This window comes from Aliidiomarina sp. B3213 (assembly GCF_003290085.1).
Taxonomy (GTDB): domain Bacteria; phylum Pseudomonadota; class Gammaproteobacteria; order Enterobacterales; family Alteromonadaceae; genus Aliidiomarina.
This window is the reverse complement of the sequence record NZ_QMKJ01000001.1, coordinates 172,512-633,884: the sequence shown is the minus strand read 5'-3', so window position 1 is coordinate 633,884 and position 461,373 is coordinate 172,512. Positions and strand designations below refer to the sequence as shown.

The window sequence follows — 461,373 nt, the reverse complement described above, 5'->3', positions numbered from 1 at the left end:
GCTGCAGCATTGGTACTGATGCGTGCTTCTGAAGCAGAAAAGCGCGGATTAAAGCCATTAGCAAAAATTGCTGGGCATGCAACGCATTCACAAAAGCCTTCTGAATTCACCATGGCGCCAGTTGGAGCAATGAATAAATTGCTCGAAAAAGCGAACTGGACAAAAGACGATGTAGATTTGTGGGAAATCAATGAAGCATTCGCCATGGTAACCATGATTGCGCTAAAAGACATGGACTTAGACCCGGAAAAAGTAAATGTGAACGGCGGAGCTTGTGCATTAGGTCATCCTATCGGAGCCTCTGGCGCACGATTATTAGTTACACTGCTACACGCGTTGAAGGCGAACAACAAGCAACGTGGTGTTACCTCGCTGTGTATCGGTGGCGGTGAAGCGGTAGCGCTCGCAGTAGAAATGCTTTAATTTTTGCGTAGGTAAGTTAAAAAGCCGCTAGTTATTAAAGCTAGCGGCTTTTCTATGCTTACGAGTGTGGTTTGGGGGAGTGGGAACCTAGCCAAACAGACAGAGCTATAATGGCTCCGCCGACACTCAGTGCGAGCCAATTGACACTGCTTTCCCAGAACAGGAAATTTACGATGAGACCCGCTGGAATGAGGGCGTTATTCATCGTTGCCAACTGCGCTATATTGACTTTTTTACTGGCGATACTCCACGCCACATAACCTATTCCTGAAGCGACCACACCTAGCCATAGTAATACTATCCAATGGGTAGTTGTGCTGGGTAGTTTGCTCGAATCTCCAAAAAGAGCAAAGGCAATTGAACTGACTATAGTTGCGCCAATAAAAAACCAGCCATATTGGGTTATTTGAGTGTAAGTGCCTTCAATAGGAAGTCGCTTATATGCAACTTGCCCGGCTGCGAAACACAGATTTGCCGCTTGGATTAGCAAAAAGCCGACCATAAAGTCACTCGAGGGCTGTTGATACCGAATAATAGCGGCACCCAGTACAGAAAGTCCTGCTGCAACCCACCATTTCATGGGTATTCTTTTTCTATTGATGATGAATTCGTCAATAAGTGTGATGTAAAGCGGCGTCAAAATGGTAAAAAGCAGAACCTCTGCTACCGATAAATAGGCGAATGCGTGATAAAGAAATAAGTACATCAAGCCTATTTGTACTGCACCAATTGTCATCAGGTTTAAGGGTAAGCGCGAAGCATTCGGTCGGGATCGTTTTATATGCCCGTATATCAGAATGGGCAGTAGAAGTAGGGTAGCTAGAATCATTCTAATGGCGACAGCCGCATATGCGTCCACACTACCTGAGAGATACTCACCGATAAGAGAAAAACTTAACGCCCATAAAATGGTAATTGCGATTAGTGCGGTCATAAAATGAAACAAATTCCTCGGTTAATACACAGTGTTTTTAATCACTTCATTAAAGCTGCGTAGTATTATACGGATACTGGAAGGGTTCAATCTTTGTGTGAAATTCACAATGATCTGGTGAATTTTCCCAATTATAGGTTATTTATTTTGGTTTAACCGACAAGGTATTTTAATAAAGTATTGATTTGCATGGTTTTTAAGGGTTGGCAAACTATTTGCAGTGACGTCGGTGATTCTTATCCAATATGTAGAGGAATAAAAATGAAGAATAATGTTTTAAAAGGTATGGTTGCTGGTTTGGCTGCATTGAGCTTAAGTGCTTGTGTTGTTGTAGTTGATGGAAATGGCGACGAAGATGGAAGCTGGCAGAGTCAGGAACGTGAAAACCGCCGTTCGATCGCACGATTAGATTTGGGTGTTACGCCAAACTCTGTAATTCAGCGCATGGGTATTCCAGAGTTTGACGAAAACCTTTCTGTAGATGGCTCTACCTACCGTGTACTCTACTACCGTACCCAGCGTGTTTCTGGTGACGGAGTAACGACGAAAGACGAATGTACGCCTTTAGTGTTTATGAACAACGAACTATTAGGCTGGGGCGAAGCGAAGCTAGATTCAATTCGCTAATTGATATTTAATAAAAAACCTCATTGGCTTGCGCCTTTGAGGTTTTTTTGTGTCTACAGTCTTTTCATTGGTGAACAAGAGCCGAGTTTTCAATAAAAAAATGCCCGCTATTACGCGGGCATTTGAATTATTTGAGTTTAAAGTTAATTGCTATGCATTCTCGGTAGATTCAACATCAGCACTTTTAATGGTTTTACTTCCTTTCCAAACTCTACCCCAATGACTCCGCCAGAACAGCAAACGGCTGTATGCATGAGGTACGAAATACAAGCTTGTAACCGTTGAAAAAATTAGGCCGCTTATGATGGTAATAGCCATTGGTGCGTACGGAGGGCCGTCACCACCTATTTGCGTTGAGCCGAATGCTAGTGGCATAAGACCCAGTATAGTAGTAGCTACGGTCATAAGAATAGGGCGTATTCTTCGAGACGAACCTTCTAAGATTGCATCTTCCAAAGGCACACCTTCGTCGCGTAGCTGGTTGATCTGATCAACCAATACAATGCCGTTATTGACTACAATTCCCATCAAGATCAGCATCCCAATCATAGCCATAACTTCAATGCCTGTGCCCGTTACCATAAGTCCCCAGAATACACCTGTAATCGCGAGCAGAAGTGAACCGATTACTGCACTAGGCAACAATAAAGACTCGAACAATGCGGCCATAACCATATAAACCAAGCATACAGCCAATAACATGTTCACCAGCATAAGTGCTTGTTCTTCTTGTTGACGACGGAATCCGCCATCTAATGACCATTGATAGCCTGTAGGCAGCGCAATTTGTTCCATGACGTTTTGAATTGCGTCTCTCGCTTCATCCATTTCAATGTCATTCAAATTAGCGCTAATACGCATAGCTGTTTCGCGGTCTACACGTCGAATTTGTTCTAATCTTGGATGACGTTCAAAGTGAGCTACTTGATCCAAACGTACAAGCTGATTTCCATCTCTTGCTACCGTCATTGCCTCTAGCAGTTCTAGATCGAGTTCGTAGGTTTCCGGATAACGAGCTTCAATACGTACGTCGCCTTCTGGATTATGTCTAAAAGAGCGAAGAGGTGAGCCGCGTAAAGCGAGAGAAACTTGCTGTGCCACGTCTTGTGTAGACAAACCATAACGCTCAGCTTGTTCACGATTCACAATGACACGCAGCTCGTCGCTACTATTGCCAGTATCGGTTTGGACGTCTTCGATACCTTCAACGTTTTCTAAGATGGGAATAAGCTCATCCGCAATCATTTCAAGGCGTTCGGTAGAGCGTCCTTTGAGCATGATTTGAACACCTTGGTTGTCTCCGCCACCCCAACCGAAGTATGGGTTACTGCGAGACATTGGAGGCATATTAGAGCGTACGCGATCTTGAAGTTCTGCCACAGAAATCGAACGTTCAGGTTTGAGTAGCATCGTTGTTATTGCATAACCAGGAGTGTAGTAGCTATAAACATCTTCTAGTTGGAAAGCTTCCTGATTCGCATACAGGTAGTCTTCGAGAATATTAACTTCATTCTCAACCTCTTCCAGTGAATACTGCCCACCTAAGTCATAGTTGATAAACAAACGGTCATTATATGCAATAGGGGCTTGATCGTTACCCACTTGCGACAATGGAATCGCCGTTGAAGCTAACAACACCAGGATCATAATTGTGGTTGCTACAGGGTGTCTGTGCGACCAACGTAAAGAGCGTAAGTATACTTTTTTCAACTTACTCTCTTTAACGTGCATTTTCTCAGGGTTTACTTTGAGCTTGCTCAACAGCAACGGAATAAGTGTTTGAGCGATTAACAGCGAAGCTAGTAGTGAAATACAAATAGCAATGGCCACATGCTCAAGGAAAATTGTGATTTGCTCTTTTTCACCAAATATATTGGGTAAAAATACAATCGCTGTCGTAAAGGTACCAGCAATAATCGCCAGTGCGACACGACCCATACCAGTTTCTATCACCTCTGTATTTAATGGACGACCTTCGCGAACTGCCATTTCCTGTTCTTGCTTTACACTCTCACTGACTACAACTGCATTGTCGATAAGCATACCAATCGCGAGCATTAGCCCCATCATTGATAAGATGTTTAAGCTGTAGCCAAGCAAGTACATCGCACCCAATGTTAAGCAAATAGAGGCCGGTACAGAAAGCACAATAATGAGAGTGATTTTCCAATCACGCAAGAACATATAGAGCACTGCCGTAGAGAGGAAAGCACCGATAAGTCCAGCAAGCAAAAGGTCACTTAATGACTGAGTTACACTGTCTGCAAGGTTATCCATCATCATAAGTTGGATACCGTCAAACTCTTCAGTTCGGCCAGCTTCGTCAATCACTTTGACCACTTCATTGGCAACGTCTACTAAGTTTGCGGTGGACTCTTTGAAGACGTCAATGCCGATAGCGTAATCCCGGTTAAAGTGACGACCTTCGCGCATTCGTGGCAGCTCGTACTCAACCTCTGCAATATCATCAACGGTTAAGAATTGCGTAATAGGCAGTTGGCGAATCTCATCTAAATTATGAAACTCTGACGAGGCACTAATGCGAAGTTTATTGTTTTCTGTTTCGGTAAAACCGGCTGTTTGCGTAAAGTTTTGGGTACGCAGGGCACCTAATACTTGTTCTGTACTTAAGTTCGCAGCAGTTAAGGCGTCAGGATTCAAACGAATCATGATCGTGCGCGGGTTCACACCATACAAGGTAACTTGGGAAACACCGGGGGCACGCTCTAGTGGTTGCTTGAGGTTTCGATTCAACAAGTCCCATGCAAATTCTAAATCGCGTTCACTAGAAATTCGCAGTTGTAGTACAGGCATATCCTCCGTATTGAACTGCATTACGTATGTGCGCTCTACATCGTCTGGAAGTAGATGGCGAGCTGCTTCTACTTTTTCACGAACTTCAATACTTCGCGCATTAACGTCTTCTTGCCAGTCGAACATGAGCACAATGAAGCCGCTGTCTTCGTTTGAGAAAGAACGAATTTCCTTCACATTGGAAATGGTTGCTAGCGTTTCTTCTAACGGGCGAACAATTAACCGCTCTACTTCCGCAGGAGTGGCATTAGGGTAGGGAACCTGAACCATAACTTGCGGGATGTCTATCGCTGGAAATTTTTCCAGCGGTAGTAGTTTCGACGAGGCTAAACCTAGAATAAGCATCGCTAGGAACGCCATCCAGATAGTTACTGGACGGCGAAGAGCAAAACGCGCTAGCGGAGCTGTGTATTTATTGCTCATGCTGCGGTCTCCTGTACGAAGCGTTTGCGGTCGAACAATTGGTACACGATAGGAATGAAGAACAAGGTAAGTACTGTTGCGAACATCAGCCCTGAAATAACCGTGATAGCCATAGCTTGGGTAAGCTCTGCACCTTCACCTATACCTAGTGCAAGAGGGAATAATCCCAATACCGTAGTTAATGTAGTCATTAGAATAGGGCGTAGACGCTGCGAAGAAGCTTCTTTAATAGCAGCTGTCTTTTCCATGCCTTCGGTACGTAATTGGTTAATACGGTCGATAAGTACAATGGCATTATTAACCACAATACCTGCAAGCATAATGAGTCCGATAAACACCACCACACTTAGCGGGGTATTCGTGAGCCACAGACCAAGAATAGAGCCAGACGCTGCCAATGGTACAGAGAACATGATAAGCAACGGATGGCCGAAACTCTCGAACTGAGATGCCATAACTAAGTAAACAAGGAATATTGCTAGTGCTAAAGCGAACATCAAAGACTTGTAAGACGACTCTAGCATGTCGCTTTGTCCGCCAACACGAACGTCTATACCTGGTGGCATTGTAAGCTCTGCAATCATTCCCTCTAACGTGGCTGCTGCAGCACGTAAATTGCCATCTTTAACACCCATAGACACGATGGCCACGCGCTCTTGGTTTAAGCGTGTAATCTCACCGGGACCTGTCATCAATGAAACCGTTGCCACCGCAGAAAGAGGAAGCTCACGTTCAGCGCCAGGATTTACGATTAGATTTTCGACTTCATTCGGATCTTGTCTGTGAGCGTCTGGGAGACGCACGCGAATGTCGATTTGACGGTCATCTAGGCTGTATTTCGATGCAACTTGCCCACCCATTTTCTGGGTAATGACTTGTGCCACTTCAGGCGCTGTTAAACCTGCAAACGCGAGGCGTGCATGGTCGAAACGAATAGTAAGCTCAGGTTGACCATCTGCGATACCAGCTCTAACATCTTGAAAATTATCGTCTGCCGCAAGGCTGTCTTGTAATTGAACAGCAACTTGACGCACACGCTCGAGGTCATGTCCTTGAATTTCAACAGTTAATGGCATGTCGATACTAATTAAGCTAGGAAAGTCGACAGTGCTATTCAAGTCAGGGTGGTTGCGAAGGGTTTCACGAACATCGTCGATCACTTGAAGTCGCTCATTACTTGTAAGTGACTTCTCAGTAATAACATGAAGTCTACCCCAGTATTCACCACCTTGATTGGCGGAAATTTGCATAAGACTGCCTATCCCTGCAACAGAGAATGATTTTTCAATACGAGGGTCTTCGCTAATTTCCATAGCAATATCTGCCAGGGTTTGGTCGGTGCTCTCGATTGGAGTTCCCCGTGGCAACTCAATTTCAACGTAGAACTCTTGTTGCTCCATGTCTGGTATTAATTGAGCTTTCAATTGGGGTAGCAATACGAAGCTAGCACCGGTAATGGCAACAAACACCACAAAGAATACTGATGGAGCTTTTAATGTCCCTGAAAGCGCCGCTCTATGAGCTTGTTGTATTTTGTTAAGCAAGAACTGGAATGCGCCAAGTACAGGTGAGAACACCAGTCTGGTGACAAACTTCACTGCAGTGCCTATTTTGCGAAGCGTCCATAAAATTAAGTGTGGAAGGAGTACCCACAGTGTGTAGCGTATCCAAGCGAAAGGTGTGAAAATCTTTCTCCAACCTTTGCGTGGTGCAGGGCGTTCCATACGACTTGGGTGACCTGCCAATTTTTGCGGTGCTCCGCGAGACGCTAACATAGGGATAAGCGTAATAGCGACTAATAACGAAGCGATAAGCGCGAATGTTACGGTGAGCGCTTGGTCAAAGAATAATTGGCCAGCAATACCGGAGATAAAGACCATAGGCACGAAAACGGCAAGAGTGGTAAGCGTGGAAGCTGTAACAGCACTTGATACTTCTGAAGTGCCTTCTATTGCTGCTTGCTCAATACCGTCACCCATTTCGCGACGTCGTGAAATGTTTTCCAATACAACGATCGCGTTATCTACCAGCAGGCCAACGGCTAGTGCAATGCCTCCTAAAGACATGATATTCAAGCTTAGATTTGCCGAATACATAAGGAAGAATGAGGCAACTACGGAAATTGGAATAGCCAACGAGATAATCAGTGTGGGCTTAAGCTGGCGTAGAAATAGTAAGATAACTGCCATGGCAAGTATGCCACCAACAATAGCGTTTTCTTTAACCGATGAAATCGCGTTTTTAATAAACAGAGACTGGTCGCTGAGTAGCTCTAGGTTATAGTTCTCAGGCATATCTTCTGTAATTAAGTCCAGAGAGTTTTTCACACGCTCAGCAACCGCTACGGTGTTTGCTCCGCCTTCTCGGTACAAATTAAATTCAATGGCTTCAACACCGTTAACGCGGCTAATTGAAGTACGATCTTTATGACCTAACCGGACCGTCGCAATATCCTTAAGTTGAATAGGACGACCTTCGACAGCGGTAATATATATATTTTCTATCTCAGAGAGGCTCTGGAACTGGTTCATGGTTCGCACGAGAAACTCTAAACGACCACTTTGTACACGTCCTCCTGAGCGGTTTACGTTTTCCTCACGCAAACGAGAGACCACAAATTCAGGCGTAATATTAAGTGCAGCCGTGCGTTGCTCGTCGATAAGCACCTGGATTTCGTCTTCCAGACCACCACCTGTGCGCACTGCGGCAATACCGTCGATGGTTTCAAAGCTTCTTTTTAGCTCTTCGTCGGCGTACCTGCGCAGCGACTGTAAGTCTTCGTCGCCACTCAGAGCAAAGCGTAAGATAGGTTCTAGGTTAGGGTCAAAGCGTAAAAGAATGGGTTTTTGGATATCTAATGGAACTTGCACCATGTCGAGCTTCTCACGAACCTCGATTGCAGCCATGTCCATATTCGTTCCCCACGCGAACTCTAACAAAATATCTGACTGCCCTGCGCGAGCGAATGAAGTAATCGTTCTTATACCTCGAACCGTACCTAATGATTCTTCGATAGGGCGGTTAATAAGCTGTTCAATTTCAGCAGGAGCTGCGCCCGGATATTCAGTTCTAACGGTTAAACTTGGGTAACTTAACTCAGGGAGCAAAGTTACCGGTAAACGGTTAAGCGCCACCATCCCGAACAGCGTGATCGCCAGGGTAAACATCACCACTGTTACGGGACGATGGACAGCAACTTTTACAAGACTCATGGTTCGATTACCTCAACTTTAGATTCGTCTCTGAGGTTCGACTGGCCAGTAATAACAAGCATATTGCCGTCACTTAAGCCTTCTTCGATTTCAACCCAGCCATGGTCTCTGATACCTGTTTGCACTGTAACTTTGTGTGCAACACCGTCTTCTACACGGAATACGTGTGACTGATTATCAACACTAATAAGCGCGTCTTGCGGTATACGTACAACGTTTGTTTTCTCTGCGTAATGGATGTTTACACGAGTAAATAGTCCAGGACGCAGTTGTTGATTCTCATTTGGCACATTTAGCACTACACGGAAAGTACCCGAGCCTGAATCCACGATAGGGCTAATACGCTGAACATGCGCGTCCATAGTATTTAAGCTAGGCAGTGCAGGAACAGCAATTTCAGCATTTTGACCTGACACTAAATGTTGTAGTGCACTTTCTGGTAAATGAACGGTAGCGCGCAGTTGGCTAATGTCCACAATGTGAAACATCGTCTGTGGTTGCCATGCTTGGATTAGGTGACCTTCACGTGCATAACGTTCTGAAATATGACCCGAAATAGGCGCACGTACTGTGGTTTCGTCTAAGTCTTTTTGGGCTAACTCAAGTTGAGCTTGCAACGAGTCGTGTTGTGACTGTAAACGACTTACTGCGTCAGCACTTACGAGTTGTCTTTCAGCAAGTTGAACATGACGAGTTAATTCTTGGCGAACATTTCGAAGTTCAGCATTAATTTGGTTTAAAGCGAGTTGGTAACGTGAAGACTCCAGTTGCGCCAGAATTTGGCCTTCTTCTACATAGTCGCCTTCTTCAACTAAAATTTGCTCTACGATGCCATTTACGCGTGGAATAACGTCAGTGCTTTTTTCTGCTTCTAAAATTGCACTTCCTGTAAATGACGCTTTAACTTCACCAATTGAAGCGGTAACCACTTCAACGGGAACGCCGCGTTCAGTTTCCGCTACTTCTTCCTCTACAGGACCGTTAGCGCCTACATTGCCGCAACCCGCAAGCATAGTGCTTGCAGACACTAGAGCAAAAACCGATAAAAGTTGATTTCTTAAACGTATGTTCACTGCTTAAACCCCCTGGCTAGACACTGTGTGTTCGCCGATTAAACAAATTAAATGAATTAGCATTATCTTCGCTAAGTAAGTTGCCGACTACTCTGCAGCGAGCATGCCAAAGTTGATTTTAACTTATAAGTAACTGAATTATTGTTAATTTTTGTCGATTGTGGATTCTTTGTGGAAGTTTCAGATTTTCCTGATTAACCATTTGTTAGCGGATTTCACACAATAATTGGCGAAATGTTAAATAAACATCTAGACATTTAGCCGTCTAAACGGTTATCTTGGTTTTTTAACGGAGGAGCAGAACCATGAAACCAGAAACAATAGCGTTGCATTTCGGCTATGAGGCTGAGAAGCCACAGCGATCAGCAGCAGTGCCTATTTATCAAACTACTTCTTTCACATTCGACAATACGGCACATGGCGCAGACTTATTTAATTTGCAAGTTGAGGGAAATATTTACTCAAGAATCATGAACCCCACCAATGCAGTGCTAGAGCAACGGCTAGCAGCATTAGAGGGAGGAATAGGAGCGTTAGCTGTGTCTTCTGGCATGGCCGCTATAACGTACACGGTTCAAACATTAGCTCGAGCAGGAGACAACATTGTTAGTGTGAGTCAGCTCTATGGAGGAACATATAACTTATTTGCTCATACGTTACCTCAACAGGGCATCGAGGTTCGTTTCGTAAATGGATTAGACGTGCAAGCCATCGCTTCGTTGATTGACGAAAACACCAAGCTTATTTTCTGTGAGTCGATTGGTAATCCAGCTGGAAATGTTGTGGATATAGCCGCATTGTCAGAGATAGCGAATCAACATGGTGTTGCGTTGGTGGTAGATAACACGGTCGCTACACCGGCTTTATGTAAACCATTCGAACATGGCGCGCATATTGTGGTGCACAGTTTAACCAAGTATATCGGAGGCCATGGAACTACTGTGGGCGGAGCAATAGTAGATAGTGGAACTTTTCCATGGCAGGAACATAAAGTGCGTTATCCGCAACTAAATGAGCCGGACCCGTCTTATCATGGAGTCGTTTATACTGAGGCTCTGGGTGAAGCCGCGTTTATTGGCAGGGCTAGGGTTGTTCCATTAAGAAATACAGGAGCATGTCTTGCCGCTCAAAGCGCATTCCAAATTCTACAAGGTTTGGAAACGTTGAGTCTGCGGATTGAAAAGCATTGCGCAAATACCAAAATCGTAGCGAATTATTTACAGCAACATCCTGGGGTTGCATGGGTGAATTATGCGGGGCTGGAAGACAGTCCATATCATGAATTAGCGACACGTTTTACGAAGGGAACAGCAGCAGGCATATTAAGCTTTGGTATTAAAGGTGGTGAGGCGGCAGCGCAAAAATTCATAGATGCGTTACACCTTATTTTAAGGCTTGTGAATATTGGTGATGCTAAATCTCTAGCCTGTCACCCTGCGTCAACGACACACCGTCAGCTGAGTGACTCTGAATTAGAGAGTGCTGGGGTTACACGTGACCTAGTAAGGTTGTCGATTGGTATTGAACACCCAGACGATATTATCGCTGATATTGACCAGGCTTTAACGGCTGCGCAAAGCGAACTGCAACCAGTTCTCGAGGATGGTGCGACCGTTTAATTGCCAATAGGGCAGCTGGTTAGACGTTTCAGAGTTTGGCGATGGCTTTTGCCAAACTGGAGGCTTTGTAGCGAGGCCACTACGTTGGTCTCGCTTATATTCGTTTTGCAGTGTGTCTTCCGCATATTCAGGGTGAGCAAGCAAAAGCAGCGTTTCATGCTGATCGATAAGCATCGCCGGACCTTCATTCGGCACTTCAAGCAAAGGCTCTATGTGCTCATGTTGCTTGATCTCGTCGGGGTCTATAAAAGCGTAGCGTGATTGCGGTAACCATATACTCGGCTCGAGTCCATTTAAAACAGGGTGATGTTGGCTTTGTTTGTGCTCAAATACACCGAATAGCTTTTCTGAACGAATGTTTGGTGTTAATTGGTATTTTGCATATAAATACGCATTAGCCGCCCAGCATGAGCAGAACATGGGAATTCGATGTTCAATGCAGAAGTCAAATAATGCCGCTAATTCACCCCAGTACTTCACGTCTTGATAAGGTGTTCTACCCAAGGGAGCACCAGTAATAATGAGTGCGTCAAATTGAGCCGGTTTGCCAACACAATAGCGAGGTAATAACAGACTTATGTCGGTACTTTTGGGTTGATATGACTCAGTAATAAAAGGTTGCCAATTGATGTTATTGCGGGTTGGCTCCACTAGCTTTAGCCACTGTCGTTCAGTGTCTATTTTGTTGGGCATTAGGTTGAGAAAAGCAAGAGTGGGGCGCATGAAATTTCAGTTATTGTTATGTTGCCAATGAAGTTTTAAATATGCATTAAAAAAGCCAGCGCGACAACAGGGTATCGGCTGGCTTCTATTCAGTTCAAACCGTTACTTTTTAATAGGTTTGAATTCGCGTTGAGCTTCACCCGTATACAATTGACGTGGACGGCCAATTTTCTGAGTTTTCTCACTCAGCATTTCATGCCAGTGTGACGTCCAACCTACTGTACGCGAAAGTGCGAAAATTACAGTAAACATGCTTGTTGGAATACCAATGGCTTTCAAAATGATACCTGAGTAGAAGTCTACGTTCGGGTAAAGTTTCTTCTCTACGAAGTATGGGTCTTCTAGAGCAATTTTCTCTAGTTCCATGGCTACGTCGAGCAGTGGATCTTCAATGTTAAGCTCTTTAAGAACTTCGTGACATGTTTCACGCATAACTTTCGCTCGAGGGTCGAAGTTTTTGTATACGCGGTGTCCGAAGCCCATAAGACGGAACGGGTCGTTCTTGTCTTTGGCTTTATCAATGAACTCTGGAATACGCTCTACGCTGCCAATTTCGCTCAACATTCTTAGGCATGCTTCATTAGCACCGCCATGTGCAGGACCCCAAAGTGATGCTACACCAGCTGCGATACACGCGTATGGGTTAGCACCTGAAGAACCAGCTAAACGAACCGTTGAAGTTGAAGCATTTTGTTCGTGGTCAGCGTGCAACGTGAAGATTCTGTCCATTGCTTTTGCAATAACAGGGTTTACTTCGTAGTCTTCTGCTGGAACAGAGAACATCATGTTCAGGAAGTTTTCCGAATAGCTCAGGCTATTTTTCGGATAAACGAAAGGTTGGCCAATACTATGTTTGTAACACATAGCAGCGATTGTTGGCATTTTCGCGATTAAGCGATATGCACTGCGAACACGTTGGTCAGGATCAGAGATGTTCAAATCGTCGTGATAAAACGAAGAAAGTGCACCAGTTACCGCGCAAAGCATTGCCATTGGGTGTGAGTCGCGACGGAAGCCGTTAAAGAAGTTATGGATACCTTGGTGAACCATAGTGTGGTTCGTGATGGTTTTGCGGAACTTCTTGTACTCTTCAGCGCTAGGTGCTTCACCGTGAACTAGCATGTAGCAAACTTCTAGGTAGTCAGCTTCAGTGGCAAGTTGCTCAATAGGATATCCGCGATGCAGAAGCACACCGTTGTCACCGTCAATGTAGGTGATTTGTGACTCACAAGAACCAGTTGCAAGAAAACCGGGGTCAAATGTGAAGTAACCGTGCTTACCTAATGTGCGAACATCTATAACGTCATGACCAGCGGTTCCAGAAAGTACTGGAAGTTCGATGGTATTGCCGTCGACTTGCAAAGTGGCTTTTTTGTCAGCCATAAGGAAATCTCCTCGCTTTCGTTGCGTCTCGGGAAAAAAAAGTGCGCTATTTGTACTTGATCCGACCAGTGAATGTCAATTTTACTCGTCCGATCTGCGTAAAAAGTAAGCACTTTCAACGTGGATTTAATCGTTCTTCTAATAAAACGATAAAATTAAAATATGTCGTAATGATGAAGTATAGGTAATTCAGGACAAATTGGATTACTTGAACTTGTCTTATTCTTATACTTTAGTCTAGTACAGAGGTGTTCCAGAGCCATATATAAGAAACACCTTGTTTAACAGGCTATTTTCTGACCTTTGCGACGGTTTCCATCATTGTATTTCTATAATTCGGTGGATATACTTGACGCACCGACCTCCATTGCGTTTTAACAGAAGGCAAAAGTGGTGAAAAAACAAAGACCCGTAAATTTACAACTGAATACAATCAGTTTTCCTCCAGCTGCTATATCGTCAATCTTACATCGCGTGTCAGGCGTAATTATGCTTGTGCTTGTAGGTTTGTTAGTTTGGCTTTTGGCAAACTCACTTCAATCACCTGAAGGGTTCGCGCAAGCGCAAAGCGTTTTTGCTCATCCTGTCGTTAAGTTTTTAGTTTGGGGCTTCTTAACAGCTCTTGGCTACCATTTGTTGGCAGGTATACGCCACATGGTAATGGACTTAGGCATATGGGAAGAGCGTGAATCAGGTAACGCGAGTGCAGTAGTAACAATCGTTCTAGCTGTAATTCTCGCTGTGTTAGCAGGAGTTTGGCTATGGTAAAGGTAGCATCTACTTTCGGTCGTAGCGGAGCGCACGACTTCGTTCTCATCCGCGCGTCAGCATTGATTATGGCAGCATATGCTATTTTCTTGGTGATCTGGCTGGTAGCAAACCCAGGTATTGATTACCAACAGTGGGTAACCTTATACAGTCATATCGGCATGAAAGTGTTTACATTGCTGGCACTCACCGGACTATTAATTCACGGCTGGATTGGTATTTGGCAGGTTTTAACCGATTACGTCAAGAACTCACGCCTACGTGGCGCAATTCAGTACATCACAGTGATAGCGCTCGGCGTATACTGGTTCACTGGCCTATTAGTTTTATGGGGTGTTTAAGTGAGTAACGTAAAAGAATTAGAATTTGATGCAGTAGTTATCGGCGCGGGTGGCGCGGGTATGCGTGCTGCATTGCAAATTTCAGAAAATGGCATGAGCTGTGCGCTTATGTCTAAAGTATTCCCAACTCGTTCACATACAGTATCAGCGCAAGGTGGTATTACCGTTGCGTTAGGTAACGCACACGAAGATAACTGGGAATGGCACATGTTCGACACCGTTAAGGGTTCTGACTACATCGGTGACCAAGATGCAATCGAATACATGTGTAAAACTGGCCCAGAAGCTATTTTAGAGCTTGAAAACATGGGTTTACCGTTCTCTCGCTTCGAAAACGGTAAAATATACCAGCGTCCGTTCGGTGGTCAGTCTAAAGAATTTGGCGGTGAGCAAGCTGCGCGTACTGCGGCTGCAGCAGACCGTACAGGTCACGCACTTCTTCATTTGCTTTACCAACAAAACGTAAAGAACAAAACTACAGTTCTTTCTGAGTGGTATGCGCTAGACATCGTGAAAAACCAAGACGGTGCAGTGACGGGTGTAACCGCATTAGATATCGAAACCGGTGAGGTTTACCACATTAAAGCAAAGTCTGTTGTGTTGGCAACTGGTGGTGCAGGGCGTATCTACGCTTCAACCACTAACGCACACATTAATACAGGTGACGGCGTAGGTATGGCACTTCGTGCTGGTGCGCCAGTGCAAGACATGGAAATGTGGCAGTTCCACCCGACAGGTATTGCAGGTGCAGGTTCGCTTGTAACCGAAGGTTGTCGTGGTGAAGGTGGTTACCTTCTAAACAAAGATGGCGAACGCTTTATGGAGCGTTATGCGCCAAATGCTAAAGACCTTGCATCGCGAGACGTTGTAGCTCGTTCAATGATGACCGAAATTCGTGAAGGTCGTGGTTGTGATGGTCCGTGGGGAACTCACATTAAACTTAAACTTGACCACTTAGGACGTGATGTTCTTGAGTCACGTTTACCTGGTGTATGTGACCTAGCTAAGACATTTGCTCACGTTGACCCGGCGGAAGAGCCTATTCCAGTTATTCCTACCTGTCACTACATGATGGGTGGTATTCCAACTGACGTAAACGGCCAATGTTTGCAAGTTGATGCCAACGGTCAAACGAAACCAATTCAAGGCTTGTTTGCTTGTGGTGAGATTGCGTGTGTATCAGTACACGGTGCAAACCGTTTAGGCGGTAACTCGTTACTTGACCTTGTAGTATTTGGCCGCGCAACAGGTCTTCACTTAGGTGACGCTCTAGCTGCAAATACAGAATCTCGCACTGCTTCTAACGACGACGTAGACGCTGCATTGGCACGCGTTAACCGTTGGAACAATACACAGAAGGGTGAAGATCCAGTACAGATTCGCCGTGACCTACAAAACTGCATGCAAATGAACTTTTCGGTATTCCGTGAAGGTGACGCAATGGAGCAAGGCTTGAAAGAGTTGCGCGAAATTCGTGAGCGCTTGAAGCATGCACGTTTAGACGACACGAGCAGCGACTTCAACACGACTCGCATCGAGTGTCTAGAACTTGATAACTTGATGGAAACTGCATATTCAACTGCTGTTTCTGCAAACTTCCGTCAGGAAAGCCGGGGTGCTCACAGCCGTGCTGACTACCCAGATCGCGACGACACGAATTGGTTAGTACACTCTGTATATCGTCCAGAAGACGAGAGCATGACGAAGCGTGATGTAAATCTCGAACCTAAACTTCGTGAAGCTTTCCCGCCTAAAGCGCGAACTTATTAAGAGGCAGAACGATGAAAAAATTTACTTTTTCTATCTATCGTTACAATCCTGATACGGATACAAAGCCTCGTATGCAGGAGTACACTTTAGAGCTAGAAGATAGCCAAGACTTGATGGTGCTTGAAGCGCTGATCAAGATAAAAGAAGAGCAGGACCCAACGTTGTCGTTTAGACGCTCATGCCGTGAAGGTGTGTGTGGTTCTGACGGCTTCAACATCAATGGTAAGAACGGCTTGGCGTGTATCACCAACCTTTCTTCATTGAAGTCGAACAAAATTACAGTGCGCCCACTGCCTGGTTTGCCTGTTATTCGTGATTTGATTGTTGATATGACTCAGTTCTATCAGCAATATGAGAAAGTAAAACCTTTCCTTATCAACGATGACAAGACTCCACCAGCGCGTGAACGTCTACAAAGCCCTGAAGATCGTGAAAAATTGGATGGCTTGTACGAATGTATTCTTTGCGCATGTTGTTCTACTTCATGTCCGTCGTTCTGGTGGAACCCAGATAAGTTTGTTGGACCAGCGGGTCTATTACATGCTTATCGCTTCCTTGCAGACAGTCGCGACACTGCAACAGAACAACGCTTAGACGATTTAGACGACGCGTTCAGTGTATTCCGCTGCCACGGTATTATGAACTGCGTTAATGTGTGTCCTAAAGGCTTGAATCCAACTAAAGCTATTGGTCACATAAAATCGATGTTGTTGAGTCGTGCGGTTTAGCAAAATCGCAAGGCTTTGATATATTAAGAATGTGCTTTGAGATTCGCCACCCTAATTGCAGGGTGGCAGTTTCTTAAAATCTGAACAATTCCGGTTGTTTTTCACCGTTCATGATTGGAAAGGAAAAGCAATGCAAGAAGGCGCAATGCAAGCCTGGATAGAATCCTCACCTCTGGCCGGAGGTAACGCGGCCTACGTCGAAGAGCTTTTTGAGCTTTATCTTGATGATCCAAATTCTGTGGGCGAAGAGTGGAGAAAACTTTTCGAACAGCTACCTGCCGGCGCATCGAATGACGTTAAACATAGTCTTATTCGTGACCAATTTAGAGAAGCTGCCAAACATAAGCTTAAGCAGTCTGGCGGTGGAGAAGGAATAAACTCGGAATTTGCGGAAAAGCAGGTACGTGTTCTTCAGCTTATCAACGCTTACCGTTTTCGTGGTCACCAACACGCCAATATAGACCCCTTAGGTTTGTGGAAGCAGGAAACTGTTCCTGACCTTTCACTTAACTTCCACTCGTTAGAGAAAGAAGACCTAGATACCGAATTTAACGTGGGCTCCCTCGTTATTGGTAAAGACGTAGCGAAATTAAAAGATATTCATAAGGCCCTTGAGTCCATTTATTGTGGCTCCATTGGCGCTGAATACATGCACATCGTGAGCACAGACGAAAAACGTTGGATTCAACAACGTTTGGAATCTCAACTGGGCCAGCCTAAATTTGACGAAGCTGAGCGTAAGCGACTGTTAAAAGAGTTGGTTGCTGCTGACGGATTAGAAAAGTACCTAGGTAAAAAATTCCCGGGCGCAAAACGCTTCTCGCTTGAAGGTGGTGACGCTTTAGTTCCGCTAGTGAAAGCACTTATTCGCCGCTCTGGTAACCAAGGTGCGAAAGAAGTCGTCATTGGTATGGCTCACCGCGGTCGTTTGAATCTTCTGATTAACGTGCTGGGTAAAAAACCACAAGAATTGTTCGACGAGTTCGCAGGACGCAACACAACTGATAAAGCCGGTGACGTTAAATATCACATGGGCTTCTCGTCAGATTTTGCAACCGACAACGGTAACGTTCACTTAGCTCTTGCGTTTAACCCATCTCACTTAGAGATTGTTAACCCAGTGGTTATTGGCTCTGTTCGTGCTCGAATGGACAGACGTGGGTGTAAAGACGGTAGCCAAGCATTACCGATTACTATCCATGGTGACGCGGCGATTGCCGGCCAAGGCGTAGTTCAAGAAACATTTAACTTGTCGAAAACTAGAGCGTATGGCGTTGGCGGAAGTATCCGCATCGTAGTGAATAACCAGGTTGGTTTTACTACTTCTAAACAGGAAGACGCGCGTTCTACGCAATACTGTACTGATATTGCAAAAATGGTGCAGGCACCAATTTTCCACGTGAATGCGGACGATCCTGAAGCTGTATTATTCGTGTCGCAATTAGCTGTAGACTATCGCAACACGTTCAAGCGTGACGTAGTTATTGATCTTGTTTGTTATCGCCGCCACGGCCATAACGAAGCTGACGAGCCAAATGCTACACAGCCTTTGATGTACCAAAAAATTAAGAAGCATCCGGTTCCTCAGGCGCTTTATGGTAAGCGTTTAACAGACGATGGACTGCTTTCAGAAGACGAGCTGAAGAAGCTTGTTTCTGATTATCGTGATGCGTTAGATAAAGGTGAGTGTGTAGTCGACGAGTGGCGTGAAATGTCACAGCATTCAGTGGACTGGACACCGTTCGTTGGAAAAGAGTGGAACGTAGAGTATGACTCCACAATTTCTATCGATGAATTAAAAGTACTTGGTGAGCAAGTAAGCCACGTTCCAGCCGACTTCAAGCTGAATAAACAAGTTCAAAAAGTATATGAAGAGCGCGCGAAAATGGCGCGAGGCGAGCGTACTTTAGATTGGGGTATGGCTGAAACTTTAGCTTATGCTTCAATGGTAAAAGGCGGCACGCGTATTCGTATGACAGGTCAAGACTGTGGCCGTGGTACGTTCTTCCACCGCCATGCGGTTTTGCATAACCAAGAAGACGGTTCTACCTTCTTACCGTTAACCAAAATTTCTGAAGATCAGGCTCCTATCGAAATTTATGACTCGGTGCTGTCGGAAGAAGCGGTTATGGCTTTTGAATATGGTTATGCGACTGCAGAGCCAAACTCACTCGTTATTTGGGAAGCACAGTTCGGTGACTTCATGAACGGTGCTCAGGTAGTCATTGACCAATTCTTGAGTTCAGGTGAGCAAAAGTGGGGACGTTTATGCGGCCTAACGTTGTTGTTACCTCATGGATACGAAGGTCAAGGCCCTGAACACAGTTCAGCGCGACTAGAACGTTTCCTACAGCTATCGGCAGACCATAATTGGTCGGTATGTGTACCAACTACACCTGCTCAGGTGTTTAATATGCTTCGTAGACAGCAACTTCGTCCGGTTCGCCGTCCGTTGATTGTTATGACACCGAAGTCATTGTTGCGTCACCCAGAAGCAGTATCTAGTTTAGAAGATCTTGCAGAAGGTGTTTACCACAACGTATTGCCAGAACAAGACAAGCTAGACGCGAAGAAGGTTGACCGTGTTGTGATGTGTAGCGGTAAAGTTTATTACGACTTGCTGAAAGCCCGTCGCGACAATGAACAGAATAATGTAGCTATTATTCGTGTAGAGCAGTTGTATCCATTCCCACATGAGGAAATGGCTGAAGTATTGAAGCCATATCAGCACGTGAAAGAATTTGTGTGGTGTCAGGAAGAGCCTCAGAATCAGGGCGCTTGGTATTGTAGCCAGCACCACTTCAGAGAAGCTATTCCGGAGAAAGCTAAACTTACGTATGCAGGGCGTCAGGCATCAGCGTCGCCAGCTGTAGGTTATGCGGCAGTCCACAAAGAACAGCAAGAAAAACTCGTAAATGAAGCGCTAAGCATTTAACAGGTGATAAATAATGGCGATTGAAATTAAAGTACCTGAGTTACCAGAATCTGTTGCAGACGGCACGATTGCGACGTGGCACGTAAAAGAAGGCGATACCGTGAGCCGCGACCAGAATTTGGTTGATATTGAAACGGACAAAGTTGTACTTGAAGTTGTAGCGGAAGCCGACGGTGTAATCGGCAAAATCTCTGCGCAAGAAGGCGACACTGTTAGCGGACAGCAAACCATTGGCTCTATTGAAGAGGGCGGTTCTGGCTCGAGTTCAAGCAAAGACGATGACAAGTCTGACGATAAAGCTGAAGAGAAGAAAGAGTCTGAGAAGACTGAGTCGAAGTCAGAAGAGAAGTCTAGTAGCAAAGGTTCAGGTAAAACGATTGAAGTTAAAGTACCTGAATTACCTGAATCAGTTTCTGAAGCAACGATTGCAACGTGGCATGTGAAAGCTGGTGAGTCTGTAACGCGCGACCAGAACTTAGTTGATATTGAAACCGACAAAGTGGTTTTGGAAGTTGTTGCCGAAGCAGACGGAAAACTTGCTGAGATTTTGCATGACGAAGGTGCAAACGTGAGCGCACAAGAAGTTATCGGTAAAATTGCCGAAGGTGCGTCAGGTAGCTCTAGCTCGAGTGAAGAAAAATCATCGTCGGAAGAGAGCTCGTCGGACAGTGGTAAAGATGCTTCCGATGCAGTTAGCCCGTCTGTTCGTCGTTTATTGGGCGAGCACGGCTTAAACGCTAGCGATGTAAAAGGCACCGGTAAAGATGGTCGAATTACTAAAGAAGACGTAGAGAAACACGTTAAATCTAAAGGTAGTTCAGAAAAGAAATCAGAATCATCAAGTCAAAGTGGAGCTCCTGCAGTGAGTGGAGATCGTACTCAGAAGCGCGTTCCTATGACGCGTTTGCGTAAAACAATCGCTAAGCGTTTGTTAGATGCGAAGAACTCAACAGCGATGTTAACTACGTTTAACGAAGTGAACATGGCGCCAATCATGACCTTACGTAAAACGTATCAGAAAGAGTTTGAAGAGCGTCATGGTATTCGTTTAGGTTTCATGTCTTTCTACGTGAAAGCTGTTGTTGAAGCACTTAAGCGTTTCCCTGAAGTGAATGCTTCAATTGACGGCGACGATATTGTTTACCACAACTACTTTGACGTGAGCATTGCCGTTTCTACACCTCGCGGTCTTGTTACACCAGTTCTTCGTGACTGTGACAAGCTAAGCTTGGCTGAAATTGAAGCCGGTATTAAAGAGCTTGCGATTAAAGGTCGAGACGGAAAGCTAACCCTAGACGAAATGCAAGGTGGTAACTTCACCATTACTAATGGTGGCGTATTTGGTTCGTTGTTATCAACGCCAATTCTGAACCCACCGCAAAGCGCGATTTTAGGTATGCATAAGATTCAGGACCGTCCTATGGCGGTTGATGGAAAGGTGGAAATACTGCCAATGATGTATTTGGCATTGTCTTATGACCACCGCATTATCGATGGTAAAGAGTCAGTAGGCTTCTTGGTGACAGTGAAGAATCTCCTAGAAGATCCGCAACGTTTACTTCTCGATATCTAGTGAAATATCAGCGGCGGTCAACTTAGACTGCCGCTGTCATTTTATGTGTTATGCGCGTATAATATTGCGCGGTAATTCGGGTAAGCAGCTACGGCTGCTTTCGTTTTGAATGAACAGACGGAAAAAGCATCATGAATTTGCATGAGTATCAAGCAAAACAGCTTTTTAAAGAGTTTGGTTTACCAGTATCTGATGGGTACGCGGTAGACACCCCAGACGAAGCTGTAGAAGCTGCTAAGAAAATTGGCGGCGATAAATGGGTTGTTAAATGTCAAGTACACGCAGGTGGCCGTGGTAAAGCAGGCGGTGTTAAGCTTGTAAGCAGCCTAGATGAAGTACGTGCATTTGCAGAAAACTGGGTAGGTAAAAACCTAGTAACTTACCAAACAGACGCGAATGGTCAGCCAGTTGCGAAAATTTTGGTAGAAAACTGCACAGATATCGACCAAGAACTTTACCTAGGTGCGGTTGTAGACCGTGCAACGCGTAAAGTTGTATTCATGGCCTCTACTGAGGGCGGTGTTGAAATCGAGAAAGTTGCGGAAGAAACTCCTGAGAAAATCTTGAAAGCAACTATCGACCCACTTGTTGGTCCTCAACCTTTCCAAGGTCGTGATTTAGCATTCCGTTTGGGTCTTAACCCAGCGCAAGTGAAGCAATTCACTAAAATCTTCTTAGGTCTAGCTGAGATGTTTATCCAGTACGACTTCGCATTGCTAGAAATCAACCCGTTGGTTATCACTGACGAAGGTAACTTGCATTGCCTAGACGGTAAGATCAACATCGATAGCAACGCGCTATACCGTCAACCTAAGATCAAAGAAATGCACGATCCTTCACAAGAAGACTCTCGTGAAGCGCATGCAGCGCAATTCGAACTTAACTATGTTGCTCTAGACGGCAACATCGGTTGTATGGTTAACGGTGCTGGCCTAGCAATGGGTACTATGGACATCGTTAAGCTTAACGGTGGTGAGCCAGCTAACTTCCTAGACGTTGGTGGCGGCGCTACTAAAGAGCGTGTTACTGAAGCGTTCAAAATCATTTTGTCAGACGACAATGTGAAAGCAGTATTCGTAAACATCTTCGGTGGTATCGTTCGTTGCGACATGATCGCAGAAGGTATTATCGGTGCTGTTGAAGAAGTAGGTGTTAAGGTACCAGTTGTTGTTCGCCTTGAAGGTAACAACGCTGAGCTAGGTGCGAAGAAGCTTGCTGAAAGTGGATTAAACATTGAAGCTGCAACCAGCTTGACTGACGCAGCGCAAAAAGTAGTTGCTGCAGCGGGAGGTCAATAATGTCTGTATTGATTGATAAAAATACCAAAGTTATCTGTCAGGGTTTCACTGGCGGTCAGGGTACTTTCCACTCTGAACAAGCAATTGCTTATGGTACACAAATGGTTGGTGGTGTGACTCCTGGTAAAGGCGGTCAAACTCACCTTGGTCTTCCTGTATTCAACACAGTTAAAGAAGCTGTTGCTGAAACAGGTGCAACTGCGTCAGTTATTTATGTACCTGCGCCGTTCTGTAAAGACTCAATCATCGAAGCTGCTGACGCAGGTATCGAGTTGATCGTGTGTATCACTGAAGGCATTCCAACTTTAGACATGATGTACGTGAAAGAATACCTTACTCATAAAGGTGTTCGCATGATCGGTCCAAACTGCCCGGGTGTTATTACTCCTGACGAGTGTAAGATCGGTATCATGCCTGGACATATCCACAAGAAAGGTAAAGTGGGTATCGTTTCTCGTTCAGGTACGCTTACGTATGAAGCTGTTAAGCAAACTACTGACGAAGGTTTCGGTCAGTCTACTTGCGTAGGTATCGGTGGTGACCCAATCCCAGGTTCTAACTTTATCGACATCCTTGAGTTGTTCGAAAAAGACCCAGAAACTGAAGCAATTGTAATGATTGGTGAAATCGGTGGTACAGCTGAAGAAGAAGCTGCTGAATACATCAAAGCCAATGTGACTAAACCTGTAGTATCTTACATTGCAGGTGTTACTGCGCCTCCAGGTAAGCGCATGGGTCACGCTGGTGCAATTATTTCTGGTGGTAAAGGTACAGCAGACGAAAAGTTCGCTGCACTTGAAGCTGCTGGCGTTAAAACAGTTCGTAGCTTGGCTGATATCGGCAAAGCACTTCGCGAGAAGACTGGCTGGTAAGACGCAACAGTAGAGTAAATCGAAAAGCCGAATGACGTGAGTCATTCGGCTTTTTTGTATGCGCGTTGTTATTCGGCGAAATTTTAATCATACTGACATTGCCTTCATGGGGAATAGGACACGCAGATGGGAACGCAAACGATAAAAAAGATCTCCGAACTTCGCGCTGTTGAGCTACTTAGTCGCGCAGCGATTTTTAAGTCTTTAACGTCGGAAGACAAAAGAAGATTCGCAGTTACACCAAACCTATTCCAACATGCGAAAGCAGGCTCAAATGTTATTGAGCAAGGTGATACCGATGCTTGTATTTATATCGTTATGGCAGGTGCCGCGAAGATTATTAAAGACGATGTGCATGTTGCTGATATAGAAGCCGGACAGTTTGTGGGTGAGGTTGCTTTTATTACCGGAGAACCTAGAACGGCTACAGTACAAGCCGAAAGCGATATGATCCTGCTAAGAATCACCACCGGGAATTTTGCCAATATTCCTATTCGGGCAAGAGAAATTATGAAAGACAAAATTATCGGAGGGCTTGAGCAACGTATAGCTGATATGAATGAAATCATTAAGAAATATCGAGCGCAAGAAAACCAGAAAGAGACGACCGAACAGCCTACAGAATAGATAAATGGACCGACAATGAGGTGGTGGTCCGATGTTTAATCCGATACGATGAAATAAAACAACTATATAAGAGGTTTTCATGTACGGATTGTCGGAACATGGGCAGAAATGGCTTGAGCGCGTTACCGCGTTTATGGCCGAAAATATCTTACCTTTTGAAGCTGAATATTACGCTTCTAATATAAAGAATAACGCTCACCCAGACTGGACGAGCTGGAAGCTTGATCCGCATATCGAGAAACTAAAACAAAAAGCACAACAAGAAGGTTTGTGGAATTTATTCCTGCCTGACTCTGAGATAGGCCAAGGACTTTCTACGTATGAATATGCGCCTATCGCAGAGCAAATGGGGCGTAGTTTAATTGCTCCGGAAATCTTTAACTGCAATGCACCAGACACTGGCAATATGGAAGTGCTTTATCACTTTGGCTCTTCCCATCAAAAAGAAACGTGGTTAAAGCCGTTATTGGCAGGCGAAATTCGTTCCGTGTTTGGCATGACGGAACCACAGGTTGCAAGTTCGGACGCAACGAATATGGAAACGGAAATTGTTGCTGACGGTGATGAAGTTGTGATTCGCGGGCGGAAATGGTGGTCGACTGGTTTAGGACACCCCAACACGACATTTGCCATTGTTATGGGAAGAACCGATAAATCTGCTGAACGCCACCGCCAACATTCGATGGTAATCGTGCCGCTGAATTCAAAGGGGGTGCAAATAGAACGCATGCTTCCTGTATTTGGCGACTATGACGCACCTTACGGTCATGGTGAGGTTTCTTTTAACGACGTTCGCGTACCTAAAGAAAATGTAATTGGAAACTTAGGCGCTGGCTTTGCTATCGCACAAGGACGATTAGGGCCAGGAAGGATTCATCACTGTATGCGCGCCATAGGTGCTGCCGAGCGCTCACTAGAGTTGCTCATACGAAGAGCAAGTAGTCGCGAGGCATTTGGTAAACCATTGTTACACCTTGGCGACAACGGCAGGCGTATTGCTCACCATCGCATGGCTATCGACCAAGCACGTTTGTACACCATGCATACAGCGAAAATTATTGACGAACAGGGAGTGCGAGCTGCAGCCAGCGAGATAGCAGGTATTAAAGCCGTTGTACCTAAAATGCTTGAAGCGGTTGTAGACGATGCCATTCAGGTTCACGGTGGTGCAGGACTAAGCCATGACTTCCCACTAACAGCTTTCTTTGCGATAGCAAGGGCGTTGCGCCTTGCTGACGGGCCAGATGAAGTGCACGAAGTGAGTGTACTTAAAGAAGAATTAAAGAAGTATAAGAGGTCTTAGTTATGTCGTTCGAAGATCAAGGTAAAGCCGTTCGAGAAGGAGAGGAGTTACCCATACAGCCTGTAGAGGCGTGGCTGAAAAACGAATTGCCCGATATTCGGGGACAATGTGAGGTGACTCAGTTTCACGGTGGGGCTTCCAATTGGACCTATCGGCTAAAGTACGAAAATTACGATCTTATTCTAAGAAGAGCACCTGCAGGCACAAAAGCTAAGTCAGCTCATAATATGAAACGGGAGTTTGAACTTCAGCAGGCGATAAAGCCCTATTTTACAAAAGTGCCTGATTTAGTTGGCTATTGCGAAGACGATAGTCTGATCGGTTCAGACTTTTATGTCATGCACCGGGTGTCGGGAATCATACCACGAAAAAATTTACCTAGAGGACTTGAGCTTAGTGCAGAGCAGGTACGTTCTTTATGTAAGACCATGATAGACACATTAGTAGAGCTTCATCAGATATCAATTGAAGACAGCGGTTTGACAAAACTCGGTAAAGGCGAGGGGTTTGTTAAACGCCAAGTCGAAGGCTGGAATTCTAGGTATCAAAAATCGCGTACGTGGAATGTACCGAAAGCAAAGAAGTTAATGGAATGGCTACAAGAGAATCAGCCTAGTGAAGAAACATTATGTATGACGCATAATGACTTTCGCTTCGATAACTTAGTTCTTAATGTTGATGACCCAACGGAAGTGCTTGCTGTTTTGGACTGGGAGCTAGCTACTATTGGAGATCCGCTCATGGAAGTGGGGAACCTATTGGCGTATTGGGTTGAAGAAAATGACGACTTTATAGCCCAGTCTACAAGAAGGCAGCCGACTCATCTTAAGGGCATGATGACCCGTGAAGAGGTTATAGAATATTATTTCGAAAAATCGGGCGTAACTCCTGTAGACATGACTTTCTACCAAGTATTTGGATTGTTTCGGTTATCGGTAATTGCACAACAGATTTATTACCGGTATCACCACAAGCAAACACGTAATCCTGCATTTAAGAATTTTTGGTTTCTCATTCATTATCTTCACCATCGTGCATGGAAGCTTATTAAAAAGAGTAGGAAGTCGTCGTGATTGTAACTTTAGTTCGCCATGGACAAGCGTCGTTTGCAGCTGACGATTACGACCAGTTGTCAGAACTTGGACGCGAACAGTCTATACGCTTAGGTCATTTTCTAAAAACACAAGAAGAAGATTTAGGCACTGTTATAACGGGTGGTTTGCTTAGGCATAAACAAACAGCAGAAGCGTTGTTTGAAGGTTATGGTTCCGAATTCAACACCTTGGTAGATGAGCACTGGAATGAGTTTGATCACGTAGATGTGATACGCCAATTTGTTGTGCGCCACCCTCAGTATCAAGACGATGTACTCTCTAAAGATGCTCGTCGAGTGCTGCCTGTACTCGCAGAGGCATTACGTTTTTGGCAAACGGGAAAAGCCGCAGACAGTTACATAGAGTGTTGGGAGACATTTCATCAACGTTTAAAAAAGGGGTGGCAGCAACTCGTTGGCGTAGCGGAAGACACAACCAAAGTTACAGTGATTACATCTGGGGGCCCGATTGCTTTGTCGTCATTGCTTGCACTACAAGCAGACCACAAACACTTCGTAGACTTTAATACGAAGTTGGTGAACTCCAGTTACAGTAGATTCAATTTAACAGCACAGAAGCACGAGCTATTAAGCTTTAATGAACAAGCTCATGTTTCAGGTAAATTTTCAAAGTTAAGAAGTTACAGGTAAGAAAAGTATGGAACGTAAAACAATTATAATTACAGGCGCAAGTTCAGGTCTAGGTGCCGAAATGGCACGTCAGTTTGCGGCTAAAGGCAGAAACCTAGGGCTATGCGCGAGAAGAGTAGAGCGCTTGGAAGGCTTGAAAGAAGAAATTGAGCAAAACCATCCGAACGTAAAAGTAAGCTTGAAAGCACTAGACGTGAACGATCACGATGCAGTATTTAAGGTGTTTAATGAATATAACGAGGAATTTGGTTCGATTGATCGCGTTATTGTTAACGCCGGCATGGGTAAAGGCGGATCGCTAGGCACAGGCCTGTTTAAGCACAATAGAGATACTATCGAAACGAACCTAGTTGCAGCTTTAGCACAATGCGAAGCTGCCTTAACCTTGTTTAGAGAGCAAAATAGTGGCCACTTGGTTACGATATCTTCGATTAGTGCGCTTAGGGGAATGCCAAGAGCTATGACTGCCTACGCAGCCAGTAAGGCCGGCTTAGTGAACCTAACTGAGGGTATCCGTGCTGATTTAATGAAAAGTAAGTCACCGATAGCGGTGAGCTGTATTATGCCGGGCTTTATTCGTTCAGAAATAAATGAGAAGGTGAAAAATACGCCATTTATGATTGATACAAAGCCTGGTGTTGCGGCAATGGTAAAAGCGATAGAGGCAGAGAAAACTTCAGCATATGTGCCGGGCTGGCCTTGGCGTTTAATCGCATTTTTAATGAAAAGGTTGCCGTTAAAACAAGTACTAAAACTAGGTTAACATTATGATTAATATTCCGATTTACCAAGTAGATGCGTTTGCAGATGCGCTATTTTCGGGAAATCCTGCGGCGGTATGCCCGTTACCTCATTGGCTTCCAGAAAAGGTACTTAAAAATATAGCCGCCGAGAATAACCTTTCGGAAACTGCTTTTATCGTCACCCAGCAAGGAGAGCATGAAATCAGGTGGTTTACGCCAGAGGATGAAGTCGATCTGTGCGGTCATGCAACCTTAGCAGCTGCCTATGTCATGTTTCATTATTTAGGGTACGAGCAGCAGTCAATTGCTCTCAATAGTCGTAGCGGTATTCTTAATGTTTCTCGCGAGGGTGAGTATTTAGCGCTCGATTTTCCTGCGCTTATGCCTGAGCTTTGTGAGGCGCCTGAAGCGTTGGAAATCGGATTGGCTATAGAGCCTGAGCAGGTATATAAGGGCTATGACTATATTGTTGAATATGCAAACGAAACCGAGCTTCGAGCAGTAGAGCCGAATTTAGAGGCTTTTTGTCATTTAGACGGGCGAGGTGTGGTATTAACAGCACCCGCAGATGAATATGCCGAGTATGACTTTGTAAGTCGCGCTTTTTTTCCAAAACTTAAGGTTCCGGAAGACCCTGTAACTGGTTCAGCTCATTGCGAATTAGCTCCGTTGTGGGCGTCTGTATTAGGTAAACAGGAGTTAATCGGCTACCAGGCCAGCGCCAGAGGCGGCCGAGTACATTGTACAGTTAAAGATGATCGTGTGACTTTAAAAGGTCAGGTTGTACCTTATTTAAAAGGCGAAATACTCATTCCTTCACAACTTCTTAGGGATTCAGAATGAAAATTATAAAATGGATTACCGTAGCATTATTCGTATTATTAGCTCTTTTGATTATTTGGGTTAGTGTTCTGCATTTACGAAGCTTTGAAGAGTCTGAAGCCTATACTCAGGAGTTCAAAGCGAATGCCGCAGGTGAATTTGTAAGTTTGGAAGTGGGAGAAACTCATTACACTATAGACGGCGACGAAACCGCACCAACAGTCATTTTAGTGCATGGCTTTAGTATGCCTATGGAAGTGTGGGGTACAACAGCAAGAAACCTAGTTGCTAGAGGATATCGTGTGGTTCAATATGACTTGCTCGGCCGTGGTTTCTCAGAGCGTCCGGACGTGCCGTACACGGGCGAGTTATTTGAGCGGCAGTTAATCGGGTTAATGGACGCATTAGGAGTCGATAAAGCTCGAGGAATAGTTGGACTTTCAATGGGGGGAGCGGTGACAGCGCGGGTTGTCGCGAATCATCCGGACCGATTTGAAACAGCCGCTTTTATAGCACCTTTGCACGAACCTATTGCAGCACCTGGCGTGCCAGCGTCATTGGGGTTTTATATGTTTAGTGCGTTTTATGTTCCTTCATTAGAAAACTCGATTTCTCCTGAACATTACGGTGCTTCTGTGGCTGCTCATTTAACTGAAAGTTACCAGCAACAAAGAAAAGGCGAGGGCTTTGTTCGCGCAATTACTTCTTCGGTTTATAACTTCACTCCAGATGATCATCCGGCCTATTACGCACGCATCGCTGAAGCCGGAATTCCAACACTTCTGTTCTGGGGCACGGCAGACAAAACCGTCCCATTTGCTCAACATGAAGCTGTTATGGAGAGTTTAAACTTAGATGCAACAGGCCTTGTAACCTTTGAAGGGGCGGGGCATTTGCCCCACCTTGAACAACCTGATGTTTTCGTGGAGTATCTAACCGGCTTCTTACGTTAACCGTTATGACTCCGCGTTAAATGCGCGGAGTCAGCCCTTTTGTTAAAGCAACTCTGTAACCCATATAGCTCGGCACGAGAGCAATAAGTAAAGTTAATATCACACTGATTATCGCTAACTGTATTACTTCGGTGTTCAATGGATTGGTAGAAATGAGTATTCCATAGGTACTCATCAACCAATTCTGAGCCGCGATGAGCATTCCCCAAATAAGCAGAAATGCACCCACAATAGAACTCAAGATTAAAGCTAGAACCTCTAATTGAATGAGTGCAAAAATGGTCAATGGCTTGGCACCAACGGCACGAAGAATTGCTATTTCTCGCTCTCGCTCTTTCATAGCTGCTAACAAGGTTGTGGTAAGCCCTGTTAACGTTGCAATAAGTACGAGGAAGCTAATCAGTCGAAGTATGTTTTCGAAACTAGACAACGTTTTCCAAAGTTCCGTCATTGCCACGCCTGGAATGATACCGGTTAATGGTTCGTCGTTATATGTGTTCACATAGCGTTGCAACAGTAACGTTGCCGCGCGCATATCGATGCCCACAAAAAATGCACTAATAACACGCGGTTCATAATCTAGACTTATACTCGAATGTTCCGATTGTGCAGCGTCGTGTTCGTGAGCGTGGGCGTTTTCGTGTTCATGCTCATGGTCATCTTCATGGTCATGCGTATCATGGCTTGTGTGCTCTTCATGATCCGATGAGCTTGTAGCCGAAAAGTCAGGTGTTCCTGCTGCAGTGGTCGTTGTTGGTTCACTGTGGTGCAAGGCATCTATGCCTGCAAACGCAACATGGATACTTTGATCAACAGGGGTGCCAGTTGGATTCAATATACCTTGCACCGTGAAATATTGTCCTTCATGTTCACTGAAGCTTATGCCGCCAGTTCCATGGGATATGGTAAATTCATCGCCTAGTTCATACCCTAGCTTTTGGGCAACTTCAGCACCAACTACCGCACCAAATTGAGTATCGAAAGGATGTCCTTGAGAAAATGTTAGGGACTGTTGCCTTCCAAACTGAAAGTGCTCGAAATAATTGTGATTGGTACCAATTACACTGTACCCCTGATGGCTATCGCCTAACGAGATAGGAATAGTCCAAGAAACTCTTGGATGTTCCTTTATAGACGCATAACTCTCCCATGTAACGGCAGAGGTGGGGTTACCCACACGAAATACTGAGTGCAAAAGCAAGTTGAGCTGTCCTGAGCGTGCACCAACGATTAAATCCGTTCCTGAGATCGCGCTTTGAAAACTCTCTTTAGACTGCTGACGAATATGCTCGATGGAAAAAAGCAGTGACAAGCTAATGAGAAGCGACGCAAAGGTCATAATAAGCGTAGCTTTTCGATTCAATAAACTTTTGAGTGCTATACGAATTAGCATACGGCTTGGTCCTTAAACGAGTGTATATCAAGCGTTCGCTGAAAATGCTTAGCGAGTGAACGGTCGTGACTGACAAAAATCACCGACGTGCCATGTTGCTCTGCTTCGCTCAATAGTAGTTCCATAAATTTGTCGCGATTATCGGAGTCTAATGCTGAGGTTGGTTCGTCGGCGACAAGTAACGAGGGTTTAAGGAGTAACGCGCGGGCTATAGCGACGCGTTGTTGTTGGCCGACGCTGAGCTGGGATGCACTCTTGGTCATTGCGTCTGCTTGAAAGCCTAAGGATTCAAGTAATTGCCTAGCACGTTCTTTAATTGTTTTATCGTGCCTATGTGCAAAGTAAGCAGGAAGAAGAACGTTCTCTAAAACACTTAAGTAAGGGATAAGGTTGAGCTGCTGAAAAATTAAACCGATATTTTTACTGCGAAAAACGTCGCGCTTTCCAGTAGACAAGCCGTATAAAGATTGTTTTCCGATAAACACTTCACCTCTACTGGGCTTAAGAATTCCGCATATAATATTCAGGAGTGTCGTTTTACCCGAACCTGAAGCTCCATACAAAAATAAGTGCTCTCCGCGCTCAAGTTGCAGGCTCGGTATGTTAAGCAAAGGCGGTTTGTTGTTCTGCCATGAGAACGTGATGTGCTCGAGTGTTAAAGTGGCATCGTGACTTTGTTGATTTTCCATTTCAGCTCTCTAACTACAAATGAAATGGAAGTGTACCTGAACTTATGGTGAATTCTCTAGCGTTTATGGAGAGGAAAGCACCGACCCATGCACAAGTCGGTGCTTATATTTTCTCTTAGAAAGGCGCTGAACGTGTAATGACTTGTTCAAGTGCGATTTGCTGCTCAGCGTTAGGTAGTTGTTTCATTGACTCTAGTGTTTGAGAAGGAATGCGGATTGAGCTAGTTCTTCTCATTGAGCGAACTTCTGACTCCAACTCAAATTGTGCTGTTTGAGCATTGCTTTGATGGAGGTTTTTGCATTCTTGGCGAGTAGGTTGATAGCCCAAGCGCTCTGAGTATGCGCGCAACACGTTAGTACGGGTAGGACCCATTGCATTAGCTAGTTCGCAGTATTCTACATTGCTAAATGTTTCCATTGCTTGCTCTGTAGCATTAACATGTATGGACGTTGCGGCAACAAACGCGGTTAACATAGTGATTGCAGTTTTCATGGTTAAACTCCGTTGACAAGTTTGAAGGTGTAGTTGAATTTGCCGCGCATGGTAGAGTGAGAATGTGACAGAAATATGAACGGTTTATTTCTTAACCATTAAATATAAATCTCTGAAAAACATGATAAAAATAACAACAAAAAGTGCCTAAAAATTTAACTTTTGATTAATATCTGATTAACAATTCCAACTGTTTTTTAGCAATATTTTGAGTTTTTGGAAGTACGGTTTTGGTTGAATTTAAACTTATAAGAAAAAAAATGCGCTCCATTCGTATTCGGGTAAAGGAACCTTTGGGTGAGGTTGTTGTAAGCGCACCTGTCCGTATCTCAGAAAAGTACATTTATGATTTTGTTCAGTCAAAAAGTGACTGGATTAAGAAGCAGCAAGATTATATTGAACAATTACCCAAGCCCGACGTTATCGATCGAGCTCGTTGCAAACAAATAATGCTTAAACATGTTCCTGAACTTCTCGACAAATGGAGTAAAGCCTTAAATGTCGAGTACTCGGGTTGGAAAACTCGATTTATGAAAACCCGGTGGGGCAGCTGTAATATTCGTACGAGAAATATTAATTTAAATGTAGCCCTTGGCCATTACCCAATAAAGCTCTTGGATTATGTAGTACTTCATGAGCTTGCACACCTCATAGAAAAACATCATAACTCAAATTTTTATGCAATATTAAAACATCATATGCCTGATTATGTTCAGAGAGAAAAGGATTTGAAGCAAGCTCGCTATCTATAATTATTCATTAAATATGAATAAATATATTGAATAGGTAGAGTCTTCGACGTATTATTCATCTCATTAAGAGGAGATGAATAAGTGAAGTGTGTTGTTTTTGGTGCGGCAGGATATGCCGGTGCAGAGCTCGTAGAGTGCATACTACGGCATAAACAGTTTGAGCTTGTACGGGTATTTGGATCTCATGAGTCCGGTCTTAAGAGCTGGCACAAGAATGTTCCGCATAAACCGTACCTGAATGTAGACAATATTTATCCAGCAACAGAAGAAGCTATTAAGGGCGTTGATTTTGACGTCGCATTTTTGGCTTTACCCCACGAAGCAAGCTTCCATTGGGCTTCTTTCCTTGTAGAGCAAGGGGTAAGGGTTTTCGATTTGTCGGGCGCATTTCGCTTGCAGAACGTCGAGCTTACCCAGCAAGTATATGGTTTAAATATTGCTGATGAAGCACGTTTTCAGCATGTACCTTATATGCTCATGCCTTGGTTTGATAAAAGCATTAAAGGCAGTCTATTTTCTATTCCCGGCTGCTATCCCACAGCATCACTTCTAGCGTTAAAGCCGTTGGTGGAGCATGGTTTAATTTCATCATCCGCAGATATTGGTATTACTGGTATAAGTGGGGTTTCTGGTGCGGGCAAGGCTCCGAGTGAGAGAAACTCGTTTTGTGAGGTAAGTATTCAGCCTTACGGATTACTTAATCATCGGCATGAGCCTGAAATTTCAATTCATCTTGGTATACCTGTTCATTTTACTCCGGTGATTAGTGCGATTCCACGAGGTCTTCTGGTTGTTATCGACTTTAAACTGAAAGACTCTGCGACCACCGAACAATTAACAGCTCTATATAACAAAACCTACAAAGACCATGCATTAGTTCATGTTGTTGAGCAGGCACCCGCGGCTCATCATGTGGCGCATACTCCTTACTGTCATGTTTCTATTCATAGTAGAGGCTCAAGTGGCGTAGTGGTTGCCGCAATAGATAACTTAATGATGGGGGCGGCAACACAGGCTCTGGAAGCTGCCAACGTGGTATGTGGCTTTAGCCGTTATGAGGGAATTATAAAATGAGTTTTGTTGTAGTGAAATTAGGTGGTGAAGCACTGGTAGACAAAGGGGCTCTTAGTTATTTTATTACGTCTTTATTGAGTAGCTGTTCTGAACACAAAATTATTCTTGTTCATGGCGGTGGTAGTTATGTGGATGAAGCACTTGAGCATCTTGGTGAAACAACACACAAGATTGACGGGGAAAGACAAACACCAACTCACCATGTGCCTTGGGTCGTAGGAGCTCTTGCCGGTTACGCAAACCAGTCTTTTGTGTCTGTGCTTAAAGCTGCCGGCTTCAATGGAGTAGGACTTTCTTTATCTGATTGCGGTGGCGTTCCACTAATCCAATCAATAACCGCTGGCTCGGTAGCTGCGCCTGATTGGGAGAATGTAGACAAAGCAGAGGCGTTAAAATCAACGCTTAGCTATTTCTGTGGAAAGAATGTTATTCCAGTTGTTAGCCCTATAGGGTTGTTAGATTCCGGTGTACTCGTAAATGTTAATGCCGATCTGGCGGCCGCAGCTTTAGCAATTCTCCTGCAAGCACAACTAGTTTTACTCAGTAATGTTGAAGGCGTACTCGACGCTGATAAAAACATTATTACCACAATACCTGCTTCAGAATGCTTGCAATTGCAACAGTCTAACTTTGTTTCAGACGGCATGAGAATTAAGTTGCTAGCAGCTCAGAACGCGACGATTCGAACACGACGAAGCACCGCGATTACAAGCTGGTCTTCAGCTGAGAATGTAATCGCAGTATTAAACGGTGCCTCAATAGGTACGCAAGTCGTAGTTTAATTATTAGGAAATAGAATGAACGTATTGTCGTTATTTGACTTAAAAGCAGACCAGATTCATCACGTATTAAAAATGGCTGCAACTATTAAAGCGCACCCTTCAGGGTATTTAAATGTTCTGAAAGGGAAAAGCATAGCAATGCTTTTCGAGAAACCGAGCTTGCGAACACGAGTAACGTTTGAAGTCGGTATTCAGCAAATGGGTGGGCACGCAATTTATCTTGACCAAAAAATGATAGAGCCGGGTGGTCGTGAGTCTATTCAGGACATTGCAAACAATTTGTCACTATGGACAGACGCTATTGTGGCACGGGTATTTAAACATGAAACACTTAAGGAACTGGCAGGATCGAAAATACCGGTAATTAATGCTTTGTGTGACATTCATCACCCATGCCAAACCCTGGCCGATCTGTTAACCATTCAAGAGCGGTATCCGGTTGATCTCCGGGTCGTTGATATTTTGTACCTAGGAGAAGGAAACAATGTTTGTCAAAGCTTCATGGTTGGTGCGGCAGCATTGGGACTAAAGCTGACCGTGGTTACTCCGGAGGGATACGGCCCTACTCCTGAGATCTGGCAGGGCATCGATGAGGTTTATCCAAATCATAACATTCGCGTGATTAATGACTTGAGCGAAGTGCAGCATGCAGATGTTGTTTACACAGATACGTGGGTTTCTATGGGCTCGAGTATGAGTGACAAAGAAGCTGTTGATGTTTTTGGTCATCTACAAGTCAATCAAGATCTTATTGAGCGGCTGCAAGCCACAACGTTTTTACACTGTTTACCAGCTCATCGTGGGCATGAAGTTACAGATGAAGTTCTTGATGGACCAATTAGTGCAGTTTTACAACAAGCGGAAAACCGTTTGTACGTGCAAAAAGCGTTGTTACACGAAGTTTTTAACGGTTAGAGGTTATTTAAAATGAGTCAAATTAAAAAGGTTGTATTGGCATATTCCGGTGGTCTAGATACCTCTGCTATCGTTCCATGGTTAAAAGAAAACTTTCAATGTGAAGTTATCGCGTTTGTGGCGGATGTCGGGCAGGGCGCGGAAGAGCTTGAAGGAATTTATGACAAAGCTATCAAGTCTGGTGCATCAGATTGCTATGTGGTGGACCTACAAGAACAATTTGTAGATGAAGTAATCGCTCCATCTCTACGTGCTGGCGTTTTGTATGAAGGCGAGTATTTATTGGGCACAGCGTTAGCTAGGCCAGTGATTGCACAAGCGCAAATAGAGCTTGCGTTAAAATTAGGTGCTGATGCTGTCGCGCACGGTTGCACTGGCAAAGGTAACGATCAGGTTCGTTTCGAAAGTGCGGTTGCGGCCCTAGCTCCTCACCTACAAGTTATCGCGCCATGGCGTGAATGGTCGATGCGGTCTCGTAAAGATCTGTTGGACTACTTGCAAGAGCGCAAAATTGAAACCAGTGCATCTTTAAAGAAAATATATAGTCGTGACGCAAACCTTATGCACATTTCACACGAAGGTGGAGAATTAGAAGATCCATGGCAGTCGCCTAGCGACCAAGTATGGACGTTGTCTAAATCTCCCCAACAAGCTCCAGACGAAGAAGAGGTGGTTACCCTTAGCTTCAAAAAAGGTGAACTAGTAGGTGTGAATAACCAGTCGTTTAATCAGCTTCATGCGCTTAAGAAATTGAATCATTTAGGTAGTGAGCACGGTATCGGACGAATCGATATTGTTGAAAACCGTCTCGTTGGTATGAAGTCTCGTGGTTGCTATGAAACTCCTGGTGGAACCATTTGGAATACTGCTTTACGAGGTTTGGAGTCATTGGTTCTAGACCGCCCGTGTTGGCGTTTAAGAAACCAGCTTGGTGTGCAATTAGCCGATGTTTTGTACGACGGCCAGTGGTTCACTCCGGTGCGGAAGGCTCTTTTAGCTGCTACTGAGAACTTGGCGCAAAACATGACTGGTGAAGTTCGCCTAGGTTTGTATAAAGGACAAGTTCGTGTACTCGGACGCAAGTCTCCGAACTCTCTATATTTGGAGTCTTTCGCGACTTTTGACGAAGACGAAGTTTATAGCCAAAAAGATGCTGAAGGTTTTATTCGTTTATTTAGCTTGTCACAGAAAATTAGAGCGTTGGTGCAGGAGGGCTCATGAGTATGTGGGGAGGGCGCTTTCAAGAAGCGTCGTTACAAGCTTTTAAAGACTTTAATGACTCCATAAGCTTCGATTATGTTCTTGCTCCGTATGAGATTACGGCGTCCTTGGCATGGGCTGAAATGCTTGCAAATAAGGGCATTCTTACGGAAGCCGAACTCAACTCGTTGAAGCTCGGTTTATTGGGATTAAAAAAGGAACTTGAAGCAAATCCAAAGCTTCCGGTTGCCTCGGGTGAAGAAGATATTCATGGTTGGATTGAAGTTACCCTAGAGCAACGAATTGGTTCTGTAGCCCGTAAGCTTCATACCGGTAGAAGCAGAAATGATTTAGTTGCGACAGACTTGCGTTTGTACGCCCGTGAGCAATGCAAACAGCTATCTGCCGCGTTAGCCAAGGTGATTCAAGTGCTCATCGATTTTGCAAAGACATGGGAAGGAGCAGTTATGCCGGGCTATACCCATTTGCAAAGGGCACAACCCATTCTTGTTTCTCACTGGGCGTTAGCTTATGTGGAGATGTTGGAGCGGGATTTCCAAAGGTTACAAGAAGCAACTAGCCGATTAAACGTGTCTCCTCTAGGAGCAGGGGCTTTGGCGGGCTCAGGAATGGCCATAAATCGACTTCAGCTTGCGCAAAGTTTAGGTTTTACTGAACCATCGCGTAATAGCCTAGATGCGGTTTCTGACCGAGATTTCGTGGTTGAAATAGTACATGTGGCAAGTCTTTCGATGGCTCACCTATCACGGTTGTCTGAAGACATCGTGTTTTATTGTTCTGGTGAAGCTGGTTATTTTCAATTAAGTGACAAAATTTCTAGCGGCTCGTCGCTTATGCCGCAGAAGAAGAATCCCGATGTGTTCGAGCTTGTTCGCGGCAAAACAGGCCGAGTTTGTGGGCATTTGCAGTCTTTGCTCATGATGTTGAAGGGTACTCCGTTAGCCTACAACAAAGACTTTCAGGAAGATAAAGAAGCGTTTTTTGATGCCGTTAATCAGTGGCATCAATGCTTGGTGGTGCTACAAGGCTCTATTCCGGAAATATCTGTGAACCGCGAGGCTACTTTGAAGGGTGCTGAACTAGGCTATAGCAATGCTACGGACCTTGCTGATTACCTAGTGGATAAAGGCATACCTTTCAGAGACGCACATGATATTTCAGGAAAGCTTGTGCTCACCGCAATAGAGCAAAGTATTCCGTTAGAAAAGTTAACCCTTGGCGAAATGCAGTCGGCAAGTAAAGAGATTGAAAAAGATGTGTATGACAAGCTGACCATAGCTTCAAGCTTGGAACGCCGCAATATTTTTGGGGGAACTGCGCCTTCGCAAGTGAAGGAAGCAATTCGGCAAGCTCAACTTCGGGCACGAGGAGAGCGAGCTGGAATAGCTAAAGTTCGCCAAGCAACATTGCACGACGTGAACGCTATTGTTTCTTTGATTCAATACTGGGTGAAAGAAGGTGAACACCTTCCTAGAGCTGCAGAAGACATTATGCAGGCCATTCACACCTTTACTGTCGCTGAGTATGAAGGTGAAGTTGTCGGTTGTGGTGCTTTGTATGTATACGGCACTGGATTAGCTGAAATTCGCTCTTTAGGCTTGGTTCCTGAACATGCAGGCAAAGGGCTTGGTAAAGCTATGGTGGAGTTTTCGCTAGAACAAGCTCGTTTACTCGGTATATCACGCGTAATTGTGCTTACCCGAAAACCCGAATTTTTCGAGCGTATTGGTTTCGCTACTGCGAATAAATTCGATTGGCCAGAAAAGGTTATGAAAGATTGTGAAATCTGCCCGAAAAAATCTTGTTGCGATGAAACGGGTCTTGAAATTTGGATTACGCAGCGTGCAAAACTAAATTGATTAGACTAGTATTAGGTTTGACCAACATCATAAATGGGACTTAACTCTATGAACATAAATAAAATTGCTGTGGCAGTTCTCGCTACAACTGCACTCAGTATTCCCCAGCTAGCGGAAGCCCAAAAAGGTAATTTACCGAACTGGCGAGCAAACCCTGTGTTTACAACGGCAACTCTAAACTCAGGCTTTATGCCAGATCCATGGACATACTCCATTCAGGCCGGTGGTTCCCAAGAAGTGCAGGGGTTAGGCTCATCATGTGTTGGCCACATAAACTATCAAGCGCCAGATATTGACCTTAATTACTCGTCTGGTGGCGTTTTAGGGTTGTATGTATATGTTCGCGCCAACAGCGACACAACTTTGGTCATTAACGCACCTGATGGTCGCTGGTACTGCAACGACGATTCAAGCGGCTTAGACCCTATGATCCACTTCGCCAGCCCGCAAAGTGGTTTGTACAACATTTGGGTAGGAACATATAGTGACGGGGAATTACAGCCCGCCACGGTTCATATTTCCGAAATAAATCCGAATAACTAATTCATTTAAAACCCGCCATCCGGCGGGTTTTTTTTATCTAAAAAAGTTTGATCTAGCTCAAAGTTTGTAAAGCAAGTATTGTTATTATATTAGAAAATTCTTATCTAAGGACGTAGCCATGGAACTCGATCCCTTATTACTCTCACGAATTCAATTTGCGTTCGTGGTTTCATTTCATGCCATTTTCCCTGTGTTTACGATTGGATTAGCTTCCTATATCGCCGTACTGCAGGGATTGTCGTTTAAAACTCAAAACCCTGTTTGGGAGCAGTTGTCAAAATTCTGGACTCAGGTGTTTGCCGTAGTGTTTGGTATGGGGGTTGTTTCTGGAATCGTAATGGCTTTTCAGTTCGGAACAAACTGGAGTGAGTTTTCTCGGTTGTCTGCTAACTTCCTTGGACCTGTATTAAGTTATGAAGTAGTGACGGCATTCTTTCTAGAAGCGGCGTTTCTAGGTATTTTGCTTTTCGGTCGAGGCAAAGTTCCACAAGGTATTCATTTTCTGTCTGCGGTTATGGTTGCTACTGGAACCTTCATTTCGTCTTTCTGGATTCTCTCTGCAAACAGCTGGATGCAAACCCCAGCAGGTGTAGAACTGAGAGACGGTTTATACCATGTGGTGAGTTGGAGTGATGCTATTTTTAATGCCTCGTTATGGCCTCGCTTTTTCCACATGGCGCTAGCCTCGTTCCTTACCGGTGCTTTTGTAGTGGCTGGAGTGAGTGCATGGTTTATTCTGCGCAAGCGAGACGTAGAAGTACACCGTAAAGCCTTGTCGATGACCTTATGGCTGCTGCTAGTCATCGCGCCAGCTCAGGTGGTCGTTGGTGATATCCATGGTCTTAACACGCTAGAACACCAACCCATTAAAGTAGCCGCCATGGAGGGGAACTGGGAAAGGAAAACAAACGTTCCGTTATTGCTTTTTGCAATTCCAGATCAGGAAGCAGAGAAGAATCACTTTGAAATCGGTATTCCATCGCTTGCAAGTATAATTCTCGCGCACGACCCAAATGGTGAAGTGCCTGGCATTACAGACGTTCCCAAAGACGAAAGACCACCTGTTGCTATTGTTTTCTGGTCGTTCAGAGTGATGGTAGGCTTGGGTATGTTAATGGTTCTCTTCGCAGTAATTGGCCTAGCATTACGATACAAGCAGAAATATGTGAAGTCACAATGGTTCCTCAAGGGTTTAACTTACATGAGTTTTGCTCCTTTTATAGCGGTGCTTGCAGGTTGGTTTGTGACAGAAACGGGTCGAGCTCCATGGCTTATTTATCAACAGTTGTCTCACGCTGATGGCGTCACTCCGTCCTTAACCGGCTGGATGGCCTTGTTCACTTTGATTGGCTACATCCTTGTGTATGCCATTGTATTCGCCGCTGGTGCTTATTACCTGATGCGAGTCATTCAAACGGGCGTAACCCAAGGTCCAGAAGACGAAAGTGAACACCCGGAGCAACGAGCTAAGAGACCACTGTCAGCCGCTGGTGCAAGCTGGGAATTAGAGGAGCAACAGTCATGAGCGAACCTGTATTTGATTTAACCTTTATTTGGGCCGCTATTATCGCATTTGGCGTCATTATGTATGTGCTTATGGACGGCTTCGACTTAGGGCAGGGAATTCTATTTCCATTTGCTCCAAGTGAAGAGTCGAGAGACGTAATGATGAACTCAGTCGCTCCTGTTTGGGACGGCAATGAAACTTGGCTGATATTAGGTGGAGCGGGGTTGCTAGCGGCATTTCCTTTGGTGTACACCATATTTCTTCCGGCACTTTATATCGGTGTATTCCTGATGCTAGCCGGTCTCATTTTCCGCGGCGTTGCGTTTGAATTTAGATTTAAAGCCAAAACCTCAAAGTATCTATGGAATTGGGCGTTTGCTGGTGGTTCTATTGTTGCTTCTTTTGCGCAGGGTGCTGTTGTAGGGGCTTATATTCAGGGGTTTGAAGTTGTAAACGACGTATATGTTGGTGGTGCTTTCGATTGGCTTACACCATTTACAGTACTTACCGGTTTAGGGATGGTAGCTGGTTATGGTTTGCTGGGGTCGACTTGGTTAATTTTAAAATCTGAGGGTGAAACTCAAGAGTTTGCCTATCGGGTAACAAAGCGTTTATTGCTAGCCGTGCTTGTTGTTTTTGTCGCCATTAGTTTGTACACGCCATTTGTCGACGAGTTTGTCTCGAATCGTTGGTTTAGCGGTATTTCTGTTATTTGGTTGCTTCCTGTTTTGGCATTGTTATGTGCATGGAGAATTTATAGCGCTGTGCAACAAAAGCGTGATGGAACGCCATTCGTAGCCACTATGGGCTTGTTTATCTTCACCTATTTCGGGCTATTAGCCTCTAAGTTTCCTTACGTAGTGCCGCCAAGTATTACTTTGTGGGACGCGGCTTCTGCACACGAAAGTCAACTCTTCCTATTATTAGGGCTGCTTTTCGTGATACCTATCGTACTTGTGTACACGGCATGGACATACTGGGTTTTCAGAGGCAAAGTTAAAGCCGGTCATGGCTATCACTAATTAAACAAACTTTATGTCAGAACAAGAAAAAGCGCGCCAGTTATTGGCGCGCTTACACCGTTCATTCTCTAAAACGTCGACAATTCTGACTCTGTTGGTTGTTTCTAAGCAACTTACAAGAGTAGTTTGGATTGGCTTACTCGCTTATATTCTCGCAACCGTTATTGGAAGTGATCATGACTTGATGCCATGGTCCGCTATTACGTTGTGGCTGTTTGTTACTTTATTAAGTTATCTGATATCTATATGGGAAGTACGTTGGAGCTCAGTACTTCGCTATAAGATGCGTAGTGCGACAAATAATGCCGTAATCAATTATTGGCAAGCTAATGCTGGCCAGCAAATCGACTTTTCTGAATCAAATTTGTTGATAGAGCCTGTTGCCGCAATGGAAAGCTATTTTCTGAAATACCTTCCTCAGCGATATGTGTCTGTTGTTATTCCATTAGCCGTGATCAGTGTTGTTTTCTACTTAGACTGGATCGCAGGTCTATTTTTACTGTTTTCTGCCCCTTTAATACCGTTATTTATGGCGTTAGTGGGGATGGGAGCAGAAAAACTGAACCAAAAGCATTTTCAAACATTGCGGCGGGTTTCTTCTATTTTCATTGATCGTGTCCGAAACATTACCACGCTACGTTTGTTTAACCGCAGTGATTGGGCAGAGCAGGAGATTCACAGAGCTTCCGAACGATACAGAATGATTAATATGCGCACTCTAAAAGTCGCCTTTTTATCGTCAGCGGTGCTCGAATTTTTCACTGCTGTAGCCATAGCAGCAGTGGCCATATATGTAGGGTTCGCGCTTTTGGGCTTTCACAGTATTGGACCCGCTAGCGAGATGACTTGGTTTTCTGGATTGTTACTGCTGATGTTAGCTCCGGAGTTTTTTCAACCGATAAGAGAGTTTGCAAATTACTACCACGATCGTGCTAAGGCACTAGGTGCTGCCGCAGACTTAATCACACGAGTCGACTTCGAGCCATCTACGACTGCTGGCGAGCGTGAGAACTTTGTGGTGCATGCTATTCGCGTAGAGAAACTTGAGCTCGGATACAATGGCGAAAACCTTGCTTTGTCACCCATTTCATTTGATGTGAATAAAGGCGGATGCGTGGTTATTACCGGGCCAACAGGTGTGGGCAAGTCTACTTTGTTGAAAACTATTGCGGGGCTTCAACCTGAAAGAGCTGGCAATGTTCGTATTGAACCGGAGACCTTTGAACAGGCTGCAATTAATTATTTGCCGCAGATGCCAGCAGTTATACAAGGTAGCTTAAGAGAAAACTTTAAGTTGGCAGCTCCGAACTGCACTGATGAAGAGATTATTTTTTGCCTACAGCAGGCGGGGTTGGGATCGCTATTCAATGAGCTGCCGAACGGTTTAGAAACTTATTTAGGGCCGGATGGTTTTGGTTTATCTGGAGGTGAATTAAAGCGGTTGGCGGTGGCGCGAGCATTGATTAGTTCGTCAAATGTCGTGGTGTGGGACGAACCTACGGCGAGCTTAGACCGACACCATGCTGCCCAAGTAATTAACTTAATACAGCAATTGAAACAGCAGGGTTATGTAATGATTATTGCTAGCCACGACGCTGATGTTCTGGCGGTTTGTGACAAAGAGATAGCTATATGTGGCACCGCCTTGGAGTCAGTCAATGTTTAGGCCTATCTTGCACCCTTTGTTTAGAGGTTTGTCAAAAGACAAAGCTTTGGTAAGAACTTTGTCATGTGGGTTGGCCTTAGCTTTTATAAGTTTAATTTCCACGGTTGGCTTACTCGCGCTGAGCGGGTGGTTTATCACGGCTTCGGCATTCGCCGGGGTATTGGCGTTGATTGGAGCTATCAATATTTATACGCCCGGAGCTGCTATTCGACTTTTTGCTGTGCTTAGAACCGTTTCTCGTTACGGTGAGCGTGTGTTTAATCATGACGCTATTCTAAAAATACAGAGTATATGGCGCGTGTGGACCTTTAAACAGCTACGGCAAATGGATTTTGCCACAATAAAAGGGCTCTCCGTTGCTCAACTGTCACACAAAATAAACCGTGATTTGTCGGTTTTGGAACTGTATTGGTTGCGTATAGCAACACCTTGGTTGTTATTCATATCCACTTCTATGTTGATGCTTGTAGTGCTTGCCATCGTGTACTGGCCCGTAGCAATTATCTATGGAGTCTTTGTAGCGTTTACCGCGTGGTTTGTACGTAAAGGGGCCGAAAATGCAAAAATAAAATCGAAAGCAGAATACACCTCTGAGTTCGACTTTAAGAAAAATACATATAATTTCCTGGCGTTATTACCAGAGCGCACTGCTTGGGGCTTAACGGAAACTCACCGAAAATCTATGGTAGAAATCAGTGAGCAGTATGCGCAATCGGTGGATGATAATGAATCCATGATGGGCCTCAAGATGGCAGGAACTGTGTTTATTCATGGAGTAATGGTTCTCTTCATCACACTCACAACTATCCATGCTTGGAAAAATGACAGTATTTCAGGCCCGATGGCTGTGTTTATTGTACTGGGTTTAGTAGCTCTAGCAGAGAGTTGGCAGCAGTTGATTGTAGGTAGCTTACGATACGGCGAAGTAACGTCAGCATTGTCTTCGCTGTCTGAATTGACTCAAGAAACAGGCTCAAAGATTGAGGTTACTGACTGCAATACAAATGGGTTAGTGATAAAAAATTTAGAAATCTACAGGCGTGAACGCTTATTGTTGTCGGTACAACACCTAAAGATTGAAACCCGAAACCATGTCGCGGTACTCGCTAGCTCAGGCGTGGGAAAATCAAGCTTAGCTGACGCTATAGTCGGCATTTTACCTTTAACGAAGGGACGTATTATTTGGGGTGGACAGCCTGTTAGCCCAGAGACTTTAAAAACGCAGCGGATATCTTACCTAATGCAGGGAGATGAAATTTTTTCGGGAAGTTTATGGGAAAATTTAACATTAGGTGATGTGTCTATTACGGAGCAGCGGGTTTGGGATGTGTTAAATACCGTGCAGTTAGATGACTGGGTTAAATCTCACAAGAAAGGATTAGCCATGCTACTGGAAAGCCAGGGCGCTAACGTTTCCGGTGGACAAGCAAGGCGAATATCTCTAGCTCGAGTATTGCTACAAGACAGTGAATTCATTATTTTAGATGAGCCTTTCCGTGGCATAGATAAAGCTACGCGCGAGAAGATTGAGGGAAAATTAAGTCTTTTATTCAAAGACAAAACGGTAATCTACTTCGCTCACAGGAAAGCGGATGTTCCACCCGTAGATCGGTACTTAAACATGACTAATCAGCAGCTTGAAGAACTATAATTTTTGAAAACACTAATAATATTTAATCCTATTTATGCCGAAAAGCGCGCCAAAGTATTGGTGATGCTGAAGCAAAAATTGAAGCAACTTGGGCGTGAATATGTTGTTTTTACAACAGAGCCTAAGTTATCTGAAGCAAAAGACAAATTCTCCGAGCGCCTTGAGAGTTTTAGCGACGCCATAGTCATTGGTGGTGATGGGACGTTGCACCAAGCGGTTAACCTATTAACTGATTTTACTGGGGATATTGGTTATATTCCCGCAGGCACAGGTAACGACTTTGGACGTTATTGGTTGGGGTTAGGTAAAGGCCTTGAGTTCTATATTGAAACCGCCGTACTCGGAAAAAGTGAAAGCTGTGATGTAGGGCAAGTAAACGATACAAAGTTTATTGACTCTGTGGGGATCGGTTTTGATGGCGCTTTAATTAAACGCATTCAGTCCAGTAAGTCTTTCTTTCCTGTTTTAACTTATGCGTTGTCTGCTATTCGTATGTTGTTTACTTATCGTGGTAAGCCATTTTCAGCGACAACAGATGAGGGTGCTATTGAACAGCTGCGATGCTTAATGTTTGTAGTCGCAAACGCTCCGTATTATGGGGCCGGAATGAAAGTTGTACCCCATGCAGATGCTCAAGACGGCTTCTTGTCATATACCTGCGTTGAAGATCGCTCGATTGTTGCGAAAATGCGGGGTTTTGCACAGATATTCAAAGGGACGCATACCTCCAAAAGATTTGTGACTACCGGTCAGTTTAAGTCTATTGATGTAACAACCGACAATTTACCGATGCACGCAGATGGCGAGTATATAGGGGAAACACCGGCGCATATTAGTTTAGCTACGGCGCAGCTTCATATTCGTAAGCGTCTGTAAAATTAAGTACTGCAACTTCTTTGTAGTTGGTTGAGCTCTGACTGATGCTGCTCAAATGCTTGTTGTAATGCTTGGTAATTACCGATGAAATTAAGGTGCTGTTGCCAGCCAGCATGTTGTACTAAACCCTTTAAAGTGTTGATTGATTCACGTGCTACTTCCCCCGCATCTATGGTGCTTGTTACTAAAGGCGATATTTGCTCATTGAACTTAGTCATAATTTGCTGAAAAGCTTCATACTGGGATGGTGTGCAAGTTGATTCTTGTAGTAACTCTTGTAACTGCTGAGATGCGCTTCTGAGTTGCTCTGTAGACCTAGTAATCGACATCCATAATTGAGGTAAATAGCTTCCCCTATGTAACGTTTGCAAACTCTCATTCCATGTTTGTTTGTCAATTGCATAGCCTTCACGTAACTCATTCATGTTATTTAGCTCCTGTGCGACATAGGCGAGTGCTTGAAGCTCTTCAGAGTCGTCTGTAGTTACGCGTGAAAAAGTTCTACTTGAGGGAGTAAGCGCATTTTGCATAGCTTCGCTTGCCACAATAAAGTTATGAATATGAGCGGAAATTTGTGACGTTTTAATAGAAGCCATCTCCTGAAGTGTTAACGCGAGATCTTCGCTGATATTTTGGTTCTCAATACACTGAGGAATTGCTTGTAAAACCTCTATATTATGCAAAAGCTCGTTGGCAGGGACTAATACGTTGCCAAGGGAACTGTTGCGTTGAGCAACCAGCTGCCCCAATTTACAATGATTGAGCTGCAACGAATTGTAGAGCGTTATTTGCGGGTTGTTGAGGTTGATCACAGAGTTTCGTTTCGCCGGCGGCCAACGAATGGAGTCTGTTTCAAACTCTGCATTATTCTCAGAAAATTGAGATATAGCGGCGTGATAACTCAACCATACGGACTCCCCTTTAGTGCAGCTAACTAACGCCATAGTTAGGAGAAAAGCACATATAAGAGAAAGATAGCCTCGGCTGTGGTGGTGAAAATTTAAATTTCGTACAATACGTAACATTATTAAAGAATTACCTATGGCGGTTATTTCATGTTTACAGGAATCGTGCAAACTCAAGCTATCGTTTCTGACATTGTCGATCAATCAGAGTTTAGACAATTAACCGTGTCGCTTGCCGAAAAGTGGATAGAGAATTTAGAAAAGGGCGCAAGTGTCGCGGTGAATGGTTGTTGTTTAACAGCTGTTGAGTTTGGACTTAAATCAGGTCGTGCGTTTATTCGTTTTGACGTGATTGACGAAACTTTAGATAAAACCAACTTGGGTTTGCTTGAAGTCGGCACTCAGGTGAATGTTGAGCGCTCCTTGCAAATGGGTACTGAGCTTGGTGGACATATTGTTTCTGGTCACGTTCAGTCTCAGGGAACACTACTAGAGAGGGTTGATACGGAAAGCAACTGCCGTATGCTTATCGGGCTTTCGGAACCTTGGCTGGAATATGTTTTCTCAAAGGGATTTATTGCTGTGAACGGTGCAAGTTTGACAGTAGGGGAGGTGGAGAAGCAAGGTTTTTGGCTTCATTTAATCCCTGAAACGCTTGAGGTGACGAACTTGGGTAGCCTTAAAGCCGGCGATAAGGTCAATATTGAGGTTGACCAAACAACCTTCACGACCGTTGAAACAGTTAAGCGTGTAATGGCTAGTGGCAAATTTGGGCTATCCGCTAACTAGTAGTATTGCTCGTCGTCTGCGTTAATTCGAAGGTGATATTTTTCGTCACTTGGGTGTAAGAACAAGTGTAAATGAATGTCACCTCCGCACGCTTGGCACTCTTCCATATAATCTTGCTCATCTTCACTAAGGTCGATGTCGACATGCACGTTATGGCCGCAGTGTGGGCAGTGCACAATAGCGTCTTGCAGTTTCTCCTCAGACATAAGCTTGTCTCTTGTTGCCGAACCTAAATTAAGTTTAGCAACGCTTTTGCACTGTGAAAGGCGGGTGATTGCTTAATCACTTAACTATCGATGAATACGGCATATTTAGTTAAAAACTATGTTTAAACCCAAATAAACAATGTTGTTATGCCAAACATAGCTATGATAGTTCCGCCGATAGCTCTTAATGTCGGTTTGGAGCCGGTAACCATTTGTGTAGCCAACAAAAACAGTGGTGCAGTGGAAAGTAAGGTCTGGGCAATACCTGGTGATACAGTAGCTACTGCGACTTGTTGCAACCAAATCGCTAAAAATGTACCCACAAATACCGCGAAAAATAGCGATTTTAGGTTTGTGTGGCGCAAACTGGCTTGAGTTCGCCTAAATATTTGCTGTTGTGTTAGAGCTAAAGCAACGGTTAACACCAGCGTACCTCCGCCAATTCGTACAAAAGCCGCTTCGATGGGGGAGACCTCTATGTTAGAGAATGCGGAAAATGCCATAACTAACCCGATCGCTTGGCAGAGAGCTGCACCCACCCCAAACAAATAATATGCGTACTTTCGTGGTTGTCCTTCGTGGTTTTGTTTCTCAGTAATGACACAAAGCACACCTAGTATAACGATTAAACTTCCAAGGCCTTGCAATAAAGAAAGTGTTTCTCTCAGGGTTAGCCAAGCTATAACAGCAGCTAACGGCGGAGCTAAATACTCGAGAAGAATTGTTTTACCAGGGCCTAAACGCCTTAAGGATGCGAAATATAACGAGTCCCCGATAGTTATCCCGATAACACCGCTAATCAGCATAAGAGCAAACTGCGGCATATCCCATCCTTGCCAAAAGTTGCCGGGCATTAGGATGGCTACAAGCAACAGCAGCGGAGTAGCAATTAGACTTTTCACAAAGTTTAGTTGCATAGAGCTTAATGTTTGGGTACTTCGACTATATAAAATAGTGGCTAAAGCCCAACATGCGGCTGCGGTAAGTGCCGCAATTTGACCAAGGTAAATAGACATTTAGAGTTACTTTGCTGGTTTGATTCAAGTGCCGATTTTAGGTATAGTTTCGCTTCTTTTTGAGGCGGTGCACAATGTACTACCGTCTACCTTTTTATACAATGCATATACAAGTGGCACTTGGTAGGTGTCACCACTGTGAAAGGAAATAGAAGTCATGCCTGTAATTACGCTTCCCGATTCTAGTAAACGCGAATTCTCTAACGATGTTTCTGTACTCGACGTCGCTGCTGATATTGGCCCTGGTTTAGCCAAAGCAACGATTGCTGGACGTGTTAACGGTGAACTTGTCGACGCTTGTGACTTGATCACTGAAGACGCAAGCTTAGAGATTATCACCAGTAAAAACGAGGAAGGTTTAGAAATTATCCGCCACTCGTGTGCTCACTTACTAGGCCATGCTATTAAACAGCTTTGGCCTGATACGAAAATGGCGATTGGTCCAACTATCGATAATGGCTTTTATTACGACGTAGATATCGACAAACCTTTGCAGCAAGACGACCTAGATGCGTTAGAGAAACGCATGAAAGAGTTGGCGAAAACAGGCTATGCGGTCGTCAAAAAGAAAGTAAGCTGGGAAGAAGCAAGAGAAACCTTTGTGCAGCGTGGTGAGTCATACAAAGTTGAGATTCTTGATGAGAACATTGAGAAGAGTGACCGCCCGGGTTTATATCACCACGAAGAATATATAGATATGTGCCGTGGACCGCACGTGCCTAACATGAGCTTCTGTCAACACTTTAAAGTTATGAAAGTAGCCGGTGCGTATTGGCGTGGCGACTCAGACAACAAAATGTTGCAGCGAATTTATGGCACAGCGTGGGCAGACAAAAAGCAATTAAAAGCTTATTTGCAACGCTTGGAAGAAGCAGAAAAGCGTGATCACCGTAAAATCGGTAAAGCGCAAGATCTATTCCATTGGCAGGAAGAAGCACCTGGAATGGTATTTTGGCATCACAACGGCTGGACTGTTTTTCAGGAATTAGAAAAATTTGTACGTGAAAAGCTTCGCGAATACGATTACCAAGAAGTTAAAGGTCCGTTAATGATGGACCGTGTGCTTTGGGAACGTTCTGGCCACTGGGATAAGTTTTCTGAACTGATGTTTACAACGCATTCAGAAAACCGTGACTACGCGGTGAAGCCGATGAATTGCCCAGGCCATGTTCAGATATTTAACCAAGGCTTAAAGTCTTACCGCGACTTACCTTTGCGTATGGCTGAATTTGGTTGCTGTCACCGTAACGAGCCGTCAGGTGCTTTACACGGACTAATGCGGGTTCGTGGATTTACTCAAGACGACGCACATATTTTCTGTACTGAATCTCAGGTACAAGAAGAAGTTGCGGGCTGTATTCGTATGGTTTACGAGACATACCAAACATTTGGTTTTGACAATATCCAAGTGAAATTGTCGACTCGGCCAGAGAAGCGTTTAGGTGACGACGCAATGTGGGACCGTGCTGAAAGTGCATTGTCTGAAGCGTTGAAGTCGCAAGACATTGAATTTGAATATTTGCCAGGTGAGGGCGCTTTCTATGGTCCGAAAATTGAATTCACGCTTTTTGATACAATCGGCCGTGCTTGGCAATGCGGAACAGTTCAGCTCGACTTTGCTCTGCCGGAGCGTTTAGGTGCGAGTTATGTTGGCGAAGATAACGAACGCCACATTCCAGTGATGATTCACCGTGCAATTTTAGGTTCTCTAGAACGTTTCATGGGGATCTTAATCGAAGAATACGCTGGATTTTTCCCAACTTGGTTGTCGCCAAACCAGGTTGTGGTGATGAATATTACCGATAAACAGGCCGATTATGTCTCAAATTTGGTGTCAGAACTGAAAAATAAAGGATTTAGGGCGACAGCTGACTTGAGAAATGAGAAGATTGGCTTTAAAATTCGCGAGCACACGCTTAAACGCGTGCCTTACTTGTTAGTTGTTGGTGACCAAGAAGTCGAACAACAACAAGTTGCGGTACGTACTCGCAGTGGTGAAGATTTAGGAAAACTCACGACCGAAGCGTTTATAGAAAAGCTTGGTAGTGAAGTAGCTGCTCGTACTCTTTAATAAAATTTGCTGGAGGAAGAAACCATTAAAGGTGGAAGAAAAGGTCAAAAGACCGATAAAACCCGGATTAATGATGCCATCACCGTTTCGGAAGTACGGTTGATTGACGCAGAAGGTGAACAAGTCGGAGTCGTAAGTATTAACGAAGCGATAGGGATGGCTGAAGAAGCCGGTCTCGACTTGGTAGAAATTAGCCCTAATGCTGAACCGCCCGTATGTCGAATCATGGATTACGGCAAGTTTCTTTACGAAAAAAGTAAACAGCAGAAAGAGCAAAAGAAAAAGCAGAAACAGATTCAGGTTAAGGAAGTTAAATTCCGTCCTGGCACAGATGAAGGCGATTACCAGGTCAAACTGCGCAACCTGCGTCGCTTTCTTGAGGGGGGGGACAAAGCTAAAGTCACCGTGCGTTTCCGTGGCCGAGAAATGGCACACCAAGAGTTGGGTATTCAACTTCTAGAGCGAATTAAACTCGATTTAGATGAAATATCTAACTGCGAGGCTTTCCCTCGTCGGGCTGAAGGTCGTCAAATGATTATGGTTTTGGCACCTGATAGTAAGAAGTAGCAGTGGTTCTCAAGTAGAAATCATGTCGGTTTCTCACCCTGTAACTCAATTGGCAATCAATGCGGAGTTTTTGTAATGCCAAAGATGAAAAGTGTAAAAGGCGCTACTAAGCGCTTTAAGAAAACTGCTTCAGGCGGTTATAAGTGCAAGCAGTCTCACTTGCGTCACATTTTGACCAAGAAGAGCTCTAAGCGTAAACGTCACCTTCGTGCGAAAAACATGGTACATCAGAACGATGTAGTGTTAGTTGATCGCATGTTACCGTACGCATAAGAGGAGAGATAGAGCATGGCACGAGTAAAACGTGGTGTGATCGCGCGTGCGCGTCACAAAAAAGTACTGAAGCAGGCGAAAGGTTATTACGGTGCACGTAGTCGCGTTTATCGCGTTGCGTTTCAAGCTGTAACTAAAGCGGGTCAATATGCATACCGTGACCGTCGTGCGAAGAAGCGTCAATTCCGCCAGTTGTGGATTGTTCGTATCAACGCTGCAGCGCGTCAAGGTGGTTTGTCGTATAGCCGCTTTATCAATGGCTTGAAAAAGGCATCTGTTGAGATCGATCGTAAGATTCTGGCAGACATCGCTGTTCACGACCAAGCAGGTTTCACTGCTCTTGTTGAAAAAGCGAAAGAAGGCCTTTCAGCTTAATTTAAGCTGAGGTTTGTCTTAAGAAAGGGAGCCAATTGGCTCCCTTTTTCTTTGCTTTCTGGTATTATTCTGCCTTCAAAAACTGCAGAACATATAATTGCCTCCGCCAGCAGAAATACAGAGGATTCTAATGGAGTTACAAGCAACGCTTAATGCTGCCAAAACAGCGATAGAAAACGCGAGTACCGTGCAGGAACTCGATGAAGTTCGAGTTTCTTACATGGGTAAGAAAGGTCAATTTACAGAACACCTGAAAGGGTTAGGTAAGTTGTCGGCAGAAGAACGGCCAGCTGCAGGTCAGGCAATTAACGAAGCAAAGCAAGAATTCCAGTCGTTGCTAAATGCACGTAGAGACGATTTACAGCGCGAAGCTATGGCTGTAAAGCTCGAAGCTGAAAGGGTAGACGTAACGCTGCCAGGGGTTTCCGTGAAAGCAGGCGAGCTTCACCCTGTTACACGCACCATTCAACGTATTGAAGCTTATTTTGGTCAACTTGGTTTCAGCGTTAAACAAGGTCCTGAAGTTGAAGATAGCTTCCACAACTTTGACGCATTGAATATTCCCGCACAGCATCCAGCGCGTGCAGACCACGATACCTTTTATTTTACCCCTGAAACGATGCTTAGAACGCAAACTTCAGGTGTACAGATTAGAACCATGGAAGTGGAACAACCTCCTTTACGCATTATTTCTCCTGGGCGTGTTTATCGTAACGACTACGACCAAACACACACGCCGATGTTTCATCAGGTAGAAGGCTTGATGGTTGACAAAAATGTGAAATTCACTGAATTGAAAGGAATTTTGCATGACTTTTTACATCATTTTTTCGAAGAAGATTTGGAAATTCGTTTCAGACCTTCGTATTTTCCATTTACAGAGCCCTCTGCAGAAGTTGATGTGCGGAGAAAAGGTGGTAAGTGGTTAGAAGTTTTAGGCTGCGGTATGGTTCACCCGAACGTACTGAAGGCCGTAAATATTGATCCTGAAGAATATACTGGCTTCGCATTTGGTATGGGCGTTGAGCGCCTAACGATGTTGCGTTATGGCGTAAACGACTTGCGCGCGTTCTTTGAAAACGATTTGCGTTTCTTAAGCCAATTTAACTAAGGAGTAGGATAATGAAGTTTAGTGAAAATTGGTTACGTGAATGGGTAAGCCCAGAGTTAGATAGTACGGCACTCGCTGAGCAATTAAGTATGGCTGGCTTGGAAGTCGACGCTGTTGAACCTGTTGCAGGTGAGTTTACCGGCGTAGTTATCGGTGAAGTTAAAGAATGTGGACAACATCCTAATGCAGACAAGCTTCGTGTAACTAAAGTAGACGTTGGTGGTGACGAGCTTCTAGATATCGTTTGCGGTGCGCCAAACTGCCGCTTAGGTATTAAGGTTGCTGTCGCGGTTATTGGTGCGGTCTTACCTGGTAACTTTAAAATTAAGAAAACAAAGCTGCGTGGCGAGCCCTCGAATGGCATGCTTTGTTCAGCGTCTGAACTAGAGCTAAACGACGACCACGACGGTATTCTTGAGCTTCCATCGGACGCACCTATAGGTACAGACTTTCGTGAGTGGATGAATCTGGACGACAAAACTCTAGATGTCGACCTAACCCCAAACCGTGCAGACTGCTTAGGTATTCGTGGTATAGCGCGTGAAGTGGGTGTACTTAACAATTTAGATGTAGCTGAACCGCGTGTTAACGACAATAAGGCAACGATTCGCGATACGCTAGCTATTCAGTTAGATGCTAAAGAAGCTTGCTCTCGTTATCTTGGTCGCGTCATCAAAAATATTGATATGAATGCCAAAACACCACTATGGATGGTGGAAAAGTTAAGACGTAGCGGTATTCGTAGTATCGATCCTGTGGTCGACATTACCAACTTTGTATTGCTAGAACTTGGTCACCCGATGCATGCGTTCGACTTCGATACTTTAAAAGGTGGAATACAAGTTCGTTTCGCGAAAGAAAACGAGTCGCTTAAGACTTTAGATGGTGAAGTTGTTGAGCTTTCAGATGATGTATTAGTGATTGCCGATCAAGAAAAGGCTTTAGCTATCGCAGGAATCTTTGGTGGCGAAGCGTCTGGAGTAACCGAGAAAACTCGTCATATTTTTTTAGAGAGCGCGTATTTTAACCCTGAATTCATAATGGGTAAGGCTCGTCGTTTTGGCCTTCATACGGACGCGTCACACCGTTATGAGAGAGGCGTAGACCCCGAGTTACAGCGTATCGCTATGGAACGTGCTACTTCACTTGTATTAAGTATTTGCGGTGGTGAAGCAGGCCCGATTACAGAAGCGAAAGATACGAACTTTTTACCACAAACGAAGAACGTAACTTTGCGTAATTCACGTTTGTCGAAAGTACTTGGTATCGAATTAGATCCGCAAAAAGTGACAGAAATCCTTCAGCGTTTGGGCTTCTCTACGAAGTTTGATGATAATGAATGGAGCGTTAAAGTTCCTCCTTATCGTTTTGATATTGCTATAGAAGAAGACCTCATTGAAGAGGTGGCACGAGTATACGGCTACAATAATATTCCATCTGTTGCGCCTACAGCTGAGTTAAAAATGACGCGTCAGGAAGAGTCTGTGACTCCGCTGAATGAATTACAACAACGTCTTTTAGACCAAGGCTATCAAGAAGCAATTACCTATAGTTTTGTTGATCCTAAACATCAGGCATTACTCTACCCTGAGAGTGCGGCGCTTAATTTGCCTCACCCAATTTCAGTAGATATGTCGTCTATGCGCCTAGGCTTGCTGCCAGCCTTGCTGTCTGCTGCGGGTTATAATCAGAAGCGACAGCACTCGAGTGTGAAGCTATTTGAAACGGGGTTAAAGTTCACACCTCAGGAAGATGCGGAAAATGGTATTTCGCAAGTTTCAGTGATCGGTGGCGTTGTTTATGGGCCTGTTTATGGTGAACATTGGCAACAAGGTTCGAAGCCAACTGACTTCTTTACGGTGAAAGGTCATGTAGAGTCTCTATTAAAGGCTCATGGTTTCTTGTCTGACTACCGCTTTGTAGCATCCGAACATTCGGCGTTGCATCCAGGACAAAGCGCGGCGATTTATAAAGACGGCCAATACATAGGCTTCGTTGGTGCGTTACATCCGCAGTTTGAAAAAACATTCGGATTAAAGTCCAGAACCTTTGTGTTCGAGCTTGAGTTAACACCTATTTTAGAGCGCAATATTCCGGTTGCGAAGTCCATTTCTAAGTTCCCGTCTATTCGTAGAGACTTAGCTTTAGTGGTAGACAAAAACCTAGCGGCAGGCGAATTGCTAGAATCTGTCAAGAAAGTTGGCGCAAATCATGTAGTTGACCTACACTTATTTGACGTTTATCAAGGTGATAATCTACCTTCTGATAAGAAAAGCTTGGCATTAGCACTTATACTGCGTGCTGAAGACCGTACATTGGAAGAGCAAGACGTTAATGAATCTGTGGCAACCGTCGTTGACCTACTTAAACAAGAGTTTAACGCGGTATTGAGGGATAGTTAAAATGGCACTAACGAAAGCAGATATTGCAGAACAATTACATGAAAGGCTCGACATTAGTAAGCGAGACGCCAAAGAATTGGTTGAAATGTTTTTTGAAGAAATAAGAGCTGCTCTTGAAAGTGGAGAGCAAGTGAAAATATCTGGTTTCGGAAATTTTGATCTCCGTGATAAAGCGGAACGGCCGGGCAGAAACCCTAAAACAGGCGAAGATATTCCTATTTCTGCGCGTAGGGTGGTTACCTTTAGACCTGGTCAGAAGCTTAAAGCGAGAGTGGAAGACGCCAAAAAATAGGCTTGCGGAAGCAGGAAGGAAAAAAGGTGAATGCGCTGCATTCACCTTTTTTTATGCTTATTTGAAAAATAAATTACTGAACGGGTTGAGTAACCTTGCGATACCTGAGGTGAAGTATAACGGAGCGTCTAAAGAGGCAAGCGTTAAACAATCTTCATGTTGCGTTTCAGGTGTATGGGTATGTTTCTTATCGAGTAAAACAAAGTCTCCGTCGCGGTACTCGTTCTTTTCGTCATTGAAAACGCCATTTAGCACGAGTGTAATTTCTTGACCTCGGTGCGTATGCTCCGGAACCTTGCTGTTTTCAGCCATATAAATAAGGTCTAAAGTCTCTTGTTCTCCAATATCAACATGCGCCTTCATCATTTTTCCGGGAACCCAACTCCAATGCCCGATACGATGCTTTTGACGCGCCAGCGTGGAAGGTAGACGAAACTTTTTCCCCTCCAAGCTGATAAACGGGTCAACTTGTTCCTGTTTCAATTCTTTCGGCGGGCGAGACTCGATAATCTGCTCGAACATTGCTTCAAGGTTTGCGCTTCTGGGCGTTCGGATGTCTTGCAGCACACGACGAGCCATAATTTCTTCAGCATCTTTTACCTGTTGCTGACAGCGCGAACACATATCAACATGAGTTGCTACTGCGACTGATGTGGCTGTGCACAAGCTGCCAGCAGCATATTTCTCAATAAGTTGGTCGTTGGGGTGAAATTTAATCATGGCTAACAATCATCTCCTTTAACTTCTGGAGAGCTAATCGAGTTCTAGACTTTACCGTTCCTAATGGTATTTCTAACGCATCAGAAACTTCTTGCTGAGACTTTCCTTCCAGATAAATTTTTTCTATAACAATACGTTGGTTGTCGGGTAATTGAGCATAGTAACTCTGAATTTCTTGTAGTAAGACCGTTTGATCTAAAGATACGTCGTCGTCAAACGATTCGTTCGTTTCTGCAAGAATGGGCCATAGATCGTCCGCACTAAGGTCGTTCATTCGATGTTTGTTCTTACGAAGGAAATCGAATCTGATGTTACGTGCGATGGTGAAAATCCACGTTGTCGGTGAACCTTTGTCTGCTTTGAACAAATGAGCTTTGTGCCATACGTTTGTCATGGTTTCCTGAACCAAGTCTGAAGCAATAGCTTCATTGCCAAACTGTCGCGTGCCATACGCCAGTAATCTCGGGGCGAAATAGCTGAATAGTTCACTAAATGCAGCCCTAGACTGTTCGAGAGCAACTTTCGACAGTAACCCTGAAAGATACTCTGCTGAACATTTTGCGCTATCGGCAATGGCGCTTCTTTTCATTTGTTTACCGTTATTTCTCGCTTGTGCAACCTGCATAGTAGTCTACGCCTTCTAAGCTTATATACAAACGTTGTTTACTAAACAATTTACTCCGGAGGTTTCTATATAGATCACTATTTATTCGGTTTCTTTGCTCATCTGCTCTTTTTCAAACAAAGACGCGATGTATTCAGTGAGTACATGGTGGCATTGATGGGTCAGCAAGCTTTGCTTAACGCTAGCTTCTAACGGCAAAATTTCCAACCAACGTAAGCACACCCAACTGGCGTCGTCGTAATATTTTTTCGGATATAGAGCCTCTAGTTCGGGGAATTGTTCAAAAACTTCTTTCAGCTTCTCGACCAATACTGGAAATGCTTCAGGAGTTTGCAACGTTGAATTATGCTCCAAGAATTCAATGTCCCCACGTCGTAAGTTGGTTTTGTCAGTGGTGATATTGAATATTCTGACTAGTCTAGCGCCTTGAACAGTTATCCCCAGCATACCGTCATTCAACGCGTCAAAATCAACTATCTCGACTATTGTGCCTATAGGATGAATGTGCGTGTTTTCATCTGTATTTCCTTTGCTATTTAAGGAGGCACAGATAAAACCCGCGTTGTTCTTCATGGCTTCTTTAACCATCGACAAAGAGCGTGGTTCGTATATGCGCAATTTCATTCGGCCGCCTGGTAAAACGACAGAAGATAGCGGGAACAATGGTATTTGCTTTTGACTCTGATACATCATTTGCTTCAAAAACGTTGTGAATTCGTTCCTTTTACGCATACTGTTAGTATTTCGGATCTAAATAATTTGATTAAATTTTCATCTTCGTTTCGTGAATTGAACGTTGTGTTTTATTTCACAACTGCGAGCAACAGCTCTGCGAGGGACAACTATGAATAACCCGATAGGTTGGTTTGAATTGTATGTAAGTGACATGGCCCGTGCTGTGAAGTTTTACGAAAGCGTTTTTAAAATTAAACTCGAGCCGATAGGAAACCCAACGGAAGAACAACTTGTTATGAGAGGTTTTCCCTCGGATATGTCTGCATACGGAGCTTCTGGAGCGCTAGTGTGTACCGAAGGTGTTTCACCCAGTAACAACAGCACTATCGTCTATTTCTCGTGTGAAAATTGCGCGGAAGAGGAGGCTCGTGTCGGCGTGAGTGGAGGTTCTATCGTTCGTTCTAAAATGTCCATAGGTGATTATGGATACGTTGCGCTCGCTAATGATTCAGAGGGTAATATGATTGGCCTACATTCAATGAATTAGTTGTATCAACAAAAATGTTGTTAGGCTGAACCAATGGAGTCGTTGCAACGTATTTGTTTCAAAGCTTTTAAAAAAATCGAGGTAAAACATTGATTAAGGTTGGAATTAGCTCTTGCCTGATGGGCCAAAAAGTAAGATTTGATGGTGGCCATAAAGCCTCTTTATTTTGTCAACAAGAACTCAGTAAATATGTACAGTTTCAACCATTGTGCCCCGAGGTCGGTATAGGATTGAGTGTGCCTCGTCCCTCCATTCGCCTTGAGCAACATGATGAAAAGGGGGTTCGAGCGTTCATTCCAAAAACAGAAACCGATGTCACCGAGCAATTACAGGGATTTGCCAATCAGCACCAAGATAAATTCACGCAGTTAAGCGGTTACGTTTTGTGTGCCAAGTCTCCTAGCTGTGGAATGGAAAGAGTTCGAGTATATAAGCCTGGGGAAAAGCATAACGAAAAGAATGGAGTCGGCATCTTTACCCAGCGGTTAATGGAGTTACAGCCTAATTTACCTATTGAAGAAGATGGTCGCTTGAATGATCCATTTCTGCGTGAAAATTTTATTTTGCGCGTGTTCATATACGCAGACTGGCAAGGGCTAACTCGCCCGCTTACAAAAAAAGCGTTACTTGATTTTCATACTCGCCACAAATTGCTTCTACTAGCACATAACCAGCCTCTTTATCGACAGATCGGGCACGAGTTGGCACAAACCCACCAAATTACAGAGCGATTTGAAAACGAGTACATTTCTAGAGTTATGGAAGCGTTAAGTAAACCCGCGTCACGAAAGAATCACACTAACGTGATGCAGCATGTCCAAGGTTATTTTAAAAATTACCTATCTGAGGTCGAAAAGGAAGAGTTGGCGGAACTCATACTTCAGTATCGTAAAGGCATAGAGCCGTTGAGCTCACCACTTACATTATTAAAGCATTACCAAAAAATTTACCCCAACGACTACTTGGCAAGTCAGTCGTATTTTAATCCTTATCCTCAACAACTGAAACTAAGATACGGGTTGTAGCTATGGCCGGACTTATTTGGTTTAAGCAGGATCTACGCCTGTTTGACAATCAAGCTGTGTCGCAAGCATGGAATAACCAGGATACGCTTCATGCTGTTATTTTTGAAACCGAGCAAACGTGGGAGGAACATGATTGGGCTCCTATAAAGAGGGACTTGTATGAGCGGCGTGTGAATGCGCTTGGTCAAGAGTTGGCAGAGCTTGGTGTAGTACTCGAAGTTATCTCGGTGAAGGAGTATGCAGAGTGTGCAGGCAAGTTAGTTAAGATATGTAAACAGCAAAATATAGAATCCGTTTATTTTAATCGTGAAATGCCAGTTCACGAGAAACAGCGCGACAAAGCGGTTGCGTCTTGGTGTCAACAGCACAACATTTCTACCCATATTTTCGATAACGTCATCGCCGTTGCACCGGAAAAGGTAAAAACCGGGCAGGGGACTTACTTTAAAAAGTTTACGCCTTTCTATCGAGCTTGGAAAAAGTTATTAGCAGAAAGCTTGCCTGAGTCTCCATCGTCTTTGTCAGCAAAGGCAGAGCCGTTGAGCTTTCAAAAAGTATCGCTAAAAGGAAAAAAGAATAGTAGTAACAGTTGGAGTACGGATACCAAAGATATTTTAAAGCACGTCGATGCGTTTACTCATGACGTTGTGAATCATTATCACACTGGCCGTGACGCCCCCAGTGAGCGCTCTACGTCACTATTTTCACCATGGTTTGAAATTGGGGCTATCGGTGTAAACACGGTTATAAGAAAGCTGATGGAAAGTTCGCCAAATTTTCCGGATGGTCTTAACCAAGGACAAGAAACCTGGCTATCCGAATTAGCGTGGCGTGATTTTTATCAGCACCTAATGTGGCATGTTCCTCGCCTGAGTTACGGTAAAGCGTTTATTCAAGAAACCGACGCGTTCAATTGGGAAAATGATGAGAAGAAATTTGCAGCATGGTGCTCGGGCAATACTGGTTACCCAATCGTTGACGCGGGAATGAGGCAGCTAAATGAAACGGGTTGGATGCACAATCGCCTTCGCATGATCACCGCAAGCTTTTTAGTGAAAGATCTTCTCATCGACTGGCGTTGGGGTGAGAAATATTTTATGCAAAACCTCATTGACGGAAGCTTCCCAGCAAATAACGGAGGTTGGCAGTGGAGTGCTTCTACTGGTACTGATGCTGTGCCTTATTTTCGAGTATTCAATCCAGAAAGGCAGAGCGAACGGTTTGATCCTAATGGTGACTTTATCCGTTCTTGGGTCAAAGAGTTAAAGGACGTACCTAAAAAATATATTCACCGTCCTGAAGAGTACTTGAAAAACAAACAGAGCGACTACCCGCGACCTATTGTTGATCACAAGACTCAACGGGAGAAGTTTTTAACGCAATTTAAGAGCATAAAAAATGGTTAATGACGAGATTATTGAGTTGATTAAAGCTTTTTATGCTGACTTGTCTGTAGATTCACTTTCGATGTTGCCAGATATTTATGATGTGAACATTATATTCCAAGACCCTGTGCAAAAGGTTGAGGGTTTAGACGCGTTAAAGAGCTATTTTCAACACGGTTTGGCGAACGCCAAGCGTTGTACGTTTGACATACAAGAGACGACAGTCGTTAAGAATACTGTGTTCTTAGTATGGACCATGACATTAGAGCATCCGAAATTGAATGGTGGCAAGTTTTTCTCTATCGATGGTACCAGCCGGCTTATTACTAATGACAACGGAACTAAAGTCGTGTTTCACCGTGACTACTTTGATTTAGGTGCAATGCTCTACGAACAAATTCCAATCGTAAGTTCGGTTATTCGGGCAATCAAAAAGCGAGCAAAATTATGAAGACGGTCTTAATTACAGGTGCAACGTCAGGTATTGGTAAGCAACTCGCATTAGATTACCTTGCACAAGGGAACAAGGTTATTGCTTGTGGAAGGAACAAAACGAAGCTTAATGAATTATCTCAGAGTTCCGAGGGCGCAGGAAAGAATGGAGAGTGCGTCTTAAAAACTTTTGACGTGACAGATAGAGAGAGCGTCAAGGATGCGCTAAGCAGCGAAAACCATATTGACTGTGTAATCCTCAATGCGGGTGTCTGTGAATATGTAGATGACGCAGGAGAGATGGATTCAGAGTTGTTTCAACGTGTATTCGACGCGAACTTCATGGGAGTTGTGAACTGTGCCAGTGTGCTGATACCCAAACTACCTGCTGGCAGCCAACTAGTGGTCATCGACAGTATGGCTAGACTTCTTCCTTTCACTCGTGCTGAAGCCTATGGGGCAAGTAAAGCGGCAGTTCATTATTTTACCAACAGCTTAAAGTTAGATTTGAAGTCTCGAGGTATACGCGTAACTTCGGTTTCCCCTGGGTTTGTGAAAACGCCCATGACTGATGCGAATGATTTTGAGATGCCTTTTCTTACAACAGTGGAGGAGGCGTCAAAAGCAATACGTAAAGGAATAGACAAGGGGAAAGCACAAATTTATTTCCCACGAGTCTTTGGATGGGCTCTGCGCTTTATGAGTAGATTGCCAATGAGATTACAGGTTCTGATTTCGAGCCGTTTAGACAAGGAATAAAGCATGAAAATCGCCGTAGTAGGCAGTGGCGTTTCAGGGCTCACCGCTGCTCATTTGTTAAGTCAAAAGCATGATGTTGAAGTATTAGAAAAAGCGTCAACGATTGGGGGCCATACAGCCACCGTTGATGTAACGCTAGCAGGAAAGAGTTATGCGGTAGACACCGGTTTTATCGTTTTCAACAACAAAACCTATCCGCTTTTTCGTAACCTTATGCGTTCGTTGCAAGTAACTTGGCAAGACACTGAGATGAGTTTTAGCGTGACGAACCCAGACAGTGGGCTTGAGTACAACGGACACAACCTTAATACTTTGTTTGCGCAACGCAGAAATTTATTGTCTCCAAACTTCTATCGGTTCATTTCAGAGATTTTGAAATTCAACAAAGCCGCTAAAGAGCAAGCAAACCTGCCTAGTGAAGCACTCGACAAAGTGACGTTGAAACAGTTTATGGACGAACTTTCCTTGTCGCAAAGCTTTCAGCACAATTATTTAAAGCCGATGTGTGCAGCCATCTGGTCTGCGTCTTTGAAAGACGTTGAAGATTTTCCCTTAGGGTTTTTCCTGCGGTTTTTTGAAAATCACGGTTTACTCGACATTAAAGATAGACCGCAGTGGCATGTTATTAAGGGAGGATCTAGAACCTACCTTAAACCGTTATGTAAACGTTTTGAGAACAATATAAAGGTTAACACTGAAATAGCGTCGATTGAACGGCGGGCCCAGGACGTGCTGATTACTCTTGCTTCGGGTGAGCAACGCGTCTACGACCACGTTGTTTTTGCTTGCCACAGCAACCAAGCGTTATCGCTTTTAAAGGATGCAACAGAAGACGAAAAACGCGTGTTAGACGGAATTCCTTATCAAGCGAACGAAGTGGTTTTACACACGGATACGCGTTTATTGCCACGCAAACAGAGAGCCTGGGCAAGCTGGAACTACTTATTACCGTCTGTAAAGGCTAACGAAAGCGAAGCTTTGACCATGCCGACAACATTGACCTACAACATGAATATTCTGCAAGGCATTGAGGCTAAAGACACATTTTGTGTAACCTTAAATAGCACTTCAAAAATTGACCCTACTAAGATTTTAAGAAGTTTCGTCTACGACCATCCGGTGTATTCAGTGGAATCATTCGCGGCCCGAAAAGAACGAGGGGCTATTTGTGGTGTAAATAGAACACACTTTTGTGGAGCCTATTGGTATAACGGTTTTCATGAGGACGGCGTGCGTAGTGCCAACGACTTATGTGAGCGCTTTGATGTAGATCCCATTGTTCCTTCTCCGCAAGATGGTATAGCCCATGTCTAGCCATTCAGGCGTTTACTGGGGCGTTGTGGGTCACCGCAGACTCATGCCTCAAAAGCATCAACTGCGTTATAAAATTATGCAGTGGTGCTTTGATTTGAAAGAACTTTCATCTATACATTGCCTAAGTAAATTTTTGTCAGTGGAAAGGAAGCGTTGGGCACCGCTACACTTCAAAGATACTGATTATTTGAAAGGTTATTTCCAACCAGAATATGAGGATATTCATGATGCGGTGCTTCGCAAAATGAATGATCTTTCTGACCAACCTTTATCTGGGAATATTACGTTTTTGGGTAATATTCGAAATTGGGGCATATATTTCAGTCCAATTAATTGCTTCTTCCTACGTAACACGCAGGGGTTGTACACCCACATGTTGGCGGAGGTGTCTAACACACCTTGGAACGAGCGCCACTATTACTTAGTTGACTTAGAAGACCAACAGCCTACCCAAAAAGCGTTTCATGTGAGCCCGTTTAATCCGATGGATATGACTTACCATTGGCGTATTAAGGCTCCAAAAGATACCTGCGTAGTACACATTGGTGTTAAGCGCCATGAATTAGAGTTTGATGCGACATTGAAATTGTCGAAGCAGGAATTGAACTCAAAATCTATTCGTTCCGTATTAAGAAAGCATCCAATACAAGTCGTTAAGATTGTATGGGGTATTTACTGGCACGCAGTGAAACTTTTTCTAAAGAAAGTCCCGATTTATAAGCATCCTTAAGAAAGGAATTGAAAATGCCGAGAGTTCGACAATTACAAAGCTTAAGCAACTCAACGATGACTCTTTCTGCTTTAGACAAGCTGTCTAGAAAAATTCTATTTTCGGTGTTGTCGCGATTAAAGTTCGGTCAACTGAAGTTGATTGAAGGCGCGAACGAAATGACGTTTGGTGACGCAACCAGTCCATTGGTTGCGACGATTCAGGTGAAAGACCCTAAAATGTTTAGCCGCTTCGTTTTGCAAGGTGACATTGGTGCTGGTGAATCTTATGTTGACGGGTATTGGGAAAGCCCAGACTTAACTTCAGTCATTCAGGTGTTTGCGCGTAACTTAGAAGTGCTTGACGCGTTAACAAGGCGAATTTCTTGGTTGAGCTGGCCATTTCAAATGATAGCTCACGGCCTGCGCAGTAATAGTAAATCACAAGCGAAGCAGAATATATCGGCGCATTATGACTTGGGCAATAACCTATACACCCGATTTCTTGACTCGAAGATGCAGTATTCTAGTGCTGTCTTCCCAGGCCCTAATTCGAATTTAGAGGAAGCCCAAGAACATAAGTTACAACGCCTTTGTGAGATGTTAGAGCTCAAGCCGAGCGACCATATTGTGGAAATAGGAACGGGCTGGGGTGGACTTGCCATATATGCAGCCCAGCAATATGGCTGCAAAGTAACGACGACGACTATTTCGGAAGAGCAGCATGATTATGTCGCGTCTCAAATTAAAGCACTTAAGCTTGAAAACAAAATTACGTTGTTGAAACAAGATTATAGAGACCTCGAGGGACAATTTGACAAACTGGTTTCTGTTGAGATGATTGAAGCTGTGGGCGCCAAGTATCTTCCTACTTTTTTCAAAAAATGTGCGTCTTTATTAAAACCAGACGGCAGAATGGTGCTGCAAGCCATTACCATCGCAGATCAGCGCTTAGAGCAATACAACCGAAACGTAGACTTTATCCAACGGCACATATTTCCCGGAGGATACTTACCTTCGGTGGAGCTTGTGAGCAAGATGTTTAGAAAGCACACCGACCTAACGCTGCGTCAACTAGACGACATAGGATTTCATTACGCAGATACTCTGAAGTCTTGGGCAAAGAACTTTAATGACAAGAGAATTGAATTAGAAGAATTCGGTTATGACGAGCGCTTTGCTCGGATGTGGAATTACTATTTTTCTTACTGTGAGGGTGGTTTTAGAGAGCGAACAATTAGTGCAGTTCAGCTTCTTGCCACGAAAAGACAATGCAAAGCAGTACTCTCTGGTCTATCGGTTACCGAATAGTCTTAATTCTAGGTTTCGACCTAGTGTGGTTGTCTGCTGTAGTAGGCAGACAAGATTATCTTTGGCTTACCGCTATTTTAGTCGCGTTGGTCTACGCCGTTAATTTCAAAATGGTTTGGAGTAGACGAGCTGAGATCCTCTATCTGATTACGTTTGGACTGCTCTGTGAGTGGCTCGTGGTTGAGTTGGGCGTTCTACAGTTTTCCGGAACGAGCGGTCTGCCATCATGGTTAGTGCTCCTTTGGTTAGGGTTTGGTGCATTGGCGTTTACCGCGATGGATTGGCTAGCAGGTCGTTATACGCTTGCTTGGCTGTTGGGAATTGTTTTTGGTCCTTTAACCTATGTTGCTGGTATTCGTTTTGGTGCGGCAGAACTAACGTCAACCTATCCACTTCTAGTGGTGGCATATGGGTTTAAATGGGGAGTTATCATGCACTTCTTGGCTTTCCTGTCTTCGCGCGCAAGGTTTAAATATGAAATGGCTTAACACAGTTCATTTGGTCGGAGTAGTTGCCCTTAGCGTAGGTGCATCTGCCAATGCTTGTGAAATGAACAGCGAAAACTTACAGAGAGTTGGAGAAACAAGGTTGGAAGTTTTCTTCTTTGATGTTTACGACGCTGCGTTATTTACCGACACAGGCCGTTATCCTGAGGCGCAAACGATTAGATTACGGCTAGATTATTTACGAGACTTTAAGGCTCGAAGCCTTATTGAACGAACCGAAGAAGAGTGGCTTAAGCTTGATATACAAGTCGGAGAAAATCATCAACGGTGGCTCGAACAACTTTATGATACCTGGCCAGACATAACTAAGGGAGACTGCTTGGTTGCACAGTGGGATAAAGCTTCAGGCTTGCAATTTTACACTAAGGAAGGGGCAGTTGGAGAGCTTTTTCCAGACGAATTTGCTGCCGATTTTTTGGCAATATGGCTTTCTGAAAATGCATCATACAGACGAAACAGAGATGAATTAGTGGGAGAAAACAATGGCTAAGTTTATGGTTAAGTTAGGTTCGTTTTTTATTGCCGCGTTATTTTTATTAGGTTGCTCCGCGAACATAAGTGACTTTGAAGGCTCTCAACCTGAACTTAAATTAGAAGAGTTTTTTGTAGGTGAGCTTGTGGCTTACGGAATGGTACAGGATCGTTCTGGTGCAATGAGCCGTTCTTTTCGGGCTGATATAACGGGAACCTGGAATGGTAATCAAGGCACACTAGATGAAACCTTTTACTGGAGTGACGGTGAGCAGCAAGAACGCGTTTGGCAACTAACAAAAGTGGGGGAAAACCGATACAATGGCACTGCCTCTGATGTAGTAGGTGTCGCGCAAGGTACAACCGCAGGTAATGCACTTCATTGGGTATATCAACTAGAGGTTCCATACAATGACGGCACGATTACTGTAACGTTGGACGACTGGATGTACTTGCTGGATGAAAACAGGTTGATCAACAAAACAGAAATGAGAAAATTTGGTTTTCATGTAGGGGACATTACGCTAGTTATTGAGCGCGTGAATTAACCATTATAGCCTTGTCAAAAGTTGCCGATACATTAGAGAGCAACTTCAAAATAAGAGTATTAGAGTGAATCAGGTATCTTTCGTATACAACGACCCCGACTTTTTAGGGCAGACCATTTTCGTTAAAAGAGGGCCTCACCAAGGTAAGTTAGGTGTGGTCAAACGCGTAGTGTCGAAAGATATTTTTGAAGTAGGTCAAGGCGACTTTGGCGATAACTTTGTAAAATTTAAAAGAGAAGAATTCTTAGTTTATCGCCATAGGAAATTGAAAATGCGTGCGGATAGGGTGAAGTCTACTGCAATATAGTTAGAAATAAAAAATCCGGCTGTTGCCGGATTTTTTGTTAGAAGCCTCGAGGAAGTCGACTCTGTGTCTTTTCTTCTTCAAGTCTCTTTTGCCAAACTTCTTTAGCGGTCATGCCACCAGAAGACTTTTTCTTACTAGTTGCCTTTTTCGCCGCAGGTTTAGCTGCTTTCTTAGCAGCAGGCTTTTTAGCTGCAGGTTTTTTCTCTGCTGGTTTTGCAGCAGATTTTTTCGGAGCAGCTTCCTTTTTGCCACCTGAAAGTTCTTTCGCCCATTCGTCAAGCTTCGCAAGACGCATGTTCTTCCCACCGTCTACGCTAAACCAACCACTTTTTTCTTCGATTTTAGGCTTTTTACCTTCAGCAGCTTCGAACGCCGCAGAAAATTCACTGAGAACTTTCTCTTTATCCAGTTTGCTCATTGATTATTTCCTGTGTGTTAATATTTAAGCTTCATGTAATTTATACATTCTTTTTTGTGCAGTGTCTAATGAACTCAAGGGGCAAATATGCAACGTGCTGAACTTTTGGAAACACTCAACGCGTGGTTAAAACCTAATCTAATAAAAGATTTCAGTCCGAATGGCTTACAAGTCGAAGGTGGAAATGAAATTGCAAAAGTTGTAACGGGTGTAACGGCAAGTCAAGCTTTAATCGATAAAGCTATTAGCGCTCAAGCGGACGCTATTTTAGTTCACCATGGGTATTTTTGGAAAAACGAAGCACAGCCGATAGTTGGAATGAAAAAACGACGTATAGCGGCGCTGCTCGAAGCAAATATAAACTTGATCGGTTACCACCTGCCACTTGATGTACATCCCGAGTTTGGAAATAACGTCCAACTTTTAAAGCGTTTAGAAGCTGTGGAAATAGAACCAGTTGCAGAGATTAAACCCGAAGGATTACTTATGAAGGGCCGTTTGGCACAAAAAGTATCAGGTTCTCAATTTGCACGTGATATCGAAGCACTAGTGCAAAGAAAGTTGGTTGCTTCGGTGCAAAGTGAAAAGTTAATCGAAACTGTGGCTGTATGTACTGGTGGTGGTCAATCTTTTATAGAACAGGCCGTAGAGTGTGGCGTTGATGCTTTCATTACCGGTGAGGTTTCTGAGCAAACAATTCATGTTGCCCGAGAATGTGGAATTCAGTTTTTCGCTGCTGGTCATCATGCTACAGAACGATTTGGCGTTTTTGCGTTAGGCGAGAAAATTAAAAACGAATTAGGATTATCGGTCCAGTTTATTGACGTAGATAGCCCTGCATGAGTGATCGTTTATTTGAAAATGATGCCTTGAGATTTTCTAACAATATCTACGGCACATTGAAGGGAAAGATAAGAGAGCATGTACTGAAAGAAGACTTATCTTTCCTGAACAATGGCAAGAGTCGCTCTATAGTTGATTTAGGTGCTGGTATAGGGCAAGTGAATAGTTGGCTAGCCCAAGCAGGCCATAATATTACCCATGTTGAGCCGTCTTTAGATATGTTGAGTGAAGCTAAGTCACTCCATGCGAAGCTTAACTTAACTGAACAATATGAATACTTTAATGACACGATTCAGTCCTTTGCGACTGAGGGAACATTTGATCTGGTATGTTGCCATGCGGTTCTCGAATGGCTCGAAAATCCATGGCTAGCTTGGTTAAAGCTTACAGAGTTGGTCGCAGACGGTGGTTATTTGTCGCTGATGTTCTACAACATCGAAGCGAAACGCATGGCAAACCTAGTTTATGGCAACTTTGACTATGTAAACGCTGGTTTGAAGGTTAAAAAGAAAGTTCGGTTTAGTCCCTCTAATCCCTTAAAGGTTTCAGAGGTTATGAATTGGGTGGCTGCCTCTAAGTTAGAGATTGTTCAACATAGTGGCGTTCGCGTGATTCATGATTACTTAAAATCGCCTGAAAAAATAGACGAACAAGCATTAATAGACCTTGAGTTACGATATCGAAAACTTGAGCCTTACCGTGCTTTAGGTCGTTACCAGCATATTTTATTAAGAAAAATTTAAGGAGAGTACCGTTGAAACAAGTCGCGTTTATTGGTTTGGGTGTAATGGGTTATCCAATGGCAGGGCATTTGAGTAAAGCCGGCTATGATGTGGTGGTTTACAACCGAACGTATGCAAAAGCGGAACAATGGTGTACCGAATATCAAGGTCGAGCAGAACGAACACCCAAAGAAGCTGCGAAAGGCTGTGATGTCGTGTTTATGTGTGTGGGTAACGACCAAGATGTTCGAAGCGTGGTGTATGGTGAGCAGGGCGTGCTAGCAGGGTTAAATAAAGGTGCTTTTCTTGTAGACCACACTACGGCATCTGCTGAACTTGCTCGAGAGTTAGAACAGGCGTGCCAAAAGCAAGATATTCACTTTCTGGATGCGCCAGTATCGGGTGGCCAAGCAGGCGCGGAAAACGGTGCGCTTACCGTTATGGTCGGCGGCGCTGAGCAACATGTTGAAGCGGTACGCCCGGTAATGGAGCATTTCAGCAAATACATTGGTTGGCAGGGCGAAGTCGGTACAGGTCAGCTCGCTAAGATGGTGAACCAGATATGTATAGCGGGTGTCGTGCAGGGACTCGCGGAGGGAATGCAGTTTATCGAAAAATCAGGTTTAGACGCTGAGCGTGTCATTCAAGCTATTTCTCAGGGTGCAGCGGGCAGTTGGCAAATGGAAAATCGCTGGAAAACAATGTCAGAAGGAGAGTATGACTTTGGCTTTGCTGTCGACTGGATGCGAAAAGATCTAGGATTAGCGCTTTCGGAAGCGAACAACAATGGTGCTAGGCTTCCATTAACGGCACTCGTTGATCAATTTTATGGTGACGTTCAGGCGATGGGAGGTAACCGTTGGGACACCTCATCGTTGCTTACTCGTTTTATTCAACGAGACAAATAAATTATAATTTAACAATTAAAAAACGGGCCAAGAGGCCCGTTTTTAGTTTCTGTATCAGTGCTACACGTTTTATTAACGAATACCTAAGCGGCGAAGTGCTTGGGTTGTGTAGTCTGAACGGCTAGCTTCTAGTTCGAAGTTCATGTATTCGTCTTCTTCGTTAGCTAAACCTAGCGCAATGTAACGACCATTGTTTAGGTCATATACAGCTTCTGCAGCCATCCATGGAACGTCGTGACTGTAGAATTGCGTGTTATATGCTTCAGATACGCGCCATAGCTCACCACGGCTGTCGTACTGGTCGATTACAGATGCTGTCCAAGTATCTTCATCGATATAGAAGTGACGCTTCGCATAAATATGACGTTCGTCGTCTTTAAGCGTTGCTTCAACTTCCCATACACGGTGAAGTTCGTAACGAACATGGTCTTGATTCAAGTGACCCGCATCAAGAATGTCGTCGTAGCTAAGGTTTGTGTTCATCATATCGAAGTTGTTGTACGGAATGTACAACTCTTTCTTGCCTACTAGGCGCCATTCATACTTGTCTGGGGCACCGTTAAACATGTCTAGGCCGTCCGAAGTACGAAGACCGTCAGACGCTGTACCTGGACCGTCATACGCTACGTTTGGCGCGCGTCTTACACGACGTTGACCTGCGTTATAAATCCACGCACGGCGACCTTCTTTAACTTGGTCAATTGTATCGTGAACAAGTAGAACCGTACCTGTTAAACGTGCAGGTGCAAGAACTTGTTGTAGGAAGTAGAAAAGCACGTTGTCATCTGCTTGTGGATCTCTACCGCCTTCTAAATATTCTGGCCATACAAGTTGTTCGCGAAGGAGTACTTTTTCAAAGTCACCGTTCGCTTGTACAGGAAACTGACCTACGATACGTTCTGCCGCACCACCGCGGAAACGTGTAGTGTGATTCCAAATTACTTCCAGACCTGAAGACGGAATAGGGAATGGAATCGCAGTTTGGAAGTCGTTTAGACCACTACCACCTTCAACTAGCGTTGTATTCACGGCATTTTGGGCAATTAGACCGTATAGCTCATCTGGATACGCCGCAGTTCGATGCGTAGGGTAGACATGCATTTTGTAAGTGCTGTAACGATCGAACATCGCAATTTGACCCGCCGATAGACGATCACGGTGTTGGTCCAAATTGTCATGCGTGATGGTGTAAAGCGGTTCTTCATCTGCAAAAGGGTTGTAGTTACGATCAAACTCGCGGTCGAGCTGTAAACCGCCGTCCCACGCTGGGATACGACCGTCTGCTCCACCGGCACGCTCAGCTCCCATAGGAGTCAGGTCTTGACCTAGTCGAGCTGCTTCTTGAGGTGATACTGCAGCGTTTACGCTTGTTGATAAAAGCGTTAACGCCATAACCCCTGCACCTAACATCATTTTTTTCATTGTCGTTGTCCTTAGTTCTTGTGCGTTCGTATCAGTCTACTACCAATTCTGGTGTTGGTTGACATGATTACCGTTAAGCTACATCAAATCAATCAAAAATAAAATATCAAATAAATTCCAATTAGGGGTTTTCAAACGCCTGTTAGAATATACAATCATGGGTTACACGTTTAGTCGAAACAATTTGTATGCTTTTTCGACTGTTTTGCGAATGCGGAGTTCAATAATGAAAAAAGTTGCATTAGCGACACTAATGTCAGCTGCAATAAGCACGAACGTCATTGCACAAGACTATGATCCCATTTACGCGCCATCCCCAGAAGCTCGCAATGCTGCGAAAGCAACACTAGTTGGGCTGGACCAAGGGCATGGCCATACAGTTGCCGCCGGACTATTCGGAACCATCGTCACCAAACAAGACGAGCAGTGGCAACAAGCTGAAAGCCCTACCTCAGTGCTACTCACTAGTGTAGACATCGTCAATGAAGATTTAATTTTTATATCTGGTCATGAAGGTGTGTTGCTAAAAAGTAACGACGGCGGCCAAACTTTCACCCGTATTTTAGACGGTTTCGAATTATTAAATCTTGAATTGCCATGGATAGATGCACAAGTTCAGGAACTGGAAGCCGCTATTGATAACGCTGAAACACCGGCGGAAGCTTCTGAATATGAGTATTTGTTGGAAGAACTCGGCTTTCTTATGCAAGGTTTGGAGATCCAACAAGAGGTGGGACCAACCAAGCCTTTGCTAGACGTTGAGTTTATTAATGAGTCTGTAGGCGTAGTTGCGGCTGCATACGGAACATTATTGAGAACAGAGGATGGTGGTGAAAGCTGGGAAGTTATTTCAGACCGTATAGAAAATCCTTTGGGTTACCACCTGAATCAACTCATCGTTGATCCTGACGGACATCTATTTTTAGTCGGCGAATATGGCTTAATGTTTAGAAGTGACGACCAAGGCAAGACTTGGAGCACTCTAGCTTCTCCTTATCACGGCTCCTACTTTGGTGGGCTAGTAGATTCTCAAGGGCGTTTTTGGGCGTTTGGACTTCGCGGCAATGTTTTCGTTTCGGAAGATAAAGGTGAAACCTTCCGTGCTGTGGATACACCAACGCGTTACAACCTAAATAGTGGCCATGTGCTTGAAGATGGTAGTGTTTTATTAGTAGGGCACTCTGGAGTTATTGTACATATTGATGAAGAGTCACTTGACGCCGAATTATATAGCCATGAGTCGAATGTTCCTCTTGCTGGCGTGAGAGAAACGGAAAATGGAAATTTAGTTTTTGTAAGCCGTGCAGGTATTCAAAACTTCACCTTACCTGCAGCAGAAGAGGAATAATTTAACATGCAAGAGACGACTAATATTGCAGATGTAAAACCTCCGATGCTAGAGAGAGTTTTATTCGGAGCTTGTAAAACGTGGCTCTTTATTTTTATCGCGTTAACTGGCTTTTTGCTTTACCACGCAGCGCAGGTAAGACCCGACGCGAGTTTTCAAAAAATGATTCCGACAAACCATGAGTTTGTTCAGAATTATTTCAAATATGAAGAAGATTTATCGAGTCTAGGCAATGCTATTCGTGTTGTTGTCGAAACTAAAGAAGGCACGATTTTCGACGCGGAATATCAAGAAGTTTTGCGTCGAGTTACCGACGAATTAAATTATGTATCGGGTGTTAACCGTTCGGGTATTCGTTCTATCTGGACACCAAACGTACGCTGGTCAGAAGTTACAGAAGACGGTTTCGTTGGCGGACCGGTTATACCAGATACGTATAATGGTGACGAAGACTCTATTCAGCAATTACGCCAAAACATATTGCGGTCGGGTGAAGTAGGGAACTTGGTTGCCAACAATTTCCAGTCGGCGCTTATTTATGTGCCGCTCAATGAAGTAGACCCAGAAACAGGTGAGCGCCTTGACTATCACCAGTTTGGCCAAAACCTTGAGGAGCAAATTCGCGATAAGTTTGGCTCTGAAACCATTAGTATTAAAATCGTTGGCTTTGCAAAAGTTGTAGCTGATCTTATCGACGGCGCCATGCAAGTAGGGATCTTCTTCCTATTGGCGATGCTTATTACGTTTGGAATGCTCTACCTCTACAGTCGTTGTTTACGCGGCTCATTTATGGTTTTGTTGTGTTCAGTAATCGCCGTTATTTGGCAGTTGGGCATTATTAAGCTCATCGGAAGCGGAATTAATCCATACTCTATGCTTGTTCCGTTTCTGGTATTTGCTATCGGCGTGAGTCACGGTGTTCAGATAATCAACGCGTTAGTCACTAACCGCACCGACGGGCACTCAAAAGAAATGTCATCTCGGTTAGCGTTCCGCAGTTTATATGCGGCAGGGCTAACAGCATTGGCGAGTGATGCTATAGGCTTTACTACGCTTATGGTAATTGATATTGCGGTAATCAAAGAACTTGCGATTGCTGCCAGCATTGGTGTAGCCGTTATCGTGCTTACTAATCTTGGATTGCTGCCGGTCTTAGCCAAGTATTTAGGGGTGAGTGAAAGTGGTATCAAACACCTCCAAAAAACGCGTCGTGAATCACATCCATTATTAACTTTCTTTGGCAAGTTCACCCAGCCTTCGTACGCAAAAGGTGCGGTATTAGTAGCCGCAATTATGGCAGTAGTAGGCGTTTGGCAAGCGCAAAACCTTAAAATTGGTGACTTAGACACCGGCGCGCCTGAACTACGAGCAGATTCTCGTTATAACTTGGACAACGCGTTCTTGGTGGACAATTACAGTGCCAGTACAGATATTTTTGTTGTGATGGCCGAAACTCCACCTGGTGAGTGTATCGATTGGCAAAACATGGTGCTTATGGACCGTTTCCAATGGCACATGGAGAACGTTCCAGGTGTTCAAACCACGCGTTCAATTACCTACGTTTCGAAGTTGGGTATGGCGGGTATTAACGAAGGTAACTTAAAGTGGTATAGCATTAACCGCGATGACTTCGTGATCAATGCGTCAATTTCGCAAGCACCATCGGGATTGATTAACCAAGAATGTACCATGGCTCCGCTTATTCTTTACTTAAACGACCATAAGGCAGATACGTTGAACCGTGTGGTTGATGAAGTAAATGCATTTGCTGACGAGTATGAAACTGACAACATCGAGTTCTTGTTAGCTTCAGGTAACTCGGGCATTGAAGCTGCAACCAATAAGGTTATTGAAGCGGCGCAAATGAAGATGTTGATTTGGGTATACGGCGTGGTTATTGCACTTTGCCTCATTACCTTTAGAAGCATTAGAACGGTTATTTGTATTATTCTTCCACTCATGTTTACTACGGTAATGAGCCAAGCGCTCATGGCGTGGCTGGGTATTGGCGTGAAAGTAGCTACGCTGCCAGTGATTGCACTAGGTGTGGGTATTGGTGTCGATTACGGTATTTATATCTACAGTAAGATGAGAGAAGCACTCAAAGAGAATATGAGCCTTACTGAAAGCTATGCTTATGCATTATCGAAAACAGGTAAGGCAGTAGGCTTTACGGGCTTAACTCTAGCGATTGGTGTAGCAACTTGGATTTGGTCACCAATTAAGTTCCAAGCTGACATGGGCTTGTTACTTACTTTCATGTTTATATGGAACATGCTTGGTGCGCTTATTCTTATCCCTGCGTTGGCAAGACTATTTAAAGTTGGGCCAAAGGGTGAAGACGGGAAACCGGTAATGTAACTTACATAAAGCAATAAAAAGCCACGCTACAAAGCGTGGCTTTTTCGTATGGGCTTTGTGTTTAGCTTAATTAAGCAGAAGCTCTATAGATTTTGTGCCCACAAATAAAGATCTTTTAGTATTCTTACTTTTGCGGGGTCGTCGGCATGACGTTCTGACGCTTCATTCAGCGCAAGCGCAAAGTCTTCTAGGCTTAAGTAACCGTCACCACCAAACTGCATTCTTTCCCGACAATGCTGCATCCAACGATTTAGCTCGTCGTCGCTTAATAGCTGGGGATAGTTTCTAGCCTTGTACCTTTTTAACAAGGTATTAAACCGGTTGTCTTCAAATACAATTTGAGAGCCTTGCAATTGTTCGGGCTGCATTGACCTAACCATGCTCATATGCGACTTGGTTTGGTTACTGATAAAACCTCCTGAATAAAGCGTTTGATCAACGTCGTTTATATCTGGAAAGTCAGGCTGTTGGGAGCTCACAGCTTGCACCAATATCTCTTTTAAATGGTCACTATTTTGCAGAGCCGATAAGTGCCCTTGAACGGCAGCTAAATCAATACCAATTTCACTTGCACGTGCTTGCTCCAGAACGCCTGCGGGTGCTAAAAATGGGCACTGATTCAACGTGATTTTGACCAATCCAGGTTTTTCTTCCGGCCCGAGTTCTTTACTGTAAAGCGCGGAAAGTATCTCTTCCGGTGTCGCGTTGTGCCATTGTTCAGGGTTTATATCCAAACGCCAAGCAATAAGTTGATTGGATTGCTGTGGGTGAAAAGCAACAGGCATAATTAACCTACAATACCTATTTGCCTTGCCATAAAAGCCCGACACATGCACAAGGGGCTTCTGCTGAACCATGCTCTGCTCAATTAATGTGACTAAGTCATTCTTTTTTCGTTTACTGAATGCAAAGTCAAAAAGCTTCGGATGTTTAGTTTTAATAAGCTTTGCAAGCGCGATAGATGCATACACATCGGAAAGGGCATCGTGTGCTTTGCCGTGGTCAAGTTGGTTTACTCGGCTGAGATCTTCAAGTTTCAAGCTTACAGAGCCATCTTCTTTTTCTGGCCAAGTAATTCCTTCTGGGCGCAGCGCGTAGCAGGCGCGAACCAATTCTAAAAGATCCCAACGTGAATTCCCGTTTTCCCATGTATGCGCGTAGGGGTCGATAAAATTCCGGTAAAACAGAAACCGTGTCATTTCATCATCGTACCGCACATTGTTATAGCCAATAGAAACCGTACCTGGCACAGAAAGCTCTTGGGCAATTTTTCCTGCAAATTCCGTTTCGATAAATCCGTCACGTTGGCATTGTTGTGGCGTTATGCCAGTGATTAAACAGGCTTCGGGGTGAGGCAGGTAATCAGGGGCTAACTGGCAGAATATATTTAGTGGTTCGCCAACAATATTTAGGTCGCTATCTGTGCGTATGCCGGCGAATTGCATAGGGCGGTCTACCCGAGGGTTTACGCCACCAGCCTCGTAGTCGTGCCAATAAAAAGTTGTTTGGGTCATAAAATACGTGTTTGAATTAATTTATTTTGAAAGGATACCACCCACTTTACTTGTTCGCGAGGTGGTAGATTGCGCATAATGAACTAAATTAATTGGAAGGCTAGTGTTTAAGGAGAACATATGAAGCTTCGTCATCTTGTTATTGCGTTAACTGCGGGCGCTACACTGTTAGCGTGCAGTGATAACGAGCCGAATAGTGTTGGTGATGCCCCGATTGCTATAGCGATACACGGTGGGGCCGGCACGATTACTAGAGATAACTTGTCTCGAGAAAAGGAAGCTGAGATACGTGAAGCATTAACTTTGGCTACTGAAGCGGGTTATGCGGTGCTAGAGTCGGGCGGTGAAGCTGTAGACGCTGTTCAAGCTGCTATTCAGGTATTGGAAGAGAATCCATTGTTCAATGCCGGCAGAGGAGCCGTGTATACCTATGAGGGTAGGCACGAGCTAGATGCATCGATTATGCTGGGCGATACCCTAGAAGCTGGAGCGGTATCAGGCGTAACGAATATTAAAAGCCCAATCGAGGCTGCTAGGGCAGTAATGGAGCGCTCTAGACACGTATTTTTAAGTGGAGAAGGCGCAGAGTCTTTTGCGAGAGAACAAGGTTTGGAGCAGGTTAGTAACACTTACTTCAATACGCCTCACCGTTACGAGCAGTTACAACGAGCGCTTACCGCTTTGAATCAAACGGAAGACGAAACGACATTAATCGCGCATCAGCACTGGGACAATGCGTTTAACATGGGAACTGTAGGGGCTGTGGCTCTTGATGCAGACGGTAATCTAGCCGCAGGAACTTCTACTGGCGGTATGACTGCGAAACGTTGGGGCCGTATCGGTGATTCTCCAGTAATTGGTGCAGGTACATGGGCAGATAATGAAAGTTGTGCTGTATCAGCGACTGGGCACGGAGAGTACTTTATTCGTTACCATGTGGCAGCAGACATTTGTAGCCGGGTGAAGTACCAGCAGTTGTCTGTAGTCGAAGCTGGTGATCAAGTTATTCATGATGTTTTGGTAAACGCTGGCGGTACCGGTGGGGTTATTATTTTAGACCCGATGGGAAATATTAGTATGCCCTTCAATACAGAGGGTATGTATAGAGCTAGTAAAACCTCAAATGAACAACTCACCGTAGGAATCTATCGCGAGGAGTAAAACTATATGCGGTCACTTAAAGTTAGTGAATACATGAATAGACATCCAATTACATTTACTTCGGCTATGCCTATTGAAGATGCTGTACATCGTTTGTTGTCTGCACAGCAAAGTGGTGGTCCTGTTATTAATGAAAATAGAGAAGTAATTGGTTTTTTGTCGGAACAAGACTGCATTATGATGATGTTGGAAGGGGCTTACCATCAAGAGCAAAGTGCCACTGTAGCAGACTGTATGACGGCTCATGAGCCAGTCACAGTTTCTGATGATATGGCTATTGTTGATTTGGCTCAGCAGCTGGGCTCAGGGAAGCCAAAGTTGTTTCCAGTGGTAGATGAGTTCAATCGTTTGGTGGGAGCTATTAATAGAACTGATATTTTGCGAGCTATTGACCTTCACTTGAGTGATGCGTACGGAAAACATTAATTAAGATGTATTAACAAAGAGCCGCCGAGTTTTGATAAACTCTGCGGCTCTTTTCGTTGGGAAGTTGGTTGTTGAAATGAAGTCGTTGTTGTCTTTACTTGCTGAATGTAGAACTCAAGATCGTCATAGTCTGAGACGTAAAATTCGTGAGCTTGGGAAAAACAGTGACGAAGAAAAGCTTGCGATTCTCAAAGCTAAAATTGAAGCCTCCCGTGAAAAAGTAAGCCAGAAAAGATCTGGATTTCCGAAAATCAATTACCCTGAGGACTTACCTGTTGTTCAGGCAAAAGATGACATTAAGAAAGCAATACAAGAAAACCAAGTTGTTGTCATTGCGGGAGAAACTGGGTCAGGCAAAACCACACAATTACCCAAGATTTTATTGGAAATGGGCTTTGGGGCAGCGGGTCTTATCGGCCATACGCAGCCACGTCGATTAGCGGCGCGCTCTGTAGCTACACGAATAGCTAGCGAACTAGGTGAGTTAGGAAATAGTATTGTTGGTCATAAGGTTAGGTTTCAAGATAAAACAGGTGACCAGACGTCAGTTAAATTAATGACCGACGGTATATTACTGGCAGAGTTACAAAATGACCGGTTTCTTAACGATTACGAAGTTATTATTATTGATGAAGCCCACGAGCGAAGCTTAAATATAGATTTTCTGTTGGGCGTGTTGAAACAGATTACCGAAAAGCGTACCGACCTAAAAATTATCGTTACTTCCGCGACAATCGAAACTCAACGATTTGCTGAACACTTCAGCAAGGCTCCTATTCTTGAGATTTCTGGCAGAACATATCCTGTGGAAGTTCGATATTCGCCGCTTGAGCGTACAAGTTATGCAGACGACATTCCTAAAACCTACGAAATAGATTTTGAAGAGGGTGTGGTTGACGCTATCGAAGAGCTTTGGCATGAAGCCGTTGGGGATATACTCATTTTCCTAAGTGGTGAGCGGGAAATTCGAGATTTAGCAGAATATCTGTCGAAACATTTGCGTTATCGCAATATTAACCCTGAAATTATTCCATTGTTTGCGCGTCTGTCTGCCCAAGAACAAAACCGTATATTTCAGCCACATCAGGGCGTAAGAATAGTTTTAGCGACCAACGTAGCGGAAACCTCTCTGACCGTACCAGGGATTAAATATGTGATTGACCCAGGTATGGCCAGAATTAGTCGTTATAGCTATCGCTCGAAAGTACAACGACTTCCTGTAGAGCCTATTTCACAAGCAAGCGCGAACCAGCGCGCTGGTCGGTGCGGGCGTCTCGAAGCCGGTATTTGCGTTCGGTTATACAGCGAGGATGACTTTAATCAGCGTCCAGAATTTACCGACCCAGAGATATTAAGAACTAACCTTGCGGCCGTTATTTTGCAAATGGCTAGTCTTAAACTAGGCGACATAAAGGCATTCCCCTTTCTACAAAGGCCTGACGACAGGTTTATTAATGACGGTTTACGGTTACTTGAAGAGCTGCAAGCCGTTGTGCCTTCGGCGAAGCGAAAAGGGAAGTTTGTTCGCCTGACTCCTATGGGGAAGCAGTTAGGGCGCCTTCCTATAGACCCCAAATTAGGCAGAATGATTCTTTGTGCAGCTGAAAAGCATTGTATGCGCGAAGTATTGATTATTGTTGCCGCTCTAAGTATTCAAGATCCGAGAGAGCGTCCGTTGGATGCTCAACAAAAGTCTGATCAGTTGCATGCTCGATTTCACGATGAAACCTCCGATTTCTTGGGTTATTTGAAGCTGTGGAACTATCTCCAAACACTTCAGAAGGAAGTGTCTAAAGGTCAGTTTAGAAAACGCTGTAAGCAAGAGTTCATTCATTACCTTCGAGTTAGGGAATGGCAGGATCTGTACAGCCAACTTAGGATGTCGGTGCGTGAGTTAGGCCTACCATTAAGCGAAGAAGAAGGCGTACCTGATCATATCCATCAAGCGTTGTTGTCTGGGCTACTGTCGCAAATTGGTACAAAAAGTGAGCAGCACGAATACTTGGGGGCAAGACAGACCAAGTTCTTTGTTTTTCCTGGCTCAGCACTGTTTAAGTCACAACCGAAGTGGATTATGGCCGGCGAACTTGTGGAAACATCTCGGCTGTACGCACGTAGTGTAGCGAAAATCAATCCACAATGGATTGAGCCCTTAGCGCTTCATTTGGTGAAGCGCACATATAACGAGCCTGTTTATTCTAAAAAGCAGGGCGCAGTTGTGGCGAACGAGCAGGTCACACTTTACGGGTTGCTTGTTGTTCCGCAGCGCAAAGTTCAGTTTGCTCGAATTGATCCGATACTTTCTCGTGAAATCTTTATCAAAGAAGCACTAGTGAATGGCCGGATACAAAAGGCACCGGAATTCGTAAAACATAACCTAGAACTGATTAGTGAAATACAAGATCTCGAGGCGAAGTCGAGAAGGCGAGATCTATTAGTTGACGAGATTGCTTTGTTCCATGCATATGAGCAATACATACCCGAACATATTTATGATGATCGAAGCTTATTGAATTGGTGGAAGAAGCTTTCTAAAGCCGATAGAGAAAGCTTGTTTTTTACCCAAGCGCAATTATTGAAACAGTCCACCGAGCACGTTCAGGAAGAACAATATCCAGACTTTTGGCAGCAAGGACAATTAAAAATACCGCTTAGGTACGTGTTCGAGCCGAGTGCAGATGACGACGGTGTGAACGTTACGATTCCATTGGCAGCTTTAAATCAAGTTCAAGAGCAAGGCTTCGACTGGCAGGTTCCTGCGTTTAGAAAGGAATTAGTCGCTGCATGGATTAAGAGTTTACCCAAGAAGTGGCGTCGAAACTTTGTGCCAGCGCCAGAGTTTGCGCAAGCTATTTTAAGCTCGGTTGAAAGCACGAAAGAACCATTGTTAAGTGTAATGACGAGGGAATTAAAGCGTATCACCGGTATAGAAGTACCTGCAGATGAATGGAATGCAGAACTTATTCCTAAGCATTTAAAAATTCATTTCAACGTGATTGATGAAAATGAGAAATTAATGCTGCGTGCGGATAGCTTAGATGAAGTAAAGCGCAAGTTAAAAGGCGAAGTGAAGGAAACCATTAACAATGCTGCTGGGCAAGATCTAGAGCGCGAAGGAATGACCGAATGGACTTTTGGGGCTTTACCTAAGCCTGTAGAGAAAAGTGAGGGAATATTTACGGTTAAGGCATTTCCAGCACTTCATCAAGAAGGTAAAACGGTTGCAATACGCGTTTTTGAGTCTGAGCATGAGGCTGAGAAATCGCATCGAGAGGGCGTAATTCACTTGCTGTATTTGGGCTGTAGCTCGCCCGTAAAGTATTTACAGCAGTCGCTGCCCGATAAAGCTAAATTGGCGATGTATTTTAATCCGTGGGGCAAAATTGAGGCACTGATTGATGATTGCATTAAGGCTGCAATTAGTAAGCTATTAGGCTCTCAAAATATAAAAGACCAAGAAGCGTTTGCTCGTACCTTAGAACATGTTCGCGGTAACCTTAATGAAGAAACATTACAGATTGCGCAATTAGCGCAAGAGTGTTTGTTGGTAGGACATGAGGTAAGCAAACGTATTAAAGGGAAAATTCCGCTAGCTCAGGCTCGTTCGTATGCAGATATTAAAGAGCATTTAGACAACCTTATTTTCCCTAAATTCGTTTCGAGCTATGGTTACGCTAAATTGCCCGACGTATTGCGGTATTTGCAGGCCTTGAGAAAACGGGTTGAGCGATTAGACGCAGATCCAAATCGTGATCGATTACGCGTTTTACAGGTTGAGAAAGTTACAGAAGAATGGAAAAAGCGTGTCGCGAAGAAGAAGCAAGATAACGAAAATACTGAAACGTTAGATCCGTTTAGGTGGCATATAGAAGAATATCGTGTATCACTATTTGCTCAAGAATTGGGCACGGCGTTTCCGGTGTCTGAGCAACGACTTATGAATGCACTGAAGGAACTGAATTAAAGAAAGGCGTTTACCGCGCTAGATAGCGTGGTAAACGGTTTCAAGTGAGCGTTAAGCGTATAAGCCTAAATTCTCTTTCGCGTAAGCTTCAAACTCTGTACAGCCGCCAATATGTTTCTCGTCGACAAAAATTTGTGGAACGGTGAGTACGGGTTTACCAATAGTCTTTTCTAGATCAGCTTTGCTGATACCCTCCGCAATAATATCTACATAACGATATTCGAAATCGTCTTTTTCGTGTTGGAGAGTCTCTGCGATTTGTTTCGCGCGAACGCAAAATGGGCATGAATCGCGCCCGAATATAACTGCTAGCATTTAAAGCTCCTTTACTACTTGGCTGCGCTAAATTAATTTCTTTTTATATTATGCCTGATTTCGATAAGTGCTACTAATCGTATGTGTAGATGTCGCTATTCGGGAGAATCGATTCCTTAATGCTCGATTTCTAAGTCGGTTTTAGCTTTGCAGGCGCAAGGTAAAATTTCTTGGGGTCTCATGTAGGCGAGGGGGTCGTTAATATACTCAACTTCGCCCGAAATAAGTGTTGTGCGGCAGGCTCCGCAAAAGCCACTGCGACAATGGTAACGGGTTTCAACCCCAGCTTGTTCTAAGGCCTCTAAAAGCGTTTGAGGTTGACCGGGGTCAACCTCAATAACTTGGCTCTTGTTTACTTTAACCTTTAACTTGCTGTTCATGAATTAAAGGTCGAAGTCTCCGAAGTCACCAGCGCTTACTTCACTGTCGATTTGGCCCACTAAGTACGAGCTAATTTCGGCTTCTTGCGGCGCAACTTGCACATTGTCAGAAACTAGATATTTATTCATCCAAGGCAAAGGATTGCTAGTCTGGTCGTATTGAGGCTCGAAGCCAATTGCAGCCATACGAAGGTTCGCAATGTACTCTACATACTGACATAAAATGTCTTTGTTCAAGCCAATCATAGAGCCGTTCTCGAACAAGTATTCAGCCCAGCCTTTTTCTTGCTCTACCGCTGAAGTGAAAATTTCTAATGCTTCTTCACGACACTCTTCGGCAATTTCTTTCATTTCTGGGTCGTCATCACCGTATTGCCACAAGTTTATAATGTGCTGTGTAGAAGTTAGGTGAAGGTTCTCGTCGCGCGCTATAAGGCGAATAATTTTCGAGTTGCCTTCCATAATTTCACGCTCTGCGAAAGCGAATGTACATGCGAAACTTACATAGAAACGAATCGCTTCCAAAGCATTTACAGAGTTTACGCAAAGGAACAACTTTTTCTTCAAGTCACGTACTGAAACTTGGTAGGTTTCGCCTTCAACTTCTACAGTTCCTTCGCCATGGGTTTGCCATAGCTGCGTATAGAAAATAAGGTCATCGTAGTACTTAGAAATGTCTGTCGCGCGTTTGCGAATCTGATCGTTCATGACGATATCGTCAAACACTTTCGCTGGGTCGCTAAACAAATTTCTTAAAATGTGGGTGTATGAACGCGAGTGAATGGTTTCAGAAAATGACCAAGTTTCAATCCAAGTCTCGAGTTCTGGCAATGACACTATAGGAAGTAGGGCGATATTCGGGCTACGGCCTTGTACTGAGTCTAACAACGTTTGATATTTCAAGTTTGAAATGAAAATGTGTTTTTCGCTGTCAGTCATCGCTTGGAAGTCCACGCGGTCGCGGCTAACGTCAACTTCTTCAGGGCGCCAGAAGAAGCTTAACTGCTTTTCAATAAGCTTCTCAAAAATGCTGTGGCGCTGCTGATCATAACGGGCAACGTTAACTGGATTACCGAAAAACATCGGCTCACCAAGAGGATTCACATTCGTTTGATTAAACGTTGAATAGCGCATGTTTAAACTCCTTAAATTTTACAAGCGCCGCCAGCGCAGTCGTCGTCTTCTTCTATCGTTGCAGTCACAGCCGCTTGAGCTTGGTCTGCCTTGTCTTCCATTTTCTTACGAGCTGTAGCTGAAAGGTCGGTTTGACTGTCTGCCGCACCATCGCGTGTATTATGGTAATACATGGTTTTTACACCCAGCTTGTACGCATACAGTAGATCTTGCAGTAACTGACGCATCGGTACTTTACCGCCTTCAAACTTGCCCGGATCGTAGTTGGTGTTTGCAGAAATGGTTTGGTCCACAAACTTTTGCATAATCGCGACAAGCTCTAGGTAACCTTTATTACTTGGGATTGACCACAGCAATTCATACTGGTCTTTCAAACGTTCGAACTCTGGTACAACTTGCTTCAACACACCGTCTTTTGAAGACTTAATGCTGATATGACCACGAGGCGGCTCAATACCGTTTGTCGCGTTAGAGATTTGCGACGACGTTTCAGAAGGCATAAGCGCCGACAACGTAGAGTTACGAAGACCATACTCCTTAATTGAAGCTCGTAAGCCTTCCCAGTCTAAATGCAGAGGTTCTTCACAAATGCTATCGATTTCTTTTTTGTACGTGTCGATAGGCAAGATACCGTCGGCATAAGTTGTCTCGTTAAACTTCGGACACGCACCTTTTTCTTTTGCCAATTCGTTAGAAGCTTTCATGAGGTAGTACTGAATAGCTTCAAAGGTTTTGTGAACCAAGCCGTTTGCACTTCCGTCTGAATAGCGCACACCATTCTTAGCTAAGTAGTAGGCAAAGTTAATAACACCTATACCGAGTGTTCTACGCGCCATGCTTGCACTACGTGCAGCAGGAACAGGGTAGTCTTGGTAATCCAGTAAGCTGTCTAGTGAACGTACCGCTAGGTCGGCAAGTTCTTCTAAATCGTCTAACGACTTAATTGCACCTAGATTAAATGCAGACAAGGTACAAAGCGCAATTTCGCCATTCTCGTCGTTGATATGCTCTAGTGGCTTAGTGGGTAGTGCAATTTCTAAGCACAAGTTACTTTGACGTACAGGAGCAAGTTTCGGGTTAAACGGGCTATGGTTGTTCGTATGATCTACGTTTTGTAAGTAAATACGACCCGTGCTGGCACGTTCTTGCATAAACAAGCTAAACAGTTCGATAGCTTTTATCCGCTTCTTACGAATTGAATCGTCAGCTTCGTATTGCACGTACAAACGCTCAAACTCGTCTTGGTCTGCGAAAAACGCGTCGTATAAACCTGGCACGTCTGAAGGGCTGAATAATGTGATGTAGTCGTCTTTAATCAAACGCTGGTACATGGTTTTGTTGAACTGCACACCATAGTCTAGGTGGCGCACACGGTTTTCTTCTACACCGCGGTTGTTTTTAAGTACCAGTAAAGACTCAACTTCCAAGTGCCAAAGTGGGTAGAACAACGTAGCCGCACCGCCACGAACACCACCTTGAGAGCAGCTTTTAACTGCTGTCTGGAAGTATTTGAAAAACGGAATACAACCTGTGTGGTAGGCTTCGCCATTACGAATAGGGCTACCTAACGCGCGAATACGGCCTGCATTAATACCAATACCCGCACGTTGAGAAACGTATTTTACAATTGCACTTGCCGTTGCATTGATGGAGTCGAGACTGTCACCACATTCAATAAGCACACAGGAGCTAAATTGACGAGTAGGGGTTCTTACACCAGACATGATAGGTGTAGGCAACGAAAGCTTGAATGTAGATGCTGCGTCATAGAAACGGCGAATGTAGTCTAAACGTGTTTCAGCTGGGTATTTGGCGAACAAGCATGCGGCCACTAAAACGTAAAGGAACTGGGCGCTTTCAAACACTTCGCCAGTAACACGGTTTTGAACAAGATATTTACCTTCCAACTGTTTAACAGCAGCATAAGAGAAGTTTAAGTCTCTGCTATGCTCTAGAAAGTCGTTCATCTCGTTGAATTCTGCTTCGCTGTAGTCTTCCAGCAAGTGTTTGTCGTAACGGTTGCTTTCAACCATTGCTTTTACGTGCTGGTATAAGTGCGGAGGCTCGAACTCACCATATGCTTTTTTGCGTAGGTGGAAAATAGCTAGCCGTGCAGCTAGGTATTGATAATCGGGTGCATCTTCAGAGATAAGGTCAGCAGCTGCTTTGATGATGGTTTCGTGAATGTCGTCGGTGCGAATACCGTCATAAAATTGAATTTGTGACTTTATTTCAACTTGCGAGACAGAAACATTGTTTAAACCTTCAGCTGCCCAACTCACCACTCGGTGGATTTTGTCTAGGTCTAATGCTTCTCTTGTTCCATTGCGCTTGGTGACTTGGATAGACTGGCTCATGGCTCCCTCACTCATTTATTGTTATCACTATATCTTGTGTCCGTAGTGGTGTTGGTCTGAAAATAACCACAAGATATTGTGTTGGGGTATGTGCGGTACTTTAGTGAGGAATGTGGTTTTGATCAAGCAAGAAATTTGAAGATTTGAGCATTTTTTTTATTGAACTTTGCGATAGCCATAACTGGCGTGGGTTTCGCTGTTAATTCGATTTTATAATAAAATAATAACCGACAAAGACGACTTAGCTATATATGACTTTTGCGGTAATTTTCTGTCTATTATAAAAGCAGGTACGCCATCAACCTAACCACTGCGCTATGGCCTCTGGTGCTTCTGCGACGAAATCATAGCCCCAGCTCTCTGGGTTGTCCTGCTCGGTAAAATAGCCCCAGTTTGCTAAAACCGTTTTCATATTGGCACGGCGACCGGCTTCTATGTCCCGTGCAGCATCTCCTACGTATAAGCAATGCTCGGGTCTTACCTCGAGCTGTTGAGCTGATAGTAAAAGTGGCTCGGGATTCGGCTTCGCCACGCTTAAGGTATCGCCACTGATTATACTTTTCATCGCTTTTAGTTCATCGAACGCCTGTACAATCGGCACCGTATATTTATGAGGCTTGTTGGTTACTACACCTGTTTTAATTCCGATACATTGAAGCTGATTAAGCAACTCTTGTACACCTTCAAAATATCGGGTTTTACTAAGTAAGCACGACTCATATACGCTTAAAAACTCAGTTCTTAATTGGTGTTCGGTTTGAGCATTAAAGTCGTCGCCAAATCCAAGTTGCAACAACCCCCTCGAGCCATGGCTTGCTATTGGGCGTATGCGGTCGTATGAAATTATTTCTCTTTGCCGTTGACGTAACATTTCATTCAATGCGAAACCAAGGTCATGGGCCGTGTCGAGCAGTGTACCGTCAAGATCGAAAATTACGGCCTGAATATCAGTAAGAGAAATGTTTTGCATGACTAGTCCTAAGCTTCTTTTTCACAGCAAACAATGTAGTTTACGTCTACGTTTCTGTCGCTGGTATAAAAAGCAGAGGTAAGTGGGTTGTAATGTATGCCAGTCATTTGCTTCGCAAATAGGCCATTTTCACTGGCGACAGAGAGTAACTCAGATGGCTTAATAAACTTGTTGGCGTCGTGCGTTCCTTTCGGTACCCATTGAAGCACATATTCAGCCATATAAACGCCTAGTAACTTAGCTTTAAGCGTTCTGTTCAATGTAGAGAAAATAACTTTCCCACCAGGTTTAACGAGCTGAGCACAAGCTGCGACAATACTTTCTGGGTGCGGAACGTGCTCCAACATTTCAAGACATGTAACAACTTCGAATTGCTGCTTGTGGTTTTCCGCAAACTCTTCAGCAGTGGATTGCTGGTAATCAATTGAAACTTTGCTCTCTAGCGCGTGAAGCTTGGCTACGCTCAGGCCTTCTTCGCCCATGTCTATAGCTGTTACATTTGCACCAGCTTTTGCCATTGCTTCACTGAGTAATCCACCCCCGCAGCCCACGTCGAGTACTTTTTTGCCATTTAGTCCGGCTACATTCATGTCTATAAACTGAACACGCAGGGGATTGATTTGATGCAACGGCTTAAATTGACCTTCAGGGTCCCACCACTGAGATGATATATCATTAAATTTATTGATCTCAGTAGGATCTACGTTTTGCATGAGGACTCCGAGAAATAGTTTTTTATAAGAATATTAAGTTGTATTAAAGTGTACCTGAGCAAAAACTTTGAAACCAGATCTTGATGCGTTAGAGAGGTGTCAACATAGCATTGCTATGGTATGCTAACTCAGTTCACAGCTCACTTAAGTGAAGACATAACAATAACGATATGAAGTCGAAAGATTCAGGGAATAAAATATGAGCGATCTTGCCAAAGAAGTCCTACCGGTCAATATCGAAGACGAGCTAAAAAATTCGTACTTAGACTATGCCATGAGCGTCATTATCGGTCGGGCACTTCCAGATGTACGGGATGGATTAAAACCAGTTCATCGTCGCGTATTATTTGCAATGAATGTACTGGGTAATGACTTTAACAAGCCGTACAAGAAGTCAGCACGTGTTGTTGGTGACGTTATCGGTAAATACCACCCGCACGGTGACTCGGCTGTATACGATACGATCGTTCGAATGGCTCAACCGTTCTCTCTACGGTATATGTTGGCCGACGGTCAAGGTAACTTCGGTTCTGTAGACGGCGACTCCGCTGCAGCAATGCGTTACACCGAAGTTCGCATGGCGAAAATTTCGCACCAGTTACTTGCCGACTTAGATAAAGAAACGGTCGATTTCGTGCCGAACTACGATGGCACAGAACAAATTCCTGAAGTTTTACCTACCCGCATTCCGAACCTGTTAGCTAACGGTTCTTCGGGTATTGCCGTAGGTATGGCGACAAACATTCCTCCGCATAACCTCAATGAAGTGATTAATGGCTGTCTTGCTATGATCGACAACCCAGACATTACTCTGGAAGAGGTTATGGAATACATTCCGGGTCCTGACTTCCCAACCGCAGGTATCGTTTCAGGGCGCCAAGGGATTATTGATGCTTATAAAACAGGCCGTGGCAAAATTTATATTCGTGCACGTGCTGAAGTTATTGTGGACGAGAACTCAGGTCGTGAAACGATCATCGTTCATGAACTGCCTTACCAGGTAAACAAAGCGAAGCTTATTGAGAAAATCGCTGAGTTGGTTAAAGAAAAACGTATTGAAGGTATTAGCGCATTACGTGATGAGTCTGACAAAGACGGAATGCGTGTGGTTATAGAGCTTAAGCGTGGCGAGTCTGGTGACGTAATGCTTAACCACTTATACCGAAACACCCAGTTGCAAGTAGCATTCGGGTTTAACATGGTTGCCTTGGACAAGGGCCAGCCTAAGTTATTCAACCTTACCGAAATGTTAGAAGCGTTTATTACTCACAGACGAGAGGTAGTAACACGCAGAACCGTTTATGAATTACGCAAAGCGAGAGAGCGTGCACATACACTTGAAGGCTTGGCGATTGCTCTAGCCAACATTAATGATGTGATTGAGCTGATTAAGCGTTCACCTTCACCTGCGGAAGCAAAAGCTGAATTGATCAGTAAAGGTTGGTCTTTAGGCGACGTAGCCGTGATGTTGGAGCGTGCAGGCGTAGACGCTGCGCGTCCTGACTGGGTAGAAGTTGGCTTTGGTGTGGTTGACGGCGAATATCGCCTAACCGAAATCCAAGCGCAAGCCATCCTTGATTTGCGTTTACACAAGTTAACCGGTTTAGAACACGAGAAAATTCTTAACGAATATAAAGATCTTTTATCGCTGATAGAAGAACTTATGCATATCTTGGCAAGTTCTGAGCGCTTAATGGAAGTTATTCGTGAAGAACTTGAGCAGGTTAAAGCTGATTTCGGCGACGAGCGCCGCACAGAAATTACTGCCGCAAGTCACGACATTAACTTGGAAGACTTGATTGAGCAGGAAGACGTTGTGGTAACACTTTCTCACCAAGGTTATGTGAAATACCAGTCACTAGGTGAGTACGAAGCGCAAAAACGCGGCGGTAAAGGCAAAGCAGCGACGAAAATGAAGGACGAGGACTTTATTGAGCGTCTGCTTGTTGCCAACACCCACGACATGATTTTGTGTTTCTCAAGTTTAGGCCGTGTGTACTGGATGAAGACATACCAGTTGCCGCAAGCAAGCCGTGCGTCACGTGGTAAGCCGATTGTTAACTTATTGCCATTACAAAGCGACGAGCGTATTACTGCAATACTGCCAATTTCAGACTTTGAAGATGACAAATTCGTATTAATGGCAACTCGCAGTGGAACTGTTAAGAAGACTCCATTAGTAGAGTACTCTCGCCCACGTTCAAACGGTATTATCGCTTTGAATCTCGCGGAAGGTGATGAGCTTATCGGCGTTGATATTACCAACGGCTCGAATGAAGTGCTGTTGTTCTCTGACGCCGGTAAAGTGGTACGTTTTGCAGAAGACCAAGTACGCTCGATGGGCCGCACAGCCACTGGTGTTCGAGGAATGCGAATTGAAGACGAGCAAAAAATTGTGTCTTTAATTATTCCGCGTTCGCAAGACAATGCAATTCTAACGGTAACAGAAAACGGTTTCGGTAAGCGTACGCCATTAGCTGATTACCCAGCGAAGAGTCGTGCAACGAAAGGTGTCGTATCTATTAAAGTAAGCGAACGAAATGGCGCTGTGGTTGGTGCTCTAGAAGTTGAAAGTGGTGAGCACTTAATGCTGATTAGTAACCGCGGAACCCTAGTTCGAACTCGTGTAGATGAAGTGTCGCAAGTCGGCCGAAATACACAAGGCGTTACGTTAATTCGAACTGCAAGTGACGAAGTTGTTGTTGGTGTAGCTCGTATTGCGGAAATCGAAGTTGACGAAGATGCTGAGTTAGATAACGAGAGTATCGACGGGGAAGTTGAAGCAGGCGAGGGTGAGAATAACTCGCCAGAGCAAGGAGAATAAACTTGATCTATAACTTCTCAGCGGGGCCGGCAATGTTGCCGGCTCCTGTGTTAGCGAAGGTACAAAAACAGCTAAATGACTGGCAAGGACTTGGCTTCTCTGTCATGGAAATCAGCCATCGCGACCCGGTATTTATTAAAATGGCGGACGAGTCTGAGCAAGACCTGCGAGACCTCATGTCGATTCCTGACAATTACTCTGTGCTATTTATGCATGGAGGTGGTCGAGGCCAGTTTTCTGCATTACCGCAGAATATTGCAGGTGCAGACGCGACCGTAGACTACTTAAACACCGGCATTTGGTCTCAATATGCGATCAAAGAAGCCCAAAAGTACGTGAAAAACGTGAACGTAGTAGACGCTGTAACTGAGCTTAATGGTAAGAAGCGGGTTCAAGACGTCGACACATGGAACCTTTCAGATAACGCGGCTTACTTTCATTATTGTCCAAATGAAACTGTAGACGGTATTGCTATTCACAACGTACCGCAGGTTAAAGCCCCTGTAGTTGCGGATATGTCATCGGTTATTTTGGCTGAACCGATCGACGTGAGTCAGTTCGGCGTAATCTACGCAGGTGCGCAAAAGAATATCGGGCCTTCGGGGTTTGCCGTAGTCATTATTCGTAATGACTTACTGGAAACGCAACAGGACCGCGTATGCACGGTGATGAACTACAACGTGCAAGCCGAAGAAAAGTCTTTGTACAACACCCCAAATACATTTGCTTGGTATTTGTCAGCGGAAGTATTTAAGTGGATTAAGGCCGAAGGTGGTTTAGAGGCTATGGCTGATTTAAACCACCGAAAAGCCAAATTACTTTATGAATGTATCGATAGTTCGGCGTTTTATAATAACGCTATAGATACTCAGAATCGTTCGATTATGAATGTCCCATTCCAACTTAAAAACCCTGACCTGGACGCGCTTTTCCTGAAACAGTCTGCCGACCAAGGGCTTATTGCGTTGAAGGGGCACCGATTTGTAGGTGGTATGCGAGCGAGTATGTATAACGCAATGCCGTACGAGGGTGCGGTAGAACTTGTAAACTTTATGACCAAGTTTGCACAAGAACATCAATAACAAAAATTGAATTAACAATGAGGTAGTCATGCACGAGTTTGATGCTGCGAATCTTGCCTTACCTGGCATCCGTAACTTAAGCCCTTATCAAGCGGGGAAACCGATTGAAGAACTAGAACGCGAGCTTGGTATAAAAGATATTGTAAAACTTGCGTCTAATGAAAATCCTTTGGGCGTGAGCGAGAAGGTTCGCGAGGCTTTAATAAACAAAGTTGAAGCTTTAGCACGTTACCCAGACGCGAACGGTTTCTACTTAAAATCGGCAATTAGTGAGAAGTTTGGTATCGATACAAACCAAATCACGCTTGGTAACGGCTCTAACGATGTTTTAGAGCTGCTTGCGCGTACCTATGTTACTTCTGAGCATGAAGTTATTTTCTCTCAGCACGCATTTGTGGTTTACCCGTTGGTCACGCAAGCTATAGGCGCTACTCCTGTTAAGGTCCCTGCTAAGGATTACGGCCACGACCTGGACGCGATGAAGGCTGCTGTAACCGATAAAACACGTATGATCTTTATCGCAAACCCGAACAATCCTACCGGCACATTTTTGTCGAGTGAGGAAATTGAAGGTTTTATTAAAGATATCCCACAGCACGTTTTAGTCGTTCTCGACGAAGCTTATTACGAGTACGTGCCGGAGCAGGAACGTGCGCCTTCGTTTTCTTGGATCAAAAAATATCCAAACTTAGTGGTGAGCCGCACATTCTCTAAAGCGTATGGTTTAGCGGGGATTCGTGCCGGTTTTGCTGTTTCACACCCAAGTGTTGCCGATTTGATGAATCGTATTCGTCAGCCATTTAATATGAATGAATTGGCGTTAACAGCCGCTTTAGCAGCGTTACAAGACGATGACTTCCTAGCCAAGTCTGTAGAGGTGAACGCTCGAGGTATGAAGCAGCTTATTGCATTTTGTGAGGAGGTTAATTTGTCGTATATTCCGTCTCACGGCAACTTCATAACAATTGAATTTGGACCTCAGTCGGCAGAGATATACGACAAGTTACTTCACTTAGGTGTGATTGTGCGCCCAGTGGCTGGCTATGAGCTTCCAAACCATCTACGCGTAAGCATCGGGACAAAGGAAGAGAACGAAGCGTTTATAAAGGCTTTTTCGCAAATTCTTAATGGCTAAAGATCAACTTACGATAGCAGGACCGAGGCACGCCGCTGGTGTGCTTCGTCTTCCTGGTTCAAAAAGTATTTCTAACCGTGCGTTGCTTATGGCGGCGCTTGGTGCTCCAGCGCATCTCTCCAATGTTCTTATGAGCGACGACACACAACGTATGCTTGATGCGCTGTCCTTATTAGGTGTTCGAGCCACCATCGAAGATAACAACGTTAATTTGGTTCAGGGTTTAAGTCATCAAACTGATGCCAAAGAGAACAAACTACATACCCTGGATTTGGGGAATGCGGGAACAGCTATGCGCCCGTTAACGGCAATATTAGCGGCTCGCCCTGGTCAATATCTGCTTACCGGTGATAAACGTATGTGCGAGCGGCCTATTGGTCCACTTGTAGAAGCTTTACGCCAATTAGGAGCAGATATCGAATATAAAGGACAAATTGGTTTTCCACCGCTACTTATCCATGGAAAAGCGCTAACGGGTGGCTACTGTGAACTCGACGCTACGATGTCTAGCCAGTACATTACCGCTCTATTGATGATGTTACCGTGCCTTGCAGGCGACTCTACATTGACTCTGAAGGGAGAATTGGTGTCGTGGCCTTATGTCGAGATTACCTTGAAGATGATGGCAGATTTTGGAATATCGGATGTTCTCGTTCGTGGGCGTACAATTCACACAAGAGGTGGCCAGAGCTACCAATGCGCAGAGAGTTATCAAGTCGAAAGTGATGCTTCCTCGGCGTCTTATTTTATTTCAGGGGCTGCGATAACGAATAGTTCACTCGTGCTAGAAGGAGTAGGGAAGAATAGCGTTCAAGGAGACATCCAGTTCGTAGATGTTATGCGTGAAATGGGTGCGCAAATTGAAATTGAGAAGGGCTCAATTCGAGTACTGGGCGCACCTAACGGACTTGTAGGCTTGGACTGCGACCTAAATCATATTCCCGATGCAGCCATGACCATCGCCACCGTTGCCATATTTGCCGAAGGACCTACAACGATTCGTAATATCGAGAACTGGCGCATAAAAGAAACCGATCGTCTCGCCGCTATGGCGACTGAATTGAGTAAAGTCGGAGCGCAAGTCGAAGAAGGCCGAGATTTCTTAACCATATATCCTCCTAAAATTCATACTCATGCAATGATTGAAACCTATGATGATCACCGCATGGCAATGTGTTTTTCGCTACTAGGGCTAAAAGGCCCTGGCATCACTATTTTGGACCCTCAATGTTGCTCTAAAACCTACCCCGGTTTTTTTGAAGACTTTGAAAGGGTGTTTGTAAAAGACATGTCTGCTAGCTAACTACGAACAAATCTTCGTGCATTTTTCCTCAAAGTCCGTATAATTTTGCGGCTTAAATTTTTTAAGTTGGCATTCAACCGAAGCAAGTTTAGAGGCACTGTCTATTTATGGAAACGACTTCCAATGCAACCCAAGCCCCTGTGATCACTATTGATGGTCCTGGTGGTGCTGGTAAAGGAACGATAAGCCGAATGGTTGCAGACCGTCTTGGTTGGAAGCTTTTGGACAGTGGCGCAATTTACCGCGTACTCGCTGTCGCCGCTTCACATCATAACTTTAAACCGGAAGACGAAGAGGGCTTAGTCGCTTTGGCTGCAGACCTAGACGTTGAGTTTATCGTTAATGAGAAGACAGGCTCTACCCACGTGGTACTTGAGGGCGAAGACGTAACAGAAACAATTCGCCAAGAAATAATGGGGCAAACAGCCTCTAAAATAGCAGCCTTGCCTAGAGTTCGCGAGGCGTTATTGCGCCGTCAGCGTGGTTTTAGGGAGTTACCTGGTTTAGTTGCCGATGGTCGTGACATGGGCACTGTAGTTTTTCCCGACGCGCAAGCTAAAATATTTTTAACGGCAAGCCCTGAAGAGCGCGCAAAACGTAGGTTTTTGCAATTGCAGGAAAAGGGTGTTGATGCTAAAATGAACAATCTCGTTGTGGAAATTAAAGAACGTGACGACCGAGACATGAACCGCTCTGTAGCACCTCTGAAGGCTGCGGAGGGTTCGTTGATTTTAGATTCTACTGATAAATCAATAGAATCGGTTTTGAAAGAAGTTTTAGAATTTGCGCATTCGCAAATTTCTGGAAAAATTTGAAGCACCTTTGTGTGCTCCAAGGGTCGGTTTTAGGATGAAACCGATTTCGTGTAACAACCCCGTTGGCAAGGAAATTCAACGGATGTCTAAACTTTGTGAAGTTATTTAATATGACCGAAAATTTTGCTCAATTATTTGAGGAAAGCCTCAAAGAAATCGAAACCCGCCCTGGCTCAATCGTTACTGGTACGGTTGTAGCAATCGAAAAAGACCTAGTTCTAGTAGACGCTGGTCTTAAATCTGAAAGTGCGATCCCTGCTGAACAATTCATGAACTCAGATGGCGAATTAGACATCAATGTTGGTGATTCTGTTGAAGTAGCTCTAGACGCAGTAGAAGACGGTTTCGGTGAAACTATCCTTTCTCGCGAAAAAGCGAAGCGCTACGAAGCTTGGGTACAACTTGAAGCTGCGTATGAGAAAGAAGAAACAGTTACAGGTATCATCAGTGGTAAAGTTAAAGGCGGATTCACTGTTGATCTTAACGGCGTTCGTGCGTTCTTACCTGGTTCACTTGTTGACGTTCGTCCAGTTCGCGATACTGCGCACTTGGAGAACCGTGACCTTGAATTCAAAGTAATCAAGCTAGACCAGAAGCGTAACAACGTTGTTGTATCTCGCCGTGCTGTTATTGAGAAAGAAAACAGTGCAGAGCGTGAAGAGTTACTTGAGAACCTTCAAGAAAGCCAAGAAGTTACGGGTATCGTTAAGAACCTAACTGACTATGGTGCGTTCGTTGACTTGGGCGGCGTAGACGGCTTGTTGCACATCACTGATATGGCTTGGAAGCGTGTTAAGCACCCAAGTGAAATCGTGAATGTTGGCGACGAAATCACTTGTAAAGTATTGAAATTTGACCGTGATCGCACTCGTGTATCACTAGGTCTTAAGCAACTAGGCGAAGATCCTTGGAGCGATATCATCAATCGTTACCCTAAAGGTCTACGCATGTCTGGTCGCGTAACTAACCTAACTGACTACGGTTGCTTCGTTGAAATCGAAGAAGGTGTTGAAGGTCTTGTACACGTTTCTGAAATGGATTGGACAAACAAAAACGTTCACCCATCTAAGATCGTTAACTTAGACGACACCGTTGAAGTTATGGTTCTAGATATCGACGAAGAACGTCGTCGTATCTCTTTGGGTATCAAGCAGTGTAAAGCTAACCCATGGGAAGAGTTCGCGAAGAACAACCAGAAAGGCGACAAAGTTAGCGGTAAGATCAAGTCAATCACTGACTTCGGTATCTTTATCGGCCTAGACGGCAACATCGACGGTCTTGTTCACTTGTCTGACATTTCTTGGAATGCGACTGGTGAAGAAGCGGTTCGCGACTTCAAGAAAGGCGAAGAAGTTGAAGCTGTTGTTCTTCAGGTTGACGCAGAACGTGAGCGTATCTCTCTAGGTATCAAGCAAATTTCTGAAGATCCAGTGAATAACTATCTGGAATCTCACAAGAAGGGTGCTATTGTTACTGGTACGGTTCAAGAAGTTGACGCTAAAGGTGCAACAATTGAACTTGCGGACGGCGTTGAAGGCTACGTACGTGTTGCTGACATCGCTCGTGAGCGCATCGAAGACGCATCAACTGCATTGTCTGTAGGCGATAAAGTTGAAGCACGCTTTATGGGTATCGACCGTAAGAACCGTGTAATCAGCTTGTCAATCAAAGCGAAAGACGAAGCTGAAGAGAAAGCTGCGCTTGAAAGCGTTAATCAGCAAGAAGATAGCGCAATCAACAACGCAATGGCTGAAGCGTTTAAAGCTGCTAAGACTGACGACTAATAGTTGTTATTGCGGCTGAAGAAAGAAAGGAATTATCTGTTATGACGAAGTCAGAGCTGATTGAAGTACTTACGACTAAGCAGCCGCAAGTGTCTCCAAAAGACGTTGAGGCAGGAGTTCGAGGAATTCTAGAAACGATGATTCAATCGTTGGCCAGTGGTCAGCGTATTGAAATAAGGGGCTTTGGTAGCTTCTCATTACATTACCGTAAACCTAGAGTCGGACGTAATCCTAAAACGGGTGATAAAGTTGAGTTGGACGGTAAATACGTTCCTCACTTTAAGCCGGGTAAAGCGCTAAGAGAACGCGTTGATCAAAGCGCTGGTTAACCGCTTTTGGAAAGCAAGACGATTATCTAAAAGGCATGCTATACTGGCATGCCTTTTTTATTAGCTTGGAAAGGATTTTCTATGGCGCGCTTTTTCTTAGCTTTACTGCCTATTCTTTTGCTGTTTCTTATAGCCCTTTTAATCGGTTCTAGAAACACGCATATCATTGATGTCAATTTGTTGCTGGTTCAGTTACAGCTGAAAACCTCTACACTCATGGCATTTTCTTTAGGCTTAGGTTTCCTAGTAGGCATCGTCGCATTCTTGTCGAGTTACCTAAAACTTCGAGTTCGTTACCGTCGCCTGAGAAAAGAGCTCATACAACACGCTAAAGCTAACCTGTAATTATGCTCGAGCTTCTCTTCCTCATTTTACCGATTGCTGCAGCCTATGGTTGGTTCATGGGTCGCAACAGTGTTCGCCAAGAGCAAAGAGAAGAGCAAAAGAAATTTTCAAAAAACTACGTTACTGGAATAAACCTTTTACTTTCAGACCAAAGTGACAAAGCAGTCGATTATTTTACCGAGATGCTGGAAGTAGACAGTGAAACGATAGAAACACATTGGACTTTGGGTAAACTATTTCGCCGCCGTGGTGAGGTAGACCGAGCAATTAAGATTCACCAAAACTTAATTGCTCGTCCTGCAATTACCGAGAGTCAGCGTTATCAAGCAATGTTTGAGCTAGGCCGAGACTATCTCTCCGCAGGGTTTTATGACCGAGCTGAAAAAATGCTAAGTGAGTTAGCTCAACAAAAGCTTTTCCGGGAGCCTAGTGAACGTTACTTAATGCAGCTCTATGAAGCGACCAATGAATGGAACAAAGCGATCAGGGTTGCGCTAAAGATTAGAAGATACGACAAAGGCATCGAACCTAATATTGCACAATTCTATTGCGAGTTAGCTGAGCTTCAAGACAAACAAGATGAAGTATTAAAGTTTTATCAAAAGGCTTTGTCTCATGACAAAGATTGTGTACGTGCAAGGCTTGCGTTAGGGCGCTGGTATTTGGGACATAATAAAGCGAAAGAATGTTTGAGTTATTTTCTGCCGATTATTGAAGACTCTCCTGAGTTTAGTTCTGAAGTACTACCTTTATTGGAAATGGCTTATGCCGAACTTAACGACGAAGACGGTTTATTAAGTTGCCTTCACGACCTAGTTCTTGAAAATCCAAGTGCAACTGCAGTAATTATGCTGGCAAAACATATTGCGGCGCAAAACGATGCGGAAGCTGCCGAGCAGTTTCTACTTACAGCTTTAAGACGAAACCCAACGATGCGCGGATTTCATAAGCTTATTGAGGTTCATGTACAACAAGCGGCCCCAGGGAAAGAGCGTGACGCTCTGAGTCTGCTTCAGTCTATTGTTGCCGAACAAATCAAGCAACGGCCTAAGTATCGTTGTAAACATTGTGGCTTTTCGGCCCAGCAGCTTTATTGGCATTGCCCCTCGTGTAAAGTTTGGGGTGAAATTAAACCTCTTCGTGGAATTGATGGTGAATAATGAAAGAAGTAATTGTCGCTCTAGACTTTCCTAATCCTATCGACGCATTGGCATTTGCAGATAAGTTAGATCCTGATACATGTCGCGTAAAAGTAGGTAAAGAGCTTTTTACATCAGCTGGTCCTGAGTTGGTGAAAGAACTTGTAGCTAGAGGATTTGATGTTTTTTTAGACCTTAAATTTCACGACATCCCTAATACCGTTGCAGGTGCAGTTCGTGCAAGTGCCGAATTGGGGGTTTGGATGGTGAATGTTCACGCTTCCGGTGGAGAGCGTATGATGCGCGCGGCACGGGAAGCATTGGAGCCATATGGAGAGCAACGGCCACTATTAACAGCCGTAACGGTATTGACGAGCATGAGTGAAGCCGAAGTTCATTCGCTTAATGTTTCCGTACCGTTGCAGGAACAAGTATTACACCTAGCGCGACTCACTAAAAACTCTGGGTTAGACGGCGTTGTGTGCTCTGCAGAGGAAGCTAGGCTGCTCAAAGGGGAGTTAGGGAACTCATTTAAACTCGTTACACCAGGTATTCGACCTGAAGGCAGCGCGGCTAACGACCAAACACGCGTTTTGACTCCAAAAGCAGCTATGGAGGCGGGGTCTGATTATTTAGTGATAGGAAGACCCATTCGAGAGTCGGACGCGCCCGCGGAACTAATTTCAGCAATTAACCAGCAAATATCCTAATCCAAACTCAAGCATTTACAGAGCTCCTCGCTATACTGTAACCGTTGCATAGGAAGCAACGGTTACTTAAAAGGAGCATATATGTTTAAACCTATTCGTTTTCTTATTCCCATTCTATCGTCCGTTCTTGTTTTTGCAGGCCCTGCTCATGCTGAAACACTGCAAGATTCTGCTAAAAACTCTTTAGCAGACCTCAAAAGCCAGTCTAAGCAAATGCAGGAAGTGAAACAAAAGGTCAGTAAATTAACGCCTTATGTTTCGATGCATCGGTTACGTGCTGAGAACGATGTCACTGAAACTGTAAACATTAATACCGCCAACGCGATGGAGTTAGCTAAAAAGCTTAAAGGTGTTGGTTCAACTCGCGCTCAAGCTATTATCGAACTTCGCGAGCGTTTAGGTGGGTTTTCAGATATCGAGCAACTTTTAGAAGTGCGAGGTTTGGGCGTGCGAACTTTAAACGCTAATCGGGAACGTATCGTCTTGTAGGTATGCCACATAAAAAAGCCTCGACCCCAAAGTTGGGAGCCGAGGCTTCTTTTTAAGACGTATTATTCTTGGCTAGGACACGCTTGCATGTCTGCGTAAGCTTTTGAAGTAGGGGTGTTAACGCCTGCTACTTTGCCGCTATGCTGAATTTCTGCTCGTGCTGAAGCAGGCATTGCTTGTAGTGCTGCAATGTCTGCAGAAATTTCGCCTGCAGGGGCTTTAGCCATTTCAGCAAACGTAAAGTGAATACCTTTCGCCTTAGTTTGCGCTTTCGGTTTAGCTTTAGTTTTGGCTTTTGGCTTTTCTGCTTCGACCGTGATTTCTTGCTCAGCATCTGAATTTGCAGCTTCTTCCGCTTGAGGTTGAGCGATTTCCTCTTCTTTTGCTGGTGAAACTTCCTGTGTTGAAGGTGCTTCTTCCACGGTTTCTTCAACAGCATCTGCCTCTACTTTATCAGCTACTGCTTCTTCAGAAGAAGATTCGTCGGTCACAGACTCTTCACTCTTTGGAGCTTCTTCGTTAACTGAAGGTTGCTCTTTCGCTGACGGCTCTTGTTCCGCTGATGGCTCTACGGCACTACTTTCGCTGTTAACTGAGGTATCGTCACCATTTGAAGCTTCTGTTTCAGGTGACGCTTGCTCGGCCGTTTTCTCAGCTTTCGGTGTTGCCGGGGTTTCTGCAGTGTTTTCTACAACAGGAGTTTGCTCTTCTTTGTGTTTAGTCGCTACCGGCTGCTCGTTCTTAGTTACTTCTTGAGTATCTACTGGAGCTACTACTGTATTTTGGTTTTCTTCTTCAGAAACCTTCGCGTCTGTTTTCACACGCACCGAGCTTTTTAGATCTCTACGTTGACGGCGTTGAGCAGGTATAGACTCTTGCTGCTTGTTATTTTGCGTAGCTTGACCATTGTCTTGCTTTTCCTGCTGCGGCTTGCGTCTACGGTTACGACGATTACGGTTCTCTTGGTTCGATTTATTCTGGGTTGCGCTATCGTCTTGAGACTTCGAATTCTTGCGCTCTTGCGCATTATTATTGCGTTCTTGGCCACGCTCTTGGTTACGCTGGTTATTGCGGTTCCCACGACGTTGATTGTTACGGTTACGGTTGTTCGATGAACCCTGGTTACGGTTGTTGCGTTGACCGTTTCGTGTGTTTTTCGCAGGCTTTTTCGGTTCGTCACTAGCAAATAGAGACTTCAACCACTTCGCAATTTTCGAAACCAAAGAAGGTTCGTTAGAAGTTTTAACCGTTGGAGCAGGAGCTGCTTCAGGGGCAACCATCTGTTTAAGTGCTGGTTTCTCACTAGCCTTCGGTGAAGGTTGAGAAATCTCAACACTTTGTACTGGAGCTTTTTGTATAAGCTCAAAGCTTTGGTTCTGGCTCATTTCATCTTTACGAATACGAACGACTTCAAAGTGAGGCGTGTCGAGATGCTGATTCGGGATGATAATGATGCTTGTTTTATTACGCTTTTCAATTTGTTGAATAGGTAACCGTTTTTCATTAAGCAGGTACGTTGCAACCGACACAGGTACTTGTGCCATTACTTGTCCTGTATTGTCTTTCAACGCTTCTTCTTCAATTAAGCGAAGAATGGAAAGGGCAATAGACTCGTTACTACGTATCGTGCCTTGTCCACTACAACGAGGACAAACATGGTTAGCTGACTCGCCAAGCGAAGGACGTAATCTTTGACGTGACATTTCAAGAAGGCCGAAACGTGAAATGCGAGTAACTTGAACGCGTGCACGGTCTTGCTTTAACGCTTCACGTAATCTGTTTTCTACTTCACGTTGGTGCTTCATCGGTGTCATATCGATGAAGTCGATAACAATCAGGCCACCCACATCACGTAGACGAAGTTGACGCGCGATTTCGTCCGCAGCTTCAAGGTTGGTTTGGAAAGCCGTTTCTTCGATGTCTCCGCCTTTTGTTGCGCGCGCAGAGTTAATGTCGATAGAAGTTAATGCTTCGGTTGGGTCGATAGAAATTGAACCACCTGAAGGTAGTCGTACTTCACGCTCAAAAGCCGACTCAATTTGGCTTTCAATTTGATAGTGATTAAATAAAGGAACATCACCTTTATACATTTTTGCGCGCTGCAAAAAGTCTGGGCGTACAATTTTGATATGCTCAAGAGTTTGAGCGTAGATGTTCTCATCATCAATCAGAATTTCACCAATGTCTCGACGTAAATAGTCACGAATCGCACGGAAAATAACGTTACTTTCTTGATGAATTAAGAACGGAGCTGGGCGGCTCGACGCAGCTTCTTCAATGGCTTCCCAATGATGAATAAGTACTTTTAAGTCCCATGCTAATTCTTCAGCAGACTTACCTACGCCAGCTGTACGAACAATTAAGCCCATTCCGTTCGGAACGCGCAAGTCAGCCATTGCTTCTTTTAGCTGTGTGCGCTCTTCACCCTCGATGCGGCGAGAAATACCACCCGCACGTGGGTTGTTCGGCATTAAAACTAGGTAACTACCTGCTAATGAAATAAAGGTAGTGAGTGCAGCACCTTTTTGGCCACGTTCTTCCTTATCGATTTGAACGATAACTTCCTGACCTTCTTTAACCACATCTTTGATGTTTGGGCGGCCATTAATTTTATAATCAGCAGGGAAGTAAGACTTGGCAATTTCTTTAAGAGGGAGGAAGCCATGGCGTTCTGCACCGTAATCAACAAAAGCGGCTTCTAAACTGGGTTCAACGCGGGTGATTGTGCCTTTATAGATATTTGCTTTTTTTTGTTCGTGACCTGGGCTTTCAATGTCTAGGTCATAAAGGCGTTGGCCGTCTACCAACGCTACACGCAATTCTTCTTGCTGCGTGGCATTAATTAGCATTCTTTTCATATTGTGACTCATTTTAATTAGTAAAACGCCACAACACTGAACTGCTTATAACACTTTGTTTTGTCAACGAATAAAACCGGCCCTTCGATTACGAGTTTGCTCGTAATTACCGGCTTTTTACATATCTTTTCTGCTTTCTCATTCCTACTGCACAGGCATTGGCCTTGCGCATGTAACCCGTGGACATTGGTCTCACGTTTTACAGTAATTTCTGCTGAACTAAAACAAGCGTATTCGCTTTTCGTCAGTGCTGCCGCTGGTTAAAATCTTTTCGCGGACTAAAAGTCAACGCGTTAACCATCTAAATGGTTTTGCACAACTATTGTCGCATTTTTTAACTGCAAAAAACAAGCCAGAAACATATTTAAAATAGAGGTAAAGGTAGGGGACTGCGTGATATAATTTTTCTATGAGTGAACAGAATCCATATAACAAGGTTTCCTGGCATGAAGTCCAGGACGATGAAAGCGGCCAACGTCTAGATAATTATTTGTTGTCTAGGCTAAAAGGCGTGCCGAAGAGTTATATTTACAGAATTATTCGCAAAGGTGAGGTTCGTGTAAATAAAGGACGCATTAAGCCGGACTATAAATTAAAAGCTAATGATCAAATACGTGTTCCTCCTGTAAAAGTTGCAGAGAGGGCGGACACGCCAAATCCCAAATTAGAAGTTATTGCTCAGCTTGAGTCGTATATATTGTTCGAGGATGACTCGTTGCTCGTTGTCAATAAGCCGTCGGGTTTAGCAGTGCATGGCGGTTCGGGCCTAAAGTTCGGTTTAATTGAAGGACTTCGAAGCCTTCGTCCGCAACAAAAGTTTCTTGAGCTTGTACATCGTATCGACAGAGACACCTCTGGAATAATATTGGTTGCAAAGAAACGGTCAGCGCTGCGCGAACTGCATAAACAGTTACGCGACAAAACGGTTGAAAAAAAATACCTCGCATTAGTTGCGGGTACATGGTCTAAAAACAAGAAAACAGTAGAGTCCCCTCTAAAGAAAAACACACTCAAGTCGGGCGAACGGGTTGTTCGTGTTGATAGAGAAGGTAAACCGTCTAAAACAAAGTTTGGTGTAGTTGAGAAGTTTGGGCAAGCAACCTTGATTGCCTGTGAACCCGTTACGGGACGAACTCACCAAATCCGGGTACACACCCAGCATGCAGGCAACCCGATAGCTGGAGATGACAAGTACGGCGATCCTAGATTTGTGCATATTGCAGAACAACATGGTTTGAAGCGTTTATTTTTACATGCACACGAAATTGCATTTATACATCCTAAAACGGAGACAACAATGCGGTTATCAGCGCCTTTAGACGATGAACTAGAGCGCGTTTTAAAGTCGTTTAGAAAAACAGGTTAAGCAGAATGAGCTCAGTCAAACCGTTTATTATATTCGACTGGGATGGAACCTTAATGGACTCCATCCCTAGAATCGTTTCTTGTATGCAAAAAATGGCCGCCGATGCTCGATTACCCGTGCCTACCGAACAAGCTACACGAGACATTATTGGCTTAAGTTTGCCGGTAGCGCTTGAAGTGCTTTTTGACTGTTACGACAAAGCAGAACAAACCGCGTTAATAGATATCTACAGACATTACTATATAGATGCTGATACTACACCGAGCCCGATGTTTGATGGTGCTACAGAGCTTTTGCAGCGTCTTCATAAACAAGGGTTTCCGCTCGCAGTAGCTACAGGGAAAGCCCGACCTGGTTTATTACGTGTTTGGGAAGAGACAGGAACAGAACGCTATTTTGTGAATTCTCGCTGTGCCTCTGAAGCTCCTTCAAAGCCGAACCCTGCTATGTTAAAGGACCTTATGGCAGAGCAGGGGGCAGATATCCAAGACACGCTTATGATCGGTGACTCTAAACACGATTTACGCATGGCTAATAATGCGGGAATAAAGTCATTAGGCGTTACATTCGGTGTTCACGACGCACATACTTTAAATGCGGAGAGTCCATTCGGTCTTTGCCATACTTTCGATGACGTCGAGAGCACTATTCATGACTGGATCGAAAGTGTAAATAGCTCACGCCAGCGTGCTCAAGCATTGTTGTAAGTTTTATCAAGGGTAGCCCGATTAGACTGTTGGGGTCGCTCGACTCTATTTTCTCGAAAAGGCTAATGCCTAACCCTTCACATTTAAAGCTTCCCGCACAGTTAAATGGTTGTTCCTGCTTTATGTAATGCTCGAGTTCTTTTTGAGAACGAGTCCTGAAAGTAACCTCGACCTCATCAATATCGCTCTCTTGTTCTTTGGTTTCGCTGTTTAAGACAGTGAGACTGGTAAAGAAGCTAACTCGTTTACCTTGAAAAAGAGACAACTGCTTTAATGCGTTTTCGTGGTTTCCTGGCTTACCTAGTATTTTGCCTTCGCAAACAGCGACTTGATCTGACGCTATTATAATGGCGTTAGGGTAAACCGCTGCTACTTTATGTGCTTTTGCAGCTGCGAGCCTCAGCACCAACTCTTTCGGGTCTTCATGCTCAAGAGGTGTTTCATCGATGTCAGGTGAGTAGGTTTCGAAAGCTAAACCGAGGGTTTTTAACAATGCTTTTCTAAAAGGTGAACTAGAAGCTAAAACAATAAGAGGTTGTTGTGTAGTTGGCACAGCATTTATCCTTTTTCCATATAGGCGAAAAGAATGACATAAATAGCTTATATTTCGCAATTTCCTTTGACTATGAAAGCGACAATCAGTATTATTCGCGCGCTATGCAAAAGGTTAGAATACCCGTAACGGTCGATCCAATACGCAGTGCAACGAAGAGATTAAGCTATAATGGTGAAGTACCAACGGCTTCTCTTGAGAGACTGCAGGATGTGTCACTCGAAATAAAAGGTGAGGCAGACGTATGCCTTACATTTGATCGTGACGAACAGAACCTAGTTTTCATTCACGGTACTGCCGAAACAACGGTGGTAGTTGCTTGTCAGCGATGTGGTGAAAATATGGATGTACCGGTTACATGTGAATTTCGATATGCACCAGTCAATCAGAAAGTGAAAGCTGAAGATTTGCCTGAGCATTACGACCCAGTGGAATTAAACGAGTTTGGAGAGTTAAACCTTCATCAAATCGTTGAAGATGAGTTAATTCTCGCACTGCCGCTGGTTGCAATGCATGCTGAAGAAGATTGCAGAATTGATCGTAATACCATGACATTCGGTGAGCTTCCGAAAGAGGAAGATAAACCCAATCCGTTTGCGGTGTTACAAAAGTTAAAGAAATAACTGTACCAGGAGAACTCTAATGGCTGTACAACAAAATCGTAAAACCCGTTCTAAGCGTGGTATGCGTCGTGCGCACGATAGCTTAAACGGAGCTGCATTGTCTGTAGACCAAACTAGCGGTGAAACGCATCGTCGTCACCACGTATCTGCAGACGGATACTACAAAGGTAAGCAAGTTACCGCTAAATAAGTCGCATGCGTCCTATAACGCTTGCACTTGACGCGATGGGCGGTGACCGAGGTCCCGCCATCATAATTGCAGCGCTCAAACGAGCGCTGCAAGCGTTTCCTACTACCCATTTTCTGGTGTTCGGTGATGAGCAAGAACTCAAGCCATTACTCCGGTCGATTCCTTCCCAGTATTCCTCTCGATATCAAATTGTTCATAGTGCTCAAGTGATCGAGATGGATGACAAACCTGGACAATGTATTCGAAGTAAGCCCAAAGCATCAATGCGTTTAGCCATTGACGCTGTCGCAGAAAACGATGCCGACGCTTGTGTCAGTTGTGGTAACACTGGCGCACTCATGGCGTTGTCCTACCTGAAATTGAAGACCATACCTGGTGTTATTCGACCTGCCTTGGTCGCTCCACTTCCTAATCAGAAGGGACATCAAAGCTTTTTACTCGATTTAGGCGCTAATCCTCAGTGTGACGCTGAAACTTTGCACCAATTCGCGGTCATGGGGTCGGTTCTGGCAACGGAAGTTGCGCGTGTGAAGCGTCCTAGAGTTGCTTTACTCAATATGGGCGAGGAAGAAATCAAGGGTAACGACGTTGTCAAAAATGCAGCGCAACTGCTAAAAGAAAATCAGGCTATAGAGTATGTTGGCTTTATTGAAGGTAATGACATATTTGCTGGTAAAGCTGACGTTATAGTGTGCGATGGATTCACAGGTAATGTTGCATTGAAGAGCTGTGAAGGAATGGCTCGACTTCTTTATGAAAACCTTAATCAGTCGTTGAAAACGCATTGGTTTAGTAAACTACTGGCATTATTCGTTTATAAACGCCTAAAAAACTCACTCTCATGGCTCAAGCCCGACCAGTATAACGGTGCATCTTTGATAGGATTGCGCGGTGTTGTGATAAAGAGTCACGGCAATGCATCTGCAGAAGCATTTTTTAGTGCAATAAAGCAGGCTCAAGTTGAGGCTGAGAATAAATTACCCAGCCGCATTCATGATCAAATTGCAGCAGAGCTAGGAGAGCAGTCCTAGCCAAATTACTCGAAGGTAACGATGAGGCTGGATATGTTTACTAGAATTGTTGGCACAGGTCATTATCTTCCTTCCCAACGGTTAACCAACCAACAATTAGAACAACGTGTAGATACTTCTGATCAATGGATCCGTGAGCGAACTGGTATTCGTGAACGCAGAATTGCTGAGGCGCATGAAAACGTAGTTTCAATGGCGGCTCATGCGTCAACTGATGCATTACGCTCTGCAAATATTGATGCGCTTGAGCTAGATATGGTCATTGTAGCGACCACTTCAGCAGATAAGTCCTTCCCAAGTGCTGCTTGCGAACTACAGGCTGCGATTGGAGCAAAGAATGCTGCGGCGTTCGATGTGGCTGCAGCATGCGCTGGGTTCATGTTCGCTATGAGCGTTGCCGATCAGTATATTAAAACCGGGGCAGCGAAAAAAATTCTGATCGTGGGTAGTGACGTATTGTCTCGGCTTTGTAACCCTGAAGATCGCAATACGATCGTACTTTTTGGCGATGGTGCAGGTGCTGCTGTGCTTGAGGCTAGTGAGAAGCCAGGCATTCTTTCGACGCATATATACTGTGCTGGCGAATATGCTGAGTTACTGGGCGCTGACTTGCCCACTCGACGCCCTGACGCTATAGAAGAACAAGCTTGGTTGTATATGAAGGGTAACGAAGTATTCAAAGTTGCGGTTCAGAAATTATCGGAATTGGTGCAAACTACGCTGCAACAACATGATTTAAGCCCTGAAGAGCTTGACTGGCTGGTGCCTCATCAGGCTAATTTCAGAATAATTCAGGCAACAGCTAAAAAATTGTCGATGCCATTGGAACAAGTGGTGTTAACGTTAGACTATACAGGAAATACCTCAGCTGCTTCCGTCCCAATAGCTTTAGATGTTGCCGTTAAAGACGGCCGCATTCAGCGTGGTCAACGCGTTTTACTCGAAGCGTTTGGCGGCGGTTTCGCTTGGGGTTCAGCATTGATTACATATTAAGGTTTTGAATATGGCTAAAACAGCGTTTATTTTCCCAGGTCAGGGTTCACAAGCTAAAGGAATGCTTGCGGACTTAGTTGCAGAAACACCTGTGGTTGGGCAAACCTTCGCAGAGGCAAGCGAAGCTCTCGGCTATGATCTATGGTCGATTATTGAGCATAACGAAGACGATCAATTGAACCAAACAGCTATTACTCAACCCGCAATACTTGCTGCAAGCGTTGCGGTTTATCGTGCTCTAGGCGAACCTAAAGTAGACTTCATGGCAGGGCACAGTTTGGGTGAGTATTCCGCTTTAGTATGCTCTGGAGCGTTAGCATTCCAAGACGCCATTCGGTTAGTGTCTTTGCGTGGTAAGGCTATGCAAGAAGCTGTTCCCGCCGGTGTGGGAGCTATGGCTGCGGTTATCGGTTTAGACGATGAAAGCGTTATTAGAGCATGTGAAGCAAGTGAGCAGGGCGAGGTTGTTTCTGCGGTTAACTTTAACTCTCCAGGCCAAGTTGTTATTGCAGGTAACAAAGCTGCGGTAGAGCGCGCAGGTGAGAAATGTAAAGAGGCAGGCGCAAAGCGGGTATTACCATTACCTGTTAGTGTTCCTTCGCATTGTGCACTTATGCAAAGCGCAGCGAAAGAGCTTGAAGCGGCGTTAACCTCGGTAAATATTGAATTACCTACGATTCCTGTGGTCCATAATGTTGATGTTACAGTCGCCGAATCTGTCGACGATATTAAAACAAAACTAGTACAGCAACTTTATTCTCCAGTGCAGTGGACAAAAACCGTCGAATGGTTGGTTTCTCAAGGCGTAGAAGAGTTTCATGAAGTCGGACCTGGAAAAGTATTGTCGGGGCTGGTTAAACGAATTCATAAACCTGCACAAGTAGGTGCTATTCATAATATTGAAAGCGTTCAAACGTTTTCAGAATAATAAAGAGTGAAGAGAGGACGCATGTCTAATTTTGCAGATAAAGTAGTGGTGGTTACTGGTGCGAGTCGCGGTATTGGCCGTGCAATTGCGGAGCAGTTCGCAGCCGGCGGTGCTAAAGTGATTGGTACGGCAACCAGCGATAGTGGTGCGGAGGCTATTAGCAGCTATTTAGGTGACCATGGCCAAGGTATGAGGTTAAATGTAACCGAAGAGAATGCTATCGATAGCTTTATTAAGCATGTTCAAGACGAGTTCGGTGCTATTGATATATTAGTGAATAACGCAGGTATCACTCGAGACAACTTGTTAATGCGAATGAAAGAAAGCGAGTGGGACGACGTTATTGCGACCAACCTTACTGCGGTGTTTAAAATATCCAAAGCCGTAATGCGTGGTATGATGAAAAAGCGTAACGGTCGTATTATTAACATTGGCTCGGTTGTCGGTACAACAGGTAACCCTGGCCAAGCGAATTATTGTGCAGCGAAAGCCGGACTCATTGGTTTTACTAAGTCTTTAGGGAAAGAAATAGCGGCTCGAGGCGTTACCGTAAACGCGGTTTCTCCAGGATTTATTGACACCGATATGACAAAAGCATTGACGGAAGAGCAAAAGAGCAAAATTTTTGATACGATTCCTGCTGCTCGATTAGGTAAGCCTGAAGAAATTGCGGCAGCTGTGATATTCCTTGCGTCTGAAGGTGCAGCTTACATTACAGGTGAGACTATTCACGTAAATGGTGGGATGAATATGGCCTAGTTGAGGTCATACCTCGCACCATTATTTAAATTTTTGCTTTAATCATGCGGTTCGTTTGTCTAAACTACCCGCAAATTTAATCAGAGACCGATTGAGGGATCCAAATGAGCACTATCGAAGAACGCGTAAAAAAAATCATTATTGAGCAACTAGGTGTTAAAGAAGAAGAAGTAAAGTCTGAAGCTTCTTTTGAAAACGACCTAGGCGCAGACTCTCTAGACACAGTAGAGTTGGTTATGGCTTTGGAAGAAGAGTTTGAAACTGAAATTCCAGACGAAGAAGCTGAAAAGATCCGTACGGTTCAAGCTGCAATCGACTACGTGAAAGCGCACTCTGAAGAGTAAGCTGTAGAATTCTAGAGAAAGGGCGGAATGTTGTCATTCCGCCCTTTTTTTATCTGCGTTATAGTAGGGGACTTGGTAAATAAAAATAACTATGGATTTCGTTTATGTCTAAGCAACGCGTTGTTATTACAGGCCTAGGTACAATTTCTCCAAATGGTTTAGATACCGAAACAACTTGGCGCTCAGTACTGGCTGGTCAGTCTGGTGTTGGCATGATCGAGCATTTCGACACAACCGATTACAACACTAAGTTTGCGGCTTTGGTTAAAGACTTTGAGCCGACGAATTATATGTCTCGTAAAGACGTAAAGAAGATGGATACCTTTGTACAATATGGTGTTGCGGCAGCAAAGGAAGCTATAGAGCATGCAAAGTTAGCAGTGACCGACGAGAATTGTCATCGCATAGGTGTAATGATTAGTTCGGGTATTGGTGGGTTAAAAGGTATTGAAGAGAACCATCAAAAACTCACAGAAGGTGGTCCACGAAAAGTATCTCCATTTTTTGTACCGTCTTCGATTATTAATATGATTTCTGGCCAAGTTTCAATGCTACATGGCCTGAAAGGTCCTAATCTTTCTATTGTTACAGCCTGTACCACAGGCGTTCACAGCATTGGACAAGCCGCTCGTATTATTGCTTACGGAGATGCCGATGTGATGATAGCTGGGGGAGCTGAGAAAGGTTCAACGCCATTAGGTATAGCCGGGTTTAATGCAGCACGTGCACTTTCGACACGAAATGATCAACCTCAACAGGCAAGCCGGCCCTGGGACAAAGACCGCGACGGTTTTGTTCTTGGTGATGGTGCAGGAGTCGTTGTTCTAGAGTCTCTTGAACACGCTTTAGAGCGCGGTGCCGATATTATTGCTGAAGTTAAAGGGTTTGGTATGAGCGCAGACGCCTATCATATGACGTCTCCGCCAGAACATGGAGAGGGTGCTGCTGCAGCAATGATCAACGCGTTGAACGACGGACAAGTGGAAAAATCGACCGTGGATTACATTAACGCGCACGGAACATCAACGCCCGCTGGCGATGTAGCTGAGGTGAGGGCAATTAAAAGCGTATTTGGCGAGCATGCATCCAAACTATGTGTGAGTTCTACAAAGTCGATGACAGGCCACTTGTTAGGAGCTGCCGGTGCGGTAGAGGCAATATTCAGCATTCTTGCTATCCGGGACCAAATTGCTCCACCTACCATTAATTTAGATAACCCAGCAGATGAATGCGACCTAGACTTTGTAGCCCACACTGCACAGAAACGAAGCATTCATTCCGTGTTATGTAACTCCTTTGGCTTTGGTGGCACAAATGGAAGCTTGTTGTTTACTCGTTATGAGTAAGGTGGCAAATGGATAGCGATAAAATATCGATTAAAGACCGAGGCTTTCTTTATGGTGATGGCTTTTTCACTACATTACGCATTAGTAATCGGGCTCCAAGCTTTTGGTTACTTCACTGGCAACGTATAACAGAGTGTTGCAGCGTGCTAGGAATCGACACGCCAAGTGAAGAATACATACTTAGGTGCTTGAAGCATGAAGCTGAAGAAAACGACATGCCTTGCGATTGTGGTGCCCGAATAACCATAACTAGGGGAGAAGGTGGTCGTGGTTATCAAGTGCCGCTAGAGCAACACGTAAATGTGATTATTTCTGTTTTTCCTATTCCGGAGGATTATGCCGAGTTTAAGAAACAGGGAATGAACGTAGGTGTTGCTGAACGAAGGTTAGGAACTGTTATGCCTGAGCTTCGAGGTTTGAAGACTTTGAACCGTTTAGAGCAAGTTATGCTTAAAATGGAGTTAGGTGATAAGCCTTGTTTTAACGACCTTATCGTTCTCGATACAGACCAAAAGGTAGTAGAAGCGACGGCCGGTAATGTTTTTTGTCGATGGGGTACAAACTGGCGTACGCCTAGCTTGAGAAATTCTGGAATTAGAGGCGTAATTCGTGAACATATACTGTCGCAGAGGCCAGACTTTGAGTGTGTGGAATTTAACCTTGACGATCTACAACAGGCGGACGAGATAGTTATTACGAACTCCTTGCTAGAGGTTGTAAGCGTCCGTACACTTAATGCAAACAACCTTAACGGTTTTACACAACGTAGTCTCTACGATCTTGGAAGTTGGTAAGCGATTAGTGTTTAGAATTATAAAAGTTACTTTTGTTATTGGCTTGGTGCTTGGTATTGCGTTAATAGCAACAAGCTACTTTTATTTAAAAAATGTTTATGAACAAGAGATTTCAGTGGGTGACGATGTTGTCTATTTTGAAATCGAGCCAGGGTTTACCGCACGAAAAGTACTGAATGAATTAGAAAAAGTTGGAGTGGTAAAATCTGCGGAACACGCATATTTGGCATCTCGAATATTTACAGACATTTCTCAGTTACATGCGGGCGTTTATTCACTGCCAGAATCCACTTCATTAGCTAGTCTCTGGAGAATGTTCAGCAATGGAGAGCAACATTTATTCTCAATAACCTTTGCTGAAGGGCTGAATTTCAAAGAGTGGCGCGAAATTATCGCCCAGCACCCATGGTTGGAATTGGAGTGGGACGGTCTCTCTGCACAAGAGGTTGCTAGACAATTAGAGCTTCCTTTTTCGGCTGGGCACCCGGAAGGACTATTACACCCCAATACCTACCGGTTTCATGCGTATACCAGTGACGCCGAGATATACCGCCAAGCCGCCCAGCAAATGGAAACCATTCTAGAAGAGTTGTGGCAAAACAGGCAGGAAGGTTTACCTATTCAGTCGCCTTACGAAGCCCTCATTCTTGCTTCGATTGTAGAAAAAGAAACAGGAGCCGACGGTGAACGTAGCCTAGTGGCCTCGGTGTTTGTGAACCGGCTAAACCGAGGGATGCGACTACAATCTGATCCCACAATTATTTATGGTTTAGGTGAAAGGTATCGAGGTGTAATTTACCGTTCTGATATTCAAGAGCATACCGCGTATAATACATATCGCATTAATCGTTTGCCGCCAACACCTATTGCTATGCCAGGTAGAGCGGCACTAGAGGCAACGCTCAATCCACCGCAAACAGATTACTATTATTTTGTCAGTCGAAATGATGGAACCCATGTGTTTTCTAAATCGCTGATCGAACATAATAGAGCCGTACAACAGTATCAGAGAAACTAATGAAACCTGCGTTTATTGTTATTGAAGGATTAGAAGGTGCCGGAAAATCAACGGCAATTGTTACGGTTTGTGAGTGGTTGAAGCAAAGAGGCTTAGCATTCGAGCAAGTTCGCGAGCCTGGCGGAACGCCGTTAGCGGAAGAACTAAGAGAACTCATTAAGCGAGACTGGGCAGAGAAGGTTACGGCAGAGGCTGAGCTTCTCGTGATGTATGCAGCGCGCTCACAGCTGGTAGAGAACAAGATTAAACCGGCTTTAGAAAACGGATATTGGGTTGTTGGCGACCGACATGACTTGTCTTCAAGGGCTTATCAAGGCGGAGGTCGGGAACTTGGTCAAGAATTACTGGCTCAAATTTCAGAAATTACGTTACACGGATTTAAGCCTGACCTAACGTTGTATCTAGATATTACACCTGAGGTAGGTTTGCAAAGAGCTAGAACTCGTGGTGCGCTAGACCGCATAGAAAAAGAACAGATTAGCTTTTTCGAAAGAACTCGCGAAGCTTATCAACATTTCGCGGATATAGACGATAGTATCGTGACTATAGATGCGCATAATAACGAAGTTGAAGTTAAACAAGCAATCATCGACGCTTTGGAGCAACAATGGCCGAAGTGAATTTACCCTGGTTAAGCCCATTGTGGATGCAGTGGGTACAGGCTAAGCATGGTAAGGGGCTACCTCATGCCATCGGGGTTCCATGGCAACCAGACGCCGGTAGCCAACGCATAACTCAAGCTTTGGTCGCCTGGCTGATGTGTCAGGAAGATGGAAATAGTGCTTGTGGTCGTTGTAAGTCTTGCTTGTTATTTGAGGCTGGTAACCACCCTGACTTTCTTAGAGTAACTCCAGAAGATGATAAAAAGATTGGTGTGGATGTTATTCGAAAAATGCAGGAGCGCGTGTGGGCAAGGGCTAATCAATCCGGATGTAAGGTTATTTGGATAGAACATGCAGAGAAGATGACCGAAGCAGCAGCCAATGCGTTGTTAAAAGTACTTGAAGAGCCGCCCGAAAAAACTTACCTCATTGTTTCTCCTGAACGTTTTTCTAGATTGCTGCCAACCATACGAAGTCGGTTAACGCTATTTTCTTTGCCTAAACCGAGCCTTGAGGAATTGCATGATTGGTTAAAGGCTCATTCTGGTATCAAGCAAACAGATTCCGATACGCTGACCTATGCTCAGTCTCGGCCGCTCAAAGCATTAGCTGATTTGCAGTCGAGTAATTTAGAGGCGACAAACGCTCTGCAACAATTATTGGCAGGTCAGCTTCCAGAGTTTCCCGACAAAGGTGAAGAGCTGGAACAATGGCTTGATGATTTCCTTTTAAGCTTACAGAAAAAAATCAGGACACAAACCCTTGAACAGGCAAGCGTCGAACCGGAACTGCTTTCTTGGTATAATCAGGTACTTGAACTTAAGAAGCAGAACCAGTCAGGCGGCATGAATATGAATACACTTATTCATTCATTATTCAGTGACATAGCCGTGAAGTCCTTTCAATAGAAGCTAAAGCGACAACATTTATGCAGTTTGTAGATTCTCATTGTCACTTAGACAAAATTAAGCACGCAAAGCCCGCTGATATCTTGCGTGAAGCCAAGTCTCAGAATGTGGAACATGTTTTATGTGTGGGGGTAACGCTTGAAGACTACCCAGAGATGCGTGAAGCCGTAGGAAACCCCAGTGGCGTTAGTTTTTCCTGTGGTGTTCACCCGCTTTACATGGAAAAGGGCAATCTAGATGAAGCGGTGTTACGAGAATGTTTGCAAGACGATCGCGTTGTTGCCGTGGGTGAAACCGGTTTAGACTACTATTACGACAAAGAGTATCACCAGAAACAGCAAGACAGCTTTGCTCGTCATATAGAAATTGCGTGCGAAGTAGACAAGCCACTGATTATCCATACAAGAGACGCGCGCGAACACACCATTGGAATGCTTAAAGAAGGCGGTGCAGAGCGTTGTAGTGGAGTTCTCCATTGTTTTACAGAGTCGTTGGAGATGGCAAAGCAAGCCATTGACCTTGGTTTTTACATATCAATTTCCGGTATCGCGACCTTTAATAATGCGAAAAAACTTAGGGAAGTCGTTAAAGCATTGCCTATCGATCGAATGCTTATAGAAACTGACTCTCCATGGCTCGCACCAGTTCCTCACCGTGGAAAGGAAAATCAACCTGGTTTTGTGCCTCACGTAGCCCAATGTATTGCGGGTGTGAAAGGTATTTCGGTAGCGGAGGTAGCAGAGCAAACTCGCACGAACTTTTACGATTTGTTCAAACTAGCGAAAGGCAATGGTCAGCTTTAGTTAGTGAAGCCAAATTGAAGACAAAGAAAAGCTCGGAACCAAGGCAGGTGTTCCGAGCTCAGGGGAAAAGGCTCTTTCGAGCCATGCGCTAACTCCTGCAAAGGCGGCGATGTTTAAATGATACGTCGCCGCAGGGAGAATCCTACGAAATGCTTAAAAAATAAGCATATAAATAAAATATAGTCGCTAAAATTTTATTCTCAAATTTTTTTCCTTTGAATTCTTTAAATTGTGTGTAAATTGTCGATAAGTCTCTGTGTTTTTTGATCTTTACTTTGGCTTTTAATGGAATGCTACTACACTCAAAGTATCTTAATCACGGCGCTTGTACATTATGATGAAGCTTCCCTCTAGGCTGTCATTTCACCTAACTTTGTCGCTCGCAATTGCTCTCATTATTGTGATGGCAAGTATTGCTATTGTTTCGTTTAAATACCAAAAAGAAGCCATGGTAGAGCGAGCAACGCATGAGTTGATGGAACGCACTGAAAATGTAGGTTTTGCCGTACAGCAGATGCTGCGTAATAGAGAAATCGTGCTGGAAACGTTAGCAAGCAGAATGTCGTCTCAAGGTGAGCCGGAGGGAGCCGAAGAGCTGTTTACCCAGCTCTCAGAAACAATGACGCAAGCTGCCGAATTTGACTCGCTTTGGCTTATTTCTTCGAATGGCCAGTTGCTTCAAACCTCAAATGAATCGATGCGACCAACGGAAAGTACCAAAGAGCTCGTCATAAGTTACGTACTACCAGAGGTTATTGCCTCTGAGCGATTTAAGATTAGTGAGCCGATTAGCCTCTACGTGTCTGAAAAACGAATACTAAGTTTTGCAATGCCTGTAGTAGTTCAAGGAGCTGCTAGGTATGTGTTGGTAGGTAACACCGAAATTGCAAACAGTTCATTTTTTCAAAGCTTAGGTGAGTTGTCTGTTGGTGGCCATAATGAAGTAGGTCTCCTGTCGCCGCAACTTAATGTGATTTTGCATCCTAACTATACAGAGTTTAATAGTGTGTTACCTGCTTCCAGACAAATGGTGGTGGCATCTCGCCTTGGCTCTGCCGAACATGCAGCGTCTGTAGAGCAATACGACGGCGAAAATTGGTTACAAACCTATAAACGACTCCCAAATTCGCTTTGGGTGGTTGGTGTAGCTATTCCCTTAAGTGACGTATATAAAGAAATTTCCTCGCTACAAATGCTACAACTGCAAACTGGCACCATTGCTGCGCTTTTCGCTATTTTACTCATATCATTTATTGTTCGGCGAAGACTGAAGGTGTTCAAACGTTTAACTTACAATGTTGAGCGAGTTAGATCGGGTAAAGCTATCGATTTGGGATTAACAGGGTTAGACGAGTTGGATGTCTTGGTTGGACGGTTCAATGACCTTTTACGTGAAAAGGAAAGTGCGCGACAAGAACTTAAGCAGCAAGAAGCGTATCTCGACCTCGTATTAAGTACATCCTCTGTAGGGCACTTTATGGCTAACCGTGAGGGCCGTTTGGAATACGTGAATGAAACCTTTATGACTATGACTGGGCATACGAGAGAAGCTTTGTTGAAAGGTGCATTTGTAGACGGTTTTCAAGAAGAGGATAAGCAAGGTATTCGAGAGCAATGGTTGGAGGCACTGAATGAAGAGCGCGAGTACGAGGCCGAAGTGCAGTTTTTAAACCCGGACGGCATCGTGAAATGGTTCCACATTCAAAGTAAGCCTGTAGTCGACCATGGTATTTGTTTAGGGCATGTAGGAACGGTTACTGATGTTACAGAGCGGAATTCCAAAATTGAAGACTTACAGTCGAAAGCCTACCGCGACGAACTTACCCGAATTCTCAATCGAAGAGGGCTCGAGCAAGTTATGCATAATTCTTGGCACGACGCTCAGTTGTTTAATAAGCAACTCGTATTTTTAGCCCTAGATTTAGATAATTTTAAGCTTGTAAATGACACCTTTGGGCATGAGAAAGGTGACTGGGTGTTGGCCGAAGTTGCACAAACATTAGACAACATTATTCGTGACTCTGACTGGGTAGGGCGGTTAGGTGGTGATGAGTTTGTGGTTGTTTTACCGGGCTGTCCGAATGAGCGAGCTGTTGAAATTGCACAACAAATTGTCGATAGCATTTCGCAAGTTACCAGCGAAGCAGGGTTAATTGAGGTTACTGTTAGTGTAGGGGTAGCGCAGCGCCAGCTAACCGACCAAAGTGAATTAGACATGCTGCGCCGTGCTGACAAAGCTGCTTACAAAGCGAAAAGTGCGGGTCGAAACCAGTGGGCTTTAGCCGATGAAAACGGTGACTAGTTAGATAGTTCACCGCGTAAATTTCGAGCGAATTCAAAAGCTAACTGCTTATCACTAATACCTTTACTTAGTAAGTAGTGAAGCTTGGTGAGCGCTGCTTCAACCGTAAGATCCTCGCCACTCAGAACCCCCATGTCGGCAAGAGCATTGCCTGTTGCATACCCACTCATATTCACGGTTCCTTTAAAGCATTGGGTAATATTGATTACCGGAATATTCGCGTCAACAGCGCGCCCAATGGCTTCAATTAAAGGTCCTTTGTGAGGTGCGTTACCGACTCCAAAACTTTTTATAATAAGGGCCTTAACTGGTTGATTAATTAAACTGTCTATAATGGTTGAGCTCATACCAGGATATAAAGTCACTACGCCAATTTCCTGCGCGGTAACCTGTTGAACACGCAATTTTTCGCCGTTCGATTCCTGAATTTTTCCAGCCACAAGTTCAATGTCTATTCCCGCCTCGATAAGTGCTGGAAAGTTAGGTGAAGCAAAAGCATCGAAACCATCCGCATCTGCTTTCGTGGCGCGGTTGCCGCGGAAAAGGTAGTGGTTAAAGAAAAGACCAACTTCTGGTATTGGGTAATGCGCAGCAATATACAAGGAGTTAAGTAAATTAACCTGCCCGTCTGAACGTAGTGCTGCAAGCGGTATTTGAGAACCTGTTACTATGACGGGTTTATTCAAATTTTCAAACATAAAAGAAAGCGCAGACGCCGTATAGGCCATAGTATCTGTGCCATGCAGTACTACAAATCCATCGTAGTCATCGTATTTTGATTCAATATCGGAAGCTATACGTTGCCAGTCACGAGGACTCATATCTGACGAGTCCATCAATGGATCGTATTCACAAAGTTCAAACTCAGGCATTTCTGGACGGTAAAATTCAGGCATACCTTTCAAAGACTGCTCAAGAAAGCCTGGAGCCGGCACGTAGCCTTGCTCTGAACGCATCATTCCGATCGTACCGCCTGTGTACGCGATATAAATTTTTTTACGGTGACTCATTGTACGAGTAACTCCTGACAGCTGTAACAACGTGCGTAAACATTGCGCGGATCGTTATATTGTTCAATATGCTCAAGCTCGTTTAATACGCGTGGCAATAACGTTTGACGTTGCTGATTAAATAAATTGCTTTCAACAGCCTTACTGTTGAACAATTGGCTCACCCATTGAGCAAAGAAAGACCTTTCCTTGGACGAGCGGTTAACAATATAGTTTTCTAACTCTGCGTGTTCCGCTAAAGAATTTATCGCTTCGGTAATGTCACCAATTTCGTCTACTAAGCCATGAGATAGTGCTTGCGTACCGGTCCATACACGCCCATTTGCAGCTGTTAAAGCCTGGTTGTAATTCATAGCGCGAGATTCAGCGACTAACCCTACGAATTGTTCATAAGTTGTGTCTACATCGCGTTGCAAAATAACCTCGGCGCTTTGAGATAAGTCTTGGAAGCTGTCGATAAATGGGTACTCAGTACTTGCTATACCGTCTGATTGAATACCAACATTAGAAAGCGCCTCTTCCATGGTAAATACGATTCCGAACACACCGATAGAGCCGGTTAGTGTGCTTGGTGTTGCGAAAATACGGTCAGCAGCCAACCCTATCCAATATCCACCTGATGCCGCCGTAGACCCAAAAGAGGCAAAGACGGGTTTTCCTGATTCTTTAAGTGCTATAAGTTCTGTGCGAATAAGTTCAGAGGCGAAAGCACTGCCCCCTGGACTGTCAATACGGAGCAATACCGCCTTTACGTTGTCGTCTTCTCTTGCTTCTTGAATTTCATTGATAACATCGAAGCTGCCAGCGTTGGATGTTTGCCCGCTGTGTCCGTAATAAATTTCGCCAGATACCGTAATAACTCTTACTTCGGGTAGGTCGTGTTCTGTAGCACCTATTTCATGTTCTCTTGTTTGCAAATAATCACGATAACTTATTTGGGTAAAGTCATTGTGTTCTGCCGTTTCACTAGCGTGATCATAGAACGCTTGACGCGATGAAAGCGTATCGACTAGACCTGCGCGAACGGCAAGTTCACTTCGCTTATATCCTACCTCTTCATATATAGATAAATAGTCTGCCAGTAAACCGCTTGCTACGCGCTGGTCAACAATACGGTGCTCGGTCACATTGTCGATATAATAGCTCCAAAGCTGATTTAACCAAGACGAGGTTGCTTCTCGCGCCTCTGGAGACATGCTATTTCGAGAAAAGGGCTCAACTGAACTTTTGTAATCACCGGCTTTAAAGATATGAGCTTTAATATTTAAACGCTCCAATAAACCGGACAAGTAGGTTTGGTAGGTATAAAACCCTTGTAGATCGACCGAACCTGCCGGATCTAGGAATACTTCAGTTGCGTGCGCCGCAACATAATATTGGCTTTGGCTGTAATATTCTCCAAATGCATAGACTGGTTTGCCCGTCTGCTCGCGGTATTCAATTAGTTTGTCGGCAAATTGAGTCAGTTTACTTAAGCCGCCGCCAGCAAAGTAACGTAAGTCCAAAACGATTCCAGAAATTCTTTCGTCTTGTGAAGCATGGTCTACCGCGGCCATTAGGTCATAAACACTAATCTCAGAAACATCTCTTTGGCCACTAAAGGAGTTATTTCTAATCTGTTCAATCAGTGGGGTATAACTAACTTGCTCTACTAGGTAACCGTTCGGATTGATCACCAGATATCCAGATTCCGGAATTTCAGTGTAATCAGGGCCGCTGAACATCAGAAGCCCAGCGAACAGCACAAGAATGATAAAAACTAAGTTGACGACCACCTTTTTGAAGAAGTGAAAAGCAGCTCTAATTTTTTTTAAAATCAAACGAATCCAACTCATATTGCTAAACGCCTATACCCGTCGAAAGAGGTCGTTATTTAGTGTTTTTATAGTTATGCTAGTGTACCGATTCACAGCATAAAAACGAAGTGCAGATATATCAAAAAGGTAAGCTGTATGCATGCTCGTCATTTACTCTTAAATCGTTCTTCTATGCCCATGTTAGTTTCTCCTGGGCCAACTCCCGCTGATCTTGAGTTATTTCATGCGGCAGCATTAAGGGTGCCAGACCATAAAAGCTTGGTGCCATATCGTCTGATTACTTTTCAAGGTGACGAGTTAAAGCTGCTAGGTGATATATATTACGAGGCCGCTCTAGAGGAGGAGTATGGTGACCAAGCTATAAATAGAGCTAAAGAGCTGCCATTACGTGCCCCTATGATCATTACGGTAGTCACGAATTACCAAGACGACCAGGGAATTCCTAGGGCAGAGCAGTTCGCGACAGCAGCGTGTGCTGCACATTCAATTGTTCAAGCCGCTTTTGTACAAGGTTATGGTGCGATCTGGCGCACAGGACCTTATGCAGAGTCTGATACTGTGAAAAAGCGTTTAGGCATTGATGGAGAGGATATCGTAGGGTTTGTATACCTCGGTACCCCAAAGGTGGATATACCTATCAAACCATCAAAACCTCAATCGGTAATGGTTTCCGCGACTGATTTTTTGCAGGTATAAAAAAAGCCCTTTCGGGCTTTTTTTAAAATTCTGCGCTTTTCGGACTCCGAGGGAACGGAATAACGTCTCGAATATTCTGAACACCTGTCACGTAAGCTACCAAGCGCTCAAAACCCAGTCCAAAGCCTGCATGTGGAACCGTGCCGTATTTTCTAAGGTCACGATACCAACTGTATTCTTCTTTCGGTAAGTTTAGTGCATCAATTCGGTCGTCTAGAACATCTAGTCGTTCTTCACGTGCGCTACCACCGATAATTTCACCAATACCTGGGGCTAATACATCCATTGCAGCAACGGTTTTACCGTCGTCGTTCTGACGCATGTAGAATGCTTTAATATCACGTGGATAGTTTTTCAGAATGATAGGTGCACCCACGTGCTTCTCCGCTAAGTAACGCTCGTGTTCAGACTGTAAATCTGTACCCCAACTCACAGGATATTCAAATTTCTCACCACAGTTTTGCAGTATTTCTACAGCATCTGTGTAGTCCATGTGAACAAAGTCGTTGTCGATAACATTTTGTAGTCGAGAAACCGCTTCTTTGTCGATTCGCTGAGCAAAAAATGCCATGTCATCAGCGCGTTCTTCTAATACAGCCTTGAAAACAAACTTCAGCATGTCTTCAGCTAAACCTGCTACGTCATCTAAGTTAGCGAAGGCGACTTCAGGCTCGATCATCCAAAACTCGGCAAGATGTCGGCTCGTGTTCGAGTTTTCTGCACGGAATGTTGGACCGAACGTGTATACATTAGAAAGAGCACAAGCATAGGTTTCTACGTTCAGCTGACCAGAAACTGTGAGGAATGCTTCTTTTCCGAAGAAGTCTTCTTTGAAGTCGACTTCACCATTTTCCTTTTTCGGCAAGTTCATTAGGTCTAAGGTAGAAACACGGAATAACTCGCCAGCACCTTCAGCGTCGCTGGTGGTGATAATAGGGGTGCTAATCCAGTAAAACCCTCGTTCGTGGAAAAAGCGGTGAACAGCTTGAGCAAGACAATGTCTTACGCGTGTAACAGCGCCGGTGATATTCGTGCGAGGGCGCAGGTGTGCGTATTCGCGCAAGTATTCCATACTATGGCGTTTAGGCGACATGGGATAGGTGTCTGGGTCTTCTACCCAACCTAATACTTCAATGTGTGTACCTTGCAATTCAAAGTCTTGGCCTTGACCAGCAGATTCAGCTACGGTCCCTGTTATCGCAACAGAGCAACCTGTGGTTAGCTTTTGAATTTCGTTCGCATAATTTGGAAGATCATTTGGGGCAATAACTTGAACAGCATCGAAGCACGAGCCGTCATGAATATTGATAAAAGAAATACCAGCTTTCGAGTCGCGGCGGGTTCTAACCCAACCACGTACAACTACAGTATCGCCAACAGAAAATTTGCCCGATAGGACGTCCTTTACAACAGCAACGGCCATGAATGTCTCCAACATTATTTTATTAATTGCGGTTATGTTACCGAGAACTTAGCTAGACTCAAGTAAAATATAGGATTCAGCTTGTTCACAAAGGTCTCGAATTGCTCCGATCAGTATATCAAGTTCTTCACCTGTAATTATATAGGGCGGCATAATATATATAAGCTTGCCGAAAGGACGTATCCAAACACCGCACTCGACAAATAGAGCTTGCGCTTTAGCAACGTCTACTGGGTAAGTCATTTCTACCACACCAATTGCGCCCAGTACCCGCACATCATGCACATACGAATATCGGCTTAGGCTAAGTAAACCATCTCGGAGTTGTTGCTCTATATGAGTTACTTGTGACTGCCAATGATTCTCCCGAATCATAGCTACACTTTCGTTAGCAATGGCGCACGCGAGCGGGTTACCCATGAAGGTTGGTCCATGCATAAGCGCACCGGCTTTACTTTGCCCAATGGTGTGTGCGACATGTTGAGTGGTTAACGTAGCTGCAAGTGTTAGGTAACCTCCACTTAGGGCTTTTCCTACACACATAATATCGGGTGATATGCCTGCGTGTTCACAAGCAAAAAGCTTACCTGTACGGCCGAAACCAGTAGCAATTTCGTCTGTGATTAAAAGAACGTCGTACTGATCGGCAAGTTTTCTAGCTTCTTTTAAGTATTGCGGATGGTAAAAGCGCATACCTCCCGCACCTTGCACAACAGGTTCTAAAATAATTGCGGCGATAAACTCGTGGTTTTGGTGGAGTAGGTTCGCAAGAGACTCAATATCTTCTTGGTTCCATTCATCATGAAAACCACACGAAGGAGCTTCTGCAAAAAAATGTTGTGCAAGTGTACCGGTGAAAAGCTCATGCATACCATTTACAGGATCACATACCGACATGGCGGCAAAGGTGTCGCCATGGTAACCCCGCTTAATGGTAAGCATTTTATTTTTCGTAGGTTTATTACGGCTATATTGGTATTGAATAGCCATTTTAATAGCCACTTCTACACTTATGGAGCCCGAGTCAGCCAAAAACACAGCTTGCAATGGTTCCGGTGTTATTTCTACCAACTGTCTAGCAAGCGCAACCGCAGGTGGGTGAGTGATACCACCAAACATGACATGCGCCATATTATCTATTTGCTGTTTTCCTGCTTCGTTCAGCCTTGGATGGTTATAGCCATGCACTGCGGCCCACCAGGAGGCCATCCCATCAATAAGTTCACGACCGTCATCTAATATAAGTTTGCAACCGTTCGCCGAAACAACGGGATAAGTGGGTAGAGGCTTATGCAAAGAGGTATAAGGATGCCAAATATGGGCTTTATCGAAAGCTAAATCTTTCTCGGTTGATTGAAATTTAACCATTGGTAAACTCTTGGTGGGTGTTCATGTTGACAGTGTACCGATTCTCACTAATCTATGCGACCAATATGCAGCAAAAATTTGAGGAAGCCATGACAGTTAAGATTCACGATCCAAACCAAGTAAAATGGTCAAAAAAAGCCATAAGTGACTTATTCGCATTACCATTTAACGACTTACTGTTTAAGGCTCATCAAACCCACAGAGAGTATTTTGCGCCGAACGAAGTGCAAGTGTCTACGCTATTGTCGATAAAAACCGGAGCCTGCCCGGAAGACTGCAAATATTGCCCGCAAAGCGCAAGATATAATACTGAATTAGAAAAAGAAGCGTTGATGGAAGTTCAACAAGTGCTTGAACAAGCGCACCGTGCTAAACAAACAGGCGCTACTCGCTTCTGTATGGGTGCTGCATGGAGAAATCCTAAAGATCGCGATATGCCTAAGCTGCGGGCCATGATTGAAGGTGTGCGAGAAATGGGAATGGAAACCTGTATGACGTTGGGCATGCTAAGTGCTGAGCAGGCGACGGAATTAGCATCTGCCGGGTTAGACTATTACAACCACAATATCGACACTGCACCTGAATTTTATGGAGACATCATTACCACCAGAACCTTTCAGGACCGACTAGATACACTTGATAATGTACGTTCTTCTGGTATGAAGGTGTGCTCTGGGGGAATTGTCGGCCTCGGGGAAGAACAGTCTGATCGCGTTCTATTTATTTCTGCATTGGCAAACATGGAAACACCTCCTGAAAGTGTACCGATTAATATGCTTGTTAAAGTAGCTGGAACGCCCATGGAAAATGTCGAGGACATTGATCCGTTTGACTTCATTCGAACGATAGCTGTGGCTCGTATCACTATGCCTAATTCACACGTTCGCTTGTCAGCTGGGCGCGAGTCGATGAGTGATGAACTGCAAGCGCTCGCGTTCTTTGCTGGTGCGAATTCTATTTTTTACGGGGAAAAACTATTAACCACAGCAAATCCTGTAGCCGAGTCAGATCAGAAACTGTTTCAACGCTTGGGTATCAAACCAGAAGCGCCAGCTTGTAACTCAAAGCAAAGCGAAGAAGCTAGGGATGAGGCTCACGCGTAATGCAAACACCATTGCAGCAGTGTCAGCAATGGATTGATAAGCGCAGTAACGATGGCTTACTGCGTGAGCGTAAGCTGATGCCTTCGAATAATGTCGATTTCTCAAGTAATGACTACCTTGGCCTAAGTAAAGATGAACGCTTAATTACTGCATATCAGAACGCCGTGGGTAAGTGGGGAGTTGGTAGTGGTGGTAGCCCTTTAGTTTCCGGATACCAGCAGCCCCACCATGAACTCGAAGAAGAAATAAAAGACTGGCTCGGCGTAGAGGCTGTTATGCTTTTCTCATCGGGCTTTTCCGCAAATTCAGCCTTAATGCAGTTCCTTTTAAAGACAGGTTTTCACCCGTTCCTAGATAAGCTATCTCATGCATCAATTTTAAGTGGGGCGGGATTGCTGGAGAAGTCGCGTGATCCTAATAAACATAGTGTTAACAGATACAAACATAACGACTTTAATCACTTACGGCGTTTAGTCGATCAACCGGAAACCAGCGATCGATTTCCGTTAGTAGTGACCGAGGGCGTGTTTAGTATGGACGGTGACTTTTTAGATTACGGCTCTTGTAAGGATCTAGGTATTCCTTGTTGGGTGGACGATGCCCATACTTTAGGTTGGTTTGGTAAACAGGGTGAGGGCTCAGTGAGCCAGCTACCTAAGGAGCAGCTAACCTTCGTTACTGGAACCTTCGGCAAAGCATTAGGTTGCCATGGTGCATTTGTAGCGGGACCTTCTGACTGGGTAGAAGGAATGGTCAACTATGCTCCAGAATACATCTACAGCACGGCTATGCCAGCTGCTTTAGCGGCTACCGTGCAAAAGGCCATTCAAATAGTGAGAAGTGACAATAGTTTACAAGAGAAGCTGATGGGTAATATCAAAAGCTTCAACCGATTAGTTCAGGAAATTGGCTTGAGCACAGTAAACACCATCACACGGAATGATTTGCAAAGTCCTATACAGCCAATAAAAATGCAGGACCTAGCTCAAGATCCATTGAGCTCCACAGAGGAAATGGAACTACTTACTCGCTGTGCCAATGCTTTGCAGAATAACGGATTACAGTGTGGTTTAATTCGGCCACCTACCGTGGCACAAGGATCTTCGAGGTTACGGGTTTCTCTAAGTGCAACGCATTCTCTAAATGACATCGAACATTTACTAGGGTGTGTTTCGGAGCTTGTGCAATGAGTGAGTTAAACATCGCGAGAGCCTTTAACAGCGCTGCAAGTAACTATGCAACTATTGCGCATGCGCCCGTGCGGGAAACGTTACAGCGCCAAACTAAGTTACTGTTAGAGCATGAACTTGAATGTATTACGCCAGGTAACACATTACTCGACTTAGGGTGCGGTCCGGGCGTGAGTGCAAAGAAACTTGAGCTGTACTGCAAACATTACATCGGCGTAGATATTGCTGAGAAAATGATTGAGCTGGCACAGCAAGAACACAATGGCAAAACATGGTTAGTCGGTGATATGCATACAATTCCTTTAGCCGATGCCAGTGTTGATATAGTTTATTCAAATTTAGCTTTTCAATGGTCGAATGAGCAGTCGGAATTACTTAAAGAGGTTGCTAGGGTACTGAAGCCCGGTGGCAGAGTTGTATTTTCTACTTTATTAGAAGGCTCGTTACCTGAGTTTAAGCGATTATATGAGCGAAATATTACGCGAGGCTACCAATGTTACCCAACGTTTGAGGACTGGTCATTGAAAGCTAGCGCCCATGGCTTTGCAACTTTGTCCAGCGAAGTGCAGTCGATAAATACCCGGTTTGATAGTGCCAAGAGTTTGCTAGATAGCGTAAAGGGGATTGGCGCGGGTGTGTTAACTATTCACCAACGTTCAAATGAAAGCGGGCTTAAAGGAAAGACTTGGTACTCAAACCTTATCAATGCCATTCAGCAAGAGTGCTCGGATAGTGACGGGAGCTTGCATTTAACCTACCAGATAGGAGTATTTCACCTTCAATTTAAAGGTGATTAAAAGTTATGTCAGATTGCGTTTTTGTAACAGGTAGTGACACTGAGGTAGGGAAAACAAGGGTTACCTCGTTACTGCTCAAAAGGTATAAGAAACTCGGAAGTATAGGTGCTTGGAAGCCTATATCTGCAGGAGCTGAATGGGTGAATAGTCGATGGGAGAACGACGACGCCTTAAGCTTAATGAAGGCCTCTGGTGAGCGCAGATACAAGTATATAAATCCCATTGTCTTTGAGCCTGCAATAGCGCCTCACATAGCCGCAAAAGAAGCAGAGTTTCAGTTGGATATGTCACTTCTTGACGATACTTGGAAACAGCGTGAGACAGAAGAAAAGCTTACTTTGGTAGAAGGCGCTGGTGGCTGGCTATTACCGTTAAACGACACTCAACTATTGTCGGATTGGGTTGCGCAAAAAGGTTGGGGTGTAATTGTTGTGGTAGGTATGCGTCTCGGTTGTCTTAACCACGCATTACTTACCGTACAAGCTATTCAACAGTCGGGGCTGCCGGTGCTAGGGTGGATAGCTAACCAAATTGAACCGATCGGTATGAACCGCCAGCAGGAAAACATAGCTTCGCTGCAAGCAATTATGAAAGAGCGGTTTAAAGTTCCTCTGTTACTCGAAGTTCCGTATCTACAACATGAGGATGAAGAGGTGTTTTGGCTTCAAAACGACCAACAATTTAACGTTGTTGACCGTCTACTGAAGCCAAAAATCTAATTAAGTCGTCAAACTACAAGAGGTAAGAAAGGTCTCTACTTGGCTTTAACTCTGTTTCTTTGAAGTTTTCAAAGAGCACGCCTGAGTCTTCACCCAATAACGTCATTTTACTGTTTTGGATGTGAAGTGCGGTACCTTCTGCGATACCGATTATAGGTGTGTGGTTGTCGACATGCATGAATTCATGGATACGTTGGCTACGTGTTTCACCGCGGTGTCCTGGGGGAGTCGCGTTGGTGTAGTGGGGATTAAGTTGGAAAGGCACGGCATTTAGCGCACTAAACGAGCGAGGTTGAATAATAGGCATATCGTTGGTAGTTCGAATGGAAGGTCCAGCAATGTTAGAACCAGCACTCCAGCCAGCATAAGGCATGCCGTTATTGATGCGATCTTTCAAGGGATCGTAAATGCCGTTTTCATAAATGAGGTTAAGTAACATGAACGTGTTACCTCCTCCAACTGCCACTGCTTCCGCTGACTCAATAGCTTTGCGTGGGTTAGAGAATGATTCTATACCTCTAAGTTCAATTTCAGCTTTTTCAAAAGCAGTTCCTACGGTTTTTGTGTAATCTTGGTGCGCCATTGAGACACCCGCGTATGGAATGAAAACAACCTGCTTATTTTCAAAATGCTGCTTTAGCCAGTCTAAACCATGTTCAAGGTACGTTGGATGGGCGTGATTGCGAGAACTGCTCATAAGCAATAAAGACTTCATAAAAACTCCTTGAAAATCTGATACAAAGTTTTATTTTACACGAGAACATTAGGGTAAACAGGCTCAAGCAAATTTAGTTTTAATGAATGCAAACCAGAACGGAATATAACCATGCTCATCGATTTTTCAGAATACAGTTCTAGTCAGCGATACCACATCATGACACAAACCATTATTCCTCGGCCTATTGCATGGGTGCTCACTCAGCATGAGCAAGGCCATTACAACATTGCCCCGTTTTCTTATTTTACCGCTGTGTCTAGCGATCCTGCGCTTATTGCGTTTTCGGTTGGCAACAAAGACGGTGATGCACCCAAAGATACCAAGGCAAACCTAGTTGAGGGCTCTTTACTTGTGGTTCACATTCCAAATGTTGAGCAGGCGCAGAGTGTTACAGACACAGCAAAGACATTACCCGCAGAACAGTCTGAGCTAGACGTTGCTGAAATAGAGTTAGTCGATTTTGAGGATTTTGCTTTACCTCGCATTGATAAAGCTCCTGTAGCGCTCGCGTGTCGCGTGCATCAAAAAATTCAGATTAAGGGCGCACCGCAAACGTTAATCATGGCTGAAATAGTTAAAGTTTATGTAGACGATGCCGCGTGTAACGTGACGGAGGTTAGTAGAGGCGGAGAAACCAAGGAAAGATTAGAAATCGATGCTCAAGTTATTAACCCTCTAGCTCGATTAGGGGCGGCAAATTACGCTGGGTTAACTGCACCTTTTAAGATAAAAAGACCCGATTAAAACCCTTATCCTGATTGAATTTTATGCTGTTTTCAGTATAATTAGCGCTTTATTACTCAGGGGCAAACAGCTGTTTAAAAGCGTTGTTTAATTCTGATGTGGTCACCATTTTAAATTGCAGCAAACTTGTAGGTAAAGATGTCGAGTTGGTCCCCAAGTAGTTGGCGAAATTTCCCGGTAAAACAACAGCCAGAGTATCCAGATATGGGTGCTCTCGCGAGCGTGGAAAGTCAGTTAAAGTCTTTTCCTCCATTAGTGTTTGCAGAAGAAATTAGACAGCTTCAATCTCACTTAGGACAGGTTTCCCAAGGGAAAGCATTTTTGCTGCAAGGCGGAGACTGTGCGGAATCGTTTTTAGATTTCACCGCACCTAAGATTCGAGATACGTTCAAAGTCATGCTGCAAATGGCTATCGTGCTCACTTTTAGTGGCTCTATGCCAGTAGTTAAAGTAGCTCGAATGGCAGGGCAATACGCGAAGCCTCGTTCGTCTGCTGAAGAGACGTTGAATGGTGAAACATTGCCTATTTACCGTGGTGACATAATTAACGGTGCTGAGTTCGACAGCGAGTTGCGGGTACCAGACCCACAGCGCATGGTTACGGCATATCACCACGCAGCGGCATGTTTGAATTTATTGCGAGCTTTTGCGCAAGGTGGTTTCGCAGACTTACACAAGGTTCATAAGTGGAATATGAGCTTTGTGGAAAGTAATCCACTAAAGGAAAGATACCTCGAGCTTGCGAACAAGATCGAAGACTCTTTGCGGTTTATGGAAGTGCTAGGCATAAACGCTAAAACGCATTCAGCCATCCATGAAACAGAGCTGTTTACTTCCCATGAGGCACTATTATTGCCTTATGAAGAGGCGTTGACTCGATTCGATAGCCTTACCGGACTTCCTTACGATTGCTCTGCTCATATGGTGTGGATTGGCGAAAGAACTCGTCAACTTGACCACGCTCATGTTGAGTTCTTCAAGGGAATTAATAACCCGATTGGCGTTAAGTTAGGGCCAACGTCAACAGCAGAAGACGCTATTCGTTTACTCGATGCGTTGAATCCAGAGAATATTCCGGGTCGTATGACCTTCATTACTCGCATGGGTGCCGACCAACTGGCGGACAATCTGCCTAAGCTCATTCGTGGTGTACAGGCAGAAGGTCGTCATGTGGTGTGGTCTAGTGACCCCATGCATGGCAACACCGTGAAAGCTGAGAATGGCTTAAAAACGCGTAATTTCAACGCCATTGTTCGTGAGCTGCAACAGTTTTTTGCTATTCACCAAGCGGAAGGGTCATATGCTGGTGGTATTCATCTAGAAATGACGGGTGAAGATGTCACTGAATGTACAGGCGGCGCTTACGATATTTCTGAGTCAGATTTAGAGCAACGGTATAAAACACAGTGCGATCCGCGTTTGAATGCAGATCAGGTATTGGAATTAGCATTCCAAGTTTCAGAGTCTTTGTCGGCGGCTAGAGCGGGCAAAGCGTAGGTTTAGGTGTTAATAGGAGTCACCTTTATGAGTCAATTAGTTGAAAATTTCTTTTCGTCCTTGTGGAACGACTATGTAAGTCGTACGCCTTCAGCGGCTAAAGTTCATGAAGTGCTAGGCAAGGGTGCTGAGCTCGTGAACGATCACGTAGCGTTTAGAACATTTAATTTAGAACCGGTTCGTTTAGAAACGTTGGCAAAGCATTTCGAAGATATGGGTTACTTCGCGAATGGCGATTACCATTTCGAGCAAAAGAAGTTGCGTGCGAAACATTACGAGCATGCAGATCCAAATCTGCCTAAGATTTTCATTAGTGAGCTTCTGGTTGAAGAGTTCTCTCCAGAGCTTCAAGCCATGGTTAAAGACATGGTTGCGCAAATTCCCGCAGATCAGGTCGGTAAACCTGAATTTATGTATTCTGGTACACACTGGAATATTGATTATAAAAACTACGAGCAGTTACTTGCGGAAAGTGAGTATGCGGCTTGGATGAGTGCATTTGGCTTTTGTGCGAACCATTTCACTGTATCTGTGAACGCTTTAAACGACTTTGACACGCTAGAGCATGTGAACCAGCAACTTAAAGACGCTGGTTTTACACTTAATACTTCAGGTGGCGAAATTAAAGGTTCTCCAGAAGTTTTATTAGAACAGTCTTCAACCATGGCAGATGAAGTTGACGTGAACTTCAACGGTGAAACAGTACGTATTCCGAGCTGTTTTTACGAGTTTGCTCGCCGTTATAAAAACAACGACGGTGATTACTACACAGGATTTGTAGCAGCGTCTGCTGATAAAATTTTTGAAAGCACCAATAAAAATAGATAACAAAAACGGGCTTAGTGCCCGTTTTTTTATGTCTAAATTTTACGGTTAGCGGTTAGTAACGATGACGTTCCAGTTTTGCGATAGTCATTATTTTCGCCGCTATTTCCTCAACTGAAGCATGGGTTGAGTTTAAAAACGGTATAGCTTCGCGACGGTAGAGTTGCTCAATGTGTTCAATTTCTTTCACACATTGCTCCATAGAAGCATATCTGCTGTTTGCTCTGCGGTTATCTCTTATTTGCTGCAGTCGCTCAGGGTCGATGGTTAAACCGAACAACTTGTGACGATGCATTTTTAAGTCATAAGGCAGCGACAGATCTGTCATGTCCTCTTCTGTAAGAGGGTAGTTAGCCGCTTTAATACCGTATTGAAGGGCCAAGTAGAGGCATGTTGGTGTTTTTCCGGTTCGAGAAGCACCAATTAAGATTATATCCGCTTCGTCGTAATTACGAGTGGTTACGCCGTCGTCGTTGGCAAGTGTGTAATTCACTGCCTCGATTCGGAAAATATAGTCTTGGTGTATACCGTGTGTTCGGTTAGTTCTTGGTTCGGGTGCAACATTAAGTTCTTTTTGTACCGGAGCCGTATAGTGGTCGAGAAAGTCGTAGGAAACGCCTTCGCTTTCAACAATAAGTTTCTTAATTCGACTGTCTATAAAAGTGTGGAAAATTAAAGGTCGTTCACCGTTTTCTTTGAACGCCTGATTAATTTCTTCAACGGTTTGTTGTGCTTTAGTTTCATCGTCAATGAAAGGCAAGGTTCTGTGTCTAAACTTGACAGGAAACAACGACAAAATGGCATGCCCAAAAGTTTCTGAGGTTAATGCTGTGCCGTCTGAAATATAGAATGCTGTGCGCATGAATGTCTCTTTTAGTGATGTTGATTCGCCGAAAATATTAACTTGTTAGGCTCGAATGTGTAAAATGATTGCATACTTTCAGCCTCCAATACTTTAGCTCTGAAAACAAGGAAATTATTGTGCAAGAATACGTGCTTTGGTACCAACACTTAGGAATGAATGACGTTAATCGCGTTGGCGGTAAAAACGCTTCACTCGGCGAAATGATCAGTAATTTAGCGGGTGCTGGTGTAACTGTTCCAGGTGGTTTCGCCACAACCTCAGACGCATTTAACGACTTTTTAGAGCAAAGTGGGCTGAACGCAAAAATTTATGCGCTACTCGACACATTAGACGTTGACGACGTAAAAGCGTTAGCGAATGCAGGTAAAGATATCCGTCAATGGATTATCGACACACCATTTCAGCCTGAATTAGAGCAAGCTATTAAAGAAGCTTATGAAACGCTTTGTGAAGGCAATGAAGAAGCTAGTTTCGCTGTACGTAGTTCAGCCACAGCAGAAGATATGCCAGACGCTTCTTTTGCAGGCCAACAAGAAACCTTTTTAAACGTACGCGGCATCGACTCCGTGATGGAAGCGATTAAACACGTGTTTGCTTCGTTATTTAATGACCGTGCTATTAGTTACCGTGTACACCAGGGCTACGACCACCGTGGTGTTGCATTATCAGCGGGTATTCAGCGCATGGTGCGCAGTGACTTGGCTGCTTCTGGTGTAATGTTCTCTATCGATACAGAGTCTGGATTCGACCAGGTGGTCTTTATTACCTCGTCTTATGGTCTGGGCGAAATGGTTGTTCAAGGGGCGGTGAACCCCGATGAGTTCTTTGTTCACAAACCCACACTTGCTGCAAACCGCCCATCGGTGATACGTCGTAACATGGGTAGTAAGAAAATTGAGATGATCTACTCAAACAGCACCGAGCATGGTAAGCAAGTTCAAGTTCAAGACGTAGATACGGGCAGACAACGCCGTTTCTCGATTACAGACGAAGAAATCCAAGAATTGGCGCGTCAAGCAGTCACGATCGAAAAACACTACGGTCGTCCAATGGATATCGAGTGGGCGAAAGACGGCCATGACGGCAAGTTGTATATTGTTCAAGCGCGTCCTGAAACGGTTCGCTCAAATGAGAAGGGCACTTCAATAGAACGTTTTGCGCTTAAAGAGAAATCTGATGTGCTAGCAACAGGTCGTGCGATTGGTCAGAGAATTGGTCGCGGTGTAGCTCGCGTATTAGACTCGATTGATGACATGGATCAAGTACAGCCTGGTGACGTTCTTGTAACGGACATGACCGACCCTGATTGGGAGCCGATCATGAAACGCGCGTCTGCAATTGTGACAAACCGCGGTGGCCGTACTTGTCACGCTGCTATTATTGCTCGTGAATTAGGCATTCCTGCCGTTGTTGGATGTACCGACGCTACAGACACAGTAGCAGATGGCACTCACGTTACTGTTTCATGTGCAGAAGGTGATACAGGCCTTATTTACCGTGGTTTATTGGACTTCGAAGTTTCTGAGTCTGAAGTGGGTAATATGCCTTCATTACCCCTTAAAATAATGCAAAACGTGGGTAACCCAGACCGTGCATTCGACTTCGCTACCTTACCTCATGAAGGCGTAGGCTTAGCTCGCTTAGAATTTATTATTAACCGTATGATTGGCATTCACCCCAAAGCACTTCTAGAGTTTGATCAACAATCAGAAGAAATGCGTGAAGCGATCAAAGAGCAAATCGTAGGTTACCCAGATCCGGTAGAGTTCTATATTCGTAGACTAGTTGAAGGTATTTCTACCATTGCAGCATCATTCGCACCAGAGCGGGTGATTGTTCGTATGTCTGACTTTAAGTCTAACGAATACGCGAATTTATTAGGTGGAAATCAGTACGAGCCAGACGAGGAAAACCCGATGCTAGGTTTCCGTGGTGCTTCTCGTTACCTTTCACCTGACTTTGAAGCATGCTTTGCTTTAGAGTGCGAAGCGATAAAGCGCGTACGTAATGAAATGGGTCTTACTAACGTTGAGATTATGATTCCTTTCGTGCGTACGTTAGAAGAAGGTCGTGGCGTTATTGAGGTACTGGCTCGCCATGGTTTACGTCAAGGAGAAAACGGATTACGTGTCATTATGATGTGTGAGCTGCCTTCAAATGCGTTACTTGCAGACAAGTTCCTTGATATTTTTGATGGTTTCTCTATCGGTTCGAACGACTTAACTCAACTTAGTTTAGGTTTAGACCGAGACTCGGGGCTTATTGCTCATTTGTTTGATGAGCGAGATGAAGCTGTTAAAGCATTGCTTTCAATGGCGATTAAGACAGCTAAAGCGCGCGGCAAGTACGTGGGTATTTGTGGTCAAGGTCCATCAGATCATCCAGACTTTGCACAATGGTTAGTTGAGCAAGGTATTGACTCTGTATCACTTAACCCAGATACCGTAGTCGACACTTGGTTGTATTTGAACAAGTCATTGAAAGACTAAAGTTAATTAAAAAGGGAAAGTTTTTGCTTTGTTACCCTTATTAAAGAACACTCAGCAGAACAATAGAGCACCGCAATCTGACATTGCGGTGTTTTCTTCTGCATTGAAAGCTGCGGGCTTCATCGGAGACGTAGATATTACCTATAGCGGCCGTCTCATTGCCGCTACGGACAACAGTATTTATCAACAGATACCTCAAGCTGTTATTTATCCCAAAAGCCAGAATGACGTTGCGTGTTTGTTACGTGTAGCAAATCGTGATGAATTCCAACATCTAAAGTTTGCGCCGCGAGGTGGAGGTACTGGCACCAATGGTCAGTCGTTAACACCCAACATTGTTATCGATTTAAGCCGACACTTAACTCGTGTTCTTGAACTTAACGAGAAAGAAGGGTGGGTAAAAGTTGAGTCAGGTATAGTTAAAGACGCTTTAAATGAATTCTTGGCACCTTACGGCTACTTCTTCGCACCTGATACTTCTACAAGTAATCGCTGTACGATTGGCGGAATGATTGCAACCGATGCTTCGGGGCAAGGCTCTATCGTTTATGGCAAGACCAGTGACCATGTCTTAGGGTTAAGAAGTTTCTTGGTGTCTGGAAATGAACTAAATACGCATCCAATTCCTCTCGAGGATGCGAAGAAATTAGCAGAAGACGACTCAGTAGAAGGGCTCATATACCGTCAAGCAATCGCTTCTTGCGTAGATATGAGAGAAGAAGTTGAGGCTAAGTTTCCTCCCTTAAATAGGTTTCTTACCGGCTACGACTTGAAACACACTTGGGATCCAGAAAGTGAAACGATCGACTTATCAAGAGTGATCGCGGGCGCTGAAGGAACCTTGTCTATTGTTACTGAAGCTAAACTAAATATTACGCCAATTCCTAAGCATAAGGTGTTGGTAAACATTCAATACTCAAACTTCGAGTCTGCTTTGCGGCACGCGCCGGAGCTCATGAAAGCAGAAGCAACCTCTGTTGAAACTATCGACTCCAATGTTCTTGAACTTGCACGCAACGACATTATTTGGAACGACGTTGCGGATCTGGTGGATTCAGACACACCAATGAACGGTATAAACATGGTGGAATATACCGCGTTAACTGCCGAAGAGATTGATCATAAATTAGATTGGCTTAAAGCCCATTTGTCGTCAGATAGTTCTGAAAAATTCAATGTATGCGGTTTTAAAGTGTGTAGCGATATAGCTTCCATACAGCGTGTTTATGCTATGCGTAAAAAGGCTGTGGGTTTGTTGGGGGCTATGCCTGGCAAGAAAAAGCCTATCGCCTTTGTTGAAGACACCGCTGTACCCCCTGAGAAGTTAGCGGATTACATATTAGAGTTTAGAGCCTTACTCGATGAAAAGCAGCTTCAGTACGGGATGTTCGGGCATGTTGACGCAGGTGTATTGCACGTAAGACCAGCGTTAGATATGACCGACACTGTACAGGAGAAGTTAGTTCGGGAAATAAGCGATAAAGTGATGGCGCTAACGGCTAAGTATGGCGGGTTAATGTGGGGTGAGCATGGTAAGGGCTACCGCTCCGAATACGGACCGGAATTCTTTGGCGAGAAGCTATTCTTAGAGTTACGAAAAATAAAATCATCTTTTGACCCCAATAATCGATTAAACCCCGGCAAGATTTGTACTCCGGTGGATAGCGACGCAAGCTTAGTGAGTGTTGACGGTCAGAAGCGGGGCGTATTTGACAAAGAAATCCCTGTTGAGGTTCGTGAATCGTATCAGGGTGCTATGGACTGTAACGGTAATGGTCTTTGTTTTAGTTTCGATGTGAATACTCCAATGTGTCCTTCGTATAGAGCTTATGGCAACCGTAAAGAGTCACCGAAAGGCCGGGCTACGCTGATTAAAGAGTGGTTAAGAGTAACCAGTTTAGAAGGATATAAAGCCGACGAGCTTCCGAAACAAAAAGCTTGGCCTATACGCGCAATAAATAGCGTTAACAAGCCCGATGATTTTAATACGGAAATAAAGGAAGCAATGGATAGCTGCCTCGCCTGCAAGGCCTGTTCTACTCAGTGTCCTGTAAAAGTAGATATTCCAACGCAAAGAACGAAGTTCTACAGGCACTATTACAGTCGTTATTTGCGTCCGATGAAAGACATTCTGGTGAAGAATTCTGAAAAGTTATTACCTCGTTTGTCGAAGTTTCCACGGTTAGCAAACGTATTGATGCACAACCCTATAAGTCATTGGGTGCAGCGACATTGGTTAGGCTACATAGATACACCACGATTTGCTTTTCCAACCGCACAGCAACTGCTTGCCACTAGCAAGACTATCTCATGGAATGAGCTTCAAAAGCGCTCGCAAGCTTCTGGCTTCGATGCAACCAAGTATGTTGCTGTTGTACCCGACGTGTTTACTTTGTGTTTTGAACCTGAAGTAATGAAGGCTCTTGTAGATACAGCGACTAAGCTGGGGAAAACACCCGTTTTTCTTCCATTTCAAGAAAACGGTAAAGGCCTGCACGTAAAAGGTTATGTTGAGGAGTTTTATCAAACTGCATTAACGCAAAGCCAATTACTAAATAGCGTAGCTAAGTTGAATGTTGAAATGGTGGGCTTAGACGCAGCAACTACTCTGTGTTACCGCGACGAATATACGGCTGAGTTAGGTAGCGAGCGCGGTGACTTTCAAGTGCAACTTATTCAGGAGTGGCTGGTTCAACAAGACCTTACTGTTTTTAGTTCAGTTTCAAAAGGTGAGGAAGCCTATACGTTGCTCACGCATTGTACCGAACAAACGAAAAGTCCAACGGCGAGTAAAACGTGGCAACAAATTTTTACCGGGGCAGGTATATCGCTCAACACCGCGAACAATGGTTGCTGTGGTATGGCGGGAAGCTATGGGCATGAGTCTGATCGGGTTGAAGCGAGTCGCCGAATATTTGATTTAAGCTGGAAACCTATTCTTGAACAAAATAATGGAAGGGTAGTGGCGACTGGGTTTTCTTGTCGTTGTCAGTCGAGTCGTTTTGGAGCGGCTTCAGTCAAACACCCACTTGTTCTATTCGCAGAGCATTTTAGTTCTTAAGCATTTAAATTTGTATTGTGCAGATACAAAAAAGCTCCGCATTGTGCGGAGCTTTTTTTATAGCGTTAGAAAACTTAACGATTCGCTTTTTCAGCAGCTTTAGCCGCTAAAATTTCACGAGCCATTTCGTCGGCAATCTCACCCGTTGGGCGATCTTCCTCTTTTGCACGCGCGAATATCTTGTCCAAAGTATTGTAGATATTTCTAACACGAGCTGCAGTTTCTTCAGTAGTGAAGCTTGCCGCTTCTGAACAAACGTGAATAACGCCACCAGCATTAATTACATAGTCTGGTGCGTAAAGGATGCCCATGTCTTTAACGATACGATCATGCTCTGGCGTTGCTAACTGGTTGTTAGCACTACCCGCAATTACCTTAGCTTTAATACGCTTGAGGGTTTCATCGTTAATGGTCGCACCAAGAGCACAAGGCGCGTAAATATCTGCGTCTACATCGTAGATTTCATCAATGCTAACCGCTTTTGCGCCAAGCTTGCTTACAGCTTTGTCTACGCTTTCTTGATTAACGTCACAAACAATAAGCTCTGCGCCGTCTTCCGCACAATGCTTAGCGAAGTCGTAGCCAACCGCTCCTAAGCCTTGAACGGCTATTTTAAGGCCTTTCAAGCTTTCATTACCAAAAGCGTGCTTTGCTGCAGCTTTTAGTCCTAGGTAACCACCAAGTGCTGTGTGCGGTGAAGGATCGCCTGCTTTTCCTTCAGTACCGGCTACATAACGGGTTTGTGTAGCAACAATCTCGATATCAGAAGTACGGATGTTTACGTCTTCTGCGGTGATATATTTACCACCAAGAGAGTCTACAAAGCGACCGTAAGCTTTAAATAAAGCATCGCTTTTTTGCGTTTTAGCATCACCGATAATAACGGCTTTACCACCGCCCAAAGGCAGGCCTGCTAATGCACTTTTATATGTCATACCGCGTGAAAGACGCAGTACGTCTGTTAATGCTTCACCTGAAGACGCATAGTTCCACATACGCGTACCACCAAGCGATGGACCCATAGTTGTGTCATGCACTGCAATGATAGCTTTTAGGCCAGTTTCTTTGTCGTTACAAAAAACCACTTCTTCGTGGTTGTCGAACTCTGTGTGCTCAAACAGGGACATGTAAATTACCCTTTTATAGTTGTCAAAAATCGTGGCGTAAACTACCACTTTTAAGGCGCGAAAGCTAGAAATTACAACTTATTTACCCCTGAAAAACGGTAACATTGTGTAAACCTTTAATACCGCCACAGGTCAAACCAGTCTTAGGCTGCAAGCGTATGAAGGGTTCCCGAGGGAAAACATTCTCTAATAGAATTCAACGTGGTAATATTGGGGCATATTAAAACAGTAAATAGCAGTAAAGAAGAAGCTCAAATGACTCAAGAATTAAAGCAACTCACCCAAGAAGAACACGATAACTGGGTAAGAGAACAGTTTCAAAATGCAAACGCTCATTTAGCGGAGCATGGCCTTATTAGCGACCGTGTACTCACACAAGAAAGTCGTTATTTAGCTCCTTTGGTCGCGTTGTGGAAGTTTACGCTTCAAGGTATGGATGAAACGGTGTGGGCAATCTCCGGTGACTTACCTCTTGACCATATTGACTGTGAAAGCGCAAAAACACCTCAGGACGCACTGCGTTACTTCAGTTATCGCTGGCAGATGAAAGCAGACAAGTTACTAGAGGGTGGGGCAGCAGCAAAAAATAATGAAGATTACGAGCATGCCCAAGAGTTAATCAAAGGCGCGGAAAACCTATTTCCACTGACCGAAATGGAAGAGTTATGGAAAGAAGAGGTTTAATCCTCTTCTTCTTCCAAATCATCTTCACAAACGATAAGGCCTTCGTTGTACATCCAAGTCAGGATTGAACTTAATTGTTCTGACGATTCTGCGAGGGCAAAAATCCATTGTGATTCCACGCCTTCTTCCTTCGAAATTCGTTCGAAGAAACTGTGCACTGCTAAATCCGCAGCAAAGCGAGAGCCTTGAATATAAATGTATTCAGGATCATTGTTTTGATCTTGAGGGTCTGTATAAAGCCAGCGCAAACCAGGAGCTGCAAGCCAGCGGGAATCATTGTTCAAAACGCTCAATAGTTGGTCTGACTGAATGCTTTGTTCAGGCCAAAATTGAAGGGGTGGGCGAGGGTTAGTCGACAATAACTTTGAAGCTACCTTTTGTATCAAAGTCTTGTCTTCCAATGCGCTCCGTAAAAGCTCTTGAATTTGATCGACTGCCTGTTGAGGCAATACGTCAGGCTTATTTTTTTGAGCGGCTAGTGACTCTTTTGTATCGGTGTAGCGCTGCTGTAACTGGTCAAACTCAAGCGCATAGTCGGCTAAAGCAGACAAAAACTCGCCTTGGCTGGGGGCACGAAAACCTATCGAGTAATTGAATGAGTCTGTTAAAGACACACCTTTATGAGGAAACCCCGCTGGAATATAAATAACGTCACCTGACTTTAGCACTTCATCTAAAATAGGCTCGAAGCCGGATATTTGCTTTAGGTCAGGGTGGGGCGTCTGCACTGCGTATTCGCCACGAGGCCCTACTGACCAGCGGCGCTCCCCTTTACCTTGAATAATAAATACATCGTACTGGTCGATATGCGCACCTACGCCACCTTCGGGTGTAGAGAAGCTAACCATCAGGTCATCTAAGCGCCATGAAGGCATCCAGCTAAAAGCATTGAGTATTTTTTGTGCTGGTGGGAAATGCTCGTTTACAGCTTGAACGAGTAAGCTCCAGTGGCTATCGCCGAGCGTGTCATAAGCTTCGAACGGACCGTGTATAAGGTTCCATTTACCGTGATCTGATTGCACGATACGAGAGTCTACTCCTGGCTCCAAAGCGAGCCCAGCTAACTCATCGGCACTTAGCGGATCAACAAAGTTTGGAAACATGCCGCGAAATACGGCAGGTTTCTTTTGCCAAATAGACGACTTAAACTCGTCCGAATCGAAGCTTTTGCTTAACACGTTATAGGTTCTCTAAATACTTGTTTACGTCTTTAGCTAAACGTATTGCGTCACCTATGTAATTCGCTGGACTCATCGCTTTTAAGTCTGCTTTTACCTGATCTGGAAGTTCAAGTGTATCGATAAAGTTAGCCATACCTTCAGCAGTTAAACGCTTACCGCGTGTTAAAGCTTTAAGCTTTTCGTAGGGCTTCTCAATGTGATAACGGCGCATTACGGTTTGCACTGGCTCTGCTAGCAGTTCCCAGTTTTGATCGAGTTCATTGCTTAAGTTAGTTGGGTTAATCTCAAGTTTGTTTAACCCCTTAATAGTTGCTTGCCAGCCAATCATGCTGTAGCCAATGCCAACTCCTAGGTTACGCAATACTGTTGAGTCTGTTAGATCACGTTGCCAACGGCTTACTGGTAATTTATTTGCTAAATGGTTAAACACCGCGTTCGCTAGCCCTAAGTTACCTTCAGAATTTTCAAAGTCGATAGGGTTTACTTTATGAGGCATCGTTGAAGAGCCAACTTCGCCTTCTACTGTTTTCTGTTTAAAGTGATTAAGTGCAATGTAACCCCAGATATCACGATCAAGGTCAATAATAATGGTGTTTGCACGTGCAACTGCGTCGAGCCATTCTGCGATATAGTCGTGTGGTTCGATTTGTGTTGTGTATGGGTTCCATTGAAGCCCCAGTGACGTTACGAATTCTTCTGAAACTTTATGCCAGTCAATATTAGGATATGCAGAAAGGTGAGCGTTGTAGTTACCCACAGCACCATTAATTTTCCCTAAAAATTCGATGTCTTTAATTTGTGACAGTTGACGGTCGAGTCGCATGGCAACGTTAGCAAACTCTTTACCGAATGTAGTCGGGGACGCTGGCTGCCCGTGAGTGCGCGCCATCATTGGGATTTCTGCAAACTCTTCAGCGAACGCCGCCAATTGCTTAAGTATGTCTGAAAGGAAAGGCACAACCACTTGCTCTCGGGCATTTTGTAGCATCAAAGCGTGTGAGAGGTTGTTGATGTCTTCTGATGTACAAGCAAAATGAATGAACTCACTTGCCGCGGCAAGTTCAGGAATATCTGCAACCTTTTCTTTAAGGAAGTATTCAACGGCTTTAACGTCGTGATTAGTCGTGCGTTCTATCTCTTTAACGCGCTCTGCGTCTTCTTCAGAAAAGTCGCGAATAATATTGTTTAAAAATTCGTTGGTTTCAGCTGAAAAAGCAGGAACTTCTGCAATTTCTTCGATTGAAGAAAGCTTCTGCAACCATTTTATCTCTACCACAACACGTTGGTGCGTTTGTCCGAATTCACTTGTAAGCGCTCGTAGGTCTTCGGTTTTACTACCATAGCGGCCGTCAATCGGACTGATAGCGGTTAAAGCTGAAAGTTGCATGTTAAAGCTCCAAAAGAAGTTAAAAGTCGAGTTAATCTGTACATTGTTGCAGCAATGAGTTTGCTGCCTTTAAAAGCTGTTGACGCTTAAATATTAAGTGTCTGCGTTTGCCACCAAGTTGGCGCCACAGCACACTGCTTCGCACGCCGCCAAGAAGTAATGCTCTAATATGATGCTGAACGCTCGTATTTCTTAAAATTGCTGGCGAACCCTGTATCTGAATCTTTGGACCCAAAGGACTGATAATGTCTGTATAAACACTCGCCAAAGATTCGTTTAATTTTGCTTGCTCGAACTGTAATTGATCGCGCTGTCTTTGAACTTGGGTTAGCCGTTTACCTAATTCGTTTTGTATAGCGCTCTTCTTGTTTAATAACCGTTCCAAGTGAAGCATGCGCACAACATATTGCGTTTGCTCTACGTCTTTAGGCCGACCGCCAGAAAGTTGATCTATTAAAACCTGTAAACCAACCTTTAAATTGTTCAAACCACCATAAATAGACTCTGCATTTGGGGCGTCGAGGACTAATGAACTATTCACTATGGTTAAACTGGCTTCTTCTGGAACTACCGAGCCGCGCCGAGCGAGTTGTTGCGTACATGCGGCTGCTTGGCAAATAGCGGCAAATGCTAAAACCTGCTTCTCAACATCGGTCACAGACTAACCTCAAAGTCAGTAATTCGTGACTCAATAATTCCGCCACCTAAACATACGTCATCTTGGTAAAACACGGCTGATTGCCCCGGGGTAACTGCAGCCACAGGTTCGTCGAACTCTACCTTAACAGTATTGTTATCTATCGGCGTTACCAAACAAGAAATATCCTGTTGGCGGTATCTAGTTTTAACTACACAGCGGAACGGAGCTGAAACATCTTCTCTGTTTACCCAGTGCAATTGCCCGGCAATTAAACCTGTAGAAAATAGCCTTGGGTGTTTTTTACCTTGCGCAATAATCAATTCGTTTTTGCTGACATTTTTGTCTACCACATACCAAGGTTCGTCGCTTGCATCGGCTAGGCCTCCGATAAGAAGACCTTTGCGTTGACCAATGGTGTGGTACATAAGGCCTTCGTGTTCGCCGAGAACATCACCGTCAACTGTCACAATTGGGCCTGGTTGGGCAGGTAAGTATTGCTGTAGAAAGTCCTTAAACTTTCGTTCGCCGATAAAACAAATACCCGTTGAATCTTTTTTGTCAGCAGTAACCAAGCCTTGCTCTTCGGCAATTTTGCGAACTTCCGGCTTTTCGAGTTCGCCAACAGGGAACAAGGTTTGCGCCACATGTTCATGGCTCAAAGTGTATAAGAAGTAACTTTGGTCTTTATTGTTGTCTAAACCGCGAAGGAGCTGGAATTTACCGTCTTGCTCTGTACGACGGCAGTAGTGCCCAGTTGCAATGTAGTCTGCACCGAGCACTTCGGCTGCGAACTCAAGAAACGCCTTAAACTTAATTTCTTTATTGCACATGATATCTGGGTTTGGAGTACGACCGGCACGGTACTCTTCAAGGAAGTGCTCGAATACACGGTCCCAATATTCTGCTGCAAAATTTACCGTGTGAAGCTCAATACCGAGTTTTTCACATACAGCTTCTGCGTCTTTTAGGTCATCAGCAGCAGCACAATACTCGTCTGTGTCGTCTTCTTCCCAGTTCTTCATGAATAGACCTTCAACTTGGTAACCTTGCTGCATGAGAAGCCAAGCGGAAACAGACGAATCAACACCGCCTGACATGCCTACGATTACGCGTTTTTTGTCTACTGCCATAATGCTCTAAAAATCCTATCGAGAACGGGTTTTGCTGCAATTTTGATGGTGGCGGATTATATCATTTCTTTAGCGCGCTTAGAAGCTTGGGCGGCAGTTCGTCCAAGCTTACGTACCGCCACTCACTAGGACCTAAATTATTGAGGTTAATTGAACCGATACTTGCCCTTATCAACCTTAATGTTGGAAAGCCGATATGCGCAGTCATTCTGCGTACTTGCCTGTTCTTACCTTCGTTAATGGTAAGTTCTAACCAAGTGTCCTGAATAGACTTCCGAATTCTTACTGGCGGATTGCGTGGCCAGAGGTTTTCAGGTTCGTCTATAACCTTTACAAGTGCTGGCTTAGTGCGCCCGTCTTTTAACTCTACGCCAATACGCAACTGAGCAAGCGCGTCAGGTGTGGGCTCGCCTTCAACCAGAACCCAATAGGTTTTAGGTAGCTTAAATTTGGGCTCAGCAATGCGAGCTTGCAGTGGACCATGATTGGTGAGCAGTAATAATCCTTCACTGTCTTTATCTAACCTGCCGGCAGGGTATACATTTGGTATATCGATGTACTCTGCTAAAGTCGTTAGGTGGGGTTCGCCGGTAAATTGGCTTAACACATTGAAGGGCTTATTGAATGCCAATAGAATAGGGGGCGCGTTGTTCTTTTGAACGTTAGGCTTTTTAGAGCGCCTGACTCGTGATGAATTTAGCGGAGCAGATCTATTTTGTGCCGACATAACAACGAGCCTTGCATAATATCTGGGGTGATTTCAGGATATTATAACAAAGTGCGGGATTAAACTTTAACAGGCAATGCAAAGCGCCTGTTTGCAAATGTAACTTCGGATAATGAGAAAATAAGAAAAAGCTATGATGAAACGTATAGGCGGTAGCCCAGAAAAAGCATTGAACAACGACTTCAAATTAGACACTAATGCTTTGTTGCAGCAAGCTTGGAATTTAACCAAGTCGACTATTTTACCTCTACTTGGAGCTTTATTGCTTATTTGGGCGATTAGTCAAGCCGGTGGATATTTGCTGCAGTCATTTTTCGACTTTCAAATGCCCGAAACACCAGAAGAGTTTGAAAGTATGGTGCTGCCGACGGGTTTCGTTTTATCCATGTTAGTGCTTTATTTCTTCCTATTGCTACCGATGCAAGCGGCAATGTATAAAATGGGTATTCGAAACGCAGCAGCCGTGGAAGCGGAATACCCTGAAACCTATAAAAATAAACCGCTAATGGTATTTAACTATTTGTCTAATCCATTTCGTTATGGGGGCGTGGAGTTACTTCGAGGGATCATTCCAGTGGTTGCGCTTGTTATTGGAATAATGATTCATCCTTTCGTTGGCTTTGCGCTGGCTGGGTTTGTCGCTATTTCACTTCAGTTATCTACGCCTTTGGTGGTTCAAGATGGCCTTAATCCTTTTAAAGCGATCGGGGTTTCTTTCCGAGTGATCGCTAAAAACTTTGTACCCTTTCTAGTTATAACTTTCGTAATGATCGTATTGGTATTCTTGAGTGCGTTGTTACTCTTTATTCCTTTATTATGGTTTGTTCCGATGTACTACAACTTAATCGGCTTGGTATACAAGGACGTGTTCGGCATTGAAGTGGAAATCAGCGATCAAGCCGATATAAATACTGTTGTCTAATGCGAGGTATTTTTATGGATTCTCGATTTAAATGGGGTGCTCTTTGCGTGTTAGGTATCGTTGCCTTCATCGCTGTATTCCAAATGAACAAAGAGCAGTCTTCTGAGATAGCTCCTGGCGAGCAAACTCAGAACGATGGGGCACCTCAAAGTCTTGAAGAGCAACCAGCGGAGACCATGGCAACATCACCTGCTGGGGTGCTGCCCGATGTTCGTCGCCCACCGGCAACAGCAACAACTGAGGTTCCGGAATTTGGCGAGATCTTTAATATCAGGGAGAGAAAAGAAGCCTTCTTTTCTTATTTGTTACCTGCAATTAGAGATGAAAACGAACGTATTCGTAGACAGCGACGCGCCTTATTAAGGCTGCAAGCAAAATACCATACAGCAGGTTTGTCTATGCAAGAACAGCGGTGGGTAAGCCAACTTGCGGAATATTACGACTTAGACACCGAAGTAAACGAAGAAACTTTGCCAGAAGTTTTAACAGTGTTGGAGCGGAGAGTTGACGTTATTCCAGAAACGTTAGTTTTAGTACAAGCTGCCAACGAGAGTGGGTGGGGGCGTTCTAGATTCGCTCAATCTGCACGAAACTTTTTTGGCCAATGGTGCTGGAGCCAAGGCTGCGGCATAGTACCAAGCCAGCGTCCGGACGGACAGGTTTATGAAGTAAGGTTATTCGACTCTATGGAAGCCTCTATACGAAGCTATATGCGAAATCTAAATACTCATTATGCGTATCAAGATTTGCGTGGAATTCGTGAGCAAATGAGAGCTGCTGAAGAGCCGATAACGGCAACACCACTTACAGAAGGGCTTACTAGCTATTCTGAAAGAGGCGAAGAATATGTTGAAGAGCTTCAACAAATGATTCGGGTGAACCAGCCTATTATCGAAAATGTTGGCGAAACCCTTTCCGCTGAAGGTTCGTAGTTTCCGCTGAAGGCTCTTCGTCCTCGCTGACGGCTTCTAATCCACCATTTTCACGGCGATGTTCACTATTGGTGTTACATCGCCGCTATTTACATCACCGTCAGTGTTTTCGGTATCTTCAAAGCGCCAAGGCAACGGTTCTTGATCGAATGCTGTGTCGCCGCTTTCGATTTGTTCACCGGTCTTCACGTCTTTAAAGTTATATAAATCTCGATCGGGAAGATGTGAGGGCACCACTTGGGTCATCGCCTTGAACATGCTCTCAATACGTCCGGGATACTGCTTATCCCACGTTTGTAGCATTTCTTTGATCACTTTGCGTTGCAGGTTTTCCTGAGAGCCACACAAGTTGCATGGAATAATAGGATAGTTCATTGCTCTGGCGTATCGCTCAATATCTTTCTCTTTAACATAGGCCAGCGGTCGAATAACGATGTGTTCGCCATTATCACTCACTAACTTCGGTGGCATCGATTTCATCGTGCCTCCGTAAAACATATTCAGCATAAGAGTTTCAATCATGTCATCACGATGGTGACCCAGCGCTATCTTTGTGCAGCCTAAACGTTTCGCTGTTTTATACAAAATACCACGGCGTAACCTAGAACAAAGAGAGCAGGTTGTTTTGCCCTCCGGAATCTTATCTTTAACTATGCTGTACGTGTCTTCTTCAACAATCTCGTAAGGTACGTTCAATTGTTGCAAGTATTCTGGTAACACGTGCTCAGGGAAGCCGGGTTGTTTTTGGTCAAGGTTCACCGCAATGATTTCAAAATGAATAGGTGCGACTTTCTGCAAATACTGCAAACATGACAACAAGGTGTAGCTGTCCTTACCGCCAGACAAACACACCATGATGCGGTCGCCGTCTTCAATCATATTGAAGTCGCCAATTGCTTGCCCAACCACACGGCGTATGCGTTTTTCTAACTTATTTACGTTAGAGCTTTGCTTCGACTTGAGTTCGCCTTCCGGCTGTTCGGGTAAGTTTACGCGCGCGTTGTTCATAAGCAGTGACACTTTTCCTGAGCTATAAGATTAAAATGTTCTCTGTTTTACTGGCGAAGAGAACAGGGCGCGCATTATACGTTGTGTCTGGTAATAGGAGCAAATTAAACTAAGCTAGGGGGCTTTTAAATCCGTCTGGTTTTATCGCCAGTAGGTCACAGTCTAACTGTTCGATGACATGCTCCGCAGTGTTACCCAACAAAGCAGCAGAAATACCTGTTCTACCAATGGTTCCAAGTACAACCAACTCTGCGTCTAATTCTTTAGCGATGGCTGGAATACCGTCGTCGGGAATACCGTCACGGGTGTGGGTACGTTCAATAACAGGCTCAAAATCCGAGATGAGCTCCTGCATTGCCTGCTTATGATGGGCTTCAACATTTTGTTGATATTGAGCTGTGTTAAAGTCAGGTATTTCAACGGCAATAGCGGTTGGAGTGCCAGGGTAGAAGTTGACTAAATGTAACTTTGCTTTGATATTTTTTGCAACAAAAGAGCTGTGAGTAATTAACTTTCTATTGAGGGCTTGGTGTACTTCGGAATCAGAGGCCGCATGCACAGCAGTAAGTATGGTTCCGTTGTCTTGCCAAAGGTGGTCTTTAACAAGTAGCACGGGACAGGGGGCTTTTCTCAGCAGGCTCCAATCGGTTGGTGTGAAGATAACACTCTGAAGTCCTTTGTGTTGGTGGGTACCTTTAATAATGAGATCGTACTTCTGTTCAATCGCATGATGAATAATCGACTCAAAAGGACGGTGATGCCAGACAATATGCATGTCATAAGTGATTCCTGTTAGGTCATAATCTTCCAACAGGTCGCTCACCCATTGTCGCCGATCTTCTATTAAAGAATGACGCATTTGCTCGCGTTCTTCGCCAGAGAGCATTGTAGTCATTTCGTAAGCGAAGTCGTAAATAGAAAGAAAAAGGCTTAAAGAAGCACCTTGTACTTTAGCAAGATGAATCGCTCGAGAAAGTGCTTTTTGCTCTGTGGATTCACCGTCTAATACAACTAGTATATTTTGATACACAACGCATACCTCTGTGTAAGAAACTAATTTAATCTTAGTTCAAGCGGCGCTTTTGTACTAAATATTTTCGTTATTGGGTGTTAGTAGTTGACTGTTTTTAAAGGACAGTTGACCGCTTGCACGCCTGAAATTCGTTTAAGTGAATGTTCATCGAGGATATGTATAAACCGACCTTCAACTTTTAACCATTTCTCTTTTTGAAAGCGGCTAAGAATTCTACTCACGGTCTCAACGGTAATGCCTAAATAATTGCCTATCTCATTGCGTGTCATGCTTAGTCTGAACTCACTTGGACTCAACCCTCGTATCATAAAACGAGACGAAAGCTCGAGAAAGAAGGTTGCTAGTCGCGATTCAGCGCTTTTAGAGTTAACCGCCGACAAGAGATGTTGGTCTTGCTTAATTTCTTCACTCATAAGCTTTAATATTTGCTTGTGAAGTGCAGGTAGTTGGCGACTCAATGACTCTAAGTGATTAAAAGGTATTTCACATACCATGCTGGTTTCTAGCGCTTCCGAATACCCTTGGTATGTTTCATTCGCTATCGACGTGAAACCAATGAGGTCGCCAGGCAAGTGAAAGCTAGTGATCTGTTCATTGCCATTGTTGTCGACATTGAACGTTTTAAATGAACCCGATCTAACAGCAAATAGAGAGTGTAAAGGTTCGCCGTTACTAAATAGCGTGTCGCCTTTTTGATAAGGGCGCTTTCTTTCAATTATAGCGTCAAGACGATTAAGAGAGTTCGTATCAAGTGTGTAGGGTAAGCACAGTTGGCTAATCCCACAATTTTGACAACTAATATGTATAGAACCCGGCTTCTGCGTCATTTCGCTCTCGTAAATTGGTAAGCATTAATGGAGTTGCATAACTCCAACGTAAATTGTTTGTACGCCATATACTGCCAAAACAAACGAGAATGTCCAACGAAAGGTACCGCTTTTCATGAATTGTTGAAGTTTACTGGAGAACACACCCACGGAAATCATGCTAGGTAGTGTGCCCAAGCCAAATAGCAGCATGAATAAAGCGCTATCAATAATAGTTGAGCCGGCAGCAGACCAAGTTAGAGCGCTATAAACTAGACCGCATGGTAGCCATCCCCAAATCATGCCAGACGCAAAAATTGCTAAACCTCCGGGTAAGTTCTTGGTGTGTTTACTCAGGGGCTGAATATAACGCCAAAGGTAACTTCCCATTTTTTCAACCCATAGTAATACTCGAGTAACGCGTAGCAAGTACACTGCAAGCAGCAACATCATGATACCTGCTAATACTCGAAAATATATCAGGGTTTGCTGGTGTACGAGCTCTAAACCAAACGTTAGGGTTCCAACGATAACTCCAGCAAGCATATACGAAATAATGCGACCGAAATTGTAAATGAATAGCTGTTTCAATGATCTTTGAAAACCAACTGCGCCTGCTAAACCGCCGCACATGGCTAAACAATGACCGCTACCAGCAATCCCCATAACAAAAGCAGCTAGAAAGTCGAGAGACATGGTCATTCTTGTTCTGGGCTTTTAGTTTTTTTATCTTTTTTAGGCTTGTCGTCATCCAATAGGAGATTCATACCTTGACGCTCAAGATCGTCAAATTGCCCATTTTTAATAGCCCAAAAGAAAATGATAATGGCGATCACAACCAAGATAATGGCGATAGGAACCATAATATGTAGTGCTTCCATAAACTCCTCAGGTTTCGACTACTTTCGAATGAGACGGAGCGAATTCGTAATGACAATAAGTGAGCTCGCTGACATACCTAGCATAGCAATTAATGGGTCGACAAATCCGAATGCCGCTAACGGTAGAATAATGCCATTGTAACCGAACGCCCAAATGAAGTTTTGGAAAATTACGCGCGCGAGTCTTTTTGAGTATTGAATAAAATAGACTAAAGACGATAGCTTTTGATTTAAAATAACTACATCAGAACTTGCCTGAGCCAACTCACTACCCGCAGAGAATGTCACTGAAACATTTGCGCCTGCCAGCACCGGTCCATCATTAATGCCGTCTCCAACCATTAAAACTGGGGTCGAACGCTGCATTTCTTGAAGCTTCGAAAGTTTGTCTTGTGGGGTTAAACCGGCATGAACCTCTTTTATACCAACTTTATCTGCTATCTCTTGGGCTCTACCGTCATTATCTCCAGTCAGCATTACACAATGATAACCCTGCTGAGATAGTGCGCTGATGGTTGATTTCGCGTCGTTTCGCAATTGATCGTCAACACGCCATGCGGCAACCAGCTCGCCGTTGTATGCCATATATACGTTAGCGCTTGGAAGTGTGCAGGCCATAGGTATTTTGTGTTGTGCGAGAAAAGCATGGCTACCGATAAGGATTTGCTTGGCTTGGTACTCTGCGTACAGACCTTTACCTGGAATATTCTCTACGTTTTGAAGATATGTTTCGGAATCTCGTGCAGTGAATGCTTTAGATATCGGGTGCTCAGACCAAGACTCAAGTTCACATGCTAACGTTAGCCACTTATTTTGATGTTCAGATTCAGCAAACCAACTATCGGTAATTTTAAAGTGACCTTCGGTTAAAGTCCCAGTTTTGTCGAAGCATATTGTTTTTATGGCGTTTACATTGGTACTCGCGTCTGCATTTTTCAAAAGTACGCCTAAACGATTTAATCGACTAACAGCACTACTCACGGCAGTTGGTGATGCCAATGCTAGGGCACAAGGGCAAGTTGCAACGAGTACGGACAACAAAATCCAAAAGGCTCGGTCGGCATCTACCCAAAGCCAAGTGATATAGGTTATCAGGGCAATAATAAGCGTACCCAATACAAGGTTTCGGCCAATTCTGTCTGCAACATCGATGGCTTTAGGCTTTAGGGCTAACGCGTCGTCCTGTAGCTGTATTATTTTTGCCAGTAACGAATCTTGGTAGGGCTTAGTTACAATAAGTTGTAACGGCGTGTCTAGGTTAAGACTACCTGCATACACATTCTCGCCCTTAGCTTTGGGAATTGGATGGCTTTCTCCGGTTAATTGCGCTTCATTTACATAGACTTTTTGTGTTTCGATTTCACCGTCTATGGGAATAACAGAGCCAGGTTTAACACGAACTTTGTCGCCAGCGCTAAGTTGATGAACCGGCTTTGTTTGCCATTGTTCTTCGTGCCAAACTTCAGCAAAGCTTGGCGTCAACTTCATTAAGTTTGCAGCGTCTGTAATTGCCTTATGCTTAGCGAGTAATTCTAGATATCTTCCCGTTAACAGAAAGAACGCAAACATGGTTACACACTCGAAATAAACTTCACCTTGATTAGTAATGGTGGCGTACATACTGGCGAAGAATGCGAAGATAATGGCGATGCTAACAGGTACGTCCATGTTAAGCGTTCGAGTTCGAAGAGCTTTGATTGCATTTGCATAGAATGGCTGGCAGCTGTATACAAATACCGGAGCGGAAAAGAGTAGGGAGACCCACCAAAAATAGAGCCGGGTAGTACTGTCGATATCGTCATAATACAAACCGAATGCAACCATCATGGTTTGCATAGAAGCAATACCGGCTACCCCTAAACGACGAATTAAGCCCTTTCTTCGTTTCTGAAATTGTTCCTCAAGTTCACCTTCTTTAAAGGGACGAGCCCGATAACCGATGTTCTCAATTTCATTCAGAATCGTACTTAATAATAGCTTCTCTTTATTCCACGTAACCCTTAGACGATCGGTGCTGCTATTTACGAAAACTTTCTGAATTCCAGGCTGTTGTTGCAAGTGTTTCTCGATAAGCCAGGCACAGGCTGCGCAGGTCATACCTTCAATCGCTAACCATGCTTCTTGACCATTCGCACTGGAAAAAGAAAACTCAGCTTGTACCTCAGGCTCATCGTAAATTGATAGGTCATCTTTTTGCAGTTCATCGGGAACTAAAGGAAGGATGTTATTGTTTTCTGTTTGCCGAAACTTATAAAAACTTTCTAGATCTTGTTCAACAATAGTCTGTGCCACGGCTTGGCAACCGTAACAACACATAGGCTGACTTTGCCCCATAATATCTACATGAAGGTTCAAGCCCTCTGGCACTGGCTGATGGCAATGAAAACATGCTCTAGTCATGTCGCTGGTCTATACACCATAGTCGAGCGGTCGCAGCTCAATAACACCTGGAGCCGGTAAATGAATGTTTTGGCGTACTTCCCATGCTTGGTCGAATGGTGTTACATCAACCCGCCAATGTCCGCTAATTTCGCGTGGTAGCATTCCACGGTATGCACCGTCTGCTGCTCGAGTTAAACGCATCTGAAAATCTCGTCGCGAAAGTGTAGGGTGGTAGAAGTTGAGTCTAATAGCCGAACCATCATCGACATTGCCACTAATAAAGCGAACCACAACTTGGTCTTCAGAAAACTCTGCAGTTAATACAATGTCTAGTTCTATGGCGCGCTCAACCTTTTCAAGCCGCAAATTTATAGCTCTGCCTTCTTCATAATAATCATCGACAACCATGGAAGTAGGATTGTTGTATATGATCACGCCGGTAACAATACAGGCAATAATTACTGAGGACTTAAGCCCAATTAAAAACCACACCCAGAAAAACTTATACCACGGGCGAGGTTCTTGGTCTGATGTTTGGTTCACTGCCATATTACTTCTCACTGCTAGAAAAAAGCCCCTGAATTAGGGGCTTTCCATGCTCACTTAATTTTCAGTTATTCAGAGGGTTGGTTAAGGCTGTAGATATAGCCAGACAAAATTTTCACTTTGTCTTCACCCAGAATGGATTCCCACTGTGGCATAACGCCGTTACGGCCGTAACGCAAAGTTTCTTCTACCGCACGTTGAGAACCACCATACAACCAAACACTGTCGGTTAGGTTAGGTGCGCCCATCGCTGTGTTGCCTTTACCGTCTTGCCCGTGACAAGCAGCACAAACTACAAAGCGTTGCTCGCCTGCGCGGGCTAAGTCTCTGTCTACTGTACGTCCGCTAAGGCTTAATACGTAGGTTGCAACCTCAGTAATGCCTTGTTCACCGAATTGCTCTAAAAATGCAGGCATTTGAGCTTGGCGACCATCCATAATGGTGGTGTAAATTTGCTCTGGCTCTCCGCCCCAGCTGAATACACCATCAGTAAGGTTAGGGAAGCCTACTGAGCCACGAGCATCTGAACCGTGACACTGTGAACAGTTTTGCAAGAACAAACGCTGACCGACTCTAAGCGCATCTTCGTTGTGCGCAATTTCTTCGATGCTAAGCTGCGCATACTGTTGGAAGATAGGTCCGAACTCGTCTTCTGCACGACGGATTTCACGGTCGTATTGAACGTTTAAACCTTGCTCTCTCGCACGCTCTGTAGCTTCTCTAGACTCTTCTAGCGAGAGTACGTGTTGGTTTGAGCTCTTCCAGCCTAGTAAACCTTGGAAATTACCTAAGCCAGGGTAAAACGCCAAATATAAGAAGCCCCAAACAAAGCAGGCCCAGAACAAAATAGTCCACCATTTTGGTAGTGGGTTATTGAGCTCTTCAATGCCGTCAAATGAATGGCCCATGGACTCACCTTCTTCAACGTCGGTGTAGTTCTTCATGTTCCATCTTAATAAAATCATTAGGGCGATTAACGTACCTAGGGTAAGTACAATAATCCAACCACTCCAGAAGCTACTCATCTTTTTTAGACTCCCGTTTTGGGCTCTTTGAATCTTCTTCAGAAGAGCCCGATTTTTCGTCTTCAATCACAGATTTGGCAATATCATCAAACTTAGATTTATTTCTAGGTAAAAAGGCCCAGACACATACTAATATAATGATGCCGAATACAACGAGTGTGTACCAAGCATTAAACGATGCTCCACTCATTACGACTCCTTACTTCAGCGCTGTGCCAAGTGTTTGCAGATAAGCAATCAATGCTTCCATTTCTGTTTTACCTGCAACTTCGCTACCAGCACCTTCGATATCTTCATCTGTGTATGGCACACCCAAACGTTGGAATGCTCTCATTTTGCGTTCCGTTAGCTCGCCGGTAAGTTCACGCTCTGCCAACCAAGGGAAGCCAGGCATGTTTGACTCAGGAACTACCGCTCTAGGGTCCATTAAATGTACATAATGCCACTCATCTGAATAACGTTCGCCGACACGAGCTAGATCAGGTCCTGTGCGCTTTGAGCCCCAAAGGAATGGAAACTCCCATACAGACTCACCAGCTACCGAGTAGTGACCATAACGCTCTGTTTCATGACGCAGTGGACGAATCATTTGACTGTGGCAACCTACACAACCTTCGCGAATATAAATGTCGCGACCTTCAAGTTGCAGCGGTGTGTAAGGCGTTAGGTTTTGCACTGGCTCGTTAACCTGACGTTGGAATAGTAGGGGAGTAATCTCTACTAAACCACCGATAGAAATTGCCACGATTGCAAATACCGCAAGCCAACCTACGTGCTTTTCAACGAATTCATGTTTGTTCTTACTCATGATTCTATGACTCCTTAAGCTGTTTCTGCTTGCGGCATTGCTTCACCTTTGCGAAGCGCCGTACCACGGCATGTTTTCCATACGTTGTACGCCATGATCAGCATACCCGTAACGATAAACACGCCACCAACAAAACGAATGAAATAGAATGGTTTAGAAGCAACCAAACTTTCGACGAAGCTGTAAGTTAGCGTACCGTCAGTATTTGTTGCATTCCACATCAAGCCTTGAGTTACCCCAGAAATCCACATTGCTACGATGTACAGAACTACACCAATAGTGTGCAACCAGAAGTGGGTATTAATCAGTTTGATGCTGTACATACGTTCGCGATCGAAAAGTACCGGTACAAGGTGGTACATCGCGCCGATGGTAATCATGGCAACCCAACCCAACGCTCCCGAGTGAACGTGGCCGATGGTCCAGTCAGTGTAGTGAGACAACGCGTTCACTGACTTAATTGCCATCATAGGTCCTTCGAAAGTCGACATTCCGTAGAATGACAATGACACGATAAGGAAACGTAGTATTGGGTCGGTACGAAGCTTATGCCATGCACCTGATAGCGTCATAATACCGTTAATCATTCCACCCCATGAAGGAACGAAAAGAATAACTGACATCACCATACCCACGTTTTGCGCCCAGTCTGGTAACGCTGTGTAATGAAGGTGGTGAGGGCCTGCCCATATATAAATGGTAATCAATGCCCAGAAGTGAACAATAGATAAACGGTAAGAGTAAACTGGCCGTTCAGCTTGCTTAGGAACGAAGTAATACATCATACCCAAGAAGCCCGCAGTAAGCAGGAAGCCTACAGCGTTGTGCCCGTACCACCACTGAATCATGGCATCCACTGCACCTGAATAGATAGAGTACGACTTAGTAAAGCTTACTGGAATCGCTAAGTTGTTTGCGATGTGAAGCATAGCAACAGCGAGTATAAAGCCACCGTAGAACCAGTTAGCTACATAAATATGTGAAGTTCGGCGAATAGCGAGTGTACCGAAGAACACAATAATGAACGCAACCCAAACGAGTAGAATGAGTATGGATATTGGCCACTCTAGTTCTGCGTATTCTTTGGTTGTTGTAATCCCCATAGGTAGAGTAATTACCGCAGCAACAATTACTGCTTGCCACCCCCAGAACGTGAACGCCGCCAACTTATCGGAAAATAACCGCGTTTGGCAGGTTTTCTGTGAGATGTAATAGGCCGTCGCAAACAAAGCACTTGAACCAAACGCAAAAATAACCGCATTGGTGTGCAATGGACGTAGCCTTGAATAGGTTAACCACGGCAGGTCGAAGTTTAATGCTGGCCATACGAGTTGGGCGGCTAGAAGCACACCAACGCTCATGCCAATGATGCCCCAGAAAATCGTTGCAATAGTAAATTGCTTCACGACTTTAAGGTTGTAATCAATAGGTTGTGAAATAGTTTGACTCATTACTATTTATATCCGCTTGAGGTTGCGAGACTAGTTTAATCGTTTTCATCGTCAGCGTATCTGCTAACTTGAACGAGTGTATTCTACGAAGTTTAGGTATAAATTGCACGTTTGCAAAACGCATTTTTATGACTTTGATCAACCTTTTGAGTAGTATATTACCTGTTAGCTTAATTAGTAGGCAGATTTCACGCCCTTTAGGAATACCAGAATGAAGCATTTATGGTTGTACGCTGTTTTAATCTCTTGTTCCTTTATTGTTGGATGCAGCCGTACATCAGACATATTACCTTCCCCGTTTTGCGACCTGAATAGTCAACTTCCCGAGTGTACGTACGCTTTAAGTGGCTCTACCGTTACACTGCATGCCTCAGATGTAACTATGCCCGAAGAGCAACCGATTGTTATACAGATCAAGAGTGAACAATTGGTGGGCGTAAAGAATGCCTATTTAGAAGGTATAAATATGTATATGGGTAAAGTCCCAGTCATGTTTAGCCAATCGAGTCCCGACACGCTAGAAGCACATCTTCGCCTGGGGGCATGCGCTGAACCTCAAATGCAGTGGGAGCTCAATATTGAGTTCGACAATCCCGAGCTTTCGACACTGCAAGTGGAATTTAGTGCAAGAGCAAGAAGCAACTAAAACATAGCTGCTCGGAGCAGAATAAAATAATTTAATGAAATGCCTGAGATTTGTTAATCTATCGTTATCGATGTGTTAGATTGCTAGCAAAGAATTATAAGGAGAATGCTGCATGAGCATGGATTTGTCGCAGCAACGAAGTTCCATGAATTCATTACCTGAACTCCCGCTTATGTTGGTTAAAGCGTTACCTACTATTTCGCGTAAGGGCGCCCAGCAAGACGAGATTGAGGACTTGGAACGCACTTATTCTTGTGCGCCTATAAAGCCATCCCATTTAGAAGAATATAAATCAATGTTCCCGGGTTTTGTGAGTGAAGTTCCACTGACTTATTTTTATCTAGTGGCACAGCGTGCTCATTTGGCTCTTATGCTAGACGACAAATTCCCTTGGCCCATCCTGGGCATGGTGCACGTGGCGAATGAAATGGAACTTCATGAGACCGTGCAGGTACATAAACCTTTCGTACTCCATGTATGTATTGAATTCCCGCCAAGAGCTGGTGCGCGAAAAAGAGTTCGGCCGCAATATATCGTTAAATTTTACCAAGACGAAAAATGCGTTGTAACGTGTAAGAGCAGTTATCAAGTAGGTGGCGGCCAGAAAAGCAAGTCTCGCACGAGAGCAGAGAAAGTAGAGCAGGACGGCTGGAGTGTTATTTCTGAATGGCACCTTAAAAGTGACCTTGGTAGAAAGTACGCTAGACTCTCGGGGGACTATAACCCAATTCACCTGCATAGATGGCTATCAAGGTGGTTTGGGTTTGCAAGACCGATTATTCACGGTATGTATTCGGTAGCAAGAATGCAGGCAAGCATCGAAAGCTCTTTGCAGCAAGAAGTAACGCAATTGCAAATAGGCTTTAAACGGCCGGTTATCTTACCGATGGAGTTAAAATGCAGTGCGCATAGCGCAAACGTGCGGGTTACAGACGCAAAACAGGAAAAAGTTTTCGTGGAAGGTGTATACGCAACAGGAGACAGCGAATGACCACCGGTATTATTTGGATTGTAATTGGCATTATTCTGATTATTTCTGAGCTTCTGGCAACAAGTATTGTTGCGGTGTTCCTAGGCGTTGGTGCGCTTGTCACTGGTATCCTTTTTCAACTGGGTGTAATCAGCGCTTTCTCTAGTCAGCTTATTGTTTTTAGTGTGGTAAGTATTGCCACTCTATTGCTCGCAAGAAACAAATTAAAAACTTGGTTTATTGGCTTTACTAAAGACCAAACAGATGCTCAATCAAAGTTCCAAGAAGAGCTGGGTGAGCGTGTTACGGTACATAAAACGTTTGAAGGCGGTGCTGGGCGTGTCGTCTTAAACGGTGTTCAGTGGGACGCACGCTCAGAAGATGAGTTAGAGAAAGGTGATGTTGCTTGGGTAGTTAGCCACGACGGCATTCATTTAACTGTTTCAAAACAAAAAATAAAGTAACTAGGAATCGATAATGGATATTCAATTCGGCTCAGTATTAGCTATAGGCCTCGCACTAGCAGTTATTGTTGTTATTTTAAAAACTGCGCGCATTGTGCCCCAACGTACCAATTTTGTCATTGAACGATTAGGTAAATACCATCGAACTCTTGATTCAGGCTTTCATCTACTCATTCCGTTTATCGACAAAGTTGCTTACGTTCATACGCTGAAAGAAGAAGTTATCGATGTAACGCGTCAAGCCTGTGTAACGAAAGACAATATTCAAGTTGGTATCGACGGTATTCTTTATTTGCAGGTGATAGACGCTCACAGAGCGAGTTACGGTATTAATGACTATCGCTATGCAGCATCTCAGTTAGCGCAAACGACAATGCGTTCTGTTATCGGCCAAACCGACTTGGATAAAACGTTTGAAGAGCGTGCGAAAATTAATGAGGCTGTAGTACAGGCTTTAGACGAAGCCGCATCGCCTTGGGGTGTGAAAGTACTACGTTATGAAATCTCGGATATTGAGCTGCCTGCCAGTATTAAAGACGCCTTAGAGCAGCAAATGAGAGCCGAGCGCGAACGACGCGCGGCAATTGCTAAATCTGAGGGTGAACGTCAAGCAATGATTAATGTTTCAGAAGGTCAAAAACAAGAAGTTATTAACCTTTCAGAAGCAGAAAAACAGAAACAGATTAACGAGGCTGAAGGCCGCGCACAAGAAATCCAACTGGTTGCAGAAGCAACGGCTGAGGGGTTGAAGAAAATTGCTTTGGCAATTAACGAACCAGGCGGAAAAGACGCGGTTAACTTGCGCGTTGCAGAGCAATATGTAAAAGAATTTGGAAATCTAGCCAAAGAAAATAACAGTATGATTATTCCGGCAGAATTAGCTAATGTAGGTGGAGCAGTTGCGGGGATAACCGACATCTTGAGAAGTGTGCAGAAAAAATAAAATTAGACGCATTTAGGGTGTAAATATATGGCGATTGAGCAAAGAAAAGACGCTCTACAAGCTGGGGTAACGCTACATTCGTATCGAATTATCGAGGTTCTCGGGTCCGGAGCCTTCGGTATTACTTATTTAGCAGAACACAACCTATTAAACACCCGTCATGTTATTAAGGAATACCTTCCTGACAGCGCGTTACGAGAACACGAAAGCGCCACAGTTACACCTAAAAGTTCTTCCGATACAGAGCTTTTTAGGTGGGGCTTAGACAGCTTTTTCCAAGAAGCCCGCTTTGTTCATGAGCTCAGTCACCCAAACATTGTAAAAGTTAGTGACTTATTTGAAGCAAATGGCACGGCTTACTTTGTTATGCCTTTTCTAGATGGCATTACACTGCATGAATGGATTAAACAGAACCCTCAGCCTTCGCAAAGTTCGCTATTGGAAATCTTTGTACCAATATTAGAAGGGTTGAAATATATCCATCAGAAGGGCTTATTACACCGCGATATCAAGCCCGAAAACATCTACATTACTGATAACGGCAACCCGGTTCTTATTGACTTTGGCGCAGCACGTCTTGCTATCGGAGAAAAAAGCAGGGCATTAACTCAAGTTCTAACCCCGCATTTTGCTCCTTGGGAACAATATCGCTCTAAGGGTGACTTCACTCCCGCATTAGACTTTTACAGCCTTGCAGCATGTATGTTTCAGGCGATTACAGGTGACATGCCTGAAGAAGCACCAAACCGACTTGAGCACGATCCGGTAGAGCCACTAGCACAACGCGAACATTTAACACAGATATATTCTGTGGCGTTTTTGCAAGCGGTAGATAAGGCATTGTCGGTAAAAGCTCCGGACCGATTCCAAGATGCTTTTTCTTATCAACTAGCGTTAATGGAACACGACGCGCCAAGACCAGAGTCGGCACCTAAAACCATTGCGGCAACACGTGATGAGGCGGATCCTGTAACTCCTGATGGTATCGTTCCAGACGCACCACTTACGTCTCGAGTGTCTTCCAGTAGCGTCGAAAAAGACTCTTCTAAATCTAGTCCGAAGAGGAAGTCTAAACTTCCCGCTTTGTTTTCTATCATTATTCTGTTGGCATTAGCGGGTGGTGGTTATTGGTATTGGGATAGCTATTTAAAAGAGTCTGACACTGAAGTTAGCCTTACCTCAGGTGAAACATCTAATGCTGATGAACAAACGGCAAGCACAGCACAAGATGGCGGTGATGAAGGCACAGAACAAGATACACAGGTGGTTGCGGACATTGAAGCCAATGTAAACAACGAGCGCGAACAACCTGAAGAGCGAGCTGAACAGAGTAATGAAAATACATCTTCAGATTCTGTTGATGATGAAGAAGCTACAACATTAGAAACGGAAACTCAGACCGCACAAGAGTCGGCGCAGCAACAACAGGAAGAAATACAACGCAGACAAAGAGCACAAGACGAAAGCCTTTGGACTACTGCAGTTGAGCAAAACAGTATTAGTGCTTTTAACGACTATGTAGATAACTGCCAACTCTGTGAGCAACAAGAACAAGCCTTACAAAATATCGAAGATCTCCAGGAAGCTGCTGAGCGATCAGCTGCACTCGCAGCTGATCAACGCTTGTGGAACGTGGCAGGTGCGCAGGGAACCATACAAAGTTACCAACAATATATCGATGAGTGCCAAATTTGCGAGCAGCGTGAGGCAGCAAATGCTCAAATTAATCAAATAGAAGCCCAGAGGCTTGCAGAAGCTGATACAGCTTTATGGCGTTCGGCTAACCGCCAGGGCTCAGAAGAGAGTTATGCCCGCTATCTTGAACAATGTGAAGCCTGTAATTACCAACCCGAAGCTCAACGCGAATACAACCGGTTACGTGACCAACGTGTTGCTATGGAGCAAGCATTAGAGCAGGAGATGCGAGAGCAGACTGCGTGGGACTATGCGGCGGGTACAAATACCATAGCGGCTTACGAAGACTACCTAGAAAGCTGCGTAAATTGCGCCAATAAAGAACAAGCAAATCAAGCGATAGATCTACTTTCTCGCCTTGGAGACCGCGTTACCGTTGGTCTAGGGCAAGACTTTGCTTCTATTCAAGAAGCGATAGATGCGGCAGAGCCTGGTGCTACAATTGAAATTTATCCAGGAGAGTATACTGAGTCGGTAAGGCTTTATAAGGACGTGAGTTTAACCGGCGTAACCTCAGGCGAAGACGTAACTATTGTAGGGCAAAGCTCCTACGCGCTACACGTTAGAGCGGATAACGCGAATGTTTCGAACCTAATGATTCGCCAATTAGAAGGACCGAACTCTATTTTTGCTGTTTTAATAGACAACGGCGAACCTGTATTGGATGGATTAGATATCCGTTCTACTTCAGGCGCCGCAGTCGCTATTCGAAGTGGAGCAAACCCAACAATACAGAACAGCGAAGTTCATTCAGGAACGCAGACCGGTATTTTCGTATTCGACGGTGGTAGAGGTGTTATTCGCAATAACAGAATTCATGGTCATGAACTGGCGAATATAGAAATTAGGGATGCGAATTCCGCACCTGTTATTCAAAATAACGAGATCTTTCAGTCGCAGTATAGCGGTGTATACGTGCACAACGGTGCAGGCGGAGAGATCGTAGAGAATGACATCCGCAACAACCGCATGGCGGGCATATATTTAACACGAAGTGAAAATGTTTTGGTTCGCGACAACGCGATTTTTGACAACCAAGAAGAGGGCGTTGTATTCACAGAGAGTGCACAAGGTGAATTACGTTCTAATCGCATATATCAAAATGAAAGAGCCGGAGTCTCTGTGTCCGACGAAGCTAACCCCGTTGTCGCAAATAACGAAATTTATGAGGGTAACTCAAGTGGAGTTTTTGTTTACGACAATGCCACAGGATCTTTCCGTGACAATGTGATTTACGGGCATAGGTTGTCAAACGTAGTCGTAACAACACAAGCGAACCCAACCTTTAGAAACAATCAAATTCATAGTAGTCAACAAGTTGGCGTGTTTGTTTATGAAAATGGTCGTGGTACTTTCATCGGTAACGAAGTTTATGAAAACTCCATTGCCAACAGTGAAATTAAGGGCTCTAGCTCCGTTAACTATAGAAATAATACGTTTAGAGACTCTGAGGTAGGAATTTATTTACACGAAGGTGGCACCGGCGAGTTTTCAGATAATCAGATAATGAACAACACGGTTGTCGGAATAGCTCTAGCAAGTGACGGTAATCCCACTTTCCAGAATAATGAAGTTACGAATAATTTAGACGGTGTTGCTGCGTATCCTCGCTCTCGTGGGGTATTCCGAGGTAACGATGTGCGTCGGAATCAGGGCCGCGATTGGGCTATCGCTCAAGGGGCTAATATTAATCGAAGATAGCTGTTGTATAGAACCGATAAGAAGAAAAGGAAACAGCATGCAAGCAAACTTTTATGACGGTGCAATCGTCGGACAACGAGAAGAGCAACAGGACGATAGAACAAACCTGATTCTAGAGAACGGGTATCGTCTTTATGTATTAGCTGACGGTATGGGAGGCCATAACGCAGGTAACGTTGCCAGTAAATTGGTTTGCTCAGCTTTCCGCGACTTTTTCAGTAATTTAACGACCATTGATGATCGTGAACAGACATTGAAAACAGCTCTCAATCACGCCAATGTAGTTATGCAAGAAAAGCTCACCGAACAGAATGAATTGGTGGGCATGGGCACTACAGTCATAGCTTTGTTATTGCATGAACCAACTGGTGAATACAGCTTTATCAGTGTAGGCGACAGTCCACTATACAAACACTCTAACGGTAAACTTCAACGCATCAATGCCAACCATGCTTTTTTCGAAGACCTTAAAAAATTGGTCGAAGCAGGTGAAATGACACTCGAAGAAGCTAACGCGCATCCAGATCGCCATGCAATAACTTCTGCAGTTATGGGTAAAAGCATTGAAAAGTATGACGTTCAGAGTGGTCAATTCGGGGAAGGCGAGCTTATTGTTTTAGCTAGTGATGGTATTCAAACCTTGTCTGAAGAGGAAGATGGGGAAATAGCCTCAGTTATCAATGAGAACGACGGTGACCCAGAGTTAGCTGTAAAGGGATTATTGCAAGCTGTTGAAAAGAAAGGTTTGAGTCATCAAGACAATACGACCGTCATTATTGTTCGCTCTGAAAGCGAAAACTCAATGTCTCGCCAGAAACCTCAAGAACAAAGCACTCCTAGCACTCCCGAAACACCAGCAACCCAGGTTGAACTTCCTAGTTCTAGGGATAAGTCGGACTCACTTAAACAAGAACCACAAAAGAAGAAAGGAACAAGCAAATTGTTGCTCGGCATTGCCGTGGTAGCAGCGGCTGCAATCATTTTGTGGTTTATTTCACCTGAATTTAAAAGTGCAATTGAAGGGCTTTTAAACCATGCTGAGTAATACCGTAATAAGTAATAAGGAACTCCTGTCGTGTTGATTCGCTCGAGACACGAAGAAACTGCAGACCAACGTGCCGAGTATAACGACACGTTAAGTAATTTAGGTTCGCTATCCGTGATTACCGATCGCGGAGGTAGAAGCGAGAATCAAGATGCATGGGGAGTTTGCACCACAGCGAGCGGTGGTTATTTCTTTATTGTTGCTGACGGTTTAGGCGGTCATAAAGGTGGGCGTATAGCGGCGCAGGCTGCGATAGAAGGCGTTCAACAATATGCTCAGGGAATCGAAGGCTCGATTATCTCAGAGTCGGTTATTCGTGACGCATTCCAACATGCTCAAAACAGTATAAGGCAGCAACAACAAGAGCTGCCTGATCTCGACTCAATGCGGTCGACACTAGTGATACTTGCAATAGAAGACGGTCATGCGATGTGGGGTCATATAGGCGATGTTCGTCTTTACCTTTTTAATCAACAAGGTGTTGAGTTTCAAACTAAAGACCAGAGTGTACCGCAACTTATGGTGGACACCGGGGAAATTCAACTGGAAGAAATTAGAAACCATCCTGATCGCAGCCGGTTATTACAAGCGTTAGGCCGTCCTGATGACTCTTATAAGATTCGAGTAAGCGACGAAATTAAACAACTTAACTCTGAGTGTAGTTTTTTGTTATGTACAGACGGCTTTTGGGAATGGGTGGTCGAGTCGCAAATGCATGAAGCTATTGATAGTGACAATGTGCTGGGAACTATGAATACCTTAGAGCATTTTTTGCGAGAAAAAGCGGAAAAACACGAAGAAGACTTCGATAACTACACATTTTTGTTATTAAAATGTAGTAATTTAGATGCACAAGGCTCAAAATGGTCTGCAACGAGGCTTGTCTCGTCTTTTTTTAAACCAAAAGCAAAGCGTTAACGATGTTGAGTAGAGAGATTTAACATGCCAATGATTATGTGTGCTGCAGGTAAGCACTTTTACAACCCCGACATTCATAGCGAATGCCCATCATGTAAGGAAGACGGGCTAGGCGCTGAAGACTTCTCTGGGCGGCAAGAACCTTCTGTTAAAACTAACGTTCTCGACAACTCATTAGCGGGTACAGACGCAACGCCAAAAACAACGGCATTGCAGGATGAGACAACGGCCAAGACAACTGTTAAGAAAGACGAGGATGAGTTCACGCCGAAAACTACAGTGAAAAGCTTCGACACACCAAAACAAGAAGAAACTCCTGAAGCTCCTGTTGCGCCTGAACCTAATCAACAAGACGATGCCTCATCGCCGTCCCCATCCCAATCGCCTGATAGTGGTGCAAGCTTAAAAACTCGGGTGTTCATGGGCAACGATAACAACTCGAGTAGTGAACACTTCCCGGTAGTAGGCTGGCTTGTGGTGACGAAAGGTAAAGGTTTAGGACATGACTTCCGCCTAATTCAGGGTGAGAATCGGATTGGTCGTGGGGAAGATATGGAAGTGTGCTTAGACTTTGGATTAGACAGTGACGACACGGTCAGTCGCGACGCTCACGCCATTGTCGTTTACGATAGCAATGCACACGAATTCTTTGTTGAACGTGGTAATAGTAGAAACTTACCTATGTTGAATGGAAGTACGATTCGCCGAGACCAAAATTTGTCGTCGGGAGATATTATTCGTTTAGGCGACACAGAACTGCAATTCGTTGCTTTTTGTGGTGAAAATTTTAACTGGTAATGTGAAGTCTGTGTTGAACAAACGGGACAAATATAGAATGGAATTGAAAGGTTATTATGCAGTCTAGTCGTATAGATGCTTTGTCAGAAGGCACAATATTACACGCGTACCGAATCAAAAGTGAATTGGGTTCTGGTGCGTTTGGTATTACCTATTTAGCAGAGCACACACTGCTCAATACACTTCACGTTATAAAAGAATATCTTCCCGAGAGTGCACTAAGAGACCGTGCCACGAGTACGGTAACGCCAAAGAGCCATCAAGAAGAAGATTTGTTTAATTGGGGAATGACGAGCTTTTTCAACGAAGCGCGGATACTCAACCAGTTAAGCCATCCAAACATCGTAAAAGTAAGCGACTTGTTTGAAGCTAATGGTACCGCTTATTTTGTAATGCCTTACCTGAAAGGGATTACTTTGCATGAGTGGATAAAGAGTAATAAGAATCCCAACCAGCAACAGTTAGAGCAACTGTTTGTACCTATTCTTGAGGGTTTAAAATACATTCACGAGCGTAATTTACTGCATCGCGATATTAAGCCAGAAAATATATACATTACCGACAACGGTAATCCTGTGCTTATCGACTTTGGTGCCGCACGTTTAGCGATAGGTAATAAGAGTAAAGCGCTAACTCAAGTGCTAACGCCTCACTTTGCACCATGGGAGCAATATCGATCGAAAGGCGACTTTACTCCAGCTCTCGATCTCTACAGCCTTGCTGGTTGTATGTACCAAGCCATTGCTCAGAAACTTCCAGAAGAAGCGCCCAATCGTTTAGAGGACGACCCACAACCTAAACTTTCGGGTAGCGAGCACGAAGGGCGCTTTGATCATGAATTTCTTACTGCAATAGACACGGCGCTAAGCGTTTGGGCAAAAGATCGTTATCAAAACGCATTCGACTTCCAAAAAGGTTTACTTGGACAAGTTGCCTCAGAAGCACCGGCAGCAGCGCCGTCTGCACAACAGGAAGCTCCTGTCGTCCCGGAGCCAAAAGAAAATAAACCTGAGTCATCTGCAGAGAGCAAAAGCAAAACCCCAGCAATTATTGGTGGTGGTTTAGCGGCTGTAATTGCAGTGGGCGCTGTTCTTTGGTTTACCGTGTTATCGCCGTCTGACGAAGAGCCGGATCAAGGCGATCAAGTCGTGCAAACAAGCGACACTTCAGAATCTGAAACTTCCGACATAGAAACAGCACAAGTTGAAGAAGAGGAAACCGTTGATGAGGCTTGGTTAACCGCACAAGAAGCAGACACCATTGCCGGTTATGAGAACTATTTAAGCGAATGTGCGGAATGCGCACATCAAGGCGACGCAGAGTCACGTTTAGCAGAGTTACGCCAAATAGAAGCTGACCGCATTGCACAAGAACAAGCTGATGCAGCAGAGCGAGAGCGCAGACAACGCGAGCAGCGACAGCGCGACAGCGACGCTCAATTATTCACAACTGCTCGTCAAACAGACAGCATTGAATCTTATCGTGACTATTTAAGTGAATGTCAGCTTTGTGAAGATCGCCGTAATGCGCAAAATCGCATTGGTGAAATAGAGCGTGCTCAACAAACCGCTGAACAACAAGCTGCGGCTGAAGAGGCTGCAAGGCAGGGGCGTCAGCGCGACGCGGTATTATGGTCTTCGTTAGACGGCAGTATAACTGGCTACCAACGGTATCTGAATAGTTGTGAAGTCTGTGAGCAGGAGGATCAGGCAGAGCAGGCAATTGCAGAAATTGAAGCCGAAAGGGCGGCCATGGAGCGAGAAGATGCGCTTTACGCAGCAGTGAATGAAGAAGGTACTGTGGAAGCCATGCAAGCGTATTTAGATAACTGCGTTCGTTGTGTAGCCAAAGAAGATGTAGAAGTTGCACTGCAAATGCGATTAGCGCAGCAAGCTCAGCTTGAAGGTGAGCAAGCGTTGTGGGACGCAGCAATTGCCGCTGACGATGTTTCTAGTTATCAGGAATACCTTACCAATTGCGAGGTTTGTGAGAACCAAGAAACAGCTGAAAGACGTTTGTTAAGACTGAACTCGAGTTCAGATGGTTTAACCGTTGCTCCAAGCGGAGCAGATTTTAGCAACTTGCAAGAAGCAGTAGACTTTGCGTTACCGGGCACCGTTATCCGTGTAATGCCTGGTCAATACGCAGGACCGGTTCGAATAGAAAAAGATGTGTCGCTTGTGGGTCAGGGCGAACGCAGTGAAGTTCAGCTTATTGCTGATGAGCAAGACGCTTTGTACCTTATTGAAACTAACGCACGCATTGAAAACCTTACGGTTCGCACTAATTCTAGACAGCAACTGAGTTACGCAGTGTTTATAGACGGCGGATCGCCCCAACTAATAAATAATGAAATAATCTCAGACTCGGCTTCTGTAATCGCTGTAAACAACAGTGCAACGCCGCGCATTGACGGCAACAATATTCACGGCAGTCGTCAAAGCGGTATCGTCATTTACAACAACAGTGTTGGTGAATACGTGAACAATCTTATTCATGACAACACAGAGTTCGGTCTTCGTTTAGAAACCGCCACTAACCCAACCATTCAGAGCAATCGTATTTACAGCAACCGTCAAGGCGGTGTCATTATTATTGACGGCGGCACAGGCAACTTTGCTGACAATGAGATTTATGACAATGAAATTGCAAATGTTATTGTAACCGCAGACGCACGCCCAACTTTTACTGAGAACTTGATTCGTGGCAGTAACAGTAACGGTATCTTCATTTTCTCTGGGGGCAGCGGTACTTTTAACGATAATGTCATTTCTGGTAACACCGACTTCGGTATTCGTATTGAAAACGACGTGAACCCAACATTTAGCGGTAACACCGTTACCGGAAACCAACGCGGTGGTGTTTTGGTACTAGACAACGCTCGAGGAGAGTTCGAAAACAACACCATCACTCAGAACTTAAGTGCAGGTGTTTTGGTTACAGCATCTGGGAACCCAACATTCTCAGGTAATGTTATTTCAGAAAACGAGCAACACGGCGTTCATATTTTTGACCAAGGCCGCGGCCAGTTTACAAATAATGAAATTTCAAACAATCCGCTTTATGGCGTAGTGATTCGTAACGGTGGCTCCCCTGTCTTTGAGAATAACCGTATTGAGAACAACCGTGAAGGTATTGGCTTCTTAAGCTCTGCAGGCGGTACTGTGAACGACAATGATATTCGCGACAACGAGGTTTACGGTGTGGTTGTAAGAGGAGACTCTGCACCAGAGATCACCAATAACCGTATTCGCAGTAACCAACAGGGCGGTGTAGCGGTTCTTGATAACGGTCGTGGAACATTCAGCAACAATACAATAGCTTCGAACGGCTTTGCTGGATTCTTAGTTACCACTGGTGGTTCGCCAAGCGTAGTCAATAATGAAATAAGCCAGAGTTCAGAAAGTGGCTTGTTTATTCGTGACAATGCAACTGGTGAATACCGAGATAATGATATTCACGATAATGGATTCTCGGGTATTGCCGTGCGAAGTGGGGCAAACCCAACCGTAGTTGGTAATTCAATCTATATGAATCGAGAAGGAATTCGAGTTTACGATTCTGGTCGTGGTACTTATCAGAATAACGAGATCTCTGGAAATATGAACCAGGCATGGGACATCAGTGATGACTCCTCGCCGGTGAGACAATAAAACAAGAGAGGATGTGGCTGTGCTATTAAAAACTCAAAATAATTGGGCCAAAGACATTCACGTACCCGCCGGAACAAGTTTAGTGGGCCGAGCAGGGCGTAACGACATTGTATTGTCGGCAGACTTCGTTTCAGGTACTCATGCAAAAATAGTCAACGAAGGTGGGGTCTTAACGGTTGAAGACATGGGCTCAACCAACGGCACCTATATTAATGGCCAGCGCATTCCTGAAAGTGAGCCTATTCATTTACAACAAGGCATGCACTTATCATTCGGTGACAAAGAAGCTGGGTTTCTCGTTGAAATACCACAACCTCAGTCACAGCCTCAGTCTTCACCACAAGGCTCAGCCAAAACCCAAGTTGCATCCGCTAGCAACGCAGTGGACAGCAACAAAACTCAAGTAGCATCTCCTTCAGCAAAAGCTTCCGCAAGCGCTTCTCCAGCACCAAGCCAAGCGAGTACAGGTGCTCAAGGCACAAAGGTATTTAAGTCGAAGGGAACTTTTACTATCGGTCGTGGCCTTTCTAACGACATAGCAGTGGACTCACCGGTTGTATCGTCTACCCACCTCAAAATTGAAAAAAGTGCAGACGGTAGTTGGATTGCGGTAGATAACGACAGTACCAACGGAACATATTTAAACTCTCCCCATAACCGAATGAATGAGTTCAGAATTGAGCCTGGGCAAACCATTTATTTGGGAAGCTATAAGTTACTTTCAGACCGTATTTTGTCGGTATTAAACGAAGATAGCGTTGAGAAAGTAGGGCGAATAAAGGTTTCTCAAGACAGCGTCGTTGTGGGTCGTAACCCAGAATCTGACGTTTATATTTCTCACCCAAGTGTGTCTTGGCGCCATGCGAAGTTTACTAAGTCTGGTGACCATTATGTGATTGAAGACTTAGGTTCGACAAATGGTACCTATGTAAATGGCGTGCTTATTAAGAACCCGACACAATTACGTAAAAACGACGAGATACTTCTGGGTATATACGCCTTCTCGTTCGACTTCGATAGCGAAGAGAAAATCACCTCGTTGGTGAAGAAAACCACGTTAGATGGACTTACGCTAGAAGCCAAGAATATCACCAAGGTAGTTGGCAAAGACGTTCGTTTATTAGACGACATTAGCCTAACTGTAAACCCTGGTGAGTTTGTCGGTTTAATGGGCCTTTCTGGGGCGGGTAAAACCACATTCCTTAAAGCTTTGAACGGCTACGATAAGCCAACTAAAGGTTCTTCGTACATAAACGGCATGGACATTTATGAGCACTATAACTTGTTCAAAACCATGATTGGTTATGTACCGCAAGACGACATCGTTCACCCAGAACTTACGGTGTATGAAGCATTGGCGTACTATGCAAAATTGCGCCTGCCTTCAGACATGAAGAAAGACGAAGTAAAAACGCTAATCAAAGACACACTCGCGAAACTTGGCCTTTCAGGTGTTGAAAACACTTTAATTGGCTCCCCAGAGACAGAAAAAGGCATTAGTGGTGGTCAGCGTAAACGTGTAAACCTAGCCATGGAATTACTTGCAGATCCTAAGATCATCTTCTTAGACGAGCCAACGTCGGGCTTATCTGCCGTAGATACGAAGATGGTTATGGAACTTCTGCGAAAGCTTGCTGATGAAGGTAAAACGATCATTATTACCATTCACCAACCGAGTTTCGACAACTATAAGATCATGGATAGCCAGATTATTCTAAGCTACGGTAAGCTTGCTTACTATGGTCCCACGTATCCGAACTCTATTAAGTTCTTTAATCCAGGTAACGATGACCCAGGACTGTTGAACAATCCAGACAACGCGTTAATTGGCTTAAATAATGGGGAAACTCAGGCCGGGGAAGATAAGCTGGATCCTAGAAAAGATCGAAACAGTAAAGGTATTTTCTGGAAACAAAAATACTTACAGAGCCCTGAGCATCAAGACTATGTAACGAAACGCCAAGGCCAGGCGAAAAACCTTGAAGGCAACAAGAAGGAGTCTGCTTCAAGTATTAAGCAACTCTTTATACTGGCAGGGCGGTTCTTACGCATTAAGCTTAAAGACCGTGTAAACACCACCATTTTACTTGCACAGGCGCCTCTGATTGCGGTTATGGTAAGCCTACTATTCTCTGAAGAAGCATATATGGGTGACGTGAATCGACCGGGTATGGCGTTTACGCTTATGTTTGTATTGGCAATCGCCGCTGTGTGGTTCGGTAATACCAACGCTTCTAGGGAAATTGTAGCGGAAAAGGCTATTTATGAGCGAGAACGCATGGTGGGTATAAAAATACTGCCTTATGTGTTCTCTAAATTCGTCATACTAGCTCCGCTTTGTGCTATTCAAACCGGTTTGCTGGTGGGTATTACTTATTTCGCGACGCCGTTTGAACTAGGCTTTGAAAACGAAATTTGGTGGATGACTTTACTGGTATTCCTCACCTCTATGGCCGGATTGAGTATCGGTTTATTGGTTTCGGCATTTTCGAAGTCCCAGTCGCAAGCACTAGCGCTTATACCTATAGTATTGCTGCCGATGATCATTTTTGGTGGCGGTATGATGACGGTTAAACAAATGCATGAAAGCGACGGCAAAGTGGCTTATTACATAGCACAAGCCATACCGACACGCTGGTCATTGGAAGAGATGACAGCAATTTACGATGCAGAAACCGATCACGACGCCTTCTGTAAGGAGCGTATTGAAGAGCCTCTGCATGAGTCTGACGTAATGACTCAATGTTTAGAGCTTAGAAACCTTACAGAACGTAACTACGGCGAAGCAAAAACTGACCGTACAACAGTACTTAGTGTGCTAGGTGGGTTCATTGTTATACCGTTATTGTTTGTCATCTTTATATTGAGAAGAAGAGATAATGCGTAAATTCAGCAAACTCGTTATCGCAACCTGTAGCGCTCTTATTCTGAGCGCTACGATTGGCTGCTCAGCGATAAAAGAGAATATAAAAGAGCAGGTTACATATAAGATTCGCAGTGTGGATGCGCAAATAACCACACGAGAGGGCGCTTTTGGCATTCCAGCTCCAGCAATGGACATAGAAATTGCCGTAGAAATACTCAATGACAGTCCCATAAATATCACACTAAACCAAATCGACTACACGGTTTACCTACAAGACAACCAGGTAACTACAGGCAGCAGCAATGAAACCATTGAAATACCGGCAGACGGCGGTACTAATGTGATTCGGTTTACGTCGCACCTAAGTACCTCGGACTTAATAAACTCCGGTCTAAGCGTCGCACGTAACCGTGGATTACCGCCAGTTCGTGTAGAAGGCATAGGTATTATCGAAACACGTTTTGGCACACACGAAGTGCCGTTCACGTTGAATTATAACGAGCAAGATGAATCGGCATAATTCGACTTGGTCTTAAGTTAATTATTAAAAGGGAGCTTCGGCTCCTTTTTTGTAGGGCGATACCTAAAACAATTAAGAGCGAAATAGAGATATGACCTTTACAAAAATAATAATTCCATTTGTGTTGATATTAAGCTTCAGTACCACGGCGGTTTTCGCGAATGCGTCATTAGAAAATGCTGTCGAAAATCGGCAAAACATCCAACCAATAATACATGTCGGCCCGATTTACCCAGAAGAAGCTGTTAATGATCAAATCGAAGGTTATTGTCGTGTTTCTTACGACATTATGTTTGGTACCTTAAGCAGCCCACAGAATATTGAAGTATTGGAATGCTCTCCGGAAGGAGTATTTGAAACGAGTTGCACAGAGTCTATTTCATATTGGGTGTTTTCGATAAACAACTCTGAAGAATCTGAAAAAGGTTTAATCTCAACTTGTCAGTATTCTTTATAGATTACTAAGCGAGGTTAGTGCGAACTCTTGAGGATATCTTCTATAATACTTAATTTAACATAATATATATTATGCGCAGTTATATGTTATGTGCCGCGAAATACAGGCTTGAATTCAATTACATACAATGGTCTTATGTTTCCTTGGTCCTGTGGAAAACCTAAACGGTGATTTCATGTCGAATTGCAATAACGTGCCTCCGTTTCTAAGTTCGTATTCAAACGTAGATATTCGAACTTGGAAACGTCGCGAACACTTTTTGTTTTTTCGTGAATTTGAAGAACCATATTTTGGTCTAACCGTTAATGTCGACTGCAGTAAAACTTATGACGAGTCGAAAGCTACCGGTAAGTCATTCTATTACCTGTACTTACATCGTATTCTTCAGGCTTGTAACGATATACCGGCTTTAAAGCTTCGTATGCCAACAGACAACGAAGTTTGGAGTTTCGACAACATTCATGCGTCCACTACGCAAATGCGCGAAGATCAAACGTTTGCGTACTCTCTCATTCCATACCAAGAATCATTTGAGACATTTATGGCTGCTGCTCAGCGGGAAAATGATTCTGTACAACGCTCTAACGCTTTATTTTCTGAATCTCTAGGCTCTGAACCTAGGTTGGACGTTATCCATTTCTCTGCGCTGCCATGGATTAAATTTACAGGCCTATCTCACGCGCGTTATTTCTCCCGCTTGGACAGCGTGCCTAAGGTTTCGGTCGGGAAATGCGAAAAGTCAGCCAACGGTGCTTACGAAATGCCTATTTCACTGCATTTACACCACGCATTAGCCGACGGTTCAGACGCTGCATTGTTCTTTAATAAGCTAGAAAGCCTAATTTAGAACGAATATGTAACGAAGATAAACGCGCTTTGGTTGGTACTATCGCTCACTAATGGGCTGTTTTTAATGTCCTGGCTCAAGTGCTCTAACTTTATATTAGCAGCTAGCGTCCAGTGTCGATTCACTCGGAAATAACCAGAAAGACCATATTCTACGGTATATGTAGAACCTAACTGGTAAGTGTTTAGGCCCGATATTTCAGTATCTTGCGTGTCTACGCCATATGTATAGTTGGCGTAATCCTTACTTAAATAATTCACGCCAATATACGGTGATAGTTGGAATATGTATGGCTTGTCGCTTAATGGATAAGCATTTTGAAGCGAAACTCGTGCGCCAGTATCAAAGTCCCTTAAGTTTATGGCTGTTTCTGCAGAGAACTTGCCGAGCATCCAATCTTGCTCGTACCTTAGTCCTGAATCAATGCGAAACGGTCGTTCATCTAATGCTCGAAGTTGCGCGTTGCTATTGTCGTCCGGGTCAAAGCTTGCGTTAGAGTATGTAGCGAAGACAACCAAGCCATTTTCTCTTAGTATTTCCGGCCGATACCCGAGCTCAATCCCCCTAAAATACCAATTTTCTGTTTCGTAACTGATAGCAGGAACAACCAAAGTATCTGTTTCCTGACCTAAATATGCTTCAGTTGAACTTATCACCGCAACACCAACCGAAAATCTTGTTTGACTGCGTTCATGAGTGCCTTGCTGCTCTTGGGCAAACGCTGGATTGGAACTAAAAGCTGCGAGCGCAACTAAACTCAATTTAAAATTACATTTTGTAATAGTGCTTTGCATTTATTATTCCCCAAAATATGCGCATATCCATAATATTAAACAGTGCAATCGTTTGTAACTACAGTATCATACGCAAATCAATGAAATTTGGAGCACAGGAAACGCGATGACCAAAATGGTACATGCTGATAACTTAGTAAAGTTACCTACCCATCTACTTACAGCCGACTCTAGCCACTGGCTAAAGGCTATCCTGGATAAAGAGCATCAGCCTAGTGCTTTAGTGGGGCAAAAGCGTGCATTACAAGCTCTACAACAGGCTTTACGTTCAAGGTCGCAATATAGTCATGCCTATATTGCTTTAACACCTGGCCTTATTGCTGAAGATATCCTTAATGAAACGTCTAAGGCATTACCCTTCCCTGATAAAATCCGTTACGACTGGGTATACGTTGCCAACCCAGAAACCGCATATCAGCCCATTTGTATTTGGTTACCCCATGGAAGCGCTGTGGTTTTTGTGGAAAAGCTTTATTACTTCTTAGAGCTAGAGCTCGATAAACGTACTCAAGCGAAAGAAGATTTGATGACTGAATTCCCCTCTTCTGCGCTTAGTGCGTATTTAGAGCTTGTTTTCGACAAAACATTTGATGATCTTCCAGGCAATGAATTAGCGTCAGTACTCGTATCTAATGAAAATGCACGCCCTTTTGAGTATTGTCGCCGAGTCACAGCCGCTAGCCTGTTCGGCTCAATTAAAAGCCAAAGTCTTAATGGCACCATTTCAAGTGAATTACATTTAATTCGAGCAGGTGCAATACATCGCGCCAACGGCGGAACTTTAATTATTGACGCTGCTGAACTTCTTTCAGAACCGCAACTATGGTCTCGCTTAAAACACGCCTTACGAACCGGTGAGGTAGACTGGCCTGATACGCTGGAACAGTCTGCTGCTTTGTTTTACGAACCAGAACCTATGCCATTGGATATCAAAGTACTATTAGCCGGCCCTGCGGAGCTGTTTCATCAACTAGAAGAGTTAGATCCTGATTTCAGTAATTTCTTCCCCTTTATCGCAGACTTTTCCACGGCTTTTCATACCGAGCATGAAAATATTGAAGCGTATGGCAACTACATGGCGTACCTGCAACAGAAAACACGCCACCGCCCTTTTACTGAACAAGGCGTTGCGAGCTTCTTAGAATGGTCTACGGCGCTCTGTGAACACCAAAAGGAACTCAGTCTAGACGCGATTCGGTTAATTCAATTGTTAGAGGAAGTAGACGAGATAGCCGATCAGCATGAAAGCCAGGTGATTGAGCGAGAGCACGTGGAGAAAGCGGCACAACTGCAAAGATATCGTGGTAGCCGTGTTGCCGAAATGAATTGGCGTCAGATTACGGAAAACCAGATTCAAATCGAAACACACGGCCGAGTTGTTGGGCAAATTAACGGGCTTACCGTCGTGACCATGACGGGTATCGAATATGGCGAGCCTTCTCGTATTACTGCCACAGTTCATTATGGTGATGGTGATATTATCGATATCGAACGGAAATCTGAGTTAAGTGGTAGCATTCATACCAAAGGTGTAATGATTCTTACCGCATTTCTAGCCAATCTGTTTGCTCGAAAAGAGCCTATGCCATTATCAGCCACTTTGGTCTTTGAACAGTCTTACCATGAGGTTGACGGCGACTCCGCGTCTCTTGCAGAGCTATGCGCCCTTCTATCCGCATTAAGTGATATACCGGTCATCCAGTCGATCGCAGTTACCGGAGCTATCGATCAATTTGGTAATGTTCAGGCTGTTGGTGGTATCAACGAAAAAATCAGTGGTTATTACGAAATTTGTAAATCACGGGGGTTAGACGGAAACCATGGCGTTATTATCCCTGCCTCAAATCAATGGAACCTGCATTTAAGTGCCGAAATACGCTCAGCTGTAGAACAAGGTTTATTTCACGTCTATACCGCGAGCCACGTGTTTCAAGCGTTAGAGAAGCTTTTAGATACGCCGTTTGGCTCTGATAACGAAGAGCTTGAAAACTCTATATCGAGTCGCGTTAAGTATCGTTTACGCCAGGCGAATCATGAGCATGAAGTTGAAAATAGCCTATGGAGTCGTTTATTTAGTCGAAAATAAACTGTTCGGACTTGTTCAGCGTACACCTGTTCGCTAGTCTATGCGCTTACATTTAACAACAAGGTATTTTTATGCAGTCATCTTATAGCCGTGAAGAGCTTCTCGCATGTGGTCGCGGTGAGTTATTTGGTCCTGAAAACAGCCGTTTACCAGCACCAAACATGTTGATGATGGATCGAGTAACTAAAATGGACCCTGAAGGTGGTACGAAAGGTCTGGGTTATATTGAAGCGGAGCTCGACATTAAACCCGATCTTTGGTTCTTTGACTGTCACTTTAAAGGTGATCCTGTAATGCCAGGTTGTTTAGGCCTTGACGCTATGTGGCAACTACTTGGCTTTTACCTTGCCTGCTCTGGCGGACCTGGCAAAGGTAGAGCTCTAGGTGTGGGTGAAGTGAAGTTCACCGGACAAATATTACCTACCGCTAAAAAGGTAACCTATCGCATAAATATGACACGTTTAATTAAAAGACGTTTATTTATGGGGATTGGTGACGGAGAAGTTGAAGTTGATGGCCGCGTTATTTACACCGCGAAAGATTTAAAAGTTGGTTTGTTTACCGACACTTCGACGTTCTAAGTACGTTCATTCACAAAAAAGCCCAGCTTTTGCTGGGCTTTTTTGTATTGATAGGGTTCTAAAAATCAGGTTATTACCGTTGGTAGAGTCCGTCGTTTCTGGCTTCCATTGCGTCTCGCCAACCTCCTAACCACTCTGAGCGAATATCTCCATTCTGATAAGGGCAATTTTCTTTTGAGCGGCCTCCTACTCCAGCCTTAAACCCTTGTGAATGTGCTCTTTCAAGACGATCTCTTTTTTGTCTTTTCATATTTCGCTTCCTCATAAATGTCTTGCTATCAATGTACATTTTTTAATGTGTACTCTTATTTGATAGTTACAATTTGAAGAAAGTTCAATGACAAAAAAGCGCGAAATCAACTCAATATTTTTAACAAGTTGAGATCACGCTAGTTTTTTATTTAGAACAAAAAGTACTATTTAATTTTTAATTTCTTACGACGTGTAATAAAGGCAAATACACTTACCAACGCTAAAAACCCTAATTGAATTGGCGAAGCAGAGGCGCCTTCACGTTTCTGTAAATCATCACCATCATCACACGGTGTTGCGGTATCACTAGGTCGCAATACTAACGCTTGCACAGAATCACCTTCAAAGTCACGTCCGTCAACAGTGGTCTCATGGTTTGTCATGGCGATAACCAAAATTTCACCCTGTTCGTTAATCGCTTTTGCTTCAATAATTCGATAACCACTGTCACAAGGAAGTACATCGTTCAGGTCAGTAACTACGTCTAACTCGATGTCGTATAGGAAACCACTAGTGCGGCCTTGTGAAGTTTGCTCTTCTGTTTCAGCGCGACCCACAATTTGGTTTTGGTTGTTAATGTCACGTGGAACCCATTCTGAATCTGCGAAGAATCCGTCTGGATAAACAACACCGTCAGCTTGTCCTGCTTCGTCTACTGTCGTGATAAACATTCTAGACGCATAGCCTGTGCCAACAATCAATGAAGACAAACCAGCAATATAACCGTTGTCATTAATTAACAATGCCTGACTTTGACCATAGCCGTCTGCGTCTTCAGGAAAGATTTGCTGTGCCCCGTCTGCAGTATAAATATCTGCGAAATTGCTCAGGTTGTCTCCTTCACGGAAGTCAGTATAACCAACGGCAACGCCATTGTTGTTTATATCTAACGCATGGCTACGCACAAAACCTGTTGAGTCTTCAGGAACTTCAAAAGTAACACCTAACGCCTGCTTTGATAGCACGTTGCCGTTTGCATCTACTTGCCACATGTAGGCTTGTTCGTTATATAGAGGAACACGGTACGAGCCATTATATTCAGCCGCTGCCCAAACACGATAGATACATGCACCTAGTGGAATCTGATCGTTGGGAACAAGATCACCGTTGTTGTTCTCAACTTCCTCAGCAATACAGTCTTCGTAAGCGAGTTGCAATGACGTACGATTGGTTAAACCTGCAAAACCCACAATTTGACCTGAGTCGTTCATTGCAGAAGCTCTAGACACGCCACCAAAAATCAAATCGTCTGCACCAGTTAAATAGGTAATCGATGCACCATTGCTCCAATAACCAGACATTAAACGAGCGGGTGTAAAGTATTCTACTTCGTCACCTTGTGCTGTTTGGCCCAACTGCTGTATGAAAGGAGCTTGAGTTGTTCCAATGGTATTCCCTGAATTATCAATGTTCTGAGGATAGAATGAGTTACTGTAAGACAATGTACCTGTATTTGGCTCAATTTCATCGAAGACATCATTTAACGACATAAAGTTGCCGTCAAAGGTAAAACCCTCAGCAATTCTTATTTTTTGGAATGTAGGGTTATTAATCGCGCCGCCGGTGGTCAACAAATAGTTTCTTAGGAATCTGTACTCACCAGCGGTTAGGTTATTGAAATCTTCGATACCCGCAAAAATGTCTGCCTCGGTATCTAACAAGTCAACGCGTATAGGTTGATTTAGAATATCGTAGCCATAGCCTGTGACTACACCTGAATCGTTAATATCCGTTCCTACGCTTGAGAATGCGGTAGGTAGGGTTCCAACTTCAACTATCTCGTAACCTTGATTTGCATGTGCACTGGCGCTGACCCCAGAAAGAATTGCCGCGATAGCAATGGCTGCAGACTTCTTATTAAATTGCATTATTAACCCTGTAATTGTTCAAGTTCATCCCAACGCTCTATAGCCTCATCGAGTTTTTTCTCAATCTCTGTAATCGAGTCGAGTATAGGCTGCGTTTCACTTGGTTCCTGATTAAAAAAATTCGGTTTACTTACCTGCTCATGGCGTTGTGAAAGCTCTGTTTCCAACTGCTCTATAATCCCAGGTAATTGCTCTAACTCCCGTTGCAGCTTGTATGATAGCTTTTTCCGCGGTTGAGCTAAAGTATCGGTTTTGTCAGACTTTGTATTGTCTGTATTAGTTCCCTTAGCAGGAGTTTCTTTTTCCGTATTCTTGTTATTTTTTGACTTGTGCTCAAGGTACTGTCTAACTTCATGAAAGCCACCCACTATTTCAGTGAGAACTCCGTCACCCTCAAAGAGCACAACTGTCGACACTGTATTATCTATAAACTCTCGGTCGTGGCTTACCACCAGCACGGTACCGTCATAAGACACAACTAGAGACTCTAATAATTCAAGAGTTTCAACATCGAGGTCGTTGGTCGGTTCATCCAATATCAATAGATTGCTGTCAGAGAGCAAGATTTTTGCTAATAAGACCCTATTCCGCTCTCCTCCACTAAACGACTTTAACGGGGCGCGTGCTTGTAGTGGCGTAAATAGGAAGTCTTGTAAGTAGCTATAAATATGACGAGTTCGTCCTTGATGAACAACCTCCTGCTTACCCTCACTGACATTGTCAGCAACCGACATTTCCGGGTCTAACGCCGCTCTATGCTGATCATAGTAAGCAACTTTTATTTTAGTCCCTTGCTCACACTTGCCCTCTGTGGGCTTAATGTTCCCAAGTATTAATTGCAATAAGGTACTTTTCCCAATTCCGTTTGGACCCACTAGAGCAATTTTATCTCCGCGTTGTATGTTCAGTGTTAAGTCATTAATTAAGCGTTTATCTTCAATTTGATAGCCTAAATGTTCGCATTTCCAAACAATTTTGCCTGACTTTTCAGAAGAGCCCGCGCTGAACGCTACCTGCCCTTGTTTACTTCTTCGCTCAGCTCTTTCTTGGCGGAGTTTCTTAAGTGCTCTTACACGGCCTTCGTTTCGTGTACGGCGAGCTTTAATACCTTGGCGCACCCAAGCTTCTTCCTGAGCCAGTTTTTTATCAAACTCAGCGTTTTGGGCTTCTTCTACCTCTAGCTCGTGCTCTTTAGTCGCTAGGTAGGTATCGTAACTACCAGGATAAGAGCGCAATACTCCCCTATCGACATCAATGATTCTGGTGGCTAAAGAGCGAATAAAAGCACGGTCGTGACTGATAAATACAATTGCGCCTTTGAAGTTCTTAATGACCTTTTCTAGCCATTGAACAGTTTCAATATCTAAATGGTTGGTTGGCTCGTCCAATAGCAGCACATCAGGATCGGTAACAAATGCACGAGCCATTGCAACGCGTCTTAACCACCCACCAGAAAGCGCGCTCAATTGCGTATGAGGGTCCAGTTGCAGTTGAGTTAATGTGCTCTCTATTCTCTGTTGTAATTCCCATCCGCCAACAGCATCTAACTTCTCTTGTACGCGAGACAGTTGCTCTAAGAGTTTGGCGTTGTCACTCTCGTTGATGAGACGCTGAGAAAGCTCTTCATACTGTTCTAACAAGGTATAAGCATCAGTAAATGACTCTGCTACATAGGTAAATACAGTCTTATCTGACCTAGCTGGTGGATCTTGGGGCAACATTGCTACTCGGGTGTCGTTTTCCCAATGCAATTGTCCGTCGTCGAGCTGAACTTCTTTATAAATTACTTTGAGCAGAGTCGATTTACCTGCACCGTTTCTACCCACGATACAAAGCCGTTCACCCGACTCTATAACCAATTCAGCATGGTCAAGCAACGGGGCATGACCGAATGCTAATTGAGCGTTTTGCATGCGTACCAAAGCACTCATAAACTTAAAAATTCCTTCAATTCAGTTGGTTCAAATGGCCATTTCATTTCTTGGTCGTCTTTTTCTCGAACCAACACAGGCACAAGCGCACCATATTCCTTAACTAACTCCGGATCGCTATGAATATCGACCATATGCAACGCGATAGGCTCTTCTAGCTCTTGACTATGAATTTGCTGTATCGCTAGCTTGCATAGAGGGCAGTTGTCGCTAATCAGCAGGTAAAAATCATTCATTGAACAAGTACCAACAGTAATGAATAGCGCGCTGTTTCTTAAAGTCGAATGGAATCGAAGCGTCAGTTTTATTCTCTATACGAAAGCCGAGCTCTGAAACGGCCGACTCGTCGAACTTAAACTTTCTCATATTAGTCGAAAAAATAACTATACCTTCAGGGCTTAAGCAGCGTTTCGCAAGCGAAAGCAGGTTGAGGTAATCCGCCTGAACATCGAAATGCCCTTCCATCCGTTTAGAGTTCGAAAACGTCGGCGGGTCTAAAAAAATCAAATCCCAAGTCTCGTCAGACTCTGCGGCCTCTTCTAACCATGCGTTACAGTCTGCATGAATAAAGTCATGCTTATCAATCGTGACATGGTTCAGCCTGAAGTTATCTTTTGCCCAGTTTAAATAGGTTTTAGACAAATCGACCGTAGTGACTTTTTGCGCGCCTCCTAGTGCTGCATGCACAGAAGCAGCGCCAGTATAAGCAAATAAATTTAAAACGCGCTTACCTTCGGCACGCTTCTGAATATCACGCCGCACAACCCGGTGATCGAGGAATAGTCCGGTGTCTAAGTATTGCGTTAAATTCACCCAAAATTGAGCATTATATTCATGACTTACAAAACGAACCGCTTCTTCATCCGTAGATGAAGTATATTGCGCAATACCCTTTTGTCGCTTCCTTTGCTTTAAATAGATCTTCTCAGGATCAACCGGAAGCACATCTAAAACAGTGTCAACCAGGTCCCACCAACGCCCTTCTGCTTTGCCTTCAGGAACAGACTTCGGTGCTTGGTACTCTTGAATAACCCAGTGGTCAGCATAAAAATCGATAGCGGCGTTGTAATCGGGTAAGTCTGCGTCATAGACTCTGAACGCATCTACGCCCTCTTTACCCGCCCACTTTTTCTTAGTCTGCCAGTTCTTTAAAAGGCGGTTAGCTATGTCGCTGTTGCTACGCGACGAAAACTGCTTTTGCCCGGCTAATAAATAAAGACCCAATTTTATGTCGATTGGACCATTCTTAAGGGAGTATTTTTTATGACTAGTGAGCTTAAGCGCCTTAAGTGTCGTGTCGTCTGGCGCTAATATTCCTGCTTTCCAACCTTCAGGAAGTTTTGCTATCTGTGCTCCGAGTCCTGTGAATATCTGTCTCGCTGCGAGAGGCGACTCTAACCGTTCACCATAGGGAGGGTTACAAATTAAAACCCCATTTTCACACTGAGAAACATTCTCATACGTAGAGTCTTTGTTTGCATCTCCAGCGTTGAATTCGAACAAAGACTCTAGACCTAGAGCGTGGATAGCTTGGTCTGCATACCCAAGGACTCTTGGATCAATGTCGTTACCCACGAATCGTGTCTTGCAGTTCGCTAACCCATCGTTAAAACGATTCTGTGCCGCAACCACAACCTCTTGCCACGCAGATTCGTCGTGCGCTAACCAGCCATTCCAACCGTAACTGTCACGAATTATACCGGGTGCACACTGAGTAGCGATCATGGCGCTTTCAATCAGTAGAGTTCCACTGCCGCAAAACGGGTCAAACACAACGTCTAGTTCTGCTAGGTTTACCTGATTCAGTACACGCATGGAAATAGCTGCGGCAAGGTTTTCACGAATTGGAGCAGGCCCTGTGGCAGTTCTATAACCACGCTCATGCATTCCACGGCCGCTTAAGTCGATATAAAAATCCGCTTGAGATTTAGAAAGCGTTACATAAAGCGTTAGTTCAGGGTTGTCTTTGGATACATTCGGTCGAGCTCCGTATTCGCGCCAATAATCTATATATCCGTCTTTAATAATTTGAGCGGAAAATCCTGAATGTCGAAGTTGTTTGCTCGTGCCTTGAAAGCGAACAACAAAGTCAGCGTCCGGCGAAACATACTTTTTCCAATCAACCGACTGCGCGGCTTTTAATAATGAGTTCCGATCATGTACTTCAAATTGTTCTAAGTAGAGATAAATGCGGCTAGCTGTTCTAAGGTGCATCATCATTTGATACATCGCATTGCGCTCAGCTTTTAAATAAACACCACCATGAGTTCTTTTTAAGTCAGAGAAGCTATGTTCGGCAAGCTCCTCGACTAAGAGTTCTTCGAGGCCGTGAGCACAGGATATGTACAAAGAGAGCATAAAAAGCGTTTCCTTAAAAGTTTCGACAAATTATACGCAGAAACACTTTAGCTGTCTGCAAATCGTCTGATTCTTATTGGGTTTGAACAAAAAAACAGCGAACGATACGTTTTTTTGAATCAATGCTTGCCTTATCGATGCCACTCACCTATAGTTCGCATCCTCGGACGCGGGGTGGAGCAGTCTGGTAGCTCGTCGGGCTCATAACCCGAAGGTCGTAGGTTCAAATCCTGCCCCCGCAACCATTTTCCTAAAGTCCGATTCTTTCCCCTTTCTTTATTGCCGAATATCCTAGTAGTCGTTATATTAATTCAAACACTTTACTCTAGGAAAATTTTTGGCTTTCAGCGATTTCGGGCTCTATTTATACTGGCTGTTCATTGCCTCAGTACTGTTACGCGTAGTCTTTAGAAAGCGCTCTAGCGTTAGTTCTTCGTTAGCTTGGATTCTCATTATTGTTCTTGTGCCTCTATTTGGCGTTCTTTTGTATTTGTTTTTTGGTGAAATACAGCTTGGAGCCCGTCGGGCAGAGCGGGCATTAAAAATAAGAGAGCCGTTTTTATCAAACCTTACTTCCCAACTTAAAGGTCACAGCCCTTCGCGCCCTACTTTACCCATCGCCCAAGCGGTATACGACATCATGAGTCGGCACTTGGGCACCGGTGGATTCTGTTACCACGACTTGAAAGTGCTAAGTGAGCCCGAAGAGATTTTTAATATTTGGATTCATGAAATAAACAACGCACAACACAGTATTCGTGCTGCGTTTTATATTTGGTATGCCAAAGGTCGTGTAGTAGAGGTTGCAGACGCACTAATAGCAGCACGAGAGAGAGGCGTAAAAGTCGAACTCTTAATTGACCATGCAGGAAGCTGGCGTTTTTTTATGTGGCATAAAGATTTAAAACGCATGGAAGAAGCTGGGGTTGAGATTATTTCAGCTCTTCCAGTGTCTTTATGGCGGAACATATTTCGTCGAGTCGATTTAAGAATGCATCGGAAGTTACTTATCATCGACAACCATACCGCGTTTAGTGGCTCAATGAATATGGCTGATCCCAAATACTTCAATATAGGCAGACAAGTCGGTCCATGGATTGACATGGTTATTCAGTTTAATGGGGCTGCTGCATTCGGTGTATCAAAAGTATTCTCTTGGGATTGGGAAATAGAAACAGGTGAACGCCGTTTTCCGGTTTTATCTAAAGCGTTAGAGCATACTGACGACTATTTAACGATCGTTCCATCAGGACCTGATATCGGCCGAGATGTGATTAGCCAGGTGTTGCTTGTCACTATCTATCGCGCTAAACAAAATGTCATATTAAGTACGCCCTACTTTGTTCCTTCAGAAGCTATATTCGATGCGCTTTGTCATGCACTTCAACGAGGTGTCAAAGTTACACTCGTTGTGCCGCAAAAGTGTGACTCGCGCTTAGCAGGCTGGGCGAGTCGTTCCTTTTATGAGGAGTTTCTAAAAAATGGTGGGGAAATTCACTTATTCAAAACAGGTTTACTGCATACCAAAGCCATTTTAATCGACGGTGATTTCGCGCTTGTGGGCAGCGTAAACTTGGACGCGAGAAGTTTTCAACTCAACTTTGAGCTCACGTTTGCACTTCATGACGACAAGAGCTGTGCGCAAATAGAATCGTTGTTAAACAACTACCTAGAACAAAGTGAACGTGTTGTTCCTGATCATTGGTACAAACGAAACAAGCTGAACAAAATAGTAGAAAGGCTGTGCTATTTCTTAAGCCCACTGCTTTAAAAGGTAGCGTGAAAATTAAGGGAGTGAATTCTTTAAAGGTAGCGTAAAACGAGCTTATGCAAATTGCTGCCAATGATCGCTTGGCTTTTCTACCGCGTGGTATTCATGGCTTAACAACCGATCTTTTAAGACACGAATAACTTCATAGCGGCGCATTACTTTAGTACTTGCAACTTCAAAACTTGAGTCTACAAGCATACATAATGCTGTGCGGTCGTCCTGGTCGATAATTAGAAAACAACCTTTAGCGAAACCAGAGTTTAACGCACAAAATAAGTGGTCTTCCGGCCAAGGCTCAATCACACCCGTTTGAAAATGCCAACTTTGCGGCATAAGCGCTTTGCCCGCACGTTTTATAGCGGCGCCATGAAGCGCAATTAAAAATTGTTCTGAGGCCGCTAACGGGCTGTGGTCTTCTTGATAGTTTTGAAGCTTAGAGAAAAGTTCCGCATCTTCCATTGAGAAACTTGCTGATTCAGGCATGTCTGGGCGCAAATGCTTACGGCGATATTCTAGGGCTTGTGTAACCCCACCGTCCATTTCTATAGAAAGCTCTTCCTGCTCTTTGTTATAGCGCCAGTGCCAAGACTGCATGAAAACATCTCTTATTGTTGTTTACCAATACTTTACTTGTTTCTGAATCTACAGGCAATCATTTCCCTAAAGAATTGATAATTCTAGGAATCAATGAAGGTCCCTGATATATAAACCCAGTATATAGCTGGATTAGGTTTGCGCCTGCATTGAACTTATCGGCAGCTGTTACTGGATCTTCAATCCCACCCACGCCAATAATCGGAAAATCTTTCCCACAATGTTCGCGCAACCAAGAGATCACATTAACACTTTGCTCTTGCAATGGACGTCCGCTCAAACCACCCGCTTCTTGTGCATGATTCAAGTGTGCGACGGCTGATCGCTCAAGAGTTGTATTGGTTGCTATCACACCATCAATTTTTTCTTCTAAAAGTACGTCAGCTAATGAAAATACCGCTTCTTTTGAAAGATCTGGCGCGATCTTAACAACAACAGGTACGTACTTCTGATGGATATCAGCCTGCTTTGCCTGTTCTGCTTTAACCGTTTTCAGCAAATGAACCAGCTGTTCACCATGCTGCATGTCGCGAAGGCCAGGAGTATTAGGCGAAGAGACATTTACGGTAATGTAACTTGCTTTGCTGTATACACGTTCTAAACAAAGTCGAAAATCTTCCGCACCTTTATTTTCTGGTGTGTCTTTATTCTTACCAATATTAATGCCGAGTACGCCCTTATACTTAGTGCGCTCAAGGTTTGCCATCATGAGATCTAAACCGCCATTGTTAAAGCCCATGCGATTAATAATGGCATGAGCTTCAGGCAGCCTAAACATACGGGGTTTCGGATTACCAAGCTGTGGCCTTGGAGTAACCGTGCCGACTTCTACAAAGCCAAACCCCATTTTTCCAAAGGCATCAACAGCGTTCGCGTTTTTGTCTAAGCCAGCGGCCAAACCTACTGGGTTGGGGAACTTAATTCCCATAAGTTCAACCGGCTTTTGTTCGACGTTTTGCTTCAACATCCATGCGGCATGGGACTGCCCTAACTTGCTCAACCATTTCAATGCGAAATCGTGAGACTCTTCCGCGTCGCGAGTAAATAACCAGCGACGCAAAAGAGGATAAGTAGAACCCAGCATCAGTTATGAACCACAATTATGGCTAAGTAACATGAGTTCGCGAAGTGCCACAGAGAACTTCGCAAATTCATGACTTTTAGTGGTTTTAAAGTCAGCTAGCATCGTTTTCCAACGATCAACATACTGGTCGTTCTTCTCGTACCAAAGTTCAAGCATTTTACTCGGATCTTTAGTCTCGTCAGAAAGCTTCAACACCGTTGTAGCAAGTGAACGTTGTTGCCAATCAAGTTCCTCACGGAATGCAGCTCGTGCAAGCGCCTGCCAGTGGTTAGCTACAGGTTGCCCATTCACTTGTTGCAAGAACCAATGCAGTTGGATGTCTGCACCTAAGCGGAAGTAAATCTCTGAAACAGTTGAGATTTTCTGTGAAGTACTCTCTGCTATTTCCGCTATGTCCATTGCCGAGAAAATAGTACTCAAAAGACCAATCTGCTCTGCGAGCTTTTTCGGAACACCTTTCTCTGTATATCCGTCGATCTCTTTTTGAATCTCTTGCGCTTCTTTGTCGTTTAAGTAAGAAAGTGCGTTCTTTCTTAAGTCATCAAACGCCTTCTTATAAAAATCGATATTTTCCTGAATCGTAGTAAACGCAGGGTTTTTATGACGCAAGAACCAGCGCGTAGTACGACGAACCATTCTTCGTACTTGGAACAGAATTCTGTTCTGCACGTCTGCCGACACTTTATTATCCAAAGCCACTACCTGATCACGTAACTTGTGCGCGTCAAAGACTTCTCTAGAGATAATATAAGCCGCTGCAACTTCCGCTACTGTAGCTCCTGTAGCTTCTTGTTTACGTTGAACAAAGTTAGGACCCATATCGTTCACGATATTATTCGCTAACTTGGTTGCGATTATTTCAGTACGTAGCGGGTGTTCTTCCATGTCTGCCAAGAATTTCTCTCTTAGCTTCTCTGGGAACGCCATCGCTAACTCTTTCGCGTGGAACGGGTCTTTCGCAATATCGTCTATCGCTAATGATTCTTTCAAAACCATTTTGCCATAAGCCGAAATAACAGACAGTTCTGGACGAGTTAAGCCTTTACCTGAAGCAACGCGATCTGCAAGCTCATCATCATCAGGCAAGAACTCTAGAGCTCTGTCGAGTTGACCTTCGCGTTCTAAATGATGAATAAACCGCTGCATTTCCTTCACTTGGTCGGCACCACGCAGCTGCGTCACAGATAGTGAGAGTGTTTGTCTTGCACAGTCTTCTAAAACAATGCGTGAAACATCGTCGGTCATGTCGTACAACAACTGGTCGCGTTGTTTGCGCGTGAGTTTACCTTGGTTAACTAAACCATTAAGTAAAATCTTAATGTTTACTTCATTATCCGAGCAGTCTACGCCACCCACATTATCGATAAAGTCCGTATTCACCCGGCCACCGCGTGAAGCATATTCAATACGACCAAGTTGCGTGAAACCTAAGTTTCCGCCTTCACCAATAATCTTGGTGCGCAGATCTTTACCGTTTACACGAAGCATATCGTTTGCTCTGTCGCCGACTTCAATATCCGTTTCTTTAGTCGACTTCACATAGGTACCGATACCACCGTTCCAAATGAGGTCTACTTCAGCCAGCAGCAATGCACGAATTAACTCGTTAGGCGTCATACTGCGCTTCTGTGTACCCAACAGCTTTTTCATTTCAGTGGTCAATTCAATCGATTTCGCACTGCGATTGAAAATGCCGCCACCTTCACTAATCAAACTTGTGTCGTAATCTGTCCATGAAGAACGCGGCAAGTTAAATAATCTTTCACGTTCTTTATATGACTTCGCCGGATCAGGGTCTGGGTCAATGAAAATATGCATATGGTTGAATGCGCCCACCAATTTGGTGTGCTTCGACGCTAACATACCGTTACCGAACACATCCCCTGCCATGTCACCGATTGCGACACAGGTGAAGTCTGTAGTTTGGCAGTCTATGTCCATTTCTCTAAAGTGGCGTTTAACAGATTCCCACGCACCTTTTGCGGTAATACCCATCTTCTTGTGGTCGTAGCCTACAGAACCACCAGAAGCAAACGCATCACCTAGCCAGAAGTTATATTCTTCCGAGATACCATTGGCGATGTCTGAGAACGTCGCTGTACCTTTATCTGCCGCTACCACAAGGTAATAATCGACTTCGTCATGAGCTACGACGTCGCGAGCAGGAATAACCTCACCTTCAAGAATGTTGTCCGTTATATCCAGTAATCCGCGAATAAAGGTTTTGTAGCAAGCTTGTCCTTCAGCAAACATCTCGTCGCGTTCTTCAGGAAGCTGCTTACAGACAAAACCACCTTTTGCCCCAACAGGAACAATCACGGTATTTTTAACCTGCTGTGCTTTTACCAAGCCTAAAACTTCGGTACGGAAATCTTCACGGCGGTCGGACCAACGCAAACCACCACGCGCAACCTTACCGCCACGCAAGTGAACACCCTCTACGCGCGGCGAATAAACGAAGATCTCGTATTTTGGCAACGGTAACGGCATTTCAGGAATATTCTCTGGTGCAAATTTCACAGAGATATAGTTTTTCTCTATACCTTCTTCCGTTTTCTGGAAGAAGTTAGTGCGCAGCGCGGCCTTAATCAGGTCTACATAACGACCCATAATACGGTCGTCATCTAGGCTCACTACGTTGTCTAATTCAGTTTGAATACGCTGTAAAATAGCGTCGATTTTCTTCTCTACGCCTTTTACACCTGGCTCGAACTTGGTGTAGAACAATTTCACCAAAAGCTTGCCGATTTTAGGGTAACGGGTAAACGCACTTTCAATATAACTTTGGCTGAAGGTAACCCCGATTTGACGCATGTATTTAGCGAACATACGCAAAATAATTACGTGACGCCCTGTCATTCCAGCGCCTAAAACTAAACGGTTAAAGCCATCGTCTTCGTAGTCACCGGTCCAGACACGACCAAAAGCGTCTTGGAAATTATCTCTAGTTTTCTCTAAATCCAGTGGCCCAGACGTATGCACCATAAAGAAGTCGAGGATCCAGAAAACATTACCTTCATGGGTTTTAATTTGGTACGGGCTTTCATTGATAACTCGTAAACCAAAGTTTTCTAGCATCGGCAGTACATCAGACAAGTGAATCGGCTCGTCTTTATGGAAAAGCTTCAACTTCACACGATTCGAATCGTCTTGAACTTCTTGAGCGCGGTAAAATAGCATGCCCAATTTATGTTCGTCGTTTAATGCCTCTAGCTGTGCGATATCCGCTAATGCCACCGAAGGTAAAACATCTTCTTTATATGCGCGTGGAAAACCATGCGCGTAACGCTTCACTATAGAGCGCGCCTTCGCTTCACCGTGAGCTGCAACTAATTGACTCTCTAAGTTGTCTTCCCACGATCGCGATGCTTCAGTTAAATTTTGTTCTAATTCTTTCACGTTAATGTCCTGTCCACTGTCGGTTACGCGAACTGAATACTGCGTGCGCGCCAAAGCTGATTCAGAGAAGTAAGTGGTAAAGTCTACGTCTCCGGTTGCGCCAAGCGTTCTCGCTAAAATTTGTTGTGTTTGTTGTCTTAATGCTGTGTTGTATCGTTCTTTCGGCACGTACACCATTGCCGTAATGAATCGCCCAAAAATATCTCTACGCAAGAATACGCGCGTAATGTCGCGTTCTTGAATTTGTAAAATACCTAGCGCGATGTCGAGCAATTCACTTTCTTTCGACTGAACAATTTCGTCTCTTGGGTAGGTTTGAAGAATATTCAGAAGCGCCTTACTGGCGTGAGACGTAGGCCCATATTTAGACTTATCGAGAATAGACTTAATCTTTTCTCGTACCATTGGAATATCCATGGCGCTGTCGTTATAGAAGCTCGCTGAATAAAGTCCAATAAAACGGTCTTCACCAATTACGTTACCATTCTTGTCGAAACGCTTAATACCGATGTAGTCGGTATATGCCGGACGATGAACCCGCGACTTGGTATTCGTTTTGGTGAGCAATAGAATTTCGTCACTACTTAATGCCGCATGGCGCGCAAGCTTCGGAAGATCGGCTAAGCGTCGAGGTTTATCGGTAACTGTATTACGCATTAAACCTAGACTAGTACCCTCTACTTGGCGTACTTCATAGTCACCCTCTACTGCGTCTACTACATAGCTTCGATAACCCATAAGCGTGAAGTTGTCGTTAGCAAGCCACGTCAAAAATGCTTTCGACTGCTCTAATTCGGTTTTAGAGCCTGGGAAGTTCCGCTCATCTAAACTCTGAGAGATTTCTTTCAGCTTTTTCTTCATGGGCTGCCAGTCAGTAACTGCAGCATACACTTCGCTCATAACCGACGTTAGTTCATCTTTGAGTGCCTTAAGATCTTCGGTCGAAGACTGACGATCGATCTCAATAAGAAAAACTGTGTCAGTTTGCGCGTTTTTATCCGTTTTACCTTCTTCGACAATCGACTCGATATTGCCCTCTTTGTCGCGTTTATGCGCCAGTGGAGCATTCAAGAATAAGTGCGCTTGAATACCGAATCGATTCAATGCCATACGCACAGAATCAACCATGAATGGCATGTCTGTTTGGATAACTTCGATAACTGTGTTGGGCGACTCCCAGCCGTGCTTCGTAACCTCCGGGTTATAAACACGAATTTGAGCTTTCTTGTCTGCGTGGTAGTCGTTAAAGCTATGCCATAAAGATACAACCGCCCCATAAATATTGCTGTGGTCACGACCAATAATCTCGTCGTTTGCAACATTGCGATAAAGTCTTTTTGTAAACTCTTCCACAAGTTCCGCCGTTGTTTTCGGCAACTTGTTTCGAACAACTTCAAAAACTTTCTCAAGGAGGACTGGGGGCTGACTGTTCACCGATGCCATGGTTTGATCCTTGTGTATAAGAAGAAGTGCAAAGTCCTTTTATTCTCGGACTTTATAACGAGAAATGCAACGTAAGAACCGCTGGTGTGACAAGTTATTTTAATTGTCTAATTAAGGATGGAATGAACATTCACTTAATTGCCATTTTTATCGGTAAAAACGACTTAGCCATGAATATAAATGAATTTAAAAATCTCTAATTTTTTCTAGGGAAACAAACTTATGGTTCTGGTCGGTGCAGAGCTTGAAACGACCTCGAATACCGTTACGGGAAATAAACGGAACCATGTGTCGTATAGCAAGTTGTAGGCGTAAACCATTTTCGGCGGTAATCACCACTGAATTACCGCCTTGGCCATAGTAATAATGCTCTACATCTAACGCAGACATAACGATAGAAAAGTAATATTCATGCATGATGAAATTTTCACATATTAAGCGACTATGCGTCCGCTAGGCTCTTCTCTACTTTTTCAAACAAGTCTTTCGACAAATTCTGGTGCTCTTTTAACCGTTCAAGAACGCCTCGCAACTGCTTTGAACGCCCTTCTTCTAATCTACGCCACTTTAACAGCGGTGAAATAAGCCTAGAGGCCACTTGAGGGTTAGAATCGTTCAACCTTGTAATAGCAGCCTCCATTAAGCGATAACCGGCACCATCCGCGCGATGCAATTGGCTTAGGTTATGCGAAAAGGTAGATAGCAACGCATACACTCTATTCGGTTTATTCCAATCAAATAATTCATCGTTCAACAGGCGCTCTACATTTTCAACTGTAGAATCGTGCCCTGTTAACGCCTGCACGGAGAACCACTTGTCCATAACTAGCGTGTTACTTGCCCACTTCGCTCTAAATTCTCGCAGCATTACTTCGGCGTGTGAATGGTTCGCTTGCACTGCGGCACTCAAAGCACCAAACGACAATGTCATGTTTTCTTGCAACGCGAATTGGTGTTGTATTGCGTGTGTGGTTTGTTGCGTATCTAAAAGCGCTAAATATTGCACTAGTACATTGCCGAGCATACGGTGACTAATCGCCAAGCTATCGAAACTTTCTACATCAAACGACAGTTGCGTCCACACCTTTTCCATCTGTTGGCCAAATGTATTACAAATATAAGCTTTCAGTGTTGTTAATGCCTGTTGAATCGACTCTACTGGAATAATGTCAAAGTCGCTTGCGACAGCCTCTTCAGAGGGCAATTGAAGCAACAATGAAGAAATGGACGGGTCTTCAACAGCATGGTTCAAAATACTTTGCATTAAGCTATCAAATTCAGAAAGTTCACCAAAATCTTCAGCTTCGATGTAACGATGAATTAAAGTCAGATAGATTTGCTGCACAGCATCCCAGCGTAAAAATGGATCTTTTGCTAACGCAGCAACGGCAAACGACTGGTTGTCAGAGCTGTCGTATTTTACTTTGATCGGTGCCGAAAAATTCGCGAGTGGAGCGAAGATAAAGCCTTCTGGTACATTTTTAAGTGTCCAAATTTGCTCTTCTGCTTTCAACTCAAACACACCTTCTTCCGGCCAACCTTCGGCATTCAAAGGTGTTCCGTCGTTGCTGAAAATTTCAGATTTTATCGGAATGTGGAAAGGCTGCTTTTCGTTCTGCCCTGGAGTCGCCGGCGTTGTTTGTTTAGCCGTAACCGTCAAGGTTTCGCTGTCTTTGTCATAGTCGGTAGCAATTGAAACTACCGGCGTACCCGCTTGACTATACCAGTGCCTAAACTGCTTTAGATCAATCTTATTTGCATCTTCCATGGCAGATACGAAGTCTTCACAAGTGACAGCTTGCCCATCGTGACGTTCCACGTATAAGCGCATACCTTGTTGAAAACCCTCTTCGCCTAATAAAGTATGCAGCATACGAATAACTTCAGCACCCTTGTTATATACCGTAACCGTGTAGAAATTATTCATTTCCATCACTTGGTCAGGGCGAATAGGATGCGCCATCGGGCTTGCGTCTTCGTCAAACTGATGGGTTCGCATAATACGCGCGTCTTGAATACGATTAACGTCACGCATACCGCGATCAGAGCTAAACTCTTGATCTCTAAATACAGTTAATCCTTCTTTTAAACTAAGCTGGAACCAATCGCGACAGGTAATTCTATTGCCAGTCCAATTATGAAAGTACTCGTGTCCAATTACAGATTCTACGTTGAGGAAGTCTTGGTCTGTGGCGGTGGCTTTGTCAGCTAACACGTATTTCGAATTGAAAATATTTAAGCCTTTATTTTCCATGGCTCCCATGTTGAAAAAGTCCACTGCTACAATCATATAAATGTCTAAGTCGTAAGCTAATCCAAACCTTTTTTCGTCCCATATCATCGCGTTTTTTAGCGACTCCATGGCGAAAGCTGCCCTAGAAAGATTACCTTTATCAACGTACAGCTCTAATTCGACGTCACGACCTTCCATAGTGCGATAGTTGTCACGCAAGCAGTCAAAGTTCCCAGCAACTAAAGCAAACAAGTAACACGGTTTGGGATGCGGATCATGCCACTTCACCCAATGTTTGCCCTCTTCGCTCTCACCTTTATCGATTAAGTTTCCATTTGCCAACAATTGCGGAAACTCATTCTTATCAGCCACAATGGTTGTGGTATACAACGACAGTACATCTGGGCGGTCTAAGAAGTAAGTGATTCGACGGAAACCTTCCGCTTCACACTGTGTGCAATAAGCGTCACCACTTTTGTATAAACCTTCAAAAGCCGTATTTGCCGCTGGGTTGAGAAGCGTAGTAACACGCAGTTCGCCCTGTTGCGGAAAATCAAAAATAGTCAGCTGACCTTCGATAACTTCATAGTCCGTGCCTTCCGCTAACAACTGCCCGTCTAGCTCGACCTTTACTAGCGTTAGGTGTTCCCCATCAAGTTGAAGTTTAGAGTCCTCTCTAAGGCGAAGAATTTGCATAGTGTTAACGACTTGCGTACGCGTTTCATGCAAATTTACCACTAGGTCAACCGCCTCAATAGAAAAGACAGGCGCTTTATAATCTTTTCTATAGCGGGCAACTGGACTTCCTAACTTCATACTGCAAAGCTCCTATTGATGTTCAGGCTCTAAACGTAAAATTTTAAAATTGGTGTAACCATATATGATGGCTAGAAGTGGAACGATCACCAAGAAGAATGCATACGGAGCATAAGCTAACGGATAAACTCCTAGCACTGAGAACATGTACGCTCCGCATGTGTTCCAAGGTATTAATGCTGAAGTAACTGTGCCGCTAGACTCCAATGAACGCGACAGAACACGTGGGTCTAAACCTTGTTTTTTATAAGCGTTTCTAAACATACGCCCTGGCAATACAATCGCCATGTACTGGTCAGCGGTAAGCAAGTTGGTACCAAAACCGGTCAAAATAGTACTTAAAATAAGGTTTCCAGTAGTTTTTACTGACTTCAAAATACCCTCAATAAGCTTTTGTAGCAGGCCTGTAGTTTCCATCACCGCACCAAACGTCATGGCGCTGATAATCAACCAAACGGTATTCACCATGCTTCCCATGCCGCCGCCACTGATCAGTGACGTTAAGTCGTCGTTTGAGGCATTAATTTCAACCCCGGTTGCGAGAGCAAGCCATACAACTTCAAAGCCACCGACTATGCTACTTGAGCCAGACCTAGCCAGTGTTTGAATGAGATCGGGTTGGAAAATAACCGCCCATACGGCACCCACTAAAGCACCAATGAAAATAGTAGGTAAAGCCGGCTTTTTCATAATTGCGAGGGCAAATAATATAAGCAGTGGGAACAGAATAATGGGTGAAATATTAAATATGGTAGCCAGCTCGGTTTGCATAGATTCTAGCTTAGACAAGTCGGCAGCTGACTCTGCGCCGAAACCTAAAATAGTGAAGAGTATGACGGACAAAATAATGGCTGGGAAAGAAGTCCAGCTCATATAACGTATATGAGCAAATAGCTCTGTACCACTTACTGCTGGAGCCAAGTTTGTTGTGTCTGACAACGGTGACATTTTATCACCAAAATACGCCCCTGAAATGATCGCACCTGCAGTAATTTCAACGCTCATACCCATACCCATGGCAACGCCGATAAGAGCTACACCAATTGTTGCTGCTGTAGTCCAAGAACTACCTATAGCAAGAGCAATAATGGCACAGATTACGCAGGAAGCAGCGTAAAACCATGAGGGGTCAAGAATCTCTAACCCATAATAAATCATGGCAGGAACGATACCCGACAAGAGCCATGTACCTATTAACGAACCTACCATAAGAATAATGAGCACGGCACCTAACGCCACAGAAATACCGTCAACAATACCCTGCTCTACTTCTTGCCAGGTATATCCGTTTCTGAAACTAATTAATGCAGCAATGGCAGCAGAACACAGCAATGCAATTTGGTTTCCTCCATAAGAGGAGTCTTCACCAAATAGGTAAACCGAGCTACCCAGCATTAAAATTAATCCGATAAGAGGAATGAGCGCTTGCAAATAATTCGGCGCCTTCTTGTTTTCAGTCATATCTAAAGTCCAGTTTTTCGCGCAAACCTAATGTTTTACGCTGGTTTTCAAAGTTTATAATTATAGAAATGAAAGCAAAATGCCATTCACAAGGGTGAATGGCATTGTTTAAACACTCTAGCTGGCTTTTCAGCTATTCGCTTCTAGTAACCGAATATAATCCCTAACAATAGACACCGTCTCTTGTAGGTATGGGTCGGTTTCGAAATACTGCTCAGGCACGTCATCGATGTCATCAACAGGTTCTAGACCGTCTCTTTGCATGCGCTCATTTGCCCGAGCTAAGCGTCTTTCTTTATTCTCTTCAGTTTCCGCCTGGCGTTCTTCAAGAACAAGGCTGACATAGTTTTGTTCTTCAGCTTCTTTATAACGTTCAATGTCTTCCAGTACGTACACGAATTCAGGATCTTCGTTAATACGACTCTCATGGGCCGACGCTAATTGATTCAAAATTTCCGAGTTAAAGAAATTAAGACGTTGGTATTCTGTAGAGTCAATTTGGTCCCATGGTAACGCGTTGTCAGCTTGGCTTTCACCAAACTCTTCAGGATCTACCGGTGTAGGGAAGGCAATATCAGGAACTACGCCTTTGTGTTGTGTGCTGCCACCATTTACGCGGTAAAACTTAGCAATGGTGTATTGCACGCTCCCCATAGGCTCAGAGTAAAAGTCGAATCGGCGCTGCAGACCACGATGCTGTTGTACTGTGCCCTTACCAAACGTCTGCTCACCAACAATAACTCCACGCCCGTAGTCTTGAATTGCCGCGGCAAATATCTCTGATGCTGACGCACTATAACGGTCTACCATAACTACTAACGGACCGTCGTAAACAATACTAGGATCGGGATCTTCACTTACATCTACCCGGCCCGCGCTGTCTCGAACCTGAACCACAGGTCCAGAGTCAATGAACAAACCGGTAAGGTAAATGGCTTCATTAAGCGCACCACCACCGTTGCCGCGTAGGTCAATAACCAATCCCTCAACGTTGCTTTCGTTAGCTTCGGCAATCAGCTCGCGAACATCACCACTTAAGTTGTTGTAAAAAGCCGGTATTTCGATAACACCTACAGTCGACTGGTTATCATCAGTCTTAATTTCAAGCTTCGCTTCGCGGTCTTCTAGTCGAATTTCTTCGCGTGTTATTTCGACTGTTTTGGGCGTCGCTGCACTACCCTGGCTACCCGACAAAATTTGTAAACGAACTACGCTGCCTTTCGGGCCAGTAATAAGTTCAACTACGTCGTCTAAACGCCAACCGATAACATCGACAAACTCTTGGTCGCCTTGTGCTACCGCAATAATCTTGTCTTCAGGGCTTATTTCGCCAGAACGGTCAGCGGGACCACCCGGAACCAAGCTACGAATAACGGTGTAATCATATTCGGCTTGTAATACGGCACCGATTCCCTCTAATGAGAGATTCATATTTTGCTGGAAGCGCTCAGCGTTGCGCGGTGATAGATAGCTCGTATGGGCGTCTACACTACGTGCAAAAGCATTCATTACCGTTTGAAAAGCATCTTCGCTTTCAGCTTGAACGATACGCTGTAATGCTGTTTGGTAGCGGCGAGTTAAGTTGTCTTTAATCTCTTCTTCACTGCGACCGGCTAACGCAAGGTTAATCGCATCGCTGCGAACACGCTTATCCCAGATTTCATTGAGCTCTTCTTCACTAGTCGCCCAGCTTGCATCTTCACGGTCGTAGTAAAAACGTTCGTCTTCCTGATCAAAACTAAACGTTTCATCTAATAAAGACAACGCGTATTCATAACGCTGCATACGGCGCTCTAAATGCAATTGGTACATTTCAAACGCAACAGCTAACTCACCTTTTTCGACGAATCGGTTAAATTGACTGCGTTGGTCAGAGAATTGCTCTATATCGGTTTGCAAGAGGAACATCTTGTTATAGTCAAGTTGCTCCACATAGCGGTCAAAAATTTGCTCACCCATTTCTTGGGTGAGTTCTGCACGGCCATAGTGATATCGGGTGAAGTACGATGAAATACGCTTGCTTGCTACTTCGTGTTGTGACTCAGGTGCTAACTGAGGAATATCCTCAACACTGTAGTTTGCATCAACGGCATACACGCTTAGCGAAAGCGCGCTAAGACCAATACCTAAAAAGCGAACTAAATTCTTCACCATCACTACTCCTATTTAACTTCGTATAGGTCGCTCACTGAAACCTTTAACGTCATACCCGAGTCTAGTTGAACTTGAGCTTCAGTTTTATCAATTGTCGTTACAGTGGCAAAAACTTGCGACTTACCGAATTTCACTTGAACCTTCTGACCTTGAGTTAATTGACTCAAATCTTTCACGGCTTCAGTTTGGACAACAACTTTTTCCGATGGTTTCGAGCTAAGCTTACGTTTATGTACGTTTGGCTTATTCTTCGGCTTAGGTTTGCGAGTGCCTGGCTTGGCCGCTTTACCTTGGTCTTTTTGTTGTTCTTTGCGCTTGGCGTTCGCCTTTGCCTTCGACGCTTCTAACGTTTCTTTAGCGTGCTCTTCATGGTCGGTTTCTACGGTTCCCGCATTCCCACCGTCTAAGTCCACACGTTCAACGCCTTGTTTCACACAACGAAGGTAGCGCCATGAGTTTGTATACTGACGCAAAGCTACACGCAGTCTGGTTTTACTTACTTTTTCATCTTCCGCAAGACGGCTCGCCAAGTCTTCAAATATACCTATTTTCAGAGGCTTTGCTTCCCCTTCTAGCGTAAAGCACTTAGGGAATTGCTCTGCTAAATAGGCAATAACTTCCTTACTATTTGGAAGCTTTGCCGAGTTTTCTTCTTGTTTTACTTCTTCTTTATTCGTCACCGTCTTGCTCCTGCTCTATGCGGCGTATAACTTGACGTACATAGTCATCGAGTTCATCACTGTCACTTTCAATAAGTGACGGCTCTTGTAACCATGCAGACACTAGCTCAGAAATAAATTCCTCAGCGTTGTCTGCATTCCAAAATTCGCTTTGCGACATCTCATCAGAAGCCGAGAATAACATGCCATTGAGTTGATCGGCAGCGTATTCCGCATCTTCTTCAAAACTTTCCATTTCTCCGGTGGTCACTAAAAACCCCCGAATATCGAACATTTCTATCGCCATACTAGGTTCTCAAGTATAGGTTTCAATAGTTCTAAACCTTGCACATCCACATCAGAGAAACGAGAAAGCTTAGGACTATCGATATCAAGAACAGCAACTACCTGCCCTTCAACCATAATAGGAATAACCACTTCACTCTCGCTCGCTGAGTCACACGCAATGTGACCAGGAAACGCATGAACATCGTCGATATGCTGTGTTTCGTTCTTAGCTGCAGCCGTACCACATACTCCTTTACCCCATGGAATACGAACACACGCTACCTTACCTTGGAATGGACCTAGTACTAGCTCGTTTTGGTCTTTTTCCTTAAGGTAAAAACCAACCCAATTCACGTCGCTCAGGGCGTCGAAAAGAACTGCGCTAATATTTGCTAGGTTAGCTATAAGATTGGGTTCGTCTTGAGTTAGGTATTTGAGTTGCGAGGCTAGCGAACTGTAGTCGTCTAGCGTAGATAGTGAAATGCTGGAGTTCTGTTCAAACACTTAATAACCTACTTCTTTGAAGATTGATTAAATTTTGCAATGGAAAGTTCTTCAGACTGTGCTTTAGCAAGCACTTTATCACGAAGTTCTTGGCGCATGTCGCGTTTCGACTTCACTACAAGCTCTCCGTCTTTATTGATCTGAAAATGGTCTTTTTGGTCGAGGTAATGCTTCTGATACATCATTACAAGCTGCATTGAATTCTCGCGCTGCGCATCTGTAAGCTTCTGCCCGTCAGGCCAACGCCCAGTTTCAACTGCGCTTAACATTCTTTCGTAGATTTCAGGCGTCATCGCCTTTAAAGCTGTTTCATATTGCATGGTTTTAATTACCGCGCTTTATCCAAAATATGCGACCTCTAACTAACAGGTAACATGCCAACGCGGCGCTACCTACTACGAGAGAGATAATACGCATGTGTTGTTGCCAGCCCGTCTGTTGCCACTCTATAGCAACGCCTGCAATACCAGCAATAAAAAACAACATGGCTAGCATTTGATAGCTTACAAGCTTATTTAACCGTTCGTTACGTTGAAAAACCTGTTTTCTTGCCAACGAATCGGCGTCGTGCTCTCCAATGGGAAAACCGCATGAAGCACAAGTTGCAGCTTTATCCGATGTTTTCTTGCTACATCCGGGGCACTTAATAATGGCCATTCAACTTTACCCTAACTTCTCCATATAAGTCGCATGATACCAGTCCAACAGCTATGGATCATCCATTAAAAGCACCATTTAAACATAGAATTTATGCCAGTTAACGCGTGCAACAACACAATAATGCGTAGAGCTTTTAAACTATATATGGCAAAGTTATTGCCTACAAAACAACAAAATCAATCCTTCGGGGGAAATTCATGGAATCTATCGTCAGCTTTATCAATGGAGTTGTCTGGAGCCCAGCACTTATTTTCTTGTGCCTCGGCGCAGGTCTGTTTTATTCAATTTTAACGCGTTTTGCGCAGGTTCGGCACTTCAAAGAAATGATCAAAATTCTTTTCAGTGCCAATAGCTCTAAGCAAGGTATATCTTCTTTCCAAGCACTCGCAGTAACCCTTTCTGGCCGTGTAGGTGTCGGTAATATTGCAGGTGTTGCAGCAGCCATCGGATTCGGTGGACCAGGCGCTGTATTCTGGATGTGGGTTGTAGCCTTTTTGGGAGCCAGCACAGCATACGCCGAATCAACCTTAGGCCAAATTTACAAAGTTGAAGAAGACGGCCAATACCGCGGCGGCCCTGCTTATTACTTCGAAAAAGCACTAGGTCAAAAATGGTTAGGTATCTTATTCGCTATTTCAGCAATTATTGCCTGCGGTATCTTCTTACCGGGCGTACAAGCAAATGCGGTAGGTAACGCGGTTACCCATGTATTTGGCGATGGCAATATGGTGGAAACAGCGTTCGGCGAAGTTGCTCGAACTAAGCTTATCTCACTTGCAATCATTCTTATTGTTTTAGGGTTCATCATTTTTGGTGGTATTAAACGTATCGCAAGCTTCACACAGCTTGTTGTTCCGTTTATGGCACTAGCGTATATCATTATGGCGCTTGTCATTGTGTTCCTAAACCTAAACCTAGTGCCTGGCATTTTAGGTCACATCGTATCAGACGCATTTACTGCACAAGCAGGCTTCGGTGCAGCAATTGGCTGGGGGGTGAAGCGTGGTATCTACTCTAATGAAGCAGGGCAAGGTACTGGTCCTCACGCATCTTCAGCGGCTGAAGTAGACCACCCTGCTCAACAAGGCTTAGTACAAGCATTCTCGGTGTACGTGGATACGCTATTTGTATGTACAGCTACTGCATTGATGATTCTAATTACTATGCAGTACAACATTCAAACTGAAGACTTCAACGCGCTAACCGGCGCAGGCACAATGATTGTTCAAAACGTAGATCCAACCACTGAAGTAGCGTCTCCAGCGTTTACGCAGTTGGCCTTGGAAAACGTATTTGGCGGTTTTGGTGAAGCATTTGTAAGTATCGCGATTTTCTTCTTCGCGTTCACAACTATTCTTGCTTATTACTACATCGCTGAAACCAACGTAGCCTACCTCGCAAAATACTTTAAAGGCGAATCTCCACTATTTTTAGTTAAGGTCGTCATTATGGCTATGGTGGCTTACGGTACGGTAAACAGTTCGGGTTACATCTGGAATTTAGGTGATGTTGGCGTAGGTCTAATGGCATGGATTAACATCGTAGGTATTTTGGCTATTTTCTTTGTAGCTAAGCCTGCAATGATGTGTCTAAGAGATTACGAAGACCAGCTAAAAGCTGGCGGTCCAATTACTTTTGATCCGAAAAAACTAGGCATTAATAACGCCGAGTTTTGGGAAAAGCGTATTGAAAAACAAAGACAGGAAAGCTCTGACTCTTAGTTTTTTCACGCATAAAAAAAGCGCTTGCGAAGTATCTTTGCAAGCGCTTTTCTTTTATCTAGCTAACACTATTTTTAGCGGAGTACATCTACTACGTCGTAAACCGCTTTTAATGCGTCACGGCCAAATTGTTTCGAGCGAATGTCGTTCCAACCCGTATGCAGGTTAGGTACGCCATCGTTGTCCTTAAATGGCATTTCAATAGTATAGGACAAGCATTTAAATAACTCGCCAACCGCTGCACAAGCTACAGTCATATTAGCTTCACCCGGCGCGTCTTTGTCATAACCGACTTCATCTTGGAATTCAGGTGTCGCGGCAGCAAAAGCAGCTTTAAACAACTCTTCCAATGAAGCGTGGCGCTCATCGTACGACGGAATACCTTCACAGCCCGCTACGAAGTTATGAGGTATCGCTTCGTCGCCGTGAACGTCCAAATACATATCCACGCCTACTTCTTTCATTTTGTTTAGTACATGGAAAACTTCAGGGCTTTTCTCTAATGAAGGCGTTGCCCATTCACGGTTAAGGTTAGTACCCACGGCATTAGTTCTTAAGTGTCCTCTTACACTGCCGTCTGGGTTCATGTTCGGAACCACGTAGAACACCGCTTTGTCTAAAATATTTCTGCTAATCGGCTCTTCGTCGTCTAGCAAATGCTCTAACATCCCTTCTACGAACCATTCAGCCATAGACTCGCCCGGATGCTGACGCGCAGTAACCCAAATTTTCTTTTTCTCCGGCGTCGGCTCACCCACAACCAGCATCGTCATGTCGCGGTTGTCTATAGTCGTGCCTAGATGAACTTGCTCAACCCATGCAGACTGTTGTGACCATTGCAGCAAATCTAGGTGGCGCTCCCAACTAAATGGAACGAAATAAGCAAAATACGTGGTTTCTTGTTCTGGAGTGAACTCAATTGTTAATGCTTTACCGTCGTATGACGTAGGAACACGGAACCAATATTCGCGATCGTAACTGGCGAGAGCTTGATACCCTTCCCAACCATCGGGATACGCTGCAGAAGAAGCATTCTCAATGACCATACGGTGTGCTTCCCAAGCCTTAGAGTGGAGCTTGAAGTGAAACCATTGATAAAAGTCTGATTGATGATCTTTGCGAATATTTAAACGAATATTGTCGATTGCTGAATCGTCTACAACTTCAATGTTTCCGCTGTCGAAACTAGAGCTGATGTACATGCGATACTCCTTGAAAAATAAAGGCGCCCGAGGGCGCCTCAAAAATATTCATACGAATGAATAATGCTTACGCTGGTAATGAAGGAACGACCAAGCCTGCCATGTCTTGAACACAACGAAGTACCTGGCAGCTATAACCAAACTCGTTGTCGTACCATACGTAAAGCACAGCACGGTCACCGTCTACGATAGTTGCTTGGCTATCAACAATACCTGCATAGCGGCTACCCACTAAATCAGAAGACACAATTTCAGTAGAAGCTGTGTAGTCGATTTGGTTTTGCAAATCAGAGAACAAAGCTGCTTCACGAAGGAAGTCATTTACACCTTCTTTAGTTGAAGCTTCGTTCATATTTAAGTTCATTATTGCCATTGAGACATTAGGCGTAGGAACTCGAATTGCGTTACCTGTTAGCTTACCCGCAAGCTCTGGAAGCGCTTTAGCTACTGCTTTAGCGGCACCTGTTTCAGTAAGAACCATGTTCAATGGAGCAGAACGACCACGGCGGTCTGCTTTATGGTAATTATCGATCAAGTTTTGATCGTTAGTGTATGCATGAACTGTTTCCACATGACCATTTTTAATACCAAAACGGTCATTCATCGCTTTCAACACTGGAGTAATTGCGTTAGTGGTACAGCTTGCTGCAGACAAAATCTTGTCTTCAGGAAGAATGTCGTCGTGGTTAACACCATGCACAATATTTTTGATGCTGCCTTTCGCTGGCGCAGTGAGAAGTACTTTGCTCGTGCCCTTAGACTTCAAGTGTAAGCCTAGGCCATCTTCGTCTTTCCAGATACCTGTGTTATCAACAATAATTGCGTTGTTAATACCGTAAGCCGTGTAATCCACTTCATCTGGGCTATTCGCGTAAATCACCTGAATGTGCGTACCATTCGCTTTAATCGCTTTAGCTTCGTGATCTACCGTGATAGAGCCATTGAATGGACCATGAACAGAGTCACGGCGCAGCAAGCTAGCACGCTTTTCTAGGTCACCTTCACGGCCACCACGTACTACAATTGCACGCAAGCGCAATTTGTTGTTCCGTCCATTACGCTCAATCAACAAGCGCGCAAGCAAACGTCCGATACGACCAAAACCGTAAAGTACAACGTCTTGAGGTTCTTGGCTGTCAGCACGGCCGACAGCTGAGTCTAGTTTACGTTCTAAATAAGCTTCAACAGACTCTTCGCCTTGGCGCTCACCTTTATGAATATAACCGTACGCTAACTTACCTAAGTCAATACGTGCGCTGCTGATATCCATTTTCGCCATAGCTTCTAAAAATGGGAAGCTCTCTCTCAAGCGAAGCTTTTCACCTTCGTGCTGACGCACTAAACGATGCGCTTTAATAATATCGATTGTAGAACCTTCGATTAAGCTGCGGCCGTAAACTAGTGTTTCTACACCTTTGGTACGGTATAAGCGGCCAATAAGCGGTTGCATAAGCTCAGCAAACTCTTGGCGCTCTTCCCAGCTATGTAATGTGCGATCGCTCTGAACGTCAGACATAAGAAAACCTTTTCAATCAGTAATCAAATATTTCGGCAGTGAATACTACCGGCGGAAAAATCGCCGAGTATTGTACTTAAAAACGGTGCTTTCGGCTAGCAAGAAGCCGATGAAAGTTGTTTTTATAAGTTTTATCACTTGGGTTTAAAGGTCAATGACAACGAGTTCACGCAATATCGTTGCCCCGTAGGCTCGGGTCCGTCTGGAAAAACGTGGCCTAAATGCCCACCACAATGCTTACACACAATTTCTGTGCGCGTCATGCCATGGCTATAGTCTTCTACGTATTCAATATTGTTACCCGCGGCTTCCGCGTAAAAGCTGGGCCAACCGCAACCCGCATCAAACTTCGTATCACTATCGAACAAGTGACTGTCACAGCCTGCACAATGATAGGCTCCTTTGCGGCTTTCATTGAGCAACTCGCCTGTAAAAGGCCTTTCGGTGCCCTTCTCACGGAGAACTTTGAACTGTTCGGGCTGCAGAATCTTACGCCACTCTTCATTCGTTTTATTATGGTTTGTCATAGATTTACCTTCATAAACCTGTCATCGAGTATATTTTAGTATGTTAAACTTATAGCTATACGCAAAATAGTTCTAATCAGAGCTTAATGAGGAATCACATGGCACTTCGTCGTACTAAAATCGTTACAACACTAGGTCCTGCTACCGACAAACCAGAGGTTTTGCGTAAGCTTATCGCCGCTGGTGCGAACGTGATGCGATTAAATTTCTCTCATGGAGAAAAGGAAGACCATTTGAAACGTGCCGAGTCTGCCCGAGCGATAGCAAAAGAACTAGGCGTGTACATTGGTATTCTTGGAGATCTACAAGGCCCAAAAATTCGAATTTCGCGTTTTGCCGAAGGTAAAGTCGTATTGAACGAAGGTGATACATTCGTTTTAGACAGTAATCACCCCGTCGATCAAGGCGATCAAAACGTAGTTGGTTTGGATTATCCAGATCTTCCGAAAGACATTTCCGTTGGCGACACGTTATTACTGGACGATGGCAGACTTCGTTTAGAAGCTACGCAAGTTTCAGAAACTGCGGTAACGACCAAAGTAATCATTGGCGGTAAGCTATCCAATAATAAAGGTATCAACCGCATGGGCGGCGGTTTGAGTGCCAACGCGTTAACCGACAAAGATTTACGCGACATTAAAACAGCTGCAGAAATTGAAGTTGATTATTTAGCTGTTTCTTTCCCTCGCAGTAGTAGCGATCTTCACCAGGCCAGGCAGTTACTTCGCGAAGCAGGTTGCGACGGCGCTATCTGTGCCAAAATAGAACGTGCCGAGACTGTAGCTACCGACGAAGCACTTGACGACATCATTATTGCTTCAGACGCTGTCATGGTTGCGCGCGGCGACCTTGGAGTGGAGATTGGTGACGCCCAACTCGTCGGTAAGCAAAAACGTATTATCGAGCGCGCCCGTGAACTTCAAAAAGCTGTCATTACCGCAACACAGATGATGGAGTCGATGATAGACGCTTCTATGCCGACTCGTGCCGAGGTAATGGATGTGGCAAACGCGGTGTTAGACGGAACCGACGCAGTTATGCTTTCGGCAGAAACAGCTGCGGGTAGCTTCCCAGTAGAAACTGTCGCGGCAATGAGCTCTATTTGTTTAGGCGCTGAAGAATATCCGCAGCAGAAACCAATGCGCAGAGCCAACGTCGACGAAATTGTTTCTGTTTCCGAAGCGAACGCCATGGCTGCAATGTATACAGCAAATAATTTGTCTGGTGTAAAAGCGATAATTGCACTTACAGAGTCTGGGCAAACCGCACGCTTAATGTCTAGAGTAGACACGACGTTACCTATTTTTGCCCTTTCAAGACATCCTAGAACGCTTGCTCGTTCGGCATTACATAGAGGTGTCTATCCGGTCTTTTACGACTCGACCCAGGCACCTACCCATGAAGTGCTAAGAAGAGCTATAGAGATTGTACAAAGCATGGGTTACATCCAACCTGGTGATTACGTCATTGTGACTCATGGCGATATTATGGAAACGGTAGGAGCAAGCAATACCACGAAGATACTTATGGTTTAACTCCATTACTCGCCATAAACCTCTACGAAGTGGTGAAGCTGCTCTTCCCACTTCGTAAGTTGGCGATTGAAAAAAGACGTTTGTCGTTCGGTCATCTCAGTACGAATATCCATAGAAGTCGCAATTCCTTGTGCCCTGCTCTGGTCGACTAAAGCTTGCAATGACTCGGGTTGCAGTGACTCCGGATTGGTCACCAACACCTCTAATTGGCTCGAAAAATCTTCTGAGTGGCGTACAATCAGTGCACTCTCAAAAGCGTCTATCCAGTCTTGTTGATAACGAAACCACTGTTCTTCAAAGTTCGGCGACGTTGCCATTAAGCGGCGCACGATGCGCTGTTGAGAGCGCGTAAGCGGACCGATAAACTTTTCTGCGGCTTCTTCAAATCGGTCACTACGTTCTATTATATTCTCCTGTTCACCGCGTTCCTGCCATTCGCCTTTTTCTTCGTCTAACTCTTCTTGTAATGAAGCTATTAATGCTTCAACTTGCTCATCAGAAAGCGTGGGTAAAATTCGATTTAAAGTAGGGAAAATAACTACACGAATGTGCCTTAAACGCAGTTCTATGCGTTGCGATTGCTGCAACATCCATTCTCGGTCAATATTATTTTGACTGTGTGCGGTTCGGGTGTGAGCTATTTCTTCAAGTAGCGGCGCAGTATCATGTGTAGCGAGGTGATAAAGGAAGTTATCGATTTCTTGTTTAACCGTATCCTTTTGAGAAGGTTCTAAGTCAACGTAGCTCTCAACTTTCCACAAAATAAGCGTATCTAAAAACGGTATAGCGAAACGCTGTGAACAGCTTGCGATAAGTAAACAAGAAAACACCACAATAAAGAGTCGTTTCGCCATGGTCACACCTATTTCGTTAACTCTTTCGTCGGTTTGCTACCGCTAAACTCAACTTTATCGGTTTTTCATCATGAACAGGTGTTGTTAGTTTCCTAACACCAGCTGTTTAATTCGGTCCTTATAAGACCTACTTACTTTCAATTCTTTACCGTTTGACAACACAACATGATATTCACCGTTTTGTCGGCTACATAGCTTCTCAACCTGATCGACATTCACAATTGCAGAGCGGTGAATACGTTGAAAAAGCTTAGGATTTAGCTCTTGCTCGAGCTCTTTCATGGTTTTGCGCAGTATGTGGGTGTCACTACCGGCATGAATACACATATAGTCACCTGCGGCATCAATCCAAGCTATGGAATTCACTGCTACGCGAGTAATTTCGCCGCTGTCTTTAATGGCGATGTGTTCAGGGTAGTCATCGTTTAGCAGAGGTTGCCCTTCAGCTAACTTTTGCAAAATATCTTCGCAGTCTTCACCGGTAATTTCTGAAACCAGCTGCAGTAACTTAGACTGCTGCTCACCTTTCAATTCTACTTGTGAGGCTTCAGTGTCGAAACTGTCTTGAATTCGCGCCAAGGTAGCCATTAACCGATCTTCATCGACAGGTTTGAGTAGGTAGTCAAGTGCTCTGACTTCGAAAGCTTTGATAGCGTATTGGTCATACGCCGTTACGAAAACAACCTTGGGCATCGGAAGTTCGCGCTCTTTGATTTGTTTCAATACATCAAAGCCGTTCCAACCGGGCATCTGAATATCGAGAAATACCAAGTCTGGATGTAGCTCTTCTACCTTAGCCACAGCTTCTTTTCCGCTGCTAGCTTCTGCTACAACATCTATATTGGCGAATTCGTTTAAGCGAACTTGCAGACCTCTTCTTGCCAATGTTTCATCATCGACAATCACTGCTCTGATTGTTTTACTCATGCTTTCTCAGTTGGCTGCCATGGTATTGAAATTGTCACAATACAACCCGACGGTTGATTAGCCTCAAGAGTAAATGAGTATTGTTTTCCATACAAGGCTCGCAAGCGCTCTTCTGTGTTTTTTAAACCTACGCCTTCACGCTTTTTACGTTTTTGATCTGCTGCAGAAAATGGTTCTGGTCCATTGTCTTCGATCTTTATGTTCAACATGCCCGCCTCTACGTAAGCCGAGATATCAATGTTTCCGCCGTCTTCAAGCTTAGCCACAGCATATTTAATCGAGTTTTCAATGAGCGGCTGTAGTAAAAGGCTCGGCACTAAACCTTTTCTAGCTTCTTCGGTGATATCGAGTTGTACGTTAAGGCGGTCAGTAAACCGTGCTTTCTCAATGTCTAAATACAGCATTAAAGCGTCTATTTCTTTGTCTAACGTAATGCGTTTAATCGGTTCGTTATCCAATGAAAACCGCAGAAACTCACTGAGTTTCGACACCATTTGGTTAGCCGATTTATTCTCATTGACCAAAATAAGAGTAGAAATAGCGTTTAGCGTGTTAAATAGGAAATGTGGATTTAACTGGTACCGCAACATTTTTAGTTGCGACTGGTGCGCCATCGACGTTGCAGTTAACGCTTTTTGTTTTTCGTCTTGCAGAAGCTGGTAGTACTTAATCACGAAGTATAAACCGCTCCAGCACAGAATAATGTAGAACTTGGCTACCGAGTGCTGGAAATAAAACAGCCAGTTTCTCGGGCGGTAACCAAACTTATAGATTTCCCAGTGCGTGGCGTTATCTATAACCGCCCACAACGCAGCCGCAGCATAGGAGCCGACAAGAACAACCGCGATAAGAATAATAGGTGACGAGTTCCAAATACGTTGGTAAACGTAACGCAGAGGAATAGTTAACAAGAACCCAGCATAAGCACCGAGAAGAATGATAACTACGAAAATGCTACGCATTTCTTGCACTAAAGAGCCAATGTATTGCACCACTGCAAAACCAGACCACCCGGCTATTTGCAGTGCCCAAAACATTTTATTTCTTTGCTCTAAAAGCGCTCGCCAATTCACAATACTTACCTAAAACAATTTTTTAACAATTTTAACGGATAATTCCGTTCTCACCTAGACCATTAATCTAGCCAGCAGAACATTCTGTCGCAGCTGCTATCGGTAAATGGTCTGTGGTAACCTGCTTACTCTATAAACTTACTCACTCGAGCCTTCTAAAGTGACACGTATGACTGCAACACCTATACATTATAAAGTTGAATTAGCCTCACCTGAGCATCATTATTTTAAGGTTACCCTGCGTATCAACCGCCCTAACCCATCGGGCCAAGCACTTCGCTTGCCTGCATGGATTCCAGGAAGCTATATGATACGAGACTTCGCGAAAAACATAGTCACCTTTGAGGCGAATAGCGACACAAAGACGCTCGGCTACACACGCTCCGATAAAAGTACCTGGCTAATCGAACCATGTGCAGATCCAATAGAGGTTACGTATCTTGTATATGCCTTCGACGCTTCTATTCGGGCAGCCTATTTAGACTTTACCTACGGTTTTGCTAACGGCACCAGCCTGTGTATGGAAGTTCTGGGGCAGTCAAACGAGAATGTTTCACTAGAGGTAACAACGCCTGCAAGTAGCCGACTCGGTAGCTGGGAGGTTGCTACAACTTTACCAACGGTTAATGTTGATCACCGAGGTTTCGGTTTATTCGAAGCTGAAAATTATGACGCGTTAATTGACCACCCTATGTTGTTTGGCGAGCTTACCAAGATTCCTTTTCAAGTGAATGATATCCCACACAGGCTGGTTTTAGTGGGTAAACATTACGCCAATCAAGAAGCATTAGCCAAAGACTTAACAACGATATGCAGCGCACAACATAAATTGTGGGGAGAAAGCCCAGACTTCAGTCGTTATGACTTTCTTACCATTGTTACTGAAAATGGCTTTGGTGGCTTAGAGCACCGTAGTAGCACCGCATTAATGTGCCCTCGCGAAACTCTAGAGTGTGGCAATAAAGATACTCCCAAAGAAAGCTATTTAGATTTTCTAAGCCTTTGTAGCCACGAATACTTTCATAACTGGAATATTAAACGCTTGAAGCCAGAAAGCTTTATTCCTTACCAGCTTGATTCAGAGAGCTACACAAACGAGTTATGGTGGTTTGAGGGCGTTACCTCTTATTTCGACGATTTAATGCTGTACCGTTCTGGCGTTATCGACGTAAATCAATACTTAAAGCTATTAGCGAAAACCCTAAGCCGTGGATTAAAAGGCGTCGGCCATACTCGTCAGTCACTTGAAGAGTCCAGCTTAATGGCTTGGACGACGTTTTATCAGCAGAATGAAAACGCCCCGAATGCCATTAGCAGTTACTATGCTAAAGGCGCTGTTCTTGCGTGCTACCTCGACTTGAAGCTCATGGAAATAGGATTTTCCATTGATCAACTCCTGCAAAACTTATGGGAACAGCACGGTAGAACGGCGAAAGGAACCACTTTCGACAAGATCCTCAACGCTATTGCAGAGCTTGGCTCGAGGGAGCTAGCGGATGAAATTAAATTGTTGGTCACTCAACCAACAACACCGCCAATTCAAGAGTTACTCGAAAAGCATGGCGTTCAGGTTTCGCAAGTAGCTAGTCACCCGCTAACACTGCTACCTACTGCTGAGATGGATAGTGCAACAACCTATTTTGGTGCGGCGCTAAAAGAAACTTCTGCGGGGTTAGAAGTGGTTAGAGTATTAGAAGACAGTCCGGCAGCCAAAGCTGGGGTCAGCGCGAAAGACGTAGTGATTGCCATAGATGGACTGAAAGCCACAGCGAAGCAATGGCAATTAGCGTTACAAAGATTTAGCCCAGGACAGAGCACGCGCATTCATTATTTTCGCGATCACACGTTGCTCAATGCAGAGGTTGAATGGGAAGCACCGCCACAAGACACTTATGTATTGTCGTGTGCGCTCGAGTCAGCCCTTCCTTGGAAAAAACTATAACTTTAGTGGATTAACGGCGTGCAGGCACAAGAAACTCAGGGTCTAAACGCTCATTGCCCCAGTTAATTCGCCAATCTAGATGCGGGCCAGTCGCGCGGCCCGTTTCCCCTATTTCACCTACTTGCGCGCCTTGCTCAACGTAGTCACCGACTTCCACATGAATGTCGTTTAAGTGCAAGAACGAAGAGAAAACACCATGTCCATGGTCAATAATTAAAGTTCCACCGGAAAGCACCATGGTTTTATGCGCTAAAGTTACAACACCATTAGCCGGTGCAACTACAGGCGTACCAGTAGGCGCAGCAACATCAACACCATAATGCGGAGTTCGTGGTTCACCATTGAGCACGCGCTGACTGCCGTAAACGCCTGAAATGGGTCCTTCTGCTGGCCAAATAAAGTTACTGGCAAAATAGGTAAAGTCAGTTCTAGGTTGTCTTGCTTCCCATACTTCAGCACTGTTTTGGCGAATTTCAGCGACAACTTCTGGATCTGGCGTGACGACACGAGAAGGCAATCCATCGATGCGTTGAATATCGAACTCGCGCTCGCTAATCGAGAAAGTTTCTTCCCAACTGTCTCCATTCGCGTAAGTTACAGAAAGCGTTGCTGAGCCGGTTACGTCGCGGCCAAAGCCAAACACAAAGTCGCCATTTCTGCTTACTTTCAAAGGCTCTCCGTCTAGGGTTACCTGAGCCCCTTCCGTGGTTTTCCCTACAATTATCCCACCCTGAGTAAACTCACCCCGCAAAGACGGCTCTGGCACTTCCGCTAAAGCACTTGTACTTACCCATGTGCAGCTCAATAAAGACAACGCAATAAGCAATTTACGCATAACCTATAGCTCCTTTGCCCACGCCTTCAAATGCAACTACCTTAATGTCGGCATTGGGATCCTGTGATTTCAATTCTTTAGCAATATACTCAGCAATGCACTCTACAGTAGAGTCTGTTGGAATAATTTCATTGTGCTTAGTAGGTACAACAAGTTCAAATTTACCTTGCTCTGCAATGTAGCTATAACAAACGTGTACATCAGAAACCTGTTTTTTTGCGGTTTCAGACAATTGCATTTGCTCCGGAGAAACCACATCTTCTTGCGAACCTACGTAAATGTCTTCCCAACGTTTGGCCCACTCATGCTCAAGCCGCGGAGAACGCATACCGTCTACAAAAATTTGAATCGTAGAGCGATGTCCGTGGGCTATTCTCTGGCAATTGCCGTCATGCTTCTTTAATCCATGGGTGTAGTGGTAAAACACACCAGAGATATCCTCATCACGGAGATTGAGAGAAATGGCTTCAACGTTGTTGGGCAGCTCTTTTTTAATCACAGCACGTAAATAATCAATAGCAGACTCTTTCGTTATGGTTTCGTCGTCTACAAACGCGAACGCGTCGGGTGGGCAATACAAATGAATACTGCCCTGTTCTCTTTTGAAGTCTACCCAGTAATGCTCGGAATTCTGATCTGCCGTTACTTCAACCTTATTATTGGCAGCTGGCACAAGTAGTTTGTGGTCGAGTGCGTCATCGACAATACGTTTGATTTGCTTTTTCACGCGCCCAAAATCTAACACCATAGACTGGTCGTTCAAAGAGCCGTCCAAAACGATATCAACAATCCAACTTTCACCAACAATACCGCGCTCCTCACATAAATAAGAGAAGTCCATTACGGTAAGATCATTCACAAATAACTGCATGTGCTATCCCAATTCTAAATTACGGCTAGATTATAACAGCGAATTAAGGTTTTTCGGTGTCGAATTTACAACAATTCTTTGCTTACACCCAAAGCTCGAACAAAAACTTAAGACCTAATAACCCAAGCAATAGCCCCATCAAACGGTCGAACCAATAACCATGTTTTAATAGCCAGAACCTTAACCGTGTTCGCCCAAGTAATACTGAAAGCAAGGCAAACCATGCGAAAGTCGCTAACGCTAAATACATTCCGTAACCCACTTTTACCTGTGTAGGTGTGGTCACAGCAATCACCGAAGTAAATAAAGCTAAGAAAAACATTGTGGCTTTTACATTCAAGCCATTGGTTAAAAACCCAGTCCATAATGCCTTGCGGCGCTTAATCGTTTGGGTAGGTATTTGTGGCTGGGCGCTGTCCTGTGCTGCAACTGGCTCAGGTTTCGACTGCAGTAAATGATAAGCAAGCCACAAGAAATAACCTGCCGCCGCTACATTCAGCAGTTTATATAACCACGGAGTTTCATGAATAATTAAAGACAATCCCAGAATTGAATAAGTGACGTGAACTAAAATGCCAAGTCCTACGCCTAAGCTTACCCAAAATCCAATTCCCGCACCGTAGCGAACTGCATAGCGCGACACCACAGCGAAGTCTGGTCCAGGGCTTGCTACCGCAAGAAAGTGAAGTACCGCAATCGTTAAAAACTCTTGAAAATAAGGCGATTCCCAAAACATTAATTATCTCTACTGTGCTAAGTTTTATACTTGTTTTTATGCAAAAACGAACCTAGTATTAACTTTACAAAAAGTAAACCTAGAATCACTTTTTATAAAATATGGTTTCAGGTCAAAATAAAGGTTAAGCATGAAAAAGAACTTTCCGTCACTGAACGCCCTACGCGTATTTGAAACCGTTTCTCGCACTAAAAGCCTAAAGCGCGCCGCCGCGATATTAGGCGTAACGCAATCGGCAGTAAGCCGACAACTCACCACTCTAGAAGAGCAAGTGGGTGTGAAACTTATTCATCGAGACAATAAAGTTCATGCCCTAACGCCATCAGGTGAAGCCTTAGCACCAGAGCTTAGCCGTATATTCAGACAACTAGAGCGTATTGTCACACATGCTATGCGAGAAGGCGAACAGTCCGAGCGGCAAATTACCGTAGGTATAAGCCACGAACTTTACACCCACTGGTTAGCGCCCCTACTTCCGGAGTTTCAGCAGCTGTTTCCCCACATTACCCTTGCTTTTGCACAGGTGCCTGAATACATGGACAGACAAAACGAAGAGTTCTTCGCACAAAAACTGTTACACAACGAAGTTGACGTAATCCTAGCGTTCGGACAAAGCAGCTTAAAAAGCTTAATCTGCACCACTATCCAAAATGGTCAATTCAACCTAGTACAGCATAACCATGCAGCAACAGACGACACGGAAAGCGATACCGATAACGAGTTGGTACATATAAGCCACCAAACTCTACCCACCGGCCTATATCGCAGCACAGGAGTAACCACAGGCAAACAGAACGTGGCACAAACTACACAAATGGCACAAGCTATTGCCGCACAACAAAACCAGTGCGTGCTTGTTCCTCACGTTTATCAGCTACAGAACAATCAAGAATGCACACAAATACCAATGGAACAGCCATTAGCCGCAATTATACGAAAAGAAGACGAACGAGAGTTCAGCATGGTTGCTGTCATGCAATGGTTGGAGCATAGAGGGAGAAAGGTTAAATAAGTCTGCCTCTGCCTAGTCATTTGTTTATTATTTAACCTATTGACCATTATAAGATGCTTCTATACGGTAAGTTTATTATCAATTAATAGTAAACATGGAGTTGTTATGAAGCTTGGCGGAATTTTAGGGTTAGTCAATCAGGTAGAAAAATCTAAATTTATTAATGTAATTGACAGAATGTGCACTGATGTGATGGCTGATGATAAGGCATTGGCCAGTCGCGTTAACAAGATCGATGGGCAAATTAAGAACGCGTCGAGTGTCGAAATTACACAACTCTTTAATCTTGTCTCGTCTAATTTTGAGAGAGAAATAAAAGAGCAATTAGCCCTTCTTGGAACTCAAGCAACGCTGTTAACAAACATTCTCAGTAGAGATGGAAACTGCATAGCAAGACTTTCATGGATAGAAACCTTATATGATAGAGAGTGGAAGCTCATCAACAAGCACGCCAAAGAATTGGGAACGTCATTAAAAAGTATTGACCAAACCTCTGACATAGACCCACGAGTTAAAGAATATGACATCTATTACTCTTGTGTTAGAGAAGCCTACTTAAACGATCAGCGAAATAATCGCGACGCAAAAATAACAGATGATGAACGCGGCATCTTGAATTTATTAGCCAAAAAGCTCGATATCGGGAGCGATGAACAGGCTGCAATAGAACATCTAATAAACCCAATCCCAAAAAATGGTGTTCAAGATGCACTTAATAATCTTCGTGAGCTTGGCATACTTTTTCTCAGTAGAAAAACTCAAATAGTCTTCGTTCCCGATGAATTAGTACAAATTCTCAATAACATTCAAGGCAAAGACGTATCTACAAAACACTTCCAACGCATTCTCAGGACGTTTTCAGACCCAGAACTTTCTAACATACTTAAGGCCCATGACCGCAAAATTCGAGGTGTAGAGCGTAAAGATAAGATAGATAACATACTCGGAATGGGAGTTTCTCTAAAGCAAATATTATCGGAAGACTTACATGGCGATGACAGTAATTTAACCAATAAAAAAGAAAGACTTAAAACACTAATCGAAGATCTGAATATCGATTTAGACAAAATAGGAACAACTTTGGACGATCGAATTCAATTGATAGTTGACTCTCTTAACAATTCAACAGATCGAGAGTTTAGCGCTCTGAGTGCGTCTGGATACAAAGAAATGTACGCACAACTAGAAACACACTTCAAAGATCTTCCTAAACTTGTTAGAAGTAATTTTGAAGTTGAAGACAATCAAGAAATTGACGTTGAAACATTAAGAGCTCTAAGCATTACTCCTCATGATATCTTGTATATGTTAACTAACGATGAAGTGAAAACTATTATCGAAAGTATGGGAGCGAAAAAACGAGGCAATCTGCGTCAGAATATTTTAGAAGCGTTTGCAAACGCGAATGACAAGCTCATCGACAATTATGAAGCTTTGGCACAACGAGATGTGAACCTCCTTCGAGAACAAAATATTAGTATTACCGAGTCAGAAATCGGTTTGAAATTTGAGGAGGTTACTAAAAGTATCTTTGAACAACTCGGTTTAGACATCGATGAAGATGTAAGACGAAGTATAAATACAGCGAAAGATAAAGCAGACATAATTATTTCACTTAGCGAGGACGACGTAATAATTGGAGAGGCTAAAACCTGCAAAAATGGCGATTTTGCTAAGTACTCAACAACATCGAGACAAGTTAAAGCATATGTTAACCGGTGTGAAAGCTTAGGCAAAAGGGTTGCTCAGGTGCTTATTGTGGCTCCATCTTTCTCTCAGGATTTTGTGGAAGCAGCGGAAATGGATACTGAAGTCAACATATCCCTATTAGAAGCTGGTGGTTTGAAAAAAATCCTAGATGCGTACAAAGCTAGAAGGAATCCTAAATTCTCCGCTAAGTTATTTACTAAAGGTGGTCTATTGAAAGCAAATCTTATAGCCAAAAACATCTAGATGTTGAATTCGTTTTTCCAGAGAGCTAATCACTTCAAATATCTGGTTGGTCAATTAGCAAATTAACTTGATCAACCACCCGCCCTTTAATTAAGCATCTTTTATGAGGAGACCTGTGACACTCTCTGTCGCAGGCCTCTGTTAACGTATTTAAGAGCTTAATAATCTAGAGAAATAAAACAACGCCACAACAACTACAAATAACCGTTACCCCGGAAGCCACGATGAAGTACTTAGAGCAATGTAGGCTTAAATTCGAGGAGGATTGGGAAGAAACGGTAGAACTGACTCAACCCACCCTGCAAATAGAAATGAGCTTGTTTGAACATGAAGTATCATTTGAAGTTGGCTCTAACAACTGGGTGTCTTTGGGAGAAACAAAAATCGAGATGATTGGTACAGACGACGATAACGATAGTGACTGACGCAAGAAGAAATCAGGAGCTTCGTAGAGATTTAGACTTTCAAGTAAATGGTGCCCGGGGCCGGACTTGAACCGGCACGCTGTTACCAGCGAGGGATTTTAAATCCCTTGTGTCTACCAATTCCACCACCCGGGCAAACACAATTTTTTAAGTCTGGAGGCGGGTCCCGGAGTCGAACCGAGATCCACGGATTTGCAATCCGCTGCATAGCCATTCTGCCAACCCGCCAGACTTGAAATGTTGGAGCGAGTAACGAGGTTCGAACTCGTGACCTCAACCTTGGCAAGGTTGCGCTCTACCAGCTGAGCTATACTCGCAACATTTTCAGTTTCTGCGTTGGCGAGTGCCAAACGCGGTGCCATTCTACCTACGGAATAGAATCAGTCAACTATAAATTGCGATTTTGTGACTGTTTGGCTAAAAATTGGCTCAAAGGTATATAATTTAACCTTTATTTGGCGCCAGTAAGGGCTTTCCACGCCTGAACCATGTATTGAACCATAGACCAAAACGTAAAGATAGCGGCTACATATAACGCCACAACGCCAATAAATTTAATAATTTGTACATCCCACAACACGAGCGGCGCGTCCCACAACAAAGCGGTTAACGCAATCATTTGAGCTGTCGTTTTAATTTTACCCAAAGAAGACACCGCAACTATGTCGCGCTTCCCTATTTCAGCCATCCACTCGCGTAGTGCTGAAATAGCAAGTTCGCGGCTAATAATAATCAAAGACGGTATCGTGACCCACAGGGAGTTGTGATACTCAACCACGACGACAAGCGCCGCAGCAACCATAATTTTGTCGGCGACAGGATCAAGAAAAGCGCCAAACTGCGTGTGTTGATCAAGTTTACGTGCAATATAGCCGTCTAGCCCGTCAGTAATCGCCGCTAATACAAAAATAACCGCTGCCCAAAACGTGGCATACGGAATTGGCATATAAAAGACCGCAAGAAATACGGGTATAAGTACAATTCGGAAGCTTGTCAGTATATTTGGCACGTTCCACTGCATGAATGTCTTGTCCTGTAGTAATCGTTTGCGAAACAATTCGTTTATTCGTCGCGCAATGCGTAATAAATGGTTTCAGCTAGTTCCCTGCTAATGCCTGGTACCTTTGCTAACTGCTCTATACTAGCGTTTTTCACTTGCTGAATGCCACCAAGATATTTCAATAAATTTTGTCTGCGTTTAGGGCCTACCGCAGGAATCTCTTCTAAACGCGAGGTTTTCTTCACCTTAGCGCGGCGTTGTCGGTGTCCTGTAATCGCAAAGCGGTGAGACTCGTCTCGAATATATTGGATTAAATGCAGCGCAGGATGGTCTGCCGGCAAATGATGTGTTTCCCGGCTAAATCCAAATATTAAGGTTTCCAACCCAGGTTTACGGCTCTCGCCCTTTGCTATACCAATCAGCAAGGGCGGTTTTGGCCATTCTTCAAAGTATGTTTCAGCCTGAGTTAACTGCCCTTTACCGCCGTCTATGAATACAATATCGGGCACGTTCTCTTGTTCAATGGCATTACGGTAGCGGCGCGTGAGCACTTGCAACATGGCAGCATAATCGTCGCCGGGCGTTATGTCTTTAATGTTGTATCGTCGGTAGTCAGACTTGGCTGGGCCTTCACGATTAAACACGACACAAGACGCAACCGTTTCCTCCCCCATGGTATGGGATATGTCGAAGCACTCCATTCGCTGCACATCAGCTTTGTCGCCCACAAGCTTCTGTAAGGCCTCTACGCGCGTTTGCATAACCGAGGCTTCGCCTAGCTTACTTTGTACCGCATTCATGGCGTTCTTGTTCGCTAAAGCGGCGTATTGCGCTCTGTCACCTCTGCTTTGGGTGCTAAACACAACCTTTTGCTGTAACGCTTCGCTCAATTGTTGTGAAAGTGCTTTCGCATTTTCCTTTGGTAAGTCGATGACCACTTCACTAGGTGCGGTTCTACCCTGCTGCTGGTTCAAATAGAACTGTAGAACAAATGACTCGAGTACTTCGTCTAGCGGCGTGTTTGCAGGCACTTTCGGGAAGTAACTGCGACTTCCTTGCACACCGTTACCACGAATGAACAGCAAATGGATACAAGTAGTTCCACTTTCACGCCAAACCCCTATAACGTCGAGTTCGCTTTGGCCACCACTCACAGCGTTCTTTTCTTGCACAGCACGGAGCGCAATTATTTGATCACGAAGGCTCGCCGCTTTCTCAAAGTTAAGTTCTTCACTGGCACCTTCCATAGACTTCACCAGCTCGTCGATAACCTCTTGGTTCTTACCCCGTAAGAACATACGCGCTAAGTTCACTTGCTCTTGATATTCGTCATCAGTACAAATATTTACACAGGGTGCTAAGCATCGTTTTAACTGATGCTGCAGGCACGGTCTGCTGCGCGCGCGGTAGTAACTATCGTCACATTGGCGCACCGGGAAAATTTTTTGAATCAGTTTTAAGCTTTCTCTAACCGCATGGCCATTAGGAAACGGGCCAAAGTAGTCGCCCTTTTCTCTTCGCGCACCACGATGAAATGCAATACGAGGATGCTGGTGAGCTGAAACAAAAATATAGGGATAAGACTTATCGTCACGTAGTAACACGTTGTACTTCGGGCGATATTTCTTAATAAAACTATTCTCGAGAATAAGCGCTTCAGACTCGGTGTTTGTAACCGTAACGTCCATGGCGCATATATTCTTCACTAATGCTTGGGTTTTAACAGAATCGACCTGCTTTCTAAAATAGCTAGACACCCTTTTCTTCAGACTTTTTGCCTTACCTACATAAATTACTTCTTGGTTGGCATCATACATCCGGTACACGCCCGGTTGATGCGTTAAAGAGGCAAGAAACTTTTGAGAATCAAAGTTCTCTGACATGAAAAGCGACACTCAATCTTTGTTAAAACTGAGCTATAGCTTACCAAAAGCAAGAAAGAGTGTCGTGGTTTTATGCGGTTAATATTGGGGCTCAATTAGCCCCTGTTTTATGGCTAAGTGCGCTAATTGAACGTCGCTTTTTAAATTAAGCTTCTCAAATAATCGATAACGGAATGTATTGACCGTTTTCCGAGAAATCACGAGACGTTCCGCTATTTCTGCGACTGTAATACCCCCGGTAATCATTTGAAAGATTTGAATTTCACGAATGCTTAAGCCTGCGTATATTTGTGAGTCGTCTTTGTAGTTTCGGTAACGCTTAAAAGCTTTGGTTAAATACGGTGAGGCAAAACGTTGCCCTAGCGCCACAATTTGGCAGCCGCGCAATAGCTCCTGAGTTTCTACCGTTCGGTAGTAATAACCGACAATTGCGGGGTGGCGATATTTGAAGTCTAACGCAGAGGCTAAAGAAAACGTCCACAAAATAAGATTCGCTCTAGGATGTAGGCGATAAATTGTTCTCATTAAGCTATGTAACGTAGCGTTTTCGAATCGCTCACTTAAAATGACAACAGCTTTAGGCGCTGTTTTAAGCGCGTCGAGCAATTGCTGTCGGCAGGAAGCCACACATAGAATATTCCAACGGTGCTCTGTTAACTGCGCCACAACGCCAGAGCTATTCACACCTTTGGGTAAGGCTAAAATTATATCTCGCATATTACGTCCTTGTAGTTAGTTAGATAGCGGTTTAAACAACAACCGTTTAAATAGTAACAACTCCTTAACAATATATTACAGTTTTATGAAATTCAAATAGACGTCATGTCTAGTTCACATTTCTTTCATTACAGTGTGCAAGCTTTCTTGAAACTTAGTTCGCCAAGCATTGTATTTATCACGCACTAACCGCAACTCAAGGTCTTCCTTTGACCAGTTCAAGTTGCGCTTTAATGTACGATAACTGCCGCTAAGCGGGGACAGATCCAGCTGTTGATCAAACTCGATCTCTACGGATTGTTGCGCCGCTAATCCACGCTTCTGCAGTGCATTTATTAGCAACATTGCGCGTGTTGTAATAATTTCCAGAACGGCTTTATCTACCGTAAACAGCTGTTTTCCAGCTATTTTTGCCTTGACTCTCTCACCAAATGCCCCAGCACTCTCGTACGCTACACCTAGCGCACCACCAATAAGTGTACCCAGACCTAAGCTTAAGCCGCCCGTCATTACGTCTATGCTTAGTCCGACTGCACCACCGGTTGCTGTCGTGGCAGCTACGCTTTTACCAAACTTGCTCCATGTACTTGGGTCAAATACATTGTCGTCCCAGTGACCTTTCATCATGGGTAATGCAGCTAGCCGTGCGTCACTCGCCGTAAAGCCAAAGATGTCTAAGATTTTAAGCGTATATTTAGATTCGAAAGATTGAACCTGCTTTTCAAGTTCAGTTTGAATCGATGACTGCTTATTTTTTTCAGCGATTTCGTACAACGTTCCTACTTCAGCGATTAAGTCAGCAACATGTAGCAAAGACTCGGAAACACGACTCACTTGCGCCTGCCTTCGGTATTCAAGGTGAGCTTTGAAATCTTCTTTAAACTTAGGTAACACACTTGCCAATTGTTCAAACAATTCCTCTTCAGCCGACGGAGGCGTGCGAACAGTATCGAAGACGACAAAGTTATGAATACTCATCTTCCGTAAAGCCTCTTCCCAACGCTTAACGTCATCTTTTATCGTTGAGAAATTCAATACAGGTATAAGCGGAATACCACTGAGTTTTAAAATGGATAGTTCGTCTAGTAGCTTTTCCAACACGGATGAACGTGTGTCGATAACCACGAGAGCAGCGTGGCTTTGCATTAACTGTTTCAGTACCTTACTTTCCTGAGAGAAACGTGTGACGAGCTTTTCTTGTTGTAAAAAATAGTTCACCTGCCCTGGCCCGTCATGCTTTAAATCCTCAGGTGTTCCATTACGCATGACATCGTACAATTCTCTACTTTCTTCCAAGCCCGGAGTGTCGTGCCATTTCAGCGTCTTAGCACTGGGTGCCTTAGTTTCAGTACCTACAACGTCTCTTGTCGTGCTTGGCATAGCGGCCACAACACCAAAGTCTTTTTGCCGAAGTAGCGTTCGCAGCAAACTCGTTTTACCTGCGTTTGTATGACCAACGACACAAATATCCACGGTGTTAAATTCCATGAGTTTGTTCCTTTAAACCCGCAAGCGATTCGCGGTTTTCAATGCAGCTGCGCCAAACTTCTGCATAATGCTCTTGCTGCGGTACAAGTTGAAATTCTACCGATTTAGCATGACCGCAGACTTCTTCCAAAATCGCTAAATTGCCGCGATCAGGAGAAAGCTGGCTAGGTATGAAAACCAAGACATCCGCCCAAGGAGCATTATGTTCATCTGCAACCTGTTGAAGTTGAGATCGTGAGCTAATCACCCCGAGGTCTTGCATATCATCAGGAGCCAAACTTGATACTTTATCTTCTAAAGCAAAACAAACACTGCCCTCGCCTACTTTTGAAAACTGGCTAACTTTATGTTGGGTAGCTAACTCAGTATCTAAGTCGGTTACTCTGCTGTTCTGCAGATGATACTGGTTAAACAAAACATAACTTGGTTTGTCTGAACTCCAAAGGAACTTCGCTGATAATTTCATTTTCCGAACGACAAAGACCAAAGACAGCGCAATAACCCGAGGCAACAGCCCATAAAACATAATCGCGCTGAGCAGCCAAACCGCGGCAAACTGGTGCTCCATGCGGTTACCACCTACTTCTAACGCCGTTAAATCTGTATGTTGAAACCAGAACATTCCAGCTCCCACGATATGCTGTAGTGTTTGTAGTTGTTGTTGGTTCAGCAGTGTGGTTTCCCAAACAAACCAGTATTCGCCAAATAACATGTGAAAGAATATGGCCAGTAAAATGCCGACAAGGTAAGCACTCCATAAGGTATGCGTAATGACGGCAAAAGTGAGCTTCGCAAGCTTAAGTTCCGTTAACGTAGATAAATACTGACTACCCACCCCCGCTAACAATTGCGACTTTTTACCGAACTTACTCACTAGGAAGGGTATTTTGGCCATAAGCCAGCCACCTAGTCCTCGGCCTCTACTCGCGGACATAAAGTAACTGACTAGCCAAACTACACATAAGATTGTGTTCACGCCAATGGTGGTGACCAACAGCGCCGGAACATTCAATACGTCTTGCGAGCCTGAAAGAACACTGTTTACCAATGCAATTCCCGAAATAAAGAATAAGACCGCAAATACAAGAATTATAGACTTAGCAAACTTCTCGACCTGATGCTGTGCGTTTCTAATGTCTTGAAGAGCCGTATTGTGCTCTAACCAATATTCACAGTGCGCAGCCTGATTGTCTTGAGTCGTAGTTTCGCTCTCGCGCGACGGTATTTGGAATGGCTTTTTAATGGCATCTTTTCTCAATGCGTAAACGGCATTAAGTAGCCAGTGATGTGAAAATGAGAGGTTTTGCTTCGGCATGCGTGCTTAAGGTTGTTTGTTTGCTTTAAAGCTAACACACAGGGGATTGGAGAGCTATATCACCAAGTCCCTTTCTCGAACGCCAATAAAGAAAAAGCCCCGAGTAAACCTTTAGCTATACGGGAGGGATTCATTCGCGCCGTCCTGGCGGGAACCCTTCGGGCGTTAATTCCTTCGGAAATTAACGTGCAAAACGGCTGTCCTGCTCCGCTGTAGAGTTAACCATACGGGAGGGATTCATTCACGCCGTCCTGGCGCGAACCCTTCGGGCGTTATTTCCTTCGGAAATTAACGTGCAAAACGGCTGTCCTGCCGTTTTGTCGAACCGTGGTTAGAACCAAGTCCCTTTCTTTTTCCTACAAATACAAAAAGACCGCCATATAGGCGGTCTCTTTTGTATTTGGCGGAGAGGGAGGGATTCGAACCCCCGGTAGGGATGAACCTACGCCTGATTTCAAGTCAGGTGCATTAAACCGAGCTCTGCCACCTCTCCGAATTGTTGTCTTCGTGTTGTTCGTTGAAGACGGCGTGAATAATAATGAGCCACAGAGGGCTTGTAAAGGAAAAATTGAAGAAAAATGACTATTTGCTTACAAATTATACGAAGAATCCGTTTTTGAACAATCATTAAGCAAATTTTAACGTGTTCTTTTGATTCTCAGCCGGTTCTGACTTTGTTCCTCCCAATACCTTTAAAAGTAGAAGTATTGCCCCCACTTTATTTACACAAAATAATTTTTAGTCCATACCCAAGATTCGGGAACTTCTGATACTATGAAGTCTCTAATTTTGAGTAATAGAAGTAAATAACACTTTAAGGAGTGCGACTCATGAACAATCCAACAGTGCAAACGGCAGGCCGCGAATCTACCCTGGCCGTCAATAAAGTACTGCGGAACACATATACCCTGCTAGCGCTGTCATTGGCTTTCAGTGCTGTTGTAGCCGGTATTAGCGGCATGATGAACCTACCGTATCCTGGGTTCCTTATTACGATTGTTGGCTTTTATGGCTTGCTATTTGCCATTCATAAAACAGCCAATAGTGGCGCAGGTATTGCGTTTGTATTCGCACTCACAGGCTTCATGGGTTACACCATTGGACCAATATTGAACATGGTTGTAGCTAATGGTGGTGCCGACATCGTTATGGTTGCTATGGGTGGTACTGCACTTATATTCTTTGCGCTTTCAGGCTACATTCTTACTACTAAGAAAGATATGAGTTTTCTTGGCGGTATGATGGTTGCCGGCTTCTTTGTACTACTGATCGGTATTGTAGCGAATATATTTCTGCAGCTTCCAGCACTTAGCTTGGCACTGAGCTGCCTATTTATACTGTTCTCGTCTGGTGCAATTTTAATGCAAACCAGCGAAATAGTTCGCGGTGGTGAAAGAAACTACATTCTCGCAACCACGACGTTGTTCGTATCTATTTATAACATCTTCGTGAGTTTGCTGAGCTTACTGTCAGCATTCGGCGGCGACGATTAAACGCTAGATTAAGTCCTTTAAAAACGCCCTTCGGGGCGTTTTTTTATGCCTTCGAAAGCAGTAAACTAAGTTCATTATTTATTTAAGAGCGTGTTATGGCATCTTATATTTTATTGGTGAAGTCGGCTCCAAGTGAGCAAGAGCAAATGCAACAGGCACTTAAGCGCGTGCACGAAATCACATCGAATCAAGACTCGCTAGTTCAGGTGTTTTTTTATGGTCCAAGTACAGTTATTGCTCGAAACGATCACATCGATGGAGCAATTCAGGCACTTCAACAACAATGGTTAAACTTGAAAGCTCCCCTTGTTGCCTGTGCAACAGTGGGCGCTCATTATGGTTTGGTAGCTCCACCAGAGCTTAACGCAAACCTAGCACAAGGCTTTGAAGCCGGTGGATTAACAGAGTTTATGAGCCGTTTAGTGGAGGCTGATCATGTCGAACAATTTTAAATACACCGTATTGTTCACGATTCGCTCTGGCGCTGATACATCGAGTGCTAGAGAAGCCGTCGACATGATCATTGCTGCGTTGAGTATGGACATTGCTGTGGCTGTAGTATTTGAACCGTCAGCTGTAAAAATTCTCGATCTAAAGTCCGAGTACAGCGATCGTTATAAGAAATTACCAATGCTTGAGGACATCTTTGATTTAGATACGGCGTTCCTTTTGAATCTGCAGCCACCGGAAGAAACTGCCCTCGAGGATATTAAAACCATTACAGATCACGAACTAGACCAGTTACACTCTAATTCTAAGCATCACATTTGTTTTTAACTGAGCATTAAATTGGGCATTGTTTTTAACTGGGAAAGAAAAGGAAAGCAGCAAAGTGTTTGAAGTCAATGGCAGCACCTATGAAACCGACAAACATGAATACCTACTTCATTTTGAGCAGTGGAATGAAACGCTTGCTGAACACATCGCTACTTTAGAAAACATTGAGCTTTCACCAGAGCACTGGGAAGTGGTTAACTTTGTCCGTGAATTTTACCAAGAATACGATACTAGCCCGGCTATGCGGGTGCTTGTTAAAGCCGTAGCGAAGAAGCTAGGCGAAGATAAAGGGAACAGCCGCTATTTATACAGTTTGTTCCCTAAAGGTCCAGCAAAGCAAGCCACACGAATTGCGGGTTTACCCAAACCCGCAAAGTGTATTTAAGGCTACTTTTATAACTATTCTGGTTTTATTTGTTCAATGCCACCCATGTAAGGCCTTAATACCTCAGGAATAACAACCGAACCGTCGGCTTGCTGGTAGTTTTCAAGTACTGCAACCAGTGTACGCCCTACTGCTAAGCCAGAACCATTCAAGGTGTGTAAAAGTTCTGGTTTCTTTGCGCCTTTACGTCTAAAACGAGCCTGCATACGACGAGCTTGGAAATCACCCATGTTAGAACACGAACTTATCTCACGGTACGCATTCTGTGCGGGTAACCATACCTCAAGGTCATATGTTTTTGTTGCGCCAAAGCCCATATCGCCTGTACATAACAGTACTTTACGATAAGGTAAGTTTAGCGCCTGCAAAATACCTTCAGCATGCGACGTTAAAGCCTCTAAAGCATCCATAGACTCTTCTGGCTTAACTACTTGCACTAGCTCTACTTTGTCAAACTGGTGCTGACGAATTAAACCACGCGTGTCGCGACCATGAGAACCAGCTTCACTACGGAAACATGGTGTATGCGCTGTAAACCTCAAAGGTAATTGCTCTTCGTCAACAATTTCGTCGCGTACGAAGTTGGTTAGCGGCACTTCAGCAGTAGGAATAAGTGACATTGCAACACGATCTTGGCTTTCACCGTCTACATGAAACAAGTCTTCACCGAACTTAGGAAGCTGCCCTGTACCCATTAATGAGTCGTGATTCACAATATAAGGCACGTAGGCTTCTGTATAACCATTGTCTTCGGTATGAGTGTTGAGCATGAACTGAGCTAAAGCACGGTGTAAACGGGCTACTGCGCCGCGCATAACAACAAATCGAGCACCTGTAAGCTTAGTTGCGGTTTCAAAGTCTAAACCGTTTGCAAGCTTAGCCGCCACGTCTACATGGTCTGCCACTTCAAAATCAAATGATGGAACTTCACCGAAAGTCGCAATTTCTTTATTTTCACTTTCGTCTGCACCATCGGGCACGCTCTCGTCCGGAAGGTTTGGCACACCCGCTATAATGTCTTGTATCGCAGCTTGTACTTCACTGAGTTGAGCTTTGGCTGCGTCTAATTGGTCGCCAAGGTCGCCTACTTCTGCCAGCAAAGGTGCAATGTCTTCCCCTTGCGCTTTCGCCTTACCAATCATTTTAGAGCGGCTATTACGCTCACTTTGCAGGGTTTCGGTTTTAACCTGTATGGACTTACGTTCTGCTTCTAAGCCTTTCAGTTTTTCCACGTCGAGAGTGAATCCTCGGCGCGCTAATTTTTTCGCAGTTTCTTCTATTCCTTCACGGAAATGACTGGCGTCCAACATATAAGAGTTCCTAACTTTACTACTTCAATTATTCCAAGCGTTTGCCTACGTGCAAACCTAACAAAAAGCCCGCTGTGCATAATAACAGCGTGGCTGCTAACCAAAACCCAATATAAACGTATTCCTGTTGCTGCCCATAAACCATAAGTTCATAGACAAAACCCGCGAATGTAGTCGTTCCGCCAGCAATACCTGCAACATGGAATTGAAACCAATGCGAGGACAATTTATTTGTGCGGCAAAACTGCACTATTGTTCCTGCGTAGCCACAACCCAATATGTTAACGAGGAGCAGCATAAAAGGGAAATATTCTGTCTCAAAAGTAAGAAAAAGAATACGTAGCAAGCTTCCGATTATAGCTCCAGCAAATACAAAACCGAGAGACTTCATGTACGTCGTCATTGCATAGCTCCTACTGTAAGCCTGTATGAAGCCATGAAAACCCGTAAAACCCTGCTGAATATGCAACTAAACCAGTAGCAACAGACACAAAGATAAAGCGAAATATTGCACTACGACCTTGTACCAAGAGCTTTTGCCCATCGATAAACAAGCCCGACAGCGTTGTTAAACCCGCGATAGCCCCCAACCAGAAAAACTGTGCAGCAGTGAGGTTATTAAGATCAAAATCTAAAAAATTAAGGAACAGCCCCAAAGAAAAACAACCGAGTATATTTGCAGCGAGATTCCCCAACCAAAAAAGCCGAGAGAGCCGAGAGAAGCTATAAACGCTGGTATAGCGGCACAAAGCGCCTAGCCCGCCACCAAGCGTTCCCCATAGTAGTAACGTTCCATTAATCGTCATCATGCAAAGGCCTATGCCATTCGCTTTGTTGATCTAGCCCTTTCAACCACTCCAATTTTTCTTTTATTTTCGCCTCGAGACCGCGGTCAGAAGGCTGGTAGAACGCCTGTTCAGCCATCGCGCCTGGCAAATACCGCTCACCTGGAACGTACGCATGCTGTTCATTATGCGCATAGCGGTAAGACTGCCCGTAACCTTCAGCTTCATGTACTTTCGTTGGAGCATTCCGCAAATGTGGTGGTACCGGGTAGTCAGGCCCTTCCTTCACTTTTGCCATCATGGTGTTAAATGCCTGGTACACAGCATTGCTTTTTGCTGCAACTGCGCAATAAATTGTTGCCTGAGCAATTGCCCTCTCGCCTTCAGCAGGCCCCACTCGATGAAACGTATCCCAAGCATTCATGGCGAGCTGCATCGCTCTTGGGTCCGCATTACCTATATCTTCTGAGACGATAGCGAGTAACCTTCTTGCTATGACTAGTGGCTCACCACCGGCAGCTAAAAATCGACAATACCAATATAAAGCGCCGTCTGGAGAAGAGCCGCGAACCGACTTATGAAAGGCGGAAAGAAGGTCGTAATAAGCGTCGCCACCATTGTCAAAAGCAATAGCACGCTCGCCACTCACTTCTTCAATAAGCGCCTTAGTTATTACACCCGCATCGCCTTCAATAAAGTCTGAAGCTATTTCTAGGTAATTCAGCGACTTTCGCGCATCGCCCGCTGTAATACGCAGAAGGAATTCAACCGCATCGTTATCAATCGATAAATTTTTGTCGCCAAGGCCGCGCTCTGTGTCAGTTAAAGCTCGGCGAATAAGGTTTTCGATGTCTGTTTCATCAAGAGCTTTTAAACGATACACACGCGCCCGTGAAAGGAGTGCGTTATTTAATGCAAAACCAGGGTTTTCGGTGGTAGCCCCGACAAAAACGACCGTTCCGTCTTCGATGTGCGGTAAGAAGGCATCTTGTTGGCTTTTATTAAACCTGTGAACTTCATCTACAAACAGCATGGTTTGATATTGTCCACGAACACTTTTAGCTTGCTCAATCGCAGCACGAATATCTTTGACACCGGAAGTAACCGCAGAAATTTTTACAACGTGCGCATCTGCTTGGCTAGCCATCATTTCAGCTAACGTGGTTTTCCCGGTTCCTGGCGGGCCCCAAAATATCATGGAGTGGAGTTTGCCGGAGGCAATCGCTTTGTGAAGCGGTTTGCCCTCACCGACTAAATGCCGTTGCCCTACGTAGTCATTTAAACTCGTTGGGCGCATACGTGCGGCTAGCGGTTGGTAGGCATCCTGGCTGTCGTCTGCGAAAGACATCTGTTTAACCATCGCACTAACCTTTGGTTTATCTTTGGTCGTCTACCATAACCCCTTCCGGGATTTGAAACTCGAAAATGTTGGAATCTACGCTGTCATTCACTTGAAGGTTAGTGAAGGTGATGACACTAAATTGATTCATTCCTGTCTGAATATGCAGTCCCTGCAAGACACCATCAGGTGAAAAGTTCATGCGTAAAGACTGAGATTCATCTTCACCTTGAATACTCCACTCTAAGTTATCTCGCGTAACCCTCATTCCCTCAAGTTCTGCACTTGTTTCAAGGAGTACGAGCAATGCATTAGACTCGGTCATTTGTTGTTGGTCAAACAAAGACACTTGCTCTATAAAGGGGTCGTAGTACCACAAAGTTTCACCATCAGCGACCAATGTGGAAGGTTCCGGTGACAGGGTTTCCCAACGTAACAGTGAGTCTCTAGCCAACACGAAGTTGCCCGACAAGCTTTGCAGTACTTCGTTATTTTCGTAAACCGTTTGCTCGAAATCTCCCGCAAGCGTTTCAATTTGGTCTAAATTCGCTTTTAAACTTGTCAGAGCTTCACTCTGTTCTTGTTGCGCTTGCACTGAAAGCACCGTGAGTGCGCAACCTACTGTAATAAGGATTACAAACCTTTTGAAGTACTGCATATGTAGCCTCTACATCCGTTAAAAGTCACGCGGAGCACGAGGGGCTAATACTTCCCGCGCACCGCCTGGGCCTGCTGATGATACGACACCACTAACTTCCATTTGTTCAACAATGCGCGCCGCCCGATTGTAACCAATTCTAAATTGGCGCTGCACCGATGACACCGAAACCCGTCCTTTTTCCGTTACAAAAGCGACAGCTTCGTCGTATAACGGATCAGACTCTGCGTCTTCGTCACTGCTTTCACCAGGTAGTAACGTATCTTCATTCGCATCACCGCTAAGAATTTCTTCTAGGTAATTCGGTTTACCTCGTGCTTTCCAGTCACCTACTACGGCATGTACTTCATGATCGTCAACAAATGCCCCATGAACACGAGTAGGAACACCAGAACCTGGCGGTAAGTAAAGCATGTCACCCTGCCCCAACAATTGTTCTGCGCCCGGTTGGTCGAGTATCGTTCTCGAGTCTACTTTTGACGACACTTGGAAAGCCATACGGGTAGGTATATTGGCCTTAATTAAGCCCGTAATAACGTCTACTGAAGGTCTTTGCGTAGCCAACACTAAGTGAATACCCGCAGCTCGCGCTTTTTGAGCGATACGCGCGATGAGCTCTTCAACTTTCTTCCCTACAATCATCATCATGTCAGCGAACTCGTCTACAACCACGACAATGTAAGGCAGTTTTTCTAGCTCTGGCGCTTCAACGTCCATAGAGTCTGTAGGCTTCCAGAGTGGATCTTTTATAGGTTGACCTTGCTCTTTGGCGTCCAAAACTTTGGCGTTATAGCCTTTGAGGTTTCGAACACCCAGCGCCGACATTAACTTATAACGACGCTCCATTTCTCCAACACACCAACGCAGCGCATTAGCTGCATCTTTCATGTCGGTAACCACTTCAGCAAGTAAGTGTGGAATACCTTCGTATACAGACAACTCAAGCATTTTAGGGTCGATCATAATAAGGCGCACGTCTTCTGGCTGTGACTTATACAGCAAGCTAAGAATCATGACGTTAACACCAACCGACTTACCTGAGCCGGTTGTACCCGCAACGAGTAAATGTGGCATTTTGGCAAGATCAACCACAACCGGTTTCCCGGAGATATCCTTACCTAATACCATGGTGAGTGGCGAGGCTGAGTTTTGGAATGCGTCACATGACAAAACTTCGTGTAGCTGCACAATCTCTCGGTGTTTGTTCGGCAATTCCAACCCTACATAGGACTTACCAGGAATTACCTCAACTACACGCACAGCGATAGCCGACAAACTGCGAGCTATATCTTTTGCAAGATTAGATATTTTGGAAACTTTTACCCCTGGCGCCAAGTCGAGCTCAAATCGAGTTATAACAGGCCCAGGTTGAACACCTGCAACGTGAACGTCTACACCAAAGTCTTTCAATACCGACTCTACAGTACGACTTATTTGATCTAGCTCTTCTTGTGAAAGTGGATTTTCCTGTTGGTTTGGTCTGTCTAGTAAGGCAAGTGACGGTAATGGATCAACATATCGGCTTGGCTCTTCAGTAGCCTCTTCTTGGTCAGCTTCATCGCTTTCATCGTCATTCTGTTCAGGCGCTACCGTATCGTCTTCGAAGTCGCAGCTATCCCCGGTATCGACGTCAGCTTCTTCGTAGTCTTCATCAAAATCATCGGTGTCATTTTCATGGTGCGCAATGTTGCCAACGCGACGCTCGAGTTCATCATCATCGATCTCTGGTGCTGACGTAGTGATCGACGGAATATCTTCATCAATGGCAGGCTCTACGCGTCCATCGTTCCATGGTACGTCGTCGCTTTCCTCTTGTACGCTTTCTACCTTATCTTGCTTTTCACCCTTACGATTCCAAAACGCGAGTTTACTTGCCAACGCTTGTATTCTTAATAACCAAACAGAGGGTTCTTTTGGAGCTTTTTGCGGTGCAGGCTCTGCCGAGCTTTGGCTAAAGCGGTTATAAATCCACAAACCTGCAGTAATGGTTCCTTGTCCGATGGCATCGACAACTTTCAGCCAAGAAAGTCCGGTCATCAGCGTAATTCCAGTGAGCACAAAAGTAAGCAGCAATAATAACGTGCCTGGCACATTGAAGTACGGCACCATGGCGCTTACCAGTACATCACCAAATATGCCACCTGCAGAAAACGAGAACACGGGTCCCACATGAATGCTAAATATGCCAGTGGCACCTGCAACCACAAGAACCACACCAATTAAACGGAGGCCGAGTGTTAAAAAATCGATTTCAGTCACTTCACGGGGACGGTAAAAAATAAAATAACCGGCAAGCATAAGCAGGAATGGCATGGCGTAAGCCATAATTCCGAATACGAATAACAAAACATCAGCAAACCAAGCGCCTATTGGCCCGGCAGCATTCTGTATTTCTTGGGTATAACCTGCCTGTGTCCAACCGGGATCAGCGGGGTGAAACGTAAGTAACGAAGTGAGAAGAAAGATACTTAATGCGCTAACAAGTATTAAACCGGCTTCTAATAGTCTTTGTATGCCTGTCATGTAGTTTTTATTCCTTTAGAACACAACCTACTTTATAATTTTTATATGCTGCAATCACTATACAGCATAAGAATAGCGAGGTGGATGCCTCATAAAAATTAATTACGAATCACCACTTTGTTACCCTGCTTCACCGCCTCCATAACCACGTAGGTTCGCGACTCATTTACACCTGGCATATTCAAAATGGTTTCCCCAAGTAACTTTCTGTACGCAGCCATATCGGCAACACGAGCTTTGAGTAAAAAGTCGAAATCACCAGACACTAAATGACACTCTAACACCTCATCTGTTTTTTGTGCGGCTTCGCTGAAGTCAGCGAAAGAGTCGGTCGAGGTTCTACTTAAGGTTATTTCTACAAAAACCAATAAAGGTGAGCCTAGCTTGTCAGGATTTATTTTGGCGGTATAACCTTCAATAACACCAAGCTTTTCAAGCTTTTTAACCCTTTCAAGACAAGGCGTAGGACTTAATCCCACCGCTTTCGCTAAAGCCGTATTGGTGATTCTTCCGTCATCTTGCAGAATGCGCAATATTTTACGGTCTATGCGATCGATGGTTATTTTATCTTCAAATTCAGACACAGTTGGTTATTTCCACTATTTTTAAAATAATTAACAGCATTTTAGTCTTTTTAGAGCATAAACAAAAGTGAGTCACACTACACATGGCTAGGCTATACTTTGCGCAAATTTTTCTTGGCCTTTTACTAGCCCTAATTAAAGAAGGACTACCTCATGTTAGTTGGTGTACCTAAAGAGATAAAAAACCACGAATACCGTATTGGCTTGTCTCCTGCTGCTGTGCGCGAATATGTAGCTCACGGTCACGAAGTTATCGTAGAGCGCGACGGTGGTCTTGCGATTGGTTTTACCAATGAAGACTATGAGCAAGCTGGTGCAAAAATTATTGACACGCCAGAGGAAATTTTCGCGACTGCAGAAATGATCGTGAAAGTTAAAGAGCCACAGCCAAACGAATGTAAACAACTACGTGAAGGCCAAATTCTTTACACCTACCTACATTTAGCACCAGACCCAGAGCAAACACGTTTGTTGGCAGAAGCTGGTGTAACAGCGATTGCTTACGAAACAGTAACCGACAGCCGTGGTGGCTTGCCTCTATTGGCGCCAATGAGCGAAGTTGCTGGTCGCATGTCTATTCAAGCTGGTGCACACCACTTGGAAAAAGCACAAGGTGGTAGCGGTACATTGCTTGGTGGTGTTCCTGGTGTAGCACCTGCGCAAGTGCTTATCATTGGTGGCGGTGTTGTAGGTACGAACGCTGCGAAAATGGCCATTGGTATGGGCGCAGACGTAACTATATTAGATCGTTCACTAACCCGTATGCGTGAACTAGACGACATCTTTGATGGCCGTGTGAAAACCATCTTCTCTACTGTTGACGCTATCGACCACTTCTCTCGTCAAGCAGACCTTGTTGTAGGTGCAGTACTTATTCCAGGTGCGGCAGCTCCAAAATTGCTTACTCGTGAGCACATTAAACAAATGAAGCCTGGTTCTGTATTGGTTGACGTTGCTATAGACCAAGGCGGTTGCTTTGAAACTTCTAAAGCAACAACGCACCAAGACCCAACTTATATTGTTGATGACGTTGTACATTACTGCGTGGCTAACATGCCAGGTGGCGTAGCAAGAACTTCAACTATTGCGTTGAACAATGCGACATTGCCACATGGTATTGCTATCGCAAACGACGGCTTGGTTGCCCTTGAGCGTGATAAAAATCTTCTAAACGGCTTGAATATGCACCGTGGTGACATTACCTATAAAGCAGTGCATGACGATTTAGGTGAAGAACTTGGTTTAAACTACAAAGATCCGCTAGAAGCAATTCGCGAATCGTAAAGTTTACACCCTACAAAGCACTCGGTTACTCCGGGTGCTTTACCTCTTCCCTGCTCTTGCCTAGAATACCGAATCATTTTATTTAACAGAACGCCCTACGGAGCATCTGAATGTCTGAAGTAAAGCATTGTAAACTATTAATTTTAGGGTCTGGACCTGCTGGTTATACAGCTGCTGTTTATGCAGCTCGCGCGAACTTAAACCCGGTACTCGTAACGGGTATGCAACAAGGCGGTCAGTTAACCACCACAACTGAAGTAGAGAACTGGCCAGGCGATCCAGAAGGCTTAACTGGACCTGACTTAATGGTTCGTATGCAACAGCACGCAGAGCGCTTCAACACAGAGATCATTTTCGATCACATTAACGAAGTAGCGCTTACAGAGCGTCCTTTCCGTTTGAAAGGTGACAGTGGTGAATACACTTGCGACGCGTTAATCATTGCTACTGGTGCTTCAGCTAAATACTTAGGCTTACCCTCAGAAACTGCATTCCAAGGCCGTGGAGTGAGTGCATGTGCTACTTGTGACGGTTTCTTCTACCGCGGACAAGAGGTTTGTGTTGTAGGTGGCGGAAACACTGCTGTTGAAGAAGCACTATACCTTTCAAATATTGCTGAAACTGTTCATGTCATTCACCGTCGCGACAGCTTCCGTTCAGAGAAAATTCTTGCTGATCGCCTCATGGCAAAAGCGAAGAATGGCAATATCAAGCTTCATCTAAACAAAACCTTAGAAGAAGTTGTAGGTGATGACGCAGGTGTGACTGGCGTTAAATTACGCGACACACAAAATGACGAAATCAGTGATTTGTCGGTACACGGCGTATTTATCGCCATTGGCCACCAGCCAAACACACAAATGTTTGAAGGCCAACTGAATATGGAAAATGGCTACATTAAAGTTCATTCAGGCACCGACGGCAACGCTACCCAAACAAGTATTCCGGGTGTTTTCGCTGCGGGTGACGTGAGCGACCATATTTATCGTCAAGCAATAACTTCAGCCGGTACAGGCTGTATGGCGGCTCTCGACGCAGAGCGCTACCTTGACGCGCTAGATAAGTAATATGGAGAAGCCCGAACTTAGGTTTGGGCTTTTTTTCGTGCTTAGTCAACTCTCCCCTCTTTCACTTGATTTTCCTCCTGTAGAAAATTCACTCGTCGATCCAAATGGCTTGCTGGCGTTTGGCGGCGACTTATCTACGCCTAGACTAATAGCTGCCTATGAGCACGGGATCTTTCCTTGGTTTTGCGATGGCGAACCCATCATGTGGTGGTCTCCTAATCCACGAACTGTTTTTCTACCAGGGCAACTGCACGTCAGTAGAAGTCTTAAAAAGTTTGTTCGCAAGACAACCTTTTCTTACTCGATCAACCAAGCGTTTGAGGAAGTTATTCAGGCTTGTGCAGAAGTTCATGAAGAGAAAACAGGCACATGGATTACGGAAGAAATGATAAATGCTTACGTAGAGCTTCACCAATTAGGAAAAGCCCACTCTGTTGAAGTTTGGCAGGATAACGAATTGGTCGGCGGATTATATGGTGTTTTAGTGGGTAGTACATTTTGTGGGGAAAGCATGTTCCATAAAGCTACAAACGCTTCAAAATGTGCGCTTTTAGCATTAGAGACACACTTAAGTCCAGCCGGGTTAAAACTTATCGACTGCCAGGTACCCAATGAGCATTTGTATTCATTGGGCGCAATTGATCTACCTAGACACCAATACATTCAACAACTCAATTTGGGTAAAGCCACACAAATTTTAAACCGGTTTCTTGCACCACAAGCCATAATGATGAACGAGTTGGCAATTTCGACAGAAACGCGCTAAAATCCCCCGCGTTTGAAAATCAGCCAGAATGTACAGATAAATATCCGAGGAATGAATGGCGAAAGAAGATAGTATTGAAATGCAGGGAGTTATCCTTGAAACACTCCCAAACACCATGTTCCGTGTTGAGCTAGAAAACGGTCACGTGGTGACTGCGCACATCTCTGGAAAAATGCGTAAGAACTACATTCGAATTCTTACTGGTGACAAAGTTACCGTACAATTAACGCCTTACGACTTAACTAAAGGTCGTATCGTTTTCAGAACACGTTAATTATTCAACGCATAGCGCTTTTTTGCGTTGTGAGCACATTATAAAAAAGCCCGACTTCAATAAGTCGGGCTTTTTCGTATCAACAGCTTTCAACCTTTTTGAAAAACCACTTATGAAGCGCTAACCGCTTCGCTCTCGTTATCATAAATAAATCGCAACTGCTCCGTTATATCCGTCGCCTCTTCATTCACAGTAACGCGTACGTTACCGCCTTGGCTCAATTTGCCAAATAGAATCTCATTGGCAAGCGGCTTTTTCAGGTGCTCTTGAATGATACGCTCCATTGGCCTTGCTCCCATAGCTTTGTCGTAGCCATTTTCAGCAAGCCATTTTCTTGCAGCACTATCCATTTCTAGAGAAACGCCTTTACGGTCTAGTTGCGCTTGTAACTCACAAATAAACTTGTCGACAACCTGAAGAATAACTTCCTCATCTAAGTGGTTGAACCAAATAATGCCATCAAGACGGTTTCTGAACTCTGGGGTAAACACCTTATTGATTTCAGACATCGCGTCGAAACTGTGGTCTTGTTGCTTAAAGCCAATAGACTTGCGCACTGTTTCACGAACACCAGCATTGGTTGTCATCACCAGCACAACGTTTCTAAAATCAGCTTTTCTACCGTTGTTGTCGGTTAATGATCCGTTATCCATAACTTGCAGCAGCACGTTATAAATATCGCTATGCGCTTTTTCTATTTCATCTAGCAACACTACGCAGTACGGGTTTTTAATCACCGCTTCAGTAAGTAAGCCACCTTGTTCATAGCCAACATATCCTGGAGGTGCACCAATTAAACGACTAACCGCATGACGCTCCATGTACTCCGACATATCAAAACGCAGGCACTCAACCCCCATAACCTTCGCTAATTGCTGCGTAACCTCTGTTTTACCCACACCGGTTGGGCCCGCAAATAAGAAAGAGCCCACAGGTTTATGTTCACTACCTAAACCAGAACGAGACAAACGAATCGCAGAGGTTAAATTGTCGATGGCTTCGTCTTGCCCAAATACCACCATTTTTAAGTTGCGATCCAATTGCGACAACATACTTTGATCGGTTCTAGACACCGACTGTGCTGGAATTCGAGCAATGCGAGCAATAATCGACTCGATGTCGCCCACGCCAATCGTTTTCTTGCGCTTTGAAGGAGGCAGCAAACGTTGGCTCGCCCCTGCTTCGTCTAAAACATCAATAGCTTTATCCGGCAAATGGCGCTCATTAATATACTTCGCTGAAAGCTCAGCCGCCGCACGAATCGCTGGTTGCGTGTAACGTATACCGTGGTGTTCTTCGTATCGGTCGCGCAATCCCATCAAAATTCGGGTTGTGTCATCTACCGACGGCTCTACCACGTCTATTTTTTGGAACCGACGCACCAACGCCCGGTCTTTCTCAAAGATATTCTTAAATTCTTGATAGGTGGTAGAGCCAATACATTTGAGCTCACCACTGCTCAGCATAGGTTTTAACAGGTTAGAAGCGTCCATTACGCCTCCCGATGCAGCACCTGCTCCTACTATGGTGTGAATTTCATCAATGAATAGAACTGCACCGTCGTTTTTGCTGAGTTCTTTGAGTAACACTTTAAAGCGCTTTTCAAAGTCGCCACGATACTTAGTACCCGCTAATAAAGCGCCCATGTCTAAACTGTAGATAGTCGCGTTACCGATAACGTCTGGAACATCACCATGAACAATCCGGTAAGCTAAACCTTCTGCGATGGCCGTTTTACCTACACCAGCTTCACCGACTAAAAGTGGATTGTTCTTTCTACGACGACACAATACTTGAACGGTACGTTCTAATTCGGCGTCACGACCGATTAACGGGTCGATACGCCCTTCTAGCGCTCGAACGTTAAGATTGGTACAAAAGCGCGCTAAATAACTCGGTTCTTTGCTATTTGCACCCTCTTCCTCAACGGCTTCTTCAGGCTCTTGCCCTTGTTCTTCGTCTAATCGAGAAATGCCATGAGAAATAAAGTTCACAACGTCTAGTCGTGTTACATCATGCTTGTTTAACAAGTAAACGGCCTGTGACTCTTGCTCACTGAAAATCGCCACCAACACATTCGCACCACTCACCTCGGAGTTACCCGAAGATTGAACATGGAATACTGCACGTTGGAGTACGCGTTGAAAACCAAGTGTAGGTTGCGTGTCTTCTTGGTCATCACCAAGTTTTGGAGTAGCTCGTTCAATATAATTTAAGAGTTCATCGCGCAGTGAATCAAAGTTCACCTCGCATGAGCGCAACGCTTCAGCTGCCTCTGGGTTGTCTAGGAGGGCTAAAAGTAGATGCTCAACGGTCATAAGCTCATGACGACGGTCACGCGCAATTTTGAAAGCATCGTTTAATGTAAGTTCCAGCGCTTTGTTCAGCATAAATGCCTCCTTACTTCATTGATTAGGCTTGCTCCATGGTACAGAGCAGAGGATGCTGATTTTCTCGAGCATACTGATTCACCTGTACTACCTTTGTTTCGGCAATTTCCGCAGAATATACACCACAAACTGCTTTTCCTTGATAATGCACCTTTAACATAACATCAGTTGCGGCTTCCTGATCAAGCTTAAAAAACCGCATTAAAACTTCAATGACAAAGTCCATTGGTGTGTAATCGTCATTGTTCAACATCACTTGGTACTGCGAGGGAGGTGTTATACCTACTACCGTCTCTTCTTCTAAGTGGTGCTCTGGTATTGAATCACTAAACTTGCTCATATCTCTTACTATAGCTGTTTCCTGACCATTTCACGCGAAATCATCAAAAAATAAATGTTAACTTTTTGTGCAAAAAGACGATAAATGCCTTGACTAATAAATAACCTACTCTAGAGTTAGAGATGGTGTCAGTTGTTATAAAAAACAACCTCCATAGGTTTATTCATAAGAAAACAAAGACATCTTTATTATAACGAAATGTTTCAACAACAGGTAAATTAGTTCGTACGACATAAGAAGGAAGTAGATGTATGGCTACCGGCAAGGTGAAATGGTTCAATAACTCCAAAGGTTTCGGTTTTATTGAAAGCGAAGATCGTAGTGGTGACATATTCGCACACTATTCCACAATTCAAATGGATGGATACAGAACGCTCAAGGCAGGTCAAGAAGTTGAATTCGAACTTCAAGAAGGTCCTAAAGGTTTGCACGCCGTCCAAATCGTTCCAAGCTCCGGTGACAATTAATACCCAATTCGTTGCAGTGAACGTTAGCGAAAAAAAATGCCAGCTATTTAGCTGGCATTTTTATTAGTCGTTTTGACCGTAAAACCGTTTTAATTGCTCTCTTAAATTCGGAGGCGTACCAGTTATGGTTAATGTATCGGTAGCAGGATCATACTGGACTCTCTCGCCGAGCATTTTCTGTTCGAACGCTACACTAAGCCCTCCGCCTTGGCCTTGGAACTTCACCAGACCACGCAGCGCGGTTTTGTCAGCTGGAAACTCCTGCGGCAATGTTACGTCTTTAGTTTGAGTATATTCTTTTAATGAAGGCGCACCGTGGTTACCAAAGCGTTCTTCGATATCGTCTACCTTTACCTTCTCGCCCTGTTGCCATTGCTCACCACAATAATCGAACACGTCCTTTTGCAAGGTTACGCCTAACTCTCTGGGCAGCTCATTATCAGAAACATAAGACTGTACTGTTTTCACCAAGCTCTCGGTGGTTTTCTTCGCGTTAAGTTGTTCTGCGCACCCCAAGAAATCCAAAAAGAAATCAGCAACTTTTCTGCCTGCTCTACCGCGAATAAAGGAGATATAGTCCATGCCGTCAACATTGGCAGCAAGTTCTGTAAGGTTAATACGTGCGGCTAGCTGTAGTTTATTCACATCCAATTGCGCACTGCGGTCTACCGATAAGTCTGGTTGCACCATTACCCCTTCGCGCACAGGAATAAAGCTAACGAGCAAGTAGCGGTCTGCTGTTTGTTCGTAGTCGGCCATCAATAAGAAGCCACTTTCAAACACTCCATAATCAGCAATTTCGTTTTTAAGCAAGCGCGCCGCCTCCTGCGAAAAATCTAAGAAGTTAGTTTCTTCTGCTAACCAGGAATCGACTAAGGTTTGGAAAGGTAATTTTTGTTCAGCGCTTGTTTCACTAGACACGGGAATATTGTCTTCGCTTTCACTATCCTCTGAAGGCTTTTCTATAAAGCGTGCGTATCCTTTTGCCGGCTTCGCGTTATACACCCGAGTAAGCTCTTCTAGTAATCCCAGAACATCACCCGTTTCTTCTAATAATTGCGGCGACAATCGCAAACCGAATTGTCCGTCGTTGTCTTGAAAAAGGTGGTGAACCACACTGGAAGTGATACTTAGTTTCATGCGCCCTCTCGCTATGCAAGCTTTCAATTTGTGTTAAACTCATTTCAATTCTAACACGGAGCGACTAGGAACCTCATGCCTGTTCAATCAAAATATTCTGCACAGCAACAAGAAGAACTTTTCGAGAATCTTTTGAATACGTTAACAGAAGAACGCGTGCCTAGAGATCTCGCACTCATGACATTGGGTAATCTGGTTACTCACGTTATTCAACAAGAAAATTCAGCACAAAGAAAAGCACAATTAGCCGAACAGTTCGGGGCAATTCTGAAGCAGTCTGTTTCTCAAAACTAAAATTACATTACAAGTTGAGAGCGAATGTCTAAACAACAGCACCGAGATCGCATAGCAAGAAGTATAAGTTGGGGCCATTGGTTTACCCTGGGCAACATCATTATTGCTTTGTTAATTGGTACGCTTTATTTAGATTCCGCCGAGCCAGCCCATGGAGCCCTAGCAACCACTTATTTGTTGGTAAGTTGGATTGGTCATTTCGCGTTTTTGCCTTTTGTTTTCTTTATTATTTTCATTTTCCCGTTCTGTTTGTTCTTCCCTTATTCGCGATTTTTAAGGGCTATAGCTACAGTGCTGTCCTCTGTGGCGATATTCATTCTACTCATCGACGCCCTCTTTTTTCAAAGCTACAGTTTTCACCTGAATTCAAATGCGCTTACGCAACTTACGAGTGACGCAGAGCAATGGTTTACGGGCGGCAGCTTTATTCTGCTCTTAGGCTTTATCTTGGTGTTCTTGCTTATTGTGCTTGTTGAGTTAATTTTAGCGAATGTCACCTGGAAAAAGCTTGATGATTTGAAAGCAATGCGTTCATTTAAACCCTTGCCTGGCATTTTCATCGTATGCTTTTTTGCTAGCCATAGCATGCATATATGGGCTGACGCCACGCTCTATCGTCCAATCACACAACAAGACGACTTATTCCCGGCATCTTACCCAACGACCGCCAAATCGTTGATGACACGACAGGGTTGGATATCCATGTCTACCTACGAGTCACAACGCAGTGAACTCGAAATAGAACAAGACATTAGGTTGCGCTACCCTATTCAAACTTTGCTTTGTGCCAGAAAGCCACAAACTCAACGAAGTGTTTTAGTTGCTTTTGATAACATCTCGCTGTCCTCTCGCATGCTTATCGAGAGTTCCTTGGAAGTAAGTACATTTCAGGGTAATCATATTGCCCATCCTGATTTAGCAGCAGCGGTTTTCCAAGTATCTTATGGACTGCCAGATCGGTTGTTGTCTGCCGTGAACCGTGATCGTGTTAGCCCTGCTTACCAAGAAACGCTAGCCAACAACGGTTACAGCTTCGCATGGCTGCAAACCGAGAACTGGGAAACAAGGCTACTACCCGAACAATTACAAACAGTGGCTCAAACCGTAACTAACGCGAATGAAGCAACTAGCCATATTAATGTTATTTTCGCGTCAGAAAACGATATACGCGCAACCATACAGCTTATTCAAGAGCTTCAAGCCACACAGCCTGAAACCAAGCTTATCATTACAGGTTTAACTCCCTCAGAAACGCAATCGAACTCAATTTCAGACAGGCTCAGTGCCCCTCTTTGGTACGCCAATATTGAACCAAGGGAAGATAGAGTTTTAACTAAACACGAAGACTTATTGGCGAGCTTCTTCAGCCAGTATCTCTCATGTGCAGAAAGCTTTGCCACCTTTACTAACGGCATTCCCCTGCAGCGTATAAGTAGCAGTTACCCGCGTTATACCAGCATATCGCCAGCTATCTATATTTTTGAAAGCGAGAAAACCAGCTTGCTTCATGCCAATGGCGACGTAAATGTGTATGACCACGAAGGAAACAGGTTAATGCAGGAAGAACCAAGCCCGGTTGCGGTTATTGATGCACTCAAAGCCTTACAAAGATTTACCGAGAAGCCTGACTAACTGCGCAATTTTTCATCTGTTGTAGTGCTATTCGTGAATAGCGCTTGCGATTCACATTTTAATCCGTAAGATACCCTTTCTGCGGTCGGCGTGTGGCGCAGCCTGGTAGCGCACTGTCATGGGGTGTCAGGGGTCGGAGGTTCAAATCCTCTCACGCCGACCAATTTTCCTTTCTAAACTTTCCGTAAGCAATTATTTCAATCTCACACTCTCGACTTATAAGCTGATACACTCAAACCATAGCAATGTGTTTCAGGGAACTTATGAACAAAGCATTTTTTCGCAGACAATTCGAGCATATGCAAAGTCGCTTTAACCAAGCGAAGCAACGCGGTGTGTTTGCCCGTATATTTGCTTGGCTTATGCTGGGAGTTTTGTTGGTCGTAGGGTTGGCGCTGTTTGTCTTTTTCTTATTGTTAAGTTGGCTGCTTATTCCTATCCATTTATGGCGTCAAAGAAAGCAGTTTCAACAGCGCCCACAGAGTAATGGTCAAACTATCGAAGGTGATGTGGTAGATAAGCGTGAAGATTAACGATCACGCAACCCATCTATCTCACTTTTTACCCGGTAACTTTGATCAGTCACAATCGTTTCTAGTGTTTTGATACGCTCTTTAAGGTGTTGAACTTCTTCTTTCAAACCATTCATGTCTTCTAATTGTCCGTCGTGTCGAGTGTTGCGGTGCGTTTTATATGCGCCAGCAGAAATAGCAGCAACAACAATGATCGCTACCATAGTAAATGGGTCCATAATCTACTCCTTAGAGATAAAAGTAGGAGTGTTCGTTACCGAACACTCCAAGTTTGATCATTAGAACGTAAATGCAAGCTGTAAACCAGCACCAAAGTCACTGTCGTCTGTATATATACCGGTTAAGTTCAAGTGCACTCGCCCAAAAGGTGACAAGCCTAAGCCAGCAGTTAAAGCGTCGTCGTATGTTCCTTCAAGGTCGTGGCGTATACCTAAACGTAACTGCGCATTTCTAAACGCATCAAACTCAACACCAGCACGAACGAACTGTGTTTTTACTGCCTCGCCAAATAATAGCTGTTGGCTGCTGTCGCTAAGTTGTAGATAGTTATTCGCTGTTAGGTCTACGTCTAACGATAGAGCCATGAAGCGCGCATTATAGCCAAAGCCTAAAACGGCACTTGGAGCAAATTCATACGTTAAGAATTGAGGACTCAAAAAGTTCGGTAATTGAAACGAAACCGAATCAATCTCGTGTTCAATTAAATTACGAGCCGCGAGGCCAATACTCCAAGAACTGTTGGAGTAAGTAACGCCGATATCCACATTACTCACGCTTTCGTCTGTTGAATACGACTCGGCATCATAATCGTCTTCGTCGAAGCTATTAATTGTTGCGGCATAAGCAAATGTATCGACACGCTGTAGCTTTGGCGTAATACCCACAGCTAATTCGTTTCCACCAACTTCAAAGCGTTTGGCAAGCACTAGTCCTATATCCGAAACTGCATTACCTAAAACTAATGCAGAGCTCTCTAATTGGTCGAGAGCATCGATGTCGGTGGCCGTATTAATCAAGTTTATGTCTGAACCTGACAAACGTGGCCCTGTTAGGATATTTAAGTCGGTATTAAAATAAATTGCGGCAGACACAAAACTTGTAGGAATAGCTAATTTCGCATACGCCCCACCACCTACAGAAACGTTACCTTCAACCTCGCTAAAAGATTGCACCAGGTTAGAACGGGCAGCTTGAATAGCACCTGCATCATTGCCATTTAACGCAACCTCTAATTGCTCATAATCGTTTTGGAACTGATCAATTTTATCAATGAGGTCGTCACGATCGGCTGCTTCAAGGTTCAAAGAAGGAAACACGATTCCAATGTGGTCACGATCTTCATATCGTGCCATAAGCGCAGGGTTCAAATAGCCTGCTTGAATGTAGCTACCATTGGCAACACCCGCCCCGCCCATACTCAGTGAACGAGTTTCCGCCTGTGCGTTACCTACAACGCCCAATAAAATTGCAGTTGCTAGCAAAGAACGTTTCATTATGTTTCCCCTATTTACAGTGCTTATCACTCATCTGAGTATAGCTTAACCATGATTTAGTTTTGCTTTTTGATGATCACGCCAAAGCGTAACCACTATGCTTGTTAAATTCGAAATATTAAATAGAACACCAAATACACTGCCTACCAGAGCCGCATAAATAAGCCCTAACGACTCAGCTAATATAAACCACTGCCTAATTCTCGTAGCGCTTTGTAAAACAATAGTTCCAACCGTGAAAATAAGCGCTGACGCATAGGCTATAAATAAAATTGCCGAACTTTGCAGTACTAACCATTCCCACAAGCAGAAACCAATGTTGATCAGAACAAAAATATAAAGCACTGGCTTTTGGGTATATCTTAAAGAAACAATATTACGAATACTGCCAATACCCAAGGCGATGCCACCAGCAAGAGCACCTTGTAGGAAGAAATGAGCACTCAGAAACCCTAGCGCAAACGCAGCAATAATACGGTAACGGTTTGCTGACGCTGCGCGATAAGCAATAAAATTAGTAACGAGCGCAAGCCCACCTAAGATGTATATCCAAACATCGATATTCATGCATGCTTCTCTATTTAAAATGATGTATTTCGAATGGTGTTAATCAGGAATCTCTTGAGACTGGAAGTTGTAGTCAACCAAAATACCTTGAGGGTTAAACACCACATTTAGCGTAGCTAGCGAAGCTTTGCCCTCTCCTCGCGTTTTGGGTACCCGACTGTCTAAGTAGTTCCAATACGTAAAGTCACCACTTTGGCTAATGCCGAGAGGTTGCCCAAAACGAGCTGCGACTTGGTTTTGATGGGTAACACCTCGTTGCAGGTATCGGCTCATTTCAGACTCGCTATAAGCGAATAAACGCTTGTCAGACTGAATAGTTTGAGCCGTAGACCGAGTTTGGTCGCTTGTATTTGCACAACTCATAAGGAATGCGGAGAGTGAAGCAACTATAATGAAACGCCATTTAGTCATTACATACTCCTCGACTAACTGTGGCTCCAACCTGAATACCCAGTCGTGCGAATTCTCCAGAAGCCATTTCTAGCGCTTGCGCAACCGGAACGTCTGACTCAAACGCAGGACAATAGTTGTTCTCGCATGGCTCCATGTGCCCTACCTGAACTATACGGTTTTGGCTATTTATATAGGCGATATCCAGCGCAACAAGCGTATTTAACATCCAGAACCCTAAAACTCGAGGGCGTTCATATATGAACAACATGCCCTGACCTAATGGAACGTTTTCTCTGTACATCAAACCCCTAGCGCGTTGTGATTGCGTAATCGCTAGTTCAACTTGAATGGGCACATTCCCATTGCCTGTTTCGACACAGAAGTCGTAAAGCTGACCAGAGTGTACATCAGGGCGGGAATCCGTAACCTGGGCGCACGCCGACAACGTGACAAGGCCGAGTACCCAAGGCGCAATGAATTTGAGAAGGTTTGATCTTGTCATTTAATTTTCGATTCCGTACCTGTAATCTAATTACCTTAGCGGTACAATACTATACAAAAGCAATAATGAATGGCAGGTAGCGAGCATGTTTTCGGGGCAAAAAAATATTTTTAATCTTTTTCGCATGGCATTTATCCGTGTTGTGGGCGTTTCGTTAATACCACTTTCACTCGTTGCATGTGTAAGCACCGAGCCAGAACAGCGCGCACCCATCGCAGATTTGCGCCCTACGGTTGCAATCATTGGTGCCGAGAATCCGCCAGAGCAAGTCAATATTTATGTGAATAACCTTTTGTTCGGAGCCCTTTCCGACTACACAGAGCCGCAACAGCCTTTAAGGTTACTCTCAGGCGTACAAGTATTAGAAATAAAACACCAAGGCACGTCTTTGTATAAACAGTCACTGCAGCTTTCACCAGGCGAGCATCGCATCATTAATTTGGGGCCTGTAGACATTTTAGAGAGCATAGAGAGCGAAACAGCTGAGGCTGACTCGCCGCTATATTAAGTGTTCTTCATTATTTCCTACGATGCCTTGTAACCGTTCAATAATGCCCGCCAGCTTTTCTCATTAAAGTGGAAAGGCTTGTTCTCACTTGCAGCTATTTGCGATTCTTTGTTAAAAGAGCGAAGTAAACGGTCAAGTTGTGCTTGCTGCCACTGTGCATCGGGTGTTCTAAAAGCACAGCGGTCAAAGTCGATAAGCCACGCTTTCTCATTACTGCTCTGCCATAAAATATTTTTGCAGTTCAAATCTACATGGCTTAAGCCTTCCTCATGAAAGCTGGCAATCATTCGGCCAATGGCTTCCCACGCTGTGTCGGGTAAGTTTTTTTCTAAAAGAATACGACCCACATCTTGGCTATCTTTCACGCGCTCAACAATAATGTTGGAACGATAAGTAACACCCGCTCGTGCAACATGTGCAGCAATTACTCGCGGCACAGGCAAACCCTTCGCTCGTAAAGCTTGTAATAAACGGTATTCACGCACCGCACGCGTACGTTCGTAGCCACTAAATAGGAACTGATCTTTAATTAATTTTCCGGGTAAGCCACCGCGATAATAATGCCGCAATACCCATTGCTGGTCTTCATCAAACAAACTAGAAATAAAATAAACGGTATTTCGACCGCCGGAAGCGCCTAAAACAAGGTCCTCGTCTTGCCAGAAATGAGGGTAAAAATGGCGAGACTCTAGATTGGGATGCTCCGACAAAATGTGATGATAAACAAACATATTCACTGTTACCTGTTTATTTCTTGCCAACGCATTGGTGAAGCGCGGCATGAGTTCTTGCCGTAGCGCCACGATGCAATGCAAACAAGCTCTTCGCTTGCTCGCCAATCGTTCGGGCTGTTTCAGGCGCTGTTAATAGCCCGAGTAGCGTGTCATGTAATGAATTCTCGTCAGAAACCCAACGTATCGCTTGTCGTTGATCGAGCTGAGCGTAGACTTCTTCAAAGTTAAACACATGACGCCCGGACAATAGCGGTACACCAAAAGTCATTGCCTCAAGTGGATTATGACCTCCACGCTCAATAAGACTGCCTCCAATGAACGCAATCGTAGACACGCCGTACCACGTCAAAAGCTCTCCCATGCAGTCAACTAACAATACTTGAGTAGAGTTTGTTACCGGGCGCCCACTTGTTCTGGTTACACATTCAAGTTGGCAAGTTTTAATGAGCTCTGCAACCTCGGCAAAACGTTCTTTGTGCCGTGGAGCCAGTATAAGCAACGCTTTAGGTTTTGTTTTTAAAAGCTTTGTAAATGCCTTCAGCAAAATCTCTTCTTCGCCTTGGTGGGTGCTGCCGCCAATAAAAATTTGTCGCTCGTTTAATAGCGCTTTATGGGCTTCAATATCTTTCTCTACTTGCGGTGGAATAAACACGTCGAACTTTAAATTGCCGAGCACTTGAATATGGCTACTCAATACACCCAAAGCTTCAAAACGTTGACCGTAGTTTTCATTTTGTACCGCACACAGGTCCAACTGGCTCCAAGTTGGTGCAAATATACCTTTAACTTTGGAATAACCGCGAAATGAGCTCTCCGACATTCGCGCATTAATCAAAGCGACAGGCGTCGAGCGCTTTTGAGCATTTGCAATGAGGTTCGGCCAAACTTCAGTTTCCATAAGAACAATCAGCTTAGGCTGTACGCGATTTAAAAACCGTTTCATAACCCAAGGTAAGTCGGTGGGTAAATAAGAGTGCTCTATCTTTTCGCCAAACGTTGACTGGATAAGATCAGAGGCAGTAGGCGTAGTACAGGTTACCCATATTGGAGTGTTTTCCTCAACTAAGCGTGAAATCAAAGGCTTAGCAGCTATGAATTCACCTACTGAGGCACAATGAATTAAATACGGACGATGTTTAGATAGAGTTACATAACCAAACCGTTCACGCCATCTTGAACGATAGTCTGGGTTGTTTGCTCCTTGGCGCCACATATTAAAAATAGCCACGGGAACATACAAAAGGAAAATAAAAGAATAAAGAAGGCGTACTAACCTGTCGCGCATGCTTACCCCTCTGGAACATTGAAGTGCGCATTTTGCCAAAGTTTGCCTTTAATAGCCATGCTCTAACATAAGCTATACTTGGCGAGACCAATCATCGATTGGTATAGTCGATGTATAAGAACATAATAATACGGAGGCATCGTTCGTGGTGTCACTTACAGAGCAATCACAAGCTAGCCAGTATTTAAGCCAACTTTCACGAATTACCGCGGTTGGGGGCGGCCATGGTTTAGGTCGATTGATGTCGACACTGAGCTTTATGAAACGGCGCCTAGTGGGTGTAGTTACAACTACCGACAATGGCGGTTCTACTGGAAAACTCCGCGACAGCCACCAGTGCATAGCTTGGGGCGACATACGTAACTGCCTGTCACAGTTAGCACGGCAACCGTTAGCTTCCGATCTACTTGACTACCGATTCAGTACAGACTCGGACTTATCTGGGCACAACTTTGGCAATCTCCTGCTTTATACATTAGATGAGCTTTCAGCAAGACCGATAGACGGCATTCAACTTCTCAGCAGGTTACTTAAAGTCGACAACCGCGTGCTGCCCATGTCGGAGCAACCAACCGACCTTGTTGCAGAAACAGAGCAAAACATGACCTGCTTCGGAGAAATTCGTATCGACGCGTTATGCCAAATGCCAAAGCGAATGAACTTAAGCCCAACAGTCAGCGCAACACCCGAGGTTATAGAGCATATACAAGCAAGTGATCTTGTTATTCTGGGCCCTGGTAGTCTGCTCACTTCTGTTGTACCACCGCTATTAGTCGACGATATACGACACGCAATCGCACAAACACAAGCGAAAGTCATTTTTGTTGATAACCTCGTTGATGAAAATAGCCCCGCAGGAAAATTATCTTGCGATGAGCGGGTGAAGTGGGTTGAGCAAATCATTGGTCCTGACAGTATTGATGCAGTGATATCGAAACACGGAAAAACAATAACTCACATTCCTGTGATTACCGATGTTGAAGGAGACCAGGAAGCGCCCCACAGACATCAGCAAAGCAGTTTACTTTCAGCTATCGCTGCGGCTCACCAATCTATCGATTCGTCCAATGTGCATTGGCTATCGGAGCAACGAGGACTTGCATGAAAAAGAATATAATCGCACTTGCATTAACGTCACTAGGTATAGCGTCTCTGGCAAACGCACCGCAATTGAGTGCTTCTCAGTTTGAGCAAGCGTACAACCAACCACCCATATGGCTCGACGCTGAAGCGGAACGTTCTGACGTTGCGTCAATTGAGTCGGTCTTAGGTTACTCTGCAGGCAGTAGAATTTCCTCTCCAGAAGCTATTTATCAATATTTTCAAACCTTAGCGCGTGAGTATCCCGAACGCGTTGTGGTTCGTGAATATGCCAGGAGCTGGGAAGGTCGCCCTCTTATTTCTGTAGCGATAAGTAGTGAAAGTAATATTAGCGAGCTACAAAATATTGAATCGAAAATGCGTCAGCTCGCTGACCCACGTGCCACCTCGGAACGTGAAGCTGCGAACTTAATGAATGAATTGCCGTCTAGTATTTGGATTGCAAGTTCAGTGCATGGTAACGAAATTTCTCCAGCCGAATCAGCTATGGTTACGGCTTACCATTTGCTGTCAGACCAAAGTGAAAGCACGCAAGCACTACTCGACAATACCATCGTTTACTTTGACCCGATGCAAAACCCCGACGGGCGTGCCCGTTTTGTATCACGTTACTATGCCACTGTCGGATTAGAGGCCTCCGCAGACCGCATAAGTGCTGAACATAATGAACCATGGCCGAATGGGCGCACCAACCATTATTTGTTTGATATGAACCGAGATTGGATAGCCCTAACCCAACCTGAAACTCAAGGCCGTATTGCAGCCCACTTGCAATCTTACCCCCTTATTTTCGTGGACTCACATGAAATGGGTGGAGATCTTGGTTACTACTTCACGCCAGAAGCACGCCCGTTCAACCCGTTTATTACAGGGCCGCAACGAGAAGGGTTAAATTGGGTTGGTGAACATAATGCGGAAAGGTTCGACCAATACGGCTTTCATTATTTCACCCGTGAAATATTTGATGCGTTTTATCCAGGGTATGGAGCCAGCTGGCCGCTCTATCATGGCTCTTTAGCGATGACTTATGAAGTTGGCTCAGCACGTGGGCATCACTTCACCACCTCGGACGGTGACGTAAAAACTTATGCTAATACCGTACAGCAAAACTTTGTCGCTTATATGGCCACAATCGAAACCGCAAGTGAGAAGCGAGAAGAGTTATTGCAGCGTTTTTACGATTATCGTCAGACAGCCATTGAGGCAGGTAACGAAGGTAACGTGAGAAGCTTTATTTTCCCACACAATAGAGACACTGCGGGACACCAAAAATTAATGAGCTTGCTTGTTGAGCAAGGAATAGAAGTACAACAGGTCACAGAGAGCTTCCGAGCTTGTGGTGAGCGTTATGAAGCTGGCGCTTATATGGTTGATGCGGGACAGCCTAGTTACCGACTGATTCGCACCCTTTTAGACGACCACGTTCCCATGGCCGAAGACTTCTTGCAAGAACAAGAAAGGCTGCGGGCCAATAACTTGCCAGACCAAATTTATGACGTTACAGCATGGTCTTTACCGTTGCTCTTTAACCTTGAAGTAGACAGTTGCAACCGAGTTCCAAGAGTAGAAAGTGTAGCCGTGGAACAAGGAAGAATTGCACCAGGGCAACTGACCGCCACAACAGACGGTTTTGGTTATGTTGTATCTTGGGGTGACATGAACGGCGTGCGTTTCCTTACAGCTGCACTTCGCGAAGGTCTAGAAGTGCGAAGCAGTGACCTAAGCTTTACGACCCGTGATGGTAAAACCTACCCAGCCGGCAGCGTAGTTATTCCAAGAGCTGACAACGGTGACAATTTAGAAGAAACTCTTGCGGATATAGCACGTAGCTCCGGAGCTACCATTGAGCCGATGGATTCCAGTTGGACACAGTCTGGGCCGAACACTGGTTCTGCGAATATGCAAACTCATCATGCACCTAATATTGCGTTGCTATGGGACGAGCCCACAAATGTATTAAGTGCAGGTTCTACGCGATTTATTATTGAGCGTGAGTTTAATTACCCAGTTACTGCAATTCGCTCAGAACAAATGCGTTCTGCTAATCTTGCTAACTACCAACTGATTATTTTACCAAGTACATGGCGTGGTTATGAGCAAGCCTTAGGAAACTCTGGGCGTGAAAACCTTCGCGATTGGGTTCAACAAGGGGGCGTATTACTCACCTTAGGTAATGCAACTAGATTTGCCACGGGCGGAGAACAACCGCTGCTCTCTTCAGTGCTCGAGAATAAAGCGCAAACTGAGGATATTGAGCCAACTGCAGACGGGAGTACTGTTGACGGTGCCATTATTGAAGATACCGACGAACATCAACGTTACATTCGCAACCCTAACGCAAATCCTGACTGGGTCTCTGGCGTAATCGTTCGCGCTAACGTAGACCAAGAGCATTGGCTGAGTGCAGGCGTACCTGAAACGGTGAACAGTATGTTCATTGGCGGAGATATTTATCGCCCTCTTCGCATTAATAACGGTAGAAATGTGGTTAGCTTTGCGGAGCAGAAAGACGTACTGGCAAGTGGCTACCTATGGCAGGAAAACAAAGAGCAAATCCCATTTAAACCGCTTGTTATGGTTGAGCCTACAGGGCGTGGAATGGTTATTAGCTTTACGCAAGAGCCGAACTACCGCGCTTACGTTGATGGCTTAAATGTGCTGTTTGCAAATGCTATTTTTAGAGCTTCAGCACACGCAAGACCTCTGCGCTAAACAAAGCTACTTGAAAGATTAAAAAAGGCTTCCTGAGTAAATTCAGGAAGCCTTTTTCTTTAGAAGTTTGATTACTTATCGTCACCACCAATACGGCTCGCTGTTGCACCGCGTTGGTCTTTGTACTTCGCATCCACCCTTTTACTATAGGGCTTCTCGCAAGGCTCGCTTAACATTTCAAAGCTAAGAGCGCCTATTTTCATCATCGGCCGTAACGCCAAAGGTAATTTTCCACCATTATAAAACTCGAGGACAATTTGTCCTGACCAGCCTGGATCAATTCGGTGTGCCGTAACGTGCACCATCAAACCTAAACGGGCCAATGACGAGCGACCGTCTAACCAACCGACTAAATCAGCTGGCAAGGTCACCGACTCGTGCGTTACCGCTAACGCAAACTCACCAGGGTGAATAAAGAACGGTTCATCGTCCTTTAAAATAATTTCGTCACTCATGACATGTTGAATAGCTTTATCTATTTCTTCACGCGGGCCACTTAGGTCAATATAAGGTGCCGCGTGGTCTTGAATCACCCGAAAACTATTCCCCAAATGGATATCTACGGTTACACCTGAAATATCCTTCTCCGCTGGCTGAGGAATAATAGAAATACGCTCCTCTGTTAAGTAACGTACAATTTGCCTGTCGGTTAAACGCATTAAAGCTTTTCCTTATTTTTAACGAGCAGCATGGGGCGAGGTTAAATACCACGCGTTCGCAACGAGGCGTGCCGCCGACTCTCGATAATACTGACACAACGGGTGTTCTGGCTGTTCGACCAATAGTGGTCGGCCAAGATCAAACTGCTCTCTCAACAATCCATTTAAAGGCCACTGGCCTAATAACGGAGCTTGAACTTGTTGAGCTAGCTCAACTCCGCCATTTTTACCGAAAATATAGTCTTTGTCACCACAACCATTACACTGATAAAAACTCATATTTTCGACGAGCCCTACGACTGGTACATCTACCTTACTAAACATCGATACAGCCTTTCTAGCGTCGGCTAATGCTATTTCCTGTGGCGTAGTGACAATGACCGCACCTGTCACCGGTAATTTTTGTGACAAAGTCAGTTGAATATCACCCGTGCCCGGTGGCATGTCTACCAATAGGTAATCTAAATTCCCCCATTGGGTGTCGAAACAAAGTTGCTCAACACCACGACTTGCCATTGGACCTCGCCACACCGTCGCATCACCGGGTTCAACAAGGTAACCCAACGAATTAACTTGCAGGTTATACCGCTCTATCGGCAGCATTTTTTGCTGTGCGGTAAACTCCAACTTCGTTTGCGTATTACCAAGCATGGTTGGCACAGAAGGCCCAAATACATCGGCGTCCAGAACCCCTACTCTCGCTCCAGTTTCGGCAAGTGCCAGAGCAAGGTTTAGGGTAACTGCACTTTTCCCTACACCACCCTTGCCCGACGCTACAGCGATCATATTTTTCGCACTAATGGCTTTTCTAGAACTATCTCTGGGTAAAGCTTCAGTTTTAACCTCGTAGCGCCACTGATAAGTGGACAACTGCGGCTCTTCCTCAACCAACTTTTGTGCCTGAGGTATAGCGGGAAATGGCAATGTAAGCGTGACATTATTACCAGAAACATTAAGCCATTCTGGGTAAAAGCCTTCGGGGAATAAATCACCACGAAGTTGCTGGCATCGGTTTAAAATTTCACCTGACATAAATCTCCAAAATAAAGCGCTTAAGAAATCAACATATACATTGCCATCACTAAATGTTTTGTACTGATTTTCAATGTTATGGGTAATGAAAAAACTTGTTTTTTCAGCTACTATGGAGCGCTTGTAAAAACGTTGCTGAATTTAAGAAAGTGAAGCGATAGAAACGCTGTATTTTATACGCAACGTAGCACTAAAACACAACATAGCAATTTGCCATGCTTCGACTAGTTAATTCGGTGCAAATAGGAATAAATGAGACTCTCGATGACGGATAGCAAACGAAACATATTAGTAACCAATGCACTTCCATACGCTAACGGGCCTATTCATATTGGGCACTTGCTAGGTTACATTCAAGCAGACATTTGGGTTCGATTTCAACGCTTAAGAGGCCACGCGTGCCATTATGTCTGTGCAGACGATGCCCATGGCACCCCTATTATGCTAAAGGCTCGAGAGCTGGGTACAACGCCTGAAGAAATGATTGCAGAAATGAACGCTGCGCATCAGGCTGATTTTAAAGAATTCGGCGTCTCATTCGACTTCTACCATTCAACCCATAGCGATGAAAACAAAGAGCTCGCTGAACTTATATATACACGACTACGCGATAACGGTTACATTCAAACTCGCGTCATTGAGCAATTATACGACCCTGAACGGGAAATGTTTTTGCCTGATCGATTCGTTAAAGGTACTTGCCCCGAGTGTAAGGCAGAAGATCAGTACGGTGATAACTGCGACGTATGTGGCGCAACATACGCCCCAACAGATCTTATTCAGCCGCGCTCAGCTGTTTCTGGCGCCACCCCAATAATTAAAGAATCAGAGCATTATTTCTTTGACTTACCTGCGTTTGAAGACATGCTGAAGTCGTGGACACGCTCGGGTTCATTACAACCAGAAATGGCCAACAAGCTCAATGAATGGTTCGAACAAGGTCTACAGCAATGGGACATTAGCCGCGACGCTCCGTATTTCGGATTCGAAATTCCAGACGCTCCGGGTAAATATTTTTATGTTTGGCTAGACGCTCCTATCGGTTACATGGGTTCTTTCAAAGCCTTTACTAAAACTAATGACGTTGATTTTGACCAGTTCTGGAAAGAAGATAGCGACGCAGAGGTTTACCATTTTATTGGCAAGGACATCATCTATTTCCATAGCCTGTTCTGGCCAGCCATGCTGAAAGGCGCAGAATTCAGACAACCTACCAATGTATGGGCTCACGGTTTTATTACCGTCAATGGTACGAAAATGTCGAAGTCTAAGGGTACGTTCATTATGGCGCGTACTTTCTTAGAGCACTTAGACCCTGAAGCGCTGCGTTATTACTTCGCGGCAAAGCTTAGTAGCCGCATTGACGACCTAGACCTAAATTTAGGTGACTTTGTTCAGCGTGTGAACTCCGACTTAGTAGGAAAAGTGGTAAACATTGCTAGCCGTTGTGCTGGTTTTATTACTAAGAAATTTGACGGAAAATTGTCAGAAAACATTTCGGAGCCAGCCCTATTAGAGGAATTCCAACAAGCAGCCACGCTCATTGCTGATGCTTATGAGGCGAGAGACTTCGGCAAAGCGATGCGCGAGATAATGCGTCTTGCTGACCGAGCCAACGAATACATCGCTGTAAAAGAGCCTTGGCAATTAGCTAAAGACGAGGCCAAAAGCCAAGAAGTGCAAGACATCTGCTCGATGGGTATCCACCTGTTCCGCATTCTTATGATTTACCTTAAGCCTGTAGTACCAGAGCTTGCTAAGTCGGCTGAATCGTTCCTAAACGACGAGTTTACATGGAGCTCTATACAGGAAGACTTACGTGGGAAATCTATTAATAAATTTAAAGCGCTTATGCAGCGTATCGATATGAAAAACGTTGATGCAATGCTTGAAGCCTCGAAGTCTGCAACGCCAAAAGCAGAGGAGAAGAAAACCTTGAAAGACCCTATCGCACCTGAAATCGAGTTTGACGACTTTGCTAAAGTAGACCTTCGCGTTGCAAAAATTGTAAATGCAGAGCACGTAGAAGGTGCAGACAAGCTACTTAAGCTTACTTTGGATATCGGCGACACAAACACCAGACAGGTGTTTGCTGGAATTAAAGCTGCGTACTCTCCGGAAGATTTAATCGGTCAACATACCGTGATGGTTGCTAACCTTAAACCGCGTAAAATGCGTTTTGGATTGTCTGAAGGAATGGTATTAGCGGCAGGCCCGGGCGGTAAGGATTTATACATTATGAATCCACATGAAGGTGCTGAACCAGGAATGCAGGTGAAATAACACCTCACGAAGCCCTACAAATATTTTGTGGGGCTTTTTTATAATATCTCGATAATTTGTCCACCGAGTTCAAAGAACTCTGTTTCATTGTCGTAATCACTTCGAACGACACTAATTTTGGCCGTTAATGGCGGCAGTTGCCCCCCTGCTGATATAATCACAATCACCTCAGCACCCTTCTCAATTTCGGTTTTAGTAGCAAACGCTAAACCGGTGGCACTTAAGTCTCTACAAATGCCCTGAACTACAGGCTCACCGTCTTCATGCAGCAGCGTAATTTCGATAGGCACTTCGACCTGCATCCGACGGAAGTCTCTATTATCGTCTTGTGTAATCATCGTTACCCCCGATCACTTCACGGAAAGAGAACCGCTTATAAAGCTTTTCTGTGTTCTAGTTATATCGAAGCTAAGTTGCTGCTGTCAAAATTTCAATTAAATGCGAAAAGAGGTCAAGAACTCTCAAGTAAAGCCGATACAAAAATTGCACAGGAAAATGACGAAAGGAGAGCATTATGGTGCGAGCCAAATTTGCAATTGGCCAAGTAGTGACGCACAGCCTTTATGGGTACCGTGGAGTAATCATTGACGCTGATCCTAAGTTTTCACTCTCTGAGGAATGGTACAACCGTATGGCGCATACCCGTCCAGACACGGAACAGCCTTGGTATCACATATTGGTAAGCAACTCGACGATACAAACTTATGTCGCAGAACAAAGTTTAGTTGCTGAATACAAACATTCAGACATACAACACCCAGAAATAGAAAGTCATTTTCGAAGTGTAGAAAAAGGTACTTATACCGCACAAATGGCGCTCAATTAAGAGCGCCTTTTCGTATTTATTCCCAAGCATGTTTTTCTACCTTGAGATCATAGAACAATCTTCTTAGTATGAAGGCTCTTTCACCCATCGGACTAGGCGAGCCTTTTATGAGTCAAGACACTCTTTTTACCAAAATTATTAATCGTGAAATTCCCGCGGATATCGTTTACGAAGACGAGCTTTCCTTGGCATTTAAAGATATTAATCCGCAAGCGCCGACACACTTATTGATTATTCCGAAAGAACCTATTGCTACGGTGAATGATATTTCTGAGCAACACAAAGAAGTTGTGGGTCATTTATATTGGGTTGCTGGTCAAATAGCTAGAGAGCAAGGTTTCGCGGAAGATGGCTACCGAACAGTGATGAACTGTAATGAGCATGGTGGACAAACGGTGTATCACATTCATGTGCACTTATTGGCAGGCAAACCATTGGGCTGGCCGCCTTACCAAGAAACATTAAAACAATAAGACTAATACGGCGAATCAAGTACGCGTTCTAGTCGCCACTCACCTTCTTGGTCGATCATCACGACTTCGCGTACTTCATCGTATCGGTCCGTTCCGTTATACCCCGTAAATGCGACTTGCAAACGAACTGTATTGTCACGATTCATATATACAATACCGGTTGGACGCTCTGCGGTTATATCTACTTGGTCGAAACTCATGTTGTACATGTAGCGACCAATACTTACTGTGTTTCCGTAGTGCTCGACCAGTTCACGATTACGCAAACTAGAAAGCTCCATCACTTTTTCTAGGTCTCTCTCGTTATACAAAGCTTCAAAGTAAGCAATCGCCACTTCATGAGGGCCTCTTTTACTTATTTGGGTAGCCGTGTCACAAGCAGCCAAACTAAGCACTAAAATTAAAATATAGATGAATCTCATAATCCAATAGCCTTACCCTCTCTACGAGGATCAACACCGCTTTCCAAGCGTTGATCAGGTCGCAGATATATACCATGTATACCACTATTTAAACCGCGAACTTGGACATCATGTCCCCGCTCTTGCAACGCTCTCAGCCAACTTTGTGGCGCTAGGTCTTCTTCAACGGCGGTCGAACCATTAAGGTTCGTAATGTGCGGCATTTCAATGGCTTGTTGTAGTGATTTATCCCAATCGGATAAACCCAAAATAACTTGTGTGACGTAGTTGATAATACGTTGCCCACCTGGAGAGCCTAGAGCATAAACAGGTTGTTGATCCACTCCGAACATGATTACAGGCGTCATAGAGCTACGTGGTCGCTTTCCGGCTTCCACTCTATTTGCTACCGGCACCCCGTTACGTTCAGGAACAATAGAAAAGTCAGTTAATTGGTTATTCAATAGAAAACCACCCGCCATAACCGTAGAACCAAACCCCATCTCAATACTGGTGGTCATCGACACGACATTACCCGCTGCATCGACAATCGAAAAGTGCGAGGTGTTTGGTTGCTCCATCATTACTGCGTTGGCGTAAACTGGAGCATCAACAGGTGTGCCTGGTTGTGCTTTACCGATATCCGAATCACCAATGAGTTGCGCACGTTGTTCAAGGTACTCCGCATTCAACATTCCCTCAACAGGCACATCGACAAAGTCACCATCAGCTAAATATAGATTACGGTCCGCAAACGCTAAACGAGATGCTTGCGTGAAATAATGAAGACCTTCTTCAATGTCCATTGCCCCCATGTCGAACGTGTTCAACATACCCAATGTTTGCAGCATGGTAATACCACCTGAACTCGGTAAACCCATGCTGCATACCTGATACTCACGATAAGGTCCACAAACCGGCTCGCGCCACTTAGCTTGATAATTCGCTAGATCACTTAAGTTTAATAAACCAGGCGCGATTGGGGAGTTTTGCACCGCATGGACAATTTCTTCTGCTAATTCTCCAGTATAAAAGCCATCTGCGCCCTGCTCAGCGATAAGCGAGAGCGAATTTGCGAGCGCTTGATTGATCAGTAAATCGCCTTCAGCTAACGGCACTCCGTTAGGATAAAAGTAATCTGCAGCTACCGGCATACGCTTAAGTCCAGGATTCATTTCCATGGCGACTAGTTTTGCTAACCGTGGAGAAACCTCAAACCCTTGTTCAGCAAGCTCAATTGCATCTTCAAACAAAGTATTCCATGGCAACGCTCCAAAGCTTTGATGCGCCATTTCTAATCCTCGAACAACGCCGGGAGCACCAACAGAGCGACCTCCAACAACTGCGTCTATCCAACTTGGTGGCTCACCATTTTCATTCAGGAATAATTCAGGTGTAGCTTCAGATGGAGCGGTTTCACGCGCGTCCAGCGCATACAGTTTTTGTTCCTCGGCGTGGTAATAAAGCATAAATGCACCACCACCAATACCCGAGGACTGAGGTTCAACTAACGTAAGCATAGCTTGTACCGCTACCGCAGCATCAATAGCACTGCCCCCTGCAGACAAAATATTCGCCCCAGCTTCTGCGGCATGAGGATTTGCCGCAACGACCATATAGTTATCAGCGACAACAACACCATGCTCAATGAAGCCGGTGGCCGCTTCAGGGTCGGCAGAACTTGGTTCTGTTGATGTTTGTGGCTCGCTACAAGCCAACAAAGAGAATGCAATTAAGATATAAAGAGAAACGCGCATAGCAACAATAATTTTGATTTTAACAAGGACAAAACTTTATCATACTGCCCTTACAACAAGAACAATAAAGCAAGGAAATCAGTATGCTCTATCTAAAGTCCTATCTCACGGCACTGTCTATTAGCCTAATTTGCACACTTTTGTTCTTTAACAGTGCATGGAACGACTTTCTTGTGATCAACGAAGCTGAAACAAGTTCGCAACCCTGGCGTCTGCTCACTACCCACCTTGTTCATCTTAATGGCAAACATCTTCTATTTAATGTTGCGGCAATTTTGCTACTGAACTTCGCCTTCAAACAATACCTATCAAACAGATTACTTTTAAATGTGGTCGTTATTGCGGGTTTGTTCGCTAGCGCGTTTCCACTGCTTATGGGCGCTGATCAAACATTTGTTGGGTTTTCTGGTGTGGCTTACGGTATTTACGTCTATTGCGCTGTAAACACGTTAAAGAATGAGCCTAAATTTGGTGCCGCTTTGTTGGCGTTATTAATTATAAAACTTATTTGGGACTTATATAGCGCAGGCACTCCTGTAGAGTGGCTAGACGGAGCTACTATCGCTTATTGGTCGCATATTGGCGGTTCTATGGGCGGTGCATTAGCCGTTCCGTTATTACGCAATACGGCCTCTCGCATATTAAAGAAATAGACGTAAAAAAACGCCCTTTGCGAAACACAAAGGGCGCTTATCACTTAATTATCTCTAGTACTTAGTCAGTCTCATGAAGGTTGTCTTCGAACAGCTTCAAAATTCTTCTGTATTGATTCAACCAGCTTGATGGCTGAACAAACCCATGGGGCTCTACAGGGAAGATAGCCGTTTCAAAGTCTTGTTTCTCAAGCTCAATAAGACGTTGAACAAGTCGCACGGAGTCTTGGAAAAACACGTTATCGTCGACCATTGGAGCGCTAATCAGAAGCGAGTCTTCCAAGCCTTCAGCAAAGTAAATAGGAGAACTACGACGATAAGCGATCGTATCTTCTTGCGGTAAGTTCAAAATATTCGACGTATAGCCTGTGTTATACGTAGCCCAGTCAGAAACTAACCGTAACGCCGCCCCTGCTTGGAACACGCCAGGTTCTTTAAACAACGCCATCAAAGTTAAGAAACCGCCGTAAGAGCCACCATAAGTACCTACGCGCTCAGCGTCTACGTTAAGCTCTGCGCTCATGTAGTTCACTACATCAACCAAGTCTTCTACTTCTGGCGTACCCATTTGGCGATATATTGCTGTACGCCAATCTCTGCCATAACCACGTGACCCACGGTAATCGAGGTCAAGAACCACATAACCCTTTTGAGTTAAAAGGTTATGGAACATGTATTCGCGGAAATAGTTAGACCAGCCAGCATGAGCGTTTTGTAAATAACCGGCACCGTGAATAAACACCACTGCTGGATATTGTTCTGCTTTTTCAGCATCAAAGTTGTCTGGGTAGTAAACGCGGCTATAAATAGGATGCTCGCCATGACTTGATGGTACAGCAACGATTTCAGGCGCTTGCCATGCGATTTCTGCGAAATCTTCAGATACAGTCTCGGTAATTTGTCGTGCCTGCGCACCAACACTGTTGTCCTGAACAAAAAGCTCGGTTGGACGCGTCGCTTGGGAGTTAGAAATAAGCAGTTGTGACTCGTCTGGACTCAGCACAAAGGTACTAATACCACCGAGGTTAGTAAGTTGCTCTAAATCTCCCCCATTCACAGAAACACGATAGATTTCATACACACCAGGATGAGGCTTATTCGCATGGAAATAGAAGTAGTCTTCATTTTCACTCAATACAACTTCGTCCACAATAAAGCTGCCTGAAGTAAGCGCCGTTACATCACCACTCGCCATGTCTTTACGATACAAATGACCATAGCCAGACTCTTCAGAGCTGTACCAAAGCGTTTCACCGTCATCTAACCAACCTAGGTCATTAAAAGCGCGATTATTGGTCCATGCTTCATCATGTAAACGATGCTCAGATACCAATTCGCTACTTTCGAAGTTTACAGTAGCAATCCAACGGTCTTTGTTATCCCAGCTACGCAGCAATACCGCTACTTGCTCACCGTTTGCAGTCCACTCAATGTTGTCCTGGCCTGCCGCCCAACCTGGTAATACTTCGATATTTCTTGGTTTGCGTTCGCTTTCATAAACTTCGCCTCGTGCCGCGTAGTTCTCTTCACGAACTGCTTGTAAAACATCTTCATCGAAGCCCGGAAGTGTTTCATAGCTTAGTGGCTGAACTTCACCTGTATTAAGGTCAACCCAGTGTAGGTCATGATGAGAAGGCTTCGCATCCGCCACTCGACGACGTACATTCTGCATTTCAATACGTCCAGACTCGGTTACGTAGCGTGGCATTAAATCGCCTTCACCACGCCACCCTTGTGGTTTTTCAGTCGCAATAATTAAACGATCACCACTTGGCGCTAGGCTAACCTCTGCAATTTGAACACCACTACCCAAATAAATAGGTTCTGGCGCTGTCATGCTATTTTCAGCCACCAAATCGTTTTGATAGTCAGCACGTTGTTGACGCTCTTGTCGCTGAACTCGGTTATATTCGATTAAATCAAGCTCTTCACGTGCTAAGTAATCACTAGGCTCACTCACTGCAACGGGTTTGTCTTGAGTAACAAAAGAAACTAGTAAACGTTGTTGACCCGTTACAGGATCTAGCGTGTAAAACTCATTTCCTGAACGAAACGCAATCTGGCCATTATTTAAAAATTGTACGTCGGTCTTGCGGGCGCGATCCTGTGTAAGTTGGTTATACGTTTGGTTTTCCAAATCGTAAACAAATACATTTCCCTCAAAAGTATAAGCAGCTAGCGTTCTTTCGCTGTTGTATACAGCGTTCGCATGAGCATGTCGATGAAGGTGCGCTAAAGGCACCGTCATATGGTGGTGTGATTCGTTCAAACCAATATGCTGTAAACGACGAACAGGGCTACCCTGCTCTTTTTGCGTGTACAGCACCATTTCACCGTTGAAAGACCAAAATGGATTCTCTGGAGCATTCCCAATCCAATCAGGATGCGCCATGATTTGCTCTAACGTGAGCTCATGTGGGTTTGTCTGAGAATGCGTCGCTTGCTCGGTTTGGTAACTTTGAACGACTGGAGCGGAATTGGTTTGAGGCTCGGTCACACTTGCGCAAGAAACAGTAAATAGCGCAGCTGCAACAGCCAGTGAAAGAGATTTTTTCATACTGCTATTCCAGTTGATAAATAATGAAAGGACATTAAAGCAAAAGCGCTCGCAAACTGCGAGCGCTGTTGCGGTTAATTGCTTTTACTGCGCGTCAGGTTGTGCTTCTGGTCGCGCCTGTTGGAAAGCTGGAAGTGAACAAACATAATCGTTCACCGCCATTAACTTAGGATATGCAGAAAGGTCTACACCGAAGCGTTGAGCATTGTACACTTGTGGAACTAAGCAAATATCCGCAAGTGTTACTTGGTCCCCAAAACAACAACGACCGGCTGTTTTTTGAAGACGCGCTTCAAAAGCCGTGAACGCCCTTTCAACCCAATGGTGAATCCACGCTACTTTTCCTTCGTCACCAGCATCAAGCTCACCCGCTACATACTGCAAAATTCGCAAGTTGGTAATGGGTTGTAAATCAGCCGCCATGTCTAACGCTAACATGCGTACTATGGCGGCTTCTTTTGGGTCTTCAGGAATAAGTCGATGTTCTGGGTAAACCTGATCAAGATACTCAATGATAGCGAGTGACTGATTAAGCTTCACGTCACCATCTATGAAAGTTGGCACCAGTTGCGCTGGATTTAACTCTTTATAGGCGGGAAGCTTTTGCTCCCCACCATCTTTAACCAAGTGAACCGAGAAGCTTTCGTATGAAAGCTCTTTCAATGCCAAAGCAATTCTTACACGATAACTGGCTGATGAACGCCAATAGCCGTATAGCTTCATGCGTTAGGACCTGCGTACTTCACCATTTTCTGGTCGATCGCACCGAAAATAGACTGTTCTTTGTCATCGAACATTTCGATACGAATACGGTCACCAAAAGACATAAATGGTGTTGTTGGTTTGCCATCACGAATCGTTTCAATCATGCGAATCTCAGCGATACAACTATAACCCACACCACCTTCTTCAACGGCAGAGCCATGGTCCGTACCCTGTTTATTCGACACGGTTCCAGAACCGATAATGGTGCCAGCTGAAAGAGGACGAGACTTTGCTGCATGCGCTATAAGCTGACCGAAATTAAAGGTCATATCTTGTCCTGCATTCGGCTTGCCAAAGAGCTTGTCGTTATACGTAGAAATCAACGGTAGGTGAACCTTCGCATCTTCCCATTTGTCACCTAACTCGTCTGGAGTTACTGCAACCGGAGAAAACACAGAAGAAGGTTTAGACTGATAAAACCCAAAGCCCTTCGCTAACTCTCCGGGAATTAAGCCACGCAAAGAAACGTCGTTCACCAACATTAATAATTTAATGTGATTCTGCGCATGAGTTGGTTCGATACCCATCGGCACATCGTCTGTAATTACCGCAACTTCACCTTCAAAATCGATGCCCCAATCATCACTTGGAAGCGGCACATCTTCACGAGGGCCAATAAATGCGTCTGAACCACCCTGATACATTAATGGGTCTTCCCAAAAACTTGGGGGCATTTCCGCACCACGAGCTTTACGTACTAGCTCAACGTGATTCACATACGCACTGCCGTCTGCCCAATGAAAGGCGCGAGGTAAAGGCGACTCGCACTTCGCTTCTTCAAACGCAAAGTCATCATTTAACTTGCCATTATTCAAAGCGATATAAACTTCTTTCAATTTGCTCTCAAGCGAATCCCATTGGTCAATCGCCTGCTGCATAGTCGCGGCAATTTCAGGAACAGCTACTGCGCGTTTAAGGTCTCTACTGACAACAACAAGGTGTCCGTCACGCGTGCCGTCGCGATATGTCGCTAATTTCATTATTTCTTCTCCTGCCAACTGTTCACGTACTCGCGGAACTCCACTGTGTTGGCAACTTCGCCAACCTCAAGTGAATCTCGGGTATCTAGCATAACCGCGACTTCGTCTGTGAATTTCTTTTTATGCTCCAAGCCAGCTTTAAAGGCTTTTGGATGTGGCCCATGGGTAAAACCAGCTGGGTGGAACGTAACCATTCCGCGTTCAATGTTGTCTCGGCTGAAAAAGTCCCCAGCGTGGTAAAACAACACTTCATCGTAGTCATCATTATTGTGATAAAAAGGTACCTTTAACGCCCCAGGGTCACTCTCAATAGGACGAGGAACAAAAGTACATACCACAAACCGATCTGCAACAAAGGTCGTGTGCGCAGACGGAGGTAAATGATAACGGTGACTCATTAGCGGTCTAAAGTCTCGCCAATTCACACGTACTGGCGCTAAGTCACCATGCCAACCCACAGCGTCGAGCGGATTGAAGGGGAAAGTGATCACGGAAACTTCACCATGACGCTTAACCTCAACCTGCCAACTTTCTTCGCTGTATTGAGCCTGAAACGCTTCATCAATTTCAGGAACGTCTAAACATGCGGGGTCAAAAATCGCATGGTTACCTACCAAACCTTTGTCGGGTAGCTGATACGCTCCATTCGTTGCTTCAATCATGACAATCCGCATCTTCTCATTCGGCTCAATACGCCAATTCGTAGAGCGCGGAATAACAATGTAGTCACCATCACGAATCGTTAAGTGACCATAGTCACAAAACAGCTCTCCACCACCCTCATGTACAAACAATAACTCGTCGCCGTCCGCGTTTCGGGCAAGCTTTTTCATGGGTTCAAATAAATCCCATAGGCGGAATTTACAGCTCGCGTTGAATAGTAGATTAGGTACTTTCCAAGGCGAAGACACGTCTAAACCACCGAGCTCGTGGAAATTGAAAGCTCGAGGTCTCAACGGCCCTTCCCAATCACTCCACCCTGTAGGTGCATGTGTGTGGTGAAAATGACTCGCAGGGCCGAAGAAACCACTTCGGCCCGTTTCACGTTCATAAATCGCTTCTTCCGGAAAGTCAGCATGCGCTTGTTTCGACGCACGCCCGACTTTCTTCGGAAAACTGATCCATTTACGCATCGCTTAACACTCCACGGCGTATTTGGTCTTCTTCAATAGACTCGAACAATGCTTTGAAGTTACCTTCACCGAAACCTTCGTTACCTTTACGTTGGATAATCTCGAAGAACACTGGCCCGATAACGGTCTTTGTAAAGATTTGAAGTAAAATACCGTCTTTCATTGGAGCGCCGTCAATAAGAATACGCAAGTCGCGCAAGTCATCAACGTTCTCAGTGTGCCCTTCAACACGCTCGTCAATTTTCTCGTAATACGTATCTGGCGTTGGCATAAATTCCATACCACCTTCACGTAACCCACGAACGGTGTCGTAAATGTTGTTTGTGCTCATGGCAATATGCTGAATGCCTTCACCGTTGTATTCACGCAAGTACTCTTCGATTTGCGACTTGTCGTCGTGAGATTCGTTAATTGGAATACGAATCTTGCCACAAGGTGAGGTCATAGCACGGCTAAGAAGACCTGTCAGCTTACCTTCGATATCGAAATAGCGAACTTCACGGAAGTTACCAATACGCTCGTAGAAGCCAGCCCAAAGGTCCATATTGCCGCGGAAAACGTTGTGAGTAAGGTGGTCAACGTAATCCATACCTACTTGGTTTTCAGTCATCTGAGATTCCCAGTTTTCATAAAACTCGAAATCGATGTCATAAATGGTTTTCTGACCGTAACGGTCAACAAAATACAACGCACTTTCGCCAATACCGTAAACCGCTGGAATGTTGATTTCCATCATGCCTACGTCAGACTTAAATTCTTTCGCACCATTCGCGATAGCGTGTTGGAATGCGTGCTCTGCATCTTTTACACGAAACGCCATACCACATACGCTAGCCCCGTGAGCAGACGCAAAGTTCTCTGCTTGAGAACTAGGCTGTGCGTTTACAATGAAGTTAATATCATTTTGTTTATACAACCAAACTTGCTTACGGCGGTGCTTCGCAACTTCAGTGAAGCCGAGTAACTTAAACAGGTCTTTAAGGTCGTTAATGCCCTTTTCGTCAGGCGCTGTGTACTCAACAAATTCAAAACCGTCTGTTCCAAGCGGGTTAATGCCGTGATCACTCATATTTCTTCACTCCTATTTGTTACTTTTAGCACCGTCTCGCCATCGGTTATGGTCAACGACAGTGTGCTTCGGTTGTTTTATATCGTGCTCTTTGTAACGTGCCTACTGCCATTTGACTAGCTTTAGACACAACACCGAAAATGGGGGTTAACCACTCTAATTGTAAACTATATAAAACACTGGCTAGACATCAGCCTAAAACCGACTATTTTTGTAAATAAATAGTTACAACAACCATCAAAGTGTAACTCATTGTTTACAGTTAACTCTTCGTTTTTCTTTGCTTTCCAATTCCGTAATCACGCAGTTTGTTCGCAATTGCGGTATGACTTAATCCTAGCTTTTGCGCCAACTGGCGAGTACTTGGGTAACTCGGATACAAACGCTTTAACAATGAAGCTTCAAATCGTTTAACCGCAGTTTCAAGTGATTCATCCTCTAAAGAGATAGCCAGCGAATCCTCCGCGGCAGAAGCTTCTGGAAGTCTTATATGATGAGGTTCAAGAATATTACCTTCTAGCATCGATACGGCCCGATAGAGTGAGTTCTCCAACTGCCTCACATTTCCTGGCCAATGATATTGATTAAGATAATCCGCGCATCGTTTCGATAGTTTGGCGAGCGGACGCTGTAATTGTTGGCAAAATCGATACAGGAAATGTTCGGCTAACAAGCCCACGTCACCTTTACGTTCGCGCAATGGCGGCAAATACAGGCTTAGCACATTAAGCCTGTAATAAAGGTCTTCCCTAAACGCACCTTGCTCTACCCGTTCTAGTAATTCCCCTCGCGCCAAGCAAATAAGTCGTACATTAACCTCAACCACTTGCTCTTCTCCGATACGGCGAAATTCGCCATTCTCTAAAAAGCGTAATAGTTTCGCTTGTAGTTCCCTAGACATGTCTCCAACAGAGTCCAGCAACACAGTACCGCCATTCGCTTGCTCAAATATCCCCTTCTTTCCTTCAGGATGATGAGAAAAAATGCCCGCTCCATAACCAAAAAGCTCACCTTCCGCTACGTTGTCGGGTAAAGCTCCACAATTCACCGCTAAAAACGGCTCTTCCCATCGGCTACTCGACTGGTGGCAAGCCTTAGCAATTAATTCTTTACCGACACCCGTTTCGCCCTCTATTAATAACGGAGCGTCTAGCTGTGCCATGCGCATGGCATCACGAATCACGCGTTTCACTCCGCTATGCTGAGTTAAAACCTGGTCGAAAGGACTTTTGGTTACACCAGCTTGGCGCTCGGTAAGCATAGGCTCTGCTTGACCATGAATCACCGCTCCCGCAAATGCAGGCTCTCCGTCAGCGTCTTTGACCCAAACCGGGAGAAGTTGGGACAGAAACCATTGGCCGCCAATTTTTAAAGGCTCTTGCTGAGGCTCTGTCGGGCTTTTCTCCAGCCATCTTTGCGGCAAGCCTTGCACCATGTCACGAACATCCGCGTTTTTTAACGAGGCTTTATCAGCTCCTAACAAAGCTTCTGCAGCGCTGTTGGTGATATCGATGCGCCCTTTGTCATCAACACTAATCACTGGGTTAGGCAGTGTGCTCAACAACAAATCGAATTCAAAATGCTCTCGTTCGAAAGGTAAGTACGGAATGGTCTTTACGTCAGAAACATTGGGTATTCTTCGTATCTTCGGCATTAATGTTTGAAACTGACTAAACTCTAAAGAAGGAAAGCTTAGGTATATTTTACCAATCGGATCCACTTCAATGCCGCGCAAGTCGATTTCGTCTTCTTTTAAAATCGTAAGTACGTCTTGGCAGATACCAAGCCTGTCCGTACATGTAATTTCCAAACGCATATAAATTAACGCCTAATAACAAACTGTAAATAAAATTATACAGATATATTGCTTTAAAATCAGGATGAAATCCGTAATATCGTTCGCGTTCCTTTAGCCACAAAAAAACGCCGTATGTTTCAACACATACGGCGTTTTAGCATCTTAGGGTCAAACTAAGCTTAGTTGTCCAATAAAGCGTCTGTCTTTGCAGCCATAATAAAGTCGTTTTTATGGAGACCCTGGATAGCATGCGTCCACCAAGTCACGGTTAACTTCCCCCATTCCAACGTTAGTGTTGGGTGGTGAAACTCGTCTTCCGCCATCTCTGCAACCTTATTGCAAAATGCCCAAGCCAGCTTAAAGTTCTTAAACTTATACTCGCGCTCTAATTGCATAACGCCGTCACGCGCTACAGGAACCCAATCTGGAATTTCTTTCATCAACACCGGCAACTCTTCGTCAGAAACCTGTGGTGCACCAGCTTGGCATGCTTCACATTCTTGATTCTTTAAATCACTCATCGCTTATTCGCTTCTTAAGTTAAAAGTAAAATATTTAAAATATGTACGTAGGGCTATTTATTTACGCAGCATCTTTTGATTTCGGCGGGAACTTAGGTTCAAACAAACCTAGCTCCATAGCCTCGTGAACGAGCGCCATTATATCCATGTCCGATATCTCAAATAATTGGTTTACGTCTTTTAGCGTATAGTAAACCGGTTGCATAATATCGATACGGTATGGCGTGCGCAGCGCATCCAACGGCGCTAAGCGATGACGCTCTGGCTTGTCGCTCTCTACTGAGTAAACGGTCTCGCCTGGTGAAGAAAGAATACCGCCACCGTAGATACGTAAGCCTTTTTCGGTTTCCAACAACCCAAATTCCACGGTAAACCAATACAAGCGCGCTAAGTAAACTCTTTCCTTCGGCGTAGCAGCGTAGCCTAAACGACCATACTGATGTGTAAAGTGCGCGAAAGCTGGGTTTGTTAATAATGGGCAATGGCCAAATATTTCGTGAAAAATATCAGGTTCTTGCAGGTAATCAAACTCTTCCCGCGTACGAATAAAGGTCGCTACTGGAAATTGTTTGTTCGCTAACAAGCGGAAAAACTCGTCGAAAGGAATTAGCGCAGGTACACGAGCAACTTGCCAGCCCGTAGTTTCCCCAAGAACTTTATTGATTTCGCTAAGCTGAGGAATTCTGTCTTTTGGCAGGTCAATCAGCTCGAGCCCTTTCATGTACTCGTCACATGCTTTACCTGGAATAATCTCTAATTGACGCTCAACTAGGTCGTGCCATACTTGGTTTTCTTCATCTGTCCAATGAATTACACCGTTCTCGTCTGGCGACTTTGAAACGTATTGGCTCTCTTTTTTAGCCATACTTCACTCCTCATTACCTTGTTTTGCATTGCTTTAACTGCAATTTATTCTTTAAGCTTACTAAAACCTCGACAGGACTTGCGAATATCCTTGCCGAGGAAATGTTTCTCTTGTGTAAACCAATCTTTACTTAAGGTCTGAAAACGCCTGTTCGAGATCGGCAATAATATCTTGTGGATGCTCTAAACCAATAGATATTCGCACCAAGCCATCACCTATCCCAGCTTGTGCACGAGCCTCTGGAGTTAACGGAGAATGAGTCATTGAAGCTGGGTGCTGAATAAGGGTTTCCGCGTCTCCAAGGCTTACCGCAAGCTTAATCATATTGAGACTGTTCAGCATTTTTACAGCAGCTTGATAACCGCCAGCCATATCGAAAGCAATAACAGCGCCTGCGGATTTCATTTGCTTATCTTCACCGATCAAAGCGCCTTCTTTTTCTGAGTGTAAACCCGGAAAATACACATGACTAACCTGAGATAAAGTCTGTAAATAGTCCACAACCTCAAGTGCCGACTGACAATGCCGTTGCATACGTATAGGTAACGTTTTTAAACCTCTTAAAATTAGCCAAGCGTCGTGTGGTGACATGGTTGCGCCCATGTCTTTTAGCGTCGTCAGCTTAATTAACTCTATATCCTCTGCACTACCCGCAACAATGCCTGCAACAACGTCACCGTGACCATTTAGATATTTGGTTGCGCTGTGAATGATAAGATCAGCGCCGAATTCACGCGGGCTCTGCATAAGAGGTGTCATAAAAGTATTGTCCACGACAAACTTCAAGCTGTGCTTTTGGCAAACTTTACCCACCGGAGCGAGATCAATAACTTTTAAGTGTGGATTCGCAGGTGTTTCCAAAAACACCATTTTAGTCTTTTCTGTAATCGCACTCTCTATGTTCTCCGCATCACTCATGTCTACAAAAGACACCTCAATGCCAAACTTTTTAAAAAGGTGCGAAAATAACGCAAAACTACAGCCATAAATGCAGTCAGACGCAACAACATGGTCTCCCGATTCTAAAAAAGCCATCGTTGAGGCTGCTACCGCTCCCATTCCGGTCGCTGAAGCTGCAGCATCTTCCATACCCTCTAGGGCAGCAACGCGCTGTTCGAGCTGCCGTACCGTAGGATTCCCCAAACGAGAATAAACATAGCCAGACGTTTCACCAGCAAAACGTTCTCCGCCTGTTTCAGCGTTAGGGAAAACAAACGTCGAGGTTTGATACATGGGCGCTACCAGCGCACCCTGAGGATCGTCGACTTCAGCACCACCGTGAATGGCGATGGAGTCTGCGTGAAGATTATTATGGGTTGGCTTAGACATTGTGCGTCCTATTGTTATTTTTATAATGCGCACGCAGCTTAAATTGAGTCTTTAAAAGCAGCAATGGCCAGAGAGATCTCTGACCACTTGCTCTTTGTAACGATTTTTTGCCAAACACTGAATAAGATTAATTCAGAGGTTAGGTACCGTAAGTGTTACAGGCGGTTTATTTCCTGCTTAACACGATACTCGCTAGAAGTGACATAACCTTCCATCTGGCCGACATCCACTTCTAACTCTCGAAATTCCTTTTCTATGTCTGATAACGCATATTTAGGTGCTTTACCGGCTTCCCAAACACGAGTTTTCACTTCAATAGCTGAGCCGTCTTGGCTCCGCTCATATCGAGTTTCCTCTCGATAGCCACCACTTTCGTGGGTGCCGATTCCTGGCTTCTTCTTGTCGATAACAAACCAAGAAATCACGTACGCAACAAAGGTTACTTGCGGTAGGAAGATCAGAGCAGTTAAAGCAATGATACGAACTATCCATAGTTCCCAACCGAAGTAGTCCGCTAAACCCGCACATACACCCGCGATCTTTCCTTTCTCTGGGTCTCGGTACATCTGTTTCTTGCGAATCACCATGTCGAACTCCTTAGCCGTTTCGACGCCAGTTCGGATTTTCTTGGTCTAACAGTTTCTCCAAAGTCCGAACTCTATCTCTTAATATTTCTGCCTTGTCAGCAAGCTCTCGAATACGAGCAGAGTCTTCCACACTCAAACCTTCACTGATCTTCTTCTTACTGCGGTAGTGAAGGATGAGCCAAATAGGTGCTACAAGTATTAGAAATAACATGAGGGGCACGGTAAATGCCCACACCATTCCTTCGCTCATCACTTAGCTCCTTACGCATCTTTTTTGTCGGTTTTAGTAGCTTTTTTCTCAGAAGCCTTTTTGTCACCGCCAACGCGTGCTTTCAAAGCTTCCAGTTCGTCATCTACTTTAGACTCATTTTCTAGCGCACGGAACTCATCCGCTAAAGTTTTCTTACCTAAGTCGTAAGCGTCAACCTGAGACTCTAGGTCATCAATCTTCGCTTCGTAGCGATCAAACTTTTGCAAAGCGTCATCAATTTTAGAGCTGTCGAGTGTACGTTTTACATTTAAACGTGAACTCACAGTCCGTTCGCGCATTAAAATAGACTTCTGGCGAGCTTTCGCGTCAGTTAACTTTTCTTGTAACTGTGAAATTTCGCCCGAAAGACGCTCAATATGGTCGTCTGTGCGCGCAATGTCCTCATTTAAACTTTCAACCGTGTCTTCAATTTTGCGTTTCTCTAAAAGAGCAGAACGTGCAAGGTCGTCACGGCCTTTGCTGATAGCAAGTTCAGCACGTTGTTCCCATTCAACCACTTCTTCTTCAAGACGAGTTAATTGGCGCGTAAGTTCTTTTTTCTCAGCAAGCGTTTTTGCTGATACTGAACGAACTTCAACAAGCGTGTCTTCCATTTCTTGAATAATCAGACGAACCATTTTTTGCGGATCTTCTGCTTTATCCAATAATGCATTCAAGTTTGCATTTACGATGTCTGAAAAGCGTGAAAAAATACCCATCTTAAGTTACCTCATAATCAGTTTCAGATGTCCTGGCACAGAGATATAAACAAGATGCGTGCCACATTTCAAAAACACTCTAACTACATGATTTTAATTAATTTAAAATAAATTACAGAAAACAGGTGCAGAAAGCACTTTAAAGAAATAGACTAATAATTAGCAAAATTAACCAACAAGTTGATGAAAAAAGAGACTCGGCTATGAACCGTTTCCGCGACAACGAAAATCTTATTGGTGAATCCAATAGCTTTCTTTCTATATTAGAGCACGTTTCACAAGCGGCTCCGCTCGACAAACCTGTGCTAATTATTGGTGAACGGGGAACGGGTAAAGAGCTAATAGCGCAGCGTCTTCACTACCTCTCGAAGCGTTGGGACCAGCCTTACCTTAAACTGAACTGCGCGGCGTTGAATGACAACTTACTCGAAAGTGAGTTATTTGGTCACGAGGCAGGCGCTTTTACAGGAGCGAGTAAGAAACACGAAGGACGCTTTGAGCGTGCCGACGGTGGTACCCTATTTCTCGATGAACTCGCTAATACTTCAGCGCTAGTGCAGGAAAAGCTTCTTCGCGTTATCGAGTATGGTGAATTTGAACGCGTCGGTGGTAGTAAAACCGTTAAAGTAGATGTTCGCCTTGTTGCTGCAACAAATGAAGACCTTCCAAGCCTTGCCGAACGAAACAAGTTCAGAGCAGACTTACTCGACCGTTTAGCATTCGACGTTATTACATTACCTCCGCTTAGAGAGCGCCCTGAAGATATATTGATACTTGCTGAACACTTTGCCATTCAAATGGCACGCGAACTCAAGCTAGAGTGTTTTGCGGGTTTCACAACGAAGGCCAAGCAAACGCTTCAAGAGTACGAATGGCCTGGTAACATACGTGAATTAAAGAATGTTGTGGAACGCAGCGTTTATAAATTAAATAACGACCAGCTTCCCGTACATGAGATTGTCATTGATCCATTTTTAAGTCCCTGGCGTCCTAAACAGTCGATTAAGTTTGCGGCTGAACCGGTTGCTGCTCCACAACCCACTAATGGCGCATCTCATGAGGGAAATATTCAAAATATCCCTGTGGAGAATGCACCCGCTTCCCCATCTTTTGACTTCAAGCAAGGTGTGGATTTCAAAGCACTGAGCCAAGACTTCGAAGTTGAGCTTCTCGAAAAGGCATTGGCAGAATTTCAATTTAATCAGAAAAAGACAGCAGAGGCGCTTAGTCTGACCTATCATCAACTGCGTGGCTATCTTAAGAAATATCAATTACTAGAGGGAATTCAACGTGACGACTAAGCATTTTCTGTGCTCAGTTTCACTTATTGTTGTAGGTTTAGTTACTGGTTGTAACCGAGCGTTGCCGCCAGAAGCCGAGGGCGTGCTGTATTGTGCGGAAGGAAACCCAGAGGCGTTTAACCCACAACTCGTTACTTCGGGCACAACGCTCGACATGACCTCGTCACAATTATTCGACCGACTCATAGAATATAATGAAAGCTCGAGAGAATTCGAATCGTCCCTTGCAGAACATTGGAGTGTAAGTGAAGACAACCTTCGGTATCGGTTTAAATTAAGAGAAGACGTACCATTTCATAGCACCGATTTTTTCCACCCCACCAGAAATCTAAATGCACAAGACGTGGTATTTACTTTCAACCGTTGGTTAAAACCAGAGCACCCCTATCACGAAATCAGTGGCGGACAGTACCCTTTTTTTACAGCTACGCGCCTTGATCAGCTGATTCGTGAGGTCTCAGCAACATCTAGCCATGAAGTTGAGATTACCCTACGTGAACCAGACAGCTCTTTGCTCTCCATATTAGCGTCCAGCTTTGCAGTAATTATGTCAGCAGAATATGGCCAACAACTTCTCAACCAAGGTGAGCCACAGCAATTCGATCTAGAACCGATCGGTACTGGCCCTTTCAAATTTAGCCACTTCCGGAAAGATGTCGCACTTAACTATGTACGGCACGATGAATACTGGAAAGGCCCAGCTGCTTCAGAAAACTTAGTTTTTAGGATTGCCCCAAACGACCACAAGCGTATGTTGATGTTACTTACTCAGGATTGCGATATAAGCCCGTATCCGCCTGCTAGAGATATTGCTTGGCTAGACGAACGGGAAGACATACATTTGCAAACATCAATGAGCCCCAACACGGCGTTTTGGGCTTTCAATACAGACAAAGCCCCTTTTAACGACATAAAAGTGCGACAGGCTCTTGCTCACGCAATAGACAGAGACGCTCTGATTAGCGCGGTCTACTTTGACCATGCAGTGCGTGCAGATTCGATATTACCCAATACAAGCTGGGCACATAGTCCAACACCAGAAGCCTTTAGGTACGATCCGCAGAGGGCTCGTGAGTTACTTGACGAAGCGGGCTATGGCTCAGGGTTTACCATGGACGTATGGGCCCTGCCGGTGCAGCGCGCGTATAACCCCAATGCGAGGCTAATGGCGGAGCTTATTCAATCGAACCTGAATGACATCGGCGTAAACGTAAACATTGTGTCTTATGAGTGGAGCTCTTTTAGGAGAAGCCTTGCAGAAGGGGCGCATGATTCGGTGCTTATCGGATGGTCTGCTGATCATGCAGATCCGGATAACTTCTTTCGGCCATTACTCACCTGTGCAGCTAAAGCTTCTGGGAACAACCGTGCAATGTGGTGTAATGAAATCTTCGACAACTTAGTCACCAATGCTATTCGAAGTATTGATCGCCCCACACGAGAATCTTTTTACCACCAAGCTCAAGATATTTTAGCTCAGGAAGTACCTGTAGTGCCCTTAGCGCACTCCATTCGATTCCAAGCATCACGAGACTATATTCAAGGCCTACAGCCGCCAGCTTACGGCGGAATTAACCTTCGTTCCGTTTCCAAAGTCGCAGAGATAGAACGAGGTGAGCCATGAGTCGAGTTATTATTAGGCAGCTCAGCTTACTTTTAATTACTCTATTTCTTATCTCGTTGCTGTCGTTTTCAATGAGTTACTGGTTTCCCGGAGACCCCGTCACCAATGCTTCGGGTATTCCGATTGATCACCCCCGCTATGAAGAGGTATTTGAGAAAAGAGGCTTCGATAGCAACATTGCGCACCAGTACATATCGTACCTTCGCAGCCTGTTTGAAGGAGATTGGGGGCAATCGATGCAAGATAACAGCGAGATATGGGACGAACTTAGTTTGCGCTTGCCCGCCACGCTGGAACTTACTGTTATTGCGCTCGCTATAGCACTTTGTATAGGTCCACCTTTAGGTATTATAGCCGCAAAATACTACCGTAAACCGATAGACCAAGTTATAGCTTTTATTAGCTTGGCGGGCTATTCCGTGCCTGTTTTTTGGTTGGCTCAGGTTACTATACTTATCTTCGCTGTGGTGCTAGACGTGGTACCCATTGCAGGCCAAATCAATCCGCTATTCGACGTTCCTGCAGTTTCTGGTTCCATTCTTATAGATATTGCACTAAGCGACATAGACCACAAGTGGATAGCCTTTCAAAATGCATTTTTACACATTGTCTTACCTGCCATAGTACTGGCAACGGCACCATGCGTTTTGCTTGTTCGTTTCACAAGAGCCTCGGCGATTCATGTGTTACAACAAAAATTTGTGAAAGGTGCCTACGCTAGAGGCTTGTCTACAGCAGAAGTTATGTTTAAGCATGCCATTCCAAATACTATGCAACCGGTAACACGCCAGCTCAGTACAGCATTTAGTGTTTTGGTCACGAATGTACTCATTACCGAGGTTATTTTTTCATGGCCAGGGTTAGGCAACTGGTTAGTCCGCAGTATTTACGAACGAGACTTTCCCGTAATACAACATGGCTTATTGGTACTCGCTTCAATTATTCTTACGGTTAACGTATTTGCTAATATTTTGCAGGCGTGGCGTTATCCGCAGGTAAGGCAGGAATTTTATGCTAGATAAAAACCTGTATTACGAAGTTAAAAACCCTTCTCCGCTGCAACTTGTTTGGCAAGACTTGCGAGCCAACCCTATTTCTACGGCAACACTTTATATACTGGGCGCCCTACTCATTATTAGTATATTTGGTCCATTGCTTGCGCCATACGGTAGTAACGAACAATTTATCGATGCTGTTTCGTTGCCACCTGCATGGTCAGATCAAGGCGATATGCGATTCCTTTTGGGCACCGACGCATTGGGCAGAGATATGGTTTCTCGACTTATGCATGGAGCAAGATATACGTTTGGCTTACCTATGCTTGCTGTAATCATTGCGGCACTCGTGGGATGTTCTCTTGGCGCTATATCCGCTGTTAATGTTGGGGTAAAAAGCTCGACGGTAAAACATCTACTCGATGTTCTGTTGTCTATTCCGTCATTGCTGCTCGCGCTTGTTATTATTGCGGTTATCGGCCCTGGCTTGTCTAACGCGATACTCGCAATAGCCTTGGTATTCATCCCTCAGTTTTTACACATTACCAAAAACGCAATTGCGGACGAGCAAAAGCAACCTTACGTACTCGCAAGCAGGCTAAACGGTGTGGATAACCGTTATTTGTTCTTCTCTGTGCTTCTGCCCAACATCATAAAAGCCATTGTGATGCATTTAACCATAGCCCTGTCGGCAGCTATTTTAGATATTGCAGCGCTTGGCTTTTTGGGATTAGGTGCTCAGGCTCCAGCTCCAGAATGGGGAGCGATGTTAGCGCAAAGCTTAGAAGTTGCATATAACTCGCCGTGGGTGATGGCTTTGCCCGGCTTGGCTCTTTTTGTAACGTTAATCAGCGTGAATATATTGGGCGAGTCCATTCGTTCCGCACTCGACAAACGTTTGGGAAGTTAAATGCTTATAGATATACGGAATTTATCGATTTTTGCCGATACTCCACAAGGAGAGGTTCGGGTACTCGACCGTGTTTCCCTGCAAATTGCTGAAGGCGAAATTCACACTTTAGTCGGCGAGTCTGGGTCAGGAAAGAGCTTGGTCGCAAGAGCTATTATGGGCTTTGTGAATCCAAACTGGCGTATACAAGCAGACCGACTTTGGTTTAAAGGTACAGATTTACTGAATCTTACAGCAAAACAACGCCGAGAAATTATCGGTGTAGACATTGCTATGATTTTCCAAGACGCTGCCCGTTATCTAGATCCCAACACCACGATTCGCGAGCAATTGAAAGAAGCTATTCTAGACGAAGACGTAAAGGCGACATTTTGGACGCGCTCAAAAGCTAAAGATGAATATGCCCGTAACCTTCTGCTAAAAATGGGCGTAAAAAACTACGAGCAAGTTCTTGCGTCTTATCCTTTCGAACTCTCTGACGGCGCAGCACAAAAAGTCATGATAGCTACTGCTATCGCGCACCGCCCCCATTTGCTTATTGCAGACGAACCGACTACAGCCATGGAGCCGCTAACTCGTGCGCAAATTTATCGCTTGCTAGCGCAGTTGCATCAACGTTTTAAAATGTCGATTCTGGTGATTACACAAGACCTTAATACCATCATGCAGGAGACTGACCGCATTACGACTATTTATTGTGGTCAAATTATGGAAACAGGTCATAAGAACACCATGCTGACCAAACCACTGCATCCGTATACTGACGCATTGAATTACACGTCTCTCGTACAAACGGAAAATCTAAAGCCTCGTGATAGGTTAAAAACCTTACCCGGGATAGAGCCTACATTACAAAATATGCCTAAAGGATGCCGGCTCGGTCCCCGCTGTCGTTACGCTAGACAGAACTGTATCATGCGGCCGGAAATAACTAACCTGAAAGAACATTCTTACTATTGCCACCACCCGATTAGGGAATTTGAAAACTCTAAAAATAAAGGGGAAAACTCATGAGCGCAGTGCTTCGCACAGAGAATTTAAGCAGAGTTTTTCACCATCGTATTGGCTGGTTTAGGACGAATCCGCAATTCGCAGTAAAAGACGTGAGTTTTGAGCTTAAAGCAGGTAAAACGCTTGCAGTCATGGGGTCTAATGGTTCGGGCAAGTCCACCTTAGCGGCTTTAGTGGGAGGTGCTCTTGAGCCAACGAGTGGACATATATATTTAGATGGCTCTGTATTGGCCTACAACGACATGCGCCGCCGCGCGCAGTCCATTCGAATGATATTCCAAGATGCGGAAGGTTCATTGAATCCTAACCTCACCATCGGTAAACAACTTCATGAAGTGTTGCGGTTCAATACAAAGCTTACCGAGAAACAGTGCGATGACACGATTTCCAAAACACTGAAACGGGTTGGTTTGCTTAATGAACATCGTACCTTTTATCCATACATGCTTACCAACGGACAAAAGCAAAGAGCCTGCATTGCCCGAGCAATTATTTTAAATCCTAAGGTGTTGGTGTCAGACGAAGCTTTGGCAACACTAGACACGTCTGTACGAGCTCAAATTCTCAACCTTTTAATCGATTTACAAAGAGAGCTACATATTTCTTATATATTTATCACTCATAGCCCTGAAATTGCGCAACATATGGCCGATGAAGTGCTAGTAATGAAAGACGGAAAGGTTATTGAGTATGGGGAAACACAACACGTGTTAAATAACCCACAGGAGAGGTACACAAGGAAGCTTCTTAATGCAGGCCCCGACCTCTCCACTTGAGAATAACCTTTACTTTTGTTAATTTGAAAAGCCTTTCGATAACAATCATATAAATATTCATTTAATTTTCTTTTAATTCAGTACACAACAGGAGCCTAATTTTGGAAACTGGTACGCTGATTTCTCTCGCAATTTACTTCATCGCAATGCTTGCCATTGGTATTTATGGCTACGTTAAGTCGACAAGTGACCTCTCCGACTACATGCTCGGCGGACGTCGTCTCGGCCCAGGTGTTACAGCATTGTCCGCTGGTGCTTCAGACATGAGTGGTTGGATGCTCATGGGTCTGCCAGGCGCATTCTTCGTAGCTGGCTTCTCGGAAGTATGGCTCTCTGTAGGTCTTGTAGTAGGTGCCTATATCAACTATCGAGTTGTTGCGCCAAGACTACGGGTATATACCGAAGTTGCAAAAGACTCTATTACCATTCCTGACTACTTTGAAAACCGTTTTCAGGATAAAAGCAGAGCTTTGCGTCTTATTTCAGCAGTAGTGATCATTATTTTCTTCACTCTTTACACTGCTTCAGGCGTATTCGCAGGCGGTACTTTATTTGAAAATGCGTTCGGCATGGACTTCCATACGGGTCTAATTGTGACCGCAGCAGTGGTTGTAGCCTACACATTGTTAGGTGGCTTCCTTGCTGTGAGCATGACGGACTTCGTACAGGGCTGCATTATGTTTGTCGCGCTAGTACTTGTACCCGTCGTAGCATTTACAGACATGGGCGGTATTGCACCGGTCACAGCAGAGGCCCGAGAACTAGGTCCTGATATGCTCAACCCGTTCTACGGGATGACTTTCTTCGGCACTATATCACTACTCGCATGGGGCTTCGGTTATTTCGGACAGCCACATATCATCGTGCGCTTCATGGCTATTAAGTCGGTAAAAGACTTTAAAGCTGCTCGCCGTATTGGTATGACTTGGATGACCGTCGCAATCATTGGCGCCATGTTAACGGGTCTAGCGGGTGCAGCTTATATGTCGATTAACGCTGCTGACGTAACCGTTGGTGATTATGTGAATAATGGTACGCTAGATAATTCAGAAACCATCTTTATCGTGATGTCTCAAATTCTGTTTCATCCATTAATTGGTGGATTCTTGTTAGCAGCCATTTTAGCAGCGATCATGAGTACAATTTCTTCACAGCTACTCGTAACTTCGAGTGCTCTTACTCAAGACTTCTATAAGAGTTTCTTGAACAAGAACGCAAGCGATAAGTTACAAGTATTGGTGGGTCGTATCTCGGTATTCCTCGTTTCTATCGTTGCAATTGCGCTTGTATGGAATCCAGAAGGTACTATTCTCGACCAAGTAGGTAATGCTTGGGCAGGATTTGGTGCTGCATTTGGTCCATTAATTATTATGAGCTTGTATTGGAAACGAATGACTCGCCAAGGTGCACTAGCGGGAATGATCGTGGGTGCGGTAACTGTATTGTTCTGGATTTACGTACCGGTATTGCCTGAAGGTGAATCACTAAGCTCTATCGTGTATGAAATGGTTCCAGGCGTTATTCTCTCAGCACTAGCCATTTACTTTGTAAGTAAAGCAACTGAAGCTCCTTCAGACGCTATCGACAAAGAATTTGACGATATGGAAGCGGTGCTTAGTAAAGAAGCCGAATAAATTAAAGCTAATAAAAAAGCGCAATGGTTTTAGCCATTGCGCTTTTTTTGTTTATTATTTAAGACTTTGGTCTCGGGGCTTCATCAATTCTCATATTTAAATGATGTAACTCTTCCAATATTTGCTCTTTCATGGCCATAGTCGTTTTATAACCAATATCAATTGCATGCTTTCCAAGCTCGAACTCCAATAACCCAATATCCCCCACTTTCGGCTGAAGTAACACGTCAGGGGGATCGCCCGCCATACGGGCTTTAGTAATCCGCTCTTGCATAATATCGATAGACCCCGCCATTACACCAAATACGCCGGGAGAAGACGGCTGACGAGAAAATTTCTCCTTTATTTGATCGATGTATGATTGGCTACGCGACAAAAAATTATGGAATAGGTTTTTATCTTTTTCCGTAGCTTTTCCTTCCTTACGTTCTACATCCTTTGCAGGCTGCTCCGACTTGGTGTTAGGCGCCTGTTCATTAGCTTGTTCTAACTCATCGTCTATGTGAATTTGCGAATTCAAATTTACAGCTATAACAAAGTCAGCTTCTAGCGCTCGAGCTAAAGATACAGGAACGGGATTAACCAATGCGCCGTCCACTAACCATCTTCCGTCAAACATCTTTGGAGCTAACAATCCAGGCATCGCACAGGAAGCACGTGCAACTTTGAATAAATTACCCTCTTTTAACCAAACTTCTCTGCCGGTATATAAATCAGTAGCTACAGCTGCAAAGGGTTTGTCTAGATTTTCCACAAGTATGTCGCCAAAACGTTCTTGCGCATGATTAAAAACTTTCTCACCAGAAATTACACCACCGCTAGACAAACCAAAATCGAGTAAATTAAACACTTTCCAACGATCCATGTCTCTAACCCACTCTTCAATTTCATCAAGCTTTCCGGCCGCGTAGGCCCCGCCAACCAAGCTTCCTATTGAAGTACCGGTTATAACATCAGGCTCAATTCCCATATCTTGCAGCGCTCTAATTACACCAATGTGAGCCCAGCCACGCGCCGCGCCAGAACCCAAAGCTAATCCAATTTTAATACGGTTCATCCGAAACCCCTTTGTTTCGCATTGCGTTAGTGAGTTGTTAGTAATATTATCTCTCTTTAATCTTAAATTAAGATATTAAACCCAAACTTCTATGTTTTTTTACATTGCGCGCCAACCAATCCTAGACAGAAACAAAGCGTTATTTGCGTACGAGTTATTGTTCCGTAATGGAACAGACAACGCTTTTCCGGATATATCAGCAGAAGTAGCAACGGCTAGCTTAATAGAAAACAGTCAACTTCAACATAGCGTCAATGAAATTACAGACCAACATTTAGCGTTTATTAACTTTTCTGAGAATGGAATTTTACAAGACCTTCCGGGGTTTCTCCCCAATCAACACGTCGTTGTCGAAGTCTTAGAAACCGTTACCCCTAGCCAGGAAGTCTTTGAAGCAATTAAGAGCTTAAAGTCACGGGGCTACAAAGTTGCGCTGGATGATTACGATTTTAACCCTGAGTGGGACTCAATACTCCAGTTTATCGACATTATTAAAGTCGACTTAATGGCGAGTAGCCGGCGCCAAATTGAAGACCTACTAGCATTAGCCAAAACATCAAACTTTAAATTATTGGCCGAGAAGGTTGAGACTCAAAAAGAGTTTGAAACCTGTATGAAAGACGGTTTTGAATATTTCCAAGGCTACTTTTTTGCCAGGCCAGAAATAGTTCAAAAACGCTCATTAACACCCAACCAGCTCATTTACACCCAGCTTTTGCAAGCATGCGCCCAACCGGAACTTGATTTCGACTCAATTAATCAATTAATGTCTCGCGACGTGGGTATAACCTACAAACTGCTTCGTTATGTAAACGCCCCCGTTCACGGTATTTCCAAGCCTATAGAGTCCTTGCGTCAAGCGATAGTCTACCTAGGCGAGCAACAAATAAAGAAATTTACAGCGGTTATTGCAGCTGCACAGCTTGGGGAGAGTAAGCCTTCAGAGCTCGTTCGCTTATCAATTGTGCGCGCACACATGTGCGAGCAAATAGCCGTTGCATGTAAGGTTCAAATTGATCCAGAGAAAGCATTCCTTACAGGTATGTTTTCTTTGTTAGAAGCTTTATTAGACGAACCGCTGCAAACTATTATGTCTAGAATTGAGCTTGGCACAGAAATAAGAACAGCCCTTCTCGATAAAAAAGGGCCTTTGGCATTCTGTTTAGGCTTGGTTTGTTTCTATGAAAAAGCAAATTGGGCCAAAGTAAAAACCGTTGCAGAACGACTCCACGTTTCTGAAGACGAACTACCCAGCTTTTATCTTAATGCTTTAAATTGGGCTAATGCACTGTCTAACGCAGATTAAGACTTTTCCTCCGCTATCCAGCGTATTATTTGCTGCTCTAAAATCGCAAGTGGTAATGAACCATTTCTTAGCACTTCATAGTGAAAGTCTCTAAGGGAAAAACTCTCTCCCAGTTCCTCTTCCGCCAAAGCTCTTAACTCAGCTATTTTTAACTGCCCAATTTTATAGGCTGTTGCCTGACCTGGCAGAGCCATAAATCGTTCGGCTTCTGAAACAGCACGAGCTTCGGCTACAGGCGCGTTAGCGTACATATAGTCCAACACTTCTTGTCTAGACCAGCCAAATTGATGTATTCCTGTATCCACAACCAAACGTATAGAACGCCACAGTTCTGCGATAAGCTGCCCGTAACTGTCATACGGTCCATAAATACCTAACTCGTCCCCTAGTGTTTCAGAATAGAGCCCCCACCCCTCTGCATAAGCTACGGCAATACTAAACCGCCTAAAACGAGGCAATTCTGTTAATTCACGTTGTAACGCAAGTTGATAATGATGCCCCGGAATAGCCTCATGCAACGTAAGTGCACCTTTTGCCCATGTAGGTCGGGCTTCAAGACCATAGGTATTCAAATAGAATATCCCCGGGCGAGAACCATCCTCCGAGGGAACTGAATAGCTACCAGAGCTAGCAGATTGCTCTCGAAAAGCTTCTACTCTGCGTATTTCATAACCTGCATTGGGAAGTAACTCTGGGTCAAAAATAAGGTGAGCACGCTCTTCAATAAGCGCGGCAAAGGCTCGGTAGTCTGCCAGCATTGCCTCTGGTGACTCATAATGAAATTGAGGATCGTCACGCGTGAAAACGAAAAACTCTTCTAAAGTACCTTCAAAACCAACTTCAGACATAATCGCACGTATTTCGTCATGAATACGGCTCACTTCATTCAAGCCAATATTATGAATTTCACTTGGCGTTAATGCAGTTGTTGTTTGTCGTGAAACCTCAAATGCATACCACTCTTCCCCGCCAGGTAGCGCGCTTAGGCCATAGCTATCAGTTCTTGAAGCAGGTAAATATGTCTCCACAAGGTAGTCGTGTAATTTTTGGTACGCAGGCAGTACCTCATCGGTAATCACTTGCTCATACGCGACCGAAAGCTCGACCTGGAGATCAGGTGAAATATTCTCCGGAAAATCATTCAATGGACGGTAGAACAAGCTCTCCTGCACTGTATCAACCAAATGCGCAGAAACTTGAGCTATAACTCGTTCAGTCAAAACACGTGGCTGTACAATCTGTTGCTCAATGCCGGTATTCATGTTTTCTATTAACTGATCAAATACATTGGGTATTTGTTGCATGCGGCTCAGCCAATGGCGGTAATCTTCTTCGTCTTGGAATGGTTGGAAAGAACCTCCAGCACCAAGTTGAGCATACTGGTTTGTCACGTTGTACATTTGATTCAATGGAATTAAATGTGTCGGATGCTCTAATCGCGCCAACGACATCTCACGATTGTACTTAAAGATGTCGTAACTTAGCTGGTCTTCTTCATTTAATAATTCGCGCTCGACCATATTAAGCGCAATGAGAAACTCCTCTTCTAATAGTGCAGAACGCTCTCTGTATTCAGCTGTATATGGATTGCCTAATTCTGAGTCGTAAGTGTCAATACCAATTGAAGTAGCTTCTAACGGATTGAGTTCTAAATTCGCTGCGAAATAGTCATCAAATATTCGGTGTAGCGTTGTCGACGTTTCGGCCTGTTGTTGCTGTTGCTCCTGCTCTGAAACAGGTGTACAAGCAACTACTCCAAATACAAAAACCAGACTCAGAAAACGAGATTTCATGCATTACCCTCTGTGTCATTCTTCTCATAGTAGAAATCATAACCCAGATTAGGCACAAACTCACAGATATTAAAAAAATGAGGGTCAGTTATGCAACTGACCCTCATTCATTATTGATATGTATTCCTGCAGGCTTTGATTACTCGGCTGGAGGAACTTCTGCATCAAGTACTTCGTCTTCAGACTCAGTAGGTTTCAACAGCAACATATCGCGAAGCTTTTTCTCAATTTCTTGCGAAATATCTACATTCTCAGCAAGGAATTTCATAGAGTTAGCCTTACCTTGACCGATCTTATCGCCTTTATAAGAATACCAAGCACCCGCTTTCTCAATTAACTTATGCTTCACGCCTAAATCAATTAACTCACCCTCTTTAGAAATACCTGCTCCGTACATGATCTGGAACAACGCTTCTTTAAATGGCGGAGCTACTTTATTCTTAACGACTTTAACTCGAGTTTCGTTACCTACAACTTCATCGCCCTCTTTCAAAGAGCCAATGCGACGAATATCTAAACGTACTGACGAATAGAATTTTAATGCATTACCACCCGTTGTAGTTTCAGGGCTACCAAACATCACACCAATTTTCATACGAATTTGGTTGATGAAAATACACATTGTATTCGACTTTTTAATGTTCGCAGTTAGTTTACGTAACGCCTGAGACATAAGTCGGGCTTGCAAGCCAACATGACTATCACCCATTTCACCTTCAATTTCAGCTTTAGGTGTTAGAGCCGCCACAGAGTCCACAATGATGACATCTACAGCCCCAGAGCGTACCAACATATCGCAAATTTCAAGCGCTTGTTCGCCAGTGTCTGGTTGTGACACAAGCAATTCGTCAACATTTACGCCTAGTCGTTCAGCATAAACAGGATCCAAAGCATGTTCGGCATCAACGAAAGCACAAGTTTTACCTTTACGCTGTGCTTCAGCGATAACTTGCAAAGTAAGCGTTGTTTTACCACTTGATTCTGGGCCGTAGATTTCAACAACACGACCACAAGGTAAACCACCAATTCCAAGTGCTATGTCCAAACTTAATGAACCTGTGGATACAGACTCAATATCCATCGCACGGTTGTCACCCAACTTCATAATTGCGCCTTTACCAAATTGACGTTCAATTTGACCTAACGCAGCTGTTAATGCCTTTTGCTTATTGTCGTTCATGCTGTGGCTCCAATTTCTTATTCGTGAATGGCTCTTAGTATACTGTCTATCTATACAGTATCAAGCATGTTCAGAGATATTCATGAGATATTATTCTAACGCCTTGTTTATTATTGTTTTTAATTTATCTAAAAAAAGCGAACTGATGTTTTATACAGTAATTAACCATGGTGTTGTAACAAGCTAGCAAGCTTTGCTAATGCATACGTTGCGGCTTGCTCGCGAATAGCTTCCCGGTTACCCGAAAACTGTTTCGTTTCTTGAAATAACTGATCTTTTAATGCCCACCCAAAGCACACTGTGCCAACAGGCTTTTGGGCACTACCTCCTTCTGGACCCGCAATACCTGATACACTCAGGGTAACTTCACAGTTCAACGAAAATTGTGTTCCTCGTGCCATTTCAGCAACACACTGCTCTGAAACGGCACCAAATTCTTCTAGAGTTTCACGCTTCACGTTCAGTAAGTTTTCTTTCATGGCGTTACTGTAACTAACAATCCCGCCCTCAAACCAACGCGAACTTCCAGGCAAGCTCGTGCAAATTCCTGCGATCATACCACCAGTGCACGACTCAGCCGTTCCAAATCGCCATTTTTTATGGAGTAGCTGCTCAGCGATTTGCGCTACTCTTATTTTATCGCTTGTAGCCATCCTCAATCACTCCTGTGTTAAGATTGTTTAGGCCTTGTGTTTGCTTCTTATGGCGAACATGACATCATCACTAAAACGTGATCACTACAACATAAAATAAAACGATAAGAAACGATAAACATGACGTCTGCAGATTTATCATCTCACACCCCTATGATGCGCCAATACCTTAAAATTAAAGCTGAGCATCAGGATATTTTACTTTTTTACCGAATGGGTGACTTTTACGAACTTTTTTATCAAGACGCCGTAAAAGCAGCAGAGCTACTCGACATTTCACTCACTCACCGCGGTAAGTCTGCAGGTACACCAATTCCTATGGCGGGCGTTCCTTATCACGCGGTCGACAATTATTTAGCCCGTCTTATACGCATGGGACAGTCCATTGCAATTTGTGAGCAAATAGGCGATCCGGCAACCTCTAAAGGCCCAGTAGAACGAAAAGTTGTGCGTGTACTGACGCCTGGAACCGTCAGTGATGAGTCGTTTCTGAACGCATCACAAAGCAACACCTTAATTGCGCTAACTAAGCTACAAAATGGCTACTCTTTAGCCAGTATCGAAATAAGCACGGCACAGTTTAAGGTCTATGAAATAGAAGCTGAACATCAGTTGCTGAGTGAAATTGAACGTTTACAGCCAGCAGAAATACTTTACCCTGAAGGCGAGTCTTTATTACCTGCTATTGCTACGCATTCAGGTTTACGTAAACGCCCCGTCTGGGACTTTGATGCAGACAGTGCAACACAAGCATTGTGTCGCCAATTTAATGTCAAAGACCTATTAGGGTTTGGTATACCGTCAGAACACCGTGGTTTACCCGCTGCCGGTTGTATCTTGCAATACGTGAAAGAGACACAGCGCAGCGCGTTGCCCCATTTAACAGCCCTACTTCCAGAACATGAAGACGACTATATCGCTTTAGATAAAGCTACTCGTAAAAACTTAGAGCTTACACAAAACCTTTCAGGCGGGCAGTCACATACTTTGCTCTCAGTTCTTAACCGCACACAAACGGCAATGGGAAGTCGTCTACTTCACGAATGGTTACATAAACCTTTACGCCGTATACCTCAAATAGAAAGCAGACTGGACGCTATTACAAATTGCTTAACCAACTCAGTCTACGTAGAACTTCGTGAGTCACTATCCAGAGTTGGCGATATAGAGCGTATATTAGCCCGAATAGCGCTAGGCACGGCGAGACCGCGAGACCTTTCAAGACTTCGAGACAGCCTGAAAGAAGTAGCTATATTAAGACAACACTTTAGCGATGCGGATATACACCCGCTCGTAGATAATCCGCCTGAAATAGATGAAGTCATCCAGCTTCTGAAACGCGCGATTATCGAGAACCCTCCCGTCATTATTCGTGATGGTGGCGTAATTGCTAAGGGATACGACACAGAACTAGACGAGTTAAGAGCGTTAGCCCAAGGTGGCGTTGCCGAACTTGAACAGCTGGAGCAGCAAGAACGTGAGCGCACCGGGATTCAGCAGCTCAAGATAGGCTACAACAAGGTTCATGGTTATTACATTGAAACCAGCAAGGCCGCCGCAGAACTCGTACCTGCTGAGTATCAAAGACGACAAACGTTAAAGAATGTAGAGCGTTATATTATTCCTGAGTTGCAGAGCTTTGAAGAGAAAGTACTCGCCAGTCAGTCACAAGCACTAGCGAGAGAGAAAAGCTTATATATGCAGCTTATCGAAAGCTTATTAGAGCCCTTAGTAGTGTTACAACAGATAGGACAGCAAATTGCTCGCCTTGACGTCTTTGCCAACTTTGCGGAGCGTAGCGAGTCGCTTAACCTGTCTCGCCCTAAATTCGTTAACGGCCCAACTTTGGAAATTAACGAAGGACGCCATATCGTTGTGGAAAACTCTCAGGATGAGCCTTTTATTCCTAACGACGTGTCTTTTAAACAAAGCGGAAAGCTTCAAGTTATCACCGGGCCCAATATGGGGGGTAAATCAACATTTATGCGCCAAACCGCGCTCATTGTTTTAATGGCACATATGGGTTGCTTTATCCCTGCCAGCTCAGCTCTTATTGGCCCCATCGACAAAATATTTACGCGTGTCGGTGCCGCAGACGAATTAGCCTCTGGCCGTTCAACGTTCATGGTTGAGATGACAGAAACCGCCAACATTTTGCACCACGCAACGGCTAATAGTTTAGTTCTCATGGACGAAATAGGCCGTGGTACGTCAACCTATGACGGACTTTCTTTAGCCTGGGCCACAGCACACCAGTTAGCTAAGTTAGGCTCTTATACGTTATTTGCGACACATTACTTTGAGCTTACGGAACTCACAAAAGATATCGATGGCGTTCTCAACCTACATTTAGACGCAGTAGAACAAGGCGATTCAATTGCGTTTAAACACAAGGTTGAACCTGGTGCAGCAAGCAAAAGCTTTGGTATTCAAGTGGCTAAACTAGCGGGTGTACCCGGGCCTGTTCTTGAACATGCAAGAAAGAAGCTTCACCAACTTGAATTACAAAATAAAGACAATGAAAGTCCGAAGGAATCAGTTGAGCAACCCACGTTGTTTGATCAAGTAGATACTCCAGATCCTCGAATTAAGCGAATAGAAGAACTCAACGTGGACGATTTGAGTCCGCGTCAAGCTCTAGCATTTCTATATGAGTTAAAAGAGAAACTTTAATTCAGAGAGAATATGGCTTCTAAGCTTAAGCCTTGTTGCTGCAATATGTCTTTAAGGCGGCGCAAGGCTTCCACTTGAATTTGGCGTACTCTCTCACGAGTGAGCCCAATCTCTCGCCCGACATCCTCTAGAGTGGACGGTTCGTAACCAATTAATCCGAAACGACGTGCCAACACTTCTTTTTGTTTCGGGTTCAGTTCGTCCAACCAATCTACGATACGATCATGCATATCGTCATCTTGTAAAATCGACTCGGGACCACCAGCCTTTTCATCAGCAATAATGTCTAACAGCCCTTTTTCGCTATCACCAGCGATTGGTGTGTCTACAGAAGAGATGCGTTCATTGAGTCGCAGCATTTTGTTTACGTCAGCAACAGGCTTTTCCAGGCTACGTGCTATATCTTCAGCAGTAGGTTCGTGATCGAGTTTATGGGCAAGTTCGCGAGCCGCGCGCAGGTATACGTTCAACTCTTTGACAACATGAATCGGTAGCCTGATCGTGCGAGTTTGATTCATGATCGCCCGTTCAATAGTTTGACGGATCCACCAAGTGGCATAGGTTGAAAAACGAAAGCCCCGCTCAGGGTCAAACTTTTCTACCGCACGAATTAAGCCGAGATTACCCTCTTCGATTAGGTCTAATAAGGCCAAACCTCGATTGTTATAACGGCGTGCAATTTTAACTACCAAACGTAAGTTACTCTCAATCATACGTTGACGAGACTTCACGCAGCCTTTTAAAGCCTTGCGTGCAAAGTAAACTTCTTCTTCGGCAGTTAATAAAGGTGAGAAACCGATTTCACCCAAGTACATTTGAGTGGCATCGAGTTTTTTCTGGTATTTGTTTTGGCTTGCTAGAGCTTCCTCTAGTTCTTCGTCAATCTCGTTACGAGCATCATCTTCGTTGAGAACTTCTTGCTCTTGGTTCAGCTCTTCATAGTTATCTTCCGACGCTTTCGAAGCATCTTGTGTACCAGCCATACGTCCTCCTAGGTTTCAACCTAGTGTTATCGTGAGCGTGGCAAATAGTTCTCTGGGTTAACTGAATTGCCTCGAAACCTCATTTCAAACCTAAGTCGAACATCACTTCTACCGCTACTACCCATCGTCGCTATTTGCTCGCCGGCCTCAACCCACTGTTGTTCCTCAACTAGGATTTCGTCATTGTGGCCGTAAGCTGTTATATAATCATCGTTATGTTTCATTATGATTAAGCGACCATAACCTCTTAATGCAGTTCCGGTATAAACGACCTTGCCAGCTTCTGCAGCAACCACTGCATCTCCCCGTTGACCGCTAAATTCCATGCCATTGTTCGCTGGGGCTTGCGTTGAAAAGCGCCTAGAAACATTGCCAGTTGAAGGCCATCTCCAACGCAGATCAGCATTTCGAACTTGTCGCTCTCGACGTTGAACCCTTTCAGTAATCGGCTGAATTTCTGGTTCTTTTTCTGTGGTTACATTTTCACCATACTCCGCTTGGCTAGCGGTGGCAACTGGCTCGGTTAGATCATTTCGTTGGGAAATGTCTGAGTTATTATTACTATTTTGACTAACTGTACTTCTTGTAGAGTTTGGAACTGAAGGAGAATTCGAGCCTCCACGAAGCTGCAATACTTGTCCCGGATATATAGTGAATGGCTCTTGTAGTTGGTTTATACGGGTAATCTCTCGCATATCCATATTGGCACGAAAGGCAATAGAATACAGTGTATCACCCGGTCTCACTTCGTAGGTGTCCGCACTCCATGAGGCTTGTTGATAGTCGTGGTAAGTCGCACCGCGGTAAACTTGCTCTACTGGTGCTGGCGTATGTGGAGACGCACAAGACAACAACAGGAAAGAACCCACCCCATAAGCAACTATCTTCAGCGATTGTATTGTTCTCATGAGGTACGTTTCCCTTCCTAAGTTAACTTTCCTTGCACTAATGGCACGAAGCGCACTTCGCCTAGCGCTTGTATTTTGTATTCGTCACCTTGGCGTTCAATAACACGTAACTCCTGCACATCTTCACCCACAGGAATAACCATTCGTCCACCGTCTTCACTAAGCTGCTCTAACAATGCTTGAGGTACTTCAGATGCAGCAGCAGTAACCAAAATACCGTCAAATGGTCCTTTGCTATTCCAACCTAGCCATCCATCGCCATGTTTCATATTAATGTTGTGAAGATCCAAGGCTTTTAAACGACGTTTCGCTTGATACTGCAAAGGGCTAATTCGCTCTACTGAGAAAACTCGATCTACTAATTGAGCGAGAATAGCTGTCTGATATCCAGAACCCGTGCCTATCTCAAGAACCTTTTCCATCGGGCGCTCAGCATCTAACAACAGCGCTGTCATTTTCGCAACAATAAAAGGTTGTGAAATAGTTTGCCCGTTACCAATAGGTAAAGCTGTATTCTCATAAGCTTTATGAGCCAGAGACTCAGGCATAAAAGCATGGCGAGGTGTGCGCTCTACCACTTGTAAAACTTGCGTATTTTTAACATCTAGGCTTTTTAATAATTCAACTAATTTACGAGCCTGTCCCTGAAAATTCTTAAGCATAATTGTTAAGCCACTTCTCCATTAATTCCCAATCTCTATGTGCTGTCATGTCTACAGTAATAGGTGTAACCGAAACATAGCCCTCATGCACTGCTGCAAAATCAGTACCTGGGCCATCGTCTCGCTTATGCCCAACTGGGCCATACCAATAAATATCGTTTCCCCGAGGATCCTTTTGATGAATCATACCCTCAGCTTTGTGTCGGCTACCCAATCTCGTTAACCGTAAGCCTTTCAAACTGTCGTATGGAACATTAGGAACATTCACATTCAATACAAAGTCAGCAGAGAGCGGCTCACCTTGAAGCCTTTTAACTAAATCTGCTACAACACGGGCTGCAGTTTCATAATGTTCATGGCCGTAACTTCCCATCGAGACCGCAATAGCCGGAAACCCCATGTGACGCCCCTCTGTCGCTGCCGCAACCGTGCCAGAATAAATAACGTCATCGCCCATGTTTGGAGCATCATTAATACCCGATACAACTAAATCAGGTGTGTCGCTTAGCGGAGAGTTAGTACCAATGTGAACGCAGTCTGTTGGTGTACCGTTTACAGAATAAAAACCGTTCTCAAGTTTCTCAACACGCAAGGGACTATGTAGAGTTAACGAGTTACTGGCTCCGCTACAGTTACGGTCAGGCGCGATAACTCTCACCTCTGCTATGTCACATAAAGCTTCATTCAAGGCTTTTAAGCCCGGAGCTCTAACACCATCATCATTGCTTAAAAGAATTTTCATGCTTAACCTTGAACGTCTACCAATTCACGAATTACTGCGGTCGCAAAAGCGCCTGTTTCTAAAGTAAATGATAGGACGAGTTCATTTTCAGAAAGCTCCCATTCAAATGCTTCAGGCTTCAACCAAATCGGTCGTCTTGAGGCTTCTAAACCAATTTTAATAAGGTTATCCTGCCAATCTCTAAACTGTTCGACAACCGAATCTTCAAAGACTTTCGCGTCGCTAGAAACAAGTTCTTTACCCCGCCCAACTAACGGCCCAGTAATACGTACATCTCCCGCAGCTAACCTCTCTGTCAGCTCATCTAAGTTATCATCTTCTGAACTTGCAAACACCGAGTTGGAGCCTGAGAGCTGCATAACATCGCCTTTTAAAATATGGCTTGCACCATATTGTTTTAGACGTTTACTAACGTAGTGATTAAAAATCCAAGAACGGGCCGCAGAAAGCGCCATACTTCTCGCTTGTCTATTTTTGACCTTTTTACCTGAAAATATAGATTCAGCTATCGCTAAATTATGCTGATCTCGCCCAAACCGTTGCTCTCCAAAATAATTAGGAACGCCATCGTTTTGTATATGGACTAAGCGCTGCTCTAGCTGCTTCACATTGCCTTGCAGGTTTTTCACACGTATCACAAACCGATTAAACTTGTGTGTACCTCGGCGTAGCTTTCTCGTCGACTGAACAACTTGCAATACACGCGTATTGTCTAATTCAAATTGCGCCCAGTCCACTTCACTTAATGCGTTAAGTTCAACTGAAAACCATTGGCGTGTGACAGCATTTCTATCTTTTAGGCCAGAGTAACTTACGGAACTAGGAGGAACCTCCGCAAACTTAGCTAGCGCTCTCGCCACGTAGTCGGTGTTGTTATCGATTTTCTCAACGTCTAGCCAAAAGTGTTGCCCTCGTTCGTTAGCCTCGGGTTCAAAACCTAAAACCTCTACCACTTGGAAGTCCTGTGGCGTATCACGAAGTGTTCCGGTCACTTCTGGCTTTTGTGTTTCGTAACTCCAATCCATTAACTTTGTCCAACCAAAAGTACGGTAGCCATTGCTGCAATACCCTCTTTTCTGCCGGTAAATCCGAGCTTTTCAGTGGTCGTTGCTTTCACATTGACCAGGCTCGTAGAAATACCTAGGATCTCAGCAATACGATTCTTCATTGCTTCTCGGTATGGGTTAACCTTTGGGGCTTCACAAATTAAAGTAACGTCCAAATTTCCTACGTTATAACCTAAGTCTAAAACCCGCTTAAAAACAGCCTGCAATAACACACTGCTATCTGCGCCTTTATATTGAGGGTCGTTATCAGGAAACCAAACACCAATATCACCTTCACCTATAGCTCCCAAAAAGGCATCAGCAAGTGCATGAAGTCCAACATCACCATCTGAATGCGCTAGCAAGCCTTGCTCTGAAGGAACTTTTACACCCAACAGCGTAACCGGTCCTTCACCACCAAACTTGTGAACATCAAAGCCTTGACCTATTCGCATTTCATTAACCTTTGTCTTCGGAGGCCTGCTCTAACAGAGCTCGAACCATAATTAAGTCTTCTCTACACGTTATTTTGCGCAAACTCGCATTGCCCTCGACAACTGCAGGCGTAAGCCCAGCCCACTCCATTGCCGAAGACTCATCAGTCACCGCAACACCACTCTCTAATGCATTACATAGATGAGCTTGCAGGCTTTTTAATTCAAATATCTGTGGAGTTAACGCATGGTAGATGTGTTCTCGATTTAATGTTTTATTCACTAAACCATTCGATACACTTTTCATTGTATCGGTAGCCTTTACACAAACAACCGTACCGTTCTGCGGATCTTGCTCGGCTACCTGGACAGCCTTTAAAATCAACTGAGGCGTAATACCCGGACGAGCTGCGTCATGCACTACAACCAGCGTATTTGTTTCATATTTTTCTGCTACCGCCGCTAACGCATTCAGTACCGATTCCGCTCTAGTTTCACCACCGGTAACTCGCGTTATTCTCGTCTTATCGTCGAACTGAAGCTCATGAAAATATTGGTCATTTTGACTGATAGCAATATAAACACGCTCAATACATTCAGTACCTAGAAGTTGATTCACCGTATGTTCAAGAATAGTGGTATCGAAAAGTGGCAAGTACTGCTTCGGTCGGTCGGCACCCATGCGCGAGCCAACTCCAGCAGCAGGAACTACAGCAACAACACTCACAATGGTGATTCACTCTCTTCGGTAGTTTCGTGTTCACGGGGAATCATACGGAAAAATGTTTCATTCTCACGAATTAAACCGAGCTCGTTGCGAGCACGTTCTTCAACCGCTTCGTGTGCATTCCTTAGGTCTTCAATATCGGCGTACATAAGTTGGTTCCGCTGAGCAACCGTTGCGTTAGCCTCTTGTTGCCTTAAAACCTCTTGTTTAAGCTCACGAATATCACGCGCACCATACTCGCCAAACCAAACGCGATATTGTAAGGCGAGTACAATGAGAACCATAACCAACGTGAGAATACGCATTCCAACATGCCTTTCTTATTATTTGAGTTTATTATGACCTTATTAAACTCAAGAAAAAAGCCCTGCAAGTGGTCCTGTGTTCTGACGGACGCTTTGAAAGTTCGGCCAGTCTAGAAGCGTACTCAGTAACAGCTCTCGCAAAGACAGAGCTACAGGTGGCAATTTACCTTGATGATTCCAACAATGACCGGCAGCAGCTGCTCCCATAATAGTCTTAGTCGGTTTTAATACTGTACAGGTAGCGTCTTCCTCTTGTAGCTGCTCGCCATTAAAGTGGAACCACCCCCAACGATTCAAATGGAACCGCTTTTGTTCATAGTCTATACGGTCGACGGAATCTAGCTTTACAGTAACAACGTCGTTTTGAGATACCCACACAGGAAGTGGTAAACCTGGCGCTACATGCTTATCTATCCAAGTCGCTAATGCTGAACTAGTGGTTTTTTTAGGAGGTTTATTCGACTGCTTCGCCTGCCAGCTGGCGTTTTGAATATCCAGTTTCAACTCGCTAGAGCTATAAATAAGTCCCCAGGCAGCTTTTTGAATATAGAACGGTAAGCTTTTCAATCGACTTTTTATTCTTGCCGGATCAAATGAGCTATAACCTAGGGTTGTAACCTCACGCTCATAAAGCGCACAACACAGCTCGGCAAAAACCTCACTGTGTTGTGTTTGTGAAAAGATATCCGTCTGCATCGTTTGCATCAATATCCGCGAAGGAGTTAACTCGCTGCGCTCACTTCAGCTAAACCACGATACACAGGGCTTTCTAATTCCTGCTCGATACGCAGCAATTGGTTATATTTCGCTACGCGATCAGAGCGGCACAAACTACCTGTTTTAATTTGACCTGCAGCTGTACCTACCGCTAAGTCAGCAATCGTGGCATCCTCAGTTTCACCTGAACGGTGTGAAATAACCGCAGTAAAACCAGCTTCATGCGCCATGCGAATAGCTTCTAATGTTTCCGTTAAACTGCCTATTTGATTAAATTTAATCAAAATAGAGTTGCCTATCTTCTCGTCAATACCGCGTTTTAAAATCTTGGTATTGGTTACAAATAAGTCATCACCCACTAATTGAACGTCTTTACCAAGGCGCTCAGTAAGGTATTTCCATCCGTCCCAATCACTCTCGTCTAAGCCGTCTTCAATTGAAACAATAGGATAACGAGCACACAAACCAGCTAAGTATTCAGAAAACTCTTCAGCGGTGAACGACTTCCCTTCCCCACTTAAGTGGTATTTACCGTCACGGTAAAACTCAGACGCAGCACAATCAAGCGCTAACGTAACGTCTTCACCTAATTGGTAACCTGCATTACTTACAGCTTCAGCAATAACCGCTAGTGCTTCTTCATTTGAAGATAAGTTTGGCGCAAATCCACCTTCGTCACCCACCGCAGTGCTTAAACCACGATTTCTTAAAACTGCTTTTAAGGCATGGAAAATTTCAGCACCTACACGTAAGCCTTCAGTGAAAGACGAAGCACCAACCGGTTGAATCATAAACTCCTGAATATCCACGTTATTGTCCGCATGCTCACCACCGTTCAAAATGTTCATCATAGGCAATGGCATACTGAACTTACCGGCTGTTCCGTTTAAGTCTGAAATATGCTGATACAGAGGCACACCCGCAGAAGATGCTGCAGCTTTAGCCACCGCTAAAGACACCGCTAAAATCGCATTAGCGCCCAGCTTTTCTTTGTTTTCCGTACCGTCAAGCTTCAACATAACTTCGTCGATAGCTTGTTGGTTCATAGCGTCTAAACCCGTTAAAGCAGAAGCTATGGCACCATTAATATTCTCTACCGCATGAAGTACACCTTTGCCTAAATAGCGGCCTGCGTCTTTGTCGCGCAATTCTAATGCTTCACGACTTCCTGTAGACGCACCACTAGGTGCAGCTGCGCGACCAAAACTACCGTCTTCTAACCATACATCAGCTTCAACAGTTGGATTTCCGCGCGAGTCCATAATTTCGCGCCCAACAATCTTTTTAATTTGGCTCATTTTAATCCTCGGTATCTTACTTTTGATTGCGCTTCTGGTATTCGCCAGCAGCTTCAATAAAACTTAAAAACAATGGATGTCCGTCACGCGGCGTTGACGTGAATTCCGGGTGGAACTGTACGGCAACAAACCATGGATGATCAGGAATTTCCAACCCTTCCACGAGTTCTTTATCTGCCGACAATGCTGAGAATCTCAGGCCGTGAGACTCTAGTTGCTCACGGAAATTATTGTTTACTTCGTAACGGTGGCGATGACGTTCATAAATCGAAGGCTTACCGTATATTTCAGCAGCTTGAGAACCTTCCACCAAGTGACATTGCTGAGCACCCAAACGCATAGTTCCACCTAAGTCCGACAATTCGTCTCGACGCTCTTTCACGCCTGACTCGTCCATCCACTCAGTGATCAAGCCAACTACTGGGAACGCAGTCTTGTCATCAAACTCAGTACTATTCGCGCCTTTCATGCCCGCAACATTTCGTGCGTACTCGATAAGCGCCACTTGCATACCTAAACAAATACCTAAATAAGGTATTCCGTTCTCACGTGCATATTGCGCTGCAATAAGCTTACCCTGCACACCTCGGTGTCCAAAGCCGCCGGGTACTAAAATAGCGTCTACGTCTGCTAGTTTCTCAGTACCTTTTGACTCCAAGTCTTGTGCGTCAATATAACGAATATTCACAGTTAGGCGGTTATGCAAACCAGCATGCCCTAACGCTTCATTCACTGATTTATAGGCGTCAGCAAGTTCAATGTATTTACCCACAAAACCAACGGTTACTTCACCGTTAGGATTTGATTCAAGGTATAAAACCTTTTCCCACTCCGTAAGGTCTGCTTCTTCGCAATCAATACCAAAGCGCTGAACAACTAATTCGTCTAAGCCTTGCGACTTCAGAATAGATGGAATTTTATAAATGCTATCTACGTCTTTCAGCGAGATTACTGCGCGCTCTGGAACGTTTGTAAATAACGCAATTTTGGCACGTTCGTTCGCTGGAATTTGGCGATCAGAACGACAAATAAGAATGTCTGGCTGAATACCAATCGAGCGCAACTCTTTAACGGAGTGTTGCGTAGGCTTGGTTTTAACCTCACCCGCAGCTCCTAAGAAAGGTACCAAGGTTAAGTGCAAAAATAACGTGCGTTCACGACCTATTTCAGTCGCAAGCTGACGAATAGCTTCTAGGAAAGGTTGTGATTCAATATCACCAACAGTGCCACCAATTTCAATCAAAGCTACGTCAGAGCCTTCCGACCCTTCAATAATTCTGCGCTTAATTTCATTAGTGATATGAGGAATAACCTGAATGGTCGCACCCAAGAATTCGCCACGTCGTTCGCGTTTAATAATGTCCTCGTAAACACGACCAGTCGTGAAGTTGTTTTTCTTGGTCATGCGCGTTCGAATGAAACGCTCGTAGTGTCCTAGGTCCAAGTCTGTCTCAGCACCATCTTCGGTGACAAACACTTCACCGTGCTGAATAGGACTCATGGTGCCTGGGTCTACGTTAATGTAAGGATCTAGTTTCAAAATGGTGACTTTTAAACCACGTGCTTCAAGAATTGAAGCGAGGGAAGCCGCCGCAATACCTTTCCCTAGCGATGAAACCACGCCGCCAGTTACAAAAATATATTTAGTCGCCATGCATTACCTGCTGCGTCAGGGTGAATGTTAAAACGGAAAAGTAATTTAAGACGGGAAAATAGTATACCCGAGCAAGGCGCTCGCAACAATCTTTATCAGTCGCTTTTCAGCTTTCGTTTCGCTTCTTGCCAGAATTCTTCGAGTTGCTCGAGAGAATACTTAGAAATATCACCCTCTTCCCTGCGCACCGCTTTTTCGACATATTGAAAGCGGTTCATAAATTTCTGATTCGCCAGTTGCAAAGCAGTTTCAGGGTTAACTTTAAGATGACGAGTCAAATTAACTACCGCAAACAGCAGGTCACCTAACTCTTCTTGCAGACGTTCGTGATTTTCAAACGACTCGGTTTGCTCAACGACTTCACGAACTTCTTCAACTTCCTCTAGAATTTTCCCCATCACCGGTTCTGTGCTATCCCAGTCAAAGCCTACTGAAGCGCATCGCTTTTGTATTTTCAGTGCCCTTAACATAGCAGGAAGATTGTTAGGAATATCCGCAAATACACTGGCGTCTTGTTCCTTATTGGCGCGCTCTTGCCGCTTCAAAGCTTCCCACTGCCCTTTAATTTCATCAACTGTGGTTGCTTTGCTCTCCAAAGAGGAACTCTGAGAAAACACATGCGGATGACGGTAAATTAATTTGTCTGCAGCTCTTGCCGCAATGTCGTCAAAGTTATACCAGTTCTTTTCTTGTGTAATTTGGGCATAGAAAATCACTTGGAATAACAAGTCACCGAGCTCTCCCTGAATATCATTTTCGTCGCCTTCAGCAATAGCTGCTGCAACCTCATAAGCTTCCTCGATGGTGTAAGGGATAAGAGATTGCATAGACTGTTGCGTATCCCATGGACACCCTAAATCAGGCGTGCGTAAACAAGACATCACCGCCTTTAAACGGTCAATACCGCGTACGCTAGCGTCTTCCGCTATATTTTTATGAGCCTGAAACTCAGTGTGTTTGGCGTTGAACTTTGAGGACATGTGATACCTGTTGGATTTTTCCGATCAAACGCTGTACATCGTCTTGATGTCGAACTGAAATCATTAGGGTGACAAACACCTGTCCGTCATCGTTATGGTCCGTTGAAACACTGTCTACATTAAGTTTTTCGTGACTTAAGATGCTGGTGATGTCATGCAATAAACCTGGGCGATCCAGCGCTTGAATATTCAAAGCAACAGAGAACGATTGATGGCTTTTACCTACCCATTCAACGTCAATACCTCGACCAGGGTGCTTATCGAGCAACTGCATGAGCTGCTCACAATCTTTGCGATGCACCGAAACACCGCGCCCTTGCGTAATAAAGCCCTCTATAGGCTCCCCAGGCAAGGGTTGGCAACACTTCGCAAAGTTCATCATTAAGTTACCAATACCCGCGACTTGAACACCTTCTTTCGATTTCTTTTTACTCGGTGCACGCTTTTTCTGCGTAAGCTTATTAAGAGCCTCTTCTTCATCTTCTGGGTCTTGGGTTAAGAAGTTCACAACTTGATAAAGTCGAACGTCGCCCGCCCCTACGGCTACGAGTAAATCGTCAAGCGTTGTCATATTAAAACGGGCTACAGCCTCATTGACATCGGATAGGGTTTTGTTGTGTTTCGCTAATGCTTGCTCTAATAACTCTCGCCCCTGGGCAAGATATTGTTCTCTATCGTGTTTTTTGAAGTAGGTATGAACTTTACTTCTCGCGCGGCTAGAAGCTAGATAACCTAATGCAGGGTTCATCCAGTCACGCTTAGGCTGAGGCTCCTTTTGAGTTAGAATCTCAACTCTTTCAGCATTTTGTAGTTGGTACGTAAAAGGCACAATTCTGCCATCTACTTTTGCCCCAATGCAGCGGTGTCCTACTTGGCTATGGATATAATAAGCAAAGTCGAGCGGCGTTGATCCCGCTGGCATGTCAATGACGTCGCCTTTTGGCGTGAATACATAAACCCGGTCTTCAAACACTTGGCTGCGAATTTCTTGTACTAACTCTTCGTTCTCAGCCATATCTTCATGCCAAGCGAGAAGCTTACGCAGCCATGCTATTTTCTCTTCATAGCCATGAGCTTTACCGGTTACCTGACCTTCCTTATACATCCAATGCGCGGCTACACCTAACTCCGCATCGTCATGCATTTCGTGGCTACGAATTTGAATCTCAACTACTTTCTGTTCAGGACCAACAACTACGGTGTGAATCGACTGATACCCATTCGCTTTAGGTGTTGCTACGTAGTCGTCAAATTCACTCGCTAGGTGACGCCACTTGGTATGCACCACACCTAATGCAGCGTAACAATCTTTTAAACTGTTGGTTATGATACGAACTGCACGAATGTCGAATAATTCGTCAAACTCGAGCTTCTTCTTCTGCATTTTCTTGTAAATACTAAAGATATGCTTAGGGCGACCATATACCTGAGCATCTACATCGTGTTTTTTTAACGCCTCTTGTAGGTCGTCAACAAACTGAGTGATATAGGTTTCTCGTTGTGTTCGCTTTTCATCGAGTTGTTTGGCAATTTGCTTATATACGTCAGGGTGCAAAAAACGGAACGCTAAATCTTCCAGTTCCCATTTAAGCTGACCTATTCCTAAGCGGTTAGCTAACGGAGCATAAATTTCGCTACATTCTTTTGCGGTAAGCACCCGTTCTTCTTCGTCCGCATTTTTAACTACGCGAAGCTGACAAATACGTTCTGCGAGTTTAATAAGTACTGCGCGTACATCTTCCACCATCGCCAACAGCATGCGGCGAACAACATCAATCTGAGTGTCGCTAGGCTTACCGCGTCTAAAATGCTGTAACTCGGAAATGCTCTGCATTTGGTGCACGGTGCTTGCTAGTTTAGCTACATCGGATGGACAGAGCTTCAATAACTGCTCTTCGGTGATAACACCTTGGTCGTAATAAGGGACACAAAGGGCCGCTAACAAACCTTGGCGCTCTAAATTGAGTTCAGCAAGAATAACCACCATCTCTCTTGCTTTAAATGTGAGCGAGGTATTTTTATTGGCGTAAGGGGAAAGTACGCTGTCGAGCTTTGCTAGGTCTTCTCTTACAGACTTGTCTTCTATCGAGGCGAGCCAATCGACGTTTTTATCTAGTAATTTATCGACGTGCAGTTCTCTAACTTGCACCATGGCTAAACCTCACTACAACTTTTTACGCTTGCTCCGCAATTACAAATGCAACTGCAAAATCTGTCTCATCACTAATACTCAAATGAAACTGTGTTGCTTGCAAGTCTTTTGCTCGAATTTCTGCCTGCCCCGTCAATTTTATGAGGGGCTGGCCCTCTTTAGTATGGGATATGGTAATGTCCTGCCACGACATTCCTTTTGCTAATCCGGTTCCGAGCGCTTTAAGGCATGCCTCCTTCGCCGCAAACCTTTTAGCAATGAAACGTTCCGGGTCACGTACCTCAGTCATTTCCTCAAGTTCGTGAGGCGTTAAAATACGTTCAGCAAAAGATGACTGACGCTCATACGCCGACTTAATTCTGGCTACTGCAACAATATCAGTTCCAACACCTTTAACGCTCACACTTTCCTCGCTTCAATGAGTAGGTCTTTCATTTCGCGAACTGCTCCGGCTAAACCGCTAAATACTGACTTGGCAATAATCGCGTGTCCAATATTAAGCTCGTAAAGTTCTGGAATTTGCGCGATAGCACGGGTGTTATGGTAATGAAGGCCGTGTCCAGCATTAACTACTAAACCAAGCTGATGCGCGTCTCTGGCGCCAGTTTGAATACGGCGAAGTTCTTTTTGTTGCTCCTCGCCCGAGGTTTCCGCGTAATGGCCTGTATGCAACTCGATATACGGTGCATTCACTTCTTTCGCAGCTTCAATTTGACGCTTATCGGCATCAATAAACAGCGACACCAGAATACCCGCTTCCGACAAGCGAGCGACTACGTCACGTGTACGCTCTAGTTGTCCATATACGTCTAAACCACCTTCAGTTGTTAATTCTTCCCGCTTTTCAGGAACTAAACACACAAAAGCAGGCTTGGTTTTACAGGCGATATCAACCATTTCATCGGTCATTGCCATTTCCAGATTCATTCTGGTTTGAATGGTTTCAGCTAGAAGTACTACGTCTCTATCTTTAATATGTCGGCGATCTTCACGTAAATGAATAGTAATACCGTCAGCACCATTCTGCTCTGCAATAGCAGCCGCATAAACAGGATCAGGGTATGCAACACCACGCGCATTACGCAACGTTGCTATATGGTCGATGTTCACGCCTAATTTAACTTCTTCCATTACGCTCCACTCTTAATTTTGTGGTTTAAATAGGTTTCGGCTATGTAGCGGCTTGCTACCCAAATAAGGTTGCAATGCCCAACGCATAAGCTGTTTATATCTACGCAATTGATTCTCATCACTAAATTCAAATTTAGCCAACGCCTGAATTTCCTCACCGGAAAAGTCATTTGCATCTGTAGCACCCATAATTTCGACGAAGCCAACTTCGGGTACAAACCTGTAATAACCGCTGGGCTTAATAGGCTCTTGTGTTTCCGCATCCGATTGCCAAGAGAAATCTAAGTCTAAGTGTTCTAGCACACACCATTCAAATTTGCGCAGAACTACTTCTAACATGACTTGCTCATGCAGAAGTTGCAACGTTGAAAGGTAATCTTGGAACAGTGTTTCTTGAACATATTGCTCTGGCAATAACCTTTGCAATAGTTCATTTAAATAGAAACCACTATATAGGTACGTGCCACTTAGCTTAAAGTTCTTCGAAATTTCAGCACGCGTTAAGGTTTTAAGTTCGCCTCGCCCAGTAAGGTCGAAGTCGAGCACTTGGAATGGTTCCAATACACCACGCCAAGGAGACTTAGGGCGCTTAGCGCCCTTTGCTACAGCACGAACCTTGCCAAGAGTATCGGAGAAAATTTCAACAATGAAGCCAGTTTCTTGAAACGGCCAACGGTGCAAAATAACACCTCGAGGCATTATTCCTCTCCATACCCCAAACTACGCAGTGCTCGCTCGTCGTCGGCCCAACCAGATTTAACCTTCACCCATAATTGCAGGTTCACTTGGTTCTGTAGCAAGCGCTCTATATCTCTGCGCGCGTCCTGACCAACCATCTTTAATTTACTGCCTTTATTACCAATAACCATGCGTTTTTGGCCTTCGCGTTCCACCAAAATTAGTGCATGGATTAAAATAACGCCCGACGCTTGTTCATTAAACTTTTCGATTTCTACCGTTGTTGAGTATGGTAATTCATCACCGGTGTAGCGCATCAACTTCTCACGAACGGTTTCTGCCACCATAAAACGAACAGAACGGTCTGTTACGTAATCTTCCGGGAAGAAGTGCATACCTTCGCGAAGGAACCTTCTTACAATCGCTTTCAACTGAGGAATATGATCTGGCGTTTTCGCACTCATCGGCAAAATATCAACAAAGTCAAAACGCTTGCTCAGTGCTGCAATATGAGGAAGTAACTCATCCTTTTTCTTAATTTGATCAATTTTATTGATAATTAGGGCAACAGGACGTTTTGCTTGCTGTAACTTTTCAAGCACCATTTCGTCATCGCTAGTCCACTTCGTGCCTTCAACCACAAACAATGCAAGCTCTACGTCGCCAATAGAACTACTGGCAGCTCTGTTCATTAATCGGTTTATAGCGCGTTTCTCGTCCTGATGTAATCCAGGCGTGTCTACATAAACGGTTTGGTAAGGCCCTTCCGTGTCGATACCGATAATTCGGTGACGGGTAGTCTGCGCTTTCTTAGAGGTAATACTGATTTTCTGACCAAGCAATTGGTTTAGTAATGTTGATTTACCTACATTAGGGCGACCAACAATCGCTATAAACCCATTGTATGTTTTTTCTTGTTCGGTCATTTCAGCTCTCCGTTCGCGATTTTCGCTTCAATTGCCGCATAAGCTTTAGACGCTGCGTCTTGCTCTGCTTTTCTTCTCGACGTACCTTGGCCTACAAGCTTGTTCTCAATAGGTTGAATAGAGCAAGAAACGGTAAATTTTTGATTGTGGGCCTTGCCACTTGTCGACTCAATCACATAGTCAGGTAAGTCAAACTGTCTCGACTGCAGCCACTCTTGCAGTCTAGTTTTTGGATCTTTATGGCTCTGACCTGGCTGAATTTTCTCGAGGCGCTCACGGTACCAAGACAAAACAATCGATTTACAAACGTCCAAACCACTGTCTAAATACATGCCGCCGATTAAGGCTTCCACCACATCTGACAATGTCGACTCTCTGCGGAAGCCGCCGCTTTTTAATTCCCCAGGGCCAAGGTTGAGGTATTCACTAAGATTAAATTCCTTAGCTATCTTCGCCAGCATCGGACCACAAACGAGCGACGCTCGCATACGGCTTAAGTCGCCCTCGTCTGTTTTCGGAAACTTCTGGTACAACGCCTCAGCAATAAAAAAGCCTAATAACGAGTCACCTAAAAACTCTAGTCTTTCGTAATGCACTGGGCCTGCGCTTCTGTGCGTTAAAGCCTCGTACAATAAATCTTTATTCTTAAAGGTATAGCCGATTGCGCTAGAAAGTACATTCAACTGGATGGTTGAGAGCTTCAATCGATTCTCCCCAAACGTTCAAAACGAATGCCGGTAGGAACCCAACCCGGCAACTTAGAGTCTGGCGCGTGATCAAATTCTAAACTCAACCACACAAACACCGCTCGGCCCACTAAGTTTTCTTGTGGCACGAATCCCCAAAAGCGGCTATCTCTAGAGTTGTCTCTGTTGTCACCAATGGCGAAATAATGCCCTTCTGGCACAATCCATTCGCCTCGGCGTGTACCTGGTTGGTTATAAAAGCCGCCTAACTGCGAACCTGCGGCAGGGTTAAGAAGCACGTTGTAATCTGCATCACCATGCGACTCATTAAAGGTTCGTAACGGTACGCGGCCTTGAAAATACTCACCTTCAGCGACAAAGTTTTGCTCTATTTCTACCTGATTCTCGCCTAAACACTCGGGAGCACACGCCTTCTCCACGTAAAACTTCTTGTCACGGTAAACAATCTTGTCTCCCGGCAAACCAATAATACGCTTTATATAATCGATATCCGGCTCTAAAGGGTATTTAAATACGGCTACGTCGCCATGCTCTGGAAGCCCGGTAGAGAAGATTTCATGACGGGTTAATGGCTCTCGAACACCGTAGCGGAATTTCTCCACCAGAATAAAGTCACCTACCAATAAAGTAGGCATCATAGAACCTGACGGAATTCTAAAAGGCTCATACACGAACGAGCGCATAATAAGAATAAACGCGATAATTGGAAAAGCAGAACGTGAAAACTCTACGATGCCCGGCTCAGGCGCCACAGCTCTGGCGTCGTCTTCTGAAAGTTTATGTCCGGTTTGCTCTTCAACGTTAGCAACTGCTTGTTGTCTTTTAGGCTTCAAAAAATAGTGGTCGAATAGCCACACAAGCCCGGTCAAAGCAGTCACTAAAACAAGGATCAGAGAAAAATAAAAAGTCGTCATTCAACAGGCTCCCTTGCCCTACTTTCCGGTTTTAAGTACAGCAAGAAATGCTTCTTGAGGAACTTCAACATTCCCTAACTGCTTCATGCGCTTCTTACCTTCTTTCTGTTTCTGTAATAGTTTTTTCTTACGGCTTACGTCACCACCATAACACTTTGCGGTTACGTTTTTACGCAATTGTTTTACCGTGCTTCGCGCAATAATGTGGTTACCAATTGCCGCTTGAATTGCGATATCAAACATTTGGCGCGGAATAAGCTCTCGCATTTTCTCCACCACCTCACGACCGCGCGACTGGCTAATGCTACGGTGACAAATCATGGCTAAGGCATCTACACGTTCACCGTTAATCATTATATCGACCCTAACCATGTCTGATGGTTCAAATCGTTTGAAATGATAATCAAGTGACGCATAACCTCTACTGGTCGACTTCAAACGGTCAAAGAAGTCCATCACAACTTCAGCCATGGGTAGGTCGTAGGTTAAAGCCACTTGCTTACCGTGATAGCCCATGTCTTTTTGCACACCACGTTTCTCTACACAAAGTGTAATAACGTTACCCACGTGCTCTTGTGGCACTAAAATATTAGCTTCAACAATAGGTTCATAGATTTCTTCGATGTCGTTTACCGGCGGTAAATATGCAGGGTTATCCACCTTAAGTTCTTTACCGTCAGTAGTTTGCACTTTATAAACTACTGTTGGTGCGGTAGTGATAAGGTCAATGTCATATTCACGCTCTAATCGTTCTTGAATAATTTCCATGTGCAACATACCCAAGAAGCCACAACGGAAACCAAAACCCAAAGCACTTGAATTTTCAGGTTCAAAGAACAACGACGCATCGTTCAGGCTTAACTTATCAAGTGCATCGCGGAAGTTCTCGTAATCATCAGAGCTTATCGGGAACATACCCGCGTACACCTGAGGTTTAACCTTCTGAAAGCCTGGCAACGGCTTTTCAGCTGGAACTTTGGCGTGGGTTAACGTATCGCCTACTGGCGCACCATGAATGTCTTTTATACCGGAAATGACATAGCCCACTTCACCAGCACGAAGTACACCCGTTTCAGTTTGTTTTGGTGTGAAAATACCCACTTTATCCACTAAGTGCGCCTGGCCCGTCGACATAACCTTCATCTTTTCGCCAACGCGAAGTACGCCTTTTTTGATACGCACTAAGGAGACAACGCCTTGATAATTGTCGAACCAAGAATCGATGATTAGAGCTTGCAGTGGCTCTTCGTCTACTGCATCGTCTTTCGGTGAAGGAATTTGTTTTACAATGCGCTCAAGCACTTCTTTAATTCCGATACCGGTTTTCGCTGAACACTGAACCGCGTCAACTGCTTCTATACCTACAATATCTTCAATTTCTTGCGCGATAGCCATCGGATCGGCTTGTGGAAGGTCAATTTTGTTCAGTACAGGAACGACTTCAAGGTCCATGTCTATTGCGGTGTAGCAGTTCGCTAGAGTTTGCGCTTCCACACCCTGCGCGGCATCAACAACCAATAGCGCACCCTCACAACCAGCAAGGCTACGAGACACTTCGTACGAGAAGTCAACGTGACCCGGCGTATCGATAAAGTTAAGTTGATAGCGTTCACCGTCGTCCGCATCATAATAAAGCGTCACACTTTGCGCTTTGATAGTAATTCCACGCTCACGTTCAATATCCATCGAGTCTAAAACTTGCTCGGCCATCTCACGATCCGTTAACCCGCCACAAAAATGAATAAGACGATCGGAAAGCGTCGACTTACCGTGGTCGATATGGGCAATAATAGAAAAGTTACGGATATTCTCTTTAGCGATGCCTTGTTGGCTCATGCATACCTCAATCACGATGAAAACACGGTTTAGAATGAAACCGTTTCAATTTCTTAGGCGGGAATTTTACTGACTTTTGCAAGTTACCACAATCAAAGCCGACGCTAATCGACAGCTTTTATGGAAAGGGACTTTTGAATCCGAATATCACGGCGTCTGAAATAGGCTTTCAGCAGCCCAAAAGTTAATCCGCTACCCAACAGTCCCAGCAAAATACTTGTGAGCTCTTCCTGTGGTTGCAGCCAGTATCCTAATGATGCTCCTACAACGAGTCCGACAAGCGGCAACCCGTACATAAGAAAAGAAAAAACCATCATATCTTGCTCGGGTATCAATAGCTCAACACTGTCACCAATTTGCAATGGCTCCGTTGAATACACCGACACTATACCCTCTCTGTGCGGCATAGCTTTACTCAATAAACCGGTACCACAATGGCTTTGGTGTGAGCACCCTGAACAGCCTGACTTGATCTGAGTTTTAACTTCAATGTGTTGACCTTGAATGCTAGAAACTATTCCAAGTTCTCTAATCATTGACCGTTAACCCTCTCAACAGACCGGGCAACTCGCTCTGCCAATGGAATAGGAATTTTGCCGACAACGGTTACCGTAAAGGGTCCTTTATCCACCGAAACCACGGAATATAGGCTTTGTACACGCACCGGCGCGGGTCGCTCTTCACCAGAGTTCACATAAACAGAAAACTGGGTCATGCCATCAGAAAACAGCATATGGTCGGCTAGAGAGGTAAAGGGTGAAAGCTCTACCATTTGCTGCCTCACTAGCTGAAAACCAATAGGCTTACCTTCAACCACCCAACTTTGGGTTGAATCCGATTCGCGCCCTGTACTTAGCATTCTAGGCATTTGAACCTCAGAAACTGAGCGCTCTAAATCTTCAATCGGGTGTTGTTGATATTCAAAGTGGCTAAGTAAAACTTGGCTGAGCAACTCTCCCTGAGGCGCAAACGTTTTCGCACCAAGTAACATGCCAGTGTTACGGTCAATATAAAACGAATAATTGTAGCGCTCCGCATCTTTTGGAAGTAATCGAACATGAATCGCTTGGGTATCTAAAACACGCACCCCACCCGCAAGGACGATGTCGTACGACGAGGAAAGACGAGAAACGGGAGTGTGAATACCTTCAGGCCATGGACCTATAATGTGCGACCCCTCGGTCGAATATGAATCTCCCACAGACTGAAAGTAAGACAAGCGATTATTAACGCGAATTATGGGTTGAGGTGGACCGTCAAGCTGCTCCAGCACTTCTACTTCACCATTTTCCGCATTAACCGAGTGCAGCCAACGGTACATCTGCATTCCAAACGGGTCTATGGCTACAAATTTTGCTGAAAAATTTAGTGTTCTCAGGGCTTCTTGCATGCGTGAAAACCAGGCTTCCCCGGCTTCACGTGCATCTAAACGTTGTGGCGGGTCTTGTTGCGGCAATTCGTCTTCAGATTGCGCAAATGCTGTTGGTTGCAGCAGCATAACCACACCAACAACAGTGAATAAAAAGCAACTTATTCGACTACGCATCAAAAACTAAAACCTCATACCCTAGCTAAAACTATGGATTGTTCTGCTCTTCTTCAAGCTCTGAAGTTTCAGGCTCAGAAACCTGCTGAGACTGAACTTGCATATAGTGGTTTTGCAGATAAGACTGAATTTGCATACGCATACGCATACGCTCTATATCTTGTTCTGAATACTGGCTTTGCTGTGGTACCACTGCGTCATAACTTACTGGGTTTATCGTTCCCCCAAGCGGCATAGTTTGCAGCACAGGAGTTGCGGCTTGGTTTGTAACCTCAGCGCTACCCGTTGTTCCCAGTGTTGAACCATCGTCAATACGTTGATACTGCATTACGCCAACAACCGTAATAAGTGCCACGCTCGCGGCAACAGCAACGTTGGCTGCTGGCTTCAGCCATTGTTTAAAATTAACAACGGCTTTGCGACCAGAGTTAGGGGCCAAAATTGGAGGCTCCTGCTCTACCACGCTGGCTACAGCTGCAGAAATATCAACAGGTCCACCATGGTACTCTCCGCGAATCGCCGAGCGTAATACATGGTAGCGCGCCCATGTTTCTCGCTGTTCACTACTTTCGACTAGCGCATCAACACTTTCAGACGTAACTTCAAAGTCGTCCGTTAAGCCTGAAAGATGCTCATGTTGATGTTTGGTCATATTCAAGATCCTCAAATCGTTTACTCTTGATCTAACAAGGGCCGAATGCGTTCATCAATGGCTTCACGCGCTCGAAATATCCTTGAACGAACGGTCCCAATAGGACAGTCCATAGTTTGTGCGATCTCTTCGTACCCCAGCCCATCAAGCTCTCTCAGAGTAATCGCTTGTTTTAAGTCATCTGGTAAATCGTCTATCGCCTTCATCACAGTCTGCTTTAGCTGATCAGACATCATTAAGCTTTCCGGCGTTGCGATTTCCTTTAATGCCTGTCCTTGCTCCATAAATTCAACGTCTTCAATATCAACGTCTGAACCGACAGGTTTACGACTCCTTGAAACTAAATAATTTTTCGATGTATTCACCGCAATACGATACAGCCAGGTATAAAACGCACTTTCACCTCTAAAATTAGGGAGTGCACGATACGCTTTTATAAATGTTTCTTGCGCCACGTCGGCTACGTCACCAGGTTGTTTTACGTACCTAGACACAAGACTCATTATTTTGTGCTGATACTTCTTTACCAACACATCAAACGCACGTTGATCACCTCGCTGTACTCGCTCAACCAGCTTTTGATCAATTTCTTGTTCGCTCATCAGAGCCCACTCTCTCCTCGACTGAACTTCCTAGTTTTCCATGCTTTGAAGCAGGCTCTTACATCGTTATGTAACATCTAGACACACACTACTTCGAAAAGTTCGCATTTTTTTTCTAATGAAGGGTAAAATTAGTAATTAAACATACAATATCTTATCAAGGTTCTTTGCGCTATGTACTCATGCGATGTGCTCATCATTGGAAGTGGAGCAGCCGGTTTGTCTTTGGCTTTACAAAAAGCTAAGACCGCAGATGTCATTGTTTTGTCGAAAGGGCCATTAAAAGAAGGCTCTACTTATTACGCTCAGGGCGGCATTGCTGCGGTATTCGACGAAAATGACAGTATTGAGTCCCATGTAGAGGACACCTTACGTGCCGGCGCAGGTATTTGTAATCGCGAAGTTGTTGAATATACAGCTTCACACGCTAAAGAAAGCCTCCAATGGCTCATCGAGTTGGGAGTAGCTTTCGACCAAGAAAAATCCGACGACGGTAGCGCAAAGTTTCACCTTACACGCGAAGGTGGTCATAGCCATCGAAGAATTTTGCATGCTGCGGACGCGACAGGAAAGGCAGTACAAACAACTTTGGTTGAACAAGCGTTGGCTCACCCAAGAATTCAAGTCCTCGAAAACTACAATGCGGTAGACCTAATTTTAGCTACGGTGAATGAGCAAAGACGTTGTGTGGGTGCATATGTTTGGGACCGCGAAAGCGAATGTGTTCATACGATTAGCGCTAAATTCACTGCACTTTGCACTGGCGGCGCCAGTAAGGTTTACCAATACACATCAAACCCCGATGTTGCGAGTGGCGATGGTATTGCCATGGCCTGGCGAGCCGGTTGTCGTGTGGCGAATATGGAATTTAATCAGTTTCACCCCACTTGTTTGTACCACTCGCAAGCCCAAAACTTTTTGTTGACCGAGGCATTACGTGGCGAAGGCGCGTATTTAAAACGCCCTGACGGAACACGGTTTATGCCTGACTTTCACGAAGCAGCAGAACTAGCGCCCAGAGACGTAGTTGCACGCGCGATTGATTTCGAGATGAAGCGTCTAGGTGCTGATTGCATGTATTTAGACATCTCACACAAAGAACCAGAATTTATTCGTCAGCATTTCCCTAATATCTATGAAAAGTGCAAGAGCCTAGATATTGATATTACTCGCGAACCCATGCCAGTTGTTCCTGCAGCCCACTACACTTGTGGCGGCGTAATGACAGACCTAAACGCACAAACCGACATAGAGTGCTTGTATGCTATTGGTGAAGTGGCATATACGGGACTTCATGGTGCGAATCGTATGGCGAGTAACTCACTTCTCGAGTGCGTAGTATTTGCCCGTGCAGCGGCAAAGCATATGCTGGAGAATATGGCTGAAATAGCGATACCCACAAATCTTCCTGAATGGGACGAAAGCCAAGTTACAGACTCTGACGAAGAAGTCATTATTCAGCATAACTGGCACGAATTACGTTTGTTTATGTGGGACTACGTGGGCATTGTGCGCTCAAATAAGCGCTTAGAGCGCGCGGCTCGCCGCGTAGAGTTACTTCAGCATGAAATTCACGACTACTATTCAAACTTCAAAGTTCGAAATAACTTGTTAGAACTGAGGAATCTAGCCCAAGTTGCTGAACTTATAATAAAAAGTGCACAGCAACGGAAAGAAAGTCGTGGTTTACATTACACACTGGATCATCCTGAAACTCATTCGACTTCAGAGCCTACGGTACTGATACCTTCTAAGGGCAATTTACCCCGTTAATACACTTCTAGTAGTTAATATCATTGGCGACGCGGCGTAACCGTCGCCAATCTCTCATTGCGTACTGATCTCGCCAGAGTAATATCCACTGCGGTGTTTGTCGGCGATAGCGCACATGCAACCAAATACAAATGGGCGTAATTAGCGCCGGCCTTAAAATTATAAAGTGTGTGTCCGCTGAGTCATTCATTCCTACTCCTTCAGCCGAAACAAAGAATGTCGGTGAAATACAGGTTGCTTTTAAATAGCTTCTTAAAAGCAGCTTGGAGGAAAGGACTCCAAGTAGGGAAAGTGAGGGAGAAATAATAAGAAAAACGGCAGATACCATACAAAGAACTAAACAGAGGTCTGCGAACTTAAGAGCAAACGCAGACCGCTGTGAAGCAAATAACCAGTATTTACGCGTCAAAGATTAAACTTTTACCCTTTTCAGCATCAACTCAACCATGCCCGCCAGCTCTGGATCAGGACATTTCTGATGCCCCATAAACCAGGCAAATAAGTCGGGGTCGTCACAGGTAATTAAGCGTCTGAAAACGGCTTGTTGCTCATTGCTAAGTGCATCGTAAGCTTCGTCGACAAAGGGTTCAAACAACACGTCTAGCTCTAACATGCCTCTGCGACACGCCCAACGCAATCGGCGTTTATCTTTTAGCTTTTCTTCTGATTGACGAACTAAATCCATGCCCTACCTCAAATGGTCAATTCAGTGATGACATAAAGTTTATCAAAATTAATCGCTTCGAGCTTTATTTTCATTGTAATTCATCAGCTAAATCCCATATTAACCATTAGTCTTACAATTTATGTTCGTTATCAAAGAAGTTACACTGACGGAAATTATTTGAGAGGTACCAGCAATGGATTTGAGTCCCCACCTTCCCCAAGAAACGATTAAGTTTCCTGTTTCAAGCTTAAATTTACTTAAAGTATCAGGTGCCGACGCGGTAACTTATCTACAAGGCCAACTTACGTGCAACGTGAAAACTTTAGAAAATGGTCACTGGATTCCAGGGGGCTATTGCACAGTACAAGGAAAATTACTAAGTGCATTTCGTGTGGGCAAATTTAACGACGAGTTCTTAATTATTCTCCCCGCTGATAACGCAGAGTTGGTTTTAACTAATCTAAAAAAGTTTGGAGTATTTAGCAAAGTTGAGATTACCGATGAAACCCACCGCTTTATATTTAGTGCTGCATGGTCAAGCAACTCGTCAAATAATTCGGGAACTCTTGAATACAGTGAAGAAAGCTTAATTTGGAATATAGCTCCGAGTATTACTCTAACTGTTGAAGAAAGTGATAAAGCACAATCAGAGGATAGCGATAATGTTTGGCAACAAGCCATGTTCGCTACCAATTGGATAGATGTTCCAAGCACAATGCTGGGGGAACAACTTCCACAAGCGTTTAACCTTGACGTTAACGACGGTATCAACTTTAAAAAAGGTTGTTACTTGGGACAAGAAGCGGTAGCTAGAATGCACTATCGTGGCCAAACAAAGCGTCGCGCTAGCCGCTTTTTAGGGAACGCGGACGTATTACCTAGACCTGGCGAAACACTTCAAACAAAAGTTGGGGAAAACTGGCGCCGTGCGGGTGCGATTCTTAGCGCAGTACGTTATCATGACGGGGTCGTCGCGCTTGTTGCGCTGGTGTCTGTCGATTTAGAAGCATCAGCACAATGTCGCGTAGAGGGACAGGACGACAGTCAATTCACCCGCTGTCCCTAATAAACGGAAAAGATTTCATGAGTGATACAATCAGCCAAGATAAAGCCGTTACAATTCATTATGCCGTAAAGAGCCCTAATGGAGACGTGTTAGACCAATCTTCTGAAGAACGTCCACTAGCGTTCATCTTTGGTCGTGGCATGCTCATTCCAGGACTTGAGAAGGCTCTAGAAGGCAAGACAACTGGCGACGAGCTTAGCACTGTTGTAGCAGCCGCTGAAGCATACGGCGAGCGCCACGATGGTCTGATTCAAACCGTTCCTAAAAACTTGTTCGGCGAACAAGAAGTAACGCCTGGCATGCAGTTTCGTGCAACAACCGACAATGGCGAACAGTCTGTAGTTGTTGTTGAAGTTAACGAATCTGAAGTTACTGTAGACGGTAACCATCCGCTAGCGGGAATGGACTTATCATTCGACGTTAAAGTTGTAGACGTACGCGACGCAACTGCGGAAGAGCTTGACCACGGTCATATTCATGGCCCAGGTGGCGTTGAACATTAATTTCAACGTTCTCCAATAAAAAACGGCGTAGCTTAAAAGCTTACGCCGTTTTTTTATGTCTTTAGTAGCTAAAAGAGCTACCGCAAGCTTAGCTTGCGGCAGGTTCAACTTCAGAGTCCGATGGTGTTCTGTCTTTCGCCAACACCATGTAGATAGCCGGTACTACGAATAATGTAAACAAAGTACCAATTGTCATACCCGATGCGATGATCAGACCCATTGCGAATCTTGAGGCAGCACCAGGGCCACTAGCTACCAACAGTGGAAGCATCGCAAGTACAGTGGCCGCGGTCGTCATCAGAATCGGACGTAGACGAATTGATGCAGACATTTCTATAGCTTCACGCTTAGACTTGCCCTCTTCTTGCAACTGGTTAGCAAATTCCACAATCAAGATACCGTGTTTAGCAATCAAGCCAATCAGCGTAACCAAGCCTACCTGAGTATAAATATTCAAACTGGTAAAGCCTAAGCTTACAAAGATTAAAGCACCACAAATACTCATGGGTACCGTCACAAGTACAATAATCGAGTCTTTGAATGATTCAAATTGCGCAGCTAGAACCAAGAAGATAATCACCAACGCAAAGAAGAAAGTTACAACAAGCTGCTGCCCTTCTGTCTTAAATTGACGCGATTGCCCTGCATAGTCGACGACAACACCGTCTGGCATTATTTCCGCAGCTGAAGTCTCTAAAATATTCAGAGCTTCACCCAGAGAAACGCCTGGTCTCGGAATACCTGATATCTTCACCGCATTTAGCTGCTGGAAGCGGTTCAATTGTCTTGGTTGAACAGAGCTTTCTAAAGACACCAAAGTATCTAAAGGAATAAGCTCGCCCTGCTGGTTCCTTGTATAGAAGTTCTTCAAGCTCTCAGCGGTAAGTCGTTCACCACGTTGCACTTGAGGAATAACTCTGTACGAACGGTTTTCCAGCGCAAACCTTCCCGCATAGGCCCCTGCCATTAACGAGCCAACGTCTGCAGACAGTTGCGCCATGTCCACACCCATCAAGGAAGCTTTTTCCCGATCAATAAGGATTGTTTCGCGCGGACGGTCGATGCTCAAGTCAGTATCGAGCATAATAAAGCGCCCCTGGCTCATCGCATCTTGCATGATTTCATTAGCGACCTCTTGCAAGGTTTCAAGAGGCTGCGTTGAACTCACCACAAACTCGACAGGTAAACCACCACCTGGACTTGGAAGTGAAGGAGGAACAATCGCAAATACCTGTAAACCTGGAATTTGGTCTACAAAAGGTTGAATGTCTTCATTTAACACTTCTTGAGTTGAACGCTCACGCTCACTCCATGCTTGCAAGCCCAAACCTGTACCAGCGGTGTTCGACCCCATCATGCCGTTAATAACAAACGCCATTTCAATTTCTTCGACGTCTTGTTGTAGAGCAGCAAACTGGTCTGTGTTTTGTTCTACATAATCTAGTGTTGCATAACTGTCTGCTTCACTGATCATGAAAACAAAGCCTAAGTCTTCTTGCGGTTCAAGCTCAGAACTACTGCTCGCAAACAAGAAGTAGCATGAAATAAGAATCAAGATACCAAACAGAACCAGCACCGACTTAGTTTCTAAAGCACCATGAAGTGTGCGTTTATAACGTCCATTCAGGTTATTAAAACGCGTGTCTAGCCACTGTTCGAATTTAGGTTTCTGCGACCCGTCACGATGAGAGCGCAACATGCGCGAGCACATCATAGGTGACAAGGTTAGTGCAACAACACCAGAAAGAATTACGGTAGCCGCAAGGGTAAACGCAAACTCAACGAACAGCGTACCAGTTAATCCACCGATAAACCCAATCGGAACGAATACGGCAACTAACGTAGTGGACATTACGATAATTGGGCCTGCTAACTGACGCGCACCTTTAATAGATGCCTCCATTCGCGACATGCCCTCTTCTAAATGACGCTGAATGTTTTCCAACATAATAATCGCGTCATCCACCACGATACCTATGGCGAGAACCATAGCGAGGAGCGTTAGCAAGTTAATCGAGAAGCCCAGCAGCAACATGAGGAAGAACGTGCCTACTAGCGAAAGCGGTACAGCAACAGCAGGAATAATTACCGAACGTAAAGAACCTAAGAAAGCGTAAATCACGGCAAGTACGATAACTAAAGCAAGCACAATGGTCATAACCACTTCGTCAATTGCATTTTCAATATACTCAGTAGAGTCGTATGAAATACTTGCGTGCAAGCCTTCTGGCAATTGAGTAATAATCTCGCTGTTCCACACCTCACGCACTTGCGCAATCACTTCAAGCGCGTTGGCATCAGGTGAAATTTCAATACCGATAAAAGTAGCTTTTTGGCCATTGTATCGAGCCGATGCGTTATAGCTTTCCGCACCCAGTTCAATTTCTGCAATATCAGCAAGTCTAACTACCGCATCGTCGTCGGAACGCACAATCAGTGCTTCAAAGTCTTCTACTGAACGTAGGTCTGTGTCTGCATTCACGTCTACAGCTACACGTTGGCCTTTGGTACGTCCAACGGCTGAAAGTACATTATTGCGACCAAGTGCACCCATAACTTCCGAGCCGGTAACGTTCATTGCAGCCATACGCGCTGAATCTAGCCAGATCCGCATTGCGAACGTTTCGCCACCCAAAATTTGAGCACGTTGTACACCAGGAATCGTTGCCAGCTTCGGTTCCACTACCCGTACAAGGTAGTCTGTAATCTGGTTCCCTTCGAGAATGTCGCTGAAAAACGACAAGTACATTGCGGCGGTGTCTTGGCCCACGCTTAAGTTAACAACCGGCTCTTGCGCGTCTTCAGGTAAATCACTGCGCATTTTGTTCACTTGCGCAGCAATTTGCGTTAAGGCGTCATTTGGATCGTAATCCAACCGCAAGAAAGCCTGAATTGTACTCATACCGGCTGAAGACGACGATGTTATGTAATCGATACCTTCAGCTGCTGCAATTTCACGCTCGAGAGGTGTTGTAATAAAGCCCTGTACTAAGTCAGCATCGGCGCCAATGTAGGCTGTAGTAACAGTTACAGCAGCATTTTGAATTTCTGGAAACTGACGTACATTCAAGTCAAGCATGGCACGCAAGCCGACGAGGAACATCAGCAAGCTTATAACCGTTGCAAGGACCGGCTTACGAATAAATATGTCGGTAAATTTCATAGTCTACTAACCGTTCCTTGTTACTCGTTGTCAGGAGTTGGAGCTGTCTCTTCTGGTGGCTGGTACGCTGGGTTATCGTTTATTTGCACTGGAACGCCGTTTCTCAACTTAAGCAACCCAGACGTAGCCACACGTTCGCCTAGCTCTAAACCTTCAATAACCTCTACCATATCGCCACGCTCTTGACCTGTTCTGATCAGGCGTTGCTGCACTGACAATCCAGAGCTCGACTCCTCTGATTCGCTAATGACGTATACAACGTTACCGTAAGGGTTAAACTGTATAGCAGTACGAGGAATCATCTTCACCGAGCGAGGCTCACCTTGCGTCAGTTCAACTCGGCCAAACAAACCAGAACGTAGTTTGTTCTCTGGGTTGTCTACAGTCGCCTGCACTTCAAAAGTACGAGTTGCACTATTTACACGTGGTTCAAGCGCACTAATAGTTCCCACAAACGTTTGGTCGTTATAAGCGTCGGCGACAATCGAAACAGAATCACCTTCGTTCACCGTGCCCAAAAAACGCTCAGAAAGAGTGAAATTCAAGTAAATAGGATTAAAAGACTCAAGGTAAACTAAGCTTTGGCCTGCATTTACAAATTGCCCAAGGTGTACGCGGCGAATCCCCACTAAACCACTGAAAGGTGCGCGTATTGTTTTGCGATCAATTAAGGTTTGCTGAGCCTTAACTGCAGCCTGAGCTTGCTGTAACTGACTCTGTGCGCGCTGAATCTCTTGTTGCGACACGTTACCTTCGCCCACAAGAGGTTGTAGTCTGCGAACATCACGCTGCGCAATGTCTTCTGCCGCAAGTAAACGAGCTAGTTCAGCTTCGTCTATTTCGGTATCTAGTTGGAAAAGAACTTGACCGGCTTCAACCTGAACACCACTTTCAAATTCAATTGATTCAATAACGCCTGGGTACTGTGACGATACTTCAGTACCGTTCACTGGGTAGAATGTACCCACAGCCGTTAACGTACGAGACCAAGTGTCTTCTTTTACCTCGGTAGCCGTTGTTGTAACTGTAGGAATAGGCATATTGTCAAAGTAGTCATTCATGAAGTAACTGCCCACGGCTTTGTAGCCAAAGATTAGGCCGAATACTACTGCGGTAAGGACCAGCATGATGGTCATGCGTTTTGCTAACATTTACATTACTCCATGTAATATCGTTCGATTCTTTACGACCTCCATCATAACACAGCGGCTGTTACAGAATGAGTTCCCAAACGTTTAAAAAAAGTAATAAAAAAGCCCTAATGCACAGTTTGCATTAGGGCTTAATCAGGATAAAAACTTACTCACATTCTATACAACGAACGTAAGCTCCTCTTGGATCATTAAACTGATTGAAGATTAAATATGCTTCGCGCATTTGTCCCATTACTTCTGGCATTGCAGCGTGTGACTGTCCCAAACCTAAGTCAGCGAATAACTGCTGCATAAACGAAGGTTCATAGCTTGGCCATTTAGCTTTTGGTGATTCTAGCCCCGCTAACTCACCAGCACGAGCAACAGCGTCTGCAAGTGTACCAAGCGTATCTACCAAGCCTAGCTCTAACGCTCTTTCGCCAGACCAAACCTGACCTTGAGCAACGGCATGCACTTCATCACGAGTCATACCACGAGCTTCACCAACAAGGTCTAAGAAGTCATCGTAAATCGCATCAATACTCGCCTGTACAACTGCGCCTAGCTCTGGAGTAATCGGTTGTGTTTGAGAAAATGCTGGGTAATTCGTGGTGCTAACACCATCAAAGTTGATGCCAACCTCTGCAAGCGTCTCATCTATGGTTGGAATCAAACCGAAAACGCCAATTGAGCCAGTAATGGTGCTTGGCGCAGCAATAATTTCGTCTGCACCTGCAGAAATCCAATAGCCACCTGAAGCAGCTACTGAGCTCATTGACGCAATAACAGGTTTACCGGCTTCGCGAAGGTTCAGTAACTCCTGACGAATAACCTCAGACGCGAATGCACTTCCGCCTGGGCTATCAACACGTAACACTACAGCTTTTACGTTGTCGTCAAAACGCGCATCACGAAGTTCGCTAGCTAAACGATCGCCACCAACTTCTGTAGGAAGGCCAGAACCGTCTACAATAGTACCTTTTGCAAAAATGATAGCTACTTGTTGATCACTACCGTTGCTTTCGAAGTTTTGGTTCGTTACTGAGTCTGGCAAAGTTTGCCAATACGTGCGGTGAGAAATCTGCACAAAAGAGTGATGCTCGTCGTCACGACCTGCTACTTCAATGATACGCTCGCGCATTTCTTCGCGGTGTAAAAGTTCATCCACCATACCGGTATTCAAAGCAGCCATAGCCATATCCATATCTGCCGCTTCAAGCTCAGCTAGAAAATCTTCAAAGTTACCTGAAACCATACGGTCAGAAATTTCACGAGCATCTTGTACCGTTACAAGATATTGCTGCCATTGCTCATTTAACCAACCACTCAAGTTTTCACGAGCTTCGTCAGACATTTCGCTAAGTAAGTACGGTTCAACCGCAGATTTATAATCGCCCACACGGAATACGTTTACTTTTACTTTCAGCTTCTCTAAAAGCTCTGCAAAATAAGGACGCTCAGAACGGAAACCTTCCAGCATTGCTCCGCCAAGTGGATTCAAAAACACATGGTCAGCTTGGCTAGCCAATAGGTATTGCGATTGGCTGTAGTTACTACCCATCGCATAAACAGGCTTACCACTTGCCTTAAATTCTTGAATTGCCTCAGCAAGCAACGTTACTTTGTTTAGCCCAGCACCCGAGAATTGACTGAGTTCAAGTACTAACCCTGAAATTCTGTCGTCTTGGCTTGCCTGCTCTAATGTGGTGATCAGTTCATACAACGACTCTGCAGGAGGCGCCGCGTTACCGAGCGCTTCTTCTATAGCCTTTTGAATCGGGTCTTCAGATACCCGAAATTCAACTAAGGTTCCTTTAGGGGCGAGTACCAACATTGCACCCTCTGGAACTTCCGGCTCTTCACTCGGTGAAAATATCGCTGAAACAACGAAGATAATAACCAATACCGTCAAGATATGCGCAACATAGCGACGTAAATTCGAAAGTATGGTTCCTAATTTCCCAAAAATGGAAGCTAAAAATTTCATAAATTGCTCCTCATGAGCATTAGTGGTTTATTGTTATTCTATCCAAGATTGCACAAGGGTTAACCAATAGAGTGTAACAACTCATTACAACTAGCTGTTGTGCCCAGGACACTCACCAATATCTTCATTCCAGATATCAGGGCGGCGCTCGATAAAGTCGGCCATAAGTTCAATACAACGTTCATCATTAAGCTCGATAACGTTAACACCGGCTTCTCGCAACCACTCTAAATGGCCAGAGAAGTTTCTAGACTCACCTACAACCACCGTACCTATATTGAATTGGCGAATTAAACCAGAGCAATACCAGCACGGGGCCAAGGTCGTCACCAAGGTTTTATTGCGATAGTTAGTTTGTCTACCTGCCTTGCGAAAAGCATCTGTTTCACCATGTACAGAAGGGTCGTTGTCTTGAACACGACGATTTCGCCCTTTCCCCAAAAGTGAACCGTCTTCATCAAAAAGTGCAGCGCCTACCGGTACGCCCCCCTCTTCATAGCCACGCCGAGCTTCCTTCAACGCTACATCTAACATGTCTTGTTCTGTCATAACTGCATTCCCATATGAATCTCAATAAAAACATTACCCTTGTCTTAGCAAGCTGACAATAGAACAAATAACAAAAAAGCCCATCGTTCACACGATGGGCTTTTAGAAGTTCGACTAGATACTTTAATCGATTATAAGGCAGCTAGTGCTTCATTAAGCTTCTGGCAAGGGCGCATAGCTTTTGACACAAGCTCACTGTTTGGCTGATAGTAACCACCAATTTCTACAGCTACACCTTGAACTTGGTTTAGTTCATCAATGATAGCTTGCTCATTTTCAGTAAGGTTTTGCGCTAAAGGCTTAAAGCGTTCCTGCAGTTCGGTGTCCGTTGACTGGTTTGCAAGAGCCTCTGCCCAATACATTGCTAAGTAGAAGTGGCTACCACGGTTGTCGATTTCACCCGCTTTACGCGAAGGCGACTTGTTATTTTCTAGAAACTTCGCAGTTGCAGCGTCTAGCGTGTCCGCAAGAACCTGTGCTCTAGCGTTTCCAGTCACCCGACTTAAATGTTCGAAAGAAGCTGCCAATGCTAAGAACTCACCTAGCGAGTCCCAGCGTAAGTGGTTTTCTTCAACAAATTGCTGAACATGTTTCGGAGCAGAACCACCAGCACCTGTTTCAAACAAACCACCACCATTCATAAGTGGAACAATAGACAGCATTTTCGCTGACGTATTCAACTCAAGAATAGGGAATAAGTCAGTAAGGTAATCACGTAATACGTTACCCGTTACTGAAATGGTGTCTTTACCGTCTTTCATGCGCTGCAATGAATGGCGTGTTGCTTCAACAGGACTAAGAATTTGAATATCTAAACCAGTCGTGTCGTGCTCTTGCAGATACGCTTCAACTTTCGCGATCAACTCTCGGTCGTGTGCGCGTTCGCTGTCTAACCAAAATACTGCTGGCATGCCACTTTGCGAAGAACGTGTAACCGCAAGCTTAACCCAGTCGCGAATTGGTGCGTCTTTTACCTGGCACATGCGCCAGATATCACCCTGCTCAACACTATGAGAGAAAACAATCTCACCGTCTTCGTTCAATACTTTGACTGTACCGTTAGAAGGAATTTCAAAAGTTTTGTCGTGTGAACCGTACTCTTCAGCTTTTTGAGCCATCAAACCAACGTTAGGTACTGTACCCATAGTCGCAGGGTCAAACGCACCATTTTCTTTACAGAAATTAATGGTTTCTTGATAAACGCCTGCATAACAACGATCTGGAATCATTGCTTTGGTATCAGCCTGAGTATTGTCTGGAGTCCACATTTTACCTGAGTCACGAATCATAGCAGGCATTGACGCGTCAATGATGATGTCACTTGGTACGTGCAGGTTAGTAATACCCTTGTCAGAGTTAACCATAGCTAGTGCTGGGTTCGTGTTATAAACCGCAAGTAAGTCTTCGCGAATTGCGTCCGCTTTGTCGGCTGGTAGCTTCTCTAACTTCGCGTACAAGTCTCCAATACCGTTAGTCGCGTCAAAACCTACAGCTTTTACATCGTCAGCATATTTAGCCAATACGTCTTTGTAGTAAACACGCACAGCATGACCGAACATGATAGGGTCAGAAACCTTCATCATGGTCGCTTTAAGGTGAAGTGAAAGTAAAACGTCTTCTTGCTTTGCTGCAGCTGTTTCTTTCTCATAGAACTCAACTAGCTTTTGCTTGTTCATTACGGCTGCGTCAACAACTTCACCTTCTTGCACTTTTACGCCGTCTTTCAAAACTGTCTCAGAGCCGTTGCTCTCAAGTACAATTTTCAAAGAGCCAGCTGCAGGCATAGTTGCAGATTGTTCGCTGCTATAGAAGTCACCGTCTTGCATATGAGCTACGTGAGTTTTTGAATCTGACGTCCAAGCCCCCATTTTGTGCGGATGCTTTTTCACGTAGTTCTTTACAGAGCTTGGTGCACGACGGTCCGAGTTACCTTCACGAAGCACTGGGTTAACCGCACTTCCTTTTACTTTGTCGTAACGCGCTTTAATATCTTTTTCTTCGTCGTTTTGCGGCTCAAAAGGATAGTCTGGTAGCGCATACCCTTGGTTTTGAAGCTCTTTAATCGTTGCAGTTAGCTGAGGGATAGACGCAGAAATGTTTGGAAGCTTAATAATGTTTGCTTCAGGGGTTTTCGCAAGCTCCCCTAGCTCAGTTAACGCGTCAGCAATACGCTGATCTTCGTTCAAGTATTCTGGAAATACAGCCAATACGCGACCGGCTAGTGAGATATCACGGGTTTCAACTGAAACACCTGCTGCTTTTGCAAAGCTTTGGATAATCGGCAGCAAAGAATACGTAGCTAAACGTGGCGCTTCGTCTGTTTCAGTATAAATAATCGTAGATTTATTCGTTGACATAGTCATTCCTATTCGTGAAATCACCCTTCAGTAAGCGGTGTTATAGGCCAGATACGGGGCGCATATTATCGCACCATGGCGTAAAATTTTCAATTTCCTCAAACGCTTCTAGAGCGCTGTCTCGAATTCTTATATTGAGTCTTCCTAGACCGATTTCAAGAACACGCTCAATATCAATGCATGTTGCTCATAAACCTGAACAAAACAGCGTCTTTTAGCCTGTTTACATACTTGACTAAATTAGTCGGATTATGGGATTCTAACACTGTTATATGACCCCATGGTTAACGTGCAGTTAGTGAGAAAATTATGAGACTAACATCTAAAGGACGATACGCTGTTACCGCTATGTTAGACGTAGCACTTCATGGCAACGAAGCACCCGTTCCTCTCTCAGACATAGCTTTAAGGCAAGGCATTTCCTTGTCATATCTAGAGCAGTTGTTTGCAAAGTTACGTAGAGCCTCAATAGTCCAAAGCATTCGTGGACCTGGTGGTGGGTACAAGCTTCTAAAAGATCCTGAAGAAGTGTCTGTAGGTCATATAATTCAAGCGGTAAATGAGTCTGTAGACGCAACCAAGTGTCACGGTAAAAGCAATTGCCACGCTGGCGAACAATGTATCACCCACCATTTGTGGACAGATTTAAGTGATCGCATAGCAGACTTTCTTGATGAAATTTCCCTCGCAAGCCTGATGACGCGCTCTCAGCAGGAACAAGCGGCAGTTATTACGGATAAACAACGTATTCCGGTTCAGCCTGCCTAACGGGAACTTGGGTTAAACTTTTGCGCTGGCTAACGATTTAATTTGTCCGACTATCGCGCGCAATCCGTTTCCACGCGTTGGTGAAATGTGGTTTTCTAAATCTAACGATTGGAAATACGCATCAATATCGAAGGCTAAAATATCTTCAGGTTTTTTCTCATTGTACGCGGCAAGTACAAGCGCTAATAAACCACGAACAATAAGCGCGTCGCTGTCTGTCCGAAAGGCTAAAACATCACCTTTGGTCTCATCGATCAACCACACATCGCTTTGACAACCTTTAACTTTATACTCAGGTTGCCTTTCACTCTCGTCTAATTTCGGTAAAGCCTTACCCAAATCAATAATGTATTGGTAACGGGATTCCCAGTCGTCGAGAAACTCAATATCTTCAACGATGTCGTTTGGCGACGGTAGCTTCATGTTCTGTCAATTTCCGTTTTTATTACGCTTTAAAAGAATAAACCGGCTTCGAGCTGCGCTTCTTCGCTCATTTTATCTCTAGACCAAGGAGGATCGAACACTAAGTTGACCTTCACAGCGTCAACATTAGGAACCATACCAACACGGTACTCTACGTCACCTACAAGCACGGGGCCCATGCCACAACCTGGTGCAGTTAGAGTCATATCGATATCAACCGCTTTGCTCTCTTGATCAATGCTCACTTTGTAAATCAACCCCAGTGACACAAGGTTGATGGGTATTTCTGGGTCATAAACCGTTTCTAACGCATCCCAAACCTGTTGCTCAACAATCTCATCTTGTTCAGGCTCATCAAAAGACAACGTTAATGCTTTTCGACCAATAGCGTCTGCATCGGTACCGTCTATACGCAGCATGTTACCACGCCATGTCACGGTATAATTACCACCCAAGTCTTGGGTTATATTAACGAACTCCCCTGCCGGAATAGTTTCTTTCTGGCCAGAGGGTACTCGTCTTGCTTCAACACTGCGCGTAACCGAAACAATTTTATGCATGTTAATTCACACTAAAGCTTTCGCCACAACCACACTCGTCGATCACGTTAGGGTTGTTAAATTTAAGCACGCCATTCACACCTTCAAATACGTAATCAATCTCCGTATTTTTCAGCATCGGTATAGCGTCTTGAGCCACTGCTACGGTAACTTTGTCCGATACCTCGAGAACAATGTCATCTTCTTCGGCATGTTCTGCATAGTCAACGACATACGCAAAACCTGTGCAACCACTAGGTTTTGTGGAAAAACGAATAATTTGCTCAATACCCGCTTTAGCTAATTTCGACTCAAAATGACGAACAGCTTCCGGTGTAACAGTAATTACCGCTGAGTCAGGTACAAAAGTTTCAACAGACATTTAATACTCCCTACTTCTACAATGCATTTAGCATTACATCAGCATCGTTTGGGCTTTTTTCAACGCGTTAAAGAACACGTCAATTTCTTGCTTAGTATTGTATAAAGTAAATGAAGCGCGCGCGGTTCCTGGAACACCTAGGCGAGCCATTAACGGTTGTGCACAGTGGTCGCCAGTTCGAATAGCAACCCCTTGACGGTCTAAAATAAAACCAATATCTGCTGGGTGCACACCTTCAATCACAAAACTAAACACACCAATTTTGTTCGGCGAATTACCTACTAATCGTAATCCTTCTATTTCACTTGCTTTGGCAACCGCATAACTCATAAGTTCAGCTTCATAAGCTTTCACGGCTTGGCTATCAAATTGGCTAAACCATTCCAAAGCGGCCGCTAAACCAATCGCACCGGCTATGTTTGGCGTACCAGCCTCTAAGCGATTAGGCAACTTACCCCAAGTAGCGTCTTGGTAGGTCACTGTGGCGATCATTTCACCACCGGTTAACCATACAGGCCAATTTTCTAAAACTTCATAACGTCCCCATAGCACGCCTATGCCGGTAGGTCCGAACACTTTATGGCCTGAAAATGCGTAGAAGTCACAGCCAATAGCTTGCACATCAACGTCACCGTGGGCAACCCCCTGTGCTCCATCTATTAACACCAGAGCTTTTGGCGCCACCTGACGTACAGCTTTTACCATATCGATGACAGGGTTAACGGTTCCCAACGCATTAGAAATATGCGGAAAAGACGTAAAACGAGTATTTTCCGACAACTGCGCCTTAAAAGCCTCTAGCGTCAGTTCGCCTGAGTCTTCTATACTTGCTACTTTTAACGTCGCGCCAGATTTCTTACATGCCTGCTGCCAAGTCACTAGATTCGCATGATGTTCAAGTTCAGTAACAACAACTTCGTCACCAGCTTGTAACTGTTCAGCCATAGCTTTAGCAACAATATTAATGCCTTCGGTGGTACCGCTAGTCCAAATAATCTCTTCGACTCTTGCTGCACCAATAAATTTCTGAACAGTGCTTCTGGCATTCTCAAATTGGCGTGTCGCTTCATCCGACAAGAAATGCGCACCTCTGTGAACATTACTGTTGGTATTCGAGTAATAGTTTACCAATGCATCAATAACAACCTGTGGCTTTTGCGTGGTTGCCGCATTGTCTAAATACACCAAAGGATTGTTATGCACTTCACGAGCAAGAATTGGGAACTGCTTACGAATTGCTTCGATATCTAAGCTCATTGGCGCCCCATTTCTTCAAAACGTGCGCGCAGTTGCGGTTGTAACCAGTTCGCTAACGCTTTATTTGGCATTTGGTTGACCAATTCTTGAATAAAGCCAAAGTTCAGCATAACTAACGCTTTTGACTTGTTAATGCCGCGCGATAGCATGTAATACAACGCTTCGTCTGAGATTTCTGCAACGGTTGCACCATGCGCACATTGTACATCGTCTGCATAAATTTCAAGCTCAGGCTTAGTATTAATTTGTCCACCCCGAGAAAGCAGCAGATTACGGTTATTAAGTTCCGCTAGTGTTTTCTGAGCGTCGCGATGAATGTGGATACGACCATTAAACGTTGCACGAGCTTTGTCACCTACAATTCCTCTGGCGTTTTCTTCAGAAGTACCATTGGGCATCGTGTGTTCAATATTAGTGTGTAGGTCGAAATGCTCTTTGTAACCCAGCAAATAGACAGCATTCATTTTCGCATGTGCGTGTTCTGCGGCATGAATAATGTCTACATCTAAGCGGCTTAGCTCACTGCCATAACCCACAACAGTGCTATTTAGCTTAGATTCATTATGCAATTTGAAATGACATCCACCCACATGAATAGCTTGGCCACCATGCAACGCGAAACGATAGTGTTCTAGTTCGGCTTTGTCACCAATAACATATTCAGAGAACACGGTATTTAAGCTTTGCTCACTGCCGGTCCCATGTTCAATAACAGAGCACTTTGCGCCTTCACCAAGTTGCACGAAAACACGACTATGCGCTTCTACGCCATCGAGTGTGTAGTTCACTACTCGAATCGGCTGCTCCACAACAGTACCTGCATCGACTTCAATAAACAGGCCGCTATTCGCCAAAACATCGTTCACCAACCCAAATAAATGATGACTGGGTTTCGCCGAGTTCAACTTCGCTGCTGCGCCTGCTTCTAATTCATTCAAAGCACAAATCGACACGCCGTTAGGTAATTTAAGATCAGCAATAGAGGTTTGCAGTGAACCGTTAACCATAACGATGTCGATACTATTTAGGTCATCAACTTCGGGTGCGTCGAACTGTTCAGAGACCTCTGCATTGGTTTTTAGCGACAACTTCTCAACCGGGTGCAAAGATGTGTAACGCCATGCTTCAGTACGGCGAGTAGGCCACGATATGTCCTTTAACTTTGCAAGAGAAGCCTCTCGCAATGACGACAACGTTCCTGCGTCAGCTGAGCTACGTTCTAAAACATTGGCAAGCCACTGACTCATGCAGTTGCCTCCTCACCTTTTTCTAGCCAAGCATAACCACTTGCTTCAACTTCTTTCGCAAGCTCTGGACCACCACTTTTAACAATTTTGCCGTCAGCAAGAATGTGTACAAAGTCAGGTTCAATGAAATCAAGTAAACGCTGGTAATGCGTCACGACAATGAAGCTACGCTTACCGTCACGTTGGCTATTTACACCTTCAGCTACAACCTTCAATGCATCGATATCTAAACCAGAGTCCGACTCGTCTAGAATAGCTAGTTTAGGTTGCAACAAAATAAGTTGCATGATTTCGTTACGCTTTTTCTCACCACCCGAGAAGCCTTCATTCACGCCGCGTTTTAGGAAGTCGAGAGGTAAATTCACGTGCTTACATGCTTCTTTCGCCAGCTTTAAAAACTCAGCTGCTGTATAAGCCTCTTCACCACGTGCTTCACGAACAGCATTAACCGACTCTTTCATAAATTCCATATTGCTCACGCCTGGAATTTCCACCGGATATTGAAATGCTAGAAACAAACCTGCTTGTGCGCGCTCGTCTACTTCAAGATCTAATAAGTCACGCTCTGCAAATACAACGTTTCCAGACGTTGCTTCATAACCTTCACGGCCAGATAATAAGTAACCTAAGGTACTTTTGCCGGCGCCATTCGGCCCCATGATCGCGTGAACTTCGCCTTCACTAATTTCTAGGTTCAGTCCTTTTAGAATCTCTTTGTCTTCAACACTTACGTGTAAATTTTTAATCGATAACATGCTTACCCCACTGAACCTTCAAGACTAATTTCTAATAACTTGCCAGCTTCTACTGCGAATTCCATCGGTAGCTCTTTGAATACTTCTTTACAGAAGCCGTTCACTATCATCGAGACCGCTTTCTCAGCGTCTAAGCCACGTTGCTGACATAAAAACAATTGATCATCGCTAACTTTCGAGGTGGTAGCCTCATGTTCAACGATCGCAGACGGATTAGAACTTTCTATATACGGGAATGTATGCGCAGCACACGTATCACCGATAAGCAGAGAGTCACACTCAGTAAAGTTTCTCGCACCGTCTGAGTTTGGCCCCATTTTCACTAAGCCGCGGTATGCATTACTGCTGTTACCCGCGGAAATCCCCTTGGAAATAATGGTCGACTTGGTGTTCTTACCCAAGTGAATCATTTTTGTACCGGTATCCGCTTGTTGTCGCCCTCGCGTGAGCGCCACAGAATAGAATTCACCTACACTGTTGTCTCCACGAAGTACGCAGCTAGGATACTTCCAAGTAATTGCCGAGCCAGTTTCTACCTGTGTCCACGAAATCTTCGCATTGCGCTCGCACACACCGCGCTTGGTCACAAAGTTGTAAATACCGCCCTTGCCGTTTTCATCACCTGGGTACCAGTTTTGAACCGTGCTGTACTTAATTTCCGCATCATCCAACGCCACCAGCTCTACCACAGCTGCGTGCAACTGGTTCTCATCTCGTTGTGGTGCGGTACAGCCCTCTAGGTAGCTCACGTGGCTTCCTTCATCAGCCACAATAAGCGTTCTTTCGAACTGTCCAGTATTTAACTCGTTAATACGAAAATAAGTAGACAGCTCCATCGGGCAACGCACACCTTTTGGAATATAAACAAATGAACCGTCTGTAAATACTGCGCTGTTTAGCGCTGCAAAGAAGTTATCCCCACGAGGAACAACGCTTCCAATATACTTTTTAACTAGGTCAGGGTACTTCTCAATAGCTTCCGAAATCGGGCAGAAGATAACACCTGCCTCTTCTAGTTTTTCGCGAAACGTAGTGACCACTGAAACCGAATCAAAAACAGCGTCTACCGCAACACCGGCAAGCATTTCTTGCTCGTGTAGCGGAATACCTAGCTTTTCGTATGTGCGGAGCAATTCCGGATCAACCTCGTCTAACGACTTCGGCTTATCTTTCATGCTTTTAGGAGCTGAATAGTAAGAAATAGCTTGATAATCAACGGGATCGTAGCCCAAGTGTGCCCAATCTGGCTCTTTCATTTTTTGCCAGCTACGAAATGCCTGGAGGCGCCACTCTAGCATCCACTCAGGTTCATTTTTCATCGCTGAAATACCGCGAATAACGTCTTCATCTAGGCCAGCAGGAAAAGTATCAGATTCCACTTCTGATACAAATCCGGCGTCATATTTCCGTAATATGGCCTGTTCGATTTGTTCGCTCATTATAAATCCTCGTGACGGGTCGGTCAGATTGGCGCATATTATACCTTTCCCGACTATTTCACTCAACTATTCTAACAAGCGAAAATCTCTATTCTATTAAGCGAATATCTCTATCGGTCTGGCATAATCACAATAAGTTGGGTATCTGGTCCGCAATGAACGTGTTCATGCGTTTCTGGGTTCAGTTGCACACGTAAACCGTCGGGGTTTACACCGATGAGCACGCCCCCCTCTGCAATCACATATTGCTGTAACTCCGCGACCGCCATAGGCCGATACATAGACTCTGGCAGATAGCGCACTGAAAGATGTGCGCCAGCACTCGAAAGTAGATGGTCATACACCGAACGAATGGGCGGATACAATGCCACCTGCGCTAACACATGACTGATAACAACAGAACTTACAATAACGTCACTGTTGGCATGGTTCACATAAACTTCATTACTCTGGTCATGTAATTCAATTAACACATGCGGACGTTTTTCTTCTAAATTCTGCTGAGTTAAAAGAAAGTCCAACACCATTAGCCCCACTACTGTTCTAGCGTCAGCTTCTTCACCTGTACCTAAGCGGTCACTACTTAGCAACATAACATTGTCGAAAGACGCCAAAGGCAGGGCTTGCAGAGTATTCATGTCGGTGTAATCCGCTTCAATGAACTCGAACGTGCCCGGCCATTTGTCGCCCACTATTTTGTTTATTTTGCTCTTACGTTCTGCGGCTGAAGCAGTACTAATCAGGGTTATTTCGTATCTGCAATCTTGCTCCATCCCTAACTCTTTGATCAGCAGCGGAACACTCTGATTCCATCCTAAAATTAGAATTTTACGTCTTTTAGGTGCCGGTGGCGTTAATAAACGTTCGGTATGCTTGGACGGTATATAGCGCCGAGACTTCGAGAGCGGTGCTTTGTTGTCACTTTGCGAGGCAATAATCAGGATTTGGTCATGTTCTTGGATAACTTCACTGGCTGCTGGAGCCAGAATGGTCTGATTACGGCCTTCGTAACGACGCACGATGCCGCATGGTGTAACTTCTTCGAAGTAGCCAAAGACCTCCTGCCACTTACAACCAATAAATTGAGGAAAGTGCACGGGGATAATCTGTGACTGCTCGCTATCTAACAATATGGCATTCACCGTACTAGCCAAGCCCGGATAAAGAGCGCTTCGAGCCAAGATTCGAGCTACCATCAAGTCACCCGGAACCACCTGTAACGGGCCATTAAACGCATGAATAGCCACCGGTATTTTGGCAGCATCGCTAAGCTCTGCTACTACCGCAGGTTTGTTTGCACTATGAGCTGTTTGTGCATCAAGTGAAACCAGCATTTTAATGACATTTGCGTCGTTGGAAATTGAACTTTCACCGTCGTTTCGGCGCGACGGAATAATCACAGTTTTCGCATTCGATACTGCTACACGGTGCAGGTGTTCAGGGTTTAAAACAGAGCCCGAACGGAGCACAACACGGCGTTGTGTCCAAGTGCCCCAACGTTCAGATAGAACTTCATTAACCGGCCCACTAGTGATGTCTTCTGCAAGCGCCGCTATTCGGCTGCCGCTGCCTCGTTTAGGGCTGAAAGTGAGTAGTTCTCGAATCACTGGAATTGAGCGAGAATTCCACCCTAAAATAACGTGGTGGCCATTTAACGTAACTGGGGTTTGCCCCTGTTCTAGGTTGCGCATATTGCGGTATAACCATTGGGTCATAATCGCAACCAAGGTACCCATAAACAACACATAGCCAAATAGTGTCAACGCAGTGGAGATAACCCTACGCCACAGCCCCTCGTCATCACCAAGGTACCCAGGGTCAGTTAGACGAAGAAACGACCACCATACCTCTTCTCCAAGCTTGTACTCTGTCGGTACAAAAAAATAAGCCAGTAAACCACCGGAAACGGCAACAGCCAATACCACCAAGGCCACAAACAGTAATTGCGCTATTGCGCCACCACCAAGCATGCGCTCTGCATAATATTTTAAACGGTCGATCATCCTTAATTTGAATATCATAATTATTTTCTCACTCGTTACCGTTTAATAACTGTTGATTAGATATAGCTTCTTCGTTTCCCTGAGCAGCAGCTTCCGCAAACCAGTAGGTCGCCAGTTCGTTCGACTGCTCCACACCTGTGCCGTTTAAATACAGTAAACCCAGTATATTTTGTGCTACGTCATTTCCGCTTTCAGCCGCTTGAGTATACAGCGCAACGGCTTGCTCCATATTTTGTTCAACACCTCGACCACTTTCATACAACGCGCCAAGGTTGGTTGCCGCATTGGAATTCCCCTGTTCCGCAGCAAGCTGGTACCAGTGCGCAGCTTGTTGGGAGTCCTCTGACACACCTAAACCATTGTCGTACATGTACCCAAGGTTCATTTGCGCCAGCTCATTGCCTTGCTCTGCGGCTTGCCGATACCAACGTACAGCTTCTTCATCGCTTTGCCGTACACCATTACCAGCACGGTACAGTAATCCTAAGTTAGCTTGGGCCGCAGCGTTGCCCTGCTCAGCCGCTTGCATATACCAATCTGCAGCCTGCTCGTATGACTGAGTTACACCGTTACCACCCTCGTGCAGTAATCCCAATGCGTTTTGCGACCACAAGTCTCCTTGCTCCGCAGCCATTAAATACCAGCGCGCAGCTTCTTGATAGTCTTGCGTCACACCATCGCCCAACTCATACAACTCGCCAAGACTGCCTTGTGCGTCCACATTACCGGCGTTTGCTGCTTGCACAAGCCAATTCGCAGCTTCACCACCGTCACGCTCAACGCCTTTCCCTTGGCGATACAGCAGGCCAACATTATATTGTGCACTCGCGTGGCCTTGTTGGGCCGCTTGTAAATAATACTGAAACGCAACTTCGTGATTTTCATCAACACCTAAACCATGCTCATACATGTACGCAAGGCTTGCTTGAGCATTTGCGTTCCCTAGGTCCGCCGCTTGTTGATACCATAGTGCAGCTTCCTCCTGAGACGGTTCCACACCGCGACCAAACTGATAGAGCACACCCAAATTATTCATCGCCGGTGCGAACTCAAGCCTTGCTGCTCGGTTATACCAACGAATTGCTTGCTCGTACGACTGCTCTACCCCTAACCCTTCTTCGTACAAAGTCGCTAGTAAATTTTGGGCACTCGGATTATCGGCGTCCGCTGCTTGTCGGTAATAATGTGCCGCTTGCGTGTAGTCTTGGCTTACACCGTTTCCTTCTTGATACATTGACGCCAGGTTGACTTGGGCTACTGCGTCACCTTGTTCCGCCGCTCGGCTCAGCCATTGAAAAGCTTGCTCTACGTTAGGAATTACGCCTTCAGTAGAAAGTAGCATTTGACCTAAATTAGCTTGTGCTCTCACATAACCTTGCTGTGCAGACATTTCTATCCACATCATTGCCGACTCCACCGAGGGCGCTGTACCTAATCCATGAAGGTACAACTCACCTAATCGGTTTTGCGCCACCGGGTGCCCTTCTTCTGCGGCCAACTTATACCAACGAAAAGCTTCACGTTTTGACTCTTCAACACCTAACCCATAGTCATATAGTCGCGCTAAGTTAAATTTCCCATCGGTATTGCCCTGCCGTGCTGCATCTCTATATAAGAACTGGGCCTGCTCCAGGTCTTTTTCTGTTCCTCGGCCGTTTTCAAACATAAAGCCAAGATTCACCTGAGAAGCCGCCATCCCCTGCTGCGCTGCTTGCATATAGTATTCAAAAGCCCGCTCATCTGACTGCTCTACTCCACGCCCAAACTCATACATCGAAGCTAAATTATGTTGTGACCATGCATTACCCTGCTGTGCAGCCGAAAGGTACCATTGTGCAGCGAGTTCATCAGAGCGCTGAACACCTCGACCAGCTCGATATAAATACCCTAAAGTAGCTTGCGAGTTCACATCGCCCTGTTCTGCCGCCTGTTGTAACCAATGAGCGGCTTGTTGGTCTGATTGCTCAACACCACTACCATTTAAATAAAGTTGACCTAAATTAGCTTGTGCGGCGGATATACCTTGCTCCGCTGCCATTTGGTAATACCGAGCTGCTTCAGTGGTATTTTCAGCTACACCCATGCCGTACTCATACAAAACCCCCAGGTTCACTTGCGCATAGGCGTAACCTTGCTGCGCAGCGAGCTCATACCAATGAGCTGCTTGCGTGTAATCTTGAGATACTCGCGTGCCATTTTGGAAATTTACAGCTAAGTAATATTGAGCATGGACATTGCCGCTTTGTGCAACTTCAGTAACTTCTTCAATGGTTAAATCGTCGAACGCAAAAACAGTTGATGTACATAGCATGAGCAGCCCAACCCCCAAGAGGCGAAAACCGGAACGTAAAGCTGAACTCATAGAAAAATGCATAGCAACAATAGCCTTTAATTGAAAGAAAATGGTTTTATAGAGGTAACTATAGCGTTAAGTGACTGCGAAGTGATGATATAAGTGATTTAATTATTCATTGTCATTCGTATACATAATGTATTGCCCTTTCCCGGACTCTTTGGCTTGGTATAACGCTTTATCTGCCCTTCGCGCCACTTCATCAATACTACTGCCATGACTAGGCCACCATGCAGCCCCCACACTAACACCTACGTGGGCTTCTTGACCTTCACCTACATTTACCGACTTTGAAAGTTTTTTTATAACGCGATCAGCTATTCTGGCTAGTAATGTTTCAACTTCTTCAGCGTTGGCCTTAATCGCCATAACAAACTCATCACCACCTACACGCGCAATAATGTCTTCCTCGCGCACTATGTGTTTAAGTCGCTTTGCTAACTTTTGCAGCAGTACATCGCCAGCGTGGTGCCCCATATTATCATTCACATCTTTAAATTCGTCCAAATCGATGTACATTAGGGCAAGGCAACCCTGATTGCGCTTACTTTCTGCCAGAGCATGCCCAAGGTACTCATTCAAGAATGTTCGATTATGAAGTCCAGTTAACGGATCGGTATGAACAATGTCTTCCAAATCATCTATTTCTTCCCGTTGACTTTTTAGGCGACCAATTAAACTATTCAAAGACTGAGAGAGCCCCATCAGCTCTGGGGAGGCATGCTCTTCTGGAATCGTAATCTCGTCTTGAAGTGACTTAATTTTGTCTGCTGCAGCAGACAACCGAAGTAATGGTGCAGAAAACCTTGCGGTAAAAAACCACCCAATGCCCGCAAATAAAACTGTTAACCCTAAACCAAAAATAGCAATCCTGTTTTGCAATATATGCAGCGGTTCAAAGGCGTTTACTGTTGGAACGCGAGCTACCACTTTCCACCCTAGGCCAGGGTAATTGCCGGCACCTTCTGTTTTCGCAAAGCCGGTAAGAAAAGAGCCATCTTGCCATGTTTGAATGCGCCAGCTTGCTCCTTCAAGGCCGGCAGGCAACGTGTCGGTTGTTAAGCTTTGTAAATCCGCACCTATGGTGTTTTCTGGCCCCATAAGCACTGTGTTATTCGCGGCTACAACAAAGTATTCGATCGGGAAAGCATCGCTACTTGTAGTTTGAAACATAGACTGCATAACATGCTCAGCCCACTCCCAACTCAAATGCATAGCCAATACACCACGCAGTGTTCCATCGGAATTGCGTAGTGGAGCAGCGACGTCTACGAATTTAATAGGTTCGCCACTAGGGTTGGGGAGTAAATCAGACAGCAATAACGCTTCATGAACATCGCCGACCCAAAGGCTTTGGCTGCCATACTCAAAAACGGGGCGATGAGAAATGTTGGCGCCTTCGAGGATACTTCCTGTCGCAACTTGCACTCGACCATTAGAGTCTAACAACCCTATCCATGACGAGACAGTATGCTGTTGTTGAATTTGTTCGAGCTGCTCACGAAGTTGGTTTGAATTGAGACTATCGTTTGCCTCGTACAAGCTGGTAAGTAGCTCCACTTCCTGCACGCGCGCACTCATATTTTGATCGAGTCTTTCAACCATATTAACCGCGCGTTCTGAAATAGAACGACCGATAGACTCGGTGATATAAGTGGATGTGAGGTTGTAAACTAGCGCCCCGAGCAATACTATTGCCCCCAGTACAACGGCTATTATGAGTAGCGTAAATCGTGTTTTTAGGGATAGGCTGCTAGCCATACGTAATCCTCATTGGTAATACTCTATTGTGTATCTAAAATTACATATCAAAAGGTAAGAAAGTTCATTGTAGCCTGACATCGAAGATAACTTCATACAACTTAATTGTATGATTAAACCTATAGTTAAGGGAGTATAACAATGAAGTTAGCCATTTTAGGGGCAACCGGTGTTGTTGGCTATTCTGTTCTGCAATCCGCATTACAAAAGGACAAGTTTTCAGCGATTGTAGCGCCAAGCCGATTGCCTTTGTCATGTGGTGACTCAGATCAAAAGTTAAAAAACCCAACCCACATGGACTTGCGCCTTGCATGCGATTCGATTCAAGTAGACGCAGCAATCTGTGCATTAGGGACTACTTTGAAACAAGCGGGTTCTAAAGAAAAGTTTCAAGAAATCGATAAAGACTTAGTCATACAACTGGCTTACATACTCAAAAATAGCGGTTGCAAGCATTTTGCTTATGTTTCATCGTTAGGAGCAACGCCGGGCAGGAATTTCTACTTAAACTCAAAATATGAAACGGAACAGGCGTTGAAAGCCATTGGTTTTGAATCACTAACTATTGTTCGCCCATCACTAATTAACCACATTCGTTCAACGTCACGTCCAGCAGAGAAAATTGGTGTTTACGCGGCTAGATTTTTAGCGCCAATTATCCCGCGCAAATACAAAGCAGTTAAACCAGAGCAAATCGCTTTGAGTTTGATTCAGAGCATAGAAAACCCCAAAGACGGAATACATATCGTAGAATCTAACAAGCTTTAGGGATCGCTCTTGTGATCTGAGAGCTTCTTAATGTAGAGCTCCCTTTCCTCACGTTCCATGTCCGACAAGTTTTTTGTAGTTTGATAGGCATCGCTAAATGCTGCGGCCATAATGCCTGTGGGCATAGCTATCATTCCAATGCCCGCTATGGCGGTAACCCCCGCAAAGAATTTTCCTAAGCCTGTAATAGGCGTTACGTCTCCGTATCCTACCGTTGTTAAGGTAGCCACCGACCACCATAAAGCACGGGGAATGCTACCAAACTCCTCAGGCTGATATGGTGCTTCAATAGCGTATAAAATAGCGCTAGAAAAAAGTAACAACGCAAATGCAAAAATAACGCTTAATACAAACTCGTAGCGCCGCTGAGCTATCGCATTAAAGAATGCTTGCATAGCTAAACTAAAGCGACCTAAGCGGGCCAGCCGAAATATACGAATAACCCTTAAAATACGCATAAAAAATGCGTTGTAGTTTCCGAACCACAGTAAATAAGGTAGTAATGCGATAAGGTCGATAAGCGCCCAAAAAGAGAATATATAACGGATCCTTCCCCAAAAGCCTCGATACCTTAACTCTTCCCCAGCTGCATATACGCGTGCCACATACTCCACAGCGAAAATAATGAAAAATACGGTTTCAAAAACAAAGAAAAGGTTGTGGTGCGCGTCAGCTAACGGCTTTTCGGTTTCAATGATCGCTAAGCAAGAAGCAATGACAATACATATAGATACGACAATATTGGTTGGAGACATTCCCCTTTCGAGCCATGCCGAAGGCTCGAGGTGACGATATAGTTTTTCTTTTAACATGCCAAATTGCTAATTCGTTGCCGCAGTCATTATTTATCTAACCACTGCGGCACGAATCAAGCAAGCTCAAACACAGGGCAAACCTAATTTTCAGATATACCGTCTGTATCTGTAGTTATACTGTATGAGAAAGAGCACTCACTAATTCAGGGCTTTCCGTAGTGATGTCTGGTCGAAAACGAGCAACAACTTCGCCTTCTTTGTCGACCAAAAATTTCTCGAAGTTCCACATCACATCAGTGCCCGGCTCTTCAATAAGTCCTTTCTCTGTCAACAGGGACTCGAGTTTTCCGTGTTCAGTTTGAATTGCAACAGGCTGCTTTTCTATCAAGTGCTTGTAAAGTGGGTGCCGGCTTGAACCATTCACATCAAGCTTACTGAACATCGGAAACTTCACACCAAAGGTAGATCGGCAAAAGTCTTTAATTTCCGACTCCGAGCCTGGTTCCTGCCCTGCAAACTGATTACAAGGAAACCCTAAAACAACTAAACCATCGTCTTTTTTGTCCTCATACAATGCTTCTAGCTGCTCATACTGTGGCGTTAAACCACATTTAGACGCTACATTCACAATCAACATGGCTTTTCCTTTATAGTCCGCCAAAGTTGTTTCATTACCATCTATAGTGGTTACCGGAATGCTGTAAATATCTGACATTTCAAATCCTTCTTTATCAATTATGGGTGTATCCAACTTACGTGAGTTTTTCACTTTTGGATGTAATCCTGTGAACTTAAGTGTAGCAATTATTGCAAGTAAAACACGGCATGTACTGTCGCACTATATTCTATCGACGCCTCTAAGTATCGTCCCGCTTCCGGCGCTACTCTCGAGCCAGAAACAGCAATCCTATCGCTTGCATACCGGCCATACCGAGACTGATGTTGCGGTCCTTGTATATTAATACTGTAAACATCACCTAGTTCACCGCCAAATTGCTCGGCAACTGTTCTTGCTTGCATCATTGCGTTTTCTATCGCCTTATTTTGTGCTTGTAACTCCACTTCATTCACATTTGAAACGCCTAATTGCACCGACTGTATCTCCGGAATTCCAGCAGCCAATACATAGTCCATAAACTCACTCATACGCGCTATGTCACCTAGGGTCACCGTAATGTTTCGTATCGCGCTGTAACCGACCTGCTCACGTTCACCGCCCGGTCTATATTCATAAACCGAACGCGTTGTAATTTGCGAAGCTGAAACATCGTCTTCTTCTACATCAAAGTTCGCTAAGCCTGAAAGCAGGTTATTCACACGTTGATCAACGTCTTGTTTCGCTTCTAACGCAGTTCCACGCTGTGCGTTTACTGAGAAACTAAAGTCGACTTGGTCTGGTTCCACCTGAATTCGACCCTCTCCAGTTACCTGAATATGTGGCGTTTTAGGGACACTAGCTATAGCGTTATTAGTGCCTATAAGTGCCAATCCCAATAAAATACTCACACTCGCTTGTTTTATTGTCTGCTGAATCGTCATCGTTTTAATCCTTATGTGGCTTTTGCAAATCACTTCGCATTCTTCTGCATTCAAAGCTAACATAAGAAAAATAAGTTAAATGTTTATTAATGTCAGATTTATGCAAAATTCCCGTAATCAGCAAAATGTTCCTGCCGACTGGATTGAAGTCTATCTTGCCGCCAACCCAGTAGAAGCCAACCTATTAGTCGGGTTGCTCAATGCGGAGGGTATTCCTGCTGGAGTCAAAGGCATTGGGGTCGCTGGAGGCATTGGTGAACTCCCGGTAGATGCGTTGCAAATGCCTATATACGCACCCGAAGCTAAGAAAGCTAGCGCCAGAGCGGTGTTAAAAGATTACGAGCGAAATGGTCAATTGAAGCACGCACAATCGGACTGGACCTGCAGCGAGTGTGAGGAAGTTAACGGTAGTGCTTTCGAGATTTGCTGGTCTTGTGGCTACTCGCCCATAGGCTGCCAAAGTTGAATAGGATTTCCTTCCGGATCTTCTAATCGTGCAAATCGACCATTTGGGTATGTTTTTGGATCAACGACAACCTCTATACCCGCTTCACGCAGTTGAGCCACTATTGCATTCAAATCATCCACACGGAAATTTATCATCCATGATTGCTCGGGTTCACCGAAGTATTCAGTGTTTTGGGAAAAGATGCCGAATACCGTAGAGCCCGCTTCTTGTTGCCACGGCTGTACTTCATAAGTACGAGGTGTTTGATCCACGCCTAAATGCTCCTCATACCATGTAGCAAGCATTTGTGGGTTTTCGGCCTTAAAAAAGAACCCCCCAATTCCTGTCACTTGCTCTTTTGCAAGGCTAGCAACTGAAACCGACAAACAAAACAATATGGCTGAGGCAGTTATTCCAATTTTCAAGTTCATTTCTTTGTTCCTTTTCTTTATGCACTTCATGCATTCTTGGTGTTAAGCTAGCAACAATATAGCCAATGTAGAAGCCCAGTATGCAACACCAAATTACACCACCACATAACGACAAACATCGCTCTCATCGTGCAGGCTGGTTACGCGCCGCTGTCTTAGGTGCTAACGACGGCATTGTTTCTACTTCAAGCTTAATTCTTGGTGTGGCAGCAGCAGGTGCCAACAAGCCCGATATAATGCTTGCTGCGTTCGCAGGTTGGGCCGCTGGCGCGATGTCTATGGCGGCAGGTGAATATGTTTCTGTAAAGTCGCAAGAAGATGTAGAAAAGGCTGATTTAGATATTGAGCGCCGCTCGTTAGAGGAAAACCCTGAAGAGGAACGTAAAGAGCTTAGCCTTATTTACCAACAAAGGGGCTTGTCGCAACCACTAGCGGATCAAGTCGCACAAGAACTAACACAGCATGACGCTCTTGCAGCTCATGCACGTGACGACATTGGCTTAACAGAAATATCCACCGCTAAACCGATTCAAGCCGCAATTACTTCTGCGTTACTCTTTAGCTTAGGGGCTTGGCTACCCATTTTGTTTCTGTGGCTTTCAGAGCCAAAACTCGTTATTCCATTAGTTTCACTCGCAACAGCTTTCGGCCTTGTTGTTCTCGGTGGGGTTGCAGGCAGGCTTGGCGGCGCCTCAATTGTTCGAGGCGCACTTCGTGTTTTGTTCTGGGGCGTATTAGCTATGGTAGTTACAGCCGTAATCGGAAGCCTTGTCGGTGTTGCCGTGTAGCTATGTATTTTAGAGCTGATTAATAGGCAGCTTTAAATACACATTCCCCTTGTCATCAGCAGGTGGCATATTCCCCGCGCGAATATTCACTTGAATGGACGGCAAAATCAGGCGTGGCATCGCAAGTGTTGCGTCTCTCGCTTCCCGCTTCTCAACAAATTGTTCCTCACTAACCCCATTACCTACGTGAATATTATGCTTCGCCTGCTCTTTTACAGTAGTGACGCATTGATGGTCTCGCCCTTCTGTGGGGTAGTCGTGACAAACATATATCGATGTTGCTTCAGGCAAAGCGAGAATTTTCTGAATAGAGTGATACAGCGTTTTCGCACTTCCTCCAGGGAAGTCACAACGTGCAGTTCCAACGTCGGGTAAGAATAGAGTATCCCCCACAAAAGCTGCTTCGTCGTTAACTATATAAACCAAGTCTGCTGGCGTATGACCCGGCGTATGCATGACTTTAAATGTAAGCTCACCGACTGTTAGTACTTCACCGTTTTCGAACAAACGGTCAAACTGCGCACCATTGGGTAAGAATTCCTTCTCTAAATTAAAAACATCTTTAAATATCTTTTGGACCTGTTTAATTTCAGCGCCTATACCTACTTTTGCGCCGAGTTTCTCGCGAAAAAATGGAGCCGCAGATAAATGGTCTGCGTGCGCGTGCGTTTCTAATACCCACTCTACTTTCAGATTTTCGCGTTCAATATATTCCAGAATTTTTTTAGCGCCGGTTGTCTCTGTGCGACCAGACTTATTATCGAAATCTAGTACAGGGTCTATGATCACCGCACTCTGGCTTGCGCAGTCTGAAACTACATAACTCCAAGTTTCACTATCTTGGTCTAAAAACGATTCGACTTGGTAAGTTTTACTCATCTTTACTCCCTAGCATTGAAAACCCGTGTCGATGGTTTTCGCCACCTAAATATTAGACACTCGTTATATTTGCGATCCTAACGCCTTTCAATTAATAATCAAACTAAATTCAAAAACGAATTTGACCTAACTCAATTTTTTTCAATAGATCCGCGTCTAGTCGCTGATAGCCTTTGCTTTTGTCGACCAAAACGTAAATTGGCTCGTTGTCATGGGCTGGTTGGAACCCTTGAAGTTTTAGGTGACTTTTCATCACTTTATAAGTCGCTGTTTTTTCTACCTGAGAACAGAGACGCACAAATAAAGGCAATGCATAATCAGGTAACCATTGCTTTATCGTGTGGTAAAACTCAGTTGGATTGAACTGCTGAGCTTTGTCGATCACGATAGACGCCATACCCGCTCGCCCCTCTGCGTGCGGTACTTTCACACCATAAACTACGGCTTCTAATATACCCTGCGCTTTTTGTAAGTAAGCTTCCACTTCAGTAGTCGCTACATTTTCAGACTTCCAACGAAACGTATCTCCAACACGGTCTATAAAAGCCACATGTTTAAATCCCTGGTGCAGCACAAGATCACCCGAGTTAAACCATCGGTCACCACGCTTAAAAGCATTTTTTATAATTTTTGCCTCGTTTGCCTTCGGGTTGTGGGTATAACCGTCGAAAGGCGACTTGGGCGAAATTTCGGCTAAGAGCAGTCCAACCTCACCTTTGCTTACCTCTTGTAATCGCCCTTGCGCATTCACCACAGGCCTTTCAGAGCGGGTATCAAAGCGTACGACTTTATAACGCAACGGAGAAAATCCAACGGTACGCTTTAAATTAAATACGTTCACGAAACCGATATTTCCTTCACTTGCACCATATAGCTCACAAACTTGGCGTATAGAAAAACGTGACTCAAATGCATCCCAAAGCTCAGCCCTTAAACCGTTACCGATAACCGCGCGCACATTATGGTTTGCTTCCAAAGGACTTACCGGCTGATTGAGTAAATAGCGGCAGAGCTCTCCGATATAAGTGAAGCATGTCGCTTGGTGCTGATGTATTTCTTGCCAAAATTGACTGGCGCTGAACTTACGACCGATAGCTAGCGTAGCTCCCGCAATTAAACAGGAACTCAATGCAATAGAAAGTGCGGTGTTGTGGTAAAAAGGCAAGCAACAATATTGGGTGTCAGAACGCTTTAAGCCTAGAGCCATTTTGCCAAATGCTAAACCAGCCTTGTACCAGCGTAAATGAGTCATAGCCGCTGCTTTGGGTAGCCCAGTCGTCCCCGACGTCATGACATAAAAACACTCGTCTCCTAATTTAACTTGGTGCGTTTCTGCCAAGTTAGTGTCCGGATATTTTTCAGCCGCTTTCAGAAGGTTTGTGAATTGTTGTGGTTTAGAGTGCCGAATGCTTCTATTCCAGGCATCTTCAGGAAGCCAATATATAGGGAAATTTCCGTAAGCTTCATCTATTTCCAACAGCGGTAAAACCGTTTCAAATCCTGTTATACAATTTTCACCAACAATTACCGACTGTGCTTTGACCGTATCTAAACTGTGTTTGAGTATTTCTCCACGCTGGTTGTAATTCATGAGCGCGGCAATTGCACCTAGCTTATTTAACGCGAAAATAGTGGTGACTAATTCCGGCGTGTTCTCGAACATAACCGCTACGGTATCGCCTTTGCTTATTCCTTGCGCCTTTAAATAATGAGCAATATTGTTCGAGCGCCTGTTCACTTCTTCATAGCTATGAGCTTGGTCTTCAAACCTTAAAAAAACATCACTGGGCTTAGCGAGTGCTCTTTGTTCAAGTAACTGACCAGTAGAGCCTAAATGATGTTTGCGCTTGCTGAGCAGTTGTATATTCGCCACCACGAAGCGAGGCACACGAGGTAAAAACTTGAGCCAAGCTTTTAGCATTTCAGGTAAACGAAAAGCGCGCGCAACTGAATTACTCATCGCGGCAGCTCTCTTCTGTGGTTTCAATTTCAATCGTTGTGTGCGCAAGCTGAAAGCCTTTTAGGGCAGTACTTACCTTCTGTTTAATCTCTGTATAATGAGCCATAGAAGTTACTTGCGCGACTAAATGAGCGGTAAATACGTGCTGCTCACCATCTAACGACCATAAATGAAGATGATGTTTGTCAGTAACCTCTTCAATCTTGTCGATCGCACTTTCAATGTCACCCATTAGTTGTTTGTCTGGGCTACCTTGAAAGAAAAGGTGTAGCGTTTGCTTTAAATATTTAAGTACATTAAAGAGAATAAACAGCGTGAAACAAATCGAAAGAACAGGGTCTAGAAACCACCAGTCGGTAAAATACATCACTACCGCAATAATCAACACAGCAACCCAACCGAGAACATCTTCAAGTAAGTGCCAATTCAGCACTTTCTCATTCAAACTTGTACCTTCATGTAATTTCCATGCGGCCAAGCCATTCACCGCTACACCTAACACTCCCAAAATAATCATACCTGGGGCGCTCGGCATGAGGGGCTCTGAAAAACGAGGGATAGCCTGAAATAAAACCCATACCGAACCAACAATTAAAATAACGCCATTCAATAACGCGCCGAATAAACTTAAACGCTTATAGCCATAGGTAAACTTTCTAGTGGGATTCTTCTTCCCTAACTTATGTAATACCCAGGCACTACCTATCGATAGGCTATCACCAAGATCATGAACCGCATCGGCCATAATAGCCGTGCTTTGAGTAATCACACCGCCGATAAACTCAATAATGGTGAAACCCAAATTGAGGAAAAACGCCCAGCCCATTCGAACTAATGCTTTGTCGTCATCTGCTTTTATATCGTGATGATGGTGGTGTCCCATATCTTGCCCTAATTAGCTCTTATTCGAACCACTATAACTATTATCCACTATACCTAACCGCCATATTTCGCTACATTATCAATTATAAAGCTAACAAATCGTCAGTAAGGATCGGCTGTGAAGCGCATAATTCTATTTTTCGCATTATTTGTAACCTTTGTAAATCCAACATCTACGGCTCAAGCACAGAGTGTTAATTACGATATCGACGAACTCTCTCGTGCTGCAGTTCAAGTATTAGTAGGTGACGGTTCAGGTTCTGGCACACTCATTGTGCTTCATAACGAGGCCCTAGTGGTTACCAATCGACATGTCGTCGAAAACTTTTCAGAAGCAAACATAGGTATTCTGGTAGACGTTACAGAAACAGCGCAACCTCTATTTCGTGCCGAACTTCGTGGCTTTTCAATGGAGTACGACTTTGCCTACCTCGAGCTTACGCACGAACTAAATCCTGACGATTTAGAAGCAGATGTCTCTACATTACAGCCTTTCAATATTCAAAAGTTACGCGCTGGTGACTATGGGTTTAACTTACCCTCTGTCATTTTAGACCCTAACGCAGAGCTAAGTCGTGGTGCTGAAATCGCTATTTTTGGTTATCCAGGTATTGGCGACAATGAATTGGTTTACACCAACGGAAGTATCGCTTCCCTTCAGTACGGGGAGCTGAATGGCATGCGTTTACCTATGTGGTATAGAACAAGTGCGGAAATGTCGCCAGGCAACAGCGGTGGTTTAGCAGTAGACACTGACGGCAACTTCATTGGTATTCCTACTAGCGTTGTTCAAGAGTACGAAACAGGCGGACGCCTAGGTAATTTGCTTGCCCTACCTTTTGCTCTTGCACTCATGAACGACGAAGAGCAAATGGAAACCGACTGGGTTACATACCGTGAAGAGAATGAGCTCGCGTTAGATCATACCGCAGAGCCCGGATTTGGAAGCGTATCGTTAACTCCAATGCAAGTTACAGCAGTACATACCGCAGGCATAACTTCTGGCGGTGAAGCCAATGCCAACTATTTGGGTGAATCATGCGTTGGCTATGCAGCAACAGCGCCTGATTACCGCTTTACACTTACCTCGCCTATGGAGCTTGTAAAAGTTGCATTCCAATCAAGTGGAGGTCAAGAGTCAGACCCTACCATGATTATTCGTGCTCCAGACGGAAACTGGCATTGTAACGACGACGACTCAGGGTTTGATCCGGCTGTTTATTTCACTAATGCAGCAGACGGTGAATACAACGTGTGGGTAGGAAGCTTTAGCGAAGGCGACTTCCACCCAGGTCAAATCGTGATTAGCAACGATGGTCAGCACAACGGCGGGATCCCAGTACCTGCGACCGGAGACCTAGACTTTAGTGCCGAGCCAACATTTGGCACAGTCACATTAGAAGAAGGCTTTTTACCCGACCCTCATACAGTAGCTGTCACTGCTGGCGGGTCTGTTGACGTATCAAGTCAAAACATTGGGAATTGCTATGGTTATGCAGCCACAGCACCAGACGTAAGATTGTTCTGGACAGGTGGTTCTAGTGATTTATTCCTGTCATTCATTGCAGACAATACCAGTGACGACACAACCATTGTGATAAATGATCCTAATGGCAACTGGCATTGCAACGATGACTTGAATGGCTTGAACCCTGGTGTAAATATTCAGTCGGCGCCGTCTGGGCAGTATGACATTTGGGTTGCTACGTACTCCTCTGGTAACTACTTCAATGGCCAGCTAAATATTAGTGAGAACGTGAGCTCTACTTCATCAGGTGCTCAATTAGACTTCAGCGCAGACCCTTACTTCGGCGAAGAAAGCCTGAGCGCTGGTTTTCAACCCAACCCCCACTCTGTATCGATAACTGCTGGCGGCTCTGTCGACCTAAGCACGCAAGATATCGGTAGCTGTTATGGGCACGCTGCTGAAGCACCTGACTTTCGCCTACAGTGGTCAGGAAGCTCTAATTTACGCATTGCATTTACTGCAAGTAGCACCGGCGACGACACTGTCATAGTGGTCAATGACCCTAACGGAAACTGGCACTGTAATGATGATTTAGAGGGCTTAAATCCGGGCTTAACCTTCAATAGCGCTGCTTCTGGTCAATACGATGTCTGGGTTGGCTCTTATTCTGAAGGCGAGTATATCGAAGGTAATCTGACTATTCGTGACATGTCGTCAAATGCGAATAGCAAATTGGCAATGATGGAGCGTAACAACAACATTGCCCCACAATTAAGTGTGCTCCAAAGATACAATGATTTAGAAGGCATTGGACCTACTCACCTGCAGCTTCAACCAGGTTTCCTGCCCGACCCGCACGTAGTACAAGTTCCTGCGGGTGGCCCTGTAGACGTATCTAGCCAAAATATTGGAAGCTGTTTCGGCTACGTAATGTCTTCACCGCAAGCTTACTTGAATTGGCAAGGAAACGGCGGAGCACTAAATTTCGCATATGAAGCAAATAGCGGTGATGCAGTCATGGTCATCAACGACGGCAACGGAAACTGGCATTGTAACGACGATTTCAATGGCATAGACCCTGGTATTTCCTTCTCATCAGCACCTTCAGGGGTTTACCAAATTTGGGTAGGCAGTTTGTATCAAGGGCAAGATATTCAAGGCCAGTTAAAAGTTTCTGAAATTAATTAAGGTTGAGAGTCATTCAACTAAGAAAAAAGGCTTCAACTGAAGCCTTTTTTATTGGCGCAACGCACATCCGTCTAAAAAGTACTTAAACCCGTCGCTTCCATAACGCGATACAAAAGTTGATTAAGCTTTGAATCGTCGGCATACACGGCATATTCAATACTATATTGGTGTCCATCTAAATTGAACCAACGTTGTTCAAACCATTGATGTGCGGAATCTAATGCGGGTTGCTCGCTATCGCCACGAAGAACCACACTCGTTTCTAGGTTTAGATTATGCATGTTGCGGCGAGTGAAGTTCGTTGAACCCAATACCATAGTTGCATGCCCTTCCCGTGTGCGGTGCATCAACCATTTCGAATGACACTGTTCACCCTGAGTATTACACCAGCGCACAGCGATTCCCTCGCTCACTAGTTCGTGCGCTACAGGCCGGTTTGGAATGCCATTTTTTTCACGGCCAAAGGCGTCTTTATTTGGGTCAAGCAAAACACGGATATTCACACCTCTTTGCGAAGCTTCTATAAGCGCTTCAATCACATGACGATCCGACATGTAAAACACCGCCAAGTCCAACCATTCGTCGCGTTCAGCGTTGCCTATAATTTCTAGCAGTGCACGTTCAACCGCCCCTTCTGTCAAAACCTGCACGGTAGTATCCGAGTTACTCGTCGACGATTCTGGGCGCTCGGGAACTGGCAGGTGCAACATCGGAATAAATGCATTCGACATATCCAACACCGCCATTTCACTTTGTAGTAAATCATGCGCCGCAGCGCCACTAAATTGCAGTGCTACATTGCCATGCGCGCTACTGCCGTCATGAGGATTTGCCGACGTAACCAAGGCGACCAAAGTATCTTCATGATCACTTAATACGACCTTACGGTGATTCGCTTTAAAGTTCAGCAAGGCAAGGTAACTACGAATAGAAACTCCACCCTCTCCAAACGGGTTGGGGACTGTATTTGCTTCTTTATTGCCAAAAGGAGAAACAAATGGGGCCCAGAAAGTTGTGTATATGGGGTTGCTCGAGCGTAGTCGTGTTAAGTCTGTAACAGTCACTTGGATGCCGGCTTCTCGTAACTGGTCAAAATGCTCGGAGCGCGCTCCGCCGTATACAGTGTTTATGGGATCCGAAATAACCGAGATATGAAGATTTGGATACCTTTGTTTTTGCGCAACTAACGCAGCTGTTAGTTCAGACGACAACGCACGGTAAGGCTCTTCCTCTAGCGCACCTAAATAGTCATTAAACAAGAACATATCGACAACGATGATACTTCTTGCTTGGCGAATCATATTTAGAACTTCGTCAAAAATTTCTTGCTGGATTTCGCGTTCACCGCGCGCATTCACAAACGTACGATCAGCTAAAAATCGGACATTTTCTACTTCCTGCTCTTCACCTTTAAAATTTAACCCTTCAGGCAAGGGCTTAAAAACATTAACAATTCCAAAGCCAATAACTAAAGCAAGTATGATGCGAATAATTCTTTTCATTTAAGGCGTTTACCTAAATTAAAACCAACCGTGGTTAAACCACATCCATAGTGCCATAGCCATCATCATTAAGTTCTCGGTTAGCGACACAAAACCAAGAGGCACTTTATTAGCACCGCCCACACAGGCGCATTTAAGCTCTCGTTTATCTATATACACGGCTTTAAACACAGAAAATGCACCAACAGTACCAATAAACAGCGCTATAGGAATAGACAACCAGTTCAGTAGCCCTCCAACCATAAGTACGCCTGCGAGCCCCTCTGCGTAGGGGTAAATATAGCTATACGGTACCCATTTACGTGCAACTAGGTCATAGTTCACAAACATATTTGAAAAGCTTTCCACGTCTTGGAGCTTCAACAACGCCAACACCACCATAGAAAGCGCGATAAACCACTCTACAGCTTGCATCGAAATCCAACTGTCGTTAAAGCCATAGTTAAGCGTGAAAGCCGACAACGCTGTCATCGCGAATAAAGCTGCTACGGGCCGGTAGCTAGTGGCATTCGGGTCTTTTAAGGGTTTACCCAAGTAGTTACGCACATCCTCATAACCACCTATACGTTTCTCATTTACGAACGTTTGCGGTGTTGTTTTTACATCGTGCTGCTTCTTGAAAGCATCAATTTCTTCACGACTCGCCAAATGATGGTCTTCAACTTCATAACCCGAACGTCGGAGTAGATCTAAGGTCTTCAAGCCAAAAGGACATTGATGATCAGGCGTCATCATACGGTAAAGCACTGCTTTCTTAGTTTCTGAAGTCATATTCCCTCCCATTCAGAGTTTAGGCGCAGGGTATCAACTAACCTATTGAGTATTCAAAGTCGTAAAAGTGTTCTCCCGCTTCAATACGTATTTCCATGCTGCCGATTAGTCCTGTTAATTGGTCAGTACCACTGCACGGCACCACTTCCAGAATTAACTTATCTTCACCACCGTTCATAGTGCCAAAATGCTGCAACACAAAACTTCCCTGCTTGCCTGCCAACTCCCCTATCACCTGCTCTATCGCTACATAGCCAGCAGCCCCTTTTACTGGGGACATGGCACTAAGCATCTCGCCTTTGCTCGTGGCAGAAAGCTCACCATGAAAGGTTTTCTCTATCGACATGCGTCCTAATGTATTGCCTTCAACCCCCTCAGCAAAACTATCCAGCGGGTTAAGGTTTACTTCAAACTTCCCTGATATTTTCATACCGATTCCTCTATTCTTTCTGTCTTGCTTAAGTTCAATCTAAGTCTCTAAAAGTTTATAAATACACAGCAGATAAAGGCGCTTCAGACCATATTTTCCAAATGCCCTTTTCTTTCTTAAAAACCCAAAGAGAAGAATACTCATTATCCTGGAATGCAGGTCCACTTATTTTCTGAACTCGATAAGTCACGCGAGCATAACTGTATTCAGCTTCTTCAGCTACAAATACAAAATCAATCAGGTCGTACTGCAAATCAAATGTCGCAAATATGTTGTTTAAAATTTCCCGTGTTGATAAGTAATTCGGGGATTGAGTATGAACATGACCTAAAGCTCCCTCCACGTCTTCAGCTTGAGAACTCCTAATATTTGAATTAACGACATTCTCAAGTTCATCGGCTGTATTAGCAATCGCGACGCATGGGAACGCCATTATTAATGCAAAATAAATGACTTTCATAAATAGTCCTTTCAACGTTGTCTTCATTCATCAAAGCTTAGTCCCTGAATAAGGCAAAGCCGTGCTAAGTAATTAAATTAGGGAGATAAGCTTTAATTAACCCCATACCCAGGCGCAATCGCCAAATTACTGGTGTTCATTAAGCTGACTCGGTTTCTAAGCCATAACTGATACTCAGCACCCACTAGACTACCCTCTTCGGTGCAGTCCACATTCCAACGTCGCAGCAGGTAGCCAGCCATAGCGGCGCGAACTTCAATGTTTAACACACCTTTTTGCATACCATAGTCCATTTCTATGGCTTTACTGTGCTTTACATTGTACGGGTGCGGTACTAACTGCAATGGGATCATGCGCTGCCACTCATGGTCGGAATCTTGCTCTTCATAGTCGGCTGATTCAGCATTCATGTTTTCGTGAATGTGAACGCTGTGAATACGGGTAAGTACGAAGTCGCGGAAGCTCTCGCTTTTGCGGTCATACGCACGAAGGTGCCAGCGCAAACCATTGTCTACAATAGAGTGCGGTACGAGTTCACGCTCGCCTTTGCCGCTGCTCAACGAGGTGTAATGCACGCTAACAGCCTTTCTTGCCAATATTGCTTGTACCAACTTGGCAATAATGAAGATATTCGGAACATTAAGATTCGAAGGTGACGCAACAGGAAAGTGAACGTCGCCAATAGCGTCAAAGCCGTCGGAGATGTCATGAGCTAGCTTAACCAGCGTGCGCTTCGCGTCGTGTTCAAATAGCGGTTCAAAATGTTCGGTTTGAAAGTAACGCTTCTCTGCAGTGTCGTATTCTAAATTCTGCGGCGCCAATGACTTATACAAACTAAAGTCGCGTGAACCAGCAGACAAGCCTACACCAAACCGCTCAATAAGGTCATTGCGGTAAATAGAACCTTTAAATAGCAAACAAAAGTCGATATACGCCAAGCGTTGTTTACGGGGATAAGAAATAGTGTCTAGCATTTTGCCCTTCGTTTTAGTTGTTATTGCAGCAAAGAGCTAGTGTGGTTTATTTTGAATCGGCTGTAAAGTACGGGCGCTAAGTTTAAAAGTGGTTGTCCGGTTAGCGAACCAAGCGCTTTAAAGCAATACCTGCAACATCGTAACGCGCGAATACATTTGCACCGTCCCAATCGTCGGGCATGCTCTTTACCAAGCCTAACGCTCTCAATTGGTCGTCTTCCTCTGGGGTAATAAGCGCCATGGTGCTGTATTTTGAAACAAGGCTTACTGCGCTTTCCAAAGTGAGTGGCGAAAGGTTCTCAAACTCTCTTAACGCAAGGCTGACTGGAACAATGTGCTCTGCAATTAATTTCGCTTTTTCATCTTGTTTGAATACATCTCTTGCGCGCTCGGAAATATAAGAGCAATTATGCCTATTAACATTGCCTTTATAATTTTTCTTAGATTTATTAATAGCCTCCCTAAGTACGGTTCGAATAGCGAACTTAGTTGCGGCGTTTTCAGGCATGGTGAGTCTTAGGTGAACCGCAACTTCACACAAATTGGCAATACCTTGCTGATTGTTCACGCGCATAATGCTTTCCATAGTTGATAGCGGGAAGACGTCTATCTTTGAATAGATATACGTTAACTTCAAGTAAAGGAAATTGAGAGAAAATTGGTGCGTCCGAGTAGACTCGAACTACCGACCCCCACCATGTCAAGGTGGTGCTCTAACCAACTGAGCTACGGACGCAACACATTTAGACAAGAATACGCTACTGAAGAGCGGCGGCTATAGTAAGAATTTAGACGCATTCTCGCAAGTTCTTTTTCTAAAAATTCTAGAAAAAAGGGCCGAATGGACAAAATTCGACCCTACTCACAATACAGTTACCGACGGTAATTACAGCAAGTTTTGCGCATGGAACCGCAAGTGCTGCTCAATAAACGTGGAAATAAAGTAATAGCTGTGATCGTAGCCAGCCTGATATTGAATATCTGCGGCTACACTATTTGCTTTGCACGCTTCAATCAGATTGTCAGTTTTTAACTGCTCTTCAAGGAAATTATCTGCATCACCTTGGTCAACTTTGATTGGCGGTACATTTTTACCTTGCTTCTGATTTAACAAGCAAACAGCATCATAGGCTTCCCAGTCATTACGATTGTTGCCTAAATAATGGCTAAACGCTTTCTCACCCCATGGGCATTGCGTTGGATTAACGATCGGACTGAACGCTGAAATCGACGTGTAAAGTTCACTGTTTCGCAAACCAATCACTAATGCACCATGGCCGCCCATAGAGTGGCCCGAAAGCGCTCGCTTGTCGTTAATAGGCAGCTCAGCTTCAACCAACGACGGTAGCTCTTCCACAATGTAATCATACATATGGTAGTGCTCGCTCCAAGGTGATTGCGTTGCATTTACATAAAAGCCTGCACCTAAACCGAAGTCATAAGCCCCGTCTGGGTCATCTTGTACGCCTTCACCGCGCGGGCTAGTATCGGGAATAACTAACGCGATACCCAAACTAGCAGCGACGCGCTGTGCGCCTGCTTTACTCGAGAAGTTCTCGTCTGTACAGGTTAAACCTGACAGCCAATAAAGCGCAGGCACTTCCTGCGATTCTGCCTGCGGAGGTAAAAACACCGAGAACTGCATCGTACAGTTCAAGGTATTTGAATTGTGTTCGAAGCGTATTTGGCGGCCACCAAATACGCGTTTTTCGTCAACGATTTGCATAAACAATCCGTTCTAGTAGTGAATTACGCTACGAATCGACTTACCTTCATGCATTAAGTCGAACGCTTCATTAATGTCTTCTAGTTTCATTGTATGAGTAATAAATGTGTCTAGCGAGTACTCACCGTTCATATAACGCTGAACATAATCTGGAAGCTGCGAGCGACCTTTAACGCCACCAAATGCACTGCCACGCCAAACGCGACCTGTAACCAACTGGAATGGGCGGGTGCTAATTTCTTCGCCCGCACCAGCAACACCTATGATCACAGACTCGCCCCAACCTTTGTGACAACATTCTAGAGCAGAGCGCATAACTTTCACGTTACCAATACACTCAAACGAGTAATCTACACCGCCGTCAGTCATCTCTACGATAACTTCTTGAATAGGCTTGTCGTAGTCATTTGGGTTGATGCATTCAGTTGCACCTAGCTGTTTGGCTATTTCGAACTTAGAGTCATTAATGTCGATAGCAATGATGCGAGAAGCTTTTGCCATTACTGCACCAATGATTACCGACAAACCGATACCACCCAGGCCAAAGATAGCAACCGTATCGCCCTCTTCAACCTTTGCGGTGTTCTTTACAGCACCCATACCTGTGGTTACACCACAACCAAGTAAGCATACCTTTTCCAAGGGAGCGTCTTTACTAATTTTTGCCAAAGCAATTTCAGGAACGACAGTGTGTTCAGCAAATGTAGAAGTACCCATGTAGTGGTAAATAGGCTGGCCGTCTATAGAAAAGCGAGTCGTGCCGTCGGGCATTAAACCTTGACCTTGAGTGGTTCGAATAGCTTGGCAAAGGTTGGTTTTTCCTGATGTGCAGAACTTACACTCGCCACATTCCGGTGTATAAAGTGGAATTACATGGTCACCCACTTCAACGCTAGTTACACCCTCACCTACAGCCTCAACAATACCAGCACCTTCGTGACCTAGGATTGAAGGGAAGATACCTTCTGGATCAGAGCCCGAAAGCGTGTAAGCGTCAGTGTGACAAACACCGGTCGCTACGATGCGAACTAAAACCTCACCTTTTTGAGGAGGTTGCAAATCAACTTCTTCAATCTTTAACGGTTCGCCAGGTCCCCAAGCAACTGCTGCTTTTGTCTTTATTGTTTCCATAATACTTACCCTTTTCATTCATACCCTAGGTTCAACTAGGTTATTTAGTGTAGCTCTATTTTAATTATTTCCATCTAGAATATAATGCCAGTTATTAAAATTCACTTTTGCATATTTGAAATAAAAGACAAAGGTAACCTATGAAGTCTTGGACGGGTATAGAGGAGCTTGTGGCAGTATCCGAGTACGGTTCATTTACGCGCGCAGCAAAAGCTTTAGGGGTTTCTATTGCGCAAGTTTCTCGACATATAGCTGAGCTAGAGCAAAGCCTTAATCTCAAGCTTTTATATCGCACCACACGCTCTGTAAGTTTTACTGAAGAGGGTCAAGTTTATTTACAACACTGCCGCCATCTTGTAGACAGTCTTGAAGAGGCCAATCGTGCTATTTCTTCGTTCCAGCTTACACCTAGAGGACAACTTAAAATTACCGCTCCTGTGTACTATGGAGAAACCAGAATAGCACCGTTACTTTTCAAGTTTATGCGACAGTTCCCAGAAGTTAGCCTTGACTTAAACTTAACGAACGAACAGCTCGATCTTGTGCAAGGAGGTTACGACCTTGCAATACGCTTAGGCACGCTTGCAAGCTCGTCGCTTATCGCTAAAAAACTGACCACTCGCAAGCAATACATAGTCGGCTCGCCAGCATATTTAGAACAGTACGGAACACCGTTGAGCGTAAAAGACTTGGAGCAACATTCTTGCTTGCATGGTAGCTTGGGATATTGGCGTGTCAGCAGTAAACAACACAATCAAATACAAGTGAAAGGTAAGCAAAACATACGCTGCAACAGCGGTATCGCGCTCGTTGAAGCAGCGCTTGAGGGCATGGGGTTAGCTCAGTTGCCTGATTATTACGTAGAGCAGCACATAAAGAGTGGAAAGCTTGTTCCATTATTAGAGGAAAACCGCGTCGCTGAGGACGGTATCTGGGCGGTTTACCCACAAAACCGTCACCTTTCAGCCAAAGTTAGGCAATTAGTAGACTTTTTAAGCGATGAACTATGATAAAACAATTTCATTAAGCAGATGAGAAGAGGTCTTATGAAAAAGCTCATTTATACAACAGCAATAGTAGCTGTTCTCACAGGTTTATACTTGCCATTACCCAGCGTAGCAGAGGTTAAATCCTCTTCTGAAAGCGGCTTTCATCTTGAAATCAACCAAGCCATTGATACAACCCCCGAAGTAGCCTATCACCATTTTGTGAACGACATTGCCCAGTGGTGGTTGAGTAGCCACACGTGGTTCGGGAACTCCGAAAACTTGTCCATAGAAGCTCGCGCTGGAGGTTGTTTTTGCGAATTAAACGGTGATCAGCAAGCTGAACACATGATGGTTAGCTTCGTCGATCCTAGTCATAAAATCATGTTTACGGGTGGTCTCGGGCCGTTAAAAGGTATGGGTTTAAACGGAGCACTTACTTTTGAGTTTCGCACACAAACGGTGAAGGTGACATATATCGCAGACGGCTACCCAACAACGAATATGCAAGAATTTGCGCCTTTAGTCGATAACGTATTAACAGAGCAAATGAATTCATTTTCAGCGTATTTGAACGAACTGTACTGAAATATCGATTAAAAGTTCGTACAAACAAGAATTTAATGCTTTACTCTATACTTAAACGGTTATTTTTCAGCCGTAGCGTTTACAAATAGTATTTTGCGAGTCCTTTATGTGGCTTGATTCAGGAGTTGATATGCAAACAAACACTCTCCGTTTTAAACTCACCCTCGGGGCAGCTTTAATACTCCTATTCAGCATGGGTTCGCTTACTTTATACAGCTGGTGGGCTATGTCTAAAAGTGGACAAGCAGCCGTAGAACAAGTTACTCCCCCTCTTGAAGAGATGGTTTCCTCCTCACTCTCGGACACTGCAGCTAATTTCGCGTTAGACACTGCGACGCTTATTAATCATGGATTCGCTGTAACTGCTACTTTGGCATCGATAGCCAAGGAAAGCGCAGTAGGAAATAGTTCTGGTCGAGATCCCTTTGAACGTGAAGAGCTTCAGTTCATCGCGCGAGATATTCTTTACGCAAATCCGCAACTCAGTTCGATTTATACTCAATATGAAAGGAACGGTTACGACGGCAATGATCAAAATTTCGGTCTGCAATTCGAGCATAGCTCAGATGAGGGTACACTAGATATATACTGGGTTGCCGACGGCGACCGCGAAGCCTATTTTGTGCAAACTGAAGACAATAGCGAAAAGTATTTAACAGGATTAACAGAGCAAGGCTTTCGTGAGGCAGAGTGGTACCTTTGTAGCTTAGAAAGTAAGCAACCATGTCTAATTGAGCCCTACCTATATGAAATTACACCAGGCGAAGAAGTTTTATTAACCTCAATCGTAACCCCCGTTGTCATTAACAATCAGTTTCGAGGAATTGCCGGTGCCGATATCAACTTACCTGTTTTACAACAGCGTTTGGTAAACCAATCACAAGACTTTTATCGGGGTCGTGGTGACTTGTATTTAGTCTCTGAAAATGGATTCTTACTGGCTTCAAATCAACACCCAGACTCATTGGGTCAATCGTTAGACAGCGTAAACGGGGATTATAGCCGCATGCTCAACGCGGACGTTGGTTTACAGAGAATTAATGGCAATTTCGTAGTAAGTCAGTCTATCAATATTGAGGCGTCTGGAACTTCTTGGTGGATAGTGGTTGCCATACCTGAATCTGTTGCTCTCGCACCTTTAGCAGAGTTAGCGGAAACCTTGGAAAGCGAAAGTAACGCAACAGCAGCAACGTTATTAGCCATTGCTGTAGTACTAATGGCTGCCTTTGTTGCTTTAGTGTTTTTCTGGGTTCGAGCGTCTACTAATCCATTGGTTCGCCTCGCAGAAATAATGACTGAACTGTCGGGATCAGAGGGAGACCTTACACGCCAGCTCGATCATTCTACTCATCAAGAATTAAACGATGTAGCTAGTGGTTTTAACGCCTTCACTAGCAAATTGAAAGAGATGGTCAATACACTTAAAGACGTCTCTGGCAAATTACGACATGAAAGCCAACAAATGATTGCCGCTTCCCATGACGCCTCCCGAGCCACAGAAAATCAAAGTCACCAAGTACAACAAGTTGCTACCGCAATGACAGAAATGAGCTCGACAGCAGATCAAGTTGCGTCACTGGCGAGCGACACGGCAGCAGGTGCGGAGCAAAGTACAGGCTCATTGAAGGAAGCAAATGATCTTGTAAATCACACCGTGAGTGAATTTAGAGGAGTAGCCGAGGACTTTGAACGCGCACATCAAGAATTTGCTGAAGTAGCCCAACGCACTGACCAAATTACCTCTATTACACAAACCATAGACGCGATTTCAGAACAAACGAACCTATTGGCATTGAATGCTGCAATAGAAGCTGCGAGAGCTGGAGAACAAGGTCGCGGCTTTGCCGTTGTAGCTGATGAAGTGCGGTCCTTAGCACAACGTACCCGCACATCAACTGAAGAAATCAATACATTAATTGAGTCTTTGCAGGGACAAGTAGGTTCCACGCTAAAACTCATTACCGCTAGTGGAGAACGTGTTGCCGTTACCCTGAGTGAAGCAGAAAAGGCTTCGGACAGGCTCAATTCAGCCACCGTACAGGTTCAAGGAATCAACGATAACGCCTTCCAAGTGGCGTCTGCGGCAGAGCAGCAAAATCAAGTCAGTGAAGAGATCACCAAAAATATCAGTGCCATTAACGATGCGACTCAAGAGCTAGACAAGCTTGCTCAGCATATTATGACAATCAGCACCGCATTAGACACGGCAACTGATCGCATGGACGTTCAACTCAATGCTCTCAAGAGTGAGTAAAGGAACGTTCTAAAATAGCTTGGAACTGAACATCAGAAGGCAGGCAGCCATAATTATGACCTGCCCTTTGACCCAATCTTGAAGCGCAATATCCATAAGATATCTCCGCACTGGAGTACCGCAGCAGCAGGCTAGCTTGTAACGCCACGGCCATATCATCAGCTAATCTTCTAGCTTGTAATTGCACTTCCACCGGATTCGCACTCATAAGCTGCTTTAATTGGGCATGTAGCGCCTTTAGGTGAGCGTCGAATAGATGATTTTCACCTCGCGCTAGCGCCACTTCCTCTAAGAAGATCTGAACCGCATCTGGAGATTTTTGCATCACCCTCAGAATGTCCAAGCACTGTACATTGCCACTCCCCTCCCAAATCGCATTAATTGGGGCTTCTCGGTACAACCGCGAGGTAATATGAGTGTCCATAACGCCCATACCGCCGATAACTTCCATAGCTTCATAGGCATGGTTAGGGGTACGTTTACATATCCAATACTTGCCCACTGGTGTTGCGACCCTTGCTAAAAGCTTCTCGCGCTCATTGTCAGCTTGGTCAAAAGCACGGGACATTCTCATAGTCAGTTGCAACGCAGCTTCACTTTCAATGGCTAAATCGGCGAGCAGGTTTTGCATCAATGGCTGTTGCGAGAGTTTATCCCCGAAGGCACTTCTATACCGGCAATGGTGAACTGCTTGCACCACAGCTTGGCGCATACCTGCCGAAGAACCTATCATGCAGTCGTAACGGGTTGTCGCCACCATCTCAATAATTGTGCGAACTCCTCGGCCCTCTTCACCGACCATCCAACCTAACGCACCACGCAATTCTGCTTCGGATGATGCGTTAGCGACGTTGCCAGACTTAGCCTTCAGTTGCTGTATCTGTAACGGGTTCTTTTCACCCTCAGGAGTCCAACGTGGCACTAAGAAACATGAAACACCAGATTCAGTTTGCGCGAGCACGAGGAACAAGTCACACATTGGCGCTGAAACAAACCATTTATGACCCACCAACTCATAAGCCTGACCCGGGCCACTTTGGCCTAGGGGATAAGCTCGTGTTGTATTAGCACGAACATCTGAACCACCTTGCTTCTCGGTCATAGCCATACCAACCGTTAAGCCTTTTTTCTGATTATCCGGCTTGTTGCTTGGATCGTACTCGCTCGCCATTATTTTCTTACCGAAACGGTCGAGCAGTTCCGGTTGGTGGCGTAATGCCGGAATTGCGGCAAATGTCATGGTAATGGGGCAACCATGTGCGGCTTCCACTTGCGTGTGCAAGTAATACTTGGCAGCACGCGCTACATGAGCACCCTGTTTAGGTTCGCGCCAGGGGCTGGCATGCAGCCCTTCAGATATCGCGATTTCCATAAGCTCATGATACGCAGGATGAAAATCAATATGATCGATACGATGGCCATAGCGATCGTGGGTTCTCAATTCCGGCTTGTAATGATTAGCATCAAAACCCAATGCAATGCGCTCGGCACTCGCAGACTCTAAGCCGAAACGAGCAATGTCGTCGAATGCCCAATTGGCGTCACCAAGGTTAATACTCTCTTGTAGCGCCGTATCGGCAAGAAATGAATTGTAATGTTCTAAATAAGGAGGCTGATTAACCACTTCATGCGTCGACGCATGGGAATACTGCTTTTTCATACTAAATGTCTTTAATTTGGAAAATGTTTATCCGAGTAATAACGAATCGTTACAAATGCAAAATACTCATATATCCCGGAATATCCACGTCATATTGAGTTTCTTGGCTTAAAAAGTCGCGAAATGTTTCTAACGTATCCGCCTCCCCATGAACTAACTGAATTTTACAGCTCTTCGGAAACTGCGACTGTTTTAAAAAGCGCAATAACTCTTGATAATCTGCATGCCCAGACAATCCGCCAAGCTCTCTAACTTCCGCCTTCATGGGTACCCATTCGCCATGAACTTTAATACTGTCCATGCCCTGTAGCATTTTTGCGCCTCGAGTACCGCCAGCTTGGTGCCCAGAAAACAATACGGTACACCGGTGGTCCGCTAACCAATGTTTGAAGTGATGGAGAATTCGCCCTCCGGTCGCCATACCACTGCCAGCAATAATAATATGCGGTCCTTGTTGCTCCGCAATGCTCTGAGACTCTTTCACTGAGTGCGTGTATTGCACAAACTGACTCGCCCGTGAACAATCAGAAGATGACAGCTTGTGGTGTTGATGGAATTGGTGATAAATACCCGAAACATCAATAGCCATTGGACTGTCTAGATACACCGGAACCCGGGGTATGCGGCCCTCTTCCATCAGTGACACTAACATATGCTGCAATACTTGTGCCCTGCCTACTGCAAAGCTAGGGATAAGCAGCACACCACCACGTTGCATTGTGCTTTTTACAACTTCCTCAAGTACTTCAAAAGGGTCATTCTTATCATGCAAACGGTCACCGTACGTCGACTCTAATAACAAAGTGTCTAATTCAGGAAGTGGTTCTGGGGGGTACATCATAATGTCATCAAATCGACCCACGTCGCCAGAGAAACCAATTTTCTTTCCACCATGCTCTGCCACAATGCTCGCAGCACCTAAAATATGTCCTACCGGCGATAAGGTGAAATGGATATCCCCTACTTGAAATTGCTCTTTAAAATCGACGGGCTCAAGGAGTTTAAGCGCCTGCTTTGCTGTCGCGGCGTCATAGAGCGGTTCCGGATTCTCGTGCTTACTTAAGCGATGCTTTTTATAAAACTTGGCGTCTTCTTCTTGGATTTTCCCTGAGTCGGGCCACAGCACTCCGCACAACGCGGCTGTTGCAGGGTGCGTAAATACACGTCCACGAAAGCCATGTTTGTAGAGTACAGGTATAAACCCTGAATGGTCTAAGTGTGCGTGGGTAAGCACAATCGCATCAACGTTTTCGATACCTAAAGGTAAAGGTTGCCAATTACGTTTTCTTAGCCACTTATATCCTTGAAACATGCCACAATCAACGAGTACCCGCGTAGATTCTGTTTCAAGTAAATATTTAGAACCTGTTACCGTTTCCGCACCGCCTAGAAATACAATTCGCATAACTAAACCTTATGTTTAATCAAACAGCACACTTCTTAATATAGCAACAAGCACCAAGGTCGACATAATGCACCACCACACTAGGCTGCTGATAAAAAATTTGGTTATTGTTTTCACCCAACCCTGTCGATAAAACGTTTTTTGCGCCATCAGCACATAAATAGGTATCCAAAGCCATACAAGGCCAATCATCCAACTCAGCGGATATAGCCATACACCTTCACCCCAACTGGCTTCCATACTGCTTTGCATCATCGAAAACACAATGATTAAGCTGATTAAAAGCAACACTATGGCGTGTGTATGCAGCGCAAGAACTAAGTGCTCCATAAAATAACGGTTACTTCGCCAATACATCAATTTAAATACGGCGGCAAATAGGGGTAATGCAATAAACATGAGCTGCGGTGCAACCGACAGAAACTTATGGACTAGCAGTCTTGGGTCGTCCGCGTAACGAGCCATTCTGGCTTCAAATGCTTGCTGGTCAACCTCTTTTAAAAAGGGAAGCTCAAGGTTGTTAATGAGTTCTGGAAGCGATTGCATGTTCTCTTGTTGTTCATCAAGCTCATCTAACTGTTGCAACACCTCTTCGTCTGACACACCTTGCTGCTCAAGCTCAGCACGAATATCTTGAGGATTTCCATTCACTTCGAAATTTACGCGCTCAACGAAAGCATTAAATACGATAAACGCAAAAATCGAGATAAAAATGTAGAGTCGGAGTGGTGGAACATAGGGAGCCCGACGGTCAACTACGTACTCATTGCTAAGAAAGCCTGGGCGAATAAATAACGGAATCATGGTTCGCCAGAAGCGACCGTCGAAATTTCCTGTTTCGCCTAAATATTCCCCGACAATACCAAATACGTTGCGAATAGGAGAGCCTGTGTCTTGCCCACACTGGTAACAAAATTGTCCTTTAAGTTCCGCATTACAGTTTTTGCATTGAGGCATGGCGAATTAAGCCTCAACTGTCTTTCTTGGAATTATGCTCGGCATTACGCTTAGCTTCTGCTTTACGAATACCATGAATCAACCAAAATGCGAGAAGTGCAATAAAGGCAACAGGAAGTGCCACGAGAAAAATAACCGGACCTAAGCTCATAATAATCTCTCTTTAATCTTTTATTTATCGAGACAACCAAACCGGCGTTAGCTTTTTAACCAAAGTTTGAAAAAGCTATCAGCATCTACAGGCTTACCAAAATAATACCCTTGAACGTAATCACAGCCTAGCTTTTTCAGAGTGTCAGCTTCTTCATTGGTTTCAACGCCTTCAGCGACAGTCCATAGCCCAAGGCCTTTCGCCATCGCAATAATAGCGACCACAATAGAATGATTCTGCTCATTGCTATCAATGTCGCGCACAAACGAACGGTCGATTTTCACTTCATGCAGTTGTAACTTTTGTAAGTAGGCTAACGAAGAGTACCCGGTACCAAAGTCATCGATAGCCATTGCCAAACCTGCATCGTGTAGCTTTTTAGAAGTTTGTACCGCTTGCTCAGGGTCGCGCATCATGACTGACTCGGTTAACTCGAGCATAATTTTTCCGTGCCCTGCGCACTGAGTTAAATCTTTCATTTCTTCAACAATGCGATAATCGTTAAATTGCTGAGCAGAAAGATTGATAGAAAGCATCCAAGAAATATCGCCAACTTCCTGCTGCCAACGCATCATTTGCTCTGAAGCTTCTCGCGCAACCCAAGCACCCAATTCTCGAATAAGGCCTCTTTCTTCCGCTAAAGGAATAAACTCTACTGGGCTTACGTGCCCTAATTCATCGTCGAACCAGCGACAAAGCGCTTCCGCCCCTTTTACCTTTCCTGTTTTTAAACAAAATTGCGGTTGGAAATAGAGCTCTAGTTTGTTTGTACGAATAGCTTCGGAGAGTTTATTTAAAAGATTTTGTTTTCTTTTAATTTTCTCCGCCATTTCAACGTTGTATATACAGTGTTCTATGCTCAGCAATTTAGCTTCATCTAACGCAATACTAGCATGTTGAAGCAACTCACTTGCGCCAAAGCTATCGTTTGGAAATAATGCCGCGCCTATATTAGTTTCCACAGAAAAGCGTCTTGCCCCTACCGCAAAAGGGTCAGAGAAACTTGTTTTAACGCGTTTAATCGCATCCTCAACTTCGTCTATTGAACTTTGCGTTAAAACAATCGCAAACTCATCACTCGCCAGTCGTGAAAGAAAAACTTTTTCTCCCATGAGGCTTTGCAGTCGCATTGAAACCGCTGATAGAAGCTTGTCCCCTGCTCTATGTCCATGGGTATCGTTTATTTCTTTAAACCTACGTATATCGGTAACGAGCAAGCCTACTTGTTCGTCTTTACTTCTCGCCTTAAACAAAGTGTCATTTAAGAATTCATGAAATGCGGTTCGATTCGGTAACTTAGTTAAAGGGTCTACATAAGCCAACTGCTGAATTCTTTGCTCGTTGCGGTAGCGAACCATTTCTGCGCTAATCTGCGCCACAGCAATGCGAAGCACTTCTCGGCCTAGGTCGGGCCAGGTCATTTCCGAGTTTTGCAGTAACGACAACACGCCCAAACGATTTCCTTCATTGTCCAGAATCGCCATACCTAGAAAACTCTCAGCATTCAGTGCCATTAACATTTCGTCATGGGGGTACTTCTGCCGAACACCGCCATTACATAACGCCGGCTCGTCGGAGCGCAATTCAAAGCATGGAGTGCCTTGCAGAGGAAAAGTGAAGTTGTTGATTATTCTACCGTGAGAGGTTACCGCCATAGTGCTTGCTTCTGTTCCGTCTGACGAAACAGAAGCAAGCAATACATGGTCAACCTGAAGCAATTGCTCAAGTTTCTGAACAAGCTTTTGATAAAAGTTTTTAGAGCCACTGCTTGCCATTACATCTGCGAGTTCTCTAAAAACCTCTTTTGAGTCAATTGGCGATGTCATGATGTATGTTATGCCAATTCTTTAGGCTCATCTTATATTTCCTTAGTTACGCATTCCGATATCTAATAGAACACATAAATAATTGAATTAGAATTGAATTTTCTAGCCTAAATTGGATTACTTACGAAAGCAAACCTTGTTTCTACCTGTTTGTTTTGCTTCATAAAGTGCCGCGTCCGCAAGCGACAGTAGCTTTTCACCACTATCCGCTTTATTCGACGCAGCTAATCCGATACTGACCGTCATTTTTATTTGCGGGGCGATTTCACTACAATCTGTATTTTGAATTGTCTTACGCAATCGTTCACATACCGCAATCGCATCGTCGATAGGAGTGTCTGGGAATAGAATAACAAACTCCTCCCCGCCCCAACGCGATACCACATCGATTTCGCGCCCAAAGTCACGTAGAACCCTGGCCAACAGCACCAACGCCTTGTCACCAATTTCGTGGGAATGTTGATCATTAATGTTTTTAAAGTGATCGACATCCAGTATCGCCAAACTTAAACAGCGATCATAACGTTGAGCACGATTAAATTCGGTCTTTAACATTCTATCTAACGCCCTACGATTGGGTAGTCCCGTTAGAATGTCTTCCATAGCCAAGCGTTCGAGTTCTTGAGTTTTTTCTTTCACCTGCTCTTTGAGTTGCATTTCAGAACGGCTTAATTCGCTCAAGCGCCAGCGATAGACGAGTAACATTAATACAATGACGGCGGCCCCTAATCCCGCCCAGAATACGCGCATCTCCCAAATAGACGGTTGCAGCGTAAAGTGCACTGAAGTTTCACTCCAATCCTGTTCACTGTTCGGGTAATTCGCCTGCACTTTAAACTCGTAGTCGCCAGGCGCTAGGTTGGTGTATTCTGACGAGACTTGTGTTCCCCGCTCAACCCAATCGTCGTCAAAGCCGACAAGCTTAGTGCGATACTGAATCCGCTGGGGCATAATGTAACCTAACCCGGCAAATTCAAATGCAATCCGCTGTGTGGAAGGCGAAAATACAAGCTCTTCGAACCAGTTGACCGATGCACCGTCTACGATTACGTTCTCAATAACAACTGGCGGTTTAATTTCATCAAAAACACCTATGTCTGATGGATAAACCGATGCCACCCCTTTTGAGGTCGCGAAAAGCAGACGGCCACTGCGCTCCACTATTGCTGAAGGCCCTGAACCACCATTAGCTTGGGCGCTAGACATACCGTCGCTTTCACCGAATATTTCGATGGTAAGAACAATTGAGTCTCCGTCAGCAACGGCGCTAGCCTCTTCATAAGGAAAGCGAACAATACCCCGGTTTGAGCTCAACCAAAGGTGTTGTTCCTGATCTTCTATAACTTCGAAATATTTGTCGAATGGTAAACCATCGTCTTTTGTTACGTCAGACACTGACATGTCCGAGAGATTAACGCGAACTAGCCCCCGATCGGTGGTTAACCACATTTCATTGGAAGCTTCTCGTTCATATATACCAAATACATACTCTGCATCACTCCCATCGGGGAAATCCAGATACGACAACTCATAGCTTCCATCTACTTGCCGCGTTAATAGAGTTACACCATGCCCAGTGCCAACCCATATTGTCCCGTCTCGAGCTTCATGCACAGACATTATGAAATTATCGGTTAAGCCTTCATACTCGGTGAAGCTATGCGAAACTCCATCCTCAATTTGCACTAAACCTAACGCAGTACCAAACCAAACACCTTGATTTTCGGTAGTTTCGATGCTGCGAATATCCATATCCGGCAAACCTTGCTCTTGAGTGTATTGGGTAAGCTCGCCGTTATAGTAGTGAAACACTCCATTGCTCACCGTCCCCATCCAGACACCACCATTAGCATCTTCAGCAACGCTCAAGAAAGATTCGTTAGCAAGCTCTGGTGCATCAAAACAAGGCTGAACCTCATCACCATATAAACAGCTCATGCCTCTACTGGTTGCAATGTATACACGACCATCTTTACTTTCTGCTAATCCCCGAACGAAATCGTCACTTAACCCATCGACGCTCTCAAAACTTCTAAAGGGGGCTGAACGCAAGCGCACTAAACCACCATTGGTGCCCACCCAGATACTATTTTCCCGGTCTTCAAATAAAGACACTATGCTGTTGTTAGGTAGACCGCTTTCAATAGTGTAGTGTCTGAACTCGCCATCTAATACTCTAAAAACACCCCGATCTTGACTACCAAGCCAAAGGGCACCATTTTCTGCCACTAAAATTTTAGATATGGTAACGCCTTGTGTACCCGCTAAAGGGCCAGACAAACTGCCGCGAGTCCATGTATACAGTCCCTGCTCTGTTCCGATTAACAGCCGGTCATCTTCCGTATAGGTAAAGTCGCGAATATCTAACTCCGCAAGAGCTTCAGTGCCATGTAAAGTCCCCCAACTCGTAGTCTCGTCGGGAACTTCCATTCTAGAAGGACTCAGCACCCATAGTCCTTCTGCGGTTCCAGCCACAATACCTAAGTTTGGAATGTCTTTAACTTGAAAAGCTGTCGCATAAGGACCGGAGAATTGATTAAACGAAATAATTTCTTGGTTCTCAACGCGATAAACGCCATTGCCTTGGGTTGCAACCCAGAGAACACCGTGCCGATCTTCTTCTATAGAGGTGACTAGTGCTTCAGGTTGAGGTAAGTCAGACCATTTATTTTGGAAGTATTGGTGTAAGGCGCCCCTTGCGCCACCAACCACCAAATGACCATCGTCTCTTACGGCTAATGCATGAATTCCAGCGTCTGCAAATCCAGTTTCCTCGTTTCGCTCAAAAACTTGGAAACTGCGACCATTATATCGAGAAACACCTTCCCACGTTGCAAGCCAAATATAGCCGTCTTCAGTTTGCGCAATCGAGTTTATAGTATTGTGAGGCAAGCCATCGCGCGTCGTCCAAGTTTCAGTGAAGTATTCGTTAGTGTGAGATCTAGGAATGTCTTCATGCGCGTGAACACTAATACTGAACAAGTATAATGACGCCCATGCAACACACTTAAACTTACTTAGGGAATACTTCATTCAACAACTCCCATTCCTCTCGCTTCACACACTATCAAACCGTTTTCACATCAGAACAAACTCTGAATTCAGAACCATAGCGAAATTGAGCCCTTGCGCATAGTGTTTCGATTATTTTTTGTCTAGCGCAAACCTATTAATTAACGCGTAGAGGTATTCCGTTGTGTCTTCTAAATTCACACTTACTTCATAAGTCTCGTTTGAGTTTTGTTGTGCCCTACCGGCTCCATCAGCAATATCTGTAATCTGCTGGTTAATGTGCTCCGCAACATTACTTTGCTCTTCAACCGCAGAGGACATCTGAATCGTAGAGTCCGTAATGGCACTTACTGCAGCCTTAATTTCTTGTAACGCCCGTTCAGTCGCTTGTACTTTTGCTACGCCTGCTTCGGCTGCCTTTTCACCTTCCGAAGACACGCGAACTGCGTTCTGGGCGCGCTCTCGAAGTTGGTCGATAATGCCATGAATGCGATCTGTAGACTCTTGTGTTTTTGCCGCCAGAGAGCGAACCTCATCAGCCACAACACTGAAACCACGGCCATGTTCACCCGCTCTAGCCGCTTCTATCGCGGCATTCAGCGCCAACAAGTTGGTTTGATCAGCAATACTCGCAATAATATCGGCAGCTTCCCCGATGGAATTTGTCGACTGAGCAAGTTCGTCTACGGTCGTCACGATAGAGCGAACCGAGTCGCTCAATGTGTTTATGGCAACCATGGCTTCGCCAGCCAGTTCAGAGCTTTGATCAACATTAGTTGAAGCTTCTTCGGCCTGCTTCGCATTGCCTTCTACGCTGTCTGCCACTTCTTGTATGGACGTGGTCATTTCATTAATTGCAGACGCTGTTTGCTGTGTCGCTTGGTTCTGTTGATCCACTAGTTGGCTGCTCAGTTCAGCTTGTTTACGTGTAGCAGCAACAACGTCGTGTAACCCTGCCGCCGCGTCCTGAATTCGAGTAAACCCTGTTCTTGCTCGGGCTTCTTCACTACGAAGTACCATTTCTAATTCAGCACGAGCGCCAGAGTGATTTGAATAGGTTTCTGCAATTACCGAATTAGCAAACGCATGTGGGCGAATCGCTCGAATATCTTTCATAGCTTTGTTGTGCATCGCCAATTGCATAAACATACCTATAATACTCGCTACTGCCGAGAGGCTTCCCCACAGCCACTGCTGAGCAAGTAACAATCCTAAGGTAATTAGAATCGGAGCAGTCCATACCGGAGCAAGCGTTCTTACTCCCTCTGTTAACCTTTGTAACCACGTATGCGGCGACTTACCCTCATTCAAACGACGATAGAGGCCCATTGCCCGCTCTTTTTGAGCATTTTCAGGCGCTACACGTACCGACTCGTAACCTACCAACTGCCCACGTTCATACATAGGTGTTACATACGCACTCACCCAGTAGTGATCACCGTTTTTGCGGCGGTTTTTAACTAACCCCATCCAAGGTTTGCCCGCACGAATAGTGTCCCACATGTCAGCAAATGCAGCTTTTGGCATGTCCGGGTGGCGTATAAGGTTATGCGGTGCTCCCATCAATTCATCTGCATCATAACCACTTACCTCTCTAAAACGCTCATTAAAGTAGGTGATTTTGCCGCGAGTATCCGTCGACGATATGAGTCTGTCATCCGGCGATAACTTATATTCTTTTTGGGTAATGGGGTTATTAATACGCACAACGAGTCCTTCTTGCTTATGCTTATCTACATAGTTTTTTGTACAATATAAACTAAATTCAGCTTACTCTCATCATAGGTTTATCGACCGATATTGATTGGAATCAAGAAAAGTTTAGAAATATGTGGTTTTATCCAACTTCATGGTAACGTTATAAGCTGATGTTTTAGGTTGTTAGGACGAGAATTGTGTCAGTTTCAATAGGGCCATTTGGCTTTTCCATTTCCCATCTTATTTTCTTTATTTCAGTCGCCTGCACGTTTTTGGTGGGTTATCTTCTAACGAGAAAAAACAAAAAGCCGCTTAGCGACTACATTTTCAGAGTTATAGCAGTAACCTTAATAGCCGCCCGCGTCGGTTACGTCATTCAGTATTGGCAGCAATACCAAAACGAATGGTGGCAAATTCTAAACGTCCGAGACGGAGGCTTTAATCTCATAGCGGGCTTTTCCTTCGGCATACTTATGCTTGCTTGGGAAAGCTGGAAGCATAAAGAACGGAGTAAACAATTATTAGTCTCTTGCGTATTGGGCGCAACATGCTTTTTCACCTCTCATTTTGTATATCAGAGTTGGTATTTTAATCCGCCCGATATGCCAGCAATGACGCTGCAAAGCTATGCTGGCGATTCGGTATTACTTACTGAACAATATCTAGGAAACCCAACAGTGTTTAATTTATGGGCTTCTTGGTGTGGACCATGTGTGAAGGAAATGCCGATACTAGAAGATGCTCAAAACCGGCAGCAAGACGTTGCTATTGTTATCGTGAATCAGGGTGAAAATCGAGAAGCCATTCAACAATTCTTAAATGAACAAAATCTCCAGTTCACCCACAACCTACTCGACGTCAGAAGTCAGTTTTCAACCCAATTGGACACTTATGTCCTACCCACCACGCTATTTTTTAATTCTGAGGGAGCATTGGTGGACAGTCACATTGGAGAACTATCCCCAGCAAGGTTGGAGCAGGGAATGCGACGGGCGCGTGAAGTTAACTCAGCGCCCGAATAGCGTCTTGTAAACCATGAACGGTCATTGGAAACATACGTTTGTCTACTAATTGCGACATCATTTGAATCGACGGGTACCACTGCCAGTGCTCTATTGGTTGTGGATTAAGCCAAGCGACCTTTTGAAAGTGTTGGCATAACCGCTCCATCCACAATGCACCAGGCTCTTCATTCCAATGTTCAACAGAACCTCCAGGGTAAGATATTTCATAAGGGCCCATAGTGGCGTCACCGACAAAAATAAGCTTATAGTCTGAGCCAAACTTTTGTAGCAGCTCTGCCGTAGGTATTTGACCTTGATAGCGCCGCTTATTTTCTTTCCATACGCCCTCATATACGCAATTATGGAAGTAATAAAATTCTAGGTGCTTAAACTCTGTTCGTGCTGCGCTAAATAATTGTTCGCATTCGTATATGTAGTCGTCCATTGACCCACCTACGTCAAACAAAATAAGTACTTTTACCGCATTATGTCGCTCTGCCTGCCATTTAAGATCAAGTAGCCCAGCCTTTTGCGACGTTGCCTTTACGGTTCCGTCTAAGTCTAACTCGTTTGCAGCTCCTGTTCTGGCAAAGCGCCTAAGCGCTCGAAGGGCAATCTGAATACTTCTGTTGTTCAGTACCTGATCATCATCGAGGTCTTGGAATTCTCTTTTGTCCCAAACTTTCACCGCTCGGCGCGCATTACTGCCTTCTTGGCCGATGCGTATACCCTCTGGGTTATAACCATAAGCCCCAAACGGAGAGGTGCCGCCTGTACCTATCCATTTATTACCGCCAGCATGTCGTTCTTGTTGTTCCTGAAGTCGTTCTTTAAATTTATCGATTAATGACTGTAAATCGCCTAAACCTTTCAGTGCCTTCTTGTCTTCTTCCGATAACTGCCTCTGTAAACTAGGTATTAACCATTCATCAGGAATAGCTGAAGCAATATCTATTTGTTCCACGCCATCAAAGTACTCTGCAAAAGCACGATCAAAGCGGTCATATTTCGACTCGTCCTTAACCAACAATGTGCGCGCTAAAGAGTAGAATTGCTCTATATTCGCAAAAACAATTTTTTGCTCTAAAGCACCAAGCAAGTCCAGTAACTCGGTTATTGAAACTGGCACACCATGCTTTCTAAGCGTAAAGAAAAACTGAATGAGCATTTAATAATCTCTGCGTTTTGCCATAAACGCGAGCTTCTCGACCATCTCCACGTCTTGCTCGTTTTTTAGCAATGCACCAAACAGTGGCATTAACCCACCCTTTTCTCTGTGTTTTTGCAGTTGCTCAGGAGATATTTCCTCTGCTAGCAACAATCTAATCCAATCTAATAGCTCAGACGTCGATGGCTTTTTCTTTAATGAAGACATTTCGCGCACTGCAAAGAATGTTTGTAACGCTTCAGAAACTAGGCGCTTTTGAATGTCGGGGTAATGCACCTCTACAATACTTCGCAGGGTTTCCTCGTCAGGAAAACGAATGTAATGAAAGAAACAGCGGCGTAAAAAGGCGTCGGGAAGCTCCTTCTCATTGTTTGATGTGATTAAAACAATCGGTCTTTGGTTTGCTGTAATCCGTTCACCCGTCTCGTAAACGTCGAAAGCCATCTTGTCCAACTCATGTAACAAGTCATTAGGGAACTCGATATCTGCTTTGTCTATCTCATCGATTAATAAAATAGGACGTTTTTGCGCGGTAAACGCCTGCCAGAGCTTCCCCGGACGAATGTAATTTTTAATATCGTGAACTTTGTCGTTGCCGAGCTGACTGTCTCTTAGTCGCGACACGGCGTCGTATTCATACAGTCCCTGCTGAGCTTTAGTGGTCGACTTAATATTCCAGCTTAATAGTTCAGCATCTAAGGAAGCTGCTAAAGCTTCTGCAAGCTGTGTTTTCCCCGTTCCAGGTTCACCTTTTAGCAATAAAGGCTTCTCTAACACCACAGCCGCATTTACTGCCAACGCAAGCTCCTCTGAGACAATATAATCTTGCGTGCTTGAAAACGAATGCCTTTGGTTTACACTTCTTGTATCGTTAAATTCAGCCATAAAAAAACGTCTCTCAACACATATTGAAAGACGTCATTCTAACTGATTTCCAAACCAATTTTTGTATAGTTTTCGCGCAGTTTTTCGGCGCATTGTGCGGATTTATTTTTTAAATAAAAGCCCGCCAATACCAATAATCGTTGCAACTGCCCCTGCAATGAGGAACCACATAGCATTGTCGGTAGGCTGGTTTGTCACTAATTCAGACGCTTGTGAAGCTACCGACTGCTTTTCCTGCCAGCCGAACCACAACAGAATTACACCAGCGACTAATATGGCCAAAGATACAATTTTGTTCATGCTTTACCCCTAATCGTTTTGAATTTGATCATTATTATTTTCTCCCTAAGCATAGGAGAAAGTTATCATTTCTCAAGTTTTATCAAAGGTTTCAACCACATTTCTAATTTCATTTAAGGTGAAAGGCTTCGTTAACAAATCATTCATACCGGCAGATAAAGCTTGCTCCTTCACACTATCTAACGTATTCGCAGTCAACCCGATAATGAAAGGTTTATCACCGTACTTTTCCCGAATTTTACGCGTGGTTTCTAGTCCATTCAGGCTATGCATATGCCAGTCCATGAATACAATGTGTACATCAATGTGAGACATCACTTCTAAAGCATCGTTTCCGTTTGAAGCGCTGATAAATTCCAACCCTAAACTCTCGAGCATTTCGCCAAGAACGAGCTGGTTCACGTCACTGTCGTCCACAATCAAAGCACGCACGGAAGCTTTTCTCAGCTCACCTGCGCGCTCCACCACTGCTTCTAGTGCGTCTAACTTTGAGGCTTGTGCCGGTATATAGATATGAAACTCTGAGCCTTGTTCCTCAGAGCTCATAAGCTCAACGTGCCCACCAAGAAGCTGAATAAGTTGTTGCACAATTGAAAGTCCAACGCCTGAGCCTCTCGTACCTCCTTCGCTTTCTTTTTCGAAAAGGTGCCAAGCTCGCTCAGTGTCGCGAATGCCAACACCTGTGTCTTTCACTTTTATCTCAAGGTCACCGTCTTCTTGAGTTCTAGGCTTCCACGAAAACGTAACGGTAATCGAACCTTGCGGGGTGTATTTGATACTGTTGTCCACGAGGTTAATGAGAATTTGCAGTAAACGAACTCTGTCTATTTCTAAGTTTTGGGGAACGTTATCGTCAATTTCGCATTTAAACGTTAACGCTTTCTCTTTTAAACTTTCCGAAAATAAGTCTTTAAGGTGTTGGCCAATCTCACGTACATCCTCAGCCGACCGATTAATCTGTAAAAACCCTTTCTCGGCGCGCGTTAGATCGAGTACGTCATTCAATGACTGAAGCAAATAATCGCCACTTTTTCTTATTGTAGAGAGCAATTGCTTCTGCCGAGGATTCCGCACTTCTGTTTCTAACACAGAAGCTAAACCCAAAATACCGTGTAATGGTGTTCGTATTTCATGAGAAACATTGGCCAAAATGTTTCCGCGCATTTCTGCGTGCTCTTGAGCTGCCAATTCAGCTTTCTTGTGAAGGGAAATATCAGTAAGTATTCCGCTCATTTGCGCAGGTTGATTGCTATTGTCTACACGAACAACTTGCCCACGGTCTTCGACATATAAAAGCGTACCGTCTTCTCTCACAATTCTATACACAGCGTTGTAATAAGGAGAGTTACCTAATAAATGTTCCTGCACCAGGGTTTCAACATTTTTTATGTCATGGGGGTGTACCCACTCACGCCACTTTTGGTCTGAAAACTGTTCCTCTTTTACACCCAGTAAAGCTTGGCAATTTTCGTTAAATTTCACAGTCCCCGCTTTGATGTCCCAATCCCAACTAGCTAAGCGAGCACTGGTAATAACACGGGATAAATAGTTACGTTCCGCAGATAAGGATAACTCGAGTTGTTTACGCTCTGTAATATCAATGATGTGACCGGTGAGATATTCAACTTCACCGTTTTCACTTCTTTCCAGAATAGTGGTATCGGCAACCCAAACCACTTCTCCATTGCGTTTAAAAAGGCGGTAATCTTCATGCGTAAATGAACGTATGGACTGGTTCTCAATCGCGGATTCCACTTCACCTATTACGCGCTTTAAGTCCTCGGGGTGAACTAAGTCTTCGAATTTAATCTCTCCTCGTTCAAGCTCCGCTTTGCTATAACCCAACAGTTTGACTGCATTATCACTACAATAGTTGATTGGCCAATGTTCGGTGTTCTCCCAAATAAACAATGTAATTAGGTCACTGGCCGCAAATAACGCCTCTATATCTTTATCGAGCAACCGAGCCATAAGTAAATTTCCTCAAAAAGCGCAAAGATTGTGTACACTTTTAAATATAAAATACGATACAGTGGGTATAGTTACACAGATAATGATTAAAAACACAGGGATAACTAAGTGAGATCTTGGTCACCTGCAGAACGAGACCGTCTTGCTCAAGCACACTTTGTGCAAGCAAGTCGTGACGCAAAGAATAATAAAATGTTAAGCGCTGCTCGCCATTTTCGGCGCGCTGCACTATTGGGTCACAAACGTGCAATGTATTATCTGGGAATGCAATTTCTGCAAGGCAAAGGCGTACCCAAAAGTGCGTATCATGCGTACTGCTGGCTCACGCTCGCAGATGTTTTTGGCGACACTTCAGCCGCAAAAAGTTTGAATAAGGCTAGTTTACAACTCACCTCTCGCGAAGAAATACTGGCCAGCCGACTAGCCGCTGACCGTTTTGAGCAAATCTGTGACTTAGAAATTGGCGAAGATTTTCAAGACCAAAGCTTCACACGCTGAGGCATAGCCCCCAGCTCCAACCAATCTGCAAGTTGTTCTGCCATTCTATAGCCAGCGTCTGTTGCGGTTTGCCAATATTTTTGTCGACTCGCGACATCTAAGTCTGCAAAGTCATTCCGGTCTGGAATTTTGCCGTAAGGTAGCGCGTCAATAAAGGCTTGCGTGGGCATTATCGTAATCACGTTAGGCCAATGTTCGCCGGTTGTTCTTCGTTTACTCTTCTTGTCGAACCAGCCTGGAATAATCTCCCGCTGAAAGTGTGGATATAGCGCTAAGCCCTCTTGTTCGGATAAGTCCAAATCGAAGTGATAGTCGGTAACGCCTCCATCCCTATAAACCCCTTTAGGCGCACCCGGAATATTCTTTACACCCGCAAGAACCATCGGAATGGAACCTGTCGCTAGTAATGCTTCTCGGAAGTTTTCCTGTGACAGAGGCACATGACGAGTCGGCAAATCATTCCACTTCGTACCGAGCGGTTTTTTCAATTTAGGGTGGTGAAACACTACGCGCTCAAAATGGTGGCCCAAATACTTGCGCCGAACCGCATTTGCAGCCATGGCTTGCACCAAACCAATCCCCTGCCCAACGCGCGACTCCAATTGATTCAAGCCTTTAGCTCGCGCCACAATCATATGGTGCAAAAATCGTTCTTGCGAGAGAATTTCGCTAACCGCGCTGTCTGGAACATACTCATGCAATAGGTCAATACTCTTGCCTGTAATTTCGGCAATGTCAGGTTTTTCGCTGTATACCGTACCTCGGTATAGCTCACTAAACTTTGCACTTGCCTCTGCTGCGTTCTCGCGACCTAAACTCGCAAAACGCCAAGCGCCTGCAGAAGTTCCCATAAGATTCATGGACGATTTACGTTTATTTAACCAGTCTCCAAAAAGGAAGTTATCTAGTCCTTGTAAAATAAACCATTTTGGACCGCCAGACGCGCCAATCAATAATTTGATGTCCTCTACGTCTAATCCATTATCCTGAATATGTTGATACGCTGTAGGGCCAGCTTTAACGTCAATCCAATCCGTCATCTATCTTTTCCTATAACTATGTTTTACGTGCTACAAAACACGCTTACGCTCGGCAAGTAAACCCAGCGCAATCAATATTCCTAACGTAACCACGCCCAAATAGAGTCCTGAAATGCTTGCTAGTAGGTTTGCAATAACAGGCACCAACCATGTCAGCAATAACCCATAACCAAATGCACAAACTAAGATGAAAATAAGCGTGCGAATAAGAAAATGATAATGAGATATTTGCCGTTTTAGCGCTCGGTTAATGTTGTCACCATATAGCACCAATAGTGTGGCGATAATCATGGTGCTAATTTGAAAAATATAGGGTCTCACAAAACCACTCATGGACAATAATACGTCTTGCCACATGCTTTAAACCTTCACGTTAACAATGCAAAGCAGCAGTATACCTAGATTGGAATCAAATAACAGAAGCTGCACTGTTTTTACCACAGTGGTATGATATTCGTAATCATTCAGCGAAAAACAATAAACCTATGAAATTTATAAGTTTTAATATTAATGGCATCCGCGCTCGACTTCATCAATTACAAGCGCTTATCGACAAACACCAACCCGACGTAATTGGCTTGCAAGAAACTAAAGTACATGACGAACAGTTTCCATTAGCAGACGTTGAAGCCATGGGTTACCACGTTTACTTCCATGGCCAAAAAGGTCACTACGGCGTAGCTTTATTAACCAAGCAAGAAGCTTCAGACGTTACCTATGGGTATCCGACCGACGAAGAAGACGCTCAGCGCCGTATGATTATGGCAACTGTTAAGTCGCCAGACGGTCATTTGATTCGTGTTTTAAACGGTTATTTCCCACAAGGTGAAAGTCGCGACCACCCTACCAAGTTTCCGGCAAAGGAAAAGTTTTATAGTGACTTAATGGGATACCTCAATGCCCATGAAAATGCGGATAGTCATCTCATTGTGATGGGTGATGTGAATATCTCAACTACAGACCAAGACATTGGTATTGGCGAGCCTAACCGCAAGCGCTGGCTTAAAACAGGAAAATGCAGTTTCCTACCGGAAGAAAGAGAATGGATGCAAACACTTCTGGATTGGGGTTTACGAGACACGTGGCGGGAGCAGCACCCTGAAGTAATCGACCAATTTAGCTGGTTCGACTACCGTTCGCGAGGCTTTGACGACAATAGAGGTCTGCGCATTGACGTTGTGTTAGCAACTTCTGTTCTTGCAGATAAGTGCGAAAGCGCAGGCATCGATTATGAACTTCGCGGTATTGAAAAGCCGTCCGATCATGCTCCAATTTGGAGTCAGTTTAGCTTTTAACGGCTCTTTTAACGACTGGTACCACCCTGCATCAAATGCGGGGTGGTTAGTTAAAAGTCGTGCGGGGAAAGCTCCGCCAACGCTTTCCTCAGTACCCACGCCAAATCAATATAACAAGGCCCTTGCCGGTGACTTGGCAAGCGAATGTCTTGCCCACTTTTATTGAGCTTATCTTTTAGTTCGAAGTACCAGGCACGCAGCGGCACTGAAAGCTGTGATTCCGAACGCTTACCTAACCAATAAAAACCATGGCACGGTATCCAAAGTAACAACAAGCTACTCGCTATAATTTGAGGCAAAAATTCCATGCCTAGGTACTGGTATTGAACAAAAGCGTTCACTCCCGCCGCCGCAGGTAACCATCGCCACGCTAACTTTGTCGCTGGTGCTATTCGTGACTCCGGTAAATTACCAACTACCGCATGCCTTGGCCAAAGCTCCATGTAGCGATAGCCACTGCGTAATGTTTTCCACATGAACAACTTTACCTCTTGTTTGTCTACTTATCATTCTCTCAGAAGTAAATAAAAGATCAATCTTTAACCGATAGGACAAATCTCAACCAACACTGATAATCTTTTAAAATCATTAATTTATGACATTTACAGCAACAAACACACAGGGTTATCCACAGAATCAGTGGAAAGCTTTTCACGACTGACAATTCATCTAATATCTGCCAAAATACAAGTTCAATAGAGTGGCGATTTAAGCAAATGGAACAACTCTCGAAACACCCTGATAAATGGCAAAAGAAGATTACACTGTACTCTCCGATTACAGGTAAAAGCTCGCCTGTAACTAATATTAAAAGTTCAGCCTTGAACTTAGGGGCATTTGGCGTGGGAGTTGCCTTACAACCAGGAAATCAGAAAGTCATGCTATTGCCTGGGTGGAGCTGCCACCACCACTCTGCTGACTTACGCGACTGGTTCCTTACCATAAAAGTAGACGGTGCAGTGCTTCGAAGTCATCTTAGGCTTTGGCCTCATGAATTAATCATGCCTTTCGCATCAACGGTTTCCACAAGCCCAAAAATAAACGACAAGCCCCTCTTTACTATTGCGCCCTTGCATTTTCAACCATCACAAAAGTGTATGGTGTCATTTACAATTCCGCAGCATGACAAGCTGAGTTTCCTTCCTCATTTTGGTAATGTAACCGCAGGTGACTCACCCCTTATCGATTTATTCCTTGGCGCCGAGTTTGACGAAGACGTAGGTTATAGCCAAGAAATGCAAAATGAGAACAACTAAGAGCATGAATATGACAACTTTATTTGGAATACCTAACTGCGACACAGTGAAGAAGGCGAAAAAGTGGCTCGAAAGCAACGAAGTTGAATTCACTTTCCATGATTACAGAAAAGAACCTTTGCCAGCGAATACCTTAGAAATGTGGATCGCGGAAGTGGGTCAGGACAAGTTACTCAATACCCGAAGCACTACATGGCGCAACCTTCCCGATGAAGACAAAGCCGATTTGACAGACGTCCGCGTAGTGAAGCTATTACGTGACAACCCAACACTAATTAAGCGCCCTGTACTTGTTCACACCAATGGAATTGAAGTAGGTTTCAAAGACAACCAATACGAAGCGTTATTCGCATGACCGATATCAACCCAACCCTCGAGCTTTGTCGAGAACTTATTCGCCGACCATCGGTTACCCCCGAAGACGAGGGGTGCCAAATACTGATTGGCGAAAGGCTAGCTGCCCTTGGTTTTGAACTTGAAACCATGGTGTTTGAAGACACGACCAATCTTTGGGCGCGCCGTGGTCATTCAGGCCCAGTACTTTGTTTCGCAGGGCACACTGACGTTGTTCCAGCAGGTCCTGAACATGCTTGGAACACACCACCTTTCGAACCTACCGACATAGACGGTTATATATACGGCCGCGGTGCAGCAGACATGAAAGGTAGCCTTGCGGCCATGGTTGTTGCCGTAGAACGCTTTGTGCACAACAATCCAAATCATACCGGTAGTATTGCATTTCTTATTACGAGTGACGAGGAAGGCCCTTTTATCAACGGAACAACCCGAGTCATTGATACTCTAGAGGCCCGCAATGAAAAGATAGACTGGTGTATTGTGGGAGAACCCTCGAGCACTAACTTTTGTGGCGACGTCATAAAGTACGGACGTCGCGGCAGCTTAAGTGGAGCGCTAACAGTGTATGGCGTTCAAGGGCATGTTGCATATCCTCATTTGGCTGAGAATCCTATCCATAGAGTTGCCCCTGCACTTTCCCATCTAGTGAATGAAATTTGGGACAATGGTAATCATGCTTTCCCACCCACAAGTTTTCAAATTTCCGATATTCGCGGAGGAACGGGCGCAACCAATGTCATTCCAGGTGAAGTACATGTGCAATTCAACTTGCGCTTTAGCACCGAAAGCACAGCTGAAACCCTTATGGAGCGAATCGATGCGATTCTTACCCAGCACGAACTTAAGTACTCAATAGACTGGAAGCTAAATGGCCAACCTTTCTTAACGGATCATGGTCAGTTACTAAACGCTTGTAGCTCTGCCATTGAAGAAATTAAAAATACCAAACCGGAACTGAGCACTTCTGGCGGTACTTCTGATGGACGCTTCATCGCCCCCACCGGCGCACAAGTTGTGGAGTTAGGGCCAGTGAATGCCACAATACACAAGGCAAATGAGCGAGTTAGCCATCAAGACCTGATCGATTTAACAAGCTATTACGAACTAATTCTGAATAAACTAATGGGTGAGCAATAAATGACCAACGGTTTGTTGTATGGCTTGATTGAAAACGGGCTCGTTCCAGTAAACGCTACGCAGCGCCTTCAAGAAGAAGCGGCCACTGCATTTACATGCATGCAAAAAGCGGCTGCTGACGACGGTATACAACTAGAAATTGCCAGTGGCTTTCGTGACTTCAACCGCCAACTTATGATTTGGAATCGTAAATTCGAATCCGAATCACTTCATCATTTGACGCCTGACCAGCGCGTAAGAGAAATCATGCGTTGGTCGGCACTCCCAGGCACCAGTCGCCATCATTGGGGTACCGACTGTGACCTATATGATCCAATAGCATTGGGGTCAAACAAGCTCCAATTAGAACCGTGGGAGTATGAAAGTGATGGGCCATTTAATAAGCTTACGAACTGGCTAAACCAACACGCTCGTAGGTTTGGTTTTTATCGCCCCTACCGCAATGACAATGGAGGAGTTGCTCCTGAGCCGTGGCATTGGAGTTATGCACCTCTCGCTAAACAGTTTCTGAAGCAATATAGCGCGGATGAGTTACGTGAAATCATAACTGCGAGTAATCTCCAAGGCAAAGCTGTCGTTCTCCCCCAAATTGAGCGCATTGTGTCGCAGTATGTTCACAGTGTTGACCCAATGGAAAAGGATTAATTAACTGATGTCTCTTTGGTGGACTGCACTCATTATTGCACTTGTTCTAGGGATTATTGTTAGCAATATTCTGCTAGTGAAATACACCGCGAACATGAAGATGCCTAAAATAAAAGACCCCGATGCAAACGCAAAGGGGTCTTCTAAAGACGCTTCTAAATGGAAGAAGTGGGACGACGAGGAGGATTAACCTTTAGGTAACTCTAAACCTAGTCTCGAGGCCACTTCCTCATACGCTTCAACAACTCCACCAAGTCCTTGACGGAATCTATCTTTGTCGAGCTTCTCTTTGGTTTCTTTATCCCATAAACGGCAACCGTCTGGACTAAATTCGTCACCCAAAACGATCTCACCGTTAAACACGCCAAACTCAAGTTTGTAGTCCACAAGAAGCATACCTGCCTCTTCAAACCATGGTTTTAAAACATCATTTACAGCAAACGTAAGGCGTTTCATTTCAGCAAGTTGCTCTGGAGTTGCCCAACCAAAAGCTTCAGCATGCGTCTCATTAACCATGGGGTCATGAAGCGCGTCATTTTTCAAAAAAAGCTCAAACGTAGGAGGCGTTAACTGCAACCCTTCTTCCACACCTAAACGGCGAACTAAAGATCCGGCTGCAAAGTTACGTACGACGCACTCTACAGGAATCATGTCGAGCTTTTTAACTAAGCAAGAGTTGTCCGAAAGGAGCTTTTCCATTTGTGTAGGAATACCTGCACTAGCCAGTTTTTCCATTACAAAATGGTTGAAGCGGTTGTTCACCATTCCTTTACGAGCTAACTGCTCGATACGCTCGCCGTCAAACGCCGAAGTGTCGTCTCTAAATTCCAGAATCAAATAATCTGGGTTATCCGTCAGAAAAACAGTTTTTGCCTTACCACGATAAAGTTCGCTTTGCTTGTTCATACCATTCTCTTTTATGAGTTCTTACTCGTTGCGAAATGCCGCAACAACTAACGGATGCCATGCTTGAAGCTGCGCTTCGGTAATTGCTACATCGTCAAGCTTCGGCGTAATGTAAACACGGTCGTTTCGGTCGTCTACAACGAAAGTTACTTCAGTTCCTTCGCTTAGTCCTAATGGCCCTTCTTCGTTTCGTTTCCAGAACGCGAAAATATGATACCAAGCGCGGTCTTCGAAAGGCTCGTAAGTAGTGTAGTAAACACCTTCAGACTGGTTTAAGTCGTCGACTACAAAACCTAGGTTATTTAATGCGTCTGGCATCAACACCCAGGCACTATTGAAATCAGTTTCAATAACGTAAGCCGGTTCACCGTCAACCGAACTTCCCATGGTTACGTTAATTTGTTCTTGCGCAAACACCTCGCGGTTAGAACGATAGCTCTGCTCCATCGCAATGCTCACGTCGTTTAAAACATTACGCTCTAGTGTTCTACTTGCATGCATAGGTAACGGTGTTACTTCCCCGTCGATCAACCACTGCGGCTCTATAACGTTCACATAAAGTGCGCCACTTCGACCATGGCTGGCAACGCGGAAAATCATTTCGAAAGCTTGCTCAGATTCGGTAATAATTTTTTCGCGGCTAATCATGTTCGCTAAACCAGGCTTCGAGCGCTCGTGTTGCAACATGCGGAAACGGTCGGTAACAATGCGGTTTTGTTCCGGGTGTAACTCAAAAGAAACGTCAAACCCCTCAACCACCTGAACCATATGACGCCATACGGCAGCGCGCAAATCAGAAACACCCTCAGTGGTATCGATGTAAAGAATCGATTCGTCTGAACCTGCCTCAACTCGACTACCTGGAGCCACGGCTAACAATTGACGAGGTGGACGAATACTTACATTTTTACCTATGTAAGCATTTTCAGAACCTTCGACAGCTGGAATCGTGTAACGATTGTTTTGTTCTTGAACTTCAAGTTCACCGGGAGTGACTAACTCGCCATGCTCTTCAATTTCAGTGTAATTATATGAACCTTCAGGACGATCGTACTGAGAAGAACATGCAGTTATTAATAATCCTGCAAATAGTGGCAGGAATCGACTAGCTCTCATGGATACTCCGCTTTTATACTAATCCGGCTTGTTTTAATGCTTCTTCGATAACCTTTTGGCTCTCAAGTTCCGGAGAAACTAAAGGTAATCTGTAATTTCCTTCAACCCAACCTAATCGAGCCATTGCCCACTTTACTGGAATTGGGTTCGCTTCTATAAAGAGAGCGTCATGTAAAGCGCGCATTTTAGCATCGATAGCGTGTGCAGCTTCGCTCTCACCACGGCGCGCAGTGTCTACCAATTCTTTCATGAGTTTCGGGGTGATATTTGCAGTAACACTGATAACACCATGCCCACCCGCTAACAAAAACTCAGCTGCTGTTGGGTCGTCACCACTCAATTGAATAAAGTCGGGGCCGCATAAGTCACGAATTTTCGCAACGCGGTCAACTTCACCTGTCGCTTCTTTAATGCCAACTACATTTTGTATCTGAGCTAGCTCAGCAACAACTTCAGGTTGAATGTCACAACAGGTGCGACCTGGTACATTGTATAAAATTTGCGGCACGTCACTGGCTTCAGCACAAGCGCTGAAATGGCCAATAAGTCCTTGCTTTGGAGGCTTGTTGTAATAAGGCGTAACATTAAGGAATCCGTCCACGCCTAAAGGAGCAATACGCTCTGTAAGTTGCACAGCTTCTGATGTTGAGTTAGAACCATTGCCCGCTACGACTTTAATCCGTTTATCTGCCACTTCTACGGTAGCTTTCACTACATCAACGTGTTCATCATGACTTAACGTAGTAGATTCACCTGTAGTACCCACTGAAACAATTGCGTCAGTACCTTCCTGGATGTGAAACTCTACAAGTTTGGCTAACAATGAATAGTCAACATTACCTTGACTCGTAAACGGGGTGACTAACGCCACCATACTGCCAGTCAACATGCGTTTATCCTCCTAATTTAAGCGCACAATGTTACGTGGGCAGAGCGCGAATGACAAGGGTTCTGCGTTGATGATCGTGCAAGTGTTGTGTTAAATATTGCGGGGTCGACGAATTTAATTACGAATATACTCGAGGAGAAAAGATGAACACACTTAAAGCGGGTGACAAAGCCCCTAATTTTAGTCTTCTGGATCAAAACGAGAATGAAGTTAATTTACAGGAATTACTGAAAGAAAATCGTGTTCTGTTGTACTTCTACCCGAAAGCTATGACACCTGGTTGCACCGTACAAGCTCAGAACCTACGTGACGAAAAAGATGCACTAGCGGCTAAAAACACAGTGGCTGTTGGTGTAAGCATCGACGCGCCTAAACGTCTTGCGAAGTTTACGGAGCGTGATGAACTTAACTTCACTCTGCTAAGCGATGAAGATCATAAAATCGCAGATGCATTTGGTGTCTGGGGCCCGAAAAAATTTATGGGTAAAGAATATGACGGACTTCACCGCATTAGCTTTTTGATCGAACAAGACGGAACCATATCAAAGGTATTCGACAAATTTAAAACGAAAAACCACCATGAGGTTGTGTTAGAGGAACTCTAATACACCAGTCATTCAAGGCGGTGCCTCTTAGCTACCGCCTTCTTCAGCTTGTTGCTCTTGTCGAGCTTGTGAAAACGCAGTCAATACAGCCTTAACAAGGCTTGCTAAAGGGATAGCAAAGAACACTCCCCAGAAGCCCCACATCGCGCCAAAAATCAAAACAGAAGCAATTATATAAACAGGATGTAAGCTCACCGCTTCAGAAAACAATAAGGGCACGAGAACATTGCCGTCTAACGCCTGAATAACTAAATAAGCAAACAACAACCACACTAAAGTAATTGAGGGACCAAATTGAAATAACCCTACCAGCGCCACAGGAATAGTGACTACCGCGGCTCCGATGTAAGGAACCAGTACCGAGAAACCGACCAAGGTTGCCAGCAATGCTGCGTATTGCAGTTCAAACAACGAAAACACCACGAAAGTCACAATACCGACAATAATAATTTCTAACGACTTGCCGCGAATGTAATTCATTATTTGTGTGTTCATTTCATAACCCACTTGCTGAATTTTCCGGCGCTGCTCGGGAAGAACACGTTCGAAATGGCTTAATAAAATGTCTTTGTCTTTCAACATAAAGAACACCATTAACGGTACGATAATTAAGTACACTAAAAGCGACGCAAAAACATAAATAGTGCCTAGCGAGCGGTCAAGCAACGACTGACCAATTTCTAACAACCGATTGTTAATGCGTTGCGTAAATAGCTCTATTTGTCGAGGCTCTATGAAAGAAGGTGCAATTTCTTCGGCTCGTTCTACAAGGTCCTGCCATGCTTCCGCAATAAGTGGGAGTTCTTGCAGTAAATTAACACTTTGCTGCCAAATAACAGGCACGAGGAATACAATAAGAAGAATAAAAATAGTCATGAACACAGCAAACACAATCAGAGCTGCGGGAAGCCGCCGTAATCCCAATTGCTCGCATTTACTCACGGGCCATTCAAGTAAGTATGCCAATGCAATTGCCGCTATTACAGGCGCCAAAATGCTTCCCATGGTCAGTAAAATAACAAAACCGACAACTAACATGAGCGTTAATGCGACTAAATTCGGGTCAGAGAAGCGCTTTTGAAACCAGTGCTTTAAATAATCCAACATACTTACATTCCTTCGGCGTTCAGCATGAAGCTAGGTTCAAAAAAGAACCTCATTCTACGTATTATATTAACACGCTAGTGTTAAAAACATTCGACTGAAGTCGACTCTTTACGTTCAATCACGTAAATTAAATAGCTTCAAGGAACTCTGTTGTTTTCTGTGCGTCTTAACAACATTGTAGTTGATTCAAAGTTGTTGGAGAACTTAACGTTCATGTTTGCGCCAAGTCGTATTTACTCAAAATTCGCGCCCAAACTAGCATCGCTAGTCATGGCGGGGTCATTAAGCCTAGGTACTGCGGTGTCGGCTTATGCGCAAGACGCAATCGATGTTCCTGAAATAGGTATCGCAGGCGCATCCTCGATCTCTATCGCTCAAGAACAACGGCTTGGCGACTTTTACATGCGTCAACTCAGAGCCATGGCCCCTATAGCCGACGACCCAGTTTTAAGAGAATACCTAAGTGGCATCGGTAATCGCTTGATTATGCACACCGACAACATCCGCTATCCCTTCACTTTCTTTTGGGTAAACGACTCCGCGTTAAATGCTTTCGCATTTTTAGGAGGATACATAGGAATCCATACTGGCATTATCATGCAAGCAGAGACTGAATCTGAACTAGCATCCGTCGTTAGCCATGAAATTGCGCATGTATCTCAACGTCACATCGCAAGAAATATGGAACGAATGACACAAGCAGGTCCTACTACCATGACCCATGTACTGGGAAGCATTATTGTAGGTTTGGTTAATCCCGCCGCTGGTATGGCAGGTCTTGCCGCGAGTGTCGCAGGCGCCCAACAACGCCAGATAAACTACACCCGACAATTTGAGCTTGAAGCAGACCGAATTGGAATCAATGCATTATTTCGGGCGGGCTTTGATCCCGAAGGCGCTCCGAGCTTTTTTGGGCGCTTAGCTGAACAGTATCGCTACACTCAAACGCCCCCTGAAATGTTGATCACGCACCCCTTACCCGACTCGAGGGTTGCCGATACTCGAAATAGAGCCATGCAATACGAGCCGCGCAGAGTAGAAACATCATTACAGTTTGAACTCGCGAAAGCACGTATTCGAGTGCGTTATGCCGACCGCCGAGCAGCAGACGTACTGAAAGACTTAGAGTATGAAGCCCAACACTTGGTAGACCACGCCAAGATCGCAGGCAACCGATATGGTCGCGCCCTAGCCCATCTCGCGCTTGAAGAGCACGAAAGAGCGTATCAATTGCTAATGCCTTTGCGCCAAGAAGACCCGATGAATCTTTTCTACTTAGACACAGAAACCGACATACTCATGGCGCAACAACGCTCGGAAGAAGCCGTTGAAATGCTGCAGCGAGAGTATATTCGCCGCCCTAACAATCAAGTGATTACGCTTAACCTTGCCTACGCTGCAAATGCAGCACGAAATTTGGATTTAAGCCGGCGCGTACTCAATAACTTTATTATCTATAACAAAAAAGATGTTTTAGCGTGGGACTTACTTCACACAGCATACGAGCTAGATGGTAAAATTAGCGAAATGCACGAAGCGAGAGCAGAGATATTTGCGCTTCGTGGCGACTTTCGCGGTGCTATAGAGCAACTGCACACTGCGATTAGTAAAACCGAAGAAGATGCAACTTTAACGCGTCAACGTATGCAGGCTCGAATTGAACAATTCAGGGCGTTAGAGCAAGAACGCGTACTCATGAACTAACAGGAGTTTTCAGTGAGTCAAATTAAGATACTACACAACCCTCGCTGCTCGAAAAGCAGACAAACCCTATCGCTTTTGGAAGAACAAGGTATCCAACCACAGGTTGTCGAATATTTAAAAGACACACCCAGCGCAGAAGAATTGAAGTCTATTCTTGCGAGCTTAAATGCCAAGCCTATGGACATCGTTCGTAAAAAGGAAGACATCTTTAAAGAGCTCAATTTAAAAGCGTTCACAGGAAGCGATGACGAACTCATTGAGATTATGCTAGAAAACCCAAAACTTATTGAGCGCCCTATCGTGGTCAATGGGAACCGAGCGGCAATAGGAAGACCTCCTGAAGCTGTATTAGACATTATTTGAGGTTTTATGTTGCCAACATCATCAGAGTTCTACCGCAAGCTCACACTAATTTCGTACCCGCTGTTAATCGTATATATGGCGGTAATCGTTACAGTGCTTATGCCCAGTGAGTTTTTGCCTATCCCGCTGGCTCTAACAATGTGGATTCTACCCTTACTTTTTCCATTAAAAGGTATTATTCAAGGTAATCCATATACCCATGCTTGGGCTAACTTCGTTTTAATCTTGTACTTCTTACATGGGTTTACCACGCTCTACACCCACTGGAGCACTTGGTACATCCCCGCCATTGAATTGATGCTGGTTACGGCTGCTTTCATTGGCGCAACATTTTACGCTAGGTACAAAGGGCGTGAGCTGGGGCTTGGGCTGAAAAAAGCCAATGTCTCTAATGCAGGGAAAAGTGATTAGAACTCGTTAGAGCGTAACTTCCTTCAGCGCATTGCGAACGAACGGAAGTGTTATTGGACGTTGCTCTCTAATGGATAATTGGTCTAGTGCTTTCAAAACCTTCATTAAGGTTCTCATGTCACGGCTAAGCCGTTGGAGCAAATACTCTGCCACTTCACGCGACAGCTTCATTCCACGGGCTTTCGCGTGAAGTTTCAAAGCAGTAACTTTCTTTTCATCAGACAGCTTTTGCAGACGGAAACGTATCGCCAGTTCTAACCGAGACGTTAAGTCAGGTACGACAATACCCTGCGCCGACGGATCGTTCTCCGCTGCCCACACCAACAAGCCAGATTGCTGGTCAGTAAAGCGATTAATTAACGTAAACAACGCAACACACCACTCTTCATCACCAACAACAGCGTCTATACCATCGAGTATGAGAATTGGGTATTGGTGTAACCCGTCCAGAATTGACGGTGGAAATTGCGCCTGTATTTCTTTGCAATCGATATACATAGCCTGCACACCAGACTGTTGCATACGGTCAACAAAGGCAAAAAGCAGATGGCTTTTGCCGCTTCCAGGGGTTCCTACCAGCGCAAGCTGCTGAAATGACTGATTTGAAAATTCGAACTCACGCAGATAGTTGACTAACTGCTCGTTTTCACCGGTCACAAATGTTTCAAACTGCGCAGTTTCAGGTAGCTCAACAGGCAAAGTAAGTTGCCGGTGTCGCTTCATCGCAGCCATCGATACTCCAAAAACATTGACTCGACTTGGTTCCACGGATCATCTATCACTTCCACTGCGCGCTCTAATGCAAGTGCACTTTCAACTCGACTAGCATCCCCTACTACCGCCAATTCAAACTCTGCAGTTCCAGAATAAAAGCGCGTCATGGTGACATGTACGATAGGACCCAAACTTCTCAATAATGCTTCTGCTTCAGCAATTTGTTGTATCGAGTTCAAGCCAGTCATTCTTAAGTAGGTATAACCGGTATCTGCTGCTGAGTAATTCACTGCGTATTGACGCGCAACAGCTTCCGTTAACTGATTGGCTAATGCAGCCCCTAGAGACTGCTGATTAACTGCATCTACTTGTCCTGAGCGCTCGAAGTCTTGAATAACGATGGTCCATTCAGCACGCCAAACACCTACGCCTTCGCTAAGTCGCACCATAACCACGCCATTGGTCGGATATCGAGAGGATGCCTCCAATACCGGCTCCTTAAAACGTCCCCAAACATCGTTGGGGGTAATCGCCATTCTGTCGTTTAAGTCGAGTAGCGGCATATTGACCGGCAAACCACGATGAGCGCTTTGTTCAAGCAAGCTGTCTAAAAGCCAGTGGCTTTCGTCACGTGCGAGTAGCTGTAAACCTGCAGGCTGAGTTTCTACAATCCAGAGCATCAATTCAGGTCTTCTTGCCCGCCAAACTGGTGCGCCTGCTTGCCGAAGTAACCCTACAATACGCTCTTCCGAGTAAGTAATTTGCAGGTACAACTGCCCTTCTTCGCGCTCGTAACCATAAGTCACCATATAATCTACAGCACTTGAAAACGCGCGAGACACTGCAGGGTTATTCAACGTTGAAGACTGACCAGAGGCTCGCACAATCACGGTCTTCATACCTTCTTCGTAAGCAACAAACCGCTGAGCCCGTGTTTGATCTTCAACCGGAACAGAAACTTGCATAAGCTGACTCAATTCACGATCTTGAGCTTGCGTTGGCAAAACCACGCAAAAACTCATGGCGAACATCAGACAAGCAATGAATAAAGTGTTCCGTTGATTAGTCACAAACACGTTTCCTTTTATAAGCAATAGCAAGATGATAAACATCCCCTAACGTGGGAGCAAGCTTAAACACTGAAAAGGCTCGGTAATTTCTAGCCGAACAATATCAACGCTGTTACACTTTCCCCCACAATCAACGAGATAGGAATAGAGATGCTTCGACAACAAGTTCGCGCCGTCAGTTCTTTATTAACCACCATGACCCTTATTGGCCTTTGTGTGGGTATGACCAGCACGCTACTCAGCTTGCGCGCAACTCTAGAAGGCTTCTCTACGCTAACCACCGGTATTATCATGTCGGCCTATTTCTTAGGTTTCCTATTTGGTTCTACGCGCGCACCAAAAGACATTCGTCGTGTGGGTTATATTCGTGCGTTTGGTGGCCTTGCAGCGCTGGCATCGGTATCAATACTGGTACAGTCCATTTGGATCGACCCGATTATTTGGTTTTTATTCCGCTTCCTTAGCGGTTTTGCCTTGTCTGCGATGTTTGTCATTGCAGAAAGTTGGCTTAACACCATGGCGGACAATAAAAACCGCGGCGCCATGCTCTCTATCTACATGGTACTTATCTATGGTGGCCTTATCGTCGGGCAATTGATTCTAGGTATAGCAGACCCAGGAACATTTGTTCCTTTTGCTATCGTAGCCATGCTCATTAATTTGTCACTCGTGCCCATTTTAGCCAGTGTAACGGTAGAGCCAACAACACACAGCCCGAAGAAAGTTTCCCTCAGAGTACTTCTGGAACAAGCACCACTGGGCATTATTACCGCTTTTGTTATTCAAGCGTGCTATGCCATGTTTTATGGTGTCGGGCCTGTTTATGCTATTTATTTAGGCCTGAGCGTTCCTCAAGTCACGTTATTTATGGCAGCGTATATCTTCGGTGGGTTAGTTGCACAAACACCTGTTGGCCTACTCTCTGACAAATTCGACAGACGAGCAGTTCTAGCTGGCTGCGCAGCGGCAAGTGCCTTTTTTGCTTTTGTACTTTCTCAACTACCGGCAACTTACCCATGGGTTATTTATCTGCTCATGGCTTTGCTCGGCGCAAGTATTTTGCCGCTTTATAGTTTATCGATGGCGCATACCAACGACTTCCTTGAACGTGACCAAATGATCGGCGCAACTGGCGCTATTATTAAAGTTGGCGGTATTGGAGCAGTGATCGGTGCGCCGTCGGTAGCGGCAATGATGCAGTTCGGACAAATTAATTTATTCTTCATTCTTATTGGTATTTTATCCGGCGGTGTCGCGCTGTATGCGCTTTACCGCATAGGTAAAAGAGAGCGCGCAACAGACCAAGCACACACAGCTTTTGCGGCATTGGCTCCGGCACAAACATCAGAAGAGTTGGTATATACCTTAGTCGATGAAACTCATGGCCAGGAAGAAGACGAAGAGCAAGAAGAAAGCCCAGCCATCACTGTTACTGGGCCTCCTGTAAAAGAAGATTCTGAAAGCTAAACGATTAAGCTTGTCGTGCTAGCCACTCGATTACGGTTTGCGAAGCTTCACTAAGAATTTGTTCAAGGTGAGCTTCGCTTTTCAAACTTTCCGCATAAATCTTGTACACCGGCTCCGTACCCGACGGGCGAACAGCAAACCAACCATTAGCCGTCACTACTTTAACGCCACCAAATGTAGCGCCGTTACCTGGTGCAGTGGTTAGGACATTCTCTACCGGTTCATCGGCCAAATTCGTCAATTTAAAAGGCTTATGGGCGAGTTCCTTAAAGCTTTCCATATCTTCATGGCTAGCTTTAACATCAAGTCGTTTATAAAAAGCTGTACCATGCTGTTGTTCAAGCTCTTGATAATACTGACTCGGACTTTTGCCTGTAACCGCAAGAATTTCAGCAGCAAGCAAACCAAGAATAATACCGTCTTTGTCGGTACTGAAAGGTTGCCCAGAAAAGTCCAAGAAACTCGCACCCGCGCTTTCTTCTCCGGCAAAGCCGATTTCACCAGCAAACATGCCCTCAGCGAACCATTTAAAACCAACAGGCGTTTCAAATAACTGGCTTTCACGAGCTGCCACAACGCGGTCGATGATCGCGCTACTAACAATCGTTTTACCAACTTTTGCTTTTTGGCCCCAGTTACGATGACTCAGTAAATAATCTATTGAAACCGCCAGATAATGATTCGGGTTCATCAATCCATCTTGAGTGACAATGCCGTGACGATCGTAATCAGGGTCGTTGCCAATAGCTAGATCAAAGCTGTCTTTTAATGCCACCATGCTAGACATAGCAAATGGGCTCGAGCAATCCATTCTAATCTGACCGTCTTTATCGAGGCTCATAAAGCTAAACGTAGGGTCTACATGATCATTGATCAGCGAGATATCTAGCTCGTAATGTTCGGCGATAGCGCGCCAATATTCGATGCCAGCTCCGCCCATCGCGTTCACGCCAATACGAACTTTCGCTTTTCTAATGGCTTCTATATCAACAACATCAGCAAGCGCATTTACGTAACTTGCAACCCAGTCACAGCGCTTCAATTTTTTAGCATGTAAGGCTTCGTCGTAATCGACTGCATTCACACCCGACAAACCGCTGCTCATAATCGCGTTTGCGTATTTCTCTATAACTCTAGTTTCTTTGCTATCTGCTGGCCCACCATGCGAAGGGTTATATTTAATCCCTCCGTCTGCTGGAGGGTTGTGGGATGGAGTGATAACCACACCGTCAGCAAGTTGATTAGGATGTTCTTTATTCCACTTTAAAATCTGGTGGCTAATCACGGGAGTTGGCGTATAACCCAGGTCTTGTTGCACATGAACGGTAATACCATTGGCGATAAATACTTCAAGAGCGGTGATAAACGCGGCTTCTGACAACGCGTGAGTATCTTTACCCAAGAGTAAAGGGCCTTTAATTCCCTGCTCTTCTCGATAACCACAAATAGCTTGGCAAACCGCTAATATATGCGCTTCATTGAACGATTTTTTTAGAGAAGAACCACGGTGTCCGGAGGTGCCAAAACTCACTTTTTGCTGTGGGTCACGCGGGTCAGGCTCGTTAACGTAGTACGCAGCCATCAAAGCTGGAATATGCACTAAGTCTTGCTGGGTAGCTTGTTGCCCTGCACGTTCATGGATAGTCATGACAATAAGTCCCTAATTTGTTCTTGTTGTTTAGTGTCGTACCCTAACTTTTCAGCAACTCGGGTCAGCATAGACTTCTTTTTCGTAGTATTTGAATTGGTAATCACCCAAAAACCACTACCTGGAATCTGTTTAGGGTTCGTACTCTTGCCACTCGCATTAAGTTCCGATTCGTTGGTCGCAAAATACAGACGGTCGCGACCGCGGATAGTGAGCACCTGTACAAATTGCTCTGGGTGGCATGCGTAAAGCATAGAAAGCACGTATAAAAACTGCCCTACTTTGCCTTTTTGCGCGGCAATATCAGCTTCGGTAACACGATCAAAAATAGTCGCATCAGAGTTTGCAATGGTTGACTGCGTAACCTTAGCCGAAGTTGAAGCTTCAATCTCCGGCGCTGGAGCTTTTTCGTCTGACACAATCGGTTGCATCGAAGAAGAAAGGTTAAGTAAACGTCTAAGAATGTCTGAAGCACTTTCACCAATATGTTGTGTATGGGAAGCAATATATGCGTAAAGTTCATCGTCAATATTGAGTTGTTTCATGCCGTTATGCTTTCTCTTTTGTTATGATTGCATCAATTTCTTCGCATTATAACCAAGGCTGGCTGCCTTTGCATGGGGAGCATATATGCGCGAATCAAAAAACATTTCTTTAAATTATGAAACTCTAGGCGACAAGCAGCACTCTGCGGTGTTGCTTATTCACGGTTTGTTCGGCGACTTAGACAACCTAAAGTCTATAAGCAGAGCGCTTTCAGACCATTATTTCGTGATTAATATTGATGTGCGTAACCACGGTCAATCGCCATGGGTAGAAACCATGAGTTTCCCTGAAATGAGTGACGACATTCTGGGTTTGCTGGAATCTTTAGATATCGAACGTACATTTATTCTAGGCCACTCGATGGGCGGGAAAATTGCTATGGATTTTGCCCTAGAGCATAGCGATAAAGTCCATGGTTTAGTCATTGCCGACATAGCTCCAGTCGCTTATGAAGCGAGGCACACAACCATTATTGACGCGCTTAAAGCTGTCGACTTCAACCGAGTCTCAAACCGTAGCGACGTAGACCACCAGCTTGAAAAAGACATCAAAGAAAAAGGTGTGCGTCAATTTTTAATGAAAAATCTAAAAAAAGAAGACAACTCTTGGTCTTGGCGCATGAACTTATCCGCCATCGAAGAAAACTACCCCTCATTAATTGGTGCACCGGCCAGTAAAGGTACTTTTGAAGGACCTGTACTCTTTATCAGAGGGGGTGACTCCGACTATGTACAAGCAAGTCATAGAGAAGAAATCCTCTCACGATTTCCAAAAGCAGAGTCCAAAACTATTGAAGGCGTAGGTCATTGGCTTCATGCCGAAAAGCCAACGGTATTTAATAAAATTGTCGTGCGTTTTCTAGATGAGAATAGATAGCATTTGTGGTAGAATCTGCGCCATGAAATATGGCTAACGTATACAGGCTTAAAACGTATACGAATTTGGAGTTCTGATGTTTAGCGAAAATTTAGAGCAAATCGAGTCTCTAATGACCAATGTGGGTATAGCAGTTTTATTTTTACTCATTGGTTTAGCCATTCAAGACGTACTTAAAAAAGGCGACGTGCCCAAATACGGCCGTTTCTTTGTCTGGCTCGTACTATTTTTAGGTATGGCTGGTTTTCTTGCGAAAGGCGTCATTCAATTTTTCGTACAATCTAATTTGAATTGATAGGAATAAAGTTCATGGCCACAGTTGGACTGTTTTTTGGAAGCGACACAGGTAACACCGAAGCTGTTGCTCAAATGATCCAAAAAGAATTAGGCAAACAACTTATTGATGTTCAAGACATCGCGAAATCCACAAAGGAAGAAATAGCTGAATACGACCTTCTGCTATTTGGTATTCCAACGTGGTATTACGGTGAAGCACAATGTGACTGGGACGATTTCTTTCCAGAACTAGAACAAATTGATTTTACCGACAAGTTAATTGCTATTTTTGGCTGCGGCGACCAAGAAGACTATGCGGAGTATTTCTTGGACGCCATGGGCATGATTCGTGACATCGTAGAGGCTCGCGGCGGCATTATTATCGGTCACTGGCCTACCGACAGCTACCACTTTGAAGCGTCTAAAGGCATGGCGGACGATAACCATTTTGTAGGCTTAGGAATCGACGAAGACCGACAACCAGAACTTACCAAAGAACGAGTGGTTCAGTGGTGTGCCCAGTTGCGCGAAGAAATGATGTTAGACGAACTCGTTTGATAAGCATTTAATTTTGGCGGTATCTGTGGCTATAATCAGCTATCGCATTTAAGTGAAAGAGAGAATTCATGTCGAGCACCGATATTCAACTGAAAAAAGCAGGTTTGAAAGTTACGTCTCCACGCCTAAAAGTGCTGGAGGTACTTAAAGAGCCTGAAAACCAGCACATCAGTGCGGAAGAAGTTTTCAAGATTCTCCTCGAGAAAGGTGATGAAGTTGGCTTAGCAACGGTTTATCGTGTTCTCAACCAATTCGACGACGCCGGCATTGTTACACGCCACCATTTCGAAGGCGGTCGTTCTGTATTTGAACTGAGCAATAAAAATCATCACGACCACTTAGTATGCCTTACCTGTGGTCGCGTTATTGAGTTTGAAGACGACATTATTGAGAAACGCCAAGTTGAAGTAGCCGACAAAAACAACATTAAACTCACCAACCACAGCTTGTATCTCTATGGCGAATGCCAGAATGCAGACACCTGTGAGCATAATTCAGAAGATGCAGAGCATCACAGGGTCGAGGTGTAACTGATGCGTTGGATGATTTACGGTGCATACGGCTATACCGGTGAACTTATTACTCATCACGCCAAGAAAATGGGTTACCAACCTATTCTTGCAGGCCGCAATGAGGGTAAAACTCAAGAACTTGCTGAGCGTACTCAGCTTGAATACCGTGTTTTCGACCTCAACGCAGACGAGATTAAAGAGAACCTAAAAGATGTTGATTTAGTTGTCCATTGCGCAGGACCGTTCGAAATTACTGCCGAACCAATGATGAAAGCTTGTATTGAAGCTTCAACTCACTACCTCGACATTACCGGCGAAATTAGCGTTTTCGAGCTTGCGCATAGCCTTCGAAATGAAGCAGAAGCAGCAAACATTGTGCTTTGCCCAGGTGTTGGTTTCGACGTTATTCCCACCGACTGCTTAGCTGCTCGCTTAAAGTCGCAAATGCCTGACGCTACCCAATTGAAGCTCGGTTTCGACTCTCGTTCTAGAATGAGCCGAGGGACCAGCAAAACGAGTGTGAGAAGATTAGGCGAAGGCGGTGCCGTTCGAAAAGATGGAAAAATCATCAACGTGCCGTTGGCTTACAAAACCGAAGAAATTAATTTTGGCGACGGTAAAAAGCTAGCCATGACCATTCCTTGGGGTGACGTTTCTACGGCCTACTACACAACCGGCGTACCGAACATAGAAGTTTATATACCTGCAAGCCCAAAACTTGTGAAAAGTTTAAAGCGTTTAAACTACGTACTTTGGTTCCTAAAGCTCGGATTTGTGCAGAACTGGTTAAGTAAAAAGGTCGACAAACAACCTGCGGGACCAGACAGCAAAGAGCGTGAAAAGCTTGCCACTTGGGTGTGGGGCGAAATCTCAAATGAGAGAGGTGAAACCATAACGCTTCGGGAAAAAGTGCTTAACGGTTACACGCTAACTGCACGAGGCGCTACCGAGCTCGCCATTTATGTCTTGAGAAATCAGCTTAAACCTGGGTTTTACACCCCTTCTCGCCTATACGGCGCCAAGCTAATCGACCGCTTTCTTGCGGAAAAATAGCTAGAACTCAGCCATCAAAGAACGATCTAGGGGACAAGTTTCAACTTGTCCCCTTTTTTATATCAGTTCCCAAAATAACGAGTTATACCCAAGCTAATGCTATTCACATGGGTTTGCATTTGATAATGACGCACACCCACATGAATATCCCAATGTTCACTAATCGCATAGCGCGCTTTAAAACCACCATAAAGATCAAAGTCATTTAAGGTTGTGCGCTGAGTTGTTTGACCTATCATCTGGCTTTCAATATCTGCGTGCCAACGGAATAGTCCAAACTCTGTAGTAAATTGCCAAGTTTCGTCAGTAAGCAAGGCATATTCAGCGCCAACCGTATAACCTTCAGCCAACACAGGCGCGACCGAAGCGACCTGCTGGTGATAGGCACTAGGATTCAGCGTATCTGTCCATAAAACCGCATAACCCTCACCTTGGTTAACATAACCCAAAGTTAAAGTTGCTCGGTCGTCAATGGCATAACCCATCTGTATGTTAAAACCGGTATCGCGGTCTTGAACACGCAGCGTGTCGACTGAGTACTGCTGCATTGCTGTGTTGTATTGTCCAATATTAGCTTCAACATGAACTTGTGCATGACCACTGTAACTTAACCCTAAGCTCGCAAGCGCAAGCGACGTTATCCATGTTTTCATCGTACACTCCTTTGCTTCATCCCCTTTGAACGGTTTGCTTGATAGAGCCGGCTATATATGCGCCAGCTCACCACGAACAATAACCACACAGACATTAGCCAAGCCGCACCGCCGCTTCGATTTGTCACCGTAACGGTTTCATACGCACTTACTGATACAGCAAGCTCGGCTTCAGCTGTTGCACCGAACGTGTCTTCCACGCTGTAGGTAACTCGGTCTGTGCCGTCAAAGCCCGCTTGTGGAGTATAAGCTATCTGATTATTCATGATACGCACTGTACCGTACTGCGCGCTTACGGCGTTCAACGTTAAGCTGTCATCGTCCGCATCAGTATCGTTAGCCACCACATCTACGGTTAAGCTTGTACGATCATCGGTTTGTGCCGTATCGTCCACCGCTACCGGCGCGCGGTTTGGCAACACGTTAATAATTAACACTCCAATGTCTGTGCCTTGATATCCGTCTTCGATAGCATATTGCACACGCGCTTGCCCTGAGAAGTAAGTCGGTGGCGTATACCTTACTGTGCTATCGTCAACAATACTGACCTGCCCCATATTCGCCGACACACTTGTTAATACCAAGGTATCTGAATCAGCATCCGTGTCATTGGCAACCACGTTTACTTCAATCGGCTGTTGCCACAATGTCTCGGCTGCGTCATCAACAGCAACAGGTAATGCATTGTCTTGGATGGAAACAGCAACACCACCAGGATCGGTAATCGCAGCATTTACACTACCATCCCCATCATTAGGGCCACCGTCCTCTAACTTAAGCTGAACACAATGATGTCCTGCATTTAACCCCGTTTGCCACTCTGGCGCCCCAGGTGCTGGACATACTCCTGGTTGTCCTTGCGCGCTATATAGGGCATTGCGACTATCTTCCGCAAAATCTATCCATTGGCCATTCACAAACTTCCGGTAACGCGCATCGGTTGGAATAGGTCTGAACTGCGGCAACACCACCAGCACAGACTGCCCTGGCGTTGCTAAACCACGCAACACAAAGTCATACATTCCACCTATGTTACGAGCATCGAGATCTTCACCGACCATGCTCAACACCTCATTGGCGGTCATCATCGTGCCGCCTGACACGCTTAACATGGACATACCACCTCGACTAATACATACATCTGCCGAGGTTTGAACAAAGAAACGTCCGTTATCAAGACCCTGTTGCGCAGGAATAAAGGAACATTGAGGCACATTATCCAAGTAGTCCGGAATACCATTGCCATTAGTATCGCCATGACCCTCATCAATGTCGCTAATAAGGTCGCCGTCACTATCGCCATCACCGAGATTCGGCAGCGTTGGTTTTACTTCAATGTGCAATTCAGCTTCGTTTGAGAGCATAGGAACACCATCATCAGAGACGGTAGCGCTAACCGTATACACTCCCGGCTCAACATTTGCGGGATTAAACACAAACTCATTCGCCTGTCCCGGCTCTTGCTGTAAATTCGATGCCCACTGCAGTGATAGCACGTCATAAGGATTGGTATCGCTGTACTGAGCGCGTATGGTCACATTGCCATCGGTTTGGCTCACTACCCTACGAGACTCGCCTTGTTGTTCAGCAGTCAGGCTAACCGTAGGCGCAACATTAACTTCACTCAAGGTTACGGTGTGCGAAGCGTTTGCACCTAAGTTTAAGCTCTCATCAAGCGTAACCACTACTGTTTCATCTCCTTCAGCCACGTAATCTTGGTAGCTAGTGAAGGTAATCAGTCCCTCAGTACCATTGGCTAGGGTTAACGTTCCGCTCTCTAGATCATGGTCTTCGCCAAATGTTGCCGTACCACTTACTTTATAAGGAACAGAAAGCGCATATTGAGGAGCTCGACCACTCAACATTACGCGTATCGTTACTTGATTACCTTCAGCTACCACTTGGTTTTGAGCTAATGAAACCTGTGGATGAATACGCACCGTCTGGCTTGCCGTCACCGTATTACCTTGATAGTCGGTTGCTTGCCACAACACAGAGTGTGAACCTGAAGGCAACTCGCTAGGCTGATTCGGGTCAGCTAACGAGACTGCTAGTGGATTACCCGCAGCGTCTTCAGCCGAGAATGCACCGAAGTCTACTGGCGTTAACATGCCTGTGGCATTTATATCGATATCATCAGGTGGTGTTAGACTAGGCATTGCCCCACCACCGCTACTACTTTCTAACGTCAATACAGCGGTTGCATTGTCTGACAATCCACCGCCGTCTTGAACTGTGTATTGCATCGAAACTACATTGTGCCCGCCTACGCTTGGTGCTTGATACACCAGCATATTATTCTCAACAGTCACCGAGCCCACACTACCACTGCGCATTTTAGCTTGCTCGATATTCAGTGAATCGTTGTCGGGGTCCGTATCATTAAACAGCACATCGAGTACATAACGCCCACTGCTCTCAACCTCTCGAAGGAAGTTATCGTCAACAGCAACTGGAGCGTCATTCACATTTGTCACGGTAATCGAGAAAGCAGGTAAAGCCGTGCTCGCCTCTCCATCTGACACTTGAATGACTATCGACTCAGTGACCGTACCCACAAACTCTGACGAAGGCGTACCACTAAGAAGTCCCGTCTGCGCATCAAACATTGCCCACGGCGGCATGTTTTCGATACTGAACGTCAAAGTATCACCGTCTAAGTCTGATGCTGTGGGTATAAACTGATATGTATTACGCTCTGCAACACTCGTAGCCGGTTGCCCACTAATCTGCGGCGCATCATTCGTGTTGCTCACCGTTAAGGTAAAGCTTTGCGTGTCACGCGCATTTACAATGTCGCTCGCAGTCAGTTCAACCGTATGCGTACCCACATCATCTTGGCTTGGCGTGCCACTCAGTACACCAGAACTTGCGTCAAAGCTTAACCACGCAGGTAGGCTTGTTGCTGCAAGCGTAACGCTGTCGTTCGCATCAATATCTGTAGCAACTAAGGTATAGCTATATAGGCTACCCTCTGCTGCGCTCGTCAATGGTGTCGAAGTGATCACTGGCGCATCGTTAACATTGACGACCTGTATCGTAAACTCAGGAAGAGATACATTTTCAGTACCATCGGACACGGTCAACGTTATCGGCCCGTGCATTCCTACATGATCATTATTCGGCGTACCTGAAAGTTCACCGCTTTGGGTATCTAGTGACAACCATACCGGCGCACCTAGCACCGAGAAGCTCAACATGTCTCCGTCGGCATCTGTCGCACTTGGAGTAAATTGATAAAGGATATCTTCACTCACCTGCGTTGGAGGTAAACCCGCTATGCTCGGTGCGTCGTTCACTGCTTCTACAGTTAAGGTAAGTGTTGCAGTATTCGACACACCACCTTCGTCGTCTGCCACTTGATAAGTTAGCGTATCAACACCATGGAAACTGGCGTTCGGGTTATAAACAATACGCCCATTCAATACTGCAGCGTTGCCTTGCAGCGGTGCGGTTAGAATAGTTAACGTTGTGCTATCAAGCTGACCGTCCACATCGTAGTCGTTTCCTAAAACGTTCACGGTATGACTATGGTCTTCTAGAAGCTGCGCCACATCATCCACCGCTACAGGTGCATCGTTCACGCTATTTACCGTTACACTGACTAACGCAGGTACAGATGTTGACCCTTCGTTGTCTTGCACTTGATAGGTGAAGCTGTCACTGCCATTAAAGTCAGCATTCGGCGTGTAAGTAATGCGTCCATCAGGTTCTACAAGTGCACCACCCGACTGCGGTAAGTCAACAAGGCTAACGGAAGTTACAACAAGTGAGCCGTCAATGTCGCTATCATTTGCAAGCACCTCGATAGACACAGCATTGTCTTCGTCGGTACTCACCGCATCGTTGTTCGCTACCGGAGCATCATTTGCACCCGTTACGTTAACTGTTACGGTACCGGTGTTCGACACTGCACCGCCTGCATCACTAATGGTGTAGGTAAAGCTATCCGTTCCAACAAAGTCGGCACTTGGTGTGTATTCAATTTGCGCTCCCGTGACCTGGGTAGAACCGTTGCTAGGAGCAGAAACAACGGTTAATGAATCCACATCTAAGCTGTCTCCAACATCCACATCGGTATCGTTGGCAAGTACAGAAATCAGTACCATAGTGTCTTCTGGCGTTACCACTGCATCATTTACTGCCACTGGCGCATCATTCACTGCATTCACAGTAATAGACACTACAGCCTCGTTCGACATCTCACCTTCAATATCCTCTACGGTATAACTGAAGGTATCTACACCATTAAAATTAGCATTCGGAGTGTAGGTAATAGCACCACTTGCCGTACTTACACTCACTTGGCCATCGGTTGATGCAGACTGAATAGTTACTGAGGCGGGGTTAATGGCACTGTCCACATCACCATCATTGTCAAGCACACGGACAACTGCTGCATTATCTTCATTTGTGCTAACAGCGTCAGCTACCGCTACAGGTGCATCATTAATAGGAGACACAGTTACATTGACAGTAATGGTGTCCGTGTCGGTACCATCCGAAACTTGCACCACAAAACTATCGTTTCCTGCAAAATCGGCGTTTGGCGTGTACTGCACATCTTTACTATTACCAGCACCCGATACAGTAGCAACACCATCATTCGCAGGGCTCGCAAGTGACCAAGTTAAGCTGTCATTGTTAGCATCTGTGGCATTTAGGGTTAAGGCAAACGCCGTTGGCTCTCCGTCCTCACTCATGGTGACTGAAGTGGAGTCACCCTCGGTAATCACAGGAGGCTCTTGATAAAGCTTCTCAATAGTAGCTTGCTGCGTTGCACTTTGGTTGTTCGCACTGTCAGTTAAATATACCGAAAGCGTTAATGTACCCTCATTTAAGCCACTCAAGTCATTTAAGGTTACAAGCTCTGATGTGCTGGTAACATTACCGGTACCGTTAACATCAGTCGTACCATCACTCACCGAATATGTGTAGGTAGAGCCAGTCTCCGCGCCAGTAAATGCAAAACTTGAACTGCCTTCATTGTCGGCATTAATTACACTTTGCTGCCAAGCAACGGTAAACCCAGCAGGAGCAACCGTATCCACGGTATGGGTAGCGCCTGACGTAAACCCACCAACTATGGCGTTTCCGCTTACGTCCTCTAGGTTATGGCTAGCCGACAAATCAAGTCGTAGCGTCCCTTCTCCACTAATATTCTCAACAGTCACTGTTTTACTACTTGCGGCAGCCGAGGTAACGCTTATTGTTGCTGTCACCCCTCCAGTTGCGCTCAACGAAAAGTCGCTAGCACTGAAGCTGCCTACACTTTCACTAAAGTTTACATTGAATTGCACGGAGTCCTCGTTAGCTGCTGGGGAGCCAACAAGGCTAACGGAGTTCACCGTTGGAATTGCATCGGAATTTAGCGAAATTGAATCTACAGCTGGTAAGTCTGGTGTACTGCCACTTGGGTCGTCGGCAGTTAACGTAAAGCTCTCCTGATCAGAAGTACCGGTATAAATTAAATTATTAAAAACTGCCACACCCGAAATTGCAGTCGCTACATTGTTGGTCAAAGTTCCAGCACTGCTCTCGGTTAGGGTAATCACATGGCCATAGTTAATATCTGTATTACCAAACGCGTCTTGCGCGGTTATCACAGGCTGTGTAGTTAAAGGAGAGCCCGACACAGAGCCTCCAGGCTGCGTGGTAAAGACCAGTTCTATTGCGAAAACCTCAGCAAAAAAGCCTGTGCCATCGTCTATCGCGGTGGTTGCTCCCATTCCCGTGCCGCTAGACAGTGTGGTGACATCGGTACTACCGTCAATCGACAAGGTAAACGTGCTTCGGTCGGAAATATTACTCGGGTTGTCTACCGTTGCATAAACGGTATAGGTTTCGCTCGTTCCATTTCCAATTGAAATCGTCAAGCCCGAGAACGTCACGGTATTCGTTCCTGCATCGTATGTGCCCAAAACATCCGTGGCATCAGGACCAGAAAGCTGCCACTTAATTTGTGAGCGCTCAGCGTCACTACTGGTTCCAGCAACGTGTACTGTAATATCACTCACCGCCATTGGAACACCGTCCGATGTTGCGCCATCACTCAATACAAAGTCGAAAACATCGAAAGCCAAACCAAGATTATCCACGAATAATGGCTTGGTCACTCCAGTTGGAATAGTACCTGCCACAAGGTTGCCGTCGGCATCTGTAAATGTTTGAAAAGAGGTGACACCACCATACGCAGTGCCCACAGAACTGATAGCATAGGCTTGATAATAATAACGAGTACCTGCTGTTAAACCAGTGACCCCCTCGCTAAAAATACCCGTACCCGTGCCATTCACAACTTGAGTAACATCTGCTTCACCAAGTTGTGGAGTATTGTCGACGCTAGAGTAAACAAAGCCACGCTCAGTAACGCTTGCGCCACCATCGTCGGTAATATTGCCGTTTAGCGTGGCGGAATTTACGGTAATATCTGAGCCGACTGAACTAAACAGAGATGGAGCATCTGCATTTGCCGGCGAGAGCATAATGTCGTCAATTTCAAAACGAAATATATTCATTGAGAAACTTATGCGAAAGCCGTAAATGTTCTTAGGGGGAGTGTCAAAGTCATTCGCATCTAAAGTGTAAAGTACTTGCCCCTGCGTAGTAAACGTAGCAGTAGCTGCAGTCTGTTGCGCGTTATCAAGTGCTTCTATCGTGACCGTTCCAGCATTTCCTTGGTAAGCAAACTGAAAAGAACTTAATTGAAATGAAGAGCCATCATGTGCCGAGAAATCAATCTCCCCTAGAGCAAGGAGTTCATAAATTACCAACCCACTATCTCCGGGCCCAGTAACACCGGCTGATGTGGAATTAGCATTTTCATAATCAATCCAAATATCTCTGAAACTTGTATCGTCGGTTACCGTAACATCCAAACCAGAACGGGTCACTTGCGCCGAGCCATCAGCGAATAGATTTTCCACATGAACTGGGCTTCTATCAATAACTATTTGCGAACTACCCGTACCAAAGGTAATCAATTGTTCGGTAAGTGGCGGTGTAAGCGCATCTAACAGCTCAATATCATCAACTTGAACAACATCTGCCGCGCTGGCAAAAGATATCTGAAAACCGTAAATATGGGTTGGCGAGTCGTCAAAGTCACTGCCGTTAACAGTATGAAGTGTGTGGGTTGCCGCGCTATCGATAATCGCCGTTTCCAACACGCTGTCGTCGCTGTCTAACGTAGTTATTGTTACGTCGGTAGCAACCCCGCTAAATGCGAATTGAAAGGAACTTAACTGGAATGGCGCTCCCGTGCTAGACCGGTAAGTAACAGAGTTCACCGCAGGAAAACAGCTGCTGGATAGCGTCATGGCACTGTCGCCCGTACCTGCAATACCCGAACCAACAGCGTCATTAACGCTGTTCAGTACGTTTACGTCGTTCGCCGAGCTATCGACACTCAGGTCAAGCCCAGAACGCACACTAGCACCGTCCGCAATAAAATTAACCACGCTAGGGTCTCCACCCGACGCTAGCTGTTGATTATACGTACCAAAATTAATGGTTTGACCTACCAACGGTGGGGTTAACGGTTCGTGTAGCAAAATATCGTCGATTTGAAAATAAGCTATAAAGTCAGAGAAAGATATTTGAAAACCATAAATATTCTCTGCATTGAAGATACTACCTTGTACTGTATGAATGGTTTCTACAGCAGCTAAACTTAAAGTAGTTGAGGCTATTGCGTTCCGGTTTTGATCCAGCGATGTAACAGTAATATCCTGCAAGGTACCACTATAAGCAAATTGAAAGGAATCAAGCTTAAATGGCGAGCCGTCGTTAGAGGCAAAAGCAATGCTGCTATCTACAAAACTCTGGATTCGTAGCTGCAGAGCAGCATCAGTGGCGTTAGCAATACCTGAGTTCGTAAAACTATTATTGTCTATAGAAACATCAACGAAAGCGGCGGCGCTAACTGCTAGATCTAATCCGGAGCGCACTGACTGAGTTGCTCCATCTGCAAAAAAATCCTGTACAGCAGGGTTTACTCCATTGGCGAGAGAACCCTGCTGCGCTTCACCAAAAGTCATAGGCTGCCCTTTCAGCGGTGTGGTCAACGGCTCAAGTAACTGTATATCGTCTATTTGGAAATGCACCACTATGCCAGAGATCGATATTTGAAAGCCATACAAATTGCCCGAATGAAAATTGCTGCCACTCACTGTGTAAAGTGTATCGCCAGCGGCTGAACTTATGGTGGTTGAGCCTATTGCGTTATGGTTCTGGTCAAGTGCGGTAATGGTAATGTCCTGCGCGCCCCCGTTAAACGCAAATTGAAACGAGTCAAGTCTAAAAGGAGAGCCATCGTTTGAAGTAAATACAATGCTTTCAGGAGTGCCAGAGAAAGAAAGTAGGCTCAGAGCTGCATCTGTAGCACTAGCAATGCCTGAATTAGTAGAATCCGAATTTTCATAGGATAAATTGAGAACGTTACCATCTACAGTCACTGCGACATCTAACCCAGAACGTACTGACTGCCCAGCACCATCCGCAAAAAAGTTTGTTACATTGATATTAGAACCAGCTTCAATCAAGAGCTGATCATCGCCAAAAGTAATAGGTTGCCCTGTCAGCGGTGGTGTTAGTACAGCGGTATAACCATTTGGCGCTGCTGCATTTAAAGCAGCAACTTCTTGGCTTGCGTGGGTATAAAACTCTAAGTCCCAGTTTCCTCCTAAAGCACTCGCTCCTGTTAAGTCGGTGGACGCTGCTACGTTAGCTGAGGTTGCATTTCGTAGTTGTGAAACAAACGATTCACCCGCTTCGCCCTCTGCTAAGTCGCAGGCATAAAGTAGTAAGTCACCGTTGTCGTTTAAGCTATTTTCAATACTTGTTGTTAAATGTTGGTGTTGCGCTAAGTTGCCAACATTAAGCTGTGATCCGGCTAAATTTAATTGACCTGAAGCACCGTGAGAAAATATGTGAACGGCATCAACATGCTGATATTGGCTTATTTTACGGGCTAAAGATGTCGTAGTGTCTGACGGGGTTAAATATATAAAGGAAGTGTTCGAAGAAAAAGCAGCAGCAAGTATTTCAGGGTCTTGCACGTCATGGTCAATAATAACCAGCTCAGTAGGTGAACGCTCCACGCTTTGAGAAGCCGTTACTTGTTCCGTTCCAAAAGCCATTCCAACTACAACCCAAAACCCTACTACTAAGGCTCTAGCACCTAATCCTTTGATGTCCATGTTTTCTTCCCAACGTATTGCGTTATATTTTTGTGTTCGTTTTTTATTAACATCCCGAGTTACAACAGGCAGAACTTTAGCATAATTTTTAACCACTGAAGGTTAAATAATTGTTGCGTTAATAATGGATGAGTATATTTATATGCACTCTTAGAGTGAATATTCGTGGGGTTGTTACATTCACTGCTAACTTAGAGAAGGGAATTCCGAGCCATAAAAAAAGCCAGAAAACACTGCTTTCTGGCTTTTCCTTGAACGATAGGAATATTATTTAAACTAGCTTTGGCCTTCTATTTTTGCCCAGCTGTCTCGCAAGCCCACGGTACGGTTAAACACAACGTGTTCATCAGTAGACGACTTGTCTTTGCAAAAATAACCAACACGCTCGAACTGATAGCCAATACCTGCTTGAGCTTCTTTCATTGAAGGTTCAACAAAACCATTTACCACCACCAACGACTCGGGATTTAAGCTCTCGTTAAAGTCGTCTTCCGCTGCCGGATCGGGTACCTGAAACAGTCTGTCATACAAACGAACCTCAGCAGGCACAGCGTGCTCTTGCGAAAGCCAATGAATAACGCCTTTCACCTTACGTCCGTCTGCCGGATCTTTACCCAATGTTTCCGGGTCGTACGTGCAGTAAATCGTGGTTACGTTGCCTTCGTCGTCTGTTTCAACACGCTCAGCCTTAATAACGTAAGCATTACGCAAGCGAACTTCTTTACCTAGCACGAGGCGCTTAAATTTCTTATTCGCCGACTCACGGAAGTCTTCCTGTTCAATATACAACGTACGCGAGAAAGGAACTTTGCGCGATCCCATAGACTCGTCATTAGGATGGTTAGGTGCGTCTAGCCACTCAGTTTCACCTTCATCGTAGTTTTCAATCACCACTTTAACTGGGTCTAGGACAGCCATAGCGCGAGCTGCATTCTGGTTCAAATCATCACGAATACACGACTCTAGAACACCCATCTCTACGCGGTTGTCCATTTTCGTAACACCAATTCGGTGCGCAAATTCGCGAATTGAAGCTGGCGTATAACCACGTCTTCTTAGGCCTGCAATGGTTGGCATTCTTGGGTCATCCCAACCTTCCACATGACCTTCTGTAACTAACGAGTTCAGCTTACGCTTACTCATTACCGTGTACTCAAGATTCAGTCGAGAAAACTCGATTTGCTGTGGATGGCAAGCAATTGAAATGTTGTCGAGAACCCAGTCATACAAACGGCGATTATCTTGGAATTCCAATGTACATAACGAGTGGGTAATACCTTCTAGCGCATCCGAAATACAGTGCGTGAAGTCGTACATGGGGTAAACACACCATTTGTCACCTGTTTGGTGATGGTGAACGTGGCGAATACGATAAATAATTGGGTCGCGCATCACCATAAAAGGTGAAGCCATATCTATTTTTGCACGTAAAGAACACTCGCCTTCTTTATATTCACCCGCTGTCATACGAGTGAACGCGGCTAAGTTCTCTTCTACTGAGGTGTCGCGATATGGGCTATTTGTGCCTGGAGTTTTCAACGTACCGCGCATTTCTCTAATTTCGTCTTGATTAGAGAAATCGACATACGCTAAACCTTTTTCAATAAGCTCCACGGCAAAACCGTGCAACGCATCAAAATAGTTTGAAGAATAACGCTCTTCGCCATTCCATTCGTACCCTAACCAACGAACATCGTCTTTAATCGCGCTTACATATTCTTGGCTTTCTTTTAGCGGATTGGTGTCGTCGAATCTTAGGTTACATGAACCTTTGTAATCTTCTGCGATACCAAAGTTGAGAACGATAGATTTTGCATGACCAATATGAAGATAGCCATTCGGCTCAGGCGGAAAGCGAGTATGAATTTCTCGGTGTTTGCCCGTTTCTAGGTCCTGGTCAATGATTTTTCTAATAAAATTAGTTGGACGTGTGGCGTTCTCGGCCATTCAAAGGTTCTCCACTTAAACTGCTGTACTTGCCAAAATAGCCCAATATGATCGCAATAAATGGCGCTGCTTACAAGCCGAAAAACCGTAAGTATCGCCGCATTTGTTGTTGCGCCTCAGTTAAACCAATAGGTCTAAACCGAATGACACTCCCCGGCGCTCTTTGCGCTAGCTCGAAGCCCGACAGCGGTAATATAGAACCTAGCTTAGGATACCCTCCAAGGGTTTGCCGTTGCTGCAGCAAAATAATAGGCTGTCCGTCACCCGGAACTTGAATAGCACCATAGCATACAGCTTCTGAAAGCAGGTTCATTTCTGGCGGTTTAACCGCTTTGCCCTTAAGGCGAGCTCCCATGCTGTCGCTATCCGGAGTTATTTCATATTCAGAGTCCCAAAAGGTTTGCCAAGACTCTTTAGCAAACAGCTGCTGCTGGTAACCCGGGATAACGTGCACGGTTAAGTCTTCATTAAAGTCTGGTAAATAGCGCTCGGGTATTTGCCTTGCAACACGTTCCTTTTGTAGGTGGATACAGGGCAAGAAATCATGATGCTGCAAACGTTCACCGTCGCCATGAATGCCTCCCATTCCGTCTCGAAGTACTGTGGCACAGCTTCCTAGCACTGTATTTACTTGAAAACCGCCAGAAACGGCTAAATAAGCCCTAAAACCATGGCGTGGATACCCAAACTTCAATCGATCACCCTGCCTTACCCAGAAGCTACGCCAAGGTATTTGGGGATGCCCGTTCAATGTAAGGTTCAAGTCACCACCGGTGACCGCCACCATGGTTTGTGTCTGTACTTCAAGCTCCAAACCACCAGCGGTAATTTCTAATACGGCGGCAGTAGGATCGTTCTCTAGTAGTCTGTTCGCCCAATTCGCGGATAATCCGTCGGCTGCACCACCCGGCGTTACACCTAAATGCTGGTAGCCATTTCTGCCCAAGTCTTGGGTGGTCGCGTGAATACCAGGTTTAATTACGAGCATTCCTGTATTCATGACTGCCCCCCTAGCTCAAGCGCTTTAAAGTCTTGCTCTGAAACCGCATAAAACTTTACGGTGTCACCAGCTTCAACGGGCGTCATTGGATCACTCTCAAGGTCAAACCAAGATTGGTGCGCTCTACCAATAATGTTCCAACCACCGGGTCCGGCGACCGGGTAAACAGCTGTTTGTATGCCCGCAATCCCCAAACTTCCAGCCACCACTTTTTTGCGCGGAGAAGCCAAGCGCGGTGTTTCTAGTTCTTTTGGCAACCCAGATAGATAAGCAAAACCGGGGGCGAACCCTAAAGCTGAAACGGTATAGTTACAGTCCGCGTGGCGGCTAATCACTTCTTCTGGAGTTAGCTTTGCCTGTTTTGCAACGCGCTCTAAGTCTGGTCCATATTGCCCGCCATAACACACAGGCACTTCTATGGTTTTGCCGTTATGCGCAGTATCTTTAAATGTTGTTGACGCAACAATTTGTTCTACCGCAAGCTCTAGGTCATATAAGCGAATAAGCCGAGGTTCGTAATACACCAACAGTGTGGTGTAGGCAGGAACAACCTCTTTCACCACACTTTCTAATTCATTCAAAATAGCGTGGCGCAATTGCACTAAGTGTTGAGTAAGCTCTAACGATTCTACCTCACCACAGCGCACGAGCACTGCGTCAACGCCGGCTACTTGAAATGTAAGCTTTAGGTTTTTCACAACGCTTCCTAACCGTCTAAATGGTGTTGATGAAGTAATGTTCGAATAGCTTCGGTAGTTTTCACCGCTTCTGGGTTATCGCCATGCACACATAGCGTTACCGCTGGAATTTCTATGCGCTCGCCACAAAGAGAACGCACGGCACCGTGTTCTGCAATCATTTCTGCTTGCGCAAGAATACACGCTCTTTCATGGAACACACTATCTGGCTCGGACCGCGACACTAGAAAGCCTTTCGCATCATAAGCTCTGTCTGCAAACGCTTCTGGCCATAAAGTAATACCATACTGAGTCGCTTTTTCTTGGTGTCTACTCAGGTCGCCAAGTGCCAACACCACCAAAGGCAAGTCAGTATTAAACTTAGCAACTGCTTCTAATACCGCCTCAAAAATTGTGTCGTTTTGCATCATGTCGTTATAAAGCGCGCCATGTGGCTTCACGTATGCCAGCTGCGCGCCTTCAGCTACGCATATAGCATGTAAGGCACCTATCTGATAAAGCACAGCTGCGGAAATTTCATGGCTAGACATCGCCAAAGAACGGCGTCCAAAACCTTCTTTATCTGGGTAAGCCGGATGCGCACCTATCTTTACTTGGTGGGTATGCGCCAGACGAACCGTTTCACGCATAGTTACAGGGTCGGAAGCATGAAAGCCTGTAGCAATATTGGCGCAATCGATAAAGGGCATAATATCTTTGTCCATGCCCATCTTCCACGCCCCGAAGCTTTCTCCTAAATCAGCATTTAACAACAGTGGTTGTTTTTGCGTCATGCTCCTATTTACCCTCTTTCGATTTCTGTGAAAATTTAAGCTGCATCACCATGAGTAAATATAGCCCCAGCCCGAAACTAAATAACCACATGGTTGGCCAAGCGAATACCCATTCCCGGTGTTCAAAATAAATAACAACACAGCCCACTGCGCCAAAGGTCATTAGTGCTGTCGAAATCCATGTCATCCATGTCGCAAACTTTTGCACCACATCTACTTTCATTAATCCCAGCACAGCACCTAGGATAATACCCCATGCAGCTGGCATAAAAGCCTTATGCCAGTTGAGCTCTGTGGAAACGATAAACCGCCACAAATCTTGCTGCTCAGACAATAAAAAAATCAGCCCTAAGGGAGCGGTAACTAATGCGATAGCGCGTTGTATTTGATTCATAATTCATTCCGAAGCTAAACTTAACTAGCAGCATGACAGAGATTAACATGAAACCAAACCCGACCTTGGTCTGATGACCGTTAAATAAAGGCGATTGCATGTCGAATTCCAATGTTCCAGCGAGTACACAATCATTGTCTTCTAAGTCACAACAACTTACTGATGAAATAGAAGTTTTTCGTATTATTCCACAAAAGCAGCGCAGAACTGTAGGCCCCTTTTGTTTTGTTGACCATTTCGGTCCTACTCCCCCTAGCACTCATTTAACGTTCGACGTAGCACCCCACCCCCATATCGGGTTACAGACTCTTAGCTATTTGTGGCAAGGACAAATTCTTCACTTGGACAGCTTAGGATCCAAGCAGTGGCTGAAGCCCGGACAATGCAATTTAATGACTGCAGGCAAAGGTATTAGCCACGCCGAGGTTATCCCCGAAGAAGATGCAAAAAAAATGGAATTGCATGGGGTTCAACTCTGGCTTGCACTGCCACCGGAGCAAATGAATACAGCACCTGATTTTGTTCATGTAAGCGAACTGCCAAAAGTAGAAGTAGGTTCGTACCAAGGACTTGTTATTTTAGGAGCATTAGAAAAGCTAGAAGTGCCCGTTGAAGTAAAGTCGCCCTGCGTAGCTTTTGACTTAAAAAGCGAAGAGCAGGACGCGAAAGGCACTATTCAACTTGAAACAGAGTTTGAGTACTTGGTGTATGTAGTTGCATCGAAAAACGACAACATTCTTATAAATGGCGTTGCTACAGCAGCCCATAACGGTGTTTATTTAGCTACAAATACAGATAAGTTAGAGATTGCAGGAGCTGGGCATGTGTTAGTGCTGGGAGGTACACCCTATCCTGAAAACTTGCGAATGTTCTGGAACTTCGTTGCCACTAGCAATGAAGATTTGTACGACGCAGCAAATCGCTGGAATGAAGGCGACAGCATTTTCGGTACAGTGAAAGACTATCCTAAATATGGAAAAGGCCCAGAACGTCTGATGAGTCCTGAGCCTCCATTAAGCTTCAAAAAGCCGTAATTACTCTGAGCGCGGGCGCATGTGAGGGAACAACAACACGTCACGAATAGACGGCGAGTCGGTAAACAACATAATTAAGCGGTCGATACCAATACCTTCACCGGCAGTTGGCGGCATACCATGCTCAAGCGCAGTCACGTAGTCTGCGTCATAGAACATGGCTTCTGAGTCGCCTGCTTCTTTCTGTGCAACCTGCTCTTGGAAACGTTCAGCCTGATCTTCGGCGTCGTTAAGCTCTGAGAAACCGTTAGCTATTTCACGGCCGCCCACGAAAAACTCGAAACGATCAGTAACGAATGGGTCTTCATCATTTCTGCGCGCTAGTGGCGAAACTTCTGCCGGGTACGCAGTAATAAATGTAGGCTCCATCAAGCGGTGCTCTGCAGTTTCTTCAAAAATCTCAATTTGAATTTTACCTAAGCCCCAAGACTTTTGTACTTGGATACCTAATTTTTCCGCCAAAGCTTTCGCTTGCTCAATATCGTTCAGCTGTTCAATCGTAACGTCGTCGTTATACTTCAGAATAGCTTCAAGCACTGTTAAACGCGCAAAAGGCTGACCAAAGTGGAATGTTTCACCCTGATATTCAACGTCTGTAGTACCTAGCAATTCATCTGCTAAACCACGGATCATGGCTTCAGTTAAATCCATAAGATCTTGGTAGTCTGCGTAACCCCAGTAGAACTCCAACATAGTGAATTCTGGGTTATGGCGTGTCGACAAGCCTTCATTACGGAAGTTACGGTTAATTTCGAAAACCTTCTCGAAGCCACCCACAACCAAACGCTTAAGGTATAACTCAGGCGCTATACGCAAGTATAAATCCATGTCTAAGGCATTGTGATGAGTTACAAACGGACGCGCACTCGCACCACCAGGAATTACTTGCATCATTGGCGTTTCAACTTCCAAGAATTCTTTTTCGATAAGGAAGCTGCGAATGTAATTAATTGCTTGGCTACGCATTTTAAACGTTTCACGCGACTTCTGGTTCACGATTAAGTCTAAGTAACGCTGGCGGTAACGGGTTTCTTGGTCAGATAGCCCGTGGAACTTATCAGGTAATGGACGCAATGCTTTCGTTAACAAGCGAATGTCGTCAACTTCAATAGTCAGTTCACCCGTACGAGTTTTAAATAGAGTTCCTGAAGCGCCTACAATGTCGCCCAAGTCCCATTTTTTAAAACCGTCGTTATAAATGCCTTCAGGCAAATTATCACGCGCCACATAAAGCTGAATTTGACCGCTCATGTCTTGAATAGTGGCAAAGCTAGCTTTACCCATAATACGACGAAGCATCATGCGACCAGCCACCTGAACGCGAATACCTTCAGCTTTCAAAGGTTCTCCTTCTTTTTCGTCATGCGCGGCATGTAAATCGGCGGCTAAGCTGTCACGGCGAAAGTCATTCGGGAATGCGACACCTTGTTTTCGCAACGCCTTCAGCTTGTCTTTGCGCTCACGCAATTGCTGATTTAAATCTACTTCTGGCTGCTGCGATTGTTCACTCATGTTGTTTCCTCATATTCAACATTAACTTCAAAGTGTCTTAACGTGGGCTTACAAACCCGACTTCAAACTTGCTTCAATAAATGGGTCTAAATCACCGTCTAGAACCGCTTGGGTATTTCTATTCTCTACGCCGGTGCGTAAGTCTTTAATACGCGCGTCGTCGAGCACATAAGAGCGAATTTGACTGCCCCAGCCGATATCCGACTTGGTATCTTCTAGTGCCTGCTTCGCTTCTTCCTGCTTTTTCATTTCCATCTCATAAAGCTTGGCTTTTAGCTGCTTCATGGCTTGGTCTTTGTTCTTGTGCTGCGAACGGTCGTTCTGACACTGCACCACAATTCCCGAAGGCTCGTGCGTGATTCGCACTGCCGAGTCAGTACGGTTAACGTGCTGACCACCCGCACCAGACGCACGATAGGTATCTATGCGCAAATCGGCTGGGTTAATTTCAATTTCAATGTCGTCGTCTATTTCTGGATAAACAAACACCGACGCGAAAGACGTATGCCGACGATTACCAGAGTCGAACGGAGATTTACGCACCAGTCTATGTACACCTGTCTCTGTGCGTAACCAACCGAACGCATATTCGCCCTGTACGCGAACAGTTGCCGACTTCAAGCCCGCTACTTCACCTTCCGACAATTCAATAATTTCTGCTTTCATGCCATGAGCTTCAGCCCAACGTAAATACATACGCAGCAGCATGTTAGTCCAGTCTTGGGCTTCTGTACCACCCGAGCCTGCTTGTAAATCTACGTAGCAATCGCTCACGTCGTTCTGACCAGAGAACATGCGTCTAAACTCAAAGCCCTCTAGCACTTCACGCCATTTGCCAATTTCAGCAACAGCGTCGTCTAACGTATCTTGGTCGTCAGCTTCTATCGCCAACTCAACAAACGCTTCAGAGTCGTCTAAACCTTGTGTTAACTGTTTAAAGCCTTTCACCAGTTCTTCGAGCTGTGAACGCTCTTTACCTAAAGCTTGCGCCTTCTCAGGCTGATTCCAGACTTCTGGATCTTCTAACTCTCGCTCAACTTCTTCTAGCCGTTCTTCTTTGACCGTTAAGTCAAAGATACCCCCTAAGCTGCTCAGAGCGCTGCCTAAGATCAGCAATATCATTCATCACGGCATTTGTTTCTAACATAGTCCAGAGTCCCTTACGATTTCTAACAAGCAACGTTAAGCGATTAAAATGGGGCGCTAGTTTAGCGAATTTGAGGGTAAAACAACAGAGCTAAGAGCCAATTAGGACGGGTTGCACCACAAATATTCGACGACGAGTTGAGGGGTAACCACACCTCTAAACTCATTAGCTTGCAAGCGGTAAGCTAACGTCACTTTTTGGCAGGGTTCAAAACTCCATTTCGCGTCTGCAGCGAAAAAGGCGATTGCTTCCACCTCTTGCCCGCTTCGTGGGTCTTTAAGCCACAGCTTCAGGTGCTTTTCCTTCAGCCAGGCGTGACGCTTTACCTCAAATTGATTGTCAAACACCGGGGCCTCGAACTTTTGTCCCCACGGTCCAACGTTTTCCAATTGATGAATGAAGTCCAATGATATTTCTTCAGGCTGTAACTCTCCATCTGACCAAACCACAGGCGTCAGCATGTCTTCGTCAGCCCACTGCTCTACTACTTGCTCTACGGACTGCTGAAAAGCATCCAACTTACTCGCGTCTAGTGTTAAGCCGGCAGCCATAGCGTGCCCGCCAAATTTTACGATTATATTTGGGTCCAAAGTATGAACGCGCTCCAACACATCACGAATATGTAGTCCTGGAATAGACCGGGCTGAGCCCCTTAATTGATTATTTTCGTCTTTCGCAAACGCAATCACCGGGCGGTGGTACTTTTCTTTAATTCTCCCTGCCACAATACCAATCACACCTTGATGCCAGTTTTCGTGATAGAGCACAATAATGGCAGGAAGATTACCAGACATCGAAACCTGAGCCACCGAACTTTCCGCCTGCTCTCGCATATCTTGCTCAATGGTGCGGCGTTCTCTATTTAACGTATCCAGGCGAAATGCACTTGCTTTGGCTTGTTCATAGTCACCAGCTAACAAACAGTTAATCCCTAAGTTCATGTCGTCAAGTCGCCCAGCGGCATTAATTCGAGGACCAACGGTGAATCCGAGATCTTGTGCAACAAGTTTACTTGGGTCTCTGCCTGCAGCTTCTAGCAGCGTAGAGACTCCCGGCTGACATTGTCCACCGCGAATCCTAGCAACGCCTTGCTGCACGAGAATTCGATTGTTGTAATCAAGTGGAACTACGTCTGAAACCGTACCTACCGCGACTAAATCTAACCACTGAGCAAGGTTTACCGTCGCACCAACGTGGCTTTCATGGTTTTCTCTAAACCAAGTACGCAAAGCCATAAGCACATAAAATGTAACCCCCACGCCTGCAATAGCTTTACTCGCAAACGAACACTCTGGGTGGTTCGGGTTCACAATCGCGTCGGCATCTGGCATTTGTGAGCCGGGTAAATGGTGGTCGGTAACGACTACACGCAAGCCCAGCTCTTTCGCTCTGGCTACGCCCTCGATAGCACTGATTCCATTGTCTACGGTAATTAGGCAGCGGCAGTTTTGTTGATGGGCTATTTCCGACAAAGGTGCAGTTAAACCATAGCCGTCGGTGAATCTATTAGGTACTAGAAAAGAAACATCTTGAGCGCCCATTGCGGTTAGCGCTAAAACAAACAAACTCACGCTAGTTGCACCGTCTGCATCAAAGTCACCGACAATACATATTTTTTCTTGCGCTAAAATGGCTTCGCCAATGATTTGTGCTGCCTTTTCACAGTCTCTTAAGGTATTAAAATGCAGCAGACCCTTTAACCCGTATTCAAGCTCAGAAATATGACTTACGCCTCGGCGAGCAAGAACTTTTCGAAGAGTTAAAGGCAGGCTTTCAGGTAACGAAGAGAAATCTCGTTCCTGCCTGCGCCTTAATGTCATTTCAACTGCATCAGACATCGGTGAAGTGAAACCTTCGCAGATTAGTTACTTGCACGTAAGCTTTGCAGCAAGCGCTGTGGAGGCACAAAGCCAGGCATTAGTTGACCACTAGGTAACACGATTGCTGGAGTTCCGGTCACCCCCATTAGTCTTGCCAAGCGAACATGTTCAGCCATAGAAACGTCACAGGTTTTAGGGCTTGGTACAACACCATTCATCGCGTCAGTCATCGCTTGTTCTGCGTTATCCGAGCACCACACTGAGGTAAGATCGGTTGCTGACTGGGTATTTAAACCGGTTCTTGGAAACGCAAGGTAACGTACTGAAATGCCTAAGTTATTGTAATCGCTCATTTGCTCATGGAACTGTCGGCAATATGGGCATGTGTGGTCGGTAAATACGGTGATCTCATAACGCTCACTTGGAGCTGGGTAATTAAGCGTCAGACCATCTACTTCTTCCAGCAGCTCGCGTCGTACAGACGAAACTGACTGTTCTGTTAAATCGAGTGGTTGGCTTGTAATGTCGAATACTTTTCCTGCAAGCAGTTGCTCACCAGACTCGGAAATATAAAAGATGCCTTGGCTGGTAAACGCTAACCAAAAACCTTCGAGCTCAGGTGCTGGTTCTATGCGTTGTACTTGAAAACCAAGGGTGGCGAAGCTATTTTCAAAACGGCTTTGAAGTTCCTCAGGAATTTCCTCCGCCGACATCACAGGTGTGTTGAAAACATAGAAAGCTGTTATTAATGCACTCAGCCAATACTTCACGTTAAATATCCTTGTTCTTCATATTTGCAATGGGTTTGCATACTACCATGCTTATCAACCTCGTGGGTGATGTTGAGCGTGGATTTGTTTCAATCTTGCTTTCGCCACCTGGGTGTAAATCTGTGTTGTAGCTATATCGGCATGGCCTAACAACATTTGTAAAGCTCTCAAATCAGCGCCATGGTTCAATAAGTGTGTCGCAAAAGCATGGCGTAATTTATGCGGTGAAAGCGGTCTAGTTATTCCCGCAACTTGAGCATGGTGTTTAATACGGTGCCAAAAGGTTTGACGGGTCATTTTCTGCCCCCGAGTAGACAAAAACACCTCGTCACACGACTTCTTTTGCAGTTCAACTCGACCATACTGCAAGTATTGCTGCAACCATGTAATCGCTTCTTCACCCAAAGGCACTAGGCGCTCTTTATTACCCTTACCAATGACTCGAACTACTCCTTGGCGCAAACTCACTTCATTGAGCTTCAGCTCAACCAGTTCAGTCACTCGTAATCCGGTAGCGTATAAAACTTCCAACATAGCGCGGTCACGCACGCCTAACGGGCTATTTGTTTCTGGCGCTTGGATTAGGTCGGTAACATCTTGCTCGGTTAACGTATCAGGAAGTTTTCGAGGCTGTTTGGGTGATTTAATATGAGCACAAGGGTCGTCGGACCGTACTTCTAACTTTTGTAGGTAACCGAAGTATTTTCGGCAGGCACTTAAAAAGCGAGCTTGCGTACGCGCGCTTTGCCCTTGTTGGTATTGCGCTGCTAGGAATCGTTCAATATGTTCAGAAGATGCAGATTCTAACTCTAGGTTATGGTGTTGCAGCAGCCATTTCGCAAACTTCTGTAAATCAGAACGGTAAGCCGACAATGTATGTTGGCTTGCACCTTGAACTAACCATAACTGCTCAATAAATTCTTCTAAATCTGCCACCGCCCTTCTCTTACCTTCTGTCTGCAACACTAAGAAAGCTTTATGGCTTGAACTATATCACATGGTTAGCGAATCGGGAGTTAACTTGTCTTGGGGAATTTTGTTTTGATGTAAGGTATCTAGAATGTCCACAAGATCCTGTGGGTGCTCTTCTTGGGGCTGCCTTTCTTGCGAACGAGCCTCTATCCAATGAGGTGCATTGTCACGAATTCTGGCAGGAACTCGGTCGTGTTCATCTAGCAATACCATAGCTTCAGGGTCCAGCGCATCTAACAATAACCAGTCACGCATCGACTTACTGGCAAACTTGGCAGGTTCTCTTTCGTGATCGCGACGAGAAGCATACATTGGGCGTGAAACACCTATGCTAAAAGGAGGAACCCAGCTATCTTGCTCTTTTTTCGGTTTATCGTCGAACCAGTCAGGTGCGTGCGGGCTTAACGAAGCGAGCAGAAATTTAAACTGCGCCGTATGGTTTTGATGTAGCGACTGAATCAGCTTGCTATCAATGTCTTGCTCACGTTGTATCCAAACTGTCTGTTCAACCATAGGTAATTCCAAATGAATGTGGCACACTCTATATCGGCAAAGGTTTTCGGGTCTTAAGCTCGAAAACGAAATTGGCAGAAATATTTTGTTCACGTATGCTTGAAGCAGCACCACGGGGAATTTAAATAACGAATGAGCAACGAACTCGACCTTTCAAAGAAAAAGATTTTAATTATCGATGACCAGAAAACCTTTCAGGTCATGCTGAAAACTATGTTGCTCAATTTAGGTGCGCTTCAGGTCGTTGCTGTATCTTCTGGTGAAGCGGGCTTAGCGGCACACAAACAGCATCATTTCGACGTTCTTTTAGTCGACTACAATCTTGGCCGCGGAAAAAATGGTCGCCAAGTACTTGAAGAGCTTCGCGTGCTCGAATTACTTCGACCAGACGGTGTGTTTATCCTCGTAAGTGGCGAGAACAATAAACCTATGGTTCTTAGTGCCATCGAGTTACAGCCCGACGACTACCTCATGAAGCCGTTTTCTAATAATGTGCTGCGCTCTCGTTTAACCCGCTCTTTTAGAAAACGCATAGCACTTAGAAAGGTATACCAAGCACTTTACCGACAAAAATATTCAGAGTGCTTACAAGCCTGTAAAGAACACATTGACAGCGGTGGGCGTTACAAAAACTTCTGTTTACAACTCTCCACCGAACTCAATATGAAAACAGGAAAGTTAAACGACGCAGAGAAATCCGTTAAAGCATTACTTTCAGAGCAGAGGTTCTCATGGGGTGTACTTGCTTTAGCCAAAATTAAATACGCGCAGGGGCAATTTGAAGTTGCCATCCCCTTGTTAGACGAAGTTATTAAGAATAACCCTAACGGTGCAGACGCTTACGACCTAAAAGCTCAAGCATTAGACAAACTCGACAAACAAGAAGAAGCCCTAGACCCGGCTAGAAGAGCAGTTACGTTGGCGCCTTTCTCATTAAACCGCCAACTGTATATGGCAGACTTAGCAAGGCGCAATGGAGAGTTCGAGCTGGCGAAGCAAGCCATGTACCATGTTGTTGAAATTTCGAGAAAATCGGTACACCGAGACCCTAAATATTTGTGTACTTACATTCGCAGTATTTTAGATGCAGCAGAAAACGGTGAAGATTCAAAACAAGTCAGTAAATATCAGCAAGAAGCTTCTCTAGCACTTCATCGAGCTAAAACAGATGAACTTTTGGTGTACTCAAAATTTGACTACAAAACTTTAGAGAGTGCGGTTTTTGCACGTATCAACGCTTTTAATGGCCAGTTGCGTGAAGCACAGTCCAATATGAAAGGAATTGTTGCAGGCTTTCTTGAGCAAGGTCATGAGGTTCCACCTGAAATAGCGCCAGACATTATTATCGCCCTACTCGATATTGGTGAGTTTGAGCGCGCTGAGTTACTTGCAGACGGACTTAGCGATGAAGCGATTTACGACAACTACAACAAAAAGTTACTCGAATCACGAATCGAGAAATGCAAAGAGCAACGTAAATCATTTGTGGAAGCGAATAAATTGGGTATTAAAGCCTATACCGAAGGCGATTACAAAGAATCATTAAAACACTTTGAAGTGGCGTTAAAGCAGGCACCAATGAACAGTGGCGCCTCTCTTAACTACGTGCAAGCGGCGATCAAGGTTATGATGGATGATGATCAACACTCGCAATATCTACTCGACGGTTGTAAACGCTGTTTTAGAACGATTGAAGGGTTAACCCTACCTGAAGCCCACCAAAAACGTTTAAAACAAATCAAAACAGATTATCAAGGCGTAACCGGTATCAAGGTATAAAGTACCCAGTTTGATACCGGCTTTTTACTCTCAAGATAGAGGCTTAGGAGCCGATTATTGAGCTAGAGTCCCATTCTGGTAATCGGTAAACGCTTGTCTTAGCTCATTTTCCGTGTTCATAACGAACGGTCCGTATTGCGCTATTGGCTCTCCAATAGGCTGCGCCGCTAGCAATAGAAAGCCTGTTTCACCTTTTGTTTTTAACGTAACCGTCGCCTCATCGTCGAGCTCTACCAACTCCCCGGCACCTACATTTATACCGTCGAGTAATATCCCACCCTCGTAGACATAAAGAAGTCGAGTAGATTGCCCTTGATTAGGCAGTTCAATTTCGCTGTCTGCCTGAGTTCGATAGTCTAAATATAAAAAGGAACGACCTGGAGCTTTCACAGGACCCTCTTCGTTTTCAAAATTCCCCGACAACACGCGAACTAGACCGTTTTCGATCTTCACCTCTGGTACCTTGTCTCCAGGAATGTCGGCATATTCAGGATCGCTCAGTTTTTCACTAGCGGGCAAATTCAACCACAGTTGAAAACCCCACATTAAACCGTTTTCTTGCTTAGGCATCTCCGAATGAATAATGCCTCTTGCAGCTTTCATCCACTGCAAACCGCCCGGGCCAATTTCCCCCGAATTGCCGGTAGAGTCTTCATGAGCCATTTTTCCTGCCAGCATATATGACAAGGTGCAAAAACCGCGATGAGGGTGCGGAGGAAAGCCAGCAATATAATCATTAGGATCATCCGACTTAAATTCATCCAACATTAAAAACGGATCTTTGTGCCGAAATGCAGGTTGATTGATAACACGGCTTAACTTCACACCTGCTCCATCTTGAGCAGGCATACCTTTAACGCGGTGACGAATCACTGAAGATGACTTCATAACTTTAAACTCCGCTAAAACTTTCACGATTGTGAGGTTCCAAAAAGTCAATTTCAGGACCTTTTGGCACAATGCCCGTAGGGTTAATCATGGTATGGCTCGCATAATAGTGGGTTTTGATATGCGCCATATTTACCGTTTCAGCCACACCGTCTACTTGATAAAGCTCGCGTACGTAGTTCCACAAATGAGGATAATCAACAATACGCTTCTTGTTAGTTTTAAAGTGCCCATGATAAACGGGGTCGAACCGCACTAGCGTTGTAAACAAACGCCAGTCAGCCTCTGTAAGGGTTTCCCCAGTTAAATAACGCTGCTTCGCCAATATTGACTCTACTTTGTCTAAAGCTTCAAACAACGCATCAAAAGCCACACCGTAGGCTTCAGGTGTAGTAGCAAAACCTGATTTATAAACACCGTTGTTAATATTGTCATATACCAACTCATTGATGGCATCTATGTCGTTATGTAATACCTCTGGGTAAAAGTCTTCTGTATTACCGGTGATTTCATCAAACGCACTATTGAACATACGAATAATGTCCGCAGACTCGTTGCTTACGATAGTGTTTTGTTGTTTATCCCAAAGCACAGGCACGGTAACGCGACCTGAGTAGTTCGGATCCGCTTTCGTGTAGACCTGATGCATGAAATTAAAATCAAAGAGCGGATCTTTCATTTCACCCGAACCAAATTCCCAACCGTTCTCCAGCATTTTAGGCTCAACCACAGAAACGCTAATATGGTCTTCAAGGTTTTTCAGAACCCTAAAAATAAGCGTACGATGGGCCCACGGACAAGCATAAGAAACGTATAAATGGTAGCGCCCAGACTCAGCTTTAAAACCCGCCTTACCCGTAGGTCCAACAGAGCCATCTGCGGTCACCCAATTTCTAAATTGAGCTTCACTACGAACAAACTTACCGCCAGTTTTCTCGGTATCGTACCATTTGTCTTGCCATTTACCGTCTACTAAAAGTCCCATCGAGTACTCCGCAACTCTTTGATGAATTTAATGATGCTTAAGTTTACCAATCCCAGAGCGCCCGGAATAATCGATTCTTTCGAGCGCTGCATTCGGTATTCTCTTGAAGTTAGAACGTAAAGTAAACTATACGGTAGGCGCAGTTTCGTGGATCAATGCAAGCAGGCGTTTAGCAGCTTGTTTACCTGCTCCACAACGGATTTTTTCATGAAGTGCTGTGTACTGGTCAAGCACGGGAGTCATATCTTCCGTTAAGTGCCGCTTTACTTCGTGAAAAATATTGTCTGGCGTACAGTCGTTTTGCGCTAATTCACGCACTAACGATTTGTCGGCGAGTAAGTTAGGTAAAGAAAAATATTTTAACGTCAGCATGCGACTAAGAATTTGATAGTTCAGCCAGCCGAATTTATAACACACCACCATCGGGCGCTTAAGTAGCATGGCTTCTAACGTTACTGTACCTGAAGCTAGAATACATGAGTTCGCCGCCAACATGACATCCCTACTGTTGCCATCAAACTCATGCAATGGAAGTGCTTTGTCTTGCTCGGATAGTAAACCAGCAATTTGATTTTTCCGTGCATCGTTGGCGTACGCGAGAAGAAATTCTACTTCGGGAAAAGCCTCATAAATTTTATGTGCGGTAGCGAAAAAATCAGGCGTAAGCAAACCTGCTTCGCCGCCCCTACTTCCGGGTAATAATGCGACATAGGTTTTATCTGGCGCAAGCCCGAGCTTCTTCCTAGCCGCTTGGCTATCTGGCTGCAACGGAATATCGTCTGCCAACGGATGCCCCACAAACGTACAGGGAACGTTATAACGGCTATAAAAGTCAGGCTCAAAGGGAAGTATCGCAAATACGTCGTGAGTGGCCTTCTGTACTTTGAAAATACGTTTTGGACGCCATGCCCAAACAGACGGGCTTACATAATGCGCGGTTTTGATACCTTGGGCTTTTAACTTGGTTTCTATGGGCAAATTGAAGTCTGGCGCGTCAATACCTACAAATACGTCCGGCTTTTGCGAGAGCATCGCGGTAACAACCTGCTTTCTTGCCTTTAACAACCCTGGGAGCTGCTTTAAAACATCGACAAGCCCCATCACCGAAAGCGTTTCCATTGGGAATAGGCTGTTTAATCCTTGCTCTTCCATTAAAGGTCCGCCTACGCCGATAAACTCAACGTCTGGCTGCATCGCTTTCAGCGACTTCATTAGATTTGCACCAAGAATATCGCCAGAGCTCTCTCCGGCGACAATACCTACTTTAAGAGGGGATACAGAGCTCATTGAAGACCTATAAAAGCAAAGATTAGCGAATAATTCCGCGTGTGGACTGGCCGATAAAATCAATCATGGGTTGTACTTCATCTACGGCCATTTTCTCCATTGCAGCAACTGCTTCGTCGAGCGTGTAACCGTTCCGGTATAGCAACTTATACGCACGCTTCACGTTCTTGATTTGCTCTGAAGTGAAACCTCTGCGTTTTAACCCTTCGCTGTTAATCGTGCGGGGCACTGCATTGTGTCCCTGCGCCATAATATACGGGGGAATATCTTGTACGACTACGGAGCTTACGGCACAAAATGAGTGCGAACCAATTTTGCAGAATTGATGAACACCGGTAAAACCGCCAAGAATAACGTAGTCGCCCACATGCACATGACCAGCTAGCGTTACCGCATTCGCGAAAATATTCTGGCTACCAATAACACAGTCGTGCGCCACATGTACGTAAGCCATAAATAGGTTGTCGTCACCTATTTTGGTAATACCCTTGTCTTGCACTGTACCACGGTGAATTGTCGTCGACTCGCGAAAAACATTACGGTCACCAATCACCAGTTCAGTAGGCTCGCCAGCATACTTCTTATCTTGGCAGCCTTCTCCCACAGACGAAAATTGGAAAATCTTATTTTCCTTACCCATTCGCGTAGGTCCATTAAGCACTACATGAGGACCTATCCAGCAGTCATCGCCTATTTCAACGTCTGGGCCAACAACTGTATAAGCACCTATAGAGACATTGGCGCCAATTTTGGCACTCGGGTCAATAATCGCTGTTTCGTGAATCAAACTAAACCTTCCTTCTCGCGCACATTAAGTCTGCGCTCGCTGCTAACTGCCCGTCTACTTCAGCTCTGCCTTTAAACTTCCAAATTCCGCGTTTCTCTTTATCAAACTCAACGAAAAGGTCGACGCGATCCCCCGGGATAACCTGGCGCTTAAAGCGCGCATTGTCGATACCCGCAAACAAGTAAATTTCGTTTGACTCGATATCTTCAACCATTTTGAAACCCAGCAACCCTGTTGCCTGCGCCATAGCTTCAAGTAGCAAGACTCCAGGAAATATCGGGTTTCCAGGAAAATGGCCCGTAAACACGGGTTCATTCATGGTTATGTTTTTTATCGCATGTAATGACTCACCAGGTACATAAGAAATAACCCGGTCAACTAAGGCAAAAGGATAACGATGTGGAAGGATTTCGGATATCTCGTTGATATCAAAACCAGGTAGTTGTTCTTTGCTCAAAAGACTCTCCGTCTACAACTTATTTATTGTTTTTTTCTAATGCACGCACTCGAGAAAATAACTCGGGCAATTGCTTAAATCTAACACTAGCTCGAGACCAAACACTATGTTCCATTTCAGGTAACCCTGAAGCCAACACACCCGGCTTTTTAATATCTCGGGTTATCATGGTCATACCGTTGGTTCTTACACCATCACAAATATTGATGTGACCTGCTATACCAGTATAGCCTGCAAATAAGCAGTTTTTACCAATTGTTGTACTTCCGGCAATACCGGTGTGCGCAGCCATTGCAGTATTTGCGCCAATATGAACGTTGTGCGCAATCATACAATGGTTGTCGATAATACATCCGCTTTCAATAACTGTGTTGTCCAGCGCGCCGCGGTCAACAGTCGTATTTGCACCAATTTCGACACGGTCACCAATTTCAACTGAACCAAGCTGTGGTATTTTAACCCAGCTACCTTGATGCGGCGCAAAACCGAACCCGTCCGCGCCAATTACCGCTCCACTATGAAAGGTACAATCGCTACCAATAACCACGCCATAGTAAATCGATACCTGCGGCCATAGCCGACAATTATCTCCTAAACGAGCGTTCTCGCCTATGTAACAGTTAGCACCAATGCTTGTTCCGGCACCGATCACTGCATCATCGGCAATCACCGCATGAGGACCCACTGCGACTCCCTCACCTAATTGAGCTGACTCGGAAACCACTGCTGTTGGATGTATCCCCACAGGAGGTCGTGGAGACAAATCGAAAAATTGCGCCGCTTTCGCGTACGACAAGTATGGGTTATCGCTTAATATAAAATTACGGTCAGGAAACGCTTTAGCTACTTCAGGATGAGCAATGATAGCTCCAGCCTGAGTCGTTTCAAGCTGACTTTGATATTTAGGGTTCGCTAAAAAAGAAACTTGCTGAGGCGTTGCCGCAGCAAGTGTCGCTAAACCATGAACTTCAGTTTCTGCAGCACCGCTCACTTCCGCATCTATTGCAGAAGCGAGGGTAGCTATACTCACAGGCTTCATATTATTCCTGCGTCATACGCTCAATAACACGGTTAGTAATGTCTAAGCTGTCTTTCGCAAACGCAAGGTTACCAGCTTCAATCACCATGTCGTAGTCGCCTGCAACAGCCATGTCGTTGATCACCTGCTGAATTTGACCAAGAACACGGTTACGCTCTTCCGTTCTACGACGGTTAAGCTGCTGTGTAAGTTCTTCACGGCGTTGCTGATACTCTTCATAAGTTGTTTGCAATTCAGCCATTGAGCTTTCTTTCTCTTCATCGCTCATAATAGCTTCATCGCGTTGCATAGTTTCTTGCAAAGTCGTCATGTCTTCTTCCATTTGGCGAAGACGCTCAGCTCTGTCTTGGAATTCACGCTCAATAATAGTGCCGATTTCACGAGACTGTGGAAGCTGCTCGAATACAGCACGAACGTCAACAACCGCAACCTTTAGTGGAGCAGACTGTGCATTTGCAGTAAATGGGCTTAATGCCAAAGCTGCGACAAGCGCTAAAGATAACATTACAGATTTCAAAATTACTTCCTCTATATTTATTAATTAAAACTTAAAAAGTTGTACCAATATTAAATGTAAATTGATCTTCTAACTCGGAATCAAGCGAACGCAAAGGGAAACCTAAGCTAAAGGTTAATGCTCCCATAGGTGAAAGCCACTGTAAACTCGCACCGTATGAAGCTTGATAGTTTCCTGGATCACTGTAATCCCAAAACGGGGTGCCTTCAACGACTTGAAGGTCTTTGTACTCATCGTAATTAAATTCGGTATCCCAAACACTACTTACGTCAATGAACGCACTTGTTCTAATCGTGCCTCGCGTAGACTCTCCAACAAACGGTGTTGGGAAAATCAACTCGATACTTGCATTAAACATCGCGTTACCACCAAGTGCTCTGCGGCGGAGAACATCTAACGTGTCATGCTCTGGACCCAGGGCGATTTGAGTCGGCAAACCGTTCTCGTCTGGTGGCCCTTGAATATAGTTAGTACGACGAATTAAACCTTTAGGTCCAGTTCGGTTTTGTTCAAACCCGCGCAGCGAGTCGCCGCCGCCACCATAGAAGTTTTCCCAGAATGGTAGCGTATATTCAAAGCCATCATCGTCACCGTAGCCATTACCGTAACCAAAACTCATTCGTGTCAAACCTACCCAGTTGTGGTCGTCATCGAATGGTTGGTAATAACGGAAGTTATACTCGGCTCTGAAGTACTGCAAGTCACTGTTCGGCGAAGTTACCTTCAAGCTCAAAGAATTCTCTGTACCGTCGGTTGGAAACACACCACGGTTCAAGGTAATTCTTGACCAGCTAGCTGTCGCATAAAACGAGTCGAACTCTAAACGAGCATCGCTTGAAGATTGCTCCGCATAACGTTCATAAAAGTCTCGCGTTTGCTCGTACGGGTCAAACTGAGTAATACCTGTTTTCGCATAACCAAAACCGAAGTTTAGACGGTTATATTCGTTCACAGGGAATCCCATGTTCAAACCAACACCGTAAGACGTTTGGTTATATTGCTGCAGGTTAGCCTGCCCTGCGTCAAAGTCGTTGTAATAAATACTACCGCCTAAACTTACACCGTCGTCGGTGAAGTAATTGTCGCGATAATTTAAACGTAACGACTTCGAGTAACGGTTGGTGTCAACCTGGAAACCAACACTGTTACCTGAACCTAAAAAGTTTTCCTGAGAAACAGCAACGTTAAAACTTAAACCAGCATAATCGCCATAACCCATACCTGCCTGGAATGTTCCAGAAGGTTGCTCTTTCACATTGTATAAAACATCAACTAAATCAGGTTCACCAGGCACCGGTACGGTTTCAAATTCAACCGTTTCAAAATAACCAAGTCGCTCTAAACGAACCTTACCTTGCTCTACCAACTGGTCCGATAGCCATGCGCCTTCAATTTGACGCATTTCACGACGAAGTACTTCGTCTGCAGTCGCATCGTTACCCTCGAAATTAATACGGCGCACATATACACGTTGGCCAGGATCAACCATCATGGTTAATTTTACGGTATTTGTTTCTTGGTCGAGCGTCGGCATAGTATTCACTTCGGTACGCGCGTAGCCCATACGACCAAAGTAACGCTTAATCGCTTCTTCTAAGTTAGTAACTTCTGCCTGACTGTATTGCTTGTTGTCAATCAGCGCACCTAGGCGATCTAGCCATTCACGATGACGCTGAATATCACCAATGATTTCCACACCGTCGACATTAAACTGTTCACCCTCAGACAAATTCAACGTTACATAGATACTTTCAAGCTCTGGTGTAATGTCTACTTGCACAGAGTCCATCGAGAATTGTAAGTAACCATTGTTAAGATAAAATGACTCTATGTTCTCTAAGTCACCTACCAACTGTTCTTGCTGGTAATTACGCTTGGTAAAAATACGCCAAAATGGAACTTCGTCTCGTAATTCCATTTGCGACAGCAACTGTTCACGGCTGAACACGTTATTGCCGATCACGTTAATTTGTTCAATTTCAGCTGCAGCGCCCTCTTCGAACTCAAATCGAAGATCAACACGGTTACGCGGTCGGTTAATCACTCGAACGTCTACCTGGGCGGTGTATTTACCTACACTGTGATAGAACTCTTCGATACTGCGCGCAATGCCTGAAATCACTGTTCGGTCTAACGACTCACCTTCCGCAATACCTGAAGTACGCAAACTGTCCAATAATTGGTCGTCTTTAAGGTCTTTATTGCCCTCTAACTCAACCGCATTAATCACTGGACGTTCTTGTACAGTAATGACCAAGCTGTTACCGACACGCTCAACCTGAATATCGTCGAAGTGAGTTGAGGCATAAAGCTCGCGAATCGTTTCACGAATACTTATTTCGTCTACTTCTTCACCTGGGCGAACAGGTACGTAAGTTAGGGCGGCACCCAAAGCTACACGCTGCAAACCGCGAACTTGAATATCCTCAAGTAAAAATGTTTCAGCAACCGCGGCAGAAGAACTTGCCCCTACTAATGCTGCACCAACAAGCCAATGTTTCAATGTCATGAAATTACGTCTTTTTTGTTTATAAGTTTTATGGCAATAAACGGTTAATATCGTTAAACACCGCAACCATTGTAAGTAATGCTAATAATACGAGTCCAATTCTAAATCCATATTCTTGAACACGCTCCGAAACCGGCTTTCCTTGAATACCTTCCACGATGTAAAACAATAAATGTCCACCGTCGAGCATCGGTATCGGTAATAAATTCAATATTCCCAAACTCACGCTAATCAAGGCTAAGAAACTTAAGAAATAAACTAAGCCATAACTTGCGTGTGTACCTGCGCCTTGGGCAATACCAATAGGACCGCTAATGTTGTTCAGCCCTACGTCTCCTAGCACAAGCTTCTTCACCATGGACAACGACAATCCCATAAGCTGCCATGTCCGTTCTACGCCCCCTACCAGAGCCTCAATAGGCCCTGCTTTCATTACGAAGCGATATTCTTCCGGATAAGGTTCACTTTGTGGCGCTACACCCAAGTAACCATTTCCATCTCTATTCGCCAGTTGCACCGACAGTTCTTGGCTGTTTCCACCTCGTTCAATGCCAATATCGATGACTTGATCCGGGTGTTGTGCAATGAAGCTTGTTATTTGTCCCCATTCTTGGACAGGAGTTCCGTTAAGGGCGACAATTTTATCACCCACTTCAAGTCCTGCAATCTGAGCAGGCGCGTTTTCCTCTATCCAAAGCAACGTTGTTGTCACTTTAGGGCTAAATAGGTCAATCCCTAATGCACTCAACGTTGTTTCTGTTTCTGGATCTACTGACCATTGAGTCAGGTTTAACCGATGCTCTGAAATTTCCCCATTTTCTTGCTGAGTCTCTATAGTGGTTGCATCGTCACCCATTCGGGCCACTAACCGAAGGTTTACATCTTGCCAGTCCTCTACTGCATGGCCGTCAACACGAATAATTTCGCTATTCGGTGCAATACCCGCTTGTTGCGCAATACTGCCATCAGCCACTTCACCCACAATTGGTTTTGCCGCTGGCATACCTATCATCAGCATGACCCACAAAACCGCAATGGAAAAAATAAAATTAGCAATAGGACCAGCAGCAACAATAGCACTGCGCTGCCACAGAGGTTTATTTCGGAAACTTTGGTGAAGTTCATTTTGCTCGGTTGGGTGCACTTCGTGATCCAGCATTTTCACGTAGCCGCCCAGAGGTATCGCGGCTACTTGGTATTGTGTTTGGTCTTTGCCTTTCCAGCTCAATAACGGCTTACCAAAACCAATTGAAAAGGTAAGAATTTTCACCCCGCAACGGCGAGCAACCCAGAAATGGCCAAATTCGTGAAAAGTCACCACCAAACCTAATGCAACAACGAAAGCACCAATTGACCAAATAAACTGTTCCACCGTTAACCCCAATTCGCCTGAATATATTTCTTGGCAGCAATTCTCGCTGTCTCATCACAGCTCACAATGCCAGCTATATCATCGACCGTTGTTGCCAACTGATGTTCCACCACAGAATCACAAATTTCACTAATTGCTGTAAAGGGAATTTGCCGTTCCAAGAACGCTGCAACAGCGACTTCATTCGCAGCATTTAACGTAGTTGTGGCCACTTGCCCTGCCCAACATGCGTCAATCGCAATTTTTAAGCTTGGGTAACGCTCATAATCGACTTCACTGAAGGTAAGCGCTGCAACCTTGGTAAAGTCCAACCGTTCAACACCGCTCTCGATACGCTCTGGATACGCTAAGGTATGCGCAATAGGCGTACGCATATCAGGCATGCCCATTTGAGCGATGACAGAGGCGTCAGCATATTGCACCATAGAATGAATAACACTTTGCGGGTGAAGAAGTACGTCTATCTGTTCGCGATTGCAGTTAAACAACCAGCGAGCTTCAATGTACTCCAAACCTTTGTTCAGCATCGTGGCGGAATCGACCGAAATCTTTCGGCCCATAGACCAATTCGGATGAGCACACGCCGCTTCAGGTGTTTGCTCTTTTAATAGCTCGAGTGGAAGTTCTCTAAAGGGACCACCAGAGCCTGTTAGTAGTATTTTCTCTACACCATAATGGCTCAACTTCGCCTTACCGGAAGCACGTTGTACTTGCTCTGGAAGCGCTTGGAATATGGCGTTATGTTCACTATCAACAGGTAACACCATAGCGCCCGAATCTGCTGCGGCCGACATGAAGAATTGACCACTCATCACCAACGCTTCTTTATTAGCGAGAAGAACGCGTTTACCCGCTTTTACCGCAGCTAATGTTGGCTGCAAACCAGCTGCGCCGACAATCGCAGCCATTACGGTGTCTACCTCTTGCGCAACCGCAACAGCGTCTAAATCTTCAACTTGGTCTAGAACTTGTGTTTTTGAACCCACCTCATTCAACACCGAGCGAAGCTGGCTAGCGGCAAAAGCGTCAGTTAGCACTACATATTCGGGCTTAACCTGATCACACAGCTCTAGCATTTTTTGCCAATTCTGATGCGCTGTTAAGGCAAACACTCGATAACTTTCTGGATGTCGCACAATAACGTCTATGGTGTTTAAACCAATAGACCCTGTGGCTCCAAGAATGGTTATCATCTGTTGGCCCTGATGCAGCTCATCATACTTCGGCGAGTTCATAATAATTAACTACTTCCAAAATAAGGATGAATAAGCCACAGATAGCCCAGCAAGAATATAGGCAATGCAGAAGTTAAGCTGTCGATGCGGTCAAGAATACCGCCGTGACCTGGCAGCAAAGAGCCACTGTCTTTAACGCCCGCACAGCGCTTAAACATACTTTCATTAAGATCCCCAAACACCGACACGATCACCGACAATGTCGCTACCAAGTAGAATGCCAAGAGAATGTTACTAGGCACCGGTAGTGTGAAAGCAACAATACTCATCACTCCAATGGAAAACACGAGCCCACCGACAAAACCTTCTTTCGTTTTGCCCGGACTAACGTGCGGCATAAGTTTATGCTTACCAAACTTTTTACCCGCAAAGAAAGCACCGATGTCGGCAGCCCATACCAGTAAAAACAGGAATAGTACGGTCCAAGAACCAAAGTAAGGGTTGTCGTCGTAATGAAGCGAACGCAAACTCAAAAGCGCAGCCCATGCTGGGATAAGCACTAAAATGCCAAATGCACCGACAAACGCGCGGCTTTTCGCCCAAACAGCGCGGCTTCTTGGGAAAGTAAATACGAGAAATATGGCGAACAACCACCATATACCACCCACTAACACAGGATAGAACACAGCATTAGCAAGCTCAGTTGCTGACCAAATGGAACCAACAGGAGTAATGTAGGCTAAAACAGCGACACAAATACCTACTAGCAAGCAATATAAAGAGCGTCCGGCAGTCTTACAAACGCCCATCAAAGGTGCCCACTCCCATGCAGCAAGCACCATAACCCCACCGATTACCCAGTTAAACCATTCAAGCGGTAGTAAAAATACAATAGCTAACGCGACAGGTATTAAAAATGCCGCAGTCAAAATTCGTTGTCTTAACAAAAAAAAATCCTCTGTTTAGCCCTCAGCCAGCATTTGTTGTCGTTGTTCGCTGGTCAGTCCGAATCGGCGTTCACGTTGCATAAAGCTATCAATCGCGTCTGCAAACGTTTGGTCATCAAAGTCAGGCCATAATGTATCTGTAAAATACAATTCGGCATAGGCTAATTGCCACAATAAGAAGTTACTTATTCTGATGTCTCCGCCGGTTCTGATCAAGAGGTCTGGAGTTGGAATATCGGCTAACTGCATATATTCACCTAGCAACGACTCGTCAATTTGCTCAGGCTCAAGCTCACCAAGCTTCACACGCTGGGCAACTTGTTGGCATGCCGCAGCAATGTCCCATCGTCCACCGTAGTTAGCTGCAATATTAAGAATAAGCGCAGTGTTTTCTTCAGTTTGTTCTTCTGCTTGGCGAATACGCTTTTGTAGTTTTGGTGAAAACCTAGAAACATCACCAATCACGCGTAACCGAACACCATGCTGTTTTAGCTTAGCGACTTCTCGCTGCAACACTGTGATAAAAAGCTCCATTAAAACCGAAACTTCGCTTTCTGGTCGCGCCCAGTTTTCACTACTAAATGCAAACAGCGTTAATGCCTCAATGTCATTTCTACGCGCAAACGTAATGGCATTTTGTACTGCATTTGAACCGGCCTTATGACCATAAGTACGAGACTTACCTTTTTTCGTCGCCCAACGCCCGTTGCCATCCATAATAATTGCAACGTGCTTCGGCAAGCCTTCTATTTTTGTCTCGCTGACTTGTTCTGTCATAATCCAACTTTCAAAAAAATAAACGCCGCGAAAGTATACCTAACACGGCGTGTAGCTCCAATATTTAACCGAGTGAGCGGTTAAACTTCCATCAACTCAGCTTCTTTAGAGGCTAATAATTCATCAACCTTCTTTACAGCTTCGTCGGTGAGCTTTTGGATATCGTCTTGAGCACGACGCTCGTCGTCTTCTGTAATCTCTTTTTCTTTCAACAACTCTTTGATGTCGTTGTTCGCGTCGCGACGTACGTTACGAATCGCTACTCGTCCACCTTCAGCTTCGTTACGTACCACTTTCACAAGGTCTTTACGACGCTCTTCGGTAAGTGGCGGTAAAGGTACACGAATAACATTGCCCGCCGCTGCAGGGTTTAAGCCCAGGTCAGACGTTAAAATAGCTTTCTCAACTGCGCCTGAGCTGCTTTTATCAAACACGGTAATCGACAACGTTCGTGAGTCTTCTACAGTGATATTCGCCAACTGATTTAAAGGTGTTTCAGTACCGTAGTAAGGCACAGTTACACCATCCAATAAACTTGGGTGCGCACGGCCTGTGCGTACCTTTGCCATTTGCGCCTGCAAAGACTCTACACTTTTCGTCATGCGCGACTTAGCGTCTGCTAAAATCTCATTAATCACGGTAGTCCCTCGTTCTCTTATTCTGTTTCGTTCGAATTATGGAGATTGGTAATTAGTGTACCTTCATCTTCTCCCATAATCACTGATTTCAATGCGCCAGGTTTATTCATATTGAATATACGAATTGGAAGTTGGTGGTCTCTTGCTAGTGTAAATGCTGCTAAGTCCATAACCTTCAGCTCTTTAGAGAGCACTTCGCTATAGTCTATCTCATCATAGCGTACCGCGTCAGGGTTCTTCATCGGATCTTCACTGAAAACACCGTCTACTTTAGTTGCCTTCAGTACCACTTCGGCTTCAATTTCAATACCGCGCAAACATGCAGCTGAGTCGGTAGTGAAAAATGGGTTGCCCGTACCCGCAGAGAAAATAACCACGCGGCCTGACTTTAACAAGCTAATGGCTTCCGCCCAGTTGTAGCTGTCACAAACCCCATTGAGTTCAATTGCAGACATTAAGCGGGCATTCACAAATGCACGATGCAATGCGTCGCGCATTGCCAAACCATTCATTACAGTAGCCAGCATCCCCATGTGGTCACCCACAACTCGATTCATGCCCGCTTTCGCTAGCCCTTCGCCGCGGAACAAGTTACCGCCACCGATAACCACACCAACTTGCACACCCAACTCGAGAACTTCTTTAATTTCTCGAGCCATGCGGTCCAACACACGCGCATCAATGCCAAATGCCTCTTCACCCATGAGCGCTTCTCCGCTCAATTTAAGTAGTATGCGACGATAACCAGGTTTTGGATGTGTACTCATGTGTCGGTTTCCTTATAAAAAGCTAAAAAAAACCGCGCCGACTAACGTCAGGCGCGGTATTTACTATTGTTTGCTCGGCTTCGTTGCCATGCTATTAACCTTTAGCAGCAGCTACCTGAGCTTGAACTTCAGCTGCGAAGTCTTCTTCTTTACGTTCAATACCTTCACCCACTTCAAAGCGAACAAAAGTAACAACGTCAGCACCAGCTTCTTTCAACAATTCGCCAACTGATTTGCTTGGCTCTTTAATGAAAGGCTGACCTGTAAGGCTGATTTCACCGGTGAATTTCTTCATACGGCCTTCAACCATCTTCTCAGCGATTTCTTTCGGCTTGCCAGACTGCATAGCGATGTCGATTTGGATCTCACGCTCTTTTGCAATAACGTCTGCGTCAACGTCTTCTGGCTTAACGAATTGTGGGTTACTTGCAGCAACATGCATAGCAATGTCTTTAGCAAGTTCTGCGTCACCACCAGTGATTGCAACAGCAACACCAATGCGGCCACCGTGAACATAAGTTCCAACTAGGTCGCCAGCAGTAATTGTAGCTACACGGCGAACGTTCATGTTCTCACCGATTTTAGCTACTAAAGTTTCGCGTGTTTCGTCAACAGTTGCATCACCGATGCTAGTTGCACGCAAAGCTTCTACATCGTTTTCTTTGTTTGCGAATGCAGCTTCAACTACTTGACCACCAAAACCAAGGAAGCTGTTGTCGCGAGCAACGAAGTCAGTTTCACAGTTAAGCTCAACTAGAGTACCTACGTTACCTTCAGATTTAGTAAGAATTACACCTTCAGCAGCAATACGGCCTGCTTTCTTAGCCGCTTTAGCTTGACCGCTTTTACGCATATTTTCGATTGCAAGCTCGATGTCACCACCAGCTTCTTGCAATGCTTTCTTACAATCCATCATACCTGCGCCAGTACGCTCGCGCAGTTCTTTAACCATCGCAGCAGTAATCGCCATGATTCAAACCTCAATACGTCAGAATTCTTTCGAAAATGGCCCGGCTTGCGCCGGACCGCTCAAATACCAATTACTCGGCACTCGCTTCTTCGTCAGCTGCTTCAACGAAATCGTCAGCTTTGTTTACTTCTGCGCCACCTTGATTGCGGCCTTCAGTAATAGCAGTTGCAGCTGAGTTCAAGTACAACTGGATCGCGCGAATTGCGTCGTCGTTGCCAGGAATCACGTAGTCAACGCCGTCTGGATCAGAGTTTGTATCGACTACTGCAATAACAGGAATACCTAGGTTGTTTGCTTCTTTAATTGCAATGTGCTCGTGATCAGCGTCGATCACAAACAATGCGTCAGGCAAACCGCCCATGTTTTTGATACCACCAAGGCTCTTTTCAAGCTTTTGCATTTCACGCGTAAGCGTTAGTGCTTCTTTCTTGGTTAACTTATCAAAAGTACCGTCTTGGCTTTGCGTTTCTAGATCTTTCAAACGTTTGATTGACTGGCGAACTGTTTTCCAGTTCGTCAACATACCACCTAACCAACGGTGTTGAACGTAGTACTGACCACAAGCTTTTGCTGCAGTTTCTACTTGCTCAGACGCAGCACGTTTAGTACCTACGAAAAGAACTTTACCGTTGTTTGCACCGATTTGAGAAAGGTGACCCAATGCTTTGTTAAACATTGGAACTGTAGACTCAAGGTTGATGATATGAATTTTGTTTCTCGCGCCAAAGATGAAAGGCTTCATTTTTGGGTTCCAGAAACGAGTTTGGTGACCGAAGTGGACACCAGCTTTTAGCATGTCGCGCATCGACACATTAGCCATAATATTTTTCCTTTTTAAGGGGTTAAGCCTCCATACACCCCATGCTGCGACCCGTTTCCGAGCACCCCGCACCATGTGACGGTATATGTGTGTTTAATTTAAATAGTTTGTGCCGAAAGAACTTTGTTTTCTCAGGCGGCGCGATTTATACCATAACCACCATAAAACTACAAGCCGGATGCCATTTTTAACTGATTCTGGTAAACTCCTTTACATGACAATTTAGAGCAGTTCAAAACCCTATTTTTTGAGCTACAACTCATTTGAAGAAGTAGAGATCTGAATCGCATGGCGATAAAAATTAAAACGGCTGAAGAAATCGAAAAAATGCGAGTCGCTGGGCGACTCGCAGCAAGCGTATTGGAAATGATTGGTGAGCACGTTAAAGCGGGTGTAACCACAGACGAGTTGAACCAAATTTGTCATGACTACATTGTCGCTCACGACGCCTACCCTGCGCCACTGAATTACCATGGCTTCCCGAAGTCGATTTGCACGTCTGTTAACCATTGCGTATGCCACGGCATACCGAACGATAAAAAGCTGAAAGACGGCGACATCATTAATATCGACGTTACCGTAAAAAAAGACGGTTACCACGGCGACACGAGCAAAATGTTTATTGTGGGTGAAGGTAGCATTCTGGCGAACCGTTTAACTAAAGTCACGCAAGAAGCTCTCTACTTAGCGATTAAAATGGTCAAACCCGGTGTTCAGCTTGGCGACATTGGTGCCGCCATACAAAAGTACGGTGAGAAGTTTGGCTATTCTATCGTTCGTGAATATTGCGGGCATGGAATCGGCAACGAATTCCATGAAGACCCACAAGTTTTGCATTATGGTCGTCCTGGTACCGGAGAAACACTTCAGGCTGGTATGTGCTTAACCATCGAGCCTATGATCAACGCAGGAAAACGCAACACTAAAACGCTTAGTGACGGTTGGACAGTTTTAACCAAAGACCGCAGCCTAAGTGCGCAATGGGAACATACGATGTTAGTTACAGAGACAGGCGTTGAAGTGCTAACACTGCGAGAGGATGAAGACCTTCCACGCGTTATCGGTGCATAGATGATCGTTGATACGCCCAGTTTATTCAGACCAATCTGGCCTGAAAGCCTGCAACCTATATCGCAATGGCGAGCACAGTTGCAGGCCTACAACGAATGGGCCGCTGAGCAATTCTTCGTTGCCGAAATTGACACTCTTGTTCACGACCGAGCAGGCTTTTTCGACGACCTACTTCGTAACCTCTGGACAATTCTGGAACTAGAGCAAGAGCCTCTAACCTTAATGGCTGTTGGTGGTTATGGACGCGCCGTGCTGCACCCTGGTTCCGACATTGATCTACTCATACTTTTTGAGAGCAAACTTAGCTTGGAACAAGAAGAAAAGCTTAGCGCTTTCATCACCCATTTATGGGACTTAAAGATTGATATTGGCCACGCTGTGCGCACCGTGCCCGATTGCATGTTACAGGCAGCCGCTGACATTACTATCGCTACATCTTTAATTGAAAGTCGCATTGTTGCCGGCAAGCAATCTTTGTCTGAAGCACTACACGGCTCGGTAATGACACAGTTTCCTTGGCAAAGCCGTGACTTCTACCAAGCTAAAAGTGATGAACAGACCAAACGACACCAGAACTTTCACGGTACCTCGTATAACTTGGAACCGAATATCAAAGGCTCTCCGGGTGGCCTTCGCGACATTCAAACGATTCACTGGATAGCCAAACAGCACTTTAAAACTCGCAAAGACGAAAGCTTGGTGGAATACAACTACATTACTGCCGATGAGTTCGTCGAATTACGCGAATGTCAGAATTTTTTATGGCGAATACGCTACGCACTACATTTAACTGCTGGTAAATGCGAAGACCGGTTACTATTTGATTATCAGCCTGAAGTTGCCCGCTGGCTAGGATATGGAAATGCAGGAAAAGCAGCCGTTGAAAAAATGATGAAGGACTACTTCCAAGTCGTTTTAAAAGTCAGTGAGCTCAACCGAATGCTGCTGCAATTTTTTGAGCAGGCTATTCTTGGTCCAACCGACTTACAGCAACCCGAAGTTATTTCAGAACAGTTCGCGCGCACCGGTAACCTTATTATGGCGAGTGCCGACGACGTATTTGAAAATCCAGTTAACATTATGCGGTTCTTTATTACCATTGCCGCAGACAAACGTATTAAAGGTATTCACTCCCATACCATAAGGCTGTTGCGAAACGCTCGCTCGCAACAAGAAAAACCATTGTGTGAAATAGCAGAATGCCGTGAGCTATTTTGCCAGCTCGTGGCTACCCCAAAAGGATTCGGTCGCGCCTTCACGCTAATGCATCGCCACGGAATAATAGCTTGCTACTTACCCGCTTGGGCGCAAATTGTTGGGCAAATGCAGTTCGATTTATTCCATGCCTATACAGTCGACGAACACACGTTTAGGCTTGTTCGCAATTTATACCGCTTTACTCTGCCAGCAAGAAGTGAACAATTCCCGCTATGTAGCGAACTCGTACAAAACTTTAAAACGCCTGAACTATTGTTTTTAGCAGGGATATTCCACGACATCGCGAAAGGACGTGGAGGCGATCATTCAGAACTTGGCGCTGCTGACGCGCGCGAATTCTGTGCTCAACATGGTTACAACACAGAAGACACAGAACTTGTAGCCTGGTTAGTTGAGCAACATCTGTTAATGTCGATGACTGCTCAGAAAAGAGATATTTACGACCCTGATGTTATTCGAGAGTTCGCTCAAAAAGTTAAAACAAAGCGCCGCTTGCAGCACTTGTATTGCCTTACCGTAGCAGACATTCGCGCAACCAACGCCAACCTTTGGAATAACTGGAAAGCAACGCTACTAGAAGAACTGTACCGAGCAACCGAAGCAACATTAGGTAACGACGGCGAGAGTAAAACAACACTGAGAGAGCGCGTTCAAGAAAATAAGCAAAATGCATTGGCTTTGTTACTTAGCGCTGGCTTTAATGTAGAAGACATTCAGCATCTTTGGTCACGGTTTACTGCGGACTACTTTTCTCGCCACACGCCAGAACAGATTGCGTGGCATAGCCAGCATTTAACGAATGTAAAAGACCGGCAATTACCGCTTATTTTAATTGGCGACGAAAACAACCAAGGCACAACAGAGATATTTATTTATCATGTTGAAGAGAACCACCTGTTCGCCAACGTTACAGCTGTGCTCGATGCAGAACACCTAAGTATTCACGACGCACAAATCCTGAATACACGCGACGGCTTTGTTATGGATACATTCATTGTATTAGAACAAGACGGTTCACCATTAGAAAGTTTAGACCGTATTGCCGAAGTTCAGCAGCATTTACAAGACGTTCTGCGCAAACGTAGTAACCCACCGATACATCATCGCCCGCTTTCAAGGCGTATGAAAAATTTCACGGTGAAAACCAAAGTAAACTTTCTCTCGCACAAGGGCCAACGGCGAACCCATTTTGAACTCGTCACGCTAGACCGCCCAGGTCTTATTGCCCGTTTAGCTAGAGTTTTTCAAGCTCAGTCGGTGATTGTTATGGCGGCAAAAATCACCACTGTGGGAGAACAAGCAGAAGACTTTTTCATGGTCACCAACAGTAACTATGAGGCGCTCAATGAAAACGAGCAGCACGATTTACGACAGGCAATTATTCAAGAACTCGACAGTTAAAAGGAAAAATCAATGAGCTCTTTACAGCAAGTGATTGAACAAGCATTTGAAAACCGCGCAGACATTTCACCCACTTCAGCACCACAAGACGTGCGTGACGCGGTTACCGAAGTACTTGCAGAACTCGACAAAGGCACACTTCGTGTAGCAGAAAAAAATGGCTCTGAATGGGTTGTAAACGAGTGGGTAAAAAAGGCGGTACTTCTTAGCTTCCGCTTGTCAGATAATGAAGTGATGGAAGGCGGTGAAACCCGTTTTTACGACAAGGTACCCAGCAAATACGCAGACTACACGAAAGCTGACTTTCAACGTGACGGAGTTCGCATTGTTCCACCTGCAATGGTTCGAAAAGGAAGCTTTGTCGGTAAAAATGTCGTGGTTATGCCTAGTTACATTAACCTTGGCGCTTATGTCGACGAAGGCTCCATGGTCGATACTTGGGCGACTGTAGGTTCATGCGCACAAATCGGTAAAAACGTGCACTTGTCGGGCGGTGTTGGCATTGGAGGCGTACTTGAACCACTGCAAGCTACGCCAACCATCATTGAAGATAACTGCTTTATTGGTGCACGCTCTGAAATTGTAGAGGGCGTTATTGTTGAGCAAGGCGCAGTTATTTCAATGGGCGTATACATTGGTCAAAGCACCCGTATTTTTGACCGTGAAACAGGGGAAATTCATTATGGTCGAGTACCGGCAGGTGCCGTAGTTGTTCCTGGTTCGCTACCTTCAAAAGATGGCACGCACTCTTTATACGCTGCCATTATTGTGAAGAAAGTTGACGAAAAAACGAAAGCAAAAGTAGGTATCAACGAGCTATTACGCGCCGCTGACTAATCTCTAAAAGCTGTTTTAAACACCTCGGGCAAGGGTAGCTCGAGGTGTATTTCTTCTTGAGTTACCGGGTGCTCGAAACGAATTGCCGATGCAATGAGCAACAACCGATGACAATCAAAATGTTCTCGAAAGAAACGATTCTGCCTACCATCACCATGGTTGGTGTCACCAATGATTGGATGTCTTAGGTGTGCTAAATGTCGACGAATCTGATGTTTTCTTCCTGTTTTAGGCTTGCATTTCACTAACGAAAAACGGCTAGTATCGTGCTTTTTGCTCACCTTAAAAGGTAACTCTACTTTCGCCACAGTTTCAAATTCAGTAATAGCTTCCTTCGCTTCTGGGGTTTTCGAAGCTTGCTTGTCTGCGACGTCATCCAACTCTTCTACCAATGGATAGTCGATTACACCTGAATCTGGCATATAACCGCGTACCACCGCATGGTAGGTTTTCTCTACTTCTCTGTTGGCGAAAGCGTCACTTAGCTTTCGGGCGATTTCCGAATTCAAGGCAAACACCAATACCCCGGACGTTGGTCGGTCTAGTCGATGAATAGGAAAAACATGTTGGTCAATTTGGTCGCGCAGCTGTTGCATGGCGAATTCGGTTTCACCCCATGCCAAAGCTGTACGGTGAACTAATAAACCGGAAGGTTTATCAATAACAACGATATGTTCGTCTTGGAACAAAATAGGAAGCATGCTTCTTTGCCTACTATAGATTATGCACTTTTGAACATTTCATCTATTTTGCGCAAAACCAATATGACCTGGCGGCGCTCTTTCCAATTTCCGCGCCATGCTTCTTCCGCCATGGGGCTAACTTCAAGACGATTAGGTAAAGGCTTTTTCTTATCAATCCGTTCTTTCATATTCGGAATAAATATAAATTGCAGCCACTGATAGAACTCTAACGTGTCATACGCAAACGGTTGAGTGCTCTTCAAGGCTTTTTGCGACGGTGCTTTGCTGTCCCATAACTCAGCACCTTGCATTTCGTCTCTTAGTTCACGAATCAACGCACTTAACTGTTGCTTGAAGTCACTCGAATGCATTACCACTACTCCTATCAATATGAATCGCGAATTATACCTGAATTCGTACACCGACAAAACGCTTGGCAATCTGCACAACCCATAAACAAAAGGTGGAGAGCACTTTATAAAGTCAGTAGAATGCCTGCGCAATTCAAAAGAATATAGGTAAGTTGTTGTGAGCCAAATTTCTACTTTGTCCGAATTTATGAATGCTAGCGGCTGTCGTTGGTGTGCCTATGACCTTTCACGCCAAGTTCGTGCGCTCAGCCCTGCCCTTATCGAAGAAGTAGAAACCGGACGCCAACCCTTTCCAACTCCGCGCCAGCAAAAAGCTTGGCTCGCACTTGTATTCTGGCAGTCAATAGACAAACCCTACATTTGGTTTGCCTCGCTACCGTTAGACGAACGCGGAGGCTTCCAGCAAGCGGCTATGCAGCACTTCATGAGTATTATTGTGGAAGCACTAGGGTCAGATCTAACGCAAGACCCCACAAAAGAACAAGAAGCGCTATTAGAGCAGAACCCTTACATATTCACACCCGACATGAACAAACGTGCTGCATTTCATGCTCAGTTTACCCGCGACTTTGACCTAAATGCCTCTATTCACTTTGAGTCGGCAGACGCATTTTTCTCAGGTAACTCAGACATAGACTGGCAACAGCTTGGCGTGCAAGGTATTCATGACGTTATACAACGCAAGTTGGAAAATTCATCAGTGCAGCAAACTTTAAACCTGAATCTACTAGAGTGGCCTGAGCCACTACAGCAAGCTGTTTGCCAAGCTATTGAACATGCGCAATTGCCTTCTTCACTTGCAGACAACCTGATTGGGAAAGCGCAAAGCAACGAAAGCTCACGGGTAAACCCTGTGCTTTTGCAAGCTATGGCGTCTGTAGCGAATCGAAAAGGTGTAGAACAGTTCGTACTTAAAACCTTGCAGCAAAGTGAAGGTGAAACACGCACTCAAATTTTAATTATTATTGCTGCTCGACTATGGCAAGCACTAGCAAAACCAGAAGTATTTCAAAACTACTTTGAGGTGCTAGCAACCGATAGCGAAGAAGTATTTCAGTCTTTATTTAAAGAGCTAGTCACTCTGCCGTCATTAAGAATGAACTGCTTGCAGCTGCTCAATAGTCCGCAACAGAATGAACAGCTTCAACAGCAAATTGTGAAACTCATCACAAATATGAAAGGCAGATCATGACCGCGAACCTGATTAATATTCTGCTGCTACTTGTCGCCGCTATGGGCGGATGGCTTTTTTGGAGTTGGAGAAAGCAAGAAGAATACGCCAAACGCCATATTCTGCATTTATGCAAAGGTGAATCGTTGCAGTTTCTAGACCTTTCTCGGGTAAAGGGTAAACCGGTTTGGAACCGCGGTTTAGCATGGCAAGCGGAATTCAGTTTCGGCTTTTCAAGTGACGGTGAAACTCGCTATGAAGGCACTATATATATGGTGAACTTAAAGTGTGTGAGTAAAGAACTACCCGTTTACCGCGTCCCACAGGAACCAAGTCCTGAACCTGAACGCGGTTATAATCAGTGGTAATTAAATGCCCCAAGCCTGCTTGGCTGCAGCACTTTTTTTCCGACTAAACAGGTACACCCAAGCGTCTTTATACATCACCCAGTCACCCGCGAGGCTATACCAAGGGTGCTTAAAGGTTGCAGGTTTGTTTTTCTCAAACACAAAATGACCAATCCACGCAAAGCCATACCCTGTTAAAGGAATAGCCACTAACCAACCCCAATGCAGAGTAAGAAAAAACATGACAAGTTCTGCAAGTACCAATGTACTTCCCACATAATGCAAGACCCTACATTTTAAGTCGCTGTGCTCTTTCAAATAATAAGGATAAAACTCTTTAAAACTAGTAAATGCCATACCTAGTCCTCTATCTTATGTTCATTATTGTTCTGGACGATCGTGGAACAACAAAGCGCCGCGAATACCGTTCACTTCGAGTTCTGCAACCTGGCGATAATCGCGGGCCGCAAAAAATTTCTCATACTGTGGGCGCGTAGCAAATACAGCCACGCCTTTCGAGGTCTCGTCTTGTTCTAGCTCGTGTTCAACCGCACGAACAAGCAAATCGCCCAACCCTTTTTGTTGATATCTTGGATGAACCGCTATGAATGAAACCATGTGATAGTTATCTACTGGCATCGCTTCTTTAATTAGCCGCTCTTTTTCCAGTAATTGCTTGGTGCTTACCAACCCAGCAGTTAAGAGCATCTTTAAACGCCAATGCCATACCCTTGAGTCGCCAAAATGTTCACCTGGGCGAGTTAAACACACCACTCCTTCGAGCGTCTCATCTTCAAAGACACCAAACATTGGGTGCTGCGCCTGCCAAAATGCACTTAACTCTTCCCTTATTGCTGCGCGCAAACGTTGTTCGTAACCTTCCTTGTCTACCTGAAATATTTGTTGAAATAATGGATCGTCTTGGTAGGCCTGAAACAATAACGATGCCGCTACGCGTAAGTCTTCAGAGGCAAGATAAACTAACCTGCCCTGCAGCTTATCTTGTGCCGACTTTTCTAGTTCTTGGTGGTCTGTCATCTTGCCCTCTTATCGTTATTCTATGAGCTTTGAAAACCGTTGTAGATAACATAAACGACTCAATAACAACTGTCACCTATTGAATAAAACTTAATCGTTCAAGTAAAAATTACACCTATGAATGACCGATGAGTTCTAATTCCTTTAAGAATGTAGGTAAGTCGCTCGAAAGCACCTCATGTTGCTCTTTACCCACGTATTCGAGCCCTACTACGCCAGTTTCTTGAGATACGGTGAGTAATAAATCATCTTCGTCGGTTAAGCCGATAAACCATGTAATAGGCTGCTTTAAGCGTTGTTTCATCATCACATGTCCGATCAGGTTCTGTTGCAACCTTTCCATGTCCTCCGGACCTTGCACTTGAAGGAGTGTTAGTGCGCGATCGCGAAAACTAACGTCGATATCACCGGCCCATACCGTGGCAAAAAAATTCTGTAACTGGCTGTCTATTTCAAGTTCTAGAGCCTTTTCTACATTTGCAAAGTCGGTTTTTGGTTGTTGCTTTACCCATTTCCAAGCAATTTGCTCTTCTCCACTTTCTAGGTGTTCCTTTAAGTAGCAAGGCGCTTCCCACTCTTCAACATAATCGGTTACTGGCAGCGTACCTTCCTTTTCGTGCTGCAGTTGATGCTTTTCATGTAACGCTAATAACAAAGCTTCTGTTGCGTTCATCTAGTTTCTGTTCCTTAAAGTTCGTAGAATAGCGGTCATTGTATTTGCTTCATGGCACGTATGCCAATTCATAAGCCCGAAGGTTAAGTTATGAACTCTAAGAACCAAACTGAAACAGCGATAGAACCTTTTAAAGAGAAGCTTGGCTTAGGCAAAGACACCCAATACCCAGAGCAGTTCGACCCAACGTTACTACAGGCGGTGCCAAGAAAGCTCAACCGAGATCCACTAGGCATTAACGAGAAAAGCTTACCGTTTCATGGTGAAGACATCTGGACTTGCTATGAGTTGTCTTGGTTAACTGAAAATGGCATGCCTCGTGTAGCAATTGCACAAATAACTGTTCCAGCAACAACACCTAACTTAATTGAATCGAAATCTTTTAAGCTCTACCTCAATGGTTTTAACCAATTCCGCCCGTCTAAAGCGCAGTTACAAACGCAATTAGAAACCGACTTAAGTCAATGCGCAGAAGGCCCTGTTCACGTGCAACTATTCTCACTAGAAGAATTTACGGAATTAGGTATAGCTACCCCCCAGGGGAAATGCGTAGACAATGCTTGTGAAGAAGCTACCTCCTTTCAATACGACCCGACATTGTTACGTTTAGATGGTGAGGAAAAATGTGAAGAGCTACTTTACAGCAACCTTTTAAAATCCAATTGCCTTATCACTAATCAGCCCGACTGGGGAACTGTAGCCATTCATTATCGCGGCCCTAAAATTAACCAGGCTTCGTTGCTGCAATACATTGTTAGCTTTCGAAATCACAATGAATTTCATGAGCAGTGCGTGGAACGGATATTCCAAGATATTATGGCATTGGCCAAACCGGAGCTGCTCACTGTAGAAGCTCGCTACACTCGTCGAGGAGGTTTAGACATTAACCCTTGGCGAGGAACAAGCAAAAACTCTATACAAATGAAACGCACAGTGCGCCAGTAGGCAACTTTTTAGTCATTTTGATTGATTAATACTCAACCCAATCAGCTAGCTATGTTAAAATAAGAGATGTTTTCTATAGTTTAATTGGCACATCTAATTTTTTACGATACAGTCGTTTAAGTAACCTTCTGACGACTATTGTTTTTTTGTCTTAACAGGTAGTTTTTTCGTAAACTAAGTGTCTCGGTATTTACCTGTTAATAACGAGTTGAGTAATACGAGTGAGCAAACACAGCAATCCTAATTCAGAGTCAAGCAGTTTAAAGGCCCAACTTGAGGAAAGCCGCCACTTACGTGAGCAACTCGAGAAAACCTATCGTACAGACATAAACAACCTTACTCAGTTCATCGCACGCTTAGGAAACACGCTTCGTGGTATCGACGGAGACTTAGACCATAAACTAAGTAAAATGAGTTCAGCCATGACTCGTGTCGACAAGATCGACGCGGTTATTCCAGTCATGGATGATGTCAGTTTAGTACTTCAACAACATGGCTCACGCGTGCAGCGCGAGTTACAAACAACTCAGTCACGTATGCTTGCCGCTGCGCGCCGACTACAAAAGCTAAGCAACCTTCCTAAGCCTATCCGCGAAGAAATTCGAGACTTAATCACGCAAGTTGAGGGCCCAGCATTTTCTGTTCTGCATTACTTGCCGTATTTAACCCAATTGGTTGAGCTTTATCAAAAAAGCATGGACATTCGTGTATCGAATGGTAACAGCCAAGGTATGCTCGAGCAGCTTAAACAAGATGGCGACAATAAGTACGCAGAGCTCCGCGAGGAGCTTGTGAATTTAATTTCGCTTATCGACTTAAATGGTACAGCGGCAACAGGCTTACAAAACATTCGCCAGCAGCTTATCAGTGGTTTAAGCGAAGACCAGTTCGTACTTTCATGCGTACAAGTTGTTCGTTTAATTGTTCAAGGTATTAATGAAGAACGCCAAAACGCACAAGTATTCCTGGAAAGTTTAAACGAAGTTTTAGGTAATGTTTCGAACTCTGTTGCGCGCTCTATAAAAGCAACAGACAAAGCCGAGCAAGCACATAAAACGCTCGACAAAAAACTTGATGAAGGCATTAAAGCATTGAGCGAATCGGCGGCGAATGCATGTAACTTAAGCGAGCTTACACAGCAAGTTGGTGTTCATGTGGAAACTTTGGTTACTACACTCGGGCAGAAACAAGCTTTGCAGTCGCGTAGTCATCAATTATTAAAAAGCGAATTAGAAGCGGCTCAGTCTAAAATAATGGAATTGGAAGACGAAGCAGAAGGTTACAAACAGAAACTGTCAGAACAGAAATTTAAGAGCTTACAGGACAGCCTAACGAAGCTTCCAAACCGAGCAGCTTTTGAAGAAAGACTAGAATTAGAATTTAAGCGCTGGCAACGCTACGGTACGCCGCTTGCTATTGCCGTCGCTGACATAGACCATTTTAAAAGAATTAACGACTCTTATGGTCACATTGCAGGTGACAAAACATTACAAGTCATCGCCAATATGCTGAAAAAGTCGCTACGAGGTACTGATTTTGTGGCGCGTTTCGGCGGGGAAGAATTTGTTATCATTTTCCCACAAACGGAATTGACTGGTTTACTTGAGCCTCTTGAAAAAGCAAGAAAGCGTATTCAAAGTATTCCTTTCAAGTTTAAAAACAACGACATTTCAATCACAATTTCCGTTGGTGCTGCAGAATTCAAAGACCAAGACACAATGAGTACAGTGTTCGAGCGTGCAGATAAGGCCCTTTACGAAGCAAAACAGCAAGGGCGCAACCGAGTTGTGATTGATAGCCGCTAGGAGAGAAACGGCATCATGCGCATTTCATTATCACCGCAAGGCAGCATGTCCTTGCTTTCTCAGGTTGAGATAGACCGACTACAGCAGTCCACAAACAGTGCTTTATACAAGCTTTTTAGAAACTGCGTTCTTGCAGTATTGAACGTAGGTAGCCATACCGACAACGCCGACGACATTTTCAATCAACACAATGAATTTGAAGTGAATGTGCTTCGCCGTGAACGAGGCGTAAAGCTTGAGCTTATTAACCCACCGCCAAGCGCCTTTGTCGACGGCGAGTTGATTGTAGGTATTCGCGAGCACGTTGAATCTGTATTGCGTGACATTCTATTCGTAGGTGAACGTTACCCAGAGTCAATGCTCCAAAACTGCGACTCTCGTCACCTAACCCATATTGTGTTCGACATTCTACGCAATGCGAATACGTTGAAACCTATTCATGAACCCGACATGGTTGTGTGCTGGGGTGGCCATTCCATCAACGAAGCAGAATACAAATACTCTAAAGTTGTTGGCTATGAATTGGGCTTGCGTGGATTCAATATTTGCACAGGTTGCGGCCCAGGAGCCATGAAAGGCCCTATGAAAGGCGCAACGATTGGTCATGCAAAACAACGCATGAAAGACGCCCGTTATTTAGGACTTACCGAGCCGGGCATTATTGCCGCAGAGCCGCCAAACCCTATTGTGAACGAACTCGTAATCATGCCAGACATAGAAAAGCGTCTAGAGGCATTCGTACGCTGCGCTCACAGCATTATTGTTTTCCCTGGTGGCGCGGGAACGGCCGAAGAAGTGCTTTATCTTCTCGGCATTATGATGCACCCAAATAACAAGAACCAAGCACTGTCTATTGTGCTTACGGGACCTGAAAGCAGTAAAGATTACTTCGTAATGCTGGACCAGTTTATTCGTGAAACCTTGGGTGAAGAAGCAACCCAGTGGTACACCATTATAATTGAAGATCCTGAAGCGGTAGCTCAGCACTTACAAGCAAGTATGGCGGCGGTGAAACGCTACCGTCGTGAAAGCGGTGACGCGTACTACTTTAACTGGACGTTACACATTGAAGAACAATTCCAGCATCCGTTTGAGCCAACTCATGAGAATGTAGCGAAGCTTGACTTACACCGCGATCGTCCAAAAGATCAATTAGCGGCAGACCTACGCCGTGCATTCTCTGCGATTGTTGCCGGTAACGTGAAAGCGCCAGGAATTGCTGAAATTCGTAAAAATGGTCCGTATGAAATCAACGGCGAACCGTCATTAATGAAGTCACTCGACACACTACTGAAAGCTTTTGTTGAGCAAGACCGAATGAAGTTACCCGGTGGTACAGCTTACGAGCCGTGTTACCGAGTAGTAACCAAGGACTAAGTTCTCAAACGAGGAGTTTGCGGTGTTAAAAGGTTTTTTAATAGCACTTATGGGTTTTGTTGTGTACGCACTTATTGCCGGCAGCGTGCTCACTTTTCACACCGCGAACCCAGAGAATATGACATGGCGTGAGCGTGAAGTATTTAATCGTAAATACATCGGTCGCTTAGCCTTAGGAACTGGGCGCGAAGAAGTACTAAGATTACTAGGTCCGCCAGACATCAGCGAAGGTATTGTGACTGACGACGGGGAGTTATTGGTTCTTTTTTATCGAACTCATCACGTTACTTCAGACGGTGTGACCACGCGTGACGAAACAACGCCGCTTATTTTCCAAACTGATCAACTCGTAGCTTGGGGCGACACAGCTTATCGAGACTACGCCGGTTAAGGTCATTCTATGAAGCCACTTCTCGACCTTCATAACCGCTTACAGTTGGTTTTTGCTGAGTCTAGAGTTGACACTGAAACCCTTGCTGCAATAACCCAACAAACCCTCGAAGTTGCTGACATTAAAGAACTCACATTACTGTCGGCACTGGAAATTTTACAAGCGCAAAACACCTCTAAAGTTTACCCTTTTGTAAGTGCTGAACTACTTCTCGTTTGTTGGACCTGCCATTACCGACAAATGTCCAAACGCTACACATTAAGCTTGTTATCCCAAGTTATTTTAAGCCGTTATAAGGGAGCTTCTGGCAATTTCAGAAGACCGCCAAGCCAAATTATTCGTGTTGCTCAAGTGACAGTAGAAAGTCTATGGAATGGTAGTTCGCTAGGTAGAGCTTTGGCTAAGTTGACTCGATATAAGAACCTTTCTGACGGTTTGGAGCTTGTTTCACAACTTGTGCACTACCAGCTGCAATTCCTAGAATCTGCTCCAGTAAAAAGCGTCAAACCACTACCTAGAAAATTATTAGTGGCTATTCGAAATTGGCCAGATAACGACGAAGTATTCCCTAAAGTCATTCAAGCATTAGAGAGCCATCCAAGTCTTAGCGACCGCCTTCGTGAACAAGCAACCGCGCAAACAGAGCAGACCCACCTGCTAGGCTTGAAACAATCATTATTGTGGCTGGGACCAGAGCGCAGTCGGGAGCTTATCTTGGTTTCTCATTTTGAAACCCATTTAAACTACCCTTATTTTCCATTACGAGAACCGCTATTAGTGCTAAGAACATTCTTGTCTCGTGTATTAGAAAGTTTGCTCCAGCTTGTTAATGTAGATATGCCCTGCCACCCAGATTTGCTCAGCTATTTATGGGTCTATGACTGCTGGTATCACCCCAACTGGACCACACAGGTTCATTGGAAACCATTACCTAAAAGCTCTAGCGCAAGGGTACAACCTACCGACTGGCAAACCATGCCGAAAAAGCCAAACCTTCACCGTGCTATGAAACTTGCTGAATATTGGCGGCTTTCTCCTCGGTTGGTTAACTTCCTTGCTCAACCAGAGCAGCCAACTAATCGTTTAGCCGTGCTTTGCCAACTCAGCGCTATGGCGGCACTTATCATGTACGAAAAAGGCGGCGAGGTTCCTTCAGAATGGCAGCACACATTAAGCGAGTATCTCAGTGCGCTAGGGGTTTCTTGGACCGAGTTCAATGACGTTATTCATACCAGCGCGCACAACTATGGTCTTTACTGCCCGTTCGAGCCTATTCCGCTGTAATTTACCGACATATTTTCTAAATAAATACTACATATACTAAGGTTGTATGCATCAAAGTCGAAAATGACATACAACTTCGTGTAAACTATACGCCCTTTTTATATTCCCAAGCGTTCGTAGTTAAACCTAGAAGGAATCGAGCATGAGCACCACAATCACAGTTATTCCGGGAGACGGAATCGGCCCAGATATTATCGATGCAACAATTAAGATTTTAGACAAAGCAGGATGTGACTTAAATTATGAGTTTGCAGACGCGGGCTTAGTGGCGCTAGATAAACATGGGGAATTACTTCCAGACACGACTTTGAACGCTATCGAACGCAATAAAGTAACATTAAAAGGTCCTCTTACTACACCTGTAGGTGGTGGCTTTACGTCAATTAACGTAACGTTAAGAAAGCAGTTCAACTTGTACGCGAACCTGCGTCCAGTTGTTTCTTTCAAAGGCACACAAGCACGTTACGACAACATCGACATTATTACCATTCGTGAAAATACAGAAGGTATGTATTCAGGTTTGGGTCAAACAACTTCAGCTGACGGTTCTGAAGCTGAAGCCATGAGTAAAGTTACTCGTGCGGGTTGTGAGCGTATCGTTCGTTTTGCATACGAAGTGGCGCGACGTGAGGGCCGTAAGAAAGTTACAGCAGTTCACAAAGCAAATATATTAAAGTCTACTTCAGGCTTGTTCCTTAGCGTTGCCCGTGAAGTCGCAAAAGACTACCCGGATATTCAGTCTGAAGAGATGATCGTCGATGCAACATGCATGAAATTAGTGATGACCCCTGAAAACTTCGACGTTATCGTAACCACCAACTTATTTGGCGATATTATTTCGGACCTTTGTGCAGGTCTTGTAGGTGGTTTAGGTATGGCGCCTGGTGCGAACATCGGTCAAGACTGTGCAATCTTCGAAGCGGTTCATGGTTCTGCACCAGATATCGCCGGGCAAAACTTGGCGAACCCAAGTTCTGTTATTCTAGCTGCTGTACAAATGCTTGAGCATTTAGGTCAGCAAGACAACGCGAAACGCATTCTAAACGCACTTCGCGAAACCATTGAAAGTGGCGACAGAACAACTCGCGACTTAGGTGGCGAACACGGCACAGACGAGTTCACTCAAGCTATTCTAGAGCGCCTTTAAGATTTAAGGCGCTTTCTTAAGTAAACCGTGATTTCTTCACGATCATGGTACAAGTGCCGAGCAGTGAGTTCATAACCACGAACTCCTGCCTCGGCCAACCTTTCCTTAATAGCCTCTAAATACTGTTGAGTAGCCGCATAACGCTGCTTCATGGGTAGCTTCAAATTGAACATGGCATTTTCGCAGTAGCCTTCGATAAACCAGTCAGCCATCAAGTGCGCTACCTTCACCGGCTTCTCCACCATGTCGCACACCAGCCAGTGAACATTTCGTTTTTTCGGTCTGAAAACAAACCCGTCTTCTCGAAAATGTTTAACTTGTCCGGTTTCCATAAGTTGTTCATCAATTGCGCCGTTATCTACTGCACTTACCATCATGCCTTCAGCAACAAGCACGGCTGTCCAACCACCAGGACATGCTCCAAGGTCTACCGCATTCATTCCTGAATGAATGCGCTGTTCATACTCTTCTTTGGGCACCATCACTTTAAAAGCTTCGGCTAGTTTAGCGCCAGAACGACTTGGGCTAAGCTTCGGCGAACGGATACGAGGAATGCCCATAGCATAAGGTGCGTGATTATAACTGTAGGAATAACCGATCATAGCGGCATGGGTGCTTCGAAACAGCACGTGTAACGTAGGACGATTTGTTTTCGGTTCTTCCGTAAGCACACCTTTCGCTCTTAACGCCTTTGTTAAGGCTGGCGTTATTTTTTTACATAGAGGAGAAAGTGCTCTGCCGTCATTCGTGTCAGTCGTTTCTGTCCACAACTGACCACATACTTGAAAGTCTTCAGGCAGCAGCTCCAAAAGCGGAGTGACGCGGTCATCAACCGACAACGTATTCGACTCACCCACACTCACCCACAATTGCCGTGCAAAAACTAATGAATCGATAGATACCTTTCGTCCAATATGGTCGGCTTCTTCGGCCATGCATACGTATAACACCATGCCGGTATTGGGCTGGGTTTTACAGTATCCATAAACTCCTAATTGGCCTGCGCGCTCTTGGATTTCCGCAGCGCACTCACCTTCAAAACCACTACGGCAATATAGCACCACACTACTCATTGAACGCTCTCCCACCACTTCTCTATATTTGACACGATGTTTTCCCAGCTTGTTTTAGCCAGATCATCTATACGTTTCGGTTGTTTCAAATCATGGTTTCCTGCTGGAACCCATGAAATCTCGATATCATTCAAACTTGCATACTGGCTCGCAAACTCTTTTACGGCCTCGACATTCCCAAATGGATCACGCTCTCCTTGCACAATTAAACTCGGCATTTGCAAAGCTTCTATTTCGTTCATTCTATGTTTGTCTTTCTTGCCTGGCGGATGAAAAGGAAAACCAAGACCAATTCGAGCTGCAGCCTCTACTTTTTGCGCACAACGAAAAGCCACACGTGCACCCATAGACTTTCCCATCACCAGCAACGGAGTCTTGGGGTATTCATTTTTTAATTGCTGAGCTGCTGCAATAAAGCTTTCATCTAGCTTTTCAGCTTTATCAGGTGGACGTTTTTTACCGGTTTCCAATACCTTCTGCCAGTACGGAAACACATGAAACACAACGACAAACCCTCTTTCGGTCAAAGCATGCCCTATGGTTTGCATAAACTCACTCTCAGGCCCTGCTCCCGCTCCGTGACCAAATAAAATAATGGCTTTCGGTTCCTTTTGCATATTAAGATTGCTCCGAAGCTGCGCACTCAACTGAAGATAACTCGGCTTCGTCTCGCTCTACTTCACTCAATATCCAGTCACGGAAAGACTCAATCTTCCCTGCATCAGCTTGTGACTCGCGGCACACCAAATAAAAAGCATCATTGGTGGGTAAGGTTTCTGGGAACACTTGCACAAGGTGCCCTGAGTCTATTTCGGGCTTTGCCAATACATTATTCGCTAGCGCTATGCCTTGCCCATGAACTGCTGCTTTCATTGCCAATGCAGAATGGCTAAACACCAACCCATTCAATTTTTTCGGCGTTTCTTCACCGACCATATCAAACCAGTCTCGCCACGCATTTCGTGTCTCGTCGTGAAGCAAAGTGTGGTTAAGTAAGTCACTTGGCTTATTGAGCGGCTTCTCTCCTTTCAACAACAATGGCGAGCACACTGGAATAAGCTGTTCTTTATGCAACCTATTGGCACGAATCCCTTGCCAAGTCCCGCGACCATAGTAAATCGCAATATCGACGTAATCGGTTAAAGAGCCGGTCACTTCGTCTACAGCCTTCAGGCGCACGTCGATGTCTGGGTAAAGCTCATGGAAACGACTTAAGCGAGGTACAAGCCATAAAATGGCAAAACCCGGTGGCACACAAACCGTAAGAGCCCCTTGCTCACTAGCCAACATGATTTTACCGGTAACCTGAGTGAGGTGCTCAAACATCTGGCGTATTTCAAGGTAGTACGCTTGCCCTGCTTCGGTGAGTAGTAAGTTTCTGTTCTTTCGCAGAAACAAATGAATACCCAAATAATCTTCAAGGGTTTTCACTTGATGGCTCACAGCTGCTTGAGTCACAAAAAGCTCCTCCGACGCCTTAGTAAAACTTAAATGGCGGGCGGCAGCTTCAAAAGATTTTAATGAATTGAGCGGTGGTAACTTGCGCATGTAGGCTAGTCGTTTTCCTTTTCAGCTTCGTTCTTTTTCGGCTTTTCCGTTAATGTGCCCACACATAGTCGGCATTCACCTTCTGGGGGAGCACTACTTTCTACATAACGCACACGATGAGACGCCCGACTGCGGTTAGTCGAGACCTGAAACACAGTTTCTCGTTGCTTGGTCATAGGCTGCCTCCTCTACATGCGCCAAGTATAACACGCATCGGCTTCAACGTACGCTAAGAAACGCGACGATAACCGCCCCGCAGCCCATTTTTTGAAAATACCCATTGCCATAACTGAATGTCTCGCGCACGAAAAGCGCCCGCACAGGAGAGCAAATAGTAACGCCACATGCGCTCAAAGGTATTACCCAACTCGTCCTTAAATTGTGGCCAGTTTTCAGCAAAGTTGTCGTGCCAGGCCATCAATGTTTTATCGTAATCAGCACCGAAGTTATGTACATCTTCGACTACAAAGTGAGTTTCACTCGCCTTAGTAATTTGCTCCATCGAAGGAAGTTCACCATTAGGGAATATATATCGGTCTATCCAAGGGTCCGGTGTCGTACCTGTTAAGTTCTTACCAATCGTGTGTAAAAGCATTAAACCGTCTTCTTCTAAGCATTTTTCTGCGACCTCAAAGAAAGACTCATAGTTTTTTCCGCCCACGTGTTCAAACATGCCCACACTAACTATACGGTCAAATGTTTCGTCCACTTCTCTGTAATCTTGTAAACGGAAATCCATATCTAAATCTTGATAACGCTCTTTTGCCCACGCTACTTGCTCTTTAGAAATAGTGACGCCAACACACTTTACGTCGTAATGCTTAGTGGCATAGCTCATAAAGCTACCCCAGCCACATCCTATATCGAGCACTCGCATACCAGGTTTAAGCTTCATCTTCTGGCAAATCAGCTCCAGTTTATGCTCTTGCGCTTGTTCAAGTGTTTCGGCTTCTTGCCAGTAACCGCAGGTATAGGTCATCCTTGAATCAAGCATTGCCTCGTAAAACTCATTACTCAGATCGTAATGTTCTTTACCTACTTGCCATGCTCTTTTTGGAGTTTGCCTGTTCACTAATCGGGACCGAATGAAATGACCAATAAGGCCCATGGGGCTAATTTTGCTACCTAGTTTTGCAGACAACACACGGAAGAAAAACTCGTCCAGTTGGTCACACTCCCACCAACCTTCCATATAACTTTCACCTAAACCTAAGTTAGCTTGCGCCATCACTCGGTCGTATACACGCTTGTCGTGCACTTGAATATCCCAAGGGTTTGAGCCGTTTACCTCAATACCCGCAATATCCAGCAGTCGTTTCACAATGTCTTCGGATTTACTTTTAAACATAAAGTCTCCGCACCATGTTCTACTTATAGGTCAACATATAATCTAAATGGACACTTTCTAACGATGAAGCTTTAACCACAATTAACGCAGGTTGCTTCGTAAACATATACATACAGTAAGGCTTTTCTACACCTTCCATGCATTGTCATAAAACGGTCACAGTTCTTGCAAATAAACACGCTAAAATCGAGCCATAACAAACGGTAAGAGTGCTTCATGAAGTTTTACCCAAAAGAATTAAGTTGGCTGTCGTTTAACGAGCGCGTTCTGCAAGAAGTTGGACTATCGGTGAATTCAAGCGGTTTACAAAAGCATTCAGGCTACATACTGCGGCATGCTGACATGCCAGGCTTTAGCAAAGAAGAGTAATTCTTTGTTTCTGCACTTGCAGGAAACCATCGAAGGAAAATAAAGCTGGAGCAATGGCCTGACTTTCATTTACATGAACAACAAACTCTTTATCGCTGCTTGTCGCTACTGCGTTTAGCCGTGTTGTTTAATACCGATCGGCAGCCGTCACAATTGCTTCTTAAAACCACGGTTCAAAAGAATACTTTATTGCTTACGCTTACGCCTCAAGGTAGGCAAAATCCGATGCTTTGCCTAGACCTAGATTCTGAGATTAAGCGGCAAGCCAAGTTGGGTATTTCACTTCGTTATGAATAATCTTATTGAAGACTTAATGGCGGTGTTTCTTCCCCACCAATTACCATAACAACAACGCCATAATGAACACCGTTTTCCTCAACGTAGCGCAATACCCCGCCCTTACTGAAGCTGTTCAAACTCTCATTTCTAATCATGCCATCTAATGCAAGATTAACTTCCTCGCGTGTTTGCCCGGAAAACATCACACCACAGACACTTCCAGAGCACCTCAAAGCCTCTTGGCTCGTACCTTCATAATCATTAATTGCAGTACTAAGTTGTTGCTCAACCTCATAAGACAAATTGGTCTTATCACTCAAATAATCGAGATTGGTGATCGCGTAGTGATATTCCATTGCATTGAAATGATCTAAGTGGGAAGTATCAAACAATAAAGCTTCATCGCTAGACGTTAGAAATGACGCTAGTGACACGTCTGAACTTACTTCAGGGGATTCGAACTGCTCTTGAATAATCATGTTACTCGTTTCATTAGATACGTCATTATCAACGACCAGAGAAGCCGTTGAAGGCCCAGAATTTCGAGTATTACGCTCCTGCACTCTTTCCGCTACACGCTCCGTTAGTTCTGCTGTTTTATCGGACTGGGAGGCTTTATGACCAAACCAAAAGGCAATCCCAGCGATACATAAGATAAATAAAAAGTTTTTCATAAGTATTCCCTTACTTTTATG

At 44.6% G+C, this 461,373-nt stretch carries 426 protein-coding genes, 7 tRNA genes and 2 pseudogenes (1 of these 435 cut by a window edge); 193 read left to right on the top strand and 242 right to left on the bottom strand.

Annotated elements, in window-relative coordinates; all coding sequences use genetic code 11:
* Positions 1-423: the 3' portion of an acetyl-CoA C-acyltransferase gene (locus DQX04_RS03030; RefSeq protein ID WP_111914313.1), read on the top strand. It extends 759 nt beyond the left edge of the window; 423 of the gene's 1,182 nt are visible here — the last part of the coding sequence; the start codon falls outside the window, past its left edge; it ends in the stop codon at positions 421-423.
* A 58-nt stretch (positions 424-481) separates the two neighbouring features.
* On the opposite strand, the gene DQX04_RS03025 is transcribed toward DQX04_RS03030, so the two are convergent.
* Positions 482-1,357: an EamA family transporter gene (locus DQX04_RS03025; protein WP_111914312.1), complete on the bottom strand. Its 876-nt coding sequence runs from the start codon at positions 1,355-1,357 to the stop codon at positions 482-484.
* A gap of 261 nt (positions 1,358-1,618) precedes the next feature.
* Between DQX04_RS03025 and DQX04_RS03020 the strand changes: the two genes are divergently transcribed.
* The gene (locus DQX04_RS03020; RefSeq protein ID WP_111914311.1) at positions 1,619-1,984 is read left to right on the top strand and encodes a DUF3192 domain-containing protein; all 366 of its coding nucleotides are present in this window, start codon (positions 1,619-1,621) and stop codon (positions 1,982-1,984) included.
* 150 nt (positions 1,985-2,134) lie between these two features.
* Here DQX04_RS03020 and DQX04_RS03015 read toward each other — a convergent pair whose 3' ends face one another.
* From DQX04_RS03015 to DQX04_RS03005, 3 genes are read right to left on the bottom strand one after another with little or no spacing between them, the layout of a single operon-like run.
* Positions 2,135-5,221: an efflux RND transporter permease subunit gene (locus tag DQX04_RS03015; protein ID WP_111914310.1), complete on the bottom strand. Its 3,087-nt coding sequence runs from the start codon at positions 5,219-5,221 to the stop codon at positions 2,135-2,137.
* Positions 5,218-8,433, bottom strand: a complete 3,216-nt coding sequence (locus DQX04_RS03010; protein ID WP_111914309.1) for an efflux RND transporter permease subunit — start codon at positions 8,431-8,433, stop codon at positions 5,218-5,220. Before DQX04_RS03010 ends, DQX04_RS03015 begins: the two co-directional genes overlap by 4 nt.
* Positions 8,430-9,506, bottom strand: a complete 1,077-nt coding sequence (locus tag DQX04_RS03005; RefSeq protein WP_111914308.1) for an efflux RND transporter periplasmic adaptor subunit — start codon at positions 9,504-9,506, stop codon at positions 8,430-8,432. The genes DQX04_RS03010 and DQX04_RS03005 overlap by 4 nt, the downstream gene beginning before the upstream one ends.
* Before the next feature lie 305 nt (positions 9,507-9,811).
* Here DQX04_RS03005 and DQX04_RS03000 point away from each other — a divergent pair, with 305 nt between their 5' ends.
* Positions 9,812-11,125 carry an O-acetylhomoserine aminocarboxypropyltransferase/cysteine synthase family protein gene (locus DQX04_RS03000; RefSeq protein WP_111914307.1) on the top strand — a complete coding sequence of 438 codons (1,314 nt, stop codon included), beginning with the start codon at positions 9,812-9,814 and terminating at the stop codon, positions 11,123-11,125.
* On the opposite strand, the gene DQX04_RS02995 is transcribed toward DQX04_RS03000, so the two are convergent.
* Together DQX04_RS02995 and DQX04_RS02990 are read right to left on the bottom strand one after the other, a co-directional pair.
* Positions 11,069-11,848 carry a homoserine O-succinyltransferase gene (locus DQX04_RS02995; RefSeq protein ID WP_111914306.1) on the bottom strand — a complete coding sequence of 260 codons (780 nt, stop codon included), beginning with the start codon at positions 11,846-11,848 and terminating at the stop codon, positions 11,069-11,071. The two genes, DQX04_RS03000 and DQX04_RS02995, sit on opposite strands and share 57 nt — an antisense overlap.
* 102 nt (positions 11,849-11,950) lie before the next feature.
* On the bottom strand, positions 11,951-13,231 hold the full coding sequence (locus tag DQX04_RS02990) for a citrate synthase (protein WP_111914305.1): 1,281 nt from the start codon (positions 13,229-13,231) through the stop codon (positions 11,951-11,953).
* Between the two features lie 393 nt (positions 13,232-13,624).
* Here DQX04_RS02990 and sdhC point away from each other — a divergent pair, with 393 nt between their 5' ends.
* From sdhC to DQX04_RS02915, 15 genes are all read left to right on the top strand, one after another.
* Positions 13,625-13,999, top strand: a complete 375-nt coding sequence (gene sdhC, locus DQX04_RS02985; RefSeq protein WP_111914304.1) for a succinate dehydrogenase, cytochrome b556 subunit — start codon at positions 13,625-13,627, stop codon at positions 13,997-13,999.
* Positions 13,993-14,340 (top strand): succinate dehydrogenase, hydrophobic membrane anchor protein, encoded by a 348-nt coding sequence (gene sdhD, locus DQX04_RS02980; protein WP_111914303.1) that lies wholly within the window; start codon positions 13,993-13,995, stop codon positions 14,338-14,340. The genes sdhC and sdhD overlap by 7 nt, the downstream gene beginning before the upstream one ends.
* Complete coding sequence (sdhA, locus tag DQX04_RS02975) at positions 14,341-16,110, top strand: succinate dehydrogenase flavoprotein subunit (protein WP_111914302.1); 1,770 nt, start codon at positions 14,341-14,343, stop codon at positions 16,108-16,110.
* Between the two features lie 11 nt (positions 16,111-16,121).
* On the top strand, positions 16,122-16,838 hold the full coding sequence (locus DQX04_RS02970; protein WP_111914301.1) for a succinate dehydrogenase iron-sulfur subunit: 717 nt from the start codon (positions 16,122-16,124) through the stop codon (positions 16,836-16,838).
* Between the two features lie 130 nt (positions 16,839-16,968).
* Positions 16,969-19,773: a 2-oxoglutarate dehydrogenase E1 component gene (locus DQX04_RS02965; protein ID WP_111914300.1), complete on the top strand. Its 2,805-nt coding sequence runs from the start codon at positions 16,969-16,971 to the stop codon at positions 19,771-19,773.
* Between the two features lie 13 nt (positions 19,774-19,786).
* Positions 19,787-21,346, top strand: a complete 1,560-nt coding sequence (odhB, locus tag DQX04_RS02960; protein ID WP_111914299.1) for a 2-oxoglutarate dehydrogenase complex dihydrolipoyllysine-residue succinyltransferase — start codon at positions 19,787-19,789, stop codon at positions 21,344-21,346.
* 131 nt (positions 21,347-21,477) lie between these two features.
* Positions 21,478-22,644 (top strand): ADP-forming succinate--CoA ligase subunit beta, encoded by a 1,167-nt coding sequence (sucC, locus tag DQX04_RS02955; protein ID WP_111914298.1) that lies wholly within the window; start codon positions 21,478-21,480, stop codon positions 22,642-22,644.
* Positions 22,644-23,516: a succinate--CoA ligase subunit alpha gene (gene sucD, locus DQX04_RS02950; RefSeq protein ID WP_111914297.1), complete on the top strand. Its 873-nt coding sequence runs from the start codon at positions 22,644-22,646 to the stop codon at positions 23,514-23,516. Before sucC ends, sucD begins: the two co-directional genes overlap by 1 nt.
* A 126-nt stretch (positions 23,517-23,642) precedes the next feature.
* A complete protein-coding gene (locus DQX04_RS02945) occupies positions 23,643-24,143 on the top strand; it encodes a cyclic nucleotide-binding domain-containing protein (RefSeq protein ID WP_111914296.1) in 501 nt (166 codons plus the stop codon).
* Between the two features lie 79 nt (positions 24,144-24,222).
* Positions 24,223-25,446: an acyl-CoA dehydrogenase family protein gene (locus DQX04_RS02940; RefSeq protein WP_111914295.1), complete on the top strand. Its 1,224-nt coding sequence runs from the start codon at positions 24,223-24,225 to the stop codon at positions 25,444-25,446.
* Between the two features lie 2 nt (positions 25,447-25,448).
* Positions 25,449-26,519, top strand: coding sequence for a phosphotransferase family protein (locus DQX04_RS02935; RefSeq protein WP_111914294.1), 1,071 nt, complete (start codon positions 25,449-25,451; stop codon positions 26,517-26,519).
* Positions 26,516-27,190: a histidine phosphatase family protein gene (locus DQX04_RS02930; RefSeq protein WP_111914293.1), complete on the top strand. Its 675-nt coding sequence runs from the start codon at positions 26,516-26,518 to the stop codon at positions 27,188-27,190. Before DQX04_RS02935 ends, DQX04_RS02930 begins: the two co-directional genes overlap by 4 nt.
* A 7-nt stretch (positions 27,191-27,197) precedes the next feature.
* Positions 27,198-27,953: an SDR family oxidoreductase gene (locus DQX04_RS02925; protein WP_111914292.1), complete on the top strand. Its 756-nt coding sequence runs from the start codon at positions 27,198-27,200 to the stop codon at positions 27,951-27,953.
* A gap of 4 nt (positions 27,954-27,957) precedes the next feature.
* On the top strand, positions 27,958-28,776 hold the full coding sequence (locus DQX04_RS02920) for a PhzF family phenazine biosynthesis protein (protein ID WP_207916201.1): 819 nt from the start codon (positions 27,958-27,960) through the stop codon (positions 28,774-28,776).
* Entirely contained in the window at positions 28,773-29,708 is a 936-nt protein-coding gene (locus DQX04_RS02915; RefSeq protein ID WP_111914291.1) for an alpha/beta fold hydrolase, read from the top strand. Before DQX04_RS02920 ends, DQX04_RS02915 begins: the two co-directional genes overlap by 4 nt.
* A gap of 16 nt (positions 29,709-29,724) precedes the next feature.
* Here DQX04_RS02915 and DQX04_RS02910 read toward each other — a convergent pair whose 3' ends face one another.
* From DQX04_RS02910 to DQX04_RS02900, 3 genes are all read right to left on the bottom strand, one after another.
* Positions 29,725-31,101, bottom strand: a complete 1,377-nt coding sequence (locus DQX04_RS02910) for an ABC transporter permease (RefSeq protein WP_111914290.1) — start codon at positions 31,099-31,101, stop codon at positions 29,725-29,727.
* Positions 31,095-31,790: an ABC transporter ATP-binding protein gene (locus DQX04_RS02905; protein ID WP_111914289.1), complete on the bottom strand. Its 696-nt coding sequence runs from the start codon at positions 31,788-31,790 to the stop codon at positions 31,095-31,097. Before DQX04_RS02905 ends, DQX04_RS02910 begins: the two co-directional genes overlap by 7 nt.
* Positions 31,791-31,905: 115 nt before the next feature.
* Entirely contained in the window at positions 31,906-32,283 is a 378-nt protein-coding gene (locus DQX04_RS02900; RefSeq protein ID WP_111914288.1) for a hypothetical protein, read from the bottom strand.
* A 230-nt stretch (positions 32,284-32,513) separates the two neighbouring features.
* Between DQX04_RS02900 and DQX04_RS02895 the strand changes: the two genes are divergently transcribed.
* From DQX04_RS02895 to DQX04_RS02840, 12 genes are all read left to right on the top strand, one after another.
* Positions 32,514-33,035, top strand: a complete 522-nt coding sequence (locus DQX04_RS02895; protein ID WP_126266329.1) for a M48 family metallopeptidase — start codon at positions 32,514-32,516, stop codon at positions 33,033-33,035.
* Positions 33,036-33,116: 81 nt separating this feature from the next.
* Positions 33,117-34,109, top strand: coding sequence for an N-acetyl-gamma-glutamyl-phosphate reductase (gene argC, locus DQX04_RS02890; protein WP_111914286.1), 993 nt, complete (start codon positions 33,117-33,119; stop codon positions 34,107-34,109).
* Complete coding sequence (locus tag DQX04_RS02885; protein ID WP_111914285.1) at positions 34,106-34,891, top strand: acetylglutamate kinase; 786 nt, start codon at positions 34,106-34,108, stop codon at positions 34,889-34,891. Before argC ends, DQX04_RS02885 begins: the two co-directional genes overlap by 4 nt.
* Positions 34,892-34,906: 15 nt before the next feature.
* The gene (gene argF, locus DQX04_RS02880; RefSeq protein WP_111914284.1) at positions 34,907-35,806 is read left to right on the top strand and encodes an ornithine carbamoyltransferase; all 900 of its coding nucleotides are present in this window, start codon (positions 34,907-34,909) and stop codon (positions 35,804-35,806) included.
* 12 nt (positions 35,807-35,818) lie between these two features.
* Positions 35,819-37,027 carry an argininosuccinate synthase gene (locus tag DQX04_RS02875; RefSeq protein WP_111914283.1) on the top strand — a complete coding sequence of 403 codons (1,209 nt, stop codon included), beginning with the start codon at positions 35,819-35,821 and terminating at the stop codon, positions 37,025-37,027.
* Entirely contained in the window at positions 37,024-38,886 is a 1,863-nt protein-coding gene (gene argH / locus DQX04_RS02870; RefSeq protein WP_111914282.1) for an argininosuccinate lyase, read from the top strand. The genes DQX04_RS02875 and argH overlap by 4 nt, the downstream gene beginning before the upstream one ends.
* Before the next feature lie 48 nt (positions 38,887-38,934).
* The gene (locus DQX04_RS02865) at positions 38,935-39,429 is read left to right on the top strand and encodes a hypothetical protein (protein ID WP_207801077.1); all 495 of its coding nucleotides are present in this window, start codon (positions 38,935-38,937) and stop codon (positions 39,427-39,429) included.
* 118 nt (positions 39,430-39,547) lie between these two features.
* Positions 39,548-40,954, top strand: coding sequence for a cytochrome ubiquinol oxidase subunit I (locus DQX04_RS02860; protein WP_111914281.1), 1,407 nt, complete (start codon positions 39,548-39,550; stop codon positions 40,952-40,954).
* Positions 40,951-41,958 (top strand): cytochrome d ubiquinol oxidase subunit II, encoded by a 1,008-nt coding sequence (gene cydB, locus DQX04_RS02855; protein WP_111914280.1) that lies wholly within the window; start codon positions 40,951-40,953, stop codon positions 41,956-41,958. Before DQX04_RS02860 ends, cydB begins: the two co-directional genes overlap by 4 nt.
* A 13-nt stretch (positions 41,959-41,971) precedes the next feature.
* Positions 41,972-43,624: a thiol reductant ABC exporter subunit CydD gene (gene cydD / locus DQX04_RS02850; RefSeq protein ID WP_111914279.1), complete on the top strand. Its 1,653-nt coding sequence runs from the start codon at positions 41,972-41,974 to the stop codon at positions 43,622-43,624.
* Positions 43,617-45,275: an amino acid ABC transporter ATP-binding/permease protein gene (locus DQX04_RS02845; RefSeq protein ID WP_111914278.1), complete on the top strand. Its 1,659-nt coding sequence runs from the start codon at positions 43,617-43,619 to the stop codon at positions 45,273-45,275. Before cydD ends, DQX04_RS02845 begins: the two co-directional genes overlap by 8 nt.
* Positions 45,276-45,278: 3 nt before the next feature.
* Positions 45,279-46,151, top strand: a complete 873-nt coding sequence (locus tag DQX04_RS02840) for a diacylglycerol kinase family protein (RefSeq protein ID WP_111914277.1) — start codon at positions 45,279-45,281, stop codon at positions 46,149-46,151.
* 2 nt (positions 46,152-46,153) lie between these two features.
* On the opposite strand, the gene DQX04_RS02835 is transcribed toward DQX04_RS02840, so the two are convergent.
* Positions 46,154-47,056, bottom strand: coding sequence for a DUF3080 family protein (locus tag DQX04_RS02835; protein ID WP_165831926.1), 903 nt, complete (start codon positions 47,054-47,056; stop codon positions 46,154-46,156).
* Positions 47,057-47,206: 150 nt separating this feature from the next.
* On the opposite strand from DQX04_RS02835, the gene DQX04_RS02830 reads away from it, so the two are divergent.
* Positions 47,207-47,845: a riboflavin synthase subunit alpha gene (locus tag DQX04_RS02830; protein ID WP_111914275.1), complete on the top strand. Its 639-nt coding sequence runs from the start codon at positions 47,207-47,209 to the stop codon at positions 47,843-47,845.
* On the opposite strand, the gene DQX04_RS02825 is transcribed toward DQX04_RS02830, so the two are convergent.
* Positions 47,842-48,051, bottom strand: coding sequence for a CPXCG motif-containing cysteine-rich protein (locus tag DQX04_RS02825; protein ID WP_111914274.1), 210 nt, complete (start codon positions 48,049-48,051; stop codon positions 47,842-47,844). The two genes, DQX04_RS02830 and DQX04_RS02825, sit on opposite strands and share 4 nt — an antisense overlap.
* Positions 48,052-48,173: 122 nt before the next feature.
* Positions 48,174-49,067, bottom strand: a complete 894-nt coding sequence (locus tag DQX04_RS02820) for a DMT family transporter (protein ID WP_111914273.1) — start codon at positions 49,065-49,067, stop codon at positions 48,174-48,176.
* Between the two features lie 157 nt (positions 49,068-49,224).
* Between DQX04_RS02820 and thrS the strand changes: the two genes are divergently transcribed.
* The 7 genes from thrS (at position 49,225) to ihfA (ending at position 56,158) form a co-directional block, all read left to right on the top strand.
* Positions 49,225-51,138, top strand: a complete 1,914-nt coding sequence (gene thrS, locus DQX04_RS02815) for a threonine--tRNA ligase (RefSeq protein WP_111914272.1) — start codon at positions 49,225-49,227, stop codon at positions 51,136-51,138.
* A 9-nt stretch (positions 51,139-51,147) separates the two neighbouring features.
* Positions 51,148-51,705 carry a translation initiation factor IF-3 gene (gene infC / locus DQX04_RS02810; protein ID WP_111914842.1) on the top strand — a complete coding sequence of 186 codons (558 nt, stop codon included), beginning with the start codon at positions 51,148-51,150 and terminating at the stop codon, positions 51,703-51,705.
* 75 nt (positions 51,706-51,780) lie between these two features.
* Positions 51,781-51,978, top strand: coding sequence for a 50S ribosomal protein L35 (gene rpmI, locus DQX04_RS02805; protein ID WP_111914271.1), 198 nt, complete (start codon positions 51,781-51,783; stop codon positions 51,976-51,978).
* A 15-nt stretch (positions 51,979-51,993) separates the two neighbouring features.
* Positions 51,994-52,353, top strand: coding sequence for a 50S ribosomal protein L20 (rplT, locus tag DQX04_RS02800; RefSeq protein ID WP_111914270.1), 360 nt, complete (start codon positions 51,994-51,996; stop codon positions 52,351-52,353).
* A 130-nt stretch (positions 52,354-52,483) separates the two neighbouring features.
* Positions 52,484-53,464 carry a phenylalanine--tRNA ligase subunit alpha gene (pheS, locus tag DQX04_RS02795; protein WP_111914269.1) on the top strand — a complete coding sequence of 327 codons (981 nt, stop codon included), beginning with the start codon at positions 52,484-52,486 and terminating at the stop codon, positions 53,462-53,464.
* Positions 53,465-53,475: 11 nt separating this feature from the next.
* Entirely contained in the window at positions 53,476-55,866 is a 2,391-nt protein-coding gene (pheT, locus tag DQX04_RS02790; RefSeq protein ID WP_111914268.1) for a phenylalanine--tRNA ligase subunit beta, read from the top strand.
* Position 55,867: 1 nt separating this feature from the next.
* The gene (ihfA, locus tag DQX04_RS02785) at positions 55,868-56,158 is read left to right on the top strand and encodes an integration host factor subunit alpha (RefSeq protein ID WP_111914267.1); all 291 of its coding nucleotides are present in this window, start codon (positions 55,868-55,870) and stop codon (positions 56,156-56,158) included.
* A gap of 57 nt (positions 56,159-56,215) precedes the next feature.
* Here the strand turns inward: ihfA and DQX04_RS02780 are convergent, their stop codons facing one another.
* The 3 genes from DQX04_RS02780 to DQX04_RS02770 all read right to left on the bottom strand — a co-directional run bounded on the left by DQX04_RS02780 (position 56,216) and on the right by DQX04_RS02770 (position 58,193).
* Positions 56,216-56,878, bottom strand: a complete 663-nt coding sequence (locus DQX04_RS02780; RefSeq protein ID WP_111914266.1) for a ChrR family anti-sigma-E factor — start codon at positions 56,876-56,878, stop codon at positions 56,216-56,218.
* Positions 56,871-57,503 (bottom strand): sigma-70 family RNA polymerase sigma factor, encoded by a 633-nt coding sequence (locus DQX04_RS02775; protein ID WP_207916202.1) that lies wholly within the window; start codon positions 57,501-57,503, stop codon positions 56,871-56,873. Before DQX04_RS02775 ends, DQX04_RS02780 begins: the two co-directional genes overlap by 8 nt.
* Before the next feature lie 81 nt (positions 57,504-57,584).
* Positions 57,585-58,193: an LON peptidase substrate-binding domain-containing protein gene (locus tag DQX04_RS02770; protein WP_256371949.1), complete on the bottom strand. Its 609-nt coding sequence runs from the start codon at positions 58,191-58,193 to the stop codon at positions 57,585-57,587.
* Between the two features lie 154 nt (positions 58,194-58,347).
* On the opposite strand from DQX04_RS02770, the gene DQX04_RS02765 reads away from it, so the two are divergent.
* The 12 genes from DQX04_RS02765 to DQX04_RS02710 all read left to right on the top strand — a co-directional run bounded on the left by DQX04_RS02765 (position 58,348) and on the right by DQX04_RS02710 (position 67,491).
* Entirely contained in the window at positions 58,348-58,725 is a 378-nt protein-coding gene (locus tag DQX04_RS02765; RefSeq protein ID WP_111914264.1) for a VOC family protein, read from the top strand.
* 89 nt (positions 58,726-58,814) lie between these two features.
* Positions 58,815-59,750: a DUF523 and DUF1722 domain-containing protein gene (locus tag DQX04_RS02760; protein WP_111914263.1), complete on the top strand. Its 936-nt coding sequence runs from the start codon at positions 58,815-58,817 to the stop codon at positions 59,748-59,750.
* 2 nt (positions 59,751-59,752) lie between these two features.
* Positions 59,753-61,156, top strand: a complete 1,404-nt coding sequence (locus DQX04_RS02755) for a deoxyribodipyrimidine photo-lyase (RefSeq protein ID WP_111914262.1) — start codon at positions 59,753-59,755, stop codon at positions 61,154-61,156.
* Positions 61,149-61,586, top strand: a complete 438-nt coding sequence (locus DQX04_RS02750; RefSeq protein ID WP_111914261.1) for a nuclear transport factor 2 family protein — start codon at positions 61,149-61,151, stop codon at positions 61,584-61,586. The genes DQX04_RS02755 and DQX04_RS02750 overlap by 8 nt, the downstream gene beginning before the upstream one ends.
* Positions 61,583-62,326 carry an SDR family NAD(P)-dependent oxidoreductase gene (locus tag DQX04_RS02745; protein WP_111914260.1) on the top strand — a complete coding sequence of 248 codons (744 nt, stop codon included), beginning with the start codon at positions 61,583-61,585 and terminating at the stop codon, positions 62,324-62,326. The genes DQX04_RS02750 and DQX04_RS02745 overlap by 4 nt, the downstream gene beginning before the upstream one ends.
* A gap of 3 nt (positions 62,327-62,329) precedes the next feature.
* Positions 62,330-63,640 carry an NAD(P)/FAD-dependent oxidoreductase gene (locus DQX04_RS02740; protein ID WP_111914259.1) on the top strand — a complete coding sequence of 437 codons (1,311 nt, stop codon included), beginning with the start codon at positions 62,330-62,332 and terminating at the stop codon, positions 63,638-63,640.
* Positions 63,633-64,370, top strand: coding sequence for a DUF1365 domain-containing protein (locus tag DQX04_RS02735; RefSeq protein ID WP_111914258.1), 738 nt, complete (start codon positions 63,633-63,635; stop codon positions 64,368-64,370). Before DQX04_RS02740 ends, DQX04_RS02735 begins: the two co-directional genes overlap by 8 nt.
* 14 nt (positions 64,371-64,384) lie before the next feature.
* Positions 64,385-65,659, top strand: a complete 1,275-nt coding sequence (locus tag DQX04_RS02730; RefSeq protein WP_207801076.1) for a cyclopropane-fatty-acyl-phospholipid synthase family protein — start codon at positions 64,385-64,387, stop codon at positions 65,657-65,659.
* Positions 65,620-66,147, top strand: a complete 528-nt coding sequence (locus DQX04_RS02725; protein ID WP_111914257.1) for a DUF2878 domain-containing protein — start codon at positions 65,620-65,622, stop codon at positions 66,145-66,147. The genes DQX04_RS02730 and DQX04_RS02725 overlap by 40 nt, the downstream gene beginning before the upstream one ends.
* Positions 66,134-66,655, top strand: coding sequence for a chalcone isomerase family protein (locus DQX04_RS02720; RefSeq protein WP_165831925.1), 522 nt, complete (start codon positions 66,134-66,136; stop codon positions 66,653-66,655). The genes DQX04_RS02725 and DQX04_RS02720 overlap by 14 nt, the downstream gene beginning before the upstream one ends.
* Positions 66,648-67,184 (top strand): DUF3833 domain-containing protein, encoded by a 537-nt coding sequence (locus DQX04_RS02715; RefSeq protein ID WP_207916203.1) that lies wholly within the window; start codon positions 66,648-66,650, stop codon positions 67,182-67,184. Before DQX04_RS02720 ends, DQX04_RS02715 begins: the two co-directional genes overlap by 8 nt.
* A 64-nt stretch (positions 67,185-67,248) precedes the next feature.
* Complete coding sequence (locus tag DQX04_RS02710) at positions 67,249-67,491, top strand: DUF3912 family protein (RefSeq protein WP_207916204.1); 243 nt, start codon at positions 67,249-67,251, stop codon at positions 67,489-67,491.
* 37 nt (positions 67,492-67,528) lie between these two features.
* Here the strand turns inward: DQX04_RS02710 and DQX04_RS12455 are convergent, their stop codons facing one another.
* Positions 67,529-67,909, bottom strand: coding sequence for a hypothetical protein (locus tag DQX04_RS12455; protein ID WP_165831924.1), 381 nt, complete (start codon positions 67,907-67,909; stop codon positions 67,529-67,531).
* A gap of 87 nt (positions 67,910-67,996) precedes the next feature.
* Here DQX04_RS12455 and DQX04_RS02700 point away from each other — a divergent pair, with 87 nt between their 5' ends.
* The 3 genes from DQX04_RS02700 to DQX04_RS02690 are packed head-to-tail and all read left to right on the top strand — an operon-like array spanning position 67,997 to position 70,382.
* On the top strand, positions 67,997-68,752 hold the full coding sequence (locus DQX04_RS02700; protein WP_111914253.1) for a Nif3-like dinuclear metal center hexameric protein: 756 nt from the start codon (positions 67,997-67,999) through the stop codon (positions 68,750-68,752).
* Positions 68,749-69,495, top strand: coding sequence for a methyltransferase domain-containing protein (locus tag DQX04_RS02695; protein WP_111914252.1), 747 nt, complete (start codon positions 68,749-68,751; stop codon positions 69,493-69,495). The genes DQX04_RS02700 and DQX04_RS02695 overlap by 4 nt, the downstream gene beginning before the upstream one ends.
* Positions 69,496-69,506: 11 nt before the next feature.
* On the top strand, positions 69,507-70,382 hold the full coding sequence (locus DQX04_RS02690) for an NAD(P)-dependent oxidoreductase (RefSeq protein ID WP_111914251.1): 876 nt from the start codon (positions 69,507-69,509) through the stop codon (positions 70,380-70,382).
* A gap of 72 nt (positions 70,383-70,454) precedes the next feature.
* Here the strand turns inward: DQX04_RS02690 and DQX04_RS02685 are convergent, their stop codons facing one another.
* Positions 70,455-71,804: a DUF1329 domain-containing protein gene (locus tag DQX04_RS02685; protein WP_111914250.1), complete on the bottom strand. Its 1,350-nt coding sequence runs from the start codon at positions 71,802-71,804 to the stop codon at positions 70,455-70,457.
* Positions 71,805-72,030: 226 nt separating this feature from the next.
* Between DQX04_RS02685 and DQX04_RS02680 the strand changes: the two genes are divergently transcribed.
* Both DQX04_RS02680 and DQX04_RS02675 read left to right on the top strand, forming a co-directional pair.
* Positions 72,031-73,152 carry a YCF48-related protein gene (locus DQX04_RS02680; protein WP_165831923.1) on the top strand — a complete coding sequence of 374 codons (1,122 nt, stop codon included), beginning with the start codon at positions 72,031-72,033 and terminating at the stop codon, positions 73,150-73,152.
* 6 nt (positions 73,153-73,158) lie between these two features.
* Positions 73,159-75,513: an RND family transporter gene (locus tag DQX04_RS02675; RefSeq protein WP_111914248.1), complete on the top strand. Its 2,355-nt coding sequence runs from the start codon at positions 73,159-73,161 to the stop codon at positions 75,511-75,513.
* An 83-nt stretch (positions 75,514-75,596) separates the two neighbouring features.
* Here the strand turns inward: DQX04_RS02675 and sbcB are convergent, their stop codons facing one another.
* The gene (sbcB, locus tag DQX04_RS02670) at positions 75,597-77,027 is read right to left on the bottom strand and encodes an exodeoxyribonuclease I (protein WP_111914247.1); all 1,431 of its coding nucleotides are present in this window, start codon (positions 77,025-77,027) and stop codon (positions 75,597-75,599) included.
* A gap of 120 nt (positions 77,028-77,147) precedes the next feature.
* Between sbcB and DQX04_RS02665 the strand changes: the two genes are divergently transcribed.
* From DQX04_RS02665 to hrpA, 3 genes are read left to right on the top strand one after another with little or no spacing between them, the layout of a single operon-like run.
* Positions 77,148-78,188, top strand: coding sequence for an isoaspartyl peptidase/L-asparaginase family protein (locus tag DQX04_RS02665; RefSeq protein WP_111914246.1), 1,041 nt, complete (start codon positions 77,148-77,150; stop codon positions 78,186-78,188).
* A gap of 6 nt (positions 78,189-78,194) precedes the next feature.
* Complete coding sequence (locus DQX04_RS02660; RefSeq protein WP_111914245.1) at positions 78,195-78,614, top strand: CBS domain-containing protein; 420 nt, start codon at positions 78,195-78,197, stop codon at positions 78,612-78,614.
* 31 nt (positions 78,615-78,645) lie between these two features.
* Entirely contained in the window at positions 78,646-82,578 is a 3,933-nt protein-coding gene (hrpA, locus tag DQX04_RS02655) for an ATP-dependent RNA helicase HrpA (RefSeq protein ID WP_243618873.1), read from the top strand.
* A 51-nt stretch (positions 82,579-82,629) separates the two neighbouring features.
* On the opposite strand, the gene DQX04_RS02650 is transcribed toward hrpA, so the two are convergent.
* The 6 genes and pseudogenes from DQX04_RS02650 to ubiG form a co-directional block, all read right to left on the bottom strand.
* Positions 82,630-82,893, bottom strand: a complete 264-nt coding sequence (locus DQX04_RS02650; protein ID WP_111914244.1) for a GrxA family glutaredoxin — start codon at positions 82,891-82,893, stop codon at positions 82,630-82,632.
* Positions 82,894-83,009: 116 nt separating this feature from the next.
* Positions 83,010-83,273, bottom strand: coding sequence for a class I ribonucleotide reductase maintenance protein YfaE (gene yfaE, locus DQX04_RS02645; protein ID WP_111914243.1), 264 nt, complete (start codon positions 83,271-83,273; stop codon positions 83,010-83,012).
* Positions 83,274-83,276: 3 nt separating this feature from the next.
* Positions 83,277-84,407, bottom strand: coding sequence for a class Ia ribonucleoside-diphosphate reductase subunit beta (gene nrdB / locus DQX04_RS02640; protein ID WP_111914242.1), 1,131 nt, complete (start codon positions 84,405-84,407; stop codon positions 83,277-83,279).
* 11 nt (positions 84,408-84,418) lie between these two features.
* A complete protein-coding gene (gene nrdA, locus DQX04_RS02635; RefSeq protein ID WP_111914241.1) occupies positions 84,419-86,764 on the bottom strand; it encodes a class 1a ribonucleoside-diphosphate reductase subunit alpha in 2,346 nt (781 codons plus the stop codon).
* Between the two features lie 298 nt (positions 86,765-87,062).
* Positions 87,063-87,734: an HAD family hydrolase gene (locus DQX04_RS02630; RefSeq protein WP_111914240.1), complete on the bottom strand. Its 672-nt coding sequence runs from the start codon at positions 87,732-87,734 to the stop codon at positions 87,063-87,065.
* Between the two features lie 8 nt (positions 87,735-87,742).
* Positions 87,743-88,459, bottom strand: a pseudogene (gene ubiG / locus DQX04_RS02625) (bifunctional 2-polyprenyl-6-hydroxyphenol methylase/3-demethylubiquinol 3-O-methyltransferase UbiG); the annotation flags it as partial.
* A gap of 187 nt (positions 88,460-88,646) precedes the next feature.
* Here ubiG and gyrA point away from each other — a divergent pair.
* The 11 genes from gyrA (at position 88,647) to DQX04_RS02570 (ending at position 100,402) form a co-directional block, all read left to right on the top strand.
* Positions 88,647-91,271 (top strand): DNA gyrase subunit A, encoded by a 2,625-nt coding sequence (gyrA, locus tag DQX04_RS02620; protein WP_111914238.1) that lies wholly within the window; start codon positions 88,647-88,649, stop codon positions 91,269-91,271.
* A complete protein-coding gene (serC, locus tag DQX04_RS02615; protein WP_111914237.1) occupies positions 91,268-92,353 on the top strand; it encodes a 3-phosphoserine/phosphohydroxythreonine transaminase in 1,086 nt (361 codons plus the stop codon). The genes gyrA and serC overlap by 4 nt, the downstream gene beginning before the upstream one ends.
* A gap of 28 nt (positions 92,354-92,381) precedes the next feature.
* Positions 92,382-93,488, top strand: coding sequence for a histidinol-phosphate transaminase (gene hisC, locus DQX04_RS02610; RefSeq protein WP_111914236.1), 1,107 nt, complete (start codon positions 92,382-92,384; stop codon positions 93,486-93,488).
* Complete coding sequence (gene aroA / locus DQX04_RS02605) at positions 93,481-94,791, top strand: 3-phosphoshikimate 1-carboxyvinyltransferase (protein ID WP_111914235.1); 1,311 nt, start codon at positions 93,481-93,483, stop codon at positions 94,789-94,791. The genes hisC and aroA overlap by 8 nt, the downstream gene beginning before the upstream one ends.
* A gap of 107 nt (positions 94,792-94,898) precedes the next feature.
* Positions 94,899-95,606, top strand: coding sequence for a (d)CMP kinase (cmk, locus tag DQX04_RS02600; RefSeq protein ID WP_111914234.1), 708 nt, complete (start codon positions 94,899-94,901; stop codon positions 95,604-95,606).
* Positions 95,607-95,716: 110 nt separating this feature from the next.
* Positions 95,717-97,390 carry a 30S ribosomal protein S1 gene (gene rpsA, locus DQX04_RS02595; protein WP_111914837.1) on the top strand — a complete coding sequence of 558 codons (1,674 nt, stop codon included), beginning with the start codon at positions 95,717-95,719 and terminating at the stop codon, positions 97,388-97,390.
* Positions 97,391-97,431: 41 nt separating this feature from the next.
* Complete coding sequence (ihfB, locus tag DQX04_RS02590) at positions 97,432-97,719, top strand: integration host factor subunit beta (protein WP_111914233.1); 288 nt, start codon at positions 97,432-97,434, stop codon at positions 97,717-97,719.
* Positions 97,720-97,767: 48 nt separating this feature from the next.
* Positions 97,768-98,064, top strand: coding sequence for a lipopolysaccharide assembly protein LapA domain-containing protein (locus DQX04_RS02585; protein WP_111914232.1), 297 nt, complete (start codon positions 97,768-97,770; stop codon positions 98,062-98,064).
* Between the two features lie 2 nt (positions 98,065-98,066).
* Complete coding sequence (lapB, locus tag DQX04_RS02580; protein WP_111914231.1) at positions 98,067-99,224, top strand: lipopolysaccharide assembly protein LapB; 1,158 nt, start codon at positions 98,067-98,069, stop codon at positions 99,222-99,224.
* Positions 99,224-99,913 carry an orotidine-5'-phosphate decarboxylase gene (gene pyrF / locus DQX04_RS02575; RefSeq protein ID WP_111914230.1) on the top strand — a complete coding sequence of 230 codons (690 nt, stop codon included), beginning with the start codon at positions 99,224-99,226 and terminating at the stop codon, positions 99,911-99,913. The genes lapB and pyrF overlap by 1 nt, the downstream gene beginning before the upstream one ends.
* 81 nt (positions 99,914-99,994) lie before the next feature.
* On the top strand, positions 99,995-100,402 hold the full coding sequence (locus tag DQX04_RS02570) for a helix-hairpin-helix domain-containing protein (RefSeq protein WP_111914229.1): 408 nt from the start codon (positions 99,995-99,997) through the stop codon (positions 100,400-100,402).
* A 62-nt stretch (positions 100,403-100,464) separates the two neighbouring features.
* Here the strand turns inward: DQX04_RS02570 and rne are convergent, their stop codons facing one another.
* Positions 100,465-103,260, bottom strand: a complete 2,796-nt coding sequence (rne, locus tag DQX04_RS02565; protein WP_111914228.1) for a ribonuclease E — start codon at positions 103,258-103,260, stop codon at positions 100,465-100,467.
* Between the two features lie 409 nt (positions 103,261-103,669).
* Between rne and rluC the strand changes: the two genes are divergently transcribed.
* Both rluC and DQX04_RS02555 read left to right on the top strand, forming a co-directional pair.
* Entirely contained in the window at positions 103,670-104,626 is a 957-nt protein-coding gene (rluC, locus tag DQX04_RS02560) for a 23S rRNA pseudouridine(955/2504/2580) synthase RluC (protein WP_111914227.1), read from the top strand.
* Between the two features lie 5 nt (positions 104,627-104,631).
* Positions 104,632-105,333 (top strand): HAD family hydrolase, encoded by a 702-nt coding sequence (locus DQX04_RS02555; protein WP_111914226.1) that lies wholly within the window; start codon positions 104,632-104,634, stop codon positions 105,331-105,333.
* On the opposite strand, the gene DQX04_RS02550 is transcribed toward DQX04_RS02555, so the two are convergent.
* A complete protein-coding gene (locus DQX04_RS02550) occupies positions 105,272-105,886 on the bottom strand; it encodes a nucleoside triphosphate pyrophosphatase (protein ID WP_207801075.1) in 615 nt (204 codons plus the stop codon). The two genes, DQX04_RS02555 and DQX04_RS02550, sit on opposite strands and share 62 nt — an antisense overlap.
* Between DQX04_RS02550 and yceD the strand changes: the two genes are divergently transcribed.
* From yceD to DQX04_RS02480, 14 genes are all read left to right on the top strand, one after another.
* Positions 105,880-106,509, top strand: coding sequence for a 23S rRNA accumulation protein YceD (gene yceD, locus DQX04_RS02545; RefSeq protein WP_207916205.1), 630 nt, complete (start codon positions 105,880-105,882; stop codon positions 106,507-106,509). The genes DQX04_RS02550 and yceD overlap by 7 nt on opposite strands.
* A gap of 19 nt (positions 106,510-106,528) precedes the next feature.
* The gene (gene rpmF, locus DQX04_RS02540) at positions 106,529-106,699 is read left to right on the top strand and encodes a 50S ribosomal protein L32 (RefSeq protein ID WP_111914224.1); all 171 of its coding nucleotides are present in this window, start codon (positions 106,529-106,531) and stop codon (positions 106,697-106,699) included.
* A gap of 5 nt (positions 106,700-106,704) precedes the next feature.
* Positions 106,705-107,730: a phosphate acyltransferase PlsX gene (gene plsX, locus DQX04_RS02535; protein WP_111914223.1), complete on the top strand. Its 1,026-nt coding sequence runs from the start codon at positions 106,705-106,707 to the stop codon at positions 107,728-107,730.
* Between the two features lie 33 nt (positions 107,731-107,763).
* A complete protein-coding gene (locus DQX04_RS02530; protein ID WP_111914222.1) occupies positions 107,764-108,723 on the top strand; it encodes a beta-ketoacyl-ACP synthase III in 960 nt (319 codons plus the stop codon).
* 10 nt (positions 108,724-108,733) lie between these two features.
* A complete protein-coding gene (gene fabD, locus DQX04_RS02525; RefSeq protein ID WP_111914221.1) occupies positions 108,734-109,651 on the top strand; it encodes an ACP S-malonyltransferase in 918 nt (305 codons plus the stop codon).
* 21 nt (positions 109,652-109,672) lie between these two features.
* On the top strand, positions 109,673-110,410 hold the full coding sequence (gene fabG, locus DQX04_RS02520) for a 3-oxoacyl-ACP reductase FabG (RefSeq protein ID WP_111914220.1): 738 nt from the start codon (positions 109,673-109,675) through the stop codon (positions 110,408-110,410).
* A 104-nt stretch (positions 110,411-110,514) separates the two neighbouring features.
* Positions 110,515-110,754 (top strand): acyl carrier protein, encoded by a 240-nt coding sequence (gene acpP / locus DQX04_RS02515; RefSeq protein WP_072155431.1) that lies wholly within the window; start codon positions 110,515-110,517, stop codon positions 110,752-110,754.
* Positions 110,755-110,858: 104 nt separating this feature from the next.
* A complete protein-coding gene (gene fabF / locus DQX04_RS02510) occupies positions 110,859-112,100 on the top strand; it encodes a beta-ketoacyl-ACP synthase II (protein ID WP_111914219.1) in 1,242 nt (413 codons plus the stop codon).
* An 8-nt stretch (positions 112,101-112,108) separates the two neighbouring features.
* Positions 112,109-112,894 (top strand): aminodeoxychorismate lyase, encoded by a 786-nt coding sequence (gene pabC / locus DQX04_RS02505; RefSeq protein WP_111914218.1) that lies wholly within the window; start codon positions 112,109-112,111, stop codon positions 112,892-112,894.
* 7 nt (positions 112,895-112,901) lie between these two features.
* Complete coding sequence (gene mltG, locus DQX04_RS02500; RefSeq protein ID WP_165831922.1) at positions 112,902-113,912, top strand: endolytic transglycosylase MltG; 1,011 nt, start codon at positions 112,902-112,904, stop codon at positions 113,910-113,912.
* Entirely contained in the window at positions 113,912-114,532 is a 621-nt protein-coding gene (tmk, locus tag DQX04_RS02495; protein ID WP_111914216.1) for a dTMP kinase, read from the top strand. The genes mltG and tmk overlap by 1 nt, the downstream gene beginning before the upstream one ends.
* The gene (locus DQX04_RS02490; protein ID WP_111914215.1) at positions 114,520-115,422 is read left to right on the top strand and encodes a hypothetical protein; all 903 of its coding nucleotides are present in this window, start codon (positions 114,520-114,522) and stop codon (positions 115,420-115,422) included. The genes tmk and DQX04_RS02490 overlap by 13 nt, the downstream gene beginning before the upstream one ends.
* A gap of 20 nt (positions 115,423-115,442) precedes the next feature.
* Positions 115,443-116,225, top strand: coding sequence for a TatD family hydrolase (locus DQX04_RS02485; RefSeq protein WP_111914214.1), 783 nt, complete (start codon positions 115,443-115,445; stop codon positions 116,223-116,225).
* A 334-nt stretch (positions 116,226-116,559) separates the two neighbouring features.
* A complete protein-coding gene (locus DQX04_RS02480; protein ID WP_111914213.1) occupies positions 116,560-118,527 on the top strand; it encodes a GGDEF domain-containing protein in 1,968 nt (655 codons plus the stop codon).
* Here the strand turns inward: DQX04_RS02480 and ansA are convergent.
* Together ansA and sppA (DQX04_RS02470) are read right to left on the bottom strand one after the other, a co-directional pair.
* Positions 118,524-119,537 (bottom strand): asparaginase, encoded by a 1,014-nt coding sequence (gene ansA / locus DQX04_RS02475; RefSeq protein WP_111914212.1) that lies wholly within the window; start codon positions 119,535-119,537, stop codon positions 118,524-118,526. The two genes, DQX04_RS02480 and ansA, sit on opposite strands and share 4 nt — an antisense overlap.
* Positions 119,534-121,372 carry a signal peptide peptidase SppA gene (sppA, locus tag DQX04_RS02470; RefSeq protein WP_111914211.1) on the bottom strand — a complete coding sequence of 613 codons (1,839 nt, stop codon included), beginning with the start codon at positions 121,370-121,372 and terminating at the stop codon, positions 119,534-119,536. Before sppA (DQX04_RS02470) ends, ansA begins: the two co-directional genes overlap by 4 nt.
* A 117-nt stretch (positions 121,373-121,489) precedes the next feature.
* Between sppA (DQX04_RS02470) and DQX04_RS02465 the strand changes: the two genes are divergently transcribed.
* Positions 121,490-122,050 (top strand): nitroreductase family protein, encoded by a 561-nt coding sequence (locus tag DQX04_RS02465; RefSeq protein ID WP_111914210.1) that lies wholly within the window; start codon positions 121,490-121,492, stop codon positions 122,048-122,050.
* Between the two features lie 22 nt (positions 122,051-122,072).
* On the opposite strand, the gene asnS is transcribed toward DQX04_RS02465, so the two are convergent.
* On the bottom strand, positions 122,073-123,473 hold the full coding sequence (asnS, locus tag DQX04_RS02460) for an asparagine--tRNA ligase (protein ID WP_111914209.1): 1,401 nt from the start codon (positions 123,471-123,473) through the stop codon (positions 122,073-122,075).
* Between the two features lie 48 nt (positions 123,474-123,521).
* Positions 123,522-124,841, bottom strand: coding sequence for an adenosylmethionine--8-amino-7-oxononanoate transaminase (bioA, locus tag DQX04_RS02455; protein WP_111914208.1), 1,320 nt, complete (start codon positions 124,839-124,841; stop codon positions 123,522-123,524).
* 89 nt (positions 124,842-124,930) lie between these two features.
* Between bioA and bioB the strand changes: the two genes are divergently transcribed.
* The 4 genes from bioB to bioD are packed head-to-tail and all read left to right on the top strand — an operon-like array spanning position 124,931 to position 128,650.
* Positions 124,931-125,944 carry a biotin synthase BioB gene (gene bioB / locus DQX04_RS02450; RefSeq protein WP_111914835.1) on the top strand — a complete coding sequence of 338 codons (1,014 nt, stop codon included), beginning with the start codon at positions 124,931-124,933 and terminating at the stop codon, positions 125,942-125,944.
* Positions 125,944-127,134 carry an 8-amino-7-oxononanoate synthase gene (locus DQX04_RS02445; RefSeq protein WP_111914207.1) on the top strand — a complete coding sequence of 397 codons (1,191 nt, stop codon included), beginning with the start codon at positions 125,944-125,946 and terminating at the stop codon, positions 127,132-127,134. Before bioB ends, DQX04_RS02445 begins: the two co-directional genes overlap by 1 nt.
* The gene (locus DQX04_RS02440; protein WP_111914206.1) at positions 127,131-127,931 is read left to right on the top strand and encodes a methyltransferase domain-containing protein; all 801 of its coding nucleotides are present in this window, start codon (positions 127,131-127,133) and stop codon (positions 127,929-127,931) included. Before DQX04_RS02445 ends, DQX04_RS02440 begins: the two co-directional genes overlap by 4 nt.
* 5 nt (positions 127,932-127,936) lie before the next feature.
* On the top strand, positions 127,937-128,650 hold the full coding sequence (bioD, locus tag DQX04_RS02435) for a dethiobiotin synthase (RefSeq protein WP_111914205.1): 714 nt from the start codon (positions 127,937-127,939) through the stop codon (positions 128,648-128,650).
* Positions 128,651-128,663: 13 nt separating this feature from the next.
* On the opposite strand, the gene pepE is transcribed toward bioD, so the two are convergent.
* On the bottom strand, positions 128,664-129,365 hold the full coding sequence (gene pepE, locus DQX04_RS02430) for a dipeptidase PepE (protein WP_111914204.1): 702 nt from the start codon (positions 129,363-129,365) through the stop codon (positions 128,664-128,666).
* 111 nt (positions 129,366-129,476) lie between these two features.
* Between pepE and DQX04_RS02425 the strand changes: the two genes are divergently transcribed.
* The 3 genes from DQX04_RS02425 to DQX04_RS02415 all read left to right on the top strand — a co-directional run bounded on the left by DQX04_RS02425 (position 129,477) and on the right by DQX04_RS02415 (position 132,437).
* Positions 129,477-130,112 (top strand): flavin reductase family protein, encoded by a 636-nt coding sequence (locus tag DQX04_RS02425; RefSeq protein ID WP_111914203.1) that lies wholly within the window; start codon positions 129,477-129,479, stop codon positions 130,110-130,112.
* 138 nt (positions 130,113-130,250) lie between these two features.
* On the top strand, positions 130,251-131,609 hold the full coding sequence (locus DQX04_RS02420) for a class II 3-deoxy-7-phosphoheptulonate synthase (RefSeq protein WP_111914202.1): 1,359 nt from the start codon (positions 130,251-130,253) through the stop codon (positions 131,607-131,609).
* A gap of 27 nt (positions 131,610-131,636) precedes the next feature.
* Positions 131,637-132,437 (top strand): DUF1338 domain-containing protein, encoded by an 801-nt coding sequence (locus tag DQX04_RS02415; protein WP_111914201.1) that lies wholly within the window; start codon positions 131,637-131,639, stop codon positions 132,435-132,437.
* Positions 132,438-132,489: 52 nt separating this feature from the next.
* Here the strand turns inward: DQX04_RS02415 and DQX04_RS02410 are convergent, their stop codons facing one another.
* Positions 132,490-133,296, bottom strand: coding sequence for a pyruvate, water dikinase regulatory protein (locus DQX04_RS02410; protein WP_111914200.1), 807 nt, complete (start codon positions 133,294-133,296; stop codon positions 132,490-132,492).
* Positions 133,297-133,415: 119 nt separating this feature from the next.
* Here DQX04_RS02410 and ppsA point away from each other — a divergent pair, with 119 nt between their 5' ends.
* Together ppsA and DQX04_RS02400 are read left to right on the top strand one after the other, a co-directional pair.
* Positions 133,416-135,788, top strand: coding sequence for a phosphoenolpyruvate synthase (gene ppsA, locus DQX04_RS02405; protein ID WP_111914199.1), 2,373 nt, complete (start codon positions 133,416-133,418; stop codon positions 135,786-135,788).
* Between the two features lie 28 nt (positions 135,789-135,816).
* Positions 135,817-138,849, top strand: coding sequence for an FAD-binding and (Fe-S)-binding domain-containing protein (locus DQX04_RS02400; protein WP_207916206.1), 3,033 nt, complete (start codon positions 135,817-135,819; stop codon positions 138,847-138,849).
* A 74-nt stretch (positions 138,850-138,923) separates the two neighbouring features.
* Here the strand turns inward: DQX04_RS02400 and DQX04_RS02395 are convergent, their stop codons facing one another.
* Positions 138,924-139,976, bottom strand: coding sequence for a Glu/Leu/Phe/Val dehydrogenase (locus tag DQX04_RS02395; protein WP_111914198.1), 1,053 nt, complete (start codon positions 139,974-139,976; stop codon positions 138,924-138,926).
* Between the two features lie 255 nt (positions 139,977-140,231).
* Here DQX04_RS02395 and DQX04_RS02390 point away from each other — a divergent pair, with 255 nt between their 5' ends.
* The gene (locus DQX04_RS02390) at positions 140,232-140,660 is read left to right on the top strand and encodes a DUF4826 family protein (RefSeq protein ID WP_126266328.1); all 429 of its coding nucleotides are present in this window, start codon (positions 140,232-140,234) and stop codon (positions 140,658-140,660) included.
* Here the strand turns inward: DQX04_RS02390 and DQX04_RS02385 are convergent.
* From DQX04_RS02385 to DQX04_RS02365, 5 genes are all read right to left on the bottom strand, one after another.
* Positions 140,657-141,838, bottom strand: a complete 1,182-nt coding sequence (locus tag DQX04_RS02385; RefSeq protein WP_111914196.1) for a cupin domain-containing protein — start codon at positions 141,836-141,838, stop codon at positions 140,657-140,659. The two genes, DQX04_RS02390 and DQX04_RS02385, sit on opposite strands and share 4 nt — an antisense overlap.
* 1 nt (position 141,839) lies before the next feature.
* Complete coding sequence (gene purB / locus DQX04_RS02380; RefSeq protein ID WP_111914195.1) at positions 141,840-143,228, bottom strand: adenylosuccinate lyase; 1,389 nt, start codon at positions 143,226-143,228, stop codon at positions 141,840-141,842.
* 31 nt (positions 143,229-143,259) lie between these two features.
* Positions 143,260-143,886, bottom strand: a complete 627-nt coding sequence (gene hflD / locus DQX04_RS02375; protein WP_111914194.1) for a high frequency lysogenization protein HflD — start codon at positions 143,884-143,886, stop codon at positions 143,260-143,262.
* The gene (mnmA, locus tag DQX04_RS02370; protein ID WP_111914193.1) at positions 143,883-144,998 is read right to left on the bottom strand and encodes a tRNA 2-thiouridine(34) synthase MnmA; all 1,116 of its coding nucleotides are present in this window, start codon (positions 144,996-144,998) and stop codon (positions 143,883-143,885) included. The genes hflD and mnmA overlap by 4 nt, the downstream gene beginning before the upstream one ends.
* A gap of 61 nt (positions 144,999-145,059) precedes the next feature.
* A complete protein-coding gene (locus DQX04_RS02365) occupies positions 145,060-145,725 on the bottom strand; it encodes a pseudouridine synthase (protein ID WP_111914192.1) in 666 nt (221 codons plus the stop codon).
* Between the two features lie 133 nt (positions 145,726-145,858).
* Between DQX04_RS02365 and DQX04_RS02360 the strand changes: the two genes are divergently transcribed.
* Positions 145,859-146,647: a hypothetical protein gene (locus DQX04_RS02360; RefSeq protein ID WP_111914191.1), complete on the top strand. Its 789-nt coding sequence runs from the start codon at positions 145,859-145,861 to the stop codon at positions 146,645-146,647.
* Between the two features lie 14 nt (positions 146,648-146,661).
* Entirely contained in the window at positions 146,662-147,579 is a 918-nt protein-coding gene (locus DQX04_RS02355; protein ID WP_165831921.1) for a glucosaminidase domain-containing protein, read from the top strand.
* 36 nt (positions 147,580-147,615) lie between these two features.
* On the opposite strand, the gene ttcA is transcribed toward DQX04_RS02355, so the two are convergent.
* From ttcA to ccoN, 11 genes are all read right to left on the bottom strand, one after another.
* Positions 147,616-148,587 carry a tRNA 2-thiocytidine(32) synthetase TtcA gene (ttcA, locus tag DQX04_RS02350; RefSeq protein ID WP_111914189.1) on the bottom strand — a complete coding sequence of 324 codons (972 nt, stop codon included), beginning with the start codon at positions 148,585-148,587 and terminating at the stop codon, positions 147,616-147,618.
* A gap of 109 nt (positions 148,588-148,696) precedes the next feature.
* Positions 148,697-149,617, bottom strand: a complete 921-nt coding sequence (gene uspE / locus DQX04_RS02345) for a universal stress protein UspE (RefSeq protein WP_111914188.1) — start codon at positions 149,615-149,617, stop codon at positions 148,697-148,699.
* 80 nt (positions 149,618-149,697) lie between these two features.
* Positions 149,698-150,447, bottom strand: coding sequence for a fumarate/nitrate reduction transcriptional regulator Fnr (fnr, locus tag DQX04_RS02340; protein WP_111914187.1), 750 nt, complete (start codon positions 150,445-150,447; stop codon positions 149,698-149,700).
* A 24-nt stretch (positions 150,448-150,471) separates the two neighbouring features.
* Positions 150,472-151,128, bottom strand: coding sequence for a sulfite exporter TauE/SafE family protein (locus tag DQX04_RS02335; protein WP_111914186.1), 657 nt, complete (start codon positions 151,126-151,128; stop codon positions 150,472-150,474).
* A complete protein-coding gene (gene ccoS, locus DQX04_RS02330; RefSeq protein WP_111914185.1) occupies positions 151,125-151,307 on the bottom strand; it encodes a cbb3-type cytochrome oxidase assembly protein CcoS in 183 nt (60 codons plus the stop codon). Before ccoS ends, DQX04_RS02335 begins: the two co-directional genes overlap by 4 nt.
* Positions 151,308-151,325: 18 nt before the next feature.
* Positions 151,326-153,707, bottom strand: coding sequence for a heavy metal translocating P-type ATPase (locus DQX04_RS02325; RefSeq protein WP_111914184.1), 2,382 nt, complete (start codon positions 153,705-153,707; stop codon positions 151,326-151,328).
* A gap of 9 nt (positions 153,708-153,716) precedes the next feature.
* The gene (locus tag DQX04_RS02320; protein WP_111914183.1) at positions 153,717-154,238 is read right to left on the bottom strand and encodes a FixH family protein; all 522 of its coding nucleotides are present in this window, start codon (positions 154,236-154,238) and stop codon (positions 153,717-153,719) included.
* A 65-nt stretch (positions 154,239-154,303) separates the two neighbouring features.
* Complete coding sequence (gene ccoP / locus DQX04_RS02315) at positions 154,304-155,260, bottom strand: cytochrome-c oxidase, cbb3-type subunit III (protein WP_111914182.1); 957 nt, start codon at positions 155,258-155,260, stop codon at positions 154,304-154,306.
* Positions 155,253-155,450: a cbb3-type cytochrome c oxidase subunit 3 gene (locus DQX04_RS02310; protein WP_111914181.1), complete on the bottom strand. Its 198-nt coding sequence runs from the start codon at positions 155,448-155,450 to the stop codon at positions 155,253-155,255. Before DQX04_RS02310 ends, ccoP begins: the two co-directional genes overlap by 8 nt.
* A 9-nt stretch (positions 155,451-155,459) precedes the next feature.
* A complete protein-coding gene (gene ccoO, locus DQX04_RS02305) occupies positions 155,460-156,068 on the bottom strand; it encodes a cytochrome-c oxidase, cbb3-type subunit II (RefSeq protein ID WP_111914180.1) in 609 nt (202 codons plus the stop codon).
* Between the two features lie 14 nt (positions 156,069-156,082).
* Positions 156,083-157,519: a cytochrome-c oxidase, cbb3-type subunit I gene (gene ccoN / locus DQX04_RS02300; RefSeq protein WP_111914179.1), complete on the bottom strand. Its 1,437-nt coding sequence runs from the start codon at positions 157,517-157,519 to the stop codon at positions 156,083-156,085.
* A 211-nt stretch (positions 157,520-157,730) separates the two neighbouring features.
* On the opposite strand from ccoN, the gene DQX04_RS12440 reads away from it, so the two are divergent.
* The 13 genes from DQX04_RS12440 to DQX04_RS02230 all read left to right on the top strand — a co-directional run bounded on the left by DQX04_RS12440 (position 157,731) and on the right by DQX04_RS02230 (position 175,042).
* Complete coding sequence (locus DQX04_RS12440; protein WP_126266327.1) at positions 157,731-158,165, top strand: hypothetical protein; 435 nt, start codon at positions 157,731-157,733, stop codon at positions 158,163-158,165.
* A 112-nt stretch (positions 158,166-158,277) separates the two neighbouring features.
* Positions 158,278-159,156, top strand: a complete 879-nt coding sequence (locus DQX04_RS02285; protein ID WP_111914176.1) for a MaoC/PaaZ C-terminal domain-containing protein — start codon at positions 158,278-158,280, stop codon at positions 159,154-159,156.
* A complete protein-coding gene (locus DQX04_RS02280; protein ID WP_111914175.1) occupies positions 159,153-159,599 on the top strand; it encodes an NfeD family protein in 447 nt (148 codons plus the stop codon). Before DQX04_RS02285 ends, DQX04_RS02280 begins: the two co-directional genes overlap by 4 nt.
* Before the next feature lie 13 nt (positions 159,600-159,612).
* On the top strand, positions 159,613-160,542 hold the full coding sequence (locus DQX04_RS02275; protein WP_111914174.1) for an SPFH domain-containing protein: 930 nt from the start codon (positions 159,613-159,615) through the stop codon (positions 160,540-160,542).
* A 27-nt stretch (positions 160,543-160,569) separates the two neighbouring features.
* Positions 160,570-163,938: a right-handed parallel beta-helix repeat-containing protein gene (locus tag DQX04_RS02270; RefSeq protein WP_111914173.1), complete on the top strand. Its 3,369-nt coding sequence runs from the start codon at positions 160,570-160,572 to the stop codon at positions 163,936-163,938.
* Between the two features lie 37 nt (positions 163,939-163,975).
* On the top strand, positions 163,976-164,983 hold the full coding sequence (locus tag DQX04_RS02265) for a PP2C family serine/threonine-protein phosphatase (protein ID WP_165831920.1): 1,008 nt from the start codon (positions 163,976-163,978) through the stop codon (positions 164,981-164,983).
* 30 nt (positions 164,984-165,013) lie between these two features.
* Entirely contained in the window at positions 165,014-165,901 is an 888-nt protein-coding gene (locus DQX04_RS02260) for a PP2C family serine/threonine-protein phosphatase (protein WP_111914171.1), read from the top strand.
* Between the two features lie 24 nt (positions 165,902-165,925).
* Positions 165,926-166,699 carry an FHA domain-containing protein gene (locus tag DQX04_RS12490; RefSeq protein ID WP_207801074.1) on the top strand — a complete coding sequence of 258 codons (774 nt, stop codon included), beginning with the start codon at positions 165,926-165,928 and terminating at the stop codon, positions 166,697-166,699.
* A 56-nt stretch (positions 166,700-166,755) separates the two neighbouring features.
* Positions 166,756-170,352: a right-handed parallel beta-helix repeat-containing protein gene (locus DQX04_RS02250; protein WP_111914170.1), complete on the top strand. Its 3,597-nt coding sequence runs from the start codon at positions 166,756-166,758 to the stop codon at positions 170,350-170,352.
* 13 nt (positions 170,353-170,365) lie between these two features.
* Entirely contained in the window at positions 170,366-173,239 is a 2,874-nt protein-coding gene (locus DQX04_RS02245) for an FHA domain-containing protein (protein WP_111914169.1), read from the top strand.
* On the top strand, positions 173,232-173,738 hold the full coding sequence (locus DQX04_RS02240) for an LEA type 2 family protein (RefSeq protein ID WP_111914168.1): 507 nt from the start codon (positions 173,232-173,234) through the stop codon (positions 173,736-173,738). Before DQX04_RS02245 ends, DQX04_RS02240 begins: the two co-directional genes overlap by 8 nt.
* Positions 173,739-173,829: 91 nt before the next feature.
* Positions 173,830-174,195, top strand: coding sequence for an energy transducer TonB (locus DQX04_RS02235; RefSeq protein WP_111914167.1), 366 nt, complete (start codon positions 173,830-173,832; stop codon positions 174,193-174,195).
* Between the two features lie 175 nt (positions 174,196-174,370).
* Positions 174,371-175,042 carry a CatA-like O-acetyltransferase gene (locus tag DQX04_RS02230; protein WP_165831919.1) on the top strand — a complete coding sequence of 224 codons (672 nt, stop codon included), beginning with the start codon at positions 174,371-174,373 and terminating at the stop codon, positions 175,040-175,042.
* On the opposite strand, the gene DQX04_RS02225 is transcribed toward DQX04_RS02230, so the two are convergent.
* Positions 175,039-175,836 (bottom strand): MipA/OmpV family protein, encoded by a 798-nt coding sequence (locus DQX04_RS02225; RefSeq protein ID WP_111914165.1) that lies wholly within the window; start codon positions 175,834-175,836, stop codon positions 175,039-175,041. The genes DQX04_RS02230 and DQX04_RS02225 overlap by 4 nt on opposite strands.
* A 106-nt stretch (positions 175,837-175,942) precedes the next feature.
* Here DQX04_RS02225 and DQX04_RS02220 point away from each other — a divergent pair, with 106 nt between their 5' ends.
* Entirely contained in the window at positions 175,943-177,922 is a 1,980-nt protein-coding gene (locus DQX04_RS02220) for a Lon protease family protein (protein WP_111914164.1), read from the top strand.
* A gap of 71 nt (positions 177,923-177,993) precedes the next feature.
* Positions 177,994-178,503, top strand: a complete 510-nt coding sequence (gene fabA, locus DQX04_RS02215; protein WP_111914163.1) for a 3-hydroxyacyl-[acyl-carrier-protein] dehydratase FabA — start codon at positions 177,994-177,996, stop codon at positions 178,501-178,503.
* Positions 178,504-178,576: 73 nt separating this feature from the next.
* Here the strand turns inward: fabA and rmf are convergent, their stop codons facing one another.
* The 5 genes from rmf to rlmKL form a co-directional block, all read right to left on the bottom strand.
* Positions 178,577-178,753, bottom strand: coding sequence for a ribosome modulation factor (gene rmf, locus DQX04_RS02210; RefSeq protein WP_111914162.1), 177 nt, complete (start codon positions 178,751-178,753; stop codon positions 178,577-178,579).
* Positions 178,754-178,919: 166 nt separating this feature from the next.
* Positions 178,920-180,623: a DUF3466 family protein gene (locus DQX04_RS02205; protein WP_111914161.1), complete on the bottom strand. Its 1,704-nt coding sequence runs from the start codon at positions 180,621-180,623 to the stop codon at positions 178,920-178,922.
* 2 nt (positions 180,624-180,625) lie between these two features.
* Entirely contained in the window at positions 180,626-182,554 is a 1,929-nt protein-coding gene (locus tag DQX04_RS02200; protein ID WP_111914160.1) for an ATP-binding cassette domain-containing protein, read from the bottom strand.
* Positions 182,551-182,790: a glutaredoxin family protein gene (locus tag DQX04_RS02195; protein WP_111914159.1), complete on the bottom strand. Its 240-nt coding sequence runs from the start codon at positions 182,788-182,790 to the stop codon at positions 182,551-182,553. The genes DQX04_RS02200 and DQX04_RS02195 overlap by 4 nt, the downstream gene beginning before the upstream one ends.
* Entirely contained in the window at positions 182,783-184,912 is a 2,130-nt protein-coding gene (gene rlmKL, locus DQX04_RS02190; protein ID WP_111914158.1) for a bifunctional 23S rRNA (guanine(2069)-N(7))-methyltransferase RlmK/23S rRNA (guanine(2445)-N(2))-methyltransferase RlmL, read from the bottom strand. The genes DQX04_RS02195 and rlmKL overlap by 8 nt, the downstream gene beginning before the upstream one ends.
* 168 nt (positions 184,913-185,080) lie before the next feature.
* On the opposite strand from rlmKL, the gene DQX04_RS02185 reads away from it, so the two are divergent.
* Both DQX04_RS02185 and cls read left to right on the top strand, forming a co-directional pair.
* A tRNA-Met gene (locus tag DQX04_RS02185) sits at positions 185,081-185,157 on the top strand.
* 92 nt (positions 185,158-185,249) lie between these two features.
* A complete protein-coding gene (gene cls, locus DQX04_RS02180; RefSeq protein ID WP_111914157.1) occupies positions 185,250-186,683 on the top strand; it encodes a cardiolipin synthase in 1,434 nt (477 codons plus the stop codon).
* 54 nt (positions 186,684-186,737) lie between these two features.
* Here the strand turns inward: cls and DQX04_RS02175 are convergent, their stop codons facing one another.
* The 12 genes from DQX04_RS02175 to DQX04_RS02120 form a co-directional block, all read right to left on the bottom strand.
* Positions 186,738-187,277, bottom strand: coding sequence for a cell division protein ZapC domain-containing protein (locus tag DQX04_RS02175; protein WP_111914156.1), 540 nt, complete (start codon positions 187,275-187,277; stop codon positions 186,738-186,740).
* A 58-nt stretch (positions 187,278-187,335) separates the two neighbouring features.
* A complete protein-coding gene (locus DQX04_RS02170) occupies positions 187,336-188,361 on the bottom strand; it encodes a quinone-dependent dihydroorotate dehydrogenase (protein ID WP_111914155.1) in 1,026 nt (341 codons plus the stop codon).
* Between the two features lie 3 nt (positions 188,362-188,364).
* Positions 188,365-193,203, bottom strand: a complete 4,839-nt coding sequence (locus DQX04_RS02165) for an NAD-glutamate dehydrogenase (protein ID WP_111914154.1) — start codon at positions 193,201-193,203, stop codon at positions 188,365-188,367.
* 186 nt (positions 193,204-193,389) lie between these two features.
* The gene (locus tag DQX04_RS02160; RefSeq protein WP_111914153.1) at positions 193,390-193,620 is read right to left on the bottom strand and encodes a DUF2835 family protein; all 231 of its coding nucleotides are present in this window, start codon (positions 193,618-193,620) and stop codon (positions 193,390-193,392) included.
* Positions 193,621-193,645: 25 nt separating this feature from the next.
* Positions 193,646-196,252: an aminopeptidase N gene (pepN, locus tag DQX04_RS02155; RefSeq protein WP_111914152.1), complete on the bottom strand. Its 2,607-nt coding sequence runs from the start codon at positions 196,250-196,252 to the stop codon at positions 193,646-193,648.
* Positions 196,253-196,264: 12 nt separating this feature from the next.
* Positions 196,265-197,713, bottom strand: a complete 1,449-nt coding sequence (gene nhaC / locus DQX04_RS02150) for a Na+/H+ antiporter NhaC (RefSeq protein WP_111914151.1) — start codon at positions 197,711-197,713, stop codon at positions 196,265-196,267.
* Positions 197,714-197,842: 129 nt separating this feature from the next.
* Entirely contained in the window at positions 197,843-199,867 is a 2,025-nt protein-coding gene (prc, locus tag DQX04_RS02145) for a carboxy terminal-processing peptidase (protein WP_111914150.1), read from the bottom strand.
* A gap of 8 nt (positions 199,868-199,875) precedes the next feature.
* Positions 199,876-200,547: an RNA chaperone ProQ gene (gene proQ, locus DQX04_RS02140; RefSeq protein ID WP_111914149.1), complete on the bottom strand. Its 672-nt coding sequence runs from the start codon at positions 200,545-200,547 to the stop codon at positions 199,876-199,878.
* A complete protein-coding gene (locus DQX04_RS02135; protein ID WP_126266326.1) occupies positions 200,537-200,833 on the bottom strand; it encodes a hypothetical protein in 297 nt (98 codons plus the stop codon). Before DQX04_RS02135 ends, proQ begins: the two co-directional genes overlap by 11 nt.
* Positions 200,824-201,318, bottom strand: coding sequence for a GAF domain-containing protein (locus tag DQX04_RS02130; protein ID WP_111914147.1), 495 nt, complete (start codon positions 201,316-201,318; stop codon positions 200,824-200,826). The genes DQX04_RS02135 and DQX04_RS02130 overlap by 10 nt, the downstream gene beginning before the upstream one ends.
* A gap of 8 nt (positions 201,319-201,326) precedes the next feature.
* Entirely contained in the window at positions 201,327-201,638 is a 312-nt protein-coding gene (locus DQX04_RS02125) for a YeaC family protein (protein ID WP_111914146.1), read from the bottom strand.
* A gap of 4 nt (positions 201,639-201,642) precedes the next feature.
* On the bottom strand, positions 201,643-201,975 hold the full coding sequence (locus DQX04_RS02120; protein ID WP_111914145.1) for a hypothetical protein: 333 nt from the start codon (positions 201,973-201,975) through the stop codon (positions 201,643-201,645).
* A gap of 200 nt (positions 201,976-202,175) precedes the next feature.
* Between DQX04_RS02120 and DQX04_RS02115 the strand changes: the two genes are divergently transcribed.
* A complete protein-coding gene (locus DQX04_RS02115) occupies positions 202,176-203,699 on the top strand; it encodes a sodium:alanine symporter family protein (protein WP_111914144.1) in 1,524 nt (507 codons plus the stop codon).
* A 74-nt stretch (positions 203,700-203,773) separates the two neighbouring features.
* On the opposite strand, the gene DQX04_RS02110 is transcribed toward DQX04_RS02115, so the two are convergent.
* The 3 genes from DQX04_RS02110 to msrB all read right to left on the bottom strand — a co-directional run bounded on the left by DQX04_RS02110 (position 203,774) and on the right by msrB (position 206,944).
* Entirely contained in the window at positions 203,774-204,901 is a 1,128-nt protein-coding gene (locus tag DQX04_RS02110; RefSeq protein ID WP_111914143.1) for a M14-type cytosolic carboxypeptidase, read from the bottom strand.
* Between the two features lie 67 nt (positions 204,902-204,968).
* Entirely contained in the window at positions 204,969-206,417 is a 1,449-nt protein-coding gene (locus tag DQX04_RS02105; protein ID WP_111914142.1) for a glyceraldehyde-3-phosphate dehydrogenase, read from the bottom strand.
* A 134-nt stretch (positions 206,418-206,551) separates the two neighbouring features.
* Positions 206,552-206,944, bottom strand: a complete 393-nt coding sequence (gene msrB, locus DQX04_RS02100) for a peptide-methionine (R)-S-oxide reductase MsrB (protein WP_111914141.1) — start codon at positions 206,942-206,944, stop codon at positions 206,552-206,554.
* 98 nt (positions 206,945-207,042) lie between these two features.
* Here msrB and pyk point away from each other — a divergent pair, with 98 nt between their 5' ends.
* Positions 207,043-208,479, top strand: coding sequence for a pyruvate kinase (pyk, locus tag DQX04_RS02095; RefSeq protein ID WP_207916207.1), 1,437 nt, complete (start codon positions 207,043-207,045; stop codon positions 208,477-208,479).
* Between the two features lie 5 nt (positions 208,480-208,484).
* On the opposite strand, the gene DQX04_RS02090 is transcribed toward pyk, so the two are convergent.
* From DQX04_RS02090 to DQX04_RS02080, 3 genes are all read right to left on the bottom strand, one after another.
* Positions 208,485-209,333 (bottom strand): DUF6279 family lipoprotein, encoded by an 849-nt coding sequence (locus tag DQX04_RS02090; protein ID WP_111914139.1) that lies wholly within the window; start codon positions 209,331-209,333, stop codon positions 208,485-208,487.
* Between the two features lie 84 nt (positions 209,334-209,417).
* Complete coding sequence (locus DQX04_RS02085) at positions 209,418-210,260, bottom strand: LytTR family DNA-binding domain-containing protein (protein WP_111914138.1); 843 nt, start codon at positions 210,258-210,260, stop codon at positions 209,418-209,420.
* A complete protein-coding gene (locus DQX04_RS02080) occupies positions 210,257-211,333 on the bottom strand; it encodes a sensor histidine kinase (protein ID WP_207801073.1) in 1,077 nt (358 codons plus the stop codon). The genes DQX04_RS02085 and DQX04_RS02080 overlap by 4 nt, the downstream gene beginning before the upstream one ends.
* A gap of 169 nt (positions 211,334-211,502) precedes the next feature.
* Between DQX04_RS02080 and DQX04_RS02075 the strand changes: the two genes are divergently transcribed.
* On the top strand, positions 211,503-213,275 hold the full coding sequence (locus DQX04_RS02075) for a M61 family metallopeptidase (protein ID WP_111914137.1): 1,773 nt from the start codon (positions 211,503-211,505) through the stop codon (positions 213,273-213,275).
* Between the two features lie 10 nt (positions 213,276-213,285).
* Here DQX04_RS02075 and DQX04_RS02070 read toward each other — a convergent pair whose 3' ends face one another.
* From DQX04_RS02070 to DQX04_RS02060, 3 genes are all read right to left on the bottom strand, one after another.
* Entirely contained in the window at positions 213,286-214,110 is an 825-nt protein-coding gene (locus DQX04_RS02070; protein ID WP_111914136.1) for a M23 family metallopeptidase, read from the bottom strand.
* On the bottom strand, positions 214,103-214,981 hold the full coding sequence (locus DQX04_RS02065) for a 6-carboxytetrahydropterin synthase (RefSeq protein ID WP_111914135.1): 879 nt from the start codon (positions 214,979-214,981) through the stop codon (positions 214,103-214,105). The genes DQX04_RS02070 and DQX04_RS02065 overlap by 8 nt, the downstream gene beginning before the upstream one ends.
* An 82-nt stretch (positions 214,982-215,063) precedes the next feature.
* A complete protein-coding gene (locus DQX04_RS02060; protein ID WP_111914134.1) occupies positions 215,064-215,717 on the bottom strand; it encodes a LysE family translocator in 654 nt (217 codons plus the stop codon).
* Between the two features lie 130 nt (positions 215,718-215,847).
* Here DQX04_RS02060 and DQX04_RS02055 point away from each other — a divergent pair, with 130 nt between their 5' ends.
* The 3 genes from DQX04_RS02055 to DQX04_RS02045 all read left to right on the top strand — a co-directional run bounded on the left by DQX04_RS02055 (position 215,848) and on the right by DQX04_RS02045 (position 219,107).
* On the top strand, positions 215,848-216,729 hold the full coding sequence (locus DQX04_RS02055) for a LysR family transcriptional regulator (protein ID WP_111914133.1): 882 nt from the start codon (positions 215,848-215,850) through the stop codon (positions 216,727-216,729).
* A gap of 105 nt (positions 216,730-216,834) precedes the next feature.
* Complete coding sequence (locus DQX04_RS02050) at positions 216,835-218,682, top strand: hypothetical protein (protein WP_111914132.1); 1,848 nt, start codon at positions 216,835-216,837, stop codon at positions 218,680-218,682.
* 224 nt (positions 218,683-218,906) lie between these two features.
* On the top strand, positions 218,907-219,107 hold the full coding sequence (locus tag DQX04_RS02045; RefSeq protein ID WP_111914131.1) for a hypothetical protein: 201 nt from the start codon (positions 218,907-218,909) through the stop codon (positions 219,105-219,107).
* A gap of 48 nt (positions 219,108-219,155) precedes the next feature.
* Here the strand turns inward: DQX04_RS02045 and DQX04_RS02040 are convergent.
* From DQX04_RS02040 to DQX04_RS02000, 9 genes are all read right to left on the bottom strand, one after another.
* A tRNA-Leu gene (locus DQX04_RS02040) sits at positions 219,156-219,242 on the bottom strand.
* Between the two features lie 19 nt (positions 219,243-219,261).
* A tRNA-Cys gene (locus DQX04_RS02035) sits at positions 219,262-219,335 on the bottom strand.
* Positions 219,336-219,348: 13 nt separating this feature from the next.
* Positions 219,349-219,424: transfer RNA gene (locus tag DQX04_RS02030), tRNA-Gly, on the bottom strand.
* Between the two features lie 134 nt (positions 219,425-219,558).
* Complete coding sequence (gene pgsA, locus DQX04_RS02025; RefSeq protein WP_111914130.1) at positions 219,559-220,128, bottom strand: CDP-diacylglycerol--glycerol-3-phosphate 3-phosphatidyltransferase; 570 nt, start codon at positions 220,126-220,128, stop codon at positions 219,559-219,561.
* A gap of 41 nt (positions 220,129-220,169) precedes the next feature.
* A complete protein-coding gene (uvrC, locus tag DQX04_RS02020; protein ID WP_111914129.1) occupies positions 220,170-221,990 on the bottom strand; it encodes an excinuclease ABC subunit UvrC in 1,821 nt (606 codons plus the stop codon).
* A 78-nt stretch (positions 221,991-222,068) separates the two neighbouring features.
* The gene (locus DQX04_RS02015; protein ID WP_111914128.1) at positions 222,069-222,707 is read right to left on the bottom strand and encodes a LuxR C-terminal-related transcriptional regulator; all 639 of its coding nucleotides are present in this window, start codon (positions 222,705-222,707) and stop codon (positions 222,069-222,071) included.
* 114 nt (positions 222,708-222,821) lie between these two features.
* A complete protein-coding gene (locus tag DQX04_RS02010; RefSeq protein WP_111914127.1) occupies positions 222,822-224,195 on the bottom strand; it encodes a DUF3482 domain-containing protein in 1,374 nt (457 codons plus the stop codon).
* A complete protein-coding gene (locus DQX04_RS02005) occupies positions 224,185-225,510 on the bottom strand; it encodes a DUF2868 domain-containing protein (protein ID WP_111914126.1) in 1,326 nt (441 codons plus the stop codon). Before DQX04_RS02005 ends, DQX04_RS02010 begins: the two co-directional genes overlap by 11 nt.
* A 401-nt stretch (positions 225,511-225,911) precedes the next feature.
* Positions 225,912-226,003 (bottom strand) — tRNA-Ser (locus DQX04_RS02000).
* A 337-nt stretch (positions 226,004-226,340) separates the two neighbouring features.
* Here DQX04_RS02000 and DQX04_RS01995 point away from each other — a divergent pair.
* The 4 genes from DQX04_RS01995 (at position 226,341) to DQX04_RS01980 (ending at position 228,165) form a co-directional block, all read left to right on the top strand.
* Complete coding sequence (locus tag DQX04_RS01995) at positions 226,341-227,003, top strand: Bax inhibitor-1/YccA family protein (protein ID WP_111914125.1); 663 nt, start codon at positions 226,341-226,343, stop codon at positions 227,001-227,003.
* 95 nt (positions 227,004-227,098) lie between these two features.
* Complete coding sequence (locus tag DQX04_RS01990) at positions 227,099-227,455, top strand: DsrE family protein (protein WP_111914124.1); 357 nt, start codon at positions 227,099-227,101, stop codon at positions 227,453-227,455.
* On the top strand, positions 227,439-227,780 hold the full coding sequence (locus DQX04_RS01985) for a hypothetical protein (RefSeq protein WP_111914123.1): 342 nt from the start codon (positions 227,439-227,441) through the stop codon (positions 227,778-227,780). The genes DQX04_RS01990 and DQX04_RS01985 overlap by 17 nt, the downstream gene beginning before the upstream one ends.
* Before the next feature lie 55 nt (positions 227,781-227,835).
* Positions 227,836-228,165, top strand: a complete 330-nt coding sequence (locus tag DQX04_RS01980) for a TusE/DsrC/DsvC family sulfur relay protein (RefSeq protein WP_111914122.1) — start codon at positions 227,836-227,838, stop codon at positions 228,163-228,165.
* 14 nt (positions 228,166-228,179) lie between these two features.
* Here DQX04_RS01980 and serS read toward each other — a convergent pair whose 3' ends face one another.
* The 7 genes from serS to lrp form a co-directional block, all read right to left on the bottom strand.
* Positions 228,180-229,475, bottom strand: coding sequence for a serine--tRNA ligase (serS, locus tag DQX04_RS01975; RefSeq protein WP_111914121.1), 1,296 nt, complete (start codon positions 229,473-229,475; stop codon positions 228,180-228,182).
* Positions 229,476-229,503: 28 nt separating this feature from the next.
* Positions 229,504-229,878 (bottom strand): CrcB family protein, encoded by a 375-nt coding sequence (locus DQX04_RS01970; RefSeq protein ID WP_111914120.1) that lies wholly within the window; start codon positions 229,876-229,878, stop codon positions 229,504-229,506.
* A gap of 10 nt (positions 229,879-229,888) precedes the next feature.
* Positions 229,889-230,284 carry a CrcB family protein gene (locus tag DQX04_RS01965; protein WP_111914119.1) on the bottom strand — a complete coding sequence of 132 codons (396 nt, stop codon included), beginning with the start codon at positions 230,282-230,284 and terminating at the stop codon, positions 229,889-229,891.
* Positions 230,271-231,620 (bottom strand): replication-associated recombination protein A, encoded by a 1,350-nt coding sequence (locus DQX04_RS01960; RefSeq protein ID WP_207916208.1) that lies wholly within the window; start codon positions 231,618-231,620, stop codon positions 230,271-230,273. The genes DQX04_RS01965 and DQX04_RS01960 overlap by 14 nt, the downstream gene beginning before the upstream one ends.
* Positions 231,621-231,636: 16 nt before the next feature.
* On the bottom strand, positions 231,637-232,257 hold the full coding sequence (gene lolA / locus DQX04_RS01955; RefSeq protein WP_111914118.1) for an outer membrane lipoprotein chaperone LolA: 621 nt from the start codon (positions 232,255-232,257) through the stop codon (positions 231,637-231,639).
* An 18-nt stretch (positions 232,258-232,275) separates the two neighbouring features.
* Positions 232,276-234,780 carry a DNA translocase FtsK gene (locus DQX04_RS01950; protein WP_111914117.1) on the bottom strand — a complete coding sequence of 835 codons (2,505 nt, stop codon included), beginning with the start codon at positions 234,778-234,780 and terminating at the stop codon, positions 232,276-232,278.
* Between the two features lie 98 nt (positions 234,781-234,878).
* Entirely contained in the window at positions 234,879-235,364 is a 486-nt protein-coding gene (gene lrp / locus DQX04_RS01945) for a leucine-responsive transcriptional regulator Lrp (protein WP_111914116.1), read from the bottom strand.
* A gap of 153 nt (positions 235,365-235,517) precedes the next feature.
* On the opposite strand from lrp, the gene ald reads away from it, so the two are divergent.
* The 4 genes from ald (at position 235,518) to infA (ending at position 238,755) form a co-directional block, all read left to right on the top strand.
* Positions 235,518-236,648 (top strand): alanine dehydrogenase, encoded by a 1,131-nt coding sequence (gene ald, locus DQX04_RS01940; protein ID WP_111914115.1) that lies wholly within the window; start codon positions 235,518-235,520, stop codon positions 236,646-236,648.
* Between the two features lie 110 nt (positions 236,649-236,758).
* Entirely contained in the window at positions 236,759-237,715 is a 957-nt protein-coding gene (gene trxB / locus DQX04_RS01935; protein WP_111914114.1) for a thioredoxin-disulfide reductase, read from the top strand.
* Between the two features lie 37 nt (positions 237,716-237,752).
* Positions 237,753-238,481: a leucyl/phenylalanyl-tRNA--protein transferase gene (aat, locus tag DQX04_RS01930; RefSeq protein ID WP_207801072.1), complete on the top strand. Its 729-nt coding sequence runs from the start codon at positions 237,753-237,755 to the stop codon at positions 238,479-238,481.
* A 55-nt stretch (positions 238,482-238,536) separates the two neighbouring features.
* Positions 238,537-238,755: a translation initiation factor IF-1 gene (gene infA, locus DQX04_RS01925; protein ID WP_111914112.1), complete on the top strand. Its 219-nt coding sequence runs from the start codon at positions 238,537-238,539 to the stop codon at positions 238,753-238,755.
* 110 nt (positions 238,756-238,865) lie between these two features.
* On the opposite strand, the gene clpA is transcribed toward infA, so the two are convergent.
* On the bottom strand, positions 238,866-241,145 hold the full coding sequence (gene clpA / locus DQX04_RS01920) for an ATP-dependent Clp protease ATP-binding subunit ClpA (RefSeq protein WP_111914111.1): 2,280 nt from the start codon (positions 241,143-241,145) through the stop codon (positions 238,866-238,868).
* A 22-nt stretch (positions 241,146-241,167) separates the two neighbouring features.
* The gene (gene clpS, locus DQX04_RS01915) at positions 241,168-241,485 is read right to left on the bottom strand and encodes an ATP-dependent Clp protease adapter ClpS (protein WP_111914110.1); all 318 of its coding nucleotides are present in this window, start codon (positions 241,483-241,485) and stop codon (positions 241,168-241,170) included.
* A 251-nt stretch (positions 241,486-241,736) separates the two neighbouring features.
* Between clpS and cspD the strand changes: the two genes are divergently transcribed.
* Positions 241,737-241,952, top strand: coding sequence for a cold shock domain-containing protein CspD (gene cspD / locus DQX04_RS01910; RefSeq protein WP_111914109.1), 216 nt, complete (start codon positions 241,737-241,739; stop codon positions 241,950-241,952).
* Positions 241,953-242,015: 63 nt separating this feature from the next.
* Here the strand turns inward: cspD and yejK are convergent, their stop codons facing one another.
* Positions 242,016-243,092 carry a nucleoid-associated protein YejK gene (gene yejK, locus DQX04_RS01905; RefSeq protein ID WP_111914108.1) on the bottom strand — a complete coding sequence of 359 codons (1,077 nt, stop codon included), beginning with the start codon at positions 243,090-243,092 and terminating at the stop codon, positions 242,016-242,018.
* A gap of 75 nt (positions 243,093-243,167) precedes the next feature.
* Here yejK and DQX04_RS01900 point away from each other — a divergent pair, with 75 nt between their 5' ends.
* From DQX04_RS01900 to DQX04_RS01885, 4 genes are all read left to right on the top strand, one after another.
* A complete protein-coding gene (locus DQX04_RS01900; RefSeq protein ID WP_111914107.1) occupies positions 243,168-243,386 on the top strand; it encodes a DUF1414 domain-containing protein in 219 nt (72 codons plus the stop codon).
* A gap of 24 nt (positions 243,387-243,410) precedes the next feature.
* Positions 243,411-245,018, top strand: coding sequence for a DUF3413 domain-containing protein (locus DQX04_RS01895; protein WP_111914106.1), 1,608 nt, complete (start codon positions 243,411-243,413; stop codon positions 245,016-245,018).
* An 86-nt stretch (positions 245,019-245,104) separates the two neighbouring features.
* Positions 245,105-245,181, top strand: a tRNA-Pro gene (locus DQX04_RS01890).
* Positions 245,182-245,281: 100 nt separating this feature from the next.
* On the top strand, positions 245,282-245,551 hold the full coding sequence (locus DQX04_RS01885) for a hypothetical protein (RefSeq protein WP_111914105.1): 270 nt from the start codon (positions 245,282-245,284) through the stop codon (positions 245,549-245,551).
* On the opposite strand, the gene DQX04_RS01880 is transcribed toward DQX04_RS01885, so the two are convergent.
* Genes DQX04_RS01880 through DQX04_RS01860 form a run of 5 tightly spaced genes read right to left on the bottom strand, consistent with a single transcriptional unit; the run spans position 245,548 to position 248,506 of the window.
* Positions 245,548-245,769, bottom strand: coding sequence for a hypothetical protein (locus tag DQX04_RS01880; protein WP_111914104.1), 222 nt, complete (start codon positions 245,767-245,769; stop codon positions 245,548-245,550). The two genes, DQX04_RS01885 and DQX04_RS01880, sit on opposite strands and share 4 nt — an antisense overlap.
* Before the next feature lie 60 nt (positions 245,770-245,829).
* Positions 245,830-247,044, bottom strand: coding sequence for a conjugal transfer protein TraF (gene traF, locus DQX04_RS01875; protein ID WP_111914103.1), 1,215 nt, complete (start codon positions 247,042-247,044; stop codon positions 245,830-245,832).
* A gap of 45 nt (positions 247,045-247,089) precedes the next feature.
* Complete coding sequence (locus DQX04_RS01870) at positions 247,090-247,611, bottom strand: YgjV family protein (protein WP_165831918.1); 522 nt, start codon at positions 247,609-247,611, stop codon at positions 247,090-247,092.
* A gap of 39 nt (positions 247,612-247,650) precedes the next feature.
* Positions 247,651-248,022 carry a hypothetical protein gene (locus DQX04_RS01865; RefSeq protein ID WP_111914102.1) on the bottom strand — a complete coding sequence of 124 codons (372 nt, stop codon included), beginning with the start codon at positions 248,020-248,022 and terminating at the stop codon, positions 247,651-247,653.
* Positions 248,015-248,506 (bottom strand): DUF192 domain-containing protein, encoded by a 492-nt coding sequence (locus tag DQX04_RS01860; protein WP_111914101.1) that lies wholly within the window; start codon positions 248,504-248,506, stop codon positions 248,015-248,017. The genes DQX04_RS01865 and DQX04_RS01860 overlap by 8 nt, the downstream gene beginning before the upstream one ends.
* 124 nt (positions 248,507-248,630) lie before the next feature.
* Between DQX04_RS01860 and DQX04_RS01855 the strand changes: the two genes are divergently transcribed.
* Positions 248,631-249,014, top strand: a complete 384-nt coding sequence (locus tag DQX04_RS01855; RefSeq protein ID WP_126266325.1) for a hypothetical protein — start codon at positions 248,631-248,633, stop codon at positions 249,012-249,014.
* 17 nt (positions 249,015-249,031) lie between these two features.
* Here the strand turns inward: DQX04_RS01855 and DQX04_RS01850 are convergent, their stop codons facing one another.
* Positions 249,032-249,745: a 3-deoxy-D-manno-octulosonic acid kinase gene (locus tag DQX04_RS01850; RefSeq protein ID WP_165831917.1), complete on the bottom strand. Its 714-nt coding sequence runs from the start codon at positions 249,743-249,745 to the stop codon at positions 249,032-249,034.
* 16 nt (positions 249,746-249,761) lie between these two features.
* Positions 249,762-251,033: a lipid IV(A) 3-deoxy-D-manno-octulosonic acid transferase gene (waaA, locus tag DQX04_RS01845; protein ID WP_111914098.1), complete on the bottom strand. Its 1,272-nt coding sequence runs from the start codon at positions 251,031-251,033 to the stop codon at positions 249,762-249,764.
* A 145-nt stretch (positions 251,034-251,178) separates the two neighbouring features.
* On the opposite strand from waaA, the gene yvcK reads away from it, so the two are divergent.
* Both yvcK and DQX04_RS01835 read left to right on the top strand, forming a co-directional pair.
* Positions 251,179-252,138, top strand: a complete 960-nt coding sequence (yvcK, locus tag DQX04_RS01840; RefSeq protein ID WP_207916210.1) for a uridine diphosphate-N-acetylglucosamine-binding protein YvcK — start codon at positions 251,179-251,181, stop codon at positions 252,136-252,138.
* Positions 252,135-254,846 carry a M14 family zinc carboxypeptidase gene (locus tag DQX04_RS01835; protein WP_207801071.1) on the top strand — a complete coding sequence of 904 codons (2,712 nt, stop codon included), beginning with the start codon at positions 252,135-252,137 and terminating at the stop codon, positions 254,844-254,846. Before yvcK ends, DQX04_RS01835 begins: the two co-directional genes overlap by 4 nt.
* Positions 254,847-254,917: 71 nt before the next feature.
* On the opposite strand, the gene dcd is transcribed toward DQX04_RS01835, so the two are convergent.
* On the bottom strand, positions 254,918-255,505 hold the full coding sequence (gene dcd, locus DQX04_RS01830) for a dCTP deaminase (RefSeq protein WP_111914097.1): 588 nt from the start codon (positions 255,503-255,505) through the stop codon (positions 254,918-254,920).
* Between the two features lie 18 nt (positions 255,506-255,523).
* Complete coding sequence (apbC, locus tag DQX04_RS01825) at positions 255,524-256,537, bottom strand: iron-sulfur cluster carrier protein ApbC (RefSeq protein WP_111914096.1); 1,014 nt, start codon at positions 256,535-256,537, stop codon at positions 255,524-255,526.
* Between the two features lie 264 nt (positions 256,538-256,801).
* Here apbC and metG point away from each other — a divergent pair, with 264 nt between their 5' ends.
* On the top strand, positions 256,802-258,820 hold the full coding sequence (gene metG / locus DQX04_RS01820) for a methionine--tRNA ligase (protein ID WP_111914095.1): 2,019 nt from the start codon (positions 256,802-256,804) through the stop codon (positions 258,818-258,820).
* Between the two features lie 38 nt (positions 258,821-258,858).
* Here the strand turns inward: metG and DQX04_RS01815 are convergent, their stop codons facing one another.
* Positions 258,859-259,158, bottom strand: a complete 300-nt coding sequence (locus DQX04_RS01815) for a PilZ domain-containing protein (protein ID WP_111914094.1) — start codon at positions 259,156-259,158, stop codon at positions 258,859-258,861.
* Positions 259,159-259,334: 176 nt separating this feature from the next.
* On the opposite strand from DQX04_RS01815, the gene hspQ reads away from it, so the two are divergent.
* Positions 259,335-259,646, top strand: a complete 312-nt coding sequence (gene hspQ, locus DQX04_RS01810) for a heat shock protein HspQ (protein ID WP_111914093.1) — start codon at positions 259,335-259,337, stop codon at positions 259,644-259,646.
* 107 nt (positions 259,647-259,753) lie between these two features.
* Positions 259,754-260,119: a histidine triad nucleotide-binding protein gene (locus DQX04_RS01805; RefSeq protein WP_111914092.1), complete on the top strand. Its 366-nt coding sequence runs from the start codon at positions 259,754-259,756 to the stop codon at positions 260,117-260,119.
* A 2-nt stretch (positions 260,120-260,121) separates the two neighbouring features.
* On the opposite strand, the gene DQX04_RS01800 is transcribed toward DQX04_RS01805, so the two are convergent.
* Together DQX04_RS01800 and ggt are read right to left on the bottom strand one after the other, a co-directional pair.
* Positions 260,122-260,541 (bottom strand): hypothetical protein, encoded by a 420-nt coding sequence (locus DQX04_RS01800; protein WP_111914091.1) that lies wholly within the window; start codon positions 260,539-260,541, stop codon positions 260,122-260,124.
* Positions 260,538-262,277, bottom strand: a complete 1,740-nt coding sequence (ggt, locus tag DQX04_RS01795) for a gamma-glutamyltransferase (protein ID WP_111914090.1) — start codon at positions 262,275-262,277, stop codon at positions 260,538-260,540. The genes DQX04_RS01800 and ggt overlap by 4 nt, the downstream gene beginning before the upstream one ends.
* Before the next feature lie 83 nt (positions 262,278-262,360).
* Here ggt and rrtA point away from each other — a divergent pair, with 83 nt between their 5' ends.
* Positions 262,361-262,930 carry a rhombosortase gene (rrtA, locus tag DQX04_RS01790; protein ID WP_111914089.1) on the top strand — a complete coding sequence of 190 codons (570 nt, stop codon included), beginning with the start codon at positions 262,361-262,363 and terminating at the stop codon, positions 262,928-262,930.
* Between the two features lie 61 nt (positions 262,931-262,991).
* Here the strand turns inward: rrtA and DQX04_RS01785 are convergent, their stop codons facing one another.
* The 12 genes from DQX04_RS01785 to pspA form a co-directional block, all read right to left on the bottom strand.
* Positions 262,992-265,487 (bottom strand): prolyl oligopeptidase family serine peptidase, encoded by a 2,496-nt coding sequence (locus DQX04_RS01785; protein WP_111914088.1) that lies wholly within the window; start codon positions 265,485-265,487, stop codon positions 262,992-262,994.
* Between the two features lie 84 nt (positions 265,488-265,571).
* Complete coding sequence (gene maiA / locus DQX04_RS01780; RefSeq protein ID WP_111914087.1) at positions 265,572-266,210, bottom strand: maleylacetoacetate isomerase; 639 nt, start codon at positions 266,208-266,210, stop codon at positions 265,572-265,574.
* Positions 266,207-267,232, bottom strand: coding sequence for a fumarylacetoacetate hydrolase family protein (locus DQX04_RS01775; RefSeq protein WP_111914086.1), 1,026 nt, complete (start codon positions 267,230-267,232; stop codon positions 266,207-266,209). Before DQX04_RS01775 ends, maiA begins: the two co-directional genes overlap by 4 nt.
* A complete protein-coding gene (locus DQX04_RS01770; protein WP_111914085.1) occupies positions 267,232-268,365 on the bottom strand; it encodes a homogentisate 1,2-dioxygenase in 1,134 nt (377 codons plus the stop codon). Before DQX04_RS01770 ends, DQX04_RS01775 begins: the two co-directional genes overlap by 1 nt.
* Entirely contained in the window at positions 268,358-269,434 is a 1,077-nt protein-coding gene (gene hppD / locus DQX04_RS01765; protein ID WP_111914084.1) for a 4-hydroxyphenylpyruvate dioxygenase, read from the bottom strand. The genes DQX04_RS01770 and hppD overlap by 8 nt, the downstream gene beginning before the upstream one ends.
* 262 nt (positions 269,435-269,696) lie before the next feature.
* The gene (gene tyrR, locus DQX04_RS01760) at positions 269,697-271,250 is read right to left on the bottom strand and encodes a transcriptional regulator TyrR (protein ID WP_111914083.1); all 1,554 of its coding nucleotides are present in this window, start codon (positions 271,248-271,250) and stop codon (positions 269,697-269,699) included.
* Positions 271,251-271,411: 161 nt separating this feature from the next.
* A complete protein-coding gene (locus DQX04_RS01755; RefSeq protein ID WP_111914082.1) occupies positions 271,412-271,753 on the bottom strand; it encodes a 4a-hydroxytetrahydrobiopterin dehydratase in 342 nt (113 codons plus the stop codon).
* 61 nt (positions 271,754-271,814) lie between these two features.
* The gene (gene phhA, locus DQX04_RS01750) at positions 271,815-272,618 is read right to left on the bottom strand and encodes a phenylalanine 4-monooxygenase (RefSeq protein ID WP_111914081.1); all 804 of its coding nucleotides are present in this window, start codon (positions 272,616-272,618) and stop codon (positions 271,815-271,817) included.
* Positions 272,619-272,744: 126 nt separating this feature from the next.
* Positions 272,745-273,947, bottom strand: a complete 1,203-nt coding sequence (locus DQX04_RS01745; RefSeq protein ID WP_111914080.1) for a PLP-dependent aspartate aminotransferase family protein — start codon at positions 273,945-273,947, stop codon at positions 272,745-272,747.
* 155 nt (positions 273,948-274,102) lie between these two features.
* Positions 274,103-274,534: an envelope stress response membrane protein PspC gene (gene pspC / locus DQX04_RS01740; RefSeq protein WP_111914079.1), complete on the bottom strand. Its 432-nt coding sequence runs from the start codon at positions 274,532-274,534 to the stop codon at positions 274,103-274,105.
* 10 nt (positions 274,535-274,544) lie between these two features.
* On the bottom strand, positions 274,545-274,784 hold the full coding sequence (gene pspB / locus DQX04_RS01735) for an envelope stress response membrane protein PspB (RefSeq protein WP_111914078.1): 240 nt from the start codon (positions 274,782-274,784) through the stop codon (positions 274,545-274,547).
* 11 nt (positions 274,785-274,795) lie between these two features.
* A complete protein-coding gene (gene pspA, locus DQX04_RS01730; protein ID WP_111914077.1) occupies positions 274,796-275,503 on the bottom strand; it encodes a phage shock protein PspA in 708 nt (235 codons plus the stop codon).
* Between the two features lie 203 nt (positions 275,504-275,706).
* On the opposite strand from pspA, the gene pspF reads away from it, so the two are divergent.
* The 7 genes from pspF to putP all read left to right on the top strand — a co-directional run bounded on the left by pspF (position 275,707) and on the right by putP (position 283,754).
* Complete coding sequence (gene pspF / locus DQX04_RS01725; protein ID WP_111914076.1) at positions 275,707-276,804, top strand: phage shock protein operon transcriptional activator; 1,098 nt, start codon at positions 275,707-275,709, stop codon at positions 276,802-276,804.
* Positions 276,794-278,428 (top strand): ABC transporter substrate-binding protein, encoded by a 1,635-nt coding sequence (locus DQX04_RS01720; RefSeq protein ID WP_111914075.1) that lies wholly within the window; start codon positions 276,794-276,796, stop codon positions 278,426-278,428. Before pspF ends, DQX04_RS01720 begins: the two co-directional genes overlap by 11 nt.
* On the top strand, positions 278,425-279,450 hold the full coding sequence (locus DQX04_RS01715; RefSeq protein WP_111914074.1) for an ABC transporter permease: 1,026 nt from the start codon (positions 278,425-278,427) through the stop codon (positions 279,448-279,450). Before DQX04_RS01720 ends, DQX04_RS01715 begins: the two co-directional genes overlap by 4 nt.
* Positions 279,440-280,333, top strand: coding sequence for an ABC transporter permease subunit (locus DQX04_RS01710; protein ID WP_111914073.1), 894 nt, complete (start codon positions 279,440-279,442; stop codon positions 280,331-280,333). The genes DQX04_RS01715 and DQX04_RS01710 overlap by 11 nt, the downstream gene beginning before the upstream one ends.
* Positions 280,334-281,347, top strand: a complete 1,014-nt coding sequence (locus DQX04_RS01705) for an oligopeptide/dipeptide ABC transporter ATP-binding protein (protein ID WP_111914072.1) — start codon at positions 280,334-280,336, stop codon at positions 281,345-281,347.
* A complete protein-coding gene (locus tag DQX04_RS01700) occupies positions 281,344-282,120 on the top strand; it encodes an ATP-binding cassette domain-containing protein (protein WP_111914071.1) in 777 nt (258 codons plus the stop codon). The genes DQX04_RS01705 and DQX04_RS01700 overlap by 4 nt, the downstream gene beginning before the upstream one ends.
* Before the next feature lie 101 nt (positions 282,121-282,221).
* Positions 282,222-283,754 carry a sodium/proline symporter PutP gene (putP, locus tag DQX04_RS01695; RefSeq protein ID WP_111914070.1) on the top strand — a complete coding sequence of 511 codons (1,533 nt, stop codon included), beginning with the start codon at positions 282,222-282,224 and terminating at the stop codon, positions 283,752-283,754.
* A gap of 58 nt (positions 283,755-283,812) precedes the next feature.
* On the opposite strand, the gene rssA is transcribed toward putP, so the two are convergent.
* Positions 283,813-284,811 carry a patatin-like phospholipase RssA gene (gene rssA, locus DQX04_RS01690; RefSeq protein ID WP_111914069.1) on the bottom strand — a complete coding sequence of 333 codons (999 nt, stop codon included), beginning with the start codon at positions 284,809-284,811 and terminating at the stop codon, positions 283,813-283,815.
* A 91-nt stretch (positions 284,812-284,902) separates the two neighbouring features.
* Here rssA and DQX04_RS01685 point away from each other — a divergent pair, with 91 nt between their 5' ends.
* The gene (locus DQX04_RS01685) at positions 284,903-286,117 is read left to right on the top strand and encodes an EAL and HDOD domain-containing protein (protein WP_111914068.1); all 1,215 of its coding nucleotides are present in this window, start codon (positions 284,903-284,905) and stop codon (positions 286,115-286,117) included.
* On the opposite strand, the gene DQX04_RS01680 is transcribed toward DQX04_RS01685, so the two are convergent.
* The 3 genes from DQX04_RS01680 to DQX04_RS01670 all read right to left on the bottom strand — a co-directional run bounded on the left by DQX04_RS01680 (position 286,114) and on the right by DQX04_RS01670 (position 289,743).
* Positions 286,114-287,910, bottom strand: a complete 1,797-nt coding sequence (locus DQX04_RS01680) for a DUF885 family protein (RefSeq protein WP_111914067.1) — start codon at positions 287,908-287,910, stop codon at positions 286,114-286,116. The genes DQX04_RS01685 and DQX04_RS01680 overlap by 4 nt on opposite strands.
* Before the next feature lie 139 nt (positions 287,911-288,049).
* Positions 288,050-289,090 carry a recombinase RecA gene (recA, locus tag DQX04_RS01675; RefSeq protein ID WP_111914066.1) on the bottom strand — a complete coding sequence of 347 codons (1,041 nt, stop codon included), beginning with the start codon at positions 289,088-289,090 and terminating at the stop codon, positions 288,050-288,052.
* Between the two features lie 161 nt (positions 289,091-289,251).
* A complete protein-coding gene (locus tag DQX04_RS01670) occupies positions 289,252-289,743 on the bottom strand; it encodes a CinA family protein (protein ID WP_111914065.1) in 492 nt (163 codons plus the stop codon).
* Positions 289,744-289,863: 120 nt separating this feature from the next.
* Between DQX04_RS01670 and mutS the strand changes: the two genes are divergently transcribed.
* Positions 289,864-292,416, top strand: coding sequence for a DNA mismatch repair protein MutS (mutS, locus tag DQX04_RS01665; protein WP_165831916.1), 2,553 nt, complete (start codon positions 289,864-289,866; stop codon positions 292,414-292,416).
* Here the strand turns inward: mutS and rpoS are convergent.
* The 24 genes from rpoS to rpoE form a co-directional block, all read right to left on the bottom strand.
* Entirely contained in the window at positions 292,413-293,399 is a 987-nt protein-coding gene (gene rpoS / locus DQX04_RS01660) for an RNA polymerase sigma factor RpoS (RefSeq protein WP_111914064.1), read from the bottom strand. The genes mutS and rpoS overlap by 4 nt on opposite strands.
* Before the next feature lie 26 nt (positions 293,400-293,425).
* Complete coding sequence (locus DQX04_RS01655) at positions 293,426-294,307, bottom strand: peptidoglycan DD-metalloendopeptidase family protein (protein WP_111914063.1); 882 nt, start codon at positions 294,305-294,307, stop codon at positions 293,426-293,428.
* Positions 294,308-294,324: 17 nt separating this feature from the next.
* Positions 294,325-294,969: a protein-L-isoaspartate(D-aspartate) O-methyltransferase gene (locus tag DQX04_RS01650; RefSeq protein WP_111914062.1), complete on the bottom strand. Its 645-nt coding sequence runs from the start codon at positions 294,967-294,969 to the stop codon at positions 294,325-294,327.
* Positions 294,962-295,711: a 5'/3'-nucleotidase SurE gene (gene surE, locus DQX04_RS01645; RefSeq protein WP_111914061.1), complete on the bottom strand. Its 750-nt coding sequence runs from the start codon at positions 295,709-295,711 to the stop codon at positions 294,962-294,964. Before surE ends, DQX04_RS01650 begins: the two co-directional genes overlap by 8 nt.
* A gap of 2 nt (positions 295,712-295,713) precedes the next feature.
* The gene (gene truD, locus DQX04_RS01640) at positions 295,714-296,736 is read right to left on the bottom strand and encodes a tRNA pseudouridine(13) synthase TruD (protein ID WP_111914060.1); all 1,023 of its coding nucleotides are present in this window, start codon (positions 296,734-296,736) and stop codon (positions 295,714-295,716) included.
* The gene (ispF, locus tag DQX04_RS01635) at positions 296,736-297,212 is read right to left on the bottom strand and encodes a 2-C-methyl-D-erythritol 2,4-cyclodiphosphate synthase (RefSeq protein WP_111914059.1); all 477 of its coding nucleotides are present in this window, start codon (positions 297,210-297,212) and stop codon (positions 296,736-296,738) included. The genes truD and ispF overlap by 1 nt, the downstream gene beginning before the upstream one ends.
* Before the next feature lie 4 nt (positions 297,213-297,216).
* Complete coding sequence (gene ispD / locus DQX04_RS01630) at positions 297,217-297,918, bottom strand: 2-C-methyl-D-erythritol 4-phosphate cytidylyltransferase (RefSeq protein WP_111914058.1); 702 nt, start codon at positions 297,916-297,918, stop codon at positions 297,217-297,219.
* Positions 297,915-298,223: a cell division protein FtsB gene (gene ftsB / locus DQX04_RS01625; protein WP_111914057.1), complete on the bottom strand. Its 309-nt coding sequence runs from the start codon at positions 298,221-298,223 to the stop codon at positions 297,915-297,917. The genes ispD and ftsB overlap by 4 nt, the downstream gene beginning before the upstream one ends.
* A 48-nt stretch (positions 298,224-298,271) precedes the next feature.
* Positions 298,272-298,919 carry a hypothetical protein gene (locus tag DQX04_RS01620; RefSeq protein WP_126266324.1) on the bottom strand — a complete coding sequence of 216 codons (648 nt, stop codon included), beginning with the start codon at positions 298,917-298,919 and terminating at the stop codon, positions 298,272-298,274.
* A gap of 26 nt (positions 298,920-298,945) precedes the next feature.
* Positions 298,946-300,238 (bottom strand): phosphopyruvate hydratase, encoded by a 1,293-nt coding sequence (gene eno / locus DQX04_RS01615; RefSeq protein ID WP_111914055.1) that lies wholly within the window; start codon positions 300,236-300,238, stop codon positions 298,946-298,948.
* A gap of 16 nt (positions 300,239-300,254) precedes the next feature.
* A complete protein-coding gene (locus DQX04_RS01610) occupies positions 300,255-301,892 on the bottom strand; it encodes a CTP synthase (protein ID WP_111914054.1) in 1,638 nt (545 codons plus the stop codon).
* A gap of 95 nt (positions 301,893-301,987) precedes the next feature.
* Positions 301,988-302,872 (bottom strand): nucleoside triphosphate pyrophosphohydrolase, encoded by an 885-nt coding sequence (mazG, locus tag DQX04_RS01605; protein WP_111914053.1) that lies wholly within the window; start codon positions 302,870-302,872, stop codon positions 301,988-301,990.
* The gene (gene relA, locus DQX04_RS01600; RefSeq protein WP_111914052.1) at positions 302,841-305,024 is read right to left on the bottom strand and encodes a GTP diphosphokinase; all 2,184 of its coding nucleotides are present in this window, start codon (positions 305,022-305,024) and stop codon (positions 302,841-302,843) included. The genes mazG and relA overlap by 32 nt, the downstream gene beginning before the upstream one ends.
* 22 nt (positions 305,025-305,046) lie before the next feature.
* Positions 305,047-305,427 carry a holo-ACP synthase gene (acpS, locus tag DQX04_RS01595; protein ID WP_111914051.1) on the bottom strand — a complete coding sequence of 127 codons (381 nt, stop codon included), beginning with the start codon at positions 305,425-305,427 and terminating at the stop codon, positions 305,047-305,049.
* The gene (gene pdxJ / locus DQX04_RS01590; RefSeq protein ID WP_111914050.1) at positions 305,424-306,155 is read right to left on the bottom strand and encodes a pyridoxine 5'-phosphate synthase; all 732 of its coding nucleotides are present in this window, start codon (positions 306,153-306,155) and stop codon (positions 305,424-305,426) included. The genes acpS and pdxJ overlap by 4 nt, the downstream gene beginning before the upstream one ends.
* Positions 306,156-306,167: 12 nt before the next feature.
* Positions 306,168-306,854 carry a DNA repair protein RecO gene (gene recO / locus DQX04_RS01585; protein WP_111914049.1) on the bottom strand — a complete coding sequence of 229 codons (687 nt, stop codon included), beginning with the start codon at positions 306,852-306,854 and terminating at the stop codon, positions 306,168-306,170.
* Entirely contained in the window at positions 306,854-307,759 is a 906-nt protein-coding gene (era, locus tag DQX04_RS01580) for a GTPase Era (protein ID WP_111914048.1), read from the bottom strand. The genes recO and era overlap by 1 nt, the downstream gene beginning before the upstream one ends.
* Positions 307,756-308,463, bottom strand: a complete 708-nt coding sequence (gene rnc, locus DQX04_RS01575) for a ribonuclease III (protein WP_207801070.1) — start codon at positions 308,461-308,463, stop codon at positions 307,756-307,758. Before rnc ends, era begins: the two co-directional genes overlap by 4 nt.
* Positions 308,460-309,380 (bottom strand): signal peptidase I, encoded by a 921-nt coding sequence (gene lepB / locus DQX04_RS01570; protein ID WP_111914047.1) that lies wholly within the window; start codon positions 309,378-309,380, stop codon positions 308,460-308,462. The genes rnc and lepB overlap by 4 nt, the downstream gene beginning before the upstream one ends.
* Before the next feature lie 18 nt (positions 309,381-309,398).
* Positions 309,399-311,216 carry a translation elongation factor 4 gene (gene lepA / locus DQX04_RS01565; protein WP_111914046.1) on the bottom strand — a complete coding sequence of 606 codons (1,818 nt, stop codon included), beginning with the start codon at positions 311,214-311,216 and terminating at the stop codon, positions 309,399-309,401.
* Positions 311,217-311,320: 104 nt separating this feature from the next.
* Complete coding sequence (locus DQX04_RS01560) at positions 311,321-311,752, bottom strand: SoxR reducing system RseC family protein (protein WP_111914045.1); 432 nt, start codon at positions 311,750-311,752, stop codon at positions 311,321-311,323.
* Positions 311,749-312,762, bottom strand: a complete 1,014-nt coding sequence (locus DQX04_RS01555) for a MucB/RseB C-terminal domain-containing protein (RefSeq protein ID WP_111914044.1) — start codon at positions 312,760-312,762, stop codon at positions 311,749-311,751. The genes DQX04_RS01560 and DQX04_RS01555 overlap by 4 nt, the downstream gene beginning before the upstream one ends.
* A gap of 31 nt (positions 312,763-312,793) precedes the next feature.
* A complete protein-coding gene (locus DQX04_RS01550) occupies positions 312,794-313,414 on the bottom strand; it encodes a sigma-E factor negative regulatory protein (protein ID WP_111914043.1) in 621 nt (206 codons plus the stop codon).
* A 20-nt stretch (positions 313,415-313,434) separates the two neighbouring features.
* On the bottom strand, positions 313,435-314,016 hold the full coding sequence (gene rpoE, locus DQX04_RS01545) for an RNA polymerase sigma factor RpoE (RefSeq protein WP_111914042.1): 582 nt from the start codon (positions 314,014-314,016) through the stop codon (positions 313,435-313,437).
* 174 nt (positions 314,017-314,190) lie between these two features.
* Here rpoE and nadB point away from each other — a divergent pair, with 174 nt between their 5' ends.
* Positions 314,191-315,789 (top strand): L-aspartate oxidase, encoded by a 1,599-nt coding sequence (nadB, locus tag DQX04_RS01540; RefSeq protein WP_111914041.1) that lies wholly within the window; start codon positions 314,191-314,193, stop codon positions 315,787-315,789.
* Between the two features lie 7 nt (positions 315,790-315,796).
* Here the strand turns inward: nadB and DQX04_RS12595 are convergent, their stop codons facing one another.
* On the bottom strand, positions 315,797-316,198 hold the full coding sequence (locus DQX04_RS12595; RefSeq protein ID WP_368665638.1) for a protein YgfX: 402 nt from the start codon (positions 316,196-316,198) through the stop codon (positions 315,797-315,799).
* 3 nt (positions 316,199-316,201) lie between these two features.
* On the bottom strand, positions 316,202-316,474 hold the full coding sequence (locus DQX04_RS01535) for a succinate dehydrogenase assembly factor 2 (RefSeq protein WP_111914040.1): 273 nt from the start codon (positions 316,472-316,474) through the stop codon (positions 316,202-316,204).
* A gap of 175 nt (positions 316,475-316,649) precedes the next feature.
* Between DQX04_RS01535 and DQX04_RS01530 the strand changes: the two genes are divergently transcribed.
* A complete protein-coding gene (locus tag DQX04_RS01530; RefSeq protein ID WP_111914039.1) occupies positions 316,650-317,522 on the top strand; it encodes a folate-binding protein YgfZ in 873 nt (290 codons plus the stop codon).
* A gap of 17 nt (positions 317,523-317,539) precedes the next feature.
* Positions 317,540-318,025 carry a peptidylprolyl isomerase gene (locus DQX04_RS01525; RefSeq protein WP_111914038.1) on the top strand — a complete coding sequence of 162 codons (486 nt, stop codon included), beginning with the start codon at positions 317,540-317,542 and terminating at the stop codon, positions 318,023-318,025.
* Between the two features lie 88 nt (positions 318,026-318,113).
* On the opposite strand, the gene DQX04_RS01520 is transcribed toward DQX04_RS01525, so the two are convergent.
* From DQX04_RS01520 to DQX04_RS01500, 5 genes are all read right to left on the bottom strand, one after another.
* Complete coding sequence (locus DQX04_RS01520; protein WP_111914037.1) at positions 318,114-321,188, bottom strand: efflux RND transporter permease subunit; 3,075 nt, start codon at positions 321,186-321,188, stop codon at positions 318,114-318,116.
* Between the two features lie 20 nt (positions 321,189-321,208).
* Positions 321,209-322,339, bottom strand: coding sequence for an efflux RND transporter periplasmic adaptor subunit (locus tag DQX04_RS01515; protein WP_111914036.1), 1,131 nt, complete (start codon positions 322,337-322,339; stop codon positions 321,209-321,211).
* A gap of 148 nt (positions 322,340-322,487) precedes the next feature.
* Positions 322,488-324,308 carry a signal peptide peptidase SppA gene (gene sppA / locus DQX04_RS01510; RefSeq protein ID WP_111914035.1) on the bottom strand — a complete coding sequence of 607 codons (1,821 nt, stop codon included), beginning with the start codon at positions 324,306-324,308 and terminating at the stop codon, positions 322,488-322,490.
* A gap of 90 nt (positions 324,309-324,398) precedes the next feature.
* Positions 324,399-324,857 carry a nucleoside deaminase gene (locus DQX04_RS01505; RefSeq protein WP_111914034.1) on the bottom strand — a complete coding sequence of 153 codons (459 nt, stop codon included), beginning with the start codon at positions 324,855-324,857 and terminating at the stop codon, positions 324,399-324,401.
* Positions 324,858-324,988: 131 nt separating this feature from the next.
* Positions 324,989-327,214 carry an NADP-dependent isocitrate dehydrogenase gene (locus DQX04_RS01500; RefSeq protein WP_111914033.1) on the bottom strand — a complete coding sequence of 742 codons (2,226 nt, stop codon included), beginning with the start codon at positions 327,212-327,214 and terminating at the stop codon, positions 324,989-324,991.
* Positions 327,215-327,523: 309 nt separating this feature from the next.
* On the opposite strand from DQX04_RS01500, the gene iscR reads away from it, so the two are divergent.
* Entirely contained in the window at positions 327,524-327,982 is a 459-nt protein-coding gene (iscR, locus tag DQX04_RS01495) for a Fe-S cluster assembly transcriptional regulator IscR (protein ID WP_111914032.1), read from the top strand.
* A gap of 12 nt (positions 327,983-327,994) precedes the next feature.
* On the opposite strand, the gene DQX04_RS01490 is transcribed toward iscR, so the two are convergent.
* From DQX04_RS01490 to DQX04_RS01445, 10 genes are all read right to left on the bottom strand, one after another.
* Positions 327,995-328,405 (bottom strand): SufE family protein, encoded by a 411-nt coding sequence (locus DQX04_RS01490; protein ID WP_111914031.1) that lies wholly within the window; start codon positions 328,403-328,405, stop codon positions 327,995-327,997.
* A 29-nt stretch (positions 328,406-328,434) separates the two neighbouring features.
* Positions 328,435-328,965: a putative Fe-S cluster assembly protein SufT gene (sufT, locus tag DQX04_RS01485; protein WP_111914030.1), complete on the bottom strand. Its 531-nt coding sequence runs from the start codon at positions 328,963-328,965 to the stop codon at positions 328,435-328,437.
* Position 328,966: 1 nt separating this feature from the next.
* Positions 328,967-329,326: an iron-sulfur cluster assembly accessory protein gene (locus DQX04_RS01480; RefSeq protein ID WP_111914029.1), complete on the bottom strand. Its 360-nt coding sequence runs from the start codon at positions 329,324-329,326 to the stop codon at positions 328,967-328,969.
* A 33-nt stretch (positions 329,327-329,359) separates the two neighbouring features.
* On the bottom strand, positions 329,360-330,583 hold the full coding sequence (locus DQX04_RS01475; protein WP_111914028.1) for an aminotransferase class V-fold PLP-dependent enzyme: 1,224 nt from the start codon (positions 330,581-330,583) through the stop codon (positions 329,360-329,362).
* Positions 330,580-331,830 (bottom strand): Fe-S cluster assembly protein SufD, encoded by a 1,251-nt coding sequence (gene sufD / locus DQX04_RS01470; RefSeq protein WP_111914027.1) that lies wholly within the window; start codon positions 331,828-331,830, stop codon positions 330,580-330,582. The genes DQX04_RS01475 and sufD overlap by 4 nt, the downstream gene beginning before the upstream one ends.
* Positions 331,827-332,585: a Fe-S cluster assembly ATPase SufC gene (gene sufC, locus DQX04_RS01465; RefSeq protein ID WP_111914026.1), complete on the bottom strand. Its 759-nt coding sequence runs from the start codon at positions 332,583-332,585 to the stop codon at positions 331,827-331,829. The genes sufD and sufC overlap by 4 nt, the downstream gene beginning before the upstream one ends.
* A gap of 2 nt (positions 332,586-332,587) precedes the next feature.
* Positions 332,588-334,024 carry a Fe-S cluster assembly protein SufB gene (gene sufB / locus DQX04_RS01460; protein ID WP_111914025.1) on the bottom strand — a complete coding sequence of 479 codons (1,437 nt, stop codon included), beginning with the start codon at positions 334,022-334,024 and terminating at the stop codon, positions 332,588-332,590.
* A 110-nt stretch (positions 334,025-334,134) separates the two neighbouring features.
* Positions 334,135-336,045, bottom strand: coding sequence for a hypothetical protein (locus tag DQX04_RS01455; RefSeq protein ID WP_111914024.1), 1,911 nt, complete (start codon positions 336,043-336,045; stop codon positions 334,135-334,137).
* A 10-nt stretch (positions 336,046-336,055) separates the two neighbouring features.
* Positions 336,056-338,338: an SEL1-like repeat protein gene (locus DQX04_RS01450; RefSeq protein ID WP_165831915.1), complete on the bottom strand. Its 2,283-nt coding sequence runs from the start codon at positions 338,336-338,338 to the stop codon at positions 336,056-336,058.
* A 153-nt stretch (positions 338,339-338,491) separates the two neighbouring features.
* On the bottom strand, positions 338,492-340,141 hold the full coding sequence (locus DQX04_RS01445; RefSeq protein WP_111914022.1) for a diguanylate cyclase domain-containing protein: 1,650 nt from the start codon (positions 340,139-340,141) through the stop codon (positions 338,492-338,494).
* Between the two features lie 141 nt (positions 340,142-340,282).
* Between DQX04_RS01445 and DQX04_RS01440 the strand changes: the two genes are divergently transcribed.
* Positions 340,283-340,909 carry an NAD(P)H-binding protein gene (locus DQX04_RS01440; protein WP_111914021.1) on the top strand — a complete coding sequence of 209 codons (627 nt, stop codon included), beginning with the start codon at positions 340,283-340,285 and terminating at the stop codon, positions 340,907-340,909.
* Here DQX04_RS01440 and DQX04_RS01435 read toward each other — a convergent pair.
* The 3 genes from DQX04_RS01435 to DQX04_RS01425 all read right to left on the bottom strand — a co-directional run bounded on the left by DQX04_RS01435 (position 340,906) and on the right by DQX04_RS01425 (position 343,203).
* Positions 340,906-341,721: an ion transporter gene (locus DQX04_RS01435; RefSeq protein WP_111914020.1), complete on the bottom strand. Its 816-nt coding sequence runs from the start codon at positions 341,719-341,721 to the stop codon at positions 340,906-340,908. The genes DQX04_RS01440 and DQX04_RS01435 overlap by 4 nt on opposite strands.
* A gap of 115 nt (positions 341,722-341,836) precedes the next feature.
* Positions 341,837-342,379 (bottom strand): glutathione peroxidase, encoded by a 543-nt coding sequence (locus DQX04_RS01430; RefSeq protein WP_111914019.1) that lies wholly within the window; start codon positions 342,377-342,379, stop codon positions 341,837-341,839.
* Between the two features lie 89 nt (positions 342,380-342,468).
* Positions 342,469-343,203 (bottom strand): SIMPL domain-containing protein, encoded by a 735-nt coding sequence (locus DQX04_RS01425; protein WP_165831914.1) that lies wholly within the window; start codon positions 343,201-343,203, stop codon positions 342,469-342,471.
* A 100-nt stretch (positions 343,204-343,303) separates the two neighbouring features.
* Between DQX04_RS01425 and DQX04_RS01420 the strand changes: the two genes are divergently transcribed.
* Positions 343,304-343,669: a DUF2007 domain-containing protein gene (locus tag DQX04_RS01420; protein ID WP_165831913.1), complete on the top strand. Its 366-nt coding sequence runs from the start codon at positions 343,304-343,306 to the stop codon at positions 343,667-343,669.
* On the opposite strand, the gene DQX04_RS01415 is transcribed toward DQX04_RS01420, so the two are convergent.
* Entirely contained in the window at positions 343,642-344,082 is a 441-nt protein-coding gene (locus DQX04_RS01415; protein WP_111914016.1) for a VOC family protein, read from the bottom strand. The genes DQX04_RS01420 and DQX04_RS01415 overlap by 28 nt on opposite strands.
* 80 nt (positions 344,083-344,162) lie before the next feature.
* Between DQX04_RS01415 and DQX04_RS01410 the strand changes: the two genes are divergently transcribed.
* Positions 344,163-344,870 (top strand): VIT family protein, encoded by a 708-nt coding sequence (locus DQX04_RS01410; protein ID WP_111914015.1) that lies wholly within the window; start codon positions 344,163-344,165, stop codon positions 344,868-344,870.
* A gap of 9 nt (positions 344,871-344,879) precedes the next feature.
* Here the strand turns inward: DQX04_RS01410 and DQX04_RS01405 are convergent, their stop codons facing one another.
* From DQX04_RS01405 to DQX04_RS01395, 3 genes are all read right to left on the bottom strand, one after another.
* The gene (locus tag DQX04_RS01405; RefSeq protein ID WP_111914014.1) at positions 344,880-345,749 is read right to left on the bottom strand and encodes an MBL fold metallo-hydrolase; all 870 of its coding nucleotides are present in this window, start codon (positions 345,747-345,749) and stop codon (positions 344,880-344,882) included.
* Between the two features lie 109 nt (positions 345,750-345,858).
* Positions 345,859-347,709: a long-chain-acyl-CoA synthetase gene (locus tag DQX04_RS01400; RefSeq protein WP_111914013.1), complete on the bottom strand. Its 1,851-nt coding sequence runs from the start codon at positions 347,707-347,709 to the stop codon at positions 345,859-345,861.
* Complete coding sequence (locus DQX04_RS01395; RefSeq protein WP_111914012.1) at positions 347,702-348,592, bottom strand: cation diffusion facilitator family transporter; 891 nt, start codon at positions 348,590-348,592, stop codon at positions 347,702-347,704. The genes DQX04_RS01400 and DQX04_RS01395 overlap by 8 nt, the downstream gene beginning before the upstream one ends.
* Positions 348,593-348,709: 117 nt before the next feature.
* Here DQX04_RS01395 and DQX04_RS01390 point away from each other — a divergent pair, with 117 nt between their 5' ends.
* On the top strand, positions 348,710-351,247 hold the full coding sequence (locus tag DQX04_RS01390) for a serine protease (protein WP_111914011.1): 2,538 nt from the start codon (positions 348,710-348,712) through the stop codon (positions 351,245-351,247).
* Positions 351,248-351,318: 71 nt separating this feature from the next.
* Here DQX04_RS01390 and DQX04_RS01385 read toward each other — a convergent pair whose 3' ends face one another.
* From DQX04_RS01385 to DQX04_RS01345, 9 genes are all read right to left on the bottom strand, one after another.
* Positions 351,319-352,749 (bottom strand): phospholipase D-like domain-containing protein, encoded by a 1,431-nt coding sequence (locus tag DQX04_RS01385; RefSeq protein WP_111914010.1) that lies wholly within the window; start codon positions 352,747-352,749, stop codon positions 351,319-351,321.
* Between the two features lie 18 nt (positions 352,750-352,767).
* The gene (locus tag DQX04_RS01380) at positions 352,768-353,520 is read right to left on the bottom strand and encodes a MauE/DoxX family redox-associated membrane protein (RefSeq protein ID WP_111914009.1); all 753 of its coding nucleotides are present in this window, start codon (positions 353,518-353,520) and stop codon (positions 352,768-352,770) included.
* Positions 353,521-353,557: 37 nt separating this feature from the next.
* Complete coding sequence (locus DQX04_RS01375) at positions 353,558-353,950, bottom strand: DUF3224 domain-containing protein (protein WP_111914008.1); 393 nt, start codon at positions 353,948-353,950, stop codon at positions 353,558-353,560.
* A 55-nt stretch (positions 353,951-354,005) separates the two neighbouring features.
* Complete coding sequence (locus DQX04_RS01370) at positions 354,006-354,410, bottom strand: hypothetical protein (protein ID WP_111914007.1); 405 nt, start codon at positions 354,408-354,410, stop codon at positions 354,006-354,008.
* A gap of 92 nt (positions 354,411-354,502) precedes the next feature.
* On the bottom strand, positions 354,503-355,384 hold the full coding sequence (locus tag DQX04_RS01365; RefSeq protein ID WP_111914006.1) for a WYL domain-containing protein: 882 nt from the start codon (positions 355,382-355,384) through the stop codon (positions 354,503-354,505).
* Between the two features lie 100 nt (positions 355,385-355,484).
* A complete protein-coding gene (locus tag DQX04_RS01360; RefSeq protein ID WP_111914005.1) occupies positions 355,485-355,958 on the bottom strand; it encodes a hypothetical protein in 474 nt (157 codons plus the stop codon).
* Between the two features lie 85 nt (positions 355,959-356,043).
* A tRNA-Val gene (locus DQX04_RS01355) sits at positions 356,044-356,120 on the bottom strand.
* Positions 356,121-356,270: 150 nt separating this feature from the next.
* Positions 356,271-357,116: an S-formylglutathione hydrolase gene (fghA, locus tag DQX04_RS01350; RefSeq protein ID WP_370443882.1), complete on the bottom strand. Its 846-nt coding sequence runs from the start codon at positions 357,114-357,116 to the stop codon at positions 356,271-356,273.
* Between the two features lie 6 nt (positions 357,117-357,122).
* A complete protein-coding gene (locus DQX04_RS01345; RefSeq protein ID WP_111914003.1) occupies positions 357,123-358,241 on the bottom strand; it encodes an S-(hydroxymethyl)glutathione dehydrogenase/class III alcohol dehydrogenase in 1,119 nt (372 codons plus the stop codon).
* Between the two features lie 140 nt (positions 358,242-358,381).
* On the opposite strand from DQX04_RS01345, the gene DQX04_RS01340 reads away from it, so the two are divergent.
* The 3 genes from DQX04_RS01340 to DQX04_RS01330 all read left to right on the top strand — a co-directional run bounded on the left by DQX04_RS01340 (position 358,382) and on the right by DQX04_RS01330 (position 362,069).
* On the top strand, positions 358,382-359,251 hold the full coding sequence (locus tag DQX04_RS01340; protein WP_111914002.1) for a LysR substrate-binding domain-containing protein: 870 nt from the start codon (positions 358,382-358,384) through the stop codon (positions 359,249-359,251).
* Positions 359,252-359,287: 36 nt separating this feature from the next.
* Positions 359,288-359,815 carry an SRPBCC domain-containing protein gene (locus DQX04_RS01335; protein ID WP_111914001.1) on the top strand — a complete coding sequence of 176 codons (528 nt, stop codon included), beginning with the start codon at positions 359,288-359,290 and terminating at the stop codon, positions 359,813-359,815.
* A 226-nt stretch (positions 359,816-360,041) separates the two neighbouring features.
* Positions 360,042-362,069: a methyl-accepting chemotaxis protein gene (locus DQX04_RS01330; RefSeq protein ID WP_165831912.1), complete on the top strand. Its 2,028-nt coding sequence runs from the start codon at positions 360,042-360,044 to the stop codon at positions 362,067-362,069.
* Here the strand turns inward: DQX04_RS01330 and DQX04_RS01325 are convergent.
* From DQX04_RS01325 to DQX04_RS01300, 7 genes are all read right to left on the bottom strand, one after another.
* The gene (locus DQX04_RS01325) at positions 362,056-363,729 is read right to left on the bottom strand and encodes an acyl-CoA dehydrogenase family protein (protein ID WP_111913999.1); all 1,674 of its coding nucleotides are present in this window, start codon (positions 363,727-363,729) and stop codon (positions 362,056-362,058) included. The two genes, DQX04_RS01330 and DQX04_RS01325, sit on opposite strands and share 14 nt — an antisense overlap.
* A gap of 49 nt (positions 363,730-363,778) precedes the next feature.
* Entirely contained in the window at positions 363,779-365,134 is a 1,356-nt protein-coding gene (locus DQX04_RS01320) for an MBL fold metallo-hydrolase RNA specificity domain-containing protein (protein WP_111913998.1), read from the bottom strand.
* Positions 365,135-365,149: 15 nt separating this feature from the next.
* Positions 365,150-366,091 (bottom strand): DUF3667 domain-containing protein, encoded by a 942-nt coding sequence (locus DQX04_RS01315; RefSeq protein ID WP_111913997.1) that lies wholly within the window; start codon positions 366,089-366,091, stop codon positions 365,150-365,152.
* 13 nt (positions 366,092-366,104) lie between these two features.
* Positions 366,105-366,242, bottom strand: coding sequence for a hypothetical protein (locus DQX04_RS12450; protein ID WP_165831911.1), 138 nt, complete (start codon positions 366,240-366,242; stop codon positions 366,105-366,107).
* A 47-nt stretch (positions 366,243-366,289) separates the two neighbouring features.
* On the bottom strand, positions 366,290-368,068 hold the full coding sequence (locus DQX04_RS01310) for a bifunctional diguanylate cyclase/phosphodiesterase (RefSeq protein ID WP_111913996.1): 1,779 nt from the start codon (positions 368,066-368,068) through the stop codon (positions 366,290-366,292).
* Between the two features lie 117 nt (positions 368,069-368,185).
* Positions 368,186-371,101, bottom strand: a complete 2,916-nt coding sequence (locus DQX04_RS01305; RefSeq protein WP_111913995.1) for a ligand-binding sensor domain-containing diguanylate cyclase — start codon at positions 371,099-371,101, stop codon at positions 368,186-368,188.
* Positions 371,102-371,212: 111 nt separating this feature from the next.
* Positions 371,213-372,787, bottom strand: a complete 1,575-nt coding sequence (locus DQX04_RS01300; protein ID WP_111913994.1) for a PAS domain-containing methyl-accepting chemotaxis protein — start codon at positions 372,785-372,787, stop codon at positions 371,213-371,215.
* 188 nt (positions 372,788-372,975) lie between these two features.
* On the opposite strand from DQX04_RS01300, the gene DQX04_RS01295 reads away from it, so the two are divergent.
* Complete coding sequence (locus DQX04_RS01295; protein ID WP_111913993.1) at positions 372,976-373,800, top strand: TlpA disulfide reductase family protein; 825 nt, start codon at positions 372,976-372,978, stop codon at positions 373,798-373,800.
* Here the strand turns inward: DQX04_RS01295 and DQX04_RS01290 are convergent.
* From DQX04_RS01290 to DQX04_RS01275, 4 genes are all read right to left on the bottom strand, one after another.
* Complete coding sequence (locus tag DQX04_RS01290) at positions 373,781-374,950, bottom strand: VWA domain-containing protein (protein WP_111913992.1); 1,170 nt, start codon at positions 374,948-374,950, stop codon at positions 373,781-373,783. The genes DQX04_RS01295 and DQX04_RS01290 overlap by 20 nt on opposite strands.
* Entirely contained in the window at positions 374,951-375,835 is an 885-nt protein-coding gene (locus DQX04_RS01285) for a MoxR family ATPase (RefSeq protein ID WP_111913991.1), read from the bottom strand. It abuts the gene before it with no gap.
* A gap of 102 nt (positions 375,836-375,937) precedes the next feature.
* The gene (locus DQX04_RS01280; RefSeq protein ID WP_111913990.1) at positions 375,938-376,135 is read right to left on the bottom strand and encodes a DUF3185 family protein; all 198 of its coding nucleotides are present in this window, start codon (positions 376,133-376,135) and stop codon (positions 375,938-375,940) included.
* A gap of 72 nt (positions 376,136-376,207) precedes the next feature.
* Positions 376,208-378,106: a PAS domain-containing protein gene (locus tag DQX04_RS01275; protein WP_111913989.1), complete on the bottom strand. Its 1,899-nt coding sequence runs from the start codon at positions 378,104-378,106 to the stop codon at positions 376,208-376,210.
* A gap of 108 nt (positions 378,107-378,214) precedes the next feature.
* Here DQX04_RS01275 and DQX04_RS01270 point away from each other — a divergent pair, with 108 nt between their 5' ends.
* The gene (locus DQX04_RS01270) at positions 378,215-378,604 is read left to right on the top strand and encodes a sel1 repeat family protein (RefSeq protein ID WP_111913988.1); all 390 of its coding nucleotides are present in this window, start codon (positions 378,215-378,217) and stop codon (positions 378,602-378,604) included.
* Here DQX04_RS01270 and DQX04_RS01265 read toward each other — a convergent pair.
* Together DQX04_RS01265 and DQX04_RS01260 are read right to left on the bottom strand one after the other, a co-directional pair.
* On the bottom strand, positions 378,580-379,644 hold the full coding sequence (locus tag DQX04_RS01265; RefSeq protein WP_111913987.1) for an alpha/beta hydrolase: 1,065 nt from the start codon (positions 379,642-379,644) through the stop codon (positions 378,580-378,582). The genes DQX04_RS01270 and DQX04_RS01265 overlap by 25 nt on opposite strands.
* A gap of 30 nt (positions 379,645-379,674) precedes the next feature.
* Positions 379,675-380,001, bottom strand: a complete 327-nt coding sequence (locus DQX04_RS01260) for a DUF3392 family protein (RefSeq protein WP_111913986.1) — start codon at positions 379,999-380,001, stop codon at positions 379,675-379,677.
* 128 nt (positions 380,002-380,129) lie between these two features.
* On the opposite strand from DQX04_RS01260, the gene xthA reads away from it, so the two are divergent.
* Positions 380,130-380,939 carry an exodeoxyribonuclease III gene (gene xthA / locus DQX04_RS01255; protein WP_111913985.1) on the top strand — a complete coding sequence of 270 codons (810 nt, stop codon included), beginning with the start codon at positions 380,130-380,132 and terminating at the stop codon, positions 380,937-380,939.
* 50 nt (positions 380,940-380,989) lie between these two features.
* Here the strand turns inward: xthA and yfbV are convergent, their stop codons facing one another.
* On the bottom strand, positions 380,990-381,415 hold the full coding sequence (yfbV, locus tag DQX04_RS01250; RefSeq protein WP_111913984.1) for a terminus macrodomain insulation protein YfbV: 426 nt from the start codon (positions 381,413-381,415) through the stop codon (positions 380,990-380,992).
* Positions 381,416-381,655: 240 nt separating this feature from the next.
* Here yfbV and DQX04_RS01245 point away from each other — a divergent pair, with 240 nt between their 5' ends.
* Genes DQX04_RS01245 through DQX04_RS01225 form a run of 5 tightly spaced genes read left to right on the top strand, consistent with a single transcriptional unit; the run spans position 381,656 to position 384,524 of the window.
* The gene (locus DQX04_RS01245; RefSeq protein ID WP_111913983.1) at positions 381,656-382,195 is read left to right on the top strand and encodes a hypothetical protein; all 540 of its coding nucleotides are present in this window, start codon (positions 381,656-381,658) and stop codon (positions 382,193-382,195) included.
* Between the two features lie 10 nt (positions 382,196-382,205).
* Positions 382,206-382,550, top strand: coding sequence for an arsenate reductase (locus DQX04_RS01240; RefSeq protein WP_207801069.1), 345 nt, complete (start codon positions 382,206-382,208; stop codon positions 382,548-382,550).
* Positions 382,547-383,689 carry a succinyl-diaminopimelate desuccinylase gene (gene dapE / locus DQX04_RS01235; RefSeq protein ID WP_111913982.1) on the top strand — a complete coding sequence of 381 codons (1,143 nt, stop codon included), beginning with the start codon at positions 382,547-382,549 and terminating at the stop codon, positions 383,687-383,689. Before DQX04_RS01240 ends, dapE begins: the two co-directional genes overlap by 4 nt.
* The gene (locus tag DQX04_RS01230; protein ID WP_111913981.1) at positions 383,690-384,334 is read left to right on the top strand and encodes a M15 family metallopeptidase; all 645 of its coding nucleotides are present in this window, start codon (positions 383,690-383,692) and stop codon (positions 384,332-384,334) included.
* A 7-nt stretch (positions 384,335-384,341) separates the two neighbouring features.
* A complete protein-coding gene (locus DQX04_RS01225) occupies positions 384,342-384,524 on the top strand; it encodes a DUF2897 family protein (RefSeq protein ID WP_111913980.1) in 183 nt (60 codons plus the stop codon).
* On the opposite strand, the gene purC is transcribed toward DQX04_RS01225, so the two are convergent.
* From purC to dapA, 3 genes are read right to left on the bottom strand one after another with little or no spacing between them, the layout of a single operon-like run.
* Positions 384,521-385,240: a phosphoribosylaminoimidazolesuccinocarboxamide synthase gene (gene purC, locus DQX04_RS01220; RefSeq protein WP_111913979.1), complete on the bottom strand. Its 720-nt coding sequence runs from the start codon at positions 385,238-385,240 to the stop codon at positions 384,521-384,523. The two genes, DQX04_RS01225 and purC, sit on opposite strands and share 4 nt — an antisense overlap.
* A gap of 21 nt (positions 385,241-385,261) precedes the next feature.
* A complete protein-coding gene (gene bamC / locus DQX04_RS01215; RefSeq protein WP_111913978.1) occupies positions 385,262-386,356 on the bottom strand; it encodes an outer membrane protein assembly factor BamC in 1,095 nt (364 codons plus the stop codon).
* Between the two features lie 13 nt (positions 386,357-386,369).
* Positions 386,370-387,245 (bottom strand): 4-hydroxy-tetrahydrodipicolinate synthase, encoded by an 876-nt coding sequence (gene dapA / locus DQX04_RS01210; protein WP_111913977.1) that lies wholly within the window; start codon positions 387,243-387,245, stop codon positions 386,370-386,372.
* Positions 387,246-387,388: 143 nt separating this feature from the next.
* On the opposite strand from dapA, the gene bcp reads away from it, so the two are divergent.
* On the top strand, positions 387,389-387,850 hold the full coding sequence (gene bcp, locus DQX04_RS01205; RefSeq protein ID WP_111913976.1) for a thioredoxin-dependent thiol peroxidase: 462 nt from the start codon (positions 387,389-387,391) through the stop codon (positions 387,848-387,850).
* Positions 387,851-387,877: 27 nt separating this feature from the next.
* Here the strand turns inward: bcp and DQX04_RS01200 are convergent, their stop codons facing one another.
* Positions 387,878-388,957: an AI-2E family transporter gene (locus DQX04_RS01200; protein WP_111913975.1), complete on the bottom strand. Its 1,080-nt coding sequence runs from the start codon at positions 388,955-388,957 to the stop codon at positions 387,878-387,880.
* A gap of 159 nt (positions 388,958-389,116) precedes the next feature.
* On the opposite strand from DQX04_RS01200, the gene DQX04_RS01195 reads away from it, so the two are divergent.
* From DQX04_RS01195 to DQX04_RS01185, 3 genes are read left to right on the top strand one after another with little or no spacing between them, the layout of a single operon-like run.
* Positions 389,117-390,661, top strand: a complete 1,545-nt coding sequence (locus DQX04_RS01195) for a M48 family metalloprotease (RefSeq protein WP_243618890.1) — start codon at positions 389,117-389,119, stop codon at positions 390,659-390,661.
* Positions 390,662-390,673: 12 nt separating this feature from the next.
* Complete coding sequence (gene arsC / locus DQX04_RS01190; protein ID WP_111913974.1) at positions 390,674-391,024, top strand: arsenate reductase (glutaredoxin); 351 nt, start codon at positions 390,674-390,676, stop codon at positions 391,022-391,024.
* A 6-nt stretch (positions 391,025-391,030) separates the two neighbouring features.
* A complete protein-coding gene (locus DQX04_RS01185; protein ID WP_207801068.1) occupies positions 391,031-391,435 on the top strand; it encodes a DUF2069 domain-containing protein in 405 nt (134 codons plus the stop codon).
* Between the two features lie 6 nt (positions 391,436-391,441).
* Here DQX04_RS01185 and hda read toward each other — a convergent pair whose 3' ends face one another.
* Both hda and DQX04_RS01175 read right to left on the bottom strand, forming a co-directional pair.
* Complete coding sequence (gene hda, locus DQX04_RS01180; RefSeq protein ID WP_111913973.1) at positions 391,442-392,167, bottom strand: DnaA regulatory inactivator Hda; 726 nt, start codon at positions 392,165-392,167, stop codon at positions 391,442-391,444.
* The gene (locus tag DQX04_RS01175) at positions 392,155-393,219 is read right to left on the bottom strand and encodes a DUF2066 domain-containing protein (RefSeq protein ID WP_165831910.1); all 1,065 of its coding nucleotides are present in this window, start codon (positions 393,217-393,219) and stop codon (positions 392,155-392,157) included. Before DQX04_RS01175 ends, hda begins: the two co-directional genes overlap by 13 nt.
* A gap of 150 nt (positions 393,220-393,369) precedes the next feature.
* Here DQX04_RS01175 and DQX04_RS01170 point away from each other — a divergent pair, with 150 nt between their 5' ends.
* Positions 393,370-394,686, top strand: a complete 1,317-nt coding sequence (locus DQX04_RS01170; protein WP_111913971.1) for an MFS transporter — start codon at positions 393,370-393,372, stop codon at positions 394,684-394,686.
* Positions 394,687-394,690: 4 nt separating this feature from the next.
* Here the strand turns inward: DQX04_RS01170 and pgm are convergent, their stop codons facing one another.
* Both pgm and seqA read right to left on the bottom strand, forming a co-directional pair.
* A complete protein-coding gene (gene pgm, locus DQX04_RS01165) occupies positions 394,691-396,334 on the bottom strand; it encodes a phosphoglucomutase (alpha-D-glucose-1,6-bisphosphate-dependent) (protein ID WP_111913970.1) in 1,644 nt (547 codons plus the stop codon).
* Entirely contained in the window at positions 396,331-396,879 is a 549-nt protein-coding gene (seqA, locus tag DQX04_RS01160; RefSeq protein WP_111913969.1) for a replication initiation negative regulator SeqA, read from the bottom strand. The genes pgm and seqA overlap by 4 nt, the downstream gene beginning before the upstream one ends.
* A gap of 85 nt (positions 396,880-396,964) precedes the next feature.
* Between seqA and DQX04_RS01155 the strand changes: the two genes are divergently transcribed.
* The 5 genes from DQX04_RS01155 (at position 396,965) to DQX04_RS01135 (ending at position 400,155) form a co-directional block, all read left to right on the top strand.
* Positions 396,965-397,756, top strand: coding sequence for an alpha/beta fold hydrolase (locus DQX04_RS01155; protein WP_111913968.1), 792 nt, complete (start codon positions 396,965-396,967; stop codon positions 397,754-397,756).
* Positions 397,757-397,832: 76 nt separating this feature from the next.
* Complete coding sequence (locus DQX04_RS01150) at positions 397,833-398,051, top strand: DUF2788 domain-containing protein (protein ID WP_111913967.1); 219 nt, start codon at positions 397,833-397,835, stop codon at positions 398,049-398,051.
* 14 nt (positions 398,052-398,065) lie between these two features.
* Complete coding sequence (fldA, locus tag DQX04_RS01145) at positions 398,066-398,590, top strand: flavodoxin FldA (protein ID WP_111913966.1); 525 nt, start codon at positions 398,066-398,068, stop codon at positions 398,588-398,590.
* A 68-nt stretch (positions 398,591-398,658) separates the two neighbouring features.
* Positions 398,659-399,120, top strand: a complete 462-nt coding sequence (fur, locus tag DQX04_RS01140; protein WP_111913965.1) for a ferric iron uptake transcriptional regulator — start codon at positions 398,659-398,661, stop codon at positions 399,118-399,120.
* A 3-nt stretch (positions 399,121-399,123) separates the two neighbouring features.
* Complete coding sequence (locus tag DQX04_RS01135; RefSeq protein ID WP_111913964.1) at positions 399,124-400,155, top strand: trans-acting enoyl reductase family protein; 1,032 nt, start codon at positions 399,124-399,126, stop codon at positions 400,153-400,155.
* 62 nt (positions 400,156-400,217) lie between these two features.
* Here DQX04_RS01135 and DQX04_RS01130 read toward each other — a convergent pair whose 3' ends face one another.
* The 7 genes from DQX04_RS01130 to DQX04_RS01100 form a co-directional block, all read right to left on the bottom strand.
* Positions 400,218-400,808 carry an outer membrane beta-barrel protein gene (locus DQX04_RS01130; RefSeq protein ID WP_111913963.1) on the bottom strand — a complete coding sequence of 197 codons (591 nt, stop codon included), beginning with the start codon at positions 400,806-400,808 and terminating at the stop codon, positions 400,218-400,220.
* Complete coding sequence (locus tag DQX04_RS01125) at positions 400,805-410,008, bottom strand: tandem-95 repeat protein (protein ID WP_111913962.1); 9,204 nt, start codon at positions 410,006-410,008, stop codon at positions 400,805-400,807. Before DQX04_RS01125 ends, DQX04_RS01130 begins: the two co-directional genes overlap by 4 nt.
* Positions 410,009-410,284: 276 nt before the next feature.
* Positions 410,285-411,955: a glutamine--tRNA ligase gene (gene glnS / locus DQX04_RS01120; RefSeq protein ID WP_111913961.1), complete on the bottom strand. Its 1,671-nt coding sequence runs from the start codon at positions 411,953-411,955 to the stop codon at positions 410,285-410,287.
* A gap of 70 nt (positions 411,956-412,025) precedes the next feature.
* Positions 412,026-412,955: a biotin-dependent carboxyltransferase family protein gene (locus tag DQX04_RS01115; protein WP_111913960.1), complete on the bottom strand. Its 930-nt coding sequence runs from the start codon at positions 412,953-412,955 to the stop codon at positions 412,026-412,028.
* Positions 412,952-413,653, bottom strand: a complete 702-nt coding sequence (pxpB, locus tag DQX04_RS01110) for a 5-oxoprolinase subunit PxpB (RefSeq protein ID WP_165831909.1) — start codon at positions 413,651-413,653, stop codon at positions 412,952-412,954. The genes DQX04_RS01115 and pxpB overlap by 4 nt, the downstream gene beginning before the upstream one ends.
* 8 nt (positions 413,654-413,661) lie before the next feature.
* Positions 413,662-414,426, bottom strand: coding sequence for a 5-oxoprolinase subunit PxpA (locus DQX04_RS01105; RefSeq protein ID WP_111913958.1), 765 nt, complete (start codon positions 414,424-414,426; stop codon positions 413,662-413,664).
* A gap of 4 nt (positions 414,427-414,430) precedes the next feature.
* Complete coding sequence (locus tag DQX04_RS01100) at positions 414,431-414,820, bottom strand: hypothetical protein (protein ID WP_111913957.1); 390 nt, start codon at positions 414,818-414,820, stop codon at positions 414,431-414,433.
* A gap of 98 nt (positions 414,821-414,918) precedes the next feature.
* On the opposite strand from DQX04_RS01100, the gene DQX04_RS01095 reads away from it, so the two are divergent.
* Positions 414,919-415,854, top strand: a complete 936-nt coding sequence (locus tag DQX04_RS01095; RefSeq protein ID WP_111913956.1) for a pirin family protein — start codon at positions 414,919-414,921, stop codon at positions 415,852-415,854.
* Here DQX04_RS01095 and lysS read toward each other — a convergent pair whose 3' ends face one another.
* The 6 genes from lysS to DQX04_RS01065 form a co-directional block, all read right to left on the bottom strand.
* Positions 415,855-417,366 carry a lysine--tRNA ligase gene (gene lysS / locus DQX04_RS01090; protein WP_111913955.1) on the bottom strand — a complete coding sequence of 504 codons (1,512 nt, stop codon included), beginning with the start codon at positions 417,364-417,366 and terminating at the stop codon, positions 415,855-415,857.
* A gap of 48 nt (positions 417,367-417,414) precedes the next feature.
* A protein-coding gene (gene prfB / locus DQX04_RS01085; protein WP_111913954.1) for a peptide chain release factor 2 occupies positions 417,415-418,513 on the bottom strand; the annotation gives its coding sequence in 2 pieces (ribosomal slippage) (positions 417,415-418,437 and positions 418,439-418,513; 1,098 coding nt in all).
* Between the two features lie 101 nt (positions 418,514-418,614).
* The gene (gene recJ / locus DQX04_RS01080; RefSeq protein WP_111913953.1) at positions 418,615-420,351 is read right to left on the bottom strand and encodes a single-stranded-DNA-specific exonuclease RecJ; all 1,737 of its coding nucleotides are present in this window, start codon (positions 420,349-420,351) and stop codon (positions 418,615-418,617) included.
* A gap of 23 nt (positions 420,352-420,374) precedes the next feature.
* Positions 420,375-421,103, bottom strand: a complete 729-nt coding sequence (locus DQX04_RS01075) for a thioredoxin fold domain-containing protein (RefSeq protein ID WP_111913952.1) — start codon at positions 421,101-421,103, stop codon at positions 420,375-420,377.
* Positions 421,104-421,157: 54 nt separating this feature from the next.
* Positions 421,158-422,039, bottom strand: a complete 882-nt coding sequence (gene xerD / locus DQX04_RS01070; RefSeq protein WP_111913951.1) for a site-specific tyrosine recombinase XerD — start codon at positions 422,037-422,039, stop codon at positions 421,158-421,160.
* Positions 422,040-422,096: 57 nt separating this feature from the next.
* On the bottom strand, positions 422,097-422,588 hold the full coding sequence (locus DQX04_RS01065) for a VC2046/SO_2500 family protein (RefSeq protein ID WP_111913950.1): 492 nt from the start codon (positions 422,586-422,588) through the stop codon (positions 422,097-422,099).
* 132 nt (positions 422,589-422,720) lie between these two features.
* On the opposite strand from DQX04_RS01065, the gene DQX04_RS01060 reads away from it, so the two are divergent.
* On the top strand, positions 422,721-424,367 hold the full coding sequence (locus tag DQX04_RS01060; protein ID WP_111913949.1) for a response regulator: 1,647 nt from the start codon (positions 422,721-422,723) through the stop codon (positions 424,365-424,367).
* A 54-nt stretch (positions 424,368-424,421) separates the two neighbouring features.
* Here the strand turns inward: DQX04_RS01060 and DQX04_RS01055 are convergent, their stop codons facing one another.
* The 16 genes from DQX04_RS01055 to rpsB form a co-directional block, all read right to left on the bottom strand.
* On the bottom strand, positions 424,422-425,255 hold the full coding sequence (locus tag DQX04_RS01055; RefSeq protein ID WP_111914822.1) for a pirin family protein: 834 nt from the start codon (positions 425,253-425,255) through the stop codon (positions 424,422-424,424).
* A gap of 4 nt (positions 425,256-425,259) precedes the next feature.
* Positions 425,260-426,240 carry a glutathione S-transferase family protein gene (locus DQX04_RS01050; protein ID WP_111913948.1) on the bottom strand — a complete coding sequence of 327 codons (981 nt, stop codon included), beginning with the start codon at positions 426,238-426,240 and terminating at the stop codon, positions 425,260-425,262.
* A 126-nt stretch (positions 426,241-426,366) separates the two neighbouring features.
* Positions 426,367-427,527 (bottom strand): lipid-A-disaccharide synthase, encoded by a 1,161-nt coding sequence (lpxB, locus tag DQX04_RS01045; RefSeq protein ID WP_111913947.1) that lies wholly within the window; start codon positions 427,525-427,527, stop codon positions 426,367-426,369.
* Between the two features lie 22 nt (positions 427,528-427,549).
* Positions 427,550-428,314: an acyl-ACP--UDP-N-acetylglucosamine O-acyltransferase gene (gene lpxA / locus DQX04_RS01040; protein WP_111913946.1), complete on the bottom strand. Its 765-nt coding sequence runs from the start codon at positions 428,312-428,314 to the stop codon at positions 427,550-427,552.
* Between the two features lies 1 nt (position 428,315).
* Complete coding sequence (fabZ, locus tag DQX04_RS01035) at positions 428,316-428,771, bottom strand: 3-hydroxyacyl-ACP dehydratase FabZ (protein WP_111913945.1); 456 nt, start codon at positions 428,769-428,771, stop codon at positions 428,316-428,318.
* A gap of 19 nt (positions 428,772-428,790) precedes the next feature.
* A complete protein-coding gene (gene lpxD, locus DQX04_RS01030) occupies positions 428,791-429,810 on the bottom strand; it encodes a UDP-3-O-(3-hydroxymyristoyl)glucosamine N-acyltransferase (protein WP_111913944.1) in 1,020 nt (339 codons plus the stop codon).
* 1 nt (position 429,811) lies between these two features.
* Entirely contained in the window at positions 429,812-430,327 is a 516-nt protein-coding gene (locus DQX04_RS01025; protein ID WP_126266322.1) for an OmpH family outer membrane protein, read from the bottom strand.
* Between the two features lie 31 nt (positions 430,328-430,358).
* Positions 430,359-432,836, bottom strand: a complete 2,478-nt coding sequence (gene bamA / locus DQX04_RS01020; protein WP_111913942.1) for an outer membrane protein assembly factor BamA — start codon at positions 432,834-432,836, stop codon at positions 430,359-430,361.
* Positions 432,837-432,864: 28 nt separating this feature from the next.
* Complete coding sequence (gene rseP / locus DQX04_RS01015) at positions 432,865-434,208, bottom strand: sigma E protease regulator RseP (protein WP_111913941.1); 1,344 nt, start codon at positions 434,206-434,208, stop codon at positions 432,865-432,867.
* A 2-nt stretch (positions 434,209-434,210) separates the two neighbouring features.
* Positions 434,211-435,443 (bottom strand): 1-deoxy-D-xylulose-5-phosphate reductoisomerase, encoded by a 1,233-nt coding sequence (gene ispC, locus DQX04_RS01010; RefSeq protein WP_111913940.1) that lies wholly within the window; start codon positions 435,441-435,443, stop codon positions 434,211-434,213.
* A gap of 5 nt (positions 435,444-435,448) precedes the next feature.
* The gene (locus DQX04_RS01005; protein WP_111913939.1) at positions 435,449-436,330 is read right to left on the bottom strand and encodes a phosphatidate cytidylyltransferase; all 882 of its coding nucleotides are present in this window, start codon (positions 436,328-436,330) and stop codon (positions 435,449-435,451) included.
* A 15-nt stretch (positions 436,331-436,345) separates the two neighbouring features.
* Entirely contained in the window at positions 436,346-437,107 is a 762-nt protein-coding gene (gene uppS, locus DQX04_RS01000; protein WP_111913938.1) for a polyprenyl diphosphate synthase, read from the bottom strand.
* Positions 437,108-437,187: 80 nt separating this feature from the next.
* Positions 437,188-437,745, bottom strand: coding sequence for a ribosome recycling factor (frr, locus tag DQX04_RS00995; RefSeq protein WP_111913937.1), 558 nt, complete (start codon positions 437,743-437,745; stop codon positions 437,188-437,190).
* 17 nt (positions 437,746-437,762) lie between these two features.
* On the bottom strand, positions 437,763-438,512 hold the full coding sequence (gene pyrH, locus DQX04_RS00990; protein WP_111913936.1) for a UMP kinase: 750 nt from the start codon (positions 438,510-438,512) through the stop codon (positions 437,763-437,765).
* 94 nt (positions 438,513-438,606) lie between these two features.
* Positions 438,607-439,482, bottom strand: a complete 876-nt coding sequence (tsf, locus tag DQX04_RS00985; RefSeq protein WP_111913935.1) for a translation elongation factor Ts — start codon at positions 439,480-439,482, stop codon at positions 438,607-438,609.
* A gap of 70 nt (positions 439,483-439,552) precedes the next feature.
* Entirely contained in the window at positions 439,553-440,302 is a 750-nt protein-coding gene (gene rpsB / locus DQX04_RS00980; protein ID WP_111913934.1) for a 30S ribosomal protein S2, read from the bottom strand.
* A gap of 288 nt (positions 440,303-440,590) precedes the next feature.
* Between rpsB and map the strand changes: the two genes are divergently transcribed.
* From map to dapD, 3 genes are read left to right on the top strand one after another with little or no spacing between them, the layout of a single operon-like run.
* On the top strand, positions 440,591-441,373 hold the full coding sequence (map, locus tag DQX04_RS00975; RefSeq protein ID WP_111913933.1) for a type I methionyl aminopeptidase: 783 nt from the start codon (positions 440,591-440,593) through the stop codon (positions 441,371-441,373).
* The gene (glnD, locus tag DQX04_RS00970; protein WP_111913932.1) at positions 441,374-443,992 is read left to right on the top strand and encodes a [protein-PII] uridylyltransferase; all 2,619 of its coding nucleotides are present in this window, start codon (positions 441,374-441,376) and stop codon (positions 443,990-443,992) included.
* A gap of 12 nt (positions 443,993-444,004) precedes the next feature.
* Complete coding sequence (gene dapD, locus DQX04_RS00965; protein WP_111913931.1) at positions 444,005-444,829, top strand: 2,3,4,5-tetrahydropyridine-2,6-dicarboxylate N-succinyltransferase; 825 nt, start codon at positions 444,005-444,007, stop codon at positions 444,827-444,829.
* Here dapD and truC read toward each other — a convergent pair.
* A complete protein-coding gene (truC, locus tag DQX04_RS00960) occupies positions 444,826-445,530 on the bottom strand; it encodes a tRNA pseudouridine(65) synthase TruC (RefSeq protein WP_111913930.1) in 705 nt (234 codons plus the stop codon). The two genes, dapD and truC, sit on opposite strands and share 4 nt — an antisense overlap.
* Positions 445,531-445,550: 20 nt before the next feature.
* Positions 445,551-445,883, bottom strand: coding sequence for a YqcC family protein (locus tag DQX04_RS00955; RefSeq protein WP_111913929.1), 333 nt, complete (start codon positions 445,881-445,883; stop codon positions 445,551-445,553).
* Between the two features lie 157 nt (positions 445,884-446,040).
* Here DQX04_RS00955 and DQX04_RS00950 point away from each other — a divergent pair, with 157 nt between their 5' ends.
* Together DQX04_RS00950 and DQX04_RS00945 are read left to right on the top strand one after the other, a co-directional pair.
* Entirely contained in the window at positions 446,041-447,075 is a 1,035-nt protein-coding gene (locus DQX04_RS00950) for a DUF3549 family protein (RefSeq protein WP_111913928.1), read from the top strand.
* Entirely contained in the window at positions 447,072-447,422 is a 351-nt protein-coding gene (locus DQX04_RS00945) for a DUF3301 domain-containing protein (protein WP_111913927.1), read from the top strand. Before DQX04_RS00950 ends, DQX04_RS00945 begins: the two co-directional genes overlap by 4 nt.
* Here DQX04_RS00945 and DQX04_RS00940 read toward each other — a convergent pair whose 3' ends face one another.
* The 3 genes from DQX04_RS00940 to syd all read right to left on the bottom strand — a co-directional run bounded on the left by DQX04_RS00940 (position 447,423) and on the right by syd (position 449,112).
* Entirely contained in the window at positions 447,423-447,758 is a 336-nt protein-coding gene (locus DQX04_RS00940) for a DUF962 domain-containing protein (RefSeq protein WP_111913926.1), read from the bottom strand.
* 24 nt (positions 447,759-447,782) lie between these two features.
* Entirely contained in the window at positions 447,783-448,439 is a 657-nt protein-coding gene (locus tag DQX04_RS00935) for a GNAT family N-acetyltransferase (protein WP_111913925.1), read from the bottom strand.
* 115 nt (positions 448,440-448,554) lie between these two features.
* Positions 448,555-449,112, bottom strand: coding sequence for a SecY-interacting protein (syd, locus tag DQX04_RS00930; RefSeq protein WP_111913924.1), 558 nt, complete (start codon positions 449,110-449,112; stop codon positions 448,555-448,557).
* Positions 449,113-449,202: 90 nt separating this feature from the next.
* On the opposite strand from syd, the gene queF reads away from it, so the two are divergent.
* The 6 genes from queF to DQX04_RS00900 all read left to right on the top strand — a co-directional run bounded on the left by queF (position 449,203) and on the right by DQX04_RS00900 (position 456,061).
* Positions 449,203-450,057 (top strand): NADPH-dependent 7-cyano-7-deazaguanine reductase QueF, encoded by an 855-nt coding sequence (queF, locus tag DQX04_RS00925; RefSeq protein WP_111913923.1) that lies wholly within the window; start codon positions 449,203-449,205, stop codon positions 450,055-450,057.
* A 221-nt stretch (positions 450,058-450,278) separates the two neighbouring features.
* The gene (locus DQX04_RS00920) at positions 450,279-451,862 is read left to right on the top strand and encodes a GGDEF domain-containing protein (RefSeq protein ID WP_111913922.1); all 1,584 of its coding nucleotides are present in this window, start codon (positions 450,279-450,281) and stop codon (positions 451,860-451,862) included.
* A 15-nt stretch (positions 451,863-451,877) separates the two neighbouring features.
* A complete protein-coding gene (ppnN, locus tag DQX04_RS00915; RefSeq protein ID WP_111913921.1) occupies positions 451,878-453,239 on the top strand; it encodes a nucleotide 5'-monophosphate nucleosidase PpnN in 1,362 nt (453 codons plus the stop codon).
* Between the two features lie 22 nt (positions 453,240-453,261).
* Positions 453,262-453,630 carry a DUF3192 domain-containing protein gene (locus DQX04_RS00910; protein WP_207916214.1) on the top strand — a complete coding sequence of 123 codons (369 nt, stop codon included), beginning with the start codon at positions 453,262-453,264 and terminating at the stop codon, positions 453,628-453,630.
* A 9-nt stretch (positions 453,631-453,639) separates the two neighbouring features.
* Positions 453,640-454,914 carry a hypothetical protein gene (locus DQX04_RS00905; RefSeq protein WP_111913920.1) on the top strand — a complete coding sequence of 425 codons (1,275 nt, stop codon included), beginning with the start codon at positions 453,640-453,642 and terminating at the stop codon, positions 454,912-454,914.
* A 142-nt stretch (positions 454,915-455,056) separates the two neighbouring features.
* The gene (locus tag DQX04_RS00900; RefSeq protein ID WP_111913919.1) at positions 455,057-456,061 is read left to right on the top strand and encodes an isocitrate dehydrogenase; all 1,005 of its coding nucleotides are present in this window, start codon (positions 455,057-455,059) and stop codon (positions 456,059-456,061) included.
* On the opposite strand, the gene rlmM is transcribed toward DQX04_RS00900, so the two are convergent.
* The 5 genes from rlmM to cfa are packed head-to-tail and all read right to left on the bottom strand — an operon-like array spanning position 456,058 to position 460,030.
* Positions 456,058-457,134 carry a 23S rRNA (cytidine(2498)-2'-O)-methyltransferase RlmM gene (gene rlmM / locus DQX04_RS00895; protein WP_111913918.1) on the bottom strand — a complete coding sequence of 359 codons (1,077 nt, stop codon included), beginning with the start codon at positions 457,132-457,134 and terminating at the stop codon, positions 456,058-456,060. The two genes, DQX04_RS00900 and rlmM, sit on opposite strands and share 4 nt — an antisense overlap.
* Positions 457,131-457,751, bottom strand: coding sequence for an alpha/beta family hydrolase (locus DQX04_RS00890; protein ID WP_111913917.1), 621 nt, complete (start codon positions 457,749-457,751; stop codon positions 457,131-457,133). Before DQX04_RS00890 ends, rlmM begins: the two co-directional genes overlap by 4 nt.
* 1 nt (position 457,752) lies before the next feature.
* Complete coding sequence (locus DQX04_RS00885; protein ID WP_111913916.1) at positions 457,753-458,682, bottom strand: transcriptional regulator GcvA; 930 nt, start codon at positions 458,680-458,682, stop codon at positions 457,753-457,755.
* Between the two features lie 5 nt (positions 458,683-458,687).
* Complete coding sequence (locus tag DQX04_RS12445) at positions 458,688-458,858, bottom strand: hypothetical protein (protein ID WP_165831908.1); 171 nt, start codon at positions 458,856-458,858, stop codon at positions 458,688-458,690.
* Between the two features lie 53 nt (positions 458,859-458,911).
* Positions 458,912-460,030: a cyclopropane fatty acyl phospholipid synthase gene (gene cfa / locus DQX04_RS00880; RefSeq protein WP_111913915.1), complete on the bottom strand. Its 1,119-nt coding sequence runs from the start codon at positions 460,028-460,030 to the stop codon at positions 458,912-458,914.
* 216 nt (positions 460,031-460,246) lie between these two features.
* Between cfa and DQX04_RS12590 the strand changes: the two are divergent.
* A pseudogene (locus DQX04_RS12590) lies at positions 460,247-460,696 on the top strand (hypothetical protein).
* A 2-nt stretch (positions 460,697-460,698) separates the two neighbouring features.
* Here DQX04_RS12590 and DQX04_RS00870 read toward each other — a convergent pair.
* Positions 460,699-461,352 carry a hypothetical protein gene (locus tag DQX04_RS00870; RefSeq protein WP_111913913.1) on the bottom strand — a complete coding sequence of 218 codons (654 nt, stop codon included), beginning with the start codon at positions 461,350-461,352 and terminating at the stop codon, positions 460,699-460,701.
* Positions 461,353-461,373 lie beyond the last annotated feature (21 nt).

Coding starts and splice junctions, on each gene's coding strand:
- DQX04_RS01420 (WP_165831913.1), top strand. CDS start 343,304: ATGCAAAATTCCCGTAATCAGCAAAATGTTCCTGCCGACTGGATTGAA.
- DQX04_RS02660 (WP_111914245.1), top strand. CDS start 78,195: ATGCGGTCACTTAAAGTTAGTGAATACATGAATAGACATCCAATTACA.
- pheS (WP_111914269.1), top strand. CDS start 52,484: ATGGAGTTACAAGCAACGCTTAATGCTGCCAAAACAGCGATAGAAAAC.
- DQX04_RS01515 (WP_111914036.1), bottom strand. CDS start 322,339: ATGTTAGCAAAACGCATGACCATCATGCTGGTCCTTACCGCAGTAGTA.
- phhA (WP_111914081.1), bottom strand. CDS start 272,618: ATGGCTAAAAAAGAGAGCCAATACGTTTCAAAGTCGCCAGACGAGAAC.
- pgsA (WP_111914130.1), bottom strand. CDS start 220,128: ATGCAGTGGAACGTGCCAAATATACTGACAAGCTTCCGAATTGTACTT.
- waaA (WP_111914098.1), bottom strand. CDS start 251,033: ATGCGCGACAGGTTAGTACGCCTTCTTTATTCTTTTATTTTCCTTTTG.
- DQX04_RS01560 (WP_111914045.1), bottom strand. CDS start 311,752: ATGATTAGAGAACTTGGAATAGTTTCTAGCATTCAAGGTCAACACATT.
- DQX04_RS02265 (WP_165831920.1), top strand. CDS start 163,976: ATGCAAGCAAACTTTTATGACGGTGCAATCGTCGGACAACGAGAAGAG.
- DQX04_RS01870 (WP_165831918.1), bottom strand. CDS start 247,611: ATGAATATCGATGTTTGGATATACATCTTAGGTGGGCTTGCGCTCGTT.
- apbC (WP_111914096.1), bottom strand. CDS start 256,537: ATGTCAGGTGAAATTTTAAACCGATGCCAGCAACTTCGTGGTGATTTA.
- maiA (WP_111914087.1), bottom strand. CDS start 266,210: ATGAAGCTATACGGCTATTGGCGTTCATCAGCCAGTTATCGTGTAAGA.
- DQX04_RS02060 (WP_111914134.1), bottom strand. CDS start 215,717: ATGTTTTGGGAATCGCCTTATTTTCAAGAGTTTTTAACGATTGCGGTA.
- dapA (WP_111913977.1), bottom strand. CDS start 387,245: ATGTTGACTGGCAGTATGGTGGCGTTAGTCACCCCGTTTACGAGTCAA.
- hspQ (WP_111914093.1), top strand. CDS start 259,335: ATGGTGCGAGCCAAATTTGCAATTGGCCAAGTAGTGACGCACAGCCTT.
- DQX04_RS02440 (WP_111914206.1), top strand. CDS start 127,131: ATGAGTGAGTTAAACATCGCGAGAGCCTTTAACAGCGCTGCAAGTAAC.
- DQX04_RS02005 (WP_111914126.1), bottom strand. CDS start 225,510: ATGCCGAAGCAAAACCTCTCATTTTCACATCACTGGCTACTTAATGCC.
- DQX04_RS02120 (WP_111914145.1), bottom strand. CDS start 201,975: ATGGCCATTATTAAGTGCCCCGGATGTAGCAAGAAAACATCGGATAAA.
- DQX04_RS01125 (WP_111913962.1), bottom strand. CDS start 410,008: ATGGACATCAAAGGATTAGGTGCTAGAGCCTTAGTAGTAGGGTTTTGG.
- DQX04_RS02195 (WP_111914159.1), bottom strand. CDS start 182,790: ATGAATGATTTTTACCTGCTGATTAGCGACAACTGCCCTCTATGCAAG.
- DQX04_RS02885 (WP_111914285.1), top strand. CDS start 34,106: ATGAGTTTTGTTGTAGTGAAATTAGGTGGTGAAGCACTGGTAGACAAA.
- tmk (WP_111914216.1), top strand. CDS start 113,912: ATGAAACCTGCGTTTATTGTTATTGAAGGATTAGAAGGTGCCGGAAAA.
- DQX04_RS00905 (WP_111913920.1), top strand. CDS start 453,640: ATGAAGCCACTTCTCGACCTTCATAACCGCTTACAGTTGGTTTTTGCT.
- tyrR (WP_111914083.1), bottom strand. CDS start 271,250: ATGCGTTTGGAAATTACATGTACGGACAGGCTTGGTATCTGCCAAGAC.
- DQX04_RS01710 (WP_111914073.1), top strand. CDS start 279,440: ATGCTAGATAAAAACCTGTATTACGAAGTTAAAAACCCTTCTCCGCTG.
- sdhD (WP_111914303.1), top strand. CDS start 13,993: ATGGTAAAGGTAGCATCTACTTTCGGTCGTAGCGGAGCGCACGACTTC.
- argH (WP_111914282.1), top strand. CDS start 37,024: ATGAGTATGTGGGGAGGGCGCTTTCAAGAAGCGTCGTTACAAGCTTTT.
- DQX04_RS01880 (WP_111914104.1), bottom strand. CDS start 245,769: ATGGACCCATTTACTATGGTAGCGATCATTGTTGTTGCTGCTATTTCT.
- DQX04_RS02165 (WP_111914154.1), bottom strand. CDS start 193,203: ATGGCATCGGTGAACAGTCAGCCCCCAGTCCTCCTTGAGAAAGTTTTT.
- pspB (WP_111914078.1), bottom strand. CDS start 274,784: ATGAGCGAAGGAATGGTGTGGGCATTTACCGTGCCCCTCATGTTATTT.
- DQX04_RS01230 (WP_111913981.1), top strand. CDS start 383,690: ATGACCAACGGTTTGTTGTATGGCTTGATTGAAAACGGGCTCGTTCCA.
- DQX04_RS00945 (WP_111913927.1), top strand. CDS start 447,072: ATGACCGCGAACCTGATTAATATTCTGCTGCTACTTGTCGCCGCTATG.
- yejK (WP_111914108.1), bottom strand. CDS start 243,092: ATGAAACTAAGTATCACTTCCAGTGTGGTTCACCACCTTTTTCAAGAC.
- DQX04_RS12445 (WP_165831908.1), bottom strand. CDS start 458,858: ATGACCAAGCAACGAGAAACTGTGTTTCAGGTCTCGACTAACCGCAGT.
- nrdB (WP_111914242.1), bottom strand. CDS start 84,407: ATGCGCTATTCAACGTTTAATCAAACGAATGTGAATCCTCTTGGTGAG.
- DQX04_RS01425 (WP_165831914.1), bottom strand. CDS start 343,203: ATGACGATTCAGCAGACAATAAAACAAGCGAGTGTGAGTATTTTATTG.
- pspA (WP_111914077.1), bottom strand. CDS start 275,503: ATGGGTATTTTTTCACGCTTTTCAGACATCGTAAATGCAAACTTGAAT.
- seqA (WP_111913969.1), bottom strand. CDS start 396,879: ATGAAACAACTCAATATTGACGATGAACTTTACGCATATATTGCTTCC.
- DQX04_RS01410 (WP_111914015.1), top strand. CDS start 344,163: ATGCAACACCAAATTACACCACCACATAACGACAAACATCGCTCTCAT.
- sufT (WP_111914030.1), bottom strand. CDS start 328,965: ATGCATAAAATTGTTTCGGTTACGCGCAGTGTTGAAGCAAGACGAGTA.
- bioD (WP_111914205.1), top strand. CDS start 127,937: ATGTCAGATTGCGTTTTTGTAACAGGTAGTGACACTGAGGTAGGGAAA.
- DQX04_RS01715 (WP_111914074.1), top strand. CDS start 278,425: ATGAGTCGAGTTATTATTAGGCAGCTCAGCTTACTTTTAATTACTCTA.
- DQX04_RS01835 (WP_207801071.1), top strand. CDS start 252,135: ATGAAAAAGAATATAATCGCACTTGCATTAACGTCACTAGGTATAGCG.
- pyk (WP_207916207.1), top strand. CDS start 207,043: ATGGCACTTCGTCGTACTAAAATCGTTACAACACTAGGTCCTGCTACC.
- DQX04_RS01755 (WP_111914082.1), bottom strand. CDS start 271,753: ATGAGTGATTTAAAGAATCAAGAATGTGAAGCATGCCAAGCTGGTGCA.
- DQX04_RS01960 (WP_207916208.1), bottom strand. CDS start 231,620: ATGGTTAAACAGATGTCTTTCGCAGACGACAGCCAGGATGCCTACCAA.
- DQX04_RS02700 (WP_111914253.1), top strand. CDS start 67,997: ATGCAACGTGCTGAACTTTTGGAAACACTCAACGCGTGGTTAAAACCT.
- DQX04_RS02965 (WP_111914300.1), top strand. CDS start 16,969: ATGCAAGAAGGCGCAATGCAAGCCTGGATAGAATCCTCACCTCTGGCC.
- relA (WP_111914052.1), bottom strand. CDS start 305,024: ATGGTGCAAGTTAGAGAACTGCACGTCGATAAATTACTAGATAAAAAC.
- DQX04_RS01530 (WP_111914039.1), top strand. CDS start 316,650: ATGGATTTGAGTCCCCACCTTCCCCAAGAAACGATTAAGTTTCCTGTT.
- DQX04_RS01285 (WP_111913991.1), bottom strand. CDS start 375,835: ATGGCTGAATTTAACGATACAAGAAGTGTAAACCAAAGGCATTCGTTT.
- DQX04_RS01405 (WP_111914014.1), bottom strand. CDS start 345,749: ATGAGTAAAACTTACCAAGTCGAATCGTTTTTAGACCAAGATAGTGAA.
- DQX04_RS01245 (WP_111913983.1), top strand. CDS start 381,656: ATGGAACAACTCTCGAAACACCCTGATAAATGGCAAAAGAAGATTACA.
- DQX04_RS02105 (WP_111914142.1), bottom strand. CDS start 206,417: ATGTCTGACGTTCAGAGCGATCGCACATTACATAGCTGGGAAGAGCGC.
- DQX04_RS02765 (WP_111914264.1), top strand. CDS start 58,348: ATGAATAACCCGATAGGTTGGTTTGAATTGTATGTAAGTGACATGGCC.
- DQX04_RS01095 (WP_111913956.1), top strand. CDS start 414,919: ATGTCGAATTCCAATGTTCCAGCGAGTACACAATCATTGTCTTCTAAG.
- nhaC (WP_111914151.1), bottom strand. CDS start 197,713: ATGACTGAAAACAAGAAGGCGCCGAATTATTTGCAAGCGCTCATTCCT.
- DQX04_RS02480 (WP_111914213.1), top strand. CDS start 116,560: ATGATGAAGCTTCCCTCTAGGCTGTCATTTCACCTAACTTTGTCGCTC.
- rssA (WP_111914069.1), bottom strand. CDS start 284,811: ATGAACCGTATTAAAATTGGATTAGCTTTGGGTTCTGGCGCGGCGCGT.
- DQX04_RS01805 (WP_111914092.1), top strand. CDS start 259,754: ATGAGTCAAGACACTCTTTTTACCAAAATTATTAATCGTGAAATTCCC.
- DQX04_RS01815 (WP_111914094.1), bottom strand. CDS start 259,158: ATGATTACACAAGACGATAATAGAGACTTCCGTCGGATGCAGGTCGAA.
- DQX04_RS01620 (WP_126266324.1), bottom strand. CDS start 298,919: ATGCAGACGGATATCTTTTCACAAACACAACACAGTGAGGTTTTTGCC.
- bamA (WP_111913942.1), bottom strand. CDS start 432,836: ATGACATTGAAACATTGGCTTGTTGGTGCAGCATTAGTAGGGGCAAGT.
- clpS (WP_111914110.1), bottom strand. CDS start 241,485: ATGAGCAAGTTTAGTGATTCAATACCAGAGCACCACTTAGAAGAAGAG.
- DQX04_RS02365 (WP_111914192.1), bottom strand. CDS start 145,725: ATGTCGGCACAAAATAGATCTGCTCCGCTAAATTCATCACGAGTCAGG.
- DQX04_RS00900 (WP_111913919.1), top strand. CDS start 455,057: ATGAGCACCACAATCACAGTTATTCCGGGAGACGGAATCGGCCCAGAT.
- DQX04_RS02465 (WP_111914210.1), top strand. CDS start 121,490: ATGCATGCTCGTCATTTACTCTTAAATCGTTCTTCTATGCCCATGTTA.
- DQX04_RS02075 (WP_111914137.1), top strand. CDS start 211,503: ATGACTGCAACACCTATACATTATAAAGTTGAATTAGCCTCACCTGAG.
- rpoE (WP_111914042.1), bottom strand. CDS start 314,016: ATGAGCGAACAAGAAATTGATCAAAAGCTGGTTGAGCGAGTACAGCGA.
- DQX04_RS02110 (WP_111914143.1), bottom strand. CDS start 204,901: ATGTACATCAGCTCTAGTTTCGACAGCGGAAACATTGAAGTTGTAGAC.
- lpxD (WP_111913944.1), bottom strand. CDS start 429,810: ATGAAGCCTGTGAGTATAGCTACCCTCGCTTCTGCAATAGATGCGGAA.
- DQX04_RS01240 (WP_207801069.1), top strand. CDS start 382,206: ATGACAACTTTATTTGGAATACCTAACTGCGACACAGTGAAGAAGGCG.
- dcd (WP_111914097.1), bottom strand. CDS start 255,505: ATGCGTTTAACCGACAGGCAAATTGTACGTTACTTAACAGAGGAGCGT.
- dapE (WP_111913982.1), top strand. CDS start 382,547: ATGACCGATATCAACCCAACCCTCGAGCTTTGTCGAGAACTTATTCGC.
- DQX04_RS01800 (WP_111914091.1), bottom strand. CDS start 260,541: ATGAGATTCATCTATATTTTAATTTTAGTGCTTAGTTTGGCTGCTTGT.
- map (WP_111913933.1), top strand. CDS start 440,591: ATGGCGATAAAAATTAAAACGGCTGAAGAAATCGAAAAAATGCGAGTC.
- cydB (WP_111914280.1), top strand. CDS start 40,951: ATGAGCGAACCTGTATTTGATTTAACCTTTATTTGGGCCGCTATTATC.
- mutS (WP_165831916.1), top strand. CDS start 289,864: ATGACGTCTGCAGATTTATCATCTCACACCCCTATGATGCGCCAATAC.
- DQX04_RS02320 (WP_111914183.1), bottom strand. CDS start 154,238: ATGGCAGTGAACCAAACATCAGACCAAGAACCTCGCCCGTGGTATAAG.
- DQX04_RS02995 (WP_111914306.1), bottom strand. CDS start 11,848: ATGCGCCCCACTCTTGCTTTTCTCAACCTAATGCCCAACAAAATAGAC.
- DQX04_RS02335 (WP_111914186.1), bottom strand. CDS start 151,128: ATGACCATGTCTCTCGACTTTCTAGCTGCTTTTGTTATGGGGATTGCT.
- DQX04_RS02490 (WP_111914215.1), top strand. CDS start 114,520: ATGGCCGAAGTGAATTTACCCTGGTTAAGCCCATTGTGGATGCAGTGG.
- iscR (WP_111914032.1), top strand. CDS start 327,524: ATGAGACTAACATCTAAAGGACGATACGCTGTTACCGCTATGTTAGAC.
- DQX04_RS02325 (WP_111914184.1), bottom strand. CDS start 153,707: ATGACTAGAGCATGTTTTCATTGCCATCAGCCAGTGCCAGAGGGCTTG.
- DQX04_RS02010 (WP_111914127.1), bottom strand. CDS start 224,195: ATGGAATTTAACACCGTGGATATTTGTGTCGTTGGTCATACAAACGCA.
- pepE (WP_111914204.1), bottom strand. CDS start 129,365: ATGAAGTCTTTATTGCTTATGAGCAGTTCTCGCAATCACGCCCATCCA.
- cydD (WP_111914279.1), top strand. CDS start 41,972: ATGTCAGAACAAGAAAAAGCGCGCCAGTTATTGGCGCGCTTACACCGT.
- DQX04_RS02415 (WP_111914201.1), top strand. CDS start 131,637: ATGAGTCAATTAGTTGAAAATTTCTTTTCGTCCTTGTGGAACGACTAT.
- DQX04_RS02735 (WP_111914258.1), top strand. CDS start 63,633: ATGTCTAGCCATTCAGGCGTTTACTGGGGCGTTGTGGGTCACCGCAGA.
- bioA (WP_111914208.1), bottom strand. CDS start 124,841: ATGGTTAAATTTCAATCAACCGAGAAAGATTTAGCTTTCGATAAAGCC.
- DQX04_RS01100 (WP_111913957.1), bottom strand. CDS start 414,820: ATGAATCAAATACAACGCGCTATCGCATTAGTTACCGCTCCCTTAGGG.
- mnmA (WP_111914193.1), bottom strand. CDS start 144,998: ATGGCAGTAGACAAAAAACGCGTAATCGTAGGCATGTCAGGCGGTGTT.
- odhB (WP_111914299.1), top strand. CDS start 19,787: ATGGCGATTGAAATTAAAGTACCTGAGTTACCAGAATCTGTTGCAGAC.
- DQX04_RS01685 (WP_111914068.1), top strand. CDS start 284,903: ATGTTTTTTTACATTGCGCGCCAACCAATCCTAGACAGAAACAAAGCG.
- DQX04_RS01950 (WP_111914117.1), bottom strand. CDS start 234,780: ATGACAGGCATACAAAGACTATTAGAAGCCGGTTTAATACTTGTTAGC.
- DQX04_RS02170 (WP_111914155.1), bottom strand. CDS start 188,361: ATGCTGGGTTCTACTTATCCTCTTTTGCGTCGCTGGTTATTTACTCGC.
- acpP (WP_072155431.1), top strand. CDS start 110,515: ATGAGCACTATCGAAGAACGCGTAAAAAAAATCATTATTGAGCAACTA.
- DQX04_RS02285 (WP_111914176.1), top strand. CDS start 158,278: ATGAGCATGGATTTGTCGCAGCAACGAAGTTCCATGAATTCATTACCT.
- lysS (WP_111913955.1), bottom strand. CDS start 417,366: ATGAGTGAACAATCGCAGCAGCCAGAAGTAGATTTAAATCAGCAATTG.
- DQX04_RS01050 (WP_111913948.1), bottom strand. CDS start 426,240: ATGGGACTTTTAGTAGACGGTAAATGGCAAGACAAATGGTACGATACC.
- DQX04_RS02310 (WP_111914181.1), bottom strand. CDS start 155,450: ATGAGTGGAGCATCGTTTAATGCTTGGTACACACTCGTTGTATTCGGC.
- DQX04_RS01745 (WP_111914080.1), bottom strand. CDS start 273,947: ATGTCTAAGCCAACCCATAATAATCTTCACGCAGACTCCATCGCCATT.
- DQX04_RS01680 (WP_111914067.1), bottom strand. CDS start 287,910: ATGAAATCTCGTTTTCTGAGTCTGGTTTTTGTATTTGGAGTAGTTGCT.
- DQX04_RS02280 (WP_111914175.1), top strand. CDS start 159,153: ATGACCACCGGTATTATTTGGATTGTAATTGGCATTATTCTGATTATT.
- DQX04_RS02915 (WP_111914291.1), top strand. CDS start 28,773: ATGAAAATTATAAAATGGATTACCGTAGCATTATTCGTATTATTAGCT.
- DQX04_RS01775 (WP_111914086.1), bottom strand. CDS start 267,232: ATGAAATTAGCGACATATCGCGACGGCACGCGTGACGGACACCTTGTT.
- rpsB (WP_111913934.1), bottom strand. CDS start 440,302: ATGGCTAATGTGTCGATGCGCGACATGCTAAAAGCTGGTGTCCACTTC.
- sufB (WP_111914025.1), bottom strand. CDS start 334,024: ATGAGCGAACAAATCGAACAGGCCATATTACGGAAATATGACGCCGGA.
- cfa (WP_111913915.1), bottom strand. CDS start 460,030: ATGTTTAAAAGTAAATCCGAAGACATTGTGAAACGACTGCTGGATATT.
- DQX04_RS02720 (WP_165831925.1), top strand. CDS start 66,134: ATGAAATGGCTTAACACAGTTCATTTGGTCGGAGTAGTTGCCCTTAGC.
- fur (WP_111913965.1), top strand. CDS start 398,659: ATGTCGAGCACCGATATTCAACTGAAAAAAGCAGGTTTGAAAGTTACG.
- DQX04_RS03025 (WP_111914312.1), bottom strand. CDS start 1,357: ATGACCGCACTAATCGCAATTACCATTTTATGGGCGTTAAGTTTTTCT.
- rrtA (WP_111914089.1), top strand. CDS start 262,361: ATGCTCTATCTAAAGTCCTATCTCACGGCACTGTCTATTAGCCTAATT.
- DQX04_RS02355 (WP_165831921.1), top strand. CDS start 146,662: ATGGATTCTCGATTTAAATGGGGTGCTCTTTGCGTGTTAGGTATCGTT.
- DQX04_RS01310 (WP_111913996.1), bottom strand. CDS start 368,068: ATGACATCGCCAATTGACTCAAAAGAGGTTTTTAGAGAACTCGCAGAT.
- DQX04_RS01555 (WP_111914044.1), bottom strand. CDS start 312,762: ATGCGTAGTCGAATAAGTTGCTTTTTATTCACTGTTGTTGGTGTGGTT.
- DQX04_RS02755 (WP_111914262.1), top strand. CDS start 59,753: ATGGCCGGACTTATTTGGTTTAAGCAGGATCTACGCCTGTTTGACAAT.
- ccoP (WP_111914182.1), bottom strand. CDS start 155,260: ATGAGTAGCTTCTGGAGTGGTTGGATTATTGTACTTACCCTAGGTACG.
- pyrH (WP_111913936.1), bottom strand. CDS start 438,512: ATGAGTACACATCCAAAACCTGGTTATCGTCGCATACTACTTAAATTG.
- DQX04_RS01970 (WP_111914120.1), bottom strand. CDS start 229,878: ATGACGACGTACATGAAGTCTCTCGGTTTTGTATTTGCTGGAGCTATA.
- DQX04_RS02675 (WP_111914248.1), top strand. CDS start 73,159: ATGCAAGAGACGACTAATATTGCAGATGTAAAACCTCCGATGCTAGAG.
- dapD (WP_111913931.1), top strand. CDS start 444,005: ATGAGCTCTTTACAGCAAGTGATTGAACAAGCATTTGAAAACCGCGCA.
- DQX04_RS01500 (WP_111914033.1), bottom strand. CDS start 327,214: ATGTCAACGAATAAATCTACGATTATTTATACTGAAACAGACGAAGCG.
- rpsA (WP_111914837.1), top strand. CDS start 95,717: ATGACCGAAAATTTTGCTCAATTATTTGAGGAAAGCCTCAAAGAAATC.
- DQX04_RS01365 (WP_111914006.1), bottom strand. CDS start 355,384: ATGCTAGACACTATTTCTTATCCCCGTAAACAACGCTTGGCGTATATC.
- purB (WP_111914195.1), bottom strand. CDS start 143,228: ATGCAACTTTCAGCTTTAACCGCTATCAGTCCGATTGACGGCCGCTAT.
- DQX04_RS02905 (WP_111914289.1), bottom strand. CDS start 31,790: ATGGAAAATCAACAAAGTCACGATGCCACTTTAACACTCGAGCACATC.
- bcp (WP_111913976.1), top strand. CDS start 387,389: ATGAACACACTTAAAGCGGGTGACAAAGCCCCTAATTTTAGTCTTCTG.
- DQX04_RS02830 (WP_111914275.1), top strand. CDS start 47,207: ATGTTTACAGGAATCGTGCAAACTCAAGCTATCGTTTCTGACATTGTC.
- DQX04_RS01055 (WP_111914822.1), bottom strand. CDS start 425,255: ATGAAGTCATCTTCAGTGATTCGTCACCGCGTTAAAGGTATGCCTGCT.
- DQX04_RS01345 (WP_111914003.1), bottom strand. CDS start 358,241: ATGGAAACAATAAAGACAAAAGCAGCAGTTGCTTGGGGACCTGGCGAA.
- DQX04_RS01855 (WP_126266325.1), top strand. CDS start 248,631: ATGGCATTTATCCGTGTTGTGGGCGTTTCGTTAATACCACTTTCACTC.
- glnS (WP_111913961.1), bottom strand. CDS start 411,955: ATGGCCGAGAACGCCACACGTCCAACTAATTTTATTAGAAAAATCATT.
- DQX04_RS02750 (WP_111914261.1), top strand. CDS start 61,149: ATGGTTAATGACGAGATTATTGAGTTGATTAAAGCTTTTTATGCTGAC.
- DQX04_RS02160 (WP_111914153.1), bottom strand. CDS start 193,620: ATGCATGAATATTACTTTTCTATCGTTATGTCTGCGTTAGATGTAGAG.
- DQX04_RS01475 (WP_111914028.1), bottom strand. CDS start 330,583: ATGAGCTTAGATATCGAAGCAATTCGTAAGCAGTTCCCAATTCTTGCT.
- rpmI (WP_111914271.1), top strand. CDS start 51,781: ATGCCAAAGATGAAAAGTGTAAAAGGCGCTACTAAGCGCTTTAAGAAA.
- DQX04_RS01850 (WP_165831917.1), bottom strand. CDS start 249,745: ATGTTTGTTTATCATCACATTTTGTCGGAGCATCCCAATCTAGAGTCT.
- sucD (WP_111914297.1), top strand. CDS start 22,644: ATGTCTGTATTGATTGATAAAAATACCAAAGTTATCTGTCAGGGTTTC.
- DQX04_RS01200 (WP_111913975.1), bottom strand. CDS start 388,957: ATGTTGGATTATTTAAAGCACTGGTTTCAAAAGCGCTTCTCTGACCCG.
- DQX04_RS01985 (WP_111914123.1), top strand. CDS start 227,439: ATGTCGAACAATTTTAAATACACCGTATTGTTCACGATTCGCTCTGGC.
- DQX04_RS01445 (WP_111914022.1), bottom strand. CDS start 340,141: ATGGCTAGCAGCCTATCCCTAAAAACACGATTTACGCTACTCATAATA.
- DQX04_RS02390 (WP_126266328.1), top strand. CDS start 140,232: ATGACTCAAGAATTAAAGCAACTCACCCAAGAAGAACACGATAACTGG.
- ttcA (WP_111914189.1), bottom strand. CDS start 148,587: ATGAACAACGCGCGCGTAAACTTACCCGAACAGCCGGAAGGCGAACTC.
- DQX04_RS12440 (WP_126266327.1), top strand. CDS start 157,731: ATGAAGCATTTATGGTTGTACGCTGTTTTAATCTCTTGTTCCTTTATT.
- pabC (WP_111914218.1), top strand. CDS start 112,109: ATGGATAGCGATAAAATATCGATTAAAGACCGAGGCTTTCTTTATGGT.
- syd (WP_111913924.1), bottom strand. CDS start 449,112: ATGAACGCAACAGAAGCTTTGTTATTAGCGTTACATGAAAAGCATCAA.
- asnS (WP_111914209.1), bottom strand. CDS start 123,473: ATGGCCGTTGCTGTTGTAAAGGACGTCCTATCGGGCAAATTTTCTGTT.
- DQX04_RS01535 (WP_111914040.1), bottom strand. CDS start 316,474: ATGGATTTAGTTCGTCAATCAGAAGAAAAGCTAAAAGATAAACGCCGA.
- argF (WP_111914284.1), top strand. CDS start 34,907: ATGAACGTATTGTCGTTATTTGACTTAAAAGCAGACCAGATTCATCAC.
- DQX04_RS02085 (WP_111914138.1), bottom strand. CDS start 210,260: ATGAGTAAAACAATCAGAGCAGTGATTGTCGATGATGAAACATTGGCA.
- DQX04_RS01450 (WP_165831915.1), bottom strand. CDS start 338,338: ATGCTATGTACATCAACTGTTTTTGCGTTCGACGATTTAACCATTGAA.
- DQX04_RS02920 (WP_207916201.1), top strand. CDS start 27,958: ATGATTAATATTCCGATTTACCAAGTAGATGCGTTTGCAGATGCGCTA.
- DQX04_RS01430 (WP_111914019.1), bottom strand. CDS start 342,379: ATGTCAGATATTTACAGCATTCCGGTAACCACTATAGATGGTAATGAA.
- aroA (WP_111914235.1), top strand. CDS start 93,481: ATGGCTAAAGATCAACTTACGATAGCAGGACCGAGGCACGCCGCTGGT.
- glnD (WP_111913932.1), top strand. CDS start 441,374: ATGATCGTTGATACGCCCAGTTTATTCAGACCAATCTGGCCTGAAAGC.
- fnr (WP_111914187.1), bottom strand. CDS start 150,447: ATGACGCAGAAGCCGGGTTCTATACATATTAGTTGTCAAAATTGTGGG.
- DQX04_RS02935 (WP_111914294.1), top strand. CDS start 25,449: ATGTCGTTCGAAGATCAAGGTAAAGCCGTTCGAGAAGGAGAGGAGTTA.
- DQX04_RS01330 (WP_165831912.1), top strand. CDS start 360,042: ATGTCTAAAAGTGGACAAGCAGCCGTAGAACAAGTTACTCCCCCTCTT.
- DQX04_RS02685 (WP_111914250.1), bottom strand. CDS start 71,804: ATGAAAAAAATGATGTTAGGTGCAGGGGTTATGGCGTTAACGCTTTTA.
- surE (WP_111914061.1), bottom strand. CDS start 295,711: ATGAAAATTCTTTTAAGCAATGATGATGGTGTTAGAGCTCCGGGCTTA.
- DQX04_RS01995 (WP_111914125.1), top strand. CDS start 226,341: ATGAACAATCCAACAGTGCAAACGGCAGGCCGCGAATCTACCCTGGCC.
- DQX04_RS01275 (WP_111913989.1), bottom strand. CDS start 378,106: ATGGCTCGGTTGCTCGATAAAGATATAGAGGCGTTATTTGCGGCCAGT.
- DQX04_RS01900 (WP_111914107.1), top strand. CDS start 243,168: ATGCCTGTTCAATCAAAATATTCTGCACAGCAACAAGAAGAACTTTTC.
- DQX04_RS01440 (WP_111914021.1), top strand. CDS start 340,283: ATGAAGTTAGCCATTTTAGGGGCAACCGGTGTTGTTGGCTATTCTGTT.
- DQX04_RS00940 (WP_111913926.1), bottom strand. CDS start 447,758: ATGGCATTTACTAGTTTTAAAGAGTTTTATCCTTATTATTTGAAAGAG.
- DQX04_RS02715 (WP_207916203.1), top strand. CDS start 66,648: ATGGCTAAGTTTATGGTTAAGTTAGGTTCGTTTTTTATTGCCGCGTTA.
- DQX04_RS02860 (WP_111914281.1), top strand. CDS start 39,548: ATGGAACTCGATCCCTTATTACTCTCACGAATTCAATTTGCGTTCGTG.
- DQX04_RS02420 (WP_111914202.1), top strand. CDS start 130,251: ATGTCGAGTTGGTCCCCAAGTAGTTGGCGAAATTTCCCGGTAAAACAA.
- cspD (WP_111914109.1), top strand. CDS start 241,737: ATGGCTACCGGCAAGGTGAAATGGTTCAATAACTCCAAAGGTTTCGGT.
- DQX04_RS02230 (WP_165831919.1), top strand. CDS start 174,371: ATGTCGAATTGCAATAACGTGCCTCCGTTTCTAAGTTCGTATTCAAAC.
- ccoO (WP_111914180.1), bottom strand. CDS start 156,068: ATGAGTAAGAACAAACATGAATTCGTTGAAAAGCACGTAGGTTGGCTT.
- ggt (WP_111914090.1), bottom strand. CDS start 262,277: ATGCGCGTTTCTCTTTATATCTTAATTGCATTCTCTTTGTTGGCTTGT.
- DQX04_RS02050 (WP_111914132.1), top strand. CDS start 216,835: ATGAAGCTTGGCGGAATTTTAGGGTTAGTCAATCAGGTAGAAAAATCT.
- DQX04_RS01130 (WP_111913963.1), bottom strand. CDS start 400,808: ATGAAAACATGGATAACGTCGCTTGCGCTTGCGAGCTTAGGGTTAAGT.
- DQX04_RS02125 (WP_111914146.1), bottom strand. CDS start 201,638: ATGCAATATGAAACAGCTTTAAAGGCGATGACGCCTGAAATCTACGAA.
- DQX04_RS01655 (WP_111914063.1), bottom strand. CDS start 294,307: ATGAGAACAATACAATCGCTGAAGATAGTTGCTTATGGGGTGGGTTCT.
- DQX04_RS02250 (WP_111914170.1), top strand. CDS start 166,756: ATGCAGTCTAGTCGTATAGATGCTTTGTCAGAAGGCACAATATTACAC.
- rpoS (WP_111914064.1), bottom strand. CDS start 293,399: ATGGCTGGTACACAAGATGCTTCGAAAGCGTCGGAAGATAACTATGAA.
- DQX04_RS02780 (WP_111914266.1), bottom strand. CDS start 56,878: ATGATTAAATTTCACCCCAACGACCAACTTATTGAGAAATATGCTGCT.
- ccoN (WP_111914179.1), bottom strand. CDS start 157,519: ATGAGTCAAACTATTTCACAACCTATTGATTACAACCTTAAAGTCGTG.
- pheT (WP_111914268.1), top strand. CDS start 53,476: ATGAAGTTTAGTGAAAATTGGTTACGTGAATGGGTAAGCCCAGAGTTA.
- lapB (WP_111914231.1), top strand. CDS start 98,067: ATGCTCGAGCTTCTCTTCCTCATTTTACCGATTGCTGCAGCCTATGGT.
- DQX04_RS02275 (WP_111914174.1), top strand. CDS start 159,613: ATGGATATTCAATTCGGCTCAGTATTAGCTATAGGCCTCGCACTAGCA.
- pgm (WP_111913970.1), bottom strand. CDS start 396,334: ATGACTATCCATGAACGTGCAGGGCAACAAGCTACCCAGCAAGACTTA.
- DQX04_RS01280 (WP_111913990.1), bottom strand. CDS start 376,135: ATGAACAAAATTGTATCTTTGGCCATATTAGTCGCTGGTGTAATTCTG.
- truC (WP_111913930.1), bottom strand. CDS start 445,530: ATGCTTCCTATTTTGTTCCAAGACGAACATATCGTTGTTATTGATAAA.
- rpmF (WP_111914224.1), top strand. CDS start 106,529: ATGGCTGTACAACAAAATCGTAAAACCCGTTCTAAGCGTGGTATGCGT.
- DQX04_RS01290 (WP_111913992.1), bottom strand. CDS start 374,950: ATGCTCATTCAGTTTTTCTTTACGCTTAGAAAGCATGGTGTGCCAGTT.
- pdxJ (WP_111914050.1), bottom strand. CDS start 306,155: ATGGAAGAAGTTAAATTAGGCGTGAACATCGACCATATAGCAACGTTG.
- DQX04_RS01650 (WP_111914062.1), bottom strand. CDS start 294,969: ATGCTTAAGAATTTTCAGGGACAGGCTCGTAAATTAGTTGAATTATTA.
- pspC (WP_111914079.1), bottom strand. CDS start 274,534: ATGGTGATTCGCAAGAAACAGATGTACCGAGACCCAGAGAAAGGAAAG.
- DQX04_RS01520 (WP_111914037.1), bottom strand. CDS start 321,188: ATGAAATTTACCGACATATTTATTCGTAAGCCGGTCCTTGCAACGGTT.
- DQX04_RS01265 (WP_111913987.1), bottom strand. CDS start 379,644: ATGACGGATTGGATTGACGTTAAAGCTGGCCCTACAGCGTATCAACAT.
- DQX04_RS02045 (WP_111914131.1), top strand. CDS start 218,907: ATGAAGTACTTAGAGCAATGTAGGCTTAAATTCGAGGAGGATTGGGAA.
- fabA (WP_111914163.1), top strand. CDS start 177,994: ATGCAGTCATCTTATAGCCGTGAAGAGCTTCTCGCATGTGGTCGCGGT.
- nadB (WP_111914041.1), top strand. CDS start 314,191: ATGTACTCATGCGATGTGCTCATCATTGGAAGTGGAGCAGCCGGTTTG.
- serS (WP_111914121.1), bottom strand. CDS start 229,475: ATGTTGGACGCCAGTCATTTCCGTGAAGGAATAGAAGAAACTGCGAAA.
- fabF (WP_111914219.1), top strand. CDS start 110,859: ATGTCTAAGCAACGCGTTGTTATTACAGGCCTAGGTACAATTTCTCCA.
- clpA (WP_111914111.1), bottom strand. CDS start 241,145: ATGCTGAACAAAGCGCTGGAACTTACATTAAACGATGCTTTCAAAATT.
- DQX04_RS02770 (WP_256371949.1), bottom strand. CDS start 58,193: ATGTATCAGAGTCAAAAGCAAATACCATTGTTCCCGCTATCTTCTGTC.
- eno (WP_111914055.1), bottom strand. CDS start 300,238: ATGAGCCAAATTAAAAAGATTGTTGGGCGCGAAATTATGGACTCGCGC.
- DQX04_RS02445 (WP_111914207.1), top strand. CDS start 125,944: ATGCAAACACCATTGCAGCAGTGTCAGCAATGGATTGATAAGCGCAGT.
- DQX04_RS02070 (WP_111914136.1), bottom strand. CDS start 214,110: ATGCGTAAATTGCTTATTGCGTTGTCTTTATTGAGCTGCACATGGGTA.
- DQX04_RS02270 (WP_111914173.1), top strand. CDS start 160,570: ATGGCGATTGAGCAAAGAAAAGACGCTCTACAAGCTGGGGTAACGCTA.
- DQX04_RS02925 (WP_111914292.1), top strand. CDS start 27,198: ATGGAACGTAAAACAATTATAATTACAGGCGCAAGTTCAGGTCTAGGT.
- sbcB (WP_111914247.1), bottom strand. CDS start 77,027: ATGACCCAAACAACTTTTTATTGGCACGACTACGAGGCTGGTGGCGTA.
- DQX04_RS02115 (WP_111914144.1), top strand. CDS start 202,176: ATGGAATCTATCGTCAGCTTTATCAATGGAGTTGTCTGGAGCCCAGCA.
- DQX04_RS01170 (WP_111913971.1), top strand. CDS start 393,370: ATGCTTCGACAACAAGTTCGCGCCGTCAGTTCTTTATTAACCACCATG.
- DQX04_RS01865 (WP_111914102.1), bottom strand. CDS start 248,022: ATGACTAAATGGCGTTTCATTATAGTTGCTTCACTCTCCGCATTCCTT.
- yfbV (WP_111913984.1), bottom strand. CDS start 381,415: ATGTGGAAAACATTACGCAGTGGCTATCGCTACATGGAGCTTTGGCCA.
- DQX04_RS01965 (WP_111914119.1), bottom strand. CDS start 230,284: ATGATGACGATTAATGGAACGTTACTACTATGGGGAACGCTTGGTGGC.
- DQX04_RS03020 (WP_111914311.1), top strand. CDS start 1,619: ATGAAGAATAATGTTTTAAAAGGTATGGTTGCTGGTTTGGCTGCATTG.
- DQX04_RS02865 (WP_207801077.1), top strand. CDS start 38,935: ATGAACATAAATAAAATTGCTGTGGCAGTTCTCGCTACAACTGCACTC.
- DQX04_RS02055 (WP_111914133.1), top strand. CDS start 215,848: ATGAAAAAGAACTTTCCGTCACTGAACGCCCTACGCGTATTTGAAACC.
- DQX04_RS01060 (WP_111913949.1), top strand. CDS start 422,721: ATGAGCAACGAACTCGACCTTTCAAAGAAAAAGATTTTAATTATCGAT.
- bamC (WP_111913978.1), bottom strand. CDS start 386,356: ATGAGAGCTAGTCGATTCCTGCCACTATTTGCAGGATTATTAATAACT.
- DQX04_RS01185 (WP_207801068.1), top strand. CDS start 391,031: ATGTTGCCAACATCATCAGAGTTCTACCGCAAGCTCACACTAATTTCG.
- ccoS (WP_111914185.1), bottom strand. CDS start 151,307: ATGGAAGCACTACATATTATGGTTCCTATCGCCATTATCTTGGTTGTG.
- lpxB (WP_111913947.1), bottom strand. CDS start 427,527: ATGAGCTCTGTATCCCCTCTTAAAGTAGGTATTGTCGCCGGAGAGAGC.
- DQX04_RS01135 (WP_111913964.1), top strand. CDS start 399,124: ATGCGTTGGATGATTTACGGTGCATACGGCTATACCGGTGAACTTATT.
- tsf (WP_111913935.1), bottom strand. CDS start 439,482: ATGGCGATTACTGCTGCGATGGTTAAAGAACTGCGCGAGCGTACTGGC.
- prc (WP_111914150.1), bottom strand. CDS start 199,867: ATGGTGAAGAATTTAGTTCGCTTTTTAGGTATTGGTCTTAGCGCGCTT.
- DQX04_RS00955 (WP_111913929.1), bottom strand. CDS start 445,883: ATGCATTCGAGTGACTTCAAGCAACAGTTAAGTGCGTTGATTCGTGAA.
- queF (WP_111913923.1), top strand. CDS start 449,203: ATGAACTCTAAGAACCAAACTGAAACAGCGATAGAACCTTTTAAAGAG.
- ispC (WP_111913940.1), bottom strand. CDS start 435,443: ATGAACTCGCCGAAGTATGATGAGCTGCATCAGGGCCAACAGATGATA.
- DQX04_RS01610 (WP_111914054.1), bottom strand. CDS start 301,892: ATGGCGACTAAATATATTTTTGTAACTGGCGGCGTGGTTTCATCGCTA.
- DQX04_RS02665 (WP_111914246.1), top strand. CDS start 77,148: ATGAAGCTTCGTCATCTTGTTATTGCGTTAACTGCGGGCGCTACACTG.
- DQX04_RS03010 (WP_111914309.1), bottom strand. CDS start 8,433: ATGAGTCTTGTAAAAGTTGCTGTCCATCGTCCCGTAACAGTGGTGATG.
- DQX04_RS02410 (WP_111914200.1), bottom strand. CDS start 133,296: ATGCGCACAGCATTCTATATTTCAGACGGCACAGCATTAACCTCAGAA.
- rne (WP_111914228.1), bottom strand. CDS start 103,260: ATGAAAAGAATGCTAATTAATGCCACGCAGCAAGAAGAATTGCGTGTA.
- bioB (WP_111914835.1), top strand. CDS start 124,931: ATGACAGTTAAGATTCACGATCCAAACCAAGTAAAATGGTCAAAAAAA.
- hda (WP_111913973.1), bottom strand. CDS start 392,167: ATGGCTGCGATGAAGCGACACCGGCAACTTACTTTGCCTGTTGAGCTA.
- xthA (WP_111913985.1), top strand. CDS start 380,130: ATGAAATTTATAAGTTTTAATATTAATGGCATCCGCGCTCGACTTCAT.
- sppA (WP_111914211.1), bottom strand. CDS start 121,372: ATGAGTTGGATTCGTTTGATTTTAAAAAAAATTAGAGCTGCTTTTCAC.
- DQX04_RS00885 (WP_111913916.1), bottom strand. CDS start 458,682: ATGCGCAAGTTACCACCGCTCAATTCATTAAAATCTTTTGAAGCTGCC.
- DQX04_RS01435 (WP_111914020.1), bottom strand. CDS start 341,721: ATGTTAAAAGAAAAACTATATCGTCACCTCGAGCCTTCGGCATGGCTC.
- DQX04_RS01700 (WP_111914071.1), top strand. CDS start 281,344: ATGAGCGCAGTGCTTCGCACAGAGAATTTAAGCAGAGTTTTTCACCAT.
- DQX04_RS02090 (WP_111914139.1), bottom strand. CDS start 209,333: ATGGCGAAACGACTCTTTATTGTGGTGTTTTCTTGTTTACTTATCGCA.
- DQX04_RS02740 (WP_111914259.1), top strand. CDS start 62,330: ATGAAAATCGCCGTAGTAGGCAGTGGCGTTTCAGGGCTCACCGCTGCT.
- DQX04_RS01670 (WP_111914065.1), bottom strand. CDS start 289,743: ATGGCTACAAGCGATAAAATAAGAGTAGCGCAAATCGCTGAGCAGCTA.
- DQX04_RS01155 (WP_111913968.1), top strand. CDS start 396,965: ATGCGCGAATCAAAAAACATTTCTTTAAATTATGAAACTCTAGGCGAC.
- mazG (WP_111914053.1), bottom strand. CDS start 302,872: ATGTCCTCAAAGTTCAACGCCAAACACACTGAGTTTCAGGCTCATAAA.
- DQX04_RS12490 (WP_207801074.1), top strand. CDS start 165,926: ATGCCAATGATTATGTGTGCTGCAGGTAAGCACTTTTACAACCCCGAC.
- DQX04_RS01505 (WP_111914034.1), bottom strand. CDS start 324,857: ATGACAGAACAAGACATGTTAGATGTAGCGTTGAAGGAAGCTCGGCGT.
- DQX04_RS02990 (WP_111914305.1), bottom strand. CDS start 13,231: ATGGCTGACAAAAAAGCCACTTTGCAAGTCGACGGCAATACCATCGAA.
- DQX04_RS02910 (WP_111914290.1), bottom strand. CDS start 31,101: ATGCTAATTCGTATAGCACTCAAAAGTTTATTGAATCGAAAAGCTACG.
- fabG (WP_111914220.1), top strand. CDS start 109,673: ATGTCTAATTTTGCAGATAAAGTAGTGGTGGTTACTGGTGCGAGTCGC.
- pspF (WP_111914076.1), top strand. CDS start 275,707: ATGAACCGTTTCCGCGACAACGAAAATCTTATTGGTGAATCCAATAGC.
- metG (WP_111914095.1), top strand. CDS start 256,802: ATGACGGATAGCAAACGAAACATATTAGTAACCAATGCACTTCCATAC.
- ftsB (WP_111914057.1), bottom strand. CDS start 298,223: ATGCGTATTCTCACGTTGGTTATGGTTCTCATTGTACTCGCCTTACAA.
- DQX04_RS03015 (WP_111914310.1), bottom strand. CDS start 5,221: ATGAGCAATAAATACACAGCTCCGCTAGCGCGTTTTGCTCTTCGCCGT.
- DQX04_RS02425 (WP_111914203.1), top strand. CDS start 129,477: ATGCTCATCGATTTTTCAGAATACAGTTCTAGTCAGCGATACCACATC.
- DQX04_RS01785 (WP_111914088.1), bottom strand. CDS start 265,487: ATGAAAAAATCTCTTTCACTGGCTGTTGCAGCTGCGCTATTTACTGTT.
- DQX04_RS01360 (WP_111914005.1), bottom strand. CDS start 355,958: ATGCGCGTGAACAATCAGCAAGGTATTGCCAATTTGTGTGAAGTTGCG.
- lepA (WP_111914046.1), bottom strand. CDS start 311,216: ATGAGCCAACAAGGCATCGCTAAAGAGAATATCCGTAACTTTTCTATT.
- pyrF (WP_111914230.1), top strand. CDS start 99,224: ATGAAAGAAGTAATTGTCGCTCTAGACTTTCCTAATCCTATCGACGCA.
- DQX04_RS01770 (WP_111914085.1), bottom strand. CDS start 268,365: ATGCGTAAATGGATCAGTTTTCCGAAGAAAGTCGGGCGTGCGTCGAAA.
- fldA (WP_111913966.1), top strand. CDS start 398,066: ATGGCCACAGTTGGACTGTTTTTTGGAAGCGACACAGGTAACACCGAA.
- DQX04_RS02225 (WP_111914165.1), bottom strand. CDS start 175,836: ATGCAAAGCACTATTACAAAATGTAATTTTAAATTGAGTTTAGTTGCG.
- ispF (WP_111914059.1), bottom strand. CDS start 297,212: ATGCGAATAGGTCAAGGCTTTGATGTTCACAAGTTTGGTGGTGAAGGA.
- ald (WP_111914115.1), top strand. CDS start 235,518: ATGTTAGTTGGTGTACCTAAAGAGATAAAAAACCACGAATACCGTATT.
- trxB (WP_111914114.1), top strand. CDS start 236,759: ATGTCTGAAGTAAAGCATTGTAAACTATTAATTTTAGGGTCTGGACCT.
- DQX04_RS02845 (WP_111914278.1), top strand. CDS start 43,617: ATGTTTAGGCCTATCTTGCACCCTTTGTTTAGAGGTTTGTCAAAAGAC.
- DQX04_RS01550 (WP_111914043.1), bottom strand. CDS start 313,414: ATGACCAAACATCAACATGAGCATCTTTCAGGCTTAACGGACGACTTT.
- DQX04_RS02015 (WP_111914128.1), bottom strand. CDS start 222,707: ATGCGAGATATAATTTTAGCCTTACCCAAAGGTGTGAATAGCTCTGGC.
- DQX04_RS02175 (WP_111914156.1), bottom strand. CDS start 187,277: ATGCAGTCTTGGCACTGGCGCTATAACAAAGAGCAGGAAGAGCTTTCT.
- yfaE (WP_111914243.1), bottom strand. CDS start 83,273: ATGAACAGCAAGTTAAAGGTTAAAGTAAACAAGAGCCAAGTTATTGAG.
- DQX04_RS01305 (WP_111913995.1), bottom strand. CDS start 371,101: ATGAAGTATTCCCTAAGTAAGTTTAAGTGTGTTGCATGGGCGTCATTA.
- sucC (WP_111914298.1), top strand. CDS start 21,478: ATGAATTTGCATGAGTATCAAGCAAAACAGCTTTTTAAAGAGTTTGGT.
- DQX04_RS02570 (WP_111914229.1), top strand. CDS start 99,995: ATGTTTAAACCTATTCGTTTTCTTATTCCCATTCTATCGTCCGTTCTT.
- DQX04_RS01895 (WP_111914106.1), top strand. CDS start 243,411: ATGTCTAAACAACAGCACCGAGATCGCATAGCAAGAAGTATAAGTTGG.
- DQX04_RS01065 (WP_111913950.1), bottom strand. CDS start 422,588: ATGGTTGAACAGACAGTTTGGATACAACGTGAGCAAGACATTGATAGC.
- DQX04_RS02530 (WP_111914222.1), top strand. CDS start 107,764: ATGTTTACTAGAATTGTTGGCACAGGTCATTATCTTCCTTCCCAACGG.
- DQX04_RS01375 (WP_111914008.1), bottom strand. CDS start 353,950: ATGAAAATATCAGGGAAGTTTGAAGTAAACCTTAACCCGCTGGATAGT.
- DQX04_RS02200 (WP_111914160.1), bottom strand. CDS start 182,554: ATGAGTGCTTTGGTACGCATGCAAAACGCTCAATTAGCATTCGGTCAT.
- sufC (WP_111914026.1), bottom strand. CDS start 332,585: ATGTTATCGATTAAAAATTTACACGTAAGTGTTGAAGACAAAGAGATT.
- DQX04_RS00890 (WP_111913917.1), bottom strand. CDS start 457,751: ATGCAAAAGGAACCGAAAGCCATTATTTTATTTGGTCACGGAGCGGGA.
- DQX04_RS02360 (WP_111914191.1), top strand. CDS start 145,859: ATGATGAAACGTATAGGCGGTAGCCCAGAAAAAGCATTGAACAACGAC.
- uvrC (WP_111914129.1), bottom strand. CDS start 221,990: ATGTCAGAGAACTTTGATTCTCAAAAGTTTCTTGCCTCTTTAACGCAT.
- hisC (WP_111914236.1), top strand. CDS start 92,382: ATGCACGAGTTTGATGCTGCGAATCTTGCCTTACCTGGCATCCGTAAC.
- DQX04_RS01990 (WP_111914124.1), top strand. CDS start 227,099: ATGGCATCTTATATTTTATTGGTGAAGTCGGCTCCAAGTGAGCAAGAG.
- uppS (WP_111913938.1), bottom strand. CDS start 437,107: ATGACAGAACAAGTCAGCGAGACAAAAATAGAAGGCTTGCCGAAGCAC.
- sppA (WP_111914035.1), bottom strand. CDS start 324,308: ATGAAATTTTTAGCTTCCATTTTTGGGAAATTAGGAACCATACTTTCG.
- DQX04_RS01525 (WP_111914038.1), top strand. CDS start 317,540: ATGAGTGATACAATCAGCCAAGATAAAGCCGTTACAATTCATTATGCC.
- DQX04_RS01415 (WP_111914016.1), bottom strand. CDS start 344,082: ATGAACTTGAAAATTGGAATAACTGCCTCAGCCATATTGTTTTGTTTG.
- DQX04_RS00870 (WP_111913913.1), bottom strand. CDS start 461,352: ATGAAAAACTTTTTATTTATCTTATGTATCGCTGGGATTGCCTTTTGG.
- DQX04_RS01490 (WP_111914031.1), bottom strand. CDS start 328,405: ATGAAGCTACCGTCGCCAAACGACATCGTTGAAGATATTGAGTTTCTC.
- DQX04_RS02135 (WP_126266326.1), bottom strand. CDS start 200,833: ATGGCGATAGAAATGTTCGATATTCGGGGGTTTTTAGTGACCACCGGA.
- ansA (WP_111914212.1), bottom strand. CDS start 119,537: ATGAGTCACCGTAAAAAAATTTATATCGCGTACACAGGCGGTACGATC.
- DQX04_RS03000 (WP_111914307.1), top strand. CDS start 9,812: ATGAAACCAGAAACAATAGCGTTGCATTTCGGCTATGAGGCTGAGAAG.
- ihfA (WP_111914267.1), top strand. CDS start 55,868: ATGGCACTAACGAAAGCAGATATTGCAGAACAATTACATGAAAGGCTC.
- fabD (WP_111914221.1), top strand. CDS start 108,734: ATGGCTAAAACAGCGTTTATTTTCCCAGGTCAGGGTTCACAAGCTAAA.
- rlmM (WP_111913918.1), bottom strand. CDS start 457,134: ATGAGTAGTGTGGTGCTATATTGCCGTAGTGGTTTTGAAGGTGAGTGC.
- DQX04_RS02235 (WP_111914167.1), top strand. CDS start 173,830: ATGACCTTTACAAAAATAATAATTCCATTTGTGTTGATATTAAGCTTC.
- plsX (WP_111914223.1), top strand. CDS start 106,705: ATGCGTCCTATAACGCTTGCACTTGACGCGATGGGCGGTGACCGAGGT.
- DQX04_RS01315 (WP_111913997.1), bottom strand. CDS start 366,091: ATGCCTCAATGCAAAAACTGTAATGCGGAACTTAAAGGACAATTTTGT.
- DQX04_RS02240 (WP_111914168.1), top strand. CDS start 173,232: ATGCGTAAATTCAGCAAACTCGTTATCGCAACCTGTAGCGCTCTTATT.
- ihfB (WP_111914233.1), top strand. CDS start 97,432: ATGACGAAGTCAGAGCTGATTGAAGTACTTACGACTAAGCAGCCGCAA.
- DQX04_RS12450 (WP_165831911.1), bottom strand. CDS start 366,242: ATGAGCTTAGGTCCGGTTATTTTTCTCGTGGCACTTCCTGTTGCCTTT.
- lolA (WP_111914118.1), bottom strand. CDS start 232,257: ATGCAGTACTTCAAAAGGTTTGTAATCCTTATTACAGTAGGTTGCGCA.
- DQX04_RS02485 (WP_111914214.1), top strand. CDS start 115,443: ATGCAGTTTGTAGATTCTCATTGTCACTTAGACAAAATTAAGCACGCA.
- DQX04_RS12455 (WP_165831924.1), bottom strand. CDS start 67,909: ATGAGCAAACTGGATAAAGAGAAAGTTCTCAGTGAATTTTCTGCGGCG.
- DQX04_RS01480 (WP_111914029.1), bottom strand. CDS start 329,326: ATGTCTGTTGAAACTTTTGTACCTGACTCAGCGGTAATTACTGTTACA.
- recO (WP_111914049.1), bottom strand. CDS start 306,854: ATGCCTCGAGGTGTTATTTTGCACCGTTGGCCGTTTCAAGAAACTGGC.
- DQX04_RS01340 (WP_111914002.1), top strand. CDS start 358,382: ATGAAGTCTTGGACGGGTATAGAGGAGCTTGTGGCAGTATCCGAGTAC.
- DQX04_RS01115 (WP_111913960.1), bottom strand. CDS start 412,955: ATGAATACAGGAATGCTCGTAATTAAACCTGGTATTCACGCGACCACC.
- purC (WP_111913979.1), bottom strand. CDS start 385,240: ATGAACAAGCAAAGCGAACTTTATCGTGGTAAGGCAAAAACTGTTTTT.
- DQX04_RS01395 (WP_111914012.1), bottom strand. CDS start 348,592: ATGGGACACCACCATCATCACGATATAAAAGCAGATGACGACAAAGCA.
- DQX04_RS01335 (WP_111914001.1), top strand. CDS start 359,288: ATGAAAAAGCTCATTTATACAACAGCAATAGTAGCTGTTCTCACAGGT.
- DQX04_RS02725 (WP_111914257.1), top strand. CDS start 65,620: ATGCAAAGCAGTACTCTCTGGTCTATCGGTTACCGAATAGTCTTAATT.
- DQX04_RS01320 (WP_111913998.1), bottom strand. CDS start 365,134: ATGCGAATTGTATTTCTAGGCGGTGCGGAAACGGTAACAGGTTCTAAA.
- DQX04_RS02585 (WP_111914232.1), top strand. CDS start 97,768: ATGCCTTTTTTATTAGCTTGGAAAGGATTTTCTATGGCGCGCTTTTTC.
- DQX04_RS02940 (WP_111914295.1), top strand. CDS start 24,223: ATGTACGGATTGTCGGAACATGGGCAGAAATGGCTTGAGCGCGTTACC.
- DQX04_RS02205 (WP_111914161.1), bottom strand. CDS start 180,623: ATGCAATTTAATAAGAAGTCTGCAGCCATTGCTATCGCGGCAATTCTT.
- DQX04_RS02745 (WP_111914260.1), top strand. CDS start 61,583: ATGAAGACGGTCTTAATTACAGGTGCAACGTCAGGTATTGGTAAGCAA.
- DQX04_RS02820 (WP_111914273.1), bottom strand. CDS start 49,067: ATGTCTATTTACCTTGGTCAAATTGCGGCACTTACCGCAGCCGCATGT.
- truD (WP_111914060.1), bottom strand. CDS start 296,736: ATGGATTGGAGTTACGAAACACAAAAGCCAGAAGTGACCGGAACACTT.
- DQX04_RS02395 (WP_111914198.1), bottom strand. CDS start 139,976: ATGTCCCTGTTTGAGCACACAGAGTTCGACAACCACGAAGAAGTGGTT.
- rplT (WP_111914270.1), top strand. CDS start 51,994: ATGGCACGAGTAAAACGTGGTGTGATCGCGCGTGCGCGTCACAAAAAA.
- DQX04_RS02875 (WP_111914283.1), top strand. CDS start 35,819: ATGAGTCAAATTAAAAAGGTTGTATTGGCATATTCCGGTGGTCTAGAT.
- hppD (WP_111914084.1), bottom strand. CDS start 269,434: ATGAGTGATCACGGCATTAACCCGCTTGGAACAGACGGTTTTGAATTT.
- DQX04_RS02555 (WP_111914226.1), top strand. CDS start 104,632: ATGAGCTCAGTCAAACCGTTTATTATATTCGACTGGGATGGAACCTTA.
- DQX04_RS02825 (WP_111914274.1), bottom strand. CDS start 48,051: ATGTCTGAGGAGAAACTGCAAGACGCTATTGTGCACTGCCCACACTGC.
- pepN (WP_111914152.1), bottom strand. CDS start 196,252: ATGAAGTTAGGAAGTCCAGTTGCCCGCTATAGAAAAGATTATAAAGCG.
- DQX04_RS01860 (WP_111914101.1), bottom strand. CDS start 248,506: ATGACAAGATCAAACCTTCTCAAATTCATTGCGCCTTGGGTACTCGGC.
- DQX04_RS01325 (WP_111913999.1), bottom strand. CDS start 363,729: ATGAAAAAGCAGTATTCCCATGCGTCGACGCATGAAGTGGTTAATCAG.
- rluC (WP_111914227.1), top strand. CDS start 103,670: ATGAGTGAACAGAATCCATATAACAAGGTTTCCTGGCATGAAGTCCAG.
- DQX04_RS01225 (WP_111913980.1), top strand. CDS start 384,342: ATGTCTCTTTGGTGGACTGCACTCATTATTGCACTTGTTCTAGGGATT.
- DQX04_RS02630 (WP_111914240.1), bottom strand. CDS start 87,734: ATGCAAAACATTTCTCTTACTGATATTCAGGCCGTAATTTTCGATCTT.
- thrS (WP_111914272.1), top strand. CDS start 49,225: ATGCCTGTAATTACGCTTCCCGATTCTAGTAAACGCGAATTCTCTAAC.
- recJ (WP_111913953.1), bottom strand. CDS start 420,351: ATGTCTGATGCAGTTGAAATGACATTAAGGCGCAGGCAGGAACGAGAT.
- DQX04_RS02650 (WP_111914244.1), bottom strand. CDS start 82,893: ATGCTAGCAGTTATATTCGGGCGCGATTCATGCCCATTTTGCGTTCGC.
- rmf (WP_111914162.1), bottom strand. CDS start 178,753: ATGAAAAGACAAAAAAGAGATCGTCTTGAAAGAGCACATTCACAAGGG.
- lepB (WP_111914047.1), bottom strand. CDS start 309,380: ATGACGACTTTTTATTTTTCTCTGATCCTTGTTTTAGTGACTGCTTTG.
- DQX04_RS01105 (WP_111913958.1), bottom strand. CDS start 414,426: ATGACGCAAAAACAACCACTGTTGTTAAATGCTGATTTAGGAGAAAGC.
- gyrA (WP_111914238.1), top strand. CDS start 88,647: ATGAGCGATCTTGCCAAAGAAGTCCTACCGGTCAATATCGAAGACGAG.
- DQX04_RS02220 (WP_111914164.1), top strand. CDS start 175,943: ATGACCAAAATGGTACATGCTGATAACTTAGTAAAGTTACCTACCCAT.
- DQX04_RS01385 (WP_111914010.1), bottom strand. CDS start 352,749: ATGAAAAGAATTATTCGCATCATACTTGCTTTAGTTATTGGCTTTGGA.
- DQX04_RS02695 (WP_111914252.1), top strand. CDS start 68,749: ATGAGTGATCGTTTATTTGAAAATGATGCCTTGAGATTTTCTAACAAT.
- nrdA (WP_111914241.1), bottom strand. CDS start 86,764: ATGAGCCAGTCTATCCAAGTCACCAAGCGCAATGGAACAAGAGAAGCA.
- sufD (WP_111914027.1), bottom strand. CDS start 331,830: ATGAGTCAGTGGCTTGCCAATGTTTTAGAACGTAGCTCAGCTGACGCA.
- ppnN (WP_111913921.1), top strand. CDS start 451,878: ATGCGCATTTCATTATCACCGCAAGGCAGCATGTCCTTGCTTTCTCAG.
- DQX04_RS01455 (WP_111914024.1), bottom strand. CDS start 336,045: ATGATATTCAAATTAAGGATGATCGACCGTTTAAAATATTATGCAGAG.
- DQX04_RS02900 (WP_111914288.1), bottom strand. CDS start 32,283: ATGAAAACTGCAATCACTATGTTAACCGCGTTTGTTGCCGCAACGTCC.
- DQX04_RS01370 (WP_111914007.1), bottom strand. CDS start 354,410: ATGAAAGTCATTTATTTTGCATTAATAATGGCGTTCCCATGCGTCGCG.
- msrB (WP_111914141.1), bottom strand. CDS start 206,944: ATGACAAACCATAATAAAACGAATGAAGAGTGGCGTAAGATTCTGCAG.
- DQX04_RS02065 (WP_111914135.1), bottom strand. CDS start 214,981: ATGCAGTTATTTGTGAATGATCTTACCGTAATGGACTTCTCTTATTTA.
- DQX04_RS02730 (WP_207801076.1), top strand. CDS start 64,385: ATGCCGAGAGTTCGACAATTACAAAGCTTAAGCAACTCAACGATGACT.
- infA (WP_111914112.1), top strand. CDS start 238,537: ATGGCGAAAGAAGATAGTATTGAAATGCAGGGAGTTATCCTTGAAACA.
- traF (WP_111914103.1), bottom strand. CDS start 247,044: ATGAAACGTTCTTTGCTAGCAACTGCAATTTTATTGGGCGTTGTAGGT.
- DQX04_RS00935 (WP_111913925.1), bottom strand. CDS start 448,439: ATGACAGACCACCAAGAACTAGAAAAGTCGGCACAAGATAAGCTGCAG.
- DQX04_RS02945 (WP_111914296.1), top strand. CDS start 23,643: ATGGGAACGCAAACGATAAAAAAGATCTCCGAACTTCGCGCTGTTGAG.
- DQX04_RS01400 (WP_111914013.1), bottom strand. CDS start 347,709: ATGAGTAATTCAGTTGCGCGCGCTTTTCGTTTACCTGAAATGCTAAAA.
- DQX04_RS02775 (WP_207916202.1), bottom strand. CDS start 57,503: ATGCAGGTTGCACAAGCGAGAAATAACGGTAAACAAATGAAAAGAAGC.
- DQX04_RS01260 (WP_111913986.1), bottom strand. CDS start 380,001: ATGTGGCAAGACGTATTATTGTCCATGAGTGGTTTTGTGAGACCCTAT.
- DQX04_RS02680 (WP_165831923.1), top strand. CDS start 72,031: ATGAAAAAAGTTGCATTAGCGACACTAATGTCAGCTGCAATAAGCACG.
- rlmKL (WP_111914158.1), bottom strand. CDS start 184,912: ATGCTCTCTTTGTACATATCCTGTGCTCACGGCCTCGAAGAACTCTTA.
- DQX04_RS02970 (WP_111914301.1), top strand. CDS start 16,122: ATGAAAAAATTTACTTTTTCTATCTATCGTTACAATCCTGATACGGAT.
- era (WP_111914048.1), bottom strand. CDS start 307,759: ATGACCGAACAAGAAAAAACATACAATGGGTTTATAGCGATTGTTGGT.
- DQX04_RS01380 (WP_111914009.1), bottom strand. CDS start 353,520: ATGACTTCAGAAACTAAGAAAGCAGTGCTTTACCGTATGATGACGCCT.
- recA (WP_111914066.1), bottom strand. CDS start 289,090: ATGAACGACAATAAGCAAAAGGCATTAACAGCTGCGTTAGGTCAAATT.
- cmk (WP_111914234.1), top strand. CDS start 94,899: ATGGAAACGACTTCCAATGCAACCCAAGCCCCTGTGATCACTATTGAT.
- DQX04_RS01705 (WP_111914072.1), top strand. CDS start 280,334: ATGCTTATAGATATACGGAATTTATCGATTTTTGCCGATACTCCACAA.
- DQX04_RS01150 (WP_111913967.1), top strand. CDS start 397,833: ATGTTTAGCGAAAATTTAGAGCAAATCGAGTCTCTAATGACCAATGTG.
- DQX04_RS01885 (WP_111914105.1), top strand. CDS start 245,282: ATGAACAAAGCATTTTTTCGCAGACAATTCGAGCATATGCAAAGTCGC.